413 protein-coding genes, 4 tRNA genes, 5 pseudogenes and 3 riboswitches (2 of these 425 only partly in view) are annotated in these 453,616 nt (G+C 72.1%); of the genes and pseudogenes, 161 read left to right on the forward strand and 261 right to left on the reverse strand.

Annotated elements, in window-relative coordinates:
• From H7827_RS06000 to nsdA, 4 genes are all read right to left on the reverse strand, one after another.
• Positions 1 to 1,168: the start of a [protein-PII] uridylyltransferase gene (locus H7827_RS06000; RefSeq protein WP_432743233.1), read on the reverse strand. 1,394 nt of this gene lie to the left of the window's left edge; only the first 1,168 of its 2,562 coding nucleotides appear in the window; it begins with the start codon at positions 1,166 to 1,168; the stop codon falls past the left edge of the window.
• 56 nt (positions 1,169 to 1,224) lie between these two features.
• Positions 1,225 to 1,563 carry a P-II family nitrogen regulator gene (locus tag H7827_RS06005; protein WP_030738355.1) on the reverse strand — a complete coding sequence of 113 codons (339 nt, stop codon included), beginning with the start codon at positions 1,561 to 1,563 and terminating at the stop codon, positions 1,225 to 1,227.
• Entirely contained in the window at positions 1,560 to 2,849 is a 1,290-nt protein-coding gene (locus tag H7827_RS06010) for an ammonium transporter (protein ID WP_432743235.1), read from the reverse strand. Before H7827_RS06010 ends, H7827_RS06005 begins: the two co-directional genes overlap by 4 nt.
• 323 nt (positions 2,850 to 3,172) lie before the next feature.
• Positions 3,173 to 4,648: a transcriptional repressor NsdA gene (gene nsdA / locus H7827_RS06015; RefSeq protein WP_432747943.1), complete on the reverse strand. Its 1,476-nt coding sequence runs from the start codon at positions 4,646 to 4,648 to the stop codon at positions 3,173 to 3,175.
• A gap of 382 nt (positions 4,649 to 5,030) precedes the next feature.
• Here nsdA and H7827_RS06020 point away from each other — a divergent pair, with 382 nt between their 5' ends.
• A complete protein-coding gene (locus tag H7827_RS06020) occupies positions 5,031 to 5,720 on the forward strand; it encodes a bifunctional DNA primase/polymerase (protein ID WP_432743237.1) in 690 nt (229 codons plus the stop codon).
• A gap of 90 nt (positions 5,721 to 5,810) precedes the next feature.
• On the opposite strand, the gene ftsY is transcribed toward H7827_RS06020, so the two are convergent.
• From ftsY to H7827_RS06045, 5 genes are all read right to left on the reverse strand, one after another.
• The gene (ftsY, locus tag H7827_RS06025; RefSeq protein WP_432743239.1) at positions 5,811 to 7,037 is read right to left on the reverse strand and encodes a signal recognition particle-docking protein FtsY; all 1,227 of its coding nucleotides are present in this window, start codon (positions 7,035 to 7,037) and stop codon (positions 5,811 to 5,813) included.
• A 45-nt stretch (positions 7,038 to 7,082) separates the two neighbouring features.
• Positions 7,083 to 8,507 (reverse strand): sugar porter family MFS transporter, encoded by a 1,425-nt coding sequence (locus H7827_RS06030; protein ID WP_432743241.1) that lies wholly within the window; start codon positions 8,505 to 8,507, stop codon positions 7,083 to 7,085.
• Between the two features lie 117 nt (positions 8,508 to 8,624).
• Complete coding sequence (locus H7827_RS06035) at positions 8,625 to 12,716, reverse strand: AAA family ATPase (protein WP_432743243.1); 4,092 nt, start codon at positions 12,714 to 12,716, stop codon at positions 8,625 to 8,627.
• A gap of 226 nt (positions 12,717 to 12,942) precedes the next feature.
• Positions 12,943 to 13,149 carry a hypothetical protein gene (locus H7827_RS06040; protein ID WP_019435509.1) on the reverse strand — a complete coding sequence of 69 codons (207 nt, stop codon included), beginning with the start codon at positions 13,147 to 13,149 and terminating at the stop codon, positions 12,943 to 12,945.
• Positions 13,150 to 13,485: 336 nt separating this feature from the next.
• Positions 13,486 to 13,797, reverse strand: a complete 312-nt coding sequence (locus tag H7827_RS06045; protein WP_200363848.1) for an acylphosphatase — start codon at positions 13,795 to 13,797, stop codon at positions 13,486 to 13,488.
• Between the two features lie 134 nt (positions 13,798 to 13,931).
• Here H7827_RS06045 and H7827_RS06050 point away from each other — a divergent pair, with 134 nt between their 5' ends.
• A complete protein-coding gene (locus H7827_RS06050) occupies positions 13,932 to 14,861 on the forward strand; it encodes a CAP domain-containing protein (RefSeq protein ID WP_432743246.1) in 930 nt (309 codons plus the stop codon).
• Between the two features lie 38 nt (positions 14,862 to 14,899).
• Here the strand turns inward: H7827_RS06050 and mutM are convergent, their stop codons facing one another.
• The 12 genes from mutM to H7827_RS06110 form a co-directional block, all read right to left on the reverse strand.
• Positions 14,900 to 15,760 carry a bifunctional DNA-formamidopyrimidine glycosylase/DNA-(apurinic or apyrimidinic site) lyase gene (mutM, locus tag H7827_RS06055; protein WP_432743248.1) on the reverse strand — a complete coding sequence of 287 codons (861 nt, stop codon included), beginning with the start codon at positions 15,758 to 15,760 and terminating at the stop codon, positions 14,900 to 14,902.
• On the reverse strand, positions 15,753 to 16,526 hold the full coding sequence (gene rnc / locus H7827_RS06060) for a ribonuclease III (RefSeq protein WP_043178752.1): 774 nt from the start codon (positions 16,524 to 16,526) through the stop codon (positions 15,753 to 15,755). The genes mutM and rnc overlap by 8 nt, the downstream gene beginning before the upstream one ends.
• A gap of 19 nt (positions 16,527 to 16,545) precedes the next feature.
• The gene (gene rpmF / locus H7827_RS06065; RefSeq protein WP_030738386.1) at positions 16,546 to 16,719 is read right to left on the reverse strand and encodes a 50S ribosomal protein L32; all 174 of its coding nucleotides are present in this window, start codon (positions 16,717 to 16,719) and stop codon (positions 16,546 to 16,548) included.
• A 2-nt stretch (positions 16,720 to 16,721) separates the two neighbouring features.
• Positions 16,722 to 17,324, reverse strand: a complete 603-nt coding sequence (locus tag H7827_RS06070; protein ID WP_107047091.1) for a YceD family protein — start codon at positions 17,322 to 17,324, stop codon at positions 16,722 to 16,724.
• Positions 17,325 to 17,488: 164 nt separating this feature from the next.
• On the reverse strand, positions 17,489 to 18,544 hold the full coding sequence (locus tag H7827_RS06075) for an ATP synthase F0 subunit B (protein WP_432743251.1): 1,056 nt from the start codon (positions 18,542 to 18,544) through the stop codon (positions 17,489 to 17,491).
• A 37-nt stretch (positions 18,545 to 18,581) separates the two neighbouring features.
• Positions 18,582 to 19,055: a pantetheine-phosphate adenylyltransferase gene (gene coaD, locus H7827_RS06080; RefSeq protein ID WP_030738395.1), complete on the reverse strand. Its 474-nt coding sequence runs from the start codon at positions 19,053 to 19,055 to the stop codon at positions 18,582 to 18,584.
• Between the two features lie 32 nt (positions 19,056 to 19,087).
• Positions 19,088 to 19,723, reverse strand: coding sequence for a 16S rRNA (guanine(966)-N(2))-methyltransferase RsmD (gene rsmD, locus H7827_RS06085; RefSeq protein ID WP_432743253.1), 636 nt, complete (start codon positions 19,721 to 19,723; stop codon positions 19,088 to 19,090).
• A 158-nt stretch (positions 19,724 to 19,881) separates the two neighbouring features.
• Positions 19,882 to 20,307 (reverse strand): DUF6227 family protein, encoded by a 426-nt coding sequence (locus tag H7827_RS06090; RefSeq protein ID WP_386534704.1) that lies wholly within the window; start codon positions 20,305 to 20,307, stop codon positions 19,882 to 19,884.
• A 110-nt stretch (positions 20,308 to 20,417) separates the two neighbouring features.
• The gene (locus H7827_RS06095; protein WP_432743255.1) at positions 20,418 to 21,467 is read right to left on the reverse strand and encodes a teichoic acid biosynthesis protein C; all 1,050 of its coding nucleotides are present in this window, start codon (positions 21,465 to 21,467) and stop codon (positions 20,418 to 20,420) included.
• A 117-nt stretch (positions 21,468 to 21,584) separates the two neighbouring features.
• Positions 21,585 to 22,112: a hypothetical protein gene (locus tag H7827_RS06100; RefSeq protein ID WP_432743257.1), complete on the reverse strand. Its 528-nt coding sequence runs from the start codon at positions 22,110 to 22,112 to the stop codon at positions 21,585 to 21,587.
• 107 nt (positions 22,113 to 22,219) lie between these two features.
• A complete protein-coding gene (gene recG / locus H7827_RS06105) occupies positions 22,220 to 24,499 on the reverse strand; it encodes an ATP-dependent DNA helicase RecG (RefSeq protein WP_432743259.1) in 2,280 nt (759 codons plus the stop codon).
• Between the two features lie 78 nt (positions 24,500 to 24,577).
• Positions 24,578 to 26,212: a DAK2 domain-containing protein gene (locus H7827_RS06110; RefSeq protein ID WP_432743261.1), complete on the reverse strand. Its 1,635-nt coding sequence runs from the start codon at positions 26,210 to 26,212 to the stop codon at positions 24,578 to 24,580.
• A gap of 221 nt (positions 26,213 to 26,433) precedes the next feature.
• Between H7827_RS06110 and rpmB the strand changes: the two genes are divergently transcribed.
• Positions 26,434 to 26,619, forward strand: a complete 186-nt coding sequence (gene rpmB, locus H7827_RS06115; RefSeq protein ID WP_078576355.1) for a 50S ribosomal protein L28 — start codon at positions 26,434 to 26,436, stop codon at positions 26,617 to 26,619.
• A gap of 120 nt (positions 26,620 to 26,739) precedes the next feature.
• On the opposite strand, the gene thiD is transcribed toward rpmB, so the two are convergent.
• Both thiD and H7827_RS06125 read right to left on the reverse strand, forming a co-directional pair.
• Positions 26,740 to 27,567, reverse strand: coding sequence for a bifunctional hydroxymethylpyrimidine kinase/phosphomethylpyrimidine kinase (gene thiD, locus H7827_RS06120; protein ID WP_386534691.1), 828 nt, complete (start codon positions 27,565 to 27,567; stop codon positions 26,740 to 26,742).
• A 14-nt stretch (positions 27,568 to 27,581) separates the two neighbouring features.
• Positions 27,582 to 28,550: a thiamine-phosphate kinase gene (locus tag H7827_RS06125; protein WP_386534689.1), complete on the reverse strand. Its 969-nt coding sequence runs from the start codon at positions 28,548 to 28,550 to the stop codon at positions 27,582 to 27,584.
• A 132-nt stretch (positions 28,551 to 28,682) separates the two neighbouring features.
• On the opposite strand from H7827_RS06125, the gene H7827_RS06130 reads away from it, so the two are divergent.
• Both H7827_RS06130 and H7827_RS06135 read left to right on the forward strand, forming a co-directional pair.
• Positions 28,683 to 28,916 carry an Lrp/AsnC family transcriptional regulator gene (locus tag H7827_RS06130; protein WP_386534686.1) on the forward strand — a complete coding sequence of 78 codons (234 nt, stop codon included), beginning with the start codon at positions 28,683 to 28,685 and terminating at the stop codon, positions 28,914 to 28,916.
• Between the two features lie 19 nt (positions 28,917 to 28,935).
• A complete protein-coding gene (locus H7827_RS06135; protein ID WP_386534684.1) occupies positions 28,936 to 29,460 on the forward strand; it encodes a DUF3515 domain-containing protein in 525 nt (174 codons plus the stop codon).
• Between the two features lie 93 nt (positions 29,461 to 29,553).
• On the opposite strand, the gene H7827_RS06140 is transcribed toward H7827_RS06135, so the two are convergent.
• Genes H7827_RS06140 through H7827_RS06150 form a run of 3 tightly spaced genes read right to left on the reverse strand, consistent with a single transcriptional unit; the run spans position 29,554 to position 32,560 of the window.
• Entirely contained in the window at positions 29,554 to 30,696 is a 1,143-nt protein-coding gene (locus tag H7827_RS06140; protein ID WP_386534681.1) for a D-alanine--D-alanine ligase family protein, read from the reverse strand.
• Between the two features lie 35 nt (positions 30,697 to 30,731).
• Positions 30,732 to 31,733 (reverse strand): NAD(P)H-dependent glycerol-3-phosphate dehydrogenase, encoded by a 1,002-nt coding sequence (locus H7827_RS06145; protein ID WP_432743266.1) that lies wholly within the window; start codon positions 31,731 to 31,733, stop codon positions 30,732 to 30,734.
• The gene (locus tag H7827_RS06150; protein ID WP_432743268.1) at positions 31,730 to 32,560 is read right to left on the reverse strand and encodes a lysophospholipid acyltransferase family protein; all 831 of its coding nucleotides are present in this window, start codon (positions 32,558 to 32,560) and stop codon (positions 31,730 to 31,732) included. Before H7827_RS06150 ends, H7827_RS06145 begins: the two co-directional genes overlap by 4 nt.
• 188 nt (positions 32,561 to 32,748) lie before the next feature.
• Here H7827_RS06150 and cofC point away from each other — a divergent pair, with 188 nt between their 5' ends.
• Positions 32,749 to 33,408 (forward strand): 2-phospho-L-lactate guanylyltransferase, encoded by a 660-nt coding sequence (gene cofC / locus H7827_RS06155; RefSeq protein ID WP_432743271.1) that lies wholly within the window; start codon positions 32,749 to 32,751, stop codon positions 33,406 to 33,408.
• Here cofC and H7827_RS06160 read toward each other — a convergent pair.
• From H7827_RS06160 to leuC, 5 genes are all read right to left on the reverse strand, one after another.
• A complete protein-coding gene (locus H7827_RS06160) occupies positions 33,380 to 33,583 on the reverse strand; it encodes a hypothetical protein (protein WP_386534670.1) in 204 nt (67 codons plus the stop codon). The genes cofC and H7827_RS06160 overlap by 29 nt on opposite strands.
• A gap of 103 nt (positions 33,584 to 33,686) precedes the next feature.
• Positions 33,687 to 34,253, reverse strand: coding sequence for an HU family DNA-binding protein (locus H7827_RS06165; protein WP_432743273.1), 567 nt, complete (start codon positions 34,251 to 34,253; stop codon positions 33,687 to 33,689).
• A gap of 125 nt (positions 34,254 to 34,378) precedes the next feature.
• The gene (locus tag H7827_RS06170; RefSeq protein ID WP_030738449.1) at positions 34,379 to 34,633 is read right to left on the reverse strand and encodes a hypothetical protein; all 255 of its coding nucleotides are present in this window, start codon (positions 34,631 to 34,633) and stop codon (positions 34,379 to 34,381) included.
• A 162-nt stretch (positions 34,634 to 34,795) separates the two neighbouring features.
• Positions 34,796 to 35,389, reverse strand: a complete 594-nt coding sequence (gene leuD, locus H7827_RS06175; RefSeq protein WP_386534663.1) for a 3-isopropylmalate dehydratase small subunit — start codon at positions 35,387 to 35,389, stop codon at positions 34,796 to 34,798.
• Between the two features lie 3 nt (positions 35,390 to 35,392).
• The gene (gene leuC / locus H7827_RS06180; protein ID WP_432743276.1) at positions 35,393 to 36,817 is read right to left on the reverse strand and encodes a 3-isopropylmalate dehydratase large subunit; all 1,425 of its coding nucleotides are present in this window, start codon (positions 36,815 to 36,817) and stop codon (positions 35,393 to 35,395) included.
• Positions 36,818 to 36,969: 152 nt separating this feature from the next.
• On the opposite strand from leuC, the gene H7827_RS06185 reads away from it, so the two are divergent.
• Entirely contained in the window at positions 36,970 to 37,704 is a 735-nt protein-coding gene (locus H7827_RS06185) for an IclR family transcriptional regulator (RefSeq protein WP_030738456.1), read from the forward strand.
• Between the two features lie 94 nt (positions 37,705 to 37,798).
• Here H7827_RS06185 and H7827_RS06190 read toward each other — a convergent pair whose 3' ends face one another.
• Positions 37,799 to 38,284 carry a DUF4188 domain-containing protein gene (locus tag H7827_RS06190; RefSeq protein WP_200363879.1) on the reverse strand — a complete coding sequence of 162 codons (486 nt, stop codon included), beginning with the start codon at positions 38,282 to 38,284 and terminating at the stop codon, positions 37,799 to 37,801.
• Positions 38,285 to 38,412: 128 nt separating this feature from the next.
• On the opposite strand from H7827_RS06190, the gene H7827_RS06195 reads away from it, so the two are divergent.
• Positions 38,413 to 39,048 (forward strand): MerR family transcriptional regulator, encoded by a 636-nt coding sequence (locus H7827_RS06195; RefSeq protein WP_386534656.1) that lies wholly within the window; start codon positions 38,413 to 38,415, stop codon positions 39,046 to 39,048.
• A 53-nt stretch (positions 39,049 to 39,101) separates the two neighbouring features.
• Here H7827_RS06195 and H7827_RS06200 read toward each other — a convergent pair.
• From H7827_RS06200 to H7827_RS06280, 17 genes are all read right to left on the reverse strand, one after another.
• Positions 39,102 to 39,174, reverse strand: a tRNA-Glu gene (locus tag H7827_RS06200).
• Positions 39,175 to 39,198: 24 nt separating this feature from the next.
• Positions 39,199 to 39,271 (reverse strand) — tRNA-Glu (locus H7827_RS06205).
• Between the two features lie 22 nt (positions 39,272 to 39,293).
• Positions 39,294 to 39,365, reverse strand: a tRNA-Gln gene (locus H7827_RS06210).
• A gap of 68 nt (positions 39,366 to 39,433) precedes the next feature.
• Positions 39,434 to 40,534, reverse strand: coding sequence for a serine hydrolase domain-containing protein (locus H7827_RS06215; protein ID WP_386534653.1), 1,101 nt, complete (start codon positions 40,532 to 40,534; stop codon positions 39,434 to 39,436).
• Positions 40,531 to 41,436 (reverse strand): DUF6895 family protein, encoded by a 906-nt coding sequence (locus H7827_RS06220; RefSeq protein WP_386534651.1) that lies wholly within the window; start codon positions 41,434 to 41,436, stop codon positions 40,531 to 40,533. The genes H7827_RS06215 and H7827_RS06220 overlap by 4 nt, the downstream gene beginning before the upstream one ends.
• Positions 41,433 to 42,173, reverse strand: coding sequence for a hypothetical protein (locus H7827_RS06225; protein WP_046724919.1), 741 nt, complete (start codon positions 42,171 to 42,173; stop codon positions 41,433 to 41,435). Before H7827_RS06225 ends, H7827_RS06220 begins: the two co-directional genes overlap by 4 nt.
• Before the next feature lie 37 nt (positions 42,174 to 42,210).
• Positions 42,211 to 42,396, reverse strand: a complete 186-nt coding sequence (locus tag H7827_RS06230) for a hypothetical protein (protein ID WP_030738474.1) — start codon at positions 42,394 to 42,396, stop codon at positions 42,211 to 42,213.
• 197 nt (positions 42,397 to 42,593) lie between these two features.
• Entirely contained in the window at positions 42,594 to 44,081 is a 1,488-nt protein-coding gene (gene gltX, locus H7827_RS06235) for a glutamate--tRNA ligase (RefSeq protein WP_432743280.1), read from the reverse strand.
• Complete coding sequence (locus H7827_RS06240; protein ID WP_432743282.1) at positions 44,078 to 44,857, reverse strand: fumarylacetoacetate hydrolase family protein; 780 nt, start codon at positions 44,855 to 44,857, stop codon at positions 44,078 to 44,080. Before H7827_RS06240 ends, gltX begins: the two co-directional genes overlap by 4 nt.
• A gap of 119 nt (positions 44,858 to 44,976) precedes the next feature.
• Complete coding sequence (locus H7827_RS06245) at positions 44,977 to 45,570, reverse strand: GTP-binding protein (RefSeq protein WP_046724918.1); 594 nt, start codon at positions 45,568 to 45,570, stop codon at positions 44,977 to 44,979.
• Positions 45,551 to 46,129, reverse strand: a complete 579-nt coding sequence (locus tag H7827_RS06250) for a DUF742 domain-containing protein (RefSeq protein WP_030739466.1) — start codon at positions 46,127 to 46,129, stop codon at positions 45,551 to 45,553. Before H7827_RS06250 ends, H7827_RS06245 begins: the two co-directional genes overlap by 20 nt.
• 106 nt (positions 46,130 to 46,235) lie before the next feature.
• Positions 46,236 to 46,649 (reverse strand): roadblock/LC7 domain-containing protein, encoded by a 414-nt coding sequence (locus H7827_RS06255; protein WP_046725836.1) that lies wholly within the window; start codon positions 46,647 to 46,649, stop codon positions 46,236 to 46,238.
• A gap of 10 nt (positions 46,650 to 46,659) precedes the next feature.
• Entirely contained in the window at positions 46,660 to 49,461 is a 2,802-nt protein-coding gene (locus H7827_RS06260; RefSeq protein ID WP_432743285.1) for a sensor histidine kinase, read from the reverse strand.
• A gap of 367 nt (positions 49,462 to 49,828) precedes the next feature.
• Positions 49,829 to 50,422, reverse strand: coding sequence for a GTP-binding protein (locus H7827_RS06265; protein WP_046724916.1), 594 nt, complete (start codon positions 50,420 to 50,422; stop codon positions 49,829 to 49,831).
• A complete protein-coding gene (locus H7827_RS06270; protein WP_200363892.1) occupies positions 50,403 to 50,810 on the reverse strand; it encodes a DUF742 domain-containing protein in 408 nt (135 codons plus the stop codon). Before H7827_RS06270 ends, H7827_RS06265 begins: the two co-directional genes overlap by 20 nt.
• Before the next feature lie 67 nt (positions 50,811 to 50,877).
• Positions 50,878 to 51,291, reverse strand: a complete 414-nt coding sequence (locus H7827_RS06275) for a roadblock/LC7 domain-containing protein (protein ID WP_046724915.1) — start codon at positions 51,289 to 51,291, stop codon at positions 50,878 to 50,880.
• A 19-nt stretch (positions 51,292 to 51,310) separates the two neighbouring features.
• Positions 51,311 to 55,153 carry a nitrate- and nitrite sensing domain-containing protein gene (locus H7827_RS06280; RefSeq protein WP_432743288.1) on the reverse strand — a complete coding sequence of 1,281 codons (3,843 nt, stop codon included), beginning with the start codon at positions 55,151 to 55,153 and terminating at the stop codon, positions 51,311 to 51,313.
• Between the two features lie 539 nt (positions 55,154 to 55,692).
• Between H7827_RS06280 and H7827_RS06285 the strand changes: the two genes are divergently transcribed.
• On the forward strand, positions 55,693 to 55,872 hold the full coding sequence (locus H7827_RS06285) for a hypothetical protein (RefSeq protein WP_432743290.1): 180 nt from the start codon (positions 55,693 to 55,695) through the stop codon (positions 55,870 to 55,872).
• Positions 55,873 to 56,012: 140 nt separating this feature from the next.
• On the opposite strand, the gene H7827_RS06290 is transcribed toward H7827_RS06285, so the two are convergent.
• The 8 genes from H7827_RS06290 to H7827_RS06325 all read right to left on the reverse strand — a co-directional run bounded on the left by H7827_RS06290 (position 56,013) and on the right by H7827_RS06325 (position 65,559).
• Positions 56,013 to 56,225: an acyl-CoA carboxylase subunit epsilon gene (locus H7827_RS06290; protein ID WP_030738921.1), complete on the reverse strand. Its 213-nt coding sequence runs from the start codon at positions 56,223 to 56,225 to the stop codon at positions 56,013 to 56,015.
• A gap of 29 nt (positions 56,226 to 56,254) precedes the next feature.
• A complete protein-coding gene (locus H7827_RS06295; protein WP_386541408.1) occupies positions 56,255 to 57,838 on the reverse strand; it encodes an acyl-CoA carboxylase subunit beta in 1,584 nt (527 codons plus the stop codon).
• Between the two features lie 184 nt (positions 57,839 to 58,022).
• Entirely contained in the window at positions 58,023 to 59,633 is a 1,611-nt protein-coding gene (gene cimA, locus H7827_RS06300) for a citramalate synthase (protein ID WP_432743292.1), read from the reverse strand.
• A gap of 374 nt (positions 59,634 to 60,007) precedes the next feature.
• A complete protein-coding gene (locus H7827_RS06305; protein WP_386541411.1) occupies positions 60,008 to 61,117 on the reverse strand; it encodes a branched-chain amino acid aminotransferase in 1,110 nt (369 codons plus the stop codon).
• 252 nt (positions 61,118 to 61,369) lie between these two features.
• Positions 61,370 to 62,422, reverse strand: a complete 1,053-nt coding sequence (locus H7827_RS06310; protein WP_200363902.1) for a 3-isopropylmalate dehydrogenase — start codon at positions 62,420 to 62,422, stop codon at positions 61,370 to 61,372.
• Between the two features lie 88 nt (positions 62,423 to 62,510).
• Entirely contained in the window at positions 62,511 to 62,690 is a 180-nt protein-coding gene (locus tag H7827_RS06315; RefSeq protein WP_030738909.1) for a hypothetical protein, read from the reverse strand.
• 273 nt (positions 62,691 to 62,963) lie between these two features.
• Positions 62,964 to 64,595 carry an L-glutamate gamma-semialdehyde dehydrogenase gene (gene pruA / locus H7827_RS06320; RefSeq protein ID WP_386541413.1) on the reverse strand — a complete coding sequence of 544 codons (1,632 nt, stop codon included), beginning with the start codon at positions 64,593 to 64,595 and terminating at the stop codon, positions 62,964 to 62,966.
• A 34-nt stretch (positions 64,596 to 64,629) separates the two neighbouring features.
• Positions 64,630 to 65,559, reverse strand: a complete 930-nt coding sequence (locus H7827_RS06325; RefSeq protein WP_432743296.1) for a proline dehydrogenase family protein — start codon at positions 65,557 to 65,559, stop codon at positions 64,630 to 64,632.
• Positions 65,560 to 65,743: 184 nt separating this feature from the next.
• Between H7827_RS06325 and H7827_RS06330 the strand changes: the two genes are divergently transcribed.
• Entirely contained in the window at positions 65,744 to 66,832 is a 1,089-nt protein-coding gene (locus H7827_RS06330; protein WP_386541417.1) for a PucR family transcriptional regulator, read from the forward strand.
• A gap of 76 nt (positions 66,833 to 66,908) precedes the next feature.
• The gene (locus H7827_RS06335; protein WP_432743298.1) at positions 66,909 to 67,448 is read left to right on the forward strand and encodes an HAD domain-containing protein; all 540 of its coding nucleotides are present in this window, start codon (positions 66,909 to 66,911) and stop codon (positions 67,446 to 67,448) included.
• Here H7827_RS06335 and H7827_RS06340 read toward each other — a convergent pair.
• Positions 67,432 to 68,175, reverse strand: a complete 744-nt coding sequence (locus tag H7827_RS06340) for a hypothetical protein (RefSeq protein ID WP_432743300.1) — start codon at positions 68,173 to 68,175, stop codon at positions 67,432 to 67,434. The genes H7827_RS06335 and H7827_RS06340 overlap by 17 nt on opposite strands.
• Positions 68,176 to 68,424: 249 nt before the next feature.
• On the opposite strand from H7827_RS06340, the gene H7827_RS06345 reads away from it, so the two are divergent.
• Positions 68,425 to 69,444 (forward strand): glycoside hydrolase family 6 protein, encoded by a 1,020-nt coding sequence (locus H7827_RS06345; RefSeq protein WP_432743302.1) that lies wholly within the window; start codon positions 68,425 to 68,427, stop codon positions 69,442 to 69,444.
• 133 nt (positions 69,445 to 69,577) lie between these two features.
• Positions 69,578 to 70,618, forward strand: a complete 1,041-nt coding sequence (locus H7827_RS06350) for an NAD(P)-dependent alcohol dehydrogenase (RefSeq protein WP_386541423.1) — start codon at positions 69,578 to 69,580, stop codon at positions 70,616 to 70,618.
• A 77-nt stretch (positions 70,619 to 70,695) separates the two neighbouring features.
• Here H7827_RS06350 and serA read toward each other — a convergent pair whose 3' ends face one another.
• The 6 genes from serA to H7827_RS06380 all read right to left on the reverse strand — a co-directional run bounded on the left by serA (position 70,696) and on the right by H7827_RS06380 (position 80,598).
• Complete coding sequence (gene serA / locus H7827_RS06355) at positions 70,696 to 72,285, reverse strand: phosphoglycerate dehydrogenase (protein ID WP_030738885.1); 1,590 nt, start codon at positions 72,283 to 72,285, stop codon at positions 70,696 to 70,698.
• Between the two features lie 276 nt (positions 72,286 to 72,561).
• Positions 72,562 to 73,560 (reverse strand): ketol-acid reductoisomerase, encoded by a 999-nt coding sequence (gene ilvC / locus H7827_RS06360; protein WP_030738882.1) that lies wholly within the window; start codon positions 73,558 to 73,560, stop codon positions 72,562 to 72,564.
• Positions 73,561 to 73,667: 107 nt separating this feature from the next.
• Complete coding sequence (ilvN, locus tag H7827_RS06365) at positions 73,668 to 74,192, reverse strand: acetolactate synthase small subunit (protein WP_019434252.1); 525 nt, start codon at positions 74,190 to 74,192, stop codon at positions 73,668 to 73,670.
• Between the two features lie 44 nt (positions 74,193 to 74,236).
• Positions 74,237 to 76,108, reverse strand: coding sequence for an acetolactate synthase large subunit (locus tag H7827_RS06370; protein WP_386539470.1), 1,872 nt, complete (start codon positions 76,106 to 76,108; stop codon positions 74,237 to 74,239).
• Between the two features lie 235 nt (positions 76,109 to 76,343).
• Positions 76,344 to 79,427 (reverse strand): putative bifunctional diguanylate cyclase/phosphodiesterase, encoded by a 3,084-nt coding sequence (locus H7827_RS06375; protein WP_432743305.1) that lies wholly within the window; start codon positions 79,425 to 79,427, stop codon positions 76,344 to 76,346.
• Positions 79,428 to 79,656: 229 nt separating this feature from the next.
• On the reverse strand, positions 79,657 to 80,598 hold the full coding sequence (locus H7827_RS06380; protein WP_432743307.1) for a 2-hydroxyacid dehydrogenase: 942 nt from the start codon (positions 80,596 to 80,598) through the stop codon (positions 79,657 to 79,659).
• A gap of 146 nt (positions 80,599 to 80,744) precedes the next feature.
• Between H7827_RS06380 and H7827_RS06385 the strand changes: the two genes are divergently transcribed.
• Complete coding sequence (locus H7827_RS06385; RefSeq protein WP_432743309.1) at positions 80,745 to 81,761, forward strand: aldo/keto reductase; 1,017 nt, start codon at positions 80,745 to 80,747, stop codon at positions 81,759 to 81,761.
• 54 nt (positions 81,762 to 81,815) lie between these two features.
• On the opposite strand, the gene H7827_RS06390 is transcribed toward H7827_RS06385, so the two are convergent.
• Both H7827_RS06390 and H7827_RS06395 read right to left on the reverse strand, forming a co-directional pair.
• Complete coding sequence (locus H7827_RS06390) at positions 81,816 to 84,830, reverse strand: helix-turn-helix transcriptional regulator (RefSeq protein WP_432743311.1); 3,015 nt, start codon at positions 84,828 to 84,830, stop codon at positions 81,816 to 81,818.
• 77 nt (positions 84,831 to 84,907) lie between these two features.
• Complete coding sequence (locus H7827_RS06395) at positions 84,908 to 85,114, reverse strand: hypothetical protein (RefSeq protein ID WP_432743313.1); 207 nt, start codon at positions 85,112 to 85,114, stop codon at positions 84,908 to 84,910.
• 237 nt (positions 85,115 to 85,351) lie between these two features.
• On the opposite strand from H7827_RS06395, the gene H7827_RS06400 reads away from it, so the two are divergent.
• Positions 85,352 to 85,543, forward strand: a complete 192-nt coding sequence (locus H7827_RS06400; RefSeq protein WP_030738866.1) for a DUF6191 domain-containing protein — start codon at positions 85,352 to 85,354, stop codon at positions 85,541 to 85,543.
• Here H7827_RS06400 and H7827_RS06405 read toward each other — a convergent pair.
• From H7827_RS06405 to H7827_RS06450, 10 genes and pseudogenes are all read right to left on the reverse strand, one after another.
• Complete coding sequence (locus tag H7827_RS06405) at positions 85,509 to 88,556, reverse strand: helix-turn-helix transcriptional regulator (RefSeq protein WP_432747945.1); 3,048 nt, start codon at positions 88,554 to 88,556, stop codon at positions 85,509 to 85,511. The genes H7827_RS06400 and H7827_RS06405 overlap by 35 nt on opposite strands.
• Positions 88,557 to 88,606: 50 nt before the next feature.
• On the reverse strand, positions 88,607 to 88,768 hold the full coding sequence (locus tag H7827_RS06410; RefSeq protein ID WP_386539446.1) for a hypothetical protein: 162 nt from the start codon (positions 88,766 to 88,768) through the stop codon (positions 88,607 to 88,609).
• Positions 88,769 to 89,097: 329 nt separating this feature from the next.
• On the reverse strand, positions 89,098 to 90,609 hold the full coding sequence (gene gatB, locus H7827_RS06415) for an Asp-tRNA(Asn)/Glu-tRNA(Gln) amidotransferase subunit GatB (protein ID WP_432743316.1): 1,512 nt from the start codon (positions 90,607 to 90,609) through the stop codon (positions 89,098 to 89,100).
• Between the two features lie 12 nt (positions 90,610 to 90,621).
• Positions 90,622 to 90,864 (reverse strand): hypothetical protein, encoded by a 243-nt coding sequence (locus tag H7827_RS06420; protein ID WP_030738856.1) that lies wholly within the window; start codon positions 90,862 to 90,864, stop codon positions 90,622 to 90,624.
• On the reverse strand, positions 90,861 to 92,354 hold the full coding sequence (gatA, locus tag H7827_RS06425) for an Asp-tRNA(Asn)/Glu-tRNA(Gln) amidotransferase subunit GatA (RefSeq protein ID WP_030738845.1): 1,494 nt from the start codon (positions 92,352 to 92,354) through the stop codon (positions 90,861 to 90,863). The genes H7827_RS06420 and gatA overlap by 4 nt, the downstream gene beginning before the upstream one ends.
• A complete protein-coding gene (gene gatC, locus H7827_RS06430; RefSeq protein WP_019434265.1) occupies positions 92,351 to 92,650 on the reverse strand; it encodes an Asp-tRNA(Asn)/Glu-tRNA(Gln) amidotransferase subunit GatC in 300 nt (99 codons plus the stop codon). The genes gatA and gatC overlap by 4 nt, the downstream gene beginning before the upstream one ends.
• 165 nt (positions 92,651 to 92,815) lie before the next feature.
• Positions 92,816 to 94,957 (reverse strand): putative bifunctional diguanylate cyclase/phosphodiesterase, encoded by a 2,142-nt coding sequence (locus tag H7827_RS06435; protein WP_432743319.1) that lies wholly within the window; start codon positions 94,955 to 94,957, stop codon positions 92,816 to 92,818.
• A 193-nt stretch (positions 94,958 to 95,150) separates the two neighbouring features.
• Positions 95,151 to 97,395 (reverse strand): annotated as a pseudogene (gene ligA, locus H7827_RS06440) (NAD-dependent DNA ligase LigA).
• A gap of 16 nt (positions 97,396 to 97,411) precedes the next feature.
• Positions 97,412 to 98,464 carry a methionine synthase gene (locus H7827_RS06445; protein ID WP_432743321.1) on the reverse strand — a complete coding sequence of 351 codons (1,053 nt, stop codon included), beginning with the start codon at positions 98,462 to 98,464 and terminating at the stop codon, positions 97,412 to 97,414.
• 43 nt (positions 98,465 to 98,507) lie between these two features.
• Positions 98,508 to 99,197: an SDR family oxidoreductase gene (locus H7827_RS06450; RefSeq protein WP_386539457.1), complete on the reverse strand. Its 690-nt coding sequence runs from the start codon at positions 99,195 to 99,197 to the stop codon at positions 98,508 to 98,510.
• Between the two features lie 127 nt (positions 99,198 to 99,324).
• Between H7827_RS06450 and H7827_RS06455 the strand changes: the two genes are divergently transcribed.
• The 3 genes from H7827_RS06455 to H7827_RS06465 are packed head-to-tail and all read left to right on the forward strand — an operon-like array spanning position 99,325 to position 101,104.
• A complete protein-coding gene (locus H7827_RS06455; RefSeq protein WP_386539471.1) occupies positions 99,325 to 100,128 on the forward strand; it encodes a carbon-nitrogen hydrolase family protein in 804 nt (267 codons plus the stop codon).
• A gap of 35 nt (positions 100,129 to 100,163) precedes the next feature.
• Entirely contained in the window at positions 100,164 to 100,874 is a 711-nt protein-coding gene (locus H7827_RS06460) for a DUF2975 domain-containing protein (RefSeq protein ID WP_432743323.1), read from the forward strand.
• On the forward strand, positions 100,874 to 101,104 hold the full coding sequence (locus tag H7827_RS06465; protein WP_030738822.1) for a helix-turn-helix domain-containing protein: 231 nt from the start codon (positions 100,874 to 100,876) through the stop codon (positions 101,102 to 101,104). The genes H7827_RS06460 and H7827_RS06465 overlap by 1 nt, the downstream gene beginning before the upstream one ends.
• On the opposite strand, the gene mnmA is transcribed toward H7827_RS06465, so the two are convergent.
• Positions 101,085 to 102,263: a tRNA 2-thiouridine(34) synthase MnmA gene (gene mnmA / locus H7827_RS06470; RefSeq protein WP_432743326.1), complete on the reverse strand. Its 1,179-nt coding sequence runs from the start codon at positions 102,261 to 102,263 to the stop codon at positions 101,085 to 101,087. The genes H7827_RS06465 and mnmA overlap by 20 nt on opposite strands.
• An 88-nt stretch (positions 102,264 to 102,351) precedes the next feature.
• Complete coding sequence (locus H7827_RS06475) at positions 102,352 to 103,521, reverse strand: cysteine desulfurase family protein (RefSeq protein WP_432743328.1); 1,170 nt, start codon at positions 103,519 to 103,521, stop codon at positions 102,352 to 102,354.
• Positions 103,522 to 103,610: 89 nt separating this feature from the next.
• On the opposite strand from H7827_RS06475, the gene H7827_RS06480 reads away from it, so the two are divergent.
• The 3 genes from H7827_RS06480 (at position 103,611) to H7827_RS06490 (ending at position 105,169) form a co-directional block, all read left to right on the forward strand.
• Positions 103,611 to 104,267 carry an N-acetylmuramoyl-L-alanine amidase gene (locus tag H7827_RS06480; protein WP_432743330.1) on the forward strand — a complete coding sequence of 219 codons (657 nt, stop codon included), beginning with the start codon at positions 103,611 to 103,613 and terminating at the stop codon, positions 104,265 to 104,267.
• A gap of 62 nt (positions 104,268 to 104,329) precedes the next feature.
• The gene (locus H7827_RS06485; protein ID WP_386539465.1) at positions 104,330 to 104,947 is read left to right on the forward strand and encodes an SRPBCC domain-containing protein; all 618 of its coding nucleotides are present in this window, start codon (positions 104,330 to 104,332) and stop codon (positions 104,945 to 104,947) included.
• Positions 104,948 to 104,989: 42 nt separating this feature from the next.
• Entirely contained in the window at positions 104,990 to 105,169 is a 180-nt protein-coding gene (locus tag H7827_RS06490; protein ID WP_386539466.1) for a hypothetical protein, read from the forward strand.
• A gap of 31 nt (positions 105,170 to 105,200) precedes the next feature.
• Here the strand turns inward: H7827_RS06490 and H7827_RS06495 are convergent, their stop codons facing one another.
• The 3 genes from H7827_RS06495 to H7827_RS06505 form a co-directional block, all read right to left on the reverse strand.
• Entirely contained in the window at positions 105,201 to 106,280 is a 1,080-nt protein-coding gene (locus tag H7827_RS06495; protein ID WP_432743333.1) for a peptidoglycan recognition protein family protein, read from the reverse strand.
• 151 nt (positions 106,281 to 106,431) lie between these two features.
• Positions 106,432 to 106,914, reverse strand: a complete 483-nt coding sequence (locus H7827_RS06500; RefSeq protein ID WP_432743335.1) for a hypothetical protein — start codon at positions 106,912 to 106,914, stop codon at positions 106,432 to 106,434.
• A gap of 295 nt (positions 106,915 to 107,209) precedes the next feature.
• Complete coding sequence (locus H7827_RS06505; protein WP_030738798.1) at positions 107,210 to 107,683, reverse strand: Dps family protein; 474 nt, start codon at positions 107,681 to 107,683, stop codon at positions 107,210 to 107,212.
• 96 nt (positions 107,684 to 107,779) lie between these two features.
• Here H7827_RS06505 and H7827_RS06510 point away from each other — a divergent pair, with 96 nt between their 5' ends.
• Positions 107,780 to 108,343: a GNAT family N-acetyltransferase gene (locus tag H7827_RS06510; RefSeq protein ID WP_432743337.1), complete on the forward strand. Its 564-nt coding sequence runs from the start codon at positions 107,780 to 107,782 to the stop codon at positions 108,341 to 108,343.
• Here H7827_RS06510 and H7827_RS06515 read toward each other — a convergent pair.
• Together H7827_RS06515 and H7827_RS06520 are read right to left on the reverse strand one after the other, a co-directional pair.
• The gene (locus tag H7827_RS06515; RefSeq protein WP_432743339.1) at positions 108,319 to 109,038 is read right to left on the reverse strand and encodes an enhanced serine sensitivity protein SseB C-terminal domain-containing protein; all 720 of its coding nucleotides are present in this window, start codon (positions 109,036 to 109,038) and stop codon (positions 108,319 to 108,321) included. The genes H7827_RS06510 and H7827_RS06515 overlap by 25 nt on opposite strands.
• Positions 109,035 to 109,838 carry an enhanced serine sensitivity protein SseB gene (locus tag H7827_RS06520; RefSeq protein WP_432743342.1) on the reverse strand — a complete coding sequence of 268 codons (804 nt, stop codon included), beginning with the start codon at positions 109,836 to 109,838 and terminating at the stop codon, positions 109,035 to 109,037. Before H7827_RS06520 ends, H7827_RS06515 begins: the two co-directional genes overlap by 4 nt.
• Positions 109,839 to 109,951: 113 nt before the next feature.
• Positions 109,952 to 110,046: riboswitch (glycine riboswitch) on the forward strand.
• Between the two features lies 1 nt (position 110,047).
• A riboswitch (glycine riboswitch) is annotated at positions 110,048 to 110,137 on the forward strand.
• 58 nt (positions 110,138 to 110,195) lie between these two features.
• Here H7827_RS06520 and gcvT point away from each other — a divergent pair.
• The 4 genes from gcvT to H7827_RS06540 all read left to right on the forward strand — a co-directional run bounded on the left by gcvT (position 110,196) and on the right by H7827_RS06540 (position 114,529).
• Positions 110,196 to 111,308 carry a glycine cleavage system aminomethyltransferase GcvT gene (gcvT, locus tag H7827_RS06525; protein ID WP_432743344.1) on the forward strand — a complete coding sequence of 371 codons (1,113 nt, stop codon included), beginning with the start codon at positions 110,196 to 110,198 and terminating at the stop codon, positions 111,306 to 111,308.
• 101 nt (positions 111,309 to 111,409) lie between these two features.
• Positions 111,410 to 111,790, forward strand: a complete 381-nt coding sequence (gene gcvH, locus H7827_RS06530; RefSeq protein WP_030738786.1) for a glycine cleavage system protein GcvH — start codon at positions 111,410 to 111,412, stop codon at positions 111,788 to 111,790.
• 14 nt (positions 111,791 to 111,804) lie between these two features.
• Positions 111,805 to 113,076: a serine hydroxymethyltransferase gene (glyA, locus tag H7827_RS06535; RefSeq protein WP_432743346.1), complete on the forward strand. Its 1,272-nt coding sequence runs from the start codon at positions 111,805 to 111,807 to the stop codon at positions 113,074 to 113,076.
• Between the two features lie 70 nt (positions 113,077 to 113,146).
• The gene (locus H7827_RS06540; RefSeq protein ID WP_432743348.1) at positions 113,147 to 114,529 is read left to right on the forward strand and encodes an L-serine ammonia-lyase; all 1,383 of its coding nucleotides are present in this window, start codon (positions 113,147 to 113,149) and stop codon (positions 114,527 to 114,529) included.
• Positions 114,530 to 115,035: 506 nt separating this feature from the next.
• Here the strand turns inward: H7827_RS06540 and H7827_RS06545 are convergent.
• Positions 115,036 to 115,881: an aldo/keto reductase gene (locus H7827_RS06545; protein ID WP_432743350.1), complete on the reverse strand. Its 846-nt coding sequence runs from the start codon at positions 115,879 to 115,881 to the stop codon at positions 115,036 to 115,038.
• A gap of 160 nt (positions 115,882 to 116,041) precedes the next feature.
• On the opposite strand from H7827_RS06545, the gene H7827_RS06550 reads away from it, so the two are divergent.
• On the forward strand, positions 116,042 to 116,710 hold the full coding sequence (locus tag H7827_RS06550; protein WP_432743352.1) for a TetR/AcrR family transcriptional regulator: 669 nt from the start codon (positions 116,042 to 116,044) through the stop codon (positions 116,708 to 116,710).
• A 53-nt stretch (positions 116,711 to 116,763) separates the two neighbouring features.
• Here the strand turns inward: H7827_RS06550 and H7827_RS06555 are convergent, their stop codons facing one another.
• The 3 genes from H7827_RS06555 to H7827_RS06565 form a co-directional block, all read right to left on the reverse strand.
• A complete protein-coding gene (locus tag H7827_RS06555) occupies positions 116,764 to 117,150 on the reverse strand; it encodes a DUF6256 family protein (RefSeq protein WP_432743354.1) in 387 nt (128 codons plus the stop codon).
• 9 nt (positions 117,151 to 117,159) lie between these two features.
• A complete protein-coding gene (locus H7827_RS06560; RefSeq protein ID WP_386540595.1) occupies positions 117,160 to 117,408 on the reverse strand; it encodes a DUF6186 family protein in 249 nt (82 codons plus the stop codon).
• 81 nt (positions 117,409 to 117,489) lie between these two features.
• A complete protein-coding gene (locus H7827_RS06565; RefSeq protein WP_030733745.1) occupies positions 117,490 to 117,660 on the reverse strand; it encodes a hypothetical protein in 171 nt (56 codons plus the stop codon).
• 140 nt (positions 117,661 to 117,800) lie between these two features.
• Between H7827_RS06565 and H7827_RS06570 the strand changes: the two genes are divergently transcribed.
• Entirely contained in the window at positions 117,801 to 117,989 is a 189-nt protein-coding gene (locus H7827_RS06570; protein ID WP_030733743.1) for a hypothetical protein, read from the forward strand.
• Between the two features lie 370 nt (positions 117,990 to 118,359).
• Positions 118,360 to 119,355, forward strand: coding sequence for a LuxR C-terminal-related transcriptional regulator (locus H7827_RS06575; protein WP_432743357.1), 996 nt, complete (start codon positions 118,360 to 118,362; stop codon positions 119,353 to 119,355).
• Between the two features lie 50 nt (positions 119,356 to 119,405).
• On the opposite strand, the gene H7827_RS06580 is transcribed toward H7827_RS06575, so the two are convergent.
• Together H7827_RS06580 and H7827_RS06585 are read right to left on the reverse strand one after the other, a co-directional pair.
• A complete protein-coding gene (locus H7827_RS06580) occupies positions 119,406 to 119,678 on the reverse strand; it encodes a hypothetical protein (RefSeq protein ID WP_432743359.1) in 273 nt (90 codons plus the stop codon).
• Positions 119,668 to 121,005: an amidohydrolase gene (locus H7827_RS06585; protein WP_432743361.1), complete on the reverse strand. Its 1,338-nt coding sequence runs from the start codon at positions 121,003 to 121,005 to the stop codon at positions 119,668 to 119,670. The genes H7827_RS06580 and H7827_RS06585 overlap by 11 nt, the downstream gene beginning before the upstream one ends.
• 176 nt (positions 121,006 to 121,181) lie before the next feature.
• On the opposite strand from H7827_RS06585, the gene H7827_RS06590 reads away from it, so the two are divergent.
• Positions 121,182 to 121,358, forward strand: coding sequence for a thiazolylpeptide-type bacteriocin (locus H7827_RS06590; RefSeq protein WP_030733737.1), 177 nt, complete (start codon positions 121,182 to 121,184; stop codon positions 121,356 to 121,358).
• Between the two features lie 153 nt (positions 121,359 to 121,511).
• Positions 121,512 to 122,246, forward strand: a complete 735-nt coding sequence (locus H7827_RS06595) for a class I SAM-dependent DNA methyltransferase (RefSeq protein WP_432743363.1) — start codon at positions 121,512 to 121,514, stop codon at positions 122,244 to 122,246.
• 11 nt (positions 122,247 to 122,257) lie between these two features.
• On the opposite strand, the gene H7827_RS06600 is transcribed toward H7827_RS06595, so the two are convergent.
• From H7827_RS06600 to glgX, 12 genes are all read right to left on the reverse strand, one after another.
• Positions 122,258 to 124,126 carry a TOMM precursor leader peptide-binding protein gene (locus tag H7827_RS06600; protein ID WP_432743366.1) on the reverse strand — a complete coding sequence of 623 codons (1,869 nt, stop codon included), beginning with the start codon at positions 124,124 to 124,126 and terminating at the stop codon, positions 122,258 to 122,260.
• 15 nt (positions 124,127 to 124,141) lie between these two features.
• Positions 124,142 to 124,897, reverse strand: coding sequence for an ABC transporter permease (locus H7827_RS06605; protein ID WP_200363979.1), 756 nt, complete (start codon positions 124,895 to 124,897; stop codon positions 124,142 to 124,144).
• 19 nt (positions 124,898 to 124,916) lie between these two features.
• Positions 124,917 to 125,822, reverse strand: coding sequence for an ABC transporter ATP-binding protein (locus H7827_RS06610; RefSeq protein ID WP_432743368.1), 906 nt, complete (start codon positions 125,820 to 125,822; stop codon positions 124,917 to 124,919).
• A 45-nt stretch (positions 125,823 to 125,867) separates the two neighbouring features.
• On the reverse strand, positions 125,868 to 126,986 hold the full coding sequence (locus H7827_RS06615; RefSeq protein ID WP_432743370.1) for a peptidase M50: 1,119 nt from the start codon (positions 126,984 to 126,986) through the stop codon (positions 125,868 to 125,870).
• Entirely contained in the window at positions 126,968 to 128,023 is a 1,056-nt protein-coding gene (locus H7827_RS06620) for a lantibiotic dehydratase C-terminal domain-containing protein (RefSeq protein ID WP_432743372.1), read from the reverse strand. Before H7827_RS06620 ends, H7827_RS06615 begins: the two co-directional genes overlap by 19 nt.
• Positions 128,023 to 130,665 (reverse strand): lantibiotic dehydratase, encoded by a 2,643-nt coding sequence (locus H7827_RS06625; RefSeq protein ID WP_432743375.1) that lies wholly within the window; start codon positions 130,663 to 130,665, stop codon positions 128,023 to 128,025. Before H7827_RS06625 ends, H7827_RS06620 begins: the two co-directional genes overlap by 1 nt.
• 213 nt (positions 130,666 to 130,878) lie before the next feature.
• Positions 130,879 to 132,474: a nitroreductase family protein gene (locus H7827_RS06630; protein WP_432743377.1), complete on the reverse strand. Its 1,596-nt coding sequence runs from the start codon at positions 132,472 to 132,474 to the stop codon at positions 130,879 to 130,881.
• Positions 132,475 to 132,486: 12 nt separating this feature from the next.
• A complete protein-coding gene (locus H7827_RS06635; protein ID WP_432743379.1) occupies positions 132,487 to 134,358 on the reverse strand; it encodes a TOMM precursor leader peptide-binding protein in 1,872 nt (623 codons plus the stop codon).
• A 44-nt stretch (positions 134,359 to 134,402) separates the two neighbouring features.
• Positions 134,403 to 136,508, reverse strand: coding sequence for a TOMM precursor leader peptide-binding protein (locus H7827_RS06640; protein WP_432743381.1), 2,106 nt, complete (start codon positions 136,506 to 136,508; stop codon positions 134,403 to 134,405).
• A gap of 7 nt (positions 136,509 to 136,515) precedes the next feature.
• Entirely contained in the window at positions 136,516 to 138,339 is a 1,824-nt protein-coding gene (locus H7827_RS06645) for a BTAD domain-containing putative transcriptional regulator (RefSeq protein WP_432747946.1), read from the reverse strand.
• A gap of 163 nt (positions 138,340 to 138,502) precedes the next feature.
• Positions 138,503 to 139,096 carry an ADP-ribosyltransferase gene (locus H7827_RS06650; RefSeq protein ID WP_432743383.1) on the reverse strand — a complete coding sequence of 198 codons (594 nt, stop codon included), beginning with the start codon at positions 139,094 to 139,096 and terminating at the stop codon, positions 138,503 to 138,505.
• A gap of 42 nt (positions 139,097 to 139,138) precedes the next feature.
• Positions 139,139 to 141,358: a glycogen debranching protein GlgX gene (gene glgX / locus H7827_RS06655; protein WP_432743385.1), complete on the reverse strand. Its 2,220-nt coding sequence runs from the start codon at positions 141,356 to 141,358 to the stop codon at positions 139,139 to 139,141.
• A gap of 273 nt (positions 141,359 to 141,631) precedes the next feature.
• Here glgX and H7827_RS06660 point away from each other — a divergent pair, with 273 nt between their 5' ends.
• The 3 genes from H7827_RS06660 to H7827_RS06670 all read left to right on the forward strand — a co-directional run bounded on the left by H7827_RS06660 (position 141,632) and on the right by H7827_RS06670 (position 144,381).
• Positions 141,632 to 142,843: a L,D-transpeptidase gene (locus H7827_RS06660; protein WP_432743387.1), complete on the forward strand. Its 1,212-nt coding sequence runs from the start codon at positions 141,632 to 141,634 to the stop codon at positions 142,841 to 142,843.
• An 82-nt stretch (positions 142,844 to 142,925) separates the two neighbouring features.
• A complete protein-coding gene (locus H7827_RS06665) occupies positions 142,926 to 143,702 on the forward strand; it encodes an enoyl-CoA hydratase/isomerase family protein (RefSeq protein ID WP_432743389.1) in 777 nt (258 codons plus the stop codon).
• A gap of 205 nt (positions 143,703 to 143,907) precedes the next feature.
• Positions 143,908 to 144,381 carry an ATP-binding protein gene (locus H7827_RS06670; RefSeq protein ID WP_432743390.1) on the forward strand — a complete coding sequence of 158 codons (474 nt, stop codon included), beginning with the start codon at positions 143,908 to 143,910 and terminating at the stop codon, positions 144,379 to 144,381.
• Here H7827_RS06670 and H7827_RS06675 read toward each other — a convergent pair.
• On the reverse strand, positions 144,368 to 144,688 hold the full coding sequence (locus tag H7827_RS06675) for a hypothetical protein (RefSeq protein WP_030733718.1): 321 nt from the start codon (positions 144,686 to 144,688) through the stop codon (positions 144,368 to 144,370). The genes H7827_RS06670 and H7827_RS06675 overlap by 14 nt on opposite strands.
• A gap of 139 nt (positions 144,689 to 144,827) precedes the next feature.
• On the opposite strand from H7827_RS06675, the gene H7827_RS06680 reads away from it, so the two are divergent.
• Together H7827_RS06680 and H7827_RS06685 are read left to right on the forward strand one after the other, a co-directional pair.
• Positions 144,828 to 146,663, forward strand: coding sequence for an ABC transporter ATP-binding protein (locus H7827_RS06680; protein WP_432743393.1), 1,836 nt, complete (start codon positions 144,828 to 144,830; stop codon positions 146,661 to 146,663).
• On the forward strand, positions 146,660 to 148,525 hold the full coding sequence (locus H7827_RS06685; protein WP_432743395.1) for an ABC transporter ATP-binding protein: 1,866 nt from the start codon (positions 146,660 to 146,662) through the stop codon (positions 148,523 to 148,525). The genes H7827_RS06680 and H7827_RS06685 overlap by 4 nt, the downstream gene beginning before the upstream one ends.
• Positions 148,526 to 148,626: 101 nt before the next feature.
• Here the strand turns inward: H7827_RS06685 and glgP are convergent, their stop codons facing one another.
• The 6 genes from glgP to H7827_RS06715 form a co-directional block, all read right to left on the reverse strand.
• Positions 148,627 to 151,173: an alpha-glucan family phosphorylase gene (gene glgP, locus H7827_RS06690; RefSeq protein ID WP_432743397.1), complete on the reverse strand. Its 2,547-nt coding sequence runs from the start codon at positions 151,171 to 151,173 to the stop codon at positions 148,627 to 148,629.
• A 91-nt stretch (positions 151,174 to 151,264) separates the two neighbouring features.
• The gene (locus tag H7827_RS06695; protein ID WP_432743399.1) at positions 151,265 to 152,365 is read right to left on the reverse strand and encodes an ABC transporter ATP-binding protein; all 1,101 of its coding nucleotides are present in this window, start codon (positions 152,363 to 152,365) and stop codon (positions 151,265 to 151,267) included.
• Positions 152,362 to 153,372, reverse strand: coding sequence for an ABC transporter ATP-binding protein (locus H7827_RS06700; protein WP_030733713.1), 1,011 nt, complete (start codon positions 153,370 to 153,372; stop codon positions 152,362 to 152,364). Before H7827_RS06700 ends, H7827_RS06695 begins: the two co-directional genes overlap by 4 nt.
• A gap of 5 nt (positions 153,373 to 153,377) precedes the next feature.
• Positions 153,378 to 154,328 carry an ABC transporter permease gene (locus tag H7827_RS06705; RefSeq protein WP_262833935.1) on the reverse strand — a complete coding sequence of 317 codons (951 nt, stop codon included), beginning with the start codon at positions 154,326 to 154,328 and terminating at the stop codon, positions 153,378 to 153,380.
• A complete protein-coding gene (locus H7827_RS06710; RefSeq protein ID WP_200364009.1) occupies positions 154,328 to 155,332 on the reverse strand; it encodes an ABC transporter permease in 1,005 nt (334 codons plus the stop codon). Before H7827_RS06710 ends, H7827_RS06705 begins: the two co-directional genes overlap by 1 nt.
• A gap of 102 nt (positions 155,333 to 155,434) precedes the next feature.
• Complete coding sequence (locus H7827_RS06715) at positions 155,435 to 157,108, reverse strand: ABC transporter substrate-binding protein (protein ID WP_030733710.1); 1,674 nt, start codon at positions 157,106 to 157,108, stop codon at positions 155,435 to 155,437.
• A gap of 256 nt (positions 157,109 to 157,364) precedes the next feature.
• Here H7827_RS06715 and H7827_RS06720 point away from each other — a divergent pair, with 256 nt between their 5' ends.
• The 7 genes from H7827_RS06720 to H7827_RS06750 all read left to right on the forward strand — a co-directional run bounded on the left by H7827_RS06720 (position 157,365) and on the right by H7827_RS06750 (position 169,113).
• The gene (locus tag H7827_RS06720; protein ID WP_386534589.1) at positions 157,365 to 159,410 is read left to right on the forward strand and encodes an alpha-1,4-glucan--maltose-1-phosphate maltosyltransferase; all 2,046 of its coding nucleotides are present in this window, start codon (positions 157,365 to 157,367) and stop codon (positions 159,408 to 159,410) included.
• Entirely contained in the window at positions 159,397 to 161,103 is a 1,707-nt protein-coding gene (gene treS / locus H7827_RS06725) for a maltose alpha-D-glucosyltransferase (protein ID WP_386534587.1), read from the forward strand. The genes H7827_RS06720 and treS overlap by 14 nt, the downstream gene beginning before the upstream one ends.
• 211 nt (positions 161,104 to 161,314) lie before the next feature.
• Positions 161,315 to 162,763, forward strand: coding sequence for a maltokinase N-terminal cap-like domain-containing protein (locus tag H7827_RS06730; RefSeq protein WP_432743403.1), 1,449 nt, complete (start codon positions 161,315 to 161,317; stop codon positions 162,761 to 162,763).
• Between the two features lie 108 nt (positions 162,764 to 162,871).
• Positions 162,872 to 165,046 carry a 1,4-alpha-glucan branching enzyme gene (gene glgB / locus H7827_RS06735; RefSeq protein ID WP_432743405.1) on the forward strand — a complete coding sequence of 725 codons (2,175 nt, stop codon included), beginning with the start codon at positions 162,872 to 162,874 and terminating at the stop codon, positions 165,044 to 165,046.
• Positions 165,047 to 165,161: 115 nt separating this feature from the next.
• The gene (locus H7827_RS06740; protein ID WP_432743407.1) at positions 165,162 to 166,706 is read left to right on the forward strand and encodes an SLC13 family permease; all 1,545 of its coding nucleotides are present in this window, start codon (positions 165,162 to 165,164) and stop codon (positions 166,704 to 166,706) included.
• Between the two features lie 125 nt (positions 166,707 to 166,831).
• Positions 166,832 to 168,433 carry a sensor histidine kinase gene (locus H7827_RS06745; protein WP_432743410.1) on the forward strand — a complete coding sequence of 534 codons (1,602 nt, stop codon included), beginning with the start codon at positions 166,832 to 166,834 and terminating at the stop codon, positions 168,431 to 168,433.
• Positions 168,430 to 169,113, forward strand: a complete 684-nt coding sequence (locus H7827_RS06750) for a response regulator (RefSeq protein ID WP_386534572.1) — start codon at positions 168,430 to 168,432, stop codon at positions 169,111 to 169,113. The genes H7827_RS06745 and H7827_RS06750 overlap by 4 nt, the downstream gene beginning before the upstream one ends.
• On the opposite strand, the gene H7827_RS06755 is transcribed toward H7827_RS06750, so the two are convergent.
• Complete coding sequence (locus H7827_RS06755) at positions 169,043 to 169,564, reverse strand: winged helix-turn-helix domain-containing protein (RefSeq protein ID WP_432743412.1); 522 nt, start codon at positions 169,562 to 169,564, stop codon at positions 169,043 to 169,045. The genes H7827_RS06750 and H7827_RS06755 overlap by 71 nt on opposite strands.
• Positions 169,565 to 169,632: 68 nt before the next feature.
• On the opposite strand from H7827_RS06755, the gene def (H7827_RS06760) reads away from it, so the two are divergent.
• The 4 genes from def (H7827_RS06760) to H7827_RS06775 all read left to right on the forward strand — a co-directional run bounded on the left by def (H7827_RS06760) (position 169,633) and on the right by H7827_RS06775 (position 171,190).
• A complete protein-coding gene (gene def, locus H7827_RS06760; RefSeq protein ID WP_386534567.1) occupies positions 169,633 to 170,238 on the forward strand; it encodes a peptide deformylase in 606 nt (201 codons plus the stop codon).
• Positions 170,239 to 170,388: 150 nt separating this feature from the next.
• Positions 170,389 to 170,526 (forward strand): hypothetical protein, encoded by a 138-nt coding sequence (locus H7827_RS06765; RefSeq protein ID WP_158708042.1) that lies wholly within the window; start codon positions 170,389 to 170,391, stop codon positions 170,524 to 170,526.
• Positions 170,523 to 170,768 carry a hypothetical protein gene (locus H7827_RS06770; protein WP_432743415.1) on the forward strand — a complete coding sequence of 82 codons (246 nt, stop codon included), beginning with the start codon at positions 170,523 to 170,525 and terminating at the stop codon, positions 170,766 to 170,768. The genes H7827_RS06765 and H7827_RS06770 overlap by 4 nt, the downstream gene beginning before the upstream one ends.
• A gap of 41 nt (positions 170,769 to 170,809) precedes the next feature.
• Positions 170,810 to 171,190: a VOC family protein gene (locus H7827_RS06775; RefSeq protein WP_030733699.1), complete on the forward strand. Its 381-nt coding sequence runs from the start codon at positions 170,810 to 170,812 to the stop codon at positions 171,188 to 171,190.
• On the opposite strand, the gene H7827_RS06780 is transcribed toward H7827_RS06775, so the two are convergent.
• The 4 genes from H7827_RS06780 to H7827_RS06795 form a co-directional block, all read right to left on the reverse strand.
• On the reverse strand, positions 171,148 to 172,056 hold the full coding sequence (locus H7827_RS06780; protein ID WP_432747947.1) for a Vgb family protein: 909 nt from the start codon (positions 172,054 to 172,056) through the stop codon (positions 171,148 to 171,150). The two genes, H7827_RS06775 and H7827_RS06780, sit on opposite strands and share 43 nt — an antisense overlap.
• Positions 172,057 to 172,058: 2 nt before the next feature.
• Positions 172,059 to 172,952: an alpha/beta fold hydrolase gene (locus H7827_RS06785; RefSeq protein WP_432743417.1), complete on the reverse strand. Its 894-nt coding sequence runs from the start codon at positions 172,950 to 172,952 to the stop codon at positions 172,059 to 172,061.
• Between the two features lie 152 nt (positions 172,953 to 173,104).
• Positions 173,105 to 174,328, reverse strand: coding sequence for an amidohydrolase (locus tag H7827_RS06790; RefSeq protein ID WP_432743419.1), 1,224 nt, complete (start codon positions 174,326 to 174,328; stop codon positions 173,105 to 173,107).
• A gap of 205 nt (positions 174,329 to 174,533) precedes the next feature.
• Complete coding sequence (locus H7827_RS06795) at positions 174,534 to 175,202, reverse strand: alpha/beta fold hydrolase (RefSeq protein WP_432743421.1); 669 nt, start codon at positions 175,200 to 175,202, stop codon at positions 174,534 to 174,536.
• Between the two features lie 56 nt (positions 175,203 to 175,258).
• On the opposite strand from H7827_RS06795, the gene H7827_RS06800 reads away from it, so the two are divergent.
• Positions 175,259 to 175,648 carry a MerR family transcriptional regulator gene (locus H7827_RS06800; RefSeq protein ID WP_432743423.1) on the forward strand — a complete coding sequence of 130 codons (390 nt, stop codon included), beginning with the start codon at positions 175,259 to 175,261 and terminating at the stop codon, positions 175,646 to 175,648.
• On the opposite strand, the gene H7827_RS06805 is transcribed toward H7827_RS06800, so the two are convergent.
• The 3 genes from H7827_RS06805 to H7827_RS06815 are packed head-to-tail and all read right to left on the reverse strand — an operon-like array spanning position 175,637 to position 176,893.
• The gene (locus H7827_RS06805; RefSeq protein ID WP_432743425.1) at positions 175,637 to 175,831 is read right to left on the reverse strand and encodes a DUF397 domain-containing protein; all 195 of its coding nucleotides are present in this window, start codon (positions 175,829 to 175,831) and stop codon (positions 175,637 to 175,639) included. The genes H7827_RS06800 and H7827_RS06805 overlap by 12 nt on opposite strands.
• Positions 175,828 to 176,031, reverse strand: coding sequence for a DUF397 domain-containing protein (locus tag H7827_RS06810; RefSeq protein WP_432743427.1), 204 nt, complete (start codon positions 176,029 to 176,031; stop codon positions 175,828 to 175,830). The genes H7827_RS06805 and H7827_RS06810 overlap by 4 nt, the downstream gene beginning before the upstream one ends.
• 10 nt (positions 176,032 to 176,041) lie before the next feature.
• The gene (locus H7827_RS06815) at positions 176,042 to 176,893 is read right to left on the reverse strand and encodes a helix-turn-helix domain-containing protein (RefSeq protein WP_432743429.1); all 852 of its coding nucleotides are present in this window, start codon (positions 176,891 to 176,893) and stop codon (positions 176,042 to 176,044) included.
• Positions 176,894 to 177,035: 142 nt separating this feature from the next.
• Between H7827_RS06815 and H7827_RS06820 the strand changes: the two genes are divergently transcribed.
• From H7827_RS06820 to H7827_RS06850, 7 genes are all read left to right on the forward strand, one after another.
• Positions 177,036 to 177,380, forward strand: coding sequence for a hypothetical protein (locus H7827_RS06820; RefSeq protein WP_432743431.1), 345 nt, complete (start codon positions 177,036 to 177,038; stop codon positions 177,378 to 177,380).
• Positions 177,381 to 177,413: 33 nt separating this feature from the next.
• Complete coding sequence (locus tag H7827_RS06825) at positions 177,414 to 177,638, forward strand: DUF397 domain-containing protein (protein WP_432743433.1); 225 nt, start codon at positions 177,414 to 177,416, stop codon at positions 177,636 to 177,638.
• Positions 177,639 to 177,730: 92 nt separating this feature from the next.
• Complete coding sequence (locus H7827_RS06830) at positions 177,731 to 178,621, forward strand: JmjC domain-containing protein (protein ID WP_432743435.1); 891 nt, start codon at positions 177,731 to 177,733, stop codon at positions 178,619 to 178,621.
• Positions 178,622 to 178,658: 37 nt separating this feature from the next.
• A complete protein-coding gene (locus tag H7827_RS06835) occupies positions 178,659 to 179,153 on the forward strand; it encodes a hypothetical protein (protein ID WP_432743437.1) in 495 nt (164 codons plus the stop codon).
• A gap of 86 nt (positions 179,154 to 179,239) precedes the next feature.
• Positions 179,240 to 179,467: a hypothetical protein gene (locus tag H7827_RS06840; RefSeq protein ID WP_432743439.1), complete on the forward strand. Its 228-nt coding sequence runs from the start codon at positions 179,240 to 179,242 to the stop codon at positions 179,465 to 179,467.
• Positions 179,445 to 179,954, forward strand: a complete 510-nt coding sequence (locus H7827_RS06845) for a DUF6879 family protein (RefSeq protein WP_432743441.1) — start codon at positions 179,445 to 179,447, stop codon at positions 179,952 to 179,954. Before H7827_RS06840 ends, H7827_RS06845 begins: the two co-directional genes overlap by 23 nt.
• A 4-nt stretch (positions 179,955 to 179,958) precedes the next feature.
• Positions 179,959 to 180,822 carry a helix-turn-helix domain-containing protein gene (locus tag H7827_RS06850; RefSeq protein ID WP_432743443.1) on the forward strand — a complete coding sequence of 288 codons (864 nt, stop codon included), beginning with the start codon at positions 179,959 to 179,961 and terminating at the stop codon, positions 180,820 to 180,822.
• A 59-nt stretch (positions 180,823 to 180,881) separates the two neighbouring features.
• Here the strand turns inward: H7827_RS06850 and H7827_RS06855 are convergent, their stop codons facing one another.
• Both H7827_RS06855 and H7827_RS06860 read right to left on the reverse strand, forming a co-directional pair.
• Entirely contained in the window at positions 180,882 to 182,420 is a 1,539-nt protein-coding gene (locus tag H7827_RS06855) for an alpha/beta hydrolase (protein ID WP_432743445.1), read from the reverse strand.
• Positions 182,421 to 182,518: 98 nt separating this feature from the next.
• A complete protein-coding gene (locus tag H7827_RS06860) occupies positions 182,519 to 183,544 on the reverse strand; it encodes an ATP-dependent 6-phosphofructokinase (RefSeq protein ID WP_030733690.1) in 1,026 nt (341 codons plus the stop codon).
• Positions 183,545 to 183,765: 221 nt separating this feature from the next.
• Between H7827_RS06860 and pta the strand changes: the two genes are divergently transcribed.
• The 4 genes from pta (at position 183,766) to H7827_RS06880 (ending at position 190,006) form a co-directional block, all read left to right on the forward strand.
• Entirely contained in the window at positions 183,766 to 185,937 is a 2,172-nt protein-coding gene (gene pta, locus H7827_RS06865; protein WP_432743447.1) for a phosphate acetyltransferase, read from the forward strand.
• Positions 185,934 to 187,142: an acetate kinase gene (locus tag H7827_RS06870; RefSeq protein WP_432743449.1), complete on the forward strand. Its 1,209-nt coding sequence runs from the start codon at positions 185,934 to 185,936 to the stop codon at positions 187,140 to 187,142. The genes pta and H7827_RS06870 overlap by 4 nt, the downstream gene beginning before the upstream one ends.
• Positions 187,143 to 187,202: 60 nt before the next feature.
• Positions 187,203 to 188,633, forward strand: a complete 1,431-nt coding sequence (pyk, locus tag H7827_RS06875; RefSeq protein ID WP_386534532.1) for a pyruvate kinase — start codon at positions 187,203 to 187,205, stop codon at positions 188,631 to 188,633.
• A 146-nt stretch (positions 188,634 to 188,779) separates the two neighbouring features.
• Positions 188,780 to 190,006 (forward strand): DUF418 domain-containing protein, encoded by a 1,227-nt coding sequence (locus tag H7827_RS06880; protein ID WP_432743451.1) that lies wholly within the window; start codon positions 188,780 to 188,782, stop codon positions 190,004 to 190,006.
• A 75-nt stretch (positions 190,007 to 190,081) separates the two neighbouring features.
• Here the strand turns inward: H7827_RS06880 and H7827_RS06885 are convergent, their stop codons facing one another.
• From H7827_RS06885 to H7827_RS06905, 5 genes are all read right to left on the reverse strand, one after another.
• A complete protein-coding gene (locus H7827_RS06885) occupies positions 190,082 to 191,521 on the reverse strand; it encodes a hypothetical protein (protein WP_432743454.1) in 1,440 nt (479 codons plus the stop codon).
• Positions 191,511 to 192,161 carry a DUF6114 domain-containing protein gene (locus tag H7827_RS06890; protein ID WP_432743456.1) on the reverse strand — a complete coding sequence of 217 codons (651 nt, stop codon included), beginning with the start codon at positions 192,159 to 192,161 and terminating at the stop codon, positions 191,511 to 191,513. The genes H7827_RS06885 and H7827_RS06890 overlap by 11 nt, the downstream gene beginning before the upstream one ends.
• 138 nt (positions 192,162 to 192,299) lie before the next feature.
• Entirely contained in the window at positions 192,300 to 192,917 is a 618-nt protein-coding gene (locus H7827_RS06895; protein ID WP_386534521.1) for a DUF6230 family protein, read from the reverse strand.
• 487 nt (positions 192,918 to 193,404) lie between these two features.
• Positions 193,405 to 194,376 carry a tetratricopeptide repeat protein gene (locus tag H7827_RS06900; RefSeq protein ID WP_432743458.1) on the reverse strand — a complete coding sequence of 324 codons (972 nt, stop codon included), beginning with the start codon at positions 194,374 to 194,376 and terminating at the stop codon, positions 193,405 to 193,407.
• 87 nt (positions 194,377 to 194,463) lie between these two features.
• The gene (locus H7827_RS06905; protein ID WP_432743460.1) at positions 194,464 to 195,453 is read right to left on the reverse strand and encodes a terpene synthase family protein; all 990 of its coding nucleotides are present in this window, start codon (positions 195,451 to 195,453) and stop codon (positions 194,464 to 194,466) included.
• Between the two features lie 223 nt (positions 195,454 to 195,676).
• Between H7827_RS06905 and H7827_RS06910 the strand changes: the two genes are divergently transcribed.
• Entirely contained in the window at positions 195,677 to 196,432 is a 756-nt protein-coding gene (locus H7827_RS06910) for a squalene/phytoene synthase family protein (protein ID WP_386534511.1), read from the forward strand.
• 105 nt (positions 196,433 to 196,537) lie between these two features.
• Positions 196,538 to 197,884, forward strand: coding sequence for a cytochrome P450 (locus tag H7827_RS06915; protein WP_432743463.1), 1,347 nt, complete (start codon positions 196,538 to 196,540; stop codon positions 197,882 to 197,884).
• Between the two features lie 67 nt (positions 197,885 to 197,951).
• Here the strand turns inward: H7827_RS06915 and H7827_RS06920 are convergent, their stop codons facing one another.
• From H7827_RS06920 to H7827_RS06935, 4 genes are all read right to left on the reverse strand, one after another.
• On the reverse strand, positions 197,952 to 199,649 hold the full coding sequence (locus tag H7827_RS06920) for an acyl-CoA mutase large subunit family protein (RefSeq protein ID WP_030733678.1): 1,698 nt from the start codon (positions 199,647 to 199,649) through the stop codon (positions 197,952 to 197,954).
• A 105-nt stretch (positions 199,650 to 199,754) separates the two neighbouring features.
• On the reverse strand, positions 199,755 to 200,111 hold the full coding sequence (locus H7827_RS06925) for a DUF3817 domain-containing protein (RefSeq protein ID WP_432743465.1): 357 nt from the start codon (positions 200,109 to 200,111) through the stop codon (positions 199,755 to 199,757).
• Between the two features lie 76 nt (positions 200,112 to 200,187).
• Positions 200,188 to 200,697 carry a MarR family winged helix-turn-helix transcriptional regulator gene (locus H7827_RS06930; RefSeq protein WP_262833921.1) on the reverse strand — a complete coding sequence of 170 codons (510 nt, stop codon included), beginning with the start codon at positions 200,695 to 200,697 and terminating at the stop codon, positions 200,188 to 200,190.
• A gap of 224 nt (positions 200,698 to 200,921) precedes the next feature.
• Entirely contained in the window at positions 200,922 to 201,266 is a 345-nt protein-coding gene (locus H7827_RS06935) for a DUF3817 domain-containing protein (RefSeq protein ID WP_432743468.1), read from the reverse strand.
• Between the two features lie 77 nt (positions 201,267 to 201,343).
• Between H7827_RS06935 and H7827_RS06940 the strand changes: the two genes are divergently transcribed.
• Positions 201,344 to 201,823, forward strand: a complete 480-nt coding sequence (locus tag H7827_RS06940) for a MarR family winged helix-turn-helix transcriptional regulator (RefSeq protein ID WP_386534498.1) — start codon at positions 201,344 to 201,346, stop codon at positions 201,821 to 201,823.
• A gap of 28 nt (positions 201,824 to 201,851) precedes the next feature.
• Here the strand turns inward: H7827_RS06940 and H7827_RS06945 are convergent, their stop codons facing one another.
• The gene (locus H7827_RS06945) at positions 201,852 to 203,342 is read right to left on the reverse strand and encodes an ATP-binding protein (RefSeq protein ID WP_432743470.1); all 1,491 of its coding nucleotides are present in this window, start codon (positions 203,340 to 203,342) and stop codon (positions 201,852 to 201,854) included.
• Positions 203,335 to 204,012 (reverse strand): response regulator transcription factor, encoded by a 678-nt coding sequence (locus H7827_RS06950; RefSeq protein ID WP_432743472.1) that lies wholly within the window; start codon positions 204,010 to 204,012, stop codon positions 203,335 to 203,337. Before H7827_RS06950 ends, H7827_RS06945 begins: the two co-directional genes overlap by 8 nt.
• 126 nt (positions 204,013 to 204,138) lie before the next feature.
• Here H7827_RS06950 and H7827_RS06955 point away from each other — a divergent pair, with 126 nt between their 5' ends.
• Positions 204,139 to 204,804 carry a PepSY domain-containing protein gene (locus H7827_RS06955; RefSeq protein ID WP_432743474.1) on the forward strand — a complete coding sequence of 222 codons (666 nt, stop codon included), beginning with the start codon at positions 204,139 to 204,141 and terminating at the stop codon, positions 204,802 to 204,804.
• A 63-nt stretch (positions 204,805 to 204,867) separates the two neighbouring features.
• Here the strand turns inward: H7827_RS06955 and H7827_RS06960 are convergent, their stop codons facing one another.
• Positions 204,868 to 205,752 (reverse strand): nitroreductase/quinone reductase family protein, encoded by an 885-nt coding sequence (locus tag H7827_RS06960; RefSeq protein ID WP_432743476.1) that lies wholly within the window; start codon positions 205,750 to 205,752, stop codon positions 204,868 to 204,870.
• Positions 205,753 to 206,170: 418 nt separating this feature from the next.
• Between H7827_RS06960 and H7827_RS06965 the strand changes: the two genes are divergently transcribed.
• The 3 genes from H7827_RS06965 (at position 206,171) to H7827_RS06975 (ending at position 208,161) form a co-directional block, all read left to right on the forward strand.
• Entirely contained in the window at positions 206,171 to 206,827 is a 657-nt protein-coding gene (locus H7827_RS06965; RefSeq protein WP_432743478.1) for a hypothetical protein, read from the forward strand.
• Between the two features lie 216 nt (positions 206,828 to 207,043).
• Complete coding sequence (locus H7827_RS06970; protein ID WP_432743480.1) at positions 207,044 to 207,589, forward strand: hypothetical protein; 546 nt, start codon at positions 207,044 to 207,046, stop codon at positions 207,587 to 207,589.
• A gap of 185 nt (positions 207,590 to 207,774) precedes the next feature.
• Positions 207,775 to 208,161, forward strand: coding sequence for a hypothetical protein (locus H7827_RS06975; protein ID WP_432743482.1), 387 nt, complete (start codon positions 207,775 to 207,777; stop codon positions 208,159 to 208,161).
• Positions 208,162 to 208,304: 143 nt separating this feature from the next.
• Here the strand turns inward: H7827_RS06975 and H7827_RS06980 are convergent, their stop codons facing one another.
• Positions 208,305 to 208,898, reverse strand: a complete 594-nt coding sequence (locus H7827_RS06980; RefSeq protein ID WP_432743484.1) for a helix-turn-helix domain-containing protein — start codon at positions 208,896 to 208,898, stop codon at positions 208,305 to 208,307.
• Positions 208,899 to 209,026: 128 nt separating this feature from the next.
• Here H7827_RS06980 and H7827_RS06985 point away from each other — a divergent pair.
• A pseudogene (locus H7827_RS06985) lies at positions 209,027 to 209,197 on the forward strand (EamA family transporter); the annotation flags it as partial.
• 35 nt (positions 209,198 to 209,232) lie between these two features.
• Positions 209,233 to 209,943, forward strand: coding sequence for a B3/B4 domain-containing protein (locus tag H7827_RS06990; RefSeq protein WP_432743486.1), 711 nt, complete (start codon positions 209,233 to 209,235; stop codon positions 209,941 to 209,943).
• Positions 209,944 to 209,949: 6 nt separating this feature from the next.
• Here H7827_RS06990 and H7827_RS06995 read toward each other — a convergent pair whose 3' ends face one another.
• Entirely contained in the window at positions 209,950 to 210,564 is a 615-nt protein-coding gene (locus tag H7827_RS06995; RefSeq protein WP_030733663.1) for a TetR/AcrR family transcriptional regulator, read from the reverse strand.
• A 77-nt stretch (positions 210,565 to 210,641) separates the two neighbouring features.
• On the opposite strand from H7827_RS06995, the gene H7827_RS07000 reads away from it, so the two are divergent.
• The 5 genes from H7827_RS07000 to H7827_RS07020 all read left to right on the forward strand — a co-directional run bounded on the left by H7827_RS07000 (position 210,642) and on the right by H7827_RS07020 (position 215,615).
• Entirely contained in the window at positions 210,642 to 211,061 is a 420-nt protein-coding gene (locus tag H7827_RS07000; protein WP_262833911.1) for a VOC family protein, read from the forward strand.
• 229 nt (positions 211,062 to 211,290) lie between these two features.
• Positions 211,291 to 212,070 carry a (5-formylfuran-3-yl)methyl phosphate synthase gene (locus H7827_RS07005; protein WP_432743488.1) on the forward strand — a complete coding sequence of 260 codons (780 nt, stop codon included), beginning with the start codon at positions 211,291 to 211,293 and terminating at the stop codon, positions 212,068 to 212,070.
• 8 nt (positions 212,071 to 212,078) lie between these two features.
• Positions 212,079 to 213,488: an aldehyde dehydrogenase family protein gene (locus tag H7827_RS07010; RefSeq protein WP_432743490.1), complete on the forward strand. Its 1,410-nt coding sequence runs from the start codon at positions 212,079 to 212,081 to the stop codon at positions 213,486 to 213,488.
• Entirely contained in the window at positions 213,485 to 214,591 is a 1,107-nt protein-coding gene (locus H7827_RS07015; protein ID WP_432743492.1) for an NAD(P)-dependent alcohol dehydrogenase, read from the forward strand. The genes H7827_RS07010 and H7827_RS07015 overlap by 4 nt, the downstream gene beginning before the upstream one ends.
• Before the next feature lie 118 nt (positions 214,592 to 214,709).
• Positions 214,710 to 215,615, forward strand: a complete 906-nt coding sequence (locus H7827_RS07020; protein WP_432743494.1) for a class I SAM-dependent methyltransferase — start codon at positions 214,710 to 214,712, stop codon at positions 215,613 to 215,615.
• Between the two features lie 229 nt (positions 215,616 to 215,844).
• Here H7827_RS07020 and H7827_RS07025 read toward each other — a convergent pair whose 3' ends face one another.
• Entirely contained in the window at positions 215,845 to 216,249 is a 405-nt protein-coding gene (locus H7827_RS07025) for a hypothetical protein (protein WP_432743496.1), read from the reverse strand.
• The gene (locus tag H7827_RS07030; RefSeq protein ID WP_432743498.1) at positions 216,230 to 216,700 is read right to left on the reverse strand and encodes an ATP-binding protein; all 471 of its coding nucleotides are present in this window, start codon (positions 216,698 to 216,700) and stop codon (positions 216,230 to 216,232) included. Before H7827_RS07030 ends, H7827_RS07025 begins: the two co-directional genes overlap by 20 nt.
• Before the next feature lie 156 nt (positions 216,701 to 216,856).
• On the opposite strand from H7827_RS07030, the gene H7827_RS07035 reads away from it, so the two are divergent.
• From H7827_RS07035 to H7827_RS07045, 3 genes are all read left to right on the forward strand, one after another.
• Positions 216,857 to 217,456, forward strand: a complete 600-nt coding sequence (locus H7827_RS07035; protein WP_432743500.1) for a Scr1 family TA system antitoxin-like transcriptional regulator — start codon at positions 216,857 to 216,859, stop codon at positions 217,454 to 217,456.
• Between the two features lie 213 nt (positions 217,457 to 217,669).
• Positions 217,670 to 218,104 (forward strand): VOC family protein, encoded by a 435-nt coding sequence (locus tag H7827_RS07040; RefSeq protein WP_432743502.1) that lies wholly within the window; start codon positions 217,670 to 217,672, stop codon positions 218,102 to 218,104.
• A gap of 104 nt (positions 218,105 to 218,208) precedes the next feature.
• Positions 218,209 to 219,060 (forward strand): phosphotransferase, encoded by an 852-nt coding sequence (locus H7827_RS07045; RefSeq protein ID WP_432743504.1) that lies wholly within the window; start codon positions 218,209 to 218,211, stop codon positions 219,058 to 219,060.
• 56 nt (positions 219,061 to 219,116) lie between these two features.
• Here the strand turns inward: H7827_RS07045 and H7827_RS07050 are convergent, their stop codons facing one another.
• Positions 219,117 to 220,163 carry a saccharopine dehydrogenase family protein gene (locus tag H7827_RS07050; RefSeq protein ID WP_432743507.1) on the reverse strand — a complete coding sequence of 349 codons (1,047 nt, stop codon included), beginning with the start codon at positions 220,161 to 220,163 and terminating at the stop codon, positions 219,117 to 219,119.
• A 72-nt stretch (positions 220,164 to 220,235) separates the two neighbouring features.
• Here H7827_RS07050 and H7827_RS07055 point away from each other — a divergent pair, with 72 nt between their 5' ends.
• Together H7827_RS07055 and H7827_RS07060 are read left to right on the forward strand one after the other, a co-directional pair.
• Positions 220,236 to 221,198 (forward strand): helix-turn-helix domain-containing protein, encoded by a 963-nt coding sequence (locus tag H7827_RS07055; RefSeq protein WP_432743510.1) that lies wholly within the window; start codon positions 220,236 to 220,238, stop codon positions 221,196 to 221,198.
• A gap of 175 nt (positions 221,199 to 221,373) precedes the next feature.
• Positions 221,374 to 222,303 (forward strand): aminoglycoside phosphotransferase family protein, encoded by a 930-nt coding sequence (locus H7827_RS07060; RefSeq protein ID WP_432743512.1) that lies wholly within the window; start codon positions 221,374 to 221,376, stop codon positions 222,301 to 222,303.
• 6 nt (positions 222,304 to 222,309) lie between these two features.
• On the opposite strand, the gene H7827_RS07065 is transcribed toward H7827_RS07060, so the two are convergent.
• Positions 222,310 to 223,227, reverse strand: a complete 918-nt coding sequence (locus H7827_RS07065; protein WP_432743514.1) for a pentapeptide repeat-containing protein — start codon at positions 223,225 to 223,227, stop codon at positions 222,310 to 222,312.
• Positions 223,228 to 223,255: 28 nt separating this feature from the next.
• On the opposite strand from H7827_RS07065, the gene H7827_RS07070 reads away from it, so the two are divergent.
• Together H7827_RS07070 and H7827_RS07075 are read left to right on the forward strand one after the other, a co-directional pair.
• Entirely contained in the window at positions 223,256 to 226,753 is a 3,498-nt protein-coding gene (locus H7827_RS07070) for an AfsR/SARP family transcriptional regulator (protein ID WP_432743516.1), read from the forward strand.
• A 529-nt stretch (positions 226,754 to 227,282) separates the two neighbouring features.
• Complete coding sequence (locus H7827_RS07075) at positions 227,283 to 228,482, forward strand: GDSL-type esterase/lipase family protein (RefSeq protein ID WP_432743518.1); 1,200 nt, start codon at positions 227,283 to 227,285, stop codon at positions 228,480 to 228,482.
• Positions 228,483 to 228,668: 186 nt separating this feature from the next.
• Here H7827_RS07075 and H7827_RS07080 read toward each other — a convergent pair whose 3' ends face one another.
• From H7827_RS07080 to H7827_RS07090, 3 genes are read right to left on the reverse strand one after another with little or no spacing between them, the layout of a single operon-like run.
• On the reverse strand, positions 228,669 to 229,862 hold the full coding sequence (locus tag H7827_RS07080) for a M24 family metallopeptidase (protein ID WP_432743520.1): 1,194 nt from the start codon (positions 229,860 to 229,862) through the stop codon (positions 228,669 to 228,671).
• Positions 229,859 to 230,836 carry a methylmalonyl Co-A mutase-associated GTPase MeaB gene (gene meaB, locus H7827_RS07085; RefSeq protein WP_432743522.1) on the reverse strand — a complete coding sequence of 326 codons (978 nt, stop codon included), beginning with the start codon at positions 230,834 to 230,836 and terminating at the stop codon, positions 229,859 to 229,861. Before meaB ends, H7827_RS07080 begins: the two co-directional genes overlap by 4 nt.
• Positions 230,833 to 232,041, reverse strand: a complete 1,209-nt coding sequence (locus H7827_RS07090) for an acetyl-CoA C-acetyltransferase (RefSeq protein WP_432743524.1) — start codon at positions 232,039 to 232,041, stop codon at positions 230,833 to 230,835. Before H7827_RS07090 ends, meaB begins: the two co-directional genes overlap by 4 nt.
• A 166-nt stretch (positions 232,042 to 232,207) precedes the next feature.
• On the opposite strand from H7827_RS07090, the gene mce reads away from it, so the two are divergent.
• The 7 genes from mce to H7827_RS07125 all read left to right on the forward strand — a co-directional run bounded on the left by mce (position 232,208) and on the right by H7827_RS07125 (position 241,562).
• On the forward strand, positions 232,208 to 232,660 hold the full coding sequence (gene mce / locus H7827_RS07095; RefSeq protein WP_046724850.1) for a methylmalonyl-CoA epimerase: 453 nt from the start codon (positions 232,208 to 232,210) through the stop codon (positions 232,658 to 232,660).
• 184 nt (positions 232,661 to 232,844) lie between these two features.
• Positions 232,845 to 236,222 carry a hypothetical protein gene (locus H7827_RS07100; protein WP_432743526.1) on the forward strand — a complete coding sequence of 1,126 codons (3,378 nt, stop codon included), beginning with the start codon at positions 232,845 to 232,847 and terminating at the stop codon, positions 236,220 to 236,222.
• A gap of 324 nt (positions 236,223 to 236,546) precedes the next feature.
• Positions 236,547 to 237,488: a cellulose-binding protein gene (locus tag H7827_RS07105; RefSeq protein ID WP_030733631.1), complete on the forward strand. Its 942-nt coding sequence runs from the start codon at positions 236,547 to 236,549 to the stop codon at positions 237,486 to 237,488.
• 94 nt (positions 237,489 to 237,582) lie between these two features.
• Complete coding sequence (locus tag H7827_RS07110) at positions 237,583 to 238,590, forward strand: ABC transporter ATP-binding protein (protein WP_046724848.1); 1,008 nt, start codon at positions 237,583 to 237,585, stop codon at positions 238,588 to 238,590.
• A gap of 3 nt (positions 238,591 to 238,593) precedes the next feature.
• Entirely contained in the window at positions 238,594 to 239,361 is a 768-nt protein-coding gene (locus H7827_RS07115) for an ABC transporter permease (RefSeq protein ID WP_386541973.1), read from the forward strand.
• Positions 239,362 to 239,433: 72 nt separating this feature from the next.
• A complete protein-coding gene (locus tag H7827_RS07120) occupies positions 239,434 to 240,477 on the forward strand; it encodes an ABC transporter ATP-binding protein (RefSeq protein WP_386541972.1) in 1,044 nt (347 codons plus the stop codon).
• Positions 240,474 to 241,562 (forward strand): ABC transporter permease, encoded by a 1,089-nt coding sequence (locus H7827_RS07125; protein WP_432743529.1) that lies wholly within the window; start codon positions 240,474 to 240,476, stop codon positions 241,560 to 241,562. The genes H7827_RS07120 and H7827_RS07125 overlap by 4 nt, the downstream gene beginning before the upstream one ends.
• A 19-nt stretch (positions 241,563 to 241,581) precedes the next feature.
• Here the strand turns inward: H7827_RS07125 and H7827_RS07130 are convergent, their stop codons facing one another.
• The gene (locus H7827_RS07130) at positions 241,582 to 241,911 is read right to left on the reverse strand and encodes an ATP/GTP-binding protein (RefSeq protein WP_386541969.1); all 330 of its coding nucleotides are present in this window, start codon (positions 241,909 to 241,911) and stop codon (positions 241,582 to 241,584) included.
• 162 nt (positions 241,912 to 242,073) lie between these two features.
• Between H7827_RS07130 and H7827_RS07135 the strand changes: the two genes are divergently transcribed.
• On the forward strand, positions 242,074 to 243,189 hold the full coding sequence (locus H7827_RS07135; RefSeq protein ID WP_432743531.1) for an LLM class flavin-dependent oxidoreductase: 1,116 nt from the start codon (positions 242,074 to 242,076) through the stop codon (positions 243,187 to 243,189).
• Here the strand turns inward: H7827_RS07135 and H7827_RS07140 are convergent.
• Complete coding sequence (locus H7827_RS07140; RefSeq protein WP_030733625.1) at positions 243,158 to 243,550, reverse strand: SCO5389 family protein; 393 nt, start codon at positions 243,548 to 243,550, stop codon at positions 243,158 to 243,160. The two genes, H7827_RS07135 and H7827_RS07140, sit on opposite strands and share 32 nt — an antisense overlap.
• A gap of 268 nt (positions 243,551 to 243,818) precedes the next feature.
• Between H7827_RS07140 and nucS the strand changes: the two genes are divergently transcribed.
• The gene (gene nucS, locus H7827_RS07145; RefSeq protein WP_030733623.1) at positions 243,819 to 244,490 is read left to right on the forward strand and encodes an endonuclease NucS; all 672 of its coding nucleotides are present in this window, start codon (positions 243,819 to 243,821) and stop codon (positions 244,488 to 244,490) included.
• Between the two features lie 61 nt (positions 244,491 to 244,551).
• Here the strand turns inward: nucS and H7827_RS07150 are convergent, their stop codons facing one another.
• The 12 genes from H7827_RS07150 to H7827_RS07205 all read right to left on the reverse strand — a co-directional run bounded on the left by H7827_RS07150 (position 244,552) and on the right by H7827_RS07205 (position 262,268).
• Positions 244,552 to 246,981 (reverse strand): ATP-binding protein, encoded by a 2,430-nt coding sequence (locus tag H7827_RS07150; RefSeq protein ID WP_432743534.1) that lies wholly within the window; start codon positions 246,979 to 246,981, stop codon positions 244,552 to 244,554.
• 309 nt (positions 246,982 to 247,290) lie between these two features.
• Complete coding sequence (locus H7827_RS07155) at positions 247,291 to 247,584, reverse strand: STAS domain-containing protein (protein WP_030733620.1); 294 nt, start codon at positions 247,582 to 247,584, stop codon at positions 247,291 to 247,293.
• Positions 247,585 to 247,748: 164 nt separating this feature from the next.
• On the reverse strand, positions 247,749 to 248,597 hold the full coding sequence (locus tag H7827_RS07160; protein ID WP_386540980.1) for a 3-hydroxyacyl-CoA dehydrogenase family protein: 849 nt from the start codon (positions 248,595 to 248,597) through the stop codon (positions 247,749 to 247,751).
• Positions 248,598 to 248,800: 203 nt separating this feature from the next.
• Complete coding sequence (locus tag H7827_RS07165; protein ID WP_432743536.1) at positions 248,801 to 250,786, reverse strand: cellulase family glycosylhydrolase; 1,986 nt, start codon at positions 250,784 to 250,786, stop codon at positions 248,801 to 248,803.
• A gap of 44 nt (positions 250,787 to 250,830) precedes the next feature.
• Positions 250,831 to 253,332, reverse strand: coding sequence for a beta-glucosidase (locus H7827_RS07170; protein WP_432743538.1), 2,502 nt, complete (start codon positions 253,330 to 253,332; stop codon positions 250,831 to 250,833).
• A complete protein-coding gene (locus tag H7827_RS07175; RefSeq protein WP_386540983.1) occupies positions 253,329 to 254,372 on the reverse strand; it encodes an ABC transporter ATP-binding protein in 1,044 nt (347 codons plus the stop codon). The genes H7827_RS07170 and H7827_RS07175 overlap by 4 nt, the downstream gene beginning before the upstream one ends.
• The gene (locus H7827_RS07180) at positions 254,369 to 255,406 is read right to left on the reverse strand and encodes an ABC transporter ATP-binding protein (RefSeq protein ID WP_432743541.1); all 1,038 of its coding nucleotides are present in this window, start codon (positions 255,404 to 255,406) and stop codon (positions 254,369 to 254,371) included. Before H7827_RS07180 ends, H7827_RS07175 begins: the two co-directional genes overlap by 4 nt.
• 12 nt (positions 255,407 to 255,418) lie before the next feature.
• On the reverse strand, positions 255,419 to 256,540 hold the full coding sequence (locus H7827_RS07185) for an ABC transporter permease (protein WP_432743543.1): 1,122 nt from the start codon (positions 256,538 to 256,540) through the stop codon (positions 255,419 to 255,421).
• Positions 256,541 to 256,550: 10 nt separating this feature from the next.
• Positions 256,551 to 257,543: an ABC transporter permease gene (locus tag H7827_RS07190; RefSeq protein ID WP_107047028.1), complete on the reverse strand. Its 993-nt coding sequence runs from the start codon at positions 257,541 to 257,543 to the stop codon at positions 256,551 to 256,553.
• A gap of 37 nt (positions 257,544 to 257,580) precedes the next feature.
• Entirely contained in the window at positions 257,581 to 259,578 is a 1,998-nt protein-coding gene (locus tag H7827_RS07195; protein WP_432743545.1) for an ABC transporter substrate-binding protein, read from the reverse strand.
• A gap of 33 nt (positions 259,579 to 259,611) precedes the next feature.
• Positions 259,612 to 261,210 carry an FAD-dependent oxidoreductase gene (locus H7827_RS07200; protein WP_432743547.1) on the reverse strand — a complete coding sequence of 533 codons (1,599 nt, stop codon included), beginning with the start codon at positions 261,208 to 261,210 and terminating at the stop codon, positions 259,612 to 259,614.
• Positions 261,207 to 262,268, reverse strand: a complete 1,062-nt coding sequence (locus H7827_RS07205; RefSeq protein ID WP_386540989.1) for a LacI family DNA-binding transcriptional regulator — start codon at positions 262,266 to 262,268, stop codon at positions 261,207 to 261,209. The genes H7827_RS07200 and H7827_RS07205 overlap by 4 nt, the downstream gene beginning before the upstream one ends.
• Positions 262,269 to 262,480: 212 nt before the next feature.
• On the opposite strand from H7827_RS07205, the gene H7827_RS07210 reads away from it, so the two are divergent.
• Positions 262,481 to 263,491 carry an acetylxylan esterase gene (locus tag H7827_RS07210; RefSeq protein WP_432743549.1) on the forward strand — a complete coding sequence of 337 codons (1,011 nt, stop codon included), beginning with the start codon at positions 262,481 to 262,483 and terminating at the stop codon, positions 263,489 to 263,491.
• Positions 263,492 to 263,610: 119 nt separating this feature from the next.
• Positions 263,611 to 263,997: a hypothetical protein gene (locus H7827_RS07215; protein ID WP_432743551.1), complete on the forward strand. Its 387-nt coding sequence runs from the start codon at positions 263,611 to 263,613 to the stop codon at positions 263,995 to 263,997.
• Between the two features lie 57 nt (positions 263,998 to 264,054).
• On the opposite strand, the gene H7827_RS07220 is transcribed toward H7827_RS07215, so the two are convergent.
• From H7827_RS07220 to H7827_RS07230, 3 genes are all read right to left on the reverse strand, one after another.
• Positions 264,055 to 264,555, reverse strand: a complete 501-nt coding sequence (locus H7827_RS07220) for a GNAT family N-acetyltransferase (protein ID WP_432743553.1) — start codon at positions 264,553 to 264,555, stop codon at positions 264,055 to 264,057.
• 59 nt (positions 264,556 to 264,614) lie between these two features.
• Positions 264,615 to 265,388 (reverse strand): putative protein N(5)-glutamine methyltransferase, encoded by a 774-nt coding sequence (locus H7827_RS07225; protein WP_432743555.1) that lies wholly within the window; start codon positions 265,386 to 265,388, stop codon positions 264,615 to 264,617.
• Positions 265,389 to 265,519: 131 nt separating this feature from the next.
• A complete protein-coding gene (locus tag H7827_RS07230) occupies positions 265,520 to 266,194 on the reverse strand; it encodes a TetR/AcrR family transcriptional regulator (RefSeq protein WP_432743557.1) in 675 nt (224 codons plus the stop codon).
• A gap of 81 nt (positions 266,195 to 266,275) precedes the next feature.
• On the opposite strand from H7827_RS07230, the gene H7827_RS07235 reads away from it, so the two are divergent.
• The 3 genes from H7827_RS07235 to H7827_RS07245 all read left to right on the forward strand — a co-directional run bounded on the left by H7827_RS07235 (position 266,276) and on the right by H7827_RS07245 (position 268,498).
• Positions 266,276 to 267,064: an ABC transporter ATP-binding protein gene (locus H7827_RS07235; protein WP_432743559.1), complete on the forward strand. Its 789-nt coding sequence runs from the start codon at positions 266,276 to 266,278 to the stop codon at positions 267,062 to 267,064.
• Positions 267,065 to 267,152: 88 nt separating this feature from the next.
• The gene (locus H7827_RS07240; RefSeq protein WP_386533293.1) at positions 267,153 to 267,908 is read left to right on the forward strand and encodes an ABC transporter permease; all 756 of its coding nucleotides are present in this window, start codon (positions 267,153 to 267,155) and stop codon (positions 267,906 to 267,908) included.
• A 17-nt stretch (positions 267,909 to 267,925) separates the two neighbouring features.
• Entirely contained in the window at positions 267,926 to 268,498 is a 573-nt protein-coding gene (locus H7827_RS07245) for a cob(I)yrinic acid a,c-diamide adenosyltransferase (protein WP_386533290.1), read from the forward strand.
• A 20-nt stretch (positions 268,499 to 268,518) separates the two neighbouring features.
• Here H7827_RS07245 and H7827_RS07250 read toward each other — a convergent pair whose 3' ends face one another.
• Positions 268,519 to 269,370 (reverse strand): helix-turn-helix domain-containing protein, encoded by an 852-nt coding sequence (locus H7827_RS07250; protein WP_432743562.1) that lies wholly within the window; start codon positions 269,368 to 269,370, stop codon positions 268,519 to 268,521.
• A 101-nt stretch (positions 269,371 to 269,471) separates the two neighbouring features.
• On the opposite strand from H7827_RS07250, the gene H7827_RS07255 reads away from it, so the two are divergent.
• Entirely contained in the window at positions 269,472 to 270,083 is a 612-nt protein-coding gene (locus H7827_RS07255; protein WP_432743564.1) for an NADPH-dependent FMN reductase, read from the forward strand.
• 14 nt (positions 270,084 to 270,097) lie between these two features.
• On the opposite strand, the gene H7827_RS07260 is transcribed toward H7827_RS07255, so the two are convergent.
• On the reverse strand, positions 270,098 to 270,673 hold the full coding sequence (locus tag H7827_RS07260; RefSeq protein WP_432743565.1) for a hypothetical protein: 576 nt from the start codon (positions 270,671 to 270,673) through the stop codon (positions 270,098 to 270,100).
• 230 nt (positions 270,674 to 270,903) lie between these two features.
• Between H7827_RS07260 and H7827_RS07265 the strand changes: the two genes are divergently transcribed.
• The 5 genes from H7827_RS07265 to H7827_RS07285 all read left to right on the forward strand — a co-directional run bounded on the left by H7827_RS07265 (position 270,904) and on the right by H7827_RS07285 (position 276,541).
• Positions 270,904 to 271,521 carry a sugar O-acetyltransferase gene (locus H7827_RS07265; protein WP_432743567.1) on the forward strand — a complete coding sequence of 206 codons (618 nt, stop codon included), beginning with the start codon at positions 270,904 to 270,906 and terminating at the stop codon, positions 271,519 to 271,521.
• A gap of 171 nt (positions 271,522 to 271,692) precedes the next feature.
• Positions 271,693 to 272,892 (forward strand): sensor histidine kinase, encoded by a 1,200-nt coding sequence (locus tag H7827_RS07270; protein ID WP_432743569.1) that lies wholly within the window; start codon positions 271,693 to 271,695, stop codon positions 272,890 to 272,892.
• The gene (locus H7827_RS07275; protein ID WP_432743571.1) at positions 272,889 to 273,575 is read left to right on the forward strand and encodes a response regulator; all 687 of its coding nucleotides are present in this window, start codon (positions 272,889 to 272,891) and stop codon (positions 273,573 to 273,575) included. Before H7827_RS07270 ends, H7827_RS07275 begins: the two co-directional genes overlap by 4 nt.
• Before the next feature lie 121 nt (positions 273,576 to 273,696).
• Positions 273,697 to 274,977, forward strand: a complete 1,281-nt coding sequence (locus H7827_RS07280; protein ID WP_432743573.1) for a glycoside hydrolase family 18 protein — start codon at positions 273,697 to 273,699, stop codon at positions 274,975 to 274,977.
• Between the two features lie 289 nt (positions 274,978 to 275,266).
• Positions 275,267 to 276,541: a glycoside hydrolase family 18 protein gene (locus H7827_RS07285; RefSeq protein WP_432743575.1), complete on the forward strand. Its 1,275-nt coding sequence runs from the start codon at positions 275,267 to 275,269 to the stop codon at positions 276,539 to 276,541.
• A gap of 72 nt (positions 276,542 to 276,613) precedes the next feature.
• Here the strand turns inward: H7827_RS07285 and H7827_RS07290 are convergent, their stop codons facing one another.
• The 24 genes from H7827_RS07290 to H7827_RS07405 all read right to left on the reverse strand — a co-directional run bounded on the left by H7827_RS07290 (position 276,614) and on the right by H7827_RS07405 (position 300,188).
• On the reverse strand, positions 276,614 to 277,060 hold the full coding sequence (locus H7827_RS07290; protein WP_030733591.1) for a DUF2550 domain-containing protein: 447 nt from the start codon (positions 277,058 to 277,060) through the stop codon (positions 276,614 to 276,616).
• Positions 277,061 to 277,102: 42 nt separating this feature from the next.
• Entirely contained in the window at positions 277,103 to 277,486 is a 384-nt protein-coding gene (locus H7827_RS07295) for a F0F1 ATP synthase subunit epsilon (RefSeq protein ID WP_386533265.1), read from the reverse strand.
• A gap of 96 nt (positions 277,487 to 277,582) precedes the next feature.
• On the reverse strand, positions 277,583 to 279,037 hold the full coding sequence (atpD, locus tag H7827_RS07300) for a F0F1 ATP synthase subunit beta (RefSeq protein WP_432743578.1): 1,455 nt from the start codon (positions 279,035 to 279,037) through the stop codon (positions 277,583 to 277,585).
• Between the two features lie 2 nt (positions 279,038 to 279,039).
• Entirely contained in the window at positions 279,040 to 279,969 is a 930-nt protein-coding gene (locus H7827_RS07305; RefSeq protein ID WP_030733587.1) for a F0F1 ATP synthase subunit gamma, read from the reverse strand.
• Between the two features lie 2 nt (positions 279,970 to 279,971).
• Positions 279,972 to 281,543 (reverse strand): F0F1 ATP synthase subunit alpha, encoded by a 1,572-nt coding sequence (gene atpA / locus H7827_RS07310; protein WP_386533258.1) that lies wholly within the window; start codon positions 281,541 to 281,543, stop codon positions 279,972 to 279,974.
• A gap of 119 nt (positions 281,544 to 281,662) precedes the next feature.
• Positions 281,663 to 282,481, reverse strand: a complete 819-nt coding sequence (locus tag H7827_RS07315; RefSeq protein WP_432743580.1) for a F0F1 ATP synthase subunit delta — start codon at positions 282,479 to 282,481, stop codon at positions 281,663 to 281,665.
• Positions 282,478 to 283,041, reverse strand: a complete 564-nt coding sequence (locus H7827_RS07320) for a F0F1 ATP synthase subunit B (protein ID WP_386533252.1) — start codon at positions 283,039 to 283,041, stop codon at positions 282,478 to 282,480. Before H7827_RS07320 ends, H7827_RS07315 begins: the two co-directional genes overlap by 4 nt.
• A 40-nt stretch (positions 283,042 to 283,081) precedes the next feature.
• Positions 283,082 to 283,318 carry an ATP synthase F0 subunit C gene (gene atpE, locus H7827_RS07325; RefSeq protein ID WP_019435880.1) on the reverse strand — a complete coding sequence of 79 codons (237 nt, stop codon included), beginning with the start codon at positions 283,316 to 283,318 and terminating at the stop codon, positions 283,082 to 283,084.
• A gap of 83 nt (positions 283,319 to 283,401) precedes the next feature.
• The gene (gene atpB / locus H7827_RS07330) at positions 283,402 to 284,208 is read right to left on the reverse strand and encodes a F0F1 ATP synthase subunit A (protein WP_390121390.1); all 807 of its coding nucleotides are present in this window, start codon (positions 284,206 to 284,208) and stop codon (positions 283,402 to 283,404) included.
• A 276-nt stretch (positions 284,209 to 284,484) separates the two neighbouring features.
• The gene (locus H7827_RS07335; protein ID WP_386533248.1) at positions 284,485 to 284,859 is read right to left on the reverse strand and encodes a hypothetical protein; all 375 of its coding nucleotides are present in this window, start codon (positions 284,857 to 284,859) and stop codon (positions 284,485 to 284,487) included.
• 253 nt (positions 284,860 to 285,112) lie between these two features.
• Complete coding sequence (locus H7827_RS07340; protein WP_432743583.1) at positions 285,113 to 286,465, reverse strand: MraY family glycosyltransferase; 1,353 nt, start codon at positions 286,463 to 286,465, stop codon at positions 285,113 to 285,115.
• An 81-nt stretch (positions 286,466 to 286,546) separates the two neighbouring features.
• Positions 286,547 to 287,212 (reverse strand): protein-tyrosine-phosphatase, encoded by a 666-nt coding sequence (locus H7827_RS07345; RefSeq protein WP_386533245.1) that lies wholly within the window; start codon positions 287,210 to 287,212, stop codon positions 286,547 to 286,549.
• Positions 287,209 to 287,856: an L-threonylcarbamoyladenylate synthase gene (locus H7827_RS07350; protein ID WP_030733576.1), complete on the reverse strand. Its 648-nt coding sequence runs from the start codon at positions 287,854 to 287,856 to the stop codon at positions 287,209 to 287,211. The genes H7827_RS07345 and H7827_RS07350 overlap by 4 nt, the downstream gene beginning before the upstream one ends.
• Positions 287,857 to 287,875: 19 nt before the next feature.
• Positions 287,876 to 288,769 (reverse strand): peptide chain release factor N(5)-glutamine methyltransferase, encoded by an 894-nt coding sequence (gene prmC / locus H7827_RS07355; RefSeq protein ID WP_046725812.1) that lies wholly within the window; start codon positions 288,767 to 288,769, stop codon positions 287,876 to 287,878.
• 16 nt (positions 288,770 to 288,785) lie between these two features.
• Positions 288,786 to 289,856 carry a peptide chain release factor 1 gene (gene prfA, locus H7827_RS07360; protein WP_030733574.1) on the reverse strand — a complete coding sequence of 357 codons (1,071 nt, stop codon included), beginning with the start codon at positions 289,854 to 289,856 and terminating at the stop codon, positions 288,786 to 288,788.
• 118 nt (positions 289,857 to 289,974) lie between these two features.
• Positions 289,975 to 290,199: a 50S ribosomal protein L31 gene (gene rpmE / locus H7827_RS07365; RefSeq protein ID WP_030733572.1), complete on the reverse strand. Its 225-nt coding sequence runs from the start codon at positions 290,197 to 290,199 to the stop codon at positions 289,975 to 289,977.
• Between the two features lie 121 nt (positions 290,200 to 290,320).
• Positions 290,321 to 291,442, reverse strand: a complete 1,122-nt coding sequence (locus H7827_RS07370; RefSeq protein WP_432743587.1) for an LCP family protein — start codon at positions 291,440 to 291,442, stop codon at positions 290,321 to 290,323.
• Positions 291,443 to 291,524: 82 nt separating this feature from the next.
• A complete protein-coding gene (gene rho / locus H7827_RS07375) occupies positions 291,525 to 293,546 on the reverse strand; it encodes a transcription termination factor Rho (RefSeq protein ID WP_386533238.1) in 2,022 nt (673 codons plus the stop codon).
• Between the two features lie 408 nt (positions 293,547 to 293,954).
• A complete protein-coding gene (gene thrB / locus H7827_RS07380; protein ID WP_030733568.1) occupies positions 293,955 to 294,890 on the reverse strand; it encodes a homoserine kinase in 936 nt (311 codons plus the stop codon).
• Between the two features lie 205 nt (positions 294,891 to 295,095).
• The gene (gene thrC, locus H7827_RS07385; RefSeq protein WP_030733567.1) at positions 295,096 to 296,169 is read right to left on the reverse strand and encodes a threonine synthase; all 1,074 of its coding nucleotides are present in this window, start codon (positions 296,167 to 296,169) and stop codon (positions 295,096 to 295,098) included.
• A 43-nt stretch (positions 296,170 to 296,212) separates the two neighbouring features.
• A complete protein-coding gene (locus H7827_RS07390) occupies positions 296,213 to 297,505 on the reverse strand; it encodes a homoserine dehydrogenase (RefSeq protein WP_030733566.1) in 1,293 nt (430 codons plus the stop codon).
• A gap of 95 nt (positions 297,506 to 297,600) precedes the next feature.
• Positions 297,601 to 298,995: a diaminopimelate decarboxylase gene (gene lysA / locus H7827_RS07395; RefSeq protein ID WP_432743590.1), complete on the reverse strand. Its 1,395-nt coding sequence runs from the start codon at positions 298,993 to 298,995 to the stop codon at positions 297,601 to 297,603.
• 24 nt (positions 298,996 to 299,019) lie between these two features.
• Complete coding sequence (locus H7827_RS07400) at positions 299,020 to 299,784, reverse strand: DALR anticodon-binding domain-containing protein (protein WP_432743592.1); 765 nt, start codon at positions 299,782 to 299,784, stop codon at positions 299,020 to 299,022.
• Complete coding sequence (locus H7827_RS07405) at positions 299,781 to 300,188, reverse strand: response regulator (RefSeq protein ID WP_432743594.1); 408 nt, start codon at positions 300,186 to 300,188, stop codon at positions 299,781 to 299,783. The genes H7827_RS07400 and H7827_RS07405 overlap by 4 nt, the downstream gene beginning before the upstream one ends.
• Before the next feature lie 126 nt (positions 300,189 to 300,314).
• Between H7827_RS07405 and H7827_RS07410 the strand changes: the two genes are divergently transcribed.
• Positions 300,315 to 300,386 (forward strand) — tRNA-Arg (locus tag H7827_RS07410).
• Between the two features lie 409 nt (positions 300,387 to 300,795).
• On the opposite strand, the gene H7827_RS07415 is transcribed toward H7827_RS07410, so the two are convergent.
• Positions 300,796 to 301,659, reverse strand: coding sequence for an Eco29kI family restriction endonuclease (locus tag H7827_RS07415; protein ID WP_432743596.1), 864 nt, complete (start codon positions 301,657 to 301,659; stop codon positions 300,796 to 300,798).
• The gene (locus H7827_RS07420) at positions 301,610 to 302,389 is read right to left on the reverse strand and encodes a GIY-YIG nuclease family protein (RefSeq protein ID WP_432743598.1); all 780 of its coding nucleotides are present in this window, start codon (positions 302,387 to 302,389) and stop codon (positions 301,610 to 301,612) included. Before H7827_RS07420 ends, H7827_RS07415 begins: the two co-directional genes overlap by 50 nt.
• Before the next feature lie 124 nt (positions 302,390 to 302,513).
• Between H7827_RS07420 and H7827_RS07425 the strand changes: the two genes are divergently transcribed.
• The 3 genes from H7827_RS07425 to H7827_RS07435 all read left to right on the forward strand — a co-directional run bounded on the left by H7827_RS07425 (position 302,514) and on the right by H7827_RS07435 (position 306,320).
• Positions 302,514 to 303,806 (forward strand): DNA cytosine methyltransferase, encoded by a 1,293-nt coding sequence (locus H7827_RS07425; RefSeq protein ID WP_432743600.1) that lies wholly within the window; start codon positions 302,514 to 302,516, stop codon positions 303,804 to 303,806.
• A gap of 143 nt (positions 303,807 to 303,949) precedes the next feature.
• Positions 303,950 to 304,588 carry a very short patch repair endonuclease gene (locus H7827_RS07430; protein WP_432743602.1) on the forward strand — a complete coding sequence of 213 codons (639 nt, stop codon included), beginning with the start codon at positions 303,950 to 303,952 and terminating at the stop codon, positions 304,586 to 304,588.
• A 748-nt stretch (positions 304,589 to 305,336) separates the two neighbouring features.
• On the forward strand, positions 305,337 to 306,320 hold the full coding sequence (locus H7827_RS07435) for a helix-turn-helix transcriptional regulator (RefSeq protein ID WP_432743604.1): 984 nt from the start codon (positions 305,337 to 305,339) through the stop codon (positions 306,318 to 306,320).
• 16 nt (positions 306,321 to 306,336) lie between these two features.
• Here the strand turns inward: H7827_RS07435 and H7827_RS07440 are convergent, their stop codons facing one another.
• The 10 genes from H7827_RS07440 to H7827_RS07485 form a co-directional block, all read right to left on the reverse strand.
• The gene (locus H7827_RS07440) at positions 306,337 to 306,618 is read right to left on the reverse strand and encodes a hypothetical protein (RefSeq protein WP_432743606.1); all 282 of its coding nucleotides are present in this window, start codon (positions 306,616 to 306,618) and stop codon (positions 306,337 to 306,339) included.
• An 87-nt stretch (positions 306,619 to 306,705) separates the two neighbouring features.
• Positions 306,706 to 306,999, reverse strand: coding sequence for a hypothetical protein (locus H7827_RS07445; RefSeq protein WP_262833869.1), 294 nt, complete (start codon positions 306,997 to 306,999; stop codon positions 306,706 to 306,708).
• Between the two features lie 100 nt (positions 307,000 to 307,099).
• Positions 307,100 to 308,965: an ABC transporter ATP-binding protein gene (locus tag H7827_RS07450; RefSeq protein WP_432743609.1), complete on the reverse strand. Its 1,866-nt coding sequence runs from the start codon at positions 308,963 to 308,965 to the stop codon at positions 307,100 to 307,102.
• A complete protein-coding gene (locus H7827_RS07455) occupies positions 308,943 to 309,770 on the reverse strand; it encodes a class I SAM-dependent methyltransferase (protein WP_432743611.1) in 828 nt (275 codons plus the stop codon). The genes H7827_RS07450 and H7827_RS07455 overlap by 23 nt, the downstream gene beginning before the upstream one ends.
• Positions 309,767 to 310,312 (reverse strand): hypothetical protein, encoded by a 546-nt coding sequence (locus tag H7827_RS07460; protein WP_432743613.1) that lies wholly within the window; start codon positions 310,310 to 310,312, stop codon positions 309,767 to 309,769. The genes H7827_RS07455 and H7827_RS07460 overlap by 4 nt, the downstream gene beginning before the upstream one ends.
• Positions 310,309 to 312,216, reverse strand: a complete 1,908-nt coding sequence (locus tag H7827_RS07465) for an alpha/beta fold hydrolase (RefSeq protein ID WP_432743615.1) — start codon at positions 312,214 to 312,216, stop codon at positions 310,309 to 310,311. The genes H7827_RS07460 and H7827_RS07465 overlap by 4 nt, the downstream gene beginning before the upstream one ends.
• A gap of 94 nt (positions 312,217 to 312,310) precedes the next feature.
• Positions 312,311 to 312,526, reverse strand: a complete 216-nt coding sequence (locus H7827_RS07470; protein WP_262833864.1) for a hypothetical protein — start codon at positions 312,524 to 312,526, stop codon at positions 312,311 to 312,313.
• Positions 312,527 to 312,552: 26 nt separating this feature from the next.
• Positions 312,553 to 312,723 (reverse strand): hypothetical protein, encoded by a 171-nt coding sequence (locus H7827_RS07475; RefSeq protein WP_262833863.1) that lies wholly within the window; start codon positions 312,721 to 312,723, stop codon positions 312,553 to 312,555.
• Positions 312,720 to 312,911, reverse strand: coding sequence for a hypothetical protein (locus H7827_RS07480; protein WP_030733550.1), 192 nt, complete (start codon positions 312,909 to 312,911; stop codon positions 312,720 to 312,722). The genes H7827_RS07475 and H7827_RS07480 overlap by 4 nt, the downstream gene beginning before the upstream one ends.
• Positions 312,908 to 313,102 (reverse strand): hypothetical protein, encoded by a 195-nt coding sequence (locus H7827_RS07485; RefSeq protein ID WP_030733549.1) that lies wholly within the window; start codon positions 313,100 to 313,102, stop codon positions 312,908 to 312,910. The genes H7827_RS07480 and H7827_RS07485 overlap by 4 nt, the downstream gene beginning before the upstream one ends.
• A 325-nt stretch (positions 313,103 to 313,427) precedes the next feature.
• Here H7827_RS07485 and H7827_RS07490 point away from each other — a divergent pair, with 325 nt between their 5' ends.
• Positions 313,428 to 313,601 (forward strand): hypothetical protein, encoded by a 174-nt coding sequence (locus H7827_RS07490; protein WP_158708039.1) that lies wholly within the window; start codon positions 313,428 to 313,430, stop codon positions 313,599 to 313,601.
• Between the two features lie 135 nt (positions 313,602 to 313,736).
• Here the strand turns inward: H7827_RS07490 and H7827_RS07495 are convergent, their stop codons facing one another.
• Complete coding sequence (locus tag H7827_RS07495) at positions 313,737 to 314,387, reverse strand: ATP-binding protein (RefSeq protein ID WP_432743618.1); 651 nt, start codon at positions 314,385 to 314,387, stop codon at positions 313,737 to 313,739.
• A 145-nt stretch (positions 314,388 to 314,532) separates the two neighbouring features.
• Between H7827_RS07495 and H7827_RS07500 the strand changes: the two genes are divergently transcribed.
• Positions 314,533 to 315,417, forward strand: coding sequence for a helix-turn-helix domain-containing protein (locus H7827_RS07500; RefSeq protein WP_432743620.1), 885 nt, complete (start codon positions 314,533 to 314,535; stop codon positions 315,415 to 315,417).
• A complete protein-coding gene (locus H7827_RS07505) occupies positions 315,414 to 315,605 on the forward strand; it encodes a DUF397 domain-containing protein (protein ID WP_432743622.1) in 192 nt (63 codons plus the stop codon). Before H7827_RS07500 ends, H7827_RS07505 begins: the two co-directional genes overlap by 4 nt.
• Positions 315,606 to 315,609: 4 nt before the next feature.
• Here the strand turns inward: H7827_RS07505 and H7827_RS07510 are convergent, their stop codons facing one another.
• Positions 315,610 to 316,401: a VOC family protein gene (locus H7827_RS07510; protein ID WP_432743624.1), complete on the reverse strand. Its 792-nt coding sequence runs from the start codon at positions 316,399 to 316,401 to the stop codon at positions 315,610 to 315,612.
• Between the two features lie 111 nt (positions 316,402 to 316,512).
• The gene (locus H7827_RS07515) at positions 316,513 to 317,268 is read right to left on the reverse strand and encodes a polysaccharide deacetylase family protein (RefSeq protein ID WP_432743626.1); all 756 of its coding nucleotides are present in this window, start codon (positions 317,266 to 317,268) and stop codon (positions 316,513 to 316,515) included.
• Positions 317,269 to 317,430: 162 nt separating this feature from the next.
• Here H7827_RS07515 and H7827_RS07520 point away from each other — a divergent pair, with 162 nt between their 5' ends.
• The 5 genes from H7827_RS07520 (at position 317,431) to H7827_RS07540 (ending at position 331,086) form a co-directional block, all read left to right on the forward strand.
• Positions 317,431 to 317,802 carry a DUF6153 family protein gene (locus H7827_RS07520; RefSeq protein ID WP_432743628.1) on the forward strand — a complete coding sequence of 124 codons (372 nt, stop codon included), beginning with the start codon at positions 317,431 to 317,433 and terminating at the stop codon, positions 317,800 to 317,802.
• A gap of 60 nt (positions 317,803 to 317,862) precedes the next feature.
• Complete coding sequence (locus H7827_RS07525) at positions 317,863 to 318,444, forward strand: DUF305 domain-containing protein (RefSeq protein WP_432743630.1); 582 nt, start codon at positions 317,863 to 317,865, stop codon at positions 318,442 to 318,444.
• Between the two features lie 383 nt (positions 318,445 to 318,827).
• Positions 318,828 to 328,193 carry an amino acid adenylation domain-containing protein gene (locus H7827_RS07530; RefSeq protein ID WP_432743632.1) on the forward strand — a complete coding sequence of 3,122 codons (9,366 nt, stop codon included), beginning with the start codon at positions 318,828 to 318,830 and terminating at the stop codon, positions 328,191 to 328,193.
• Positions 328,194 to 328,237: 44 nt separating this feature from the next.
• Complete coding sequence (locus H7827_RS07535) at positions 328,238 to 330,022, forward strand: phytoene desaturase family protein (RefSeq protein ID WP_432743634.1); 1,785 nt, start codon at positions 328,238 to 328,240, stop codon at positions 330,020 to 330,022.
• Entirely contained in the window at positions 330,022 to 331,086 is a 1,065-nt protein-coding gene (locus H7827_RS07540; protein WP_432743636.1) for an MDR family NADP-dependent oxidoreductase, read from the forward strand. Before H7827_RS07535 ends, H7827_RS07540 begins: the two co-directional genes overlap by 1 nt.
• Positions 331,087 to 331,268: 182 nt before the next feature.
• Here H7827_RS07540 and H7827_RS07545 read toward each other — a convergent pair.
• A pseudogene (locus tag H7827_RS07545) lies at positions 331,269 to 331,577 on the reverse strand (DUF302 domain-containing protein); the annotation flags it as partial.
• Positions 331,578 to 331,583: 6 nt separating this feature from the next.
• Positions 331,584 to 332,180, reverse strand: a pseudogene (locus H7827_RS07550) (IS200/IS605 family accessory protein TnpB-related protein); the annotation flags it as partial.
• Positions 332,181 to 332,336: 156 nt separating this feature from the next.
• Here H7827_RS07550 and H7827_RS07555 point away from each other — a divergent pair.
• The 3 genes from H7827_RS07555 (at position 332,337) to H7827_RS07565 (ending at position 335,326) form a co-directional block, all read left to right on the forward strand.
• On the forward strand, positions 332,337 to 333,701 hold the full coding sequence (locus tag H7827_RS07555) for an MBL fold metallo-hydrolase (RefSeq protein WP_432743638.1): 1,365 nt from the start codon (positions 332,337 to 332,339) through the stop codon (positions 333,699 to 333,701).
• A gap of 168 nt (positions 333,702 to 333,869) precedes the next feature.
• Positions 333,870 to 334,613: a sulfite exporter TauE/SafE family protein gene (locus H7827_RS07560; protein ID WP_432743641.1), complete on the forward strand. Its 744-nt coding sequence runs from the start codon at positions 333,870 to 333,872 to the stop codon at positions 334,611 to 334,613.
• Positions 334,614 to 334,750: 137 nt separating this feature from the next.
• Positions 334,751 to 335,326 (forward strand): rhodanese-like domain-containing protein, encoded by a 576-nt coding sequence (locus tag H7827_RS07565; protein WP_432743643.1) that lies wholly within the window; start codon positions 334,751 to 334,753, stop codon positions 335,324 to 335,326.
• Positions 335,327 to 335,443: 117 nt separating this feature from the next.
• On the opposite strand, the gene H7827_RS07570 is transcribed toward H7827_RS07565, so the two are convergent.
• Positions 335,444 to 335,725 carry a metal-sensitive transcriptional regulator gene (locus H7827_RS07570; protein ID WP_018845516.1) on the reverse strand — a complete coding sequence of 94 codons (282 nt, stop codon included), beginning with the start codon at positions 335,723 to 335,725 and terminating at the stop codon, positions 335,444 to 335,446.
• A gap of 203 nt (positions 335,726 to 335,928) precedes the next feature.
• On the opposite strand from H7827_RS07570, the gene H7827_RS07575 reads away from it, so the two are divergent.
• Positions 335,929 to 336,411 carry a GNAT family N-acetyltransferase gene (locus tag H7827_RS07575; RefSeq protein ID WP_432743646.1) on the forward strand — a complete coding sequence of 161 codons (483 nt, stop codon included), beginning with the start codon at positions 335,929 to 335,931 and terminating at the stop codon, positions 336,409 to 336,411.
• Between the two features lie 84 nt (positions 336,412 to 336,495).
• Here H7827_RS07575 and H7827_RS07580 read toward each other — a convergent pair whose 3' ends face one another.
• Positions 336,496 to 337,722: a cytochrome P450 gene (locus H7827_RS07580; protein ID WP_386533166.1), complete on the reverse strand. Its 1,227-nt coding sequence runs from the start codon at positions 337,720 to 337,722 to the stop codon at positions 336,496 to 336,498.
• A gap of 231 nt (positions 337,723 to 337,953) precedes the next feature.
• Positions 337,954 to 339,972: a glycoside hydrolase family 31 protein gene (locus H7827_RS07585; RefSeq protein ID WP_432743649.1), complete on the reverse strand. Its 2,019-nt coding sequence runs from the start codon at positions 339,970 to 339,972 to the stop codon at positions 337,954 to 337,956.
• A 73-nt stretch (positions 339,973 to 340,045) separates the two neighbouring features.
• On the opposite strand from H7827_RS07585, the gene H7827_RS07590 reads away from it, so the two are divergent.
• Positions 340,046 to 342,463 (forward strand): phosphoketolase family protein, encoded by a 2,418-nt coding sequence (locus tag H7827_RS07590; protein WP_432743651.1) that lies wholly within the window; start codon positions 340,046 to 340,048, stop codon positions 342,461 to 342,463.
• Positions 342,464 to 342,475: 12 nt separating this feature from the next.
• Here H7827_RS07590 and H7827_RS07595 read toward each other — a convergent pair whose 3' ends face one another.
• Positions 342,476 to 343,354, reverse strand: a complete 879-nt coding sequence (locus tag H7827_RS07595) for a helix-turn-helix domain-containing protein (RefSeq protein ID WP_432743653.1) — start codon at positions 343,352 to 343,354, stop codon at positions 342,476 to 342,478.
• Positions 343,355 to 343,478: 124 nt separating this feature from the next.
• Positions 343,479 to 344,045: a DUF6328 family protein gene (locus H7827_RS07600; protein ID WP_432743656.1), complete on the reverse strand. Its 567-nt coding sequence runs from the start codon at positions 344,043 to 344,045 to the stop codon at positions 343,479 to 343,481.
• A 69-nt stretch (positions 344,046 to 344,114) separates the two neighbouring features.
• Here H7827_RS07600 and H7827_RS07605 point away from each other — a divergent pair, with 69 nt between their 5' ends.
• The 4 genes from H7827_RS07605 (at position 344,115) to H7827_RS07620 (ending at position 347,601) form a co-directional block, all read left to right on the forward strand.
• A complete protein-coding gene (locus H7827_RS07605) occupies positions 344,115 to 345,107 on the forward strand; it encodes an NAD-dependent epimerase/dehydratase family protein (protein WP_432747948.1) in 993 nt (330 codons plus the stop codon).
• A gap of 133 nt (positions 345,108 to 345,240) precedes the next feature.
• Complete coding sequence (locus H7827_RS07610; RefSeq protein WP_432743658.1) at positions 345,241 to 345,795, forward strand: RNA polymerase sigma factor; 555 nt, start codon at positions 345,241 to 345,243, stop codon at positions 345,793 to 345,795.
• On the forward strand, positions 345,792 to 346,658 hold the full coding sequence (locus H7827_RS07615; protein ID WP_432743660.1) for a hypothetical protein: 867 nt from the start codon (positions 345,792 to 345,794) through the stop codon (positions 346,656 to 346,658). The genes H7827_RS07610 and H7827_RS07615 overlap by 4 nt, the downstream gene beginning before the upstream one ends.
• 73 nt (positions 346,659 to 346,731) lie before the next feature.
• Positions 346,732 to 347,601, forward strand: a complete 870-nt coding sequence (locus tag H7827_RS07620) for a DUF3152 domain-containing protein (protein WP_432743662.1) — start codon at positions 346,732 to 346,734, stop codon at positions 347,599 to 347,601.
• On the opposite strand, the gene H7827_RS07625 is transcribed toward H7827_RS07620, so the two are convergent.
• Genes H7827_RS07625 through H7827_RS07645 form a run of 5 tightly spaced genes read right to left on the reverse strand, consistent with a single transcriptional unit; the run spans position 347,561 to position 353,019 of the window.
• Positions 347,561 to 348,820, reverse strand: a complete 1,260-nt coding sequence (locus tag H7827_RS07625; RefSeq protein WP_432747949.1) for an L-histidine N(alpha)-methyltransferase — start codon at positions 348,818 to 348,820, stop codon at positions 347,561 to 347,563. The genes H7827_RS07620 and H7827_RS07625 overlap by 41 nt on opposite strands.
• Positions 348,820 to 349,692 carry an ergothioneine biosynthesis protein EgtC gene (gene egtC / locus H7827_RS07630; RefSeq protein ID WP_432743664.1) on the reverse strand — a complete coding sequence of 291 codons (873 nt, stop codon included), beginning with the start codon at positions 349,690 to 349,692 and terminating at the stop codon, positions 348,820 to 348,822. The genes H7827_RS07625 and egtC overlap by 1 nt, the downstream gene beginning before the upstream one ends.
• Positions 349,692 to 351,080, reverse strand: coding sequence for an ergothioneine biosynthesis protein EgtB (gene egtB / locus H7827_RS07635; protein WP_432743666.1), 1,389 nt, complete (start codon positions 351,078 to 351,080; stop codon positions 349,692 to 349,694). Before egtB ends, egtC begins: the two co-directional genes overlap by 1 nt.
• The gene (gene egtA, locus H7827_RS07640) at positions 351,077 to 352,438 is read right to left on the reverse strand and encodes an ergothioneine biosynthesis glutamate--cysteine ligase EgtA (protein WP_432743668.1); all 1,362 of its coding nucleotides are present in this window, start codon (positions 352,436 to 352,438) and stop codon (positions 351,077 to 351,079) included. The genes egtB and egtA overlap by 4 nt, the downstream gene beginning before the upstream one ends.
• Positions 352,435 to 353,019: a DoxX family protein gene (locus tag H7827_RS07645; RefSeq protein ID WP_432743670.1), complete on the reverse strand. Its 585-nt coding sequence runs from the start codon at positions 353,017 to 353,019 to the stop codon at positions 352,435 to 352,437. Before H7827_RS07645 ends, egtA begins: the two co-directional genes overlap by 4 nt.
• A gap of 145 nt (positions 353,020 to 353,164) precedes the next feature.
• On the opposite strand from H7827_RS07645, the gene H7827_RS07650 reads away from it, so the two are divergent.
• The gene (locus tag H7827_RS07650) at positions 353,165 to 354,472 is read left to right on the forward strand and encodes an alpha/beta fold hydrolase (protein ID WP_432743672.1); all 1,308 of its coding nucleotides are present in this window, start codon (positions 353,165 to 353,167) and stop codon (positions 354,470 to 354,472) included.
• Between the two features lie 10 nt (positions 354,473 to 354,482).
• Here the strand turns inward: H7827_RS07650 and polX are convergent, their stop codons facing one another.
• Complete coding sequence (gene polX / locus H7827_RS07655; RefSeq protein ID WP_432743674.1) at positions 354,483 to 356,216, reverse strand: DNA polymerase/3'-5' exonuclease PolX; 1,734 nt, start codon at positions 356,214 to 356,216, stop codon at positions 354,483 to 354,485.
• An 83-nt stretch (positions 356,217 to 356,299) separates the two neighbouring features.
• Between polX and H7827_RS07660 the strand changes: the two genes are divergently transcribed.
• Positions 356,300 to 357,478, forward strand: a complete 1,179-nt coding sequence (locus H7827_RS07660; RefSeq protein WP_432743676.1) for a site-2 protease family protein — start codon at positions 356,300 to 356,302, stop codon at positions 357,476 to 357,478.
• A 167-nt stretch (positions 357,479 to 357,645) separates the two neighbouring features.
• Positions 357,646 to 358,368: a TetR/AcrR family transcriptional regulator gene (locus tag H7827_RS07665; RefSeq protein WP_386533123.1), complete on the forward strand. Its 723-nt coding sequence runs from the start codon at positions 357,646 to 357,648 to the stop codon at positions 358,366 to 358,368.
• A 123-nt stretch (positions 358,369 to 358,491) separates the two neighbouring features.
• Here the strand turns inward: H7827_RS07665 and H7827_RS07670 are convergent, their stop codons facing one another.
• Entirely contained in the window at positions 358,492 to 359,775 is a 1,284-nt protein-coding gene (locus H7827_RS07670; protein ID WP_030733498.1) for a YeeE/YedE family protein, read from the reverse strand.
• Between the two features lie 282 nt (positions 359,776 to 360,057).
• On the opposite strand from H7827_RS07670, the gene H7827_RS07675 reads away from it, so the two are divergent.
• The 3 genes from H7827_RS07675 (at position 360,058) to H7827_RS07685 (ending at position 362,096) form a co-directional block, all read left to right on the forward strand.
• The gene (locus H7827_RS07675) at positions 360,058 to 360,591 is read left to right on the forward strand and encodes a CHAP domain-containing protein (protein ID WP_432743678.1); all 534 of its coding nucleotides are present in this window, start codon (positions 360,058 to 360,060) and stop codon (positions 360,589 to 360,591) included.
• Positions 360,592 to 360,622: 31 nt separating this feature from the next.
• The gene (locus H7827_RS07680; RefSeq protein ID WP_390121457.1) at positions 360,623 to 360,895 is read left to right on the forward strand and encodes a hypothetical protein; all 273 of its coding nucleotides are present in this window, start codon (positions 360,623 to 360,625) and stop codon (positions 360,893 to 360,895) included.
• A 76-nt stretch (positions 360,896 to 360,971) separates the two neighbouring features.
• Entirely contained in the window at positions 360,972 to 362,096 is a 1,125-nt protein-coding gene (locus H7827_RS07685; RefSeq protein ID WP_432743681.1) for an NlpC/P60 family protein, read from the forward strand.
• 192 nt (positions 362,097 to 362,288) lie between these two features.
• Here the strand turns inward: H7827_RS07685 and H7827_RS07690 are convergent, their stop codons facing one another.
• Together H7827_RS07690 and H7827_RS07695 are read right to left on the reverse strand one after the other, a co-directional pair.
• Positions 362,289 to 362,753, reverse strand: coding sequence for a roadblock/LC7 domain-containing protein (locus tag H7827_RS07690; protein WP_030733490.1), 465 nt, complete (start codon positions 362,751 to 362,753; stop codon positions 362,289 to 362,291).
• Positions 362,750 to 365,167, reverse strand: a complete 2,418-nt coding sequence (locus tag H7827_RS07695) for a sensor histidine kinase (protein WP_432743683.1) — start codon at positions 365,165 to 365,167, stop codon at positions 362,750 to 362,752. The genes H7827_RS07690 and H7827_RS07695 overlap by 4 nt, the downstream gene beginning before the upstream one ends.
• 324 nt (positions 365,168 to 365,491) lie before the next feature.
• Between H7827_RS07695 and H7827_RS07700 the strand changes: the two genes are divergently transcribed.
• The 5 genes from H7827_RS07700 to H7827_RS07720 all read left to right on the forward strand — a co-directional run bounded on the left by H7827_RS07700 (position 365,492) and on the right by H7827_RS07720 (position 373,324).
• Positions 365,492 to 366,289, forward strand: a complete 798-nt coding sequence (locus H7827_RS07700; protein WP_432743685.1) for a protein phosphatase 2C domain-containing protein — start codon at positions 365,492 to 365,494, stop codon at positions 366,287 to 366,289.
• Positions 366,290 to 366,473: 184 nt separating this feature from the next.
• A complete protein-coding gene (locus H7827_RS07705) occupies positions 366,474 to 367,187 on the forward strand; it encodes a spermidine synthase (protein WP_432743687.1) in 714 nt (237 codons plus the stop codon).
• A 120-nt stretch (positions 367,188 to 367,307) separates the two neighbouring features.
• Complete coding sequence (locus H7827_RS07710) at positions 367,308 to 368,180, forward strand: response regulator transcription factor (protein ID WP_030733483.1); 873 nt, start codon at positions 367,308 to 367,310, stop codon at positions 368,178 to 368,180.
• 4 nt (positions 368,181 to 368,184) lie between these two features.
• Positions 368,185 to 369,270, forward strand: a complete 1,086-nt coding sequence (locus tag H7827_RS07715; protein WP_432743689.1) for a sensor histidine kinase — start codon at positions 368,185 to 368,187, stop codon at positions 369,268 to 369,270.
• 301 nt (positions 369,271 to 369,571) lie between these two features.
• Entirely contained in the window at positions 369,572 to 373,324 is a 3,753-nt protein-coding gene (locus H7827_RS07720) for a multifunctional oxoglutarate decarboxylase/oxoglutarate dehydrogenase thiamine pyrophosphate-binding subunit/dihydrolipoyllysine-residue succinyltransferase subunit (RefSeq protein ID WP_432743691.1), read from the forward strand.
• A 691-nt stretch (positions 373,325 to 374,015) separates the two neighbouring features.
• Here the strand turns inward: H7827_RS07720 and H7827_RS07725 are convergent.
• Positions 374,016 to 374,843 carry a helix-turn-helix transcriptional regulator gene (locus tag H7827_RS07725; protein ID WP_432743693.1) on the reverse strand — a complete coding sequence of 276 codons (828 nt, stop codon included), beginning with the start codon at positions 374,841 to 374,843 and terminating at the stop codon, positions 374,016 to 374,018.
• A gap of 161 nt (positions 374,844 to 375,004) precedes the next feature.
• On the opposite strand from H7827_RS07725, the gene H7827_RS07730 reads away from it, so the two are divergent.
• Positions 375,005 to 375,412: a nuclear transport factor 2 family protein gene (locus H7827_RS07730; protein ID WP_432743695.1), complete on the forward strand. Its 408-nt coding sequence runs from the start codon at positions 375,005 to 375,007 to the stop codon at positions 375,410 to 375,412.
• Complete coding sequence (locus H7827_RS07735) at positions 375,412 to 376,254, forward strand: NAD(P)H-binding protein (RefSeq protein WP_432743697.1); 843 nt, start codon at positions 375,412 to 375,414, stop codon at positions 376,252 to 376,254. Before H7827_RS07730 ends, H7827_RS07735 begins: the two co-directional genes overlap by 1 nt.
• Before the next feature lie 187 nt (positions 376,255 to 376,441).
• Here H7827_RS07735 and fxsT read toward each other — a convergent pair whose 3' ends face one another.
• The 8 genes from fxsT to H7827_RS07775 form a co-directional block, all read right to left on the reverse strand.
• Positions 376,442 to 379,471 (reverse strand): FxSxx-COOH system tetratricopeptide repeat protein, encoded by a 3,030-nt coding sequence (fxsT, locus tag H7827_RS07740; protein WP_432743699.1) that lies wholly within the window; start codon positions 379,469 to 379,471, stop codon positions 376,442 to 376,444.
• A gap of 103 nt (positions 379,472 to 379,574) precedes the next feature.
• Complete coding sequence (locus H7827_RS07745; RefSeq protein WP_432743701.1) at positions 379,575 to 380,936, reverse strand: aKG-HExxH-type peptide beta-hydroxylase; 1,362 nt, start codon at positions 380,934 to 380,936, stop codon at positions 379,575 to 379,577.
• Positions 380,933 to 382,087: an FxsB family cyclophane-forming radical SAM/SPASM peptide maturase gene (locus tag H7827_RS07750; RefSeq protein ID WP_432747950.1), complete on the reverse strand. Its 1,155-nt coding sequence runs from the start codon at positions 382,085 to 382,087 to the stop codon at positions 380,933 to 380,935. Before H7827_RS07750 ends, H7827_RS07745 begins: the two co-directional genes overlap by 4 nt.
• 56 nt (positions 382,088 to 382,143) lie before the next feature.
• Positions 382,144 to 382,353 (reverse strand): FxSxx-COOH cyclophane-containing RiPP peptide, encoded by a 210-nt coding sequence (gene fxsA, locus H7827_RS07755; protein ID WP_364247150.1) that lies wholly within the window; start codon positions 382,351 to 382,353, stop codon positions 382,144 to 382,146.
• A gap of 88 nt (positions 382,354 to 382,441) precedes the next feature.
• Positions 382,442 to 385,786 carry an SAV_2336 N-terminal domain-related protein gene (locus H7827_RS07760; RefSeq protein ID WP_432743703.1) on the reverse strand — a complete coding sequence of 1,115 codons (3,345 nt, stop codon included), beginning with the start codon at positions 385,784 to 385,786 and terminating at the stop codon, positions 382,442 to 382,444.
• Between the two features lie 4 nt (positions 385,787 to 385,790).
• Positions 385,791 to 386,831, reverse strand: a complete 1,041-nt coding sequence (locus tag H7827_RS07765; protein WP_386537810.1) for an AAA family ATPase — start codon at positions 386,829 to 386,831, stop codon at positions 385,791 to 385,793.
• A 245-nt stretch (positions 386,832 to 387,076) separates the two neighbouring features.
• Complete coding sequence (locus tag H7827_RS07770) at positions 387,077 to 389,209, reverse strand: trypsin-like peptidase domain-containing protein (protein ID WP_432743705.1); 2,133 nt, start codon at positions 389,207 to 389,209, stop codon at positions 387,077 to 387,079.
• Complete coding sequence (locus H7827_RS07775; RefSeq protein ID WP_432743707.1) at positions 389,206 to 389,616, reverse strand: CU044_2847 family protein; 411 nt, start codon at positions 389,614 to 389,616, stop codon at positions 389,206 to 389,208. Before H7827_RS07775 ends, H7827_RS07770 begins: the two co-directional genes overlap by 4 nt.
• A 147-nt stretch (positions 389,617 to 389,763) precedes the next feature.
• On the opposite strand from H7827_RS07775, the gene H7827_RS07780 reads away from it, so the two are divergent.
• The 3 genes from H7827_RS07780 to H7827_RS07790 all read left to right on the forward strand — a co-directional run bounded on the left by H7827_RS07780 (position 389,764) and on the right by H7827_RS07790 (position 391,925).
• A complete protein-coding gene (locus tag H7827_RS07780; RefSeq protein ID WP_046724799.1) occupies positions 389,764 to 389,946 on the forward strand; it encodes a DUF6104 family protein in 183 nt (60 codons plus the stop codon).
• A gap of 141 nt (positions 389,947 to 390,087) precedes the next feature.
• Positions 390,088 to 390,966, forward strand: a complete 879-nt coding sequence (locus tag H7827_RS07785; protein ID WP_432743709.1) for a DUF4097 family beta strand repeat-containing protein — start codon at positions 390,088 to 390,090, stop codon at positions 390,964 to 390,966.
• An 11-nt stretch (positions 390,967 to 390,977) separates the two neighbouring features.
• Positions 390,978 to 391,925 carry a PadR family transcriptional regulator gene (locus tag H7827_RS07790; RefSeq protein WP_432743711.1) on the forward strand — a complete coding sequence of 316 codons (948 nt, stop codon included), beginning with the start codon at positions 390,978 to 390,980 and terminating at the stop codon, positions 391,923 to 391,925.
• 207 nt (positions 391,926 to 392,132) lie between these two features.
• On the opposite strand, the gene H7827_RS07795 is transcribed toward H7827_RS07790, so the two are convergent.
• From H7827_RS07795 to H7827_RS07820, 6 genes are all read right to left on the reverse strand, one after another.
• Positions 392,133 to 393,305, reverse strand: a complete 1,173-nt coding sequence (locus H7827_RS07795; RefSeq protein WP_432743713.1) for a methyltransferase domain-containing protein — start codon at positions 393,303 to 393,305, stop codon at positions 392,133 to 392,135.
• A complete protein-coding gene (tgmB, locus tag H7827_RS07800) occupies positions 393,302 to 394,270 on the reverse strand; it encodes an ATP-grasp ribosomal peptide maturase (RefSeq protein WP_432743715.1) in 969 nt (322 codons plus the stop codon). The genes H7827_RS07795 and tgmB overlap by 4 nt, the downstream gene beginning before the upstream one ends.
• 3 nt (positions 394,271 to 394,273) lie before the next feature.
• A complete protein-coding gene (tgmA, locus tag H7827_RS07805; protein WP_432743717.1) occupies positions 394,274 to 394,561 on the reverse strand; it encodes a putative ATP-grasp-modified RiPP in 288 nt (95 codons plus the stop codon).
• Between the two features lie 306 nt (positions 394,562 to 394,867).
• Positions 394,868 to 395,308: a hypothetical protein gene (locus H7827_RS07810; RefSeq protein WP_432743719.1), complete on the reverse strand. Its 441-nt coding sequence runs from the start codon at positions 395,306 to 395,308 to the stop codon at positions 394,868 to 394,870.
• Positions 395,305 to 395,526: a hypothetical protein gene (locus tag H7827_RS07815; protein ID WP_432743721.1), complete on the reverse strand. Its 222-nt coding sequence runs from the start codon at positions 395,524 to 395,526 to the stop codon at positions 395,305 to 395,307. The genes H7827_RS07810 and H7827_RS07815 overlap by 4 nt, the downstream gene beginning before the upstream one ends.
• A gap of 20 nt (positions 395,527 to 395,546) precedes the next feature.
• Positions 395,547 to 395,714, reverse strand: a complete 168-nt coding sequence (locus tag H7827_RS07820; protein ID WP_432743723.1) for a hypothetical protein — start codon at positions 395,712 to 395,714, stop codon at positions 395,547 to 395,549.
• A 158-nt stretch (positions 395,715 to 395,872) separates the two neighbouring features.
• Here H7827_RS07820 and H7827_RS07825 point away from each other — a divergent pair, with 158 nt between their 5' ends.
• Together H7827_RS07825 and H7827_RS07830 are read left to right on the forward strand one after the other, a co-directional pair.
• Positions 395,873 to 396,700, forward strand: a complete 828-nt coding sequence (locus H7827_RS07825) for a helix-turn-helix domain-containing protein (RefSeq protein ID WP_432743725.1) — start codon at positions 395,873 to 395,875, stop codon at positions 396,698 to 396,700.
• Entirely contained in the window at positions 396,693 to 396,914 is a 222-nt protein-coding gene (locus H7827_RS07830) for a DUF397 domain-containing protein (protein ID WP_432743727.1), read from the forward strand. The genes H7827_RS07825 and H7827_RS07830 overlap by 8 nt, the downstream gene beginning before the upstream one ends.
• A 330-nt stretch (positions 396,915 to 397,244) precedes the next feature.
• On the opposite strand, the pseudogene H7827_RS07835 reads toward H7827_RS07830, so the two are convergent.
• Positions 397,245 to 397,415 (reverse strand): annotated as a pseudogene (locus tag H7827_RS07835) (oxidoreductase); the annotation flags it as partial.
• On the opposite strand from H7827_RS07835, the gene H7827_RS07840 reads away from it, so the two are divergent.
• Positions 397,335 to 397,781 (forward strand): hypothetical protein, encoded by a 447-nt coding sequence (locus tag H7827_RS07840; RefSeq protein WP_432743729.1) that lies wholly within the window; start codon positions 397,335 to 397,337, stop codon positions 397,779 to 397,781. The pseudogene H7827_RS07835 and the gene H7827_RS07840 sit on opposite strands and share 81 nt — an antisense overlap.
• A gap of 159 nt (positions 397,782 to 397,940) precedes the next feature.
• On the opposite strand, the gene tkt is transcribed toward H7827_RS07840, so the two are convergent.
• Genes tkt through H7827_RS07875 form a run of 7 tightly spaced genes read right to left on the reverse strand, consistent with a single transcriptional unit; the run spans position 397,941 to position 406,021 of the window.
• A complete protein-coding gene (gene tkt / locus H7827_RS07845; RefSeq protein ID WP_432743731.1) occupies positions 397,941 to 399,989 on the reverse strand; it encodes a transketolase in 2,049 nt (682 codons plus the stop codon).
• On the reverse strand, positions 399,989 to 400,852 hold the full coding sequence (locus tag H7827_RS07850) for a phosphogluconate dehydrogenase C-terminal domain-containing protein (RefSeq protein ID WP_030733449.1): 864 nt from the start codon (positions 400,850 to 400,852) through the stop codon (positions 399,989 to 399,991). The genes tkt and H7827_RS07850 overlap by 1 nt, the downstream gene beginning before the upstream one ends.
• Positions 400,849 to 401,652, reverse strand: coding sequence for a sugar phosphate isomerase/epimerase family protein (locus H7827_RS07855; RefSeq protein ID WP_432743733.1), 804 nt, complete (start codon positions 401,650 to 401,652; stop codon positions 400,849 to 400,851). Before H7827_RS07855 ends, H7827_RS07850 begins: the two co-directional genes overlap by 4 nt.
• The gene (locus H7827_RS07860; protein ID WP_432743735.1) at positions 401,652 to 402,413 is read right to left on the reverse strand and encodes a triose-phosphate isomerase; all 762 of its coding nucleotides are present in this window, start codon (positions 402,411 to 402,413) and stop codon (positions 401,652 to 401,654) included. The genes H7827_RS07855 and H7827_RS07860 overlap by 1 nt, the downstream gene beginning before the upstream one ends.
• Positions 402,413 to 402,892 carry a ribose-5-phosphate isomerase gene (locus tag H7827_RS07865; RefSeq protein WP_030733443.1) on the reverse strand — a complete coding sequence of 160 codons (480 nt, stop codon included), beginning with the start codon at positions 402,890 to 402,892 and terminating at the stop codon, positions 402,413 to 402,415. Before H7827_RS07865 ends, H7827_RS07860 begins: the two co-directional genes overlap by 1 nt.
• A 1-nt stretch (position 402,893) precedes the next feature.
• Complete coding sequence (locus H7827_RS07870; protein ID WP_432743737.1) at positions 402,894 to 404,639, reverse strand: dihydroxyacetone kinase family protein; 1,746 nt, start codon at positions 404,637 to 404,639, stop codon at positions 402,894 to 402,896.
• Positions 404,636 to 406,021 (reverse strand): MFS transporter, encoded by a 1,386-nt coding sequence (locus tag H7827_RS07875; RefSeq protein WP_386537790.1) that lies wholly within the window; start codon positions 406,019 to 406,021, stop codon positions 404,636 to 404,638. The genes H7827_RS07870 and H7827_RS07875 overlap by 4 nt, the downstream gene beginning before the upstream one ends.
• A 234-nt stretch (positions 406,022 to 406,255) precedes the next feature.
• Here H7827_RS07875 and H7827_RS07880 point away from each other — a divergent pair, with 234 nt between their 5' ends.
• Positions 406,256 to 407,014: a FadR/GntR family transcriptional regulator gene (locus H7827_RS07880; protein ID WP_386537789.1), complete on the forward strand. Its 759-nt coding sequence runs from the start codon at positions 406,256 to 406,258 to the stop codon at positions 407,012 to 407,014.
• A gap of 44 nt (positions 407,015 to 407,058) precedes the next feature.
• Here the strand turns inward: H7827_RS07880 and H7827_RS07885 are convergent, their stop codons facing one another.
• A complete protein-coding gene (locus H7827_RS07885) occupies positions 407,059 to 407,997 on the reverse strand; it encodes a zinc-binding dehydrogenase (RefSeq protein WP_432743740.1) in 939 nt (312 codons plus the stop codon).
• A 103-nt stretch (positions 407,998 to 408,100) separates the two neighbouring features.
• Between H7827_RS07885 and H7827_RS07890 the strand changes: the two genes are divergently transcribed.
• Entirely contained in the window at positions 408,101 to 408,640 is a 540-nt protein-coding gene (locus H7827_RS07890; RefSeq protein ID WP_200364316.1) for a hypothetical protein, read from the forward strand.
• Here H7827_RS07890 and H7827_RS07895 read toward each other — a convergent pair.
• Entirely contained in the window at positions 408,624 to 409,037 is a 414-nt protein-coding gene (locus H7827_RS07895; protein ID WP_432743742.1) for a DUF2000 family protein, read from the reverse strand. The two genes, H7827_RS07890 and H7827_RS07895, sit on opposite strands and share 17 nt — an antisense overlap.
• 72 nt (positions 409,038 to 409,109) lie before the next feature.
• Here H7827_RS07895 and H7827_RS07900 point away from each other — a divergent pair, with 72 nt between their 5' ends.
• Both H7827_RS07900 and H7827_RS07905 read left to right on the forward strand, forming a co-directional pair.
• Positions 409,110 to 409,955, forward strand: coding sequence for an AraC family transcriptional regulator (locus H7827_RS07900; RefSeq protein WP_432743744.1), 846 nt, complete (start codon positions 409,110 to 409,112; stop codon positions 409,953 to 409,955).
• A gap of 79 nt (positions 409,956 to 410,034) precedes the next feature.
• A complete protein-coding gene (locus H7827_RS07905; RefSeq protein ID WP_432743746.1) occupies positions 410,035 to 410,826 on the forward strand; it encodes an SDR family NAD(P)-dependent oxidoreductase in 792 nt (263 codons plus the stop codon).
• A 28-nt stretch (positions 410,827 to 410,854) separates the two neighbouring features.
• Here H7827_RS07905 and H7827_RS07910 read toward each other — a convergent pair whose 3' ends face one another.
• From H7827_RS07910 to H7827_RS07920, 3 genes are all read right to left on the reverse strand, one after another.
• Positions 410,855 to 411,607 carry an amino acid ABC transporter ATP-binding protein gene (locus tag H7827_RS07910; protein WP_386537820.1) on the reverse strand — a complete coding sequence of 251 codons (753 nt, stop codon included), beginning with the start codon at positions 411,605 to 411,607 and terminating at the stop codon, positions 410,855 to 410,857.
• Between the two features lie 71 nt (positions 411,608 to 411,678).
• Entirely contained in the window at positions 411,679 to 412,623 is a 945-nt protein-coding gene (locus H7827_RS07915) for an amino acid ABC transporter permease (protein WP_432747951.1), read from the reverse strand.
• A 7-nt stretch (positions 412,624 to 412,630) separates the two neighbouring features.
• Positions 412,631 to 413,656: an ABC transporter substrate-binding protein gene (locus H7827_RS07920; protein WP_432743748.1), complete on the reverse strand. Its 1,026-nt coding sequence runs from the start codon at positions 413,654 to 413,656 to the stop codon at positions 412,631 to 412,633.
• Between the two features lie 414 nt (positions 413,657 to 414,070).
• Here H7827_RS07920 and H7827_RS07925 point away from each other — a divergent pair, with 414 nt between their 5' ends.
• Positions 414,071 to 415,288, forward strand: a complete 1,218-nt coding sequence (locus H7827_RS07925; protein WP_432743750.1) for an NAD(P)-dependent malic enzyme — start codon at positions 414,071 to 414,073, stop codon at positions 415,286 to 415,288.
• A gap of 109 nt (positions 415,289 to 415,397) precedes the next feature.
• Here the strand turns inward: H7827_RS07925 and H7827_RS07930 are convergent, their stop codons facing one another.
• Positions 415,398 to 416,162, reverse strand: a complete 765-nt coding sequence (locus tag H7827_RS07930; protein WP_432743753.1) for a class I SAM-dependent methyltransferase — start codon at positions 416,160 to 416,162, stop codon at positions 415,398 to 415,400.
• A gap of 86 nt (positions 416,163 to 416,248) precedes the next feature.
• Between H7827_RS07930 and H7827_RS07935 the strand changes: the two genes are divergently transcribed.
• The gene (locus H7827_RS07935; RefSeq protein WP_432743755.1) at positions 416,249 to 416,872 is read left to right on the forward strand and encodes a CGNR zinc finger domain-containing protein; all 624 of its coding nucleotides are present in this window, start codon (positions 416,249 to 416,251) and stop codon (positions 416,870 to 416,872) included.
• Here H7827_RS07935 and sodX read toward each other — a convergent pair.
• Entirely contained in the window at positions 416,785 to 417,204 is a 420-nt protein-coding gene (gene sodX / locus H7827_RS07940) for a nickel-type superoxide dismutase maturation protease (protein WP_030733406.1), read from the reverse strand. The genes H7827_RS07935 and sodX overlap by 88 nt on opposite strands.
• 171 nt (positions 417,205 to 417,375) lie before the next feature.
• On the opposite strand from sodX, the gene sodN reads away from it, so the two are divergent.
• Positions 417,376 to 417,771 (forward strand): superoxide dismutase, Ni, encoded by a 396-nt coding sequence (sodN, locus tag H7827_RS07945; RefSeq protein ID WP_030733403.1) that lies wholly within the window; start codon positions 417,376 to 417,378, stop codon positions 417,769 to 417,771.
• 113 nt (positions 417,772 to 417,884) lie between these two features.
• Here the strand turns inward: sodN and H7827_RS07950 are convergent, their stop codons facing one another.
• Together H7827_RS07950 and H7827_RS07955 are read right to left on the reverse strand one after the other, a co-directional pair.
• Entirely contained in the window at positions 417,885 to 418,034 is a 150-nt protein-coding gene (locus H7827_RS07950) for an MFS transporter small subunit (protein WP_200364329.1), read from the reverse strand.
• The gene (locus H7827_RS07955) at positions 417,994 to 419,376 is read right to left on the reverse strand and encodes an OFA family MFS transporter (RefSeq protein ID WP_432743758.1); all 1,383 of its coding nucleotides are present in this window, start codon (positions 419,374 to 419,376) and stop codon (positions 417,994 to 417,996) included. The genes H7827_RS07950 and H7827_RS07955 overlap by 41 nt, the downstream gene beginning before the upstream one ends.
• A gap of 211 nt (positions 419,377 to 419,587) precedes the next feature.
• Between H7827_RS07955 and H7827_RS07960 the strand changes: the two genes are divergently transcribed.
• Positions 419,588 to 422,023 carry a SpoIIE family protein phosphatase gene (locus tag H7827_RS07960; RefSeq protein WP_432743760.1) on the forward strand — a complete coding sequence of 812 codons (2,436 nt, stop codon included), beginning with the start codon at positions 419,588 to 419,590 and terminating at the stop codon, positions 422,021 to 422,023.
• An 18-nt stretch (positions 422,024 to 422,041) separates the two neighbouring features.
• Here the strand turns inward: H7827_RS07960 and H7827_RS07965 are convergent, their stop codons facing one another.
• On the reverse strand, positions 422,042 to 422,464 hold the full coding sequence (locus tag H7827_RS07965; protein WP_432743762.1) for a four-helix bundle copper-binding protein: 423 nt from the start codon (positions 422,462 to 422,464) through the stop codon (positions 422,042 to 422,044).
• Between the two features lie 77 nt (positions 422,465 to 422,541).
• Here H7827_RS07965 and H7827_RS07970 point away from each other — a divergent pair, with 77 nt between their 5' ends.
• A complete protein-coding gene (locus H7827_RS07970) occupies positions 422,542 to 423,006 on the forward strand; it encodes an NUDIX domain-containing protein (protein ID WP_432743764.1) in 465 nt (154 codons plus the stop codon).
• Here the strand turns inward: H7827_RS07970 and H7827_RS07975 are convergent.
• Positions 422,984 to 425,257, reverse strand: coding sequence for a HelD family protein (locus tag H7827_RS07975; protein WP_432743766.1), 2,274 nt, complete (start codon positions 425,255 to 425,257; stop codon positions 422,984 to 422,986). The two genes, H7827_RS07970 and H7827_RS07975, sit on opposite strands and share 23 nt — an antisense overlap.
• A gap of 209 nt (positions 425,258 to 425,466) precedes the next feature.
• Here H7827_RS07975 and H7827_RS07980 point away from each other — a divergent pair, with 209 nt between their 5' ends.
• The 3 genes from H7827_RS07980 (at position 425,467) to H7827_RS07990 (ending at position 427,925) form a co-directional block, all read left to right on the forward strand.
• Complete coding sequence (locus H7827_RS07980; protein WP_432743768.1) at positions 425,467 to 426,435, forward strand: 1-aminocyclopropane-1-carboxylate deaminase/D-cysteine desulfhydrase; 969 nt, start codon at positions 425,467 to 425,469, stop codon at positions 426,433 to 426,435.
• Positions 426,436 to 426,597: 162 nt separating this feature from the next.
• Complete coding sequence (locus H7827_RS07985; RefSeq protein ID WP_030733385.1) at positions 426,598 to 427,011, forward strand: anti-sigma regulatory factor; 414 nt, start codon at positions 426,598 to 426,600, stop codon at positions 427,009 to 427,011.
• Positions 427,012 to 427,049: 38 nt separating this feature from the next.
• Positions 427,050 to 427,925, forward strand: a complete 876-nt coding sequence (locus H7827_RS07990; RefSeq protein ID WP_432743770.1) for an RNA polymerase sigma factor SigF — start codon at positions 427,050 to 427,052, stop codon at positions 427,923 to 427,925.
• An 83-nt stretch (positions 427,926 to 428,008) separates the two neighbouring features.
• On the opposite strand, the gene H7827_RS07995 is transcribed toward H7827_RS07990, so the two are convergent.
• A complete protein-coding gene (locus tag H7827_RS07995) occupies positions 428,009 to 428,425 on the reverse strand; it encodes a hypothetical protein (RefSeq protein ID WP_386541382.1) in 417 nt (138 codons plus the stop codon).
• 74 nt (positions 428,426 to 428,499) lie between these two features.
• Here H7827_RS07995 and H7827_RS08000 point away from each other — a divergent pair, with 74 nt between their 5' ends.
• Positions 428,500 to 429,468: a diacylglycerol/lipid kinase family protein gene (locus tag H7827_RS08000; RefSeq protein WP_386541380.1), complete on the forward strand. Its 969-nt coding sequence runs from the start codon at positions 428,500 to 428,502 to the stop codon at positions 429,466 to 429,468.
• Positions 429,469 to 429,798: 330 nt separating this feature from the next.
• Positions 429,799 to 430,056: a WhiB family transcriptional regulator gene (locus H7827_RS08005; RefSeq protein ID WP_019433310.1), complete on the forward strand. Its 258-nt coding sequence runs from the start codon at positions 429,799 to 429,801 to the stop codon at positions 430,054 to 430,056.
• A gap of 201 nt (positions 430,057 to 430,257) precedes the next feature.
• Here H7827_RS08005 and H7827_RS08010 read toward each other — a convergent pair whose 3' ends face one another.
• Positions 430,258 to 431,751, reverse strand: coding sequence for a sensor histidine kinase (locus H7827_RS08010; protein WP_046724789.1), 1,494 nt, complete (start codon positions 431,749 to 431,751; stop codon positions 430,258 to 430,260).
• A gap of 349 nt (positions 431,752 to 432,100) precedes the next feature.
• The gene (locus H7827_RS08015; protein ID WP_386541378.1) at positions 432,101 to 432,712 is read right to left on the reverse strand and encodes a TetR/AcrR family transcriptional regulator; all 612 of its coding nucleotides are present in this window, start codon (positions 432,710 to 432,712) and stop codon (positions 432,101 to 432,103) included.
• An 82-nt stretch (positions 432,713 to 432,794) separates the two neighbouring features.
• On the opposite strand from H7827_RS08015, the gene H7827_RS08020 reads away from it, so the two are divergent.
• Positions 432,795 to 433,553 carry an SDR family oxidoreductase gene (locus H7827_RS08020; RefSeq protein ID WP_432743774.1) on the forward strand — a complete coding sequence of 253 codons (759 nt, stop codon included), beginning with the start codon at positions 432,795 to 432,797 and terminating at the stop codon, positions 433,551 to 433,553.
• A 19-nt stretch (positions 433,554 to 433,572) separates the two neighbouring features.
• Here the strand turns inward: H7827_RS08020 and H7827_RS08025 are convergent, their stop codons facing one another.
• The 5 genes from H7827_RS08025 to H7827_RS08045 all read right to left on the reverse strand — a co-directional run bounded on the left by H7827_RS08025 (position 433,573) and on the right by H7827_RS08045 (position 439,418).
• Entirely contained in the window at positions 433,573 to 434,598 is a 1,026-nt protein-coding gene (locus tag H7827_RS08025; protein WP_364247239.1) for an SIS domain-containing protein, read from the reverse strand.
• A 23-nt stretch (positions 434,599 to 434,621) separates the two neighbouring features.
• Entirely contained in the window at positions 434,622 to 436,199 is a 1,578-nt protein-coding gene (locus tag H7827_RS08030; RefSeq protein ID WP_432743776.1) for a glycoside hydrolase family 3 protein, read from the reverse strand.
• Between the two features lie 8 nt (positions 436,200 to 436,207).
• Positions 436,208 to 436,987, reverse strand: coding sequence for a carbohydrate ABC transporter permease (locus H7827_RS08035; RefSeq protein ID WP_046725796.1), 780 nt, complete (start codon positions 436,985 to 436,987; stop codon positions 436,208 to 436,210).
• Between the two features lie 131 nt (positions 436,988 to 437,118).
• Entirely contained in the window at positions 437,119 to 438,090 is a 972-nt protein-coding gene (locus H7827_RS08040) for a carbohydrate ABC transporter permease (protein WP_030733361.1), read from the reverse strand.
• A gap of 47 nt (positions 438,091 to 438,137) precedes the next feature.
• Positions 438,138 to 439,418, reverse strand: coding sequence for an extracellular solute-binding protein (locus H7827_RS08045; RefSeq protein WP_432743778.1), 1,281 nt, complete (start codon positions 439,416 to 439,418; stop codon positions 438,138 to 438,140).
• A 266-nt stretch (positions 439,419 to 439,684) separates the two neighbouring features.
• Here H7827_RS08045 and H7827_RS08050 point away from each other — a divergent pair, with 266 nt between their 5' ends.
• The 6 genes from H7827_RS08050 (at position 439,685) to H7827_RS08075 (ending at position 447,543) form a co-directional block, all read left to right on the forward strand.
• Complete coding sequence (locus H7827_RS08050) at positions 439,685 to 440,494, forward strand: GntR family transcriptional regulator (protein WP_030733356.1); 810 nt, start codon at positions 439,685 to 439,687, stop codon at positions 440,492 to 440,494.
• A 103-nt stretch (positions 440,495 to 440,597) separates the two neighbouring features.
• Complete coding sequence (locus H7827_RS08055; protein ID WP_386541370.1) at positions 440,598 to 442,856, forward strand: carbon starvation CstA family protein; 2,259 nt, start codon at positions 440,598 to 440,600, stop codon at positions 442,854 to 442,856.
• Positions 442,853 to 443,098: a YbdD/YjiX family protein gene (locus tag H7827_RS08060; RefSeq protein WP_030733349.1), complete on the forward strand. Its 246-nt coding sequence runs from the start codon at positions 442,853 to 442,855 to the stop codon at positions 443,096 to 443,098. The genes H7827_RS08055 and H7827_RS08060 overlap by 4 nt, the downstream gene beginning before the upstream one ends.
• A 385-nt stretch (positions 443,099 to 443,483) precedes the next feature.
• Positions 443,484 to 443,642, forward strand: a riboswitch (cobalamin riboswitch).
• A 137-nt stretch (positions 443,643 to 443,779) separates the two neighbouring features.
• On the forward strand, positions 443,780 to 446,173 hold the full coding sequence (locus H7827_RS08065; RefSeq protein ID WP_432743781.1) for a ribonucleoside-diphosphate reductase subunit alpha: 2,394 nt from the start codon (positions 443,780 to 443,782) through the stop codon (positions 446,171 to 446,173).
• On the forward strand, positions 446,173 to 447,195 hold the full coding sequence (locus H7827_RS08070; RefSeq protein WP_174864329.1) for a ribonucleotide-diphosphate reductase subunit beta: 1,023 nt from the start codon (positions 446,173 to 446,175) through the stop codon (positions 447,193 to 447,195). Before H7827_RS08065 ends, H7827_RS08070 begins: the two co-directional genes overlap by 1 nt.
• Before the next feature lie 147 nt (positions 447,196 to 447,342).
• The gene (locus tag H7827_RS08075; RefSeq protein WP_200364356.1) at positions 447,343 to 447,543 is read left to right on the forward strand and encodes a DUF397 domain-containing protein; all 201 of its coding nucleotides are present in this window, start codon (positions 447,343 to 447,345) and stop codon (positions 447,541 to 447,543) included.
• On the opposite strand, the gene H7827_RS08080 is transcribed toward H7827_RS08075, so the two are convergent.
• From H7827_RS08080 to H7827_RS08105, 6 genes are all read right to left on the reverse strand, one after another.
• Positions 447,523 to 448,749 carry a S8 family serine peptidase gene (locus H7827_RS08080; protein WP_432743784.1) on the reverse strand — a complete coding sequence of 409 codons (1,227 nt, stop codon included), beginning with the start codon at positions 448,747 to 448,749 and terminating at the stop codon, positions 447,523 to 447,525. The genes H7827_RS08075 and H7827_RS08080 overlap by 21 nt on opposite strands.
• The gene (locus H7827_RS08085) at positions 448,746 to 448,976 is read right to left on the reverse strand and encodes a hypothetical protein (RefSeq protein WP_432743786.1); all 231 of its coding nucleotides are present in this window, start codon (positions 448,974 to 448,976) and stop codon (positions 448,746 to 448,748) included. Before H7827_RS08085 ends, H7827_RS08080 begins: the two co-directional genes overlap by 4 nt.
• 1,737 nt (positions 448,977 to 450,713) lie before the next feature.
• A complete protein-coding gene (gene def / locus H7827_RS08090; RefSeq protein WP_030733328.1) occupies positions 450,714 to 451,337 on the reverse strand; it encodes a peptide deformylase in 624 nt (207 codons plus the stop codon).
• A gap of 32 nt (positions 451,338 to 451,369) precedes the next feature.
• A complete protein-coding gene (locus tag H7827_RS08095) occupies positions 451,370 to 452,350 on the reverse strand; it encodes a tetratricopeptide repeat protein (protein ID WP_030733325.1) in 981 nt (326 codons plus the stop codon).
• A 105-nt stretch (positions 452,351 to 452,455) separates the two neighbouring features.
• The gene (locus H7827_RS08100) at positions 452,456 to 453,160 is read right to left on the reverse strand and encodes an HD-GYP domain-containing protein (RefSeq protein ID WP_432743789.1); all 705 of its coding nucleotides are present in this window, start codon (positions 453,158 to 453,160) and stop codon (positions 452,456 to 452,458) included.
• Positions 453,157 to 453,616 carry the final stretch of an HD-GYP domain-containing protein gene (locus H7827_RS08105; RefSeq protein WP_432743791.1) on the reverse strand. The gene runs 830 nt beyond the window's last position, so only the last 460 of its 1,290 coding nucleotides appear in the window; its start codon lies off the right edge, out of view — the gene reads right to left on this strand; its stop codon occupies positions 453,157 to 453,159. Before H7827_RS08105 ends, H7827_RS08100 begins: the two co-directional genes overlap by 4 nt.

Below are 453,616 nucleotides of genomic sequence, written 5' to 3' on the forward strand. Positions count from 1 at the left end.
GGGCTTCCGCCGGCCACGGAGCGGGGAGCGGGGCGGCGCCGGCGGCGAGCGCGTGGACGGCGGGCATGGCCAGCGGGAGCCCCGCCTGCGCCGCCGCCGCGGCGGCGCGCAGCGGCAGCACCGGGTCGCGGTCGGGACGGGCGGAACGGGCCAGCACGACCTCGCCGTCCACCTCGACCACGCCTTCGGCGAGCGGGGTGCGCTGTTCCGCCGGGTTGACCCGGCGGCCGCCGAGCAGTTGTCGCAGCCGGGGCCGGGCGGCGCGCGAGCGCAGCACCCGGCCGACCTCGCGCCAGGTGACGTCGGAGGCGTAGGAGATGGTGCGGGCCGCCTCGTACACGCGGCGCAGCAGGGCGTCGGCGTCCAGCATGCCGAGGGCCTTGGCGACCTGGTCCTGGTCCTCCAGGGCGAGCCGGTCGGTGGCGCGTCCGGTGGTCAGGTGGAGGGCGTCGCGGATGTCCAGGAGGGTGGAGCGGGCGGCTTCGAGGCCGGCCCGGGGGGCATCGGCGATCCAGGAGGCGGCGACGGCGCGCAGCGCGGTGGCGTCGCGCAGGCCGCCGCGGGCCTCCTTGAGGTCGGGTTCGAGGAGGAAGGGCAGTTCGCCGTGGCGGCGGGCGCGTTCGCGGCCGAGTTCGTGCAGGGCCGGGAGGCGGGCGGGTGCCTGGGCGCGCCACTGTGCGAGCAGGGCGGTGCGCAGTTCGGTGGTGAGGGCGGCGTCGCCGGCGATGTGCCGGGCGTCCAGCAGGCCGAGATGGACCTTGAGGTCGTCCGCGGCGGTCGTGTGAGCCTCGCCGAGGGTGCGGACGGAGTGGTCGAGGGCGATGCCGAGGTCCCACACGGGGTACCAGAGGCGGTCGGCGAGGGCGGCGATCTCGGCGGCGCTGCCGGTGCCGTCGTGCAGGAGGAGCAGGTCGAGGTCGCTGCGGGGGGACAGTTCGCCGCGTCCGTAGCCGCCCACGGCGACGAGGGCGACGCGGGGGCTGTGCGGCCGGGGGCCGAGCAGGCCGGTGAGCCAGGTGTCGGTGAGCTGCGCGAGTTCGGCGCGGCGCGGCGGCCCGGGCCGGGTCTGCTCGGCGAATGGTTCGCCCAGCAGACGCAGCCTGGCCGCCGCGTACCCGCCGCTGGGGCCCGTGTCCGTGCCGGTGGTGGATGTCGACTCCGCCGTCATGCGGTCCCCAGCTCCTGTTCAGATCGTCAGGTGGTGCCTTGTCGCGGTGCCCGGTGTCACAGGGCGTCGGGGCCGCGGTCGCCGGTGCGGACCCGTACGGTCGTCTCCACCGGGACGCTCCAGACCTTTCCGTCACCGATCTTGCCGGTGCGGGCGGCCTTGACCACGACGTCGATCAGCTGCTCGGCGTCGTCGTCCTCGGCGAGGATCTCCAGGCGGATCTTGGGGACGAGGTCGACGGTGTACTCGGCACCCCGGTAGACCTCGGTGTGTCCGCGCTGCCGGCCGTAGCCACTGGCCTCGGTGACGGTCATGCCGTGCACGCCGAAGGCCTGGAGGGCCGACTTGACCTCGTCGAGACGGTGCGGCTTGATCACCGCGGTGATGAGCTTCATGCGTCCACCTTCTTCTCACCGGAGGCCGTCTGGGCGGTCGCCGGAACGCTGCTGGCCACGGACACCGAACCGGTGCCGGTCTGGCTGAAGTCGTACCCGGTCTCCGCGTGGTAGACCTGGTCGAGCCCGGCGGTCTCGTCGTCCTCGGTGGCTCGGAAGCCCATGGTGGAGTCGATGATCTTGGCCAGGATCCAGGTGACGACGAAGGAGTACGCCATGACCGCGGCAGCGGCGATGGCCTGGAGGGCGAACTGGGCGAAGCCGCCGGCACCGTCGATGGCCAGGAAGCCGACCATCAGGGTGCCGATGATGCCGCCGAAGAGGTGGACGCCGACCACGTCGAGGGAGTCGTCGAAGCCCAGCTTGTACTTGAGGCTGACGGCCCAGGCGCACACCGCGCCGGCGACCAGGCCGATGAGCAGGGCGCCCATCGGGTTGACGTTGGCGCCGGAGGGGGTGATGGCGACCAGGCCGGCGATCGCGCCGGACGCGGCGCCGAGCGTGGTGTACGCGCCGTGCCGGATGCGCTCGTAGGCCAGCCAGCCCAGGACGGCGGTGCCGGTGGCGACCATGGTGTTGAGGGCCATCAGGGCGGTGGTGCCGTTGGCGGCCAGCTCCGAGCCGGCGTTGAAGCCGAACCAGCCGAACCACAGCAGGGCGGCGCCGAGCATGACCATGGGCAGGTTGTGCGGACGCATCGGGTCCTTCTTGAACCCGACGCGCTTGCCGATCACCAGGACGGCGGCGAGGGCCGCGACGCCGGCGTTGATGTGGACCGCGGTACCACCGGCGAAGTCGATGACCTCGCGCCCGTCGATCTCCAGGCCGCCGATCCAGCCGTTGTCGCCCCAGACCCAGTGCGCGACGGGGAAGTAGACGATGGAGACCCACAGCGCGATGAAGACGGCCCAGGCGCTGAACTTGACGCGCTCGGCCAGGGCACCGCTGATCAGGGCCGGGGTGAGGACGGCGAACATCAGCTGGAACACGGCGAAGGTGAGGAGGGTCTCGGAGCCCTCGACACCGAGCATTCCCTTGAAGCCGATGAAGTCCAGGTTGCCGATGATGCCGCCGCCCTCGCCGTTGACGCTGTCACCGAAGGCGATGGAGAAGCCGTAGAGCACCCACAGCACGCTGGAGATGCCGGTGGCGATGAAGCACATCATGAGCATGTTCAAGGCGCTCTTGACACGGATCATGCCTCCGTAGAAGAAGGCGAGGCCGGGGGTCATCAGCATGACCATAGCGGCACAGATCACCACAAAAGCGATATCTGCTGCTTCCAACGTGAACGTCTCCTCAGAATGACGACCCGTGCGGGCAGGATCTTGGGCGGGTCAGGATGCGCCACAGGCTCTCGGAGGGCCGTTTCCGGTGATGGCCGCCCATGTTTCGCAGGGGTGACGATGAGTAGCCGCATGTTAAGCAGAGATGAAATGGACCTGACCGTCACCACGCCCGTACTACGGTGTGCCGCACTGTCCTCCCGGAGTGCGGACAGGGAACCGGCCGCGGCGGGCCGACCCGGAGAGGACCTGGCGGGAATGCCGGGTCGGGTGCTCCGGGCCGGCCACCGCGGCCGGGGATGTGGAGAGGGCGACGGGCGCGCTCAGCAGGCCCGTACCACCTCGTTTTCCGGGAGTTCCGTGGTCAGCCGCTCGGTCAGACCGCGCACGGCGGACACCTCGCCGAAGTCCCGCAGGGCATTGGCCGAGGTCTTGCGCAGCCGGGTGTTGACCCGCTCCGAACGCAGCCGCCGGGCCAGCGCGATGGCCTGCTCGGCCCGCTCCGCGGCGGCCTCCGGCTCCCGCTCCAGCAAGTGCACGGAAGCCATGCCGATCAGGTTGAGTGCATACGACCGCTGGTGGCCGCCGTTCTCCTTGCCCTCGCACTCCGCCGCGAACAACTGCACCGCGCGCTCCATCTCCGGGCGGGCCAGCGAGACATAAGTGGGGCTGCGTCCGGCGACATAGGCGAGATCGCGGTAGGAGTGGGCGTTCTCCGACTTCAGTTCGGCCTCGGAGAAGAAGCGGATCCACGGCGGGTCCTGGTCGGCCCGGCCCGCCTCCGCGAACGTCTCCTCCGCGGCGCGCGCCGCCCGATGGCACTTGGGCGGGGCCCCCATGGTGGCGTAGGCGCGCGCCTCGATCGCGTAGAGCATCGCCTGGGTACGGGCGGTGGCTCCCTCACGGCTGCCGTACTGCGCGAGGTGGATGAGCTCCAGGGCGTCCTCGGCCCGGCCCAGATGGATCATCTGCCGGCTCATCTGGGACAGGATGAACGCTCCCAGCGGCCGGTCCCCCGACTCCTTGGCGGCGTGCAGCGCGAGGACGAAGTACTTCTGCGCGGTGGGTTGCAGTCCGATGTCGTAGCTCATCCAGCCGGCCAGCTCGGACAGCTCGGCGGTGATGCGGAACAACCGCCTGCGCACCGGCTCGGGGTGGGGCTCCTGGAGCAGGTCCGTGACCTCGTGCAACTGGCCGACGACCGCCTTGCGGCGCAGTCCGCCGCCGCACTGCGCGTCCCAGGCCCGGAATTCGGCGGTGGTGGCCTCCAGCTGTTCCAGCTCGGGCACCGACAGATTTCCGCGCCGCCCATCGGGGCCGGCGGGCGCGGGCAGCGCGATGATCCGGGCGCCGCCGCCCGGGGCCCCGGGGGCGGGTGCTTCGGCGGAGGTGGGCACCAGCCAGCGCTGCATGGGCTCTATCAGCGCGGGGCCCGCCGACATCGACAGCGAGGTGCCCAGGAAGCCGCGCCGGCCCAGCATCAGGTCACTGCGGGAGAACTCGTTGATCAACGCCACCGTCTGCGGGCCGGCCCAGGGCAGGTCGATGCCGGAGACGGCGGCGGACTGGCGGGCGGAGCGCAGCCCCAGGTCCTCGATGCCGACCACGCAGCCGAACCGCTCGGAGAACAGCTCCGACAGGATCCGCGGTATCGGTTCGCGCGGTTGTTCGCCGTCCAGCCAGCGGCGCACCCGCGAGGTGTCGGTGCTGATGTGGTGGGCGCCCAGCTCCCTGGCCCGGCGGTTGACCTGGCGGGCCAATTCGCCCTTGGACCAGCCGCTGCGCTGGAACCAGGACATGAGCCGTTCGTTGGGAACCTTCTCGGAGGTGCCGCCGTCAGTGCCCACAGTTACGCCCCCATTCCGGCCCGCGTGCCGCGCGGGCCGATGGCCGTCGCCTCGCCGTACCGATCTGACGCGCCGTCTGCTGACATCCCGTCTATGAATCTACCGAAAGTAATCCTATGATCACCGACGCGCTGGAGGTGCAGCGGGTAATCGCCACCATTCGCCACCCCTCCGATTGAACCTATTGCCCAGCGTGCGCGCTTCACTGATACGGGGGATGCACGGCCTCGGGCGGAAGGAAGCACAGCGGGGGCGCGCGCTGCGCAGAACGTGCTCCCCCCGGTCTCAGCCCGACGATCGTAACTATCCGTATACCCGACCCGTTGGAGAGTGCATGGGCTTCACGATCGACGGACTGCGGGAGATCCGGGAGCTGCGGCTGACGGCCAGGTTGCCGCGCCGGCTGGTCCGGAACCCGGTCCGGATGGCGGTCGCCGAGTACACCGGCCTGTGGGGTTGGGACGTAACGCCGGGTGCGCGCGCCGTGCGGCGCGGGCCCGGTCCCGGGCGCCCCGAGTGCTCCTGCGGACGCGCCGACTGCGCCTCCCCGGGCGCCCATCCGCTCAGCGCCGGCCTCACCATCGCGGCGGGCAGCTCACTGCGCCAGGCCATGGCCGACTGGGACCGTACCCCCGGCGCCACCGCCCTGCTGCCCACCGGACGCGACTTCGACGTCATCGAGGTGCCGCGCGGACCCGGCCGTCGTGCCCTGCTGCGTCTGGAACGCATCGGGCTGCCGCTGGGGCCGGTCGCCGAGGCGCCGCACGGTCGCGTGTGGTTCTTCGTCGCGCCCGGCGCCGCCGCCGAGCTCCCCCACCTGCTGTACCGGATGGGCTGGGACGACGCCCTGCCCCAGCTGCGCTGTCTGGGACCCGGGGGGCACATCACGGCGCCGCCGTGTGAGCACGGCGGGCTGGGCCCGGTGCGCTGGCTGCGCCCGCCGAATCTGGAGAGCTCCGCACCACCACCGGCCCGGCTGCTGATCGGCGCGCTGGCGTACGTGTGCCACCGCGCCGCCGGCTGACCCACCACCCGGGGCGGGGCGGGCCCGGCGGGCCGGCCCGTCCCCGGTCGCCGGCTCCGGCCTGGCGCCGGCCCGCGAGATGCAGGTCCTTCAGCCGATCAGCGCGTCGACGAACGCCTCGGGCTCGAACGGCGCCAGATCGTCCGCTCCCTCCCCCAGCCCCACCAGCTTCACCGGCACCCCCAGCTCCCGCTGCACGGCGATCACGATGCCGCCCTTGGCGGTCCCGTCCAGCTTGGTCAGCGCAATCCCGGTGATGTCGACGACCTCGGAGAAAACCCGCGCCTGCACCAGGCCGTTCTGGCCGGTGGTGGCGTCCAGGACCAGCAGCACCTCGTTGACCGGGCCCTGCTTCTCCACCACCCGCTTCACCTTGCCCAGCTCGTCCATGAGGCCGGTCTTGGTGTGCAGCCGGCCCGCGGTGTCCACCAGCACCACGTCGGCGCCCTCCGCGATCCCCTCCTTGACGGCGTCGAACGCCACCGAGGCGGGGTCACCGCCCTCCGGGCCGCGCACCGTGCGGGCGCCCACCCGCTCGCCCCAGGTGCCCAGCTGCTCGGCGGCCGCGGCACGGAAGGTGTCGGCGGCGCCGAGCACCACCGACTTGCCGTCCGCGACCAGCACCCGGGCGAGCTTGCCGGTGGTGGTGGTCTTGCCGGTGCCGTTGACCCCCACGACCAGCACCACGGCGGGGCGCTCCTCGCCCTCCACCGAGACGCCGCCCTCGGTGTGCACCGCGCGGTCCAGGTCGGGACCGATGACCGCGAGCAGTTCCTCGCGCAGCAGCGCGCGCAGTTCCTCGGGGGTGCGGGTGCCCAGCACCCGCACGCGCTCCCGCAGCCGTTCCACCAACTCCTGGGTGGGCGTCACGCCGACGTCCGCGGAGAGCAGGGTGTCCTCGATCTCCTCCCAGGTCTCCTCGTCCAGCCGCTCCCGGGAGAGCAGGCTGAGCAGCCCCTGACCGAGCGCCGATTGCGAACGTGAGAGCCGGGCCCGCAGCCGTACGAGGCGGCCGGCGGTGGGCTCGGGGGTCTCCAGCGGCGGCGCGGGGGGCGGAGGGGCGACGGGCGGCAGCACCACGTCCTCGACCGTGTGCCGGGCCTCCTCGGTCGTCGCGGGCTCCGCCTCGTCGCCCAGTTGCGGCTCGGTGGGCGGCGCGGTGCCTGTGCCTGTGGCGCCACCGGTGCCGGTCCCGGTGTCGGTGCCTTCCTCCTTCGTCCGGGGCAGCGCCTTCTTGCGGCGACTGCCGACGACCAGCCCCGAGATCGCGGCGATGGCGACCAGAGCGATGACTACGACGAGAATCACGGTTTCCATAACGCGACTCAGTATCGCGGATGGCCCCCGCCACCGGCGCGGGACTCAGCCCATCTCCTCCAGAGTCTTCCCCTTCGTCTCCGGGACGCACAGCCACACGAAGGGGATCGAGAGCAGGGCGAAGACCGTGTACATGACGTACGCACCGGACAGGTTCCAGTCCGAGAGCGAGGGGAAACTCTGGCTGACGGCGAAGTTGGCGACCCACTGCGCGGACGCCGCCACGCCGAGCGCGGCGGCCCGTACCCGCCCGGGGAACATCTCGCCCAGCAGCACCCACACCACCACACCCCACGACAGGGCGAAGAAGAGCACGAAGCCGTGCGCCGCGATCAGCGCCGCCGTGCCCTGGACGTGCGGCATGTGGATGGCGTCCCCGCTGCCGGTGCGGAAGGAGAACGCCCACGCCGCCACACCCAGCGACACCGCCATCCCCACCGAGCCGACGAGCGCCAGCGGTTTGCGGCCGACCCGGTCCACGAAGAGCATCGCGATCACGGTGCCGGCGATGTTGATGATGGAAGTGGTGAAGGAGTAGAAGAACGAGGCGTCGGGGTTGACGCCGACCGACTGCCACAGTGAGTTCGAGTAGTAGAAGATCACATTGATGCCCACCAGTTGCTGGAAGAGGGACAGCCCGATGCCGATCCAGACGATCGGCAGCAGCCCGGCCCGGCCACCGAGCAGGTCCCGCCAGCCGGACTTGTGCTCACCGTGGATCCCGGCGGTGATCTCGGCGACCCGGGCCTTCAGATCGGTGCCTTGGGCCTCCACGTCGGCGAGCACACGGGTGGCCTCGGCGTGGCGCCCGCGCAGGATCAGATAGCGCGGCGACTCCGGGATGCGCAGCGACAGCAGCCCGTACGCCAGCGCCGGCAGCACCTCGATGCCCAGCATGATCTGCCACGCCTCCAGCCCCAGCAGCCGGCCGCGCTGATCACCGTTCGCGAGGGTGACCACGCCCCAGTTCACCAGCTGGGAGACCGCGATACCCAGCACGATCGCGCCCTGCTGGAACGAGGCCAGCCGGCCGCGGTACTCCGCCGGGGAGACCTCGGCGATGTAGGCCGGCGCGATCACCGAGGCCATCCCGATCGCGACCCCGCCCACGACCCGCCACAACGCCAGGTCCCAGACCGCGAACGGCAGCATCGAACCGAGACCGCTGATGAAGAACAGCACCGCGGCCAACTGCATCACTTTGATCCGGCCGATCCGGTCCGCCAGCCGACCCGCGATCATCGCGCCGAGTGCCGCGCCAAGCAGCGCGATGGCGACGACCGTGCCCAGCGTTCCGGAGGCGACCCCGAATCTGCCTCTGATGCCCTCCACCGCGCCGTTGATGACGGCGGAGTCGTAGCCGAAGAGAAAGCCGCCCATCGCGGCAGTGGCGGCGATGAAGACGACGAAGGTCAGATGCGGCGGCCGGCCCTGGCGGGCCTGGTGTTCCGCCGAGGCGGTACTGGTCACGGCACGTCTTTCCGGAGCGGGCCGACGGCACCCGCGCCGTCGGCCACGAACGACACTGTCGCCATCAAGTCCCGCACACTCGCGCCGATCCCACCACCCGGGGAGACCCGCCGCAGGTCAGCCCAGGCGCTGGCTGATCACCTTCGAGACGCCGTCGCCCTGCATCGACACGCCGTACAGCGCGTCGGCGACCTCCATGGTCCGTTTCTGGTGAGTGATCACGATCAGCTGAGAGCTGTCCCGCAGCTCCCGCATGATGCGGATCAGCCGCTGGAGGTTCGTGTCGTCCAGCGCCGCCTCCACCTCGTCCATCACGTAGAAGGGGCTGGGGCGCGCCTTGAAGATCGACACCAGTAGCGCCACCGCAGTCAGCGAACGCTCACCGCCGGACAGCAGGGACAGCCGCTTCACCTTCTTGCCCGGCGGCCTGGCCTCCACCTCCACGCCGGTGGACAGCATGTCGGCGGGATCGGTGAGGACGAGCCTGCCGTCGCCGCCGGGGAACAGTCGCGAGAAGACCCCCTCGAACTCCCGGGCCGTGTCGTGGAACGCGTCCGTGAACACCTGCTCGACGCGCTCGTCGACCTCCTTGATCAGCCCCAGCAACTCGGTCCTGGTCTTCTTCAGGTCCTCCAGCTGCTCGCTGAGGAACTGGTGCCGCTCCTCCAGCGCCGCGAACTCCTCCAGCGCCAGCGGATTGACCTTGCCCAGCTGCTTGTACGCGCGCTCGGCAGCCTTGAGGCGCTTCTCCTGCTCCCCGCGCTGGAAGGGGCGCGGCTGGTTGCGCGGATGCGCGGGATCGTCCGGCAGCGTCTCGCCCTCGGCGGGCGGGGAGGGCGGCACCGGCTGATCCGGACCGTACTCCGCGAGCAGCGCCTCGGGTTCGACGCCCAGTTCCTCCAGCGACCGTTCTTCCAGCTGGCGGATCCGCAGCCGCTTCTCCGCGCCGAGGACCTCGCCCCGGTGTACGGAGTCGGTGAGCTTGTCGAGTTCCGCCTTCAGTTCGCGCCCGGCGGCGCGGGCGGTGGACAGAGCGCTCTCCTTGGCCGCGCGAGCCGTCTCGGCGGCGGCACGGTCCTGCTCGGCGCGGGTGAGCGACGCCTCGACGTGGGCGAGCAGCTGGGCGGCGCCGTCGGCCACCGCGGTGGCGACGGCCACCTCGTGGCGCAGCCGGGCGCGCCGCTGCTCGGCGCGGGCCCTGGCCTCGCGTTCGGCGCGGGCGCCGCGGTCCAGGGCGTCCGCCCGGCCGGCCAGCGCCTTGACACGCTCCTCGTGGGTGCGGACCTGGAGCCGGGCCTCCATCTCGGTCTGCCGGGCGTTGGCGCCGTCGGCGGCCAGCCGGTCGCGCGCGGTGGTGTCGGGGTCCTCGTCGTCCTGCGCCGCGTCCTCGCGGACGGCCAGCCGTTCGGCCAGTTCCTCGGCCTGCGCGGTCGCGCTCTCCAGGGCCTCGCGGGCGCGGGCCACGGCGGCGGCGGAGCGCTCGGCCTCGCCCGCGGCGGCGCGGGCGGCGCCGGCCAGCCGGCCCAGGTCCTGGCCGACGCGGGACCGTTCGCGCTCGGCGGTGGTCAGGCGGCGGCGCAGGTCCTCGGCTTCCGCCGCCCGCTCCCGGCGTTCGGCCTCGGCCGCCGTGCGGGCCCGGGTCAGTTCCTCGCAGTGGGTCTCCAGCTCCCGCAGCCGGGCGGCGGTCTCGTCCACCGACGCCTGGACCTCCAGCAGGCTGGGGGCGGTGGCCGAACCTCCCTGGGCGAGACCGCGGCTGAGCACATCGCCCCCGGCGGTGACGGCCGTGAGTTCGCCGGCCCCGGCCAGCAGGTCCGCCGCGTCGTCGAGGCCGGCGACCACGACGGTGTCGCGCAGCAGCCAACGGACGGTGGCGAGGATGTCCTCGGGCCCGTCCACGAGATCGGCTGCGGCGCGGCGGGCGGTGGGATCCGTTCCTTCGACAGCCCGGGCCGGGGGTGTGCCGGGGCCGGGGCCTGCGCCGGAGCGGGCGGTGGGCAGCGCCCCGCCGCGCGGCTGCCCGGGGGCGTGGTCGCGCCGCGCCTGGTCCTCGGCGAGGGCGGCCCGGACGGCCGGCCCCCCGGTCGGCCCGGCACCGGCCGCGACGGCACGCTCGGCGCCGCCCGGCCCCTGTCCGCCCCCGGGGCGCTCCGGTCCTCCGGCGGGCCCGGCGGCGGTGGGTGCGGTGGGCGGGCCGCCCGCGACCCGGCCGGCCGGGGGTTGCTCCCGCTCACCCACGGGGTGCCGTTCACCCGACTCCATGGGGTGCGGGGCCGATGTCCTCGATGCCTCACCGGCAGGGGCTCCGACGGTGGGGTGTCGCGGGGCGGCGCGGGGCGGGCCGGCCGGACCGCCAGGAGCCCGGAGGCCGCCCGCGGTGGGGCCGGGGTGTTGTCCGGCCAGGTCCCCGGGCCGCGCGGCGGCGGAGTCTCCGTGCTCCCCGCCGGCGTCTTCGATGGGCCGTGGGGCCCGCGCCGCGGGCACGGCCTTCGGCGTCGTGACCAGGAGGGCGGCGCGCCCGGCGTTGGTGGTGCGGAGCAGTTTCAGCGCCTCGACCGCCGTGCCGGGTCCGTCCACCGCGATGGCGTCGGCGGCGGCGCCGAGAGCGGCGGCGACCGGCACTTCGTAGCCGGGGGTGACGGTGAGCAGTTCCGCGGCGGGGCCCAGGACTCCGCCAAGGGTGTCCGCCGCCGCCAGCAGCGCGCCGGAGCCGTCCTTGCGGCGCAGTCCGAGGGAGAGCGCTTCGTGGCGGGCGTCGAGGGCGGCGCGTTCGCGTTCGGCGAGGGTCAGGGCGTCCCTCGCCGCGCTCAGGGCGGCGTCCGCCGCGGCGAGGCGTTCCCCTGCGCGCTCGTGCTCGGCGGCCAGTTCACCGTCCCCGGCGTCCCTCCCCGCCACTTCGTCGCCGAGTGTCCGGTGTTCGTTCCGCGCGCTCTCCGCGCGGAGCGTCGCGTCCTCGTGCGCGGCGGTGAGCCGGTCGATCTCCGCCTGGGCGGCGGCGGCCCTGCTGCGCGCGGCGGCGGCCTGCCCGTGCAGCCGGGCCAGCCCCTCGCGGCGGTCGGCGACGGCGCGGGCGGCGTCACGCAGGCGGCGTTCCTCGGCTGCCAGCTCCCTTTCCAGCCCCGCGCGGTGCTCGACGGTGTCCTCCAGGGCACGCCCCGCGGCCTCCAGGGCGGCTTCGAGTTCGGCTTCCTGTTCCCTGATCCGTGCCGCCTCGCGCGCCATGTCCTCCGGGTCGCGGCCACGGCGTTCCTCCGGCTGCCCGCTCCCCGCGCTGGCGATCCGGGCCTGGGCCAGGGACCGGGTGCCGCGTACGCGCTCGGCCAGCTGGGAGAGTTCGTACCAGGTCTGCTGGGCGCCCTGGAGCCGCGGCGTGAGGGCTCTCACTTCCTCCTCCAGCGCGGTCTCGGCCCGCGCCGCCTCCCGCAGCCGCTGCTCCGCCGTCTCCTTGCGCTCCTTCAGGGCGCTCTCGTCCGCGATCTCGGCAGCCAGCGCGCGGCGCTGCGTCGTGAGTTCGTCGGCCAGCAGTCGCAGCCGGGCGTCGCGCAGGTCGGCCTGGATCACGGCCGCGCGACGTGCGACGGCGGCCTGCCGGCCCAGTGGTTTGAGCTGGCGGCGCAGTTCGTCGGTGAGGTCCTGGACCCGGGCGAAGTTGGCCTGCATCGCGTCGAGCTTGCGCAGGGCCTTCTCCTTGCGCTTGCGGTGCTTGAGGACGCCGGCCGCCTCCTCGATGAAGGCGCGGCGTCCGGCGGGGTCGGCGTGCAGTACGGAGTCGAGTTGCCCCTGCCCGACGATGACGTGCATCTCGCGGCCGATGCCGGAGTCGGAGAGCAGGTCCTGGACGTCCAGCAGGCGGCAGGTGTCGCCGTTGATCTGGTACTCGCTGCCGCCGTTGCGGAACATGATGCGGTTGATCGTGACTTCGGCGTAGTCGATGGGCAGCGCGCCGTCGGCGTTGTCGATGGTGAGGGAGACCTCGGCGCGGCCCAGCGGCGGGCGGCCGGTGGTCCCGGCGAAGATGACGTCCTCCATCTTCCCGCCGCGCAGGGATTTGGCGCCCTGTTCGCCCATGACCCAGGTCAGCGCGTCCACCACGTTGGACTTGCCCGACCCGTTGGGACCCACCACACAGGTGATGCCGGGTTCGAAGCGCAGCGTGGTGGCCGAGGCGAAGGACTTGAAGCCGCGCAGGGTCAGGCTCTTGAGGTGCACGCCGTCGGACTTTACTCCCCGGCCTTACCTGATTGGCCGTTTCGACGCGGGGGATGGGGGGCACATCAGTAGTTGAGCCAACGCGGTCCGTAGGCCGGCCGGGAGGCGGCCGGGTACAGAGCAGAACAGCAGAAGTGGTCCGCACATGACGAAGGGACGCCGAAGCGTCCCTCGCATGATCCGCAGGCGGTGAGTGAGCCGTGGTGCCCTGCCCTCATCCTTGAGGTCAGGTCAGAGCGGGCTCCGCCTTGTGCACATCGATGCCGTCGAGCACCGGGTCGCTGTGCCGAGTGGCGGCGGCCAGCGCGTCGTTCTCCGCCTGTACCCGCAGAAGCTGCGTCTCCAGGTCCTGTACGCGCTGCTGAAGCCGTCGCATCTCGGCAAGGACACGGGGGTCCGAGCCACCGATGTGACCGAGAAGCGCCTTTGCCATGATGGATGGTCCTCCACACTGAGTGACCGACCGAAGCCGTGGTAGGTCGTGAGGGATAACGCCCGCGGTGGGTGTTCGACACCCTGTTCTCAAGGCCACATAGCTGAGATGCGCGGGGATTTCAGAGTCTCACCAAAAAGTGGGACGGTCAACACGATCACACCGCGTATCGCCGGGGGTGCCGGGCCCACGAAGACCGGACACCGCCGGGGGGCGGGGCGCTCGCACGGGGCGCCGACGCGTACACCGACCGGTGATCGGTTGGCAGCCTTGCACGTGGGGGCGGGGTTGGCAACCACTTTCCGGCACCGGACCCGCTTCGTGTCGATCACCCGATCAGCGGATGGCGAAGTCGGGGTAACGGTCCCGGGGTGTGTCCCAAATCTCGGTGACGCCGTCCACCCTGCCGGGCGTGTCGCCGGCCCTGGCCCACTCCAGCAGTCGCTCGCAGCGTTCCCGGGGCCCCTCGGCCACGATCTGGACCCGGCCGTCGGCGAGGTTCGAGGCGAATCCGCGCAGCTCACCGATGGCGAGCGCCTGCGCCCGGGTGTACCAGCGAAAGCCCACTCCCTGCACGTGGCCGCGCACCCATGCCGTCATCCGGACGGGCTGGGACGGGTCGTTTTCGTGGGGTGTGGGTTCCTTCATGTGACGCACGCTATCCGGCCATCCGCACACGGGGCAGCCACGCCGCGCTCACGATGCCGTAAAGTCACGCCGCAGTAACGACCACTCGTTCGAGTGATCTTTAAGTTGTCGAGTTGACGAGGACGGTGCCACCGATGGGTCGCCATCGCCGCTCAGCGCACACCCCAACACCCCTTCCCGCCCCGCGCGAGGAAGACGGACACCGGGGCACGCACCGCAGAAAGAGCCCCGCCCGCGCCGGCCTGCTGGGCGCTTCCGCCGCGCTCACCGTGGGGGCCATGGCCGTCGGCTCCGGACTGCTGCCCGGCATGGCGGACCGCTTCACCCTGACGGACTCGGACGATCTCCAGGCCCGCCCCGGCCCCACCGAGGACCGGCTGATCCTCGGCTCCCCCTCCTCCTCCCCCACCCTGGAGCGCGGCGCGGCCGCTGAGGAGCGCGAGGAGGCCGCCAGCCGCGGACAGGGACGCACCGCGACTCCCGAGGACTCGGCCCCGTCGCAGGACGAGGAGAGCGAGCCGCAGAGCGAGGAACCGTCCGCCGAGCCCTCTTCCGAGGCCCCCGCCGAGGAGCCCAGCCCTTCGGCGACGCCGGAGACCGCGGAGCCCGACCCGACCACGCAGGCGCCGCAGCCCACCCAGAGCACTCCCGCACCCGATCCCGAGCCCTCCCCGTCCCAGGACGCCGCCTCCGCCCAGGCCGACGCCGTGCTGCGCCTGGTGAACGAGGAACGCGCCAAGGCCGGCTGCCGGCCCCTGGTCCGCGACGCCGCGCTCGCCACCCTGGCCACCGACTTCAGCCGGGACATGGCCCAGCGCGGCTACTTCTCCCACACCGACCCCGACGGCCGCACCCCCTGGGACCGCGCCCAGGCGGCCGGCATAGCGAACATGGGCGGCGAGAACATAGCCCGCGGCCAGCAGGACGCGCAGGCCGTCATGGACTCGTGGATGAACAGCGAGGGTCACCGCGCCAACATCCTCAACTGCGACTTCACCACCCTGGGAGTCGGCGTCCACCTGGGCGACGGCGGCCCCTGGTGGACGCAGAACTTCGGCTACTGAGCGGGGCCGCGGACCCCGGCCGGCTCCCGCGCCGTGCGTCAGAGGACCGAGGTCGGCCTGCGCTGGCAGCGGGGGCAGAAGTAGCTGGAGCGGTTCATCCACGGGCGGCGCCGGATGGGCGTGCCGCAGCGGCGGCACGGCTCGTCCTCGCGCCCGTACGCGTCCAGCGAGCGGTCGAAGTACCCCGACTCGCCGTTCACATTCACGTACAGGCTGTCGAAGCTGGTGCCGCCCTGCGCGAGCGCCTCGTTCATCACCTCACGGATGTGGGTGACCAGCTCGGCCGTACGCGGCCGGGTCAGCGAGGCCGTGGGCCGCTCGTAGTGCAGCCGGGTGCGCCACAGCGCCTCGTCCGCGTAGATGTTGCCGACCCCGCTGATCAGCGACTGGTCGAGCAGTGCCCGCTTCACGGTGGTGCGCCGGCGGCGCAGCGCCGCGTGGAAGGCGTCCTCGTCGAAGGCGGGGTCCAGCGGATCGCGGGCGATGTGCGCGATCACGTCCGGCAACCCGTCGGCCGTCACCGGATGCAGTGACAGGCCTCCGAAGGTGCGCTGGTCGACGAACCGCAGCTCGCCCTCGCCCGGGTCGGTGAACGTCACCCTGATCCGCAGATGCCGCTCGTCCGGTGCCGTCGCCGGCTGGATCAGCAACTGGCCGCTCATGCCCAGATGGGCCAGTACGGCAAGCTCGCCGTCCGCCAGCGGCAGCCACAGATACTTGCCGCGCCGCCGCACCGCCGCCACCCGGGCGCCGGCCAGCCGCGCGGCGAAGTCCTGCGCGCCGAGCTGGTGACGGCGTACGGCGCGCGGGTGCAGGGTCTCGACCGTGGCGATGACGCGGCCACTGACCCAGCGGTCCAGGCCACGCCGTACGACCTCGACCTCCGGCAGCTCAGGCAACGGACCGCCCCGGTGCCGGGCCGTCCCCGCCGCGGCGTACCGCCGCCGCGCGGATCTCCCGCCAGGCCGTCTCCGCCGCCTGCTGCTCGGCTTCCTTCTTGCTGCGGCCGGTGCCGGTGCCGTAGGTCTCGCCACCCACGCGGGCCGCAGCGGTGAAGGTCTTCTCGTGATCGGGCCCGGCCTCGTTGATCACGTACTCGGGAACGCCGAGGCCCTCGGCCGCGCTCAGCTCCTGAAGGCTGGTCTTCCAGTCGAGACCGGCGCCCAGCTTCGCGGAACGCTCGATCACCGGGTCGAACAGCCGGTGCACCATCTCGTCGGCGGCCTCCAGGCCCCGGTCGAGATAGACGGCGCCGATGACCGCTTCCAGGGTGTCGGCGAGGATCGACGCCTTGTTCCGGCCGCCGGTCCCCTCCTCGCCCCGCCCCAGCCGTACGAACGCGCCCAGATCCAGGCCGCGCGCCACATCGGCGAGCGCCCTGGCATTGACGACGGCCGCGCGCAGCTTGGCCAGCTGCCCCTCGGCCAGTTCGGGATAGGTGCGGTACAGCGTGTCGGTGACGATCACCCCGAGCACCGAGTCCCCGAGGAACTCAAGACGCTCGTTGGTGGGCAGACCACCGTTCTCGTACGCGTACGAACGATGGGTCAGCGCACGCACCAGAAGGGCGGACTCCAGCTGATAGCCGAGCCGCCCTTCCAGAACCGCGTGGGACGAGGCCACTTCCGCCGACGCCTGGGTCTTGGACCGATGGGCGTGAGACATGGAGCCTGTCACCCGCCGATCAGACGTCGATGACCTGACGGCGGTTGTACGTGCCGCAGTTGGGGCACGCGATGTGCTGCAACCTCGGCTCCTGGCAGCGCTCGCAGCTCACCAGGTTCGGGGCAGTGGCCTTCCACTGCGACCGGCGGTGGCGCGTGTTGCTGCGCGACATCTTCCGCTTAGGAACAGCCACGGCTACTTCTCCTGTGGATCGTCCCCGCGGGTGCGGGGTGTCTTCTTGTGGTCCGCGGGCGTGTAGTCCCGCAGTGCCGCCCAACGGATGTCGACGGCAGCGTCGTGATGGTGCTCCGGGTCCTCCGCGAGCCGTGCTCCGCATTCGGGGCACAGACCCGGGCAGTCCTCGCGGCACACCGGTTGCAGTGGCAGCGACAGCACCACCGCGTCCCGCAGTACGGGTTCGAGGTTGACCAGGTCATCCTCGAGGAAGAGCCGCTCCTCGTCCTCGGCGTCGTCGCCCGGCTCCGCGGAGCGGATCCAGTCACCGGCGTCGGGGTAGGAGAACAACTCCTGGAACTCCGCCTCGGCCTCTTGGGCCAGTGGCTCCAGACACCTTACGCACTCCCCCGCCAGCGGTGCACGGGCGGTACCGGTGACCAGTACCCCCTCCATGACCGATTCCAGCCGAAGATCCAGCTCCAGCGGAGCGCCTTCCGGCACTCCGATCACCTCGATGCCCAGGCCCTGGGGGGCCGCGACACTGCGGGTGATCCGCTTCAGCACACCGGGACGCCGCCCCAGCTCGCGGGTGTCGAACACCAGCGGGGCACGGTGGTCCAAGGGGGCGTTCAGGGCTCTCTGCTTTCTACGGGGCAGGACAGGACGTGAGGGGCGCGACCCGGTGAAATGGGCCGGCGGGCAGCCGTGATCACTGATGCGGTACGGCCGAAGAGACAGCATACGTCACGGTCGGCGCCCCTCCCAATCGGCGGTCTGCGGGCAGCTCAGGGGCGTTCCTGCTCGTAACGGCGCAGTTGCTCGGGGTCGATTATCCCGGTGTCGAAGAAGCTCGTCTCGTCCAGCGTTCCCGAGCCCTGGTAGCCGAGCGCGGGCTGCTGGTAGCCGTAGCCGGCCGCGTCCTGCCCCTGGCCCTGCGGCCGGCCCTGGCCCGCGGCGTAGGGGTCCGCCGGGTAGCCGCCGGCCGGGCCGTACGGGTCCTGGCCGTAGCCACCGGCGCCGTAGCCGCTCTCCCGCGCGTAGGCGGCGGTGTCCTGGGCCGCGTACGGCGCGGGCTCCGCCGCGGGCTGCTGCGGATAGCCGGGCTCACCGCCGCCGCCCGGGCCATCGGCGCTGCCGGGCGCGGTCATGCCCAGGTAGCCGTAGGTGTCCTGCTCGGTGTCCCGGGGGCCGTAGTACGCGCCGGCGTCCGGCACCGTACCGGCGCTGTCCTGCTGCGCGACGTGCTCGGCCAGCTCGTCGATGGGACGGTGCCCGGTGAGCTTGCGCCGCCCGCGGCCGACCGCCTCCAGGGTCTTGCGCAGCACCGCCTCGATCGCGGCGAACTGCGCCTCCACATAGGCGTCCGCCTGCTGCGGCAGATCGCCGCCCGGGTCCCGGTCGGGGCCCAGCAGCTTGTCACGGCCGCGCTCCACCGAGCCGATGGTCTTGCCCAGGACGACCTCGAAGTTGGCGAGCTTGCTGTCGACGTAGTCGTCGGCCTCGGCCTTGATCTCGTCGGCCTCCTGGCGGGCCCGGTCCAGCAGCTGGGCGGCCTCGGCCCGGGCCCGCTGCACGATCTCGGTGCTCTCGACGAGGGAGCCGCGCTCGGCGTGCGCGGCCTGCAGGATGCGCTGGGCCTCCTGCTGGGCGTCGGCGACGACGGCCTCCCGGTCGCCCAGCACCTCCTGGGCCTGGGCGAGGGAGCCGGGCAGGGCCTCGCGCACCTCGTCCAGCCGGGCCAGCAGGTCGGCACGATGGATCACACAGGACGCCGACATGGGCATGCTCTTGGCGCCGCGCACCGTGTCGACGATCTCATCCAGTTTCTGCGTAACGTCCACGGGTTGACTGTACGGCCAACGGCGCGCGGCGGTGGGCTCAGGCCAATTTGCGTTCCAGGGCCCGCATCACGGGGTCGGGGACGAGGTGGGAGACGTCGCCGCCCCAGGTGGCGACCTCCTTGACCAGGCTGGAGGAGAGGAAGCTGTAGGTGGGGTTGGTGGGCATGAACAGGGTCTCCACACCGGTGAGACCGTTGTTCATCTGCGCCATCTGGAGTTCGTAGTCGAAGTCGCTGACGGCCCGCAGTCCTTTGACGATGGCGGGAATGTCGTGCTGCTTGCAGTAGTCCACCAGCAGGCCGTGGAAGGCGTCGACGCGCACATTTCCGAACTCCCGGGTGCACTCACGGATGAGCTCGACGCGTTCCTCGGTGGTGAACAGGCCCTTCTTCGACTTGTTGATCATCATGGTGACGTGCACCACGTCGTAGAGCTTGGAGGCACGGCCGATGATGTCGAGATGGCCATGGGTGATGGGGTCGAAGGACCCCGGACAGACGGCGCGGCGCAACGGTGACTCCTCGGGCTGTGGTGGGGTTCCGGTCATGACCGGTCGCTGTCGTGCTCGGTCCCGGGTTGTGGCGCGTACGCCTGCCCGGGCCGCTCCTCGGTCCCCGCGGCGAGCCGGCCGTACCACAGGGTGCCCTCGCCGTAGCGGCGCGAGCGCAGGGCGGTGAAGCCGGCGGGCCAGGAGAAGGGGCCTCCTCTGGTACCGCGCTCCACGGTGGCGAGCGCGTCCTCGGCGAGCCAGCCCTCCGCACGGAGTGTGAGGAGGATCTCGTGGAGTTCGGCGTCGGTCACCGCGTAGGGCGGGTCGAGGAAGACCAGGTCGTAGGGGTCCTCGGGGGCCGGGCCCCGGACGACGGCCTCGGCGCGCCCGGTGCGCAGTTCGGCGCCGGGCAGGGCGAGGTCGCGGATGTTGGCGCGGATGGTGCGGGCCGCGCGGGCGTCGGCCTCGGTGAGCAGCGCGTGGGCCGCGCCCCGGGAGAGCGCCTCCAGGCCGACGGCGCCGGAACCCGCGTACAGGTCCAGTACCCGGGCGCCGTGCAACGGCCCCCACAGGGCGGTCCAGGTGGAGAAGAGTCCTTCCCGGGCCCGGTCGGAGGTGGGCCTGGTGCCGCCGCCCGGCGGTACGGCCAGCCGCCGCCCGCCGGCGGTCCCGGCGATCACGCGGGTCATCACGGTCCTTCGCGGCGCTCGGTCATCAGCTGTCACGCACCACGCTATACGTGGCGGTGCGCCGGCCGTGCGCCGAGGTGGGGCGTGGGGAGGTGGACGTGGTGGACCGGGAGCGCGGGCGGCGGGACGGGGCGGGGACCGGGGCGCGGCGCGTCGGCTCAGCCGGCGGCGGCCAGCGCGTGGGCGTGGCGGCGTGCGGCGCGTCCGGCGGCCACCTCGTCGCGGTAAACCTCGCAGACCAGGCGGCGGTCGGGGGTGAGGTCGTGCTCCAGCTCGTAGAGGCACAGTTCGCTGTCGTCGGCCAGGAGGAAGGCGTGCTCGTACACGGAGCACCAGCGGCGGTGCTCCCCCGGCACGGCGGAGCGGGGCTCGGGCAGCCGCTCGATGCCGTAGCCGCGGGCGCCGAGCAGCAGGCGCAGGATGTCCTCGCCCGGCCGGTCGGCGTTCTCCGCGCGCCCCAGCAGGCGCCGTGCGTGCCGGGAGGAGTCCTGTCCGGGGTAGCCGCGCGGGGCGGGTACCTCGATGTCCAGCACCGTGAAGGTCTCGGCCACCGTCGCGGCGGCCGCTTCGTGCTGGTCGGTCATGGCGGAATCCTCCCGGTACGACGGCTGGTTTCAGTCCCCGCGCGCACACAACGTAATGCCATGACTGCGTGCTGGGGAGGGTTTTGGGGAAACCGGATCGGTCGCCCGCGTCACTGGGGTTTGTCGTAGACGCTGAACCGGCGGGCGCCGGAGGCTCCGGAGGCGAACCCCAGGCACAGCCGGCGCGGGTTGCTCAGCCGGATGGCCACGCCCTCGGGCTCGCGGAAGCTCAGCGAGTACGCGGCCTCGGTGCGCGAGCGCTGGGTGACGGTGCCGGTGCTCAGGTCGAGGCGGGTGAGGTAGGTGTTGCCGCGGCCCGAGGGCGGGTTGCTGCCGCTCTCGGACGTGTAGGAGGTGCCGGTCATCTGGTAGGCGTGCTCGCCGAGCACGGCGAAGCCCTGGAAGACCTCGGAGTCGGAGACACCGGCCTGCGGGACGTCGTGGAGGGCGGTGAACCGGCCGGCCTTGACGTCGGCGAGGTTCATCAGCCGGTAGCGGGCGACGCCGCTCAGCCGGTAGCGGAGCAGCAGCAGCTGGTTCAGGTTGTCGATGGACACCTGGTTGCTGGTGGAGCCGGGCACCGGGCGGATCTTGGCGAGCGAGGAGGCATCGCTGTCGAGGACGGTGCCGTTGGCGAACCGGAAGCGGCTCAGGGCCCGGCCGTACCCGGAGGAGGGGTTGGCGTCGGACTCGGTCCACAGCCAGGGGGTGGCGCCGGCGTGCTCGACGCCGATGGCCACGCCGTGGCCGAAGCCCCGCAGGTACATGTGGCCCAGCTTGGTGCCGGCCAGGGTGAGCTTGGTGATGCACAGGTCGCCGCGGGCGGCGCGGTCGGCTCCGGAGACGGCGGCGGACTCGCCGGACAGCCGCAGACCGCCCTGCATCACCTGGATCGCGTAGAGGTGACCGTTGACGTCGTCGAAGGCGAAGGACTGCATCACGGTGACGTTGTGCAGCGTCTGCTCGCGGATCCACCGCTCGGCGGGTACGGAGAGGTTGAACGTGCCGCCCGCGGCGGTGGCGCTCACCCCGTCGCCCGCGGCGGCGAAAGCCGGACCGCTCAGGGCCAGACCGGTGGCGCCGGTGACGGCCGCTGCCCCCGCCCCGAGGACGAAACCGCGCCGGTTCAGCTGTGCCGCGCCCTGCTTGCCGCGTGCCATAGAGCGACCAACTCCTCGAGGAAAATGCCGTGTTGGCTCGAGACCGAACACCGCCACCGTAGTACGCGGTGGCGGTGTCCGCTCCAGCCGTGCCGGTCGGTCGGTGGGTCGGTGGGATTACGAGGCGGTGCCCGCCGCCGGCTCCTGCGCCGCCCCGAGCATCGCGGGCGAGGCGTAGCGGGACCAGGACAGGCAGCCGTCCGGCGGGCAGTGCTCGGAACGGCGCGGGTCATGGCCCAGCTCGCGCAGCTTGGTGCGTACGGAGTCGGGGGTGCGCCCGAAGCGCGCCGCGATCCGGGCGATGGTCTCCCCGGCGTGGAACCGCTGGGTCAGATCCTCCTCGTGCTGGGGTATCCAGGGGGCGCCGTGCCCGGGGAACAGTTCCCGCAGGATGTCCCGGTCGGGGATCGGCTCGGCCACGTCGGCGGCCAGCGCCAGGGCGCGCAGTCCGCGGTTGAGGGCGATGCGCAGGGTGGGCACATCGGCCAGGGGCATGGTCAGGGAGCCGCCGGCCAGCGGCGTCAGGGGCGCCGCCTCCCGCCAGCCGGTCAGGGTCAGGGTCACGGTGATGTCGTCGTCGCTCGCCAGCTCGACGCGGAAGATCTTGTCGCCGAGCGGCAGTTCGTTGATGTGGCGGAATGCCATCAGACAACCCCCAGTGGTCCGACCGCCCGCAATCCCGGATGGATTGCCGCGGACTGGGTCCATTCTCCCAGCGACCACTGACAATTCCGGGGGCGCCGGATGCGGCCTCAGCCCTTGTCGAGGTACTCCTCGCGGTCGGAGTCCAGCAGCGCGTCGAGGGCGGCGCGCAGTTCGGGGGCGGCCTCCAACGTGGGGTCGGCGGCGACCAGCGCGGTGGCCTCGGCGCGGGCGGCGGCGATGATCTCCTCGTCCTCGATGACCGCCAGCATCCGCAGGCTGGACCGGCCGCCGGACTGCGCCTGCCCCAGAACGTCGCCCTCCCGGCGCTGTTCGAGGTCGATCCGGGAGAGTTCGAAGCCGTCCTGGGTACCGGCCACCGCGTCCAGCCGGGAGCGGGCCGGGCTGCCCTCGGGTGCCTCGCTGACCAGCAGGCACAGTCCGCCGGCGGTGCCGCGCCCGACCCGGCCGCGCAGCTGGTGCAGCTGGGAGACGCCGAACCGGTCGGCATCCATGATCACCATCACGGTGGCGTTGGGCACGTTCACGCCGACCTCGATCACCGTGGTGGCCACCAGCACCTGGGTCTCACCGGCGGAGAACCGGCGCATCACCTCGTCCTTGGCGTCCGGGGCCATCCGGCCGTGCAGGCTCTCCACGGCGAGCCCGGACAGCGGTCCGCCGCGCAGCTGCCCGGCGATGTCCAGGACCGCCAGCGGTGGCCGCCGGTCGCCGTCGGCGCCGCCCGCGGCCGCGTCCTCCCCCGCTCCCGTGTCCTCGTCCGGCTCGGCCGCCTTCCTCGTCTTCTTCGGGCCCGGGGCGTCCTTGGGGTCCTCGTCGCCGATGCGCGGGCACACCACGTACACCTGGTGGCCGGCGGCCACCTCCTCCCGTACCCGTTCCCAGGCCCTGGACAGGAAGTGCGGCTTGTCGCGGGCGGGCACCACGTGGCTGAGGATCGGGGCACGCCCGGCGGGCAGCTGGTCCAGGACCGAGGTCTCCAGGTCCCCGAAGACGGTCATGGCCACGGTGCGCGGGATCGGGGTGGCGGTCATCACCAGCAGATGCGGCGGGCGGTGGCCCTTGCCGCGCAGGGCGTCACGCTGCTCCACGCCGAACCGGTGCTGCTCGTCGACCACCACCAGGCCCAGATCGTGGAACTTCACCACGTCCTCGATCAGCGCGTGGGTGCCGATCACGATGCCCGCCTCGCCGGTGACGGCCTCCAGCAGGGCGCGGCGGCGGGCGGCGGCGCCCATGGATCCGGTGAGCAGGGTGACGCGGGTGCCGTGTTCGGCGCCGCCGATCAGGCCGCCCTCGGCGAGGTCGCCCATCATCTCGGTGATGGACCGGTGGTGCTGCTGGGCCAGGACCTCGGTGGGGGCCAGCAGCGCGGACTGCCCCCCGCTGTCGGCGACCGCGAGCATGGCCCGCAGCGCCACCAGCGTCTTGCCGCTGCCGACCTCGCCCTGGAGCAGCCGGTGCATGGGGTGTTCGGTGGCCAGGTCGGCGAAGATCTCCGCACTGACCGTGCGCTGGCCCTCGGTGAGGGTGAAGGGCAGCCGGGCGTCGAAGGCGGTCAGCAGGCCGTCCCCGGCCGGGCGGCGGGCGGTGGCGGGCAGCTGTCCCTCGCTGTGCCGGCGCCGGGCGAGGGCGACCTGGAGCACGAAGGCCTCGTCCCACTTCAGCCGGGCGGTCGCGGCGGCGATGTCGGCCTTGGTCCGGGGGCGGTGCACCTTCTCGAACGCCTCGGGCAGCTCGATCAGGCCGCGTTCGCGGCGCAGCGCCGCGGGCAGCGGGTCGATGAGCCCCGCCCAGCCGGAGGCGGCCAGCGAGTCGAGCACCAGGGTGACGGCCTTGGCGAGCTTCCAGGACTCCAGTTGCTTGCAGGCGGGATAGAGCGGCAGCAGCCGGCCGGCGAACTCGCGGGCCGCGGCCGTACCCGCCTCCGGTACGTCCCCGCCGTCGGCGGCCAGCAGTTCGTAGGCGGGGTGGGCCAGCTGGAGCTTGCGGTTGAAGACGGAGACCTTGCCGGCGAACATGCCCCGGCGGCCGGGCACCAGCTCGCGCTTGTGGTGGTGGACGCCGCGGCCGAAGAAGACCAGCTGGAGCCGTCCGCTGCCGTCGGTGAGGGTGACCTCCAGGCGCTGTCCCTTGCCCCGGTTGAACGTGTGGCTGCGGGCGTCGGCGATCTCGGCGACGACGGTCACGTGTTCGTCCAGCGGCAGTTCGGCGAGCCGGGTCAGCTCGCCGCGTTCGGCGTAGCGGCGGGGGTAGTGGTGCAGCAGGTCGCCGACGGTCCGCAGATCGAGGTGGTCGGCCATCACCTTGGCGGTGGTGCCGCCGACGACCTTGGCGAGGGGTTCAGACAGCGCGGTCACGCTGCCCATTGCACACCATGGGGCTGACATCGCCGGCGGTGGCCGGGCCCGGGGGGCCTGTTCCGGGCCCGCCACGGCGGCGGGCGGCTACTCGACGCCGATCAGCAGCGGGGCGGCCTGCCGGCCCTGGTAGACGACGGTGTCCACGCCGAGGTGGCCGCGGCGCACCTGGCGTTCCAGCCGGTCGGCGAGTACGGCGGGGGTGTGCTCGCCCAGCACCAGGGTGACCAGCTCGCCGCCGGCCGACAGCATCCGGGCGAGGAGTTCGGCGGCGACCCGTTCGGTGTCCGCGCCGATCACCGCGACGTCGCCGTCGATCAGGCCGAGGACGTCACCGGCCTGGCAGATGCCCCCGGCGGTCCAGTACTCGCGCTCGGCGACGGTGACCTCGCCGAAGCGGGTGGCGCCGGCGGCGGAGGTCATGGCGACCACGTCCTCGTCGAAGCGGCGTTCGGCGGCGTGCACCGCGAGCGCCGCCAGGCCCTGCACCGGGGAGCGGGTGGGGATGACGGCGACCCGGATGCCGCGCTCGCGGGCCTGCTCCGCCGCGGCGGCCGAGACGTGCCACAGGGTGCCGTCGTTGGGCAGCAGCACGATCTCCCGGGAGCCTGCGCGGTCGATCGCCGCGGCCAGTTCGTCGCTGGCGGGGGTCATACCGGGCCGTACGGTCAGGGCGGTGGCGCCGGCCTCGGTGCACAGGGCGGCCAGGCCGTCGCCTGGCATCACGCACACCACGGCGCGCTCGGCGGCGCCGGGCCTGGCGGGGGTCGCGGTGGCCAGCTGGGTGATCCGGATGTGGTGCGGACGGCCGGCCTCGATGCCCGCCTCGACGGCGGGGCCGGGGCGGTCGGTGTGCACGTGGACGTTCCACAGGCCCTCGCCGCCGACGATCACCAGCGAGTCGCCGAGGCCGTCCAGCGCGCGGCGCAGGGCGGGGACGGCGGCGTCCTCGGCGTCCAGCAGGTAGATCACCTCGTAGCCGCCGCCCGCGCACCCGGGGGTCCCGGCGGTGTCCCCCGCCGTGCCGTGCCGGTGTCCGGCGGGGCGGCCCAGGCCGTGGTGCGGCAGGAGGTCGGGGGCGCGGCCGGAGAGCGCGGCGTCCAGGGCGTCCAGCACGGTGACCAGGCCGGAGCCGCCGGCGTCCACGACCTGGGCGCGGGCGAGGACGTCCAGCTGCGCCGTGGTGGCGGCGAGCGCGGCGCGGGCGCCCGCGCAGGCGGCGGCGGTGACCTGCGCGGGGTGCCGGCCGGTGGCGTGCTCCGCGGCGTCCGCGGCGGCGGCGGCGACCGTGAGCATGGTGCCCTCCACGGGGTGGCTGACCGCCTCGTAGGCCAGGGTGGCGGCGCGGCGCAGCGCGCGGCGCAGGGCGTCGGCGTCCCCGCCGGGCGCGGCGGCCAGTTCCTGGGCCATGCCGCGCAGCAGCTGGGCGAGGATGGTGCCGGAGTTGCCGCGGGCGCCGATCAGGGCGCCGCGGGCCATGGTGCGTACGGTCTGCGCGAGGTCGTCCCCGGCTCCGGCGCCGCCACCGGCATCGCCGTCGTGCGCGGCCTGGGTCAGGGCGCGGTCGGCGGACTCCATCGTGAGGTAGAGATTGGTGCCGGTGTCCGCGTCCGGGACGGGGTAGACGTTGATGGCGTCGATCTCCGCGCGGTCCCGGCCCAGGGTGTCCAGCGCGATCCGGCACCAGCGCCGCACCGCGTCGGCGTCCAGCGGTTGCGGCACGGTGGTGACCTCGGCTCTCTCCTCGGCGGTCGGCGGGGTGCAGCTTATGCGGACCAGGGCTGATTTCTCCGTTCGGGAAGCCCCGGGGTATGCTGCTGCGGTTGCTCGGTACGGGTGTTCTCCCGGTTGTCGGGCACATCCCCGAGGGTCCTGGCCCCGGGATCCCACATTCGTTTCCGTCACTCCGCGTAAGCGGGGTTGACCTGTCTTTGGAGTGACCCGTGGCTGCCAACTGCGACGTCTGCGGCAAGGGGCCGGGCTTCGGTAACAGCATCTCCCACTCGCACCGCCGTACCCCCCGCCGTTGGAACCCCAACATCCAGCGGGTGCGTGCCGTGATCAATGGGACGCCGAAGCGCCTGAACGCCTGCACCTCGTGCATCAAGGCGGGCAAGGTCGCGCGCTGACGCCTTCGGCACGCGGTTTGCTCGTTAGCCGTTGAGCCGGTCCACCTCGTGGTGGGCCGGCTTTTTGGCGTTCCCGCAGCCCCGGCGCGGCGCCGGAGGACGGGGCGGGCGGGGGCGGCTTCAGATGCGGTAGCCGTGGTGGACGGGCCCGATGCCGGCGCCGAGCGGGAACCCCGCGGCGATGGCCCCGGTGACGTACTCCTTGGCCGTCCGCGCGGCGTCGGGCAGCGTGGCGCCGCGCGCCAGTTCGCAGGCGAGGGCGCTGGCCAGGGTGCATCCGGTGCCGTGCGTGTGCCGGTTGGAGTGCCGTGGGGCGCGCAGCCAGTGTTCCGCGCTGCCGTCGGTGAGCAGGTCGACGGCGTCGCCGCCGGGCAGATGGCCGCCCTTGATGAGCGCCCAGCGCGGCCCGTACGCCAGGATCGCCTCGGCCGCCGCCCGCAGACCGGACTCGGCGGTGACGCGTACGCCGGTGAGCTGGGCCACCTCGTCCAGGTTCGGGGTGACCACGGTGGCGGCGGGCAGCAGGACCTCGCGCACCGCGTGCACGGCGTCGGCGGCCAGCAGGCGGTCGCCGTGCTTGGAGATGCCCACCGGGTCCACGACCACGGGGACCCCGACGCCCTCCAGCAGCGCGGCGACGGTCCGCACCGTCTCCGCCGTACCGAGCATCCCGGTTTTGACCGCCTGCACCCCGATGTCGTCGGCGACCGAGCGGAACTGGGCGCGTATCGCCTCGGCGGGCAGCGGCCAGGCGCCCTGGACGCCCAGGGAGTTCTGCGCGGTGACGGCGGTGAGCACGCTCATGCCGTGGGTGCCCAGCGCCAGCATGGTCTTCAGATCGGCCTGGATGCCGGCGCCGCCGCCGGAGTCGGAGCCGGCGACGGTCAGCACCCGTGGCGGGGGCGCGGTGGTGGCGGCGGGGTCGGGGGCGTGCGGGGCGCGGGTCATGGCCCCGACCCTATTCAGCCGCCGGAGCCGAAGTGATCCCAGCCCCCGTCCCGTTCCCAGGGGGACCCGTCCACCGTCACCTGGGGCCGTACGCTGCCCCGCGCGGGCAGGACCTGGCCGATCACCCGCCAGCGGGCGGGGAGTTTGGTGTCGGCGGGGAAGGTCGCCACGATCGCGTGGTCCTCGCCGCCGGTGAGCACCCACTGCAGCGGGTCGACGCCCACGGCGTGCCCGATGTCGGACATCTGGGCGGGTACGTCGAGCGACTCGGCGTGGATGTCGATGCGTACGCCGCTGCTGTGCGCGATGTGCCCCAGGTCGGCGATCAGCCCGTCGCTGACGTCGGTCATGGCGGTGGCGCCGAGCGCGGCGGCGGCGGGGCCCGCGTGGTAGGGGGGTTCGGGGCGGCGGTGTGCCTCGACGAAGGCGCGCGGGGAACGGAAGCCGCGGGAGAGCACGGTGAATCCGGCCGCCGACCAGCCGAGCCAGCCGGTGACGGCCAGCAGGTCACCGGGCCTGGCGCCGGAGCGGGTGACGGGTTCACGGTCGCGCAGGTCGCCCAGGGCGGTGATGGACACGGTGATGGTGTCGCCGCGCACCACGTCGCCGCCGGCCACGCCGGCTCCGGCCACCTGGCACTCGTCGTGGATACCGTCCATGAGTTCGGTGGGCCAGGTGACGGGCAGTTCGGCGGGGACCACCAGGCCGAGCAGGATGGCGGTGGGCACGGCGCCCATCGCGGCGATGTCGGCGAGGTTCTGGGCCGCGGCCTTGCGGCCGACGTCGTAGGCGGTGGACCAGTCGCGGCGGAAGTGCCGCCCCTCCAGCAGGATGTCGGTGCTGGCCACCACCCGCCGGTCCGGGGTGGCGATCACCGCGGCGTCGTCGCCGGGGCCGAGACGTACGGCGGGAGTGTCGCCGATCCGGGAGGTCAGCTCCCGGATCAGCCCGAACTCCCCCAGTTCCCCCACACTGCCCTTCACTCGGCTCTCCTCAGCTCTCTTCGGCGCCGCCGCGGTCGCTCCGCGGCGATCGGCACCGGACGACGTCTCCCGGTGCAGGTCATGACGCGCTACGGTAGCGCCCCCGCACCTCGTAGCCGCCGTGGAGGACCTGTGGTACAGGCGTACATCCTGATCCAGACCGAGGTGGGCAAGGCGTCCGCCGTGGCCGACGTCATCTCCCGGGTTCCGGGGGTGATCACGGCCGAGGACGTCACCGGCCCCTATGACGTCATCGTGCGCGCCGAGGCGCCCTCGGTCGATGACCTGGGCCGGCTGGTGGTGGCCCAGGTGCAGCAGGTACGGGGGATCACCCGCACCTTGACCTGCCCGGTGGTGCATCTGTAGGGCACCCTATGCTGGCGGCGTGAGGCTCACCGTACGTACCGCCGGCGCCGTGCCGACCGCCCTGGCCGCGCTGTTGGCGCTGACCGGATGCGGCGGCGAGGGCGAGGGGGGCGGCACCGCCGTGGTGGCGCCGACCCCGGACGCGGCGGCGGCTCCGGTGTGCGAGGCGGTCGCCGCGGCGCTGCCGGAGCGGGTGGAGGGCGAAGACCGTACGGACGACGGCGCGCTCCCCCAGGTCGCCGTGTGGGGGGATCCGGGGATCGTGCTGCGCTGCGGGGTGTCCCTGCCGCTGCTGCTGACTCCGGGCGAGGAAGGTTATGACCCGCTCGCCGACGCGGTGGACGTCAACGGGGTGTCCTGGCTGCTGGAGGACGCCCCGGGCGGCGGGAAGCTGTTCACCACCACCCACCGCACGGTGTTCGTGGAGGTCACGGTGCCCGCCGCGTACGCGCCCGAGGTGAACCCGCTGGTCGATCTCGCCGGGGCGATCGCCGGCAACGTACCGCTGGACGAGCTGTACGCCGAGCAGCCGCCCGGTTCCTGACCCGCGCCGCGGCCCCGCCCCCAAAGGGACCGGGCCGGGGCCGTACCCGCGAGTGCGTGTACGGCCGTCCGGCCCGCACGCAGGGGAGGTTCCCTAGCGCAGCCCCGTGGAGCGGCGCAGCGCCGCCTGGATGAGCCGGTCGATCAGTTCGGGGTACTCCATCCCGGAGGCCTGCCACATCCTGGGGTACATCGAGATCGGCGTGAACCCGGGCAGGGTGTTGATCTCGTTGATGACGAACTCGCCGTCCTCGGTGAGGAAGAAGTCCGCCCTGACCAGGCCCTCGCAGGAGACCGCCTCGTAGGCGAGCACGGACAGCTCCTGCACCCGGGCGGTCTGCTCGGGTGTCAGCGGCGCGGGCACGATGCCCTCGGCCGAGTCCAGGTACTTGGCCTCGAAGTCGTAGAAGTCGTGCTGGGAGACCGGCGGGATCTCGGCGGGCACCGAGGCGCGCGGGCCCTCCTCGAACTCCAGGACGCCGCACTCGATCTCCCGGCCGCTGAGCAGCGACTCCACGATGATCTTCGGGTCGTGGGCCTGCGCCTCGGCGATGGCCTCGTCGAGACCGGCGAGGCCGCTCACCTTGGTGATGCCCATGGAGGAGCCGGCCCGCGCGGGCTTGACGAAGACCGGCCAGCCGTGGTCGGCGGCGAAGTCCACGATCTTCTTGCGGGCGGCGGCCGGGTCGGCGGCCCACTCGCGCGGGCGGACCACGGTGTACGGGCCGACCGGCAGCCCGAAGGAGGTGAAGACGCGCTTCATGTACTCCTTGTCCATGCCGACCGCCGAGGCCAGCACACCGGCGCCGACGTAGGGCACGCCGGACAGCTCCAGCAGCCCCTGGAGGGTGCCGTCCTCGCCGTACGGGCCGTGCAGCACCGGGAAGACGACGTCCACGTCGCCGAGGTCCTTGGGCACCGAGCCCGGTTCGCAGTAGACGACCTCGCGGCCCGCGGGGTCGACCGGCAGCAGCACCGAGCCGCCACCGGGTTCGGCGATGGCGGCCACGGTCGGCAGTTCACGGCCGCTGAGGGCCATCCGCTCGGGGTCGTCGGCGGTCAGCGCCCAGCGGCCGTCGGTGGTGATGCCGATGGGCAGCACGTCGTAGCGGTCACGGTCGATCGCGCGGAGCACGGCGCCCGCGGTCAGGACCGAGATGGTGTGCTCGGAGCTGCGGCCGCCGAAGACGACGGCGACGCGGGGCTTGGGGCTCTGGGGTGTGGAGTCGCTGCTCATAACCCCATGAGGCTACTCGTACACCTGCCCGGCAGTCAGCGAACCTCGGCCTTGGCGCTGCGCGCCATCAGCTCCTTGAGCGCGGCGGCGGGCTGCACCCCTTCGTGGACGATGCCCACCACCGTTTCCGTCAGCGGCATGTCGACATCGTGGCGGCGCGCCAGATCCCGTACGGAGCGGCAGGATTTCACGCCCTCGGCGGTCTGCCGGGTGACGGCGATGGTCTCTTCAAGGGTCATGCCCCGGCCGAGGTTGGTGCCGAAGGTGTTGTTGCGGGACAGCGGCGAGGAGCAGGTGGCGACGAGGTCGCCCATCCCGGCGAGCCCGGCGAAGGTGTGCGCGTCGGCGCCCATCGCCAGGCCGAGCCGGGTGGTCTCGGCCAGACCACGGGTGATGAGGGACGCCTTCGCGTTGTCGCCGAGGCCCATGCCGCCGGCGATGCCAACGGCGAGCGCGATGACGTTCTTGACGGCGCCGCCGAGTTCGCAGCCCACCACGTCGGTGTTGGTGTACGGGCGGAAGTACCGGGTGTGGCAGGCGGCCTGGAGGCGGCGGGCGACGTCCTCGTCGCGGCAGGCGACCACGGAGGCGGCGGGCTGCCGCTCGGCGATCTCGCGGGCGAGGTTCGGGCCCGACAGCACCGCGATGCGCTCCGGGCCCGCGCCGGTCACCTCCGCGACGACCTCGCTCATACGCTTGCTGGTGCCCAGTTCCACGCCCTTCATCAGGGAGACCAGCACGGTGTCCGGGGGCAGCAGCGGGGTCCAGGCGGCGAGGTTCTCCCGCAGTGTCTGGGAGGGCACCGCCAGCACGGTGAACTCGGCGCCGTCCGCCGCCTCGGCGGGGTCGGCGGTGGCCCGCACGCCGTCCGGCAGCCGGACGCCGGGCAGATAGTCCGGGTTGACCCGGGTGGTGTTGATGGTCTCGGCGAGAGCGGGGCGGCGGCCCCACAGCGCCACCCTGGCGCCGGCGTCGGCCAGCACCATGGCGAAGGCGGTTCCCCAGGAACCATTGCCGAAGACGGCGACGCGCGTCACTCGCTGATCTCCTTGATGTCCTTGCTCTGCTTCAGGGAAGCCGGGGCGGCGGGCCCGGTGCTCTCCGGCCGGGCGGCCGTCGGCCCCGCGGTTTCCGGGTGCTCCGGGTGCTCGGTATGGTCCCGGTCGTACACGTAGCGGCGGTCCGGCGGGGTCTGCTGCCGGATTACGGCGAGTTGCCCCGTGACAGCGTCCATGATCCGTTCGGTCGCCGTGCGCAGCACCTCGGTGGAGGGCTCGCGCTCGTACAGGTCGCTCAGGTCCACCGGGGGGCCGGCCACCACGGTGAGGGTCTTGCGCGGGAACAGCCGTACCTTGTGGTTCTTCGCGTACGGCGGCATCGCCTCGTTCGCGCCCCACTGGGCCACCGGGATGACCGGGGCGTGGGTGAGCAAAGCGACCCGCGCGGCGCCGGTCTTGCCCGCCATGGGCCACAGGTCCGGGTCGCGGGTCAGGGTGCCCTCGGGGTAGAAGGCGACGCATTCCCCGCTGTTGACGGCGTCGACGGCGGCGCGGAAGGCGCCGGCCGCGTCCGAGCTCTCCCGGTAGACGGGGATCTGGCCGGTGCCGCGCATCATGAACCCGACGAAGCCCCGTTTGAACAGCCCGACCTTGGCGAGGAAACGGGGCACCCGCCCGGTGCTGTACTGGAAGTGGGCGTAGGAGAGCGGGTCGAGATAGGAGTTGTGATTCACGGCGGTGATGAATCCGCCATGGTCCGGAATGTTTTCCTGGCCCCGCCAGTCCCGCTTGAACAGGATCAGCATCGGGGGCTTTACCAGAAACGCGGCGCATCGGTAATAGAGGCCGATTCTGCGGCGGGACACTCGGACACCATCTCCTCTTGCACTACTCCGGCACGGCCTTGCGGGAGCGCCGGACAAGTGTCGCTCCAGGCGGTTTGGCTGTCCAGCGGGGCACTGTGACCCCGTGGGCATCCTGTGACCTTACGTCCCGGGGCCCGCGACGGGCAGGCAGACTGGTCGGACAGGCGGAAGCCGGGGAGGGAAACGTGATGCCACAGCACGCCGGATGGTCGCTGATCGTGCCGCTGAAGCCGCTGGGACGGGCGAAGAGCAGGCTCGTGGCGGTGAGCGCCGGGGAGCGGCGCTCGGCCCTCGTACTGGCCTTCGCCGAGGACACGGTGGCCGCGGCGCTGGCCTGCGCGGCGGTACGGGATGTGGCGGTTGTCACGGATGATCCGCTGGCGGCGCGGCGGCTGGCGCGCCTGGGGGCGCGCGTCGTTCCGGACGCGCCGCGTGGTGGCCTCAACGCCGCGCTGGCGCACGGGGAGCGGGTGGTGCGCGAGCGGGGCGCGCCCGCCGCGGTGGCGGCGCTCGGCGCGGATCTGCCGGCGCTGCGTCCGGCGGAGCTGGCACGGGTGCTGACGGCGGCGGGCGGGCATCCGCGGGCGTTCGTGGCGGACGCGGCGGGGGTGGGCACCACGGTGCTGACGGCGGGCCCCGGAACGGCGCTGGCGCCGGCGTTCGAGGGCGCGTCCCGGGCGCGGCACCGTGATTCGGGTGCGGTGGAACTCACGCTGGCCGGGGTGGAGAGTGTGCGTCAGGACGTGGACACCGGGGCGGATCTGCGGCGAGCGCTGGCGCTGGGCGTGGGTCCGCGCACGGCGGCCGGGGTCCGCGCGGTCACAGTGTCTGGAGTGTCACCAGGGTGATGGGGGCGGCGGGGGTGCCGTCCTCGGTCTCGATGCGTACCCGCTGGCCGGGGCGGAGCAGCAGCAGCCCTCCGGCGTCGAAGGCGTCGGGGCCGAAGTCCAGTGGGGTGCCGTCGTCCAGCAGCACGCTGCCGCTGCGGGTGCCGGAGTCGTAGGTGTACGCGGTGGCCTGCATGCGGGCATCGTAGTGCGGCGGGCGGGGGCAGGACACAAGCGCGCGGGCCGGGCTCCCCCGAGGGGGAGTCCGGCCCGCGGGACGGAGGCTTGGGCGCCGTGGCTCACCCGCGGCGCGCGGTGGCCTTCTTGGCGGTGGTCTTGCGGGCGGAGGCCCGCTTGGCCGGGGCCTTCTTGGCGGTGGTCTTCTTGGCCGGGGCCTTCTTCGCCGTGGTCTTCTTGGCGGTGGCCTTCTTGGTGGTGGCCTTCCTCGCGGTGGTCTTCTTGGCGGTGGTCTTCTTCGCGGCCGCCTTCTTGGCGGTGGCCTTCTTCGCGGCCGCCTTCTTGGTGGTGGTGCCACCCGAGAGGCTGCCCTTGGGGGCCTTCTTCACGGCGACGTCGTTCTTGGGGAGCTTCTTGGTCCCGGCGACCAGGTCCTTGAAACCCTGGCCGGCCCGGAAGCGGGGGACGGAGGTCTTCTTGACCCGCACCCGCTCCCCGGTCTGCGGGTTGCGCGCGTAGCGGGCGGGGCGGTTGACCTTCTCGAAGGACCCGAAACCGGTGACCGAGACGCGCTCGCCGGCCACCACTGCCCGGATGATGGCATCGAGGACGATGTCCACCGCGTCCGCGGCCTGCTGGCGACCGCCGAGCTTGTCTGCAATCGCTTCTACGAGCTGCGCCTTGTTCACGTCTTCCCCTTCGCAGGCATGGCTGGAACGAATCTGTTCAAGCTTTTTCGCACGTTAGGCAGATATATTCCGCAAATCAAACGTGAAACGGGCTAATCACCCTTGTGTCGCAACGAACTCGACCATCACGCGGTTCCATCGCGGCCGTGACCGGGTGGATCGGGCGGCATCCGCCCCGCGTCGACGTCCGCGATCAGCCGTTCCAGACGGCGGGCGGCGCCCGGCAGGTCCTGTTTGGCAGCCGCCGTGATCACCAGCAGTTTCCGGGTGAGGGCCTGCCGTACGGGCTCGGGCACTTGTGCGGTGCGCACCGCACGGTGCGCCTCTTTCAGCCGAGCGGCGACGAGGTCGTACAGCTCAGGCTGACCGTCGCGTTCCATACGCCGATTGTGCCACTTTGCATCCGCTCTCGCCCGGTTAGCCCCCAAAGGCCGTGTCCTGACGTGTCGTTCGGCGCCGGAACGACCACCGCCCCCATCCGGCTGGCCGGTTGGGGGCGGGAGGTTGCGGGCCGTGGTGAACGGGGCCCGTCGGGGCGGGAGTCAGTGGGTCAGGGTGCGCGGCTTGTACCCGGGCCGGCGCGCCTCGAAGGCGGAGATCGCGTCCTCGTTCTGGAGCGTGATGCTGATGTCGTCGAGCCCTTCGAGCAGCCGCCAGCGGGCGTTCTCGTCCAGCTCGAACCCGGCCTCGACGCCCTCGGCGGTCACGGTGCGGGTGACCAGGTCGACGGTGACGGGCGCGGCCGGGTCGGACTCGGTGAGCTGCCACAGCGCCTCGACGGTCTCCTGCGGGAGCACCACGGTCAGCAGACCGTTCTTCAGGGAGTTGCCCCGGAAGATGTCCGCGAAGCGGGAGGAGATCACCGTCTTGAAGCCGTAGTTCTGCAGCGCCCACACGGCGTGCTCACGGGAGGAGCCGGTGCCGAAGTCGGGGCCGGCCACCAGCACGGTGGCGCCGGAGCGTTCCGGACGGTTGAGGACGAACTCCGGGTCCTTGCGCCACGCCTCGAACAGGCCGTCCTCGAAGCCGTCCCGGGTGACCTTCTTCAGCCAGTGGGCCGGGATGATCTGGTCGGTGTCGACGTTGGAGCGGCGCAGCGGGACGGCCCGGCCGGTGTGGGTGGTGAATGCTTCCATGGCTCAGACCTCCACGGGGACGGGAACGCCGGCCAGATCGGCCGGGGACGCGAGGGTGCCGGTGACCGCGGTGGCGGCGGCGACCTGCGGGGAGACCAGGTGGGTACGGCCGCCCTTGCCCTGCCTGCCCTCGAAGTTGCGGTTGGAGGTGGAGGCGGAGCGCTCGCCGGGGGCCAGCTGGTCCGGGTTCATGCCCAGACACATGGAACAGCCGGCGTGCCGCCATTCGGCGCCGGCCGCGGTGAACACCTTGTCCAGCCCCTCGTGCACGGCCTGCAGCGCCACCCGGACGGATCCGGGGACCACCAGCATCCGTACCCCGTCGGCGACCTTGCGGCCCTTGAGCACGGCGGCGGCGGAGCGCAGGTCCTCGATGCGGCCGTTGGTGCACGAACCCACGAAGACGGTGTCCACGGAGATCTCGCGCAGCGGCATCCCGGCGGACAGGTCCATGTACTCCAGCGCCTTCTGGGCGGCGAACCGCTCGCTGGGGTCGGTGAACTGCTCCGGGTCGGGCACGGCGGCCGACAGCGGAGCGCCCTGTCCGGGGTTGGTCCCCCAGGTGACGAACGGCGCCAGGGCGGTGGCGTCGATGACGACCTCGTGGTCGAAGACGGCGTCCTCGTCGGTGCGCAGTGTCTTCCAGTACGCGACCGCCTCGTCCCACTCGGCGTCCCGGGGGGCGTGGTCACGCCCGCGCAGATAGGCGAAGGTGGTCTCGTCCGGGGCGATCATGCCGGCCCGGGCGCCCGCCTCGATGGACATGTTGCAGATGGTCATGCGGGCCTCCATCGAGAGCTTCTCGATGGCCTCGCCGCGGTATTCGATGACGTAGCCCTGGCCGCCACCGGTGCCGATCCGGGCGATGATCGCCAGGATCAGGTCCTTGGCGGTGACGCCCTCGGGCAGCTCGCCCTCGACGGTGATCGCCATGGTCCGGAACGGCGCCATCGGCAGCGTCTGGGTGGCGAGCACGTGCTCGACCTGGCTGGTGCCGATGCCGAACGCCAGCGCGCCGAACGCCCCGTGGGTGGAGGTGTGGCTGTCACCGCAGACCACGGTGGTGCCCGGCTGGGTGAGCCCCAGCTGCGGGCCGACCACGTGCACCACGCCCTGCTCGTCGTCGCCCAGCGAGTGCAGCCGGACCCCGAAGTCGGCGCAGTTCTTGCGCAGCGTCTCCAGCTGGGTGCGGGAGACCGGGTCGGCGATCGGCTTGTCGATGTCGAGGGTGGGGGTGTTGTGGTCCTCGGTGGCGATGGTGAGGTCGGTGCGGCGGACCGTACGGCCGCTCTTGCGCAGCCCGTCGAACGCCTGCGGGCTCGTCACCTCGTGCAGGAGGTGGAGATCGATGTAGAGCAGATCGGGCTCTCCCTCCGCACGCCGGACGACATGGTCGTCCCAGACTTTCTCCGCCAGTGTCCGTCCCATCGCATTCCCTCCGCTCCACATGGCCGCCGTCCGCTCCCCGCGTACCGGACGGTGGCCGGGTCCACCCCTTTGCGGACCCTGGCCGTCCAGGGTGGCGCCTTCTCGGGAAAAAGGAACTTGCGTTTCACAGTGTGAGACGCGAGTATCGTTGCATGGACAATTCACGTGGCGACTCCAGCGGAGTGGGTGTACTGGACAAGGCGGCCCTGGTGCTCGGCGCACTGGAGTCCGGTCCGGCGACGCTGGCCGGTCTGGTGTCGGCCACGGGACTGGCCAGGCCCACGGCGCACCGCATGGCGGTCGCCCTGGAACATCACCGGCTGCTCGCCCGTGACATGCAGGGCCGCTTCGTCCTGGGCCCGCGCCTGGCGGAGCTGGCGGCGGCGGCCGGCGAGGACCGGCTGCTGGCGGCGGCCGGGCCGGTGCTGACGCATCTGCGGGATCTCACCGGGGAGAGCGCTCAGCTGTACCGCAGGCAGGGCGACATGCGCATCTGCGTCGCGGCGGCGGAGCGGCTGTCCGGGCTGCGGGACACCGTGCCGGTGGGCTCCACCCTCCCGATGAAGGCCGGGTCCGCGGCGCAGATCCTGCTGGCCTGGGAGGAGCCCGAGCGGCTGCACCACGGGCTGCAGGGCGCGCGGTTCACCGCCACGGCGCTGTCCGGAGTGCGCCGCCGGGGCTGGGCCCAGTCGATCGGCGAGCGGGAGCCTGGGGTGGCCTCGGTGTCCGCCCCGGTCCGCGGCCCGTCCAACCGGGTGGTGGCGGCCGTCTCCGTCTCCGGACCCATCGAGCGCCTGACCAGGCACCCGGGCCGGATGCACGCCCAGGCCCTGATCGACGCCGCCGGACGCCTGACCGAGGCGCTCAAGCGCGGCGGGGGCCACTGACCGCCCACGGCTGACGTCGGGGCCCGTACCGACCCGCTCCACACCGCCCTGCCCCGCGCCGGCGATCACCCCGTCTCCGGACCCGGGCGAGCGGTCAGACCCGGCCGAGGCGCTCGGCCGCGCTCTCCCCACGCCGCTCCACGGGTATCACCCCGCCCGCGGCACCCAGACCGAACGGCGGCATGTTCCGGTAGACCGACTCGTGCGCGCCGGCCGGGACCACGTAGGTCTCGTGCCAGAAACCCACCCGGCCCCGGCCCTGCCGTATCCGCCGGTTGAAGGCAGCCCAGGCCGGGCGGTGCTCCCCGTCCGGCGCCGAGGCGTACGCGATCAGCCGCTCGTGGGACGACCAGTACTGCACCACGTAGATCAGCCTGGGCCCGCCCCACAGCAACCGGTACCCGAGCAGTCCGCTGTCCGGATCTCGGGACAGCTCGCGCAGCATCCTGGGCATCGCCCTCAGCAGCGGCCCCCAGTGGCGCACCCGCCAGAAGCTGTTGATCCGCATGCCGATCAGGAACAGCGTGACCTCCCCCGTGGCCGCCGCCGTCATCCGGCCCTCAACGATCTTGCCGCTCATGTCTTCCCCGCTCTCCGACGCACTCTTCCGGGCAGCATTGGATAGTCGCGCTATCCATGATTGGATAGTCGCACTCTCCAACGCATCCTGGCAAGGGGATCCCGGAAAAAAAGAGGAGCTGGGGCCGTATGCGGCTCGCGGAGCTGAGCGAGCGCAGTGGGGTGACCACCGCGACGATCAAGTACTACCTGCGGGAAGGGCTGCTGCCACCGGGCGAACGGGTCACGGCCACCCAGTCCGAGTACGGCGAGGAGCATCTGCGCCGGCTGCGGCTGGTCCGCGCGCTGGTGCAGGTCGGCCGCATCCCGGTGGCCACCGCCCGGGAGGTGCTCGCCGCCGTCGAGGACGAGGAGAGCGATCAGCTCACCCGGATCGGCACCGCCATCGCCGCCCTCCCCCACCCCGCGCCGCCACGGGAGAACGACGAGACCGTCGCCGCCGCCCGTACCCTCGCCGAGGAGCTCCAGCGGCGGCTCGGCTGGCGCGCCGTGCCGGGCAACCCGGCACACCAGGCGCTGGTTTCCGCCCTCACCGCGCTGTCGCGGCTGGGCTACCCCTGCACCGTCGAGCAACTGCTGCCGTACGGCGAGGCCGCCGGCCGGCTCGCCGGGCACGAGGTGGCGCTCATCGGTGAGTTCACCTCGCCCACCACCCAGTTGGAGGCGGCCGTCGCACTCACCGTGCTCTACGAACCCGTGCTGCTGAGCCTGCGCCGCCTCGCCCAGGCCGAGACCGCCTCCCAGCACCTGGGACACCACCCCTGAACAGCGAAAAGCCCTCCTCCTCACCTGAGGTGAGAAGGAGGGCTCTGCTCGCGTACCCCCGACCGGATTCGAACCGGCGCTACCGCCTTGAGAGGGCGGCGTGCTAGGCCGCTACACAACGGGGGCCCACACAAGATCCCGGAGGATCCGTACCCCCGACCGGATTCGAACCGGCGCTACTGCCGTGAGAGGGCAGCGTGCTAGGCCGCTACACAACGGGGGCTTTGATCTGCGGACAGATCGCGCTGGGCTACCAGGACTCGAACCTAGACTAACTGAACCAGAATCAGTCGTGCTGCCAATTACACCATAGCCCACCAAATCGCAACTTCCGGAGGAAGTTTTGCTTGGCGTCCGCCGGTCTGTCCCGGCGACAGGAAGAACATTACCCGATCGGCGACGGTGCTCCAAAACGAGTTGTCCCGCCCGCCAGTTCTCTCAGCAGCAGGTACGCCCGCTGGATGAACGCGCCGTTCAGCGCGGGCGCGCTGTTGGCCACCGCGACCAGCGCCACCCGCCGCTCGGGGCTGAAGCCCACGAACGCCGTGCTGCCCCGGGTGCCCCCCGAGTGGAAGCACAGCACATGCCCGGGGCGCTGCCTGGCGTTCCAGACCAGGGCGATCCGGTCCTCCCCGGGACGCACCACGAGACGGGGCCTGGCCACCTCCGCCAGCGCGGTGGCCAGCGGGCTCCCGCCGGCCGCCCGCCCCGGGTACAGCAGCGCCTCCAGGTAGCGCAGCAGCTCGTCCGCCCCGGCGTGCAGGACCCCGGCCCCGGCCAGCCCGGGAATCCGCCAGGGCGGCCTGGCCCGGCCGTGCCAGTAGCCGGTGGCGTCCTCCGCCGCCGCGCCGTCCCCGCCGGTACGCAGCAGACCCAGCGGGGTGAGCACCCGCGCCGCCAGTGCCCGCTCGTACCCGCCGAACGGCTCCCCCGCCGCGCGGGCCAGCAGCATGCCCAGCAGCCCGACGCCGAAGTTCGAGTAGCGCACCCGGGTGCCGGGGGCGGCGAACGGGCGGGTGTGCGCCAGCGCCGCCAGCAGATCGCCCGGACCGTACTCCGCGTAGGGGTTGGAGAACCAGCGCGGCAGCGCCCGGCGCAGCAGCCCGGGCGGCAGCCGGGGCAGCCCCGAGGTGTGGGTGGCCAGGTGCAGCAACGTGATGGGAGCGCCACCGATCCGCCGGTACGGGGCCGCACCGGGCGGCAGATAGCGGTCGATCGGGTCGTCGTACCGGACGTCGCCGCCGGCCACCAGCTCCGCCAGCAGCAGCGCCGTGTAGGTCTTGGTCACCGAGCCGACGGCGAACCGCGTCTCCGGGCCTGCCGGAAGGCCGGCGGCGCCGTGCGCGGTACTGCCGCCGACCGCCAGCAGCCGCTCCCCCGCCAGGTGCGCCGCCACCGCCACGGCGCTGGCACCCGGCGCGGCGGCGGCCAGCGGCGCGAGCAGCGGCCCGGCCACCGCCCGCGCCTGCCGCCGCACCCCGCTCACGCGAGCGTGCGGGAGACCGCGATGCTCCCGGCGACGGCCGCGACCACGGCGGTGTGCTGGTGATCGGCGAACCGCCGGGCCGGGTCCTCGCTCACCGGATCGCCGTCGCGCGGCACCAGACCGTCCGGGTGCTGGACGGCCGCCAGCGCCGCCCAGTCGGCGGGGTCGCACACCGGGTCCGGCAGACAGGAGCCGACGATCATCAGTTCGGCGACCAGGTCCCACTGGGCGACCTCGCGCCAGATGTCCGTCCACACCGGCAGCCAGGTGGTGAGGTAGCTCGCGATCTCCTCCGGCAGGTCCCCGGGGCGGGCGCCCCAGTCGGTGAGGTGGAAGACCGTGTGGGTCATGGAGTAGGCGGTCATCCAGTCGATGGCCCACGGCTCGGGGGTGGCGCCCAGCCAGGTGGCGCGGGTCAGTGCCGCCCAGTCGAAGCCGTAGTCGAGCCCGGCGATCCGCGCCGCGTTGGCGATGGCCAGCCGGCGGTTGGGCACCACCTCGGCGGCGCGTACCGAGCGCAGCGCCGCGTTGTGCCGCAGCAGGGCGTCCATCCCGTCGTGGCGGTAACCGGCGCGCGCGAAGTGGGCGTACATCTCCAGCGGGTCGGTGAGCAGCGCGTGGCGCAGCTGCCGCTCGTACAGCAGGTCGCCCTCGCGCAGTTGCCGCCAGCCGAAGTCGAGCAGTTCGCGTGCGGCGCGCATGCTCTCGCTGCCGGCGGCGGATTCGCGCAGCACCAGGGAGCCGGCCAGGGCGGCCTCACCCAGCGGCTTGTAGACGCTGTTGGGGTCCCCGAGGTCGGCCGTGGTGCCCTCGGGCAGCGCGCCGTGGTCGCGGTGCGCGAGGAGCCAGCCGAAGGCGCGGGTGGCGACCTGGTGGGCGATCGGGGTGACGGCGGTGGTCATGCGGTCCTCCCCAGCAGCAGCCGGGCCACCGCCAGATCGAGGGCGAGGCGCGGCTCGCCGGCGGCGTGCAGGGCGATGTGCTCGGTGAGCCGGTCGGGTTCCAGCGCGAGGGTCACCCCGTCGCGCTGGGCGGCGGCCAGCCAGCGCAGCAGCCGGGCCGCGGTGGGGTAGTCACGGCGCAGCAGGGCGCGGGTGGTGGCGCGCGCCAGGGGTACGGGGTGGCGGCGCACGGCGGCCGGCACGGGGCCGCCGACGCCGGGCAGGGTGAGCGGGGCCAGCCGGGCGCAACCGGCGGCCCAGCGGGGCCAGTCGGTGGCGTCGGTGAGGATCTCACCGGTGGGCGGCCGCGGGCTCTCCTGGGCCGCCGCGTCGCCGAGGGCGGCGATGAGCCGGTCGGTGGCCCAGTCGCGCCAGGCGATGGCCCAGTTCTCGATCGGGCCCTCGGGGGGCGGCGCGGTGAGCACGGGGGCGGGGAAGACCGCGGTGGCCTGGCTGATGACGGCCAGGTCGCGCGGGTGCGGGCTGCCGCCGGTGAGGGCGTACGGGGCGAGGACGTCGGCCCCCAGGACGCGGACGGCCGCCAGGGCCGCCTTGGGGTCGCTCGCGGTTTCGGTGAACCGTGCGAGCGGGGCTGTGTCCCCGGCGCCCCGCAGGGCGTCGAGGACACAGCTCGCCAGCGCGGCGGTCGCCTCCGTGTACGTGGCACGGGCGGTGCGCTCGGTGGGTCCCGTCGTCACGGGTGCTCCCTCCGGCCGCCGTGCGCCGGCATCCGGCTCACTTGTCGCCCGGCTCCATGGGAGTCTTCGGCGAGAGCAGCAGGAGAAGCAGGAGGAACCCGGCCGCCTCCGGCGAGTACAGCGGGGCGTCGCTCAGCGGCGCCTCCGGTTCGGTCATCAGCGCCTGGGCGGCTGCGGCCTCGGCGGGGTCGGCGACGAGCGGGAGTGTCTTCTGCGCGAGCATGCATTGCCTCCTCATATCGGGTGCGTTGCCATGTCAGCGATACTGACGAGGCAAAACGCTACGGCATCACCCGATATGTCGCATTTTGAAGAGTCGGCTCACCGCGGCGGACGGACACGCCGCCGCACACGCGCGGGCCCCGCCGCGGCTCACACCGCGACGGGGCCCGACCGCCCTTGCCCGTACTCAGCCCGCGCTCAGCCGGCGAGCTTGACCAGCGCCGCCTCGACGCGCGCCAGCGTGCGCTCGCGCCCCAGCACCACCAGCGACTCGAACAGCGGCAGCCCGACCGTCCGGCCGGTGACCGCCACCCGAACCGGCGCCTGCGCCTTGCCCAGCTTCAGCCCGTGCGCCTCACCGGCCGTCTGCACGGCCTCCTTCAGCGACTCGGCCGAGCTCCAGTCGGCCTCCGCCAGCCGGTCCCGAGCCGCGGCGAGCACCTGCTCCGCGCCCGGCTTCATCGCCTTCTGCCAGGACTTCTCGTCCTCCACCGGGGCGTCCAGGAACAGGAAGTCGACATTGGCCGTGATGTCGGAGAGCACCGTCAGCCGGGTCTGCGCCAGCGGCGCCAGCTCCTCGAACGCCGCACGGTCGAACGCCTCGGGCTTCCACGGCGCGTACGGCGCCGCCAGCCACGGCGCGCACGCCTCGACGAACGCGGCCTGCGGCAGCTCGCGCAGGTGCACCGCGTTGATCGCCTCGGCCTTCTTCAGGTCGAAGCGCGCCGGGTTGGCGTTGACGTCTCCGATCTCGAAGGCCTCCACCATCTCCTGGACGCTGAAGATGTCCCGGTCCTCGGCGATCGACCAGCCCAGCAGGGAGAGGTAGTTCAGCAGGCCCTCGGGCAGGAACCCGCGCTCGCGGTACAGGTTGAGCGAGGACTCCGGGTCGCGCTTGGAGAGCTTCTTGTTGCCCTCCCCCATGACGTACGGCAGATGCCCGAACGTGGGGGTGTGCCCGGAGCCGACGCCGATCTCGGCCAGCGCCGCGTACAGCGCGATCTGCCGCGGCGTCGAGGACAGCAGGTCCTCGCCGCGCAGCACGTGGGTGATCTCCATGAGCGCGTCGTCCACCGGGTTGACCAGGGTGTACAGCGGGGCGCCGTTGGCGCGCACAATGCCGTAGTCCGAGACGTGCTCGGGCGCGAAGGTCAGCTCGCCGCGCACCAGGTCGGTGAAGGTGATCCGCTCGTCCGGCATCCGGAAGCGGATGATCGGGGTCCGGCCCTCGGCCTCGTAGGCGGCGACCCGCTCCGCGCTCAGGTCGCGGCAGTGCCCGTCGTACCCGGAGTGCTTCCCGGCGGACCGGGCGGCCTCGCGGCGCTCGTCGAGCTCGGCGGTGGTGCAGTAGCAGGGGTACGCCCGCCCCGCCTCGCACAGCCGGCGCGCGACATCCGCGTACAGGTCCATCCGCTGCGACTGCCGGTACGGGGCGTGCGGGCCGCCCACTTCGGGGCCCTCGTCCCAGTCGAGACCCAGCCAGCGCAGGGAGTCCAGCAGCGCCGTGTAGGACTCCTCGGAGTCACGGGCCGCGTCGGTGTCCTCGATGCGGAAGACCATGGTGCCGCCGTGGTGGCGGGCGAAGGCCCAGTTGAACAGGGCGGTGCGCACCAGGCCCACATGGGGGTTGCCCGTCGGGGAGGGGCAGAAGCGCACACGGACGGAGGGGGTGGTGGGACTAGTCACGCCTTGACGACCTTGTTGGTGAGAGTGCCGATGCCTTCGATGGAGACGGCGACCTCGTCGCCGGCGTGCAGCGGGCCGACGCCGGCCGGGGTGCCGGTGAGGATGACGTCCTGCGGGAGCAGCGTCATCGACTCGGTGATGTGCACGATCAGGTCCTCCACGGTACGGACCATCTCGCTGGTGCGGCCGAGCTGCCGCTGTTCGCCGTTCACGGTGCACATGATGGCGAGGTCGGCCGGGTCCAGATCCGTCTCGATCCAGGGGCCGAGCGGGCAGGAGGTGTCGAAGCCCTTGGCCCGCGCCCACTGCTTCTCGCGGTCCTGGACGTCGCGCGCGGTCACGTCGTTGGCGCAGGTGTAGCCGAGGATGACGTCCTTGGCGCGTTCGCGCGGCACGTCACGGCACATCCGGCCGATGACCACGGCCAGTTCGGCCTCGTGATGGACGTTCCGGGAGATCGAGGGGTACCGGATGGCGTCGCCGTCGCCGATCACCGAGGTGGAGGGCTTGAAGAAGGCGACCGGGACGTCCGGGACCTCGTTGCCCAGCTCACGGGCGTGCTCGGCGTAGTTGCGGCCGATCGCGACGACCTTGCTGGGGAGTACGGGCGGCAGCAGCCGGACCGCCTTGAGCGGAACCCGGTGGCCCGAGCGCTCGAATTCGGCGAAGGGGTGGCCCTTGATGATGTCGAGTACGAGCCCGTCCTCGTCGGTGGGCTCCCCCTCCACCACACCGAACCCGACGGTGCCGTCGATGGAGAATCTGGCGATGCGCACGGCTGCGTTGCCCTTCACTGGCTGCTGGGATCTTTGTCCTCAGACTAGCCAACCGCCACGCGGCGGTGTCTCCCCAGCACGGGGAGACCACCGGGCGTGGCAGTGAGTGAGCGCGGGGTTCAGCGCAGGCGGGCCATGAGGGCGTGTTCGACGAGAGTGATCAACGCCGACTTCGCCTCCGCACGATGCCGCGCGTCCGTCACGATGATCGGAGCGTCCGGACCGATCTGCAACGCCTCCCGCACCTCCTCCGGAGAATACGGCTGATGTCCGTCGAACCCGTTCAACGCGATCACGAACGGCAGACCACTGTTCTCGAAGTAATCCACCGCAGGAAAACAATCCGCCAATCGACGCGTATCCACCAGCACCACCGCACCAATGGCACCACGCACCAAGTCGTCCCACATGAACCAGAAACGATCCTGCCCCGGCGTACCGAAGAGATACAGAATCAGATCCTGATCCAAGGTGATACGACCGAAGTCCATCGCCACCGTCGTGGTCGTCTTGCCACCGGTGTGCGTCAGATCATCAATACCGGCGGACGCGGACGTCATCACGGCCTCGGTACGCAGCGGATTGATCTCCGACACGGCACCGACAAACGTGGTCTTCCCCACACCAAACCCACCCGCGACCACAATCTTCGCAGAAGTAGTGGAACGGGAAGGAGCCGAACGGCCCGCACCGCTAGAGCTTGCGAAGTCCACTGAGCACCCTTTCGAGCAGTGTCACATCAGGCTGACCGCCGGGCTCCCCCTCATGGCCCGGCTGGTGAATCGCGACAAGCCCAGCCTCAGCCAGATCGGCCACCAGAATCCGGGTGACACCGAGAGGAATGGAGAGGAGGGCGGAGACTTCGGCGACGGACTTGACCTCGTAGCACAGCTGGCAGATCCGCTGGTGCTCGGGAAGCTGGCCGCCGAGCTGGGCGGGGTCGGCGCTGGTGGACACCAGCGCCTCGATCGCCAGCTGATAACGCGGCCTGGTCCGGCCGCCCGTCATGGCGTACGGACGCACCAGCGGCTGGGGCTCACTGTCGAAGGAGCGCCGCCTGGGCTGTTCGGGCTGCGGCTGCGGCTGCGGCTGCGGCTGCCGCTGCGGGGGCGCCGCCTCGGCACGCTGGTCCGGCGCCGGGCGATGGTCCGGCGCGGCGCGCCGGTGACCGCCGCTGGGCGCCGAGGGGAAGTTGAACCGTCCGGACTGCCCGCCGCTGTGCGGCTGCGCCGGAAAGTCGTTGCCGTACTGTCCGCCTGGGGGCGTTGTCACGTGTCCTCCTCCGACTGCCTTCGTCGACCCGCGCGAAACGCGCTCACCGCTTCGCCATCACCCCCGCACCTTATGGTGCGCGGGCCCAATCCGCACAAGCAGCCCGCTACTTGAGCAGGCTGCCCTGGAGCTCGGCACGCAGATCCGGCGTCAGTACGGTACCGGCGCGGTCGACGAGAAGGGCCATCTCATACCCCACCAGACCGATATCGGCATCCGGATGCGCCAGCACCGCCAACGACGAACCATCCGAGATCGACATGATGAAGAGGAAACCACGCTCCATCTCCACCACCGTCTGATTCACCGCACCACCCTCGAAGATCCGCGACGCACCAGCCGTCAACGACGTCAACCCCGACGCCACCGCAGCCAACTGATCCGCACGATCCCGGGGAAAACCCTCGGACAACGCCAGCAGAAGACCGTCAGCCGACACCACCACCGTATGCGACACCCCAGGAGTGTTCTCCACAAAGTTGGTGATCAACCAGTTCAGGTTCTGCGCCGCCTGGCTCATCGGGCTCACACTAACGCTCCTGATCGTATGTGTTACCAGGGCCGGGGCCCTGCGGTTCGTTCCGGCCGGTGCGGTCACTGCCGCCCCGGCCCTGTCGTACACCGCGGTGCAGGTTGCTGAGCCTGCCGCGGACATCTTCCGGATCACGGGACACCTGCGGCCCCTCGGCCGCCCCCGGCTCCGCCGGCGAGTGCTCGGTCAGATTCGCCCGGGGCACCCGCTTGGGAAGTCCGGCGGAGGTGGTGCCACCGGGCCGCGCCTCGCGGCGTGGTCCACGGTCCCACTGCGCCTCCCCGGATGCCGGTGTCGGCGCCGGAGCCGCTTCGGCGTGGTCGTGCCGCTGCGATCCCGGCGGTGTGCGACGAGGCAGTCCCGCCCCGGTCGTACCACGGAATTCCGCCGTACCCGGCTCCGGTGCAGTGAAGCCTACGCTCTGCCCGGGGCCCGCGGGACCATCCTGCGGAGATTCTGTGGGCGCCGGATAGCCCGTGAACTGCTCTCCCTGCGCCGAGAGTTGATCGTACGCCGGTTCGACGGGGGGCGTCCGGGGGGTCTCGTACCCACCTTCGTACCCACGATCGTACGGGGCCTGTGTACCGGTTTGCGGGAGTTGGGGCAGGGCCGGTTGTGCCGGTACGGGCGCGACGGCGGGCGTCCCGTACCGCGAGTCGTCAAAGCCCAGCTCGGCGGCGGTCCGCAGACCTGCCTGCCGCTGCGCCTCGGTGATGTGGGCGTCCTGTGCCGGTGTAACGATCCGGGAAACGGTGAATTCCTCACCCGCCACGGCTGGTTCGGCGCCCCCGCCCCGGGTGACCGACTCGGGGAGCATCACCAGGGAAGTGGTGCCCGAGCGTTCCCCCGAAGGGCGTAGCTGGACGCGGATGCCGTGCCGCTCGGCCAGCCGGCCGACGACGAACAGGCCCATGCGCTGGGAGACCGACGCGTCCACGGAGGGCGGATCGGCCAGTCGCTTGTTGATCTCCGCGAAGTCCTCCGGGGTCAGACCGATACCCTTGTCATGGATTTCGATCATGATACGACCGTCGGGCAATCGGGTTGCTGTCACCCGCACCTTGGTCTGCGGCGAGGAGAAGGTGATGGCGTTCTCCAGCAGCTCCGCCAGCAGGTGCACCAGGTCGGTGACGACCGCCCCGTGGATGTCGTTCGCCGGGACACCGGACATGTCGACCCTGGCGTACGACTCGACCTCGGAGGCCGCGGCCCGCAGCACATCCACCAGCGGCACCGGCTCGGTCAGCCGGCGGCCCGGCTCCTCCCCCGCCAGTACCAGCAGGTTCTCGCCGTTGCGCCGCATCCGGGTGGCCAGGTGGTCCAGCTTGAAAAGGTGCTCCAGCTGCTCCGGGTCGGCCTCCCGGGACTCCAGCTCGCCGATCAGGCCCAGCTGGCGCTCGATCAGTCCCTGGTTGCGGGTGGAGAGGTTGGTGAAGATCGCGTTCACGTTGCCGCGCAGCAGGGCCTGCTCGGCGGCCAGCCGCACCGCTTCGCGGTGCACGTGGTCGAACGCCCGCGACACCTCGCCGATCTCGTCGCGGCTGCTGATCGGCAGCGGCTCGACGCGGGTGTCCACGGAGCCGGGCTGGGTGCGCGAGAGCTGTTCGACCAGGGCGGGCAGCCGGTCCTCGGCGACGTTCAGCGCGGCGGAGCGCAGCTGGGTCATGGAACGGCTCATGGAACGGGCCATCAGCATGGCGATGACGAAGGCCAGCAGCAGGGCGGTCACCACGACGCCGGCGCTGATGATCATGTCGCGGCGGGCGGTGGAGGCGATGTCGCGGGCCTCGCCGACGGCCGTGTCCACCAGCTCGCGCTCGATGGTGTGGTAGGCGTCGAACCGGTCGGTGGAGGCGGCGTACCAGTTCTGCGGGGTCAGTTCGGCCGCCTCCAGCTCGGACTCGTCCGCGCCGGAGGCGAGGAGCGCGACCATCCGCTGCAGCTCGGAGTCGGTTCCCGCGCCGCTCTGGGTGAGGACCTCGGTCAGCCGGGCGGCGTCCGCCTCGGTGCCGGCCGCGGAGTACTCGTTGCGGGCGATGTTCTCCAGGTAGGCGTAGCTGCTGAAGGCGGTGAGCTGGCGCTGGGTCTGCGCGGCGCCGGGGCCGGGGTCGACCAGCAGATGGGTGCCGATGGCGCGCTGGAGCGAGCTGGCCGACTTGGCCAGGGAGATGGCGTAGACGGTGCGGCCGTAGGAGGTGATGTTGCCGGTGCCAAGACCCAGTTCGTTGGCGAAGGACATCAGGGGGTGCTGGACGGCGATGTACCCCTCCTCCGTCTCCACGCCGGGCAGGTCCTCGCCGTACGCGGCCGAGCGCAGGGCCGGCAGTGTCGGCTCGGTGGCCTCCACCAGGGCGAGGCGGCGCTGGAGGCTCTCCGTGCGCGGGGCGTCCTGGACCAGGGCCCGGAACTCCGCCGCCGCCTCATCGGTGAGCCGGCGCGCCCGTTCGATGACCGGATCGTCGGGGCGGCCCTCCAGCAGCGGGCGGGCGGTCGCGTCGCGCTCGTCGATGAGGGCGTGGGCGTAGGCACCGGCGGCGCGCACGAGCTCGGCGGTGCGCTCGGCGGCGTCGGCCTCCTGCCAGGTGTCATAGGCGTCGTAGACACGCAGGCCGCCGAAGATCAGGGCGAGCAGCGCGGGGATGAGCAGGATGGCGTTCAGCCGCGTGGCCACCCGCCAGTTGCGGGGCGCGAAGCGGCTGCCGCCGCGGCCGGGCTCCCCGCCCTCGCCCTGCTCGGGCGCCTCTCCCCCGCCGGAGGGTGCGCCGGCGGTGGGCGGCGTGAAGTTGCCGCGCCCTGACATGCCCGGGGCGTCCGGCGGATTCGGAAACGGGGGCGTCGCTCTGCTGCGCCTCACTGGCCTCTCACCTCTCGGCATCGGCACACCGTCCGGATGGCCGCCACGACTGCGGAGTCGCTGTGGATTCCAGCACGTTGTGGGGGCACTTTCCAATCCCCCCGGGCCGGTGGATCCGGACGCCGGGCGGGATGGACATTCAGGTCACGGTGGAGCAAGAAGCGACATAGCCGCACGAAACCCGGGCACGGCCTGGAGCAGCCCGCTCGCTGCCCGTGCAGACCATGCGCGCAAGGTGTGCGGAATCGTGATCGACTTGGGGAGACGACGTGTTCAATGCCACAGTGCGGCACGGGCCTTCGGAGGGCCCGGCTCAGCCCAGGCGGGCCATGAGGGCGTGTTCGACGAGAGTGATCAACGCCGACTTCGCCTCCGCACGATGCCGCGCGTCCGTCACGATGATCGGAGCGTCCGGACCGATCTGCAACGCCTCCCGCACCTCCTCCGGAGAATACGGCTGATGCCCGTCGAACCCGTTCAACGCGATCACGAACGGCAGACCACTGTTCTCGAAGTAATCCACCGCCGGAAAACAATCCGCCAACCGACGCGTATCCACCAGCACCACCGCACCAATGGCACCACGCACCAAGTCGTCCCACATGAACCAGAAACGATCCTGCCCCGGCGTACCGAAGAGATACAGAATCAGATCCTGATCCAAGGTGATACGACCGAAGTCCATCGCCACCGTCGTGGTCGTCTTACCACCGGTATGCGTCAGATCATCAATACCGGCGGACGCGGACGTCATCACGGCCTCGGTACGCAGCGGATTGATCTCCGACACGGCACCGACAAACGTGGTCTTCCCCACACCAAACCCACCCGCGACCACAATCTTCGCAGAAGTAGTGGAACGGGAAGGAGCCGAACGGCCCGCACCGCTAGAGCTTGCGAAGTCCACTGAGCACCCTTTCGAGCAGTGTCACATCAGGCTGACCACCCGATTCGCCCTGGTCGGGCTGGTGAATCGCGATGAGGCCGGCCTCCGCGAGATCGGCCACCAGAATGCGCGCCACACCCAGCGGCATCGAGAGCAGGGCCGAGACCTCGGCCACCGACTTGACCTCCATGCACAGCTGGCAGATCCGCTGGTGCTCGGGCAACAGCCCGGAGAGCTGCATCGGTTCGGCGCTGGTGGACACCAGCGCCTCGATCGCCAGCTGATAACGCGGCCTGGTCCGGCCACCCGTCATGGCGTACGGACGCACCAGCGGCTGATCGCTGTCGTCATGGTGACCGTAGGGCTGATGGCCTGCGCCGTAGGCGCCCTGCGAGGGTGGCGTATTCATGGCTCCTCCGAGCGGGACATGAGGTCGGTCATGCGGGTGGTGGTGCTCATGCGGGGGGAGCTGGGAATCAGTTGAGCAGGTTGCCCTGCAATTCGGCCCGGAGCGCGGGGGTCAGTACGGTACCGGCGCGGTCGACGAGAAGGGCCATCTCATACCCCACCAGACCGATATCGGCATCCGGATGCGCCAGCACCGCCAACGACGAACCATCCGAGATCGACATGATGAAGAGGAAACCACGCTCCATCTCCACCACCGTCTGATTCACCGCACCACCCTCGAAGATCCGCGACGCACCAGCCGTCAACGACGTCAACCCCGACGCCACCGCAGCCAACTGATCCGCACGATCCCGGGGAAAACCCTCGGACAACGCCAGCAGAAGACCGTCAGCCGACACCACCACCGTATGCGACACCCCAGGAGTGTTCTCCACAAAGTTGGTGATCAACCAGTTCAGGTTCTGCGCCGCCTGGCTCATCGGGCTCACACTAACGCTCCTACTGGTATCTGGGGCCGGAGCCCCGATCGGTCCGGCCGGCCGTGGAATTGGCCTGGCGCCCCTGCTGAATTCCCCGGCGGAGATTGGTCAGCCGGCCCCGGACTGCGTCCGGTGCGCGGGAGACCTGCGGGCCGGTCGGGGCGGCCTGCTGCTGCGACTGCTGAGCGGCGCCCGCCACCAGATTGGCGCGCGGCACCCGCCGGGGCAGACCCGAGGTGGTCACCCCGCCGGCGCTCGGCTGACGCAGTTGCCCGGCCTGACGCCCGAGCTCGTCGTTGGGTGAGGGCCGCCAGTTGGGCGAGGCGCCCGGCGTCGCGGCGGCCGGTTCGGTACGGGGGAAGTCGTCGCGCGGCGCGGCGCCGAAGCCACCGCCGCCCGGTGCGGCTTCCGGTTCGGTACGCGGCGTGCTCTGGCCGCGTACCGGCAGCCCCGATCCGGTGGCGGGCGCGGGGCCCGCGGCCGGTTCCGGCGCGGCGGGCGCCGCGGGGGCCGCGGGCGCCGGAGGTGCCACCCGCCGGGTCCCGAACCAGGTGGACTCCATCTCCTCGAAGATCGGAGTGCGTTCCGAGGTCGCGGGGCCACCGGTGGGCAGCGGGTCGGTGAACGCGGCCGGCTGCGCCGGCTGCTGCGGCTCGTACCGCTCGGGCCGGGCGCTGGGCGCCTGCGTGCCGAAGGCGGGGAAGGCGCCGGTGTCGGCGGGGTATCCCGCGGGGCCCTGGTCCTGGCCCAGGGCCGGGAACTCCCCGGTCCCGTCCGGGTAGCCGCCGGATCCGGGACCCACCACGGGGAAGGCGCCGGTGTCGGCGGGGAAGCCCTGGCGGCCCTGGTCGGGTCCTTGCCCCAGTGCGGGGAAGGCGCCGGTGTCAGCGGGGCCGGACGGGTAGCCGCCGGAGCCGGCCTCCTGTCGGCCCTGGCCCTGGCCCTGGCTGTGACCCTGGCCCTGGTTCTGGCCGATCGCCGGGAACTCGCCGGTGCCCGGGTAGTCACCGGGGCCCTGCCGGCCGGCACCGGGCCGGCCCGCACCGAAGTCCTGGCCGCCCACCGCGGGGAACTCGGCCGTATCGGCGGGGTATCCCGCGCCGGGGCGGCCCGAACCGGGGCCCTGGGCGGTGGGCGAGCGGAACTCGCCGGTGTCGCCGAAGGCGTCGAACTGCTGGGAGCCGCCGGAAGGAGCGGCCGGGCGCGGCGCGGGGCCGCTCGCGCCGGTGAAACCGGGGCGGGCGTACTCGCCGGTGTCCGGCTCCTCGTGCCCGCGCGGTCCCTCACCCGGGTCGCCGACCACGGGTATTCGGCCGCTGTCCTCGACCCGGCTGGCCCAGCTCGGCCGGCCCGAGCGGTCGGGCGCGCCGTCGCCGGGAGCGCCGGTCAGCGGGTCACGCCCCGGCTCGGACGCGGCCGGGTTCGCCGGGGCCGCCGGGGAGCCGGAACCGGTGGTGGGGAAGGAGGTGTTGCCGGGCCGGGGCGGCAGCGCGGGGCGTTCCTGGCCGCCGGACACCTGGCCGCGCGAGGCGGAGGGGCCCTTGCCCAGGTTCGCCAGCCCGCGCCCGCGACCACCGGGGGTCTGCGGCCCGCCGGGACGTCCGGGCGAGGTCTCCCGCTGCACGGTGGTGGTGGGAGGTGCCGCGGCGGGCGCACCGGCGGCGCCGCCCGGCATGCCGCTTCCCGGCATGCCCGCGCCGCCCTGCCCCGGACGCGGACCGCGCCCGGCGCCCTGGGCCACCTCGGCCGGCAGCATCACCAGCGCGGTGGTGCCGCCCGAGTCGGAGGGACGCAGCTGGATGCGGATGCCGTGCCGCAGGGACAGGCGGCCGACCACGAACAGGCCCATCCGGCGCGAGACGGAGACATCGACGGTGGGCGGGTTGGCCAGCCGGTCGTTGATCTCGGCCAGGTCCTCGGGGGAGAGTCCGATGCCGGTGTCGTGGATCTCCACGAGCACCCGGCCGTCGGGCAGCGCGTGACCGGTGACCTTGACCTTGGTCTGCGGCGAGGAGAAGGAAGTGGCGTTCTCCAGCAGCTCGGCGAGCAGGTGCACGAGGTCGTTGACGACCCGGCCGGCCACGTCCGTCTTCGGTACGGCGCTCAGCTCGATGCGCTCGTACTGCTCCACCTCGGAGGCCGCGGCGCGCAGCACGTCCACCAGCGGCACCGGCCGCGTCCAGCGGCGGCCCGGCTCCTCACCGGCGAGAACCAGCAGGTTCTCGCCGTTGCGGCGCATGCGGGTGGCGAGGTGGTCGAGTTTGAACAGCGAGGACAGCTGGTCGGGGTCGGCCTCGCGGGACTCCAGTTCGGAGATGAGCGACAGCTGACGCTGGATGAGGCCCTGGCTGCGCCGCGAGAGGTTGGTGAACATCGCGTTGACGTTCCCCCGCAGCAGGGCCTGTTCACCGGCCAGCCGGACGGCTTCGCGGTGCACGTCGTCGAACGCCTCGGCCACCCGGCCGATCTCGTCCCGGGTGTGCACACCGACCGACTGCACGGAGGTGTCGACGTCCTCGGGCTCCGCCTCGGACATCTGGCGCACGACCTCGGGCAGTCGCTTGTGGGCGACCTCCTGGGCCGTGTCCTGGAGGCGGCGCAGCGAGCGGACCATGGAGCGGGCCACCACGAAGGCACCGACCAGGGAGATGCCGAGCACCAGCACCACGATGGCGCCGTTGAGGATGGCCTCCTGCTGGGCCTCGTCGCGCAGGTCGCGGGCCTGCTCCTCCATCTCGGTGATCAGGGTCCGCTCGATCGCGTTCATCGCGTCGATCTTGGTGCGGTCCTGGTCGAACCAGTCACGGTAGGAGCGGTCCTGGCGCTGGATGCCGTCCAGCGACGCGAAGACCATGTCGCGGTAGGTGTCGGCCGAGACGACGTTGACGATGCCGCCCTCGAGGGGGTCGAGCAGGCCGCTGGCGCCGAGGTCGTTGCCGTAGATCTGGGTGAAGCTGTTGAGCGAGGCCGCCTCACTGGCCGCGTGGGTCTTGCCGTACCGCCAGTCACTGGGTGACAGGCCCATCTCGTCGCCGTCGCGTTCGCCGCGGGCGAGGCCCGCGGTGATGACGGCGCGCTGGATGGAGGCGTGTTCCTTGGCCGCCGAGAAGGTGGCCAGGGCGCGGGTGGAGCGGATCATCTCGCTGTTGCTGGTGGCCTGCGCCATGTCCTGCGAGAGCGAGAGCAGCGCCTCGATCAGGTCGTTGTAGCGCATGATCGTCTGCGAGACGTAGTCCGGGTCGGCGTACGCCTCGTCCCGGATCTCCTTGATGCCGGTCAGCTGCCGGCTGATGTCCAGGACGGTGGCCTGGACCCCTCGCATGACGTCGTCGTCGGCCGTGATCGCGTTGGTGGCGTCACTGAACGCGCCCCGCGCGTCGTCCGTCCGCTCCCGGGCGGTCGCGATCTCGTCGCTCTTGGCGCTCATGCCCGCCACCAGCGGGCCGGCCGAGCGGTCGCGCTCCTCCTGGAGGGCGGCGGCCAGCAGGGTCGCCTGCTGGGTCATGTCCGTGAGCAGCTGCATCGTGTCCAGCTGCTCGATGTCGTCCATCGAGGACTGGATACGCAGGCCGCCCAGCACGGTGGCGGCCATCACGGGGAGAGCGATCAGGGAGACCAGTCGGGTGCTGATGCGCCAGTTGCGCAGCGCCAGCCGGGAACCCGCCCGGCTGGGTCTCGCCTCGGCAGCGGCCGTGGGGTCGTTCTGGGCGGTACTCCGGTCGGCCGGGGCCTCCCCGGAACCGGGCGCGTTCCGCGCCGGGTCGCCGCTGGAGGCAGGTCCGCCGGAGGAGCCACGCTGCGTGGCACCACCCTGCTCCGGTTCTCCCGCAGCGCTGCCTTCCCTCTTGAAACGTCCCTGCACTATGCGTCGCAACCTCTGGACCAGGCGTCGCGCCGCGATGCGGCGTGACGGTATCGAGCCAGGGGCATACGACCCCCCGGCGGTCGTCGTCGTCGGTAACCGGCGTGTCCGGTGTTCAGCCAGCACGTGACGCTTGGGGCGCGCCCTGCACATGAGCTCGTGTCACGCGGCGGTCCGTGGAATTCCAGCACAGTGGCCGATCTCCAACAAGGGCCCGGAATGGTCCCGTGACATGTATGACGCTCCGCACGCGCCTCACTACCTGCCGTGGAAGCGGGGAGCAGGCATAGCGGACTTTTCTCCACACCATCGCCATCGAATCGATACACCAGAGGGTGCGCCAACCGAGGTACTACATACGGTTTCATCCGCCATGTCCCCCTTTCATACCGTCAGATTCCCGTCCCCTATGCGGCTTTTGCCCCGCCGCTCGTGAGGAAAATCACATGAGGGTGCTGGCCGATAAGGAACGCTCGCGGGGTATACGGCACCTAGTGTCAGGCTTTACAAGCAGCAGCTCTACCTAAGGCAGATCCTCCGTGAAGAGCACCCTGAGCGTCCGCTCCACCGCCAACCCCCGGCGCACCACCCTCGCACATCTGCGGGACGCGCAGGAACTGGCACCGGCCCCGGTCACGTACACGCTCTCGGAGGAACTGCCGGGGCAGACCGCCAACCCGCGCCGCACCATCCTGATGAAGCTGCCGGACGCGAGCTGACGCCCGGTCACCCCCTACGCCGCACACAGCAGGGCGGGCCGGACACCGTGCATCGGTGTCCGGCCCGCCCTGTGACGTACCCGCGGCAGCACGGGCGGCGTACGGCCGCACGGCCGGCTGCCGCCGCCCGCCCCGCGCGGTCAGCCCTGCCAGCTGTGCGGCGCCCGGAAGCCCGGGGTGCGCTCCAGCCGGCGCCAGCCGGCCGTGCTGCGGCCACCGGCCGCGTGCCCGGCACCGGCCGACGGGCTCTGGGCCGCCCGGGCGATCAGCAGCGCGGTCACCGCCGCCAGTTCCTCGTCGCTGGCGGCGCCCTTCTCCACGCGGACCAGCTTGGTGTCCGTCTCCGTGCTCATCTGCGGTGTCTCCTCGGTCGTCACTGACGTCACTGGGGCGGGTTGCCGTGCTTGCGGGACGGCAGGTCGGCGTGCTTGGTGCGCAGCATCGCCAGGGACTGGATCAGCACCGCGCGGGTCTCGGCGGGGTCGATCACGTCGTGCACCAGACCGCGCTCGGCCGCGTAGTACGGGTGCATCAGCTCGGTCTTGTACTCCTTCACCAGCCGCGCCCGGGTGGCCTCGGGGTCCTCGGCGGCGGCGATCTGGCGGCGGAAGATCACATTGGCCGCGCCCTCCGCGCCCATGACCGCGATCTCGTTGGTCGGCCAGGCGTAGGTGAGGTCGGCACCGATGGTCTGGGAGTCCATCACGATGTAGGCACCGCCGTACGCCTTGCGCAGCACCACGGAGATCCGCGGCACGGTCGCGTTGCAGTAGGCGTACAGCAGCTTGGCGCCGTGCCGGATGATGCCGCCGTGCTCCTGGTCCACGCCGGGCAGGAAGCCGGGGACGTCGAGCAGGGTGACGATCGGGATGTTGAAGGCGTCGCACAGCTGGACGAAGCGGGCGGCCTTCTCGGAGGCGTGGATGTCCAGCACCCCGGCGAGCGACTGCGGCTGGTTGGCCACGATGCCGACCACCTGGCCGCCGAGCCGGCCCAGCGCGCAGATGATGTTGGTGGCCCAGCGCTCGTGGACCTCGAGGAACTCCCCGTCGTCGACGAGTTCCTCGATGACGGCGCGCATGTCGTACGGGCGGTTGCCGTCCGCCGGGACCAGGTCCAGCAGCGCGTCGCCGGAGCGGTCGGCCGGGTCCTCGGTCTCGGCGGTGGGCGGGTTCTCGCGGTTGTTGGAGGGCAGCAGCGACAGCAGGAAGCGCACCTCCTCCAGGCACGACTCCTCGTCGTCGTAGGCGAAGTGCGCCACCCCGGAGGTCTCGGCGTGCACATCGGCGCCGCCAAGACCGTTCTGGGTGATCTCCTCGCCGGTGACGGCCTTGACCACGTCGGGGCCGGTGATGAACATCTGCGAGGTCTCGCGGACCATGAACACGAAGTCGGTCAGGGCCGGGCTGTAGGCGGCGCCGCCCGCGCAGGGGCCGAGCATGACGGAGATCTGCGGGATGACGCCGGACGCCTTGGTGTTGCGCTGGAAGATCCCGCCGTAGCCGGCCAGCGCCGAGACGCCCTCCTGGATGCGGGCGCCCGCACCGTCGTTGAGGGAGACCAGCGGGGCACCGGCCGCGATGGCCATGTCCATGATCTTGTGGATCTTCTGGGCGTGGGCCTCTCCCAGCGCCCCGCCGAAGATCCGGAAATCGTGCGCGTAGACAAAGACGGTACGGCCGTGCACGGTGCCCCAGCCGGTGATCACACCGTCGGTGTAGGGGCGCTTGGTCTCCAGGCCGAAGCCGGTGGCACGGTGCCGGCGCAGCCCTTCGACCTCCTGGAAGGAGCCTTCGTCCAGCAGCAGCTCGATCCGCTCCCGGGCGGTCAGCTTGCCCTTGGCGTGCTGGGCCGCGGTCGCCTTCTCACTGGGACCGCGGCCGATCTCTTCGCGGATGGCGCGCAGCTCCGCAACGCGCCCCCGCGCGTCGGGGGCGGCCACGGTCGTCAGGGACTCATCGGTCATGTATAGACCCTATGAAACGCCAGGAGCGAACGCTCTCGTCAGATCCGTACAGTCTCCGCCGCCATTTCGTGGTCGTCCTGTACAGAACCACCGGGTTACGAGGTAAAGGTGCAGCGAAGTAACACAGTAGACCCGGGGGGAACTAGAGGAATCCTATAATTCCGCTCGCTCCCCCCGGCCCGGCTCAGTCCGTCGGCCGCAGCCCGGCCCGCAGCAGACCGTACGTGTAGGCATCCTCCAGCGCCTGCCACGAGGCGGCGATGACGTTGTCCGCCACCCCCACCGTGGACCACTCGCTCGTGCCGTCCCCGGTGGTGATGAGCACCCGGGTGGTGGAGTGGGTGCCGGAGCGCCCGGCCAGGATACGGACCTTGTAGTCCACCAGCTGGAGCCTGGCCAGCTCGGGGAAGGTACGTTCCAGGCCGCCGCGCAGCGCGCGGTCCAGGGCGTTGACGGGCCCGTTGCCCTCGCCGGTGGCGACCACCCGCTCGCCCTTGGCCCACAGCTTGACGGTGGCCTCGTTGTCGACGGTGCCGTCCGGGCGCTGGTCGGTGATGGCGCGCCAGGACTCCAGCCGGAAGAAGCGGGAGGCGCGGCCGGTGACCTCGTCGCGCAGCAGCAGCTCGAAGGAGGCGTCGGCGGCCTCGTACGTGTAGCCCTTGAGCTCCTGCTCCTTGACCCGGGCGACGATCCGGCCCACCAGCTCGCGGTCGCCCTCCAGGTCGTAGCCCAGTTCGCGGCCCTTGAGCTCGATGGAGGCGCGGCCCGCCATGTCGGAGACGAGCATCCGCATGGAGTTGCCGACCAGCTCCGGGTCGATGTGCTGGTAGAGGTCGGGGTCCACCTTGATCGCGGAGGCGTGCAGGCCCGCCTTGTGGGCGAAGGCGGACAGGCCCACGTACGGCTGGTGGGTGCTGGGGGTGAGGTTGACAACCTCGGCGATGGCGTGCGAGATGCGGGTCATCTCCTGGAGCGCGCCGGGCGGCAGCACCCGCTTGCCGTACTTCAGCTCCAGGGCGGCGACCACCGGGAAGAGGTTGGCGTTGCCGACACGTTCGCCGTAGCCGTTGGCGGTGCACTGGACGTGTGTGGCGCCGGCGTCCACGGCGGCCAGGGTGTTGGCGACGGCGCAGCCGGTGTCGTCCTGGGCGTGGATACCGATGCGGGCGCCGGTGTCGGCGACGACGGTGCGGACGGTGGCCTGCACCTGGGCGGGGAGCATGCCGCCGTTGGTGTCGCACAGGATGACGACGTCGGCGCCGGCCGTGGCGGCGGTGCGCACGACCTCCAGGGCGTAGCCGGGGTTGTCGCCGTAGCCGTCGAAGAAGTGCTCGCAGTCGACGAAGACCCGGCGGCCGGCGGCGCGCAGGTGGCGCACCGTGTCGGCGATCATGGCGAGGTTCTCGTCGGGGGTGGTGCGCAGGGCGAGTTCCACGTGCCGGTCGTGGGACTTGGCGACCAGGGTGATGACGGGGGCGCCGGAGTCCAGCAGGGCGCGTACCTGGGGGTCCTCGGCGGCGGTGGTGCCCGCCTTGCGGGTGGCGCCGAAGGCGACCAGCTGGGCGTGGCGCCAGGGCAGCTCGCGGGCGCGGCGGAAGAACTCGGTGTCGCGGGGGTTGGCGCCGGGCCAGCCGCCCTCGATGAAGCCGACGCCGAAGTCGTCGAGGTGCCGGGCGATGGCCAGCTTGTCGGCGACGGTCAGGTTGATTCCTTCGCGCTGGGCGCCGTCGCGCAGGGTGGTGTCGAAGACGTGGAAGCCGTCATCGGGTGCGGCGGAGGTGTCCGGTGCGGTCATGGTGGCTGGCTCCTGCGGAGGGTGCGGTTGTGGTCGGCTCCACTGCCCTGCTCCCGTCCGGCCGTGGTGGGGCCGGAAAACGAAAAAACCCCTCGCGGATGCGAGAGGTCTGCGCGCGGGTCGAGGCACGGTGGCCGCGTCACCCGGGGTGGGGTGGGGCGGCGATCACTGCGGACCGGCGCGCTCGTCACCCATAATCATGGCGAACGAGAGCACGTGGCCAGTGTGGCACAGGATGTCCGCACCGACGGGTGCGTCTCACGATTCGGACGATAGTCGGGCGGTATGCCCATGCCCGGCCCCGGCCCGTACCGCGCCGGTGCGGTACGGGCCGGGGGCCCGCACCGTACCGGCGCGGCGGGGGTACGGGGGGGTCAGCCGACCCGGTGCATCCAGCCGTGCGGGTCGGGGGCCTGACCCCGCTGGACGGACAGCAGCGCCTCACGCAGCCGCAGGGTGACCGGGCCCGGCTGCCCGTCGCCGACCGTCCAGGCGGCGTCGGAGGACTTCACGGAGCCGACCGGGGTGATCACCGCGGCGGTGCCGCAGGCGAAGGTCTCGGTCAGCGAGCCGTCCGCGCAGTCGCGCTCCCAGTCCTCGGTGGTGATCCTGGTCTCGCCCGTGGTGTAGCCGAGGTCGGCGGCGATGGTCAGCAGCGAGTCACGGACGATGCCGGGCAGCAGGGTGCCGGTCAGCTCCGGGGTGACCACGGTGGCGTCCTCGCCCGAGCCGCGCACGAAGTACAGGTTCATGCCGCCCATCTCCTCGACCCAGCGGCGTTCGACCGCGTCCAGCCACACCACCTGGTCGCAGCCGTGCTCGACGGCCTCCGCCTGGGCGAGGAAGGAGGCCGCGTAGTTCCCGGCGAACTTCGCCGCGCCGGTGCCGCCGGGGGCGGCGCGCACGTACTCCTTGGACAGCCACACCGAGACCGGCTTGACGCCGCGCGGGAAGTAGGCGCCGGCCGGGGAGGCGATGAGCACGAAGAGGTATTCACCGGCCGGCTCGTTGATGCCCAGGCCGGACTCGGTGGCGAACAGGAAGGGCCGCAGGTACAGCGACTCCTCGCCGCCGTGCGCGGGCACCCAGGCGCTGTCGTGGGCCAGCAGCAGGTCGATGGCCTTGATGAAGGTGTCCACCGGCAGTTCGGGCATCGCCATGCGGCGGGCCGAGTCCTGGAAGCGGCGGGCGTTGGCGTCGGGGCGGAAGACCCCGATGGAGCCGTCGGGCTGCCGGTAGGCCTTGAGCCCTTCGAAGATCGCCTGCCCGTAGTGCAGCGTCTTGTTCGCCGGGTCGAGCTGGAAGGGCGCGTACGGGGTGAGCTGCGCGTCGTACCAGCCCCGGCCCTTGCTCCACTTGATGGTGACCATGTGGTCGGTGAAGTAACGGCCGAAGCCGGGAGCGGCGAGCAGGGCCTCGCGCTCCGCGTCCGCCAGCGGCGCGGCGGAGGGCTTGAGGTCGAATTCGATCGGCGGCGTCGTCATGGTGAGCGCGTCCTTCGCTGAGTGATGTGGCGGACCGCCGGCCCGTCCCCCCGATGAACGCGGTACTAGGAAGTCCGAGCATCGGGAGACAGTTCGGCCCCGCGTCCGATTATCGCGCGGGGAGGTTCGGCATGCGCACGGGAGGCGGTCCTGATGGTGATGGTGGCACCCAGCGGCGGGTAAGCCCAGCCGCCGGGCAGAATGTGTGCCCGGCGGCGGTGGGGGTGCGTGTGGCGTGAGCGGTGCCGCGGGCTAGCCGGTTACGGAACCGGCTACGCGTACCGCGAGGGCGTCCCCGATGGTGTCGGTGTCACGCGGTGTGCCGTCGCGCTCCGCCAGGTCGGCGGTCACGGCGGCCTCGATCCGGGCGGCTTGCTCCTCGTGGCCGAGGTGGCGCAGCAGCAGGGCGACGGAGAGCACGGTGGCGGTGGGGTCCGCCTTGCCGGTGCCCGCGATGTCGGGCGCGGAGCCGTGCACCGGCTCGAACATCGAGGGGAAGGCGCCGGTGGGGTTGATGTTCCCGGAGGCGGCGAGCCCGATGCCGCCGGTGATGGCGGCGGCGAGGTCGGTGAGGATGTCGCCGAAGAGGTTGTCGGTGACGATGACGTCGAAGCGCTCGGGCTGCGTGACGAAGAAGATCGTCGCGGCGTCGACGTGCAGGTAGTCGGTGGCGACCTGCGGGTACTCCTGGGCGACGCGGTCCACCGTGTTCTTCCACAGGTGGCCGGCGTGCACCAGGACGTTGTTCTTGTGGACCAGGGTCAGCTTCTTCGCCGGGCGGGCGGCGGCGCGCTCGAAGGCGTCACGGACCACGCGCTCGACGCCGTAGGCCGTGTTGATGGAGACCTCGGTGGCCACCTCGGCGGGCGTGCCGGTGCGCATCGAGCCGCCGTTGCCGACGTACGGGCCCTCGGTGCCCTCGCGCACGACGAGGAAGTCGATGGCCGGGTTCCCGGCCAGCGGGGTCGTGGTGTTCGGCAGCAGGACGGAGGGGCGCAGGTTCACGTAGTGGTCGAACGCGAAGCGCAGCTTCAGCAGCAGGCCGCGCTCCAGCACCCCGGAGGGGACGCCCGGGTCGCCGATGGCGCCGAGCAGGATGGCGTCGTGGCCGCGCAGCCGCTCCAGTTCCGCGTCGGGGAGGGTCTCCCCGGTGGCGTGCCAGCGCTTGGCGCCCAGATCGTAGGTGGTGGTCTCCAGCTTGACGTCGGAGGGGAGGGCTGCCGCGAGGACCTTGAGGCCCTGGGCCACCACCTCGGGGCCGATGCCGTCGCCGGGGATCACTGCGAGATCGATGCTGCGCGCCATGGAGGGGACCTTACGTCGGGTCCGGGGAGCGGACGTACGGCGTCCACGATCCGGACAGCGGCCGGGGGGAACGCGCGCCCCGGTGGGATCAGTGGGCGGCGGCCGGGGCGCCGCCGTTGTCCCGGCGGTCCAGGGCGCGCTGGAGCGCGTCGGCGGCGAACCGCCGGGACGCGTCGTCGCGGACGGCGACGGAGGAGGAGGTGCGCGGGACGCGGGGGGTGCGCCGCGCGGTCTGCTCGGCTGCGGGCACGGTGAGCGTGTCGTCCATGGCGGATCGGCTCCAGGGAGTGGGGGTACGGCGAGGGCTGCCACAGGGGGTGGGGCCGGCGCGGCGGGGGTCACCCGCGCTGCTGCACCTGGCCGCGACCGCCGCACGCTGGATGGAGCGTCACTGTCGGCTTCTACAAAAGTAGCGGCCTTCAGCAGTGATGTCTCGCCAGATACTCGACCGTCCTAGTATGTGAGACGAGAACGGCCCCGGCACGCACTTTCCGTGCGCACCGAGGCCGTTGCCGATCGTTTCCCGACCGCTCCCGACCGGTCAGCCCATGTGGGGGTAGCGGTAGTCGGTCGCCGGAACCTGGGTCTCCTTCAGCGAGCGCGGCGAGGTCCAGCGCAGCAGGTTGAACTTCGAGCCGGCCTTGTCATTGGTGCCCGAGGCCCGGGCCCCGCCGAACGGCTGCTGCCCCACGACCGACCCGGTGGGCCGGTCGTTCAGATAGAAGTTGCCGGCCGCGAACCGCAGTTTCTCGCTCGCCGCGGCGGCCACCGCCCGGTCCCTGGCCAGCACCGCGCCGGTCAGCGCGTACGGGGCCACCGACTCCATCTGCTCCAGCATCGCGTCGAAGGAGTCGTCCTCGTACACGTGCACCGCGACGATCGGGCCGAAGTACTCCGTGGTGAACACCTCGTTCTCCGGGTCGGAGCAGGTGAGCACCGTGGGCCGCACGAAGAAGCCGACCGAGTCGTCACAGGTGCCGCCCGCCACGATCTCGCACGACGGGTCGGCCTTGGCCCGCTCGATCGCCGCCTTGTTCTTGGCGAAGGCCCGCTCGTCGATGACGGCGGCCATGAAGTTCGACAGATCACTCGGGTCACCCATCGTCAGGCCCTCGGTCTCCGCCGCCAGCGCGTCACGCAGCCCGCCCTCCCACAGCGAGCGCGGGATGTACGCCCGGGAGGCCGCCGAACACTTCTGGCCCTGGTACTCGAAGGCGCCCCGGGTGATCGCCGTCTTCAGCGCCGCCGGGTCGGCGGTCGGGTGGGCGACGATGAAGTCCTTGCCGCCGGTCTCCCCCACGATCCGCGGGTACCCCTTGTACCGCTCGATGTGGGTGCCGATCTCCCGCCACAGGTACTGGAAGGTGCCGGTCGAGCCGGTGAAGTGCACCCCGGCCAGGTCCGGGTGCGGCAGCGCCACCTCCGAGACCTCCTTGCCGTCCCCGGTCACCAGGTTGATGACGCCCGGGGGCAGCCCGGCCTCCTCCAGCAGTTCCATCAGCAGCACCGCCGAGTGGGTCTGGGTCGGCGACGGCTTCCACACCACCACATTGCCCATCAGTGCCGGGGCGGTGGGCAGATTGCCCGCGATGGCGGTGAAGTTGAAGGGCGTGATCGCGTAGACGAAGCCCTCCAGCGGGCGGAAGTCCAGACGGTTCCACTGCCCCTTGGGCTGCACCAGCGGCTGCTCGGCCAGGATCTCGCGGGCGAAGTGCACATTGAAGCGCCAGAAGTCGATCAGCTCGCACGGCGCGTCGATCTCCGCCTGCTGCACCGTCTTGGACTGGCCCAGCATGGTGGAGGCCGCGATCGTCTCCCGCCAGGGCCCGGACAGCAGCTCGGCCGCCTTCAGGAAGACGGCGGCCCGCTCGTCGAAGGGCAGCTCCCGCCAGGCGGGGGCCGCCGCCAGCGCGGCGTCGATGGCGTCCTGCGCGTCGGCCCGGGTGGCGTTGCCGTAGGTGCCGAGCCGGGCACGGTGCCGGTGCGGCTGCACCACGTCGAACCGGTCCCCCGCGCCCATCCGCCGGACCCCGTTGATGGTCATCGGCAGCTCGACGGGGTTCTCGGACAGCTCCTTGAGCTTGCGCTCCAGTCGGGCGCGCTCCGCCGAACCGGGCGCGTAGGTGTGCACCGGCTCGTTCACCGGCGGCGGCACCTGGGTCACAGCGTCCATGGCCGTGGGTCTCCTTCGGAAAGAGGCGGGGCACTCAGCCCCGGGTCAGCAGGGAACGGGCGAAGAAGCCGAGGTTGGCGGGCCGCTCGGCGAGCCGGCGCATGAAGTAGCCGTACCAGTCGGTGCCGTACGGGACGTACACCCGCATCAGATGCCCGGCGCGGGCCAGCCGCAGTTGCTCCTCGGTACGGATCCCGTACAGCATCTGGAACTCGTAGCTGTCGGGGGCGCGCTCCAGCCGCCGCGCCAGCTCCTCGGCGATCGCGATCAGCCGCGGGTCATGGGTGGCGATCATCGGATGGCCGCCGCCGGTCAGCAGGATGCGCAGGGCCCGCACATAGGCGAGATCCACCTGCCGCTTGTCCTGGTACGCGACGGAGGCGGGCTCCCGGTAGGCGCCCTTGACCAGCCGCACCCGGCAGCCGGTGGCGGCCAGCGCCCGGCAGTCGTCCTCGGTGCGGTACAGGTAGGACTGCACGGCCACACCGGTCCGCGGGAACCGGCCGCGCAGTGCGCCCAGCACGCTGAGGGTGCCGTCGACCGCCGTGTGGTCCTCCATGTCGAGGGTCACCATGGTCCCGGCCTCGGCGGCGGCCGCCACCACCGGCTCCACCGCGCGGTGCGCGAACTCCTCGCCGCCGCCCGCCAGCCGCAGCCCGAAGGCCGACAGCTTCAGCGACAGCTCGGCCCGCTCCCCCAGGCCCTCCGCGTGCAGGGCCTCCAGCAGCGCCAGATAGGCGTCCCGGGCGCGGACCACCTGCGCCTTGTCGGTGATGTCCTCGCCGAGATGGTCCAGGGTGACCGCGAGCCCGGCGCCCGCCAGCTCCCGTACCGCCGCCAGCGACTGGTCGAGCCGCTCGCCGGCCACGAAACGGTCCACCACCGGGCGGGTGAGCGGGGTGGCGGAGACGGCCCGCCGGATGACATCGCTGCGCGCGGCCGCGAGAAGCACGGGTCCCAGCACGGGCACCTCACCTCCGGATACCAGGAAGAACTCAGTTATCCGCAACCTAGGCAGTGCCCGGCCCACGGGCTATCAACAGATGTCTGCCGCCGGGGGCACCCGCGTCAGACATCTGTATGAGAATGGTGCGCGCAACGGCCGCAGGATGCGACGCGGAGACGGCGGGAGAGGGACGGTAGGCCGGGTGGAACCCGATTACCAGGAGCTGATCGATGAGGTCTCGGCACGTCTGGGCACCCCGGCGACGCTGGAGGGCCGCGACTTCGCGCTGATCGCGTTCGGTGCCCACGACAGCGCGGACGACCGGGTGATGGACCCGGTGCGCACCCGCTCGATCCTGCACCGGCGCTCCTCGGTGGAGGTACGGGCCTGGTTCGAGCGGTTCGGCATCGCCAGAGCGCGCGGCCCGGTGCGCATCCCGCCCGACCCGGCGGCCGGGGTGCGCACGGGGCGGATCTGTCTGCCCGCCCGGCACCACGGGGTGGTGTACGGGTACATCTGGCTGGTCGACGACGGCGCGCTGGAGCTGACCGACGTGCGGCTGGCCGATGCCCAGGCCACGGCGGAACGCATCGGCAGCCTGCTCGCCCGCTCGGCCGGGCTCGGCGGCCGGCTCGGGGCGCTGCTGCACACCCTGCTGACCTCTCCGCAACGGGAGGCCGCGGCCGGGGAACTGACGGAGGCGCTCGGCCCGGCGGGCACCGGGCCGCTCACCATGGTCGCGGCGCTCCCCTGGAACGACGGCACCCCCGCGCTGCCCGGGGCGCTGGCGCTGTGCCCGCTGGAGGGCACCCTGGCGGCGCTGGTCCGTCCGGCCTCGGCGCGGGCGGTGGCCGGGCGGCTGAGCGGGCCCGAGACGGCGGTGGGCATCGGCGCGGACCGCGCGGTGGCGGCGGAGCTGCCCGCCGCCTGGCGGGAGGCGCTGGGCGCGGCGCGGGCGGCGCGGGCCGAACCGGCGCTGGGACCCGTCGCCTCCTGGAACGCGATCGGCCCCTACCGGCTGCTCACCACCCTTCCGCCGGCCGCCCCCGACCCGGCCGTGGCACCGCTGCTGGCCCCGGCCCACCGGGAGCTGGCCCGCACCGCCGAGATCTTCCTGGACCAGGCCGGCTCCCCCGCCCGCACCGCCACCGCCCTGGGCATACACCGGCAGACCCTCTACTACCGCCTCACCCGGGTCGAGGCACTCACCGGGCTGGACCTGGCCGACGGCGAACACCGGCTCCTCCTCCACCTGGCCCTGAAGGCGGCCCGCCTGCGGGACGCCGGGTGACGGCCGCGGGCCGGTCCGCGCGGTCCGCCTCCGGCGGCGGACAGCCCGGCGCGGGAGCCGGTAGTACCGTGCGGCGATGACCGAGCACCCGGGGCTCCCGCTCCTCTTCCTGGACATCGACGGAACGCTCCTGCCCTTCGGCGGGGACCGGCTGCCACCGGCCGGGGAGGGGTGGCAGGACCTGCCTCACCCGGGCAATCCGCAGCTGGCCAAGCTCGACCGGGCGGACGGCCGGCGGCTGCTGGAGCTGCCCTGCGTGCTGGTGTGGGCCACCACATGGATGGAGGAAGCCAACGAGGTGATCGCTCCGCTGCTGGGCCTGCCGGAGCTTCCCGTGTGCGAGCTGCCGGACGCGTCACGGGAGCCCGGGACCGGTCCTCTGCACTGGAAGACCCGGACACTGGTCGGGACGGCGAACGGGCGGCCGTTCGTCTGGCTGGACGACGAGATCACCTGGCGCGACCGGGAGTGGGTGGCGGCGCACCATCCGGGGCCCGCGCTGCTCCACCGTGTCGACGCCGGGGTGGGCCTCACGGCTGCGGACTTCGCCGGCGTCGGAGCCTGGCTGCGCGCGGTGACGGCCGACGGGGGGCCGTCCGTCAGTCGACGCCGGTGATGTCCGCGAGCTCCAGGTTGTCGTCGCCGCCCTGGACCCGCTGGGAGCGGATGAGCCCCAGCTCCTTGCCGTAGTACTTCTCGGTGATCACCTCGGGGTCCAGCCGGCTGGTCTCCCGGATCTTCAGCACCTCGCTGAACCGCCCCAGGCTGATCGCCAGGTCCTCGTTCAGGCTGACCACCTTGGCCTCGTTCTCCGCGACATCGGGGGCGAACTGCTGCTGGTAGATCTCACCCACCATCGGTTCGGCCAGCATGACCACGCCGGGCTGGGCACCGTCCATGCCCGCCCGCCAGCTGCCGTGCGCGGTGCCGGTGTCGCGGCCGAAGTACCAGACGTTGCCGCCCTCGTCCTGGGCGTAGAAGTGCCGCAGCTCGGTGGGCTGTTCCCCCTGGCAGTGCTGCCGCTCGCGGACCACCAGGGTCGAGACGCCGAGGATGTTCTCGCGGTCCTGGGTCACCTCGGTCTCCATCGTCTGGTTCCCGTGGGTGCAGCTGCCGTCGAAGTGGTGGCCGGTGCCGGGGGCCAGCGGGAGGTACGGGTTGTCGATCTCGTCGACGAAGTCCGCCGGGTCGATGGACGGGGACGGGGCGGGGCTCGGGGAGGCGCTGGTCTCCTCGGCGACCCGGTCGGTGTCCCCCGGGGAGGACGAGCAGGCGGTCAGCAGCAGGGGAAGCAGCAGCGTCGCCCGCAGAGCGCGCGCCCCGCGCCGCGTGGTGGTGGTCACGATGCGTCACTCCCCAGATCTCGGCACTCCGGCAGGCCCATGATCGGGCGCGCCCCGGCGCCGCGCGGCCAGCCCCGCCCGGCCGGCCACCCGGACGGCGCAGCGCGTTCGCCGGGAGGGGCTGCGGGCACGGTTTACGGAAGCCGCCCGAGCCGCTAGCTTCGACAGCGGCCTTGGGAGCGCTCCCATCGCCCCGCGTCCCCCACCGTGACCCCCTTCCATCCCCTCGTTGTGAGAGGAACGATTCACGTGCGCACCCCCCACACCCCCCACGCACGCTCCCGCACCCGGCCCCGGCTGCTGTTCGCCGCCGCGGCCGCGGCCCTGGGCGGTCTGCTGTCCTTCGGCCCGCTCGCCCCGGCCCAGGGCACGGCGCCGCAGGAGACACCGCGCGAGGACGCCGCCGGGCTGCCGGCCGGCACCGTCTTCCACAACCACCCCGGCGCCGTCCACGACTGGGTCGCCGCCAACCCGGGCGACGCCCGGCGGCAGCTGATCGAAGAACGCATCGCCGACCAGCCGCAGGGCATCTGGTTCGCCACCTACCAGCCGGACTCCGTGACCCAGGACGTCGCCGCGGTCACCGGCCCCGCCGCGGCGGCCGGCGAGGTGCCGGTCCTGGTGCCGTACGTGCTGCCCGACCGGGACTGCGGCGGCGCCTCCGGCGGCGGCGCGCCCGACTTCCCCAGCTACCTCGGCTGGACGCAGGGCTTCGCGGCCGGCCTCGGCTCGGATCCCGTGGTGGTCATCCTGGAGCCGGACGCGATCGCGCTGACCGACTGCCTGGACGAGAGCCAGGTCGCCCAGCGGTTCTCCGCGCTCGGCGAGGCGGCCGGCATCATCCACGCCGCCAACCCGCAGGCGCGGGTGTACTTCGACGCCGGGCACTCCGGCTGGCACAGCCCCTCGGTGATCGCCCAGCGGCTGCGCGACGCCGGTGCGGTGGCCCAGGGCGACGGCATCTACACCAACACCTCGAACTACCACACCACTGCGGACGAGACGGCGTTCGCCGAGGCGGTCCTGGGGCAACTCGGCGACCCCGCTCTCCAGGCCGTCATCGACACCAGCCGCAACGGCAACGGGCCGCGCGGCAGCGAGTGGTGCGACCCGGTCGGGCGGCTGGTCGGCGAGAGCCCGACCGTGAACACCGGCAGCGCGCGGGTGGACGCCTACCTGTGGATCAAGCGCCCCGGTGAGCTGGACGGCTGCGCCGGGCCGGCCGGGCAGTTCTCCCCCGAGTACGCCTTCGAGCTGGCCGGCGGCTGACGCCCCCCACGGGCCCGCGCCGCCCCGGTGACCCACGGGCGGCGCGGGCCCGTGCGCGTCCGTACGGGTTGCGCCGGTACGCGCCCGGCCCGACCGTGGGAGGACGGGTCCGGCGCAGTCGAGGAGGTCCGGCATGAGAGCCGTGCAGTACCGGGAGATCGGTGCCGCGCCGCAGGTGGTCACCGTTCCCGACCCCGAGCCGGGGCCGGGACAGGTGCTGCTGAAGGTGTCGGCGGCCGGGGTGTGTCACTCGGACATCGCCGTCATGGAGTGGCCGGCGGAGAACTTTCCCTACGCGCTGCCGCAGACGCTCGGCCACGAGGGCGCGGGGGTGGTGGCGGCACTCGGCGAGGGCGTCACCGGGCTCACCGAGGGCGACTCGGTCGCCGTGTACGGGCCACAGGGCTGCGGTCGCTGCGCCAAGTGCGCCCACGGCAAGGAGAACTACTGCACCCGCGCCGCCGAGCTGGGGATCTTCCCGCCGGGGCTCGGCGCGCCCGGCGCCATCGCGGAGTACCTCCTGATCGACGACTCCCGCTTCCTGGTGCCGCTCGGCGATCTGGACCCGGTGACCACCGTGCCACTGACGGACGCCGGCCTGACCCCGTACCACGCCATCAAGCGTTCGCTGCCCAAACTGGTGCCCGGCAGCACGGCGGTGGTGATCGGCACCGGCGGGCTCGGCCATGTGGCCATCCAGCTGCTGCGGGCGCTGAGCCCGGCCCGGGTGGTCGCGCTGGACGTGGCGCGGGAGAAGCTGGAGCTGGCGCGGGAGGTGGGGGCGCACGAGGCGCTGCTGTCGGACGAGCGGGCGGCCGAACAGGTACGGGAGCTGACCGGTGGCCTCGGGGCCCAGGCGGTGTTCGACTTCGTGGGGGCGCAGCCCACCGTGACGGCGGCGGGGGCGATGGCGGCGGTGGAGGCGGATGTGACGATCGTCGGCATCGCGGGCGGTGCCCTGCCGGTGGGGATCGGCTCCACCGCGTTCGAGGTGACGGTCTCCGCGCCGTACTGGGGCAGCCGCGGTGAGCTGATCGAGGTGCTGGAACTGGCGCGGGCGGGCGCCGTCGAGGTGACGGTGGAGACCTACGGTCTCGACGAGGCGCCGCGCGCCTATGAACGTCTGCACCAGGGCAAGATCAAGGGCCGCGCGGTGATTCTCCCCAACGGCTGATCACGCGCGGCGCGGCCGGCGGGCCGGTGTGGCCCGCCGGCCGCGCCGCGGTGTGTGCTTTCGGCCGGTCCGTGCCGTCAGTCGGTGAGGTTGACGCCGCGCGCGGAGGTGGCGCCGATCTCCTGGGCGATCTCCGCGAGCACCTGCGTGGAGACGGTCTCGTCCAGGGTGAGCGCGATGAGGGCCTCGCCGCCCTCCTCGGCGCGTGCCACCTGCATCCCGGCGATGTTGATCGCGGACTCGCCCAGGATGCGGCCGAGGGTGCCGACGACGCCGGGGCGGTCGGTGTAGCGCAGGAAGGCCATGTGGTCGGCGAGGGCCAGGTCCACGGTGTGCTCGCCGATGCCGACGATCTTCTGTTGGTGCTTGGGGCCGGCCAGGGTGCCGGAGACCGCCACGGTCTCGCCGCCGGTGAGGGTGCCGCGCACGGTGATCAGGTTGCGGTGGTCGGGCGATTCGGAGCTGGTGGTGAGCCGCACCTCCACGCCGCGCTCCTGCGCGAACAGCGGGGCGTTGACGTAGGAGACCGTCTCGGCGACGACATCCTCGAAGACGCCCTTGAGCGCGGAGAGCTCCAGGACCTTCACGTCGTGCTGGGTGATCTCGCCGCGCACCTCGACGTCGAGCCGCATGGCGACCTCGCCCGCCAGCGCGGTGAAGATCCGCCCGAGCTTCTCGGCGAGCGGCAGCCCGGGGCGTACGTCCTCGGCGATCACACCGCCCTGCACGTTGACCGCGTCCGGGACCAGCTCGCCGGCCAGCGCCAGGCGGACCGAACGGGCCACCGAGATGCCGGCCTTCTCCTGGGCCTCACCGGTGGAGGCCCCCAGGTGCGGGGTGCACACGACGCTGTCGAACTCGAACAGCGGGGAGTCCGTGCAGGGTTCGCTGGAGTAGACGTCCAGGCCGGCGCCGGCCACCCGGCCCTCCTTGAGGGCGGACAGCAGGGCGCTCTCGTCGACGATGCCGCCACGGGCGGCGTTGACGATCCGCACGGAGGGCTTCACCTTGTGCAGCGCCTCGTCGCCGATCAGGCCCAGCGTCTCGGGGGTCTTGGGCAGGTGGACGGTGATGAAGTCCGAGATCTCCAGGAGTTCGTCGAGCGGGAGGAGCTTGACGCCCATCTGTGCGGCGCGGGCGGGCTGCACGTAGGGGTCGTAGGCGACGATCTTCATGCCGAACGCGGCCATCCGCTGCGCGACCAGGACACCGATGCGGCCCAGGCCCACCACGCCGAGGGTCTTCTCGGACAGTTCGACGCCGGTGTACTTGCTGCGCTTCCACTCGCCGTTCTTCAGGGCGGTGTTGGCCTGCGGGATGTGGCGCGCGGTGGCGACCAGCAGGCCGCAGGCGAGCTCGGCGGCGGTGATGATGTTGGAGGTCGGGGCGTTGACGACCATGACGCCGGCCTTGGTGGCGGCGGCCACGTCCACGTTGTCCAGGCCGACCCCGGCGCGGGCGACCACCCGCAGCTTGCGGGCCGCGGCGATGGCCTCGGCGTCGACCTTGGTGGCGCTGCGGATGAGGATGGCGTCGACATCGGCGATGGCGCTCAGCAGCTGTGCGCGGTCCGCGCCGTCACAGTGCCGGATGTCGAAGTCCGGGCCCAGCGCTTCGACGGTGGCGGGGGAAAGCTCTTCGGCGATGAGTACGGCGGGCTTGCTCACTGGGTCTCACTGTCCTTTGCGGAAGGCCGCGTCCCGACGGCCGAGGCGGTGGAGTAGGCAGCCGCGTGGAGACGCACGACGCTGTGAGCCTGTGACGCGCTTGGTGCTGGGTGCAGTGTATTCGGCGCGGTGCCGCCACGGGACGGGTTGGCCGGGGCGGCCGCTCGATCGAGCGAATCCCCGCGAACGGGGGGTGGTACGGGGCGACACGAGGAGGAACGGGGCGGGCCGCGGCGGGGTCGGGGTGGGACCTCCGCCGCGGCCGTGCCGATCCGCTCAGTCCTGGTCGTCGACCCAGCTCATCAGCTTGCGCAGGTCACGGCCCGTGGTCTCCAGCAGGTGGTCCTCGTCCGCCTTCTTGTACTCGTTGTACTTGGGCAGACCGGCGTTGTACTCCGCCATCCAGTTGTTGGCGAAGGTGCCGTCCTTGATGTCGGCCAGCACGCGGCGCATCTCGGCCTTGGTGTCCTCGGTGATGATCCGCGGGCCGGTGACGTAGTCGCCCCACTCGGCGGTCTCCGAGATGGACCAGCGCATCTTGCCCAGGCCGCCCTCGTACATGAGGTCCACGATGAGCTTCAGCTCGTGCAGGCACTCGAAGTACGCGATCTCCGGCTGGTAACCGGCCTCGACCAGCGTCTCGAAGCCGGCCTTCACCAGCGCGGAGGCACCGCCGCACAGCACGGCCTGCTCACCGAACAGGTCGGTCTCGGTCTCCTCGGTGAAGGTGGTCTTGATGACGCCGGCGCGGGTGCCGCCGATGGCCTTGGCGTAGGAGAGCGCGAGCGCGAAGGCGTTGCCGGTGGCATCGTTCTCGACGGCGGCGATGCAGGGCACGCCGCGGCCTTCCTCGTACTGGCGGCGCACCAGGTGGCCGGGGCCCTTGGGGGCGACCATGCACACGTCGACGCCGGCCGGGGGCTTGATGAAGCCGAAGCGGATGTTGAAGCCGTGGCCGAAGAACAGCGCGTCGCCGTCCTTCAGGTGCTCGCGCACGGACTCCTCGTAGACCTTGGCCTGGATCGGGTCCGGGACCAGGATCATGATGACGTCGGCCTCGGCGGCGGCCTCGGCGGGGGTGGTCACGCGCAGGCCCTGCTCCTCGGCCTTGGCACGGGACTTCGAGCCCTCGTGGAGACCGACGCGCACGTCGACGCCCGAGTCCCGCAGGGACAGCGCGTGGGCGTGGCCCTGGCTGCCGTAGCCGAGAACCGCGACCTTGCGGCCCTGGATGATGGACAGGTCGGCGTCGTCGTCGTAGAACAGCTCGGCCACTTCGGTTTTCTCCTTGTTGTTCCTGCTGCGGCGGTCGCGGCGTGCGTCCACCGTAGGTGGTGCGGTGATGGGATGGGTGCGGATCTCGCTGTACGGACCGGTTCCCGCTAGGCGGATCGCTCCAGGGCGCGCAGGGACCGGTCGGTGATGGACCGGGCTCCGCGTCCTATGGCGATGGTGCCGGACTGCACCAGTTCCTTGATGCCGAAGGGCTCCAGCATGCGCAGCATGGCTTCGAGTTTGTCACTGCTGCCGGTGGCCTCGATGGTGACGGCCTCGGGTGCGACGTCGACGGTCTTGGCGCGGAAGAGCTGCACGATTTCCACGATCTGGGACCTGGTGTCGTTGTCGGCCCTGACCTTCACCAGAACGAGTTCCCTGGTGACCGCCGACGCGGAGTCGAGTTCGACGATCTTCAGGACGTTGACCAGCTTGTTGAGCTGTTTGGTGACCTGTTCCAGGGGGAGGGCCTCGACGTTGACCACGATGGTGATCCGGGACACCTCGGGGTGTTCGGTGGTGCCCACGGCGAGGGAGTCGATGTTGAATCCGCGGCGGGAGAACAGGGCGGTGATGCGGGAGAGCACCCCCGGCTTGTTCTCGACCAGGACGGAGAGCGTGTGCTTGGACATGAGTGGCTTCGTTCCTCTACCTGTACGGCGGTGGCTCTCGTCGGTCAGTCGTCCCCGTCGCCGAAGTCCGGGCGCACCCCGCGGGCGGCCATGACCTCGTCGTTGGAGGTTCCGGCGGCGACCATCGGCCAGACCATGGCGTCCTCGTGGACGATGAAGTCCACGACGACGGGGCGGTCGTTGATGGAGTTGGCCTTCTCGATGACCGCGTCCAGCTGCTCGGGGGTCTCGCAGCGCAGTCCGACGCAGCCCATGGCTTCGGCGAGTTTGACGAAGTCGGGGATCCGGGTGCCCTGGCTGGTGGCCGTGGGGTCGGCGCCCGGGCCGTCGCGCAGCACGGTGTTGGAGTACCGCTGGTTGTAGAAGAGGGTCTGCCACTGGCGGACCATGCCCAGCGCGCCGTTGTTGATGACGGCGACCTTGATGGGGGCGCCGTTGAGGGCGGCGGTGGTCAGTTCCTGATTGGTCATCTGGAAGCAGCCGTCGCCGTCGATGGCCCACACGGTGGACTCGGGGCGGCCGGCCTTGGCGCCGAGCGCGGCGGGGACGGCGTAGCCCATGGTGCCCGCGCCGCCGGAGTTGAGCCAGGTGCCGGGGCGTTCGAAGGCGAGGAAGTGGGCGGCCCACATCTGGTGCTGGCCCACGCCCGAGGTGTAGATGGTGTCCTCGGGGGCCAGCGCGCCGATGCGTTCGATGACCTGCTGCGGGGAGAGCGAGCCGTCCTGCGGGAGGTCGTAGCCCAGCGGGTACGTCTCGCGCCAGCGGTTGAGCAGCTGCCACCATTCGCGGTAGCGGGTGGCGGCTGCCTCGCCCTGGTGGCCGGCCTCGGTCTCGGCCTGCAGGGCGGCGGCGAGGTCGGTCAGCACGTCCTTGGCGTCACCCACGATCGGCACGTCGGCGATGCGGATCTTGCCGATCTCGGCGGGGTCGATGTCCGCGTGGATGACCTTGGCGTGCGGGGCGAAGGAGTCGCTGCGCCCGGTGACGCGGTCGTCGAAGCGGGCGCCGAGGGTGATCAGCAGGTCGGACTTCTGGAGCGCGGTGACCGCGGCGACCGAGCCGTGCATGCCGGGCATGCCCAGGTGCTGGGGGTGGCTGTCGGGGAAGGCGCCCAGGGCCATGAGGGTGGTGGTGACGGGGGCGCCGGTCTGCTCGGCGAGGGCCAGCAGCTCGGGGGCGGCGCCGGCCTTGAGGACTCCACCGCCGACGTACAGCACGGGGCGCTTGGCCTCGGAGATCAGCCGGGCGGCCTCGCGGATCTGCTTGGCGTGCGGGCGTGAGGCGGGGCGGTAGCCGGGCAGGTCGATGGCGGGCGGCCAGCTGAAGGTGGTGCGGGCCTGGAGGGCGTCCTTGGCGATGTCGACCAGGACGGGTCCGGGGCGGCCGGTGGCGGCGATGTGGAACGCCTCGGCGATGGTGCGCGGGATCTCCGCGGGGTCGGTGACCAGGAAGTTGTGCTTGGTGACGGGCGTGGTGATGCCGCAGATGTCGGCTTCCTGGAAGGCGTCGGTGCCGATGACGGAGCTGGCGACCTGGCCGGTGATGGCGACCAGCGGCACCGAGTCCATGTAGGCGTCGGCGATGGGGGTGACCAGGTTGGTGGCGCCGGGGCCCGAGGTGGCCATGCACACGCCGACCTTGCCGGTGGCCTGGGCGTAGCCGGTGGCTGCGTGGCCCGCGCCCTGCTCGTGGCGGACCAGGATGTGGCGCACGGAGGTCGAGTCCATCATGGGGTCGTAGGCGGGGAGGATCGCGCCGCCGGGGATGCCGAATACGGTGTCCGCGCCGACCGCTTCGAGAGAGCGGATGAGCGCCTGGGCGCCCGTGACGTGCTCGACGGTGGCGGCGGGCTGCTGGCTGCCGCCACGGGGGGCCCGTGGCTGCGGCTTGGGGGCCCCGGTGGCCTGTTCGGTCATCGACATTCTCTTCTCGGAGATGAGGGTGATGCGCTGGTGCGGGTGCGGGTCTCGGTATCGGTGCAACAAAAAACCCCCCGTGCCGGATGGCATGCGAGGGGAGCGCGTCGCTGGTCCGCGGGGGGTGTCCCGGGGTCAGCCGACGCGCCGTCCAAGTACGAGAATTCGGGTCTGCATGGTGATGACCCTCCCCCTATGGGCGGCCCTGTGTCAAGTGGGCGGAATCCACGTCTCACTATGTGGGCGCCACCGGGGACGGGGCGGGCCCAGCGGCGGTCGGGTCGGCGCGGCCGTGCAGCCGGGGCGCCGGAAAGGTGGCCGGAACGGCGGCCAGACCGGCGGCCGGCTCCGTGGCCGCGCCGGACGGCCGGGGCGGCCGGCCGCTCTCCAGCAGCCGGTGCAGGCGGATCGGATCCAGGGGCTCGCCGAAGGCCGGGCCCTGGGCGTGGCTGCATCCCAGGGCACACAGCGTGGCGGCGAGGTCGGGGTGGTCGACGCCGTCGGCCAGGGTGTGGACGCCCAGGTCCGCGGCCATCCGCAGCAGCCCGGCGGTGATGGTGCGCAGGGAGGGGGAGTCCACAAGCCCTTCGGTGAGCTCGCGGTCCAGGCGGACGAGGTCGACGGGGAGCCGGTGCAGCACGGCGGGCGGGGTGGCGGGCCCGCCGAAGCCGTCCAGGGCGATGCCCACGCCGAGCCGGCTGAGGTCGGACAGGCGGCGGCGCAGTTCGGGCGCGGCGAGCGCGGAGCCGGACTCGGGAAGCTCCAGGACGAGGGCCTCGGCGGGCAGGTCGTGCTGGGCCAGGAGTGCCTCGATGCCGCCGGCGCCCAGGGACCGGTCCGCGAGCCGGCCGGCGGGCACCCGGACGCTGACCGGCAGGGTCAGTCCCGCCGCGTGCCGCCGTCCGGCCTCGGCAACGGCCTGCTCCAGCAGCCAGCGGGTGACGTCCGTGGCCCGGTCGGCGCCGCCGTGGTGGTCGGTGAGACGCGCGAACGGGGGCCCGTACTCGCGGCGGGGGCGCAGGTGCTCCAGCGGGGTGGACAGCGGAGCGTGGGCGGAGCGCCGGCGGGCCTGGGCGCTGAGGGCGGCGATCCGGCCGTCGGCCAGGGTGACGACCGGCTGGTGGAGCAGGGTCAGCTCACCGGTGTGCAGGGCGGTGCGCAGCCGTGCGGCGAGCTGGGTGCGGCGTACCGCCTCGGTGCGCAGGTGGGGCGCGTAGAACTCGACGCGGGCCTTGCCCGCCTGTTTGGCGCGGTACATGGCCAGGTCGGCGTCGCGCATCAGGGTGGCGGGGGTGCTGCCCGGCTCGGCGAAGGCGACGCCGATGCTGGCGGCCACCCGCACCTCGCCCTCGCGCAGGTGGTAGGGGCGGGACAGTGCGGCGCGCACCCGTTCGGCGATCTCCGTCATGCGCTGTTCGCGGGGGGCGGGGGCGGCGCCCGGGTCCCCGGTGATGAGCGCGGCGAACTCGTCCCCGCCCAGCCGCGCGGTCACATCGCCCTGTCGCACGGACTCCCGCAGCCGCCGGGCGGCCCGGACCAGCAGTTCGTCGCCCGCCTGGTGGCCGATCGAGTCGTTGACGGCCTTGAAGCCGTCGAGGTCGATGAAGAGCACCGCGATCTCGCCGGCCGCCACCGGGCCCTGGCCCAGCGCCGCCTGAAGGCGCTCGGTGAACAGGGCGCGGTTGGGCAGATCGGTGAGCGCGTCGTGGGAGGCGCTGTGCCGCAGCTGTTCCTGGAGGCGTACCCGGTCGGTGACGTCGCGGCTGTTGAAGATGAGGCCGTTGAGATGGCGGTTGACGGTGGACTCGATGTGCATCCAGCGTTCGTCGGGGCCGCCGTGCCGGATGCGGCACTCGATGCGGGTGGCCGGCTCGGCATCGGGGGCGGCGGCCAGGAAGCGGCACAGCTCGTAGAGCACGCGGTCGGCGTCCTCGGGGTGGATGAGGCTGTGGAACGGCTTGCCGATCAGCCGGTCGGGGTCCCGTCCGTAGACTCCGGCGGCGGCCGGGCTGACGTACCGGAGCTTGCCGTCCGAGGCGGAGATCATGATCACGTCGCTGGAGCCCTGGACGAGGGAACGGAAATGACTCTCCTGCCGGGCCAGTTCGCGCGTGAGCTTCGTGTTCTCCATGAGGGTGATGCCCTGCCGGGCCAGCAGCGCCACCACCACGGTGGCGGCGGTGACCACCACCACCGGGTCCGGCCGGCCGCCGCCGGTGTTGTAGGTGAGCAGGATGCTCAGGAAGCAGACGGCGGCGGCGAGATAGGGCATCAGTGAGGTGAAGGAGCCGAGCCGGTCGGGCGGCCCCTCGCCGTCCTCGTCCTGCGGGAGGGTGGCACCCGTACGCGCGGCGACGGAGGCCGCGGGGGCGAGGGGCGGGCCCGCGGCGAGCGGAGCGGACGGGGTGAGGGGGGTGAGCGGGGGCGTGGAGGCGGTGGTGGCTCCGGCGTCCGGGGTGCCGTCGGCGGCGGCCGTGCTCCGGGGCGCCTGCGCGCCGGGCCGCTCGTCCTCCCCGGGCCGCGCCGACACCCAGGGGGCCAGCGCCAGCAGCAGGGACCCGGCGAACCAGCCGGCGTCCAGCAACTGTCCCGAGCTGTAGTGCTCACGCAGCATCGGGGAGCTGAACAGGGCGTCGCACAGCACCGTGACGGCGAGCCCGCCGACCGCCATGTTGACCGCGGAGCGGTGTTCGGGGCCGCGCCGGAAGTGCAGCACCAGCAGCATGGACACCAGGGCGATGTCCAGGAGTGGGTAGCCCAGGGCGAGCGCCGCCCTGGCCACCGACTCGCCCTGCCGTTCGGCGGTGTGGACCAGCGCCACGCTCCAGGTGAGCGTCAGCAGCGAGCCGGCGACCAGCCAGGCGTCCAGGCCGAAACAGAACCAGCCGGTGCGGTTCAGCGGACGTTTGGCGAGCATCAGCAGGCCGACGATGGCCAGCGGCGCGAACAGCAGGTAGCACAGATCGGCGGCCGAGGTGCGCGGGACGGGGACCCGCAGCACCACCTCGTACCAGCCCCAGATCGCGCTGCCCAGGCCCGTCATGGCGGAGGAGAGCCCCAGCAGCACCCAGGCAGGGCGCAGGGATCCGGCGCGGGTGCGCGCATACCACAGGCAGGATCCGCTGGCGAGCCAGGCGGCGGCGCTGAGCCCGAAGTCGCCCATGAAGGCGGCGGCCTGGGGCGTTCCCCAGCCGAACGCGGCGCCCACCACGTAGGCCCCGCACAGGGCGGCCAGCGCCAGCTGCGGCAGTGGCCCGCCGAGCAGGGCGGGCCGCGGTGGCGGGGCGGCCGGGGGTGCGGTGCTGTCCCCGGTACTCATCGGCTCGCCCGCCACGTGGCACCGCGGCCGTGCTGAAGTCGGCATTTCGTCCATGGACCGTGCATCCGCCTGTCGCCCCCTGCTCCGCTGAACTCTCCCCGGCAGGGACGATACACCAGCACCGTCACTCAGCGCCATAGGCATTCAACCCAGAGTGATAATGAGGGGGACCCTCTGCACGATGCGTAGCGAACTCATCTCACTGTGTGATTGATGTGACTCATGTGATCTATTCGGCTTCGGCCACCACGTACTCGGGGGTCTCCCCCGCCGCGAACCGTTCCAGCTGGGCCCGGACCAGACGTTCGGCACGCGGCCTGAACGCCGTGGAGGGGCCACCGACATGCGGGGTGATGAGCACCCCCGGCGCCTGCCACAGCGGATGCCCGGCGGGCAGCGGCTCGGGGTCGGTGACATCGAGCGCGGCCAGCAGCCGGCCCGACTCCAGCTCCGCCAGCAGCGCCCCGGTGTCCACCACCGCGCCGCGTGAGACATTCACCAGCAGGGCGCCGTCCGGCAGCGCGGCCAGGAACTTCGCCCCGACCAGACCACGGGTCGCCTCGGTCAGCGGCGTCGCCACGATCACCACCTCCGCCCCCGGCAGCAGCGCCGGCAGATCGGTGGAGGCGTGCACCGGGCCGCGCGGGGAGGTACGGGCCCGGCCGGCGACCCGTACCACCTCGGCCGGTTCGAACGGCAGCAGCCGCTCCTCGATGGCCGCGCCGATCCCGCCGTACCCGACGATGAGCACCCGCCGGTCGGCCAGGGAGGTCCACAGCCGGGTGTCCCAGCGCTCGGCACCCTGGTCGCGCACCGCCTTCGGGACGCCGCGCAGCGCGGACAGGGTGAGGGTGAGGGCGAGTTCGGCGGTGGAGGTGTTGTGCAGCGGCCCGGCGTTGCACAGCAGGGCCCCGGTGGGCAGCGTCGGTACGGCGGGCAGCATGTGGTCCACGCCCGCCGTCAGGGTCTGCACCACGCGCAGCCGGGGCATGTGCGGCAGCGGGCGCACCGCGACCTCGGGGCCCTTCATGTAGGGCACCGTGTAGAACACGCAGTCGGCGGGGTCGGCGGGGAACTCCTCCTCGCCGTTCCAGTGGACGTAGGTGAGCGAGGCGGGCAGGGGGGCCAGTTCGGCGGGTGGCAGGGGCAGCCAGACATCTCCTGTGGTCATGACCGCCAGGCTACGCGCGGCCGTTGGACGGCCCTTCCGGCGAAGCTGTCGGCCGCGCCGGTTACGTTGGAGGACGCGGACGGCGGGACGGCGGGGACCGGGCACGACGGGGCACAGCGGGGGCACAGTGGGGAAGGAACGGTTCGGTGCGGTACAGGACGATCGGCACGGGGGCGGTCCGGGTAGGGGCCATCGGTCTGGGCTGCATGCCGATGAGCTGGGCGTATTCGGCTTCCCAGCGGGACAGACAGGGCTCGCTGCGGACGGTGCGGGCCGCGCTGGACGCGGGGTGCACGCTGGTGGACACGGCGGACATGTACGGCCCGTACACCAATGAACTGCTGCTGGGCCGGGTGCTGAAGGAGCGCAGGGACGAGGTGTACCTGGCCGCCAAGTGCGGGCTGCTCGCCGGCGAGCGGCACATCGTGGCCAACGGCCGCCCCTCCTACATCAGGCGCGCCTGCGACGCGTCGCTGCGCCGGCTGCGGACCGATGTGATCGATCTGTACCAGCTGCACCGGATCGATCCCGATGTGCCGGTGGAGGAGACCTGGGGGGCGATGGCCGAGCTGGTGGCGGCCGGAAAGGTGCGGGCGCTGGGGCTGTGCGCGCTGGAGCCACGCGGCCGGCACGGGCGCGGCGTACGGGGCGGCGCGGTGGCACCTGACCGGTACGACCGCACGCTGCGGGTGCTCAGCCGGATCCAGCAGGTGTTCCCGGTGAACTCCGTCCAGGCGGAGCTGTCGGTGTGGTCGCCCGAGGCGCTGCGCGGGCTGCTGCCGTGGTGCGAGGCGCGGGGGATCGGGCTGCTGGCGGCGATGCCGCTGGGGAACGGTTTCCTCAGCGGCACGCTGACGCCCGGCGTCGGCTTCGAACCGGAGGACCTGCGGGCCCGGCACCCGCGCTTCACGGCGGAGATGATGGCGGCCAACCAGCCGCTGGTGGCGGGGCTGCGCCGGGTGGCCGCCCGGCACGCGGGGGCGACGGTCGCCCAGGTGGCGCTGGCGTGGCTGCTGGCGCAGGGGCGGCACGTGATACCGATACCCGGCACCAAGCAGGAGCACTGGGCGCGGGAGAACGCGGCGGCCGACGAGGTCCGGCTGACGCCGCAGGACCTGAAGGAGATCGCGGCGCTGCCCGCGGCCCAGGGCTCCTGGGAATGATGTCCCGGCCCCGGGGCCGCGGGGAGCCGGGCGGCTCCCTCCACGGTCCGCGGGTCAGCGGTGCGGGGTGACCCGTTCCTCCCTCAGCAGGCCCAGCCGGTGCGCCAGCGCCGCCGCCTCCCCGCGGCCCGACACCTCCAGCTTGGCCAGGATGTGGGAGACATGGACGCTGGCCGTCTTCGGGGAGATGAAAAGTTCCTGCGCTATCTGCCGGTTGCTGCGGCCGGCCGCCACCAGGGCCAGGACGTCGCGTTCGCGGCGGGTCAACCCCCGGTCGTCCCGCCCCGCCGTCCCGGGGCCGGCGGCGGGAGCAAGCGGCAGCCGGGCGCGCTGGGCCAGTAGTTCGACTCCGCGCGTCAGCGGTACCGCGCCCAGGGCACGGGCCGCCTCGTACGCCTGGATCAGCAGCGCGCCCGCGCCCTCGCGGTCGCCGTCCGCCAGCAGTGTCTCCGCGCCGTGCGCGCGGGCCTGTGCGAGCAGGTAGGGACGCTCCAGCCCTTCCAGCGCGGCGATCACCGCGGCCCAGTCGGCCGCCCGCACCGTACCCTCGGCCCGCCGCAGCTCCGCCTCGACCAGCTCCGCGTGGGCCTGCCACACCGGATAGTGGCGGCGGAGCCCGGCCGCGTACGTACGGATCAGGCCGATCGCCTCCGCCCGCCCGGGGGCGGCGGCCGGCACCCCGGCCGCGTCCGCCTCGGCCACCGCCGCCGCGTGCACCAACGGCCAGGTGTAACTGCCGGCGCCCGGCGCGAGCCCGGCCGCCACGGCCCCGGCGAACAGTTCCCGCGCGTCCAGGATCCGGCCCCGGGCCGCCGCGAGCAGCAGCTTGCAGCGGGCCGCCGGGTGGGCGTGCTGCACCGACCGGTCGTACGCGTTGTACTGCTCGGTCATCACCGCGATCTCGGCCTCCGCGACCTCGTACTCGCCGCGTGCCAGCGCCACCTGGGCGACGAACTCGGCCGACAGCGCCCGGTTCACCGGGGACGCCGCGTCGGCGGCGGCGGTGCGCCCCGCCGTCGCCGCGTCGTCCCAGCGGCCCAGGGAGTACAGCGCGTCACCGCGGTTGCGGTGCAGCCACACCGCGGTCTGCCGCAGCCGCCACCGGTCGGTGAGCTTCAGCGCCTCCTCGCCCACCTCCAGGGACTCCCGGGAACGGCCCACGGTCTCCAGGACCGACTGCAGGTTGACGTGGCTGCGGGTGAAGACGTTGACGTGGTGTCCGGCCTGCACCCGCTCGGCCGCCGCCCGCATCACGGCGATGCCCTCCTCGCCCGCGCCGGTCTCGGTCATCAGCCCGCCCAGGCTTACCAGGGCGTGCAGCTCGGCCTCCTCGTTGCCCATGGCACGGGCCAGGTCCACGGCCTGCCGCGCCGTCTCCAGCGCGTCGGGCCCCGCGTCGAACAGCACCCCCCAGGTGGCGGCCTCGGTCAGCACATGGGCGTGGGTGGGGGACGGGTCGAACCCGGCCAGCAGCGCCTGGGCCCGCTTGAGCTCCTCCCAGCCGGTACCCCGGGCCAGATGGCGCAGCAGCCGTGACGACTGGCTCCAGAACCACGCCGCGCGCAGCGGATGCTCCGGCTCCACGATGATGCGCAGCGCCCGCCTGGCCACCGACAGGCCCCGCTCCGGCTCCCCCGCGAGCCGGGCGGTCAGCGTGATCTCGGCCAGCAGGTCCAGGTGGGCCAGGGTCTCGTCCACACAGTCGCACAGCGGGTACGACTCCACGTCCCGCGCCGGGCGCTGCGCGGTCCTGATCTCCGCCGGCACGCTGTCCCACAGTTCCAGGGCGCGATCCAGCATCCTCAGCTGCTCGGCGTACGCGTGCCGGCCGCGGGCCGCGTCCGCCGCGCGCAGCGTCGCGGGCAGCGCCTTGGCGGGGTCGTTGGCCTGGTACCAGAACCCCGCCAGCCGGGCGGGGCGTTCGTCGGCGCACACCAGCGCCGGGTCCGCCTCCAGCGCCTCCGCGTAGCGGCGGGAGAGCCGTGACCGCTCCCCCGGCAGCAGGTCGTCGATGACCGCCTCCCGTACCAGGGCGTGCCGGAAGCGGTAGCTGTCGTCCTCGTCCACCCGCAGCAGGTTGGCGCCGACGGCGGTGCGCAGCGCCTCGATCAGCTCGTCCTCGTCGCCGGGGACCACCGCGCGCAGCAGGGCGTGTTCCACCCGGGAGCCGCCCCTGGCGGCGATCCGGATCACCCGCTGGACGGTCTCGGGCAGCGCCTCGACCCGGACCAGCAGCAGATCGCGCACCGAGTCGCTGATCATGCCGGGCGGCTCGTTCCCCTTGAGGCAGCCCGCGAGCTCCTCGACGAAGAAGGCGTTGCCGTCCGAGCGGGCGTAGACCTGCTCGACCACCCGGGCCCGGGGTTCGCTGCCGTGGATGCCGGCCAGCTGGCGGCGGACCTCGTCGACGGTGAACCGCTCCAGTTCGATCCGCCGCACCGTGCGCAGCCGGTCCAGCTCGGCGAGGAAGGGGCGCAGCGGGTGGCGGCGGTGGATGTCGTCGGAGCGGTAGGTCATCAGCAGCAGGACCCGGCCGCGCGGCAGGGAGCGGAAGAGGTAGCTGAGCAGTTCGCGGGTGGAGCGGTCCGACCAGTGCAGGTCCTCGATGGCCAGGACCAGGGTGCGGGTCCTGGCGAGGGTTTCCAGCAGGCGCGCGGTCAGTTCGAAGAGCCGTCCGCGGCCCTCCTCGGTGCCGGCCGGGGCGGGGGGTGCGGTGGGCTCGCCCAGTTCGGGCAGGAGCCGGGCCAGTTCGTCGCCGAATCCGGCTGCGGCCTGGGTGAGTTCGTCACCGAACCGGCGGTGCAGGCCGCGCAGCAGTGTGGAGACGGGGGCGAACGGGAGGCCGTCGGCACCCGCCTCCACGCAGGCGCCGACGACGGTGAGGGCTCCGGTGTCCCGGGCGGCCCGGGAGAGTGCCTCTTCCAGCAGCCGGGTCTTGCCCACCCCCGCCTCGCCCCCGATGAGGACCGCCTGCGGGGTGCCGTCGTCCGCCTCACGGAGTGCGCGGTCCAGGGCGGCGCTCTCCTTGTCACGTCCGACGAACACCGGGCTGACGGATCTGATCTGCATGTTTCGCAGGATCGCACATCCGTCCGACAAGCTCCCGGGAGTTTCGGGGGCGGAGGAGGGGGCGGGAGCGGCGGCTGTCACGCGCGGACCCGCAGCCAGCGGCGGGGGGCGAACGCCCGTACGCTCCGTTTCTCCCCCTCGTCCGCCTCCGTGGCGGCCGGCCTCGCGGCGTCGGCCGCCCGCCGTGCCCGGCCGGCCTCGCGCAGCAGGCGCTCGTGGCGCGCCTCGCGCCGCAGGCTCTCGATGCGCTCCCGGACGATGTCGATGTTGAGCTCGCCGTACATGGGGTCCCCGCCTTCGCCGTGGTGGCTGATCTCTGGATGCCTCCACACTCCTCGGGCAGGTGGGGCGGGCACATCGGGCAGCCTGCGCATCCGCGCGTACGGCGGGGTCCTTAGGCGGGCCGCGGTGGGGGGCGCCGGCGGGCGGCGGCGGGTAAGGCCCCCGCGGCGGAACTCCCGGACCCTTCTCATCGTCCTTTCCGATAAGACGAGGATCGGTTCTCGACCTGGGAGGCGAGGATGCCCAACCCGTTCAGCTTGATGGAAGCGCTGTTCCGGCCCAGTGGGTACCACACCGAGGAAGAGGCCTGGCGGCTGGAGTTCGACCGGGTCGACGAGGGCAGCAACGCGCCCGGTGGCGCCGGCCCGATCGATCTGGAGTCGGGCCGGGTCACCGTCAGCGTCCCGGGGTCACGGGCGCCAGCAGCCTGAGCCGGTGCGCCAGGGCCGCGGCCTCACCGCGGCTGGTGACCGACAGTTTCGCCAGGATGTTGGAGACATGCACACTCGCCGTCTTGGGCGAGATGAACAGCCGCTCGGCGATCTGCCGGTTGCTGCGCCCCTCGGCGACCAGCGCCAGCACGTCCCGCTCCCGGGGAGTGAGCCCGAACGGGTCCTCGGGTGCGGACGTCGCCGCCGGCCGCTCCGGTGCGGGCACGGGACGGGGCTCCAGCGCGACCCGGGTGCGCGCCGCCAGCTGATCGACGCGGGCCACCACGGGCGCCGCGCCCAGCTCGGCCGCCACCGTGCGCGCCTGCCGCAGCAGCCGGGCCGCCCGTTCCCGCTCCTCCCCCGCCGCCTGCGTGTCCCGGGTGAGCAGCGCCTCCGCCCAGCCCACCCGGGCATCGGCCAGGTGGTGGGGCAGCCCCAGCGGTTCGAGGCCGGCCACCGCCTCGGCCCAGCGCCCCGCCGTATCCCTGCTCTCGGCACGCAGCAGTTCCACATCGACCACCCGGCCGATGCCGGCCCACAGCGGCGAGCGCCGGGATACGGGTGCCATGGCCTCGCGGATCAGGCGGACCGCCTCCGGGCGGCCCTCGTCCGCCTCCGGCAGCCCCCGGGTGTCCGACTCCGCGCGGGCCGCCGCGTGGAACAGCCCCCACAGGTGGCTGGCGTTGAACGGCGGCGCACCGCCCGCCACGGACACCCGGAACAGCTGCCTGGCCAGCCGGATGTCACCCGCCCGCACCGCCAGCTCCAGCTCCACCCGGTTCAGCCCGATCAGGAAGTCACGGCGCAGCTCCGGGGTGCGGAAGCCCGCGTGCACCGCGGCCAGTTCGGCGCGGGCGGCCGGCACATCGCCGCGCAGCAACGCCAGCTGGGCCGCCATCACCCGTGCGGCGGCCCGCGGCGTGTCGGTTCGGGTCCGCTCCCCGACCGTCCTGAGCGAGGCGGCGGCCTCCGCCCAGCGGCCCCGGTGCAGCATCACCATCGCCCGGTTGCAGGACAGCCAGCTGGTGGTGTCGGCGAGGCCGAAGCGGTCGGCCAGCAGCAGCCCGCGCTCCGTCATCTCCAGCGCCAGGTCCAGCCGGCCGGCCTCGGCCACGGTGACGCCGAAGTTGACCAGGCAGCGGCCCAGCAGACTCACCTCGCCACGGGCCAGCACCCGCTCCAGCACTGCCGTCATCTCGGCGATGCCCTCCTCCGCGTCGCCGGCCTCGGTGTGCAGACAGGCCAGGGTGAAGCGCGCGTACAGCTCGATGGACTCGGCGTCCACCAGCCGGGCCAGCGACACCGCCCGCTCGGCCGACTCGAACATCTGCGGGCCCACCGGCTCCCCCGACGACTGCCGGGCGGCGTCCAGCGCCATCACCTGGGCGTGCACCACCGACGGCGGCAGTCCGCGCACCAGCTCCCGGGCCCTGAGCAGTTCGGCGCGGCCGTCGCCGCGCTCGGGGCCGTTGTCCATCCGCGAACGCTGCAGCCAGAACCACGCGGCGCGCAGCGGATCGCGGTGCTCGTCCAGGGCGCGCAGCGCACGGCGGCTGATGGACTTGGCCCGGTCGAACCCCTCGGACAGCAGGCTCGCCATGGTGGCCTCGGCCAGCAGATCGACGAAGTCCAGGGCGCCGTCCCCGGAGGGGCCCGGATAGGCCCAGACGTAGTCCACCGGGCGCAGACCTGCCCGTACCCGCTGCGGCACCCCGTCCCACAGCTCCAGGGCCCGTTCCAGCAGCCGCAGCTGCTCGGCGTAGGCGTAGCGGCGGCGGGCGTGGACCGCGGCCTCCAGCACGGCGGGCAGCGCCTTCTCCCGCTGACCGGCGTGGTACCAGTACCCCGCGAGCCGGGCGGCGCGCTGATCCTCCGGTACGGCGTCACCGGCCGCCTCCAGACCGCGCGCGTAGCGGAGATTGAGCTGGGCGCGCTCACCGGGCAGCAGATCGTCCAGCACCGCCTCGCGCATGAGCGCGTGCCGGAAGGCGTAGCCGTCGCCGCCCTCGGTGGGGACCAGCAGGTGGGCGCCGACCGCCGTGCGCAGCGCGGCCAGCAGGTCGGCCTCGGAGCAGCCGGCGACCTCGGCGAGCAGGGCGTGCTCCACGAAGGAACCGCCCGCGGCCACCACCCGCAGCACCTCCTGGCTCTGCTCGGGCAGGGCCTCCATCCGCACCAGCAGCAGGTCGCGCAGCGTGGGGCTGAGCGCCGCACTGGCCGCGCCGCCGTCGGCGGTCAGCTCCTCCACGAAGAACGGGTTGCCCTCGGACCGTTCGAACACCGACCTGGCCAGCGCGGCGTCCGGCGCGGCCCCGGTGATGGCGGTCATCTGGGCTGCCACCTCGTGCTCGGTGAACCGCGCCAGGTCCAGCCGCCGAACGGTGCGCAGCCGGTCCAGTTCGGCGAGGAAGGGGCGCAGCGGGTGGCGGCGGTGGATCTCGTCGGCGCGGTAGGTGACCAGCACCACCAGGTGGGAGCCCTGGAGGGAGCGGAAGAGGTACCCGAGCAGTTCCCGGGTGGAGCGGTCCGACCAGTGCAGATCCTCCACCGCGAGGATCAGGGGACGTCCGGCCGGGGCCAGCCGCTCCAGCAGCCGGACCGTCAGCTCGAACAGCCGGGCCCGGTCCGGCTCGCCGTCGCCCGTGGCGGGTGCCTCGCCCAGTTCGGGCAGCAGCCGGGCCAGCTCGGTCTCCCGGCCGCCGGCCGCCGCGGTCAGTTCGTCGCCCAGCCGGCGGTGCAGGGATCGCAGCAGCGACGCCAGGGGGGCGAAGGGCAGTCCGTCGGCGCCCAGTTCGACGCAGCCGCCGACGGCGGTGACGGCGCCGCCGTCCCGGGCGGCGGCCAGGAACTCCTCCAGCAGCCGGGTCTTGCCCACCCCCGCCTCACCGCCGATGACGAGGACCTGCGGCTCCCCGGCCCCGGCCCGCCCCAGCGCGGCAGTCAGGGCGGCGCGTTCGGTCTCCCGGCCGATGAACACAGGGCTGATCCGAGGGCTCTCCACCTGCCCGAGCATCGCACGGGCGACACCGGCCACGACACCCGATATCCCGTCGGGGCCGGCGTTCACGCCGCGGTCGACCATCCTCCGCGCGCCGCCCGCTCCGCGGCGGGCGCGGCCGGCTTCCGGCGACCGGTGGGGGCGGCCCGCCGGGCGCGGCGGCGTTCGGCGGCGGCCCGTTCCAGTTCGGCGGCGCGCTGCTTGTGCAGTTCGTACTCCATGGTCATGGCGTCCCTCCCGGGTGTGCGTCGCGCCGGCCGGTGCCGGGCGATGCCTTCACTGTGCGCCGACAGCCCCTGACGGCACATCGGGAGAACGCCGCGTGACGCGCCCCGGGAGTGCCTTATCCCGGTGCCCGGGGGTCCTTAGGCGACATCCGGACGGCGCGCGGCGGCGCCCCCGCACCGCGGCAGCCGGACCCGGCGCCGACGGTGCGGGCCGCCGGTGACCCGCCCGGGAGGCGGGCGACCCGCACCGGAACACGACGGTGGGGGCGGCCCCGTCCTCCTCGGACGGGGCCGCCCCCACCTGGTACCTATCGCGCGGAGCGGGTGGCTCAGCCCTGGACGCCCAGGCGTTCCAGGATCAGCTCCCTGGCCCGCCCCGCGTCCGCCTGGCCACGGGTGGCCTTCATGACCGCGCCGACCAGCGCGCCCGCCGCCGCGACCTTGCCGCCGCGTACCTTGTCGGCCACACCCGGGTTGGCGGCGATCGCCTCGTCCACGGCCGCGCCCAGCGCGCCCTCGTCCTTGACGATCTTCAGCCCGCGCGCCTCGACGACCTCGTCCGGCGAGCCCTCGCCCGCCAGCACGCCCTCGATGACCTGCCGGGCCAGCTTGTCGTTCAGCGAGCCCTCGGCCACCAGCGCCGCGACCCGCGCGATCTGGGCCGGTGTCACCGGCAGCGCGGCCAGCTCGGCGCCCGCCTCGTTCGCCCGCCGCGCCAGCTCACCCATCCACCACTTGCGCGCGGCGGCCTGATCGGCGCCCGCCTCGATGGTGGCGGTGATCAGGTCGATCGCACCGGCGTTGAGCACGGACTGCATCTCGTGCTCCGAGATGCCCCACTCCTCGCGCAGCCGGTTGCGCCGGGCGCGCGGCAGTTCGGGAAGCTCGCCGCGCAGCTCCTCCACCCACTCCTTGGGCGGGGCCACCGGCACCAGGTCGGGCTCGGGGAAGTAGCGGTAGTCCTCCGCCTCCTCCTTGATCCGCCCCGAGGTGGTGGAACCGTTCTCCTCGTGGAAGTGCCGGGTCTCCTGGACGATGGCGCCGCCACCGTCCAGCACCGCCGCGTGCCGCTGGATCTCGAAGCGCACGGCGCGCTCGACGCTGCGCAGCGAGTTGACGTTCTTCGTCTCGCTGCGGGTGCCGAACTTCTCCCGCCCGTGCGGGCGCAGCGACACGTTCACGTCGCAGCGCATCTGGCCCATCTCCATGCGGGCCTCGGAGACGCCGAGCGCCTTGATCAGCTCGCGCAGCTCGGCGACGTACGCCTTGGCCACCTCCGGCGCCCGCTCCCCCGCGCCCGTGATCGGCTTGGTGACGATCTCGATCAGCGGGATGCCGGCCCGGTTGTAGTCCAGCAGGGAGTGCGAGGCGCCGTGGATACGGCCGGCCGCGCCACCGATGTGGGTGGACTTGCCGGTGTCCTCCTCCATGTGGGCGCGCTCGATCTCCACCCGGAAGATCGTGCCGTCGTCCAGCTGTACGTCGAGGTAGCCGTTGAAGGCGATCGGCTCGTCGTACTGCGAGGTCTGGAAGTTCTTCGGCATGTCCGGATAGAAGTAGTTCTTCCGGGCGAACCGGCACCATTCGGCGATCTCGCAGTTCAGCGCGAGACCGATCCGGATGGCGGATTCCACGCCCACGGCGTTGACCACCGGCAGGGCGCCGGGCAGCCCCAGGCAGGTGGGGCAGGTCTGGGAGTTCGGCTCCGCGCCCAGGGTGGTGGCGCAGCCGCAGAACATCTTGGTCGCGGTGCCGAGTTCGACATGGACCTCAAGGCCCATGACGGGGTCGTAGGACGCGAGGGCGTCCTCGTACGACACCAGGTCGTCAGTCACGGTCACGGGTCGTACCTCTCACACACGGTCAGTGGGCTCGGGGAGGGCGAGCTCCGCCTCCCGGTTGATGCGGCGCACTTCCCGGCTCAGCAGGGCGAGGCCGGTGACGATCGCGGCGGCCGAGATGACGGCGTCGGCCAGCTCCAGCGCGTCGCGCTCCTCACGGGCGGTGCGCAGCTGCTTGACCACGCCGATCGCCCCGAACAGGGTGGTGCCGATCGACAGGTACGTACTGGCCTTGGACTTGGTCTTCTTGCTCATAGCGCGGGTGCCTCCTCCAGCAACGGGTGTCCCCAGCGTGCCTGGAAGCCGGCCTCGACCGCCGCTCCCACGCGGTACAGCCGTTCATCGGCCATCGCGGGGGCGATGATCTGCAGGCCCACGGGCAGGCCGTCCTCGTCCGCCAGGCCGCAGGGCAGCGACATGGCGGCGTTGCCGGCCAGGTTGGTGGGGATGGTGCACAGGTCGGCCAGGTACATGGCCATCGGGTCGTCCACGCGCTCGCCGATGGCGAAGGCGGTGGTCGGGGTGGTCGGCGAGATCAGCACGTCGACATCGCCGAACGCCCGCTCGAAGTCGCGGGTGATGAGGGTGCGGACCTTCTGGGCGCTGCCGTAGTACGCGTCGTAGTAGCCGGACGACAGGGCGTACGTACCGAGCATGATGCGCCGCTTGACCTCGTCGCCGAAGCCCTGGCCCCGGGTGAGGGTGGTGACCTCCTCGGCGGAGCGCCCGCCGGTGTCGCCGACCCGCAGCCCGTAGCGCATGGCGTCGAAGCGGGCCAGGTTGGAGGAGCACTCGGAGGGCGCGATCAGGTAGTACGCGGCGAGCGCCTTGTCGAAGGACGGGCAGGACACCTCGACGACCTCGGCACCCAGCTCGCGCAGCAGCTCCACGGCCTCGTCGAAGCGGGCCATGACGCCGGGCTGGTACCCCTCACCGCGGAACTCCTTGACCACGCCGACCCGCAGCCCGGCCACCGAGCCGTTGCGGGCCGCCTCGACGACGGCGGGCACCGGCGCGTTGATGGAGGTGGAGTCCAGCGGGTCGTGCCCGGCGATCGCCTCGTGCAGCAGCGCCGTGTCGAGCACGGTGCGGGCGCACGGGCCGCCCTGGTCCAGGGAGGAGGAGAAGGCGATCATGCCGTAGCGGGAGACCCCGCCGTAGGTGGGCTTGACGCCGACCGTGCCGGTGACGGCGGCGGGCTGCCGGATGGAGCCGCCGGTGTCGGTGCCGATCGCCAGCGGCGCCTGGTAGGAGGCGATCGCGGCGGCCGAGCCGCCGCCGGAGCCACCGGGGATGCGGGTGAGATCCCACGGGTTGCCGGTGGGGCCGTACGCGCTGGTCTCGGTGGAGGAGCCCATGGCGAACTCGTCCATGTTGGTCTTGCCCAGGATCACCACCCCGGCGGCCTTCAGCCGGCGGGTGACGGTGGCGTCGTAGGGCGGGATCCAGCCCTCGAGGATCTTGGAGCCACAGGTGGTGGGGACGCCCTCGGTGGTGAAGATGTCCTTGAGCGCGAGCGGGACACCGGCCAGCGGGCCGAGCTTCTCCCCGGCGGCGCGGCGCTCGTCGACGGCGCGGGCCTGGGCGAGGGCGCCCTCGCGGTCCACGTGCAGGAAGGCGTGCACCTTCTCGTCGACGGCGTCGATCCGCGCCAGGTGCGCCTCGGCGACCTCGGTGGCGGTGACGGAGCCGTCGGCGATCTGTGCGGCGATCTCGGCGGCGGTGCGGTGGATCACGTCGGTCATGCCTCCTCCCCGAGGATCTGCGGCACCTTGAAGCGCTGCTGGGCGGCGGCGGGCGCGCCGGAGAGCGCCTGCTGCGGGGTGAGCGAGGGCCGTACCTCGTCCGGGCGCATGACGTTGGTCAGCGGCAGCGGGTGGGAGGTCGGGGGCACATCCTGGTCGGCGACATCGGAGACGCGGGCGACCGCGCCGATGATGTCGTCGAGCTGACCGGCGAAGTGGTCGAGCTCTTCGTCCGTCAGCTCCAGACGTGCCAGCCGGGCGAGGTGGGCGACCTCCTCGCGCGTGATGCCTGGCATGCGGCGATCCTCATTGTTGGTCGAGGGCTGGTTTCGGCCCCAATCCTATGGGTCCGGCGGGGGCGCCCGCGCGCGCGTTACCGGCGGGGCCCGGGACGGGCCGCCGGGCGGGGTGCGCGGCGGGTACGGGAGAGGGCGCCGCGCACCGTGCGGGCGGGGTGCGGGTCAGCGCACCGGCTGGTGGTCGTGCGGGAGTTCTCCGGCGCCGGTGGCCCGCGCCGCCTCGGCGGGCGGCGGGTCGCTGTCGCGCCCGCGCAGCCAGGCGGTGGCCTCGGCGGGCGGCAGGGCGGCGGACACCAGCCAGCCCTGGACGGCGTCGCAGCCCATGTCGCGCAGCCGTTCCCAGGTCTCGTCGTCCTCCACGCCCTCGGCGACAACCACCAGGCCCAGGGAGTGGGCGAGTTCGATGGTGCAGCGGACGATCTCGGCGTTCTGCGGGTCGGCGGCCAGGCCGGCGACGAAGGAACGGTCGATCTTGAGCTCGCTGACCGGCAGGGTGCGCAGGTAGGACAGGGAGGAGTAGCCGGTGCCGAAGTCGTCGAGGGAGATCTTCACGCCGTGCGCGGTGAGCCCGGCGAGGGTGTCGGCGGCATGCTGCGGATCCTCCAGCATGACGTGCTCGGTGATCTCCAGCTGGAGCGAGCCGGCCGGGACCCGGTGCCGGGCGAGGCGGGCGGCCACCGCCTCGGTGAAACCGTCGGTGTACACGTCGCGGGGTGAGACGTTCACGGCCACCGGGACGGTCAGCCCGGCGGCCCGCCAGTGCGCCACCTGACGCAGCGCGGTCTCCAGGACGTACTCGGTGAGCTGCGGCATCAGCCCGGAGGTCTCGGCGATGGCGATGAACTCGTCCGGGGGGACCCGGCCGCGTTCGGGGTGCACCCAGCGGATGAGGGCCTCCAGGCCGGCGACGGCGCCGTCGAAGCCGACCTTGGGCTGGTAGTGCAGTTCGACCTGGCCGCGTTCCAGGGCGTGCCGCAGGTCGCCGAGGAGTCCGAGCCGGTCGGGGGTGTGCTCGTCGCGGCTGGCCTCGTACACCTGGACGCCGCACCGGTCCCGTTTGGCGGCGTACATGGCGACGTCGGCTCGGCGCAGCAGGTCCTCGGCCTCGCGGGCGTGGTCGGGGGCGACGGCGACGCCGGCGCTGGCCTCCATCAGCAGGGTGAGGCCGTCGAGTTCGAGCGGGGCGCTGAGGGAACGGATGAGTTCGCGGGCGGTGTGCCGGGCGGCGTCGGCGGACTCGACGCCGGGCAGCAGCACGGCGAACTCGTCGCCGCCGAGCCGGGCGGCGGCGGCCTCCGGGGGCAGGCCGGCGCGTATCCGGTCGGCGATCTGGAGCAGCAGCCGGTCGCCGGTGAGATGACCCAGGGTGTCGTTGACGTCGCGGAAGCTGTCGAGGTCGATCAGGACCAGGGCGCAGCGGGCCGGGACGGCGGCCGGCTCGGGGGTGGGGGCCGCTTCGGGGGCGGCCTCCTCCAGGGCGGCACGGGTGCGGTCCAGCAGCCACTGGCGGTTCGGCAGTCCGGTGAGCGGGTCCAGGAGCTGCTCCTCGGCGCGGGCGTTGGCCAGCCACAGGGTGCGGTCCAACGCGATCAGCGGGACCGCGAACAGGGGGATGAGCAGCGGCACTTCGGCGGCGACCACGACGATGAGCGGGGCGAAGCACAGCAGGGCGAGCGCTATCGTGCCCTGCCGCAGCAGCGCGGCGGCGGTGACCGCGGAACCGGCGGCGGGCAGCGCGGCGGAGGGGGTGTCGCACAGCCAGTGCAGGGTGCGTGAGACCACCAGGTAGGCCACGGCGCCCAGCAGCAGCTGGAGGAGGATGGCCGGGGTCCAGTCGTCGGGGTGCCACGGGTGCGCGACGCTGGGGCGCACGCCGAAGACGGCCAGCGTCAGTCCGGCGGCGCCGACCCCCAGGATGTCGATGGACCCGTGGACCAGGGCCTGTCGGCGCCGGTCGCGGCGGGCGGCGCCGACGAGGGTGACCACGGCGAGGCTGATGAGCAGGGCCGGGACCCAGCCGTACTGGAGCAGCATGGACAGCGCCAGGGCGGCGCCCGAGCCGGAGCTGCCCCACCAGCGGTCGCCGCGTACGGCCACGAGGTGGGTGACCACGACGCCGGTGAGCAGCGCGAAACCTAATCCGGCGCGGGCGCCGGGGAAGAGGGCGTGTCCCTCGGCGACCACCCGGGAGACGCCGATGAGCAGGGCGATGGCGGCGGTGATGAGGACGGCGGGCCGGGTGTACCGGGCCAGCCACGCGCAGTTGCGCCGCTGGGTCGGTCGTCCCGTGGGGGCTGACTGCATGCGGGTCCCTCTCACGGCTTCCTTGCCCGCGCCAGGGCAGGCACACCCCCCACACTAGGCCGCGGTTCGCCCCATCGTGCGCGGGGTGGCGGAAAGTCGGGCGTTTTCTTCACACCTTGCGGGCGGAAGCCACGTTCCCTGCTATATCCCGTCGCCCCGCGTCACCCACACGTCATCTTCTGTTGCTCCCGCGTCATTTCTTCTCTTTCGTCGTCTCCTGCCCGTTCTTCCCAGCGTTTTCACCCGCTTCCTCCGCTTCCTCCCCCGCACCCAGGGCCACTTCACGAGCCGCGTCGGCGCCCTGGTCCAGCAGCACCGCGAAGCCGGCCTCGTCCAGCACCGGCACCTTCAGCTGGACGGCCTTGTCGTACTTCGATCCGGGGCTGTCCCCCACCACCACAAAACCGGTCTTCTTGGAGACGGATCCGGTCACCTTGGCGCCCCGGCTCTGGAGCGCTTCCTTCGCTCCGTCACGGGTGTGGGAGCCGAGCGTGCCGGTGACCACCACCGTGACGCCCTCCAGCGGGCGCGGGCCGGCGTCCTGTCCGGCCCCCTCGTCCTCCATCCGCACCCCGGCGGCCCGCCACCGTTCGACGATCTCGCGGTGCCAGTCGACCGCGAACCAGTCCGTGAGCGAGGCCGCGATGGTCGGGCCCACCCCCTCGGTGGCCGCGAGTTCCTCCTCGCCGGCCGCCATGATCCGGTCCAGCGAACCGAATTCACGCGCCAGCGCCTGCGCCGCCACCGGCCCCACGTGCCGGATGGACAGCCCGGTCAGGATCCTGGCCAGCGGCTGCCGCTTGGCGGCCTCGATCGCCTCCAGCATCGCCAGGGTGTTCTTCTTGGGCTCGCCCTGCTGATTGGCGAAGAAGGTGACGACCTTCGGCTCGCCGGTCTCCGGGTCACGCTTGGGCAGCCCGGTGTCCTGGTCCAGCACGTAGGAGGTGATCGGCAGCAGTTCCTCGACCCGCAGGTCGAACAGGCCGCCCTCGTCGGCCAGCGGCGGGGTGGCCGGCTGGATCGGCTGGGTGAGGGCGGTCGCCGCCACGTACCCGAAGTGGTCGATGTCCAGGCACTTGCGGCCGGCCAGGTAGTACAGCCGCTCCCGCAACTGGGCGGGGCACGAGCGCGCGTTGGGGCAGCGCAGATCGATGTCCCCCCTCCTTCATGGGCCGCAGCGCCGTACCGCACTCGGGACACTCGGCGGGCATCACGAACTCGCGCTCGCTGCCGTCCCGCAGGTCGGCCACCGGCCCCAGGATCTCGGGGATGACATCGCCCGCCTTGCGCAGCGCGACGGTGTCCCCGATCAGCACCCCCTTGGCCTTGACCACCTGCTGGTTGTGCAGGGTGGCGAACTCCACCTCGGAACCGGCCACGGTGACCGGCTCCACCACGGCGTACGGAGTGATCCGGCCGGTGCGCCCCACACCGACGCGGATGTCGACCAGCTTGGTGTTGACCTCCTCCGGCGGGTACTTCCAGGCGATGGCCCAGCGCGGCGCCCGCGAGGTGGAACCCAGCCGCCCCTGGAGCGGGATCTCGTCCAGCTTCACCACCACGCCGTCGATCTCGTGCTCGACAGCGTGCCGGTGCTCCCCGTAGTGGGCGATGAACTCGCGCACCCCGCTCAGCGAGGTGACGACCTTGGCGGCCCTGGCGGTGGGCATCCCCCACTCGTGCAGCAGCTCGTACGCGTGGGAGAGGCGGTCGATGTCGAATCCCTCGCGCGCCCCGATGCCGTGCACCACCATCTGCAGGGGGCGGGAGGCGGTGACCTTCGGGTCCTTCTGGCGCAGCGAACCGGCCGCCGCGTTGCGGGGGTTGGCGAACGGTTTCTCCCCCGCGCCCACCAGGCGGGCGTTCAGCTCCTCGAAGCGCTCCATGGGGAAGAACACCTCGCCGCGGATCTCCACCAGCGCCGGGATCCGCTCCCCGTTCAGCCGGGTGGGGATCTCCTGGATGGTGCGGACGTTGGGGGTGATGTCCTCCCCGGTCCGGCCGTCGCCACGGGTGGCGGCACGGGTGAGACGGCCGTGCTCGTAGGTGAGGTTGACGGCGAGACCGTCCACCTTCAGCTCGCACAGGAAGTGGTACGGGATGCCGTCCAGTTCGTCGGCGACCCGGTCCGCCCAGGCGTCGAGTTCGGCGTCGTCGAAGGCGTTGTCGAGCGAGAGCATGCGTTCGGCGTGCTCGACGGAGGTGAACTCCGTCTCGTACACCCCGGCCACCTTCTGGGTGGGCGAGTCGGGGGTGCGCAGCTCGGGGTGTGCCTCCTCCAGCACCTGGAGTTCGCGCAGCAGCGCGTCGAACTCGGCGTCGCTGATCACCGGCGTCTTCACGTAGTAGCGGAAGCGGTGCTCCTCGACCTGCTCAGCGAGCCGGGCGTGCCGCTCCCGCGCCTCGGCGGGCACTGCTGACTGCTGTTCGACCGACACCGTCTTGTCTCCGTCCTCACTCAGGGTTGTCCGCGAGGGATCTCGCCGCCCGGACGCAATGCGCCAGCGCCGCCCGGGCGTACGCCGGGGAGGCGCCCGCGAGACCACACGTCGGAGTGATCACCACGGACTCGCTGAGCAGGCCGGGCGAGAGCCCCAGCCTGCGCCACAGCGACCTGACTCCACTGACCGTACCGGCCGGGTCCGACAATTCCGCGGCCCGCTCGCCGGTGCCGGGCAGCACGCCGAGGAAGAGGGCCGTCCCGCCTTCCGCCGCCTCCCCGATCGCCTCGTCCTCACGCTCGGTGAGCAGCGAGAAGTCGAGGGAGACGCCGTCGGCGCCGGCCCGGCGCAGCAGCGGGAGGGGGACGCCGGGGGCGCAGGAGTGCACGACGACGGGGGCGCCCGCGTCGTGGCCCACCGCGATCAGTTCGCGCAGCGCGCCCTCGGCGACGGCGCGGTCCACGGCGCGGTGGGTGCGGTAGCCGCTGGCGGTGGGGACGGCGCCGTGCAGCACGGCGGTGAGGGAGGGTTCGTCGAGCTGGAGCACGGGGCGGGCGCCGGGGACGCGGCGGCGGACCTCGGCGAGGTGGCCGCGCAGTCCCTCGGCGAGCGAGGCGGTGAGGTCGCGGCAGGCGCCGGCATCGCCGAGCATGGCCTCGCCGGTGCGGCGTTCGAGGGCGGCGGCCAGGGTCCAGGGGCCGACGGCGGAGATCTTCAGCGCGCCCCGGTAGCCCTGGGTGAACTCCTCCAGGGTGTCGAGGTCTTCGCGCAGCCAGGCGCGGGCGCGGCGCGTGTCGCGTCCGGGGCGGTCACTGATCCGCCAGCCACTGGGCTCCAGATGGACGTACAGCTCGGCCAGCAGCCCGGCGGTGCGGCCGGTCATGTCGGCCCCGGGGCCGCGGGCGGGGAGTTCGGGCAGGTACGGCAGGGATTCCAGGGAGCCGGTGACGGTGCGCACCGACTCCCTGATGTCCTCGCCCGGCATGGAGCCGATCCCGGTGGCCGCGGCGGGGCCCCAGGGGTGTCGCGGTGCGTTCGCCGCGTCGTCGTTCGCCGTGTCGTTCACCCCGGCAGCCTACGAGTTCCGCCGGGGTGCGCAGGCCGCCCGGTCAGCCGGTGGGGCGTACGGACAGGTCGGTGATCTCGGTGCCGCGCGGCAGGTCGAGGGCGGTGAGGAGGGTGGTGGCGACGGATTCGGGGGTCATCCAGCGCTCCGGGTCGTACTCCTTGCCCTCCTGCTGGTGCACCTTGGCCTGCATGGGAGTGGCGGTGCGGCCCGGGTAGACGGTGGTGACGCGGACGCCGTGGCCCGCCTCCTCGGCGCGCAGCGCGTCGGCGAGGGCCTTGAGGCCGTGCTTGCTGGCGGCGTAGGCGCCCCACTGGGCGTTGGCGCGCAATCCGGCGCCGGAGTTGACGAAGAGTACGTGGCCCTGGGCGGCGCGCAGCTGGGGCAGCAGCAGGCGGGTGATTTCGGCGGGGGCGACGAGGTTGGCGGCGAGGGTGGCCTGCCAGACCTTGGGGGTGAGGTCGCCGATGCCGCCGAGGTCGACGACTCCGGCGATGTGCAGGAGGGAGTCGACGCGGTCGGGGAGCGTCTGGTGGCCCAGGGCCCAGGAGAGCCGGGCGGGTTCGGCGAGGTCACCGACGAGGGTGCGGGCGCCGGGGAAGCGGTCGCGCAGCTGGGCGGCCCGGGCGGCGTCGCGCGCCCACAGCCACAGCTCGTCGCCGCGTTCGGCCAGTCGTTCGGCGACGGCCGTGCCGATTCCGGAACCCGCGCCTGTGATCACATGCGTTGCCATACGAGCATGGTCTCGTACGGACAGGAACGGCTCGGCAGTGGGAGGCGGCGGCATGACGGACGGTGCGGGAGCGAACGTGGACGCGGGCGAGCAGGCGGGCGAGCACGCGGACGGGTCCGGGGCGACGGTGCGGATCGCGGTGGGGCAGGTGCTCTCGGGGACGTCCCCGCGGGAGAATCTGGCGCTGCTGGCACAGACGGCGGAACGCGCGGCGGAGCGTGGCGCGCGGGTGCTGGTGTTCCCGGAGGCCGCGATGGCGCGCTTCGGCGTCCCGCTGGGCCCTGTGGCGCAGCCGCTGGACGGGCCGTGGGCGGCGGGGGTGCGGGAGATCGCGGCGCGGCACGGACTGCTCGTGGTGGCGGGGATGTTCACCCCGGACCCGGACGGGCGGGTGCGCAACACGCTGCTGATCACGGGGCGGGGGGTGGACACCTGGTACGACAAGGTGCATCTGTTCGACGCGTTCGGCTTCACGGAGTCGCGGACGGTGGCGCCCGGGGACCGGGTGGTCACGGCGGACGCGGACGGGGTCAGGTTCGGCTTCGCGACCTGTTACGACGTGCGCTTCCCCGAGTTGTTCGTGCGGCTGGCCGGGCTGGGGGCGCGGGTGATCCTGGTGCCGGCCTCGTGGGGTGCGGGCGAGGGCAAGCGGGAGCAGTGGGAACTGCTGGTGCGGGCCAGGGCGCTGGATTCCACCTGCTGGGTGGTGGCGGTGGGCCAGGCGGATCCGGCGGCGGTGGGTGAGGATCCGGGGACCTCGGCGCCGACCGGCATCGGGCACAGCATGGTGGTCTCGCCGCTGGGTGAGGTACGGGCGCGGCTGGGGGCGGAGCCGGGGCTGCTGGTGGCGGACGTGGAGGTGGGGCAGGTCGCCGCGGCGAGGTCATCCGTTCCGGTGATTGCCAACCGGCGACCGGAGGCTTATCGTTAATCGATAGCATCGATAAACGATAAGGGGGGTGCGTCGTGAAGGCTGTCGTGAAGGCGCTGATGAGATCGGGCGGGAGACGGCCGGCCGCCGCCGAGGGGGGCGGGCCGGACGCGGCCGTCACGGCCGGCAGGCCGCAGAAGGACCCACTGGAGCCCATCGAGGCTGCGGTCACGGCCGTGTGCACGCTGGGCGTGCTGGTCCTGACGCTGTGGGCGGTGCTGGCCGTGTTCGTCGACGGGGTCGGCTTCTACCTCCCCGACCGGGTGTGTGTGACCGACCCGGCGACCAGCGGCAGCGGCACGCCGATAGACGGCATGTTCGGCGCCCGTCCCGATGTCGAGGTGGTGGCACAGCCGACGTTCTGCTTCGACGGCAGCACGGGGCAGCGGGCGCTGTTCATCGCCGTGACACAGCTGGCGCTGCTGTGGCACGTGGGGGCGCTGGTGATGGCCTGGCTGCTGATCCGGCGGGCCCGCAAGCACGGCCCGTTCACCCGGCGCACCGTGCGCGGGCTGACCCTGCTCGGCTGGTATCTGGCAGGCGGAGCGGTGGGGTTGCACCTGATCCAGGGGCTGGCCTACGGCACACTGATCTCCTACGCGACGGACTACTGGGGCTACGCGCGGCTGCTCGATCCGACACAGGTCCGCTGGTGGCCGATCTTCATCGGCCTCGGGCTGCTCACCTTCGCGCGGCTGATACAGCTGGCCACGGATATGCGGGAGGACCTGGAGGGGGTGGTGTGATGGCGGCGGGCGACGCCGAACCGCACGGGATCGAGGTGCACCTGGACCGGCTGCTGGCCGAGCGGCGCATGACCCTGACCGAGCTGGCCGACCAGGTGGGCGTGACCAACGTCAATCTGTCCGTGCTGAAGAACGGGCGGGCCAAGGCCATCAGGTTCTCCACCCTGACCCGCCTGTGCGAGGTGCTGGAGTGTCAGCCGGGGGACCTGCTCAGCCACCGGCCGAAGTGACCGGGGCGACGGGGGCGACCTGGGCCACCGCGCGCTCGGTGGCGGCGATGGTGGCCGAGCCGACCACGCGCGCACCGTCGTACAGCACGATCGCCTGGCCGGGGGCGACCCCGCGCACCGGCTCCGCGAAGCTGACGCGCAGCTCGTCGCCGTCCGGCTCGGCGGTCACCGGGGTCTCCCCGCCGTGGGCCCGCAGCTGGGCGGTGTAGCTGCCGGGGCCGGTCGGAGCGGCACCGCACCAGCGGGGGCGGATGGCGGTCAGCGCCATGATGTCCAGTGCCTCGGCCGGGCCCACCGTGACGGTGTTCTCCACCGGGGAGATGTCCAGGACGTAGCGGGGCTTGCCGTCGGCGGCCGGGTGGCCGATGCGCAGCCCCTTGCGCTGGCCGATGGTGAACCCGTGCGCCCCCTGGTGGGTGCCCACCCGGCGGCCGTCCTCGTCGAGGATGTCGCCCTCGGCGGAGCCCAGATGACCGGCCAGGAAGCCCTGGGTGTCGCCGTCCGCGATGAAGCAGATGTCGTGGCTGTCGGGCTTCTTGGCCACCGCCAGGCCACGGCGCTCGGCCTCGGCCCGGATCTCGTCCTTGGTGGTGCGGGTGTCGCCCAGCGGGAACAGGGCATGGGCCAACTGCCGCTCGTCCAGGACCCCGAGCACATAGCTCTGGTCCTTGGCGAGATCGGTGGCCCGGTGCAGCTCACGACCACCGTCGGGGGTGGTCACCACGGTGGCGTAGTGGCCGGTGCACACCGCGTCGAAGCCCAGCGCCAGCGCCTTGTCCAGCAGCGCGGCGAACTTGATCTTCTCGTTGCAGCGCAGACACGGATTGGGGGTGCGGCCCGCCCGGTACTCGGCGATGAAGTCCTCGACCACGTCCTGGCGGAACCGCTCGGCCAGGTCCCACACATAGAAGGGGATACCGATGACGTCGGCGGCCCGGCGGGCGTCGCGGGAGTCCTCGATGGTGCAGCAGCCCCGGGCGCCGGTGCGGAAGGACTGCGGATTGGCGGACAGCGCCAGATGGACGCCGGTCACCTCGTGCCCGGCCTCCACGGCACGGGCGGCGGCCACGGCGGAATCGACCCCGCCGGACATCGCGGCGAGAACACGAAGACGCGGCCCCGTGCGGGGGCCGGAGGGAGCACCGGGGAACTCATTCATAGCACCACCACCCTACGGGGTGCCCCGCCCCGTCGGCGGGCCCGATCCACCGCTGCCCCGGAGGGCCAGGTCAGGGGCCGGTGCGGCGTCAGCTCAGGCCGGCCGTACGGGCCCGGGAGACGGCGGGGCCGATCGCCTTCGCCACCGCCACGATGTCCGCCCGCGTCGTGGTGTGGCCCAGGGAGAACCGCAGGGTGCCACGGGCCAGTTCGGGGTCGGCGCCGATCGCCAGCAGCACATGGCTGGGCTGCGCCACCCCGGCCGTGCAGGCGGAGCCGGTGGAGCATTCGATGCCCAGCGCGTCCAGCAACAGCAGCAGCGAATCGCCCTCGCACCCGGGGAAGGCGAAGTGGGCGTTGCCCGGCAGCCGCCCGGCCGGGTCCGGGTCACCGCCGAGCACGGCGTCCGGCACCTCCGCCCGTACCGCCGCGATCAGCTCGTCCCGCAGGCCGCCGATCTCGCGGGCGAAGCCGGCCCGGCGGGCGGTGGCCACCGAGGCCGCCGTCGCGAAGCCCGCCACCGCCGGGACGTCCAGCGTGCCCGAGCGCACCTCGCGCTCCTGGCCGCCGCCGTGCAGCACCGGCACCGGCGTCCACTGCCGGCCCAGCAGCAGCGCGCCGATGCCGTACGGGCCGCCGATCTTGTGGGCGGACACGGACAGCGCGGCCAGCCCCGAGGCGGCGAAGTCCACCTCCAGCTGGCCCACCGCCTGCACCGCGTCCGCGTGCATCGGGATGCCGTACTCGGCGGCGACCGCGGCGAGTTCGGCCACCGGGAAGACGGTGCCGATCTCGTTGTTGGCCCACATCACCGTGATCAGCGCCACATCCTGCGAATCCCTGGCGATGGCCTCGCGCAGCGCGCCGGGGTGCACCCGGCCCACCGCGTCCACCGGCAGCCACTCCACCCGGGCGCCCTCGTGGTCGGCCAGCCACTGGACCACGTCCAGCACCGCGTGGTGCTCCACCGGGCTGGCCAGCACCCGTACCCGGCGCGGGTCCGCGTCCCGGCGGGCCCAGTACAGTCCCTTGACCGCGAGGTTGTCGGCCTCGGTGCCCCCGGAGGTGAAGACCACCTCGCTGGGCCGGGCGCCGAGCGCCGCGGCCAGTTCCTCGCGGCCCTCCTCCACCGCGCGCCGTGCCCGCCGTCCGGCGGCGTGCAGGGCGGAGGCGTTCCCGGTGACAGCCAGCTGTGCGGTCATCGCGGCGATGGCCTCGGGGAGCATCGGCGTGGTGGCGGCATGGTCGAAGTAGGGCATGGTGGGGCCGATTCTACGAGCCGCCCCCACGGGGCGGCCGATGGAACCGGATGCCGGACAGTGGCGTTCTTTCCCCTCGGAGGATGAACATGGGTGAGCACGCGGGGCCGGATCAGCGACGGCGGGGGCTCGGGCGGCGCGCCCTGGTCCTGGGCGGTGGTGCCGCCGTCGTCGGGGTGGGCGCGCTGGCCGGCCGCGACACACTCGAACGCTGGTGGTGGCGGCTGCCGGGGATGGAGGAGCCCCGTACCCCGGGTGAGGTGGACCACGTGGGCGCCGAGTGGGTGCCTGCCGCCCGGGCGAACTACCGGCGGGCGAGCCGGCCGCGCGACTACGGCATCGACCGGGTCGTCATCCATATGCCGGAGGCCACCTACGACATCACGCTCCAGGTCTTCCAGGACCCCGGGCACGGGGCGTCCACGCACTACGTGGTGCGTTCGGAGGACGGCCACGTGGCGCAGCTGGCCAGGGAGCTGGACGTCGCCTTCCACGCGGGGCACCGCGGGTTCAACGAGCGCAGCATCGGCATCGAGCACGAGGGCTGGGCCGAGGATCCGGCGTATCTGACGGACGCCATGTACGAGTCATCGGCCCGGCTGGTGGCGGGGATCTGCCGGCGTTACGGCATTCCGGTGGACCGCGAGCACATCGTGGGACACAACGAGGTGCCCGACGTCATACGGGTGTGCCCGGGGCCGCACTGGGACTGGGACCGCTATCTGGAGCTGGTTCGGCAGGCGTGAGCGCGCGCGGCGGGTGAGGATCGTTCCAGCAAGGTCCTGCCGTGACAGGGGAGAGCCCCACCATGACCGAGAAGACCGAGTTCACCAGCTGGATCGACGACACCTACCGGGAGGTGGGGCGGCGCCCCGTGCCCGAGGGCGAGGCCCGCACCCTCTTGATCCGCCGCCACTTCCCGGCCTGGGTGGTGGACGTCTGGGACGCGGTGACCGACCCGGAGCGGCTGTCCCAGTGGTTCCTGCCGGTCACCGGTGAGCTGGAACTGGGCGGCGGTTTCCGTATCGAGGGCAACGCCAGTGGGGAGATCCTGCGCTGCGAGGCCCCCAATCTGCTCGCGGTGACCTGGAACTTCGGCACCGGCCCCAGCAGCGAGCTGATGCTGCGGCTGGCCGATGTGTCGCGGGGTGAGACGGCCCTGGAACTGGAGCAGGCGCCGATCCCCGATCGCATCGACATGGACGGCCGGCGGCTCGATCCGGTGCTCAACGACTATGAGACTGGTCTCTTCGGGCTGGGCACCGGATGGGAACTCGCGCTGATCTCGCTGGCCCGATTTCTCGGCGGCGACCCCATCACCGACCCGGCCACCTGGGAAGAAGCACCGGAAGTGCAGAATTTCGCGGTCCGCAGCGGTGAGCTGTGGGCGCAGCTCGCCGCGGAGGAAGCGCGCGAGCGGCCGTAAACCCGGTCGGCGCTGTCAGTGTCGCCCTCTACTCTGGAGGGCATGATCGTGACCTGCGATGACGCCCCCACCACCACCGGTGCCGATGACGCGGCGGCGGCGAATGAGGCCATCCGCCGCTATGTCCGCGCGCACGGCAACCGGCCGTGGGGTGAGCGGGAGGCCGCCGAGCTGGCGCGGCTGCGCCGCATGTGGCTGGCCGCGATACGCGCGGCGGCCTGAGCCCGCCCCGGTGGGTCGCGCGCGGCGCCGGTCAGGCCGGCCAGTACAGCGATTCTGCGCGCGCCCACTCCACGGTGACCGGTTCGGAGCCGTGGTGCTGGACCTCCACCCGCAGTCTGCCCTTGTCGGCGGCGGGCACGTGACCGGTCCAGGTGTAGACGAAGTGGCCCTTGCCCTGGTCGTTCACCGGTGAGTCGGTGGGCATCGCCGAGGCCCGTACGTACTTTCCGTTCTCCTGCCGGTAGCGGGCCACCCGCACCTTGAACTCCTGGCCGGTGGCCAGCCCGGTGACCTTCACGGCGACCGAGGCGGTGTAGTAGCAGGGGCCGAGCAGCACGGAGGGCTCGGGATCCTTGTCCACCCACTTCTTGCCGTCGTAGTAGCGGTTGAAGTTGAGGGTGGTCCAGGTGTCGGGCCGCACGGTCCGGGTGTAGGAGTTCGTCTCGTATAACGACCGCTTGGGCATATCGTCCTCCTCGGGGCTGCTGGGGCTCCATCCGGCCGACTGCTTGAGCCGGGCGGCGACCCGCTTGCGGATGTCGCTCATGGACACGCCCGGCCCGCGGGGGTCTATCTTGCCGGGCTGCCATTCGAGGTGGCCGATCACCGAGGTGTCGCCGGACTTGCCCCAGCCGTGTGCGCGGAGCAGCGCGGCGGCGGCCCGCACGATGGCCTCCACCTGCTCGGCGGGCCACGGGTCCTTGCCGTCACCGAGGTTGACGCACTCGAATCCGTAGAAGTGGGGGTTGCCGTCGGTGTCCGCCGTTTTGTCGGCCGGCAGCTTCTTCTCGGCGATGACGGCGTTGAGCACGGCGCCGTCCCCCTTGCCCGCGTGGTTGGCGCGCCCGTGCCCGACCATGTGGACGGTGCCCGCCTTGTCGATCACCCCGTGGCACAGCGGCCCCGGCAGATCGGAGCGGCCGGCGTAGCACAGCTCCACCGAGGCACTGGTGCCGGAGGTGACGGTGTGATGGACCATCACACCGTGCACCGGACCCCATGCCCCGGCGCTGTTGCGGTTGTGGGTGCGCCAGGACTTGTACTCGACGACCTTGACGCCCTCGGCCTTCAGCGCGGACAACACCTTGTCAGCGCTCAGTGGAGTGGCCATGAAGGACCCCCGTTCGCTTACGACGACGCAGTAGCCTCCCCATCAGTGGTACGTCGCATGCCCCCGGGGCGCAAGAGTCCCCCACGGCGGTCTCGCACCTTTCAACACTCCTGGGGCTCCCGCGCGTTCGCCGCCGCGCGCGGGGCCTGCGCTACCGGCGTGGCCGGTAGGCGTGGCCGGCCTCCCGCAGCGCGGTGTGCGCGTCCCGGGTGCGGGCACGTCCGGCGGCCAGCCGGGCCTCCACCTCAGGAGCGAACCGGCGCCGCCGTACCGGCCCGAGGGTGATGTCCGACAGCGTGATGGCGTCCCACGCCGCGGTGGAGGCCGCTTCGAGCAGCGTACGGTCACCGGTCGTCAGGGCCAGTTCGTCCATGGCCTCGGTGACCTCCGAGCGGGCCCGGTAGCGTGCCACGCGGTGCTCGCGCGTCTCGCGTTGCCCGTCGCGGATGTCCTGGACGAACAGCCAGTGCAGTTCGCGGTAGCGCACGACGGCCTTCAGCAGCCGGCTCACCTGGGCGCGTACCTCCCGGTCGTGCTCGCGCCGGCGGGCCCGCCGCTCGATCCACTGCTGGGTGAAACCGGTCAGCCCCACGCCCGCCAGCGTTCCCGCCACGGCGACGACGCTCGCCCACATACCCCCGCCCCCTCGTGGCGGCCCGGCGGCCGCCCCGCGCGTCACCGTAGCCGGTACCCGTCGCGTCGCCCACCGGGGCCGGCGTGGGCCCCGGTGAGGGGGGCGGACGCGTGCGGGCGGCCCGCACAGGCGAGGCCCCCGACCCGTCACGGGTCGGGGGCCTCGCGCTTCCGGATTCCTTCCGGCCGGGACAGGGGGCATGCCTGCTGGACGCTCGGATGCCCGCACGGATACCCGTCGGTCGGACGGTGCGTCCGGGACGGTGCGGGCCGGCGCGGTGCCCGGGCGTCCGGCGTCAGCTGCCGTTCTCGGCCTGGAACATCCAGTGGTGCTTCTCCAGCTCCTTGACCAGGGCGATCAGGTTGTCCTCGGTGACCCGGTCGACCTCGCCCACCGCCACCATGCGGTCGCGCATGCGGACGATGCAGGAGCCCAGCGCCTGCGTCAGGATGTCGACCGCCTCGGTGTCCGGCAGCCAGCCCTCGGGCACGGTGGCGATCCCGCTGCTGCCCGCGACGGTGGCGGCGCGGCCGTCGGGGCTGATGCCCAGGGCGGAAGCGCGTTCGGCCACGATGTCCGAGTGGGCGCGGGCGGTCTCCACGACGTCGTCCAGCTGGAGGTGCACGGTGCGGAAGCGAGGTCCGATCACGTTCCAGTGGACCTGTTTGGCCACCAGGGACAGATCGATGATGTCCGCCAGCGCGCCCTGCAGGGCGTCTGCGACGACCTTGAGCGCGGGCTCGGGCAGTGTGCTCTTCACGGCATACATGAATCGTCCACTTTCATCCGAATGTGCGGCTTTCCTCTCACGGTACCCCTGCTACCCGGACCCGGCAGCGCAAACCTCGATGGCAGCATGAACGTCATGACTGCCGCCGGAATCCGCTTCGCGACCGCCGAGGATCTGCCCGCGGTGTGCGCCGTGGTCAACCACTACATCGAGACCACCGCCGCCAACTTCCGCACCGAGCCGCAGCAGCCGCACGAGTGGCTGGAGCAGTGGGAGCGGGGACACCGCACCCACCCCTGGCTGGTGGCCGAGGTGGACGGCGAGGTCGCCGGAATCAGCTACGCGTTCCCCTGGAAGGCGCGCGCCGCCTACGCCTGGACCGTGGAGTGCGCCGTCTACCTGGCGCCCGGGCAGCACGGGCGGGGCCTGGGCCGGGCGCTGTACGAGCGGCTGTTCGCGCTCCTCGGCGAGCAGGGGTTCCACTCGGTGATCGCCGGGGTCGCCCTGCCCAACCCGGCCAGCGAGGGGCTGCACCGGTCGCTGGGGTTCCGGCAGGTGGGGACGTTCCGGGAGAACGGCTACAAGATGGGGGCCTGGCGCGATGTGAGCTACTGGCAGCGGCCCCTGACGGCGCACTCCGGCGCGCCGGTCCCGACCGCGCCGGTGCCCGCCGCTCAGGAGGCGGCGGGCGCCGAGTAGAAGGGGCGGGCCCTGGCGCGCAGCCACAGGGCGACCGGATCGTACGCGTCCGCCATGGCCACCGTGGCCACCGCGAGCCCGTCCGGGACGGCCTCGACGGCCCGTGCCATCATCCGCCGCACCGACTCCGCCGCCGCCTCCCCCGGATCGTCCACCTCCAGGCCGATCACCAGATAGGCGCTGCCCACGGCGGGCCGCACCCAGCCGCGCCGCAGGCTGCGCAGCACGGGGGTACGGCGTGCCTCGTCGGCGAGCCGCCGGTAGAAGGGCTCCGCGGGCGCGGTCGGCTCGGTGATCACCAGCGGGCCGGCCGGCAGCCGGTCCAGGCCGCCGGCGATCCTGCGCAGATCGGCCCAGGGGATGCCGAGGCCGCCGCCTGGGATGTGCGGGTTGAGCCACAGCCCCCAGTGGTCGGGGTACAGGGCGGCGGCGATGTCCCGGCCGCCGATCACCTCGTGGTCCCGGGGCCAACCGCTGGCGGCCAGCTCGGCGGGCGAGGTGACGGCCGGCGCGTAGCCGTGGCCGGCGACCTCGACGCTGCCGTACTGGGCGTCCGGGTCGCCGGGCCGGCCGTGCCACAGCAGCATCCACACCTCGCCGTGCGCGAGCGCGCCCAGCAGCGTCTCGTAGATGTCCGGGCGGTCGGCCGTCACCCGGGGAAGCAGTTCCTCGATCGCCCCCTGGGCTTCGGTCATGCGTCCCGCCGGTAGAACGGCTGCACGCTGTGGCGCAGCCAGTCCACGACGGGGTCGGTCACCGCGTCCAGCAGCACCAGCTGGACCGGCCAGGGCACCGCGCCGCGCGCCAGGGCGCGGCCCAGCGCGTCGTGGCTGCCGATCCGGTACTCCTCGGACAGTTCGTCCAGCTCCAGGCCGATGAACAGGGCCGGGGCGCCGCCCTCCGCGCTGGCCAGGCCACGCCGCGCGGTCCGCACGTACGGCAGCGCGGACAGCTCGCCGGCCGCCGCCGCCAGGAAGTCGACGGGCTCCTGCTGCCAGTCCGGCTCGAACAGGCGCATCCGGGCGCCGGAGGGCGCCCCGGGCACGCGCTCGCCCGGGGTGTCCCGGCACAGCTGCGCCACCCCTTCCGGCGGGACCGGGACGCCGACGGTGCCGCCCGGGTTGACGGCGAGGCCGGCCTGCGGCGGCAGTCCGCGGGCGAACTCCTTGACGGGGGCGACGGTGAAGGACATGTGGGTGCCGACCACGAGCCGGAACTGTTCCGCGGAGCTGAAGACCGGGACGTACACCCCGCCGTCCAGCTCGATCGTCGGCAGGTCCAGGCTGCGGCTGTCCGGGCCGCCGCCCTCCGGCAGCGGCACCCACACCGGGCTGCGGCCCAGCACCTGGAGCAGCCGGGGCGCGGCATCCGGCACACCGACCGCGGCGGCCAGCGCGTGCTCCAGCTCATTGCCGGGCCAGCCGCCCCCGCCGGCCGCCCCCGTGTCGACGCCGCCGTCCTGCCCGGGCGCGGAGCCCTGCCAACGCTCGTTCATCTCGTCCCACCACCATCTGATCCGGATCTGTAGGGCACCCTAATGGCTCAGTGAGGGCCGTCATGCGATGATGAGCCGCACAACAACCGCAGGACAATCGAACAATGGCCGTTCGACCACGCGCGGGAGAGTTCCCGGTCCAGCACCGGGGCGCCGAAGGAGCAAGTCCTCCCTTGAATCTCTCAGGCCCCGATACCGCGCGCGGAAGGCGAATCTGAAAAGCGGGCCCCCGAACGGGCCCCACCCACGGTGCAAGCCGCAAGGCGAACCTCTCAGGTGCCGATGACAGATGGGGAGGGCGAGCCGTATCCGCGCGACCGCGCACCGCCCGCCGCCCGTACCCTCTGGAGCCACCTCATGACGTCCCGTATCACCGCGCTCGACGCCCTCCACCGCGAGCTGGGCGCCACCATGACCGACTTCGCCGGGTGGCAGATGCCGCTGCGGTACGGCAGTGAGCGTGCCGAGCACCAGGCGGTGCGCACCGCCGCGGGCCTGTTCGACCTCTCCCACATGGGCGAGATCGCGGTCACCGGACCGCAGGCCGGGCGGCTGCTGGACCACGCGCTCGTCGGAAAGCTGTCGGCGCTGGCGGTGGGCCGCGCCCGGTACACGATGATCTGCGACGCCGAGGGCGGCATCCTGGACGACCTGATCGTCTACCGGCTGGCGGACGAGCACTACATGGTGGTCGCCAACGCCGCCAACGCGCAGACCGTGCTGGACGCGCTGACCACCCGCGGCGAGGGCTTCGAGGCCCAGGTGCGGGACGACCGGGACGCGTACGCGCTGATCGCCGTGCAGGGCCCGGCCTCGCCCGCGATCCTGGGCTCGCTCACCGACGCCGACCTGGCCGGCCTGAAGTACTACGCGGGCCTGCCGGGCACGGTCGCGGGCCGGCCCGCGCTGATCGCCCGCACCGGGTACACCGGCGAGGACGGCTTCGAGCTGTTCGTCGCGCCGCGGGACGCCGAGCCGCTGTGGCGGGCCCTGACGGAGGCGGGCGCCCCGTACGGTCTGGTGCCCTGCGGCCTGTCCTGCCGCGACACGCTGCGCCTGGAGGCGGGGATGCCGCTGTACGGGCACGAGCTGACCGCCGCGACCACCCCCTTCGACGCGGGGCTCGGCCGGGTGGTGAAGTTCGACAAGGACGGCGATTTCGTGGGCCGGGCGCCGCTGGAGGCGGCGGCCGAGCGGGCGCAGAGCGACCCGCCGCGCCGCCTGGTGGGCCTGGTCGGCGCGGGCCGCCGGGTGCCGCGGGCCGGCTACCAGGTGGTGGACGCGGCGGGCACGGTGATCGGCGAGGTCACCTCAGGCGCCCCCTCCCCCACCCTGGGCTCGCCGATCGCCATGGCGTACGTGGACGCCGCGCACGCCGCGCCCGGCACGGAGGGGGTCGCGGTGGACATCCGCGGCGCCCGGGAGCCGTTCGCGGTCGTGGCGCTGCCCTTCTACCGGCGCGAGAAGTAACGGCCCGGGGCGCCGCCCCGGCACCGCGCCCTCACCCGTACGCCGCGCCCCCTCATCCCCGCTTTCCTCCCGCATTGTCACCATCGAGGAGAATCGATCCCATGAGCAACCCTGTCGAGCTGCGCTACAGCAAGGAACACGAGTGGCTGTCGGCCGTCCAGGACGGTGTCGCCACGGTCGGCATCACCGCCTACGCCGCCGACGCGCTGGGCGATGTCGTCTTCGTCCAGCTCCCGGAGGTCGGTGACACGGTCACCGCCGGTGAGAGCTGCGGCGAACTGGAGTCCACCAAGTCGGTCAGCGACCTCTACTCCCCGGTCACCGGTGAGGTCACCGAGATCAACGGCGCGGTGAGCGACGATCCGGCGCTGGTGAACTCCGCCCCCTTCGAGGGTGGCTGGCTGTTCAAGGTCCGCATCGACGGCGAGCTGCCCGGCGACCTGCTGGACGCCGACGGCTACGCCGCCTTCACCCAGGGCTGAGGGGAGCCGCTGTCATGTCGTCCGTACTGAACCAGTCCCTGCACGAGCTGGACCCCGAGGTCGCCGCCGCCGTCGACGCGGAGCTGCGCCGCCAGCAGTCCACCCTGGAGATGATCGCCTCGGAGAACTTCGCCCCGGTGGCGGCGCTCGAGGCGCAGGGCTCCGTGCTCACCAACAAGTACGCCGAGGGTCTCCCGGGGCGCCGCTACTACGGCGGCTGTGAGCACGTCGATGTCATCGAGAACCTGGCCCGCGACCGCGTCAAGGCGCTGTTCGGGGCGGAGGCGGCCAATGTGCAGCCGCACTCGGGTGCCTCGGCGAACGCCGCCGCGATGGCCGCGCTGATCAAGCCGGGCGACACCATCATGGGCCTGGACCTGGCGCACGGTGGGCATCTCACCCACGGGATGAAGATCAACTTCTCCGGCCGGCTGTACAACGTCGTGCCCTACCACGTCGCCCCGGACACCGGCCTGGTCGACATGGACGAGGTCGCGGCGCTCGCCGCCGAACACCGGCCGCAGCTGATCATCGCCGGCTGGTCCGCGTACCCCCGGCAGCTGGACTTCGCCGCCTTCCGCCGCATCGCCGACGAGGTCGGCGCGCTGCTGATGGTGGACATGGCGCACTTCGCCGGCCTGGTGGCCGCCGGGCTGCACCCCAGCCCCGTCCCGCACGCGGACGTGGTGACCACCACCACGCACAAGACCCTGGGCGGCCCGCGCGGCGGTGTGATCCTCTCCCGCAAGGAGCACGCCAAGAAGATCAACTCGGCGGTCTTCCCCGGGCAGCAGGGCGGCCCGCTGGAGCACGTGATCGCCGCCAAGGCGGTGGCGTTCAAGATCGCCGCGGGTGAGGAGTTCGCCGAGCGGCAGCGCCGTACCGTGGAAGGCGCCCGGCTGCTGGCCGAGCGGCTGGTCGGGGCGGACGTGGCCGGCGCGGGCATCTCCGTACTGACCGGCGGCACCGACGTCCACCTCGTGCTGGTCGACCTGCGCGACGCCGCGCTGGACGGACAGCAGGCCGAGGACCGGCTGCACTCCATCGGCATCACCGTCAACCGCAACGCGATCCCCAACGACCCGCGTCCCCCGATGGTGACCTCCGGGCTGCGCATCGGCACCCCGGCGCTGGCCACCCGCGGCTTCGGCGCCGAGGACTTCCGCGAGGTCGCCGACATCATCGCGCAGGCGCTGCTCCCCGGGTACGACGAGGGCACCGCCGCGAAGCTGGCGGCCCGGGTCTCCGCGCTCGCCGACCGTCATCCGCTCTACCCCGGCCGCTAGGCCCGTGGTGGGACGCCGCCCGCGCGGGTGCGCGTCCCACCATCCCGTCCCCCTGTAAGGAGTGGACCCCATGGCTCTGTCCGCCTTCGATCTGTTCTCCATCGGCATCGGCCCCTCCAGTTCGCACACGGTCGGCCCGATGCGGGCGGCGCGGATGTTCGCGCACCGGCTGAAGAAGGAGGGCGCGCTGGCGCCCACGCACGCCGTACGCGCCGAGCTGTTCGGTTCGCTGGGCGCCACGGGGCACGGACACGGCACGCCGAAGGCGGTGCTGCTGGGCCTTGAGGGGTACGCGCCCGACACGGTCGACGTGGCGGGGGCCGACGCGCGGGTCGCGGACATCCGCGCCGAGCGCCGGCTGCGGCTGCTGGGGTCCGACATAGGGGACAGCCACGCCATCGACTTCGACCCGGACACCGACCTGGTGCTGCACCGGCGCACGTCGCTCCCGTACCACGCCAACGGCATGCGGCTGACGGCGCTGGACGCGGCCGGCTCCGTGGTCCTGGAGAAGACGTACTACTCGGTGGGCGGCGGCTTCGTCGTGGACGAGGACGCGGTGGGCGCGGACCGGATCCGGCTGGACGACACGGTGCTGCGGCACCCGTTCCGCACCGGCGACGAACTGCTGCGGCTGACGCGGGAGACCGGCCTGTCGGTCTCGGCGCTGATGCTGGAGAACGAGAAGGCGTGGCGCGGTGAGGCGGAGATCCGCTCCGAACTGCTGCGCATCTGGGGCGTGATGGACGCGTGCGTGGCGCGCGGCCTGACCCAGGAGGGCATCCTGCCGGGCGGTCTGAAGGTCCGGCGGCGCGCGGCGGGCGTGGCGCGCAAGCTGCGCGGGGAGGGCGCGCGGGCGGAGTCGGCCCTGGAGTGGGTGACGCTGTACGCGATGGCCGTCAACGAGGAGAACGCGGCGGGCGGCCGGGTGGTGACCGCCCCCACCAATGGCGCGGCGGGGATCATCCCGGCGGTGCTGCGCTACTACCTGGACTTCGTGCCGGGCGCGGACGAGGACGGGGTGGTGCGCTTCCTGCTGGCGGCGAGCGCGATCGGGATGCTGTTCAAGGAGAACGCCTCGATCTCGGGCGCCGAGGTCGGCTGCCAGGGCGAGGTCGGCTCGGCCTGCTCGATGGCGGCCGGCGGGCTGGCGGAGGTGCTGGGCGGCACGCCGGAGCAGGTGGAGAACGCGGCGGAGATCGGCATCGAGCACAACCTGGGCCTGACCTGCGACCCGGTGGGCGGCCTGGTGCAGATCCCGTGCATCGAGCGCAACGGCATGGCGGCGGTCAAGGCGATCACGGCGGCCCGGATGGCCCTGCGCGGGGACGGGCGGCACCACGTCTCGCTGGACAAGGCGATCAAGACGATGAAGGAGACGGGGGCCGACATGAGCGTCAAGTACAAGGAGACCGCGCGCGGCGGCCTCGCGGTGAACATCATCGAGTGCTGAGCGCGGGGCCCGCGGGGTGTCCACGCGGTACGCGTCCGGTGCGCGTGTCGCCAGCGTGTCGCGAGCGGAGGTCACCACCCGGTGCCGGCACGGTGACCCGCCCGGGCCGCGCGCTCAGTTCGCTCCCGGCGCGGTGAGCACCGGGGAGAACGTGGTGGGCACGACGGTGAGCCGGTACCGAGAGGCGTACCCCGGCACCCGTGCCGCGTCCCGCCTGGGCGCCATGACACCGCATGCCGAGGCGGGCGTCCCGGAGCCAGGGCCCGAGACCTGCTGCGCGGGACCACCCTGTCCATGTCCGCCATCGCCGCCCAGGCCGGCATCCCCCGGCCTCCAGGCTTTCAACAAGGCGTGCCGCCTGAATCCGGGAGCTTCCCCCGGGTTCTGCGTGCGACGCGCCAGGCCCCGGACCAGCGGGTTCCCTGAGGGACCGAAGGTCGCACCGGTGGCCGCGGGGCCGGATCACGGGCGCCCCCGACGTGGCGCGCCCGTGGCGCTCGGCGCGGTCAGGCGAGCGCGTTCAGACGCCGCATGTCGCTGTCCGTGAGGGAGAGCCTGCCGGCCCCCAGGTTCTCGGCGAGATGCGCCGTGGAGGTGGTGCCGGGGATGGGCAGTACCACCGGGGAGCGGTGCAGCAGCCAGGCCAGCGCGACCTGGGCCGGGGTGGCACCGAGTTCCGCCGCGATGTCCGCGACCGGACTGCCGGGCCGGGCGAGTTCACCCGTGGCGATCGGGAACCACGGAATGAAGGCGATCCCCTGGTCGGTGGCGTAGTCGAGGACGGCCTGCGACTGCCGGTTCACCAGGTTGTAGAGGTTCTGGACACTGGCGATCTCCGTGACCGCCTGTGCCTCCTTCAGCTGGTCCACCGAGACCTCCGAGAGCCCGATGTGGCGGACCTTGCCCTCTTCCCTCAGCTCGGCGAAGGCCCCGACCTGCTCGGCGAGCGGAACCTCGGGGTCCACTCGGTGCAGCTGGATCAGATCGATCCGGTCGGTCTTGAGCTGCCTCAGGGACAGTTCCACCTGCTGCTTGAGATAGGCCGGGCGGCCCACCGGAACGAAGACGTTGGGGCCGGGCCGTACCGTGCCCGCCTTGGTCGCGACGACCAGGCCGGCCGGATAGGGGTGGAGGGCGTCCGCGATGATCCGCTCGGTGACGAGCGGGCCGTAGGAATCAGCCGTGTCGATGAAGTTGACTCCCTGCGCCACGGCTTCCCGAAGGATCCGCAGGGCGCCCGGCCGGTCGGCGGGCTGACCCCACACACCGGGGCCGCTGAGCCACATGCTGCCGTAGCCGAGTCGGTTGACGGTCAGATCGCCGCCGAGATCGAAGGTGAGGGGAGCGGTCACGAGCTTTCTCCTCGCTTGGGGAGCACGGGGTGGCGTGGCCAGGTGGATCGGGCGCCGCACCCCCCGGAACTCAAAATGAACCTGCGTTCAGTTTCTATCATGAACTTCGGTTCACTATGATGCAAACGTCCACTTCACAGCCCCGTCCACAGGAGAGCCGATGGCGCAGCCACGAGCCCCGCGCGCGGACGCCGTCCGCAATCGCCGGAGAATCCTCGACGCCGCCCGGGAGGAGATCACCTCGCGCGGGCCGGGCGTCGGGATGGACGAGATCGCCGCGGCGGCGGGAGTGGCGGTGGGCACCCTGTACCGCCACTTCCCGACGAAGACGGACCTGGTGAGAGCCGTCGTCGATGAGTACAGCGCCTATGTGGCCACCGCCGCGGAAAGCGCGCTGGAACGCGTCACGGCGGGCGGCCGGGCGCTCGACGAGATCACGGCGTTCCTGGGGCGCGTCGTGGAGGCCACCGCCACCAACCATGCCGTGAAGGCCGCCGCCCATGCCCTCGGCGCCACTCCGCTCGACGCGAAGGCGGAGGAGAGATCCGCCGCGGCGCTGGCCGCGCTCATCCGATCGGGGCAGGCCGACGGTGACATACAACCCGATGTCACCGTGCCCGACATCTACCTGCTCTTCTCCACCGCCCCCACCGACCAGCCAGCCGCCGCGCGGGCGCGCTGGCTCACGCTGATCACAGCCGGCCTGCTCACCCCCACCGCCGGAGGAGGCGCCTCACGCCGGCCGGCAGCCCGTGGCGGTGCCGCCCGGTCGGCGCCCACCGGCGGCCCACGCCCCGGAGGCGAGGGAAGGGGCTGCGCCCCCGGCTGAGCCGGGCGCGGCCGGGTGTTGCGGGACGTCCGAGCCGCCCCGTCATCCTTCGCTCAGGTTCCCGCCCCGGGCGGCGGGCGGCGGCCGGGGCGCGCGGGGCGGCGGGTCCGGCGGGTGGCGGCCCAGGAGGCGGCGAGGAAGAGCGGGAGCGTGAGGCCCATCAGGGCGAGGGTGCCGGTGACCGCGTGCCGCACGAAGGATGGGTTGTGGCGGGCCAGGCCGCCGTAGTAGCCGGTGATCACCACCATGAGCAGCAGCCAGCCGCCCACGTACGTACCGATGACCTGGCGCAGGAATTCCCGCCGGCCGTGGCGTTCCGGGCGGCGGCGGTGGGGCCGGGCCCGGGGATCGGCGCGGATGATCCGCACGCCCGTCGCGAGGTAGATCATCAGCAGCACGTAGCCGGCACAGACGGTGCCGATCGCGATCCAGTCCGCCATGGCGTCCGGTTACAGCTCCGGGCCGCGGAGCAGGAAGTGCCAGCCCTGGACGAACGCGTGCCAGCCGAACCAGAGCCAGGCCGCGAACAGTACCCAGCGGCCGGCCTGGTGGCGCATCACCGCTTTCAGCGTCTGGCTGAGGGTGGGGAAGGAGTCGGTGGGATTGATCAGGCCGATGGCCTCCCACGCGAACAGGCAGGCGAAGAGGACGGCCCACACCAGATAGCCGATCTGGGCGTGATGCGGCGCTTGGTACATGCGGTCATCGTTCCGCACCGCCCGATCCGGGGGCGGGACGCGCGGCCGAAGCCGCGCCCCGCACCCTCGGTCAGCGTCCGGTCACCATCGGTACCACCGCGCCCGGCGGCCGTGCGCCGTCAGGGGACGGACGATGAAGCCCGCCAGCCACACGATCAGCACCAGGACCGCGATCCACCACAGGACCTTCGCGGCGAAGCCGATCCCGAACAGGACAAGCGCGAGCAGCAACACCAGCAGCATCGGAACCATGAATCATTCCTCCTCGTGATCCGCTCCGGAATCATTCGGGTACCCCGGCCTCCCGGGTGGTTTAAACACGGGTGGTCCAGGTGAGGCGGGAGGGAGTACCCGTTGTCGAGCTGTACGAGCAGCACAGGAGGTGCGGCACCGTGAGCGAGAAGTCGGATGCGAACATGCAGAAGGCCAAGGCCAAGGCCGAGCAGGTGAGCGGCCGGGCGAAGGAGACGCTGGGCCGGGCCCGGGAGAAGGTCGCCGACCAGCGGGCCAAGCGCGCCGGGAGCGACGAGCGGTCGATGCGTGAACGGCTCAAGGACGCGAAGGACGCGTTCAAACGCTGACCGGGTCCCCTCCGCCACCCGGAGCGGAGTACGTCGTGGGTCCTGGCACGAGCCCGCCCCCGACGGCGATCAGGACCGGCGGTGACCGCCCGGCCCGGCCGGTGATGTGAGGATCAGCGCGGTCCGGCCGTCCGGTGAGCGTTCAGCGGCGCCCCCTCCCAGGGGGCGCCGCTTTCGTGTGTTCCGGGGGGTGGCGGGGGCGTGAGAGCGGCCCGGGGCCGGTTCCGGCAGCTACCGGCCATTCGCCGAGCGTTCATCACATGCCCCCAACGGGCAGGAGTTTTCTTGGTCTTGAGCGACCACCGTCACAGTTTGCGCCTTTACTCTGAGACCAGGTCTCCTCATGTCCCCCACACCAGGAGGTTCAGTTGTGCATGCCCACGAGATGGCGGTCTTCGGAATCTCCGCGGCGGATGAGACCGTGTACCGGCATTTCCTCCGCAATCCGGACACCACCCCGGGCCATCTGCACCGGCTGCTCGACCTCGGCGAGGAGACCGTGCGCGCCACACTCGACAAGCTCGCGGGGCTCGGCCTGCTGAGACCCGGGACGGCCCCGGGCCGTATCATCCCCGCCGCCCCCGAGACGGCCGTCGCCCGGCTCGCCGAACTGCGGCTGCGCGAGCTGTACCAGGAGGTGCAGCGGCTCACCCAGAATCAGCATATTCTCGCCACACTACGCGCGGAGACCCCCGTGCGGCACAACGCGCCGCGCGGCATCGAGCAGTTGGACGGCTGGCCGCAGATCCGCGACCGCATCGACGACCTGGCGTTCTTCACCCGCCAAGAGGTCCTGTACGCCGAGCCGATGGGCGAGGTCCCCGCCGAACGTGTCGCCTACTGCGAGCCACTGGCCCTGCGCGCGCTGCGCCGCGGCGTGCGCATCCGCGCCGTCGTCCCCGCCGCCGCGCTGGACCATCAGCCGACCGCCGCCATGCTCAGCAAGCTCGTCTCGCACGGCGCGCGGATGCGGATCGCGGACACCGTCACCGAGCACGTGCTGGTCTTCGACGGCCACTCCGCCCTCATGCCGCTGGACCCGTGGGACTCCATCCGGGGCGCGCTGCTCACCCGGGGCACCACGCTGGTCGCCAACCTGGTCGGGCTGTTCGAGAAGACCTGGGAGGGCGCCGAGGACATCGGGGTCCGCCTGGAGCGGCCGGGCGAGGAGGTCGCGCCGCTGTCGGACGGCGAACTGCGCGTCCTGCAGCTGATGTGCACGGTCGGCAAGGACGAGGCCGGCGCCCGGGGGCTGGGGGTGTCGGTGCGTACCTACCGCCGCTACATCGCCGATGTGATGCGCCGGCTCGGCGCCACCAGCCGCGCGCAGGCCGCCCTGCTCGCCCGCGAGCGCGGCTGGATCTAGCGCGCCGCCCGGACCCGCCCGGCGCCCGCACCCGGCCGTACCCCGCCCGGCTACTCCTGGGCCCAGCCGCGCAGCGCCGTGTCCGCCAGCGCCCGCCGCACCGCCTCGCGCGCCGCCGACGCGTCCACGTCGAACCGCAGCCGTACCCGGTCCGGCTCCACCCGCACCGCGTGACACGACAGTTGCGCGGGCAGCAGCCACAGCAGCCGCAGTGCGGTGGTCTCACCGCCGGGTGCCCGCTCGTCGCGGCGCACCGCGATGACGTCCACGGGGTGCACGGGGTGTTCGCGCCCGTGCCGGCGCTGCTCATGCTCACGGAACATGCTGTTCGATGCCTCCGACCGTCTCCCGGGAGTACCGCAGAGCACTCCGGAACGCCCCGGTCATCGCCCCGATGCCGGTCGGCAGGGCGGTACGGACGTCCGGGGCGAACCGCGGCGAGTGGTTGGGCGGCGGTGCGACGGGCTGATCCGTCCCACCGGCCGGGGCGAGGGCGGCGCGCCACTGCGCGGCGCCGACCGTACCCAGCATCCAGTACGCGCTCCGGATGTCCCGTCCCCCGTGCAGCCCGGCGCCCGCACCAGTGGGGCCGAACCACGGAAAGTCCTCGGTCGCGGTGCCCGGCGGCAGGCCGGACACCCTGGACTTTCCGAACAACTCCCCGTGTGCGGCGCGCAGCGCCGCGGTCAGCCCCGCGTCGGGGGCCAGCACCGGTGACCGTGAGGTCTCGGTGAGATCAGGTGGCCGCGGCGCCCCCGACGCCTCGCTCTCGGCCCGCAGCACGCGCCGTACGGCGGCGGTCATCCGCTCCAGTACGGGTTCGCCGAACGCCCGCAGGCTGATGCCGAGTTCGGCGCGGTCCGGCACCACGTTGGCGCGGTCCCCGGCGCGCAGCCGGCCGACCGTCAGGACCGCCTGCTCCGCCGGGGCGATCTCGCGCGCCACGATGCCCTGCAGGCGCAGTACGGCGGCCGCCGCCGTCACCACCGGGTCCACCGTCAGCTGCGGGGCCCCCGCGTGGCCGCCGAGTCCGTGCAGCACGGCGTCCAGGGTGACGCTGCCCGCCAGCACGGGCGCGCCCGGCGCCGCGTGGGCGAGGTGTCCGGCGGGGAAGGGCGCGGCGTGCTGGGCGAGTACGGCGTCGGGCGGGCCGCCGATGCGGTCGTACAGGCCGTCGGCGAGCATGTCCCGGGCGCCGGTGAGGGTTTCCTCGGCCGGCTGTCCGACGATCACGGCGGTGCCGCCGTGCCAGTCGGTACGGGCCAGGGCGCGGGCGGCGCCGGCGAGCGCCGCCAGGTGCAGGTCGTGGCCGCAGGCGTGCATGACGCCCGGCACGGTGCTGGCGTACTTGAGCCCGGTCTCCTCGGTGACCGGCAGGGCGTCGAGTTCGGCGCGCAGCATGACGACGGGGCCCGCGCCGCGCCGGAGCACGCCGGCCACGCCGTGGCCGCCGATGCCCTGGGTGACCGCGTAGCCGTCCTCGGCCAGCCAGTTGGCGAACAGCGCGGCGGTGCGGTGCTCGGCGCCGGAGAGTTCGGGGTGGCTGTGCAGGGCGAGATACAGCTCCAGCGCGGGGCGGAGCACGTCGGGCGCCACGGTGGGCGGTACGGCCACGGCGGCTCCCTCCTCACTCAGCGGGGCATCGATCATCGCGCTGCGGCGCCACAGCGGCCGGTCAGGCCACCGACAGAGGGTGTCAGCGTACTGACAGCGGTTGGCGGGCCCATCTGCCAGCGGGTGCGGCTGGAATGAGCAGGTGCCCAAGCGTACCGCCGTGACCGGCGGTGCCACGGGGTCGAATCCCGCTTTCCCCGAAGGAGATTCCCATGTCGAAGAAGCCCGAGCTGGCCACCCTCGCCGACGAGATCCTGGAGCTGGAGTCGGAGACGTTCGAGATCTCGGACTACTCGGACGAGTCCGAGGTCGTGCTCGCCGGTTCGACCTCCTGCTCCTCGACCTCCACCTGCTCCAGCACCACGAGCACCACCTCCTGCTCCGCCTGATCCAGGGCACCGAGCGGTCCGGCGGTCCCCTGCGGGGGGCCGCCTTTCGCGTGTGCGGCCGACGCCGCCGGGGCCGTGTTCGCGCTCGCGGTCGCCGTCGCGGTGGTGGTAAATCCTTTGCCCGGCGGCCGGCTCGCCGGTCAGACTGCCGCGATGGCCGACCGACAGTTCGAGGACGAGAGCCTCGCCGCCCTGTACGACCTGTTCTGCCCGTGGGATCCGCGCGGCGACTTCTCCTACTACTTCCCGCTGGTGATGGCGGCACGCAGTGTGCTGGACGTGGGCTGCGGCACCGGGATGCTGCTGCACCGGGCCCGCGAGGCGGGGCACACCGGGCGGCTGACGGGGATCGACCCGGCCCACGGGATGCTGGAAGTGGCGCGCGCCCGCACCGACATCGAGTGGATCCACGGCGATCTGTCCACGGCCGCGCCCGAAGGCGCGTTCGATCTGGTGGTGATGTCGGGCCATGCCTTCCAGGTCTTCGTCACGGATGACGAACTGCGCGCGAATCTCGCGGCGATCCGCTCGCTGCTGAGCGAGGACGGCCGGTTCGCGTTCGACACCCGGAACCCGGCGGACCGCGCCTGGGAGCGCTGGACGCCCGAGCACGGCCGCGAAGTGACCGGGCCCGGCGGGGAGCTGATCCGCTCCGAGCACCGGGTGACGGCGGTCGGCGGCGGCACGGTCAGCTTCACCACCAGCTACACGACCGACGGCGGCCCGCCCGAACTCAGTCACTCCACCCTGCGCTTCCTGGACCGCCCGGAGCTGGCCGCCTTCCTCGCCGGGGCCGGCCTGGAGATCGTCGTCCAGCACGGCGACTGGGACGGCTCCCCGGTGACGGACGGAAGCGTCGAGATCATCACGGTCGCCCGCCGCGCCTGACCCCTCTGTCCCTAAGGGAAGGGGTGCGGGGCCGGGTTGAGGTCCGTCGTGCCCGCCAGTCGGTGGAGTCTGGGCATCAGCGGGGCGCGCTGGCGCCGGTGGCCGAAGTCCAGCGGGAGCAGTCCCGGGACGAGGGTGGCGACGGTGTGCAGGCCGATCGCCGCCTGTTCCGGGGTGGTCTGGTCGACGGCGATCACGTCGTGCCCGGCGGTGGCCAGCGCGTCGCGCAGCGCGTGCAGATCGTCGAGCAGGTCACCGGTGCGCGGCCGGACCGCCTCCCAGTCGGCGAAGGCGTCCGCCAGGGGGACGGCCGCCGCGGGGGCGAGGAAGTGCTGGGCGTGCCCGGCCATCTCCGGCAGGCCGTACAGCTGGGCGTGGTCCTTCAGATGCTCGACCCTCGTGTGGTCCCGTGCCATCGCCCGCAGTTCCGTGAGCCGCTCCCCCACCTGGTAGGGCAGGTGCGGGATATAGGTGAGGACCTCGGAGAGCGCGCTGTCCACCGCCGACTCCGCGTCCAGTGCCGCCGCCGCGCCGAAGGAGAGGTATCCGGGGCCGCCGTCGCGCCGTACCGCGAGACCCGTGATGACCGGTACCGGCAGGTCGGCGCGGGTGTCGAAGGCCCGCACCTCGTAGCCCAGCAGCTCCGCCCGGTCCAGGGCGGTGCGGATCGCCGGGTCGCGGCAGCTGTCCAGGTCGATGCGGGCCGGGCGGGTCCGCCCGTACCAGGCGACCAGGAACGCGTCGCGTTCGATCAGTTCCAGCAGCCCGAACAGGATCGCCTCGGTCAGGGTGCCGCCGGTGGCGCAGCCGTTGGAGCACTCGAAGACGAAGTTGTCGGCCCGCTCCCCCGCGCCGTAGTGCGCCAGCCTGGCCGGCACCAGGACCGGGTGGTCCTTGCCCAGCGAGTGCCCCCACAGCCAGGGCATCTCACGGTCCGGGTCGAACGGAGAGAGCAGCGGGTCCTCGCGGTAGGTGGACGCGGCGTACAGGCCGCAGTCCGCCGGGTGCAGGACCTGGCGCTCCCCGTGGGCGCGCAGCAGGTCGTGGTACGAGCCGCGCACCGGCTGGAGGCCGCGCCGCGCGTGGGTGCCGGCGTACCGTTCCAGGCCCTCCAGGAAGGCGAGCCGGCGGCTGGTCTCGTAGCGCGAGGCCTGACCGCTCCAGGTGACGTCGTTGAGACCGGCGTACCCGCGCACGAAGTGGCTGCCGGAGACGGGGGCGGTGGTGGTGGAGACGGGGTTGAGTTCGGTGCGCGAGCCGAGCGCGCCGCACACCGGGTTGGCGAGGGCGTTCTCGGGCAGCGGGAACGAGGCCAGCGGACGGGTGCGGTGCCCGGCCGTCCGGGGTGAGGGGGTCAGCCGCATCCGGGCGCGCTCTGCCGAGGCGGGGGCCGGCCGGACGCAGTGCGGGCACAGCGGTTCCGGCAGCAGCGGGAAGGTGGCCAGCGCGAGGGTGTTCAGGTCGACGCGGGTGACGCGGGCGGGTTCGCCGGGCGGCAGTGCGCGGGGCGCGAGCGCCGCGCGGGCGGCCCGCACCGCGTCCAGCGCGTACTCGGTGAGCACCGGCCAGGCGGTGGCCCCGTCGGGGTCGAAGCCCAGCTCCAGCGCCTCCCGTTCGGAGCGGGAGCGCAGCCGCTGCCAGCGGATGGCCAGGCAGTGGCCGCAGCCGCCGCCCGTACCGGGGTGCCCCCACGGCCCGAGCAGGACGGCGCGGGAGCTGAGGTGCACGGTGGCGGCGGGGCGCTGGGCGGCGTACGGGTCGGGCCCGGCGGTCTGGAGGGCGTCGCCGGCGCCCAGCGGGACCACGGGGGTGCCCAGGGCGGTGGCCAGCTGGGCGCGGGCCGCTTCCAGCGGGGTGGCGGTGGCGGTGGGGAGACGCATGCGGGTGGCCCCTTCTCAGGTGCGGTCGCTCCAGCGGAAGGTCTTCAGGGCGAGCGCGCCGAACACCACGGCGAACACGGCGAGTCCCGCGGCGCCCACCGCGATGTCGGTGCCGCCGCCGGAGCCGGTGAGCGCGGCGGAGACGCCGTCGTTGAGGTACTTCAGCGGGAAGATCCACGACAGGGTCTGCATCCAGGACGGCATCGCGTCCAGCGGGAAGAACGAGCCGGACAGGAACGCCATCGGCACCATCAGGCAGTTGGCGACCGCCGCCACCGCCTCGGGGGTGCGGGCGAAGCTGCCGACGATCACGCCCAGCGCCAGGAACGCCGTGATGCCCAGCACCAGGACCGGCACGGCCAGCGGCCAGCCGGCGTCCAGTTCCAGGCCGAAGGCGGGCAGCAGGGCGACGGCGACGAACAGCACCGCCTGGATGAGGCCGATGCCGATGGACAGGACGTAGCGCGAGCCGAGCACCGTGGTCAGCGGGGTCGGGGTCATCCGGATGACGCGCAGCAGATCGTCGCGCCGCCACTGCATCAGTACGAAGCCGACGCCGAACACGGCGGCGTTGGCCACGCCCCAGGACAGCACGCCGGGCGCGATGTAGGAGATGTAGGGGCGCCCGCTCTCCTCCACCGTCTGGCCGCTGAAGATCAGCCCGAAGACCACCAGGAAGAGGAGCGGGAAGGCGAAGGTGAAGAAGAGGGTGGTCTTGTCCCGGGTGTAGGCCCGGTAGCCGGCCTCGCTCAGGGCCGCGTAGGCGCTCATGGTGTCGTACTCCGTCGCTTCAGGGCTGGTTGGTCAGCTGGAGGTAGACGTCCTCCAGGGTGGCGGTACGGGTCTGCACGCCGTGCAGGCCGCCGGCGGCCTTCTCCACGGCGGCGAGCAGCGGGCCGGCGTCGGCGGTCTCCAGGACCACGGCGTCGCCGTCGAGCGTGGCCGAGATGACGCCGGGCAGGGCGCCGGCCGCCTCCAGGGTGAGCCGCTCGGCGGGGACCACCAGGCGGGTGGCGGCGGAGCCCGAGGCGATCAGCCGGTTGGGGGTGTCGAGCGCGGTGATCCGTCCGTCCACCACGATGGCCACCCGGTCGCACAGCGCCTCGGCCTCGTCCAGGTGGTGGGTGGTGTAGACGATGGTGCGGCCGGCGCCCTTGAGATCGCGCAGCACCTGCCACAGTTCGCGGCGGGCCTGCGGGTCGAGGGCGGCGGTGGGCTCGTCCAGGAAGATCAGCTCGGGGTCGTGGACCAGCGCGGAGGCGATGGCCAGGCGCTGCCGCTGGCCGCCGGAGAGGTCCTCGACGCGGATGCCGGCCTGTGCGGTGAGTCCGACGCGGGCCAGGGTACGGTCCACCGCCGCGCGGTCGGCGCGGTAGAGGGCGGCCACGGTGCGCAGGTGCTCGTGGGCGGTGAGCCGGACGAAGAACGCCGAGCTCTGGGTCTGGAGCCCGATGCGGGGCAGCAGGGCGATGTCGCGGGGCCAGGGCCGGTGGCCCAGTACGGTGACGGTGCCCGCGTCGGCCTGCCGCAGGCCCTCCATGATCTCGATGAGGGTGGTCTTGCCGGCGCCGTTGGGCCCGAGCAGGCCGAAGAACTCGCCCTGGGCGATGCTGAAGGAGATGCCGTCCACGGCGTGTGTGGCGCCGTAACTCTTGTGGATGTCCGTCAGTTCGACGGCCGGGTCGGGGGTGGGCACGGGGGGATCTCCTTCTGGCGGTTCGGCGTTCGGCGGTTCGGTGGTTCAGCGGGTGATGACGGCGTGGGCGAGGAGGGCGAGGACGGCGAGCGCGGCGGCGACGGAGGCGAGGGCGGTGGCGGCGTAGGCCGCGTACACCCGGCGTGCGCGCGGCGGATGGCCGGCCAGCGCCGTACGGTCGCGGCGCAGGACGGCGGTGAGGTAGGTGCGGCTGGAGCCGGCGAGGCCGGTGGCGCCGACCGCTTGGCAGACGATGGTGTAGCCGTCCAGTGGGGGGAGCGGGATGAGCATGGTGAAGGCGTGCAGGGAGCCGAGGAACAGCAGCCCGGCCAGGGCGTCGGCGGTGGCGCCGTCCGGGGCGAGCAGCCACCACACGAAGAAGGGCAGCAGGAACAGGGCGTTCATCACGGCCCCGGCCGCCGCGACATGGATACGGCGCCAACGCGTCGCCAGATAGCGGTAGTTGTCAACCGTGCAATACATGATCACCATCGGTAGCCGCCAGCGCAACCCGATCTCGCCGACCGTTCCGCCGTAGTGGCGGGCCGTGACGCCGTGGGCGAGTTCGTGGCCGGCGGTGCTCAGCCACAGCAGGGCGAAGACGGCGGCCAGCAGCACCGGATGGCGCAGGACGGTGACGGCGCCGTCCAGCAGGGCCCCGGCGTGCAGGGCGAGGGTGATCTCCATGGCGGCGATCAGGACCAGCAGCGGCACGATCCAGCGGGCGGTGAGCAGCGGGCGTACGGCGCGGTGCAGCCGGGTGGCGGTGGCGTCGGCGTCGGCGACCAGCGGCAGGGAGCCGCGCAGCAGCCGGTTGGCGGGGCGCTCCTCGACGGGCGGGCCGGGGCTCTGGGGGGCGCCCGCCAGCAGGCCCTTGGTGCCGAGCAGGGCGAGCAGTTGCCGCCAGTGGGCGTCGCCGAGCCGCCGGCCGTACTCCCGCGCGTACGCCGCGCCCAGTTCCTCCAGGGTGCGGTGGCCGTCCATCCGGGCCAGCAGGAAGTGTTCGCGGACGCCGATCTCGAAGGACCGGTCGCTGCCCGGGTGGTGCACCAGGTGGACCGTGCGGGGCCCGTGGAGCAGTGGGTCGCTCAGCAGCACGCCCGCGCGCAGCGCCGGCCGGTAATCGGCGGTGGCGGCGCCCCCGCTCATGAGGTCATCACCCATCCGCGCAGCGCGCGGCCCAGGACGTGGGAGAGGTACGCCTCGTCCTGGATGGTGACATGCAGCCGGTTGTTGGTCATGTGCATGTACGGGGAGAGCAGCCGGACCAGGGCCTCGTCCGGGTCGGTGACGCGCTCCTCGCGGTCCCCCTCCCAGGACCGGAACACCAGGTCCCCGGAGAGCGCCAGCGCGTGCGCCCGCTCGCGCAGCTCCACGCAGTGCGTCGCCCAGCCCGCCAGGAACCCGGGCAGCCGCTCCGGCTCCCCGGCGGCGAGCGCGGCGCGGATGCGGGAGTACCAGCGCGCCAGCTCCGGCCCGACCTCGTCGGCCTTCCGCTCGTACTCGGTGGAGCCGATGAACCCGGTGCCCGGGAACGCTCGGTGCCAGAAGGTGTAGTAGTTGTCGAGGTACGCGGCCAGCTCCGGCTCGCCGGGGATGAACGCCGCCGACATCACCGTCATCAGCTGCGCCGAGGTGCCCAGCAGCACGGTGCGCAGATGCAGGTTCTTGGTGCGGAACGCGTCGATGACCAGGTCGCTGGAGTGCCGGAAGTGCCACTCGGCCAGCTCGATCCCCGCCGGGCCGCCGTACTTGCCGTACTCCGGCTCGTAGGGCATCGGCGCGTGGCTGTTGTTGGGGCGCAGGTTCATCTGGCCCTCGGGGTTCAGATAGGCGCCGCGCTCGTCCTCGGGGAACTCGATCTCGAAGAGCTGGTTGTAGAAGTCCTTGAGGAAGCCGGCGTCCACCTCGTACAGGGCGGGGCGCTCGGCGAGGAAGGCGTCCACGGCGGCGGCGGTACGGCGGCGCACCTCGGGCTCGGCGGCGGCGTCGGCCGGCTTCAGGCGCAGCCGCACATGCGGGCCCTCCAGCCAGTAGTTGATGAAGAACCAGTTGGCCAGCAGCCCGTCCGCCTCCAGTGCGGCGACCAGCGGGCGCACGCAGTGCAGCAGCAGGGGGCGCGGGTTGGCGGCGTAGTGGATGTGGGTGGCCTGCCAGGCGCCGCCGGCGGTGGTGGTCATGGGTGTCGTCGGTGTCGTCATCAGAAGGTCTCCACGGACAGCTCGGCGACATGCGTGCCGCGTTCGGTACGGGTGAGGGCCGCGTCCTCGCCGGGCAGCGCCTCGCGGAAGACGGCGCGGGCCGCGGGCGACTTCAGCAGGGCCTCGAAGGCGGCCAGCGACAGCGGGCTGTCGGCGTCCAGGTACTGGGGCTTGGCGCCGGTGGCGCCGCGCGCCCCGCTGTCCGCGACGGTGACGAAGGTCTGCGCGGGCAGCCCGTGCCGGCGCCGCCAGCGGTGCCAGCCGAGGAACCACTCCTGCTCGCAGGTGCCGGGCCCGCGCAGCGGCAGGACGGAGGCGGGCGCGCTCCAGCGGCGGCGGGAGAGCACCAGCTCGCCGTGGCGTACCCGGGGGCGGCGGGTGACGCCCTCGTGCGGCTCGGACTCCGGGACCCCGCCCCACACATCGACCGGGGCCATGGAGCTGGGGGACAGCAGCAGCAGGGTGCGCGGCACCTCGGGGAGGGCGAGCGGGACGAGGTAGCCCAGGTAGACCGGGATGACCTCGGTGCCGCCCAGCCGGGTGGAGCGCAGCGCCAGCCGGTCGGTGGCGGGGTCGTGCTCCAGATAGAGGTCCTCCAGGTGGAGCCGGTGTTCCTCGGGGGCGGAGCTGGTCTCGCCGGGGCAGACGATCTCGTGGTCGGTGAGCCGGGCGTGCAGATTGAGGTTGGAGGTCACCGGCCCGCCGGTGACCTCGGCGAAGACGGCGCCGGGCGGCTGGAGGGCGCGGTTGCGCTCGCGCAGCGCCGTGGTGGTCCCGGTGCCCAGCGCGTGGGTGAAGCGGCTGAAGGGGAAGGACAGACCGCCGTAGGAGCGGTTGAGGACGGCGAGGGAGCCGGCGAGCTGGACGTGGTGGCTGTAGTACTGGCGGCCGCGGGCCGCGGGGCCGAGGGCGTCGGCCACCGCGTCGAGGAGCGCGCCGTCCAGGACGAGGTCCTCGTCGGGGCCGGTGTCCTGATGGCGGTCCCAGCGTGTGCGGACGCCGTCGATGAAGGCGCGGCGTGCGGCGTCCAGGGCGCCCAGGGCGGGCAGGCCGAGCCAGTTGGGCTCGGGGACGTAGCGTCCCTGCCCGTCGAAGGGGGTGCGGCGGGCCGCGAACGACAGGTACTGGTCGAAGAAGTCCTCGTGGAAGTCGTGGACGAGCTTCAGCAGATCGTCGCAGCGTCCGCCGCGGCCGTAGCGGGCCAGGAAGAACCCCTGGAAGGTGATGCGCTGCGGCAGCGTCAGGTCGAAGGCGGGCAGGACGCGTTCGACGGCACGCAGTCCGGTGCCGACGGGCTGCTCCCAGGCGGCGCGCGGGGTGCGCACGGCGGGCGCGAGGGCGTCCTCGTACAGCAGGGTGCGCGGTACGCGGGCGGTGGTGGCGCCCAGGCCGGTCTGCACGGCGGCCAGCTGGGCGCGCAGCTCGGCGAGCAGGGTACGGCGCTCGGCGGGGTCCGCGTCCGGGTAGCGGTCCAGGGCGGCGGCCGGTGCGTCGAGGGCGGCGGCGACATCGTCCGCCCAGGGGCGGTCCAGGGTGCGCAGGGAGTCCTGGAAGGCGCGCAGCGGATCGGTGTCGTGGGCCTGGGTGCGCAGGGCCGGGATCTGCACCATGCCGACGTCGAGCAGGGCGCCGAGGTAACGGTCCACCTCGGCGGCGTCGGCGCCGCTGACCTCGGCGAGCCAGGCGGCGAGTTCGCCGTGGCGCAGTTCCGGGCGGCGCTCGAACAGGCCGAGCATCCGCTCCAGGGCGCCGCTGCGGCGCAGGAAGAACAGCCGGTCCTTGACGGTGTCGAAGGTGACGGCGGTGTCGTCGTCCCCGGCGGTCACCCAGCGGCGGACGTAGCGGACGCGGTCCTCCTCGCGGCCCCAGCCGGAGGCGAGGGCCACCGGGAGGTCGGCGCGGCGGACCGGGTCGGCGGTGATGGCCTCGGCGATGCGGCCCAGGGCCAGCACGTTGAGGCGCGGGTGACTGTGCCAGGGCCCGGCGGCGTGCAGCGTGCGGTCGGTGGCCGTGGGGTCGTCGTCGGTGAACTCGCCCGGGGCCACGCCGGTGAAGGTGGCGAACGGGCTGGTCTTGCAGGCGGTGCGGTAGAGGTAGGCGAGCAGCGACCGTTCGATCTTCCGGGACCGCTTGTCGTCCCCGGGGGCGCGCAGATAGCCGTCGAGCTGGGCGTCGAGCGCGGGCGAGGCCAGCAGCAGGCCGGAGCGCAGCCGCTCCTCGGCGGCCAGTTCGCGCAGCGCGGCGCGTGCGGCGGCGGTCTCGGCGGCCAGCAGAGCGGCGCCCCGCTCCGTACGGTCGGCGAGCGCGGCCCGGTCGCCGAGCCAGGACTCCAGGGCCCGGCCGGCCGCCGGGTCGAGGCCGCCGACCAGCGCGAGATCGGCGGCGGGGTCACGCGGCAGCCGGTTGTTGAACACCTCGCGCCGCAGCCGCAGCAGGGTACGCCGGGCGCCGCCGTCCTGCGTTCCGGTCCGCGCGACCAGGCCGTGCAGCAGATCACCGATCCGCTCGCCCTGGGCGGTGAGCCGCTCGGTGCGCTCCAGCACCTCGTCCGCCCACGCGCGCGACGCGGGAGCGCGCAGCCCCCGCACGCTCGCGACGGGCAACCCGCCGATCCGCACCATGAAATGCCGTCCGAGCGTCATCGCCGGCACCTCCCGGTGTGGCGCGGGAGACCGGGTACGGCGGCGCCGGCCGGCGCGCACCGGGCCGGGCGCGGGGGTGGCGGCGTCCGTCGCGGGAGCGCGGGTGGGCCGGACCCGGCCCGGCGGTGGCTCCTGGGGGAACCGTCCGCCGTCGCCGGGGCCGGGGGCGGGGGGTGGGGAGTGCTCCGCACGGGGGTGGTCTCCTTCGGTCCGTCAGGCGATCTCGTAGCGGAAGTCGGCGGGTGCGGGGCGCTCGTGGCCGAGGAGCATGATCAGCAGCGGGGCCTCGTCGGTGCCCAGCAGGTCGAGTTCCTCGCGGTAGGAGATGTTGTCGAAGCCGAGCGCCACCCCGCAGCCGATGCCCAGCGCCGCCGCGGCCGTGTAGGTGGCCTGGGCGATGGCCCCCACCGTGGCGTTCACGACGCGGTAGCCGCGGTCGCCGACGGCGTCCAGGACCGCGTGGGTGCGCAGGGTGGGCACCAGGACCACGCCCGCCTGTTCCAGGTTGTAGTTGGACAGGAAGTAGTTCTTCTGGAGGAACGGTCCCGGCGGCCCGGCACTCACCAGGCGCAGCGCGCCGTGCTCCGGGTCGTAGGCGTACGCCCCCGGCTCCACCCCGTCGACGTGGTTGACGAAGGCGTACAGCGTGGCCAGCCCGGGCCCGCCGCCCGCCGCGGCCGAGTCGCCGCCGAGCGAGGCGCCCGCGTGCGCGGCGGCCAGCGCCGCCGTCAGCTGGGCGGCGCTCAGCGGGCGCTGGGCGGCGAACCGGCCGAAGCTGCTGCGCCGGGCCCGCAGCGCGCCCCGTACGGTCATGGTCAGTGGCGCGGCCGCTGGCAGGTCGCACACCGCGCCTCCGGGCGCCGGCGGACGCGCGGCGGCGGGGGCGAGCGCGCCGGGCGCCGGGTGGTCCGTGGCCCCCGCCGCCGTCGCGCGCTGCATCTTGCGCAGCGCGTCGAAGCCGAGGACGGTGCGGGAGCGTTCGGCGTCCCGGTGGCGCACCGACACGGAGCCCGGTGCGGGAGCGGGCGGCTCGGGGCGGGTTCCGCCGCCCGCCCACGACAGCGGCACCACCGCGAAGACGCCCTCCGCCTCCGCCTCGACGCCCAGCAGCCGTTGCAGCCGCGCCTCGTCGAACCACAGCGCCGGCTCGATCTCCAGGCCCCGCGCCCGCGCCCACATCCGCCAGGTGCCGAGCAGGGCGCCCAGGTCCATGCTCACCGCGTGGAAGGAGAAGCTGTTGTACTTGAAGGCGTTCTGCCAGTACTTGATGCCCAGCAGCAGGTAGCTGTCGGCCGCCGGGGCGTCCGGCCCGAGCGCGGCCCGGATCTCCCCCGTCACATCGCCGGTCAGCAGCCGCCGCATCCCGTGGTGCCGGGCCGAGTAGTAGTGCAGTCCCGGCAGTACGGGGCCCCCGGCGCCCGGGGCCCAGTAGACGGCGACCGGGTAGAGCCCGCCGCCGGAGGCGGTGCCCCGCGACCAGTTGGCCATCGGGTAGCTGGGCAGCGCGCTCAGGTCGGTGTTGGCCTGGACCCCGAGCCGCCGCCCGGTCAGCCCGTAGGAGTCCCGCAGCAGCCCGGACAGCGCCGGCAGCGTGAAGCCCGCGCCTCCCCGGTCGCTCCCGGTCAGGCCCCGCGCGAGCGTCGCGTCGTCCGGGAAGCCGTCGTCCTGGGGCAGCGGCAGGATCTCGGTGCCGGGGTAGTGCTTGGTCTTGCGCGGCCCGTCGCTCCAGTCGGGTACGAAGTCGGCCGGCTCCATCGGCACCCGGCCGCGCGACATGATCGCGTCCGCGTAGTCATGGGCGTACCCCATGGTCTGCTCCGATCAGGGGAAGGGGTGGGGGGCGGGGTTGAACTCGGCGGGCGTCAGGTCGGTGGCGCGCAGCCCGGCCTCGCGCAGCGCGGTGCGCATCCGCGGCATCCCGAGCGCCCGCTGCCGCGACCAGCCGAAGTCGATGGGCAGCAGGCCGGGGACGAGCACCGAGACCGTGGTCAGGCCCAGGTCGCGCTGCTCGGGCATGGTCTGGTCCACGACGACGACATCGAATCCGGCACCGGTGACGGCCGCGGTGCAGGCGGCCAGGTCCTCGCGCAGGTCCTCGGAGACGGCGGGCACCGTGCCGTCCCCGAACCGCTCCCCCAGCGGGTGCAGCGGCCCGCGCGGGCCGTCCAGCAGGAAGCCCGCGTGCTCGCCCATCTCCGGGACGCCGTACACCAGGGGGTGGTCGTGCAGCGCCCGCACCAGGCCGAAGTCGGCGGCCATGGCGCGCAGCCGGTCCTCGTCGCGCACGGTGCGGCCGGGGAGGTTGACGGCGTCGGTGGCGATCTCGCACAGCGCGGAGTCGAGCGCCGATTCGGGGTCGAGCCCGGCGCCGGCGCCGAAGCACATCCGGCCCATGCCGCCGTCCGGGCGGACGGCGACGCCGGTGACGACGGGGATGGGGAAGCTGACGCGGGTGTCGAAGAACCGCGCCTGGTAGCCGTACATCGCCAGCCGGTCCACCATGTGGCGGGTGGCGGGGCGGGTGCTGCTGTACGGGTCGAGTTCGGGGAGCGCGGCGCGGCCGTACCAGGACAGCAGGAACGCGTCGCGCTCGATGACCTCCATCAGCCCGAAGTAGATGGCCTCCTCCAGGGAGCCGCCGGAGGCGCAGCCGTTGGAGGACTCCTGGACGAAACGGTTCTCCAGGCCCGGCGCGTGGTAGTACGTCAGCACCTCCGGCACCAGCAGCGGCCGGTGGTCGCGCAGCGAGTGACCCCACACCCACGGGATGACCCGGTCGGCGGTGAACGGCGGGACGTGCGGGTTGTCCCGGTGGAAGGCGTCCGAGTACAGGCCGCAGACGCGCGGGTCCAGGGCGGGGACGCCGCGCTCGCGCAGCCCGTCCAGGCTGTCGCGGACGGCGGCGGTGCGGCCCCTGGCGCGCATCCCGGCGTACCGCTCCAGGCCCTCCAGGATGCCGATGCGCACGCTGGTGCCGAAGCTGTCGGCGTGCCCGCCCCAGAACGTCTCGCGCAGGTACTCCCCCGACCGCATGGAGAAGCAGCCGATGGTGGCGGAGGTCGAGGTGGAGGACACGTCGTACACGACGGTGGAGCCGAGCGCGCCGCACACCGGGTTGGCGTAGGCGTCGGTGGGCAGTTCGTAGGCGTCGATGGGGCGCACCCGGAAGGTGCCCGGCCGGTGCTTGGGCGCGGGGCGCAGGGTGAGCGTGGCGGCCCGCGCGGTGTCGGGCTCGGTACGGCCGCAGGCCGGGCACTCGGGGTCGGGCAGCAGGGGGTAGCGGCGTACGCCCAGGGTCTGCAGGTCGACGAGGTGCACCACCGCGTGCGGGCCGCCGTCGCGCTCCCGGGCGCCGATCAGCGCGGTGAGGGTGTCGGCGGCGAACGGCGTCGCGTACGGGTAGGCCCCGGCGGCGCGGGTGGGGTGCGCCGGGTCCAGTTCCAGGGCGTCCCGCAGCGCCACCGACCTGACCGCCTGCCAGCGGCGTTCCAGGCAGCGGGCGCAGGGGCGCGGCCGGTCGCCGCCGGGCGCGGGAGTGGGGCCGACGATCGCGTACCGGCCGTAGAGCCGTACGGGGGTGCCGTCGGCGGCGACCGGGGAGGTGTCGGCCAGGGCGTTGTGCAGGCCCAGCGGTGCCACGTCGGCCTGCGGGCGGACCCGCCGGATCAGGGCGGCCAGTTCAGCGGTGGGCATCGGCCGCCTCCCGGATGCGGGCGGGCACGGCGCGTGCCGGGACGTCAGCGCTGGGCATCGGCGGTGGCCTCCGTCAGCAGGACGCGGGCGGTGTACAGGCCGCCGGAGCGCAGATCGGCGGGGGTGGTGTCGGTGTACAGCACGTCGCGGCCCGCCGCGCGCAGCCGGTCCAGGACGGCTTCGGGGGTGGTGTCGGGGGCCTGCGGGGCGGCGGCCTCCGTGGTGGTGAGGGTGCCGGGGGCCAGGTCGGGCAGCAGCGGGTCGCCGAGGTCGGCGCCGGGAAGCTGGGCCTGGCCGAGCAGGTCGCGCAGCGCGGTGACGGCGGCGGCGCGGCGGCCGGTGTCGGCCCCGGCGGCCCAGCGGCCGTCGGCGGCGCGGGCCAGGACCACATGGGCGCCGGAACGTTCCGCCTCGCCCAGGTCCAGGAGTTCCACCTCCAGGCCGAGCCGCCCGGCGGCGGTGTGCAGGAACGTCAGCTCCGGGTCGGTGTCCTCCCGCGCGAGCGGGCGGACCCGGGTGTTCCCGTGCACCGCCCGGACCAGCGCGTCCTGCGCCAGCGCGGACAGCAGCGCGTGCCCGGCCGCCTCGGCCGGCGTCTCCCCGGCGCCGGTGCCACCGCTGCCGGTGAGCCGGTGCCGGTCGCGGTTGTGCGGGCCGTACGGGCGCAGCGCGGCGGCGGGTACGGCCGCCCGCTCCTTGGTCAGCAGCGAGGTGACCGCGCTCCACGCCGCGACCTCACGGTCCGCACCGGCGAGCAGCGTCGGCAGCGTGCCGGGACCGCCGGGCAGCAGCGGCGCCGGGACGACCCGTTCCACGTACACGGCCGCCGCCGTGCGCAGCGCGCGCAGCCGGGCGCCCGCGAGGTGGTGCACGTCGAAGGCGGCGATGGTGCGGGGCCCGCCCGCCGGGCCCAGCGGCAGTTCCACCCGGGCCACCTTCAGCGGCAGCTGGGTCAGCGACTCGTCGTCGTAGCGGGCGAAGACCCCGGCGTGCGGGCGGACCAGCGCGGTGGCCAGGGCGTTGAGCCGGTCCACCAGTTCCTCGGCGTCCCGGGCGGATTCCACCGTCGCGGTGCGGGCCACGGTCAGGGCGTCGGGCAGGTCCTGCGGCGGTCCGTCCGCGGCGGGGGCGGTGGGCCCGCACAGCTGGCAGCGCGGGTGGGGGCGCAGCGGTTCGGCGACCACGTCCAGCGATTCCAGGTCCTGGACGAGGATCTGACCGTCCGTCTCGGCGGGCAGCGCGCCGGTCGCCGCGCGGAACACCTCGTAGCCGAGCAGGTTCCCGGTCATCGCCGCGACGGGGCCGGTCAGCGCTCCGTCACCGGGTGTGCCCGGCTCGGCCACCGCGCCGGCGGCGATCTCGCTCCACCGCTCGGCGGCGGCTCCCGCGTCAAGCGAGGCGCCCAGCCGCAGCAGCGCGCAGGAGACGCAGCCGCTGCCGCCGGCCGTCGCGCGCGGCCCGGTGATGACGCGCTTGCCGAAGGTCCACACCGGGATGACCCGTTGTCCCTCGGGCAGGCCCGCGGCGAGCAGCGCGTGGGTGCGGATCAGCGCGTCGTCGCCGGTCACCAGCACCACGTCGGCGCCGGCCGGGTCGGTGCCCTCCCGCACCTCGACCGGGAGGCCGGCGGCCTCCTGCCGGACCCGCCCGCCCACCCGCTCCGCGGTGACGGCGGCGGCGCCGTTCCTGATCAGGCTCAGCTGCGCCCACTGCGCGCTCTCGCCGGTGCCCAGCACCAGGACCCGGGTGGCGCGGAAGGCCGCGAAGCGGCGCCGCGCGTCGTCCGCGTAGTGGTCGACGTAGGCGATCTGCGCGGCGAACCGTTCCGCGATGTCCTCGGGCAGCACGTCCGCGTCGTCGGCGGCCGGTTCCTTCGCGTCGCGGGCGAAGTCACGTTCGTACAGCGAACCGACGAGCGAGGCGACCATCGCGCGCTGCTGCTCGCCCATGCCGGCGCAGATGTCGCGCAGCGGCGTCCCGCCGTCCAGGTGCGGCACGATCAGCGTGGCGAACCGGTACGCGGTGCGCCCGGCGAGATGGAAGCCGCCGTCGGCGTTGTGGAACAGCACCCCGCCCGGGGTCTGGGTGTACAGCACGTCGCGCCGGATGCGCGGGCGGGTGCCGGCGATGGTGTCGAACGCTGCGGCCATGCCTGTCTCACACCTTCTGGGGGTCTCGGTCGGGGTATCGGGTTCTGGCGTAGCCCCGCAGCAGTGGGTGCATGCGGTACGGGCCCGGTGGCCCGTCCTCCAGCAGGCCGGCGTCGGCCAGCCGCTCCAGGGCGGTCTCGGTCTCGGACGGGGTCAGGGGGGAGGTCCCGGCGGCGCCCACGGCGGTGGCCGCGTCGGCGGGGTGGAACCGGTCGCGGCCCAGCCGCCCCAGCGCGGCGAACACCGCGGGCAGCGGCGGTGCCAGCCGCTCCAGCGCGCCGTCCAGCACCCGGGGTACGGACAGCCGCGGGTCGTCGGGCAGGGCGAGGCGGGTGAGCGGGTCGCCGGTGAGCCAGCCCACCGCGTCGGCGATCCGCAGGGCGGGGCGGGTGAGCAGCCGGGCGGCGGCGATCCGCAGGGCGAGCGGGTGGCGCCCGCACAGCAGGGCGAGTTCGGCGGCGGCGCCGGGCTCGGCGGCGACCCGCTCGGTGCCGAGCGCGGCGCGCAGCAGGGCGTGCGCCTCGGCGGCGGTGAAGAGGTCCAGCCGGGTGACGCGCCCGCCGTGGGTGGCGACGAGGGCGGCGAGGCCGCGCCGGCTGGTGATGAGGGTGGCGGCGCCGCGCCGGGCCGACAGCAGCGGGCGGACGTGTCCGGGGTCCTCGACATCGTCGAGAACCAGGAGGGTACGGGGGTCGGCGTCGATCTGCTCCGGCACGTCACCGGCGCCGGGGGCGGCGCTCTCACCGCGGTCCGCCATGTCGATGACCCGGCAGCCGCCGGGGAAGTGATCGCGCACCAGGTCGGCGACGTGGCGGGCGAGCGCGGTCTTGCCGATGCCGGGGGCGCCGCACAGGAGTTCGGTGCCGGGCTGGGTGGTCAGCCGTGCCACCAAGGCGGCGACCTCGGTGGCCCGGCCGGTGAAGGAGGGCACCGGCGTCCAGGCGGGCGGCGCGGCGGCGCAGGCGGAGGGGGACGGGTCCGGGGGCGGGCTCGGGGCGAGGAGCACGGCCGGTGCGGCCGGTGCGGGCAGCGCCGCCGGGAGCGGGGCGGGCGGCAGCGCCGGGGTGTGTTCGCTCTCCGGTGCGGGCCCCAGGCTCTCCCCGCGCAGGATGGCCAGTTCCAGCTTCTGGAGGGCGGGCGAGGGGTCCACGCCCAGCTCGTCACGGAGGTACTCCTTGAACCCCCGGTACTCGCTCAGCGCCTCCGACTGCCGCCCGGTGCGGTACAGCGCCTCGATCAACTGCTCGCGGAACCGCCCGTGGCTGGGGTGGGCGCGGGTGGCGCTCCACAGTTCGACCAGCGCGGCACCGCAGTTCCCGAGCGCCAGCTCCAGGTCGCAGACCCGCTCCACGGTGCGCAGCCGTTCCTCCACCAGGCGCGGCACCTCGTCGCGGTGCATGGTCTCCGAGCGCACGTTCGCCAGCAGGGAGCCCTGCCACAGCGTCAGCGCGTGCCGCAGTGTGGTGAGTTCGGCGGCCGGGTCGTCGGCGAGCGCGGTGCCGTGGCGGACCCGGGCGCGGAACTCGATGAGATCCAGGGTGCGTTCGTCGGCGGTGATCCGGTAGCCGCCGGGGGCCGCCTCGATGGGGGTGTCCAGCACGTGCTGGCGTTCGAAGAGCCGGCGCAGCCGCAGCACGCAGGTCTGGAGGGCGGCCTTGGCGGTGGCGGGCTGTTCGTCGCCCCAGATCATCTGCTGGAGGTAGCCGGCCGAGACGATGCTGTTGGACCGCAGCAGCAGCGCGGCCAGCAGGTTCGTCGGCTTGGAGGGCCCCAGGACGACGGTGTCGGTGCCGTCGGTCATGCTCAGCGGGCCGAGGAGCTGGAACCGCACGGCCACCGCGTCCCCCTCCCCGTCCGTTCGCCCCGCCCGCCCGTCGGGGCGTCGTGTTCGGTGCTCCGAACGGTACGGACGGGGCGGTGGGCCCGGGGAGGGGCGGCGGCGTCAGCATCTTGCAGGTGTGCCGCTCAGGTTGCTGTCAGAAGTGGCACAGCGGTCAGTTCCGCCAGGGGTCGTAGTACGGGTTGTCGACGCACTGCGCCATGATCTCGGCGTGGGTGGTCCGGTCGATCGGACAGGCGCCGGCGATGAAGGCGCGGTCGATGCCGCCGGGGAAGGCGACCTCCACCTGGCCGGCGTACTTGTGGTCGTCGCCGATGGTCATGTTGACGTCGATGCCGCCCGGCGCGTCGATGTAGTAGTTGTAGAGCGTCCTGCGGAAGTCCTTGTACAGGTCGTGGTCGTAGGTCGCGCTGACGAACGGCGAGTGCTGGTTCTCCAGCACGTACGCCTCCAGGTCGTACTGCCCGTCGACCGTGTCCCAGGGCAGGAAGCCCTCCTCGAAGATGACCTCGGGGGCGCGGCCCTCGGCGCGGTACAGCTGGCGGCAGTTGTCGCGGTAGACGGGGTCGGGGGTGATCCGGTCCAGGTCGACGTCCGTGACGGCGGCGGCGTACAGCCTGTCCTCGACGACCGGGCAGACCACGGCGGTGGCGGTGGTCGTGCCGGTGACGGCGCCGGCCGAGGTGAACAGCAGGGCGAGGGGGAGCGCAACAGCCGCGGCGCGGCGGGTGATTCGCTTGAGCAACATGCCGCACACCCTGCTGCCCGGTGACCGCCGCGCCGCGCAACATCACCCGATCGGGGGCGTGTCGGCGCCGGGGGGCAGGGCGCGCAGCAGCAGGACCGAGTGGGCCGGCAGCAGCAGTTCGCCCCCGCCGTCGTGGTGGCTGCCGGGCGGGGCGCTCTGTTCCTCCCGCGAGGTGTCGACGAGCAGTTCGTACCCGGTGGCCCAGGGCGGCCCCGGCAGCGGGAAGCGGGCGGGCTCGGCCCCGGCGTGCAGCAGCACCAGGAAGCTGTCGTCGGTCACCGGGCGGCCCCGCTCGTCGCGTTGCGGGATGTCGCGTCCGGACAGGAACATGCCCAGGGTCTTGCTGGGCCGGTGCCAGTCCTCCTCGGTCATCTCCTCCCCGCTCGCGGTGAACCAGCCCAGGTCGCGCATGCCGCCCGGCCCGTGCCGCCGCCCGGAGAAGAAGGCCCGGCGGCGCAGCACCGGATGGGTGCGGCGCAGCGCGATCAGCCGCCGGGTGAGGTCGAGCAGCGGGCGCCAGGCGGGGTCGCGGGAGGCGCTCCAGTCGATCCAGCCCAGTTCGTTGTCCTGGCAGTAGGCGTTGTTGTTGCCGCGCTGGGTGCGGCCCATCTCGTCGCCCGCCACCAGCATCGGCACGCCCGTGGACAGCAGCACGGTGCTGAGCAGATTGCGCAGCTGGCGGCGGCGCAGCGCGGTGATCTCCTTGTCCTCGGTCTCGCCCTCCGCCCCGCAGTTCCAGGACCGGTTGTCGTCGGTTCCGTCGCGGTTGTCCTCGCCGTTGGCCTCGTTGTGCTTGCGGTCGTAGGAGACGAGGTCGCGCAGGGTGAAGCCGTCGTGGGCGGTGACGAAGTTGACGGAGGCGTACGGGTGCCGGCCGCCCCAGGCGTACAGGTCGCTGGATCCCGCCAGCCGGGAGCCGAGGTCGCGCACGTCGGGCAGCGCGCCGCGCCAGTAGTCGCGCACGGTGTCGCGGTAGCGGTCGTTCCACTCGGTCCACAGCGGGGGGAAGGCGCCGACCTGGTAGCCGCCGCTGCCGATGTCCCAGGGTTCGGCGATGAGTTTGACGCGGCGCAGCACGGGGTCCTGGGCGATGACGGCGAGGAACGGGGAGAGCATGTCCACGTCGTGCATGGAGCGGGCGAGGGCGGCGGCGAGGTCGAAGCGGAACCCGTCGACGCCCATCTCCTGCACCCAGTAGCGCAGGGAGTCGGTGATCAGCCGCAGGACCTGGGGCTGGACGACGTGCAGGGTGTTGCCGCAGCCGGTGTAGTCGGCGTAGTGGCGGGGGTTGTCGGCGAGCCGGTAGTAGCCGGGGTTGGCGATGCCGCGCAGGGAGAGGGTGGGGCCGCGTTCGTCGGCCTCGGCGGTGTGGTTGTAGACGACGTCGAGGATGACCTCGATGCCGGCGGCGTGCAGGGCGGCGACCATGTCGCGGAATTCGCCGACCTGCTGGCCGCGGGTGCCGGTGGCGGCGTATCCGGCGTGCGGGGCGAAGTAGCCGATGGAGTTGTAGCCCCAGTGGTCGCGCAGGCCGCGGCGCAGCAGGTGGTCCTCGTGGGCGAACTGGTGGACGGGCAGCAGTTCGACGGCGGTGATGCCGAGCGAGGTGAGGTGTTCGAGGGCCGCGGGGTGGGCGAGCCCGGCGTAGGTGCCGCGCAGGTGCGGGGGGACGCCGGGGTGGCGCATGGTGAAGCCGCGCACGTGGAGCTCGTAGATGACGGAGTCGGCCCAGGGGGTCTTGGGGCGGCGGTCCTCGGCCCAGGGGTCGGTCCACGGTGTCTCGCGGTCGTCGGTGACCACGCCCTTGGGGACGTACGGGGCGGAGTCGCGGTCATCGCGCACGGTGTCGGCGGCGTCCTGGCGGGGCCAGTCGCGGACGTGGCCGTAGACCTCGGGGGGCAGTGCGGCGAATTCGCCGTCGATGGCGCGGGCGTACGGGTCCAGGAGCAGCTTGGCGGGGTTCCAGCGGGCGCCGGCGGCCGGGTCCCAGGGGCCGTGCACGCGGTAGCCGTACCGGGTGCCTGGCGCTACCCCGGGGAGGAAGCCGTGCCAGATCTCGTGGGTTACCTCTTCCAGGGGATGGCGGGTCTCGCGGTCGGTGTCGTCGAAGAGGCAGACCTCGACGCCCTCGGCGCCGCCCGCCCACAGGGCGAAGTTGGTGCCCTGGGTGCCGCCGGGCCCGGTGTGGAAGCGGGCGCCGAGGGGCTGGGGTCGTCCGGGCCAGATCTCGGTGCGCCGTCCGTCCTGGGGTGTCAGGGACACGTCCGGCCTCCTGAAGTCGCGTGGTATTGCTGTGTGCTGACGGTGTCCGGTGCCACGGGGAGCCCTCGCACACAGACCCCCCTTTGCCCGGATTAGGGCATTTTGCCATGGCGCTCGGCAGGACTGTTGACATCGGGGCGCCGAACTGCGACGGAACGGTGACAATCCACGGCGGTTCCCCTCTGCACAGTGTGATTACCTGGCTGGAGAGGGGATTTCCATCGGGCTGGGCGTCCCCGGGGTGTGTGGGTTTGAGTGAGGGAGAACGCAAGCATGGTGCGTAGGCGGCCGGGCGGCAGATTCGCTTCCAGCGGGGTCGCGGCGCTACTCGGAGTGGTGCTGCTGGCGGTGTCGGCGTGCAGCGGAAGCAGCGCGGCCGACGACAAGACCGGTGAGGACGGCAAGGGCGGTGACCCCGGGAACGCGATATCCCTGACCATCACCCCCGAGGACGGCGCCGCGGACGTGGCGACCACCGGTGAGATCGCGGTGGCCGTCGACCACGGCACGCTCACCGCGGTCAGCGTCACCGACGCCGAGGGCACCGAGGTCCAGGGCGAGCTGATGGACGACAACTCCGGCTGGCAGGCGCAGGACCACCTCGCCAACGACACGGCGTACACGGTGACCGCCACCGCCGAGGACAAGGACGGCGCCAGCGCGACCGAGACCTCCACCTTCACCACCGTGGCGGCCGGCACCACCTTCTCCACCTCCTGGACGGTCGTCGAGGGTTCCGAGTACGGCGTCGGCATGATCCTGTCGGTCACCTTCGACTCGCCGATCGAGAACACCTCCGCGGTCGCCGACGCCATCCGCATCACCACCGAGCCGGCCGTCGAGGTCGAGCCGCACTGGTTCGGCAGCCACCGGGTGGACTTCCGTCCCCAGGAGTACTGGGAGCCGGGCACCGAGGTCGGCGTGGAGTTCCGGCTGCGCGGCGTCGAGGGCTCGCAGGGCGTGTACGGCACCGCCAGCCAGGACGTGAACTTCACCATCGGCCGCAGCCAGATCACCACCGTCGACGACGCCAAGCTGACCATGGACGTCGTGCGCGACGGCGAGAAGGTGAAGACCTTCGACGTCACCACCGGGGCGCCCGGCATGACGACCTGGAACGGCAAGATGGTCATCTCCGAGAAGTACAAGGAGACCCGGATGGACGGCGCCACCGTCGGCTTCGACGGTGACTACGACATCCCGGACGTGCCGCACGCCATGCGGCTGAGCCAGTCCGGCACCTTCATCCACGGCAACTACTGGGGCGGCGACATCTTCGGCAACGGCCGCGCCAGCCACGGCTGCATCGGCCTGCGCGACACCCAGGGCGCCGGTGACCCCTCCACCGACGGCGCGTGGTTCTACGACAACTCGCTGGTCGGCGACGTGGTCGAGGTCATCAACTCCAACGACGACATCCTCGCCCCGGACAACGGCCTCAGCGGCTGGAACATGGACTGGAGCGAGTGGGGCGCGGGCCAGTAACCCGCACTGCTCCCCCGCGTGGGCCCCGGCCGGTCAGGCCGGGGCCCACGCGCGTTGTGTCCCAGCCCTTACTGTGGCGGGCATGACAGTGGACACCGCACACCTCGAAGTCACGGACGGCGTCGGCACGGTACGGCTGAACAGGCCGCCGCTGAACGCCCTGGACAGCGCCCTGCAGGACCGGCTGCGGGAGCTGGCCGGCGAGATCACCGGGCGCGAGGACATCCGCGCGGTGGTGATCTGGGGTGGCGAGAAGGCCTTCGCGGCGGGCGCCGACATCAAGGAGATGCGCGCCATGGACCACGCCGCGATGGTGGACCGCGCCCGCGGCCTCCAGGAGGCGTTCACCGCGGTGGCCCGCATCCCCAAGCCGGTGGTGGCGGCCGTCACCGGGTACGCGCTGGGCGGCGGCTGCGAACTGGCCCTGTGCGCCGATGTCCGGTTCGCCGCCGAGGACGCCAGGCTCGGACAGCCGGAGATTCTGCTCGGGCTGATCCCCGGCGCCGGCGGCACCCAGCGGCTGTCCCGGCTGATCGGCCCCTCCCGCGCCAAGGACCTGATCTTCACCGGCCGCCAGGTGAAGGCTGCCGAGGCGCTCGCCCTGGGCCTGGTGGACCGGGTGCTGCCCGCCGACGAGGTGTACCGGGAGGCCCACGCCTGGGCGGCCCGGCTCGCGAAGGGCCCCGCGATCGCCCTGCGCGCCGCAAAGGAAGCCGTGGACGGCGGCCTCGACAGCGGGATCGACGCCGGCCTCGCCCTGGAACGCACCTGGTTCGCAAGTCTGTTCGCCACCGCGGACCGTACCGAGGGCTTCCGCAGCTTCATCGAGGAAGGTCCTGGCAAGGCCAGCTTCGGCTGATCCGGCCCGGGCCGGGCAACCGTGCCCTCGCGCCGCCGGAACACCGGGTCCGGCGGCAAACCCCGACCGCCCCGGTCATCACACCTGGTGGGGCCTCATCTGCTGTTGGCATATGTGCGAAGTCACCGCTGGATCAGTCACCCCACCAGGGACACTTACCCCGGAACCCCCCACGCGCCCGGCATATGCGCGTCATGATGGGCCCATGGCAGCGACGGCGGACACCCCGATGCGGGACGTCATGGGCATGAGCGGACCGAGCGGAGCGGCGGCGGACATGACCTCCGACCCGTCGGCCGGCGAGGTACGGCTGCCCGCCCGCCCCGAATCGGCGGCACTCGTGCGCCGGCTGACCCGCGACCTGCTGCGGGACCGCTGGCTGTTGTCGCGGCAGCTCACCGAGGACGCCGTGCAGCTGGCCGCCGAGCTGGCCGCCAACGCCGTCCAGCACGCCGGGGCGCACAGCTTCGGGCTGCTGGTACGGCGCCGGCGCGGCTGGATCCGGGTGGAGATCCGCGACCCCTCGCGGGCGCTGCCCTGCCTGCTGCCCCCCGGCCGCGAGCTGGACCTCAACGGCCGCGGGCTGTTCCTGGTCGACGCCCTGGCCGACCGCTGGGGCGTGGACCTGTTGCCACGCGGCAAGTCGACCTGGTTCGAGCTGCGCCTCAGCGGCCGTTAGGCACGGCACCCGCCCGCCGTCTGGTGCCCGCCCGGCGGCGGCGGTCGTTGCACAGCAGGCACTTCCCCCAGCCCGCCGGCAGCGGATCCTCCCGGTCCCCGTACAGCGGATCCACCGCCCCGCGCGGATGCTCACGGCAGCCCGTCTCCCCCGGCCCGTCGCTCAGCGACTGCGCCGCCACCAGCGCCCGGCGCAGCGCGTCGACCAGCACCTCGGCCTGCTCCCCCGCCGGGCTCTCCTGGTCGAAGGCGACGTCGTACGCGGTACGCAGCGCGGCCTGGAGCTCACGCACTTCGGTTCGACTCATGCCCGCCACCGTAACGGCCCCCACCGACAGGCGCCGCCCCCGCCCGGCGCGGGACGATGACCGCGACGGCCTCCGTCCCCGGTCGTAGGACCAAAAACCCGCTGGGAAGTGTCAGTGGCTAAACGTAGGCTCGGTGATGATGTCTGCCACAGCCCCCGCCCCAGCCGCCCCTGCCGCCAAGCGCTCCGTCGTCCGTTCCCTGCTGCGGCTGTGGCCCTATGTGCGGCCGGTGCGGGTGCGGGTCTTCGGCGCGGCGGCCGTCGCCATCGCGGCGGCCACCCTGGGGCTGACCATGCCGCTGATCCTCAAGTGGATCGTGGACGGCCCGGTCGCCGACGGGGACACCACCGGGGTGTGGCTGGGCGGCACCGTCCTGCTGGTGGTGGGCCTGATCGAGGCGCTGCTGTTCGGGCTGCGGCGGTGGCTGGTGGCCCGCCCGCTCACCCGGGTGGAGGCCGCGCTGCGCGCCGACCTCTACCAGCACGTCCAGCGGCTGCCGGTGTCCTTCCACGACCGGTGGGCGACCGGGCAGCTGCTCTCCCGGGGCACCGGAGACCTCCAGCTGCTGCGCATGTGGCTCGCCTTCGGGCTCACCTTCCTGATCGTCAACACCGCCACCATCGTCATCGGCTGCGTGATCCTGCTCTCCCAGCAGTGGACGCTCGGCCTCGTCCTGATGGCCCCCGTGCCGGTGCTGATCATCCTGTGCATGGTCTTCGAGACCAAGTACTCGGTGGTGGCCCGCCGCGCCCAGGACCAGATGGGCGACCTCACCACCCTGGTGGAGGAGTCGATCCTCGGTATCCGGGTCATCAAGGGCTTCGGTAGGCACCGCAGCCAGGCGCAGGCGTTCCAGGCGCTCTCCCAGCGGCTGGTGGACACCGAGATCCGCAAGGCCAAGCTGCTGGCCTGGATCTGGACGTTCATCATGACGCTGCCCGAGCTGTTCATGGGCGCCATCCTGATCATCGGGGTGCTCCAGGTCGCCGACGGCGGGCTGACCGCCGGCACCCTGGTGGCGTTCATGGCCACCGCGATGGCGCTGCGCTGGCCGGTGGAGTCGATCGGCTTCCTGCTGGCCATGACCAATGACACGGCGGCCGCCACGGACCGGTTCTTCGAGGTGATGGACGTCGAGGTGCCGCCGGAGCGGGCCCGCGAGCCGCAGGGGGACGGGGGCGCGGGGACGGACGAGGGCATCCGCTTCGAGCGGGTCGTCTTCCGCTTCCCCGACGCCCCGCCCGACGCCCCGGCCGTGCTGGACGGCATCGACCTGCACATCCGCCCCGGCGAGACCATGGCGCTGGTCGGCGGCACAGGCAGCGGCAAGACCGCGCTGACCGCGCTGGTTCCCCGGCTGCACGAGGTCACCTCGGGACGGATCACCCTGGACGGCACGGACGTGGCCACCCTGCCGCTGCGCGAGGTGCGCGAGCGGGTCGCGGTCGCCTTCGAGGAGCCGACTCTGTTCTCCGCCTCCGTCCGGGAGAACATCCTGATGGGCTCGCCCGACGAGGGCGGCGGCACACCCGACGCCGCGCTGGAGCGGGCGCTGGGCATCAGCCAGGCCGGCGGCTTCGTCGGCGCGCTCCCGCACGGTGCCGACACCGAGGTCGGTGAGCAGGGCCTGAGCCTGTCCGGCGGCCAGCGGCAGCGGCTCGCACTGGCCCGCGCGGTGGTCGGTCGGCCCCGCTTCCTGGTGCTGGACGACCCGCTGTCCGCCCTCGACGTGCACACCGAGGCCAAGGTGGAGGCGGCGCTGCGCGAGGTGCTGGCCACCACCACCGCGCTGGTCGTCGCCCACCGCCCCTCCACCGTGCAGCTGGCCGACCGGGTCGCGCTGCTGTCCGGCGGCCGGATCACCGCCGTGGGCACCCATACCGAACTGCTGCGCGACAACGCCGAATACCGGCTGCTGATGACCGGCACGGCCCACAGCGGACCGTCCGAGCCCGAAGAGGTCACCGTCCGATGAGCACCACCACCGCCACCACCACCGAGGAGAGCGCAGGCGGTCTGCGGCGGACACCGCCGCCGGCCGCCCCCGACCCCATCGCCCAGGACCGGCTCCCCGCGCCCCGCAGCGCGCCGCGCGAGCTGCTGTTCTCGCTGCTGCGTCCGCACAAGGTGCGGGTGGCGCTGGCCGCGATCGTGCTGCTCGCCCAGCAGGCGGCAGTGCAGGGCACGCCGCTGCTGGTCGCCTACGCCATCGACCGGGGCGTTCCGGCCGTCCGCGACAACGACAACTACGGCCCGCTGATCGCGGTGGCCCTCGCGTACCTGCTGTGCGCGGTGGGCGGCGGTGCCCTCCAGCACATCTTCATCCGGATGGCGGCCCGGATCAGCCAGCGCGTCCTGCTGGATCTGCGCGGCCGGATCTACCGGCACGCGCAGGCGCTCAGCCTGGACTTCCACGACCGCTACACCTCGGGCCGCCTCATCTCCCGCGCCACCACCGATGTGCAGTCGCTGCGCGAACTCCTGGACGAAGGACTCCAGGAAATGCTGATGGTGCTGGTGTCCGTGGTGTACATCGGCGCGCTGCTGTTCTATCTGGACCTGGGTCTGGGCGGGGCGGCGCTGCTGTCGTTCATCCCGCTGCTGTTCCTGGTGCAGAACTACCGGCGGCGTTCGGCCGAGCGGTTCAGCCGCCGCTCCACCGCGATCGCCAAGGTGATCGTGAAGTTCTCCGAGACCCTGAACGGCATCCGGCCGGTGAAGGCGTTCCGCCGCGAGTCCGTGAACGACGCCGGTTTCGCGGTGCTGAACCGGCAGCACGAGCGGGTGAACGGGGACACCATCCTGGAGATGGCGCGCTTCGTCCTGCTGTCGCGGATGATCGCGGCCACCGGGGTGGCGGCGATCGTGATGTGGGGCGCGTACCGGGTGGCGTCGGGCGACATGGAGCTGGGCGCGCTGGCGGCCGGAGCGCTGTACATCCGGCGGCTGTACGACCCGATCGACCGGTTCGCGATGATCCTGAACAACTACCAGTCGGCGACGGCCTCGCTGGAGAAGATCGCCGGACTGCTGCACCAGCGCCCGGACGTGCCGGAGCCCGAGGCGCCGCGTACGCCCGCGGAGCGCCCGGCCGGACAGCCGGGGCGCGAGGTCGTCTTCGAAAGCGTCCGGTTCGCGTACCGCACGGGCGGCGAGGTGCTGCCCACCTTCGAGCTGACCCTGCCCGCCGGGCAGACCACGGCGCTGGTGGGGACCACCGGGGCCGGCAAGTCGACGCTGGCCAAGCTGCTGGCGCGGTTCTACGACCCGACCGAGGGCCGGGTGCTGCTGGACGGTACGGACCTGCGCGATCTGACCCTCGCCGAGCTGCGGCGCGGGGTGGTGATGGTGACGCAGGAGGCGTTCCTGTTCTCCGGCACCGTCGCGGAGAACATCGCCATCGGCAAGCCGGATGCCGACCGCGAGGAGATCGAGCGGGCCGCGAAGGCGATCGGCGCGCACGACTTCATCACGGCCCTGCCGGACGGCTACGACACGGATGTCCGCAAGCGGGGCGGCCGGATCTCGGCCGGGCAGCGGCAGCTGGTGGCCTTCGCGCGGGTGCTGCTGGCCGACCCGTCGGTGGTGATCCTGGACGAGGCGACCTCCTCGCTGGACATCCCGGGCGAAAAGGCGGTGCAGGACGCCATGGAGACGGTGCTGCGCGGCCGTACGGCGGTGGTGATCGCGCACCGGCTGTCGACGGTGGAGATCGCGGACCGGGTCCTGGTGATGGAGGGTGGCCGCATCGTGGAGGACGGCAAGCCGGCCGATCTGATCGCGGGCACCGGCCGTTTCGCGGACCTGCACCGGGCCTGGCGGGACAGCCTGGCCTGAGCGGCGGGCCCAGACCGTGAGGACGACGGGACCGGGGCGCGAGCGACACCGCTCGCGCCCCGGTCCTTCGCACGGTCCCGTGACCCCGGGCCCGGGAAGGGCTACCGCAGCAGGATGCCCGTCTCCTCCGTGGCCAGCTCGCCGGCCGGGAGGGCGACAAGGCCCAGTTCGGCGGCGCCGGCCAGCAGGGGGTGGCTGGGCAGCACCCGCACCGTGTAGCCGAAGGGCCCCGGGTGGCGCAGCGGCAGGTCGGCCGTGTAGGTCCAGTGGCCCTCCAGGTCGGGGCCGCCGTCCGGCTTCAGGGTGACGGGCTCGGCGTTCAGCAGCTGATCGCTCTCGTCCACCGTGCCGGTGATCGCCTGGACCTCCACCTCGGCCGGCTCCAGCTCGCCGAGCAGGATGCCGGCCCGCAGCGGCAGCCCGCCGCCCAGGACCGGCGGTTCCTCCCCGGTCTCCACGTGCCCCACGGCCACGTTGGGCCACTCCCGCTGCACGCGTGCGGCGTAGGCCGCCAGGTCCGCGGCGGCCGCCGCGTCCATCGCGCGGTGGGCGCGGGCGGCCGGCGCGTACAGCCCGGTCACGTACTCGCGCACCATCCGCTCCGCCAGCACCTTGGGCCCCAGCCGCCCCAGGGTGGCCCGGACCATCTCCAGCCAGCGGCCCCGCCCGCGCGCGTAGAAGCACGGGGCGACCTGCTCCTCCAGCAGCCGGTACAGGGCCGCCGCCTCCACGGCGTCCCGCCGCTCGGGATCACCGCCGCTCAGGCCGTCCGCCGTGGGGATCTCCCAGCCGAAGTCCGGGTCGCACCACTCGTCCCACCAGCCGTCGCGCACCGACAGGTTGAGGCCGCCGTTGAGCGCGGACTTCATGCCCGAGGTGCCGCATGCCTCCAGCGGGCGCAGCGGGTTGTTCAGCCAGACGTCGCAGCCCGCGTACAGGCCGCGTGCCATGGCCATGCCGTAGTCGGGGAGGTAGACGATCCGGTGGCGCACCTCGGGGTCGTCCGAGAAGCGCACCAGTTCCTGGATGAGCCGCTTGCCGCCCTCGTCCGCCGGGTGCGCCTTGCCGGCGACCACCACCTGGATGGGGCGTTCGGGGTCCAGCAGCAGCGCCTTGAAGCGCGCGGGGTCGCGCAGCATGAGCGTGAGCCGCTTGTACGAGGGGACGCGCCGTGCGAAGCCGAGCGTCAGCACGTCCGGGTCCAGCACGTCCTCGATCCAGCCCAGCTCCGACTCGCCCGCCCCGCGCTGCCGCCAGGAGTCGCGCAGCCTGGCCCGTACCTCGTGCACGAGTGTCTCGCGCAGTCCGCGCCGCACCTCCCACAGTTCGGCGTCGGTCAGCCGGGCGGGGTCCTCGATGCGGGTGAGCGCGTCGGCGGTCCAGGTGGGGGCGTGCACGCCGTTGGTGACCGTGGTGATCGGCACCTCGTCGGGGTCGAAGCCCGGCCACAGAGCGGCGAACATGTCCCTGGCCACCGCGCCGTGCAGGGTGGAGACGCCGTTGGCGCGCTGCGCCGTACGCAGTCCGAGCACGGCCATGTTGAACTGCGCCTGGTGCCCGGGTTCCGGGGCGTGAGGCTCGCGGCCCAGCGCCAGCAGCGCGCCGCTGTCCAGCGTGTCCAGTTCGCCGCCGGGCCCCAGGTGCCGGGCCACCAGTTCCTCGGGGAAGCGGTCGATGCCGGCCGGCACGGGGGTGTGGGTGGTGAAGACGGTGCCGGCCCGCACCATGCGGGCGGCGGCGTCGAAGCCGATGCCGAGCGCGTCCAGTTCACGGATGCGCTCGGGGCCCAGGAACCCGGCGTGGCCCTCGTTCATGTGGAAGACCTCGGGCTCGGGGTGCCCGGTGATCCGGCAGTAGGCGCGCAGCGCCCGCACGCCGCCGATGCCCAGCAGCATCTCCTGGAGCAGCCGGTGTTCGCTGCCGCCGCCGTACAGCCGGTCGGTGACGTCGCGTTCGGCGGGGGCGTTGCCGTCCACGGCGGAGTCCAGGAGCAGCAGCGGGACCCGGCCGACCTCGGCCTGCCACACCCGGGCGGCGAGGGTGCGTCCGCCGGGCAGCGCGAGGGTGACGCGCACGGGGGTGCCCTCGGCGCCGGTCAGTTCGGTGAGCGGGAGTTCGCGCGGGTCCAGCACCGGGTAGCGCTCGCACTGCCAGCCGTCGGCGTCCAGGGTCTGCCGGAAGTAGCCGTGCCGGTAGAGCAGGCCGACGCCGATGACGGGTGCGCCGAGGTCGCTGGCGGCCTTGAGGTGGTCGCCGGCCAGGATGCCGAGGCCGCCCGAGTACTGGGGCAGGGCGGCGGTGATGCCGAACTCGGGTGAGAAATAGGCGATGGAGCGGGGCAGTTCGCCCTCGGCCCGCTGGTACCAGCGGGGTTCGGTGAGGTAGTCGCGCAGGTCGCCGGCGGCGACCTCCAGGCGGCGTACGAAGCCCCGGTCGGCGGCGAGCGCGGCGAGCCGGTCGGCGGTGACGGTGGCCAGCAGCCGCACCGGGTCGGCGCCGGACCGCCGCCAGCCGTCCGGGTCCACGGATCTCAGCAGCTCACGGGTGTCGGGGTGCCAGGACCAGCGCAGATTGAACGCCAGTTCCCGCAGTGGTCGCAGCGGCTCGGGGAGGACGGCTGTCACGGAGAAACGACGGATGGCCTTCACAGCATCCGACGGTATCCGGGCACCGGGGGTGGTAGCGGTGGTTTCCGGCGCATGACGCAGGAAACCGTCACCAAACCACCCCCGGGGACCATCAGGACGGTACGGTCGCGGCCGGTTCGCCCTCCTCGCCGTCACCGGCGGGCGGTCCCGCCTCGACATCGACGAGGACCGGCGGAGCCAGCTCCGAGGTCGGACGCAGCGAGCCGTCCGCGATCTGCGCCGCGTAGTGGCAGGCCACCCGGTGGCCGTCGCCGGTGTCGGTCAGCTCGGGCCGCTCGGTGTCGCAGCGGGTCGGCTGCCGCCAGGGGCAGCGGGTGTGGAAGCGGCAGCCGGTGGGCGGGTTGGCCGGGGAGGGCAGATCGCCGCGGAGCAGGATGCGTTCGCGGCGGTCCTCCACCTCCGGGTCGGGCACCGGTACCGCCGACATCAGCGCGCGGGTGTACGGGTGGCGCGGCTCGGCGTACAGCGCGTCGGAGGGCGCCTCCTCGACCAGCGCGCCCAGGTACATCACGCCGATGACGTCGGAGATGTGCCGCACCACGGCCAGGTCGTGGGCGATGACCAGATAGGTCAGGCCCAGCGATTCCTGGAGTTCTTCCAGCAGGTTGATGACCTGTGCCTGGATGGAGACGTCCAGCGCCGAGACCGGCTCGTCGCAGATGATCACATCGGGTTCCAGGACCAGGGCCCTGGCGATGCCGATGCGCTGCCGCTGCCCGCCGGAGAACTCGTGCGGGTAGCGGGAGAGCGCGGAGTGCGGCAGCCCGACCTTGGTCAGAATCTCCTTGATCCGCTCGCGCCGCTCGTTCCGGTCGGCGCCGATGCCGTGCGCCGCCATGCCCTCGGCGAGGATCGACTCGATGTTCTGCCGGGGGTTGAGCGAGCCCAGCGGGTCCTGGAAGACCATCTGGAGCCGGCGCCTGGCGCGCCGCATCTCCTCCTCGGGCAGCTGGGCCAGGTCCGTGCCGTCGAAGACGACGGAGCCCGAGGTGATGTCGTTCAGCCGCAGCACCGCCCGGCCCAGGGTGGTCTTGCCGCAGCCCGACTCCCCCACCAGACCGTAGGTCTGACCGGCGGTCACGGACAGCGAGACGCCGTCCACCGCGTACACATGGCCCACGGTGCGGTCGAAGAGGATGCCGCGTTTGACGGGGAAGTGGACCTTCACGTCGTCGAGTTCGAGCAGGCTCACCGGTCCGCTCCTTCCTTGCCTGTCGCCGCCACGGGGTGGACGCAGCGCACCTGGTGGCCCGCGGAGTGCGGTTCGGTCAGCTGAGGGGTGCCGTTCAGGCACTGCTCGGAGTAGAAGTCGCAGCGCGGGGCGAAGGCGCAGCCGTCGCTCCAGGCGATGGTGTCGCTGATGGAGCCGCGGATCGGGTTCAGCGGTTCGCCGCGCGGCGCGTCCAGGCGCGGTATGGAGCCCAGCAGCCCGTGCGCGTACGGGTGGGTCGGCGCGGCGAACAGCGGGCGGCGTTCGGCGGCCTCCACCACCTTGCCCGCGTACAGCACGTTGACCCGGTCGCACAGGCCGGCGACCACGCCCATGTCGTGGGTGATCATCAGCAGCGCGGTGCCCTGCTGGTCGACGAGTTCCTTGAGGAGTTCGAGGATCTGCGCCTGGATGGTGACGTCGAGGGCGGTGGTCGGCTCGTCCGCGATGAGCAGCTGCGGCGCGCAGGCGACGGCCATGGCGATCAGCGCGCGCTGCCGCATCCCGCCGGACAGCTGGTGCGGGTACTCCTTGAGCCGCCGGGTCGGGTCGGGGATGCCGACCCGCTCCAGCAGGGCGGCGGCCTCCTTGCGGGCGGCCTCGCCGCGCAGACCGCGGTGCCGGGTGAGGATCTCGGTGACCTGGAGCCCGATCGGGATGACCGGGTTGAGGGAGGACAGCGGGTCCTGGAAGATCATCGCCAGCTTGCTGCCACGCAGGTCGCGCAGCTGCTCACGCCGCAGCCCCAGCAGGTCGGTGCCCTCGAAGGCGGCACGGCCGCCGACGGTGACGCCCTTCTTGGGCAGCAGCCCCATCAGGGCGAGCGAGGTGACGCTCTTCCCGCAGCCCGACTCTCCGACCAGGCCGGTGACCTGGCCGCGCGCCACGTCGAAGGAGACCCCGGAGACCGCGCGGACATCGGTGCGGCCCCGGCCGGTGAAGGTGACCGTGAGGTCTTCCACGCTCAGCAGTGGTGGTTCCGGTGGCATGCTCATCAGCTCCGCAGTTTCGGGTCGAGGGCTTCGCGCATCGCCTCGCCCAGCAGGGTGAAGCCCAGTGCGGTGATGATGATGCCGAGCGCCGGGTAGAGCGCCATCATCGGCGCGTGGTCGAAGTACGGCTGGGCCTGCACGAGCATGACGCCCCATTCGGGCTGGGCGGCGTCCGGGTTGCCCAGGCCGAGGTAGGACAGGGCGGCGGCCTCGATGATGGCGGTGGCCAGCGCGAGGGTGGACTGCACGATGACCGGGCCCAGGGAGTTGGGCAGCACGTGCGCGGTGACGATGCGCCGGCGGCGTACGCCCAGGGAGCGGGCGGCCAGCACGTAGTCGGAGTTGGACTGCGCGAGCATGGAGCCGCGCAGCAGCCGGGCGAAGATCGGGATCTGCGCCACCCCGACCGCGATCATCACCGTGGTCAGCGACTGGCCCAGGATGGCCGCGATGCTGACGGCCAGCAGCAGCGAGGGCAGCGCCAGCACCATGTCGATGAAGCGCATGACGGCGGTGTCGATGCGCCGGCCGATCTTGCCGCCGAAGGCGAGCGCGGCGCCGGACAGGCCGCCGATCAGCGCGCCGGCGGTGAAGCCGAGCAGGGTGGCGACGATGCCGACGAGCAGGGTCTGGCGGGCGCCGACCAGCATCCGGGAGAACTGGTCGCGGCCCAGGTGGTCCAGGCCCAGCCAGTTCTCGGAACGGGAGCCGACGAAGGTGTTCTGGTTGGGGAACACCTCGCCGCGCCACTGCAGGATCGGGTTGTGCGGGGCGATCCAGGGGCCGATGATCGCCAGCACGATGAAGACGGCGATGATGACGCCGCCGATCAGCGCCATCTTGGAGGAACGCAGCCGGCGCAGCGCCTCGGTCCACAGGCTGGCGCCGGCGGTGGACTCGCGCTGGGCGGTCAGCTCGGCGAGCCGGTCGATTTTTGTGGTCTTGGTACTCATCAGTGCACCCGCACCCTCGGGTCGATCAGGCTGTACGCCAGGTCCACCAGCAGATTGATGACGACATAGAGCAGTGCGATGAACATGATGAAGCCCATGAGCACGGGATAGTCACGGCCGTCGATGGCGGTGCGCAGGAAGTTTCCGATGCCGTTGAAGGCGAAGACGGATTCGGTGAGCACGGCGCCGGACAGCAGTTGTCCGGTGAGCAGGCCGATGGTGGTGACGACCGGCAGCAGGGCGTTGCGCAGCACGTGCCGGGCGCGGACGACCTGCCGCTTGAGGCCCTTGGACTCGGCGGTGCGCACGTAGTCCTCGCTGAGCACCTCCAGGACGGAGGCGCGGGTCATCCGCACGATGATCGCCAGCGGGATGGAGGCCAGGGCCAGCGAGGGCAGGATCAGGTGGGTGATCGCGTCCCATGAGGCGTCGAACTCGCCGGTGAGTATCCCGTCCAGGACCCGGAATCCGGTGACCTCGGTGGCGTTGATGTCGTTGGATTGCCGCCCCACGCTGGGCAGCCAGCCGAGGTTGACGGCGAAGACGGCCTTCAGGAGGAAGGCGAGGAAGAAGACGGGGATGCAGATGCCCAGCAGGGAACCGGAGACCGCGCCGACGTCCAGCCAGGTGCCGCGCCGGGCGGCGGCCAGGTAGCCCAGCGGGATGCCGACGATGACGGCGATGAGCAGGGCGGTCAGGCCGAGTTCGACGGTGGCCGGGAAGCGGGTGGTGAACTCCTCCCACACCGGGCGGCCGGTCTGGACGGAGGTTCCGAGGTCGAGGGAGACGAGACGGCGCAGGAACCGGCCGTACTGCACGAGCACGGGCTGGTCCAGGCCGAGGGCGGCCTCGATCTGCCGGCGGTCGGCCTCGGTGGCGCGCTCGCCCAGCAGGGCGGCGGTGGGGCCGCCGGGCAGGCGGTTGAGCCACAGGAAGAGCAGCACCGACAGGCCCGCCAGCGTGGGTATCAGCTGGAGGAGCCGGCGCACGATGAGACGCAACACCTTGAGGTCAACGCCCCTTTCTTGCTTGTCGGACCACACCGCCGCCCGGCCACGGGTGATGACGCGTGGCCGGGCGGCGGGAGGAACCGGCTGTCGGGTCCCCTACTTGAAGGACGCTTCGGAGAATTTCTCCTGCGTCAGCGGGGAGACGGTGGGCGGGTTGACATCGGCCGAGAAGGCGATCGACGGCGGGGAGGAGGAGATCGGCACGCCGGGCAGGAAGTCCATCACGAACTCGTTGGCCTCCTCGTACAGGGCGGTGCGGGCGTCGACGTCCGGCTCGGTGGAGGCGCGCTCCAGCAGGTCGAAGAGGTCCTGGTTCTCGAAGCCCCACTCCTTCTGGTACCCGGCGAACCAGGTGCCCAGGAAGTTGTAGCCGTCGTTGAAGTCGCCGGTCCAGCCGAGCAGGTACAGGTTGCAGCCGCCGTCACGGGTGACCTCGGTGTAGTCCGGGTTCCACTTGAGGGCCTTGGGCTGAACGGTGATCCCCACGGCCTCCAGGTCGGCGCGCAGCAGCTCGTACAGGTCGGCCGGGGACGGCATGTACGGGCGGGTGACCTCGGTCGGGTAGCAGAAGGTGAAGGTCAGGTCCTCCTCGCCGGAGTCGGCGAGCAACTGCTGGGCCAGCTCGGGGTCGTAGTCGTAGGTGGTGACGTTCTGCGAGTAGCCCTCGACCGTGTCGGGCATGAACTGGGTCGCCACCACGCCGCCCTCGGGCAGCTGGCTGTCGACGAGGTTCTGCCGGTCCAGGGCGTGCGCGACGGCGGTGCGCACCTCGGGGTTCTCCAGCGCCGGGTGGCTGTCCTGGGTGAACGCCAGGTAGAAGATGTTGAAGACGTCGCGGGTCGGGACCTGGAACCCGGCGTCGGAGAGGGTCTTCACATCGGCGGGCGCGACCAGGTCGTAGCCGTGGATGTCACCGCTCTGCAGCGCCTGGCGGCGGGCGGATTCCTCGGGGATGGTCTGGAAGACGAGCTTCTCGACCCCCGCCTTGTCGCCCCAGTAGTCGTCGAAGCGCTCGAGGGTGACCTCGCCGTTGCCCTTGTTCCAGCCGGTGGCCCGGAAGGGGCCGGAGCCCACGACGGTGCCGGCCTCCTGGCTGTAGCCGGGGAAGGTGATGGCGTCGCCCTCACCGCTGGCCTCGTCGGCGGCGTACGCCTCCAGGGCCGGGCCGGAGTGGATGCCGAACGCGGCGAGCGAGAAACCGCCGGGGTAGTTGGCGGAGGGCTCGGCGACCTCGATGACGGCCGTCAGGTCATCGGGGGCGGTGCAGCCGACGTAGTTCGGGTCCGGCGTCTCCTCGTTCTCGTTGTTCGCGAACCCACCGAAGATCGTCTGCCAGTAATAGGACAGTGTGGTGTTCTGGTAGGTGCCGGTCCAGTTGTACCAGCGGTCGAAGTTCGCGCAGACGACCTCACCCGTCAGGTCGGAACCGTCGTGGAACGTCACTCCGTCACGGAGGTTGAACGTCCACTCGGTGCCGGCGTCGTTGCTCTCCCACGTGTCGGCGAGGCCGCCCTCCATCTCGGAGGTGCCCGACTTGTGGTCGATCAGTGTTTCGAAGACCTGCCGGGTGATCCGGAAGCTCTCTCCATCACTGGCCAGCGAGGGGTCAAGGGAGGCGGGGTCGCCCGCGGCGCCGAAGACGAAGGTCTCGGTGGATCCGGACCCCTTGGAGTCTCCGTTGTCGCGGTCGCTGGAGCAGCCGGTCGCGATCACGCTGATCGCGAAGATGGCCGCGAGCATCCGCACGGCCTTGGGTCTTGCTATGGACATCGTCCACCTCGAAGGGTCGGTGGTGGTATGGCGTTTCGGTGGAGCGCACATTACTGCGCTAGTGCATAGCTGTGAACAGTGGAATGAACGGCGATACAGAGCTGAGACTTCACGCCCACTCACCCCCACACGGGTGAACGCGCCCCGAGGGCCGTAGGACGCAAACCCCCCAGCAAGTCACGAAACATATAGAAAGGACAAAGACACGAAGAGAACAGTAAATACCCACCTCCGACGCCTATGAGGTGATCCGCACATGATCGGTCGAATTCCCGTACTCGACGTCCAGCCGCGCATCGAATGCGGCAGACGGCCCGTCAAGGCCGTTCCGGGCGAGACGTTCCAGGTCAGCGCCACCGTCTTCCGGGAGGGAGCGGGCGCCGTGGGAGCGAATGTGGTGCTGCGCGACCCGGCGGGCCGCGGCGGCCCGTGGATCCCGATGCGCGAACTGGCGCCCGGCACCGACCGCTGGGGCGCGGACATCACCCCGGACGCCGAAGGCCGCTGGACGTACACGGTGGAGGCGTGGGCCGACCCGGTGGCCACCTGGCGGCACGCCGCGAAGATCAAGATCCCGGCCGGCATCGACACCGAACTGACGTTGCTCGAGGGATCGGCGCTGCTGCGCGAGGCGGCGGCCGGGGTGCCCAAGAGCGAGGGCCGGGAGATCATCGCGGTGGCCGCGGACGCGCTGGCCGACACCACCCTGTCCGGCGCCGCCCGGCTCGCCGCGGCGCTGGCCCCCGAGGTCACCACGGTGCTCGGCCGGCATCCCCTGCGTGAACTGATCAGCTCGGCACGCCCGATGCCGCTCATGGTGGAGCGCGAGCGGGCGCTGTTCGGATCGTGGTACGAGATGTTCCCGCGCTCGGAGGGCGCGGTGGTACGCCGGCACGCGCCCCCGGTCTCGGGCACCCTGCGCGGCGCGGCCCGCCGGCTGAAGGACATCGCGGCGATGGGCTTCGACGTGGTGTACCTGCCCCCGGTGCACCCGATCGGGACGGCGTTCCGCAAGGGTGCGAACGGGGCGCTGACGGCGGGCCCGGACGACGTCGGCTGCCCGTGGGCGATCGGTTCGGGGGACGGCGGGCACGACGCGATCCACCCGGACCTGGGAACGCTGGAGGATTTCGACCACTTCGTGGCGACGGCGCGGTCGCTCGACATGGAAGTGGCCCTGGATTTCGCACTCCAGTGCAGCCCTGATCACCCGTGGGTGAAACAGCATCCGGAGTGGTTCCACAAGCGCGCCGACGGCTCGATCGCCTTCGCCGAGAACCCGCCCAAGAAGTACCAGGACATCTACCCGATCTCCTTCGAACAGGATTTCCGCGGCCTGGTCACCGAGACGCTGCGCGTGCTGCGGTTCTGGATGGCGCACGGGGTACGCGTCTTCCGGGTGGACAATCCGCACACCAAACCGGTGGTGTTCTGGGAGAAGGTCATCGCGGAGATCAACCGCACCGACCCGGACGTCATCTTCCTGGCCGAGGCGTTCACCCGGCCCGCCATGATGCGCACGCTGGCGCAGATCGGCTTCCAGCAGTCGTACACCTACTTCACCTGGCGCACCACCAAGGCCGAGCTCACCGAGTACCTCACCGAGCTGAGCGGCGAGTCGGCCCCGTACATGCGGCCCAATTTCTTCGTGAACACGCCCGACATCCTGCACGCCTATCTGCAGACCGGCGGGCGCGCGGCCTTCGAGATCCGCGCCGTGCTCGCCGCCACGCTCTCCCCTTCGTGGGGGATGTACGCCGGCTACGAACTGTGCGAGGGCACGGCCGCCGGTCCCGGCTCCGAGGAGTACGCGGACTCCGAGAAGTATCAGCTGCGGCCACGGGACTGGGCCGCGGCCCGTAAATCGGGCAACAACATCATCCCTTTGATCGGGGCGCTCAACCGCTTGCGCCGGGCGCATCCGGCGTTGCGCCAGTTGCGCGATCTTCACTTCCACCGCACGAACAACGAGCACATCCTGGCCTACTCCAAGCGCACCCGGACACCGCACGCCGACACCGTGCTCATCGTGGTCAACCTCGATCCGCACCACACCCACGAAGCGACGGTCTCGTTGGACATGTCGGAACTCAAGGGGTGTGGTCTCACTTTCGCTCAGGAGAGTGGAGCCGAGCCCTTCCCGGTGTGCGACCAGCTCACCGGTGAGACCTATTACTGGGGCAGGGAAAATTATGTGCGGCTCGGTCCGGAGCGTGCGGACGCGCACACCCCGTCGGCGCACATCTTCGCCCTGCGACCGTCCTCACAGACCGGAGGGTCACCCACACATGAGCGTCAATGAGCCGGTCCTCGACACCTTCGAGGACACGCCAGCCCGCGACCGGGACCCTCAGTGGTTCAAGCGCGCGGTGTTCTACGAGGTCCTCGTCCGCTCCTTCCAGGACAGCAACGGGGACGGGGTCGGAGATCTCAAGGGCCTGACGTCGAAGCTCGACTATCTGCAATGGCTCGGGGTCGACTGCCTGTGGCTGCCGCCGTTCTTCGAATCACCCCTGCGGGACGGGGGCTACGACGTCTCCGACTACGGGGCGGTGCTTCCCGAGTTCGGCGATCTGGCGGACTTCGTGGAGTTCGTGGACGCCGCCCACAGCCGCGGCATGCGCGTCATCATCGACATGGTCATGAATCACACCAGCGATCAGCACCGCTGGTTCCAGGAGTCGCGCCGCGATCCGCAGGGCCCGTACGGCGACTACTACATGTGGGCCGACGACGACAAGGGCTATCCGGACGCCCGGATCATCTTCGTCGACACCGAGGCGTCCAACTGGACCTTCGACCCGGTGCGCAAGCAGTACTACTTCCACCGCTTCTTCTCGCACCAGCCGGATCTCAACTACGAGAACCCGGCGGTGCGCAAGGAGATGATCGCCGCCCTGCGATTCTGGCTCGACCTGGGCATCGACGGCTTCCGGCTCGACGCGGTGCCGTACCTGTACGCCGAGGAGGGCACCAACTGCGAGAACCTCCCGGCCTCGCACAACTTCCTCAAAGAGGTGCGGGCCGAGATCGACCGCGACTATCCGGACACGGTGCTGCTGGCCGAGGCCAATCAGTGGCCGGAGGACGTCGTCGACTACTTCGGCGACTACGCCAAGGGCGGCGACGAATGCCACATGGCGTTCCACTTCCCGGTGATGCCGCGCATCTTCATGGCGGTGCGCCGCGAATCGCGCTATCCGGTCTCGGAAATCCTCGCCAAGACCCCGCAGATCCCCTCCGGCTGCCAGTGGGGGATCTTTCTGCGCAACCACGACGAGCTGACCCTGGAAATGGTCACCGACGAGGAGCGCGACTACATGTACGCGGAGTACGCCAAGGACCCGCGGATGCGCGCCAACATCGGGATCCGGCGCCGGCTGGCCACCCTGCTGGACAACGACCGCAATCAGATCGAGCTGTTCACGGCGCTGCTGCTGTCCCTGCCCGGCTCACCGATCCTCTATTACGGGGACGAGATCGGGATGGGGGACAACATCTGGCTGGGCGACCGGGACGCGGTGCGCACCCCCATGCAGTGGACGCCGGACCGCAACGCCGGCTTCTCGACCTGTGACCCGGGGCGGCTCTTCCTGCCGACCATCATGGACCCGGTGCACGGGTACCAGGTCACCAATGTCGAGGCGGCGATGAGTTCACCGTCCTCGCTGCTGCACTGGACGCGGCGCATGGTGGAGATCCGCAAGCAGAATCCGGCGTTCGGCCTGGGGACGTACGCCGAACTGCCCTCGTCCAACCCCTCGGTGCTGGCCTTCCTGCGCGAGCACGGGGACGACCTGGTGCTGTGCGTGCACAACTTCTCCCGCTTCTCGCAGCCCACCGAGCTGGATCTGCGGATGTGGGAGGGGCGGTATCCGGTGGAACTCATCGGCGGGGTGCGGTTCCCCGCGATCGGCTCGCTGCCGTATCTGCTGACCCTGGCCGGGCACGGCTTCTACTGGTTCCGGCTGCGGCAGGGGACGGAGCCCATCTGAGCCGGCCGCGCGGGCGGGGGCGGCGTGCCTCCGCCCGGCGGTTCCGACCCGGCGCCGGCCCCGGTGCCGGCCCAATTCTGGCCCGGTTCTGGCACCCGCACGACTGTTCCTTTCACATCCTTTCGCGACACGTCCCGCTCCATCCCGACAACAAAGGCGTCAATACGGGACACTTCAGCACATAATCAAGTGTGCCCGGGGAAAGGACGCCATGTCGGAAAGCTCCTCGACCCGTGCTGCGGCCTCCTCATTTCCGTGGGGCCCTCCCCGGAACGACTCCGGGCAGGGCGAAGCGCTGCTGCGTTCGCTGACCGGGCCGCTGGCCCGCTGGCTGCCACGGCAGCGCTGGTTCGCCGGCAAGGGCCGGCCGCTGGCCGGGCTCAGTCTCCTGTCCGTCACCGAGCTGCTGCCGTGCAACGCGCCGGGGTACGCGCCGGGGCTGCTGCATCTGCTGGTGCGCACCCGGCAGTCGGGTCCGGTGGCCGCGGCGGGCGACTGCTACCAACTGCTGCTGGGGGTGCGCGCGGCGCTGCCCCCGGACCTGATGCCCGCCCTGGTGGGCCGCCCCTCCGAGGGCCCGTTGCAGGACCGGGCGGTGTACGAGGCGCTGTACGACCCCCTGCTGGCCGAGGTGCTGCTGGAGCGGCTGCGGACGCCGGGCCGGCTCGGCGCGCTGCGCTTCGACCGGGCGCCCGGCGCCGATCTGCCCTCGGGTCCCGGCGCGCGGGCGCTGACGGGTGAGCAGACGAACTCCTCCGTGGTGTACGGCGAGAGCCACATCCTCAAGCTGTTCCGCCGGGTCGCTCCCGGGTTGCACCCCGATCTGGAGCTGCCGCGCGCGCTGGCGGCGGCCGGCTGCGCCCGGGTGCCGGCGCCCTCGGCGTGGTTCGAGGCGTCCTGGCCGGGCGGGGAGAGCGAACCGCTGACGCTGGGAGTGCTCCAGCCGTATCTGGCCGGGTCCAGCGACGGCTGGCAGCTCGCGCTGCGCTCGCTCAGCGGCCGGGCCGACTTCAGCGCGGCGGCGCACGCGCTGGGGCGGACGATGGCGGAGGTGCACACCGCGCTGGCGCAGACGCTGCCGACCTCGATGCTGGACCGGGGTCAGCTGGAGCAGGCCGCGACCGCCATGAGCGAACGGCTGGCGGAGGCGGCCGTCGCCGTGCCGGCCCTGCGCCCGTACCGCACGGGTCTGGGGCGGGCCTACGAGGCGCTGGCCGGGTACGCCAGGGGCGGCGGCGCCTGCGTGGCGCAGCGGCTGCACGGCGATCTGCATCTGGGGCAGGTGCTGCGCTCGGGTGAGACGCCGCACTGGTCCGTCATCGATTTCGAGGGCGAGCCGGCCAGGCCGCTCGCGGACCGGCGCCGTCCCGGGCCGCCGGTGCGGGACATCGCGGGCATGCTGCGGTCCTTCGACTACGCCGCCTGCCAGCAGCAGGACGGCGGCTCCTGGGCGGCGGACTGGTCGCGGGCCAGCCGGAAGGCGTTCTGCCGGGGGTACGCGGCGGCCAGCGGCGCCGATCCGCTGAGCACGCCGGAACTGCTGCGTGCCTATGAGACGGACAAGGCCGTCTACGAGGTGCTGTACGAGGCCAGGCACCGTCCGCACTGGCTGCATGTGCCGATGACCGCGATCCGTCGGCTGGCCGCCGCCACCCCCTGACCGGCCGCCCGCCGCGCCTCCCCTTCTCCGTTCCGCGCCGCGCCGCCCCTCCCCCACGCCATTCCGCCCCGCCCTGCCCCGATCCTTTCTGCCTGAGGAGCACCCGCCGTGGAACGAGACCGCCTGCTGACGGGCGCGCACCATGATCCGCACGCCGTGCTGGGGGCGCACACGGCGCCCGATGGGGTGGTGATCCGCGTACTGCGGCCGGCGGCCCGCGCGGTGACGGTGGTGGCGGCCGGCGTGCGGACCGCGCTGAAGGACACCGGCGACGGCCTGTTCGAGGTGGTGCTGCCGCTGCCCGAGCCGCCCCGCTACCGGCTGCTGATCGCCCCGGCCGCCGGGGGGCCGCCCCGGGAGACGGAGGATCCGTACCGCTTTCTGCCCGCGCTCGGCGATCTTGATCTGCACCTGATCGCCGAGGGCCGCCACGAGCGGCTGTGGGAGGCGCTGGGCGCCCGGGTGATGACGCATCAGGGGGTGCGCGGGACCCGGTTCACGGTGTGGGCACCGCACGCCCGCGGGGTGCGGGTGGCCGGGGACTTCAACGACTGGGACGGCACCGGACATCCGCTGCGCTCGCTGGGCGCGAGCGGCGTGTGGGAGTTGTTCGTGCCCGGCGTGCGCGCCGGAGCGCGCTACAAGTTCGACATCTGCCGCCCGGACGGCAGCCATACCCTGCGCGCCGACCCGATGGCACGGCGCACCGAGTGCCCGCCCGCCAACGCCTCGGTGGTGCACGAGAGCCGCTACCGGTGGAGCGACGAGCGGTGGATGGCGCGGCGCGCCGGGCACGCCGCGCCCAGCGCGCCGATCTCCGTCTACGAACTCCACCTCGGTTCCTGGCGGCCGGGGCTGAACGCGCGGGAACTGGCGGAGCAGCTGCCCGCGTACGTACGGGACCTGGGCTTCACACACGTGGAACTCATGCCGCCCGCCGAGCACCCCTACGGACCCTCCTGGGGCTATCAGGTGACGGGCTTCTACGCGCCCACCGCCCGGCTCGGCTCGCCCGACGACTTCAAACACCTGGTGGACGCGCTGCACCGGGCGGGCATCGGGGTGCTGATGGACTGGGTGCCGGCGCACTTCCCCAAGGACGACTGGGCGCTGGCATGCTTCGACGGCGCGCCGTGCTACGAGCATCCGGACCCGGCGCGGGCCGAGCATCCGGACTGGGGGACGCTGGAGTTCGACTACGGGCGGCGCGAGGTACGCAACTTCCTGGTGGCCAACGCCCTGTACTGGTGCGAGGAGTACCACCTGGACGGGCTGCGGGTCGACGCGGTGGCCTCCATGCTCTACCTGGACTATTCGCGCGCGGAGGGCGAATGGACCCCCAATGAGCACGGCGGCCGGGAGAACCCGGACGCGGTGGCCTTCCTCCAGGAGATGAACGCCGCCGTGTACCGCCGGTGCCCCGGGGTGGTGACCATCGCGGAGGAGTCCACCGCCTGGGACGGGGTGACCCGGGCCACCGACCGGATCGGCGAGTCCGGGTTCGGCGGCCTGGGCTTCGGCTTCAAGTGGAACATGGGCTGGATGCACGACTCGCTGGTCTACCTGTCCAGGGATCCGGTGCATCGCGCGTACCACCACCACGAGATCACCTTCTCGATGGTGTACGCCTACGCCGAGAACTACGTACTGCCGATCTCCCACGACGAGGTGGTGCACGGCAAGCGCGCGCTGGTCAACAAGATGCCGGGCGACTGGTGGCAGCGGCGGGCCAACCACCGCGCGTACCTGGGCTTCATGTGGGCCCACCCCGGCAAACAGCTGCTGTTCATGGGGCAGGAGTTCGCGCAGGGCGCGGAGTGGTCGGAGGCGGAGGGCCCGCAGTGGTGGACGCTCGATCCCGGCTACGCGGCGGCCGGGGACCACGGCGGGGTGCGGGATCTGGTGCGCGAGCTGAACACGGTGTACCGGGCGACGCCCGCGCTGTGGGAGCGGGACACCGAACCGTCCGGGTTCGCGTGGATCGAGGCAGGCGCGGCGGTGGACAACGTGGTGGCGCACCTGCGGTTCGCGGCCGACGGCAGCCCGCTGATCTCGGTGAGCAACTTCTCCGCCGTGGTGCGCGAGGGCTACCGGCTGGGGGTGCCGGGGCACGTCCCGGCCTGGTCGGAGGTGCTCAACACGGACGAGCGCCGGTACGGGGGCGGCGGGGTGGTCAACAGCGAGCCGGTGAAGGCGGAGGCCCTGCCGTGGAACGGACGGGAGAGCAGTATCGCGCTCACCCTGCCGCCGCTGGCCACCCTCTGGCTGCGGCCGGTGCCCTGATCCCCCTGCGTCACTACAGGAACACGCGTGCGTCAACTCCCCCGCGACGGGGCAGTCTGACGCGCAAGCGATCACAGCGGAGTGATCGGCTGTGGTTGCGGGAGGACAGATACGCATGACGGCTTCCAGTGAGATCCGGACACCGGTGGGGGACAAGGCCCCCGACCAGGGCGTCCCCCGCGGGGTGTGGATCGGGCGCTTCCTCGGGCCGGTGCTGGCCCTGCTGACCTACGGGTTGCTGGCGGGCGACGAGACACTGCCCACCCCGGCCCGCACCACCGCAGCCGTCGTGGTCCTGGTGGCGGTGTGGTGGATGACCGAGGCGCTGCCGCTGCCGGCCACCTCGCTGATCCCGATCGTGGCGTTCCCGCTCCTGGGGGTGCTGGAAATCGGCGAGGCCACCGCGCCGTTCGCCCATCCCACGGTCTTCCTCTACATGGGCGGCTTCATCATCGCGCTGGCGATGCAGAAGTGGAATCTGCACAAGCGCATCGCGCTGCTGACCATGCGGGCCATCGGTACCCAGCCGTCGCGGCTCATCCTGGGCGTGATGGTGGCCACCGCGTTCATCAGCATGTGGGTCAACAACACGGCGACCGCGATGATGATGCTGCCCATCGGCACGAGCGTGCTGGCCATGGTGATGGCGCAGGACGGCGGGGGCGATGAGCAGACCGCGAAGGACCGGGCCAACTTCGCCACCGCGCTGATGCTGGCGATCGCCTACTCCGCTTCCATCGGCGGGCTCGCCACCCTGGTGGGCAGCCTGCCGAACCTGATCATGAAGGGGTTCGTCGAGCAGTCCTACGGTGTCACCATCGGTTTCATGGACTGGATGAAGCTCGCCCTTCCGGTGACGGTGCTCTTCCTGATCTTCACCTGGATCTATCTGACCCGGATCGCGTTCAAGGTGAAACTGTCCAATGTGGCCGGCGGCAGGGACGCGGTGCGCGAGGAACTGGCCGGTCTGGGCCCGATGTCGCGCGGCGAGTGGTCGGTGCTGGTGGTCTTCGCCTGCACCGTGACGCTGTGGCTCTTCCGCGACCAGCTGAGCGACTGGAGCGCGCTGACCGACGTGCTGCCGTTCATGGCGCACCTGACGGACGAGGGCATCGCGATCACCGCCGCCGTGATCCTCTTCCTGATCCCGGTGGACACCAGCGCCGGCGAGCACGCCATCGACTGGCGACGGGTGCAGGAGGGGATCCCGTGGGGGGTGCTGCTGCTCTTCGGCGGCGGACTCTCGCTCGCGCTGGCGGTCCAGGAGACCGGGCTGAGCGCGTACATCGGTGATCAGATGAACGGGCTGAAGGCGCTGCCGACCGTTCTGCTGATCGGCGCGGTGTGCGCCATCGTCCTGACGATCACCGAATTCACGAGCAACACCGCCACCGCGTCCACCTTCCTGCCGGTGATCGGCGGCGTGGCGGTGTCGATCGGCCTCGATCCCCTGCTTCTGCTCGTTCCCGTGGCGATGGCCTGCACCTGCGCCTTCATGCTGCCGGTCAGCACCCCACCCAACGCCATCGTCTTCGGCTCGGGCTACGTCACCATTCCGCAGATGGTGCGGGCGGGGATCTGGCTGAACGTCTTCGGCGTGGTGATGATCACCGCGATGGTCCTGCTGGTGGGGCCCTGGGCTCTGGGCATCCAGTTGTAGCCGCGGCGGTGCCGCGGCCGGGCGCGACGGCCGGCCGCGGCACGGTACGGGGCGGGCCCGGACCGGATGAACGGATCCCTGCCTACACTCGTTCCGAGGTTCGATATTTCGGCAGGTGCCCCAGCATGCGCGATTCCCGTGCCAGACGCTCACGGATGAGTCTGGCGCGACAGCTCTTCGCACTACAGATCGTGCTGCTCCTGCTGCTGGTGGTCACCAGCGCCGCCCTCGTCTTCCTCCAGGTGCGCAACGACAACCGCAAGGACACCGAGCACCAGGTCATGACGCTGGCCTCCGGCCTCGCCGAGCTGCCAGAGGTCCGGCGGGCGGTGACCGGGGACGATCCGTCCGCCGTACTCCAGCCGCTGGCCGAGTCGGTACGGCGCTCGACCGACACCGACTTCATCGTGTTCATGGCGCCCGACCGCACCCGGTACTCCCACACCTACCCGGAGCTGATCGGCGAGCGCTTCATCGGCTCCATCGACCGCGCCCTGGCGGGCGAGCCCTTCACGGAGAGCTACGAGGGGATGCTGGGGCCGTCCATCCGGGCCGTGGTCCCCATCACGGACGACCGGGGCGAGGTCAGCGCGCTGCTGTCCATCGGGGTCCTGCAGAAGAAGATCGGCGCCGAGCTGAGCCGGCGCCTCACTCCCGTGATCCCCATCTCGGCGGGCGCCCTGATGCTGGCCGGGGCCGGGTCCTGGCTGATCAGCCGGCGGCTCGACCGCCAGACGCTGGGCCTGGGCGCCGAGGAGATCACCAGGCTGTACGAGCATCACGACGCGGTCCTGCGCACCGTGCGCGAGGGCCTGCTGATCGTCTCCCCGCGCGGGAAGCTGATCCTGGTCAACGACCACGCCCGGCAGTTGCTGGGCCTGCCGGCCGACGCCGAGGGGCGGCCGGTGCAGGAGCTGGCCCTGTCCTCCCCCGTCGGGCCGCTGCTCACCTCTGGCTCCCCGGTGAGCGACCGGCTGTGCGTGTACGGCGACCGGGTGCTGGTGCTCAACCAGGAGCGGATCGAGAAGAACGGCCGCCGGCTGGGCACCGTGACCACGCTGCGCGACCACACCGAACTGGAGGTGCTGGCCGGTGAGCTGGACTCGGCGCGCGGCTTCGCCGAGGCGCTGCGCTCCCAGGCGCACGAGTCGGCGAACCGGCTGCACACCGTGGTCACCATGATTGAGCTGGGCCAGCCGGAGCGGGCGGTGGAGTTCGCCACCGTGGAGCTGGCCTCGGCGCAGGCGCTCGCCGACCGGCTCACCGACGAGGTCCAGGAGCCGGCGCTGGCCGCGCTGCTGCTGGGCAAGGCCGCGCAGGCGGCGGAGAAGGGCGTCGAGCTGGAGATCACCGACGACACGGCCGTCACCGAGGCCGGGATCGCGCCGCGCGATCTGGTGACGCTGGTCGGCAATCTCGTGGACAACGCCATCGAGGCGGCGCTGGCCGCCCCGCCGCCCCGCCGGGTCACCGTGACCGCGCGCACCGAGGAGGACTCCCTGCTGGTGCGGGTCTGCGATTCGGGCGCCGGGCTCGACGGGGAGGCGCTGGAATCCATGTTCACCCGCGGCTGGACCACCAAGACGGCCAGCGGGGCGCGCGGCCAGGGCCTGGGCCTGGCGCTGGTGCGCCAGGTCATCGACCGGTACGGCGGGGACGTCGAGGTCAGCGGTCACGCCGGGGCGGTCTTCACCGTACGTCTGTATCGAGGAACCACATCATCATGATCAGCACCCTCGTCGTCGAGGACGACCCCCGTATCGCGGACGCGCACGCCCAGTTCGTGGGGCGGGTGCCGGGATTCGCGGTGGCCGCCACGGTCCACCGGGGTTCGGAGGCACTGGACTTCGCGGAGCGGCATCCGGTGGATCTGGTGCTGCTGGACTTCTATCTGCCGGACATGACGGGCCTGGACGTGTGCCGGGGACTGCGGGCCCACGGGCAGCTGGCGGACATCATCGCGGTGACCTCGGCCCGGGACGTGCAGATCGTGCGCTCGGCGCTGGCGTACGGGGTGGTGCAGTACCTGCTGAAGCCGTTCACGTTCGCCGCCTTCCGCGACAAGCTGGAGCGGTACGCGGAGTACCGGCGGCAGTTGGTGGGGCACGGGCGCACCACGGCGCAGCAGGATCTGGACCGGGCGTTCGGCGCGCTGCGCGGCTCGGTGGGCGGGCCGCTGCCCAAGGGGATGAGCAATCAGACGCTGTCCTCGGTGGTGGACGCGCTGCGCGAGCACGCGCCACGCGGGCTGACCGCGTCCGAGACGGCGGACCGGCTGGGCATGGCGCGGGTGACGACGCGGCGCTATCTGGAGCATCTGGCGGACCAGGGCCTGGTCACCCGGCATCCCCGGTACGGGACGCAGGGCCGCCCCGAGCACGTGTACCACTGGAGTGATCCGGCGTAGCGTCCCAGCGCAGGGCGGCGGTGACGGGGACGGCGGCGGCCGGGCGGCCGCGCGGGTCCCGGTAGGGGTCGAGCAGTTCACGTATCCGGGCGGTGAGCTCCCGGCTCTCCTCGGGCGTCACGTGGAGCACGGCGCTGAACGACGCCTCGTCTGCCGGGCCGTCGCCGGACTCCGCGTCCCCCGCCACCTGGGGGAACCCGTCCCACGTCTCCCAGCGCAGCCGCCAGGGCCTGGCCCGCCCACCCGGGTGCGGCGCCTCCTCGATGAGCCGGTAGCGGGCGAGTTGCCGCAGGTGGAACGAGCACAGGCCGGAGCTGTACCCGAGCCGCCGCGCCGCCTCGGTGGAGGTGACGGTGCCGGCTTCGGCGAGCAGGTCGAGCAGGGCGATCCGTACGGGGTGGTCGGGGAGCGGGGAGGCGGGGCGGTCCCGGCCGCTGTCACTGGTGCGCACTTTGCAAAGTCTGCTACTTTGCAAAGTTCTGGGTCAAGTCATCGCGCGACGAAGGGGAATGACCTGCCATGACGGGGACGACGGTGCGCAGGATCACCGTGCTGGGCGAGGAGATCCTGCGCCGCGAGTGCCGGGAGGCCGGCCCTGAGTTCGGCACGCCGGAGCTGAGCCGGCTCATCGAGGACATGTTCGCCACCCTGGCGGTGGCGGAGGGCGCGGGCCTGGCGGCCAATCAGGTCGGCGTGGATCTGCGCCTGTTCATCTGGGACATGGAGGACGAGTGGGGAACCCGCCACCGCGGCCACCTCCTCAACCCCGTGCTGGCCCCGCTGCCGGCCGCGCGGCGGCGGCTCGCCGAGGAGCCGGAGGGGTGTCTGTCGGTACCCGGCCCCTACATGACCGTGGCCAGGCCGGATCTGGCCGTGGTGCACGGCAGGGACCGCGACGGCGAGCCCCTGACGGTGGAGGGGCACGGCTACTTCGCCCGCTGCCTCCAGCACGAGAGCGACCATCTGAGCGGGCGGCTGTACGTGGACCGGCTCTCCCAGCGGGAGCGCAAGCGGGCGCTGCGCGCGATGGAGGAGCAGCGGGAGAGCGTATTCGCGCGCCGGGCGGCCCGGGAGGAGGCATGGCGGGCGGAAGGGCGCACGCGGGAGGGGCGGACGCACACATAACAGCGCCCCCACACGCCCCCTCTTCACAACCTGTTCGCCGCCAAATCGCTGCCGTGCTCCGTACGGTCGCGGTACGGTTGCTCTGCGCCACCACAAGTGTCGCCCTCGCGAGGCCGCTTCCCCCGCTCACCGGAGAAGGGCACCCCCGGCATGACCCCCGCACCAACCCCTCCCCCCGCCGTTCCCCCCGCCACCACCCGTACCTCGGACAAGCTGCGCGCCCAGGTCAGAAGGGCGAACGCGCTCAGCGCCGCCAACCGCCTCAGCAAGGAGGGCGGTGCCAAGTGACCCGCGCCGTGCTTCAGTTCCAGGCGTGGAGCGTCGCCCCGGACGAGGAACCGGACGCCGAGCCCATCACCTTCGGTGCGCAGTGCGCGGTGTGCCTGCGCACGTCCTCCCACTCGACCCTCCAGCAGGACGTGGCGGACTGGGTACGTGACCACGCCGCCCGCAACCCCTCCCACCACAGCTACCGGGAGCTGATCCAGCGTCCGCTGCGCGCCTGGATGCCGCACACCGTCAACCCCTGACGCCCTGGACGGGGTGCGGGAGGCGCTGTCAGGCTGATCCGATGCTGCTGCGACTGACCGCCACCGTCCTTGAGGCCCCCGACGCCAATGAACTGGCGGCCTTCTACCGCCGGCTGCTCGGCTGGGCCACGCTTCAGGAGGAGACGGGCTGGGTCCGGCTGGCACCCCCGGGCGGCGGCGCGGGCATCTCCTTCAGCACCGACCCGGACTTCGTCCGCCCGGTGTGGCCGGCGGCGCGGGGCGACCAGCGCATGACGCAGCATCTGGACATCGAGGTCGATGACCTGGCCGCCGCGGGGGCACATGCCCGCTCCTGCGGCGCGGTTCCGGCCGAGTACCAGCCGCAGGAGGACGTCCGGGTCTACTTCGACCCGGCCGGTCACCCGTTCTGTCTGTGGGTGGAGCGCAGCCGCGCCAGCTGACCGGTTTCCAGGGCCACCCACAGCGCGCCGTCCGCGGTGCCGGCCAGCCCGTGCGGCTCGGACGCCGGGTCCGGCAGCGGATGGTGGCGGAACTCCCCGCCGGGCGTGATGTGCCCGATCCGCCCGGCCCCCCACTCCGTGAACCAGCAGCCGTCGCCCGCCGGGTCGGCGGTGATCGCGTGCGGCTTGGCGCCGGGATCGGGCAGCGGGAACTCGGTGATCTCCCCGCCGGTGGTGATCCGCCCGATCCGGCCGGCGGCGATCTCGGCGAACCACAGGGCCCCGTCGGGCCCGGCCGTGATGCCCACGGGGCCGGCGGCCCCGGTGGGCAGGGGGTGGAGGGTGACCGCGCCGTCGAGCGTGATCCGGGCGATGGCGCCCGCCTGGTTGAGCGTGCACCACAGCGCGCCGTCCGGGCCTGCGGCGATGGCGGAGGGGGCGGCGCCCGTGGTGCCCAGCGGGAATTCGGTGATCCGCCCCTCGGGGGTGATCCGGCCGACCAGGTCCGCGTTGATCGCCGCGTACCACAGCGCTCCGTCCGGTCCCGCGGTGATGCCGTACGGGCCGCACGCCGGTGTGGGCAGGGTGTACGAGGTGGCACGGCCGCCGGTGGTGATCCGGCCGACGCGGTGGTCGCGCCCCCGGCTGAACCAGAGCGCCCCGTCGGGCCCCGGGGCGATGATCATCGGCCCGGACTCGGCGGAGTCCAGCGGGTGGCGGTCGAGGGCGCCGGTGGCCGGGTCGAAGCGGGCGATCTCCCCGCTGCCGGTGAGCGTCACCCACAGCGCGCCGTCGGGGCCCTCGGTGATGCCGTACGGGGCGGTGCCCGCGAGACCGGGCGCGAACAGGTCGATGGCGGTGTGCATGGTCACAGGGCCTTGATGATCGCGGCGAGGGTCGCCGGGTGGGCGGTGGGGATGTTGTGGTGCGAGTCGAGTTCGATGAGGGTGCGGTCGGGCCGGGCGGCGGTGAGCGCCACGATCTCCTCTTTGCGGTGGGCGTAGAAGCCACGGGTGGCCAGCACCACGGTGAGCGGGCAGCGCACCCGGTCGTAGACGTCGACGGTGGGGTAGACGGTGTCCGCCGGGTCCGGGGTGTTGAGGGTGACCATCTCCTCGACGGTGGGGCGGCGCAGCCAGCGCGTGCCGTGCGGATCGTCCGGGCTGAACGAGCGGGCCGTCAGCTCCCGTACGAGGCCGGCCCTGGCTCCCGCGTTCAGCCAGTCGGTCGGGGCGTCGCGCACGGCCTGCTCGATGTGGGCGTCGCGCTCGGCCGTACCGGCCCGCCAGCCGTAGTGGAACATGGTGCGCAACTCCTGCTGCGCGGACGGCCGGCGCCAGCCGGCGTGGCGGCGGGCCGCGGTGGGGCGGTCGTCCAGGACCAGGCCGTCCACCGTGCACACGGCGGCCGGCTCGACCAGTCCGGCGGCGGTCACGGCGGTGACGGCGTACCCGCCCAGGGAGTGCCCGACCAGCACGGGGCGGCGCCAGCCCAGCGACGCGACGGCGTCGGCCAGGTCGCGCCAGTACTGGTCGGCGCGGGTGGAGTCGAGGGTGGTGCGGCCGTGCCCGCGCAGATCGACGGCGACCAGCCGGCCGCAGTACGGCAGCAGATGGGCGGCGACATCGGTCCAGGCGGCGGCGTTGTGGCCGCTGCCGTGCACCAGCAGCACCTCGGGGCCCTCCCCGGCCCCGCCGAAGTCGATCCCGGCCAGCGTGTCTTCGCCACCGCCGAGCGGCAGCGCAATCTCCTGTGGCTCCACGGTCACACCCTTCCCCGTCCGCACACCGGTGACAACCGTAATCCTCACCCGGGGTCCGGAGGAACGGGGCGTGGCGCCCGGCGGCGGGCGGTGGCCGGCCCCGTGCGGGCGGGGCCGGCCACCGGCCGACGTCAGGCGTCAGGCGTCAGGCGTCAGGCGGTCGTGGCCTCGCGGTAGTACGGGTCGGCGACGGTACCCGCGCCCCTGGCCTCGTCGTACGTGTAGACCTCGCGGCCCTCGATGAAGACCCGCCGGGCGCGGCTGAGCACATCGAGCGGGTCGCCGTCCCAGATCACCACGTCGCCGTCCAGGCCGGGGGTCAGCGAACCGACCCGGTCGTCCAGACCCAGGATCTCGGCGGGGTGGGTGGTGATGGTGCGCAGCGCGGTCTCGCGCGCCAGGCCCTCCTTGACGCACAGGGTCACCTGGTGCACCAGGAAGTTGATCGGCACCACGGGATGGTCGGTGGTGATGGCGACCTTCACCCCGGCGCGCTCCATGATGCCGGGGCCGGCCAGCGTCCGGTGGCGCAGCTCGACCTTGCTGCGGGTGGTGAACAGCGGCCCGGTGATCACCGGGACGTCGCGGCGGGCGAGTTCATCCGCGATGAGGTGGCCCTCGGTGGCGTGGTTGACCACGACCTTGTACCCGAACTCGTCGGCCAGCCGCAGCGCGGTGGCGATGTCGTCGGCGCGGTGCGCGTGCTGGCACCACGGCAGTTCGCCGTCCAGCACCCGGGCGAGGATCTCCAGCGTGTTGTCGCGCTCGAAGGGGGTGCCCTCGGCCTGCGCGTGCGCCCGCTTGGCGGCGTAGTCCTGCGCCTTGGTGAGCGCGTCCCGGATCACGGCCGCCACGCCCTGCCGGGTGGAGGGCAGTTGCTTCTTCTCGCCGTAGACCCGCTTGGGGTTCTCGCCCAGGGCGCTCTTGACGCTGACCGGCTCGCGGATCAGCATCTCCTCCACCGTGCGGCCCCAGGACTTCACGGCGACGGTCTGACCGCCTATCGGGTTGCCGGAGCCCGGCTTGATGACGGCGCTGGTGACACCGCCCGCGAGGGCGTCGGCGAAGCCGGTGTCCGCCGGGTTGATGGCGTCCAGGGCGCGCATCCGGGCGCCGACGGGGTCGGTCATCTCGTTGGTGTCCTGGCCCGCCCAGCCCTCGGCCTCCTCGTGGACGCCGATGTGGCCGTGCGCCTCGACGAAGCCGGGCAGCACCCAGGAGCCGGCCGCGTCCACCGTGAGGACGCCCTCGGGGACGGTCACCTCGGCGTCGGGGCCCACGGCGGCGATCTTGCCGTCGATGATGAGAACGGTGCCGCCGTCGATGGGCTCGGCGGCGACGGGGACGACGTATCCGGATCTGATCGCGATATCCATGGATCGTGAACCTATCTCATGCCGGACGGGCCGCCGGGTCCACGGAGTGGCAGGTCAGCGCGGTACGGACCGCTGCCCACGGTCAACCTTCCCTGTACGTAAGGGGGTTGGGATCGAGCAGCGCGGCCGGGCGAGGTCCCGCAGCCCGCCGGTCTCCACTCCCGTATCCCGTGTCCCGGACGCCGGAAAGGTGTGGGCCGTGCCGTCATATCCCTTCCTCCCGCGCCGCCAGGAAGGTGAGCACCGGCTTCAGCCAGCCCCCTGGGTCCTCCACCATGGCGACGTGATCGGTGGGCAGCTCCGCGTATGAGGCGCCGGGGATGCCGTCGGCCAGCACGCGGGAGTTGGCGGGGGGCACCAGACTGTCCCGGGTGGTGGCGATGACCAGGGTGGGGACGGTGACCCGGGGCAGGTCGGCGGTGGTGTCCAGGGTAGGGATGAGATCGATGTGCGGGTGCAGCCGGGCGGGTTCGGACGCGCGCCAACCGGGCAGCAGCCCGAGCAGGTGGTCGTCGGCGCGGGCGAGACCGGCGGTCAGCACCAGGGCGGTGACCCGCTCGGGGTGGCGTACGGCGGCGCGTACCGCGACGGCGGTGCCGAGCGAGAAGCCCAGCACGGCGAACCGCTCCACGCCACGGCTCACGGCCGACGTCACGACGGCGTCCGTGAGCGCGTCCAGGTCCAGGGGTGCCGGGGCGGGCGCGGTGGCGCCCGAGCCGGGGTAGTCGGGGGCGACGACGGTGTGGGCGTCGGCCAGCGCCGGCAGTACCGGGGCGAAGTTGTCCGCGATGGAGCCGGTGGCGCCGTGCGCCAGCAGCAGGGCGGGGCCATGGCCGGTGACCGTGGTCGACAGGGCAGGGAAGGAATCACTCATGCCGCTACGTTGACCTGTGACATCAGTGTCAATGTCAAGAAAGGGCCGGACCCGCCATGCTGATCGGGGAACTGTCACGCCGCACGGGGGTGCCCGCCCGGCTGCTGCGCTACTACGAACAGCGCGGGCTGCTCACCTCCCGCAGGGACACCAACAACTACCGGCAGTACGCGGAGGACACCCCGCGTACGGTCGTCCGCATCCGCGAGATGCTGGACGCCGGACTGCCGACGGAGGCCATCCGGGAACTGCTGCCCTGCACGGACGGCGCGGACAGCGGCGCCGACCCGTGCCCCGAGGTGCTGCGCACCCTGGCCCTGGAGCTGGAGCGCCTGGAAACCACCCTGGCCACCCTGCACGACCGCCACACGGCCCTGACCGCGTTCCGTACCGCTTCGCTGGACCGCGCCACGGCGGACGGAGCCGGCCGGACCTCAACCGGTTAGCCGCCCCGGGTCAGCCTTGATCGCCCTCAGCAGCCCACGCAGCGCGGTCGGCCGGACGGTGAGCATCGTGCCGGGGTCGGTACTCTCGCGCAGCCGCAACAGGCCGTCCGTTGCAGCGGCGACGTTGAGGCAATTGGCGCCCTGTGCACTGTAGGACGACTTCTGCCACGCGAAGGCGCTCATCGCCGAGCCCCCCGCAGCGGAAGGCGGTCCTTCTTGATCGCTGTCAGCAACCCATGGAAACGGCCCGACCCGGCGGCAAGTATCTCCTCGGGTTCGGTACTTTCCCGCAACCACAGCAAGCCGCCCGGCGCGGCGGCGATGTTGACGCAGTTGGCCCCTTCCGTGCTGTAGGACGACTTCTGCCACTCGAAGGCGCTCATGGCTTTCCCCTCAGGTTTCCTTGGCGACGCGGCGGATGAAATCCCTGCTCTTCCGCGGCGTGAGCGCACAGCTCTCCATCCGATCAAGGATGGACCGGTAGCGACTCACCTGAGCCGCCGCGTCCAGGAAGGTACATCCGTGGTCCGAATCCAGGATGACCGTATCCAGCTCGGGAACCGGTCCGCTCACATAGCTGATCGGCTGTCCGGAGGCCGGATAGTCGCCCAATCCGAAGGGGACAACAAGAATCTTCACGTTCTCAAGTTCGCTCGCCTCGATGAGGAACCGCAACTGCTCCCGTGTGACGTCAAGGCCACCGAAGCCCATCCTCAGAGCCGCCTCATGGACGATCGCCGTAAACGGCACCTTCGGGGACCGGTGCAGAACCGCCTGACGCTTGACACGAAATGATGCCCGGTGCTCGACCTCGTGGGGAAGCAGCCTTGGCACGCTCTGCGAGAAGGCGCCTCGCGCATGCCCCACGGTCTGGACCAGCCCTGGCATGGTGACGACTACGGCAACACGCATGGCCGTGGCGTGATGTTCCAGCTCCGCCACGTCCACCAGGACGGCGGGCAACAACTCGCGGTACTCCTCCCACCAGCCGTGAGAACGGCCGCCCGTCAATCCGGCCAGCGCCGCGACCAACTCCGGATCGTCGCACGCGTAGATACGCGCCATAGTGCGCACCCGTTCCGCGCTGACCCGGTAACGCCCGCCCTCGATCATGCTGATGCGCGCTTGGGGGACGCCGATCTCAGCGGCGGCAGCGGTGGAGGACAGCCCCGAGCGTTCCCGCAGTTTGCGGAGTTCAGCGCCCAGGCGCTTCTGTCGCAGGGTCGGGGACTGCGCTGCGGCCATCGCTCTCCTCGTTCCGTCCACCGAGACGCTCGCGTGTCACCCACACCAGCGAACTCTTTGACTACCTCTTGCTGAAGGGTAGTTATACCCTCCACAGTGATGAGCAGCTACTTTCCTGCATCTCCCCATCAGGAGGCTCATCGTGACCACCGTATCGCCGCTGGGACCACTCGACTTGCCCCGTCCTGAGTGGTTCGAGCCGTCGCTCAAAGCCCTCGTTCAGGAGTCCGCGCCCAGGGTCTACGCCTTGGTGGAGGAATTCGCCACCGAGTCCGGGGTTCTGAACGCCGAGGTCGCCGCCTGGGGACTGGCGTTCGGCGAGGGGCCGACACGCGTGCTGCGCGAGGGGCACAACGGAGTCACCCTCGCGCGCTCGCCGGAATCGGCCGCGCGACTGTACTCCCTCATGCTGAGCAACCCCGTACGTGTCATCTGGGCGGACGGCGACGCCCGGGTGAATCCGTGCACACCCGCGCAAGTCGATTGAGGCCCGGCTCCGCCCGTCCCTACCGTGCCGGTCATGCCAGAGAATCTGTATGACCAGGTCATCGCCGGCCCGTTCCACGCGCTGTGCGGGGGCGGCGAGGACAGCGACGGAACGATGGAGGACTGCCTCACCCTCGCCGAACTGGCGGGCGGCGGGTACGCGGTCCGCGACACCAAGCTCGGGGACAACAGTCCGGAGCTGCGGTTCACCAAGGCCGAACTGATCGCGGCGGCCCACCGGCTCGCCGCACTCGACTGAACGCCGTCACGGCTGCGGGTGGGGATGCCCCCGCACCAATCGGGGACATCCCCACCCGGAGAGTACCGACCTTCCGAACCCGGAGTTCTCCCATGGCCCTGGCGGCTCTTGTCGACGACGCCGAAAAGTATCTCGGCGCATGGCCCAGCACCCCGCACCTCTGCCACCGCTCCCCCGATGCCTTCCACTCCCTGCTGACCCGGGAGGAGGTGGACGATCTCATCGACCACGACTGTCTCGCGCTGCGGAACGTCGTCCTGCTCAAGGAGAACCGGCCGGTGGAAACACACCGGTACGCGGACGGCGACGCCCCGCGTCGGGGAGCCCTGCGTCGCCACCTGGACGAGGGCGGCACGCTGTCACTGCGGCGGCTGGAACGGCTCAAGCCATCGCTTGCCGTGCTGCACCGGGAGCTGGTGGAAGAGACCGGGTACGCGGTCCACGTCAACGCCTACTGCACCCCTGCGGGGGCGCAGGGGCTGAAGTACCACTACGACCCGTATCTGACCCTGATCGTCCAGCTGTCCGGCAGCAAGGCGTGGCCGATCCACCGTCCGTTCGTGGCCAATCCGGTGCGCGGGCACCTGAGTTTCCACCAGGTGGGGTTCACCGCGCAGCAGCGGCACTACCTGGAACATGCCGCGCCCGAGGAGACGTACACCCTGCGGCCCGGTGATGTGCTGTGGCTGCCCCGGGGCTACGTCCACTCGCCGTACACCGTCGGAGAGGAGCCCTCGCTCCATCTGACCATCGCCTTCAAGGAACGCACCTGGCACTGGGTGGCGGGGCAGCTCACGGAGGCGGTGCTGGAGCGGGCGCTGCACGACCCCGCCATGCGGGGCGCCGTCGCGCCGAGGGAGATCACCACGGACCCGGTCCGGGCGGTGAAGGAGATGCGCGCCTACCTGGTCGGAGCCCTACTGACGCTCGACCAGGACGCCATGGCGGGCCTCATACGCGAGGCGGCGCTGCGTCCCGAGTGATCCCCCACCATGACCAGAAGGCTGAGCGACTACCCCGATGAACCGCGTTGACATCGATTGGTGTTCCGTCCTGCACGGCGAGCCGCCGGCCGACCGGCCGGGCCTGCACTGGCACGGATTCTTCTGGACCGGCAACGGCAACGATCTCTACTCCTACAAACGCCAGCCGGAACGGACCGCCGGAACGCCGGATTTCCCCGCCTCGGCGCTGCCGCCGGAGACCACCGCCCACTATCTGCTCAAGTCGCGGCTTCTCAAGGGCACCTGGACGACGGCCGGGGCGGCGGCCGACTGGATGCGGCAGCAGTGGGACACGCACACCCCCGCCGTCACCCACGAGGACCCGGACAACCGGCGACGGTACAGCGAGATCACCCTCTCCCACGGGGAGGACGACATCTGGCGCTGGTGGCATCCGGCCCCGCCCGGGCCGGGCATGGTGCACGTCGCCGTCGTCTGCTGCCCCCACAAGTCGACGGCGGGCCGGGCCCTCCCGTGTCCGCAGCCGCCGGGCGCCGACTCGAACATGTAGAAGTCCGTGCAAGCCAGTGGCGCGGCACCAATCACTGAATGCAAGATCACCCCTACCGATCGTCACTCGGCGAAAGAGGAGACACCATGACATTGCACAAGTTGGGGAAGGACCCGGAGAGCGAGTTCAACGACTCTCCGACGATCTACCTGGACGACAAGAGCGGAAACTACATTCTCCAGGGCTGGCGGGTCACCGACCCCGAGCGTCTGGCTCAGCTCGACATCCCCAAGCACGAAACGGTCATTGAGTTCCCTCGCCGCATGATGCAGTTCTTCCCGGAGGTGAGCGATGACCACCGAGCCGGACTTTGATGAGCTGCTGAACAACGCCCAGCACACTGCGTATCACCTGGAGATGCGCGACGGGTACATGCTGGACGGCAGTTACGCTGCCTGGAAGGCCAACGGCCAACTGGACCCGCGGAACCAGTGGCCTTGGTGGTACAACCTGGTGTCGTCTGCTGTGTCCCGTGGTGTGGCGGTGCACCGGGCACGCATCATCTCGGAGCCGATCTCCTCCTACATCCGATTCGAGCACGAGGTCACAGGACCGCTCAACGTCAAGGCCGGGGAGAAGGTGCGCTGGCTTCCCCGAAGGCTGGCGACCGACATCGCGCTGCCTGGGAACGACTTCTGGCTGTTCGACAACGCAACACTGCTCATCAACCACTTCGCCGGCAACGGTGACATGACGGGCAAAGAGATCGTCACGGATTCCTCCGTGACCGAACTGTGCGCCTCAGCTTTCGACAAGGTGTGGGAGCGGGCGACGCCGCACGAGGAGTATCAGCCAGACTGACCTGGTGACCTCGCCATCCAACGGCCGGCAGGCCCGCGCGGAACTGGGGAAGCGGTTGCGGGAGATCCGGCAGAACGCCGGGATCACCGCGCGCGAGCTCGCCGCGCGGGCCGGTTGGCATGAGTCCAAGTGCAGTCGCATCGAGAATGGTCGGACCCTGCCCTCCGAAAGCGACCTGCGGATGTGGGCCCGGCAGTGCGGGGCGGCTGAGGAAGCCGCAGATCTGATCGCCACGGCGCGCACCATCGAGGGCGCCTACCTTCAGTGGCCGCGAGTGGAGCGCCGAGGGCTGCGCCGGATGCAAGCCTCGGTCCAACCCTTGTGGGAGCGCACAAGGCATTTCCGTTCCTACTCCTCGTGGCTCATCCCCGGACTGCTCCAGACCCCGAGCTATACCGGGGCCGTGCTGGGTGCCGTCCGCGACCGGAAGGGACTGGCCGACGAGGTGCAGGACGCTGTGCGGCTCCGCATGGCGAGACAGCGCATCCTGCACCTGGCACCACGTCGCTTCGCCTTCGTCATCGAGGAGAGCGTCCTGCGGCACCGGGTCGTTGACCCTCAAGCCATGGCCGAGCAACTCGGGCACCTGATGTGGATCGCGAAGCGGCCCAACCTCAGCCTGGGAGTGATCCCACTCGGCGCGGATCGCAGTGCCGAGTGGCCTGTCGAGAGTTTCTGGTTGTTCGATGACGACCAGGTCAACGTCGAGCTGGTCGCCGCCTATCTCACTGTCACGCAGCCGAACGAGATCAAGGAATATGCCCGTACCTTCGCTGCCCTCGCCGATCTCGCCGTTCACGGGGACGCCGCCCGCCGGCTCATCGAGGAGGCCATCGCGGCGTTGTCAGCGCCTCGTCAGGTGCCCTGACCGGGCGGGCGCCGGCTGGGCCGGGCGGCGTCACCCTCCGGTGACGCCGTCCGGGGCCGTCAGGCCGGGCAGCTCAGGTCGCCCTCCGGCAGGGCGCCGGTGCGCAGGTAGGTGTTGACCAGGTCGTCCACGCAGGCGCTGCCGTACTCCCCGTACACCGCGTGGTGCGCGGCGCCCTCCAGGGTGAGCAGCCGGGAGGCGGGCCACTCCTCGCGCATCTCCACGGTGCCCTCGTAGGGCGTCCGCGGGTCGCCGGTGGCGGCGACCAGCAGGGCGGGGATGTCGTTGTCCAGCACGGTGGGGGCTTCCAGCGGCTCGTCCCAGAACTCGCAGGGGGTGATGTTGTTGGCGAGCGGGCCGGCGAAGGGGTGGACGGCGCGGGCGCGTTCGATGTCCTGCCAGTAGGCGTCGACGCCGCGCGGGGCGGCCACATCGCCGCAGATGATCGCCATCTGCGCGCTGCCGTAGGCGGAGCCGGCGCCGGTGGTGAGGTACGTCAGCTCCTCGGTGAAGTCCGGGTCGGGGGTGACCTGTTCGCCGGCCGCCGCCCGGGCAAGCAGCCCGACGGAGGTGGCCAGCCGGTCCCGCGACGCGTCAACGCCCGAGCCGATGCCGCTGAAGAGCAGCAGCGGCACGGTGTGCGCGTCGACCGTGTGCTCGCCGACCCGCAGCGGTGCCCGTTCGGCCGCCGCCCGTATCGTGTCCACGATGTCCCGTACCTCTTGGCCGGTGGCGCCCAGGCCGTAGCGGTCCTGGCGCTGCGCGGCCCAGTCGGCCCATTCGGCGAGCGCCGCCTCGTTGGCGGCCTCGGTCCCCCGGAGCAGGGTCGGTGTGTAGCGGCCGGGGTGGATGACCCCGTCCAGCACGACCCGGTCGGTGCGGCCGGGGAAGAGCTGGGTGTAGACCTCGCCGAGGTAGCTGCCGTAGGAGTAGCCGAGGTAGGAGATCCGCCGTTCGCCCAGCGCGTGCCGGATCACGTCCATGTCGCGGGCGGTGTTGCGGGTGGTGAGGTACGGAAGTACCTCACCCTCGGTGGCCCGGCAGCGCTCCGCCAGCTCCCACTGGGCGGCGGCGTGCCGCAGATAGCTTCCCCGGTCAGGGCCGGGGCCGAAGATTCCGGAGCCCACCGGCCAGCCGCAGTCCACGGGGGTGCTGCGGCCCACCCCTCGCGGGTCGAAGCCGATGAGGTCGTACCGTCCGGCCAGGTCCTCCCCCAGGGACCCGGCGACCTGCACCGGCATGTCGAGCCCGGTGCCGGCCGGTCCGCCGGGGTTCATCAGCAGGGCGCCGATCCGCTCGCCGGTGCCGGTGGCCGGCAGCCGGGAGATCGCCACCGTGAGGGTGGGCCCGTACGGATCGGAGTGGTCCAGCGGGACGGTCACCTCGGCGCACTGGGCACCGGCTGCGGCGAGAGCCCGGCCGGCCGCGTCGCCGTCGCTCTCGGCGGCGCAGGGCTGCCAGCGCAGGTGTTGGGAGTGGTAGGCGTCCAGGTCCCGCTCCGTGGCCGCTGCCCCGGTGGGCGCGGTGATCAGCACGGCGGCGGCGCAGGCGGCGGCACCGGCGGCCACGGCCCTCTTCCCTCGCGTTGTGGTTCGCATGGCAGGGACGCTAGGCGCGGGCGGCACCCCCGCTGAATGGGGCGGCCCCGCCACCCTGTCGGGGGGTTAACCCCCCGACAGGGCAACCGGGTTGGCGATCAGAAGACGGCTTCGGTCTCGTCCATCCGGAACTGCGGCACCCGCTTGAGGTCGGCGGTCGCGCTGGCGAGGGGCGCCATCACGATCTCGGTGCCGCGCAGCGCCGTCATCTTGCCGAACTCGCCGCTGTGGGCGGCTTCCACGGCGTGCCAGCCGAAGCGGGTGGCCAGCACCCGGTCGTACGCGGTCGGCGTCCCGCCGCGCTGGATGTGGCCGAGGATCACCGGCCGGGCCTCCTTGCCGAGGCGCTGCTCCAGCTCGATGGCGAGCCGGTTGCCGATGCCGGCGAACCGCTCGTGGCCGTACGGGTCGATCTCGCCCTTCTCGTACGGCATGGAGCCCTCGGCCGGGCGGGCGCCCTCGGCGACGCAGATCACGGCGAACTTCTTGCCGCGCGCGAACCGTTCCTCGACCATTTTGCACAGATCATCGACTTGGAAGGGCCGCTCTGGGATACAGATACCGTGTGCTCCACCCGCCATGCCGGACTCCAGGGCGATCCAGCCCGCGTGCCGGCCCATGACCTCGACCACCATCACCCGCTGGTGCGATTCGGCGGTGGTCTTCAGGCGGTCTATGGCCTCGGTGGCGACGCCGACCGCGGTGTCGAAACCGAAGGTGCGGTCGGTGGCGGAGATGTCGTTGTCGATCGTCTTGGGGACGCCGACGACGGGGATGCCGGCCTCGGCCAGCATCCGGGCGGCTGTCAGGGTGCCCTCGCCGCCGATCGGGATGAGCGCGTCCAGGCCGAGCTTGTGGCGGAACGCCTCGGCGTTGTCGCACGCCTCGGCCAGCCGGGCACGCTCCAGACGGCTGGAGCCCAGGATGGTGCCGCCGCGGGCGAGGATCCCGGAGACGGCGTTGATGTCCAGCTCGCGGTAGCGGCCTTCCAGCAGGCCCTTGAAGCCGTCCTCGAAACCGATCACCTGGTCACCGCGGTCGACAACGGCCCGGTGGACGACCGAGCGGATCACGGCGTTGAGGCCAGGGCAGTCACCGCCCGCGGTGAGAACTCCGATACGCATGGGGATGCTCTCCTCTTCGGGGATCGGGAGGGTGGCGCGGGGCCGCTTCGTCGAGGCCGCCCGAATTGTTTCACGCCCACGGGCCCCAGCTCACTCCCCTGCTCACATCGTGAACGGATCGGCCACCGTGACCCACCGCGCGGGTTACTCAGCGTCATAGGTATTGTCAAGACCATAGATATAAACGATTGGGTGACGATGAGATCGGCAGTGATGGCGCCATGACCCGCAGCGTGTACGTGACCGGTATCGGCCGCGGCGACGGCCGGCAGGTGATCGAGCTGGGGGTCATGGAGCTGCTGACCCGCCAGGTGGACCGGGTCGGCGTCTTCCGTCCCCTCGCCCACCCGGGCCCCGATCCCGTCTTCGAACTGCTGCGCGGCCGCTACCGGCTCTCCCAGTCCCGCGAGGACGCCCGCGGCATGGAGTACGCGGAGGCCGCCGCCCTCCAGGCCGAGCAGGGCATGGACGAGCTGGTCACCGCCCTCGTCGAGCGCTATCACAACGTCGCCCGCGACTACGAGGCCGTGCTCGTCCTGGGCACCGACTACGCCGACACCCAGCTGCCCGCCGAGCTGACCCTTAACGCCCGGCTGGCGAACGAGTTCGGCTCCGTCGTCCTGCCCGTGGTGGCCGGCCTGGACCAGAGCGCGGAATCCGTGGTCGCCGAGGTCCGCAACGCGCACCACGCCTTCACCTCCCTGGGCTGCGAGGTGATCGCCACCATCGCCAACCGGGTCCGCGACTCGCACGCCGCGGCCGCCGCCCGCGAGCTGGGCACCCACCTCCCCGAGCCGGTGTACGTCCTGCCCGAGGAGCCGGCGCTCTCCGCGCCCACCGTGACCCAGATCGCCGAGGCGCTGGACGCCGAGGTGCTGCTCGGCGACCGCACCGGTCTCGCCCGTGACGTGCGCGACTTCGTGATCGGCGGCGCGATGCTGCCGACCTTCCTCACCGCGCTGCGCGAGGCCTCCCTCGTCGTCACTCCCGGTGACCGCGCCGACCTGGTGGTGGGCGCCCTGGCCGCGCACTCCGCCGGGGCCCCGCCCATCGCCGGGGTGCTGCTCACCCTCGGCGAACGGCCCGGCGCGGAGACCATGGCGCTGGCCACCCGGCTCGCCCCCGGCACCCCCGTCCTGTCCGTGCCCGGCGGCACCTTCCACACCGCCGCCGCGCTGTCGGGCCTGGAGGGGAAGCTGACCGCCGCGACCCCGCGCAAGGCGGAGATCGCGCTCGGCCTGTTCGAGACGCACGTGGACACCGCGCAGCTCACCGAGCGGCTGTCGGTGGTGCGCAGCGAGCGCGTGACCCCGATGATGTTCGAGCACGAGCTGATCGAGCGCTCCCGGACCGGGCGGCGCCACGTCGTCCTCCCGGAGGGCACCGAGGAGCGGGTGCTGCGCGCCGCCGAGGTGCTGCTGCGCCGCAACGTGTGTGATCTGACGCTGCTGGGCGAGGAGGGCGCGGTCCGCAAGCGGGCGGCCGATCTCGGCATCGATCTGCGGCTGCACGGCGCGGCCGAGCCCGTCGACATCGACCCCGGCGCGACCGCCACCGCCTGCGTGGCCCGGGTGGTGGACCCGCAGACCTCCCCGCTGCGGGAACGTTTCGCCGAGCTGTACGCCAAGCTCCGCGCCCACAAGGGCGTCACCTACGAGCTGGCCTGGGACGTGGTGTGCGACGTGTCCTACTTCGGCACGCTGATGGTCCAGGAGGGTCTGGCCGACGGCATGGTCTCCGGCGCCGTGCACTCGACCGCCGCCACCATCCGCCCCGCCTTCGAGGTGATCAAGACCAAGCCGGACGCGGCGATCGTCTCCTCGGTGTTCTTCATGTGCCTGGCCGACAAGGTGCTGGTGTACGGCGACTGCGCCGTCAACCCGGACCCGAACGCCGAGCAGCTCGCCGACATCGCCATCCAGTCGGCCACCACCGCCGCCCAGTTCGGCGTGGAGCCGCGGATCGCCATGCTGTCCTACTCCACCGGTACCTCCGGGTCCGGCGCGGACGTGGACAAGGTGCGGGCGGCCACCGAGCTGGTGCGCGAGCGACGCCCGGATCTGCTGGTGGAGGGCCCGATCCAGTACGACGCGGCCGTGGAGCCCTCGGTGGCCGCCACCAAGCTGCCGGGCTCGGAGGTCGCCGGCCAGGCCACCGTGCTGGTCTTCCCCGACCTCAACACCGGCAACAACACGTACAAGGCCGTGCAGCGCTCGGCGGGCGCCGTCGCGGTCGGCCCGGTCCTCCAGGGCCTGCGCAAGCCGGTGAACGACCTGTCCCGCGGCGCCCTGGTGCAGGACATCGTCAACACCGTGGCCATCACCGCCATCCAGGCCCAGCGCCAGAACCCGCACCACCCCCAGCAGCGGCACCAGCAGAAAGTGAATTCGTGAGCGAGTACCCCTCCCGCGTCCTCGTGCTGAACTCCGGTTCTTCCTCGGTGAAGTACCAGCTGTTCGACATGACCGATCACTCCCGGCTCGCCGCCGGCCTGGTGGAGCGCATCGGGGAGACGGGCGCCCGGCTGACGCACACCCGGGCCGACGGTGAGCGGCGCGAGGTCACCGACGCCCCGCTCCCCGACCACGCCGCGGCCCTCAAGGCGGCGGCGCGGGAGCTGGCGGCGGACGGCTACGGCCTGGACGACCCCGGGCTGGCCGCCATCGGGCACCGCGTGGTGCACGGCGGGAAGCGCTTCACCGAGCCGACCGTCATCGACGACGCCGTGATCGCCGAGATCGAGCGGCTCGTCCCGGTCGCCCCGCTGCACAACCCGGCCAACCTGACCGGTATCCGCACCGCACTGGAGCTGAACCCGCGGGTGCCGCAGGTGGCGGTGTTCGACACGGCGTTCCACACCACCATGCCGGAGCATGCCGCCCGCTACGCCCTGGACATCGCGACCGCCGACGCGCACCGGGTGCGGCGGTACGGCTTCCACGGCACTTCGCACGCGTACGTCTCACGGCGCACGGCCGAGCTGCTGGGCAAGGACGTGGCGGACGTCAACGTCATCGTGCTGCACCTGGGGAACGGGGCCTCGGCCTCGGCGGTGGCCGGCGGGCGCTGCGTGGACACCTCCATGGGGCTCACCCCGCTGGAGGGTCTGGTGATGGGCACCCGCTCGGGCGACATCGACCCGGCGGTGATCTTCCATCTGTCGCGGGTGGCGGGGATGTCGGTGGACGAGATCGACGACCTGCTGAACAAGCGTTCGGGCCTGGTGGGGCTGTGCGGCGACAACGATCTGCGGGAGATCACCCGCCGGATGGCGGAGGGCGACGACGCGGCCCGGCTGGCGTTCGAGATCTACACCTACCGGCTGAAGAAGTACATCGGCGCGTACTACGCGGTGCTGGGGCGGGTGGACGCCATCGCCTTCACCGCCGGGGTCGGGGAGAACGCGGCGAATGTGCGGGCCGCCGCCGTGGAGGGCCTGGTCGGCTTCGGGGTGGTCGTCGACGAGAAGCTGAACACGACACCTGGCGGCGAGCCGCGGTTCATCTCTCCGCAGTACGCTTCCGTGGCGGTCGCCGTGGTCCCCACGGACGAGGAACTGGAGATCGCGACGCAGGCGTTCGCGCTGGTCAGCCCCTGACTCGACGGGCAGCGGGGCCGCCATTATTCCGGTACGGAACAAAACGATAGGATCGTCGGCATGCGCCGTTCCAAAATCGTCTGCACCCTGGGCCCCGCTGTCGACTCCTATGAGCAGCTCAAGGCGCTCATCGACGCCGGTATGAATGTGGCCCGTTTCAACTTCAGCCACGGGAGCCACCAGGAGCACGAGGAGCGGTACCACCGCGTACGCAAGGCGAGCGAGGACACGGGCGTCGCCGTCGGTGTCCTCGCCGACCTCCAGGGCCCCAAGATCCGCCTGGAGACCTTCGCGGACGGCCCCGTCGAGCTGGAGCGCGGGGACGAGTTCACGATCACCACCGAGGACGTCCCCGGTGACAAGACCATCTGCGGCACCACCTACAAGGGACTGCCCGGGGATGTCGCCAAGGGCGAGACCATCCTCATCAACGACGGCAACGTCTCGCTCCAGGTGCTGGAGGTGGACGGCCCGCGGGTGCGGACCATCGTGATCGAGGGCGGGGTGATCTCCGACCACAAGGGGATCAACCTCCCGGGCATCGCGGTGAACGTCCCTGCGCTGTCCGAGAAGGACATCGAGGACCTGGAGTTCGCGCTGCGGCTCGGCGTCGACATGGTGGCGCTGTCCTTCGTGCGCGACGCCGACGACGTGCGGGATGTCCACGAGGTCATGGACCGGGTGGGCCGCCGGGTTCCGGTCATCGCCAAGGTGGAGAAGCCGCAGGCGGTGGAGAACATGGAGGCGGTCGTCCTCGCCTTCGACGCCGTGATGGTGGCCCGCGGCGACCTCGCCGTGGAGTACCCGCTGGAGAAGGTGCCGCTGGTGCAGAAGCGGCTCATCGAGATGTGCCGCCGCAACGCCAAGCCGGTGATCGTCGCGACCCAGATGATGGAGTCGATGATCACCAACTCGCGGCCGACCCGCGCGGAGGCCTCCGACGTCGCCAACGCGATCCTGGACGGCGCGGACGCGGTGATGCTCTCGGCCGAGTCCTCGGTGGGCCGGTACCCGGTCGAGACCGTCAAGACGATGTCGAAGATCGCGATCGCGGCCGAGGAGCAGCTGCTCGCCCGTGGCCTGCAGCCGCTGGTGCCCGGCAAGAAGCCCCGTACCCAGGGTGGTTCGGTGGCCCGCGCGGCCTGCGAGATGGCGGACTTCCTGGACGGCAAGTCGCTGGTGGCCTTCACCAAGTCCGGCGACACCGCGCGCCGGCTCTCCCGCTACCGGGCGGCGCAGCCGATCCTGGCCTTCACCACCGAGCCCTCGACCCGCAACCAGCTGACGCTGACGTGGGGCGTGGAGACCTATGTGGTGCCGTGGGTGAGCCACACGGACGAGATGGTGGACCTGGTGGACGCGGAGCTGCTGAAGCTGAACCGCTATCACCGCGGCGACACCATGATCATCACCGCTGGTTCTCCTCCCGGGGTGGCCGGCAGCACCAACATGGTGCGGGTGCACCACCTGGGTGGTCAGCAGGGCGTCTGAGTCCGGCTTCCACCGGAGACTTCCCGGCCCCGTGGCGTCGCGCCACGGGGCCGGTTCGCGTTCCGGGGCGGGTGAGGGCTGTGCGGTGGGGGCCGCCGGGCAGCGGAGGGCTTAGCGATCAACCGGTCAGGAAATCTGACCCTACGATGACGACCGCCGTTTCCCCACCGCACGCGAAGACCGCGGATCCGCCCTCCGCCCCCTCCGGTGCCCGCCTCGTCGGGGTGGACCTCGCCCGCGGCCTCGCGGTGTTCGGCATGTACGCCGCCCACGTCGGCCCGGACCCGGCCGACGGCGGGGTGGGCGGCGTCCTCCTGGAGCTCACCCACGGCCGCTCCTCGGCGCTCTTCGCCCTGCTGGCCGGGTTCTCCCTCGTCCTCATCATGGGCCGCACCGCCCCCAGAACCGGCCGGGACGGGCGGCAGGCCGCCGTCCGCGTCCTCGTCCGGGCCGCGCTCCTGCTGGTCGCAGGCACCGCCCTCACCATGACCGGCACCCCGGTGGCGGTCATCCTCGCCTGCTACGGCCTGTACTTCGTCCTGGCGCTGCCGCTGTACCGGCTCGGCGTCCGCGCCCTGGCCGGCATCGCGGCGGCCGGGGCGCTGCTCATGCCGCAGGTGCTCTTCCCGCTCCAGGAATCGGCCCGGGAGAGCGCGTGGGCGGAGCACGTCACCGCGCTCGACCCGCTCGCCGCGATCAGCGGCACCGACGGCCTTCTCGGCCTGCTGGTCACCGGCGTCTATCCGGCGCCGACCTGGCTGCCGTTCGTCGTCGCGGGCATGGCCGTGGCCCGCCTGGACCTCGGCTCCGCGCGGATACGCGGGCGGCTGGCGGCGCTGGGCGCGGGCCTGGCGGTGCTCGGGTACGGCTGCTCCTGGCTCGCGCTGCGCCTGCCCGGTGTCATGGAGCGGCTGATCGAGCACGCCGGGCCCACGGACCGGGACCTCGCCTCCCTGTGGTGGTCGGATGTCGGCGGCTATCCGTCCGGCGGGACCAGCGCCTGGCAGCTGGTGGCCTCGCCGCACAGCGACACCACCTTGTCCGTCATGGGCAACACCGGGGTGGCGCTGCTCGTGCTCGTGCTCGTGCTCGCGCTCTGCCTGTCGCTGACCGGCGGGCGGGCGACGTGGCCGCGCCGGGTGGCCGCGCCGGTGTGCGCCGTGGGCTCGATGTCGCTGACCGCCTATGTGCTGCACAGCGGGGGGATCGGGCTGCTGGGCATCGAGGAACTGCCGGGTTCGCCGCCGGGGGTGCTCGCCGGGTTCGTCGTGCTGATGACGGCCCTGGCGGTGGCGTGGACGCGCTTCTTCCGCCGCGGGCCGCTGGAGCAGCTGCTGCACAGCGCCACCGGAGTGGCCCGCCGGGTGCGCTGAGCCGGGTACACGGCGTGTGCGGTGTGTGCGGCGGTCCGCCGCGTGTCCTGGTGTCCCGGTACGCGGCGGGACCGCTCAGCCGCCGGTCATGTACTGGCGCATGCCGGTCATCGTCAGCGTGCCGCCGAACTGCGCGGCCTGCGTGATGCTGACGCCGGTGAAGTGCGCGTACGGGATGTCGAGCGGCGGCTGGTGCTCCGCGTCGTAGTCCACCGGGATCACCCCGAACAGCAGGCCCTTCAGATGCTCGGTGTACATGGTGACCGTGCCCCCGCGGAAGGTGGAGGTGCTGCCGGGCGCGGTGGCCACGTGGTGCCGCAGCCCGTCCGCACCGTCCACGATCTGGTGCAGATCGCCGATGTCCACCTCGCGGGCGGTGAACTTGAGGGCCTGCTTGACGGAGCCGTTGGCGGTGGTGACATTGACCACGCCGTGGTACTCCAGGCCGCGCAGCGTCAGCGAGCTGGCCTCCAGGTACCAGGGGTTGTCGGCGATGACGACGGGGGTGCGCTCGTCGGTGCCGGGCACCCGCAGCTCCACCGGGCAGGGCAGTCCCGGCTTCTCCTCCTCGGCCGCCGGGTCGTGCACCACCTCGCGCTCGGGCTCGGCGGGGGGCGGCTCCTCCTCGGGGTCCGGCGGCGCGCCGCCCGCGGGCTCCTCGGCCGGCTCCCGCGCCGCGTCGTCCTGCGGGTCCTCCTCCGGCTCGTCCGGCTCGTCCGGCGGCTCCGGGCTCAGCTCCACCGTCCCCGCCTCCTCCTTGGGGTCGCGGGCGCGGTTCTGCGGGCGGTCGCTGTCCTGGGAGGCGTCGGACTCCTCGGTCTCCGGGGGCTCTTGTTCCCCGCCCCCGGGCTCCGGCTCCTCCTCCGGCTCCTGGGGCGGCTGCTTTCCCGCGCCGGGGGTGAAGAAGTCCACGATGTCCCGGCCGAGCTGGTCCAGGGCCGGGCCCAGGCCCAGGGGGTCGAGCGGGTTGTACTCGGGGCGCTGTGGTTCCTGGGGGTCCGGCTCCGGTTCGGGCTCGGGGTCGGGGTCCGGCTCCGGACCGGGATCCGGCTCGGGGTCAGGATCCGCGGCGGACCCGGGGTCGGCGGCGGCTCCCTGATCCGTTCCGGGGTCGGTGACCGCCCCCTGCCGCTCGGCGATCTCCCCGTCCCCGTCCTCCTCCACCGCGTCCGCGTCCTCGTCCGCGTCCCCGTCCTCGTTCTCGTTCTCTCCGGCGGCGGTGGTGTCGGGTGCGGCCGGCGGCTCCTGCGGTTCCGGCGCGGGCGGGTCCTGGACCTCGGTGACCTGCCGCTCGGGAAGTTCCACGCAGGCCGTGCCGGAGAACGGGTTCTCCGGCTGCGGGTCCGCCTTGGCCAGCGAAGAGGTCAGGCCCATGCCCAGCAGGGCGGCGGAGGGCATCGCGGCGAGGGAGATCGGCATGCGGAACCGCTGCCGCAGACGCTTGCGGGGAGCCGCGTGACGCGCGTTGCCCGCGTCGTCCGGCGCGGATATGTCCTCACTGGGCTCACTCGGCACGGCTTTCCCCCTTCTCCGGGTCCGTCCCCCGCTCCGTGGCCCGTCCGGCGAAACCGGCGAGCGCGCTGCCCGTCCCGGGGACCGCCTCCGGCGTGGTCGCCGCGGGTGCGGCCGGCACCGGCGCGGGGTCCGGTGCGGCGTTCCGTGTCCGGGGCGGGACGGTGGCGGCCGGCGGGCCGGCCGGGCGCGTGCCCGGGACAGCGGTGCCCGGGGCGGCCCCGGGTTCGTGCGCCTCCGCCGGTTCTCCCGGCGCCCAGGCGATGCTCATCCCGCCGCCGATCAGCCCCAGCAGATAACCGAGCAGGAAGCCGCCGACGTTGGAGACCACCAGCGAGACCAGCACCAGCATGATGGAGGCCACGCCGGCGAATATCCGGGAGTGCGGCTGGAACCACATGGTCTGGCCCAGCACGATCAGCAGCACCCCGATGACCAGCGAACCGGCCCCGGCCGTGGTGGCCATGCGGATGGTCAGATCCGCGATGGTGACCGTCGCGTACGGGAAGTAGACGATCGGCAGCCCCGCGAGCGTGGTGAACAGCCCGGCCCAGAACGGGCGGCGCCAGCGCCAGTGCCGGAAGGCCACTCTGGCCCTGGCCAGGCGCGACGTCTGAATCTCTCCCTGGGTGGTGGTGCTCATGTGCGCGGTGCTCCCCTGGCGTGACACCGGTCTGCGGCCGTCCGCTGGGCCGGACCCGGTGGGGTTGTCTAGGTGCTTCGGCGGGCCAGCCCGGGGCAGGAGCGGTACGGCCTCCTGCCCCCGGCGGACCTCACACCGTCAGAAGCACTCGGCGTCCTTGCCGCGGTGCAGGCTCAGGCTGAGCCCTGGCAGCTTGAAGGTACCTGCTGAGGTGGCCCACGCCGTCTGCTCGACGTTCGTCAGCACGGCACGGTCGGCCTGCTGCGCGAACGAACCCGGCACGTACGCGTCACCGTCGGCAGGACCGGGGCCCTTGCTGGTGTGGTCGACGCTCACCCCGATGTCGATGTTGGTGAACGTGGCGTTGGCGTCCAGGTTGCTGATGTCGATGAAGAGGTTCTGCGCCTCCACCGGCCTGGAACCGTTGCCCGCCGTGAGTTTCACCGTGATGTTGCCCAAGGGGGTGGGCACCACGACGGATTGGCACAGGCCGGTGATCGTCGCCTTGTCGAACGACGAGACCGCGACCGGGATGCGCTCTCCGTTGTGCTTGACGTCCAGCGCTCCGTACTGCGTGAACCCGGTGCCGTCCAGTACCTCCGTGGTGACCTTGAACTGCTGTCCGGAAACCGCGAATGACGCCGCGAGCGCCCCTTGGGCGAACGCGATGCCTATCGCGGCGGTGGCGGCCACGCTCGGCACCATGACCAGACCGAATCGCTTCCATCTGGTGCCGCCGCGAGGCTGTGACTCCATGAATTTCCTCCTTCTCGGACGAACTGCTCCGGCTCCGGCGCCCGATGGTCCGGGGGTGCCCCCTCTCGGGGAGGACCGCCTGGAGGCCAGGAGGGAGAAGCAATGCCGCCGGACTGCACCCCGGCGACAGCCACTGACCGCCCTTTCACGGTCTCCCCGGGAACCAGGACCCGCCGTCGTGACGGCGGGTACCCCCCTGATTCCCGGTCCGGCGCATGGCTCCACCGGTCTGGCCGATCGTGGTGCATCTCACGGAAAGGCACAAGGGGCTGGTTACCAGCCGGTAAATGCCTTATCGCACAGGGTTGTTGATGATCCTCCCCGTTGCACGGAGAGTGAGTCCCCCAACTGCGCCCGCAAGGCCCCGAACTGGACATCAACCCCTTCAAACCGTGATGCACGCCACAGAATGTAGCGGCGGCCGCGAATGCCAAGTTTTGGCAAAACACGACCGCCGCTACCGCTAAGCAGATGACCAGACTATGACTCAGAAGAGCACGCGCGCCAGCGCCCCCCGCGCCGCCGTGACCCGAGGATCGTCCGGGCCGACCACCTCGAAGAGTTCGAGAAGACGGACCCGCGCCGCGTCCCGGTCCTCCCCCGCCGTACGCCGCACGGCCTCCACCAGCCGCCCGAAGGCGTCCTCGACATGGCCGCCCACCAGATCCAGATCGGCGGCGGCGAGCTGCGCCGCGACATCGTCCGGCCGGCCGGCCGCCTCCTGCCGCACCCGCTGCGCGTCGGCACCCTGCACCCGGTCCAGCAACCGGGCCTGGCCCAGGCCCAGTCGGGCCTCCTCATTGGCCGGCTCGTCGGCCAGCACATTCTCGTAGGCGCGGATCGCGCCGCCCATGTCCCCGGCGTCCAGGGCGGCGTGCGCCGCCGCGAGCGTCGGGTTGGACGGCGGCTCCGGGGCGGTGGGACGCGGCTCGCCGCTCTCGCCCGGCGTGACCGGCGCGCCCACGATCCCGAACCGCTCCTCGGCGGCCTGGATCAGCTGATCGAGCACCTGCCGGATCTGCTGCTCGGGTGCCGCCCCCTGGAACAGCGGCAGGGCCTGCCCGGCGATCACCGCGAACACGGCGGGGATGCCCTGCACCCCGAACTGCTGGAACAGCATCTGGTTGCTGTCGACATCGATCTTGGCCAGGACGATCCGGCCCGCGTACTCCTCGGTGAGCCGCTCCAGGACCGGGCTGAGCTGCTTGCAGGGCTCGCACCACTCGGCCCAGAAGTCGATGACGACCGGCACCTCGGCGCTGCGCTGCAACACCTCCTGCTCGAAGGTCGCCTCGTCGACATCGATCACCAGCTGGACGCCGGCCGCCGCGCCGCCCTGCCCCTCCGGCTGGGCCGCCCGCTGGGCCCTGGCCTGCTCGGCCTTCTGCTTCGCCTCGGCGGCGGCCTTCACCGCGGAGAGATCGACGGCTCCGCTCATGGACATATTGCGTGGCTGCATGGAACCAGTCTCCCCCCTCCGCGCCCCATGGTGGTACGCGGGCGGGGACGGACGGACACGGAAGGCCGCCCGGCGGGCCCCGGCGGGTCAGCCGGAGGCGCCGGGGCGGGCCGGCGCCTCCGGCCGACCGCGGTCTTGGGACTGCGCCACCGTGTAGCGGTCGGTGCCGGTCGCGTGCCAGTGCAGCCACCCGGCCACCACGGAGGTGAGGGCCGTGGCGCAGCGATTGACGGCGGCGGTTCCGGGCGGCAGCCGGCGCAGGGCCCGCAGCAGATCGGCGGACCGCTCCTCGATGAGGGCGCGTACGGCCCGCCGGGCGGCGTCCCGCCCCAGGCCGCGTTCGTGCTCCAGCACCAGCACCAGATTGGTGACCATGCCACAGGCGACCTCCTTCTCCAGGGAGTACAGGTCGTTGGTCCAGGTGTTGACGTCGATGGCGGCGGCCAGCACCTCCTGGTAGGCGGGTGAGTCGTAGACGTCCGGCGGCAGTTCGGCGTGGTGGCACAGCTCCAGGATGTCGAGGGTGGGGACGAATCCGCTGGTGTCGCGGCGCAGTACCCGGTACTCCTCCAGGGTGGGCGGGACCCCGGCGTTCCTCAGTTCGATCTCGCGGCGTACGGCGGCCAGCGCGTCGCTCATGTGTCCGGCGAACCGGTGCTGCCAGTGGGGGGAGGCGAGGGCCCGCAGCCGGGTGACCAGGTCGGCCAGGGCGAGGATCAGCGGCGGGGAGGCGGGGGGCGGATCGCCGCCGGCCAGCACGGAGCGTACGGCGCCGGTGGTCGCCGACCAGGCGCGGTCGGTGCCGCCCGAGCCCTCCTCGTACTGATCGTCGAGGAAGAAGGTCCAGGTCATCCAGCAGGCGGCCAGTTCGGCGCGGGGCGCGGCGGCGTCCGGCAGCATCACGGCGGCGAGGGCGGCCGGGCCGCCGCGGGCCAGGGCGCGGGCCTGCTCCTCGCCCCGGATCAGCGCGAACCGCTCGGCCCACTGCCGGGCGGCCTCCGCCATCCGCCGTGCGTGGGGGTGGCGGCGGGCCGTGAAGGGCAGCGGGGCCGGTGGGACGAGGTGGGCGGATGCCACGGCGGGCCGCTCCTGTCTGGTGGCGGACGGGACCCTTACGCCTTTCCGCCCGGACTCCCTTGCGCAAACCACTCCGGAGAGTGAAGCGGCGGCTTCCCCCGAACGGTGGCGGGTCCCCGGAGTTCCGACGCCACCCCCGTGCGCACTCATCACCAGTCGGGCGGTTGCCGCAAGCTGGCGCAGAAGGCGCTAAAGTGCCCATGACTGCGTAGGGAATAGGGCGATGACCGCTGCTTTGCTGGAAGCGCATCGGGCCATCCGGAAGTACAGCACGACCTGGTACGTGCCGGTGACCACGATGCCGGCGGGACTGAACGAAGCACTTTCATCGGCTTATCTGCTCATGCGGGCCATTGACGAGATCGAGGACCATCCCGAACTCCTCCCCAAGGAGAAGGACGTTCTCCTGTGCGGCATCAGCTCCGTCCTCCAAGAGCGCTGCCGCCCCGAAGACTTCAAGGCCGTGCTCGCCGACACCTCGGTGCCGCTGCCCGAAGTCTCCCTGCGCATCGGTGAGTGGGCGGCACTCGCACCGCCCCAGATCGCGCCCCGCATCCGGGAGACCTTCGCGACGATGGCCGAACGGATGGGCGGCTGGGCGCTGCACGGCTGGCACATCCACACCGAACGGGACCTGGACCGCTACACCTACGCGGTGGCCGGCACCCTCGTCCTTCTGCTGAGCGACCTGTGGAGCTGGTACGACGGCACCCGCTCGGACCGCACCCTGGGCGTCGGCTACGGCCGGGCACTCCAGGCCGTCAACATCTACCAGGACAAGGGCGAAGACCTGGGCCGGGGCGTGGACTTCTGGCCGGACGGCTGGGACGCGGCCCGGCTGCGCGGGTACGCCATGCGGGAGTTGCACCGGGCCGATCGCTATCTGGCCCAACTGCCCGCGCACGGGCCAGCGTACCGTTTCTGCTCACGGCCGCTGGCGGCGGCCTGGCGGACGATCCGGGCCGGGCCGGGGCCCTGACGTGCGACAGGGGCGCGACCCCGGCCATACGCGCCCTCCGCAATGCTCCTGTGCGCGGGGGGAGAAGGGGTGTGGACACCGATCCGGTGGAGCAGGGGTGCATCCGTGACAGTTGTAGCCTCTCTCCCCCTCGCCCCGGGCGCCCTGCCGCTGCTCGGGCACGCCGTGCCGCTGGTACGCCGTCCGCTGGACTTCGTCTCCTCGCTGCCCGAGCACGGCGGCCTGGTCCGGATCCGGATGGGTACCCGCTCGGTGGTCATGGTGTGCGACCCCCAGCTCACCCGGCAGGTCCTGCTGAACGACAGCATCTTCGACAAGGGGGGCCCGCTGTTCGAGCGGGGCCGTGAGGTGGCGGGCAACAGCCTGCTGAGCTGCCCGCACGACATGCACCGCCGCCAGCGCCGGCTGTGCCAGCCGGCCTTCCACACGGACCGGTTCCCCGGCTACAACGTGGCGTTCGCCGATCTCGCCGAGAACCTGGCCAAGTCCTGGCAGGACCGGCAGATCGTGGACGTCACCGAGGCGCTGACCCGGCTGACGGCCGAGGTCGCGGTGGAGACGATGTTCGCCCGCTCGCTGCCGGCGTCCATCGCCTCCCAGATCCTGGACGACTTCATCATCCTGAGCGAGGGCATCTTCCGGCGGGCCGTCACCCCGTCCACGCTCAACCGGCTGCCGGTGCCCGCCAACCGACGCTACCGGCGGGCGCTGGCCCGGCTGAAGAGCACGGTCTTCGAGATCATCGCCGCCCGCCGCTCGGCCACCACCGACCACGGCGATCTGCTGTCCTCCCTCGCCAACGCCGTGGACCCCGACAGCAAGGGCGGGCGCTACTCGCTGTCGGACGAGGAACTCGTCGACCAGGTGATCATCTTCCTGTACGCGGGCTCCGACACCACCGCCGCCGCCGTCGCCTGGGCGCTGCATCTGCTCGCCCAGCGCACCGACCTGGACATCCTGCTGTACGAGGAGGCCCGCAAGGCGCTGCGCGACACCCCGCTGGTGCTGGTGGACCCCAACAGCCTGGAGATGGCCAACCGGGTGCTCGCGGAGAGCCTGCGGATGTACCCGCCGGCCTGGCTGACCACCCGCACCGTGGCCAGCGACACCGAGCTGGGCGGGGTGGTGCTGCCGGCCGGGACGATCGTCGGGTACAGCCCGTACCTGGTGCACCGGCTGCCCGACCTCTACAAGGAGCCGGACACCTTCGACCCGGACCGCTGGCTGTCGCCGCCCGCCGACCGCAGCGCGTACATCCCGTTCGGGGCGGGCGCCCGCAAGTGCATCGGGGACCGCTTCGGGATGGCGCAGGCCGCGCTCATCCTCACCGCGATCATCTCGCGCTGGCGGCTGATCCCGGCCGGCGGGCGCCCGGTGCGGGCCGCCGCCAAGGTGACGCTCATGCCGAAGGGCCTGCACATGCGGGTCCTGGCCCGCGAACGCCCGTACTGAGCCGCGGCACCGTGCGGAGCGGCGGGCTCCGCACGGCGGGCGGCCCCGCCGGCCGGGACCGGCCGCCTCAGAAGCCGGGCGGCTCGGTGTAGATGCCCCACTCGTCCTTGAGCACGCCGCAGATCTCCCCCAGCGTGGCCTCGGCGCGCACGGCGTTCAGCATGGGCTCGATCATGTTGTCCTCGGTGCGCGCCACCCGCACCAGCTCCGCCAGGGCCGCGCGGACCGCGGCGTCGTCCCGGGCGGCGCGGCGGGCGCCCAGCACCCGTACCTGCTCGTGCTCCACCTCGTGGCTGACCCGCAGGATCTCCAGCTCGCCGGTGACCGATCCGGTGTGGCAGTTGACGCCGACGATCCGTTTGTCGTTCTTCTCCAGGGCGCGCTGGTACTGGAACGCCGCCTCCGCGATGTGCCCGGTGAACCAGCCGTCCTCGATGCCGCGCAGCAGCCCCGAGGTCATCGGCCCGATGGGGTGCTCGGCGCGCCCGGCGCCCAGCTCCCTGATCTGCTCGAAGATCTTCTCGGCGTCCGCCTCGATCCGGTCGGTGAGCTGCTCCACGTACCAGGAGCCGCCCAGCGGGTCGGCGACGTTGGTGATGCCGGTCTCCTCCATGAGGACCTGCTGGGTGCGCAGCGCGATCTCGGCGGCGCGCTCGCTGGGCAGCGCGAGGGTCTCGTCCAGGGCGTTGGTGTGCAGCGAGTTGGTGCCGCCCAGGACGGCGGAGAGCGCCTCGACGGCGGTGCGCACGACGTTGTTGTACGGCTGCTGGGCGGTGAGGGAGACCCCGGCGGTCTGGGTGTGGAAGCGCAGCCACAGCGCCTTCTCGCTGGTGGCGCCGTACACCTCGCGCATCCAGCGGGCCCAGATGCGGCGGGCGGCGCGGAACTTGGCGATCTCCTCGAAGAAGTCGAGGTGGGCGTCGAAGAAGAAGGAGAGCCCGGAGGAGAAGGTGTTGATGTCCAGGCCGCGGCTGAGGCCCAGTTCGACGTAGCCGAAGCCGTCGGCCAGGGTGTACGCCAGCTCCTGCGCCGCCGTGGCCCCGGCCTCGCGGATGTGGTAGCCGGAGACGGACAGCGGCTTGTAGGCGGGGATGGTGCGGGTGCAGTGCTCCATCAGGTCGCCGATCAGCCGCAGGTGCGGCTCGGGCTGGAACAGCCACTCCTTCTGGGCGATGTACTCCTTGAAGATGTCGGTCTGGAGGGTGCCGTTGAGGACGGCCGGGTCCACGCCCTGGCGCTCGGCGGCCACGATGTACATGCAGAAGATCGGGACGGCCGGACCGGAGATGGTCATGGAGGTGGTGACCTCACCGAGCGGGATGTCCCGGAAGAGGATCTCCATGTCGGCGGCGGAGTCGATGGCCACCCCGCAGTGGCCGACCTCGCCGAGCGAGCGCGGGTCGTCGGAGTCGCGGCCCATGAGGGTGGGCATGTCGAAGGCCACCGAGAGCCCGCCGCCGCCGGCGGCCAGGATCATGCGGTAGCGCTCGTTGGTCTGCTCGGCGTTGCCGAAGCCGGCGAACTGCCGGATGGTCCAGGTGCGGCCCCGGTACCCGGTGGGGTGCAGGCCCCGGGTGTACGGGTACTCGCCGGGCCAGCCGATCCGCTCGAACCCCTCGTAGACGTCACCCGGACGGGGGCCGTAGACGGGGTCCACGGGGTCGCCGGAGAGGGTGGTGAAGTCGGCGTCCCGCTTGCGCGCGGCGTCGTACCGGTCCTGCCAGCGACGGCGGCCGGCGGCGATGGCATCGGCGTGGGTACCCATGACGCCAATTTACTAGGACGTCCAAGTATATGTCGAGCGAAGTGCGCCGGTGCGCGGGGCTCGGGCACCGGCGCGGACTGCCGCGCCTCCCCTGGGGGCGGGAGGTCAGACCTTGCTGAGCGAGGTGGGCGCGTCCTGCGCGTCCTCGTCCTCGTCCACCGCGATCAGCGGCCTGACCTCGGCGACCACCTTCGGCTCCACGAAGAACGCGGCGAACGGAATGCTCCCGGACACCAGGATCCACAGCAGCTTCCCGAACGGCCAGCGGGCCTTCTGCCCCAGGTCGAAGGCGAACACCAGATAGATCATGTACAGCAGGCCGTGAGCCTGGGAGACCACGAAGGTGATGTCCTCGCCCTTGCCGAATCCGTACTTGAAGACCATGCAGGTGCTCAGCACCAGCAGCATCACAGCGGTGACATAAGCCATGACCCGGTAGCGGGTCAGCACGCTCTGCTTCATGCGGCGCAGCCTATCGGGTCATACCGGGCGCCCCGCACCCGCCCTCCGCACCCGTGCCGGCCCCAACCCCGTGCGGCTACTCGGCGGCGAAGTCCCCGGAGGCGACGCGCAGCGGGCGCAGCATCGCGAAGATCTCCCCGCACTCCTCGGCGTCGTACGCGCCCAGGCCGAAGTCCATCGCCATGAGCTCCTCGGTCGCCGCGTCGCACACCTCACGCCCCTTGTCGGTGATCGAGGCGAGGGTGCCGCGTCCGTCGTTGGGGTTGGGGCGCTTGGTGACCAGACCCGAGCGCACCAGCCGGTCGACGGTGTTGGTGACCGAGGTCGGGTGGACCATCAGCCGCTCACCGATCTTGGACATGGGCAGTTCCCCGGCCTTGCTGAAGGTCAGCAGGACGAGGGCCTCGTAACGGGCGAAGGTGAGGCCGTACGGCTTGACGACGGCGTCGACCTCGGCGAGCAGGATCTGCTGGGCGCGCATGATCGAGGTGATCGCGGTCATGGCGGGTGCGGCGCCCCATCGGCGCTTCCACAGTTCGTCGGCGCGGGCGATGGGATCGAACGGAAGGCTGAGCGGCTTCGGCACAGCAAGACCCTACCCGCTGGTCACATCCGGCACCGGGGCGTCTCAGTCCTCGGCCGTCCGGCCGGCCCGGAGAGGGGGAGATGCCGGATGAGGGGGAGCGACCGCTGCCGGGTGCGGTCAACCGGTCGCTCCACAAGGCGATGCGCGGCTATCTCGCCCGGCGCTGACACGCGCCGTACCGGGGGCGCCGGGCGGGGTCCTTCGAACGGGCGAAATCGGGCCCGTCAGGCGTTGACGACGCCCTCGCGGCGGGCGCGCAGCGCGATCAGCGCGTTCTCCTCGGTCCGGCGCAGGCTGCGCTCGGCGAAGAACCCGCCCAGCGGGATCACCGACATCAGGAAGTACCAGGCGGCGGTCTTCATCGGCCACTTCGCCCGGTTCCAGGCATCCGCCCAGAACAGGAGATATGCCACGAAAAGGAAGCCGTGCACCGCGCCCATGACGGGTACGGCGTTGAAGTCGGTCGTGCGCTTCAGTACGGAGCACACGAGAAGCACCAGGAAGGAGATCGCCTCTGGGGCGGACACCAGCCGGAGCCGTCGCAGGGCGGAGACGGTCTTGAGGTCCATGACGGAATTCTCGCAGCCGCCCTGACGATCATTCCGGGCGGGGGCGAGGTCGGGCGACGCGGCTATTCTTCGAGCTTATGGACTCCGACACCGGCACCCGCTGGCTGACCGAGGGGGAACAGCGCGTGTGGCGCGCCCACCTGGACGTCAGCAAGCTGCTCATGTACCAGCTGGAACGCGACCTCCAGCCGTTCGGCCTCACCATGAACGACTACGAGATCCTCGTGAACCTGTCCGAGTCCGAGGAACGCCGGATGCGGATGAGCGATCTCGCGGCGGCCACGCTCCAGTCCAAGAGCCGGCTCTCGCACCAGATCACCCGGATGGAAAAAGCCCAGCTGGTGCGCAGGGAACACTGCGACTCGGACAAACGCGGCCTGTTCGCGGTGCTGACCGACCAGGGCTGGAACACCATGCGCACGGTCGCCCCGCACCACGTGGAATCGGTGCGCCGGCACTTCGTCGATCTGCTGCCGCAGGGGTCACTGGACGAGCTGTACGAGGCGCTCGCCCCCGTCGCGCGGCACCTGCACGCGCAGCGCGGCGGCCGGGCCTGACGGCGGCGCGCGGCCGGGCCCGCGCGCCTCAGCCCGCCGCCGGCGGGGCGGCCGGGTCGGCCGGCGCGGACGGCGGCGGCACCGGCAGCGTCAGCCGGAACAGGGCGCCGCCCTCGGGGGCGTCCGACACGGTCAGCGTGCCGTGGTGCCGCACCGCCACGTCGCGGGCGATGGCCAGGCCCAGCCCGGCGCCCCCCGCGTCCCGGCTGCGCGCGTCATCGAGCCGGACGAACCGTTCGAAGATCCGCTCCCGCTGCCCGGCCGGCACCCCCGCGCCGTCGTCGGCGACCTCCAGGACGGCCGCGGCCCCGCCCTCGGGACGCAGCGACACCCGTACCGTTCCCACCGCGTGCCGCACCGCGTTGTCGATGAGGTTGCCGACCACCCGGCTCAGCTGCCCCCGCGACCCCTCCACCGTGACCTCGGCCAGCTCCGTACGCGCGGTCACGCCCGCCGCCGCCAGCAGCGCCGCGCGCTGCGCCAGCTCCTCCCGGGCCAGGTCAGCGAGATCCACCCGCCGTCCCGCCGCCGGCTGCTCCCCCGCGTCCAGCCGGGCCAGCAGCAGCAGATCGGCGGCCAGGTCCTGGAGCCGTACGGTGTCCTGCACCGCGCCGCCCAGATCCAGCAGATCGGGGTGTGCCTGGCCGACCTCCAGCTGGGTGCGCAAGGAGGCGATCGGGCTGCGCAGTTCGTGCGAGGCGTCCGCGACGAACCGCCGCTGCCGTTCCACCGACGCCTCCAGCGCGGCGAGCGTCTCATTGGTGGTGACGGCCAGCCGCCCCACCTCGTCCCGGGCGGACGGCTCGGGCACCCGGCGCGAGAGGTCGGTGGAGTGGGTGATGGCAGCCATCTCCCGGCGGATGCCCTCCACCGGGCGCAGCGCGCGCCGTGTCATCAGCCAGGTGATGGCGGCGACCACCGCCAGCAGCACGGGGACGCCGACGAACATGGAGGTACGGACACTGTCCAGCGCCGCCTGTTCCACCTCGGCGGGGGCGCCCGCGTAGACGGTGGTCTCGGTGCCGTCGGGGGTGGTGACGTCCACGACGGCGAAACGGTACGGGCCCGCCGCGCCGTCCACGGTGGCGTTGCCGTCGGCGTAGTCGATGTCCTCGTCCACCTCGCCGGGGCCCAGCCGGTTCCCGTCGTCATCGTCATCGTCGTCATCATCGTCGTCGTCGTCGAAGCCGGGGGGCCTGGCCGGGGGCTCCTCCCGCACGGTGACCTGATCGCTGCCCGTACCGCTGATGGCCTGGAGGCCCTCGCTGGCCGCCAGCAGCCGGTCCTCGTCGGCGTCCAGCACCTGTACGGGGCGGCTGCGGTCCAGGTCGAGGTCGTCGAACGCGGTGCCGGTGGCGAGCTGGCCGGCCACGTCGCGGGCGGTGACCTCGGCCTGGAGGTCGACCTGCTCGACCAGGTTCCCGCGCAGCGCCACCAGCATCAGCAGCCCGGCGGCGATCAGCGCGACGGCGACCACGGCGGTGGCGCCGGTGGCGGCCTTCGCCCGGACGCTAGCCACGGTGGTCCGCCGGGGCTAGCCGGTACCCGGCGCCGCGCACGGTGTGGATCAGGCCGGGCCCCAGCTTGCGGCGCAGCGCGCTGATGTAGACCTCCACGATGTTGGGGTCGCCGTCGTAGGCGAAGTCCCAGCCGTGTTCCAGGATCTGCGCCTTGGAGACCACCTCGCCGGCCCGCGAGGCGAGATGCTCCAGTACGGCGAACTCCTTCGCGGTCAGCGTCACCTCCACCCCGGCCCTGGCCACCTGCCGCTTCACCCGGTCCACGACCAGCTCTCCCACCCGCAGGGCCGGCGTGGCACCGCCGGTGGAGCCGCGCCGGCGCAGCAGGGCGCGGACCCGGGCCACCAGGACGACGTAGGAGAACGGCTTGGTGAGGTAGTCGTCGGCCCCGGTGTCCAGGCCCTCCGCCTCGTCGTACTCGCCGTCCTTGGCGGTCAGCATGAGGATCGGCGTCTCGTCGCCGGCGGCGCGCAGGGCGGCGCAGACCCGGTAGCCGTTCATGCCGGGCAGCATGATGTCGAGAATGATCAGGTCGTACTCGCCCTCGGTGGCGCGGTGCAGCCCGTCGGTGCCGGTGTGCACGACATCGACGGCGAAGCCCTCGGCCTTGAGTCCCTGGGCGAGGGAGCGGGCGAGCCGCGTCTCGTCCTCCACAATCAGCAGGCGCATGGGGTCAGCTTCGCAAATCGTTCCTGAAGAAGGCTTCAGGTGGCTTCAGCTCCGCTTCAGCAAGTGTGCGCGAGAGTACGGAACGTCAACGCGACACCGCGAAGTCACTGGATCGGGGAGAACCTCATGAAGCGCAACACCATCATCGCCGTGGCCGCCGCCGGGGCCGTCATCGCGGGCGGCACGATCGGCGGGGTCGCCCTGGCCTCCGGCTCCTCGGAGAAGGATCAGGGTACGCAGGCCGCCGCCCTCGCCCCGGCGGGGCAGAGCGAGTCGCAGGTCGCGGTGCGGGACGACGACGGCGACGACCGCGACGACCGCGACGACCGCGACGAGGACCGTACGGAGGCGGACGCCCCCGCCGCGCCGTCCACCGCCTACACCCAGGTGACCGCGCTGGCGCTGACCGAGGTGCCCGGCTTCGTCACCGACCTGGACCGCGACCGGCGCGACGACGGCACGGTGGTGTGGGAGGTGGACATCTTCGGCGACGACGGCCGCTGGTACGACGTGGACATCGACGAGGACGCGACCCAGGTGCTGCGGGCCAAGCTGGACGACGACGATGACGACGACGACCAGCAGGTGATCCCGGACGCGGGCATCGACATCGTCGAGGCCATCCTCATCGCCGAGGAGCACACCGGCGCCCACTTCAACGAGGTGGACCTGGACGACGACGGCCGGCACTGGGAGGTCGAGCTGCGCGGCGACGGCTTCGAGCACGAGGTGAAGGTCTCCGTCGCGACGGGCGAGGTCACGCAGTACGAGAAGGACCAGGACGACGACTGACCCCGGGAACCGGGAACCGGAGCGGCGGGGTGCGGTGCACCGTACCCCGCCGCTCCTTGCGCGCTATCCGGCGGCGACCGGCGGGAACGGCACCGCGGCGAGCGCGGGCAGCAACGTGGCCTCCTCGTGGTCGAGGTGGGCGGTCAGCTCGTCCGTCATCCGCTCCAGCGCCCCCCGGAACCCGGCGGGGTCGGCGTCGCCGATCCCGTTCAGCAGGTCCAGCAGTTCCGACTGGATCCGGGCGACGGTCACATGCTCGGCCCGCAGCAGGTCCAGGGTCTCGCGCAGTTCTGGATGGCTGCGCTCCAGCGCCGGGAAGGCGCCGTGTTCCTCGCTCATGTGGTGGAACTCCAGCGATGCGCAGAAGGCCAGACAGTGCTGCCGGATCTGCATCCCCAGACCGGGTACGGGACGTGTCCCCCGCTCGGCGAAGTACGCGTCGGCCTCGGCGCGCACCGCCCGCAGCTGAGCCCGCAGCCAGGTGTGGACCTCCAGCAGCTTGTCGGCGAGATGCACGACCTCGGCCGGCCCCTCCCCCGCCTCCGGACCGCTCCGCTGGAGCACGACGACCGGGAGCGTGCGGGAGGTCTGCCGCTGGTAGTCGGCGTAGCCGGGGGCCACCCGGACCACCTCGGCGAAGAGCCGGTCGCGCCGGTCGCCCTCGGCGGGTACCGCGATGGCGTAGTAGTCGTCCGCGCCGACCTCCACCCGGACCATGGGGTGGGCGAGGAGGTTGTGGTACCAGGCGGGGTGCCGGTCGGCCCCGGCGGCGGAGCCGACGACCAGCAGATCGTCGCCGTGCCGTACGTAGCCGAGCGGAGTGGTGTGCTCCTGCCCGGACTTGGCGCCGGTGGTGGTCAGCAGCAGCAGATCGCCGCCCTCGAAGGGCCCGCCGACCTTGCCACCGTTGGCGCGGAACTCGTCGATGACGGATTGGTTGAAGGACATGGGTGTGGTGTCTCCCGGGGATACGCATGCGTCCGTGAACCGCCCACGGCAGGGCGGGCGGCACGGTGAGATGAAGAAAGAGGGCGCGTCGGAGCGCGCGACGGTGATGCGAAGAGAACTGCGCGTGGGAGCGAGGCTGAATCAGCCGCTCAGGACGCTCAGATGACCCGGGGCGCGGAGTGAGTACTCATGGCGGAAGCCCTTCGACTACGGTGCTCGCCCGGCTGCCGGCCTGCCCACTGCTCTCTGGCCGGCGCCACGTGGCACGCCGACCATGCAACATGGCCCCTCGCGCCGCTGTCAAGACGGATCTCCCCCGCTCAGAGGCCCGGTGCCGAACGGGGGGGAATCGATCGCCGTCACGAGGGAACCGCCGGCGCACGACTGCGGGAGAAGCTGCTCGCCTACGCTGGAGCCTGTGCAGAAGTCCTGGGCTGTGTCGCGCGACTCCGATGCACTGGTGGCGGCGTTCCCCTCCCGGCTCGCCACAGACGTGCGCGGCGCGCTCTCCGTCATGCCGGTCTCCGAGTTCTCACCGCTTGAGCCCTTCCCTGTTGATGTGCGGGGCGAGAAGGTCGTCATTCCTTCCCGGATCTTCTCCGACGAGCCACACGCCGGGGCGGTGGGGCACCTCTCCGGGACGGAACAGTTGATCCTGCGTTGCCTCTACTCCCGGCACGGTGACGGCAGAATTCGTCAGCGGCATCTCGAACGGATCCTGGAGTCGGACGAACCCTGGGTGGCGCCGTTCGTCGTGCGGCTGGCCGGTGAGTACGTCGTCGAGATCCTGGAGGCGATCCATCGGGGGCTCCCCGGCCTCGATGTCCCAGGGTCCTCCCAGCGTCGGCTGTACGGGGAGTTCATCTCCCGCAATCCGTCGTTCTTCGCCCGGACGGAACGGCGCGTGGTGAGCTACTGGTCCTGCTACTACCGCTGGAAGTACCCGGTGTTCGGCACGTATCCGGGGAGCGCTCTGGTCGCAGCGTTCCGGAGCGCGGCAGCGGAACAGGGCGGCGTGCTGGAGCCGCGGCACACTCCGCGCCCACTGTCTGCCCGCGACCCGCTCGGCCGATAGAGGTTCGGGGCCTGCCACCTGCCGGTTACTCACGTGCGCGGTGAAACGGTTCCGGCGCTCCATCACTTACCGCTCGCCGTGGATGTCGGGCTTCTTCCCGCGCCGGGAGGCATCGGGAAGGATGAACCCACGGTGCGGGGCTCAGTCAGTTCACACGCGTATCGCTCCAGGCCGGCGCTCACCACTAATCGCCACTCAGAAGGAAACGATGCCCCGGTGAAATCACGTCACCACGTGGCAGTGCTGGCTGCGACCATCCTGGTCGCGGCCGGCGGCTGCTCGACTTCCTCAGGTCACAACGGACCACTGTCAGCCGGAGATGAATCCTCTTCTACCTGTGGGCCGGGGGTCGGAGAATCCGTCTTCACCTTCGGGCACGACTGGCTGACCAATGATTCCGACGATCCGGTAACGATAACCGGCGTGGAACTCATCGACCCCGAGAACCTGGAATTAATGGAGGCGATACTGCTGCCCGAACCCGACCCGCCTACGAGAATGTCGATTGGACTGGTTGACGGTTATCCCCCGACCGATTACACGGATCACTCCGACGGCGGCGCCTACTGGGAAATGCGGCAGGTTGTGGGGGAGGCGACGGTCGAGGGCCGCGAGACGGTCAATCTCCTGATGGGGCTGAAGGCCGACGGCGCGGCCTCCATGGAGGGCGCCGTCGTCTCGTACGAGTACAAGGGCGATTCCTATCGCGTGGAAACGACAAACCGGTTCCGCGCAAGGAAGCAGTGCGGTGGCGATGACTGACGCACCGACCGGGTCCAGGCTCTGCCGGAGACGTACCTGAAGCGGTCCTTCGCGAACGGTGCCGGGGCGGGGGACACCCGGATGGTCAAGGCGGTGGGGCAGGGCGGCTGTTCCCCGGTCCGGCTGGTGTGTTCGGTTCAAGTCCGGACTCAAGACGTGGTGTTGGCGATTCGAGGGGAAGCAACATGACGGTGGTGGCGCGTTTGGTCACGCACGTGGATGTGGATGAGGGTGCGACGACCGATCGGGTGATCTCGGTGTCGGCGCGGCTTGAGGCTGCGCTGGAGGACGGCCGCAGCCTGGTGTTGCTGGACGATCGCGGCTGGGGTATTTCCGGCGCTCCGGGAGTGCGAGAGAGGATCTCGGCCGGGGAGATCGTGAGTACGGCCCGGGTGGTGGTCGGACCGGACGAGCCGTTCGACGGCAGAACGCAGGAGCAGATGGCGGACGACCACTGGGGCTGGCTGGCGGAAATCCTCAGGCGCCGGGGTGTGGACGTGTCGGCACACGAGTTGGAGCGGCTGCCCCATGATGTCGTGCTGAGCGAACGCCTCCGTCCATGGATTGCTTGAGGGGCGTGGCGTTGGTCGCCCGAGGAGCGTTCCCGTCGCGCGCCCGGTGGGGCGCGCGGCTGCCGGGCCGCCGCGTCGTGCGAGGGCGGTCGTCCCGGTAGAGCCTCATCTCTCACCGGCGGGTGAACCGGGAGCGCCGGGTGTCACCTCGTGGGAGTGGGGGCGCCGGGGCCGGGTGGGAGGTGGACCGTCATGATCAGGTGGCAGGTTGTGGTGCCCGCGCCCCGGTAGGTGTGCGGGGCGTCGGCGTCGAAGGTGGCGGTCTGCCCGGCCGCCACGGCGTGTTCGGTGCCGTCGACGATCAACGTCATCCGGCCCGAGGTGACGCTGACGGTCTCCACCACCCCGCCCCGGTGCGGGTGGCTCGGGTACTCATCGCCCGGTTCCAGGCGCCAGCGCCAGACCTCGACCGGCGCCGGCCCCGAGGTCGTCAGCATGAGCCTCGCCTCGCCGCCCGCCTTCCCCGTCCACAGCGGCGCGACGGCGTCGGCGGCCACGACGCGGACCCGGCCTTCGGCCGGTCCCTCCAGCAGGGCGGAGACCGAGACGCCCAGGGTGTCGGCGAGCCGGACGAGGGTGGCGAAGTTCGGGTTGCCCTGGGCTTTTTCCAGGCCCACCAGGGCGCCTTTGCTCACCTGGGCGCGGCGTCCGAGTTCGTCCAGGGAGAGTCCGGCGCGGGTGCGGGCCGTCCTGACGTTGCGCGCGAGGGTGCGCAGGGCCGCCTCGGTCTCGGTCATCGCTCACCCGTTCTCGCCGCGCCCGCCGCTGGTCCATTGGAATGTACCATTCGGTCGTTTGGCTGCACGGTCGTTCCGTTGTACGGTGCAGTCGTTTCACTGAAGGGAGTAGGTGTGCCGTGCTCGCCCTGCGGCTGTGGCCGGTGCTCGGCGCATCGTTCAGCGCCGGCGCCCCGGGCTGGGGTGTCGCCTCCGGACCCACCCCGGCCACCGCGTTCACCCTGCCCTACCGCACCCCGGCCATCGGCCCGATGAACGTCCTGCCCCCCGTCACCGCGCCGGCCACGCCCGCGCGCCCGCACCCGTCATCCCCCGACCGAACGGAGCTCCGCCCATGACCGCCTTCCACCTCTCCCCCGCCGTCGCGGCGGCCTTCCCCGGCACGCTCATCGCCGTGGTCACCGCCACCGGGCTGCGCGGCCGGGAGCCCTGGCCCGGCACCACGACCGCAGTCGCCGAACTGGAACGGCAACTCGCCGACGGCACCTGGCACCCGGCGGATGACACCGACCCCCGCGTCGAGGCGTGGCACACCGCCTACCGCGCCTTCGGCACCAACCCGCGCCGGGTCCGCCCCAGCGTGGACGCGCTCGGCCGCCGTCTGGCCAAGAAGGGCGCGCTGCCGCGCATCAACCCGGCCGTCGACTCCTACAACGCCGTCTCCGTGCGGCACGGCCTGCCCGCCGGGGCCTTCGACCTGCGCCACGTCAGCGGCGACATCGTCATCCGGTACGCGGAGGGCACCGAGGTCTTCACCCCGCTCGGCGAACCGGACACCACCGAGACCCCCAAGGCGGGCGAGGTCATCTACGCGGATGCGGCCGGGGTCCTGACCCGCCACTGGAACCATCGCGACGCCCACCGCACCCGTGTCACCGAGGACTCCACGCACGTCGCGTTCCTCCTGGAAACGCTGCACGCCGACCGTGACGGCGCCCTCGTCGAGCAGGCGGCGGCGGAACTGCGCGTACTGCTCGCCCCGCACGCCGACGCCACCGCGACCCACTGGATCAGCCCGGCGGCCCCCCTGGCCACCACGGCCTGACCGCCGCTACTCCCCCACCGGGCCCCGTGGGGCCCGCAGCCCCTGGAGCAGCCGGTCGAGCGCGGCCTGGGCGGCAGGAAGGTCGGCGGGGCCGGCGGTGGGCGAGGAGAGCCACAGGGCCGCCTCGTTCATCGCACCGGACAGCAGGTGGACGAGCGGGGTGACGGGCTGGGCCGGGATGACCCCCGCCTCGATCAGGGTGGTGAGCGCCTCGCCCAGGTGCCGGGCGGAGGCCGCCGCGTCCATCGCCCGCCACGCGCTCCAGCCGAGGACGGCGGGCCCGTCCACGAGCATGATCCGCCGCACGTCCGGGGCGGTGGACGCGGTGAGGAACTCCCGGCAGCCGGCGGTGAGCTGGTCCCAGGGGTCCCCGTACGCGTCGGCGGCCGTCGCCACCCGCTCCCCGATCTCCCGCTGCACCTCTTCCAGGACGACCCGGAAGAGGTCTTCCTTGCCGGAGAAGTGGTGGTAGAGCGCGCCCTTGGTCACCCCGGCGGTCCGCACGATCTCGGCGAGCCCGACACCGGCGTAGCCGAGGGTGGCGAACAGGGCCCGGCTCTCCCGGACCAGCGTCGCCCTGGTCTGTTCCCGCTGCTGGGCCCGGATCCCTTGCTGCGCCATCACACTCCCCATTTGACGTACCGACGGTATGCGAAATACCTTGTTCGCATACCGATGGTACGCGAAAGGGCCGCACCATGAACCTGACCAGCTTCTATCCCGTGATCGGCACCGCACGGCTCGCCGACTCCCGCGACTTCTACACCCGGCTGCTCGGCTTCGAGATCACCTTCGAGGCCGACTGGTACCTCAGCCTGCGCCGTCCCGGGGCTCCCGGGTCCCCCGGGTACGAACTGGCGCTCCTGGACCACACCCACCCGACGCTGCCCGAGGGCTACCGCGCGCCGGTCCGGGGGCTACTGCTCAACTTCGAGGTCACGGACGTCGACGCGGAATGGGAACGGCTCGTCACCCGCGAGGGGCTCACGCCCGCGCTGCCGCTGCGCGACGAGGACTTCGGACAGCGGCACTTCATCGTGCCGGACCCCAACGGAGTCCTGATCGACGTGATCACACCCATCGCCCCCACGGCGGAGTTCGCGGCGCAGTACACCTGATCCGGCGGGTGGCGACAGGTCCGGTCCGCACCTCGACGGTGTCATGGGCCGGGCCTTTCGCGCCCGGCGCACGCCGCGCACGACGCGTCGTCATGTGCGCCCCGGAGGAACTCCGCACGCTCTACCGGCGCCCGGGAGCGGCCTCAATGATGAGCACACCCGTAGATCAATCAGGTGATCCGCACCCCCGGCCACGGGCCGGACGGACGTGCGGCGGAAGGAGCCCACGGTGTTGCTTCTCATCTCCCCGGACGGCGTCGAGGAAGCCCTCGACTGCGCGAAGGCGGCGGAGCACCTCGACATCGTCGACGTCAAGAAGCCCGACGAGGGCTCGCTCGGGGCCAACTTCCCGTGGGTCATCAGGGAGATCCGCGACGCGGTCCCCGCGCACAAGCCGGTGTCCGCCACGGTGGGCGACGTTCCCTACAAGCCCGGCACGGTGGCCCAGGCCGCCCTCGGCGCGGTGGTCTCCGGCGCCACGTACATCAAGGTCGGCCTCTACGGCTGTACGACGCCCGAGCAGGGCATCGACGTCATGCGCGCGGTCGTCCGGGCGGTGAAGGACCACAACCCGGACGCGCTCGTGGTCGCCTCGGGCTACGCCGACGCCCACCGGATCGGCTGCGTCAACCCGCTCGCGGTACCCGACATCGCCGCCCGCTCCGGCGCCGACGCGGCCATGCTGGACACCGCCATCAAGGACGGGACGCGGCTGTTCGACCACGTGCCGCAGGACGCGTGCGCCGAGTTCGTGCGCCTCGCGCATGCCACTGGGCGGCTCGCCGCCCTCGCGGGCAGCGTCAAGGCGGCCGACCTCGGCCCGCTGACCCGCATCGGCACGGACATCGTGGGCGTACGCGGCGCGGTCTGCGAGGGCGGCGACCGCAACGCCGGACGGATCCAGCCGCACCTGGTGGCCGCCTTCCGGGCGGAGATGGACCGGCACGCCCGGGAGCACGCCGCCACCGCCCCGGCCACCGCCCCGGCCGCCGCCCCCGTCGTGGGCTGACCAGCGGCATGACGATCTCCGAGGCCGCCCGCTCCACCGGGAGCCGGGCGGCACCCTTCGCCGTGCTCGACCCGGCCACCGGGGAGACCTTCGACGAGGCCCCCGACCAGCCGCCGGACGAACTGGACTCCGTGGTCGGCCGGGCCCAACGGGCCTGGTACGACTGGCGCGCCGACCCCGCCGCCCGCACCACCGCGCTGCGGGCGGCGGCCGACGCCGTCCACACCGCCCGCGAGGACCTCGCCCCGCTGCTCACCCGGGAACAGGGCAAACCCCTGGCCGAGTCGTACGCGGAGGTCGACCGTACGGTGGCCCGCCTCCGGCACTTCGCGGACCTCGCCCCCCGAACCCGGCTCATCAGCGACAACCGGCCCCTGCCCAGCGAGATCCGCTGGCGCTCCCTGGGGCCCGTGGCCGCGATCGTGCCGTGGAACTTCCCGCTCCAGCTCGCGGCGGCGAAGTTCGCGCCCGCGCTCGCGGCGGGCAACACCGTGGTCCTCAAACCGTCCCCGTTCACCCCGCTCTCCACCCGGCTGCTCGGCTCCCTGCTCTCCGCCGTGCTCCCCGAGGATGTGCTGACCGTCGTCACCGGCCGCGAACCGCTCGGCGCCCGCCTCGTCGCCCACCCGGGCATCCGGCACGTCACCTTCACCGGCTCGGTGCCCACCGGGCGGGCCGTCGCGAAAGCGGCGGCGGCCTCCCTCGCCCGGGTCACCCTCGAACTGGGCGGGAACGACGCGGCCGTTCTGCTGGACGACGTGGAGGTGGAGCGGATCGCCGACCGGCTGTTCTGGGCCGCGTTCCGCAACTGCGGGCAGGTCTGCATGGCGGTCAAACGCGTGTACGTTCCGGCCCGGCTGCACGCCGAGGTCGTCGAAGCCCTCGCCCAGCGCGCCGGAACCGTCGCCGTCGGCCCGGGACTCGACCCGGGCACCCGGCTGGGGCCGGTCAACAACGCCCCCCAACTGGCACGGGTGGAGCAGGTGGTGCGGCGCGCCCTGGCGGACGGCGCCCGAGCGGCGTCCGGCGGCCACCGGCTGGAACGGCCGGGCTACTTCTACGCCCCCACGATCCTCACCGATGTCCCGCCCGACAGCCCCGTGGTGACGGAGGAGCAGTTCGGTCCGGTCCTGCCGGTGCTGCCGTACCGGACCCTGGACGAGGCGATCGACGCGGCCAACAGCACCGGCTTCGGCCTGGGCGGCTCCGTGTGGGGCACCGACCCCGAGCGGGCCGGGGCGGTCGCCGAACGGCTCGAATGCGGCACGGCCTGGATCAACCACCACGCCGAACTCTCCCTCGCCCAGCCCTTCGCCGGCATCAAGAACAGCGGCGTCGGCGTCGCGGGCGGTGCGTGGGGCCTGTACGGAAACCTGCGGCCGTTCGTCGTCCACCGCGCACCGGAGGAAGGCCGGTGAGGTTCCGGGCAGCCGTACTGCGCGCGTACGAGGGCCCGTTCACGGTCGAGGAGGTGGCGCTGGGTGCGGAGCCCGCCGCCGGGGAGATCCTGGTGGAGATCGCGGGCGCCGGGATGTGCCGCACCGACCTCGCGGTCCGGCGATCGGCCGGGCGCAGCCCCCTGCCCGCCGTACTGGGCCACGAAGGCGCGGGCGTCGTGGTGCGGACGGGCGGGGAGCAGGACAACGGGATCGGCGTCGGCGATCACGTCGTGCTCAGCTTCGACTCCTGCGGCCACTGCCCCAACTGCCGGGGCGCGGCCCCCGCCTACTGCGAGTCCTTCGCCTCCCTCAACCTCTTCGGCGGGCGGAAGGAGGAGGTGCCCCGGCTCACCGACGCGGCCGGGGGAGCCCTGGCCCCCCGGTGGTTCGGCCAGTCCTCGTTCGCCGAGTACGCGCTCGTCCCGGCCCGCAACGCCGTCCGGGTCGATCCCGCGCTCCCACTCGAACTGCTCGGACCGCTCGGCTGCGGCTTCCTCACCGGCGCAGGAGCCGTACTGAACACCTTCCGCGCCGGCCCCGGCGACACCCTCACGGTCATCGGCGCCGGAGCGGTGGGCCTGGCCGCGGTGATGGCGGCCACCGCCGCGGGCGTACGGAGCGTGGCCGTCGACCGGCACCCCGGGCGGCTGGCCCTGGCCGAACGGTTCGGCGCGACCCCGCTGCCCGCCACCACGTCCGGGCTGCCCGAACGGATCCGGCGGCTGACCGACGGCGGCACCCGGTACGCGCTGGACACCACGGCCTCGCCCCCGCTGATCAACGAGGCGCTGCGGGCGCTGCGCCCCACCGGCGTCCTCGGCCTGGTGGCACGGCTGCACACCCCGCTCGCGCTCGAACCGGGGACGCTGGACCGGGGCCGTTCCATCCGCCACATCTGCGAGGGGGACGCCGTCCCCGGACTGCTGATCCCCCTGCTGACCGGGCTGTGGCGGGCCGGGCGTTTCCCCTTCGACGCGTTGATCCGCACGTACCCGCTGGCCGCTGTCAACGAGGCCGAACGGGACTGCGAGGCGGGCCGCGTCGTCAAACCCGTCCTGCTCCCGGAGAGAACACACCACTGAGCGGTGGGCCGGCGGCAACGCCGGCCCACCGCCGCCGGCCACCGGCACCTCGCCACTTACTTCACTGACTCCCGGATACCGCACGCCCCCTTTTCCCGCTCCCGTTCTTGGAGGAACGATGTCCGACACGGCGACACAGCACACCGATGTGGAAGGCGTGGACGGAGGTGTCGGGCTCACCGCGCTCCTGGTCGCCGCCGCACGGGCGATCGAGACCCACCGCCACGACAGCCTCGCTCAGGACAGCTACGCGGAACACTTCGTGCGCGCCGCCCCGGCGTGCGCCCAGTGGCCGGTACGCATCGAGGAGGCCACGGACGGGGACGCGAACCCGCTGTGGGGACGGTTCGCCCGCTACTTCGGCCTGCGGACCAGAGTCCTGGATGACTTCCTCCTCACGTCCGTCGGCCCGGGGGCCACTCAAGTGGTGCTGCTGGGAGCCGGTTTGGATACCCGCGCCTACCGGCTGACGTGGCCCTCCGACTGCGTCGTCTTCGAGATCGACCGGGCGGGCGTCCTGGCGTTCAAGCACCAGGTGCTCGCGGACCTGCTGGCCACCCCCAAGGTGAAGCGCGTCCCCGTACCGGTCGACCTGCGCGAGGACTGGGTCACCGCGCTGACCGGCGCCGGCTTCGACCCGACCGCACCGAGCGTGTGGCTCGCCGAAGGGCTCCTCTTCTACCTGCCGAGCGCCGCCGAGACGTACCTGATCGACACGGTCGACCAGCTCACCACCGGGGGCAGCGCGCTGGCCTTCGAGGCCAAGGTGGAGAAGCACCTGATGCAGTACCGCGACAGCGCCACCTACACGGCGACGCGGGAACAGATCGGCATCGACCTGCTCCAGCTCTTCAACAAGGACCCGCGTCCCGACTCCACCGGCGACCTGCGGGCCAAGGGCTGGTCGGCCCGGATACACACGCCTTTCGAGTTCACCCAGCAGCACGGACGCGGCCCCCTCCCCGAGTCGAACGACGCGCTGGAGGGGAACCGCTGGGTGTTCGCGCACAAGCCCCGGCCGTGACGAGGGCGGTACGCGCCCACTGAACCCGAGCCGGTCTGCGGCGTCCGGGTTCCTCGCGATCGGGGAACCCGGTGCGCCGGTGGCCGGGCGCTCCCCCGGCCACCAGGTCCGGCCGCCCGCCACCCCGGGCCGGTGGGCGTCCCAGCGTTCGAAGCAGAACGCGTTGCCCGGGGCCCGTGAGAACGTGCCGATCCCGCCCCGATGCGGCCAACTCCGGTGCGGGGTACCGCTAGACGCGCGCGACGCCCGACACCCGTTCGTGCAGCGAGGTCACGCAGTCCTGGCAGCCGAAGAGGTGCGCGGACCGCCCCGCCGCCCGCGCCGAACCGATCCAGTGCACGGCCACCCCCGTGTGCCCGCACAGCGTGCACTCCCCCGTCCGGTACCAGCCGTCGCCCTGCACCGTGGTGATCTCCACCCCGATGGTGACGGCCTGCCGTTCGGTGCGCCACGGCCGGGTCAGGATCTCCGTGAACTGCCGGTGCCCCGGGTTGCGGGCCGCGTGGTCGAGCTGCCAGTCCTGTACGCGCCCGAACTCCACGCTCGCCTCGGACTTCTTGCGGCACAGATCGCACCGCATCCGGTGCGACATCGGCGCCGCGTCGGCCCGGCGGTCACGCCGGCTGAACCACATGCCCACGCCCCTCCTCCTCCCTCAGGTCGAACTCGGCCCACACGGTCTTGCCGACCATCAGCGGGGTCACACCCCACCGGGCGGCCAACGCGGCGATCAGCAACAGGCCCCGTCCGCACGTCGGTTCCCCCACGACGGGCCGCTGCACGGGCAGCCGCTCCCCCAGCGCGTCGGTGACCTCCACCCGCAACACAGCGGGCAGCAGCATGAGATGGACCCGGAACATCCGCCCGGGAACGCGGGCGTGCAGCAGCGCGTTGCTGGCCATCTCGCAGACCACGAGCGCGGCATCCCCGGCCAGCCGGGGGCACCCCCACTCCCCCACGAGCCGCGCGGCCCGCCGCCGGGCCAGCCGGACACTGCCGGGGACGGGGGTGTAGTCGAGGCGGTCCTGACGGAGCACCAGGGAGGGATCGAGAGGCGGGGGTGAGGCGGCGGCAGCGGCAGTCATGGACGGCCACCTTCCACGAGAGTGAGCGGTCAATGACCGACAGTAGGCCTCAGAACTTCAAGGGAGCAATCTATTCCTGGAAGATATTCCTGAAAGAGTGAATACGGTCGACCGAGAGCCACCGAACGAGGTATGACTGTCACTGTGAGTTCACGGATGACGAAGTCCAACCAGACCTCAACTGTCTTGGGCCGCAAGCTTGGTGCCGAACTGCTGCGGTTGCGCGTCGCAGCCGGCTTCAAGCAGCAGGAAGCCACGGACGTGCTGAGTGCTACCCCCACGAAGCTCGTCAAGATAGAGCGTGGCTGGGTTCCGGTTCGCGACCCGGACATCAAGGCGTTGTACGAGTTCTACGGCTGCACTGACCGCGACGCGCTTGAGGCTCTGCTGCGGCTCGCACGCTTGGACCGGGAACGCCGCAAGGCGAAGGGCTGGTGGCAGCAGTACCCGCGTGCGGGCGGTATGGCCGAGTACATCTCCATGGAGGATGTTGCAACGCGGGTCCGAACCTGGGAGCTGTCGCTGGTTCCCGGCCTGCTACAAACCGCCGAATATTCACGGGCACTTGCGGTGGGCGAAGGTAGCTGGGACAACCCCGATGAGATCGAACCTCTTGTCGAAGTACGACAGATGCGCCAACAGCGCCTTCACGGCGCACAGCCGCTGAATCTCTACGCCATCGTGTGGGAGGGTGCGCTGAGGCGAGTTCGGATCCTTCGCGATGAAGCGAAGTGCCATGCATCCCTCCCTTGTTGAGATCACATCCCGCCCCTTGACCTTGGACCGCCGCGCTACAGCAGGTCAACCGAACATCACGCAGCGCAGCAAACCCGTGTGCAATTCCGTGTAAGCACCCCCGGAGGTCACCCGCGAAGTGGGGCTCCGTCCTGACATGTGGGCCTTGAGGGGGATTGCCGGCCCAGGAACAAATCTGTGGAGGCGAGGAAGGCCCGCCTCTACGATGGCCCGATGTCGTCGATCAAGCAGATCCAGATCACCTTCGACTGCGCGGAGCCCGTGCGTGTCGCCCGTTTCTGGTGCGAGGTGCTCGGATACGTTCCGCCCGCGCCTCCGGAGGGGTACGACACGTGGGAGGATTTCGATCTCACGCTGCCGCCCGAGGAGCGCGGCGCGTGGTTCGCCGCCTCCGATCCCACGGGGGTGGGGCCGCGCCTGTTCTTCCAGCGCGTTCCGGAGAGCAAGGTCGTCAAGAACCGCGTGCACGTCGATGTGCGGGCCGGTACGGGGCTCGTCGGTGAGGAGCGCGTCGCCACGCTGGAGGCCGAAGGCGCGCGTCTGGTCGCGCTCGGCGCCACCCGCGTGCACCTGCTGGCCGCCGATGACGAGAACGAGTCGTGCCTGGTGATGCAGGATGTCGAGGGCAACGAGTTCTGCCTCGACTGAGCGGTCGGGCGTACGAGACGGCGCCCCGCGCCCAGTCCCGTACATCGCGGTCGGACGCGGGACGCGGCAGCTCATCAGTCTCACGGAAGAGGGGTCAGGCGACGATGCAGGCGTCGGAGACCACCCGCGCGGTGGCCGCGGCCACATCGATCGCCGCCTCGCTCGGCCTGGCGGCCGACGACGCGCTCGTGCTGCACGACTCGAACAAGCTCACCCTGCGCCTGTTGCCGTGTGACGTGCTGGCCCGGGTGGCGCCGGTGACGCAGCAGGTCGCCCGGTTCGAGATCGATCTCGCCCAGCGGCTCGCCGCAGCAGACTGCCCCGTGGCCACCTTGGACCCCCGCGTGGAACCGCGCGCCTACGAGCGCGACGGCTTCGTGGTCACCTTCTGGACCTACTACGAACCCGTCAGCAGCCAGGAGCCTTCCCCGGCCGACTACGCCGACGCGCTCCAGCGGCTGCACACCGGCATGCGCCCGCTCGACGTACCGGCGCCGCACTTCACCGAGCGGGTCGCGTACGCCCTCGGGCTCCTGGCGGACCGCGAGCGCACTCCCGCGCTCGGCGACCCGGACCGGGAGTTGCTCGTCGGCACGCTGGGCAGCCTGCCACGCGTGATCGGTGAGCGCGGCGGCGCCGAGCAACTGCTGCACGGCGAACCGCACCCGGGCAATCTGCTCAGCACCGGGCGGGGGTTGCTGTTCATCGACCTGGAGACGTGCTGCCGCGGGCCCGTCGAGTTCGACCTCGTCCACGCCCCCGAAGAGGTCGCCGAGCACTATCCGGGCGCCGACCAGGAGTTGCTGCGCGCGTGCCGGATCCTCGTGCTGGCGATCATCACCACCTGGCGCTGGGACCGGGACGACCAACTCCCCGACGGACGGCGGCTGGGCAGGGAGTGGCTCGGTCAGGTGCGGGCCGCCGTGGACCGTGGCGGCTTCGACATCCCGCGCTGAACCGCCGTCCGGGAGGCCTCCCGGATCCGCCCGGCAGGGTGTGCCATGACCGGGCCCTACGGGGCCACCTCCACGGAGAGCTGATCCGACAGGGCCCGCAGGAAGTCCGGGGCGTCGAAGACCGCCCCCGCCGAGGCGACCCCGGTCGCCCGGGTCTGCCCGGTGAGGATCCGGTGAACCGCCTCCACCGCGAGCGGGGCGGTGATGGCGTAGATGTCCCGGCCGCTCGCCGAGGCGCGGCGTTCCTCGGAGCCGCGCCGGACGCGGACGTCGACCAGGAAGGTCTGGGCGGAGCGACCGCGTTCGTCCGTGGGTTCGGGTGCGGGTGTCCCGGAGGACGCCAGGTCGTTGGCGGCCTCGGTCGCCATGTAGACGTGCACGTCGGGGATGGGCAGGTGGCTGGGGATGGTGACGGCGTCGGCCATGGTGAAGTCCCCGAGCACGCTCCGCTCCCCCATGGGCTCGGGGAAGGACCAGGTCAGGGTGGGTGAGGCCGCGTCGTGGTACGCGAGTGCGCCGTCGCGGTAGCGGACGCGGCGGCCGGCGCGGCGGTCGTGGGAGACCTGGCCCGCCGCGCGGGTCCCTGCCGTGGGGTGCCAACCGCTGAGCGCGTACGCGACGTGCACCTCGTCGGCGCTCTTCCAGTCGCCCATCGCGGCGGTGGCGAGGAGATCGCCGAGGCCGCCGTAGAAGGCCATGGCCGGGACGATCACCGTTCCGGCGCTGCGGGCGCGGTCGGCGAAGTGGGTGAACGTGTCGTGGTTGGCCTCGATCTCGGCCGCCACGTCCACGTACGGGATTCCGGCGCGCAGGGCCGCCTCGATCAGCGGGGCGGCCGTGGTGGCGAAGGGTCCGGCGCAGTTGATGACGGCGTCCGCGCCGGACAGCGCGCGGTCGAGGGCGGCCGGGTCGCCGACGGATGCCGGGCGGATTTCCGGGCCGGAGTCCGCCGCCGATGACGCCGCCGCCGCCAGCTTCGCGGCGTCGCGGCCGGAGAGCACCGGGGTGAACCCGCGCTCCAGCAGTTCCGCCACCACGAAGCGGCCGGTGTGACCGTACGCGCCGAACACGGTCACCCGCGGGTGTGTCGTCTGTGCGCTCATGGCGAACAGCCTGGCGGCCGGCAGGCGCCCGGCGTGAGTGTCCGGAACGACACGACCCATACACTTCCAGACATGAGCACTGTCGCGCTGGCCGTCACCGACGGGATGCTGCACTTCGAACTGTCCCTGGCGTACGAGGTGTTCAACGATCCCGCGTACGAGGTCACCGTCTGCGGGCCACGGGCGGTGCGCCTGGACCGGTTCCTGCTGGAGCCGGACCACGGCTTCGACCACCTCCCGGCGGCCGGTCTGGTGATCGTGCCCGGCTGGGCCGATGTGGAGGTGGAGCCGCCCGCCGAACTGGTCGACGCGGTACGCGCGGCGCATCGGGCGGGCGCGCGGGTGGCGTCCCTGTGCACGGGGGCGTTCGTCCTGGCCGCGGCCGGGCTGCTGGACGGCAAGCGCGCCACGACGCACTGGGCGCACACCGAGGAGCTGGCCGCGCGTCATCCCGGGATCGAGGTCGACCCGGACGTGCTCTACGTGGACAACGGCGGCGTGCTCACCTCGGCGGGCAAGGCCGCCGCGCTGGACCTGTGTCTGCATCTGGTGCGGCTCGACCACGGTGCGGCGGTGGCCAACACCATCGCCCGGCGCCTGGTCGTCCCGCCGCACCGGGCGGGCGGCCAGGCCCAGTTCGTCCCTACCCCGGTCCCGGCCCGGGACGACCATCCGCTGGCCGACGTGCTGCCCTGGGCGATGGAACGGCTGGACCAGCCGCTCACGGTGGAGGACCTGGCCCGCCGCGCGAACCTCAGCTCGCGCCAGCTGGGCCGCCACTTCAGGACGGTGACCGGCACCACCCCGCTGCAATGGCTGCTCAACCAGCGGATCCGGCGCGCCCAGGAACTGCTGGAGGCGACCGGCGACAGCGTGGACGCGATCGCGTCGGCCACCGGAATGGGCACCGCCACGACGCTGCGCCGGCACTTCCGCCGTGCGCTGGGCGTCCCCCCGGACAGCTACCGGCGCACCTTCCGGGGCGGCCGGGTTCCGCCGCCCCGGGACGAGAGGGTTCGGCCGGGCGAACAGTAGAGGCCGGTGTCGCGCGGGCCGGCGGCGGCGTTCGTGCACCGGGCACGCCCGCTGACGGGTGCTCACCCGCCGGTACAGTGGGCGCCATGCTGTGACGCCGCTCCCGCTGCCGGGGGCCTCCGCCGACTCCTTCGCCACGAGTCACCGAACCGAACTCGCGAAGGAGCAACACCACATGAACCCATCGTTCCGCCTGCACGTCCCCGAAGCCTTCCGGTCGGCGCACCATCGGCATGCCGCCTGGGTGGACGGACTGCCGGGGGTGATCGAGCGTCTTCTGGAGCGCTGGTCGCTGCGCCCCGACGGCGAACCGGGCCACGGCATGGCCGGGATCGTGCTGCCCGTGCGGCGGCGCGCCGACGGGCTGCCCGCCGTGCTGAAGGTCCAGCGGAAGACCGAGGACGGCGCCGGTGTCGTCCCCGGGCTGCGCACCTGGGACGGGCACGGCATCGTCCGGCTGCTGGCACACGACACCGACACGGACGCGCTGCTGCTGGAACGGCTGGACGCCGCCCGGCCGTTGTCCACACTCGCCGCCGAGGACGACACCGCCGCCACAGCGGTGGTGGGCGCCCTGCTGGCCCGGCTCACCGCCGTGCCGGCACCGGACGGGATGCGGCGGCTGGGCGACATCGCGGCGGCGATGGTGGCGCAGACACCCGACGCCGTACGGTCCCTCGCCGATCCGGACGAGCGGCGCCTGGTCCGGATCTGCGCGGACGCCGTCGCCGAGCTGACGGGCGAGGCCGGGGACCGGCTGCTGCACTGGGACCTGCACTACGCGAACGTGCTCGCGGGAGCACGCGAACCCTGGCTGGCCATCGACCCCGAACCACTGGCCGGTGACCCGGGGTTCGATCTGTGGCCCGCCCTGGATTCGGCCTGGGAGACCGCGGTGGTGCCCGGCGGGAACCTACGGCGGACGGTGCTGCGCCGCTTCGACCAGCTGACCGAGGCGCTGGACCTGGACCGGCGGCGGGCGGCCGGCTGGACGCTGGGCCGGGTGCTGCAGAACGCCCTGTGGGACATCGAGGACGGCGAGGCCGCGCTGGCACCGGCTCAGGTGGCGCTCGCCGAGGCCCTGCTGGCGGACCGGATGCGGTAGCGGGCGTCAGCCGGCCGGCCAGTGGGCGGGGCGGGTGAGGGTGTCGGGGACGCGGGTGGCCGCGTCCCCCTGCGCGGCGTTGAGCTGTGCCTGGGTGAGGAAGAACGCCCCGGTCAGATCGGCGCCGTGCAGGCGGGCATCGCGCAGGTCGGCGCCGATCAGGTCGGCCCGGGTGAGGTCGGCCGAGCGCAGATCGGCGGCGATGAGGAGCGTCCCGCGCAGGTTCGCGCCGCGCAGGTCGGCGCCCTTGAGCTGCGCGCCGATGAGGTCGGCGCCCCGGTGGTCGCGAGCGCGGGTGCCGGAGCGCCCCCGCCCCCGGCCCCGGTTCCGCTCGCGGCCCCGCTCCCCGCCCCGGCCGCCGGCCTCGGCCCGTACCAGTTCGCTGGTGCGCAGCAGCAGTGCGTTGACCTCGGCGCGGTGGGCGGCGAGGTCGAGGGTGCGCAGTTCCTCCGGGGTGCCGGCCGCGAGCCGGTCGGTGGCGGCCACGGCGCGGCGCAGGTCGGCGTACAGCGGTTCGGCGGGCGGCAGGGTGAGGGCCTCGGCGAGGTACCACAGCAGTTCGTGCAGGTGCCGCACGACGGGGAAGGCGGCGAACATGGCGCGGGCGGTGTCCGCGTCACCGCGCCAGTCGCGGCCGGCGAAGGTGCGCTGCGAGACGCGCTGCCCGGCGCCGAAGCAGTCGTAGACGGTGCAGCCGGTGAACCCGGCCGGACGCAGGTCGTCGTGGATGCCGCAGCGGAAGTCCTGGCGCAGGTTCGCGCAGGGGCGCCCGGCCGGCTTGTCGGTGGCGAAGTCGGCGGAGGCGGCGAAGGGCAGGGCGACGCAGCACAGGGCGAAGCAGTCGGCGCAATCCGCTGTGAGCAGCGGAAGAGGGGTGGTTGCGGGCACCGGGGCAGTGTGCCAGCGCCGATAAGGAGGGGCCATCCGTTTTCTTCCCGACCACAATGGGGGGATGCAGCACCACTATCGGGTCCTGGGCACCGTACGGGTCTTCCGGGCGGACGGGACGGAGATCGCCGTGGGCGGGGGCCGGCGGCTGCGCGCGCTGCTCGCCGCGCTGGCCGTCGCGGGCGGGCGGCCGGTGGCGTCGGAGGCGCTCGTGGCGCGGGTGTGGTGGGAGGACGCGCCGCCGGCCGAACCGGTGGCGGCGGTGCAGGCGCTGGTGGGGCGGCTGCGGCGGGTGCTGGGGGCGGCGGCGGTGGAGTCGGTGCCCGGCGGGTACCGGCTGGCGGCGGGGGCGGGCGACATCGATCTGTTCCGGTTCGCGGAGCTGGCCGAGGGCGGGGCGGCGGCGCTGGGCGCCGGGGACGCGCGGCGGGCGTCCGTCCTGCTGGAGGAGGCACTGGCGCTGTGGGACGAACCGGTGCTGGCCGAGCTGCCGGGCCGCCAGGACGAGCCGCTGGTGGCGGAGGCGCTGCGGCGGTACGGGCGGGCCCGGCGGGACCGGCTCGCCGCCGAGGTGGCGCTGGGCCGCCCGGGGCGGGCCGTGGGCGAACTCGCCGAACTGACCGCGGCGGCGCCGCTGGACGAGCCGCTGCACGCGCTGCGCATCCGGGCGCTGCTGGGGGACGGCCGCCCGGCGGAGGCGCTGGGCGCGTACGAGGAGGCGCGCGCCGCGCTGGCGGAACGGCTCGGCACCGATCCGGGCCCGGAGCTGCGCGCCCTGTACGCGGGGCTGCTGGGTGCTCCCGGGGACGGGGCGGCGGCGGAACCACGGAACGGGGTCCGCCCGGCGGCGGTTGGGGTGAACGGGGCGGGTGGCCCGGGGAACCGTCAGGTCGGGGGCGGCGCGTCCGGCGGGCGCACGCCGCTCCCGACCGCCGCCGACGACGCGGAACGCCGCACCCAGGGGGGCGCGGCGGGCGAGGCCGTACCGCGCGGGGGCTCGGCCACCGGGGAGCGGGAGACCGCCGGAGGCCAGGACCGGGGCGCGCCCGTCGGTGCCCGGGGGTGGGTCAGTTCCTTCGTCGGGCGGGAGAGGGAGCTGCGCACGGTGCGGGAGGCGCTGGCGGGCGCACGGCTGGTGACCCTGCTGGGGCCCGGCGGAGTGGGCAAGACCCGGCTGGCGCTGGAGGCCGTCGCCGCGCCCGCGGCACGGGTGCGCGTGGTCGAGCTGGCCGGGGTGCGGGACGGGGCGGATGTCGCCGAGGCCGTGCTCCAGGAGGTGGCGGCCGGGGCCGCTGACGTGCAGGGGGCCGCCACGCTCGGCGGCGGGGGCGGTGCGACACGTGATCCGCTGGAGCTGCTGGTGGAGTCCTGCGCCCGCCGCCGGATGCTGCTCGTTCTCGACAATTGCGAACACGTACGCGCCGCCGCGACCGCCCTCGCCGAGGCGCTGCTGACCCGCTGCCCCGGCGTCACCGTGCTGGCCACCAGCCGCGAGCCGCTCGGGCTGCCCGGCGAGAGGGTGCTGCCGGTCGGCCCGCTGCCGCCGGCCGACGCCCTGCGGCTGTTCGGCGAACGCGGGGCGGCTGCCCGCCCCGGGTTCGGGGTCCAGGAGGACCCCGTGGCGTGCGCCGAGATCTGCCGCCGGCTGGACGGTCTGCCGCTGGCCCTGGAACTGGCGGCGGCGCGGCTGCGCGCGTTCACCCCGCGGGAGCTGGCCGACCGGCTCGACCGCCGGTTCGTCCTGCTCGGCGACGGCGGAAGCGACCACGACGGGGCCGGCGGCCACGGCGGCGGCCACGACGGCGGCGGAAGCGATGACGGCAGCGGCGGCCACCGTCGCCGCCGTACGCTGCGCGCCGTCGTCGACTGGTCGTGGGACCTGCTGACCGAGGCGGAACGCACCGTGCTGCGCCGGCTGTCGGTGTTCTCCGGCGGGTGCGCGTTCGGCGAGGCGGAGGCGGTCTGCGGACCGGACACGCTCGGCGCGCTCCCCGCCCTGGTCGACAAATCGCTGCTGACCGCCGTCCCCGAGCCCTCCGGCGGCCAGACGCGCTACCGGCTGCTGGAGACCGTCGCGCAGTACGCCGCCGAGCGGCTGACGGCGGCGGGCGAGCGGGACGCGGTCGCGCAGCGGCACCTGCACACGTACCGCGAGCTGGCCCGCGCCGCCGAGCCCGGGCTGCACGGCCCGCGCCAGGCGCACTGGATGGCGCGGCTCACCCGCGAGCACGACAACATCCGCACCGCCGTGCGCCACGCCCTCGACACCGGCCAGGAGCAGGAGGCGCTGTGCCTGGTGCTGGCCATGAGCTGGTTCTGGCGGCTCCACTTCCACATGGGGGACTTCCGCTCGGCGGCGCGCGGCGCGGCGGAGCTGGGCCCGAACCCCTTCGCCGCGCCGGTGCGCCACGCCGCGCCGCTGAGCGGCCGGGTCACCGACCTGCCGCCGCCGTGGGACGCGGAGCGGCGGTGGGAGGCGCGCCGCCAGGTGCGGTTGCTGCTGCTGGCGGCCGGCGAGGGGGAGTACGCGGAGCCGGAGCGGCTGGCGGCGGTGATCGCCGCCTACCGGCCGGGGCTGCCCCAGCTGTGCGGCCAGCCCGGCCAGATGTGGTACTTCGCGAAGCTGATGGCGGGCGAGTACCCGGATGTCGAGGCGACCATGGCGGCGATGCTGGAGGACTGCCGCCGGCTGGGCAGCACCTGGGACCTGGGCTGCGCGCTGCTGATGCGGGCCACGTTGCTGACCTCGGTGGAGGTGGCGCAGGAGGCGCTGGAGCAGCTGGAGCGCACCGGGGATCCGCTGGCCATCGCCCAGGCGCTGTGGGTACGCGGCGACGCCTGGCTGCTGCGCGGCCGGCGGGAGCGGGCGGTGGCGGACTTCGGGGCGGCGCTGGAGTGGGCGGAGCGCAGCGGCACACCCGCGCAGGTGCCGCTGTTGCGGGCGGAGTGGGCGGCGGCCCGGCTGGCGGTGGACCCGGCGGACGCGGCGGCGGAGCGGGAACTGCGGCGCGCGGTGGCCGACTCGCGGGAGTTCTCGCTGAGCGCGCCGGGGCTGCCGGCGCTGCTGCTGGCGGAGTTCCTGGGCGGTACGGGGCGCCTGGAGGAGGCGCGTGAGCCGCTGCGCGCACTGGCGGAGGACTTCTCCGAGCACACGCCGCCGCTGATCCGCGCGCTGTGGGCGGGTCTGCACGGCTGGCTGGACTGTCAGCGGGAGGCGTACGGGACGGCGCTGGAATGGCTGCGGGAGGCCGTGGACGTCCTGTCGGGATCGGGCAGGATGATGGCGCCTCAGATGGTGGCGCACGAACTGCTGCTGGCGGCCTGGGCCCGGGCGGGCCTGGGCGGGCACCCGGAGGCGGCGCTGCTGCTGGGCGCGTACGACCGCTACCGGCCGGTCCCCGGCATGGGCTTCCGTCCGATGCCCACGGACCCCGCGCTCTCCCCCCGGGTCCGGGCGCTGGTGCGGACGGGCCTGCCGGAGGCGGTGTACGAGGAGCGGTACGCGGCCGGCGCGGCGCTCACGCTGCCGGAGGCGATCGCGGTGGTCACCGGGCGCGGGTGAGGATGTCGCAGCCGCTGGCTCGACGGCTGGGCCGTTCGGGCAGCCGGGTGGCGGCTTCGCCCCAGCCGCGCCTGGTGAGGAAGAGCGCATCCCGCGGCCCCGTGCGGCCGCGCGTCGCGGAGGTCCGCGCCGACCGGATCGGCGGGCGGGCGTCAGCGCGGTACAGCACCTGCCGCCGCGATCGGTCGCGATCCGGTCGGCGTCTTGAGGGATCGGGTCATCCGGCCGCCGGTGCGGACTCGACCGGGGGCAGTGGGGGTGTAATCGGCGTCCCGGAGGCCGGCGAAGTCGGCTCGGGCCGCCGCGCCTGCCCCTCGGCACAGCCACCGAACCTTAGCGATTCCGCTGTTTACCTATAACCTATAGGCAGATGTCTACTGGCTACAGGAATACTGCGCGTGTGCACCCGGTCCGCGTGCTGGGCAGCGGCTTCCACGGCAGTCCCCCGGCGGCGGCCGGTGCCGTCGACCGCGTTGCGGCGCCGCTCCGCCCCTGACCGGCCACCCCCGGAATCGCAAGGCTTGAGGCAATGAGCATCGAACAGAACCTGATCACCACCCCCGTCACCGCCGACCTCCTGCACGGCCACCTCGACGTGGAAGAGACCGCCCACGGCCTGCTGCCACACCGGCTGCCTGCCCGGGCCCGCCGCCAGATCCCCGACGACCTGCTGTCCGTGGCCGAGGCCCAGCCCTCCGGCGTCCGGCTGGCCTTCCGTACCGGCGCCACCACCGTCTGCCTGGACACCCTGCCCACCAAACGCGTCTACAGCGGCTTCCCGCCCCCGCCGGACGGCGTCTACGACCTCCTCGTCGACGGCCGCCTCACCGCCCAGGCCACCGTGGACGGCGGGAACCTGCGCACCATCACCGACATGCGGACCCAGACCGCGGAATTCACCCCGGGCCCCGCCGGCACCGCCCGCTTCACCGACCTCCCCACCGGCGAGAAGGACATCGAGATCTGGCTCCCGCACGCCGAGATCACCGAGGTCATCGCCCTGCGCACCGACGCCCCCGTCGAGCCCGCCCGCGACAGGGGACGCCGGAAGTGGCTGCACCACGGCAGTTCCATCAGCCACGGATCCAACGCCGTCTCCCCCAGCACCACCTGGCCCGCCCTGGCCGCCTCCGCGGGCGAGGTGGAGCTGATCAACCTCGGATTCGGCGGCAGCGCCCAGGTCGACCCGTTCACCGCGCGCGCGATGCGCGACACCCCCGCGGATCTGATCAGCCTCAAGCTCGGCATCAACGTCGTCAACGGCGACACCATGCGCCTGCGCGCCTTCGCCCCCGCCGTCCACGGCTTCCTGGACACCATCCGCGAGGGCCACCCGGCGACCCCCGTGCTCCTGGTCTCCCCCATCCTGTGCCCCACCCACGAGAACACCCCCGGCCCCCTCATGCCGGACCTCTCCGGTGGAACCCTGATGTTCAAGGCCACCGGGGATCCGGCCGAGACCGCCGCCGGACGGCTGACGCTCACGATCATCCGCGACGTCCTGGCCGACATCGTCGATCAGCGGTCCGCCGAGGACCCCCACCTCCACTACCTCGACGGACTCGGCCTCTACGGCGAGAGGGACCACGACGCCTTCCCACTGCCCGACGGGATCCACCCAGGCCCCGAAGGGCACCGCCGCATCGGCGAGAACTTCGCCGGGCTCGTCTTCACGGACAACGGACCGTTCGCCCGCACCGACCAGCCGCCGGGCCCGGCCCCGCGGTAGCGCCGCGCGGGCGGGCGAGGAATGACCGCGGGCGCTGCACGGCGTTGCGGGTCGGCGGCGTCTCCTGACCATCGTCTGCCCCCCGGACACTCCATCGGGCAACACGTCCCCGCCCTCTGCGGTGGTGATGAACCCATGGCCCTGGTGGAGGGCGGCGGCGGACTCGTCTCCCGGAACGGACGCGGCTCACTCCGGATGCGGTGTCCGGGTGAGGACCTCGCAGCCGTCCTCGGTGACCAGGGCCGTGTCCGAGAAGGCGTACGTGCCCAGCGGCGTGTCCAGCAGCCAGGACTGGATGTGGAAGGTCATGCCCACGCTCAGCTCCATGGTGTTGCCGGGGCGCAGGGTGCGGGTGCCGCCCATCCAGCCGGGCGGGAAGCCGATGCCGACCAGGTAGCCGCAGTGGTGGCGCTCGTACGGGATGCCGGTGGCCCTCTCGATGACCGCGCGCCAGGTGTGGAAGACGCTCTCAGCGGTGGCGCCGGGGCGCAGCGCCGCGCACAGCGCGTCCATCGCGGCGCGCGAGGTCTCGGCGGCCCGGCCCCCTTCCGGGGCGCCGGGTCCTGGGGCGGGGCGCAGCCGGGCGAGGGGGGCGTGGTAGCGGCCCCTGGCGGCGGAGAGTTCGAGGAAGACGCCGTCGCCGGGTCCCAGTCGCCGCCGTGACCAGGTGAGGTGTTCGCGGTCGAGGCGGCCGGTGTCGCGCACCAGCGGGGCGAAGGCGGGGAGGTCGCCGCCCGCGGTCAGCATGGCCGCGTAGACGGCGGCGGCGATCTCGTGTTCGCCCGCTCCGGCGCGGGCGGCGTCGAGACCGGCGGCCATGGCGGTGTCGGAGAGCCGGGCGGCTTCGCGGATGCGGGCGATCTCGCGGGGGGTGTGGACGGCGCGCTGGCCGCCGAGCAGGTCCTGGCAGTCGGTCCACAGGATGCCCGCCGCCTTCCGCAGCCGGTCCCAGGCGGTGGGCGGCAGGCTGAGGGAGTCGGCCTGGTAGCCGACGACGGGGGCGTCCGGCAGGAGCGGGGTGAGCGCCTCCAGCAGGGCGTCGGCCGGGTCGGTGGCGTCGTCGTAGCCGTGGTGCGCCACGCCGTGGGTCTGGGCGAGGGCGGTGGGGGTCTCCATGGCGCGTTCGATCAGCACGGGCCTGCCGTACAGCGGCACCAGCAGCGCGGTGAGCGCGAAGTGGCCCTGGTGGTCCAGGCCGCACAGATAGTGGATGTCCTCGGGCGCCGTGACGAGCAGGGCGTCGAACCCGCGCCGTTCCATGGCGGCGCGCGTGGTGAACAGCCGCTGCGTGTACTCCTCGGCGGGGAAGGCCGGCTCGGCGAGGGTGGCCGGTCCGCTCGCAGGACCGGCCGCCCCGTGGGCGGCGGGGTCCGCCGTCACCGGCCGGTCACCTCCGCCAGCAGGGCGTCGGCCGCCGCGTACGGGTCGAGGTCGCCGGCGACGATGCGGGCGGAGAGGGCGGCCAGGCGCCGGTCTCCGCTCAGGTCGGCGATGCGGGCGCGCAGGGCGGTCAGCGCGACGGTCTCGATCTCCCTGGCGGCGCGGCGGGTGCGGCGGGCGGTGAGTTCGCCGTGCTCCTCCATCCAGGCGCGGTGTTTCTCCAGCGCCGCCACCACGTCGTCCACGCCCTCGCCGCGCGCCGCGACGGTCTTGGTGACGGTGGGGCGCCAGTCGCCGGGGCCGCGCGGGGCACCCAGGCCCAGCATGTGGTTGAGCTCGCGCACGGCGGCGTCGGCGCCGTCCCGGTCGGCCTTGTTGACGACGAACATGTCGCCGATCTCCAGGATCCCGGCCTTGGCGGCCTGGATGCCGTCGCCCATTCCGGGCGCGAGCAGCACCACGGTGGTGTCGGCCTGGGAGGCGATCTCCACCTCCGACTGCCCGACGCCCACGGTCTCCACCAGGATCACCTCGCAGCCTGCCGCGTCCAGCACCCGGACCGCCTGCGGGGCCGCCTCGGCGAGGCCGCCGAGGCGGCCCCGGGTGGCCATGGAGCGGATGTAGACGCCGGGGTCGGAGGCGTGGTCGTTCATCCGTACCCGGTCGCCCAGCAGCGCGCCGCCGGAGAACGGGGAGGACGGGTCGACGGCCAGCACCCCGACCCGTTTCCCGGCCCGGCGGTAGGCGGTGGTGAGCGCGGAGGTGCAGGTGGACTTGCCGACGCCGGGCGAGCCGGTGAGCCCGATGACGTACGCGCCGCCGCTGTACGGGGCGAGGGCCGCCATCACCTCGCGCAGCTGGGGGGCGCCGCCCTCCACCACGGAGATCAGCCGGGCCACCGCGCGCGGGTCGCCACGCCGGGCGCGGGCCACGAGATCGGGTACGTCCACGGTGCGTGCCCCCGCGCCGCTCATCGGCGCGGCACCCGCAGGATCAGCGCGTCGCCCTGGCCACCGCCGCCGCACAGGGCGGCGGCACCGGTGCCACCCCCGCGGCGGGCGAGTTCGAGGGCGAGATGGAGGACGATCCGCGCCCCGGATGCCCCGATCGGGTGACCCAGGGCAATCGCTCCGCCATTCACATTCACCCTTTCGTGGCCAATCCCGAGATCCTTCATTGACTGGGCCGCCACGGCCGCGAACGCCTCGTTGATCTCCACCAGATCCAGGTCGCCGGCCTCCAGCGACTCCTTGCGCAGCGCGTGCAGGATCGCGTTGGAGGGCTGCGAGTGCAGCGAGTTGTCGGGACCGGCCACATTGCCGTGCGCGCCGATCTCCGCGATCCACTCCAGGCCCAGTTCCTCGGCCTTCGCCTTCGACATGACCACCACGGCCGCCGCGCCGTCGGAGATCTGCGAGGCGGAACCCGCGGTGATCGTCCCGTCCGGGCGGAACGCGGGGCGCAGCCGCCCCAGCGACTCCTGGGTGGTCTCCGGACGGATGCCCTCGTCCTCCTCCACGATCACCGGCTCGCCCTTGCGCTGCGGAACCGGCACCGGAGTGATCTCCTGCGCGAAGAGGCCGTTCTTGCGGGCCTCGGCCGCCCGCTGGTGGGAGGCCGCCGCGAGGGCGTCCTGCTCGGCGCGGCCGATGCCCAGCCGGATGTTGTGCCGCTCGGTGGACTCGCCCATGGCGATGCCCTCGAAGGCGTCCGTCAGCCCGTCGTGCGCCATCGCGTCCAGCATCTCGATCGCGCCGTACTTGTAGCCCGAGCGCGACTTCGGCAGCAGATGGGGGGCGTTCGTCATGGACTCCTGACCACCCGCCACGATCACGTCGAACTCGCCGGCCCGGATCAGCTGGTCGGCCAGCGAGATGGCGTCGAGCCCCGACAGGCACACCTTGTTGACGGTCAGCGCGGGGACGTTCATCGGGATGCCGGCGTGCACGGCGGCCTGCCGCGCGGGGATCTGACCGGCCCCCGCCTGGAGGACCTGGCCCATGATCACATACTGCGCCTGGTCTCCGGAGATCCCCGCCCGCTCCAGCGCCGCCCGGATCGCGAAGCCGCCCAGTTCGGCCCCGCTGAAGTCCTTGAGCGAGCCGAGCAGGCGCCCCATGGGGGTACGGGCTCCCGCGACGATCACGGAGGTGACGGGGGATGCGTTGGCAGACATCATGCGGCTCCTTTGCCCTGGAACATGTCCTCGCGAACCTGCCGTCGTGAACGCGCGTTCACATCACGGTGTAGTCACTGTACGCAGCGCCCCCTCCACCGGTCACCGTCACGGAAATGTGACGGTGGGCACGTTGCGTGGTCACCGCGCGTGGCGGTGCACTGGACCCATGCTGACGCGTATCGATCACATCGGAATCGCCTGCGCCGACCTGGACGCCACCGCCGCGTTCTACCGCGCCACGTACGGCTTCGAGGTCTTCCACACGGAGGTCAACGAGGAACAGGGGGTACGCGAGGCCATGCTGCGGATCAACGGCACCGACGACGGCGGGGCCTCCTGGATCCAGCTCCTCCAGCCCCTGGACCCGGAGAGTCCGGTCGGTAAATGGCTGGCGAAGAACGGTGAAGGAGTGCATCACATCGCCTTCGGCACCGCCGACGTCGACGCGGACGCCGAAACCGCCAGGCAGGCAGGGGTACGGGTGCTCTACGACACCCCCCGCACCGGCTCCATGGGCTCCCGGATCACCTTCCTGCACCCGAAGGACTGTCACGGAGTGCTCACAGAACTGGTCACCGCCGCCCCTCCCAAGGGTGTTGAAGGCCCCTCGGGCCACTGACGCAGGCTGCCCCGGCCGGTAGAGTGGCCGAGCCGGGGCATGGGGATCACACCTGACGCCCTTTCCCGGCGAACAACTCCGACCGGCGGCGACCCGTACTGGCGCTCCACTCCACGCTCCGCACGGACAGCGGCCGGACCCGGATCACCCTTAACCACGACCAGGGGACGGATGGGACCGCGCGGTGCGGGGCTACGACAGCGTGCAGGCTGACGACCACCTCTCTCGTTTCGAAGCCGAGATGGAACGGCTGAAGAAGGAACGGGAGAAGGCGGTCGACCATGCCGACGACCTCGGCTATCAGGTCGAGGTGCTGCGCGCCAAACTGCACGAGGTGCGCCGCGTGCTCGCCGTGCGACCCGCCTACGCCGACCCGGCCGGCCACGCCGAGCAGGTGCTGCGCAACGCCCAGCACCAGGCCGACGCCATGCGGGTGGAGGCCGAACGCGAACTGCGCGAGGCCAGGAGCCGCTCGCAGCGGGTGCAGCAGGAGCAGTCCGAGGCGCGCGCCCGGCTGGAGGGCGAACTGCACGCCGAGGCGGTCGCCCGCCGCCAGCGCCTGGACGAGGAGCTGGCCCAGCGCCGTTCCACCGTCGAATCCCACGTCAACGAGAACGTCGCCTGGGCCGAGCAGTTGCGCGCCCGTTCCGAGGCGCAGGCCCGCCGGCTCATGGAGGAGACCAGGGCCGAGCACGAGCGCACCATCGCGCAGGCCCGCTCCGAGGCGCACCGGCTGACCGAGGAGTCCCGGCAGCGCGCCGTCATGGAGGAGCGCACCGCCCGCGCCGAGGCCGAGGACCTGCTGCGCCGGGCCCGCGCGGACGCCGAGCGGCTGCTGGCCCAGGCCACCACCCAGGCGCAGGAGGCCACCGAGCACGCCGAGCGGCTGCGCACCGCCACCGCCCAGGAGGCGGAGACCGGGCGGCGCGAGACCACCGCGCTGGTCCGCAAGGCCGAGGAGCGTCTGGAGCAGGCCAAGTCGGTGCTGCGCACCGCCAAGGAGGACGCCGAGCAGCTGCTCGCCGAGGCCACCGAGGAGGCCGAGAAGCGGCGGGCGGCCGGCGAGAGCGAGTACGAGCAGCGCTCCGCGACGGCCAAGGCCGAGGTCGCCCGGATGGTCTCCGAGGCGACCCGGGACGCCGAGCGGCGCCGCACCGAGGCCGAGCAGGTGCTGGCCGACGCGCGGGCCAAGGCCGAGCAGCTGACGTCCGAGGCCGCGGAGGAGGCCCGTTCCAAGGCCGCCGAGGAGTACGCGGCGCAGCTCGCCGAGGCCGCCCGCACCGCCGAGGAGGTCCTGAACAAGGCCGCCAAGGAGGCGCAGGAGACCACCAAGGCCGCCACCGAGGAGGCCGAGCGGCTGCGCGAGAGCGCCGAGGCGGAGGCCGACCGGCTGCGCGCCGAGGCCCACGACGTGGCCGAGCAGCTCAAGGGCGCCGCGCAGGACGACACCAAGGAGTACCGCGCCAAGACGGTCGAGCTGCAGGAGGAGGCGCGGCGGCTGCGCGGCGAGGCCGAGCAGTTGCGTGCCGAGGCCGTCGAGGAGGGCGAGGCCATCCGCGCCGAGGCCCGCCGCGACGCCGCCTCCCGGATCGAGGAGGCCGCCGCCTCCGCCGAGGAGCTGCTGGCCCAGGCCAAGTCGGACGCCGAGGAGACCAGATCCGGCGCCACCGCCGAGAGCGAGCGGGTGCGCACCGAGGCCATCGAACGCGCCACCGCGCTGCGCAACCAGGCCGAGCAGGCGCTCACCAGGGCGCGCGCCGAGATCGAGACGCTGACGACCGAGGCCGTCGAGGCGGCCGACCGCACCACCAAGGACGCCGAGGACGCCGCCCGCAAGCTGCGCGAGGAGACCAAGGAGGCCGTCCGCGCCGAGCGGGAGGCCGCCCAGGCCGAACTCGACCGGCTGCGCGAGGAGGCCGAGAGCCGGGTCGCCGCCGCCGAGGAGGCGCTGGCCGAGGCCAGGGCGGAGGCCGAGCGGCTGCGCGCCGAGGCGGGGTCCGAGGCGGAGCGGCTGCGCGCCGAGGCCGCCGAGCGGATCCGGCAGCTGACCGAGCAGGCCGAGGCCGTCGCCCAGCAGTTGCGGGACGAGGCCGCGGCCGACGCCGCCCGGGCACGCGCCGAGGGCGAGGACTACGCGGTACGGCTGCGCGGTGAGGCCACCGCCGAGAGCGAGCGGCTTCGGCAGGAGGCCGAGATCGCCGCCGACCGGGTACGGGAGCGGGCCGCCGCCGCGGCCGAGCGCACCGCGACCGAGGCCGCGCAGGCGCTGGCCGCCGCCCAGGAGGAGGCCGCCCGGCTGCGCGCCGAGGGCGAGCGGCAGCTGGCGGAGGCGCGCGACGCCGCGCACCGGGAGCGGGCGCAGGCCCGCGAGCAGAGCGAGGAGCTGCTGGCCGCCTCCCGCGCCAAGGTCGACGACGCCGAGCGGCGTGCCGAGACCCTGGTGGCCGCGGCCGAGCACAAGGCCCAGCGGGAACGCGACTCGGTCGCCGGGCTGCGCGAGGCCGCCGAGGCGGAGATCGCCACCCACCGCGCGGAGGCCGAACGCGAGGTGGCCCGCGTGCTGCGCGAGTCCGCCGAGGAGAAGGAAGCCGCCTCGGCGCTGGCCGAACACACCGTCAAGGAGGCCATCGCGGAGGCGGACCGGGTCCGTACCGAGGCGGAGGCCGCCGCCGAGCGGACCCGCGCGGACGCCGACGCGCTCGCCGACAGCGCCCGCCGGGAGGCCTCCCGCAAGCGCAACGAGGCCGCCGCCCAGGCCGACGAACTGATCTCCAAGGCACAGGAGGAGGCGCAGCGGATCAGCGCCACGGCCGAGGAGCAGTCGGACACCATGGTCGGTGTCGCCCGCAAGGAGGCCGACCGGCTCATCGCGGGCGCCCGGGAGAGCGGCAGCGAGCTGGTGGAGACCGCCCGCGCCGACGCCAACACGCTGCTTGAGGAGGCCCGCCGGGACGCCGCCGCGATCCGCGAGCGCACCGAGGAGCTGCGCACCCGGGTCGAGGCGGAGGTCGAGGCGCTGCACGACCGGGCCCGCCGGGAGTCGGCCGAGCAGACCCGGGCCGCGGGCGAGCGCGTCGACAAGCTCATGCGCGCCGCCGACGAGCAGCGGGCCGAGGCCCGCCGGGCGGCGGAGAAGCTGCTGGAGGAGGCCAACTCCGAGGCGGGCAAGGTCCGTATCTCCGCGGTGAAGAAGGCCGAGGGGCTGCTGAAGGACGCCGAGCGCAAGCGCTCCGAGGTGCTGCGCGAGGCGCAGAAGGTACGCACCGACGCCGACCGGGACGCCAAGCGTGCCGTCGAGGAGAGCAAGCGCGAGCTGGAGAAGCTCAGCCGCCGGCGCGAGGACATCAACGCCGAGATCTCCCGGGTCCAGGATGTGCTGGCGGCGCTCGATTCCTTCGGGGAGCCCAAGAGCGCCGCGAAACCGGGCGGGAAAACCTCCGGCGGCGGTGGCAAAAGCGGTAAGGGGTCCGGTGGTTCGGGCGGGCACGGCCCGCTCGGCACGGTGACGGCCGGCGCCGGTTCCGCGCCCCGGCCCGGCGGCGGAAAACCCTCCCGGGGCTGAACCGCCATGAATCCCTCACCACTCGATCGAGCGTTTGGGGCGAACATTCTCCACACCAAAGCCCGGATCCACTCGAAGACACGCCGCTTCGCCCCCTAGGATTGCTGAACGCCCAGGCCTATCCCCTGGGCCTGGCCGGGTGGTCTTCTCGGATCAGCCGGCGGCGTCGGGTGCGGTGCATCGCGAGGCGCCGGATCTCCCTCGTACGGCATGTACTCGGGAATCCGGTCACCCAGCGAGGTGCCGCGGCCGGCGTCGCGGGCCCGAGAAGACCACGCGGCCAGGCCCGAATCTGACGCACCCGTCTGAATCGACAGGAACCCCATGAGCGACACTTCCTCCCCCTTCGGCTTCGAGCTCGTGCGGCGCGGCTACGACCGCGGGCAGGTGGACGACCGGATCACCAAGCTCGTATCGGACCGCGACAGCGCGCTGGCCCGTATCACCTCTCTGGAAAAGCGGATCGAGGAGCTGCACCTCGAAACGCAGAACGCCCAGGCCCAGATCACGGATTCCGAGCCGTCGTACGCCGGTCTCGGCGCCCGTGTCGAGAAGATCCTGCGCCTTGCCGAGGAAGAGGCGAAGGATCTGCGCGAGGAGGCCCGCCGGGCCGCCGAGCAGCACCGCGAGCTGGCCGAGGGCGCCGCGCAGCAGGTGCGCAACGACGCCGAGGCCTACGCGCAGGAGCGCAAGGCCAAGGCCGAGGACGACGGCGCCCGCATCATCGAGAAGGCCGAGGACGACGCGGCCGCCACCCGCGCCGAGGCCGACAAGAACGCCGCGGCCAAGCGGGAGGAGGCGGACGCCCTCTTCGAGGACACCCGCGCCAAGGCCGCGCAGGCCGCGACCGACTTCGAGACCAACCTGGCCAAGCGCCGCGAGCAGTCCGAGCGCGACCTGGCCTCCCGCCAGGCCAAGGCCGAGAAGCGGCTCGCGGAGATCGAGCACCGCGCCGAGCAGCTGCGTCTGGAGGCCGAGAAGCTGCGCACCGACGCGGACCGCCGGGCCCGCCAGACGGTGGAGACCGCCTCTCGCCAGGCGGACGACATCGTGGCGGACGCGAACGCGAAGGCCGAGCGGATCCGTACCGAGTCCGAGCGTGAGCTGGCGGCGCTGACCAACCGTCGCGACAGCATCAACGCCCAGCTGACCAACGTCCGCGAGATGCTGGCCACCCTGACCGGTGCCCAGATCGCGGCGGTCTCGCTGGACGACGACGAGGACGAGGGCCTGAGCAAGGGCGTTCCCGCCCAGCAGTCCCGCTGACCCCTCGCGCACCGCGCACGGCAGCATCACCTGAACGGCGCAGCCGGCGCCGCCCCACCGGGCGGCGGCGGCTGCGCCGTTCTAGCGTCGATCCATGATCGAGCTGGCGGGGCTGACCAAGCGGTACGGCGGGAAGACGGCCGTGGACGATCTGACGTTCTCGGTACGGCCGGGCATCGTCACCGGGTTCCTGGGCCCGAACGGTGCGGGCAAGTCCACGACGATGCGGATGATGCTGGGCCTGGACCACCCCACCAGTGGGGAGGTCCTCATCGACGGCGAGCGGTATGACCGGCTGCGTGATCCGCTGCTGGCGATCGGGGCGCTGCTGGAGGCGAAGGCCGTGCACCCGGGCCGTACCGCGTACAACCATCTGCTGTGCCTGGCGCAGAGCAACGGCATCGCGCGCGAGCGCATCGATGTGGTGCTGGATCTGGTGGGTCTGGGCGCGGTGGCCCGCAAGCGGCCCAAGGGGTTCTCGCTGGGCATGGGGCAGCGGCTGGGGATCGCCAGCGCGCTGCTGGGTGATCCGCGGATCCTGATGTTCGACGAGCCGGTGAACGGGCTCGACCCGGAGGGCATCCACTGGATCCGCAATCTGATGAAACGACTGGCCGCCGACGGCCGTACGGTCTTCGTCTCCAGCCATCTGATGAGCGAGATGGCGCTGACGGCGGAGCATCTGGTGGTGATCGGTCAGGGCAGGCTGCTCGCCGACACCTCGATGGCGGACTTCATCCGGGAGAACTCCCGCAGCTTCGTCCGGGTGCGCGGTCCCGAACCCGAGCGGCTGCGGGCGGTCCTGGAGCGCACCGGCGGCGGGGTCACGGTGACGGAGACGGCGGAGGGCGCCCTGGAGGTGGAGGGCACCGAGGCGGCCCGGATCGGTGAGCTGGTGGCCGGCCAGGGCCTGGTGCTGCACGAGCTGAGCCCGCAGCAGGCCTCACTGGAGGAGGCGTTCATGCGGCTCACGCACGGCTCGGTGGAGTACGAGGCGCACAACGGCGGCGAGGGGCCCGGTGCGCCGGACCCGCCCGGGGCGCCGCCGGCCGCCGGTGGCTGGGGCGCGCAGTGGGACTCCCGGCGCGGAAAGGGCGAGTGAACCATGGCACAGACGGCCCGGGTACTGCGCTCGGAATGGACCAAGATCCGCTCGGTGGGGTCCACGGTGTGGACGCTGACCGCCGCCGTGGTGGTCACGGTGGCGCTGGGCATGCTGCTCAGCCTGGTGGTGCGCAACACCTTCACGGATCTGTCGGCGCGGGACCAGCTGACCTTCGACCCCACCCTGACCAGCTTCGCCGGGATGATCCTGGGTCAGCTGGCGATGATCGCGTTCGGCATCCTGGTGGTCTCCAACGAGTACAGCACCGGCATGATCCGGGCCTCCCTGGCGGCGGTGCCGCAGCGCGGTGTGTTCATGGCCGCGAAGCTGGCGGTGGCCACCGTGCTGGCCCTGGTGGTGGGCATGATCACCAGCTTCGCCGCGTTCTTCACCGGCCAGGCGGTGCTGGGCCAGTACCGTACGACGCTGGGCGCGCACGACGTCCTGCGGGCGGTGATCGGCGGCGGGCTCTACATGGGCCTCATCGCGCTGTTCGCGATGGGGGTCACCTGGATTCTGCGCAGTCCGATGCTGTCGTTCGGGATTCTCATCCCGTTCTTCTTCATGATCTCCAGCATTCTCTCCAGTGTGAACGCCACGAAAAAGGTCGGTGACTATCTCCCGGATGTCGCGGGGCAGCGGATCATGACCGTGGTGGACACGGGCGACCGGCCTTACGGACCGTGGGGCGGAATGCTCATCATGCTGCTGTGGGTGGTCGCCGCGCTGCTCGCCGGATACGGGGTGCTCAAGAAGCGGGACGCCTGAGCCCGGCGGGAACCGAAAGGGCCCCTGCCGAGGTCTTAGTGCGGAACAACCGACCGAGCAGGGGCACCCAGCATGATCGAGGCCGTCGGCCTGACGAAGAGCTATGGCTCGAAGACAGCCGTGTACAACCTTAATTTCCAGGTCCAACCGGGGAAGGTCACCGGATTCCTGGGCCCGAACGGCGCCGGCAAATCGACCACCATGCGGATGATGCTGGGCCTTGACCGGCCCACCAGCGGCACGGTGACGATCGCCGGCCACCCCTACCAGCGGCTGCCGAACGCGCCGCGCCAGGTCGGTGCCCTGCTGGACGCCAACGCCAAGCACGGCGGCCGCAGTGCCCGCTCCCATCTGCTGTGTCTGGCGCAGCTGTCCGGGATACCGGCGAGCCGGGTGGACGAGGTGCTGGGCATCGTCGGCCTCCAGCAGGTGGCGGGCAAGCGCTCCAAGGGCTTCTCGCTGGGGATGGGCCAGCGGCTGGGCATCGCGGGCGCGCTGCTGGGCGATCCGCAGGTGCTGCTCTTCGACGAGCCGGTGAACGGTCTGGACCCGGAGGGCATTCTGTGGGTCCGCAACCTGATGAAGCGGCTGGCGTCCGAGGGCCGCACCGTCTTCGTCTCCAGCCATCTGATGAGCGAGATGGCGCAGACCGCCGACCATCTGATCGTGATCGGGCGCGGCCAGCTGATGGCCGACCAGCCGGTGGCGGACTTCATCGCGCACAACTCCACCGGCTTCGCCCGGGTGCGCACCCCCGACGGCGAACCGGAGGCGCGGGAGAAGCTGACGCGGGCGCTGTCCCAGGCCGGCGGCCAGGTGCTGCCCGAGCAGGACGGCGCGCTGAAGGTCATCGGCGTGGAGCTGCCCAGGATCAGCGATCTGGCGCACGCGGCGGATGTCCGGCTGTGGGAGCTGTCGCCGCACTCGGCCTCGCTGGAGGAGGCGTACATGCGGATGACGCAGGGCGCGGTGGACTACCGCTCGACAGACGACCCGCGAGCGACGGCCGCCGCGGCGGCGGCGATGGCGCAGCAGCAGCCGCCGCAGTTCGCCCCCGGCCCGCACGTTCACCAGCAGCCCGCTCAGCCCGCGTACACCCCCGAGGACGCCCGATGACCACCCCTCCCCCGCCGCAGCACACCCCCCATCAGGCTCCGCCGCAGCAGCCGCCGCAGCCCTACGCGCCGCCGCAGGGGCAGCCGTACCAGCAGCAGCCTTCGCAGCCGTACCAGCAGGGCCCGGTTCCCCCGCAGGCGGCTGCGCACCAGCAGCCTCCGGCGCCGCCGCAGGGACAGCCGCACCAGCAGCAGCACCACCAGCCCCCGCAGCAGCACGCGTACCAGCAGCAGCCGGCCGGGTACGCCTCGGCGATCCCGGTGCGCGGCGCGCACCTGGGCCACGCCCTGCTGTCGGAGTGGACCAAGATCCGCACCGTGCGCTCCACGATGTGGACGCTGGCCGTCATGTTCGTGCTCACGGTCGGCATCGGAACGCTGTTCGCGCTCGCCCTCAGCGGTGAGGAGTACGTGGGGCTGCCGCTGCTGTCCGGCACGTTCTTCGGGCTGATGCTGGGCCAGATCTGCGTGATGACCCTCGGCGTACTGGTGATCAGCTCCGAGTACGGCACCGGCATGATGCGCACCACCTTGACCGCGAGCCCGCAGCGGGGCCGGGTGCTGCTGGCCAAGGTGCTGGTGTTCTTCGCCGTCTCCTTCACCATGACGCTGCTGGCCACCGGGCTGAGCGGGCTGATCCAGTCCTCGCTGCTGGGCGACCAGACGACGGCCGACCGCTACATCGAGTCCTACATGGAGTCCTCGATCGAGAACGGCACCGTGGTGGCCACCGGCGAGCACTGGATGGACGCCACCGTGGGCGCGGCGCTGTTCGTCTCGCTGCTCGGTGTGCTCGGCCTGGCCATCGGCGCCCTGCTGCGGCACTCGGCGGGTGCCATCACCACGATGATGGCGCTGGTCCTGGTACCGCTGATCGCCGCCATGTTCATGTTCGGCGAGAGCCTCGCCTCGCTGCAGGAGTTCCTGCTGGAGTACTCGGCGCTCAACGGTCTGGCGACCCTGTTCGGCATGCCGATGGGCAACGCGGACGCGATGTCCGGCTGGGGCCTGCTGGGCGTGCTGGCCGCCGTCACGGTGGCGGCGCTGATCGCCGCCTACGCCAAGCTCACCACGACCGACGCCTGAGCACGGCCGCCGCGCCGGCTCAGTGCCGCGGCGCGTTGCGGGACCGCTGGGCGCGCACGCCCCGGCGGTCCCGCGCCTCCCAGCACGAGCGGTGCCAGTGCCGCCGGTCGTCCACCGCCCCGGCCCGCGGCCAGCTCACCACGTGCGGCACCCCGGGCGGGATCTCCTGATCGCAGCCGGGGCAGCGGTAGTGCTTGACCGCGGCGCCCCCGCTGATCCGGCGCACCACCCACTCCTCGCCCCGCCAGTCCTCGGTGCTCTCCAGGCCGTACCGGTTCCCGCCCTCCTCCTCGCCCGAACGGCGAGCGGGCTGCTGCTGACCGCGTGAGCGGTTGCGACGCGGGGACACGTTCAACACCTCGGAGTGGATCGGCACCGTCCTGGGGACAAAGTCTACGCATCCCCCCGGCCGGGAGATCATCGGAAAAACCTCCCGCTGGACCGTGCCTTTGGCACGTGTCAGGCGTTAATGCCCACAGGGACGGAGCTCCACCGGACGAAGGGCAGGACCATGCGGATTGGCACCTTTGTACTCGCCGGCCAGTACCCCGGGCAGTCGGAGAGCGAGGCCCTGCAGCGCGCCGTGCGCTCCGCCGAGGTCGCCGAGGAAGCCGGGCTCGACGCGGTCTGGCTCGCCGAACACCACTTCGTGCCGTACGGGCTGTGCCCCTCGGCGGTGACCCTGGCCGCGCTGCTGCTGGGCCGCACCCGGCGGATCGGGGTCGGCACCGCCATCTCCGTCCTGCCCACCGCCCATCCGGTGGCCCTCGGCGAACAGGGCGCGCTGCTGCACCTGCTCACCGGCGGACGCTTCACCCTGGGGGTGGGGCGCGGCGGGCCATGGGTCGATCTGGAGGTCTTCGGTGCCGGGGCCGACGCGTACGAACGGGGCTTCCCCGAATCACTGGACCTGCTGCTGCGCTGGCTGGGCGGGCGCGAGGTCGGCGCGGACGGCGACCGGTACCGCTTCCGCGAGGTCCCGGTGGTCCCCTCGGTGTGCGGCGCCGGCCCACCCGTGGTGGTGGCCTGTACCTCGCCCGGCACCGTACGGCTGGCCGCCGAGCGCGGACTGCCGATGCTGCTGGGCATGCACATCGGGGACGAGGAGAAGGCGCAGATGGTGGGCGCCTGGCGCACCGCGGCGCGGGAGGCGGGGGTGGACGGCGAGGTCATCGCCACCGCCGGCCATGTGTCGGCGGGGGTGGCGCAGGTCGCCGACAGCCACACCGAGGCCGTGCAGACGCTGCGCCGGACCCTGCCCGGCTGGCTGCGGCAGGGGCTCGCCGCGCACCGCACGCTGGACGGCGCGCCGCGCCGGATGCGGGACCCGCTCGCCTACACCGAGCTGCTGTGCGAACTGCACCCGGTGGGCACACCCCAGTTGTGCGCGGACCGGCTGGCGGCCACGGCGGAGCGTACCGGCATCAGCCGTTTCGCCCTGGTGGTGGAGGGCTCGGGCCAGACGGGGGCGACGGAGCTCAATGTGCGGCGGCTGGCCGCGGATGTGGTGCCGCTCCTCCCGACACCCCCGGGAGGAGCGGCAGCACCCGGCGGTCCGGCCAGTGCCTCAGCCGGGCCGTCCGTGGCGCCGGTGTTCAGCAATCACGCAGCTCCGGCGACTGGTTGAGCAACTGCCCGCGTACCGAGGTGAACTTCTCCAGCCGGTCGTCGGCGGAGGCGTCGAGCGGGAACACCGCCACCCGGTGGCAGTTCTGGAAGGCCAGGCGGACGCCGAAGTGCCGCTCCAGGGCGCCGCGAATGGCATCGGAGGCGAGGGCGCGCAGCAGTTGGCCACGGGCCTGCTCGTCCGGCGGCGGTGTGGTGTTGTCCGCGAACTCACCGCCGTCCACCTTGAGCTGGGCCACCAGGGAGCTGATCATCTGCCAGGCGAAGGGAAGGGAGGTTCGGACGCAGTCGACGAAGTCGGCCTCGTCGACCTCGCCTCGCTCGGCCTGTTCGAGCAGCGCCGGTGAGACGTCGAGCGACATGGATCTCTCCTTTCGCAGCCCCGGGAGGGGCCGGGCGAACGGGACACAGGGGCCCCGCCACCACCGCCACCGCGTCTGAACCGAGGTGTACCCGGACGGCGACGCCCCCTGAGGACCACCGTATGCCTCCTGACCCGCACACGTCAGTGGAATGAGCGCATAACCGGCCACTCACCGGATCCCAAGAATCCCTCCCATACCGTCAGCCATCGCCTGCCCCGAGGACCACGTCGCGCGCTGCCCCCGCGGCCCGGTAGCGTGATCGACCATGCGTCTCGTCATTGCCCGCTGTTCCGTCGACTACGCCGGCCGGCTCACCGCTCACCTTCCGTCCGCGCCCCGGCTGATCCTCGTCAAAGCGGATCAGTCCGTGTCGATCCATGCCGACGACCGGGCCTACAAACCCCTGAACTGGATGTCGCCGCCGTGCGTGCTCAAGGAGAGCGACAGCAACGGTCACACCGTGTGGACGGTGGAGAACAAGGCAGGCGAAAAACTCATCATCACCATGGAGGAGGTCTTGCACGACTCCTCCCATGAACTCGGGGTGGACCCCGGCCTCATCAAGGACGGGGTGGAGGCGCACCTCCAGGAGTTGCTGGCGGACCGCATGGAGACGCTCGGCGAGGGCTGGAGCCTGATCCGGCGGGAGTACCCGACGGCGATCGGCCCGGTGGACATCCTGGGCCGGGACGCGGACGGTACGACGGTGGCCGTGGAGATCAAGCGGCGCGGGGAGATCGACGGGGTCGAGCAGCTGACCCGCTATCTGGAGCTGCTGAACCGGGATCCGCACCTGGCGCCGGTGAAGGGCGTGTTCGCGGCGCAGGAGATCAAGCCGCAGGCGCGGGTGCTGGCCACCGACCGCGACATCCGGTGCGTGACCCTGGACTACGACGGGCTGCGCGGCATCGAGGACGACAAGCTGCGGCTGTTCTGACGGGCGGGAACGGGGACGGGGCGGGGCGGATCACCGGATCTGCCCCGCCCCGTTCGCCGTCTCAGGCCGTGCTGGTCGCGCTCGGCGAGGGGTCGGGATCCTCGGTGGGCGGGGGCGAGGAGGCGGTGGTGTTACCCGCCGAGCTGTCGCCCGCGGCACCGTCGGTGGGGTCACCGTCGTCGCCGCCCGCCGGGTCTCCGGAGTCGCCGCCGCCAGCCGCGTCCTCCCCGCCGCCGTCCGTCTCGCCGGTGCCGCTGTCCGCGCCGCCGTCCTGACCGGCGTCGGCGCCGCCGTCACCGGGGCCGGAGCCGTTGCCGTTGGAGGCGCCCCCGTTGCCGCCGGGGCCGCTGCCGCCCGGACCGTTGCCCGCGCTGCCGCCCGTGGCCGGGTCCTCGCTGGTGGGCGGGGGCGGCTCCGGGCTGCCGGTGGCGCTGCCGTTGTCCGGGGTGCCGGTGGTGGAAGGGTCCACCGGCTCGCCGGTCTCCGGGTCGGTGGGGGTCTCCTGCGGCGGTTCCCCGGTCTCCGGGTCCGCGTCGGCGGTGGGGGTGCCGGGGTCGGTGGAGGGCTCCTCGCTCTCCTCGGCCGGCTCCCGGTCCCGGTCGGTGACCACCGGGCGGGTGGTCCGCTCGTCCTCGGGCCCGCCGGGATCCTCGTCCGAGGACATGCCGAGCGCGACCACGGTGCCCAGCACACCGATGAGCAGGACACCGGCGCCCGCCGCGGCCATGGTGCGGCGTCCGCTCCGGCCGCCGTCCCGGGCGGGGCGCGGCTCGGCCGGCTGTTCGCCGTGCGGCATGAGCGGGGGCAGGACGGCCGTCAGTTCGCCGGTGGCGGCCAGGTCGGCGTGGCGCGGGATGGCCTGGGTGCCGGCCTCGTCCGCGGCCTCCTCGCGGACCGGCGCGGCCGGCAGGCCCAGCGGCGGGGTGGCGGCGCCCAGCGCGGTGGGGGCGGGTCCCGCGGTCAGCGCGGGCGGCCCCGACAGGTCGCGGACCAGGGCCAGGGCGCGTCGGCCGGCGGTCACGCCGCCGGCGTCGGCCAGGACGCCGCGCAGCGCTATCGACGCCTCCAGTTCGGCACGGGCCCGGTCCAGGCGGCCCTCGCAGATGGCGTGGATGCCCAGCTCGTGGTGGAAGTACGCCTGCTGGTCGACCTCCCCGGCCGCGCGGGCGGCCTCCTGGCCCGAGCGCAGTACGCGTTCCCACACCGACCAGCGGCCGGCGGCGGCCAGGGTCGGGGCGGCGCTGTGCGCGAGGTTGGCGGCGGCGGCGGAGTGGCCGCCGCGGTGGGTGGCCTGGATGACGGCGAGCAGGACGTCGCCCTCGGCGGCGGCGCGGGCGGATCCGACGGAGGGGTCCACCAGCCACCACGTGTAGTGCTGGGCGGTGGCCAGGCCACGGGAGCCGGCGCCTTCCTCGAAGCCGATGGCGGCCAGCGCGGGCGCCACTCCCTCGGCGAGGCGCAGCCGGCCGCCGGCGGCGGTGAGCAGCCCGGTCTCGGCGAGCCGCTCGTGGCCGATGACGGCGCCGCCGGTGAGGGCGGGCAGTTGCTCGGGGCCCGGCAGTTCACCGGCGAGAGCGACCGCGAAGCGCAGGGTGTCCCGGTCGGGGTCCGGCAGCGCGGCGGCCAGGGAGGCGATGAGCATCTCCTCCTCCGGCAGCGGTCCGGTGGGGGCGCCGGAGGCGGCGGTGAGGTCGCGGGCGCGCAGCAGGGCGGCGGCCTGGACGAAGCGGCGCGGGCGGCCCTCGGAGGCGATCCACAGGTCGGCGGCCCAGTCGGTCTCCGCGTCGGTGAGCGGGCGGGCGGCGGCGAACTCCAGGAGTTCCAGGGCGGCGGTGCGGCTGAGTCCGGAGAGGAAGACCTCTTCGATCCGGGAGGTGCTGGTGGGGGCCGTGGTGCCGGGGTGGGCGGAGAGCAGGAACGCGCACTCGGGGGTGGCGTCGAGCAGTTCGTCCAGGGCGGTGCCGCCGAACTCGATGTCGTCGACGATGACGACGGCGCCGATCTCGCGCAGTCCGGCGTGCAGTTCGGTGGGCCCTGGCCGGTAGCCGGGGGTGTGCCGGACGGCGGCGTACAGCTCGTGCTGGAGGTCGGAGGGGGTGCGGCGGTGGCCGCTGAGCCGGATGACGCCGTCGGGGGCGAGTTCGGCGCAGTCCCGGGCGAGGGCGTTCAGCAGCGCGGTGCGGCCGGTTCCGGTGGGCCCGGTGAGGCGGACCGAACGGCCGCGGGCCAGCAGCCGGTAGAGGCGGCGGCGTTCCTCCTCGCGTTCCAGCAGGGGCGGGGCCAGCGGGTCGCGGGTGGTGTCCTGGCCGGTGCCTCTGGGTGCCTTGCGCGGGGATATGGGGCGCCGGCCGGGCGGGCAGGAGGCGATCTCGCTGCCGTCCACCGGGTTGATGGTCAGCAGGAAGTCGCCCGCGACCAACTCGGTGGTGCGTCCGGTGCCTCCGGGCTCCCGGGGCTGGTCACCGTGCGGGGCCGGCTGGCTGGACTCCATCAATGTGTCCTCTGGGTGCGGCTGGGGGCGGGATGGGGTGCGGCGTGGACGCCGGGCAGCGTCCACGCTACTGGCCCGGCTCCACCGGCATGGTAGGCGGCCCCGCGCACCGGCCTCATCCGTCCCACCGGACCCGGGCGTCCCGGACGTCTCGGGCGTCGCATGGCGTGCGCGGCGTCGTGGCGGGGCCGCCGGGGCGGCCTCCTCCCGGTGTCGCGGGGCTGTGCGACCCGTGAACCGTGACCGTGACCGGTGGGGTGATCGGTGACCCGTGACCGGTGCTCGGTGCCCCGTGATCCGGGAGGAGGCTCAGGACGCGATGGTCAGGATGCGGTGCAGCCGGGTGGCCACCAGGACCCGCTGCATTTGCGGGGGCACATCGCGCAGCACCAGCCTGCGGCCGCAGCGGCCGGCCCTGCGGTGCACCCCCATGATGACTCCGAGACCGGTCGCGTCCCAGGAGTGCAGGGCCTTCAGGTCGAGCACGAGATCCCCCTGCCCGGAGTCGACGGCGTCGTGCAACGCCGTGCGGGCGTCCGCGGCGCTGCGGACGTCCAGGCGGCCTTCGACGACCAGCTCAGCGTGGTCGCCTTTGATGTGCATATAACACTCCCCGGAATTGCTTTCGTGTTGACTTCAACTGTCTCTCCACCTGACGGCTTCTATCCCCCGTCCGGTTGCCCTGGGTAAGGGATCTGCGGCGAATTCACCCATGGGGGTGAGTGTGTGCCTACCGCGGCCCGCGGCCCCCGCCCGCCCGAACCGGGTCAGTAGCTGTGGAAACCGCGCCCGGTCTTGCGGCCCAGGTCACCGGCGTCCACCATGCGGCGCATCGACTCCGGCGGGGCGAACTTCTCGTCGCGGGACTCGGTGTAGATGTTCTCGCTGGCGTGGGTGAGGACGTCGACACCCGTCAGATCGGCGGTGGCCAGCGGGCCCATGGCGTGGCCGAAGCCCAGCTTGCAGGCGAGGTCGATGTCCTCGGCGGTGGCCACGCCCGACTCGTGCAGCTTGGCGGCCTCCACGATGAGCGCGGAGATGAGGCGGGTGGTGACGAAGCCCGCCACGTCACGGTTGACGACGATGCAGGTCTTGCCGGCGGACTCCGCGAACTCCCGGGCGGTGGCCAGGGTCTCGTCGCTGGTGTGCCGGCCGCGCACCAGTTCGCACAGCGCCATCATCGGCACCGGGGAGAAGAAGTGGGTGCCCACGACGCGTTCGGGGCGGGAGGTGGCGGCGGCCAGCTTGGTGATGGGAATGGCCGAGGTGTTGGAGGCCAGCACGGTGGTGTCCTTCACCAGGCCGTCCAGGGTGGCGAAGATGTCGCGCTTGATGTCGGCCTGCTCGAAGACGGCCTCGACGACGAGATCGGCGTCGGCCGCGGCGTCGAGTTCGGTGCCGGTGCTGATGCGGCCGAGCGTGGCCCCGGCGTCCTCGGCGCTGATCCTCCCCTTGGCCGCGAACTTCTCCAGCGACGCCTCGATGCCGCCGCGTCCCCTGGCCAGTGCCTGCTCGGTGGTGTCCACCAGCGTCACGGTCCAGCCGCCCTGGGCGGCGACCTGTGCGATGCCCGAGCCCATGAGTCCGGCTCCGACGACGGCGAGGTTCCTGGCCACGTGTGATCTCCTTTGATCCTCAACGGCGACCCCCGGAGGGTCGCGTTCCCGGGGACCCTAGACCTTAGTGTCCGTCAGGTACCCCGTGGGGATGAAGAGACGCGCATCACGCCGGGGCCCCCGGTGCGGCGGATGCCGTACCGGAGGCCCGTGGTGCGGGTGGTTCGGATGGTGTCGAAGATGTGGGTGGGGTCGGTGTGTCGTCAGTTCCGCCGGGTCAAAGAAGCTTCGGCGAGGCAGAAGGTGTACGGCTGGGCCTGGCCGCCGAGCTGGAAACGCAGCCGGGCGGCGTCCAGTGAGTCGGTGGGGCTGAAGACGTAGGTGTAACGCTGCCCCTCGCCGGTGAGCCGGGGATAGGCGTCCAGCTGGGTCGGATGCGGGAAGTCGGTGCTCTCGACGGCGGCGCGTACGGTGTGCGCCGCCGGTGCCGAGGTACTGGCGGTGAAGCTCAGCGCGTACTGGCCGCCGCTGGTGAGCGGGATGTTGTCCTGGCCGATCAGGGCGTCCCAGGTCTGGGTGGTGCCGCCGGCCACCGCCGTGCACAGCTCACCGCCCGCCGGGGTGCCGGGGGTGGCCCCGCCGATGCTGTACCAGGGGTCGAGACCGGCCGCGAAGTCTCCGTTGACCAGCAGTTCCTCACCGGTGCCGGGGTCGGTGCCGTCGGCCGGCTCGAAGAGCACCGCGTCGGCGATGGTGTAGCCGGGGCTGTCGGCCGACAGGGTCAGCTTCTGTCCGGCGCCCGCGGTGAAGTCGTACGTGCCCAGCAGCCCCCAGTCGCAGCCGCCCGTGCGCTGATCGACCGTCAGCGCGGCGGTGCCACCGGCGTGGGTGATGCTCACCGGGGCGGCCGCGGTGCGGTTGCTGTTCGGGGACCACCACAGGTAGACGTTGTAACGGCCGGAGGCGGGCAGGTCGGGGGTGAAGGTCGCGGTCTTGGCGGAGGCGGTGCCGGAACCGTCGTGCTTGTAGTCGATGCCGTGGAAGCCGTGCGCGGTGTCGGCCGTGGTCCAGTCGCCGCTGTCGCTGTAGCCGGGCGAGGTGTTGTCCACCACGATGCCCGTCCGGGACGGCGGCACGCCCAGGTCGTCGCCGGCGCCCGGCGGGTTGTCGGTGCCCGGCTGGTTGTGGTCCTTCAGCTGGCCCAGCCAGTCCTTGACGAACTGGCCCTGGTGGTCACCGCCCAGCAGATTCCAGTTCTTGTCGAACATCTGGGGCTTCCAGTAGTTGTCGAAGACCCAGGCGGTCCAGCTGATCCAGGGACGCTCGTCCAGATAGTTCCGCAGTCCGTTCCCCCAGCACTTGGTGGTGCCCTGGGTGACGGCCGGGTCGGTGAACTCACCCGCCGGGTTCCAGCCGAACTCGGTGAGGATCACCGGGATGGACCGGGACGCGTTGCCGAACTTCTGGTCGAGGTTGGCGACGCTGGAGGGCCCCTGGTTGGGGTAGAGGTGGTAGACGTACGCCGTGTTGGCGTCGTCGATCGGGTCGGCGGCGGCCTCGTTCACCATGGTGGACCAGTTGGGGCTGCCCATCAGGATGAGGTTGTCCGGGGCCACCTGCCGGATGGAGTCCACCACCGGCGTGATGTAGCTCTTCCAGGTCGCCCAGTTGGTGGGCGCCAGCGGCTCGTTGTACACCTCGAAGATCACATTGGGGACGCCGGCGTACCTGGGCGCGACATAGTCCCAGAACTCCTTGACGATGGACTGCGGCACGCCGCCGTTGCCGTCGCCGTAGTTCTGCACCCGGTGGAAGTCGACGATGACATAGATGCCGAGGTCGATGGCCTGCTGGACATACGGGTCGACATGCCGGGCGAAGTTCTCCGCCAGCGGCAGCGAGTCGTTCGGCGCCCATTCGGTCACCGGCAGCCGCAGCACCTTGGAGTGCCAGCCTCCTCCGGCGGCGTCCACCGACATGTCGATGAGTTCGGAGATGGGCTTGGGGTTGCAGTCTGCGCACTCGGCGTTGTGGCGCGGGGCCAGCACCGAGACCCCGCGCAGGGTGACGGGACGGCCGTCCTCGTCCCGTATCTGGTTGCCGTCGACCGACAGCCACTGGATGGCGTCGGCGGCGGGCCGCGGGGTGGGATCCTCGGCGCGCGCGGCGGACGCCGGGCCGGCGAGGAGAGTGAGCGGGATGGCGAGGGCGGTCAGGGTTCTCAGAAGCTTCTTCGCTGTTCCGAGCACGCGGCTCTCCTTGTGGAGTGGGGGGTGTGTGCCGGGTGGTGCGGTCACGCCTCCTCTGCTGTGATGGTCAGATCGACGGCCAGCGGCAACTGCCGGCTGTCGAAGCCGAGGTGGGCGCGGAAGGCGCCGGGTTCGGTGTGCCAGCCGCCTCCCCCGGACTCCGTCCGGGAGGTGCCCCCACCAGCCCAGTGCTGGAAGGCGCGGGCCGGCAGCCGCAGGGTGACGGTGGTCTCCTCACCGGCGCCCGCGCGTACCGCTGCGAAGCCCGCCAGCCAGCGCACCGGGCGGTCCACGGCAGACTCCGGACGGGAGAGATAGACCTGGACGACCTGCTTGCCGGCCCGGGCGCCGGTGTTGCGTACGGTCGCGGTCAGCTGCGTACCTTCCGCGTGCGCGCCGGTCAGCTCCCAGTCGGTGTAGCCGAGACCGAAGCCGAAGGGGTACGCGGGTTCGGTGCCGGCCCTGAGCCAGGCGCGGTAGCCGAGGTGAATGCCCTCGGTGTACGGGAGCGCGCCGTCGCGCGGGGTGGTGTCGAGGACGGGGACGTCCCTCTCGCTCTTCGGCCAGGTGGTGGGGAGCCGGCCGCCGGGCTCGCGCAGGCCCAGCAGCACGTCGGCCAGCGCGTGGCCGAACTCCTGGCCGCCGAACCAGGTGAGCAGGATCGCGGCCACCTCGTCGCGCCAGGGCAGCAGTACGGGGGCGCCGGAGTTGACGACGACCACGGTGCGGGGGTTGACGGCGGCGACCGCGCGTACCAGTTCGTCCTGGCGGCCCTGGAGGGCGAGCGTGGTGCGATCGAAACCCTCGCTCTCCACCTCGGCGCTGGTGCCGACCACCACGAGAGCCACCTCGGCGGCGCGGGCGGCGGCCACGGCGTCCGCGATGAGCCGGTCACCGTCGGCCGTCACCAGGTCGAAGCCGGCCACCAGGGTGACGCCGGACTCGGGGCCCTCGCGCTCCGGGATGGTCAGCTCGACGGTGAGGTCGAGCGCGGTGCCCTCGGTGAGCTCGGCGGCCGTGGAGACGGTGGGCGGGGCCACCAGGCCGCCGCCGAACTCCTCGCCCTCGTGGATCAGCTCGGTGGCCACCGCCTCGGTGCCGTCGAGCAGCAGCCGCAGCCGCCCGGCGGTGGCGACACCGATCCGGGCCGGACCGCTGGAGGTGGGGGTGTAGCGGGTCCGCAGTTCGATACGGGTGGCGTCCGCGAGCCGGGCGGTGCCCAGACGTACCAGGTTGGCGTCCCGGCGGCGTTCGTCGATGACAACCGTGCCGTCCGCGCGGCGGGCGACCAGCCGTACCCCGCGCTCCCCGCTCACCGGGTCGGTGAGGTCGGTGCCGGCGAACGGGGCGATGCCGCGCTGCGCCTCGGCGCCGATGTGCCAGCTGATGTCGGCCCCCGGCAGGGCGGCGCGCAGCCCGTCCAGCGGGGAGATCACATGGTCGGGCTCGACGGAGGCGCTGCCGCCGCCCTGGGTGCGGGCCAGATACGCGTTGTGGCCGATGACGGCGACGGAGCTCAGGGAGCCCGGCGCCCAGGGGAGTTCGGCGCCCGCGTTGCGGACCAGCACGATGCCTTCGGCGGCGGCCTCCCGGGCCAGCGCCGGGCCGTCCTCGGCTGCGGGCGGGGCGGTGACGGCTGGGGTGAAGCCGTCCAGGGCGCCGACCCTGGCGGCCATCCGCAGGATGCGCAGCACCTTCTCGTCGATGTCGGCCTGCGGCACCCGCCCCTCGCGTACGGCGGCCACCAGCTTCTCGCCCCACGGTCCGTCGGGGCCCGGCATCACCAGGTCCTGGCGGGCGCGTGCGGCCGGTTCCGTGGTGCGGGCGGCCCACCAGTCGGAGCAGACCACGCCGTCGAAGCCCCATTCGCCGCACAGCGGTTCGGCGAGCAGCGGATTCTCGGTCATGGTGGCGCCGTTGACGGAGTTGTAGGCGGACATCACCAGCCAGGGCCGCTCGTGGACCACGGTGTCCTCGAAGGCGGCGAGATACACCTCGCGCAGGGTGCGCTCGTCGATAAGGGCGTCGTAGGTGAAGCGGTCGGTCTCGGAGTCGTTGGCGACGTAGTGCTTGGGGGTGGCGCCGACGCCGCCGGCCTGCACGGCGCGGACATAGGCGGCGCACAGCCGGGAGGTGAGCAGCGGGTCCTCGGAGTAGGCCTCGAAGTGCCGGCCGCCCAGCGGGCTGCGGTGCAGGTTGATGGTGGGGCCGAGGACCACGTCGGCGCCCATCCGGCGGGCCTCCACGGCGAGGACGGCGCCGTAGCGGGCGGCGAGGTCCGGGTCCCAGGAGGCGGACAGGGCGGTGGCGGAGGGCAGGTTGAGGGCGGAGAAACGGCCGTCCCAGCTCTCGCCGCGGATGCCGCTGGGGCCGTCGGAGACGACGATACGGCGCAGTCCGATGGCGGGTTCCGCGTGCAGGCTCCAGCTGTCGGCGCCGGTCAGCAGCCGGACCTTCTGCTCCAGCGTGAGCCGGTCGGCGAGGGCGCGCAGCGCGGCGGTGTCGGTCGCGTCGGTGGTGGCGGGGGTGGTGGTGCGGGGCGTCATGGTGTCGGGGCTCCTGTCGGTTCGACGCCGGTCAGTTCGAGTGCGGTGGTGCGGTGGCAGGCCGCCAGCCGGCTGTCCCCGGTCCCGGCCAGGGCCGGTGGCGCTCCGGCGATGTCGCAGACGCCGGGGACGGCGTAGCGGCAGCGGGTGTGGAAGGAGCAGCCCTTCGGCGGGTGGGCGGGGTCGGGGAGGTCGTCGGTGAGCCGGATGCGGCGCCCGGTGTCGCGCAGCCGGGGGTCGGGGCGGGGCACGGCGGACAGCAGTGCCTCGGTGTACGGGTGGTGCGGCCGGGAATACAGCTCGCCGGTGTCGGCCACCTCGGCGATCTTGCCCAGGTACATCACGGCCACGCGGTCACAGACGCTTTCGACGACGGACAGGTCGTGCGAGATGAAGAGGTAGGTGAGACCCAGCTCCTCCTGGAGGTCGCGCAGCAGATTGAGGATCTGGGCGCGGACGGAGACATCGAGGGCGGAGACGGGTTCGTCGGCGATGACCAGGCGGGGGCGCACGATGAGGGCGCGGGCGATGTTGACGCGCTGCCGTTCGCCGCCGGAGAAGGCGTGCGGGTAGCGGTGCAGATAGCGCGGGGACAGGCCGACGCGGCGCAGCATCGCCGCGACGCGGTCCTCCAGTTCGCTGCCGGTGGCGATGCCGTACGAGCGCAGCGGGTCGCCGATGATCTGGAGCAGCGTCATGCGGGGGTTGAGGGAGGAGAAGGGGTCCTGGAAGACGACGCGGACCTCGCGCCGGTAATCGCGCAGGGCGGCGCCGGAGAGAGTGGCGACGTCGACGGCGGTGCCGTCCGCGCGGCGGTAGGCGACGCGGCCGGCCGTCGGAGCGAGGATGCGGGCGAGGGAGCGGCCCAGCGTCGTCTTGCCGCAGCCGGATTCGCCGACCAGACCCAGCGTCTCGCCTTCACGGACGGCCAGGTCGATGCCGTCGACGGCCCGGATGTGGCCCGTGGTACGCCCCAGCAGCCCGCGCTTGACGGGGAAGTGGACCCGTACCCCTTGGATGTCGAGCAGCGGCGCGCTCATGCGGGTGCTCCTTCGGTGCGCGGGGCGTGCAGAACGCAACGGACCCGGCGGTCGGGCGCGGTACGGACCTCGGGTGGTTCGGCGGTGTCGCACAGCCCGGGGCGGGCGCGGTCGCAGCGGAGGTGGAAGGGGCAGCCCGCGGGGCGTTCGGAGGGGTGCGGGACGTTGCCGGGGATGGTGGTGAGCCGCTGTCCGGTGCCGGCGCCCATGCGGGGGACGGAGCCGAGCAGGGCGCGGGTGTACGGGTGCTGCGGGTCGTGGAAGATCGCGTCGACGGGCCCCTGTTCGGCGACCCGGCCCAGGTACATGACGACGACCTCGTCGGCGATCTCGGCGACGACGCCCAGGTCGTGGGTGATGAAGAGGACGGACATGCCGGTATCGGCCTGGAGTTCGCGCAGCAGGTCGATGATGCGGGCCTGGGTGGTGACGTCCAGCGCGGTGGTGGGTTCGTCGGCGATCAGCAGGGCGGGGTCGCAGGCCAGGGCGATGGCGATCATGGCGCGCTGGCACATGCCGCCGGAGAGCTGGAAGGAGTAGGCGTCCATGCGCTCCTCGGGGCGCGGGATGCCGACCTTGCGCAGCAGGTGCACGGCGCGGTCGCGGGCGGCGGCGCGGCCCAGCGGCAGATGGAGCCGGATGGCTTCGGTGAGCTGGTCGCCGATGGAGTACATGGGGGAGAGCGCGGCCATCGGCTCCTGGAAGACCATGGCGATCTCGCCGCCCCGCACGGCGCGCAGTTCGGGTCCCGTGGGGTGGAGGGCGGCGAGGTCGACCGGGTGTTCGCGGCTGCTCGGGTGCCAGTGGATGGTGCCGGCCTCGATGCGCCCCGGTTCGTCGACGAGGCCCAGGACGGAGCGGGCGGTCATGCTCTTGCCGCAGCCGGATTCGCCGACCACGCAGACGATCTTGCCGCGCGGGACGGTGAAGCTGACGCCGTCGACGGCGCGTACGGTGCCCTCCCGGGTGTGGAAGTGGGTCTTCAGCCCGGCGATGTCCAGCAGGGGGGTCTGTTGTGGCGGTGGAGTCGTCATGGTCCTGCTCCGCTATTTCTTGTACGGGTCGGCGGCGTCCCGCAGTCCGTCGCCGGCGAAGTTCAGCGCGAGGACGGCGAGGATGACGGCGAGACCGGGGATCATCAGCCAGGGGGCGGTGGACAGCACGCGGATGTTCTGGGCGTCCTGGAGGAGGACGCCCCAGCTGACGACGGGTGACTGGAGGCCCAGGCCCAGGAAGCTGAGGGAGGTCTCGGCGAGGATCATCCCGGGGATGGACAGCGACAGGGACGCGATGAGGTGGCTGGAGAAGGAGGGCAGCATGTGCCGGAAGATCACCCGGGGTTGCCGGCAGCCGTCCAGCCGGGCCGAGGTGACGAAGTCCTCGCCGCGCAGCGAGAGGAACCTGCCGCGTACCACCCGGGCCAGATCCGTCCAGCCGATGATCGCGAGGATGACGGTGATGGCGAAGTAACGCTGGACGGGCCCCCAGTCGTACGGGAGGGCGGCGGCCAGGCCGAGCCACAGCGGCAGGGTGGGGACCGACATGAAGAACTCGACGAGGCGCTGGATGACGGTGTCGGTCCTGCCGCCGAAGTAGCCGGAGACGCCGCCGAGCGCCACCCCGAGGGCGAAGGCGAGGGCGACCCCGACCAGGCCGATGGTCATCGAGACGCGGGTGCCGTGGATGAGCAGGGACAGCAGGTCGTGCCCGGTGCGGTCGGCGCCCAGCAGATAGACGGGGGCACCGGGTTCGGTGGGGCCGATGAGGTGGCGGTCGAAGGGGATGAGGCCGAGGATCTTGTACTCCTCGCCCCGGACCAGGAAGCCGACGGAGATCCGCTGTCCCGGGTCCTCGGTGTAGGTCTGCTCGTAGGTGTCGTTGTCGATGGTGGCGGTGTAGCCGTTGACGTAGAGGCCGTCGCCGTCGAGATGGAGCGTCTGGGGCGGGGCGTAGGTGTAGTCGCCGTTGAAGTGTTCGGTGCCGTAGGGGGCGAGGAACTCGGCGAACAGGGCGACGAAGTAGAAGAGAAGGGTGATGACGGCGCCGGCCATGGCGAGCTTGTGGCGGCGGAACTTCCACCAGATGAGCTGCCACTGGGAGGCGGTGAACCGCTTGTCGGCGGTGTCGGCGGAGTTCTGGGCGGCGGGTGTGGACAGATCGGCTGACATGGCGGGCCCCCTACCGCTGTCCGAGCCGGACCCGGGGGTCGAGCCAGGCGAGCAGGATGTCGGAGAGCAGCGTGCCGATCACGGTCAGCACACTGACGATGAGGATGATCGAAGAGGCCAGGTACATGTCCTGGCTGCGGAGCGCGCCCAGCAGCAGCGGGCCCGTGGTGGGCAGGGAGAGCACCTGGGAGACGATGACCTCGCCGGAGACCAGGCCCGGCAGTACCCAGCCCACGGTGGAGACGAAGGGGTTGAGGGCGACCCGCAGCGGATACTTGCGGACCAGCCGGCGTTCGCTCATGCCGCGGGCGCGGGCGGCCACCACGTACGGCTTGCGCAGTTCGTCGAGGAGATTGGCGCGCAGGATGCGGATGAGCCCGGCGGTGCCGGCCGTACCGAGGACCACGATGGGCACCCACAGATGGCCGAGCAGATCGAGGAATTTGCCCAGGTTCCAGGCGGCGTCCTCGAATTCGGGTGAGAAGAGGCCGCCGACGCTCATGCCGAAGACGCTGTAGCCCAGATACATGAGCACCAGGGCGATCATGAAGTTGGGGATGGCGAGTCCGAGGAATCCGATGGTGGTGGCGAGGTAGTCGCCGGCCGAGTACTGCCGGACCGCCGAGTAGAGCCCGATGGGGAAGGCGATGATCCAGCCGGCGAGGAGGGTGGTGACGGCCAGCAGGATCGTCATCGGCAGCCGGTCCATCACCAGGGAGGAGACGGTCTTGCTGTATTCGAAGGACTGGCCGAAGTCACCGTGGAAGAGGATGTTGCCGATCCACTTCAGATATTGCTGGTACATCGGGTCGCCCAGGCCGTAGCGTTCGCGCAGGGCCGCCATCTGGGCCTGGTCCATGCGTTCGCCCTGGTTCTCCATCCGGGCGACCAGGGTGGTCAGAAAGTCGCCCGGCGGCAGTTGGATGATGGCGAAGGCCACCACCGATATCCCGAAGAGCGTCGGGATCATGTAGAGGCACCGTCGTGCCACATAGCTCAGCACCGCAGACCGTCCCGTCAGTCTTTCCGGATGTCAGGTGTCAGGAGTCGGAATCGAGGTAGTACTGCTCGGGGTTGGTGACACCCGGATAGGGGAACTTGCCGGCGAAATAGGTCTGCTGGACCATGTTGCGGAAGTGCTCGCCGACGATGCCGTAGCCGGGCAGCGCGGTGGACACGCCGATCGTCCAGAACTGTTCCTTGGCGATGTCCAGGATTTCCCGCATCAGGGCGTTGCGGCGCTCGCGGTCCGGCTCGGCGGCGATCTGCTCGTGGTAGATCCGGTACTGCTCCTTGGCCGGCTCCGGGGGTTCCTGGCCGTCGGCCCCTTCCGTCGCCAGCCAGGTGAACCAATCCGGGCAGAATGCCGAATTGTCGCCCCATTCCGGCATGAAGAAACCGGGGGTGTTGACCGTGTCCAGGCCGCCGTCGCCGTCCCAGACCAGCGCCTGGTGCTCATTGGCCTGGATGAGCTGGGTACGCAGCGTCTCGTCCTCGTTCTGGACCCGCATGTCGACCCCGACCGTGCGCCAGCCCGGGCGGATCAGTTCCAGCGCGTCCGCCAGCTCCGGCTTGCCGGCCCCGGTGCCCACCAGCACCCGGAAGGAGATCGGCCTGCCGTCCGGGCCGAGCCTGATGCCCTCGCCATTGCGCCGGGTCCAGCCGGTGCGGTCCAGATACTCATTGGCGAGATCGAGATCGAATGCGGTGTACTGCTTGGCCATTTCCTCGTCGAACAGCTCTGATTCCCGCAGCGGCGCCACCTGCCAGGGCTCGCCCTGACGGGCGTGCACGGTGGTGATCAGTTCCTGCCGGTTGATGGCGTGGGAGAGCCCGATCCGGAAGTCCCGGTTCTGGAAGACCTCCCGCTTCGCCTCGTCCTGGCAGGTGAGATTGAGCATGATGGTGAGGGTGTTGAGCTTGTCGGGCACCAGATCGAAGAACCGGTACCCGCCCGATTCCCGTTCGGCCGCCAGCACCGGCTTGTTGCGGGTGGTGTTGACATGCCGGTCCAGCATGTCGATCTCACCCTGGAGCACATTGAGCAGCAGCACCTCGGAGTCCTGCACCATGGCGAAGTCGATGCCGTTGAGATACGGCAGCTGATTGCCCGCCGTATCCACCTTCCAGTAGTACGGATTGCGCCGGAACCGCATCTTGGTGCCGTCGCCGACCGCGTTCCCCGGTATCCAGGCGTGCAGCCGGGGCAGTGCCGGATTGGTCCACAGCGCGCCCGCGTACATGGCGTCCTGGAGCAGTTCCATGGCGCCCGAGTAGTCCAGGTCCCTGGCGGCCCGCTCGGCGTCCTCGGCGTAATCGGGGTGGAACCGGCTCAGATAGTGCTTGGGCAGCCGGGTGAGCATGTCGCTGGGCCCGCTCGCCAACTGTTCGAGGAACAGCGCCCGGGGCGCGGCGAAGGTGAACTCCAGGGTGAGATCGTCGATCCGCTCCAGGCGGGCCGGTTCACCGTCCACCGACAGATGGCCCGGGGTGTCGGGGATGACGGCCTTGTTCATGGCGATGTCGTGGAAGGCGAACAGCACGTCGTCCACCGTGAACGGCTCGCCGTCGGACCACTTCATGCCCTCCCGCAGCACGAAGGTGAACCGGGTGGCGTCCTCGTTGACGGTCACCGACTCGGCGACATTGGGCACTGTCGCCTTCCAGTCCAGGTCCCAGCGCACCAGGTTCTCGTACCCCAGGGTGAACTGGAGCCGGAAGGTGTCACCGGCGCCGATCAGCGCGTTCCGCCAGGTGCCGCCGTACCGGCCCACCTCGTCCACCGGGGTCACCACCAGCGGCTTCGCGGGGATGCGCTCGGCCAGCGGCGGCAGCTTGCCCTCGTCCACCAGCCGCTTCAGCTCGGGCGCCTCCCCCTCGGCGTCGGTCGCGCCGCCGCCGTCACCGCCGCCGCCCTCCGGGCTCAGGGTGCAGGCGCTGAGCGCACCCAGCGCGCCGGCGCCCAGGGTGACGGCGCCGCCGGCGGCGAGGAATCTTCTCCGGTCGAACTGCCAGGATTTACGCGTCATTGCGTTCATGTGTGTTTCTCCCAGGTGGGACGGTGGGGTTGCTCAGTAGCCGTGGACCTCGGGCCAGGCGAGTTCCACACCGTGGCCGGTCAACAGGCGGCGGTAGTCCTCAAGATGGGTGGCGTCCTCGCGGACCTGGTGCGGGGTCGCGCGCGCGCCCAGGCAGTAGACGGCCAGCAGTCCGGCGGCCTCGCCGATGTTCCACTCGACGGGGTGCAGCCGGTAGCAGCCATTGGTGATGTGGGTGGTGCCGATGTTCTTCGCGGCCGGCAGCAGATTGGTGATCCGCTGCGGCAGCAGCGCCCCCAGCGGGATCTGGAAGGGACAGGAGCCGATGTCGATGTAGTTGTCGCCGCCGGTGGAGGGGTGCAGGTCGATGCGGTACGAGCCGATGCCGACCGAGTCCGGGTGCGGGACGGCGCCGCGCTCGCCGCGGACCGCGAGCGACACCTCCTGCTCGGTGATGGTGTGCACGGCCTGGATACGGCGCGACTCGCGGTGGTACGGGCCCATGGTCAGCCCGTCCGCCGTCCCCACCGCATCGGGGCGGGTGCGCAGCCCGGGCAGCCCCGTACCGCCGTCGGCGCGCGGCAGTTCGGTCTGCATCCAGTACAGGAAGCTGCGGCTCATGGCGCGGGCGCCGGCCAGATGGCGGGCGTCCTCCTCGGGGCCGCCGCCGAACAGCGGGCCCTCGACGTAATCGATCATCGGCCAGTTGACGATGATGACGTCGGATTCCAGGGCCCCCGGGGTGAAGTTCTCCCGGGCCAGGATGCGGCGGAACGCCCACAGGTCGAGGTCACCGGCGAGGGGCGGTGGCCCGGCGGCCGGGTCGGGGTTGGGTTCCAGCAGCCGCCGGGTGGGTTCCAGGGTCTGTGGCTTGGGGGCGAGCAGGCCGAAGAACGGTCCCGGCCAGTACGGCGGCTGGTAGTCGCGCCAGAATCCGTAGTCGTCCGGCTTGTCGATGGTGTGGTCCTCGCCGGCCCGGTGCTCCAGGGCCAGGCACCAGGAGGCGGCCTGGATGTTGTGCGGCTGGGCGGTCGCGGGGGCGCTCGGTTCGCCGGTGACCTCGCGCGACTCGAAGCCGGTGACATGCTCGGTGCCGGTCAGCGGCAGCAGGTCACCGGTCTCGGTGGCGTCCAGGATGTACGGGGCGGTGACGGTGAACGGCTCCCCCTCCCGTACCGGATCGAGCGTCACACTCGTGACCGTGTCGCCGTCGGTGGTGGCCGCCACCGGCCGGTACCCGGTGCGCAGATCGAGGCGGCCGGCGGCCTGGTGCGGGGCGAGCAGCGCGCGCAGCACGTCGTGTGCCACCCGCGGCTCGGCGCACAGCGCGCTGACCCGGCCGTTGCCGGGGTTCAGGGCGCGGTCGGCGCGGGCCTCGGCGGTGAGCGGATACCAGCGCCGGTAGTAGTCGCGGATGCCCTCGCGCATCGCCCGGTAGGAGGCGGTGGAGCCGAACTGCTCGATCCACGGGTGCTCGTCGGGCGGGGTGCCCTGCACGGTGAGCTGGCCGCCGACCCAGTCGTACTCCTCGGTGAGCACCACCCGCAGCCCGCTGCGGGCGGCGGCGAGGGCGGCGGCGACCCCGCCGAGGCCGCCGCCGATGACGGCGATGTCGGCACTGATCCGGGTCATGACACTCCCTGGCGGGTGGGCGGCGCGGCGATGGTGGAGGGCACGGGCGGTGCGCAGGCGAGCAGGATCTGCCGGGGGCGCGGCGTGTCGGGCTCGTGCAGCGTCTCGACCAGCAGCCGGACGGCGGCGCGGCCGATCGCGTTGCGCGGAATGCCCAGCGAGCTCCAGGAGGTGCCCGGGTACGGGCCGCCGCTGGTGTCGCGGAGGGTGACGACGGAGAGGTCGGCGGGGATGCGCAGGGCGCGGTGCGCGGCGAACGCGGCGATCCGGTCGGTGAGGGACTCCTCCTCGGCGACGAAGGCGGTGATACCGGAGCCGATGGCGAGGTCGAACCACTCCTGTTCCAGGTCGTGCGGGTTCATCAGGACGGGCAGCGGCGGGATGCCCGCGGCGGCGCAGGCGGCACGGTAGCCCGCCTCCCGGTCGGCGAGCGGTTCGGTGCGGTCGGTGAGCCCGAGGTAGCCGATACGGGTGTGGCCGGCGCCGATGAGGTCCTGGACGGCGTCCCGGGTCCCGGCGGTGTAGTCCGCGCTCACCCACGCGATGTCGGCGCCGGAGACGGCGCGACGCCCGATGTGGACGAAGGGGTAGCCGTCGCGGCTGAGCCGGGCCACATCGGAGTGGTCGTGGGTGATACCGAGCAGCACGCTGCCGTCGGCGACGTTCAGGCGGTTGGTGCCGTCGCGGTAGAGGCGGCGTTCGCCGTTGTCGTCCTCGGTGGAGGTGAACAGGACCAGGTCGTAGCCCTCGGCGACGGCCTGCTCCTCCACTCCGATGAGGAACCCGTGGTAGAAGTCGCGGCTGCTGATCGGGAAGACCGCCTCGAAGGTGTGCACCCCCAGCAGCCGGTTTCCCTTGCCCTTCAGGGAGCGGGCGGCGGGATTCGCCGCATAGCCCAATTCGCGGATGGTGTCCTTGACGAGCCGTTCGGTTTCGGCCGGGATACGGCTGCTGGCTGCCCGGCCGTTGACCACGGCCGACACGGTCGCCTGCGACACCCCTGCGCGGCGCGCCACATCCGACTGCGTCGGCGCCTGCCGGTGGCGTTTGACTGGCACTGCGTCCCCTTGCTGTTTCGTATCAGCAACTGATGAGCAGCAACAATGAGTTGTCTGCTGATTCGTTGCAGCGACCGTAGGGACCGCCGTGATGAGCGTCAAGAGAGCGGACTGAGAAAGTTTCGAGCCGGGGACGGGAGGGATGCTTGAGCCACTCGGAAGCTCATCGCCGCCGGCCGGAAGGGCCCGCCCCGCACATCCGTGAGGAACTCATGACCCCGCAGCAGGAATTGACGAAGGCAAACACTCAGCGCGTGGACCTGCGCCATGACTTCCCCTTCGATCCGACGTACGGCTACGACCTGGACGCCCTGCTGGCGGTGGGCGCCCCGCCGGCCCCGGAGGACTTCACCGGATTCTGGCGGGCGCGGCACGCGGCGGCGATGGAGGTGCAGGTGGCCCCGCGCCTGGGCCCGGTGGAGCACGAGGCGGGGGGCATACGGGTGCACCGCCTCGACTACGTCTCGGTGGGCGGCCGGCGGATCGGCGGCTGGCTGACCGTCCCGGCCGACGGGCGGGTCACCCGGGGCTGTGTGGTCACCCACGGATATGGCGGTCGCGAATTCCCCGAACCGCTGCTGCCGCCGCCCGGCGCGGCGGCCATCTGGCCGGTGCTGCGGGGCCTGGGCACCGCCAGCCGCTTCCCCGACATCCCGGAGCGGGGCGGCGAGCACGTCCTGCACGGCATCGAGACGCGCGAGAGCTATGTGCACGGCGACTGCGCGGCGGACATCTGGTGCGCGGCGACGGCGCTGCTGGAGCTGATCCCGCGGGCCGCGGCCGGTCTTTCGTACCACGGGGCGAGCTTCGGCGGCGGGATCGGCCCGCTCGCGCTGCCCTGGGACGACCGCTTCCGGGCGGCGACCCTGGTCGTACCGAGCTTCGGCAACCATCCGCTGCGGCTGACCCTGCCGTGCGCGGGCAGCGGGGAGGCGGTGCGGGAGCGGCACGTCCGTGATCCCCGGGTGGCGCGGGTGCTGTCGTACTTCGACGCGGCGACGGCCGCCGGTCTCCTGGACATCCCGGTGCACGTGGGCGCGGCGATGTTCGACCCGGTGGTCCCGCCGCCGGGCCAGTTCGCGATCCACAACGCGCTGCCGGGCACGCGGGAACTGTTCGTGCTGACCGCGGGACACTTCGGCCATCCGGCGGCGGAGGTGGAGGCGAGCGCGCTGATCGCGGCGCAGCACCGGTTCCTGGACACCCACCGCCAAGAGGGCTAGCACAGGCATCCCGCTCTTCCCCCGTGCGGGCGACACACACCCACAAGGGGACGGCCGGGCCGCGTGCGTCGGGTACCTCTGGGCTGTCTCATCCCCACCACGGAGAATCGGAGAACCCCATGACGCACGCCAGCCTCCGCGCCGGTGTTCTGGGCGCGGTCGCCGCCGCCGCCCTCACCCTCGGCGCCGTTCCGGCCCTGGCCCTCGCGCCTGTGGCCGAGGACGCCCCGCGCACCCTGCCGATCGCCGACCCGGGCATCGTGCAGCCGGCGGAGGGCACGATCGAGGAGGCTGCCGCCGAAGCGCCGCACACCCTGCCGATCGCCGACCCCGGCATCGTCCGGCCCGGGCGCGGAGCGGTCCACGGGGCCGGCGCCACCGAGGTGCCGCGTACCCTGCCGATCGCCGACCCGGGCATCGTGCAGCCGGCGCGGGGGACGACCGCCGCGCCGCACGGCACCGGTGTGACGGGGGCACCGCACGTGGCGGTCCACTCCCTCGACTGAGCCGTGCCGTGGCCGCCCCCGGTAACCCCCGGGGGCGGCCACGACGCGTTGTGTGCCTCAGACCGTGAAGCTGATCCAGGTGTCCGGGGGCGACTGCGGCCGGCCCGGTACCGGGCGGTGCTCCTCGGTCCAGTCCCGGCCGGCGAGTTCACCGGCCACCCGGCGCCAGAACCTCGCGGCGGTGTGGTTGTCGTCCTGGAAGGGGATCTCCCAGCGCCCCGGGTGATGGGCCACCACCTCCCGGACGACGGTCATCCCCACCCCGGAGCGGCGGGCGCCGCGTACCACGAAGAAGGCGTTGAGCACCCGGACCGGGGTCTCCAGCGCCCGGACGAGGGCGAAGCCGGCCGGCCGGTCCCCCCGCAGCGCCAGGTAGGCGGCCCAGCCGGGGTCGCGGAACGCGGCCGTCAGCCGGTCGCTGCGGAAGGTGCCGTCGGGGTCGGGAAGCTGACCGCGCACCTCGGAGAGGTCGTGGCGGAACATCGGCCACAGTCGTTCCAGCACGGGGAAGTCGTCGGCGTCCGCGCGGCGCACGCGCACATCAGGTGTGTCTGTCATGAAAGAAAGCCTCCCGGCCGGAGAACAACCGGCCGGGAGGCTTGCACGCTGCCGTCATGCTACCGGGTGCCGATGACCACGGTGGCGTTCCCGTCCTCGTCGGCCGCCGTCCGGGCCGTCAGCCCGTGCCGGGTGAACACCATCGCCGCCCGCGCCGCCTGACGCTCCGTCGTCTCCACCAGCAGCCGCCCGCCGGGGGCCAGCCACTCCCCCGCCCCGGCGGCCACCCGGCGCAGCACGTCCAGACCGTCCGCGCCGCCGTCCAGCGCCACCAGCGGCTCGTGGTCGCGGGCCTCGGCCGGCAGCAGGCCGACCTCCCGGCTGGGCACATAGGGCACGTTCGCGGCCAGCACGGCCACCGTGCCGCGCAGCCGGGGCGGCAGCGGCGCGTACAGATCGCCCTCGTACACGCGCCCCGCGGCGGCCGCCACATTGCGCCGGGCGCACCGTACGGCGGCCGGGTCGATGTCGGCGGCGTGCAGTTCGACGCCCGGTACGGCGGCGGCGATCGCGGCCCCCACCGCCCCGGAGCCGCAGCACAGATCGACCACCACGTCCCCGGCCGCCGGCGCGCCGCCGGTCACGGCCTGCCGTACCAGGAACTCGGTGCGCCGCCGGGGGACGAACACCCCCGGCTCCACCACGATCCGCAGGCCGCTGAACGCGGCCCACCCCACCACCTGTTCCAGCGGCAGCCCGGCCAGGCGCCGGTCCACCATGGCGGACAGTTCGGCGGCGCCGCGCGCGGCGCCCACGATCAGCCGCGCCTCATCCTCGGCGAACACACAGCCGGCGGCGCGCAGCCGCTCGACGATCTTCCCGTCCTGCGTCATCAACGGACGACCTCTCGGAACACCCCGGGGGCGCCCACGGCGACACCCCACCTGCCACTGCGGTCACGGGGGTCTCACCTCCTTCGTCCGTCGTACCGGCTCTCAGTATGCGCCGGGCGGCATCCGTTCGCTCAGCTCGTGCCGCCGGGGCCGCCGGGCGGCGTGTCCGGGGCGGCCGGGCGGCGCGCGTAGTCGAGCAGCCGCTGGGACAGCAGCGACTGGGCGGCCTCCAGCTTCTCCAGCGCCAGGTCGGCGATCTCGTCCAGCGGGCGTCCCTCGATCATGCGGTGCCCGACGGTGCGGAAGATCATCGTCCGGACGGCCAGCAGTTGGCCGGCGATCAGATCGGGCAGATGGTCGTGCTCGTCGGCACCCGCCGCCTCCCGCAGTGTCTCGGTCAGGCGTTCCCCGGTCCGCTGGTGGATCTCCATCATCCGGCGCCGCAGCGACTCGGTGCCGAACATCACCTGGATGAAACGGCCCATGCCCTCGGCCATGCCGATCCGCGCGCTGCGGCTGATGATGTCCTGCCGGATCGCGCCGAGCACCACCTCGGCCGCCGACTGTCCCGGGGCGCGCTCGCGCACCAGCAGGGAGGGGTGGTCGATGACCTCCTCCTGCCGGTCCAGGAACAGATCCTCCTTGGCCGGGAAGTAGTTGTAGACGGTGTTGACGGAGACGTCCGCCGCCTCCGCGACCTCCGCCACCGTCACCTCGTCGAAGCCCCGTTCCAGGAACATTCCGGTGGCCACGTCGGAGATGTGCTGCCTGGTCTGCTGCTTCTTGCGTTCCCTGAGCCCGGCCATGACGCCATCCTAAAGGTTCCTTGACCAACTTAAAACTTGGGGCGATTGCATTTTTTAAGCGGCCCTGCTTTTGTATCCGGCATGGCACCGATCCTCACCACGCACGACCTGGCCCTCACGTACACCACCAAACGGGGCACGGTGGACGCCGTGCGCGGCATCGACATGAGCGTCGAACCCGGCGAGATACTCGGGTTCCTGGGCCCCAACGGAGCGGGCAAGTCCACCACCCTGCGGATGCTCACCACGCTGCTCGCCCCCACCCGGGGCACCGCCACGGTCGCCGGGCACGACCTCGCCACCGAGCAGGCCGCCGTCCGCCGCGCGATCGGCTACGTCGCCCAGTCCGGCGGCACCGACCCCCACGAGACGGTCCGCGACGAACTCACCCTCCAGGCGCGGCTCTACCGGCTCACCAGGGCCGAGGCTCACGCCCGGGTCGCCGAACTGGCCGAGGACCTCGGCCTCACCGACCTGCTGGACCGCAAGTGCGCCGCCCTCTCCGGCGGCCAGCGGCGGCGCCTGGACATCGCCATGGCGCTCACCCACCGCCCGCGCGTCCTCTTCCTGGACGAGCCCACCACCGGGCTCGACCCCGGCAGCCGCGCCGACCTGTGGAACCTGATCCGCCGCATCCGCTCCGAGGAGAGCACCACGATCTTCCTCACCACGCACTACCTGGACGAGGCGGACGCCCTCGCCGACCGGCTGATCGTGGTGGACGACGGGCGCATCGCCGCCGAGGGCGCCCCGGCGGAGCTGAAGACCCGGTACGGCGGTTCCCCCGACGCCACCCTCCAGGACACCTTCATCGCCATCACCGGACGCGGCCCCCAGCCGGAGCGGGACCCGGCCCCCGTCGCCGTCTGACCGGGCCGACACCACCCCGCACCGCACCGCGCCCCGACCGCGCACAAGCCCACGCCCACGCCCACGCCAGACAGGAACCGAACCCACCATGTCCACCGTGCTCCAGGACACCGGACTGATCTTCCACCGCTACCTGCGGCAGACCCTGCGCTCCCGGATCAGCGTCGTCTTCGGGCTGATGCAGCCCCTGCTCTTCCTCGCCTTCTTCGGCCCCCTGCTCCAGGACATGCCACTGGGCGGCGAGGGCGACTCCTGGCAGACCCTGGTCCCCGGCCTGCTCATCCAGCTCGGACTGTTCTCCGCCGCGTTCGCCGGCTTCGGCATCATCATGGAGAAGCAGTTCGGCGTCGTGGAACGCATGCGGGTCACCCCCGTCAGCCGGCTCGCCCTGCTGCTGGGCCGCATCCTGCGCGACGCCCTGCAACTGCTCGTCCAGTCCTGCCTGGTCGTGGCGGCCGGGCTGCTGCTCGGACTGCGCGCCCCGGTGCTCGGCGTCCTCGCCGGCTTCCTCATCGTCGGCCTGCTGGGCATCTCGCTGGCCTCGCTGTCCTACGCGCTGGCCATGCGGGTGACGACCATGCAGGAGTTCGCCCCCGTCATCAACTCCGTCAACCTGCCGATGATGCTGCTCTCCGGCATCCTGCTGCCGATGGCCCTCGCCCCCACCTGGCTGAACGTCATCTCGCACTTCGTGCCGTTCCGCTACCTGGTCGAGGCCGTCCGTGCCGCCTTCGTCGGCAACTACGGCGACGGCACCCTCCTGCTGGGCACCGGAGTGGCCCTGGCCCTGGCCGCCGTCACCCTCACCCTCGGCACCCGCCTCTTCACCAGGGCCGGCGCCTGAGCGCTAGTCTCGGCCGCATGGTCAATCTCACCCGGATCTACACCCGTACCGGAGACAAAGGCACCACGGCGCTCGGCGACATGAGCCGCACCGCCAAGACGGATCTGCGGATCGCCGCCTACGCCGACGCCAACGAGGCCAACGCGGTGATCGGTACGGCGCTGGCCCTGGGCGCGCTGCCCGAGGAGGTCGGCGCCGTGCTGATCCGGGTCCAGAACGATCTCTTCGACGTCGGCGCCGACCTGTGCACCCCGGTCGTCGAGAACCCGGAGCACCCGCCGCTGCGCGTGCGGCAGAGCTACATCGACCGGCTGGAGGAGGACTGCGACCGCTTCCTCGCCGAGCTGGAGAAGCTGCGCAGCTTCATCCTCCCCGGCGGCACCCCCGGCGCGGCGCTGCTGCACCAGGCCACCACGGTCGTACGCCGCGCCGAGCGCTCCACCTGGGCGGCGCTGGCCGAGCACGGCGACACGATGAACGAACTGACCGCCACCTACCTCAACCGGCTCTCCGACCTGCTGTTCATCCTCGCCAGGACGGCCAACAAGGAGCAGGGCGACGTGCTGTGGGTGCCGGGCGAGAACCGCTGAACCGCCACGGCTGCCGGCCGCTACACGGCCCGCAGCCGCTCCCCCGCCGAGGTCAGGGCGGCGAGCCCCGCCGCCGTGGCCTCGTCGGCCGGCAGATACACCAGCAGCCGCTGATCGTCGTCCACCGGCAGCTCCAGCGTCTCGTACGCGAGCCGCAGTTCGCCGCTCAGCCCCGGATGGACCATCCGCAGCACCCCGGAGGCGCGCGGCGGACCGGACACCGACGCCTCGCGTTCGGTGAACCCGGCACCGGCCGTTACCGTCAGTTCGTCGGCCAGCCGCGCCAGATGCGGATCGGCACGGAACGGGCCGTCCTTGAGCGCCGCCACCTGATCGTCCGCCACCCGCCCCCAGTCCGGGAACGCGGTGCGCGCCCGCTCGTCGGCGAAGACGTAGCGCACCATGCTGGCCGGTGAGCCCTCCAGCATCCCCACCGGCCCGACCAGCCGCTCGAACCCCCGCGTCCAGGCGAGCAGCTCACCCAGCCGGTTCACCAGCACGGTCGCCGCCGGCTCCAGCTGATCGAGCAGCGCGCGCACCGGGGACCGTACGGTGCGGGCCGGCGTGGTCGATTCGGCGCCGCAGGAGAACCCGGGCTCGGCCGCCTTGGTCAGCCGGTACAGATGGATGCGCTCGGCCATGCCCAGACCCAGCACCTCGGCCAGCGCGGAGAGCACGGAGGCGGACGGCCGCCGGTCACGGCCCTGTTCGAGCCGGGTGACGTATTCGACGCTGACCCCCGCCAGCATCGCCAGCTCGGAGCGGCGCAGCCCCGGGGTACGCCGCCGGGGCCCGGTGGGCAGGCCGGCCTCCGCCGGGGTGACCGCCTCACGGCGGCCACGCAGGAAACGGCCCAGCTCGTTCTCGCTCACCCCGCGAACGTAACAGCACGCGGCGGGGCGGATCGTGGCCCTGTCGCTACCAGTCTCCGCCCGGTCTCCCCGGCGGCGCGGCGGGCGGGCACGGTCGGGGCATGACCTCACAGCACACCACCCCGCTGCGTCTCGCCGTGATCACCGCCAGCGTCCGGGAGGGCCGGTTCGCTCCGGTGGTGACCGACTGGATCACCGCGCGGGCCGCGGACCACGGCCGCTTCACGGTGGACACCGTCGACCTGGCGGACCACCCCCTGCCACTGGCCCTGCCCGCCGTCCCCCCGGTACTCGACCCGGATATGGAACGCCCGGCCACCATGGCCGGGCTCACCGCGCGGCTGCGGGAGGCGGACGCGTTCATCGTGGTGACCCCGGACTACAACCGCAGCTTCCCCGCCTCGGTCAAGGCCGCGATCGACTGGCACTACACCGAGTGGCAGCGCAAGGCGATCGGCTTCGTCGGCTACAGCGGAGGGAGCGGCGGCCTGCTGGCCATCGAGCAGCTGCGGCAGGTCTTCAACGAACTGCACGCCCACACCGTCCGTGACTACATCGCCTTCCCGCGCTACTACACGCTGTTCGAGGCGGACGGCACCCTGAAGGAGCCGAAGGAGCCCGCGGAGGCGGCCCGGACGATGCTGGAGCAGCTCCACTGGTGGGCCTCGGTCCTCCACGACGCCCGCCGCGACCGCCCGTTCCCGGGCGCCTGACGGGGCGCGGGTGCTCAGCCCACCGGTGTCTCCCGCCGCTCCGCGGCCGGGGCGGGCGCCGGGGGGTTCTTGCGCCAGATCGTGTAGCTGAGCGCGATGATCCCGTGGATTCCCAGGATCCGCACGGCCGCCCACTGGGCGCCGCGCAGGGGTTCCGCCGCCGCCGGCCGGTCGATCAGCCAGAGCATCAGCTGCGCCACCACCAGCGAGAGGCCCATCCCCACCAGCGTCATCCGCCACAGCCGCCACTCGTGGCGGGCCCGCGCCCAGCCGTACCGCGGCGGCTTGGCCGGGCGCGGCGCGCCGCCCCAGCGGTGCGCGGCCCAGCCGTCCGCCCAGTGGATCAGATAGTGCCCGTAGCCCACCGTGAAGCCCAGGTACAGCACGGCCAGCGCGTGCGACATCGCGGGCTCCGCGCCACCGCGCAGATCCAGGACCGTGGCCGTCAGCAGCAGCACGTCGATCAGCGGCACGCACAGCAGCAGCGCCCCGCCCGCGCGGGGCCGGCGCAGTCCGTACCGCACCGCGAGGCCGGCCGCCAGGACCACCCAGAAGGCGATCTCGGCAGCGATGATCAGGTACACGATCACAACAGGGGCTCCTTCCGTACCCCTCAAGCCTGCCGCCCGCCGCCCCGTCCCCGCGTCGTCATCCGTGAGGAGATCGGCCTCGCCCGGCTACACACTTCGATGTAGCGGGCCGCAGCTGCTCAGCCGCCATATCTGCGCAGGTCACGGGGCAGTCGACCATGTCGCACCCCCTCTTGACGGAAGCAGACCGCGCCAATATGTTAAGTGCGTTGACAAATAGGGAGGCGGGCATGACCCAGCGCGAAGGCGGACTCGCCGACGAGAGGATGGCGGCCCTGCTCGCGACCGATGAGGACTTACAGCGCCTGGTCGCCGGCGACTGGATTCGCTACCGCACGTCCCCGGCGCTCCAGGAGCTCTCGTGGGCAGCGCACTCGACATGCGCGAGGATCAACCGGATCTTCTACGACGACCCCGCCGAAGCGCGTCGGCTGTTCCGCGAGCTCGTCCCGGGCGCAGGCGAAGGCATCGACTTCCGGCCGCCCATCAGCATCGACTACGGGACGCGCCTCGTCATCGGTGACCGGACGTTCCTCAACGCCGACTTCCTCGTCATCGGTGGCGGGCAGGTCACGATCGGCGCGGACTGCCTCATCGGACCGCGCTGCGGCATTTACACCCCCAACCACGCCCAGGACATCACGCGCCGACTCGAGGGGTGGGAGCTCCCGGAACCGGTCGTGATCGGCGACAACGTATGGCTCGGGGGATCGGTCACCCTCACCCCCGGCGTGACAGTCGGCGACAACAGCATCGTGGGTGCCGGTTCGGTCGTCACGAAGGACATTCCCGCCGGTGTCGTCGCCGTGGGCAATCCCTGTCGCCCCCTCCGGTCCATCGACGGCTAGGGCGACCACGAGTGTGCCGACGGTGGACCGGAATCCGTCCTCCACAGCCACGGCGACCCGGGCACCACCGAGGCCGCGAGCCCGGCCCGAACCCCGCGCGGAGCCGCGGTGTGCCGGATTGCGGCGCCGACCACACCTGATGCGGGACACCGGACGTGCTGTGATGGTTCCATGTCCCTGCCGCTGGTCCGTCCGCACCGCTACGACATCGGTATCGCCCTCGCCGGCCTTGCCGGTGGGCTGACCGGGGTCCGGTACGACGTCTTCTCGGTGGTCAGCGTCGGCCCGTACTCGCCGGTGGCGCTGATCGGGCTGCTCGTCATGTGCGGCGCTGAGCTGCTGCGCCGCGGCGCCCCCGGGTGGTGTCTGGGCATCGGCACCGCCGCCGTGCTGTGGGACTCGCTGACCGGCGGGCTGCTGGCGGTGCTGCTGATGTTCACGGACGTGGTGTACGCCGCCGTGCTGTACGGCGGCCCGCGGCTGAGCCGGACGGTGCTGCGCGGCAGCGTCGCCCTCACCGTCGCCGTCACGGTGGGCGCCCTGGCCTGGCTGCGCGACCCGCAGGCGCTGGCGCTGGGGGTGCTGGCCGCCGCGGTCACCGCCACCCCCGCCTGGACCGCCGCCATCGTCCGCGGCCACCGCGAGAGCGCGGCCCACGCCCGGCTGCGGGCCGAACAGACCGCGCTGCTGGCCGAGATGGACCGGGTGCAGGCCATCACCGACGAACGCGCCCGGATGGCCCGTGAACTGCACGACGTGGTCGCCAACCACCTCTCGGCCATCGCCATCCACTCCACCGCCGCCCTCACCCTGGACGATCCGGACGCCGGACGCGACGCGCTGACGATCATCCGGGAGAACAGCACCCAGGGCCTGGCCGAGATGCGCCGGCTGATCGGCATCCTGCGGGCGGACGATCCGGACGCGGCACCCGAGGCGCTGCCCGGACTCGACTCGCTGGACGCGCTGATCGCCCGCGCCGCCCGCAGCGCCGCCGGCCGGCTGCGCATCACGGCGGAGGACCGGCGGGCGCACCTCCCCCGGCCACCCGCGCCGGTGGACCTGGCCGCGTACCGTATCGTCCAGGAGTCGCTCACCAACGCGCTCAAGCACGCCACGCCCGGCGAGGTCCGGGTCCGGCTCGACCAGGACGACGCACAGTCCCTGACGGTGTGTGTCACCAGCCCGAACGCCGCCGCAGGCCACGACACCTCCCGCCCCCGGGCGCCGGGTTCGGGTGCCGGGCTGACCGGGATGCGGGAACGGGTGGCCCTGCTGGGCGGCACGTTCAGCGCGGGCCCGCACGGCGAGGGTGACCGCTGGCAGGTGCTGGCCCGTCTTCCGCTCACCGAAGGGACCACCACCGCGTGACCATCCGGGTCGTCATCGCCGAGGACCAGGCGGCCGTCCGCCTGGGCCTCGTGCTCATCCTGCGTTCCGCCCCCGACATCGAGGTGGTCGGTGAGGCGCCGGACGGTGTGGAGGCCGTCCGCCTGGCCCGCGAACTGCGTCCCGACGTGGTGCTGATGGACATCCAGATGCCGCGCCTGGACGGGGTGTCGGCGACCCGGGAGATCACCGCCGAGGGCACCTCGGACGTGCTGGTGCTCACCACCTTCGACCTCGACGCGTACGTCTTCGGCGCGCTGCGGGCCGGCGCGGCGGGTTTTCTGCTCAAGGACAGCGACGCGGCCACGCTGATCGAGGCGGTGCGCACCGTGCGGGCGGGCGAGGGCATGATCGCCCCGGCCGTGACCCGGCGCCTGATCAGCGAGTTCGCCCGTTCCTCGCGGGCCCCGGCGGTGTCCTCGGTGGACCCGGCGGCGCTCGCCTCGCTCACCCCCCGCGAGCGCGAGGTGCTCGCCCAGCTCGGCGCCGGACGCTCCAACGCCGAGATCGCCGGCGAGCTGGCGATGGCGGAGGCCACCGTGAAGACCCATGTCAGCCGGCTGCTGGGCAAGCTCGGACTGCGCAGCCGGGTGCAGGCCGCCGTACTGGCCCAGGAGGCGGCCCTCCGCCCCGGCCCCAACCCGCCGACCTCAACGCAGACTTAGCAGACTTAGGGGCAGCGCAGCCTCGGCTTTGTCAGGTACGGGTCCCCCTTGACCACTGGTCCAGACCTTCCTACGCTCCCTGCTCAGTTCCCCCCACTTCTCCCCCTTCAAGGAGCGACCTGTGAGCAAGGGGTTACACCGCACCCTGAGCAGCACCAAGCGCAAGGTCGTCGCCATCACGGCGGCCCTGACCCTCCCGCTGGGCGGCATGCTGGCCTTCGCCTCCACCTCCCAGGCCGGCGAGGATCCCACCACCCCCACCGCCACCGCCACGGACGACACCGGCACCACCGCGACCGGCGACATCAACGTCGGCTACTTCACCGAGTGGGACGGCTACCGCGGCTACCACGTCAAGAACATCGTGGACTCCGGCTCGGCCGACAAGATCACCCACCTCAACTACGCCTTCGGCTACGTGCGGTACGGCGAATGCAGGACAGGTGACGAATACGCCGCCCACGAACGCTTCTACAGCGCCGCCGAGTCCGTCTCGGGCGAGGAGGACACCGGCGCCCTGCGCGGCAACATCAACCAGCTGCGCCAGCTCAAGGAGATCAACCCCGACCTGAAGGTGCTGTGGTCCTTCGGCGGCTTTACTTGGTCCAACAACATCGGCGAGGCCACGCAGAACCCGCAGCGGTTCGCCCAGTCCTGCTACAACCTGGTCAACGACCCGTTCTGGGACGGTGTCTTCGACGGCATCGACCTCGGCTGGGAGTTCCCCAACGCCTGCCGTGACAACTGCGACGAGTCAGACCCTGACGCCTTCGCCGACATGATGCGCGCCTTCCGCGACGTCTTCGGCGACCAGCTGGTCACGGCCGCCATCACCGCCGACGGCTCCGACGGCGGCAAGATCGATGCCACCGACTACGCGGCCGGCGCCGAGTACGCCGACTACCTCACCGTGAAGACGTACGACTACTTCGGCGACTGGTCCCCCACCGGTCCCACCGCGCCGCACTCCCCGCTGGAGAGCTACGACGGCATTCCGGTGGACGGCTTCAATGGCGCCGCCGCCATCAGCAAGCTGAAGGCCCAGGGCGTGCCCTCCGAGAAGCTGCTGCTCGGCATCGCCTCCCACGGCCGGGGCTGGACCGGCGTGAGCGACGCCGCACCCGGCGGCGCCGCCTCCGGGCCCGCACCCAGTGCGCGCGAGGCCGGCATCGAGGACTACAAGGTCCTCGCCGCCAACTGCCCCGCCACCGGTACGATCGCCGGCACCGCGTACGCGCACTGCGGCAGCCAGTGGTGGAGCTACGACACCCCGCAGACGGTCACCGCCAAGATGGCCTGGGCCAAGGACCAGGGCCTGGGCGGGGCCTCCTTCTGGGAGCTCTCCGGTGACAGCGCGGACGGCGCCCTCGTGAACGCCATCCACACCACTCTGAACAACTGACCCACCGAGCACCCAGCATGAACCCGCGCCGGGAGGACGGTGATCCGTCCTCCCGGCCTCAACCACACCACGTTCACCGGCTGGCCGGACGGCGCCGCCTCCAGCCGGACGAGGAAGCCGGTCAGCGCGTCCTCGCTCACCCGGACACCCCGACCGGCCCTCCTCAACGCAGACTTAAGAGCACCGCAAGCCAGACTTTCCTTGGTACGGACCCCATTGACCACTGGTCCAGACCTCTCTACGCTCCCTGCTCAGTTCCCCCCACCTCTCCGCGACCAAGGAGCGACCCGTGAGCAAGGGGCTACACCGCACCCTGAGCAGCACCAAGCGCAAGGTCGTCGCCATCACGGCGGCACTCACCCTCCCCCTGGGAGGCATGCTGGCCTTCGCCTCTACCTCCCAGGCGGAGGAGGAGAAGACCCCCACCCCCGTCGCCGCCACCACCGCGGCCGGTGACGTCAAGCTCGGCTACTTCGCCGAGTGGGGCGTCTACAACCGCAACTACCACGTCAAGAACATCGTGGACTCCGGCTCGGCCGACAAGATCACCCACATCAACTACGCCTTCGGCAACGTGCAGAACGGCGAATGTACGATCGGCGACTCCTACGCCGCCTACGACCGCGCCTACAGCGCCGCCGAGTCCGTCTCCGGCGAGGCGGACACCTGGGAGACCGGCGCGCTGCGCGGCAACTTCAACCAGCTGCGCCAGCTCAAGGAGATCAACCCGGATCTCAAGGTCCTGTGGTCCTTCGGCGGCTGGACCTGGTCCAAGGGCTTCGGCGAGGCCATGCAGAACCCCGAGCGGTTCGCCCAGTCCTGCTACAACCTGGTCAACGACCCCCGCTGGGAAGGTGTCTTCGACGGCATCGACCTGGACTGGGAGTACCCCAACGCCTGCGGTGACAGCTGCGACACCAGCGGCCCGACCGCCTTCGGCGACATGATGCGGACCTTCCGCGGAGTCTTCGGCGACCAGCTGGTCACCGCCGCCATCACCGCGGACGCCTCCGACGGCGGCAAGATCGACGCCGCCGACTACGCCACCGGCGCCGAGTACGCCGACTACCTGGCCGTCATGACCTACGACTTCTTCGGCGCCTGGGAGGCGAGCGGACCCACCGCCCCGCACTCCCCGCTGGAGAGCTACGACGGCATCCCGCAGGACGGCTTCAACAGCGCGGCCGCCATCACCAAGCTCAAGGCGGAGGGCGTGCCCAGCGAGAAACTGCTGCTGGGCATCGGCTTCTACGGCCGCGGCTGGACCGGCGTGAGCCAGGCCGCGCCCGGCGGCACCGCCACCGGCGCCGCACCCGGCACCTACGAGGCCGGCATCGAGGACTACAAGGTGCTCGCCGCCAACTGCCCCGCCACCGGTACGATCGCCGGCACCGCGTACGCGCACTGCGGCAGCCAGTGGTGGAGCTACGACACCCCGCAGACCGTCATCGACAAGATGGGCTGGGCCAAGGACCAGGGCCTGGGCGGCGCGTTCTTCTGGGAGTTCTCCGGTGACTCCGCGGACGGCGCGCTGGTCGACGCCATCCACACCGGCCTGAACTGACCCACCGGCACGACGGGCGCACAAAGCGGCCGGGGGAACGGATCTCCGTTCCCCCGGCCGCTCATTCCGTTTCTAGGCCACGTTCACCCGCTGGCCGGGCGGTGCCGCCTCCAGCCAGGCGAGGAAGCCGGTCAGCGCGTCCTCGCTCATCGCCAGCTCGACATCGTCCCCGTCGTGCCGGCAGGAGAGCACCACGGCGCCGGACAGCAGCGCCAGCTCTTCCTCGCCCTGCGGCTCGCGCCGCTCCCGCACCTGGATGCGGTCGCGCTGCAGAGCACGACGGGGCCGCACCGCGTACGAGAAGACCCGGAACCACTCGACCCGGTCTCCGTTGTAGCGTGCGACCCCATAAATCCAGCCCTTGCCCAGGGACTGGCCCGGTTTCGGCGCCCGGAAGCGCGCCGAACAGTCGAAGGTGCCGCCCAGCCGCTGAATCAGCCGCCTGCGCACCCCGAAACCGAGCAGTCCCAGCACAACCAGCGCCAGCACGGCGCCGACCACAACCAACGCGAGGACCATCTCAACCGACCTCCTCGCCCCGTTGTGTGTCCGTCGTGCGGATCAGCGCCCCGCCGCGACGGCGCGCAACCGGACATCCGCGCGCCGTTCGGCGGCGGCGTCCGCGTCCGCCTTGGCCTGCTCCAGGGAACGCTCCGCACGCTCGACGTCGATCTCGTCCGCAAGCTCGGCGATCTCCGCGAGCAGCGACAGCTTACCGTCGGTGTACGACAGGAATCCGCCGTGCACCGCCGCGACGACCGTGCCGGTCCCGCTCTCACCCGTGGTACGGATGGTCACCGGGCCCGTTTGCAGCACACTGAGCACCGGCTGATGCCCGGGCATGATCCCGATGTCACCCGAAGTGGTGCGCGCGACGACCAGGCTGGCCTCGCCCGACCAGACCTTGCGGTCCGCGGCGACCAACTCGACGTGCAGCTCAGCCACGATGGCTCCTCATCCCCTGGATATGTGAAGAATAGATGGCCGGTGCACCGGAGGCGGGGGCACCCCCCGCCTCCGTGCGCACCACGGGCGTACCAATCAGGAGACGCCCAGCTCCTTGGCCTTCGCCTTCAGGTCGTCCAGCCCACCGCACATGAAGAACGCCTGCTCGGGGAAGTGGTCGTAGTCACCGTCGGCGATGCCGTTGAACGCGGCGATCGACTCGTCCAGCGAGACGTCCGACCCGTCCATGCCGGTGAACTGCTTCGCCGCGTGGGTGTTCTGCGACAGGAAGCGCTCGATCCGCCGCGCGCGGCTGACGGTGAGCTTGTCCTCCTCGCCCAGCTCGTCCATACCGAGAATGGCGATGATGTCCTGGAGGTCCTTGTACTTCTGGAGGATCCCCTTGACCCGCATGGCGGTGTCGTAGTGGTCCTGCGAGATGTAGCGCGGGTCCAGAATCCGGGACGTCGAGTCCAGCGGGTCCACCGCCGGGTAGATGCCCTTCTCGGAAATGGGCCGGGACAGCACCGTGGTGGCGTCCAGGTGGGCGAAGGTGGTGGCCGGCGCTGGGTCCGTCAGGTCGTCCGCGGGCACGTAGATCGCCTGCATCGAGGTGATGGAGTGACCACGGGTCGAGGTGATGCGCTCCTGGAGCACACCCATCTCGTCCGCCAGGTTCGGCTGGTAACCCACGGCCGACGGCATCCGGCCCAGCAGGGTGGACACCTCGGAACCGGCCTGGGTGAAGCGGAAGATGTTGTCGATGAAGAACAGCACGTCCTGCTTCTGCACATCGCGGAAGTACTCCGCCATGGTCAGACCGGCCAGCGCGACCCGCAGCCGGGTCCCCGGCGGCTCGTCCATCTGACCGAAGACCAGCGCGGTCTGCGGCAGCACGCCCGAGTCGGCCATTTCCTCGATGAGGTCGTTGCCCTCACGGGTACGCTCACCGACACCGGCGAACACGGAAACGCCCTCGTGCAGCTTCGCCACACGCATGATCATTTCCTGGATCAGCACGGTCTTGCCGACACCGGCACCACCGAACAGACCGATCTTGCCGCCCTTGACGTACGGGGTCAGCAGGTCGACGACCTTCAGGCCCGTCTCGAACATCTCGGTCTTCGACTCGAGCTGGTCGAACGCCGGCGCCTTGCGGTGGATCTCCCACCGGTCGGTGACCTCGGCCTCGGCCTCGGGCTCGTTCAGGATGTGGCCCAGGGTGTTGAACACCCGGCCCTTGGTGACCTCACCGACGGGCACGGTGATGCCCTTGCCGGTGTTGGTCACCGGGGACTGGCGGACCAGACCGTCGGCCGGGCCGAGCGCGATGGTGCGCACCATGCCCTCACCGAGGTGCTGGGCGACCTCGAGGGTGAGGGTGTTGGTGGTGCCCTTGATCGCGGGGTCGTCGACCTCGACGGTCAGCGCGTTGTAGATGTCGGGAATCGCGTCGACGGGGAACTCCACGTCGACGACCGGGCCGATGACCCGTGCGACCCGTCCCGTGGCGGTGCCCTGCTGGGGGGCCGCCTCAGCAGCAGTAGTCATGATTATCGGTCACTTCCCGCGGTCGCGTCGGCCAAGGCGCTCGCGCCACCGACGATCTCGGTGATTTCCTGGGTGATTTCGGCCTGACGGGCCGCGTTGGCAAGCCGCGACAGCGACTTGATGAGCTCCTCCGCGTTGTCGGTCGCTGACTTCATCGCCCGCCGGGTCGCCGCGTGCTTGGACGCGGCGGCCTGGAGGAGGGCGTTGTAGATACGGCTCTCGACGTACCGCGGGAGAAGGGCGTCAAGCACCTTCTCGGCCGTGGGCTCGAAGTCGTACAGGGCGTGCGCCTGCGCGCCCTTGGCGAAGACCGCCGCGGACTCCTCCGCGGACTTCTCGAAGGTCAGCGGAAGCATCCGCCGCTCCACGGGGGTCTGCGTCATCATCGACACGAACTCGGTGAAGACGATGTGCAGCTCGTCGACCCCACCCTTGTCGGTGTCCCGCTCGATGGCCTCGATGAGCGGCTCCGCGATCATCTTGGCGTCGGCGTACGTCGGGCTGTCGGTGAAGCCGGTCCAGGAGTCGGTGATGGCCCGCTCCCGGAATCCGTAGTACGCCACACCCTTGCGGCCGACGATGTACGTGTCGACCTCCTTGCCCTCACTCACCAGTTCGCTGGTCAGATGCTCCCCGGCCTTGATGGCGTTCGAGGAGTATCCGCCTGCCAGACCGCGGTCGCTGGTGATCAGCAGGACCGCGGCCCGTCGCGGGCGCTCCACCTCGGTCGTCAGCGGGTGCTTGACGTCCGAGCTGTGCGCCACGGCGGTGACCGCGTTGGTCAGCTCGTCGGCGTACGGCGCGGACGCCGCCACCTTGCGCTGCGCCTTGACGATGCGCGAGGCGGCGATCATCTCCATCGCCCGGGTGATCTTCTTGGTGGCGGTGACGGACTTGATCCGGCGCTTGAGGACACGAATCTGAGCGCCCATGATCAGCCCTCGCCCAGCAGCTTGCCGCCCGAGGTCTCGAACTGCTGCTTGAAGGTGGACACGGCGCCGGCGATGGCCTGGAGCGTGTCCTTGCTCATCTTGCCGCCCTCACGGATGGAGGTCAGCAGGTCCTTCTTCTCGCGGCCGAGCCAGTCCAGCAGCTCACGCTCGAAACGGCGGATGTCCTCCACCGGGATGTCGTCCATCAGACCGTTGGTGCCGGACCAGATGGAGACGACCTGGTGCTCGGTCGGGTACGGGTTGTACTGCTCCTGCTTGATCAGCTCGACCATGCGCTTGCCGCGCTCCAGGGAGGCCTTGGAGGCCGCGTCCAGGTCGGAACCGAAGGCGGCGAACGCCTCCAGCTCGCGGTACTGCGCGAGGTCCACCCGGAGCGAACCGGTGACCTGGCGGATCGCCTTGTGCTGCGCGGAGCCACCGACACGGGAGACGGAGATACCCACGTTCAGCGCCGGCCGCTGGCCCGCGTTGAACAGGTCGGACTCCAGGAAGCACTGGCCGTCGGTGATGGAGATGACGTTGGTCGGGATGAACGCCGACACGTCGTTCGCCTTGGTCTCCACGATCGGCAGGCCGGTCATGGAGCCGGAGCCCATCTCGTCGGACAGCTTGGCGCAGCGCTCCAGCAGCCGGGAGTGCAGGTAGAAGACGTCACCGGGGTACGCCTCGCGCCCCGGCGGGCGGCGCAGCAGCAGCGAGACGGCGCGGTAGGCGTCGGCCTGCTTCGACAGGTCGTCGAAGATGATCAGGACGTGCTTGCCCTCGTACATCCAGTGCTGGCCGATGGCCGAGCCGGTGTAGGGGGCGATGTACTTGAAGCCGGCCGGGTCGGACGCGGGAGCGGCGACGATCGTCGTGTACTCCAGCGCGCCGGCCTCCTCCAGGGCGCCGCGCACGGACGCGATGGTGGAGCCCTTCTGGCCGATGGCGACGTAGATGCAGCGGACCTGCTTCTTCGGGTCGCCCGAGCGCCAGTTGTCGCGCTGGTTGATGATCGTGTCGACCGCGAGGGCGGTCTTGCCGGTCTGCCGGTCGCCGATGATCAGCTGACGCTGGCCGCGGCCGATCGGAGTCATGGTGTCGACGGCCTTGTAGCCGGTCTCCATGGGCTCGTGCACCGACTTGCGCTGCATGACGTCGGGCGCCCGCAGTTCCAGGGCACGGCGGCCCGAGGTCTCGATCTCGCCGAGGCCGTCGATGGCGTTGCCCAGCGGGTCGACGACCCGGCCCAGGTAGCCCTCGCCGACGGCGACGGAGAGCACCTCACCGGTGCGGCGCACCGGCTGACCCTCCTCGATGCCACTGAACTCGCCGAGGACGACGGCGCCGATCTCCCGCTCCTCAAGGTTGAGGGCGAGGCCGAGGGTGCCGTCCTCGAACTCCAGCAGTTCGTTCGCCATGGCCGAGGGGAGGCCCTCGACCTTCGCGATGCCGTCACCGGCAACGCTGACCGTCCCGACCTCTTCCCGCGAGGCCGCGTCCGGGGTGTACGACTGGACGAAATCCTCCAGTGCGCTCCGGATCTCATCCGGCCGGATCGTGAGCTCCGCCATCTGGGTTCCCTGCTCTCCTTGTTGGGCCCGTAAGTTCGTGCGCTACGGCCCAACTCGGGCCGCTCGTCATGCTTCTTGAGTTGGTGGTGTGCCACGGGCGCGGGGCGCCCGCGGCGGAGTCAGCCGCCCAGCCGCCGGGTGACCTCGTCCAGACGGTCGGCGACGGTGCCCTGGATGGCCTCGTCCCCGATCCGGATCGAGATCCCGCCGAGGACCGCCGGGTCGACATCGAGGTTCAGCTGGACCTCGCGTCCGTACAGCTTCGCCAGGGCCCGGCCGAGCCGGTCCCGCTGGGCGTCGCTCAGCGGCACCGCCGAGGTGACGACCGCGACCGAACGGTTGCGGCGGGCGGCGGCGAGCGTGTACAGCGCCTCCAGCCCCTGGTCCAGGCTACGTCCCCGCGGATGTTCCACGAGGCGGATGATCAGCCGCTCGGTGACCTGGTCGGTCCGGCCGCCCAGCAGCCGGCGCACCAGCTCCTTCTTGGCCGTCAGGGACCGCTCGTCCTTCGTGCTGATCGCGGCGCGCAGCTCCGGGGAGCCGGACAGGATCCGGCTGAACCGGAAGAGCTCGTCCTCGACCGTGTCCAGGGTGCCCGCCCGGTCGGCCGCGATGAGGTCGGCGGAGTCCGCCAGCTCCTCGACCGCGTCCACCAGGTCCCGGGAGGCGGACCAGCGGGACCGCACCAGGCCGGACACCAGGTCGACGGTGGGGCCGCCGACCTGTCCGCTCAGCAGGCGGGTCACCAGGTCGGCCTTGCCCTCGCCCGGCTGGGCCGGGTCGGTGAGGACACGGCGCAGGGAGACCTCGCGGTTCAGCAGTACGGTGACGGCGGCCAGGTCTTCGGCCAGGGCGGCGGGATCGGTGGCCGTACTGTCGGTCAGTACGTTCAGCCGCTCCCGGCCGCCCTCCAGGGCCTCCCGGCTGGCGCCGATCACCGCGCGGCTCCGGCGGCGTCACCGGAGGGAGCCTCGGCGGCCTTGCCCTCCAGCTCCTCCAGGAAGCGGTCGATGGTACGGCTCTGCCGGGCGTTGTCCTCCAGCGCCTCGCCGACCAGCCGGCCGGCCAGCTCGGTCGCGAGCCGTCCGACATCTTGGCGCAGCAGCTCGGAGGCCTGCTTGCGGTCCGCCGCGATCTGGGCGTGACCCGCGGCGATGATCTCCTCGCGCTGGCGCTGGCCCTCCTCGCGCATCTCGGCGATGAGCGCGGCGCCCTGCTCCTTGGCCTCCTGGCGCAGCCGGGCGGCGTCGTGACGCGCCTCGGCCAGCTGCTCCTTGTAGCTCTCCAGCGTCTGGCGGGCCTCGGCCTGGGTGGCCTCGGCCTTCTCCATACCGCCTTCAATCGCCTCGCGACGCTCGTCCAGCACCTTGTTGATGGAGGGGAGGAGCTTCTTGTAGAAGGCGAAGAAGATGATGCCGAAGCAGAACAGTCCGATGAAGACCTCGGGCCACACCGGCAGCAAGGGGCTCTGGGGCCCCTCGGCAGCCATGTCGATCATGATTGTGGACCTCTCGTCGGTAAGGGCTTCGATGGGACGCTCAGCTGAGGGCGAACGCCAGCACGAAGCCCATCAGCGCCAGCGCCTCGATGACGGCGAAGCCCAGCAGCATGTTCTGCCGGATGAGGCCGGCGGCCTCGGGCTGGCGGGCGATCGCCTGGACACCGTTACCGAAGACGATACCGACGCCGACACCGGGGCCGATCGCCGCGATACCGAAGCCGATGGTGTTGATGTTGCCGTTGACGGCGGCGAGGGTGTCGAAAGCTGCGGACATGTCCGTTGGTTCCTTCTCTGTGGTGGGCCGGCGGAGGTGTGTCCACCGGTGTCATGCGGTCGGTCGTGAGGGTCTGTGTGCTCTCAGTGCGCTTCTTCGAGCGCCTGGGAGAGGTAGGTGGCGGTCAGCACGACGAACACGTAGGCCTGCAGGGCCTGGATGAACATCTCGAAGACCGTGAGGACCAGCGCCAGGGCGAACGACGTGATCGAGTAGAACGTGCCGACGACGGTGCCCAGCGTGTACCAGGTGCCGATGATGAACAGCAGCAGCAGCAGGTGGCCCGCGAACATGTTCGCGAAGAGCCGGACCGCCATCGTGAAGGGCCGCAGAAAGACGTTGGAGATGAACTCAATGGGCGTGAGGATCACGTAGATCCCCTTGGGCAGCCCACTGGGCACACACAGATTGCGCAGGCCGCCGACGAAACCGTTCGTCTTGAAGGTCACCGTCATGTAGGTGACCCACACCACGACGGCGAGACCGGCGGGGAACGCGATGGCCGAGGTCACCGGGAACTGCGCGAGCGGCACGACCGCCCACAGGTTCATGACCCAGACGAAGAAGAACAGCGAGACGAGCAGCGGGACGTACGGTTCGCCCTTCTTGCCCATGATCTCGCGGGCGACGCCCTTGCGGACGAAGTCGTACCCCGCCTCCGCCACCATCTGCAGCTTGCCGGGCACGACCTTCGGCCGGGCGAACGCCGCCCAGAAGAAGGAGAGGATCGCCACGGTGCCGAGCAGCGCGAGCAGCATGGCCTTGTTGAATTCGATCGGCCCGACGCTGAAGAGCGGATCGAAGATGAACGACCACACGGACGGAGCGGGGAAGCCGCATTCCTGGAAAAGGTGACAGTCGGTCTCGAAGGCGAGCACCTGGTCATTCATCACCGTGAGCTCCTTCGGCGTGACGCATGGATACGGCAACCTCGGTGTGTCGGCGTGACCGCAGGCCACAGGACGGCACTGGACTGGTGGGGACGGGAGAGAGACCGGTCCGGCGGGGTCCGCGCGGTCCGGCGGGATTCAGGGCGAAGTGCTCGGCTGTCCCGCACAGCCGGTACACCGCGATCCACTCAGCTCTCGGCGAGGGACGATAGCAGTCCACGATGACAGCCCGTATGCCGCCCCCGGTTTGACCGGACTGCCGTACGGCACCGGAGATCACATCGGACCGCCGGATGACGACGAGGAGGATTCCGGTACCACATAAAGGATCTTGAGATTCATGTGCGCGCGCACCTGCCCGGCCAGCCACACGGCCGTTCCGACCAGCACTCCCGCCGCGAAGGCCCGCCCGTGCAGGAAGGCCGCGTCCCGGAGCAGTATGAGCACCACGAACAGCACGCCCATCTGCGAGGTGTATATCACCATGGCGGCGCCGAAGAACAACTCGGGCCAGCGGTGGTTGACATAGCCCAGGGCCAGCAGCCCCAGAGCGAAGAAGGCGGCGGCGATGAAGACCCCCAGGGCGACGCTGTACGCGCCCTCCGCCCCTGAGAGAAAGGCTCCTGTCGCGGTGGCCAGTACTCCGGCCACGGCAGTGGGAACCGCGGCGCCTCGGAGTATCCGGGCGTCGTTGGACTGCATGGAAATGTTCTCCGGCGGGGGCTTCAGGGACTGTCGTCATTGACGAGTGAGCGAACGACCCGTCCCGGACACGGAGTGTTCGGGCCGAGTACTCGTGAACGCTATCACAAACTTTTTGATGAGGTCTTTACTCATTTCGTGTGTAGGGCCTCACACAAGTGGGTGAATCGGGCGCCCGTCACTTGACTGCGTCTGTGTGGGGTCAAAACCTGGTATCGATCTTGCGGCGCAGCGCGAAACGCTGCCGCTCGCCCACCGCGGTGGCCCCGTTCAGACCGTGCTCACGGGTCGCGGTGGCCACTGCGGAGCCCTCGCCGGCCGGTTCCGTGCCCGGCGCCTCAGGGCCCCCCACCGCGGCACCGGCGTCGCCCTCGCCGCCCCGGGGGGCCGGTGAGAGAGCACCCGCCGGCTCCGGACGCCGCCACCGCGCGGGCGGCTTGAGCGGGAACCGGGGCAGCAGCAGCACGATCAGCCCGAGCGCGCTCAGCCCCACCACACCCGGCACGATCCACGCGCCGACCCCCTGCACCGAGAACCCCACCACGCCGAAGGCGATCAGGCCCGACCAGAAGTACATGACCAGCACCGCGCGGCGGTGCGAGTGGCCGATCTCCAGCAGCCGGTGGTGCAGATGCCCCCGGTCGGCGGCGAACGGCGAATGCCCGTTCCAGGTGCGGCGCACGATCGCCAGCACCAGGTCCGCGAACGGCACCGCGATGATCGTCAACGGCAGCAGCAGCGGGATGTAGACCGGCACCATCTCGTGGACCGCGCCGCGCACCGAGCCGGTGAACAGCTTCATCGCGTCCGGGTCCACCTGGCCGGTGATGGAGACCGCGCCGGCCGCCAGGATCAGCCCCAGCAGCATCGACCCGGAGTCGCCCATGAAGATCCGCGCCGGATGGAGATTGTGCGGCAGGAACCCCAGGCACATGCCCATCAGCACCGCCGCGAACAGCGTGGCGGGCGCCGCCGCCTCGATCGCGTAGCCGTACCAGACCCGGTAGGCGTACAGGAAGAACGCCGCCGCCGCGATGCACACCATGCCCGCCGCGAGACCGTCCAGGCCGTCCACGAAGTTCACCGCGTTGATGGTCACCACCACCAGCGCCACGGTCAGCAGCGTGCCCTGCAACGGGGTCAGCGCCACCACCCCGACGCCCGGCACCGGCAGCCACAGGATCGTCAGCCCCTGCAGGACCATCACGCCGGCCGCGACCATCTGCACGCCCAGCTTGACCAGGGCGTCCACGCCCCACTTGTCGTCCAGCACCCCCAGCAGCCAGATCAGCGCCGCCGCGGACAGCAGCGCCCGCGGCTCGTCCGACAGCCGGAACACCTCGGAGGTGTTGGAGAGCTGGGAGGCCACCAGCAGCCCCGCGCACAGCCCGCCGAACATCGCGATGCCGCCGAGCCGCGGCGTCGGCTCCCGGTGCACGTCACGGGCGCGCACCTCGGGCATCGCCCCCGCCGCGATGGCGAACTTCCGTACCGGTCCGGTCAGCAGATACGTGACCGCAGCCGCGACACAGAGCGTCAGGAGATATTCACGCACAGGCTGCCCCAGAAGTCTCGCCGGTCCTCAGCGCCATACCTTCTCATGCCCGCTGACCTCCTCAGGCGCTCAGGGCACCCCCTACGGAGCCGGGACCCCGGTCAGCGCGGTGACCACCGGATCCAGCGCGGCCCGGATCTCCTCGCCGATGCTACGGAAGTACGGGATCGGGGCGCCATAAGGATCCTGCACCTCGTCCGCCTCCGCCGTCGGCGCCAGCAGCCAGCCGCGCAGCGCCGCCGCCGCGCTGGACAGCGCGCGCGCACGGTGCACCAGCGCCTCCGGCGAACCCCCGGCGGGCAGCGTGCTGACGTCGATCGCCCGCACCAGCCGGGTGAACTCCTTCAGCGTGAAGGTCCGCAGGCCCGCCGAGTGCCCCATGGCGATCACCTGCTGCCGGTGATCACGGGTGGCGGTCAGCACCAGATCGGCGTGGATGACGTGTTCGTCCAGCAGCTCGCGGCCGAAGAACCCCGCGGCGTCCGCCCCGTACTCGGACAGGACCTGCGCGGCGTGCTCCTCCATCGGGGCACCCTCGTGCCCCCACGTGCCCGCGCTCTCCACCACCAGGGCGTCGCCGAACCCGCCCAGGCGCTGGTCGAGCGCCTGCCGGGTGAGGCGTTCGGTGATCGGTGAGCGGCACACATTCCCCGTACTGACATGCAGTATCCGGAAGACCGGGCGGACCACGCCGGCCGGCTCGGTCGGCTCCGGCTGCCGTATGCCACTGTCCGCAAGCGCGGTCAATGGGAGATCTCCAGGTCGGGCACGACTTTGCGCAGTTCCTCCTCGCTCACCGCACCGGCGCGCAGCAGCCGGGGAACCGGCCGGGTGACATCGATGATCGACGAGGGCACGATGTCGGGCGTCGGGCCGCCGTCCAGATAGACCGCGACCGAGTCGCCCAGCATCTCCTGGGCGGCGTCGCAGTTCTGGGGCGCGGGGTGGCCGGTGAGATTGGCGGAGGAGACCGCCATCGGGCCGAAGTCCTTGAGCAGTTCGAGGGCGACCGGGTGCAGCGGCATCCGCACCGCCACGGTCCCGCGGGTCTCCCCCAGGTCCCAGGTGAGGGACGGCTGGTGGCGGGCCACGATGGTCAGCGCGCCCGGCCAGAAGGCGTCCACCAGCTCCCACGCCTGCTCGGAGAAGTCCGTGACCAGGCCGTGCAGCGTGTTCGGGGAGCCGACCAGCACCGGGGAGGGCACCCCGCGGCCACGGCCCTTGGCCTCCAGCAGATCGCCCACCGCGGTGGTGCTGAACGCGTCCGCGCCGATGCCGTACACCGTGTCCGTCGGCAGGACGACGAGATCGCCGCGCCGTACGGCGGACGCCGCCTCGCGCAGCCCGTGCTTGCGGTCGACCACGTCCGTGCAGTCGTATCGCCGTGCCATCAGTGAACGTCCTCCTCGGTCATCGATTGACCCTGCGGGCGGTGGCGAACCGCGGCCTGTTGTTGAGATCGGGATGGTCGGCGGCGTCCGCCCAGCCGCGGTCCTCGGTGAAGATCCACGGCACCTGACCGCCCTGGCTGTCGGCGTGCTCGATGACCACGATGCCGCCCGGCCGCAGCAGCCGGTGCGCGGTGCGCTCCAGGCCCCTGATGGTGTCCAGGCCGTCCTCGCCGGAGAACAGCGCCAGCTGCGGGTCGTGGTCGCGCGCCTCGGGCGCCACGTGCTCCCACTCGGTGAGCGGGATGTAGGGAGGGTTGGAGATCACCAGATCGACCTGCCCGCCGAGCTGCGGCAGGGCGCTCAGGGCGTCCCCCTGGTGCAGGACGACCCGGGACCCCTCGGCGTTGCGCCGCGCGTACTGCAGGGCCCGTTCGTCCAGCTCCACACCGTGCACCCGGGAGCGCGGCACCTCCTGCGCCAGCGCCAGCGCGATCGCGCCGGAACCGGTGCACAGATCGACGATCAGCGGCTCGGCGACATCCATGGCCCGTACCGCGTCTATCGCCCAGCCCACCACCGACTCGGTCTCCGGACGCGGCACGAACACCCCGGGCCCCACCTGGAGTTCCAGGTACCGGAAGAACGCCCGCCCGGTGATGTGCTGGAGCGGCTCGCGCGCCTCGCGGCGGGCGATCGCCTCCCAGTAGCGGGCGTCGAACTCGGCGTCCGCGACCAGGTGCAGCCGGGGACGCTCGGTACCGTGCACGTACGCCGCCAGTTCCTCGGCGTCGAAGCGTGGTGAGGGCACCCCGGCGTCCGCCAGCCGCTGGGTGGCGCGGGCCACCTCGGCGAGCAGCAGGGAACGGGGGTACGAGGAAGGCCCGGTGGCGGATGACCCGGATGATGACGTCACGTTCCCCACCCTACGATCACTGCGCCGCCGCGAGCTTGGCGGCGGAGTCGGCATCGACGCAGGCCTGGATGACGGCGTCGAGCTCGCCGTCCAGGACCTGGTCGAGGTTGTACGCCTTGAAGCCCACGCGGTGGTCGGAGATGCGGTTCTCGGGGAAGTTGTAGGTGCGTACCCGCTCGGAACGGTCCACGGTGCGCACCTGGCTGCGCCGGGCGTCCGAGGCCTCCTTGTCGGCCTCCTCCTGGGCGGCGGCCAGCAGCCTGGCGCGCAGGATGCGCAGCGCCTGGTCCTTGTTCTGCAGCTGGCTCTTCTCGTTCTGGCAGGAGACGACGATGCCGGTGGGCAGGTGCGTGATGCGCACCGCGGAGTCCGTGGTGTTGACGGACTGCCCGCCGGGCCCCGAGGAGCGGTAGACGTCGATCCGCAGCTCGTTGGGGTTGATCTCCACCTCGACGTCCTCGGCCTCGGGCAGCACCAGCACCCCGGCCGCCGAGGTGTGGATGCGGCCCTGGGACTCGGTGGCGGGCACCCGCTGCACGCGGTGCACCCCGCCCTCGTACTTCAGGCGGGCCCACACGCCGGTGCCGGGCTCGGCGTTGCCCTTGGTCTTGACGGCGACCGAGACGTCCTTGTAGCCGCCGAGGTCGGACTCGTTGGCGTCGATCAGCTCGGTCTTCCAGCCCAGGCGCTCGGCGTAGCGCAGATACATGCGCAGCAGATCGCCGGCGAACAGGGCCGACTCGTCGCCACCCTCACCCGCCTTGATCTCCAGGATGACGTCCTTGTCGTCGCTGGGGTCGCGGGGCACCAGCAGCAGCCGCAGCCGTTCGGTGACGGCCTCGCGGGCGGCGGTCAGCTCCTTGACCTCGGCGGCGAACTCGGGATCCTCCTGGGCGAGTTCCCGGGCGGTCTCGATGTCCTCGCCGTACTGCTTCCAGGAGTGGTACGCGGCGATGATCGGCGTCAGCTCGGCGTACCGCTTGCTCAGCTTGCGCGCGGTGGCCTGGTCGGCGTGCACCGCGGGGTCGGCGAGCCGCCGTTCGAGGTCGGCGTGCTCGCCGATCAGTTCCTCGACCGCCTCGAACATCGTGTACTCCTGGGAGAAGGATGGGACCGGGGGACAGCGGGTGGAGCGGGGACATGAAAGGCGCCGGTCCGGCCGCCTCCGCGAGGGGGTGTGACCGGGCCCGGCGCCAGGGGTGGGGCTACTTCTTCGCTGCCCCGGCGTTCTTGCCGAAGCGCGCCTCGAAGCGGGCCACACGGCCACCGGTGTCGAGGATCTTCTGCTTGCCGGTGTAGAACGGGTGGCACTCGGAGCAGACGTCGGCACGGATGTTGCCCTCGGTCATGGTGCTGCGGGTGGTGAAAGACGCCCCACAGGTACAGCTGACCTGGGTCTCGACGTACTCCGGGTGAATGTCGCGCTTCATGGTCTCTCCTTGCGTTCTGGAGGGCGCCGGGTCGGCACGCCCGATGCGTGCCGTGAACCGGAGCCAGCGGTTCAGTCTGCCAGCACTGTCCGCTCCGTCCAAAACGAGGGTGCCCAGACCGTTATTCCCCGCCCTCCGGCGCCCCCGGGGTGACCTCCGCGCCGGGCTGCTCCCGCTCCGCCGCGGAGCCCTCGCGGGCCGCCTCCGGCACCGGCTCGTCCCGCCTGAGCGCCTCCCACAGCCGCTCGCTCTGCGGCGACAGGGGCACCACCCGGTTGGGATCGTGCTCGTCGTGGGCGACCGGCAGCGTGATCATGTCCAGCTGGTCGGGCCCGATGTTCTTGAGGGTACGGGCCAGGCCGGTCAGCTCGGAGACGGAGGCCAGGGCGGAGTCGGTGGTGAGGGAGGAGGTGGCGGCGTCGGCCAGGTCGTACAGCTTCTTCGGGTTGCCGAACAGGCCGATGCTGCCCACCTGTTCGGCCAGGGCGCGGACAAAGGTGTGCTGGAGCCGGATGCGTCCCAGGTCGCTGCCGTCGCCGATGGCGTGCCGGGTGCGGACCAGGGCCAGGGCCTGCGCCCCGTCCAGGGTGTGGGTGCCGGCGGCGAGGTCGAGACGGCTGTCGGGGTCGCGCAGATCCTCGCGGGTGGTGATTTCGACGCCACCCAGGGTGTCGATGATCTTCTCGAAGCCCTTGAAGTCGATCTCGATGTAGTGGTCCATCCTGATGCCGGTCAGCGACTCGGTGGTCTTGACGGCGCAGGCGGGCCCGCCGATCTCGTACGCCTCGTTGTACATGGTGCGCGGGGCCTCGGGGGCGGCGGTGCCGTCGGCCCGGTCGCAGGCGGGGCGGGTGACCAGGGTGTCGCGGGGGATGGACACCAGGGTGGCGGCGTCGTGCTCCTCGTTGATGTGCACGATCATCGCGGTGTCGGCGCGGGCACCGTCCTCGGAGCCGTAGACGCCGTTCCCGCCCGCCCGGGAGTCCGAGCCCAGGACGAGGATGTCCAGGGAGCCGTGCGGGGCGTCCTCGGGCCGGTCCCCGCCCAGTGCGGAGTCGATGTCGAGGCCGGCGATGTTGCCGTCGAACTTCACGTACAGGGCGACCCCCGCCGCGGCGGTCACGGTGAGCGCCGCGGCGGTGGTGAGGGCGGCGACGCGCAGCCTGCGGCGCCCGCGGCGCGTACGTGCGGTCAGGGCCGACGCGCCGGGCGGCAGAGCGTCATCCGCGGAGTCATCCGCCATTGCCCCAGTTTCACCCGATACGGCGAGGGCCGCATCACCACAATGGGTGATGCGGCCCTTACACGGGGGATCCGGATCCGGGTCAGTCCTGACCGTTGGGGGTCGGGGTCGTCTTCTGGATCTGGAGCAGGAACTCGGCGTTGGACTTGGTCTGCTTCATCTTGTCCAGCAGCAGTTCCACGCCGGACTGGGAGTCCAGGGCGTGCAGCACCCGGCGCAGCTTCCACACGATGGCCAGCTCGTCGCTGCCCATCAGCAGGTCCTCCTTGCGGGTGCCGGACGCGTCCACGTCCACCGCCGGGAAGATCCGCTTGTCGGAGAGCCTGCGGTCGAGCTTGAGCTCCATGTTGCCGGTGCCCTTGAACTCCTCGAAGATCACCTCGTCCATCCGCGAGCCGGTCTCGACCAGCGCGGTGGCCAGGATGGTCAGCGAGCCGCCGTCCTCGATGTTGCGGGCCGCGCCGAAGAACTTCTTCGGCGGGTACAGCGCCGCGGAGTCGACACCACCGGACAGGATGCGGCCGGAGGCGGGCGCCGCCTGGTTGTAGGCACGGCCCAGACGGGTGATGTTGTCGAGCAGCACCACCACGTCGTGCCCCAGCTCCACCAGCCGCTTGGCGCGCTCGATGGCGAGCTCGGCGAGGGTGGTGTGGTCCTCGGCGGGGCGGTCGAAGGTCGAGGAGATGACCTCGCCCTTCACGGCCCGCTGCATGTCGGTGACCTCTTCGGGGCGCTCGTCGACGAGCACGACCATCAGATGGCACTCGGGGTTGTTCCGGGTGATGGCGTTGGCCACCGCCTGCATGATCGTGGTCTTGCCGGTGCGCGGCGGGGCCACGATCAGACCGCGCTGCCCCTTGCCGATGGGCGAGATCAGATCGATGATCCGGGTGATCAGCTGGTTGGGCTCGGTCTCCAGGCGCAGCCTGTCCTGCGGGTAGAGCGGGGTCAGCTTGTTGAACTCGGCGCGGGCGCGGCCGTGTTCGGCGGCCATGCCGTTGACGGAGTCCAGCCGCACCAGCGCGTTGAACTTCTCGCGCCGCTCGCCGTCCCGGGGCTGGCGGACCGCGCCGGTGACGTGGTCGCCCTTGCGCATGCCGTTCTTGCGGACCTGGGCGAGGGAGACGTACACGTCGTTGGGCCCGGGCAGGTAGCCGGAGGTGCGCACGAAGGCGTAGTTGTCGAGGATGTCGAGGATGCCCGCGACGGGGATCAGCACATCGTCGTCGGCGACCTGCGGCTCGTTGAAACCACCGGTCTCCTCGCGCCCGCCGCGCCGGCCGCGCCGGTCGCGGTAGCGGCCGCGGCGTCCGCGCCGCCCGTCGCCGAACTCGTCGTCGCCGCCACCGCGGTTGTCGCGGTCGCGGTCACGCCCGCCGTCGCCGCGCCCGCCGTCGCCACGGCCACCGCCGTCACGGTCACGGTCACGATCCCGGTCGCGGTCCCGGTTGCCCCGGCCGCCGCCCTGACCCTGGCTCTGGCCCTGCTGGTTCTGGTTCTGACCCTGCTGGCCCTGGCCGCCGCTGTTCTTGCCGCGGCGCTCGCGCTCCCGCTTGGCGGGGCGCTCACCGCCGGAGCTGTCGTCCTTGCCCGCGGTGTCGGCGTCCTTGGCGGGGGCGGTACGTCCGCTCTTGCCGCCGCCGTTGCCGCTGTCCGCGGTGGCGGCGGTGCCCTCGGCCTGGCCGGGGATGTCGATCTGCTGCTGCCGCTGTGCCTCGGCGGCCTCACCCGTACGCGCCCGCGAGGTGGTGCGGCGCTTGGGCTTGTCCGTGCCGTTCGTGTCGTCCGTGTCGGACGCGGCGGCCTGCTTGGCCTCCGCCGCGGGGGCGGAGGCGGGGGCGCCGCCGCCCGAGGGGGCGGCCTGCTTCTCCTTGATGACCTCGATCAGCTGGCTCTTGCGCATCCGCGCGGTGCCCCTGATCCCGAGGCCCGAGGCAACCTGCTGCAACTCGGCCAGCACCATGCCGTCGAGGCCGGTGCCGGAACGCCGGCGCCGGGGCGCGGCGGAGGCGGCGGGAGCGTCCGTGGCGGAGGCTGTGGCATCACCGGCGGTCTTGCCGGCGCTGTCGGCACTCACACCCATCAGATCGGTGGTGTCGCTCACGAAGGGTCCTTCCCTGGAGCGGGCGTCGGCCTGTCTGGCTCGGCGACCGGTTGTGCTGTCCGGCTGCGGTCCCCTTGGCGCGGGCCGGCCGGGCGGTGGTTCCGCCGATGCGACATGGCGGAAGGAATCAATGCAACGTGCGATGCGGGGGAATCACGGAGAAGAACGGGGAATCGCCGCGAAACGACGCCGCACCCATTCCGGAGCGGACTCGACATGCCCGGCAGGCTGCTCAGGCAGATGAGTGAAGGCTCCCGGAAGAATCGGATGGTCCCGTGGACGGGACCCCGGAATACCGTGCCCCTGGAGAAATCCATCGGGACGGTACGTGCAGACTTGAGATTAACACTACCGGATACTGCCTTCATTCCCCCACTCCCACTACGGAAATCCCCTGCCCGGCGTCCCTCACCGCTCGGGCCCGGCGGATCCGGCGAGCGGCAGCACACTGGCCCCCGACAGATCCAGGGCCAGCCGGTTCGCCGTCCAGCCCGCACCGGCCAGCCGCGCCGTCTTGTCCGCCGCCTCGTCCCCCACCAGGGCGAGTACGGTCGGCCCGGCGCCCGAGATCACCGCGGGTACGCCGTCGGCGCGCAACCGCTGCACCAACTCCATGCTCTCGCTCATGGCCGGCGCGCGGTACTCCTGGTGCAGCCGGTCCTCGGTGGCGGGCAGCAGCAGCTCGGGGCGCCGGGTCAGCGCCTCGACCAGCAGCGCGGCGCGCCCCGCGTTGAGCGCGGCGTCCGCGTGCGGCACCGTGCGCGGCAGCAGACCGCGCGCGGTGGCCGTCAGCAGCGGCTTCGACGGAACGAACACCACCGGCACCAGGTCCTTCGCCGGCTCCATGCGGATCGCCCGCACCGCGCCGGTGTCGCCCCAGGCCAGGGTGAAACCGCCCAGCAGGCAGGCGGCGACGTTGTCCGGGTGGCCCTCGATCTCGGTGGCCAGTTCCAGCAGCGCGGCGTCGTCCAGCCGGCTCTCACCGCCGGAGGTCACCGCCCGCGCCGCCATCAGACCGGCGCAGATCGCGGCCGAGGACGAGCCGAGGCCCCGGCCGTGCGGGATGCGGTTGGCGCACACCACCTCCAGGCCGCGCGGCTGGCCACCGAGCGCCTCGAACGCGGTGCGCAGCGAGCGGACCAGCAGATGCCGCTCGTCGCGGGGCAGTGTGTCGGCGCCCTCCCCGGCGATGTCGATGTGCAGCCCGGATTCCGCCACCCGGACGACCACGTCGTCGTACAGCCCCAGGGCCAGCCCGAGGGCGTCGAATCCGGGGCCGAGATTGGCGCTGGTCGCCGGGACCCTGACCCGGACGGCGGCGGCGCGGAAGGCGGGATGGGCCATCGCTCGATGACTCTCCTTGGTGAGATGTGCGGCATGCCCCGGAGGCCGACCTGTCTCGCGATCGCGCTGCACGGGGTTGAATACCAGCCTATCGAAGGAAGGTTCAGACGCGATACAGGGAGGAGGGGTGTCGCCCCCCGGGATGTACGGTGCGTGACGGCAACGGGCCGAAGCCGGGCGGAAGCCGGCCCCGGCCCGCGCGGCATCAGGCCAGGCCGAGCCGTTCGGCGGCGGCGTCGGCGTCCACCGGCACCGTGACCGGCTGCGGCGCGCCGGCCACCGCCCAGTCCGGGTCCTTCAGGCCGTTGCCGGTGACGGTGCACACGATGCGCTGCCCCGGGTCGACCTTGCCCTGGTCGGCGGCCTTGAGCAGTCCGGCGACCGAGGCGGCCGAGGCCGGCTCGACGAAGACGCCCTCACCGGCGGCCAACAGCCGGTAGGCCGAGAGGATCTGACGGTCGGTCACCTCGTCGATGAGGCCGCCGGACTCGTCCCTGGCCCGCTCGGCGAACGCCCAGGAGGCCGGGTTGCCGATGCGGATCGCGGTGGCGATGGTGGTCGGGTTCCGTACCGGCGCGCCGCGCACGATCGGCGCCGAGCCGGAGGCCTGGAAGCCCCACATCCGCGGGGTGCGGGAGGCCGGCCCGTCCGCCGCGTACTCCTGATAGCCCTTCCAGTACGCGGTGATGTTGCCCGCGTTGCCGACCGGCAGGACGTGGATGTCGGGGGCGTCGCCCAGCATGTCGACGATCTCGAAGGCAGCGGTCTTCTGCCCCTCGATACGCACCGGGTTCACCGAATTGACCAGCGCCACCGGGTACTTCTCGGACAGTCCGCGGGCCAGTTCCAGGCAGTCGTCGAAGTTGCCCTCGACCTGGAGGATCTTCGCCCCGTGGACGAGGGCCTGGCCCATCTTGCCCAGCGCGATCTTGCCCTGCGGGACCAGCACCGCGCTCACCATGCCCGCCCGGACCGCGTAGGCGGCCGCGGAGGCGGAGGTGTTGCCCGTGGAGGCACAGATGACGGCCTGCGCGCCGTCCTCCTTGGCCTTGGAGATGGCCATGGTCATCCCGCGGTCCTTGAACGAACCGGTCGGGTTGGCGCCCTCGACCTTCAGATGCACCTCGCAGCCCGTGCGCTCGGACAGCACCTGCGCGGGTACGAGCGGCGTGCCGCCCTCGCGCAGCGTCACCACGGGCGTCGCCGCGGTGACCGGCAGCCGGTCGCGGTACTCCTCGATGACCCCACGCCACTGACGGCTGGTGCTGGTCGCGTCCAAGATGCTCACGGTCGTGTCCTGTTCACTTGCGGAAAAGAGGCGGCTACTCGCCCTCGACGCGCATGATGCTGGCCACATCATGCACGGTGTCCAGCTCGCGCAGGGCCGCGACGGTGGCGGTCAGCGCGGCGTCCGGGGCCCGGTGGGTGACGACGACCAGCGAGGCCTCGCCGTCCTTGCCGGACTGCCGGACGGTGTCGATGGAGACGCCGTGGTCGGCGAAGACCAGGGCGCACTGGGCCAGTACACCCGGTTTGTCGGCCACGTCCAGGCTGATGTGGTAGCGGGTGACGACGTCGCCCATCGGGCTCACCGGCAGCTGGGTGTACGCGGACTCGCCCGGCCCGCGCCCGCCGCCCAGCTTGTTGCGGCACACCGCGACCAGGTCGCCGAGCACGGCGGACGCGGTGGGGGCGCCGCCGGCGCCGGGGCCGTAGAACATCAGCTGCCCGGCCGAGTCGGCCTCGACGAAGACGGCGTTGTAGGCGCCCTTGACGGAGGCCAGCGGGTGACTGAGCGGGATCATCGCCGGATGCACCCGGGCGGTGACCGAACGGCCGTCCCCGGCGCGCTCGCAGATGGCCAGCAGCTTGACGGTGCAGCCCATCCGACGGGCCGAGGCGATGTCGGCGGCGGTGACCTCGGTGATGCCCTGCCGGTGCACGTCGTCCAGCCGCACCCGGGTGTGGAAGGCGATCCCGGCGAGGATCGCGGCCTTGGCGGCGGCGTCGAAGCCCTCCACGTCGGCGGTGGGGTCGGCCTCGGCGTACCCGAGGGCGGTGGCCTCGTCCAGGGCCTCGCCGTAGCCGGCGCCCGAGGACTCCATCCGGTCCAGGATGAAGTTGGTCGTGCCGTTGACGATGCCGAGCACGCGGTTGACGGTGTCCCCGGCCAGCGACTCGCGCAGCGGGCGCAGCAGCGGGATGGCCCCGGCGACGGCGGCCTCGTAGTAGAGGTCGGCGCCGTGCTCGGCGGCTATGGCGTGCAGGGCCGGGCCGTCCTGGGCGAGCAGCGCCTTGTTGGCGGTGACGACCCCGGCGCCGTTCTTGAACGCGGCCTCGATGAGACCGCGGGCGGGCTCGATGCCGCCGATCATCTCGACGACCACGTCGACGTCGTCCCGGGTGACCAGGCCCTCGGCATCCGTGGTGACCAGCGCCGGATCGATGCCGGCCCGCACCCGGTCGGGGCGGCGCACGGCCACCCCGGCGAGTTCGAGCGGGGCGCCGATACGGGCGGCGAGATCCTCGGCGTGCGTCGTCATCAGGCGAGCCACCTGGGAGCCGACCACGCCGCAGCCCAGCAGTGCCACCTTCAGCGGACGCGTACGCACCATTCGACCTCGCCTTTCCATGTGTCTTACGGCCCTCAGTCTTATGCAGGCGGGGGCCGTCCCCCGCCTGCGTTCAGTATGCGGACTCGGCGGTGGACTCAGCCAACGTCGAGCCGCAGCAGATCTTCCTCGGTCTCCCGCCGGACGATCACCCGGTCCTCACCGTCGGTGACGGCGACGACGGGCGGGCGGGTCACGTGGTTGTAGTTGCTCGCCATCGAGCGGCAGTACGCGCCGGTGGCGGCGACGGCGATCAGATCGCCCGGCGCCAGGTCGGCGGGGAGGTACGCGTCGCGCACCACGATGTCGCCGCTCTCGCAGTGCTTGCCGACGACGCGGCTCAGCATGGGCAGCACGTCCGAGGCCCGGGAGACCAGCGCCACCGAGTACTCGGCGTCGTACAGCGCGGTGCGGATGTTGTCGGACATCCCGCCGTCGACGCTGACGTACGTCCGCAGCCCCTCCAGCGGCTTGACGGTGCCGACCTCGTAGAGGGTGAACGCGGAGGGCCCGATGATCGCGCGCCCCGGCTCGACCGAGAGCCGGGGGGTGTCCAGGCCGGCCGCCGCGCACTCGCGCTCGACGATGTCGCGCAGCGTCCTCGCGATGTCGAACGGCTCCAGCGGGTCGTCGGTGGAGGTGTACGCGATGCCGAGCCCGCCGCCGAGGTCGATCTCGGGCAGGTTCACCCCGAACTCGTCACGGACGGTGGCCAGCAGCTGCACGACGCGGCGCGCGGAGACCTCGAACCCGGCGAGGTCGAAGATCTGCGAGCCGATGTGCGAGTGCACGCCCAGCAGTTCCAGGCTCTGGGGCTCGGCCAGGACGCGGCGCACGCCGTCCAGGGCGGCGCCGCCGGCCAGCGCGAGGCCGAACTTCTGGTCCTCGTGGGCGGTGGCGATGAACTCGTGGGTGTGCGCCTCGACCCCGACGGTCACCCGCACGAGCACCGGCTGCCGTACGCCGTGCTCGCCGGCGATCCGCGCGACGCGGTCGATCTCGTCGTAGGAGTCGACGACGATGCGCCCCACGCGGGCCTCGACGGCCCGGCGGATCTCGTGCTCGGACTTGTTGTTGCCGTGGAAGGCGATGGACGCCGCGGGCATACCGGCCGCCAGGGCGGTGGCCAGTTCGCCGCCCGAGCAGACGTCGAGATTGAGCCCCTCCTCGCGCAGCCAGCGCACGACGGCACGCGAGAGGAACGCCTTGCCGGCGTAGAACACGTCGGCGCCGTCGCCGAACGCCTGCCGCCAGGCACGGCAACGCGCCCGGAAATCGCCCTCGTCCAGGATGTAGGCGGGCGTTCCGTGGGTGCGGGCGAGCCGGTCGACGCCGATGCCGGCGACGGTGACCACGCCGTCCTCGCCGCGCCGCACGGAGTGGGCCCAGACCTTGGGATCCAGGGCGTTGAGATCGGTGGGCGGGGCGCTGTAGTGGCCCTCCGGCAGCACATCGGCGTGACGGGGCCCGGCGGGGTGGGCGGAACGGCTCATGGAAGACCTCTGGTGGTGCGAGAGCTACAGATGACGGGGGGCACTGACACCCAGCCGGGACAGACCGCCGGCGAGCACCGTCGCGGTGGCCTGGGCGAGGGCCAGCCGCGCGCGGTGGGCGGTCCCGGGTTTCTCGTCCCCGACGGGCAGGGTGGCCCGCACCGACTCCGCCTCCAGCCAGGCGCCGGCTATGGCGACCAGCCGCTGCGGGCTGTTCCCGGCGGCGGCCCACTCCCCGAGGGCGTCGAGCAGGGTGCGCTCGGCGGGGTGCGCGGCGGGGGCGGGCTCGGCGCTCAGGCCGAACCGCGCGGAGTGCCCCAGCAGGTGCCGGCACCTGGCGTGCGCGTACCGGACCCGGAACAGCGGGTTCTCCACCCGCTGCACGAGCAGCGCGGCCCGGTCGCCGCCGGTGGCCTCGCTCCAGCGCGCGATGTCGCGCCGGGTGTCCTCGGGTACGGAATCGGGCACCGGGCCGGCGGCCAGCGCGCGCAGCAGGGCGGTGTCGCCGTCCCCGTGCAGTTGGAGGGTGAGAAACCCGTCGCGTACCGACGCGCCGGTGATCCCGTCCTGCGCCAGCAGGGCGTCCCGCAGCAGCGCGGCGACCTCGGCGGCGGGCCGCCCGGCAGGGCGGGCGAGCTGGTGGGCAACGGCGGTGGACCATCCCGGCTCCCCATGCGGGGCGCGCCGGACCACCACCCGCGCGGGGACGGCGGCACCGGGCAGCCGACCGCTCTCGACGGCCTGGCGCACACAGCGCAGCACGACGCGGGACAGCTGGTCGGGGGTCACCTGGTCAGAGTACGAGAGGAGGCGGGCGCCTGGCGCCCCCGCCCCTGGTCGCACAGCCGCCGTACCTCGCGGACCAGCACGGTCGGCTCGAAGGGCTTGCCCAGCACGGCGTCCACCTCGGCGGGCGGGTCCTGATCCGTGCTGGCGCTGACGAGCACCAGCGGGATGTGCCCGGTGCGCGGGTCGGTCCGCAGCCGGGAGGCGGTGCGCAGCCCGTCCAGACGGGGCATGGCCACATCGAGGGTGATGACGTGCGGCCGGAAACGGTGCACGGTCTCCAGGCACTCGGCGCCGTCGGACGCGGTCATGACCTCGAAACCGTCGAGTTCGAGGTTGACCCTGATGAGCTGCCGGATGACCTGGCTGTCGTCGACGACGAGGACCCGGCCGGTAGCGCCTGGCACCCCGCCAGGGTAAGCGCGTACCCCGCTCCCCGTCCGGCCCTTTCGCAAACTCCCACCCCGTGGAACCCGGTACGGAGGTCTGCCGGGGAGCTGGTAATGTTCTCGATGTCGCCAAGGCGACGCCAAGCCCCCGTAGCTCAGCGGATAGAGCATCGGCCTCCGGAGCCGTGTGCGCAGGTTCGAGTCCTGCCGGGGGCACCTGGGATCAGGTTCCTGAAGACCCCGTCATCAGCGCTTTCGCTGGGACGGGGTTTTCGCGCATGTGCAGGCGCATGTGGCTGAGCGCCTGACGGCAGCCAGATGACTGAGGTCGAATGGCAGCACCAGTTCGCCCCGGAGAACGCCCTTCTGATCGTTTACTCCACCGAGCTGGATCGTATGTTGAGCCCACGACCGCGACCGGTGGCGTCCTCCACGACACCACAGCGCGAATCTCCGAGGACGGGACTTCAAACAGTCATCTCATACATCTACCGAAGCGGACTCGCAGGCAGCCACCTGCGCGACGGACGGTGTAGCGGGCTCGCTTGTCGCCTTCCAACTCACCCGCTGTCCTTGCACCGAGCTTTCCGCCACCGACCACCGCGCCATCGGCGGAAGCCTCAGTTCAGTCGGGCTCATCCCCTTCCGTCTGCTCCGCCTCGATGGCGAGGACCGCTTCTTTGGACAGCCTTCCGGTGAGCAGATCACGGATCCGGGCACGGGATACATCCGCTGCTGTCTTACTCGGCGTCGGCATGTTGTCTGGATGGGACCACCAGCGGCCCGGATGCAGTTCGTCCCAGGCGGGACGGTAACTATCCTTACGCCGATTGGCTCCGGGGTCATGGTTTCCGAAGCCGTCGACGATGCTGTTCCACACTGGCCGGTAGTGCCGGATGATCACCCGTTCCGCGATGCTCACGAACGCCTCGATCGCGACCAGGTACCGAACCCGGAAGTCCGAGATCTCCAAGTCGTGAACCTGGTGGAGCGACTGCTTGTGCTCGTAGATCCGATCCCACAACGTGGTGGCATCGGGCTTCTCCTCAGCCGCGCCCTTGCGCACACCAGTGGGCCGGGCCTGCCCTACATATACGGGAACGAGGCAGTCCGGCGAACTTACCTCCGCGTACAGGGGATTCGACCCGCAGTAGTACAGAGCGTAGATGCCACTCCCGTGTATGGGACTGACCTCATCCAACGGCTCGGGAGCCCGGCTGAGGAGTTCGGCTTCCACGCTGCGTCCCAGGTTTTCCAGATCTAGCGGATTATACGGGGTGAAACGACGCCCTTCCGCCAATTTTCGCCATGTCTTTGATTTTCGAGGCTTCTTAGGAGGCTTCTGCGGAGAGGGGAGATTTTCGCTGAACGGACTGGGAGAAGCTGACAACTTGTACTCGGACCTCCGACTCGTACGATTTACTAGATTTGCGCTCTCACTAATGCCAGACGTCCACAACACCGGAGTTGCGGTAGTAGCGCCGGCCACTCGGATAGTCCTCAGCCTTCGGGTACATGATCAAGTACCCGGGAAGGGCGGTGATTTGCCACCTATCGGGAAGCTTCGCGGCGATGACCCTCAGGGCCTCATCTGCCGTAACGCCCGCACCCGGGAGTCCCACAGTTATGTCGTCGAACTCCCTTGACGCCTGATAGCGGAATACGTACGGAAGGTGGTTCTTGATCTCCTGGAGCAAGCGGGAGAGAGGCACCAGCTCGTCCGCATGGGTGCGTTGGCTGAGCAATTCTGTCAGCTTGTACTCCAGGTCGATCGGGTGTTCGTGATCGAAGTGACCCTCATCCACCTCAGTCGTATCACGCCGCTTACCTGGGTCGTTATTGCCAAATCCGTTGTAATTCCATGGAGCTTTCCCCTGCCCCCTGTGTTCATTGATCAGCAGACGCTCTGGAGCGACCGCGCCGAAATCCTCATCCACGTAGAGACAGGTGAACGTCATCTGATCGAGAGAGATGTTCGTGCGGCCGGAGATCTTCCGAAAGTGTTTCTCGATACGTTGCGGAAGGCTGCGATCAGCTTTGCCTACGTAGACAAGGTCTTCGTCCTTGTAAAGCTGATAAACGCCGGGCAGCGGCCGGAGCGACCGGATGTTCTCCATGGATAGAGGCGCCGGCGTCAGCTTCTTCAAGGCGGCCGCGAGCTGGTCTCCGAGCGCTTTGGTGATGCTCAACTTGAACTCGGCGTGGTTCACCAGCGACACGACCAGGGCCTCCTGCGCTTGCGACGAGTGATTGTCGTCACTCTATCTGGTGAACTCGGGCCTCGCGGTGTCGGATTTGCGCGAAGGGCTCACGTGAACGCTAGCTCCGCGGTATGGTTTTCCCATGTCTGAGCTGCGAGAGAAGCATCCCGAGGTGGGTACCTGTGTCGAGCTGTTCGCCGGTGGTGGTGGCCTCGCCATGGGCGTCCACAACGCTGGCTTCCGACCGCTGCTCGTGAACGAGTACGCCAAGCGGGCCATCGAGACGCTCCAGAGCAATGAGATGCCGGGGGGCGGGAAGTGGCCACTGAAGCCTGGCGACGTCCGCCTGCTGCGGAACGACTTCAAAGAACTGGAAGACCAGGTCGATGTCCTTGCCGGTGGCCCACCCTGCCAGCCGTTCAGCCTGGGCGGCGTCGCCAAGGGGACTGAGGACGAACGGAACATGTTCCCTCAGATGTTCCGCGCCATCCAAGAGATGCGGCCAAAGGCCGTCATCTGCGAGAACGTCCGGGGCCTACTCAGAAAGTCCTTCAACCCCTACTTTCAGTACATCCTCAACGAGATGCGACTCCCGTTTGTCGAGCGCGAGGAGGGCGCGACATGGGAGGAGCACAACGAGGTTCTGGAGAAGCTCCTCGCCAACGACTCGGTGCCCGTCTCCGAGCGCTACATCGTGAAGCATCACCCCGTGAACGCGGCTGACTTCGGCGTCCCACAAATCCGACAGCGAGTCGTGATCGTAGCCTTCCGCGCCGACCTTGGACTGGACGAGGCCAAATGGGATAAATACGCACCAAAAGCAACACACTCGGATGAGGCACTGATCCATTCCATGCGTGAGGGCGGAGAGTATTGGGTCCGTCACCGGAAGGTCTCGGAGGTAGCGAAGGCCCGCGCCATCGCGAATCTGCCGAAGCTCAACTACAACAACCCGAAGACCCAGGAGAAGCTCGCCCTCCAGCCATGGCGGACGCTTCGGGACGCGATCCACGGTGTTGACGAGTTTGAAGGGCGTCCCCTGCCGCCAGTCAGCGAGGCGGCGGTCAACAGCAAGGAACAGGTGGGAATGATCTCTGACCACTTTGGGTGGCCAGGCGCCCGGGTCTACACGGGGCACACTCCCAACCTCCTGGACCGGCCGGCCAAGACTGTCAAAGCCGGCGTGCACGGTGTCCCTGGCGGTGAGTCCGTGATGATGATGGACGACCCGACGTTCGATGGAAGCGGCTACCGGTACATGACGGTCCGCGAGACCGCGCGCGTCATGACCTTCCCCGATGAGTGGACATTCGCTGGCCCGCGTGGCGAGAAGATGAGGCAGCTCGGGAACGCTGTGCCGGTGAAGCTGGGCAAGGTGTTCGCGGACGCGGTCGCCGCCGCTCTGAACTCGGTCGGCGCCCTGGAGAAGGCGTGAGACACGAGGAGGCGATCGGTACGCAGCGGGGCTGGAATGATCGACTGCCGCCCGCGAAGGCGTACAAGGCACGCCCAGGTCTGCCGCGTGACAAACGCAGCGCCGAGCAAGACAGAGCCGCAGGGGGCCGGCACCGCCGAGCCGTGCCGCTCGACGACGGCTCCTGCGCACGCGGGTCAATCCAGCTCAGACTGTTCCGGAGCACTCGCCGCATCCGCGCGTACCTCCGCTGGTCGGACAATGGGGAAACGAGGGAGAAGTATGTCTGTGAGGTCTACGAACCGACGCGCAGAGCGAACCTCACTCTCGCGTGGGCGAAGGCACGGGAAACCGGCAAGGTAATTGACGAGCCCCTCCCCCCGGGCTCGACAGCGTCGTCGGTCTCCGTTCGCGCCATCATGACCGCGAACAAGGGAAAGAACACCAAACCGGAGCTCGTACTGCGCGCCGCCCTGCATCGCAGAGGGCTGCGCTACCGGGTCGGCATCCGCCCGCTCCCTGAGCTTCGACGCACAGCGGACATCGTATTCCCCAAAGCCAAGGTAGCGGTCTTCGTCGACGGTTGCTTCTGGCACGGCTGTCCGGATCACTACCGACCTGCCAAGAAGAGCGGTGAGGAGTGGGGGCAGAAGATCAAGGACAATCGAGACCGGGACGCCTCCACCACGCTCGCTCTCAAGGGTCAAGGGTGGGCGGTTCTTCGATTCTGGGAACACGAGGATCTGGATCAGGCAGCAGAGAGAGTCAGGGAGAAGGTCGAGGAGCGAAGGTCCGGAACCTGAAGCCCCTCATGGAGCCGAAGCTGCGCCATCGCACTGTCGACGGCTGCTTCTTCCACGACCGTCCCGGTCATCAGCACACCTGGACGAAGACCATGCCTGTACTAGGTCGAAGGGTTGCGGCGAACCGCCCGTGAAGCCGGAACCGATCGATGTCTTGCCATCGCAGAGTGGGAAGCCGTGCGCACGTGGGAGCCCTCCGGAGCGTCACCGAGGACATCGAGGCATAGTGCCGCCACGTTGTGTCTCTTGCCGCAGTAACGGGGCCACCGCGACTGTCAAGTCAGCACACCCGGTTCGTCAGTGGTTGTCACTCTGGTGGCCACGATCAACCTTTGAGTGGGCACGTGGATCTCCTCCTCATGCCCCAACTCCATGTAAAGAAGTTCCCCTGGATCAGCTTCTGGAAGGTCGTCTCCCGCGCTTCCATGTGTCCTCCCGCCCCGGTGCCGGGCGTGTGGCGTCCTCCCGGCGCTCTGCTGTGCGCACAACCTGACGAGTGGGCGTGACCGGGGGGTTCGATTCGCGTGATCTTGCCCACGATCGGATGGCCGGCCCCGGTGCCGGGGCCGGAGGTTCCGAGGGGGCACGGGCGGGGGGAGGTGGGCGTCCACGGGCCCGCCTCGCTGTTTTGCCTCCGCTTGGCTCTTCGCAAGGCGACCGTCGCACCATAGGCTTCGCCCTGTCGCTCGCGACTCGAACGCAACTTGCGCCGAAGGTTCACGGGGAGGGCGTATTGCACGCATACGCGATGTCGGTGCTCGGGCTGTCGGCGGCCGAGGAAGAGATCTACCGGCACTTCCTGCGCAACCCCCGCACCTCACCGCGTGAGATCCACGTCGTACTGCGCACCGGCCGGAGCCAGGCGCAGGAGGCGGTGGACCGGCTGCGGGAACTGCGGCTGCTGCTGGGCGATGACGAGCACACCTGGGCCGCCGAGCCGGACAGCGCGGTGCCCCGGCTCGCCGAGGACCGCCTGGAGCGGCTCCACCAGGAGATGCGGCATCTGACCCAGACCAGGACCATCGTCGACTCGCTGCACCGTGAACGGCCGGTGCCCGCGGCGCCGGACGCGGCGGCGGGCGGCATCGAACGGCTGGAGGATCTGCGGCTGGTGCGCAGCCGCATCGACGACCTGTCGTTCTTCGCGCACTCCGAGGTGCTGTCGGCCGAGCCGTACACCGCGCTGTCCAAGGAGAACATCGAGCACGCGCGGCCGTTGGACCTGCGCTGCCTGCGGCGCGGGGTGCGGATCAGGAACCTGGTGCGGGCCGAGGCGCTGCGGGACGCCCCCACCCTGAGCTATCTGCGGGAACTCACCGCCCACGGGGCGCAGATCCGCATCGCGGAGGATTTCTCGGAGCTGATCCTGGTCTACGACCGGCACACCGCGCTGGTTCCGATCGACCCGGCCAACACCTCGCGCGGCGCGCTGTGTGCCCGCGAGAGCGCCCTGGTCGGCAACATCATCACGCTCTTCGAGCGGCTGTGGGACGCGGCGCGGGACTTCGGCGCGCTGGTGGACTCCCCCGACCGGCAGAACCCCGAACTCTCCGAGGCGCAGCGGCAGGTGCTGCAGCGGATGTGCACCGTCAGCAAGGACGAGACGGGGGCCCGGGAGGTGGGGGTGTCGCTGCGCACCTACCGGCGGCACATCGCGGACCTGATGCAGTTGCTGGCGGCGGAGAACCGCGCGCACGCGGCGCTGCTGGCGCGCGACCGCGGCTGGATCTGAACCGGCCGCGGCCCCTTCAGCCGCTGTCCGGCAGCCACCCGTGCAGCGCGGGGTCGGCCAGGGCGGCGCGGAGCGCGGCGTGCACGGCCGGCGCGCCCGCCGGGGTCCGCACCCACAGCATGATGCGGGCCGCCGTCACCCGGTGCCGGTACGTCCAGTGGCCGGGCAGCAGGCTCAGCAGCCGGACGAGGGCGATCTCGCCGTCGTGGGCGTGCGCGGCGGTCAGTGTCAGTGCGATCTCCCCATCCAGCCCCTCCCCTTGACCCTCCCCGTCCCCGTGCCCCGCCCCGTCCGTCATCGGCCCCCCGTGCCGGGCAGCGCGGCCCGGGCGGGGGCGGACGGGCCCGCCCCGCCGCCCCCCATCGCCCCGTTCACGCGCGGGGTCTCACTGCCAGCCGTTGGCGCAGGGCTGCTGCCAGTCCTCGCGGTTGCACTTCTCCGGATCGGGCTCCGGCGGCCGGGGGGTGCCGGGCTCGGGGACGAGCCGGTCGGCGGGGTCGGTGAACGCCGTGCCGGCGACCTGCGCCCAGCCGCCGGAGGCGCCGCCGCCCCCGCTGCTCCCACCGCCGCCCTCGTACGCCGTCGCCGTGGCGGCCGTCCCGCCGGCCGCCAGCAGTGCGGCCACGGCGAGTGCCGTGACGCGTGCGGCCGTACGCCGCCGGTGCGGTGTGGCGTTCATCTACCGACCTCCGTAACTGTGCTGTCGGTGCGCCGCGTTCGTGCGCACCCCGTGAATCTGTCATGCGCCGGTCGGCGCCGGGAAGGCGCGCGATGGCAACTCACTGCACCCGTCCCGCAGGATCCTGTCGTCCGGCGGCCGGCGCCGTGTCCGCGACCAACTGGGTGGTGGCCAGCCGCCGGTACAGCGCGTCGCGGGCCATCAGCTCCGGGTGGGTGCCGCGATCGCGTACCCGTCCGCCCTCCAGGACCACGATGTGGCCGGCGTCCACCACGGTGGAGATGCGGTGGGCGATGGCGATCACCGCGCACCGCTCGGCGACCCGGGCCAGCACCTCGCGCAGCGCCGCCTCGGTGTCCGAGTCGAGGTGCGAGGTGGCCTCGTCGAGCAGCATCACGGCGGGCCGCTGGAGCAGCGCGCGGGCGATGCACACCCGCTGCCGCTGCCCGCCGGAGAGCCCGGTGCCGCCGTCGCCCAGGACGGTGTCCAGGCCCTCGGGCAGGTCGGCGACCACCTGGTCCAGGCCCGCCATCCGCACGGCGTCCCGCAGTTCGGCCTCGGTGGCGTCGGGGGCGGCGTAGGTGATGTTCTCGCGCAGGGTGCCGCGCATCGCGGCGCTGTCCTGCTGCACGTAGCCGACCCGGCCGCGGACGGCGGACAGCGGGAGGGTGGCGATGTCGCGGCCGTCCACCAGGACGGCGCCGCCGCGCGGCCGGTAGAAGCGTTCGATCAGCTGGAAGGCGGTGGTCTTGCCGGCGCCCGACGGGCCGACCAGGGCGGTCAGTCCGCGCGGCGGGACGGCGAAGGAGACGCCGTCCAGCACGTTCCGGCCGTCCTCGCCGTACCCGAAGCGCACGGCGCGGAATTCCACGGCGGGGGGTGCCGTACCGGTGAGCGCATCGGGGACCGCGGCCGGTTCCGGGGCCGTGGCAGGGCCGTCCTCCTGCGGCAGGTGGACGAGTTCGTCGACACGGGCCATCGCGGCCCGGCCCTGCTGGTAGGCGCCGATGCTCATGAACACCAGCACCAGCGGCGACACCAGATAGAAGAGGTACATCACGAACGCCGTGAAGTCGGCCAGGCCCAGCGAGCCGGTCGCCGCGCGCGCCATGCCGGCGCCGACCACGGCGGCCAGCGAGGCCTGAAGCCCGACGTTCATGGTGGGGGTGAGCACCGAGGCGTACGCGGTCACCCGGATCCCCGAGTCGCGCGCCCGCTCCGTCAGCAGGCCGATGCGGTGCTGTTCGCGGTCCTCGGCACGCGCCGCCTTCACCGTCGTCAGGGCGCCGAGCACCCGGTGCAGGTCGGCGCCGAAGTCCCCGGTGTCCTCCCGGTTGCGCACGGCGGCCACCCGCAGCCTGCGGGCCAGCCACAGGGAGACGGCGCTGGCCACGCCGATGCAGCCCAGGGCGATGAGCAGCAGCCAGATGTCGATCCACGCCATCATCACCACGCAGCCGATGACCACCAGGCCGTTGACGATGATCTGGGCCAGGCTCTGCGACAGCGCGATCTTCACCAGGGAGGTGTCGGACACCAGCCGGGTGTGGACGTCGCCCTGCCGTCTGGCCTGGTACGCCGCCAGGTCGGCGCGCAGCACCCGGCCGGTGAGGAAGGTACGCGAGTCGCGCACGATGTTCTCGCCCGCGCGGCCGATCAGATAGCCCTGGGTGGCGGAGAGCGCGGCGTCCGCCAGCAGCAGGGCGCCGAGCAGCACGATGAGGAAGGCCACCGCCTCGCCGGCTCCGGCCGCCTCGATGAGGTCGGAGACGATGACCGGCTGGGCGAGGGTGGAGGCGACGCCCACCACGCCCAGCAGCACCCCGGAGCCGAGCAGCAGTCGGTGGCGGCGGGCGATGCCCCAGATGGTGCCGGGTCCCGGCCCGGCGGGGCGCTCGGCGGCGGGCTCCGTCACGGGCTCCGTCGCGGGCCCGGTCGTGGGCTCAGCCGTGCTGACGGTCGTCATGGTCCGCACCACCCGTTCCCCGGTCGTCGTGCACATAGCGGCTGATGCACAGCGGGCTGTCCTCGCGGAAGCGGCCGCCCAGCCAGTCCGCCTGCCGCCCGGCGGGCACCAGTCCGGCGGCGGCGGCGTACCCGTCGGTCTCCTCCGGCGTCGTCAGCCGGCTGATCTCGCTGCCCACCCGGGTGCCGCTCGGCTCGTGCCACAGGTGCTGGGCCTGCCACAGGGAACTGCCGGGGACGAGGGTGGAGTACGTCTGGAGTCCCGTGTCGGGCTCCGGGTAGGGCGTGAACCAGGAGGTGGAACGGCGGCCCTCGTGCAGGGCGTGCACGTACGCCGGGTTGTGGGTCTCCACCACCAGCGTGCCGCCGGGCGCCAGCCGCTCCGCCGCGCGGGCGATCGCCGCCCGCTGCTGCTCGGGCGTCAGCAGGATCGAGAGGGTGGCGCACACGCAGTAGACCAGCCCGTACCGGCGTTCGTCGGTGTACGTCCTGATGTCGCCGTGCACCCCGGTGACGGGCACGCCGCGCTCGCTGACGGCGGCGCGCAGCAGGGCCAGCATCTCGGGCGAGGAGTCCACCCCGGTGACGGGCCCGGCCAGGGCCGCCAGGGGGATGGCGATCCGTCCGGTGCCCACCCCGAACTCCAGGGCGCCGCCGCCGGGGTGCCAGCCCGCCAGGACCTGGGCGCTGAGGGCGGCGTACGGGTCCTTGGGGAAGATCCGGTCGTAGAAGTGGGCGAAGGCCCGCCCGTACGCGGAGCTGTTGTCGGTGCCGCCGCCGGGTCCGTGCTCGGCCGTGGTCGTCATCGTGCCGCCTCCCGGCTGTCCCGCAGGGGGTTGTAGGGGGAGACGAAGACGATGTCCGGCTCCTCCGTCTCGTCGTACCCGGCCCCCCGGACCATCGTGAACTGGAAGCCCTTGACGGCGTCCGCCTGGGCCGAGCGTTCGATCCGGTCCCGGAAGAAGGCGCTCAGCAGCCGGTAGGCGGGCTGCCGGGTGACCACGTCGAATCCCTTGTCGAGCGCCATCATGATCTCGCTGCCGACGTCGAAGACCGCCTTCTCCGGACGCCGCCCGGGGAACCAGAGGATCTGCCGCGGGTGGCGGCCCTGGATGACCTCCACCGGCTGCCAGGAGGAGGTCTCCCCCGCCTCGTCGAGCGTGCGGTAGAAGAACTCGAAGTCGTGCTGGGCGGGGTTGGGGGCGAAGAACCGCCAGTTGGGGAACGCGGAGCTGAACCGGTCCTTGCGCATCACCCGGTGGAAGGACATGTGCGGGTGCTGGCTGGCCAGGGTGCCCAGCAGCATGAGGCCGACGGCGACCCGGACCGCGCCGTCCGCCGCTCTCATGACAGCTCCCGGGCGGCGTCGGCGCGGACGGCGGCCGGAGCCGTGACCGGAGCCGGGCCGGTCTCGCGCAGGAAGTCGAGCAGGTGGTCCCCGGTCCGCAGCGCGAACTCCGCCTTCGTCAGCAGGGTGTCGTGGTCGGATCCCTCGATCACCAGCTCGCGGACGATACGCCCGGCGCCCCGGTGCGCGTCGGCCAGCTCGCGGTGCATGAGCAGTTGTGCCGGGTCGCGGTCCACGGTCTGCTGCGCGGAGACCACCAGGGCGTGCGCGGCCAGCGGCGGCAGCCCTCCTGCGTGGCCGCGGAAGTCCTCCTCGGTCGCCCGCCATTCGCGCATCCCCGCCGTCCACATCCGGGCGTCGGCGTAACTGTGCATGGCCTTGGCCCGGAACGGGCGCGGCAGGTGGTCCACCCACTCCGGGCGGGTCATCAGCACGCCGAGACCGGCCCGCAGGCTGACGGTGAACGTCCGGATGGCGCTGGTGAGCCGCTCGGCGGACTCGCTCTGCTGCTCGGAGCGGGACAGCTCCCCCGGGTGCGAACTGTCCAGGTAGACCAGGGCGTGCAGCCGTCCGCCCAGCGTGGGGGCGGCGCGGCGGGCGAGTTCGCCGCCCAGCGAGTGCCCGGCGAGGACCACGGGGCGGCCTTCGGGCACCGTCTGGTCGATCAGGTCGAGCAGGTCCTCGACGGACTCCTGGAGGGTGTACGGGCGGGCGCCCGCGTACCGGCTGGGCCCGTAGCCCGCCCTGCTGTACGTGAGCAGCTGCGGTCCGCCGCGGGTACGCAGCGCCTGGGTGAGCCAGCCGAAGTGCTCGGGCAGCGCGGTCAGTCCGTGCACGAAGACCACCACGGGGCCGCTGCCCTCGGGGGTGATGGTGGTGTCGTAGGCGAGGGTGTTGCCGTGCCGGGTGCGGACCGTACGGGTGCCGTACCAGCCGTCGGTGACGCGCATGCGCCGGGTGGCGGCGAGCGCGCCCGCGACGGCGACACCGCCGGCGGCCACCGCGGCGACGGCGCGCAGCACGCGGTCGTCGCGGCCGGCGATGGCGGGGTGGTCCTTGGGGGCGCTGGTGTAGGCGACCATCGGGTGCATGGCGGCGAAGGCGGTGACGAACCGGCCGAGCCCCATGACGAAGCCGTTGGCGACGTGGAAGGAGACGGTGGCGGCCAGCACGGGCCGGGCCAGCACGCCGCCCTTGAGGTAGATCACCGGGAACAGGCACTCCAGGGCGAGCACCCCGTGGGCCAGGGCCCGGCCGGTGCGCGGGTAGCGCTGGGTGAGCCGCCACAGGTGTTTCTCGCCGTACGTCCTGGTGCGCAGGACGCCGCCGAGCGCCGTGCCGCTGCGCCAGTCGGCGCCGAGCAGCTTGACCCAGCCGGAGACCAGGTAGGACATGTTGGACTGGAGCGCCACGTACCACAGCAGCGCGTCCTGGGTCCGTTCGGAAGTGGAGAGCCGGGCGAGCCCGGTGGCCGTCTGGACCATGCCGGACGCCTGGTCCGAGCCGTCGGAACCGAGCCGGTGCAGCGGGTACATCGCGGCGCCGGACAGGCCGAGGAAGAGGTTGGCGGCGCCGCGCCAGCGCCCGTCGCCGGGCAGCATCAGCGCGGCACTGGCGGCGGCGCGGGCGGCGTACAGAGCGGTGGTCGTCCGCTCGTGGGCCAGGACGTCGAGCATGGCGCGGGTGGGGCGCGAACAGTCCGCGTACAGCTCGCGGTTGATCGACCAGTCGCTCAGCCCGCCGCGCCGGTGGTGACGGCGGTCGCTGAGGAATTCCAGGGAGGCGACCAGGGTGGTGGCCGCGGACAGTCGTTCCGACAGGCCCATCGCCCGCCGGCGGCCGACGGTGACGGGCCCCAGCAGTGAGGCGAACAGTTTCTTCGGCTTGGTGGAGGGGAGTCTCATCAGCTCATCAGGGCCTTCCGGGGGTGGAGGGGCCCGGCCGGGCGGGGCCACGGGGCACCGGCCCGGCCGGGGGCACGACCTGGCGTCGGAACGGTCAGGTGATGATCGGTTCGATGGAGGTGCCGGCGGTGCGTCCCGCCTCGAAGGCGGCGACGATGGCGCTGCCCGCCGCCACCCCCGCTCCGAACGCGACGATGGTCACCGGGGTGGCCAGCACGGGCCGGGCGGGCGAGACCCTGCCGGTCCGGTCGAGCACCGGGATGGTGGCCAGCACGGGTGAGTCATCCAGATAGGCGGCGATGCGCGACATGGGGATGCGATGTCCTTCCTGACCGGTCACAGCGAGGGGAGCGAGGGTTCGGTGTCGCCCACCACGGACACGGCGATGTAGGCCGAGGTGTGCAGGCAGAGCACGACGGCGCGCGGCGCGCTCGCCCGGCCCCCGTCCTCCTCGTTCAGCTCGCCGATCTCCGCCAGGACGGCGGGGATCCGGTCGGTGGCCGTCACTGGATCACCGGCTCGGTGGTGCCGCACACCATCCGGCCGACCTCGAACGCGGCGTACGCGATCACGATCATGGCCGCCGGGGTGGGCGTGGCCAGTACGGCCGTCGCGCTGCCGGGCGCCTGACCGGGGGAGTTCTCGGTCAGGGGGCTGAGGTCCCGCAGTGCCGGGACGCGGTCGGCGGCGGTCACTGGATCACCGGCTCGGTCTCGCTGCCGATCATGCGGCCCACGACGTACGCGCCGACGACGATGCCCATGCCGGCCGCGAAGGCGGACGGCGTGGCCAGTACGGGCGACGCCGCCCGTCCGACCTCCCCCGGGGAGTTCTCGTGCAGCGGGCCGAGATGGGCCCACTGTCTCGCAAGGCTGGGTCCCGCCATGGGGATCCTCCTCCGTCTTGTCGGCGGCGGCCTGTCCGCCGCCGACAAGACGATCCCGTGCCGGGTGAGCGTGTGGGCGGCTCGGCGATGGCACGAGGCTGCAGCCGAACGGCAGCATCGTGCACGGCGGTCGCGCACGTTCCGGCGCTCCCGCGGATGCGGTGGGCGGCCCGCTCCGGGGGCGGATCACCCGGGTGGCCGCGTCGGGCCCGTCCATCCGTACGGCGGCGCCGGCCCGGCCCGTCCCCGCTCGGCGGCCTGCCCGCCGGGCCGCCGACCGGTGCACCGACCTGCGAGAACCCCGCGCCCGGGATGCAATGGGGGCATGGGTGACTTCAACGGCTCATGGGCCGCGCGGCTGATGGAGTGGTCGAACGGGACCATCGACGAGCAGCGCGCGCGGACCCTGGTGACGGAGATCTACGAGGCGGCGGCGGAGCGCGCCGTGCGCCTGCACGAGGAAGAGGTCGCGCAGCGGGAGGCCGAGCGCGAGGAGTGAGACGCGCGAAGCGGCCCGCCGGGGGCCCACCCCTCGGCCGGGTGGCCGGTGCGATCCTCTGCCCGGACACGGAGGCCGGCCGAAAGATCCGTGGCCTGACGGCCTGATCGAGCCGCGAGCGGCGGGCGGTGCGGGCTAACCCATGGCTGCGTCCCGCCCGTCTTCACCGGCGCGGACGGTCAGTTGCTCGCCGGCGTGCAGGCGCAGGGGCGGGGTGCCGTCGTCGAAGGCGAGGACGATGGCCGGGCCCTGCGCGGCGTAACGGGTGGACCGTACGGTGCGGACGGTGTGCCAGCCGTCCGCCGTCCTGACGCACTGGCCGGGCTGTACGCGGACGGCCGTCATGTCCGTGGCGGGCGGTCGCGGGGGCTCGCCCGGGACGAGGATGACGGCCCACACCGTCTTGCCGATCCCGCCGTCGCGCGGAGCGCACCCCCAGTAGTCCGCCAGTGCTTCGACCAGCAGCAGCCCCCGACCGTTCGGTTCGTCCTGGTCGGGAACCCTGAGCAGCGGCTTGCCCGCGCCCGCGTCGCTCACCTCCAGGAGCAAGCGCCGGTCCGCGTGCGGGCGTACGAGCCGCATCTCCACGAGGCGGTCGCCGGGGACACGCACCCTGATGGCGTTGGTGACCAGTTCGGAGATCACCAGTTCCGCCCGGTCCGTGACGTCCGGATCGATGGTCCAGTCGGTCAGGACGGATCGCACCAGGCGGCGAGCGCGCGGGACGCTGCTGCGGCGCCGGAAGAGACGGACGGTGACGTCGGACGAGTCGCGGTGTTCTGCCATGACAGCCCCTCGGGGGTCGCTGAATGTCGGCACGGCAGCAGAATGCGCATAATCTGCAACGTTGCCAAAGGGCATCACGCCATCTTTCGCTCTTTCGAGTTAACACTTTCCTCGTTCAAGCGACAGCTCTGATAGATCTGTTGACATGGATGCCAAGGGGTCTGCCCCGAACCCGTCAACTGTCCTTGGCCGTCAGCTCGGTGAGGATCTGCGCCGATTGCGCGACGCGGCAGGTCTGACCACGGCGCAGGCCGCACAGGCACTGGATTGCACCAAGGGCAAGATCAGCCGTATCGAGAACGGCCGAGTGGCTGTACGGCTTCCGGATCTGTCCGCCATGCTTCTCGCCTACGACGTGACGGACACGGGCACGCGGAGGCGGCTGGAATCCCTGGCCCGCACCGCCAATCGGCGGCGCCGGGACGGCTGGTGGCATCAGTACGGCTCACTCCTCACCGATTCCTATCTCGACTACATCGAGATGGAGGACATGAGCGCCGGGATGAAAGCCTTCCAGGCCCAGCTCGTTCCGGGGCTGCTACAGACCGCGGAGTACGGACGGGCGATCGCTGTCACGTCGCGCTCCTGGCGGTCGCCGGACGAGCTGGAACAACTCGTCCGGGTGCGGCTCGCCCGCCAGGAACGGCTCACAGCGGAGAACCCCTTGCAGTTCTGGGCTGTTCTGGCCGAGGGAGTTCTCCGTCAGCAGGTGGGCGGGCCGGCGGTCATGCGCCGACAGCTGGAGCACGTGGCCGCCATGACGGAACAGCCCAACGTCACCGTTCAGGTGCTGCCGTTCTCGCGCGGTGCGCATTCCGGTATGTTCGGCCCGTACTTGTTGCTGAGCTTTCCGCAGGTGTCAGCCCTGGATCTCGTGCTCACGGAGACCCCGACCGGCAATTTCTGGCGGGAAAGCGAGTCCGAGGTCGCCCGCTACCGCGAGCTCTTCGACGACGCTCGCACCACAGCGCTGCCGCCGACGGAATCAGTGCAGCTGATCAGGCGCATCGCCAAGGAGCACAGATCATGAACCCGTCGACGGACCTGAGCCACCTCGTGTGGCGCTTCAGCAGTTACAGCGGAGGAGAGGGCGAGTGCGTCGAGGTCGCCGATGACATACCCGGGGTCATACCCGTGCGGGACAGCAAGCAGCCCGCCGGGCCCGTGCTGGTGTTCCGGCACGGGGCCTGGCGGGCCTTCGTCGGCACGTTGAGGTAACGGCTCAGGTCTCCGGAGTCAGCAGGACGAAGTCCGCGCCGTTGGGGTCGGCGCAGACCGACAGGCGGCCGACGCCTTCCGCCGTTTCGGGGCCCATCTGCACCGTGCCCGCGTTCCGGGTGACCGTGGCCGTGGCCGCGTCGCAGTCCGTCGTGGTGAAGACGGGGTGCCAGTACGCCGCGCCGTTCGTCAGCGTCAGGGCGTCGGGGGGAAGTTGCATCAGCCCGCCCTGCATGCGGCTCTCGTCCGCCGTGGCCGGGGTGATCAGGGAGTACGTGCCGCTGTCACCCGGCAGGGGCATCTCGGAGTACTGCCAGCCGAACACCGCCGTGTAGAAGGTCTTCGCCGCCGCGCCGTCCGGGGTGTACAGCTCGGTCCAGGACAGGGAGCCGGGGACGTCCACCGCCTCCACGCCCCGGTCGTCGCGGGGTTCGAAGACCGCGAACTGGCCGCCCTGGGGATCGGTGAACTGGGCCATGCGGTGTTCGTCGTCCATGCCGGTGGGGACGACCCGGACGGTGCCGCCCGCGTTCGTCACGGCGTCGGCGGTGGCGTCCGCGTCGGTGGTGGCGAAGTAGAGCATCCACGCCGAGCGGGCGCCCTCCTCCGTGAGGCGGCCCAGGCCGGCCACCGTGCGGCCCTCGCTCTGCAGGACCCCGTACCCCGAGCCCTCCGGACCCATGGGCTGGAAGGTCCAGCCCAGGACCGCGCCGTAGAAGGCGGCGGTCGTCTCCGGGTCCGGGGCGCCGAGGTCGAGCCAGCAGGGGGAGCCGGGGACGAAGTCGGTGGTCAGCACGGAAGTCCTCCCTTGTCACGTCAGCCTCATCAGCCAGCGTGACACCGGCCGCCCCCGGCCGCCACCGCTCGGGGCGGCTCACAGCCGGCCGGGGCGCGGCCACCGGGTCGGTCAGCGGTAGACCTTGCCCGGTTCGGGTACGCCGGGCGCCATCAGCTGGGAGACGGTGACGAAGGTGTATCCGTCGGCCTTCAGTGCCTCGATGATGCCGGGGACGGCGGGGACGGTGCCCTCGTAGATGTCGTGCAGCAGGATGATGCCGTCGCGGTCGACCTGGTCCAGGACGCGCTCGGTGATCAGGTCCGAGTCGTTGGTCGAGTAGTCCTTGGCCGTGACGGACCACAGGACCTGCGCCAGGCCCAGTTCCTCGCAGACCTCGGCGACCGTGTCGTCGGTGCGGCCCTGCGGCGGGCGCATGAGCGTCGGGGTCTGCCCGGTGAGTTCCTCGATGGCCTCGTTGGTGCGCAGCAGCTGGTCGCGCACCTCGTCCCGGTCCACCTCGGTGAGTCGGGGGTGGGTCCAGGTGTGGTTGGCCAGCTCGTGCCCTTCCTGGGCCGAGCGCACCACGAGTTCGGGATAGGTGTCGATGTGCTTCTTGCCGAGCAGGAAGAGCGTCGCGGGGACCTCTTCCTCGGCCAGGATGTCCAGCAGTTCGGCCGTGTACGGGCCCGGGCCGGCGTCGAAGGTGAGGGCGACGCACTTGGCCTCGCGGCAGTCCACCGAGCCGAACGCGCCGCCGGACTTCTCGTCGGCCTTGTCGCGCACGCTCTCGGGCGATATCCGCTCCGCCGAGCAGCCGGTCAGGGCGAGCGTCACGGTCAGGGTCAGGGCCGCCGCGACGGCGGTCGCGGGCTTGTTGAGTCGCATGGAGCGGGAATCCCCCCAGGTGGAACGGTCGTCTTCTCCCCCACGCCCGGGCCGGCCGGACGGTCGAACAACTATACGTTCCGTGTATAGCGGCCCCTCGGGTGGGACCCCTTACGGTTCCGCCGGACCCCCACCGGTACCCACCGGGGGTACCCCCGTAGGATGGCGGGCGTGAACCGGGTCCGTGGCGCGCTGCTGATCCTGGCGGTACTCGCCGGGGTGTTCGCCATGCACGCGCTCGCGCCGGGGGTCGTCATCTCCCCCGCGCATCACACGGAGGCCGCCGCGCCCGCGCACGACGCCGGTGGCGCGGCGCATCTCGACCACGCGGACCCGGACTGTGTGGCGGGTGGGGTCGGCGGGGCGCCGGCCCCGGTCGGCGCCGGGGCGGGGGTGACCAGTGGGGTCACGGTGCCGCCGGTCGTCGCCGCGCGGGAGTTCGCCGGGCCCGGCCCGCCCTGGGGGCAGCCCCGGCCGGAGGCTGGGGGCGGCGCGCCGCCTTCGCTGAGTTCTCTGCAGTCGCTGCGTATATAGGCGCGTCGTGCACCGACGCGTCCGACACCTCAGCACTGCACAGAAAGCTGTTTCTCCACCATGACCTCGTACCGTTTCGCGGCGCGGGCGCTCAGCGCCGCCGCCGTCACCTCCGCATTGCTGTTCACCGCCGGCTGCGGGAGCGATTCCGATGGGCCGGGCGGACATTCCCAGCACGGCGGCGCACCGGTCTCCGACGCTTTCAACGCGGCGGATCTCGCCTTCGTCCAGGGCATGATCCCGCACCACGAGCAGGCCATCGAGATGTCCGGACTCGCCGCCGAGCGCGCCGGATCGGATGCTGTGCGGGATCTCGCCGCCGTCATCGAGCAGGCCCAGGGGCCGGAGATCGACACGCTCCGGTCGTGGCTCTCCGACTGGGACGCCGAGCCGGCGGACCACGGCGGGCACGACATGAGCGGCATGATGTCCGAAGAGGACATGGGAGAGCTGGAGAGCTCCTCCGGCGCGGAATTCGACGCCGCATTCCTGCGGCTGATGATCGTGCACCACGAGGGCGCGGTCGAGATGGCGCGGGAGCTGGAGCGGCAGGGGTCCTTCGCGCCCGCCTTGGAGATGGCGCAGGACATCATCTCCTCCCAGTCCGCTGAAATCGATCAGATGACCGAACTTCTGAACTGATATTCGCACCCGAGGGGTGGGCGATCCGAAATCCGGAACGCCCACCCCTTTTGTATGACCGGTAGCGCGCAAAGGCGCTCCGCGCGCCCCCCGCGTAACCCTATTGGCCTATTCGATCTTCATAAGGCAGGCTTCAACCGCGCAGCCGCAACACACAATCCCCATAAACACCTACGGGGTTGTCATCGGCCTGCGCCTGTCCACGAGGGGGGTTCTCGTTCCGCGTTCCGCCATGCCGTTCGTCAGCGGCATTCGCATATCTGTTCTTCAGACTTCTCTGTCCTTACCGCGGCGCTGTCCCCCAACGGGCTGACCAGGATTCCCGCTCGAATCGCCTGATCCGCCCCACGCGCCATCACCCAAGGATTCTCACGATGGATTCCATGCACCACCCTGCCCCCGTCCCCGAACCCGACGTCCCCACGCCCGTCCCGTCCCAGGACGACGCGTTCGCCATCGTCGGCATCGGCTGCCGCCTGCCCGGCGGCGCCAGCGACTACCGGACCTTCTGGCGCAACCTCCTCGACGGCAAGGACTGCATCACCGACACCCCCGCCGACCGCTACGACACCCGCACCCTGGGCAGCGGCGACAAGGCCAAGCCCGGCCGGCTGGTCGGCGGACGCGGTGGATACATCGACGGCTTCGACGAGTTCGACCCCGCCTTCTTCGGCATCAGCCCGCGCGAGGCCGAGCACATGGACCCCCAGCAGCGGAAGCTCCTGGAGGTCGCCTGGGAAGCGCTGGAGGACGGCGGCCTCAAGCCCGCCGAGCTGGCCGGCACCGATGTCGGGGTGTACGTCGGGGCGTTCACCCTCGACTACAAGATCCTGCAGTTCGCCGACCTCGGCTTCGAGACCCTGGCCGCGCACACCGCCACCGGCACCATGATGACGATGGTGTCCAACCGGATCTCGTACTGCTTCGACTTCCGCGGCCCCTCGGTCTCCGTCGACACCGCGTGCAGCGGCTCCCTGGTCGCCGTCCACCTCGCCTGCCAGAGCCTGCGCCGCGGCGAGACTTCCGTCGCCCTGGCCGGCGGCACCCTGCTGCACATGGCGCCGCAGTACACCATCGCCGAGACCAAGGGCGGGTTCCTCTCCCCCGACGGCCGCTCGCGCGCCCTGGACGCCACCGCCAACGGCTATGTGCGCGCCGAGGGCGTCGGCATGGTCGCCATCAAGCGCCTCGCGGACGCGCAGCGCGACGGCGACCCCATCCACGCCGTCATCATCGGCAGCGGCGTCAACCAGGACGGCCGCACCAACGGCATCACCGTGCCCAACCCCGACGCCCAGGTCGCCCTGATCGAGCGGGTCTGCGCCGGCGCCGGCGTCACCCCCGGCAGCCTGCAGTACGTCGAGGCGCACGGCACCTCCACCCCCGTCGGCGACCCGCTGGAGGCCAATGCCCTCGGCCGCGCGCTGTCCATCGGCCGCGAGCCGGGGGCCAGGACGTACGTCGGCTCGGTGAAGACCAACATCGGGCACACCGAGTCGGCCGCCGGCATCGCCGGGCTGATCAAGACGGTGCTCAGCCTCAAGCACAAGATCATCCCGCCGCACATCAACCTGGAGAAGCTCAACCCGCAGATCGACGAGGCGTCCCTGCCGTACGAGATCCCCCGCGAACCCACCCCCTGGCCCGAGCACAGCGGGCCGGCCCGGGCCGGCGTCAACTCCTTCGGCTTCGGCGGGACCAACGCCCACGTCCTGCTCCAGGAGGCGCCGCCGACCGTCGCGGAGCCCGCGCCACCGGCCACCGACGGGTACTCCGTGCTGCCGCTCAGCGCCCGCGACCCCGAAGCCCTTCCCGCCATCGCCGCCGGCCTGCGCGAACGTCTCGCCGAGGGCCTGCCGGTGGGCGACGCCGCCTACACCCTCGCCCACCGGCGGCAGCATCTGGAGCAGCGGCTGTCCGTCGTGTACGACTCCCCCGAGGCCCTCGACGAGGTGCTCGGCGCCGTCGCCCGCGGCGAGAGCCATCCGCGTGCCGTCGCCGGCACCCAGCGCGAGGGCCTGGACCGGAGACTGGTGTGGGTGTTCACCGGCATGGGCCCGCAGTGGTGGGCCATGGGCCGCCAGCTGTACGCGAGCGAGCCCGTCTACCGCGAGGTCATCGACCGCTGCGACCAGGAGATCGCCGCGCTCACCGGCTGGTCCCTCACCCAGGAGCTGAACGCCGACGAGGCCGACTCCCGGATGAGCGAGACCTGGCTCGCCCAGCCCGCCAACTTCGCCGTGCAGATCGCCCTGGCCGCCCTGTGGCGCAGCAAGGGCATCCAGCCGGACGCCGTGACCGGGCACAGCACCGGTGAGGTCGCCGCGTTCTACGAGGCCGGGGTGTACACCCTCCCCGAGGCCGTGAAGATCGTGGTGCACCGCAGCCGGCTCCAGCAGAAGCTCATCGGCACCGGCTCCATGCTCGCCGTCAGCCTCACCGAGGCGGAGGCCGCCCGCCGGGTGCGTCCGCACGGCGACCGGGTCTCCATCGCCGCCGTCAACAGCCCCACCTCCATCACCCTGGCCGGGGACACCGAGGCGCTGGAGGTGATCGCCGCCGAGCTGGGCGCGGAGGACATCTTCGCCCGCTTCCTGGAGGTCGGCGTCCCGTACCACAGCCCCCGCATGGAGCTGATCAAGGACGAGCTGCTGACCTCGCTCGCCGATCTCAAGCCGCAGCAGGCGAAGTTGCCGCTGTACCTCACCGCGCTGCCGGGCACCGTCGCGCAGGGCACGGAGCTGGACGCCGACTACTGGTGGCGCAATGTGCGCGAGGCCGTGCACTTCCGGGCCGCCGTGGACCGGCTGCTGGACGACGGCTACGGCGTCTTCCTGGAGATCGGCCCGCACCCCGTGCTCGCGCACTCCCTGCGCGAGTGCTGCGAGGCCCGCGACGCGCACAGCGTCACCCTGGCCTCCATCCGCCGCAAGGCCGATGAGCGCGAACGCCTCACCCTGTCGCTCGCCGCGCTGCACAGCCTCGGCTTCGCCGTGGACTGGCACGCCCTGCACCCCGCCGGGCGCCCGGCCGAGCTGCCGCGCTACCCGTTCCGGCGCGACCGCTACTGGGTCGAGCCGGCCCCGGTCGCGCAGATCCGGCTCGGCCACCGCGACCACCCGCTGCTGGGCCGCCGCACCGCGAGCGCCGAGCCGGTGTGGGAGGTGAAGCTGGACGCGGAGGCCGCCCCGTACCTGGAGGACCACCGCATCCAGGGCACCGTGCTGTTCCCGGCCGCCGGCTACCTGGAGATGGCCGCGCAGGCCATGCGGTCGCTGACCGGTGGTGAGCACAGCACCGCCGCGCTGGCCGGCGTCGAGCTGCGCAAGGCGCTGTTCCTGCCGGACGGCGAGCCGCAGACGGTGCAGCTGTCCTTCTCCTCCGACGCCGCCGCGTTCTCCATCGCCACCGTGGGCGCGCCCGGCGCCGAGCCGACCGTGCACGCCACCGGTACGGTACGGGCCGCCCAGCGCCGTCGGCTGACCGCGCCGCTGGACACCGTCGCCGTCCGGGCCCGCGCCGCCCGCCATCTGAGCGGCCCCGACTGCTACGCCGAACTGGCCGCCCTCGGCTACCACTACGGCCCCGCCTTCCAGGGCATCGAGGAGGTGTGGATCGGCGAGGGCGAAGCCCTGGCGCGGATCCGGCCGCCGCAGGGGCTCGTCCCGGACGCGGCGGCGCACCACATGCATCCGGTGCTGCTCGACTCCTGCTTCCAGTCGCTGCTGACCCCGCAGTTGCTCACCGCGCCCGCCGGGCCCGGGGGCACCGGCATCCGGCTTCCGCTGTCCATCGCCGAGGTCCGGCTGGACCCGGTCGGCGACCGCGAACTGTGGGTGCACGCCACCGTCACCGGCGAGGACGAGGACGAACTCACCGGCGACATCGCCGTGTACGACGGCGCCGACGGTACGCCGCTGGGCCGCATCGCCGGATTCCGCGCCGCCGATGTGGAGAAGGCCGCCACCACCGTGGGGCTGTCCACCATCGACAGCTGGCTCACCGAACTGAGCTGGGTGCCGCGCCCCCTGCCCGAGGCGTCGTCCGCCCTGCCGGCGGCCGGGCGGCACGTGCTGTTCGCCGACGCGGGCGGGGTCGCGCGGCGGCTGGCCGCGCTGATCGGCGAGGCCGGCGGCGAGGCACTTCTGGTGCGGCCCGGGGCCGCGTACGGTCTGGACCACACGGCGAGGACCGCCACCGTCGTCCCCGGATCCGCCGATGACCTGCGGCGGTTGCTCGCCGATCTCGGCCGGGTGGACGGCGTCGTCCACCTGTGGAACCTGGACCGGCCTGCGCTGGCCGACGCGCCGCGCGGGCGGTTCGCGGACATCGCCTCCACCGGCGCGTACGCCCTGATCGCCCTCACCCAGGCGCTGCTCGCCGACCCGGAACGGCACGGCGGGACCCCCGTGCACATCGTCACCAGAGCCGCCCAGTGCGTGCTCCCCGGTGAGCCGGTGGAGCCGCTGGGCGCGCCCGCCTGGGGCATCGGCCGGGTGCTGTGGCAGCAGGAACTGGCCGGGCGCGGCGGCAAGCTGATCGACCTGGCGGCCGACGGCGACATCGAGGAGGACGCGTCCGCGCTGCTGCGCGAACTGGCCGACCCCTCCGGGGCCGCCGAGCGCGAGGACGAGATCGCGCTGCGCGCCGGGGAGCGGCACACCAGCCGGCTGGTGGCCGCCGAAGGGCTGAGCAGGCCGCTGCCCCTGCGGCTGCGCCCGGACGGCAGCTACCTGGTGACCGGCGCGTTCGGCGCGCTCGGCAGGCTGCTGTGCCGCACGCTGGTCAGGCGCGGGGCGCGGCGGCTGATCCTGGTGGGCCGCACCCGGCTGCCGGAGCGCGAGCGCTGGGCCGACCAGGACCCGCACTCGCCCGCCGGGCGGCACGTGGCCTTCCTCAAGGAGCTGGAGGCGCTGGGCGCGCAGCCGATTCTCGCGCCGCTGGACATCACCGACGAGGACGCGCTGGCCGGCTGGCTGGCCGGGTACCGGCGCGCCCAGGGCCCGCCGATCCGCGGGGTGTTCCATCTGGCCGGGCAGGTGCGCGACACCCTGGTGCCGGAGATGGACCGGGAGGTGTTCGACGCCGTCCACGACCCGAAGGTGGTGGGCGCGGCGCTGCTGCACCGGCAGCTGAGCGGCGAACCGCTGGAGCACTTCGTGCTGTTCGCCTCGGTCGCGGCCTGGCTGACGACGGCCGGGCAGACCAACTACGCGGCGGGGAACGCCTTCCTGGACGCGCTGGCGCACCACCGCCGCGCGCAGGGGCTGCCGGCGCTGGCGCTGGACTGGGGCCCGTGGGCCACCGGCATGATCGAGGAACTGGGCCTGATCGACCACTACCGCAACAGCCGGGGCATGTCCTCGCTGGCGCCCGAGGCGGGCATGGCGGTGCTGGAGCGGGTCATCGGGCAGGACCGGGCGCAGCTGCTGGTGGCCACGGTCGTGGACTGGCCGGTGTTCATGTCCTGGTACGCCTCGCCGCCGCGGCTGGTCACGGAGCTGGCGGCCACCGCCCAGGGCCCTGGGTCCGAGGGCGACGGCAGTTTCCTGGACGCGTTCCGGGAGGCGACCGCGGACAAGCGGCGGCTGCTGCTGACCGAGCGGTTCACGACGCTGGTGGCGGGTGTGCTGCGGGTGCGGGCCGAGCAGGTGGATCCGGCGGTCAGCCTGAATCTGCTGGGGCTCGACTCGCTGCTGGCAATGGAGCTGCGGGCCCGGGTGGTGGCCGAGGTGGGCATCGCGCTGCCGGTGGTGGCGCTGCTGTCCAGCGCGCCGGCCGGGGACCTGATCACCCAGCTGCACGAGGGCCTGGAGGAGTTGCTGGCCGAGGAGGGCAGCGGCGCCGCCGTGACGGCGGTGGAGCGGTTCGAGGACGAGGCCGAGTTCCCGCTGACGCAGAACCAGAAGGCCCTGTGGTTCCTCAAGCAGCTGAACCCGGACGGTTACGCGTACAACATCGGCGGCGCCGTCGAGGTGCGGGTGGAGCTGGACCCGGACCTGATGTTCGAGGCGTTCCGCCGGCTGCTGGCCCGGCATCCCGTGCTGCGGGCGAACTTCCTGCTGGTGGAGGGGCAGGCGGTGCAGCGGATCTCCCCGGAGATCAAGGAGGACATCGCGCTCTTCGACGTCGAGGACCGCGCGTGGGACGACATCTACCGGATGATCATCGAGGAGTACCGCAAGCCGTACGACCTGGCGACCGATCCGCTGATCCGGTTCCGCCTCTTCCGGCGCGGCCCGGACCGCTGGGTCATCACCAAGGCCGTCCACCACATCATCTCGGACGCCATCTCCACCTTCACCTTCATCGAGGAACTGCTGTCCCTGTACGAGGGGCTGCGGCAGGGCCACGACGTCGAACTGCCGCCGGTGTCCGCCCGCTACCTGGACTTCCTCAACTGGCAGAACGCGTTCCTGGCCGGCCGCGAGGCGCAGAAGATGCTCGCGTACTGGCGGGGGCAGCTGCCGGAGGAGGTGCCGGTGCTGGCGCTGCCCACCGACAAGCCGCGCCCGGCGGTGCTCACCCACAACGGGGCGTCCGAGTTCTTCGCGCTGGACGCGGAGTTGAGCGCCCGGGTGCACGCGCTGGCGCGGGAGCACAACGTCACCGTCTTCATGGTGCTGCTGAGCGCGTACTACCTGCTGCTGCACCGCTATTCGGGGCAGGACGACATCATCGTCGGCTCCCCCGTCACCGGCCGCACCCAGGAGGAGTTCGGCTCCGTCTACGGGTACTTCGTGAACCCGCTGCCGCTGCACGCCTCGCTGGCCGGTGACCCCACGGTGGCCGAGCTGCTGGACCAGGTGCGCACCACGGTGCTGGGCGGTCTGGACCACCAGGAGTACCCGTTCACGCTGCTGGTGGAGCAGCTGGGGCTGGCCCACGACCCGAGCCGGTCGGCGGTCTTCCAGGCGATGTTCATCCTGCTGCACCACAAGGTGGCGACCGAGAAGTACGGCTACAAGCTGGAGTACATCGAGCTGCCCGAGGAGGAGGGCCAGTTCGACCTGACGCTCTCCGCGTACGAGGAGGAGGCGGACGGGCGGTTCCACTGCGTCTTCAAGTACAACACCGACCTCTTCGAGGCGGAGACGATCCGGCGGCTCGCCGGGCACTACACGCGGCTGCTGGAGTCGCTGACCGCCGCGCCGGCCGACGCCGCCACCGGTGGACTGCGGATGCTGTCGGGCGGCGAGCGGGAGCGGATCCTCACCGGGTGGAGCGGGGCCGGAGTGCGCGGGGAGGCGGAACCGGTGCCGGTGCACCGGCTGATCGCCGAGGCGGCGCACCGTACCCCGCAGGCCGTCGCGGTGGCCGCGCCCGCCGAGAGCGGGGAGACCCGGCGGCTGACGTACGGCGAACTGGAGGAGCGCGCGGGCGAACTGGCCGGGCGGCTGCGGGCGCGCGGCGTGCGCGAGGGCACCGTCGTCGCGCTGTGCCTGGAGAAGTCGCCCGAGCTGATCACCGCCGTGCTGGCGGTCCTCAAGGCGGGCGGCGCCTATCTGCCGCTTGACCCGGACTATCCGGCCGACCGGCTCGCGTACATGGTGCGCGACGCCGGGGCCGCGCTGGTGATCGGCGGGACGGGCGGCGCGGCCGAGGGGCTGCCGGGCACCGTGGTCGGCCTGGAGGAACTGCTCGCGGGCGAGGCCGACGAAGTGGGTCCGGACGCCGAGCCGGGGCCCGACTCCCCCGCCTACGTCATCTACACCTCGGGCTCCACCGGGCGTCCCAAGGCGGTCGCGGTCAGCCACCGCAACCTGGCCTCGGTGTACGCCGGATGGCGCGACGCCTACCGCCTGGAGGAGGGCGACATCCGGGTCCATCTCCAGATGGCCAGCCCCTCCTTCGACGTCTTCACCGGCGACCTGACCCGCGCCCTGTGCTCGGGCGGCACGCTGGTGCTGGTCGGCCGGGAGCTGCTGTTCAACACCGCCCGGCTGTACGAGACGATGCGCGCCGAACGGGTGGACTGCGGCGAGTTCGTGCCCGCCGTGGTGCGCACCCTGGTGCGGCACTGCGAGGACACCGGGGCCCGGCTGGACTTCCTGCGGCTGCTGATCGTGGGCTCGGACTCCTGGAAGGCCGAGGAGTACGAGCGGCTGCGCGCGCTGGGCGCGCGGCGGCTGGTGAACTCGTACGGGCTCACCGAGGCCACCATCGACAGCGCCTGGTTCGAGGGTCCCGCGGACGACCTGGAGGGCGGCCGGATGGTGCCCATCGGGCGGCCGTTCCCCGGCAGCGCGCTGTACATCCTGGACTCGCGCGGCGAGCCGGTGCCGCCCGGTGTCCCCGGTGAGCTGTGGATCGGCGGCGCCGGTGTGGCGCTCGGCTACCTCGGCGACGAGGAGCTGACCGGGGAGCGGTTCCGTACCCGCACCCTGTCCGGCGACGCTGCGGTACGGCTGTACCGCACCGGTGACCTCGCGCGCTGGGACGCGGCCGGCACCGTCCATCTGCTGGGCCGGGCCGACTCGCAGATCAAGGTGCGCGGGCACCGCATCGAGATCGGGGAGATCGAGTCGCAGCTGGCGGCCTGCCCCGAGCTGGCCCAGGCGCAGGTCACCGTACGGCCGGACGCGGGCGGCGAGAACGTGCTGTGCGCGTACGGGGTGGCGGCCCCGGGTGCCGTGCTGGACTGGCGCGAGGTGCGCCGGCGCCTGGCGGACTATCTGCCGACGTTCATGATCCCCACCCACTTCACCGAGCTGCCCGCCCTGCCGCTCACCCCGAACGGCAAGGTGGACGTGGCGGCGCTGCCCGCCCCGCGCGCCGGCGACGGCGCGGACGGGCCGGTGTACGAGGCCCCGGTCACGCTGTACGAGACCCGGATGGCCGAGCACTGGCAGCGGCTGCTGGGCATCGAGGCCCCCGGGCCGGGTCTGGGCCACGACTTCTTCGAGACCGGTGGCAGCTCCATCCGGCTGATCGAGCTGATCTACCACCTGCAGGCCGAGTTCGGGATCTCCATCCCGGTCAGCCGGCTGTTCCAGGTGACGACGCTGCACGGCATGGCCAAGACCGTCGAGCGGATCGTCACCGGGGAGATCGAGGGGTCGCTGCCGTATCTGCGGTTCAACGAGAACGCCGCGGCGGGCACGGTCTTCTGCTTCCCGCCTGCCGGTGGCCACGGCCTGGTCTACCGGGAGTTCGCGGCGCGGCTGCCGGAGTTCGAGTTCCTCGCCTTCAACTACCTGATGGGCGAGGACAAGGTGAGCGGGTACGCCGACCTGGTGGCCGGGCACCGGCCGGAGGGCGAGATCGACCTGCTCGGCTACTCGCTGGGCGGCAACCTCGCCTTCGAGGTCGCCAAGGAGCTGGAGCGGCGCGGCCGCACCGTGCGCCACGTCGTCATCATCGACTCGCTGAGGGTGACGGAGTCCTACGAGCTGGGCCCGGAGCACCTGGCCGTCTTCGAGCGCGAGCTGGCCGGGCATCTGCGCAAGCACACCGGCTCGGCGCTGGTCGCGGAGAAGACGCGGGAACAGGCCAAGGACTACCTGGAGTTCACCGGCCGCACCGCCAACCCCGGCTCCATCGGGGCCCGGATCGCGGTGATCAGTGACGAGGAGAACGCGGCCGCGTACGACAGCGGCGCCGAGGGCAGCTGGCACGGCGCCTCCCGTACCGGAACCGAAGTGCTGCGCGGGGTGGGCCGGCACGCCGACATGCTCGATCCGGGGACGGTCGAGCACAACGCGCGCCTGGCGCGCGGCATTCTCACCGGCGGTGATGGCGAGGTATGACGCCTTTCGTTCAGCCGGCGGTCGACACCAAGGAGCACAGCGCCATGTCATCCCCCACCACCTCCGGCACCCCGGGCAGGCAGTCGATGATCATCATCGGCGGCGGCCTGGGGGGCCTGTCCACCGGCTGCTACGCGCAGATGAACGGCTACGCCACGCGGGTCTTCGAGATGCACGAGATCCCGGGCGGTTCCTGCACCGCCTGGGAGCGCGGGGACTTCACCTTCGACTGGTGCGTCAGCTGGCTGCTCGGCAGCGGTCCCGGCAACGAGATGTACCAGATCTGGATGGAACTGGGGGCGTTGCAGGGCAAGGAGATGCGCCAGTTCGACGTGTTCAACATCGTGCGGGTGCGCGGCGGCCAGCCGGTGTACTTCTACTCCGACCCGGACCGGCTCCAGGCGCACCTGCTGGAGATCTCCCCGGCCGACGCCCGCCGCATCAAGAACTTCTGCGACGGGGTGCGCACCTTCCAGAAGGCGCTGGCCGTCTATCCGTTCCTCAAGCCGGTGGGGCTGATGGGGCGGTGGGAGCGGTGGAAGATGCTGGCCTCGTTCCTGCCGTACTTCAACGCCATCCGCAAGTCCATCACCGAGCTGATGACGGACTACGCCGAGAAGTTCCAGCACCCGGTGCTGCGCGAAGCGTTCAACTACGTGCTGTACGAGAAGCACGCCGACTTCCCCGTCCTGCCCTTCTGGTTCCAGCTGGCCTCGCACGCCAACGGCTCAGCGGGGGTGCCCGAGGGCGGCTCCCTGGAGCTGGCCCGCTCCGTGGAGCGGCGGTACACGGGGCTCGGCGGGGAGATCACCTACAACGCCAAGGTGGAGAAGATCCTCGTCGAGCACGACAAGGCGGTGGGGGTGCGGCTCACCGACGGCCGCGAGTTCCGCGCCGACATCGTGGTGTCGGCGGCCGATCTGCACACCACCGCCATGGGGATGCTCGGCGGCCGGTATCTCAACGACACCTGGCGCAAGCTGCTCACCGAGACCATCGACGAGGTGGGCACGATCTCCCCCGGCTATGTCTCGCTGTTCCTGGGGCTGCGCCGACCGTTCCCCGAGGGCGAGCCGTGCACCACGTACGTGCTGGAGGACAGCATGGCGGCGAAGCTCACCGGCATGCGGCATCCCAGCATGAACGTGCAGTTCCGCAGCTGCCACTACCCGGAGCTGTCGCCGCGCGAGACCACGGTCATCTTCGCCACGTACTTCTCGGAGGCCGAGCCGTGGCGGGCGCTGCGCGACGACGTGCCGGAGCAGGCGGGCCGGGTGCGGCGCGGTCAGGTGCTGCACACCCTGCCGGTCAAGCACGGCAAGGCGTACACGCAGGCCAAGCGGCAGGCGCGGATCACCATCGAGAACTTCCTGGACGAGCGGTTCCCCGGTCTCAAGGACGCGGTCGCCGTGCGGGACGTGTCCACGCCGCTGACGCAGGTGCGCTACACGGGCACCTACAACGGCGGGTTCCCCGGCTGGCAGCCGTTCGTGGACGGCGGGGAGACCGTGGAGGTGGAGATCAACAAGAACGGCCCGGTGCTGCCGGGGCTCTCCAACTTCTATCTGGCCGGGGTGTGGGTCACCGTCGGCGGGCTGATCCGGGCGGTGGCCTCGGGCCGGCAGGTCACGCAGGTGATCTGCCGGGACGACGGGCGGGAGTTCACGGCCAGCGTGGACGAGAGCGCGCCGCCGCCCACCCAGGTCTCCATCGCGGTGGGCAAGCACCCCGGCGTGCCGGATCTGACCGCCGGGTTCCCCGCCCAGACCACCGGCGGCGGCTCCGCCACCGGTACCGACAACACCGTCACATCGTCGAGGAGCGTGTAGTGCAGGTACACACATGGGTGATCGCCGAGCACATCCCGGGGGTCCCGGACACCGACCGGATCTACCGGAAGGTGACGCGGGAGTTCGATCCCGCTTCGCTGGCGGACGATCAGATGCTGCTGCGCACCCGGTACGTGTCGGTGGACCCGTATCTGGTGGGCCTCTCGCTCCAGACGCCGATCGGGGACACCGTGCGCGGTGACTCGATCATGGAGGTGGAGATGGCGGGGCCGCGCGCCCGCTTCCAGGTCGGGGACCTGGTGCAGGGGTACGGCGGCTGGTGCAGCCATCTGGTGTCCACCGGGGGGCCCAGCGGGTGGGACGACGAGGGCGCCGAGTTCGCCGTCCAGCTGCCGCCGTTCCGCAAGCTGGACCCGCGCCGGTACGACGAGGCGCTGCCGCTGTCCACGGCGCTGGGTGTGATGGGCACTCCGGGGATCACCGCGTTCGGCACGCTGAAGACGTTCCTGACGGTGGGCTCCGAGGACACCGTGGTGATCAGTGGCGCCTCCGGGACGGTGGGCACCCTGGTGGGTCAGCTCGCCAAGCGGGCCGGGGCCCGGGTGGTGGGCACCACGTCCTCGCCGGGGAAGGCCGCGTATCTGACGCAGCTGGGCTTCGACGCCGTGGTGCACTACCGGCAGGGCGACGACACGGACACGGTGCGCGAGGCCCTGGCGGCGGCGGCGCCCAACGGGATCGACAAGTACTTCGACAACCTGGGCGGCACCGTGACGGACGCGGTGTTCACGATGCTCAACGTGCACTCCCAGGTGGCGGTGTGCTGGCAGTGGGCCACCACGGTCAACGGGGACTGGACCGGGCCGCGGCTGCTGCCGTACATCATGTTCCCGCGCACCACGATCCGAGGGATCTTCGCCGACGAGTGGTACACGGAGGAGATGGTCGAGGCGCTGCACGAGGAGGTGGGCGGGCTGATCCGCAAGGGTGAGCTGGTCTACCACCAGACCATCCACCAGGGCTTCGACGCGCTGCCGGGCGCGTACCGCTCGCTGTACACCGGCCAGGAGGGCAACCGGGGCAAGGTCCTGGTCGCGCTGTAACGGCCGGCGCCCGTACGGCGGCCCAGCGCCATGGCCCCTTCCGCGTTCGGTGAGCGCGGGAGGGGCCATCGGCATGGATACGGGCCCGGGAAACGACCGGGGTGTTCTTCCCGGTTGTCCCTTCGCCCGGACGCCGATGGCGTCGCGTGCCGGGGTCGGCCGGATGCCGAACCGGGGGGAGGTCAGGTGGCGGCCAGGGCGCTGAGCGCGGCGTCGAGCCGGGCGGTGGCCTCGTCGGCTACGGGTTTGAGGGAATCCAGGCCGGTGAGGGTGACCATGGTTTCCGGGTCGAGTGCCTGGACGAGCACGTGGTCGCCGTCGCGGCGGACGACGACGTTGCAGGGCAGGAGCAGGCCGATGGAGCGGTCGGCCTCCAGGGCCCGGTGGGCGAGCGGCGGGTGGCAGGCGCCCAGGATGAGGTACTCCTCCATGTCGTGGCCGAGCTTGGCCTTCAGCGTGGCCCGGACATCGATCTCGGTGAGGATGCCGAACCGTTCCTAAAGAGTGAGCATGAGTTGCACGTGCTCAGCCGAACGACCCGAACGGTCTTGGGCGTTCTGGTCCACCGCGTTCCTGCCGCGTCCAGCGCCAGCGGATCGTGTCCGTGGTCCGGGTACGCGGGGGTGGTGTCCCTCGCTCCCTGGGTCGCCGGGTCGGGCCTGGGCGGTCCGATGCCTCACACCATCGCTCTGGTGGTGTGGGGGCGGTGCCGTCCGTCGTCTGATCCGGTGGCCGAGAGAACGTCGTCCGATCGCCACCGCTGCGGCGTAGTGCCGCGTCGCGGGGCGTCGCTTGGTGGTGAGGGGCTTGCGCCAGTGCTCGGCCCCCCACATCGAGGTGTAGGCGGGATCGACAGCGATCACGCCGATACCGGCTTCCGCGCACATCGACAGCAGACGTGCACGGACTCTGCCGGTGGGGATGCCGGAGATGAGCTGCCGGAACTTCTTCTTACGGCCGTGCTTCTCGCGGGTCTTGGAGTCGGTGAAGTCGAGGTCTTCGATCGCGACGGCCCGCACGCCGCACTCCTGCGTCCATCGCAGGAGGCGGGTGAGGGCGTGCCGGAGCTGGGCGTCGCGGTGGCTGGCCGAACCGTGCTACTGCGCCGGGTACCCGGCGCGGTGGACGCAATGCCGCACGCGGGGATCCGGGGACGCCCAGCACCACAGGAATACCCCCTGGGGTACCCCTGTTAGGGTGGGTATCGAATACCCCCCGGGGTACACCATTCCTGTGGAGGAGCGGCAGTCGTGTTCTTCGTCGACACCCTTGAGTTCGAGGGTCTGGGCAACCGCAGCTACCTGGCCGGCGGGGCCGCAACCGCGGTGGTCATCGATCCGCCGCGCGACATCGACCAGGTGATCGCCGCCGCCGCCAGGCGCGGGGTGGCCATCGCGTACGTGGCGGAGACCCACATCCACAACGACTACGTCAGCGGTGGCCTGGAGCTGGCCCGCGTCACCGGCGCCTCCTATCTGGTGCCGGCCGCGGCGCACGTGTCCTTCGCCCGCACCCCGGTCGGCGACGGGGACACCGTGGACGTGGACGCGGATCTGGTCCTGCGGGCGATCGCCACGCCCGGACACACCCCGCACCACACCTCCTACGTCCTGGAGCAGGACGGGCGCGGCGTGGCGGCGTTCACCGGCGGATCGCTGCTGATCGGCACGGTGGGCCGCCCCGACCTGGTGGAGCCCCGGCTGACCGAGCAGTTGGCCCGGGCCCAGCACGCCTCCGCCCACCGCCTGGCCGACGAGCTGGACGACGAGGTGCCGGTGCTGCCCACCCACGGGTTCGGCAGCTTCTGCTCCTCCGCCCAGGCCGAGGGGGACGCGACCACGATCGGCAGGGAACGCACCAGCAACGACGCGCTCACCCTGGACGTGGACACCTTCGTCCAGCGGATGCTCGCCGGGCTGGAGGACGTGCCCGCCTACTACGCGCACATGGGCCCGGCCAACGCCGCCGGCCCCACCCTCCTCGACCTCACCCCGCCCGAGCGTGCGGACGCGGGCGAGATCTCCTCCCGGCTGGCCGCGGGCGAGTGGGTGGTGGACCTGCGCAGCCGCATGGCCTTCGCCGAGGGGCACGTGGCCGGCTCGTTCAACTTCGAGGGCGAGGGCAAGCTCGCCACCTACCTGGCCTGGCTGATCCCGTGGGGCAAGCCCGTCACCCTGCTCGCCGACACCCCGCGCCAGATCGGCGCCGCGCAGCGGGAGCTGGCGCGGGTGGGCATCGACCGCCCGGCCGCCGCCGCCACCGGCGACCCGGCCGGCTGGATCCGGGAGGGCGAGCAACTCGCCTCCTTCCCGCGTGCCCGCTTCGCCGACCTCGCCCGGGTGCGCGAGCGCGGCGACGAGGTGGCCGTCCTGGACGTGCGCCGGGACTCGGAGCGCGTGGGCGGCTACATCAAAGGCTCGGTCCACATCCCGATCCACGAGCTGCACGGCCGTATCGGCGAGGTGCCGGACGGGACGGTGTGGGTGCACTGCGCGGGCGGGATGCGCGCGGCGATCGCCGCCTCCCTGCTCGATGCCGCCGGCCGCGACGTGGTCGCCGTCGACGACGGTTTCGACGCCGCGACGGATGCCGGGCTGCCCCTGGCCTCCGCCTGAGTTCGGCCGTCCCCCCTCGCAAGGAAGGAAGCGTGTGATGTTCTGCTCCCGCCGAAACGGGCCCCGTGTCACGGTCGACGAGGCACGCAGCGGTACCAGCGGCATGAACGCGGGGGCCGCCGCCGGACACCCCGTCGTCGACCAACGCGGGAACAGCGGGCACAGAGCGTGACGGTCCTCCTTCTCGCCCTCACCGCCGGGGCCGTCATCGGTCTGGCCCTCGGCGCACTCGGCGGCGGCGGCAGCGTCCTTGCCGTACCGGCGCTGATCTACCTGCTCGGTTTCACTCCGGCTGCCGCCACCACCGCCAGCCTGATCATTGTCACCGCCACCTCCGCCACCGCCCTGTACGCCCACACCCGCGACGGGAACGTGGCATGGAAGACAGGGGCACTGTTCGCCGCCGCGGGCATCGTCCCCGCCTTTCTCGCGGGCGCAGTCGCAGGTCGCCCGCCCGCAGCGGTACTGACGGCGGCGTTCGCGGTCATCGCCGCGCTGGCGGCCCTGCGCATGCTGCGCCCGTCCGCGTCCGAGCCGCCGGACCGGATCCGTCCCGGCAAGGCGGCCGGCGCCGGTGCCGGACTCGGCGCCGTGACAGGCCTGCTGGGGGTCGGCGGGGGATTCCTCGCCGTGCCCGCCCTGGTGAGCGTCCTGGGGCTGGCCATGCGCCGGGCGGTGGGCACCAGCCTGCTCGTCATCTCCGTGAACTCGCTCGCCGCGCTCGCCGCCCGCAGCGGCACCACCGGCGAACTCCACTGGGAGGTCATCGGCCCCTTCACCGGAGCCGCGATCCTCGGCGCCTGGGACGGCAAACGCCTCGCGACGAAGATCTCCGGCACCACCCTGCGGAAGATTTTCGCCGGCCTCCTGCTGGCGGTCTCGGCCTTCATGCTCGTCGACGTGATCGTCTGAACACGAGGGCCGCCACCGGCTCGGACCGGGGAGCAGGAGAAGCTTCTCCGGCCGGCCGCGCGTCTCGGGGGCCGCCTCCGGTCCGGCTCCCGTCAGATCAAGCTCAGCACACCCACCACGCAAGGATCACCTCTGCCATGACCACACCCACGGCCCTCGCCACCGACGAGGCGCGCACCCGCCTGCACGAACTGACCATCATCGACGTGCGCACCCCGGGCGAATACGCCGGCGGCCATCTGCCCGGCGCGCTCAACATCCCCCTCGACCGGATACGGCGCGCGCTGCCCGACATCCGTCACGCCTCCGACCGCGGCGACATCCTGGTCGTCTGCGCCTCCGGCGCCCGCTCCCAGAACGCCTGCACGATCCTCGCGGAGAACGGTGTCACCGCCGCCACCCTGTCGGGAGGCACCGGCGCCTGGGCGGCGGACGGCCACGAGCTCCACCGCCCCCAGGGCGCCTCCCGTGCCACCTGGGGAATGGAGCGGCAGGTGAGGCTCACCGCGGGAGTGATCGTGCTGCTCGGCCTGCTGCTCGGGCTCGTCGTGCACCCGGCCTTCCAGTTCCTCTCCGCCGGTATCGCGGGCGGTCTGGTCTTCTCCGCCCTGACCAACACCTGCGGCATGGCCGCCATGCTCGCCAAGCTCCCCCACAACCGCCCCCGCGCCGCCGACCTCGACAACACGCTGGCCGCCCTGCGCGACCGCTGAACCACACCACAAGGGGAGGGACCCGGAACAGGGTCCCTCCCCTTGTGCGGGCCAGGCCAGGCCAGGTGGCGAACCGCTCCGGACGGGGCGGGTGATCCGCCCTCGCGGCACCCCGACTCAGGCCAGAGAAAGGAACAGCTTCTCCAGCCGAGCCCGCATCTGCTCCCGGTCACCGGAGGCAGCCATGTCCGCATCGGTCAGGCAGTGCTGCAACCCCGTGGCGATGATCGCGAAACCGGCCTTGTCCAAAGCCCTGGACGCCGCGGCGAGCTGGGTGACGACGTCCTCGCAGTCCCGCCCCTCCTCGATCATCTTGATCACCCCGGCGATCTGGCCCTGCGCCCGGCGCAGCCGGTTGACCACTGTCTTCAGTTCCTCGGCCGCCATCGCCAGTTCCACAACCCACACTCCTCAGAGATACCCCCTTGGGTATCCTATCGAAGGGGTAACCCCCACCGGACGAAGAAAAATCCCCGCCGCTCCCCCACCACCGCCCGGCCAGCACCCGGGGACGAGCCGGGGAACCCTCTCCGGTCGGCTGAACCGAGCCCTGGCGGCGCGTGCTTCCTACCCGAGTGTCGGCCGTGCGGCACACTCCCCCCATGGTGCGTCTGCACATCATCACGTCGGATGACTGGCCGCTGTGGCAGGAGGTCCGCGTCGCCGCGCTGACCGACGCGCCGTATGCCTTCAAGGCCCGGCTTGCCGACTGGGACAGGGGCGGCCGGGAACAGTGGCGTGCCCGTCTGGACCTGCCCGGCTCCTACAACGTCGTCGCGCTGCGCGGAGACCTGCCCGTGGGCATGGTCAGAGGCATCCGCGGTGACTGCGGGACGAGCGAACTCAGGTCGCTGTGGGTCAGCCCTGCGGCCCGGGGTGATGGCGTCGGAGACCGGCTGATCGAAGCGGTGACGCACTGGGCACGGCGATCGGGCGCCACAACACTGAAGCTCGCGGTGATCCCGGGAAACGCGTCCGCCATCGCCCTCTACCGACGCAACGGGTTCATCGCCACCCAGGAGCTGGGGGAGTTGTTGCCCGACGGTATGACCAGGGAGCAGGTGTTGGCCCGGAGGCTTCCCTGATCCGCGTTACGTCCAGACACCCGCGCAGGCCGCTTCTCAGGGCTCCGCCCCGCCGACCGCACGGCCGGCGGGGCGGCCTTTTCGTTACCAGGCGACGGGCAGCTCGTGGAGGCCGTTCATGAAGTGACCCCGCTTCCACTTGAGTGCGTTCTCGGGGACGCCGAAGCGCAAGTCGGGGAAGCGCTCGGTGAGGGCTTCGAGGACCACCTGCAGCTCGACCCGGGCCAGATGGGCACCGATGCAGAAGTGCGGGCCCTGGCCGAAGCCCAGGTGCGGGAGCCCGTTGCGTTCGAGGTCGAGGCGGCCGGCGTCCGGGTAGACGTCGGGGTCGCGGTTGGCGGCGGCGATCACCGGGATGACGGCCTCGCCGCGGCGGACGGTCACCCCGCTCATCTCCAGGTCCTCGGTGGCGTAGCGGGGGAAGGAGAAGCCGCTGAGGATCGGCACGTGGCGCATGAGTTCCTCGACGGCGGCCGGGATCTGCTCCGGCTTGTCCACCAGGGGCTGGAGCCGTTCGGGGCGGGCCAGCAACATGGCCGTGAAGTTGGCGATCTGGTGGGCGGTGCTGACGAAGCCGGCGCTGAGCAGGTCGGAGGCGAGCGCGTGCATCTCGATCTCGGTGATCCGGCCCTCCTCGTCGCAGGCCCGCACCAGCATGCCGAACATGTCGTCGGTGGGGCGGGCGCGGCGCTCCTCGACCATGGCGCCCATGTAGGCGGTGAACTCCTGGTAGCGCCGGATGAGGTCGTCGGGCGTGGTGTCGTTCGACAGGATCGTCTCGGCCCAGCCCCAGAACAGATGGTGGTCGGGCTCGGGCACGCCCATCATCTCGCAGACCACGGCGGTGGGCATCGGCACGGCGAGGTGGGCGACGAGATCGGCGGGTGACCCGGCGGCCTCCATGCGGTCCAGGCACTGGTCGGTCAGCTCCCGCACCCGCTCGCGCAGCTTCTCCACCCGGCGCGGGGTGAAGTCGCGGCCCAGGACGGAGCGCAGCCGGGAGTGCTGTGGGGGGTCGAGGGAGAACAGGCCGTTGCCGACGCGGGCCCCGGCCCGGGTGCGTGGCTGGTCCTGGCCGAGGGAGGCGACGATGGAGAACCGGGAGTCGGACAGCACGGTCTTCACATCGGCGTACCGGATGGCGAGATAGGCGTCGTCGCCGTAGGGGAGCCGGACCTTGGTGAGCCGCTGCTGGTACAGCTCGTGGTAGACGGGGGGAAACTCAAGACCCGTCGAGGCGAAGGGGAAGGTGAGGAGTTCCTGCTGCTCCGGGTGCTCCGACGGTGCCTGCTGTTCCTGCTGTCCGGGCATGGGGGCGGTGTTGCCTTTCGTGACTGGGACATGGTGAGGGCGTGTGCCGGCCGGCACGGTGGCGGAGGGGGAGGGGCACCGGTGCCCGTGGGACGACGGGCCGGCTGGGGCGCCGGGCGGCACACGCCCTGTCCAGCATGCGGTTCCGGGTACCGCCGACGGGCACCCGGACCACCAAGATCACTCCATTGAGCGAGCGTGCGCGTACATTGCGTTACGCGCGCCGGTGCTTCACAGTCCTATTTCCCGCCCGGCGCGCACATAGCCGGGGAACTCCTGCGGCCCGCACCGCACTTCCCGCCAGCCCGGCCCCGTCACAGAGCCCTCGCCCAGCAGTTGCCGCCACTCCCCCGGCGGCACGTACAGATCGCGGCGCCCGCCCCGCTCCAGCACCGGGGCCACCAGCACGTCAGGACCGAGCAGGTACTGCAACTGCGCGTCGCGGGCGCACCGGTCCTCGGGGAAGGCGAGCGGCATCGGCCGCATGAGGGGCATCCCGCCCTCCGTGGTGGCCTCGGCGGCGCAGCCGGCGATGTACGGGGCGAGCCGGTGCCGCAGCCGGCACGCCGCGATGGCGGCCGACCGTACCGGCTCGGGGTAGGCGGTCGGCTCCCTGCGCCCCATCCCGTGGAACCGCATGATCGGGGTGAACGCCGCCCACTGCGCCCACCGCCCGTACAACTCGGGCTCCACGTCCGTGGGTACGGCGTCCGGCGTCATCCGCCGCCGCACCACGGACCCCGCTTCGAAGGACTCGGGCGTGTAGTAGCCGCCCGCGTCATGGGTGACCACCGAGCAGCCGCTGAGCGCCATGGACTCCACGGCGCGCACCGTGGACGCCAGTCCGCTCCAGCTGGAGGGCATGTCACCCGCCCAGTGCGCCGGGTTGCGCTGCGAGCCCGCCGTGCCCGAGCGGGCGATCGCCGTGAAGTCCCCGGCGCGGGCGCGCAGTCCCGCCTCGCGCACCACCTCCTGGTAGATCAGCCCGTAGGAGTTGCGGCGCTGCGAGCCGCGGCTGCCGTCGGCGAAGACCGCGTCGGCGGGGATCTCCTCGCCGAAGTCGGCGAGCACGGCGCTCGCGTGTTCCTCGCGCAGCGCGTCGGCCAGCCGCTCGCACCACCATTCGCGGGCCTCGGGGTGGGTGAAGTCGACGACGAGGGAGTCCGGGTTGTCGGCGGTGGGCGCCGGGGCGCCGTACACGTCCCGGACGAGGTAGCCGCGCCGGGTCAGTTCGTCGCCCAGCGGAGTGCCGCGTTTGACGTACGGGTTGATCCACAGGCTGGTGCGCACCCCGCGCTGGGCCAGCTGCCGGGACCAGTCCCGCGGAAAGCGGCGCCGGTCGGGCCCGTACGTCCAGGCGGCGGCATCCAGGACGTTGCCGGCCAGCCACTCGTCGACGTGCATCACGTCCACCGGGCAGCCGGCGGCCTGGAGTTCGTCGACGGTGCGGACCATCTCGTCCGCGGTGAAGTAGGAGGAGCGGCTCATCCACACCCCGAACGCCCAGTCGGGCAGCGGGTGCGGACGGCCGGTGAGGGTGAGGTAGCGGTCCAGGATGGTGGGGGCGTCGCCGCTGATGAGGAAGAGGTCGAGGTCATCGCCCTCGATCTCGATCCGGGCGGCCTCGGCGTGGGTGGCGCCGATGTCGGCGTCGACGGGCCCGCCGGTGTGCGCGAACAGACCCCAGCCGGCGTCCGACCACAGCAGCGGCACATTGAGGTAGGCGGTGTCGCGCCCGGCGGCGCGGTTCTCCTCGGTGTTGCGCAGTGTGCGGCGCCGGCCGCGCAGGTCGATGCCCTGGTAGCTCTCGCCGCCGCCGTAGACGCAGTGGCCCGGGTTGAGGTGGATGGTCTCCACCCAGGAGGCCGTGCGGTGGTGCCGGCTCGCGGGCCGGTACCCCGAGCGGAACGGCGCGATACCGGCCTCGGGCTCACTGAAGCGGTGGTAGGTGCCGAAGTGGAAGCCCTGCCCCGGCCCGCGTTCCCACAGCGCCCGCACCCCGGGCCCGGTGATCTCCACCCCCTCGGGGGTGGTGTGCAGCCGCGCCGGGCGGCGGGGGGCGTCCAGCAGCACCGGCGAGTCGTGATGGTGGACGGCGGCGGGCCGGTCGGCGAGCCGCAGCCGCAACACCCCGTCCAGCGGAACGGTGCACTCGACGCGGACGGTGGCCCCGGAGGCGAGCGTCACCCGCAGGAACGGGCCGTCCGCCTCCGGACCTGCGGCCGCATACGGGTCGGTGTGCCTAGACATCCGCCGCGGGTACCCGGCACCCCAGGGGCGAAACGGGCGTTTGGGGGCGCCCCGGTCCGGCTACCCGGCGCGCATGACACTCACGGTGGAACGGCGCGCCGCCGTCCTGGGCGCGGACGAGCTGGCGGCCCTGGACGCGCGCTGGCGGGCGGCGAACTATCTGACCGCCGGGCAGCTGTACCTGCTGGACAACCCGCTGCTGGCCGAGCCGCTGCGGCCCGAGCACATCAAGCCGCGGCTGCTGGGGCACTGGGGCACCGCACCCGGCCTCAACCTGCTGCACGCGCATCTGAACCGGGTGATCGACGCCCGCGCCCTGGACGCCATGTGCGTGTGGGGCCCCGGGCACGGCGGCCCGGCGGTGGTGGCGGGCACCTGGCTGGACGGCACCTGGAGCGAGGTCTACCCGGATGTGCCCCGGGACGGGGAGGGGATGGCGCGGCTGTTCCGCCAGTTCTCCTTCCCCGGCGGGATCCCCAGCCATGTGGCGCCCGATGTCCCCGGCTCGATCAACGAGGGCGGCGAGCTGGGCTACAGCCTGGCGCACGCGTACGGGGCGGCGCTGGACAATCCGGGGCTGCTGGTGGCGTGCGTCATCGGGGACGGCGAGGCGGAGACCGGGCCGCTGGCCGGCTCCTGGCACGCGAACAAGTTCCTGGACCCGGTGCACGACGGGGCGGTGCTGCCGGTACTGCACCTCAACGGCTGGAAGATCGCCAATCCCACGGTCCTGGCCCGGCTGCCCGAGGAGGAACTGACACAGCTGCTGCGCGGGTACGGCCACGATCCGCTGTTCGTCTCCGGCGACCGGCCCGAACTCGTCCACCGGGAGCTGGCCGGGGCGCTGGACGAGGCGGTGGAACGGATCGGCCGGCTCCAGCGCGCGGCACGCGGCGGCGCGGCGGGCGGGGTACGCGAGCGCCCCCGGTGGCCGATGATCGTGCTGCGCACCCCGAAGGGCTGGACCGGACCCGACCGGGTGGACGGGTTGCCGGTGGCCGGGACCTGGCGCTCCCACCAGGTCCCGGTGGACCAGGTGCGCGAGAACCCGCGCCATCTGCGGCAGCTGGAGACCTGGCTGCGCTCGTACCGCCCCGAGGAGCTCTTCGACGAGCGGGGCCGGCCCCGGGACGCCGTACTGGCCCAGGTGCCGCAGGGCACGCGGCGGCTGGGCAGCACGCCGCACGCCAACGGCGGGCTGCTGCTGCGGGAGCTGCCGGTGCCGCCGCTGGAGGCCGCCGCGGTGAAGGTGGCGCGGCCCGGCAGCACGCTGCACGAGCCGACCCGGGTACTGGGCACGCTGCTGACCGAGCTGATGCGGGCCACCGCGGCGCGCCGCGACTTCCGGCTGATGGGCCCGGACGAGACGGCGTCCAACCGTCTTGACGCGGTGTACGAGGCCACCGGCAAGGAGTGGGAGAGCGCGGTGCTGGAGGTGGACCGGCATCTGGAGCACGGCGGCCGGGTGATGGAGGTGCTGTCGGAGCATCTGTGCCAGGGCTGGCTGGAGGGCTATCTGCTCACCGGGCGGCACGGCCTGTTCTCCTGCTATGAGGCGTTCGTGCACATCGTCGACTCGATGGCCAATCAGCACATCAAGTGGCTGCGCTCCGCGCGGCGGCTGCCGTGGCGGGCCCCGATCGCCTCCCTGAACTATCTGCTGACCTCCCATGTGTGGCGGCAGGACCACAACGGTTTCTCGCACCAGGACCCGGGCTTCGTCGACCATGTGCTGAACAAGAGCCCCGAGGTGGTGCGGGTCTATCTGCCGCCGGACGCCAACACGCTGCTGGTGTGCGCCGATCACGTGCTGCGCAGCAGGGACTACGTGAACGTGGTGGTGGCCGGGAAGCAGCCGTGCTTCGACTGGCTGGATCTGGAGGGCGCGCGGGCACACTGCGCGCGCGGTGCCGGGATCTGGGAGTGGGCCGGCACGGAGTCGGCGGGCACCGGGCGGGAGCCGGACGTGGTGCTGGCCTGCGCCGGGGACGTCCCCACGCAGGAGACGCTGGCGGCGGCGTGGCTGCTGCGCCGGGAGCTGCCGGGGCTCTCGGTGCGGGTGGTGAACGTGGTGGACATGGCGCGGCTACTGCCCGCCGAGGAGCATCCGCACGGGATGGCGGACGGTGAGTACGACGCGCTGTTCACCCGCGACCGGCCGGTGATCTTCGCCTACCACGGCTATCCGTGGCTGATCCACCGGCTGACGTACCGGCGGGCCGGGCACGACCAGCTGCATGTGCGCGGCTACCGCGAGCAGGGCACGACCACGACGCCGTTCGACATGGTGGTGCGCAACGATCTGGACCGCTACCGGCTGGTGATGGATGTGATCGACCGGGTGCCGGGGCTCGCGGTCCGGGCGGCGGGCGTACGGCAGCGGATGGCGGATGTGCGATTCCGGCACGAGCGGTGGATCCGGGAGCACGGCGACGATCTGCCGGAGGTGGCCGGCTGGCGGTGGGACGACGGCGAGGGCGGCGGATCGTGACCGGCGGGCCGGTCACAGGACGTTGCCCGCCTCCTTGATCAGCCGGAGCGACTGCTGCTGGTCGAGGGCGCTGGAGAGCAGGTCGCTGAAGGCGTCCCCGTACTTCTCCACGTCGTCGGGGCGGCGGGTGATGCCGGAGCCGGCCAGGTTCTCCAGGTAGACGATGGGCCGCATGCCCGGCTGGCGGAAGCGGATCACCACGAACGGGCCGCTCATCCCGGCGTGCGCGCCCGCGCTGAACGGGACGACGAGCACCCGGATGTGCGGCTGCCCGGCGGCCAGCGAGGCGATGTGGTCGAGCTGGGCGCGCATCACCTCGCGACCGCCGACCGTACGCCGCAGCACCGCCTCGTTGAGGATGGCGGTGAGCTTGGGGGCGCCCTCGCGGCACAGCACCTCGCTGCGGGTCATGCGCACGGCGGTGAGGCGCTCGACCTGGTCGGCGGAGAGGTCGGCCGGGCCCAGCCGGTGGACGGCGCGGCTGTACTCCTCCGTCTGCAACAGCCCCGGCACGTACTCGGACTGGTAGCTGTGCAGCTGGGCGGCGCTGGCCTCCAGGGCCAGGTACGCCTGGAAGCCCGGTGAGATCACCGAGCGGTACTCGGGCGACTGCCACCAGTCCTTCTTGGTCTTGGTGACCACGGCGTAGCTCTCCAGGCGGGCGGCGGTCTCGGCGTCCGCCTGGTACAGGCGGCACAGCAGCATGACGTCGGAGGGCTTGACGACGCCGTCGCTGCCGGTCTCCAGACGGGTCATCTTGGAGACGGCCCAGTGGAAGCGGCGGGCGACCTCGCCGGCGGTGAGGCGGGACTCCTCGCGCAGCCGGCGCAGTTCGGTGCTCAGGTGCAGCCGGCACAACGCGGGTGACGCGGATTCGATGGTGCGGACCATACGGCCTCCTCGGTATGTGCCGGGCGTGCCTCGCGGTCGCGGTACGGAATCCGCGCCGGAGTGCTTCCGGGAGTATGCCGAGGCGCCGCGCGATTCTTCCAACGGATCGCGAGGGAACAGCAGTTCAGGTGTGATGCCGGGGCGGCCGGCCAGGACGCCGGGCGCGGAATTCCGTGCCGTGCATTCGGCGGCGGTGGCTGGGGCGCGGCGGCAGCCGGCGGGCGAGCACGGCGGGCAGCAGCAGCCACAGCCCGGCGCACGCGGCGAGGGCACCGGCCGCGGTGATCACCCCGGCCGTACGGGAGACCACCACGTCCACCACCAGCAGGAGCGCACCGGTCAGGGCGAGGGCGAGCGTCACCAGGCCAAGGGCGGCCAGGCGGGAGGAGACCTCGACGATGCGCCGCTTGGCGCCGCGCCGGAACAGCGCCCGGTGCAGCGCGGCGGGGGCGGTGAACAGGATGCTCGCGGCCATCGCCAGCAGCAGCGTGATCAGGTACGTGCCCCGCTGGAAGGCGTCGAGCACCGGGAAGCGCGCGGTGAAGGCGAGGGTGAGCAGGAAGGCGAAGAGGATCTGCACGCCTGTCTGGGTGACCCGCAGCTCCTGGAGCAGTTCGGCGAAGTTGCGGTCGTCGCGCTCGCGCGGGGTTTCCCTCCTGCTGTGCGCCGGTGCTCCCTCCATGACAGCCATTCTTCCGTCCGCCGGCCGGGCCCGCAGGCGCAGCGCGCGGCGGTCTGCGGCAGGATGCCTCGCATGCGTATGCGGATTCTGGTGCTGGGCGGGACATGGTTCCTGGGGCGCGCGGTCGTCGCGGAGGGCCTGCGGCGGGGGTGGGAGGTCACCACCTTCAACCGGGGCCTGTCCGGGGCCGACGTCCCCGGCGTGCGGCCGGTGCGCGGGGACCGCGGGCGGGTCGCCGATCTGCGGCGGCTGGCGAGTGAGGGGCCCTGGGACGCGGTCATCGACAGCTCGGCCGCCGACCTCGACCCGGCGGCGGTCGTGGCGGGCGCCGAGGCGCTGGAGCCGGTGGCCGGACGGTATGTGTTCGTCTCCTCCGTCAACGCCTACCGGGGCTGGCCGGCCGAGCCGCTCACCGAGTCCAGCGAGCTGTTCGCGCCCGCCGGGACGGGGTACGGGCCGCGCAAGGCCGCCGCCGAGCGGGCGGTGGGCGACCGGTTCGGCACCGGGCGCACCGCGTTGCTGCGGCCCGGCGTGATCCTGGGCCCCGGCGAGTACGTGGGCCGGCTGCCGTGGTGGCTGCACCGGGCGCACCGGGGCGGGCCGATGCTGGCGCCCGGCAGCCCCGGGCGGACCATCCAGCCGGTGGACGTACGGGATGTCGCCGCCTTCGCCCTGCGACTCGCGGGCGCGGCGGGCCCGGTCGGCGGGGCGTACAACGTGGTGGCGCCGATCGGGCGGGAGACGATGGGCGGGCTGCTGCACGACTGTGTGACGGTCACCGGGCGGCGGGCCGAACCGCGCTGGGTGGCGAGCGAGGTGCTGCTGGCGCACGGGGTGCGGCCGTGGACCGAACTGCCGCTGTGGCGGGCGATCGACGGCGGCTGGGAGGTGGCCTCGGACGCGGCGCAGGCGGCCGGGCTGATGTGCAGGCCGCTGGCGGAGACGGTGATGGACACCTGGGCCTGGCTGAACGGCGGCGGTCTCCCGGTGGACCATCCGCGCCGGGCCCAGCACGGGATCGACCCGGCGAAGGAGGCGGCGATCCTGGCCTCGCCGGGCGGGGCCGGCTGACGGAGCGCCCCGCCCGCCCGGGCCCGGAGCCCGCGCGCCGTGCCGCGCCCCGGCGTGTTTCTCCCCGCACCGGGCCCGCCGATGCAACCTTTTTGGCGGGCGCTCCGTGGTGGGGGGTGAAAGGGGGGCCTGAATGCGCCGCCACGAAGAACAGCACTTCCGGGACTTCGCAGCACAGGAGGCCGCCGCACTGCGCCGCACCGCCTACCTGCTGTGCGGGGACTGGCATCTGGCGGAGGATCTGATGCAGAGCGTACTGATCAAGGTGTACCGGCACTGGTCACGGCTGGAGCGGCGCGACGCGTTGCAGCCCTTCGTCCGGCGGGTGCTGCTGCGCACCTGGCTGGACGAGAAGCGCAAGCCGTGGCGCCGGGCCGAGCAGAGCTTCGCCACCCTGCCCGAGGTCATCGACCCGGCACCGGGCCCCGATCAGGCCGCCGACCGGTTGCACACCCGGGCCGTGGTGCGGCACGCGCTGCTCCAGCTGCCGCCGGGGCAGCGGGCCGCCCTGGTGCTGCGGTTCTTCGACGATCTGTCGGTCTCCGACACGGCCGCCGCGATGCGCTGTTCCGAGGGCAACGTCAAGAGCCAGACGGCACGCGGCCTCTCCACGCTGCGCCGGCATCTGGGCCTGAACCGCAACCCGCAGCCGGCCGGCGGCGTGTGGCAGCACGGGTGGGCGTCATGACGGAACGGGGCCAGGAGGAGGTCCGCCACATCCTGGCGAACGCCACGGCGGACGAACCGCCGCTGCGGCTGGACATGGACGAGCTGGTCGGACGGGCCCGCCGGGAGCGCAGACGGCGGCGCACCCTGGTGGGCACGGTGGCGGCCACCGCCGTGATCGCCGTCTCCGGCACGCTGCTGCCCACCCTGCTGTCGCCGTCCCCGCCGCTGCCCCCGCCGGGGCCCGCCGCCCCCGACGCCCCGACGACGGCCCCCCCGGCCGTCCCCGACGCCGTGGAGCCGGATCCGGTGGACCCGGATTCGGCGCCGGCGTCCGGGCTGTGGCCCGCACCGGCGCCGGTGGACTACGACCGGGACGCGTTCGCCGCGGTGACGGCGTACGCCACGCACCGGCTGGCGTCGGTACCGGACGCCAACGGGGGCGGGGGCGCGGACGGGGAGGGCTTCACCCTCGGCGCGCTCACCGACCGCAGCGTGTACCCGGGGCCGGGACAGCAGGTCTTCTCCTGGCACTTCACCGCGGCGCTGCGCACCGCGCGGGGGGAGTTCACCCTCGCCATCCGCCTGGACAGCCACTCCACCGCTTTCACGGAGCCGCTGTCGTGCGCTCCCGGGACGGCCAAGGACGGACCGTGCCGGATCGGGGAGCCGCAGGCGCACTCCCTCCCCGACCCGGCGGTGGGCGGGGACGGGGGCGGGGCCAAGCCCTCGTCCCGGATCGAGATCGCGGGGGTGGTGTCGACCCTGGAGTTCCGGCTCAGCGACTTCCAGAGCGTCACCGTCACCGTCACCGGCGACGAGCGGACCCCGGTGCCGCTCACCGAGGGCCAAATGGATGACATCGCCCGCCGTCTCATCGCATAGCGCTACCAACGGGCAGTCGACAAAGAAGAGTATCGGTGACGGCTCGTCGACCGAGGGACGGTGAACGCCCCCCATGAAATCCCCTCAGCGCAGACTGCGGATCGGCTGGTTCCTGGGTGCCTCGGCGGCCTCGGCGGTGATATTCCTCGCCCTCGCCGGACCGTCCGCGGGACTGCTGCCCGAGGAGACGCACGGTGCGAAGAACGGCACCGGGGACCGTACCGTCGAGGCGTCCGCGCCCCGGCCCGGCCCCCAGGGCGGCGCCACCCCCGCCCCCGGGGGGCAGGAGCGCACCGGGCGGGAGGACGCCCGGGAGCAGGGTGCCGACGGGGCCGGGTACGAGGACCTGCTGGAGACGGTCATCGAGATCGACCCGGAGCTGACCGGTTCCGGCCGGCTGGACCCGGTGCCCGGCAGCGATCCGGCGGCCGAGCCGGAGGCGACCCGGGTCTACCGCTACCGGGTCGATGTGGAGCGGGGTCTGCCGGTGGACCCGGAGTTCTTCGCCGAGGTCGTGCACCGCACCCTCAACGACCCGCGCAGCTGGGGCAACGACGGGCAGCGCGGCTTCGCCCGGATCTCCGCCGGCTCCCCGGACTTCGTCATCACCCTGGCCAGCCCGGGGACGACCGCCGAGTGGTGCGCCAAGGTCGGCCTGGACACCTGGGAGGACAACGTCTCCTGCGACGTGGCCTACACCGAGCGCGTGATGATCAACGCGTGGCGGTTCGCCCAGGGCTCCAAGACCTTCGGCGAGGACATCGCCGGCTACCGCCACATGGTCATCAACCACGAGGTCGGTCACCGTCTCGGCCACGGCCACCACATCTGCACGAAGGAAGGCGCGCTCGCCCCGGTGATGATGCAGCAGACGAAGACCCTGACCACCCCCGGCACCGGGGTCAGCTGCCGTCCGAACCCGTGGCCGAACCCGGGGAAGTGACCAGCAGCATCGCGAACCGGTCCTGCGGATCGGTCCACCAGTGGTCCACCGCGAGGCCCGCCGCCAGCAGCTCCTCGGTGAGGGTGGCCCGGCGGAACTTGGTGGAGATCTCCGTACGCGTCTCCTCGCCCCGGCCGAAGTCCACCGTCATGCCCAGCGCCGGGATCCTGACCGTCTGGGAGAAGCGGGACCACAGCCGCATCTCCATCCGCTCCTCCTCCTCGTTCCACACCGCGCGGTGGTCGAAGTCGTTGAGGTCGAAGTCCGCCCCCAGCTCCCGGTTGAGGACCCGCAGCACGTTCTTGTTGAACTCCATGGTGACGCCCTGCTCGTCGTTGTAGGCGCGGCGCATCGTGGCCGGTTCCTTCACCAGGTCCACGCCGAGCAGCAGGGCGTCGTCCGGGCGCATCAGAGCACGCAGTTCGGCGTAGAAGGCGGCGCGGCGGGCCGGGTCGAAGTTGCCCAGGGTGCTGCCGAGGAAGGCGATCAGCCGGGGGCCCGGCAGCTCGGGAAGCACCAGACCGGTGTCGAAGTCGGCGACGGTGGCGTGCACCCGCAGCTCCGGGTAGTCCCGGCACAGTGCGTCGCCCGCCTCCTGCAGGGCGCTCTCGCTCACATCGATGGGGGCGTACAGCTCCAGCGTCCCGGCGGGCACCGCCGGGGAGTCGGTCGCCGGCGGGGCGGGCGCCCCGTTCCCGGCGCCGTCGTCGGCGCCCGGCACGTCCGCGGTCATGGTGTCGGTGCCCGGGGCGGCCGGCTCCGCGCCCCGCCCCTCCACCGCGCGCCCCTCCCCGGCCAGGCCCTTGCGGCGTTTCCTCCCGCCCCGCCCCATGGCCCGCGGCAGCCCCAGGGCCACGTCCATGGCCGTGCCCAGGTGCGGCCCCGCCGGGCCCGCCGCGGCCACCCCGCTCAGCGCGTCCACCAGCATCCGGGTCTTGCGCGAGGAACCCGAACCCAGCTCCACCAGGACACGGGCCGCGGTGAGTTCGGCGATCTCGGCGGCGCGGGCCCGCAGGATCTGCCGCTCCGCCCGGGTCAGGTAGTACTCGGGCAGCCGGGTGATGCGGTCGAAGAGTTTGCTGCCCCGTTCGTCGTAGAACCACTTGGGCGGCAGCGTCTTGGGCGTGCCGGACAGGCCACCGCGTACGTCCTCGGCCAGCGAGGTGGCCCGGTGGTCGGCGGGCAGCAGGTTCTCCAGGGTGAAGCGCGGGGTCTCCATCACGGGTTCGTCCCTTCCACGGTGAGCAACGGTTCGGGTGCCGGGGTGTGGGCGCCGGAGCGGGCACGGCCCCGGCCGGGGCCGGCGGCGGGCCCGGGCGGCAGCGGGGCGCTGCGCACCCCGGCACGGGTCGCCAGCACCAGCGAGCCCTCCGGGATCTCCCGCCAGTCCCCCGCTCCCCCGCTGGTCAGCCCGGGGGTGGGTTCGGAGGCGACCAGCACCCGGCCCGGGGTCTGCGCGTACCACAGCGAATCGCCGTGCCGGGTGGCGATGACGGTGTCCCCGTCGGTGAGCAGCAGGTTCAGCCGGGCGGCGGGACGTACGGCGGCGACAGCCGTCACCAGCTGGGCCACCGCGTCCACCGGCGGCCGGCCGGCGTTCAGGGCGCGCGCCAGCAGGGTCCACAGCAGGGCGGAGTCGCAGCGCCCGGCCCCGGCGAGCAGATCGGCGGAGGTGATCGCACCGGCGGCCGGGCCCAGATCCTGGGGCAGCCGCTCCCAGGCGTCGACGGCCCCGTTGTGGGAGAACAGCCAGCGGCCCGAGCGGTACGGGGCGGTCACCGCCTCGTCGGGGCTGCTGCCGGGGGTGGCCGAGCGCACGGCGGCCAGCACGGCGGTGCTGGAGATGGCGGCGGTCAGTTCGGGCAGGTTGCGGTCGTTCCAGATCGGCAGGGCCCGCCGGTAACGGGCCGGCTCGCCGCCGTCGTGCGGATCGCCCGGGTACCAGCCGATGCCGAACCCGTCGGCGTTGACCGTGCCGTGCAGCTGCTTGCGCGGCGCCCAGGACTGCTCGTACAGGCTGCCCGGCGGGGCGGTGAGCAGCTCGGCCAGGGAGATCGGGGCGATGCCCAGGTAGGCGAGGTGGCGGCACATCAGGGTCTCCCCTCGTCGGCGGGCGCGGCGTCCCGGCAGGTGCGGAAGCCGGCGAAGATCTGCCGGCGGACCGGGTGGTCCCAGTTGCGGAAGGTGCTGCGGCAGGCCACCGGGTCGGTGGCGAAGGAACCGCCGCGCAGCACCTTGTAGGCGCTCGCCGCGCCGGGCGCGGGGAAGAACACCTCGCTGTACTCGCGGTACGGGAAGGCCGCGAACCCCGGGTACGGCGTGAAGTCGGAGGCCGTCCACTCCCACACGTCGCCCAGCAGCTGGCGCGCCCCGCTGGGTGCCGCGCCCGCCGGGTACGACCCGGCCGGGGCGGGCTGGAGATGGCGCTGCCCGAGCCCGGCCTGATCCGGCTCGGGGCCGTCGTCGCCCCACGGGTAGCGGGTGCCGCGCCCGGTGGCCGGATCGTGCCGGGCGGCCTTCTCCCACTCGGCCTCGGTGGGCAGCCGGCGGCCGGCCCAGCGGGCGTACGCGTCGGCCTCGTACCAGCACACGTGCAGCACCGGCTGCTCGGGCGGTACCGGCTCCACGCGGCCGAAGCGGCGCCGGTACCAGGACCCCGACGCGCCGTCCCGCCGCCAGAACCGGGGCGCCTCCAGCCCTTCGCGCCGCCGGTGCTCCCAGCCGTCGGGGTGCCACCAGCGGGCGTCGTGGTAGCCGCCCTCCTCGATGAACCGCTGGTAGGCGGCGTTGGTGACGGGCACGGTGTCGAGCCAGAAGGGCGGCAGTTCGACGGTGTGGGCGGGGCGCTCGTTGTCCAGCGCCCAGGGGTCGGTGCTGGTGCCCATGGTGAACGGCCCGCCGGGCACCAGGACCTCGGCCGGCAGGGTCGCGGCGTCGGAGGGGGCCGGCGGGGGCGGCGGCGCGTCCAGGACGGGCGGGCCCGAGCGCAGCTGATGGGTGGCGAGCATGGTCTCGTCGTGCTGCTGCTCGTGCTGGGCGACCATTCCGAAGACGAAGCCGCGGCGCAGCAGCGGGTCCTGCTCCTGGTCCGCGTCGCGCCCGGAGGTGGCGTCCAGCACCTCCAGGGCCTGTTCGCGGACCTCGCCCAGGTAGCGGCGGGCCCGGTCGGGGCGCAGCAGCGGCAGGGCGGGCCGGTCGGCGCGCGGATGCCGGAACGCGTCGTACAGGTCATCGAGGTCCGGGCGCAGCGCCGGGCGGCCACCGGCCCGGCGCACCAGCCAGATCTCCTCCTGGTTGCCGATGTGCGCCAGGTCCCAGCCCAGCGGCGACATCAGCGGCGAGTGCTGGGCCATGAGCTCGTCGTCGTCCAGGCAGTCGGTGAGTGCGAGGGTGCGGCGCCGGGCGGCTTCCAGGACGGCCTGCGGGGCGAGGATGTCGGCGTCGTGCGCGCGGTCGCGGGGCAGTGTGTACTCGCTCATGGCCGGAACCGCCCCTCGATGGGCGGATCGGCCGGGCGGTCGGCCTGGTGGGTGGCGTGGTGCCGGTGGACGCGGCGGTCGGGTCCGGCGGCCGTCCGGTCGGGGTCGGGATGGTCGTCGGCGGGGCACCGGCCGCGCCGCGTGTAGCGGTCGGCGAAGTCGGCGAGCACGCGGCGCAGGCCGGCGGCGTGCGGATCGCGGGCCAGGGCCCGGTCGGCGGCGGCGAAGCAGGCGCGGGCGGCGCGGCCGAGTTCCGGGTCGGCGGGGCCGCGCTGGGCGGCGCGCAGCCATACGGCGGCCGGCGGGTGCGGACGGCCGCCGGTCAGCGGCTCGGTGGCGGCGTACGCGGCCTCGGCGGCGACGGGGTCGTCCATGAGCACGGCGGCCAGGACGAGCGGGACCACCCAGCGGTCGCCGCTCTGCGCGTCCACCATGCGCAGTTCCAGCCAGCCGCGCGGGCGGACCGGCGGGAACAGGGTGCTGAGGTGGTAGTCGAGGTCGTCCGCGCGCGGCCGGTGCTCGCCGAGCGCGCCGCGCAGCCAGGAGCGGAACGTCACGCCGCCCGGCGCGTCCCAGCCGGCGGGCGGGGTGCGGCGTACGCACATCAGCTGCGCGTCCAGCGCGTAGCGGGTCCACACGGCGCGGGGGTCGGCGTCGGTGGGGTGGTTGTCCGGCGGGCGGGTCCTGGTGGGGTCCATCCGGGCCCACACCGCCTGCCGGGTCGACACCCAGCCGGTGCGGCGGCCGCGCCACAGCGGGGAGTTGGCGAACGCGGCGAGCAGCACCGGGCCCAGCCGGTGGGCCAGCCGCCAGCGGTAGCGGTAGCCGGCCGGGCCGGTGGACTCGTCCCCGGCGTCGAGGTTGATCTGGACGGAGGCGGTGGCCCGCATCATCAGCCGGCCCCACGGGCCGACCCGGTCGAAGTAGGACTCCATGGCGCCGTAGCGGGGGTCGTGCAGCACCCGGGGCGGGTCGCGGAAGGGCTCCAGGCCCAGGCCGCCGGTGGTCAGGCCCTCGCCGGCCAGGGCGGAGCGCAGCGCGGTCAGATCGGTGGCGGTGGCGCGCACCGCCTCGATGAGGGAGGCGGCGGGCGGGGTGGACAGTTCGACCTGGCCGCCGGGCTCGCGGGTGAGCCGGCTGCCGCCGGGCAGCGCGGTGGACCCGGGCTGCTCCAGCGCGGCGAGCGCGGCGTCGACGCGGCGGGCGGGGACGACGCGGCGCGGCTCGATGCGGTCGTGGACGAGCCACTCCAGTTCGACGCCGACGCGTCCGGGCGGGCCGGTGGTGAAGCAGGCGCCGCCGATGCGGGCCTCGGCGTCGGCCTCCCGCAGGGGGACGGCGGCGGGTGCGGTGGTCATGACGTCTGCCCTTCGTCCTGGTGCGGGTGCTGATGCGGGTGCCGGTCCTGGCCTTGGTCCTGGCGCAGATCCCTCCGCTGGAGAACGGCGGCACGCCGGCGCAGCACCGCGCAGGTGGCGGCCGTCGTCCCGAGAAAGGCGAGGGCGGCCAGCCGGGGCCGGTTCAGGCGGTGGCCGGTGAGATGGTCGGCGGAGTACCGGCCGGGCCCGGAGACCCCGAGCGCGGCGGCGGCCCAGCCGAGGAACGCGGGGAACTCGTAGCCGCCCGCCAGTGCGAAGAACCCGGCCGGCGCGTGCACGGCCGCGGCCCCCGCCATCGCCCCGGCGGCCACCGCTCCGGCGACGGGCGTGGCCAGGCCGGCCGCGAGCAGCGTGCCGCTGACCACCTGGCCGCCCCCGGCCACCAGCGCGCTGGGGCGGCCGGGGCGGAACCCCATCCGTTCCATGCCGACGGAACTGGCGGCGAGACCGGGCCCGCCGAACCAGCCGAACACGATCTGCGCCCCGTGTGCGAAGAGCACCCCGCCGGTTCCGGCCCGGAGGACCAGCAGCCCGGCGTCCTGCCGCCGCGAACGCCCCATTCCCACTCCTTGTCTGACAAACCCCTCGCTCAGTCTCGGCGCCGCGACCGCTCAGCGCCGCCGTAGCTGACCCATCCGGGCGGGGTGTGCGGAACGGGGGCCGAAGTGGTGCCATGGAAGGGGGGAGCGCGAGGAGGTGTGAGCCATGACGTTCGTGAACCGGCTCGACGCGGGACGGCGGCTGGCCGCCGCCGTGGCCCATCTGCGGGGCGAGGACATGGTCGTCATCGGACTGTCCCGGGGTGGAGTGCCGGTCGCCGCCGAGGTCGCCAAGGCCCTGTGGGCGCCACTGGACGTGGGGGTGGTGCGCAAGCTGGGGGTGCCGTTCCAGCCGGAGGTCGCCATGGGGGCCATCGGGGAGGACGGTGCCCGGGTCATCAACGACCAGGTGATCCGCGGCGCGCACATCACCGACCGTGAGCTGGCGGACGTGGAACGTACGGAGCGCGTCGAGCTGGAACGGCGGGCCGGCACCTACCGGGGCGGAGCGCGGCGGCTGTCACTGCGCGGCCGGACGGCCCTGGTCGTGGACGACGGCATGGCCACCGGGGCCACCGCCCGCGCGGCGTGCCGCTCGGCGCGGGAGCGCGGGGCGGCGCGGGTGGTGCTCGCGGTGCCGGTGGCGCCGCCGGACTGGACGAGCCGGGTGGGGCGCGACGCGGACGAGATGATCTGCCCGGAGACCCCGGTGGACTTCGCGGCGGTCGGGCAGTTCTACGAGGACTTCGCGCCGACGACGGACCGGGAGGTCATCGCGTGCCTGCGGCACGCCCGTCCGGAGCCGGGGGGCATCCCGGTGGAGGACCTGGCGGGCGGACAGCGCACGTTGAAGGGTGAACTGCTGGTCCCGGTGGGCGCCACCGGGGTGGTGATGTTCGTGCACGGCAGCGGCAGCAGCCGGCTCAGCCCGCGCAACCGCATGGTCGCCGAGGCCATGCGGCAGGCAGGCTTCGGGACCCTGCTGTTCGACCTGCTGACGGGCGAGGAGGAGTCCGACCGCGCGAACGTCTTCGACACCCGGCTGCTGGCCCGCCGGTTGCGCGAGGCGACCGATTGGCTGCGGGAACGCCATCCGGAGCTGCCGATCGGCTACTTCGGCGCCAGCACCGGCGCGGCGGCGGCGCTGTGGGCGGCGGCGGAACGGGACGACGACGCGATCGCGGCCGTGGTCTCGCGCGGCGGGCGCCCGGACCTGGCGGGGCCGCGCCTGTCGGCCGTCAGGGCACCGACACTGCTGATCGTCGGCGGGCGGGACGAGACAGTGATCGAACTGAACCGCCGGGCGCAGGAACGGTTGCGCTGCGAGACCCGCCTGACGGTCGTCCCCGGGGCGACCCACCTCTTCGAGGAACCCGGCGCCCTGTCGGAGGTCGCGGAACTCGCCCGTGACTGGTTCCTGGCCCACCTCCCAGCGGCGGCGGGCGGCAGCGGCACGGCGGAAGAGGCCGCCTAGCCGTCCTGACCTAGCCGCGCCGTTTGCGGGCCAGAAAAGCCTTCAGACGCTGCCACGTCCAGGTGTTGATCACGTCGTCCGGGGTCAGCCAGCCGCGCTGGGCGGTGCCCACGCCGTAGCGGGTGTGCGACAGGTGGGTGGTGGAGTGGGCGTCGCTGTCGATGGCGAAGACCGCTCCGTAGTGCTTGGCCCGCAGGATGTGCTCGTCGTTCAGGTCCAGGCGGTGCGGGTGGGAGTTGATCTCCAGCGCCGTCCCGGTGCGGGCGCAGGCCTCGAAGACCGCGTCCAGGTCGGCGTCGATGGGCGGCCGGCGGCCGATCTGGCGGGTCGTCGGGTGGCCGATGATGTTGATGTACGGGTTCTCGCACGCCCGGATCAGCCGCCGCGTCTGCGCCGCGCGGTCCAGCGTGAAGTGCGAGTGGATCGAGGCCACGCACAGGTCGAAGTCCGCCAGGAACTCCCCCGGCCAGTCCACTTCGCCGTCCGGGTCGATGTTGAGTTCCGTGCCGTGCAGCAGCCGCAGCTTCCGGTGGCGGGCGGCCAGCGCGCGCAGCTCTTCGCGCTGCCGCAGGATCTTCTCGTCCGTCATCCGCTGCATGTACAGCTTGGGTGCGTGGTCCGTCACCGCGTAGTACGTGTAGCCGCGCCCCGCCGCCGCGTCGACCATGTCCGCCAGGGAGGACAGCCCGTCCGTCAGGTCGGTGTGGGTGTGCAGATCACCGCGCAGGTCCGCCTCGGTGACCAGGTCCGGCAGTTCGCCGCGCAGCCCCGCCGCGACCTCGCCCCGATCCTCGCGCAGGGTGGGCGGAATCCAGGGGAGGCCGAGCGCCGCGTAGATCTCCTCCTCGGTCCCGGCGGCCTTTCTGCGCCCCGACTTCGCGTGGAACAGGCCGTACTCCGAGAGCTTCAGCCCTTTGCGAACGGCGATTTCCCGGGTCCTGATGTTGTGGGCCTGCGAACCGGTGAAGTATTGCAGCCCGGCGCCCCAGGAATCGGGGGGCAGTACACGCAGATCGAGTTGCAGGCCCTTCACCGTACGGACCGATGTCTTCTTCTCGCCGTGCGCGATCACCTCGGCCGTGTGCGGCAGGGCGATGAACGCGTCCATGACCGCGGCGGGTTCCTCCGAGGCGACCAGGATGTCGATGTCGCCGATGGTTTCCCGCATCCGCCGCAGCGAGCCCGCGTACACGCACCGCCGCGGGTCACAGCCGGTCGCCTCGCGCAGCGCGGTCACCGTCTCCTCGGCTATGTCCGTCGCCGCGCTCAGCAGGATGCGGTCCCCGGCCTGCTGCATGAGTTCCACGCCGTGCAGGATGTTGTCCTGCGTCTTGCGGCCGAAGCCCTTCAGGTCCCGCAACCGGTCCTGCCGGATGGCCCCCACCAGTGCGTCGATCGAGGAGATGCCCAGTTCCTCGTAGAGCAGCATGGCCTTCTTCGGGCCCAGGGTGGGGATGGTGATGAGTTCGCGGACTCCGCCGGGGATGGTGGCGCGGCGTTCGTCCACCGTTTTCATGTGGCCGGTGCGCAGATATTCCTCGACCTTGTCGGCGATGGACTTACCGACACCGGGAATCTCCCGCAGCCCTTTTCCGTCCAGGCGCGAGATGTCCGTGTGGTAGCCGCCGATGGCGCGCGCCGCCTTTTCGTAGGCGCGTGCCTTGAACGCGTCTCCGCCGGTGATGGCGAGCAGGTCGGCGTACTCGTCGAGCAGCGCCTCGACCTCCTCATTGGGCCGGGCCACATTTCCGAGTCTAGGCAGGCGCGTGGGTTTTCGCAGTGCGGGTACCCGGCCGCTTCCTGACCGGGTACGGAAGGAGGCAGGCCGTGCGGGCGACCTTCCCGCTGGGGCGGATTCTCGGGATCAGGGTCGGAGTGCACTGGAGTGTGGTGCTGATCTTCGCCCTGATCGCGTTCGGGCTCGCGGCCGGGCGGCTGCCGCAGACCCACCCCGGGCACGCGTGGCCCCTGTACACGCTGATCGGCCTCGTCACCGCCGTGGTCTTCTTCGCCTCGCTGCTCGCGCACGAGCTTGCGCACGCGGTGGTGGCCCGGCGCAACGGGGTCGCGGTCGACGACATCGTGCTGTGGCTGCTGGGCGGGGCCACCCGGATCCGTACGGAGGCGCCGAATCCCGGCGCCGATCTGCGGATCGCCGGGGTCGGGCCGCTGGTGAGCCTGATCCTGGGCGGGGTGTTCGCGCTGCTGGCGTGGCTGCTGTACGCCGTGTCCGGGTCGGGTCCGGTGGTGGAGGGCGTGGTCTGGCTGGCGGCGATCAACATCCTGCTCGCGGTCTTCAACGCCATCCCGGCCGCCCCGCTGGACGGCGGGCGGCTGCTGCGGGCGTTCTTGTGGCGGCGCGGCGGGGACCGGCTGCGGGCGACGGAGGGCGCGGCACGGGCCGGGCAGGTCTTCGGCTGGCTGCTGGTGGCGTTCGGCCTGGGCTCCTTCCTGTTCACGACCTACTTCGGCGGGCTGTGGCTGGCGCTGATCGGCTGGTTCCTGGTGATGGCCGCCTCGGCGGAGGGCCGTCAGGCGCGGCTGCGGGAGGTGCTGGCGGGCGTGCCGGTGCGGCAGACGATGTCACGCGAACCGGTGACCGTACCGGCCGGGATGCGGGTGTCGGAGTTCCTGTCGGATGTGCTGATGCGCTCGCGCCACTCGGCCTTCCCGGTGGTGGAGGTGGTGCCGGAGGGCGGGCCCGGCCGGCCGGTGGGTCTGGTGACCCTGGAGCAGGCGGGTCAGGTGCCGGCGCGGGACCGGGAGTCCACGACGATGGCGGAGATCATGCAGTCGATGGAGGACACCCAGGTGGTGGGGCCCGCTGAGCCGATCTCCGAGGTGCTGCCCCGGATGGAGAACGGTGCCGCGCGGCGGATCGTGGTGGTCGACGACGGCGTGGTGGTGGGGATGCTGTCGCCGTCGGACGTGAGCCGCATGGTGCGGATACTCACGTCGCAGCAGCAGTCGGCGCCCGGCGGGTGGGGGCAGGGGCCGGGCGGCTGACCCGCCGGGACGAGAAACCCGCCGGTCAGAGATGGGAGCGCTTCCATTCCTGGCGCCCCCTCAGGTCGCCGCCGGGCGCGGGCATGTCACGAGAGAGGGTCCCCCGGCTGCGCCGGGGATCGGAACCGGGGCCCCTGACACCCTTTCAGCGGACTACTCTTCAGGTTATGAACAGCCGCCCCGCCCTCACCGGACCGGCCTATCGCAGACTCAGCGTCGAGGAGCGTCATGCACAGCTGATCGCCAGCGCCCAGCGGCTGTTCGCCCGCAACCTGCCCGAGGACGTCTCGCTGGACGACGTGGCCCGGGAGGCCGGCGTCTCCCGGCCGCTGGTCTACCGCTACTTCCCCGGCGGCAAGCAGCAGTTGTACGAGGCGGCCCTGCGCAACGCCGCCGAGCAGTTGGAGGAGTCCTTCGCCGTACCGCAGGAGGGGCCGCTCAGCCGGCGGCTCGGGCAGGGCCTGGACCGCTATCTGGCCTTCGTCGACCAGCACGACGAGGGCTTCGTCGCGCTGCTCAAGGGCGGCAGCGTGGTGCGCACCTCCCGCACCTCCGCGATCGTGGACCGGGTACGGCTGGCCGCCGCCCGGCAGTTACTCCTGCACATGCAGGTGGCCGAGCCGGGGCCGCGGCTGCTGATGGTGGTGCGCACCTGGATCACCACGGTGGAAGCGGCCTCGCTGATCTGGCTGGACGAGGACAAGGAGCCCGAGCTCGATGAGCTGCGGGACTGGCTGATGGACCAGTTCGTGGCCCAGTTGCTGGTGACCGCCGGCCGGGACGAGCAGACCGCGGGCGTGCTGCGCGGGGCCGCCGCGCTGGAGCCGCCGGGCGGCCAGCTGGAAGGGCTCATCGAGCGGACGTTCAGCGTCATGTCGCCCAGCGGCTGAGACCGGGAGACCGGTCGAGGGGGGCGGCGCGGCGAGGGGCCGGACGCCACCCCCACGGGTCGGGTGCGAGGTCGGGACGGGGAGCGGATCCGGAGCCGGAACGGCCCCGGGGGCGGTCCCGGTTCAGCAGACGCTGTCCTTGGGCCGGGGGTTGGCCAGCCCGAACACCGGCCGCAGCTTCAGCCCGGCCCAGGTGCCCAGCAGGGCGACCGCGCCCCAGATCCAGCCGTGCAGACTGCCGGAGGCGATGCCCGCCAGGTAGGCACCGATGTTGCAGCCGCCGGCCAGCCGGGCGCCGATGCCCATCAGGATGCCGCCGAGCACCGCTGCCAGCGCCGTCCGGGCGGGTATCCCCCGGTGCAGGGCCCAGGTGCCGCCGAGCGCCGCCGCCACACCGGCGCCGAGCATGATGCCGATGTCGGTGAGGCTGTTCTTGTCGGCGAGCACCGGATTGCCGTACGTGCCCTGCTGCTGCCAGAAGCTCCAGTTCTCCGGGCTCCCGCCGAGCGCACCGACGATCTTGGAGCCCCACAGCGCGAAGGCGCTGGTGATGCCCCAGGCGCCGCCCGAGACCAGCAGCACTCCGGCACCCAGCACCGCCAGCACCAGGGCGCCGGCCGCCAGCGGCCACGAGCCGCGCACCGTACGGGCCAGGCCCCTGGAGGTGGGCACCACGCCCACCGGCGGCGGGTTGCGGCGGGCCTGGACGAACCGGGTGAGGGCCACGATCGCGCCGAGCGCGGCGAGCGTGATGGCCCACGATCCGAGCCAGCCGACGTGGTCGGAGAGCAGCACCGCGTCGTAGGCGGGCAGGTCGCGCCACAGGTCGAACTGCCAGGCGGCGAGGGTGGAGCCGACGATGAAGCCGCCCAGGGTGAGCACGATGGAGGACTGTCCCGAGCCGACCGCGAACAGCGTGCCGGAGGCGCAGGCGCCGCCCAGTTGCATGCCGATGGCGAAGACGAACGAGCCGATCAGCAGCCCGAGCCCGATCTTCCCGGCGGACGGCGCGGGCACCGAGCCGAACAGCCCGGTGCCGGTGCCGATGATGACCGCGAACAGGGTGGCGGTGGTGCCCAGCAGCAGCGCGTGGGCCCGCAGCCCCGCGCCGTTGCCGACCGCCACCAGCTGGCGCCAGGCGGAGGTGAAGCCGAACCGGGAGTGGAAGAGGGCGAAGCCCAGGCCCAGACCGAGCAGCAGCAGGACGCCCTGCTGGGCGCCGTGCTCGGACCACACGTAGGCGGTGAGGGCGGCGCCGATGACGCCGAAGGCGGCCAGCGGGCCGCGGCGCACCGACGGGGCCTCGGGGGCGGGCGGCGTGGGCAGGGAGGTGGGGGCGGGGGTGAGCCAGGTGGTGGCGGGGAGGGTCCGCGGTCCGGGTTCGGCCTCGGGCGGGGCGGTGGTCACAGTGATCTCCGGGTCGTACGGGGCGCCCGCGCCGCCGTGCGACGGCGGCGGTGCGAGGGGGAGGCGGGGCGCGAAAGGAGCGGCGGGGAGTGCGCGGGAGCCGGGAAAGGCGTCAGCGGCTACACAGACGGTCGTCAACGCACCAGGCCGAGTTCGCGAACAGCGCGAGGCGCAGTTTGCGGGCGGGTGCGGACATACGGACGAGGGTAGGCTTCGGCGCCCGCTCAGGGGAAGGGGTGGTGACGGTCATCACCTCGCACGGAAAGGAGCTGGTCACCCTCTATGCGCAAGCCCCGTACGGTCCGCCGCCGGATGGTGGCGACCCTCCTCGCGGTCACGGCGTTCACCTCCGCCGGTGTCACCGCCCTCCCCGCCACCACCGCGATGGCGGCATCCGCCACCGCATCGGCCGCCACCCTGGCAGATTCCTTCGGCTATCCGTGGCGGGGCGACAACCCCCGCAGTACGGACGGGCACGGCTACTACCGGGCGTCCTGCGTCTCGTTCACGGCCTGGGCGATACGGTCGGACGGCCTGGCGCGCCGGGCCTCGCCCGACTTCCTGGGCGACGCGGGCGACTGGACGGCGCCGCGCACCACGGCCACGCCCCGGGTGGGGGATGTCGCGCAGTGGGCGGCGCACCACGCCGGGGCCGGCCCGGCGGGGCATGTCGCCTATGTGACGGCGGTGCACGCGAACGGCACGGTCGAGGTGCACGAGTACAACTGGCGCAGCTCGTTCAACAACCAGCAGCCGAACCGGCTGAACATCCGCACCATCCCGGCCTCCGAGCCCACCCGCTATCTGCGGTTCTGAGCCGGGACGGCCGGCTGGGAGACTGGCCGGTGTGAAGAGCGAGGAGACCGCGTTCGTCGGTGGGCCCCTGGACGGCCGTACGCTGCCCGTGCTGCTGGGGCCCACCGGCAAACCGCCGAAGACGTACGAGGTGCCGGTGCCGGACGCGGACGGCGGGCCGACCGTGGTGCACGTCTACCGGCTGGAGGCCGCCGGGTACACCAAGCGGCTGCGGGTGCCGCGCGGCTGGATGTACGTGTACGACCCCGAGGGCCGTCCGTCCGGCGGCCCGCGCTGGCCGTGGCGGCGCCGCTCCGCCTCCTGACGTACCGTAGCCACCCGCTCACTCATCCGGACCTGTCCGGCGGGCCGCGCCCGCGTCGGCGGCCGATGATCGGGCCATGACGCTCAGGTCCCGGCCGCTGTTCTCCCTGGTGCTCGCCGTCCTCACCCTGGCCGCCCCGGTCGCCCGCGCCGAACCGGTGGACGCCGGTCCGCCGAGTGTGAGCGCGCTGCTGGCGGAGCTGCGCACGCTGTACGAGCGGGCCGGCGCGGCCACCGAGGCGTACAACGCGACGGAGGAGCGGCTGCGCGACCAGAGCGAACGGGTCGCGGAGCTGTCCCACGAACTGGCGGACACCCGTACGGAGCTGGCCGCCACGCATGAGGCGATCGGAGCGCTCGCCCGCGAGCAGTACCGGGGCGGTGGCCTGGTGCTCCCCGCCCACCTGCGGCTGCTGCTGGGCGCCGACCCGGAGCGTGAGCTGGCGGGCGCGGCCACCGTGGCCCGGGCGGCGGATCAGGCGGCGGCGACGCTGGAGCGGCTGGAGAACGGCGAGCGGCACGAGGGCGCGCTGGCCGGCGAGGCGCGGGCGGCGCTGGACGCCCAGCAGGCGCTCGCCCAGGAGCGGGAGCGGCAGCGGGACGAGGTGACGGAGCGTCTCGACGAGGTGGAGGCGCTGCTGGTGGGGCTCTCGGGTGACGAGCTGTCCGAACTGGCGGCGCTGGAGCGCGCCGAGACGCAGCGCGCCCAGGAGCGGCTGCTGGCCGGTGGCACGCTGGGCGAGGATCTGGGGCGGGCGCCGTCCGCCCAGGGGGCGAAGGCGCTGGAGTACGCGATCGGGCAGCTCGGCAAGCCGTACGAGTGGGGCGCGCAGGGCCCGGATTCCTTCGACTGCTCGGGGCTGACCATGCAGGCGTGGACGCTGGGGGCGGGGTTGGGCATTCCGCGCACCTCGCAGCAGCAGTGGGAGGAGCTGGAGCGGGTGGAGCTGGACGCGCTGCGGCCCGGTGATCTGGTGGTGTACTTCGAGGACGCCACCCATGTGGGGCTGTACGCGGGGGACGGCATGGTGATCCACGCGCCGCGGCCGGGGGCCGAGGTGAAGGTGTCGCCGCTGGCGGCCAATCCGCCGCTGGGCGCGGTGCGTCCGGATCCGGGGGCGCAGCCGTTGTCGTCGTGGACGCCGCCGCACCTGCCCGCGTGGGCGAGCGAGGGTGCGGACAGCGGCTACGACCACGCGTGAGGCGCTTCGGGTGACCGTTGCTCGGGCCCGACCGGGCGGGGAGACCGGCCGGGGTGCCGGCCGCCCCGGGCCCGCCGGGGCCCGGGGTGATGGCGGTCCACCGGGCCGCGCGGGCCCAAAGCCGGGTACGGCCCGCCCCTCGTGGGGCGCGGGCCGCCCGTGCGGCCGGCCCTGCCGGGGCCCTTCGCCGGTTTACCTGGCCGTGGTGCCCGGGGCCGTGCCCGCGCGGAGTTCGGCGCGCAGCTGGGGGGTGAGCAGGTGGCCGGCGCGGCCCACGAAACGGGCCATGTGGTAGGTCACCATGCTGATGTCGGCGTCCGGTGCCGCGTAGACGCCGAGCAGCGAGCCGTCGCTGATGGACATCACCACCAGGCTGCCGCCCGCCATCGCGACCAGGGTCTGCCGTACCTCACCACCCTCCATGAGGGAGGCGGCGCCACGGGTGAGGCTGCCGAGTCCGGAGACCACGGTGGCGAGATCGGCGGTGGCGCCGTACGGGCCGGCGTAGCCGCTGCGTGCCGCCGCGTCGGGCTGGCTGGACAGCAGCGGCAGGCCGTCGGCCGAGACCACGGCCACCGAGCGCATGCCCGGCACCTCTTCGACCAGCCGCGTCAGCAGCCAGCGCAGATCGCTCATCGGGGTTGTCGGGGTTGTCATGCGGGACCGTCCTCCTCCGCGGCGGCATCCCGGTGCCCGGCGCGGGCGCCGCGCTGGAAGCCGCCGAGCCGCCGCCGTAGTTCCTCGGCGTCCGTGCCCCGGCTGGGCGTGAGATCCGGCGTTTCGGACGCCGGCAAGGAGCCTACGGGGGTGACACCTCGGGTGCGCACCGGCAGGCCGTTCTCTGTCTTCTCCGGGGTCCAGGAAGCAGCTCCCGGGGCGGCCGAGTCCGGCGCCCTGGTGTGCTCCTGGTGGCTGGGGTGAGTGGGGGGAGCGGGCGCGACCGCCGGGGCGTCGCGCTGGGCGGGAACCGGGGCGACGGGACCGGCCGGCGCGGCCGGGGCCGTCGACGGATCGGCGGGGGCGACCGTGGGGATCGCCTGGGTGCCGGCCACCGCGGGGGTGGCACCGGTGCCGTCGACCGGCGCGTAGCCGGTGGGGGTGGACTCCACCAGCGCGGCCGGGACGATGACCTCGGCGACCGTGCCGCCGCCGGGGCGGGCGTGCAGCCAGCAGCCGAGCCCGTGCCGGGCGGCGAGCCGCGCGACCGTGTACAGGCCCATGCCGATGCCGGGGCCGAGGTCGGCGCCGGCCGGCGGGGTGGTGGAGTCACCGAGGCGGGCGTTGAGTTCGGCGATGCGCTGCTCGGACAGGCCGGGGCCCTCGTCCTCGACGTGCAGGGTGAGCACCTGGCCGGCGCCGGGGCACCAGCCGGTGAGCCGGACCCGGGCCCCGGAGGGCGAGAAGGCGGTGGCGTTGTCGAGCAGTTCGGCCAGCAGGTGGCTGAGGTCGCGGGCGGCGACGCCCAGGATACGGACGGCCGGGGGCGGGGTGGTCTCGACCACCTCGTACCGCTCTATCTCGCTGACCGCCGCCCGCAGGACGTCGATCAGCGGCATCGGCTCGGTCGGCATGACGGCGGGCTCGGCGCCGGCCAGCAGCAGCAGGTTCTCGCCGTGCCGCCTGACCCGGGCGGCCAGGTGGTCCAGGGAGAACAGGACGGCCAGCTGGTCGGGGTCCGTCTCGTGCTCCTCCAGGCCCTCCAGGACCGAGAGCTGTTCGCTGACGAGGATGAGGATGCGTTCGGCGTGGTCGGCGAACATGCCGTGCACGGCGCCGTGCAGCTGGTGCAGCTGGGCGCCGAGCTCCTGCTGTTCGGCGAGGAGCCGGTCGCGTTCGGCGCGCAGTCCGCCGCTGTCGCGCGACGCCTCCAGGGCCCGCTGGTGCAGGTCGAGGGCGCGGGAGTGCAGCGCGTTGACGGCGGCCACGACCTCGGCGAACTCGTCGTTGCGCCCGGTGTACTTGACCGGTTCCTGGGTGGTGGGGTCGGCGGCGACCCGGCTGCTCCCCAGGCGTACGGCGGCCAGCGGGCGGGTGAGCGAGCGCGCGGTCTGCACGGAGACGGCGAGGACCAGGGTGAAGGCGACCAGCACCACACCGGACTTGATCTGCAGGGCCATCAGCTCGCTGTCGCGGGCCTTGGCGAGCCGGGCGGTGTGTTCGGCGCTGAGGTCGGCGAGCACGGTGCGCTGGGCGTCGGTGCGGGCGGCGAGGGTGTCGTGGATCTCGACGCGGTCCAGGGCGCGGTCGGTGGCGGTGAAGCCGCTGCCGGCGGCCAGGACGGCGAGGTACTCCTCGGCGGCGGCGATCTCGTCGCCGGCGACGGTCTCGGCGTAGGCGTCACGGGCGCTGGGCCCGGCCAGCGCGGTGAAGTCGGCGAGGGCGGCCTCCTCGCGGGCCCGGGCGGTGTGGATGAGGCGGGCCAGTTCGGCCTGTTCGCCCTCCTCGACCAGGGCGGCGAGCAGCAGACCGCGGGTGGCGGCGGAGGAGTCGACGGCCCGGATCAGGTCGGAGAGCGCGTCGGCGGTGGGGTCGGCGGCGTCGGGCGGGGTGGCGCGGGCCGTGTCCCGGGTGAGGTCCTCCAGGGCGGCGATCATCACGGTGTAGCCGGCGTTGATGTCCAGCGGGGTGGCGTCTCCGGCCTCCGCCGCCTCGCGCAGCACGGTGAGGTCGGTGAGCGCGTCGCGGGCGCCGGTGGGGAGTGCGGCGCGCAGCTCGGTGATCTTGCGGTCGGCGCGGGCCCGGTTCTCCGGGGTGAGGGCCGCGTCCAGGGGCTGCCGGCTGCCGCTGACGGCGGCGGCGGCGACCGCCGCGGTGAGGGTGTCGCGCTCGTCGGCCAGGGTGTGGGCGAGGGCGAGGGCGCGTTCGGCGACGTCGGTCTCCTCGGCCAGCCGCTGGGCGTCCTTGTAGTCGGTGCCGGCCGAGATGACGGTGGGGGCACCGGCTCCGAGCACGGCGATTCCGCTGAGGAAGACCCCTATGAGCAGCCTGCTGCGGACACGGCTGCCGCGCCGTCGGCGGTTGCCGCGGGGGGATGCCGGATCGGCGGGATCGCGCAGTGTCGTGTTCCGCACCTGTGCTCGCATTCTCATCCTGGCGTCCGGCGAGCGGCCGGCTGGGTGGTCCAGCGTGTCGGGGGGTACGCCGGCCCGCGTGGGGTCAGCACGACCTTGCCAGCGCTGACGGGGCGGTAAGGCGGCGTCCCTGAACCGGCCACCCGAAGGAGTGAACAACACCCGGGGTTGGTGGACAAGCTGAGGATAAGGCCCCATCAGGGCAACGCACGATTCGACTGGAATTCCGCCGGGGGTCCTGACACGATCTGTTGGAGCCAGGGTACTTAATGGTTCATCGCACCAGATGGGCCGACAAATCCCGGACCACGGACGGCTATTGCCATGTACATTCAGTCAGCATCCGAACCGGGTGATTCCGGCCGCCCCAATGAGGACTTCTGCGGAACGGCCCAGCCCGCCTCCGGGCACGGGGGAACGCTGGTACTGCTGGACGGGGTGACCCCTCCCCCGGGTGACGACGGCTGCGCGCACGGGGTGCCGTGGTTTGTCGCGCGGCTCGGCGGGGCATTGGCCGAGCTGTCCGGTTCACTGGCGGATGTCCCGCTTTCCGAGTGTCTGGCCCGGGCCATCACCCGTACCGCCGCCCTTCACCGCCGCACGTGTGAACTATCTCACCCACGCACCCCGCAGGCCACGGTGGTCTGTGCGCGCTGGTCGGCGCGCACCGTGGAATATCTGGTGCTGTGCGACTCCCCGCTGCTGATCAGGGGTCAGGACGGCGTGGTGCGGCCGGTGCTGGACGACCGGCTCGACCAGGTGCTGCGCGCCGCGCGCGAGGCGCCCGCCGGACGGCGGGCGGCCCGGATCGAGGGGCTGCGCAACGCGCCGGGCGGTTTCTTCACGGCCGCGGCCGACCCGGAGGTGGCGGCTCTGGCGGTGACCGGGGAGCTGCCCCGCTCGGAGGTGCGCGCGCTGGCGGCGCTCACCGACGGCGCGAGCCGCTGGACGGAGATCTTCCACCTGGGCGACTGGACCGCCCTGTTCGACACGCTGGAAAGGCACGGACCACGGGCACTGATCGGTCAGGTCCGAGCGGCCGAGCGGGCCGATCCCGCCGGAACCACCCACCCGCGGGGCAAGGCCCACGACGACGCCTCGGCGATCCTCGCCCTGCCCTGAGGATCCGGCCTCTCCCCCGGCTCCCCCGGCATCTCCCTTGCCCACGCCCCTTCCTCGCCGCACCGCCCGCACCGTCCGCACCGTCCGCACCGTCCGCACCGTCCGCACCGTCCGCGCTCGAGGACGCCCGCACCCCTCCAACGGGCCGCCCCGCCGCGCGGACCGCTGCGCAAGGATGGGGCTCATGACTGATCACCGCCACGACAGCCACGACGACCGGCCCCAGGTGCTGGACCGCCGGGTGGGCCCGTACGGCGAGGTGGTGCTGCGGCGGCACGGCGAGCTGTTCCAGATCATCGCCAACGGCACCTTCTTGATGGACACCTCGGACGGCCGCTCCGAACGCCTGCTGATCCGCGCCGCGCTCGCCGCCCTGGACACCACCCGCACCCCCGCACCCGCCCTGCTGATCGGCGGACTCGGCGTCGGCTTCTCCCTCGACGAAGCCGCCCGCTCACCCCGCTGGGGCTCGATCACCGTCGTCGAACGCGAGGCCGCCGTCATCGACTGGCACCGCGAGGGACCGCTGCGCCCGCTCACCGCGACCGCGCTCGCCGACCCCCGTACCGAACTGGTCCGCACCGACCTGCTGGACCACCTGCGCGCGACCCCCGGCCGCTACGACGCGCTGTGCCTGGACATCGACAACGGCCCGGACTGGACGGTCACCGAGGACAACGCGGGCCTCTACTCCGCCGCCGGACTCGCCGCCTGCCGCGCCGCCCTCACCCCCGGCGGCGTGCTGGTCATCTGGTCCGCCCAGCCCTCGCCCGCTTTTGAGCGGCACCTGTGTGATGCCGGATTCACGGCGGTAAGGACCGAAGAGGTGGCGGTTGCCCGAGGCGTCCCCGACGTGCTCTTTCTCGCCAGCCATCATTACGCCAGCCCATCCGCGTAGCCGCATGTCAGGTCCGGGCTCTACGCTGCACGTACTACCCAGCGTTTCACCTGAAGACAGCGACACCCATATGAGCGCCGGCACCAGCCGGCCGGCAACGGACCTTTCCGGGGGCGGAAGATGACCCAGACACACACCCGTACGGCCGACCGGACGACGACCGGTGAGCCGGCACACGAGGGCGGCACCCCCGAGCAGGACGAGCAGACCCACGAGCGCGCCGCCGGCCACACCGCCGCCACCGCCAGCACCCCCGGCGCCCAGCGCCGGGTCCTGGTGGTCGAGGACGATCCGACGATCGTGGAGGCGATCGCCGCCCGGCTGCGCGCCGAGGGCTTCCTGGTGCAGACGGCCGCCGATGGCCCCGCCGCCGTCGAGACCGCCGCCTCCTGGCATCCCGACCTGCTGGTCCTGGACGTCATGCTGCCCGGCTTCGACGGCCTGGAGGTCTGCCGCCGCGTGCAGTCCCAGCGCCCGGTGCCGGTGCTGATGCTCACCGCGCGCGACGACGAGACCGACATGCTGGTCGGCCTGGGCGTCGGCGCCGACGACTACATGACCAAGCCGTTCTCCATGCGCGAACTGGTCGCCCGCACCCATGTCCTGCTGCGCCGCGTGGAGCGGGCCACGGTCGCCGCCACCACCCCGCGCCCCGGCAGCGTGCGGCTGGGCGATCTGGAGATCGACCGCACGCAGCGCCGGGTCCGCGCGGCGGGCAAGGACGTGCACCTCACGCCCACCGAGTTCGACCTGCTCATGTGTCTGGCCCGCTCCCCCCGGGCGGTACTCACCCGCGAACAGCTGCTCGCCGAGGTCTGGGACTGGGCGGACGCCTCCGGCACCCGTACGGTGGACAGCCATGTCAAGGCACTCCGCAGAAAGATCGGAGCCGAGCGCATCCGTACCGTCCACGGTGTCGGGTACGCCCTGGAGACTCCCCCCGGATTCGCCGCGGAACCCACGGTCGCCCGGCAGGCGCCCGTCGAGGGCTGAGCCGGTGCCCGACCCGGCCTCCGCGCCCGGGATACCACTGACCCGCCGGGCCTGGTCGCTGCTGCGACCACTGGACCCGTACCGCTCGGTCAAGGCCGCCCTGGGCTGGCTGGTGATCGTCTCGGTCGGCATCACCACCGTGCTCATCCTGATGGCCTACCGCTCGGACATCGAGCTCCAGGTCATCGCGATCATCGCGATCATCGCCTCGCTGCTGGTCACCCAGTTCGTGGCGCACTCGCTGGCCGCGCCGTTGCTGGAGATGACGGCCGCCTCGCGGGCGATGGCGCGCGGCGACTACGGGCGGCGGGTGCACGTGGCGCGCCGCGACGAGCTGGGTGACCTCGCGGACGCCTTCAACCGGATGGCCGCCGACCTCCAGGCCGTGGACCGGCACCGCAAGGAGCTGGTCGCCAACGTCTCGCACGAGCTGCGCACCCCGATCGCGGGGCTGCGCGCCGTGCTGGAGAACGTGGTGGACGGCGTCTCGGAGGCCGATCCGCAGACCATGGCCACCGCGCTGCGGCAGACCGAGCGGCTCGGCCGGCTGGTGGAGCAGTTGCTGGACCTGTCCCGGCTGGAGAACGGGGTGGTGCCGCTGGCGGCGCGCTCCTTCCAGGTGGAGCCGTATCTGAACGCGGTGATGGACGGCGCGCACATGGCGATGGGCCGCGGCCACTCCCGCACGGATGTGCGGCTGCGGCTGGAGGTGGCGGCCGGGCTGCGGGCGCACGCCGACCCCGAGCGGCTGGATCAGGTGGTCACCAACCTGGTGGACAACGCGATCAAGCACAGCCCGCGCGACGGCACCGTCACCGTGCTGGCCGGGCCGGGGCAGCAGCCGGGCGGCCTGGTGCTGGAGGTGCTGGACGAGGGTCCCGGCATCCCGCCCGCGCAGCGCGATCTGGTCTTCGAACGGTTCGGCCGCGGCACCAACGGCGTCACTCAGCGTGACGGCGGTACGGGCCTGGGGCTGGCCATCGCGCGCTGGGCGGTGGATCTGCACGGCGGCACGATCGGTGTGGCCGAGTCCATACGCGGCTGCCGCATCCGGCTCACTCTCCCGGGTAATAGCCAGGTAAAGGGTTGACGTAGGCTCGCCCTGGGCGGAGCGGCCCGGACACCCATCGACCGCAGGTCGGGTGGGGTGGGGCGGCTCCGGTCGGAAAACGTCGGAGAACGGAGTCGCGCCGCGGCGGCAGCCGTCACTTTGTCGTTCCCGGATCGTGCCGAACTTGGTTCGATTCCCGCACAATCGAGTGCCGAAACCCGACCGGGAATGTGACGTACGCGACTGCTGGCCCCACAGGACTGCGGAGGAGGCCCTTTCAGGCGTAGCCTTGATTCCCGCTGTCCATTACCTTGCGAAGCGGAAGAGGGCGGTTGCCGCCGTGTCGCCACAGTCCACGGACACCTCGGGTGTCGAGACCGAACAAGCCGGATCTCAGAAGAGCCCTGCCGCCGGCTTCGGTGCCAACGAATGGCTCGTCGACGAGATCTATCAGCAGTACCTCCAGGACCCGAACTCAGTAGACCGGGCTTGGTGGGACTTCTTCGCCGACTACAAGCCGGGCCAGGCCAAGCAGACCGGGGACGGCTCGCCCGCCCCCGCCAAGGCCCCGCCGACGACCGCGGGTCAGGCCCCCGCGGCGCCCGCGGCTCCGGCCGCACCGGCACCGGCCGCTGCTCCGGCCCCGGCGGCACCCGCCGCCAAGCCGGCCGCCGCGGCTCCGGCGAAGGCACCGGCCAAGGCCCCGGCCAAGGAGGTGTCCGAGGGCCCCGAGCTGATCACACTGCGCGGTCCGGCCGCCGCGGTCGCGAAGAACATGAACGCCTCCCGCGACCTGCCGACCGCCACGTCGGTCCGTGCCGTCCCGGTGAAGCTGCTGTTCGACAACCGCATCGTCATCAACAACCACCTGAAGCGCGCGCGCGGCGGGAAGGTGTCCTTCACGCACCTCATCGGCTACGCCATGGTGCAGGCGCTGAAGGCGATGCCGTCCATGAACTACTCCTACGCGGAGAAGGACGGCAAGCCGACCCTCGTCAAGCCGGAGCACGTCAGCCTGGGCCTGGCCATCGACCTGGTCAAGCCCAACGGTGACCGGCAGCTGGTGGTGGCCGGCATCAAGAAGGCGGAGACGCTCACCTTCTTCGAGTTCTGGCAGGCGTACGAGGACATCGTGCGCCGCGCCCGCTCCGGGAAGCTGACGATGGAGGACTTCTCCGGCGTCACCGCCTCCCTGACCAACCCCGGCGGCATCGGCACCGTTCACTCGGTGCCGCGCCTGATGCCCGGCCAGGGCGTCATCCTGGGCGTCGGCGCGATGGAGTACCCGGCGGAGTTCCAGGGTTCCTCCCAGGCCACGCTCAACCGCCTGGGCATCTCCAAGGTGATGACCCTCACCAGCACCTACGACCACCGGGTCATCCAGGGCGCCGCCTCCGGTGAGTTCCTGCGCCAGATCTCGCAGTTGCTGCTCGGTCAGCACAACTTCTACGACGACATCTTCGAGGCGCTGCGGATCCCCTACGAACCGGTCCGCTGGCACCAGGACATCGACGTCAACCACGACGACGAAGTCACCAAGGCCGCCCGGGTGTTCGACCTGATCCACTCCTACCGGGTGCGCGGCCACCTCATGGCCGACACCGACCCGCTGGAGTACAAGCAGCGCAAGCACCCCGACCTGGACATCACCGAGCACGGCCTCACCCTGTGGGACCTGGAACGTGAGTTCGCGGTCGGCGGCTTCAACGGCAAGTCGATGATGACGCTGCGCGACATCCTCGGCGTGCTGCGCGACTCGTACTGCCGCACCACCGGCATCGAGTACATGCACATCCAGGATCCCAAGGAACGCAAGTGGATCCAGGACCGCGTCGAGCGCGGGCACACCCCGCCCGAGCGCGAGGAGCAGCTGCGCATCCTGCGCCGGCTGAACGCCTCCGAGGCGTTCGAGACGTTCCTGCAGACCAAGTACGTGGGCCAGAAGCGGTTCTCGCTGGAGGGCGGCGAGACCGTCATCCCGCTGCTCGACTCCGTGCTGGACGAGGCCGCCGCCGCGTCCCTGGACGAGGCCGTCATCGGCATGGCCCACCGCGGCCGGCTGAACGTGCTGGCCAACGTCGTCGGCAAGTCCTACGCGCAGATCTTCCGCGAGTTCGAGGGCAACCTCGACCCGAAGTCGATGCACGGCTCCGGCGACGTGAAGTACCACCTGGGCACCGAGGGCACCTTCACCGGCCTGTCCGGCGAGCAGATCACCGTGTCGCTGGCGGCCAACCCCTCCCACCTGGAGGCGGTCGACCCGATCGTCGAGGGTGTCGCGCGCGCCAAGCAGGACATCATCGGCAAGGGCGGCAAGGACTTCACCGTCCTGCCGATCCTCATCCACGGTGACGCGGCGTTCGCGGGCCAGGGTGTGGTCGCCGAGACGCTGAACATGTCGCAGCTGCGCGGCTACCGCACCGGCGGCACCGTGCACATCGTCATCAACAACCAGGTCGGGTACACGGCGACGGCCGCCGCCGCCCGTTCCTCGATGTACTGCACCGACGTGGCGCGGATGATCGAGGCCCCGATCTTCCACGTCAACGGTGATGACCCCGAGGCCGTGTGCCGCGTGGCGCGGCTGGCCTTCGAGTACCGGCAGGCGTTCAACAAGGACGTCGTCATCGACCTCGTCTGCTACCGGCGCCGCGGGCACAACGAGACGGACAACCCGTCCTTCACCCAGCCCCTGATGTACGACCTGATCGACAAGAAGCGTTCGGTGCGCAAGCTGTACACCGAATCGCTGATCGGCCGGGGCGACATCACCCTGGAGGAGGCCGAGCAGGCGCTCCAGGACTTCCAGGGCCAGCTGGAGAAGGTCTTCAAGGAGGTCCGCGAGGCCACCGGTTCGCCGGCCCCCGCCGAGGTCCCCGCCCCGCAGGCGGAGTTCCCGGTGGCGGTGGAGACGGCCGTCAGCTCCGAGGTCGTCAAGCGGATCGCCGAGTCGCAGGTCAACATCCCCGACCGGATCACCGTGCACCCGCGTCTGCTGCCGCAGATGCAGCGCCGCGCGGCGATGGTCGAGGAGGGGACGATCGACTGGGCGATGGGCGAACTGCTCGCGGTCGGCTCGCTGCTGATGGAGGGCACGACCGTCCGCCTGGCCGGCCAGGACTCGCGGCGCGGCACCTTCGGCCAGCGGCACGCGGTGCTGATCGACCGGAACACCGGCGAGGACTACACCCCGCTGCTGTACCTGAGCGAGGACCAGGCCCGGTTCAACGTCTACGACTCGCTGCTGAGCGAGTACGCGGCGATGGGCTTCGAGTACGGCTACTCGCTGGCCCGCCCGGACTCCCTGGTGATGTGGGAGGCGCAGTTCGGTGACTTCGTCAACGGCGCCTCGACCGTCGTGGACGAGTTCATCTCCTCGGCGGAGCAGAAGTGGGGCCAGACCTCCGGGGTCACCCTGCTGCTGCCGCACGGGTACGAGGGCCAGGGCCCGGACCACTCCTCGGCCCGCATCGAGCGGTTCCTCCAGCTGTGCGCGCAGAACAACATGACGGTCGCGGCGCCGACGCTGCCGTCGAACTACTTCCATCTGCTGCGCTGGCAGGTGCACAACCCGCACCACAAGCCGCTGGTCGTCTTCACCCCGAAGTCGATGCTGCGGCTGAAGGCGGCGGCCTCCAAGGCGGAGGAGTTCACCACCGGTGGCTTCCGGCCGCTGATCGGTGACGCGACGGTGGACCCGGACCAGGTGCGCAAGGTGGTGTTCTGCTCCGGCAAGGTCTACTACGACCTGGAGGCGGAGCGCACCAAGCGCGGGGTCACGGACACGGCGATCATCCGTCTGGAGCGGCTCTACCCGCTGCCGACGGACGAGATCCGCACCGAGATCGCCCGGTTCCGCAACGCGGCCACCTACGTGTGGGCGCAGGAGGAGCCGGCCAACCAGGGTGCGTGGCCGTTCATCGCGCTGAACCTGGTGGACCACCTCCAGCTCATCATCGGCTCGGACTCCGTGGCGGGCGCCGACCGGCTGCGGCGGGTGTCGCGTCCGGCGTCGTCCTCGCCCGCGGTGGGTTCGGCCAAGCGGCACCAGGTCGAGCAGCAGACCCTGCTGAACGAGGTGTTCGAGCTGTAGCAGCGGCTCGCCCGGCCCGGTGCCGGGCACGCGGACAGCGAGGCGGCGCCCGCCCCCTTCACGGGGGCGGGCGCCGCTTCGCTGTGTTGGGGTGACGGTAAGAACGCTGTCACCAGCCGCAAACGGCGGTGATCTTGCAAGGGTGCCGCTCGTGTGGGTGAGTCCGAGGCCGTACGGCTGCGGCGGCTGAAGCTCTGCGGGAACGATCGGCGATCGTGGCCCGTACTCCGCCGGCCCTGGATGAACTCGTCGAGCACTGGACACTCTTGAAGGACGAGCAGGCGCTCGTGACCGGCAAGCATGGTGCGACGCGCCTGGCTTCGCCGTGCTGCTGAAGTTCGATACGCAATACGGCCGGTTCACCGGGGCCGCGCCGAGTTGGCGGGTGAGGCGGTGGAGTTCATCGCTCGGCAGGTACAGGTACCCGCCTCGGAGCCGGGTTTCTACGCCTGGACGAGCCGCAGGGGTCGAGTGCCCCCCGGGCGCGGACCGGGCACACCACGGCTTCCGTGAGTGCGGTTTCGCGGACGCGGAGAAGCTGACGGCGTATCTGGCCGAGCACGTTGCGCACAAGGAACGCAGGCCCGAGCAGGTCCGGGTGCAACTGCCGGCACCGACCGCCCCGGTCTCCTCCCGGCTTCCCGTGGAGAGCAGGTACAGCACGTCGATCGGGCCGCGCCGGTGGCGGCGGTCAAAGGCTCTTCAGCGCAGCGGCACTGGGGCTGCCGGCTTCTGCCGTGTACATCACCAGGGAAAAACCTGAGCCGGGCAGGCTGAGGGTGTGCCGGTCGATTTCCAGCTCGCCCAGTGTGGGGTGACGCAGGTTTTTTCGCACGCTGGGCATGGGGCGCACAGCGTGGTTGCGCCAGCTGCTGGCAAAATCTGGATCACGGGTTGCGAACTCGTTGATCAGCTCTGCGAGCACGCTATCCGTGGGGTACCGGACGCTGGCCGCGCGCAATTGAGCGGCTATCTGCTGAGAGAAATCGGACTCCGAACCGGGCGCGCCGGTGCAGAGGGTGTCACGGAATCTCGTCGAGATGCGCGTGAGGTTGCGCTGGTCAGGTGTGAGACGGGAGAAGTCTGTCATCAGGGCCGCGGCTGCCGCGTTCCAGGCGACGATGTCTTGCCGGTCGTTGACGATGTAGGCAGGGATGCCGTCAAGTCTGCCGAGTAGCTGTTGGGCATCCTCGGGGACGTGCTCCGGTGCGCCGTCGTTCTCTGTCGGCAGCACTTGTCCGGCCAGGCGGGCCAGATGGTCACGCTCTGCTTCAGTGAGCTGGAGAGCCGTCGCCAGCGCAGACAGCACCTGCGGTGAGGGCCGGGGTGCCCGTGCCTGTTCCAGCCGTTCGTAGTAGCTCACCGACACCTGTGCCAGGGCGGCTACCTCTTCGCGGCGCAGCCCGGGTGTGCGACGGGCGCGCCGGCTTGGTGGACGCGTCGCTTCGGCCGGCACATCTTCTGGCTGCAGATCCTCGCGGCGGCGGCGGAGAAAGTCTGCGAGTTCCTGACTGCTCACTCTTCCATGCTTTCACAGGAGGGACGGCCGAGCCTCGCACTGTTGGTCCGGGGCTTAGCTGTCCGTTCCGCGCCCACAAACTTCTGTGCAGGGTGGTCCGGTCGGTTTGTTGACTACGAGGAGAAGTGGTGTCCAGCACGCCTGAGGAGATATTTCGCCGCATGCTCGACCTGATGCTGGCCAAGGACATGAGTGCCGTGGCGGATCTGTGGGCGCCTGACGGGATTGCGGAATTCCCTTTCGCAGCCGGCAGCTCCCCTCGCGTTCTTCGCGGACGCGAGGAGGTCCGCGCCTACCTCGCTCACTATCCGGAGTTGATGGACATGGAGGAGGTGGCCACGCTCACCGTGCGGCCCACGGATCGAACGGACACCGTCGTGGTGGAGTGGACGGCCACCGGCCGCACCGTGGCCACCCGCCGGCCCTACCGCCTGGACTACATCGTGGTTCTCACGGTCCGCGACGGGCTGATCGCGCTGTTTCGGGATTACTGGAGCCCGCTGTCGGCGGCCGCCGCTGCCGGGGATCTCGCCGGGCTGATCGACTCGCTTGAATGGAGGGACGCCTGATGTCCGGAGTGCTCGTGACCGGAGGGACCGGCACAACCGGCAAGACGCTGGTGCAAGTGCTCCGTAGCGCTGGTGTGCAGGCTCGGGCAGCCAGCCGGAACCCGGCCGCAGCCGATCCTGATGCGATCCGCTTCGACTGGAACGACCCGAGCACCTATGGACCTGCGCTCGACGGGATGGACCGGGTCTTCCTGCTTCCGCCGGTGGAGAGTGTGGACCCGCTGCCGCTGGTCGAGCCCTTCCTGCGCCAAGCGCAGCGGGCCGGTATCCGGCGCCTCGTGATGCTCGGCTCCGCCATTGTGCTGCCGAACGCGCCCAGCGCTGTGGAGATGGCCGCTCAGGTTCGGGCTCAGCCCGGAGGTGTCGTACTCCGCGCGTCCGGCTTCATGCAGAACTTTCTGCGCCCGCACCCACTGGCCGAGAACATCCATCGACTCGGTGAGATCCGCACCGCAGCCGGTGACGGCGAGCTGGGGTGGGTCGACGCGCGGGACGTCGCGGCCAGTGCTGCCGCGCTGTTGGCTGATCTGGGGGTGGATGCTCAAAGCGACTCCCTGATCACCGGACCGCACGGGATGAGCTATCCGCAGGCCGCGCAGATCATCACCGCGCAGACCGGCCGACAGGTTCGGGTGGAGCATGCTACGGAGGAGGAACAGGCTGCCGCCTACCGCGCCTCCGGAATGCCGACGGAGTTCGCTGCCGCTCTCGCCGCCGTCGAGCGCGGAATCATGGAGGGACGCGAAGACCAGGTCAGCACTGCGGTGCTCGATCTCACCGGCCGTCCGCCGCGGGCCTTTGCCACATTCGTCTCCGCTCACGCTGAGGAGTGGACGCGGTAAGGCCCGAACAGCAGTGACGGCCGGTCGAGCAGGAACCACGCGAAGAGTGCGGTTGGGCGCCACATGATGTGACGCCCCAGCCGAACGGCCCCGCAGCACGTCGCCGGACATGACCCTCGCTGTTTGCGGCCGGTGACAGCGTTCTTACCGGCATCCCGTGTTCGGGCGCGGTGCGCGGTGTGCGCTCTCAGGGCAGCAACGGCTCGAAGTCCCAGTAGACGCGGGAGCGGGAGCGGGCGGCGACCGTGTGGGTGTGGTGGGTGCCCAGGGAGGAGATCAGGCCGCTGAGCGCGGCCTCCTCTACCTGGTCGGCCTCCTGCCGGCGGCGCAGTCCGCGCAGGTCGGAGGCGAGCGCCAGCTGGCTGGTCAGCGACAGCGGGTGCTCACGGCCCAGGACGGCGGCCGAGCGGCGTACGTTCTCCCGGCTGAGCTCGGCGGCCCGTTCCAGGTCGTCCTCCAGGTTGCGCCCCACGGCGGTGTTGAGGGCGATGCCCAGGGTCCACGGGTGGTCGGGGCCGAGTGCGGCGGTCATCTCCTCCAGACAGCGCTCGATCAGCCACTGGGACTCGCGCCGCTCTCCCGCCACCCGCAGCACCAGCGCGTGGTTGGCGGTGGCGCCGATGGTGTACGGGTGCCGGCTGCCCTGGAGCCGCTGGTAGCTGTGCATGGCGAACTCGCCGATCTCGCGGGCGTGGTCGAGATCGCCGGTCTCACGCTGGACGAAGGCGTAGTCGGTGGCGACCTTCAGGTGCAGCGGGGCATCGCCGCCGAGCACCGCCTCGGTGCGCTCCAGCAGCCGGGCGAGCAGGGCGCGGGAGCCGGCCCGGTCGCCGGTGCGGTGCAGGCACAGCGCCAGGTTCAGTTCCGTGGTGAGGGTGCGCGGGTTGTCGGGGCCCAGCACCAGGCGGTGGGATTCGACGTTGCGTTCCTGGAGGGAGAGCGCCTCGTCGTAGCGGCCCAGCAGCCGCAGGTCCAGGGCGCAGCTCAGCTCGGAGGACAGCGTCCAGGGGTTGCGGGAGCGCAGCACCTCGCGGCGCATCTCCAGTGTCTTGCGGTCGAGTTCGAGGGCCTCCCCGTAGCGGCCGAGCAGCCGCAGAGTGACCGCGATGTTGTTGTGGGTGTTGAGGGTTCGCACATCGCTGTCGCCGACCAGTTCCTGGTACAGCTCCAGGGCCCGGCGGTCCTGGTCGAGCGCCTCCTCGTAGCGCCCGAGGCCGCGCAGGTCGGCGGCGAGACCGCCGTGCGCCCGGACCACGCCCAGGTCCTTGGGGCCGCGGGCGGCGGAGAGCCTGTCGATGATCTGCCGGTTCATACGCTCGGTGAGGGTGTACTCGCCGACGGCGCGCAGCAGGGTGGTGTGCTGGGAGGCCAGCTCCCACAGCAGCGGGTCCTCCTCGCCGTAGACCTCGCGCCAGGCGGCGTCGGTGGCCTCGGCCAGCTGGATGCCGGCCCGGTACTCGCCGGAGCGGTAGAGGTAGGTGAGGGAGTGGAAGACCAGCCTGCGGGTCTCGGCGTGGGTGCTGCGCAGCGCGCCGGACGCCTCCAGGTGGGGGACGAGTTCGGCGTAACGCGACCACAGCCGGGTGTCGTCGGGGCGGCGCGGGTCGGCGGCGGTCAGGGCGCGGCGCACCACGCGGGAGAACGTCTCGGCGTCGGCGTCGGACATCCCGGCGCGCACCGCCTGGTGGACCATGCGGTGCAGATGGATGGTCTCGGTGTCGGGGACCAGCGCGTCCTGGCCGTGCCGGCTGCCGCCGTCCGCTTCGGTGCCGGGGTCGTCGGGGCGGATGACGGAGTACTGGACGAGTTTGCTGAGGGCGGCGTTCCACAGCAGCGGGTTGTCGATGAGGTGGGCGAGGCGTTCGGGCAGGTCGCGGGCGGGGACGTCGCGCAGCAGCCGCAGCGGTACCGGCCCCGGCGCGAACCAGGCGCACAGCCGCAGCAGATCCACCGCGGCGGGCTCGGTCTCGCGCAGCCGGTTCAGCACTATCGAGAACGCGGTGAGGTACGTCATGGGGAAGGCCGCCGAGACGCGCAGCCCCATCTCGATGTCCGCGCCGGAGCGCAGGAGCTGGATGTAGTCGGTGACCGCCATGGGTGAGTCGGACAGGGCGCCCGCCGTCTGGTCGAGGGCGAGTGGCAGGTCCTCCAGGGCCTCGGCGAGTTCGTCGGCCTCGGTGGTGGTGATCCGGCGGGCGCGGCGGCGGATGAAGGCGATGGATTCCTCGCGGTCGTAGACCGGGACCTCCCACACGGCGGTGTTGTGGTCGCCCCATTCGCGGTTCTGGGAGGTGATGAGCACGTGTCCGGTGCCGGTGGGCACCAGGTCGGCGATGGCGCCGGGATCGTCCGCGCCGTCCAGGATCAGCAGCCAGCGGGAGTACGGGTCGCCGCGGCGCAGCGCGTCGCGGACAGCGCGCAGCCGTTCGCCGTACTCGATGCCGGTGGTCAGGCCGAGCGCCGGGGCGAGTTCGGCGAGCCGCTGGCGCAGGGTGCCGCGGGTGTCGGCGGGCACCCACCACACCACGTCGTACGCGGAGCCGAAGCGGTGCACGTACTCGGCGGCGGCCTGCGTCTTGCCGACGCCGGACATGCCGAGCAGGGTGACGACGGCGGAGCCGGGGTCGGCCTCGGAGAGCCGCTGGTAGACGGCCTGGAGGGTGGTCTCGCGGCCGGTGAAGCGGATGTTGCGGCGCGGGACGCCGCCCCACACCCGGGGCTGGTCATACGGGAAGCGGGCGCCGGAACGCAGGCCCACGGTGGTGGAGGAGTCCGCCTCCTGGGCGCCGAGGCCGAGCAGGTGGGTCAGCCGGCGGTGGGCCTCGCGGGCGCCGACGCCCCACAGTTCGGCGGCCCCGCCGAAGGCCGCGACGGCGGGCGGCAGCGCGGCGGAGGTGACGGAAACGGCCGAGAAACGGCGGTGATTGGGGGCGACGACCGCGCGCAGTGCCTGGTTCCACTCCTCGGTGGAGCGCGGCCCCATCTGGAAGTACCAATCGCTGAGGACGACCAGCACCCGGCCCTCGGTCAGCAGCAGGTCGCTGAGGGCCTCCACCAACGGGACCTCGGTGGCCGGGTCCCAGCGCTGGAGCGCCACGTCGCAGCCCTGCTGCTCCAGGCGGTCGGCGATCCAGGCGGCCCAGGGCCGGTTGAACCCCGCGAAGCTGATGGTGATCTTCTGCCGCTCGGCGGGTGTGGTCCTGCGCAGTCCGGCCATCCGACAGCTCCCCTTCGTTGTGGAAACGGACCCCCGCGCCGTGCCCGCGTCCCCTGGCGGCCCGTCAGATGTTGGTGGTGTTCAGGCTAACCGCTGGCGTAGGTCATTGCGGGTGATGGCGGTGCCACAGTGAGCGCGCCGTGTCCACGTAGGCGGCGGCCCGCACCCGGTGTTCGCGCGGGGGTGGGTGATCGGCGAGCCGGGAGTGACGGGCGGTCATGGCCTTGACGAAGGCCCGGCCCGGGTCGGTGAGGGGGCGTGCGCCGCGCAGGGCGGGGAGTACGGCGCCGACCTGGGCCGCGCAGCGGGCGTGGGCGGCCCAGGCGTCATCGCGGGCGAGGGGGTTCTCGCGGGTGAGGGCGAGCCGCTGCCACAGGGCGGCGAGGGCGAGGTGGGCGTACGCGCCGTGCAGCAGGCCGTCGAAAGGGCGCGGGTCGGGGCGCCAGGGGGCCCAGTGGCGGGGGGTGTCATCGGCGGTGTGCAGGGCGACGAGTTCGGTGAGGGCCGCGAGTTTGGCGTGCTGCAGTTCGTGGACGAGCCCGGCGGCGAACAGTTCGGGGCTGGGGGGCGGGCTGGCGAGGACGGCGCCGAACGCCCCGTCGCGGGTGTGGCTGGTGTGACGGCCGGTGGCGGTGGGCCCCGGCAGGGGCACGACGCAGTCCAGCAGGGCGAGATCGGCGGCGCGGGCGGCGCCGCCCAGGCGCAGCAGCGGCAGGGCGCGCCGCCACATGGCGCGCCAGTGGGCGCGCTGGTGGGGCGGCCCGGCGGGGGTGGCGGCGCCGGGGGTGGCGCGGCAGGGGTCGAGATCGTCCAGGAGGACGGGGCGGGGGCCGCCGGACAGGGTGGGCAGCGGTGACCAGCGCGGGTCGCGGGAGTGCCAGTGGCCGGCCGCGTCGCGGCGCAGTTCGGCGGGGCGGGCGCCCAGGGGTCGGATGGTCAGGGTGTCGCGTCGGCCGTGGAGTTCGGCCCAGCGGGCGGGCCCGGTGTGCCGCAGCAGGCCCAGGGTGGGCAGGGCGATGCCGTCGTGGTGCGGGGTGACGCGGGTACGGAAGGTGAGCCCGGCGCGGGCGGCGGCGGCCGCGGCGACCGGCCCGAGGTGGTCGATGTCGCGGTGGTCGGGGGTGCCGCGGTCCAGCTGTCGTACGCAGCTCTCGGCCCAGGGCCCGGTGAACGGGTAGAACATCACCCGGCGGGCATGCCGGGGGGCCGTGCGGTCGGCGGCCTCCAGAAGCGCGCCGTGTTCGCGGGCGGCGGCGCGCCGGCCGGGCGGCAGGGCCTCGCTGTCCAGGGCGTCGAGCAGCACCCGGAAGAGCAGGAGCCGCCGGGTGTGCGCGCCGTCGGACAGGGCGCCGAGCGCCTCGGCGCCGGCCTCGGTGCTGCCGAGTTCGGCGATCGCCGCGTCGGACAGGGCCGTTCCCGGGGCGGGCCCGGTGGAGGCCCGGCCGGAGGTGGGGGTGCCGCTCAAGCGGACACCGCCGCAGCGGTGGCCACCCGGTGGGCGATGTGGTGCAGGAGCCGCTGGAGGTCGGCGCAGTAGACGGAGGGGTGGTGGAAGCCCTCGCCGGCGCGGTAGCGATGCGCGTAGTTCCCGCCGCCGCAGACGGTGGCCAGGGGGCAGGCACGGCAGGTGGCGGACAGGGCGGCGAGGCCGGCCTGGCGGGCGGCGACGCCGGGGTGGTCCAGGGCGGCGTCCAGCGGGTGGCGGTGGATGTCCAGGCCGGTGGCGGCGGCGCCCTCGTAGGCGGTCTTGAGGGCGTCCATCTGCTCGATGGCGCCGTCGGTCTCGATCACCACGGCGGTCACGGGACGCAGTCCCAGGGATTCGGTGGCGGCGGGGGCGCCCAGCAGCAGGGCGATGGCTTCCTGGAAGAGCCGGATGCGGGTGCGGCGGCGGCCGGCGTCCCACCACAGGTCGAAGACGGTGGCGAGCCAGTCGCCGTACCGGCCCGGTGGCGGCGGGTTGCTCCAGTTGGCGTGCGGCAGAAGGAAGTTCAGGGCGGGCGGGTCCAGGTCCAGGAGCGAGCGGTAGACCTGTTCGGGGTCGGTGGCCGGGTCCACGACGCACAGCACGCCGCCGTAGGTGTGCCGGTACGGCCCGGCGAGCAGCGCGGCGGCGCGGCGGATCGCGGGCCAGGCGGGGCGCCCGGCGTGGTCGGCGCGCTGGGCGTTGTGCTCGGCGAGCCCGCCGTCCAGGCTCAGCCCGACGCCGATCCGCGCGGCGGCCAGTTCCCGCAGCCGGGCGGCGGTCAGCAGGGTGCCGTTGGTCTGTACGGCGGCGTGCACCGCGCAGCCGGCGGGCACCAGCTCGCGTATCCGGGCGACGAACCCGGCGAGGGTGGCGGTCCCGGCCAGCAGGGGCTCGCCACCGTGCAGCACGACGGAGACGGCGGGCAGCCGGTGCGCGGCGGCGTGTTCGGCGATGCGCCGCGCGGCCCGCTCCAGCAGTCCGGGGCTCGCGGTCACCGGCTGCCGGCGCCATCCCCGGTCTGCGGCGAAGTACATGTAGCAGTAGGGGCAGGCCAGGTTGCACCGGCTGTGCACCTTCACCACGAACTGGTCGAAGGGCACCGCCGCCACCCCACGGTCCCGCAGTTGTGCGACGGAGAATTCCGTCAGCGGCCAGGGCGCGAACGCGTCCGGTTCCGGGCCCACCGGGGCCGGAATCCGCTGGTTCACGCGGCGCCCCCGGATTCATCGCCGGGTGCGAACTCGTCGAAGGCCCACAGGGCCACGGCAGGCCGTCCGCTGACCCGTGCCCGCAGGTCGGCCAGCACCTCGCTCAGCACCGGATGCTGGAGAGTGCGCAGGTCAGCGAGGCCCAGGGTGAGCAGGTCGGGCAGTTCGGGCAGCTCGGCGACACCGGCTGATTTGTCGGAGCACATTGTCGTCCCACCACTTCTCACGCGGTCATCCGCCCGGTCGGCCCACACGGTCCCCCCTCGCCGACCGGCCCATCCGGGATTCCCGCCGCTACCCCCAGGGAAACGTCAGCTCCGCCAGCGCCTGGGCGCTCCGCTCGCTGTCCTCCCCCTTCGGCAACCGTCGCCACTGGGCCAGCGCGGCCCGGAACGCGTCCTGCGCGGCGCGCGGCCGGCCCGCCGCGCGGTAGACCGTGCCGCGCTGATGCTGTGCGGTGGCGGCCAGCCGGATCGGGACGGCCGCCCGCTCCGAGGTGCTGTCGTCCGCCACGCGCAGCGCCTCGGTGGCCGCTCTGCGGTACGCCTCGGCCGCCTGTTCGGGGCGCTCGGGGCTGCCGCTGTGCCCGAAGATGTGCTGGTGCGCGCCGCCCAGTTCGTACCAGCCCCACGCGCGGGTCAGGGCGTCGTCCGCGCCATGCGCCGCGAGGGAGAACAGGTGCTCGGCCTCGCGCAGATCCACCAGGTCCACGGTGGCGCGGTAACGGACCATCAGCGCCCGGCCCAGCATCAGCAGCCGCCCGGGCAGCCGCGGATCACCGGCCGGGGTCTCCATCCGGCAGTCCCGCAGCACCCGGATGGCCTGCCCGGTGAACGGGCCGCCCTCCGGGAGCTGGGCCCGCTCCAGCAGCACCTGTCCCCATTCGGCGATCAGATCGCTGTAGTCGGGCCGGTCGCGCGGCACCGCCCGGGACGCCTCGGCGAACCGCAGCGCCGCCTCCTCCAGATGGCCGGCGCCGCTGTCGTTCGCCGAGAGGTCCCGGGCGTGGAAGCGGCGCACGCTCAGCCGCCCGGCGCGCATGAGTGCCTCGGCACGCTGCCGCCGGTCGTCCGTGAGCTGCTGGGCCAGGGTGATGTGCCGGCCGGCCTCCTGCCAGCGGGTGGCAGTCAGCAGCAGCGCGTCGACGAGTCGCAGCGTGGTGCGGACCCGGGCGGGCACGGGGGCGGATTCGGCGCGCTGGGCCGCCCCGGCACGCTCCAGCGAGCGGGCGGCCTGTTCGGCGTACACGGCTGCGCCCTCGGTGTTCTTCTCGCGATCCGCCACCTCGGCCAGCCGCAGCAGCACCCGGCCGTGCGCCAGCGACAGTCCGCTGGGTTCGGCGCGGCCGGCCGGCCAGGCGTCCGCGATGGCCTCCAGCATGCCCACGCACTCCTGGAGCAGCGACGGGTCGTGGCCAAGACGCCACTGCTCCTCCAGCACCCGCACCCGTTCCAGGGCGATGCCCAGTGCCTCGTCGGGCGGCAGGCCGGGGGTGGCGCACACGGCGGCGAACTCCCGGTCCGCGCCGCGCCACAGCTCCAGCGCGGCTCCTTCGTCCCCGGCCTCCTTGCGTTCGGCGGCGGAGGCGTGCAGGACGCGGGCCAAGATGGTGCGGGCGGGCAGCGAGTCGAGGTGGGAGGCCGCGGTGCGGGCGGCGCGGCGGGCGCGTTCCAGCAGTCCGGCCTCGCCCTGCTGGCGCCACAGGCGCAGCAGTTGGGCGGCCAGTTCGCCGTACAGCTCGGGGTCGGTGGAGCGGCCGGAGAGCCACTGCTCGTCGGTGGCCCGCTCCAACTGCCACACGGCGTCCAGCAGGTGCTGGAGGGCACCGTCATCCTCGAAGCGGCGGGTCAGCTCGCGGGAGCGGCGCAGCGCGTCGGTCACCGCCTTGGGTGGATCGGGGCGCGGTTCGCCGTGCGGGGTGCCCGGCAGGAAGCGGCTCAGCACCTTGGCGGCGACCTCGGCGAACGGCTGTGGTGAGCGGCCCTGGCCGGCCTCTCCCGGCTCCCCCTCGCTCTCCGGGTCGCCGTCGGCCACCAGTACCGGGGTGAGCCGGCCGCCGGAGAGCTGGGCGAGGGCGAGGGCGGGGAAGTTGGGGCCGCCCTTGCCGAACCGGGCCTCGACGTAGGCGGAGCAGTGCTTGAGCACCAGCATCGCCTCGTCCTGGCCGAGTGCCTGGAGCAGTTCCTCCTGGACCCCGTCGGCGAACTCGTACCACAGGCCGTCCGCCCCGGCGCCGGTTCCGGCGCGCCGCAGCAGGCCGCTCAGCAGCACCTCGGAGAGTTCGGCGGGGCCGGTGCCGGGCAGCATGGTGCGCTGTATGAGCTGCATGACCGGCAGGAAGAGCGGGGCGGCGGCGAGGTGGACGGCGAGCCGGGTGGCGCCGGGCGAGGCGGTGGCCCGGAAGCGGGCGATGAGTTCGCCGGCGGGCCGGGAGCGTACGCCGGGGTGCGCGGGAGGTGCGGCGGGCTGGTCGGGGCGTACCCAGCCGACGGCCGCCGGGACGGCGGCCGAGCCGCCGCCGGACAGCAGCCGGGCCCAGGCGCCGAGCGCGGCGGCCGTGGGCGGCAGCACCGGCACCGGGACGGCGCCGGACGGGGGTCGCCGCCCCGGGTCGTCGGGGGTGAAGCCGAGCCGGGCTCCGGCCGCCGGACCCTCGGCACGGGTGAGGACGCCGTGGCTGGCGGGCAGCCGGGTGCGCGCCCACAGCCGGGCGGGCAGCGGCTGCACGACGGCGGCCGGGGCGTGCCGGGTGATGCGGTGCAGCAGCCGGTGGGCGGCGCCGTCGCGCCACAGCGGGCCGACGCAGTCGCTGACCACGACGGTCAGCCGCCGCCCGGTGGGGTCCAGGAGGCGGCGTTCGGGGTGCAGCACGGTGTCCGGGCCCGCCGGGTCGGTGTCGAAGTGGCCGCTGATGCCGACGGAGCCGTCCGGCAGGGCGTGCAGGTAGTGGACCTGTATGTCGCGGAAGGCGCCGACCCTGCCGAAGACATCGGTGAGCTCGCCCAGCAGCCGCTGCCACACCCGCATGGCGGAGGTGGCGTCCATGAGCAGTTGCAGCTCCATGTCGCGGCGGCCCGTGGCGTGGAAGGCGGGCAGCAGCAGGCCGCCGGCCCGGGCGGTGTCCTCGGCGGTGCGGCGCTCGTCGAGCGTGAGGTGGGCCGGGCCCGGGGCGGGCCGGGCGGCGGGGCGGCAGCGCTGGAGGGGGCGCAGGGCGCGTTCGAGTTCGAGGAGGGAGGGCAGGGCTCTGGCCTCGGGCACGCCGACGCGCAGGGCATCGCCGGGCCCCGGCCGCTGGGTGGTGGCCTGGATGTGGTCGGGGTAGAGCGGCACCGGCTCATCATCCCGGTACGCCCGGCGCTCGGCGCGATTTCCGGCCTCGGGCGGAGGGTCGCCACTCCCCGGATCGTGGCGGCCGCCGGCCGTGGTCCCGCGGTCCCACAGGGCGGCGGCCTCCCGCGGGGCGCCGTCCGTGGCCTCCTCGGGGCCCCGGTCGGCCGGTGCCGGTCCCGACTGCAGATGGGTGGCCAGCCACAGGGCCTCGGCCAGTTCCCGGGAACCGGGTTCGAGGCCGGCCCGGCGCAGTGCGCCGATCAGCTCGGCCAGCTCGTCGCGCCGGCGGCCGCCTCGCTTGTTCCCCATGACGTCACCTCGGCCGGTCGAGGCGCTGGATGAGCAGGTCGGCGAGCCGGTCGCGGGTGGGCTGCTCGGCGTGGTGGGTGAGGTAGATGGCGTTCAGCAGCTGATCGGTGGCCAGTTGTTCGGTGCGCGAGCGCTCCAGGAAGCGGGTGATGACGTCGTCGCCGAGGTGCGCGAGCCGGTCGCCGAGCTGGGCGCGGACGACGGAGGCGAGCCGCTCGTGGTCGGGCTTGCTCAGCTCCAGGTGGATGCAGCGGCGCAGCAGGGCGGCGGGGAAGTCGCGTTCGCCGTTGCTGGTGAGCACGATGAAGGGGAAGGCGTTGCAGCGCACCCGTCCGTCGCGCACGGTGACCTTCACATCGTCGTCGTTGAGGACCTCGACCTCCGGCTCGCGGTCGGCGACCCGCTGCAGTTCGGGGATGTCGTAGGAGCCCTCCTCCAGGACGTTGAGCAGGTCGTTGGGCAGGTCGATGTCGCTCTTGTCGAGCTCGTCGATGAGCAGCACGCGGGGGGTGGCGGTGGGCAGCAGGGCGGTGCCCAGGGGGCCGAGCCGCAGGTAGCTGCCGATCCCGCCGACGCGGGGCGCGGGCACCCCGGCGGCGCGGCTGCCGGCGGCGATCTGGGTGTCCTGCAGCCGGGCGATGGCGTCGTAGTGGTAGAGGCCGTCGCCCAGGGTGGTGCGGGAGACAATGGGCCAGCGCAGCACCCGGCCCAGGCCCAGTTCGTACGCGACGGCGTGCGCGAGGGTGCTCTTGCCGGTCCCGGGGCTGCCGGTGACCAGCAGCGGGCGGCGCAGGTAGAGCGCGGCGTTGATGATCTCCAGTTCCTCGGCGCTGGGCCGGTGCATCTCGGCGAGATGCCGGTAGGCGCCCAGGCGGCGGGTGGAGACGCTGTCGGTGTCGGGCCCCGGGGCGACCAGCGGCTGGCCGTCGAAGTCACGCCACGGCGGCGGCTTGGGCAGCGCCCGGATGCGGTCGTGCGGCTCACCGGCACCCCGGTAGATCAGCCATTCGCGTTCGGGGTCGGGGGTGCGGTCGGTGGCGGCCACGGCACTCTCCTCGTCACGGTCACTCGGTCGGCTGGGGTCGTCTCGTTCGGATCCTCGTGGACCAGGCCGCGTCGTTGGATGCGGTGCATCGCAAGGCGCCGGAGTGCCCTCAGGGTGGTGGCCTTCGGGCAGTTCGGCAACGCAGCGAGGTGCCGTAGCCGGCGGCGCGGCCCCGCGAAGATCCGAACGAGACGGCCCGTGTGGTGTGCTGTGGGGGCGGCGTCCCCGGAGGGGCCTGGGGCCGCTCACGGGATCTCCAGGGGTTCGTCGTACCCGGCGTGGCCGGGGTCGGAGTACACGAGGGCGAGCCCCCGCGACCATTCGGCCTCGGGTGCCTCGGCTGCGGCCTGCGCGCGCAGCCGCCACAGTGCGGTGGGCAGCGCGGCGGCCCGGCGGACGCCGGTGACCGTGCTGGTGACGCCGCCGTGGAAGTCCGTGCAGGTCAGCTCGCGGGCGGAGATCTCGCGGCGCCACAGCACCACGTCGTAGCCGGCGGCCAGGACCTGGTGCAGGTCCCGCGGGTCGCCGTCGGGTGCGCCGGTGCGGCACAGCACGGGGACGGTTTCCGGAGGCCGGCCGGCGAGTGCGGCGGAGGTGGGCAGCGGAGCGGGGCGGTGGTCGGCGCAGTCCAGGACGTGCGGGCGCATGGGGCCGCTGTGCACGGCGGCCCAGCGGGTTTCCCGGGTCAGGCCGTGCTCGTGGCCGGTGTCGGGGTCGGGTGCCGGGGAGGGCCGGTCGGCGCAGCGGACGACGACCGGGCGCTGCTCACCGAGCTGCGGGCCGTCGTACGGCAGCCGCCACTCGTCCACCGGGAAGTCCAGCAGCGGGTAGGGCAGGGAGACCTGGAGCGGTACGGGGCGGCCGGGTTCGTCGCCGCGGCGGAACGCCTCGGTGAGCACCGAGCGCAGCCGCGCGGAGGGTTCGCCGGGGCCCAGGACACGGTCCTCGCCGTCGATGGGGGTGCGTTCGCCGGTGGGCCCGGTGACGCACACCCGCCAGTCGTAGCGGTTGCGTTCCCAGCCCTGCTGGACGATCTCCAGCAGGACGTACGGGCGCGGGGCGTCGTCGGCGGGGTCGGGCAGCACCGTGGCGGCGGTGGTGTGGGGGCCGATTTCGGCGGGCCAGGGGTCGTGCTGCCAGGCGCGGCGGGTGCTGAGGCGTTCGGTCCACTCCTCGCGCAGCCGGCGGCGGGACCAGCGGTCGAGTTCGGCGCCGGCGGCGGTGGAGCTGATCCACTCCCACAGCCGGCGCTCGCTGCCCCGGGGCGCGGGGTAGGGGCGGTCGGCGGTGGCGGCGTACACGGCGAAGCGCAGCACGGCGTCGAGTTCGCGCAGTCCGGGGCGGGGGTCGTAGAGCATGCCCAGGCCGTCGCGCCAGCCCCGGGGGGCGGGGAGTATGTCGTCGTAGCGGCGGCCGGCGATGTCGCCGATGATCTCGCCGAGCCGGGCGGTGGACAGCGGGGGCGGCAGTTCGGCGAGCAGGCCCAGCAGTTCGGCGCGGCGGCCGGCGGTGAGCGCGCGGTGGGCGGTGGCGCGCAGCGGGCCCTGGAGGTCGGTCCAGGTGTCGCGGGTGGTCTCGTCGTCGCGGTGCCGCTGGGCGTGGTAGCGGTCGTGCGCGTGCATGACGTGCTGGTAGGTGTCCTCGGTCTCGGCCGCGAGGGTGCCCGGGGGCTGGGTGATGTGGCGTAACTGGAGGATGGAGGTGGCCAGTCCGCCGTCGCGGCCGGCCGAGCGGGACGCCTTGACGACGCCGATGACCTCGCCGCGGTTGAGGTCGACGACGGGGCCGCCGGAGACGCCGTGCGGGATCTCGTCCTGGTTGCCGAGCTTGAGCCAGCCGTCGGCGCCGTACTGGCCGGTGACGGTGCAGCGGCCGTCGACCGGGCCGACCGGGCTCGCGGAGCCGGCCAGTTGGCCCCAGCCGAAGAAGTAGACGTCCTGGAGGGTGAAGCGGGCGGTGCGCTCGCTGAGCCAGACGCAGGGGTGGGGCGGCGGGTTGAGCACGCGGACGAGGGCGAGGTCGGGGCCGGGCCAGATGTCGCCGGCCGGGCTGTGTTCGGGCTGGGCCCACTCGACGATCCCGCGCACGGTGTGCGTGGCGGTGGCTCCGCCGTCGCCCATCTCCTCGAAGCTCAGGCCCACTTCGCGTTTGCCTCCCTCGCCGCTTCCCCCGCGAAGTGCGACATGGGCGCAGGTGAGCACCCATCCCGGGGCGACGAAGAAGCCGCTGCCCCAGGGTGTCGCGCCGGACACGCCCTCGGCATACCCCTCGGGCGCGGCATGGATGCGTACGGTGGCGGAGCTGAGCAGCCGGAACAGGGTCTCGATGCGGGGTACGTCCTCGCCCTGTGCGCCCCCCGTGCTGTCGTAGGGGCTCATGGGGCCTCGCCCTGGCACCGGGCGGGCGGTACGGGGGCGGGCTCGGGGCCGGCGGGCGGGGTGCCGTGCCAGGACAGGGTGACGGTGAGGGAGCCTTTGGTCTCGCCGTCGGCGAGCAGCCCGACGATCTTTCCGGCGCGGGCGGTGAGTTCGACGCCGAAGGTGACGGAGACCTCGTCGGGGCGCACGCCGCGCAGTCCTTCGGCGAGGGAGGCGGCGACGCCGCCGATGAGGCCGCGCAGGCTGTCGAGCTGGGCGACGGCGCGGTCGGCGATGCCGGTGTCGACGTACCCGGTGTCGGTGTAACCGCCGGGCGCGGTGGGGCGGTGCAGTTCCTCGATGCCGGAGACACGGGCCAGGACGGGGGTGCCGTCCGGCAGGCTGATCTCGGTGATGCCGTTGCTCATCGAGGCCCCCGTGGTCGCTCGCGACTGCTGGTGCCTTGCAGGTTAGCGGCCCCCACCGACAGGCGCGAGTGGCTTGGGAAAGCCCGCCTATCCTGGTGGTTTCGTTCGGTTTTTCTTGTCTTCTTTCTTTCTCTCACTGGAGTGGGCGTGTACTTCACCGACCGGGGCATCGAGGAGCTGGCGCGGCGGCGCGGCGAGGAGGAGGTCAGCTTCGAGTGGCTGGCCGAGCAGTTGCGGACGTTCACCGATCTGAACCCGGACTTCGAGGTGCCGGTGGAGCGGCTGGCGACGTGGCTGGCCCGGCTGGACGACGAGGACGAGGACGAGTGAGCCGGCGGGCGCGGGGGCGGACGGGTCGCTGAACCGGGTGGTGACTCGCGACAGGTCTTGACTTCCCCTCAACGCGATATATCGTGTCTGGAGTAGCGACACGATATATCGTCGTGCGCCGTGATGCATGGAGGAGAGCCCATGGCCGCCACATCCCGGTGGGAGGTCTCCGGTGCGCAGACCCTCACCTTGGAGGAGCACCCCGTCCGCGAGCTGCGCGTCCGCCTCGTCGGCGGCACCGTCAACGTGGTGGGGACGAGCGACCCCACCGCCGAGGTGGAGATCACCGATGTCCGGGGCGAGCCGCTGATCGTCGAACAGGAGGGCGGGCTGCTGACCGTCGGCTACGAGGACCTGCCCTGGCAGAGCTTCCTCAAGGGCTGGCCGAAGCGGCCCCGGAAGCTGATGAAGCGCGAGGCCGTGGTGTCGATCAGGGTCCCGGCCGACTGCCGGCTCTCCGCCGGCACCGTGAGCGCGGCGGCCGTCGTCAGCGGCCTCACCACCGACGCCGAGGTACGCGGCGTCACCGGGCAGACCACCCTGGTCGGCCTGGCCGGCGCCGTGACCGCCGACACCGTGTCGGGGCACGTGGAGGCCCAGTCGCTCGGCGGCCCCCTCGCCTTCACCTCGGTCTCGGGCGGACTGACGGTGGTGGAGGGCCGCGGCGCCTCGCTGCGCGCCGACACCGTCAGCGGCGAACTGACCCTGGACCTCGCCCCGCCCGGCGACCTCGCCGACATCACCATCACCTCGGTCTCGGGCGACGTGGCCCTGCGGCTGCCCGACCACATCAACGCCGCGGTCGCCGGGAACACCGTGAGCGGGGCCGTCTCCAGCGCCTTCCCCGAGCTGTCCTCCCACGGCCTCTGGGGCCCCAAACAGCTCACCGGCGTCCTCGGCTCCGGCGGCGGTCGGCTGACGTGCAGCACCGTCTCCGGCGCCATCACCGTGCTGCGCCGTCCCCCCGGCGTCCACGAACAGGGCCCCTCCCCCGCCCCCGCTTCGGCTTTCCCCGCGTAAAGGACCCCCTCATGCCCCCCGTCTTCGGTCACGGCCGCCTGCGGCTGTACCTGCTCAAGCTGCTCGACGAATCACCCCGGCACGGCTACGAGGTCATCCGGCTCCTGGAGGAACGGTTCCAGGGCCGGTACGCCCCCTCCGCCGGCACCGTGTACCCGCGCCTGGCGAAGCTGGCGGCCGAGGGCCTGGTCACCCACACCGAGGAGGGCGGACGCAAGGTCTACTCCCTGACGGAGGAGGGCCGCCGGGAACTGGCGGACCGGGCCGACGAACTGGCCGCGCTGGAGCGCGAGATCAACGCGTCGCTGACCGCGCTGGCCGACGGCATCCGGGAGGATGTCAGCGGCTCGGCGCACGACCTGCGGCAGGAGATGCGGCAGGCCACGGCCCGGGCGCGGGGGGCCGGTGCGGGCGCCGGCGCCGGCGCGGGCAGCGCGGCGGGCTGGCGGGACGAGGCCCGCCGGGCCCGCCGGGAGGCCAAGCAGGCGCGCGAGGAGGTCCGCACCGAGTTCGAACAGGCCGCCCAACGCCTCCAGGAACAGGTTCGCTCGCACGCGGCGGCCGGCGACTGGCAGGGCGCGGTCCGGGTGGGCCTCGACGGCCTGAGCCACGGGCTGAACGGCTGGGGCCACGGCTTCTCCACGGGGCGCACCCCCTGGATGGGCGGCCACGAAGCGCCCGCCGGGCCCACCGAGCACGCCGACAGCGCCGAGAATGCGCAAAGCACACAGAGCCGGGAGAGCGGCGCGGAGCGCACCGAACCGGCACACGTCGCGGACCCGGCCCGCGAACTGGAACGCCTGCTGGACAAGTTCCGCGACGACATCCGCGACGCGGCCCGCGACCACGGCGTCACCCAGACCCAACTGGCCACCGCCCGCACCCGCCTGGCGGCCACAACCACCGACGTGCTGTCCCTGCTGCGCCACTCGGACGCGGGCCGCGACGAGGCACGTTAGCTCCGGGATACCTCCGATGGCCTGTGCCCGGGACCCCCGAACCCGTTGCCGTCCTGAGTTCTCGAAACGGGCCGCTCTTGCGGCTGATCGGTTTCCCAGGACGCACGGCGGCCAGCTTGTGCGCGTCCGCCGGCGACCGGAGTCCCCGGCGGGCACAGCGCCGGCCTCACCTCCGGTGAACGCGCCGGGTCAGGAGTCCATCGAATGTCAGCCGGGCAGGGTCCAGGTCATCCCGGAGCCGCCTTCACCCCGCCACAGCGTGTGCAGCCCCCCACTGCTCACCTCCAGTTTGTAGGCTCCCGGATTCGGTCGCCCCGCACGAATCCACCCCTCAAGGAGGCGGATGCGGTCGACGGCCATGGTGCTCAGTGGACCGCCATGCCGAACGACCAGTGCGTTCTTCCGCACAGTGACGCGCGCCCAGGACTGGGAGCCGGGGTGAACGAGGAGGCACTGCTGGAGGCCGGTTTCCGCCGTGAGCATCAACGACAGCACGTCCGGCTGGTGGAGATGGACCTCCATGGCGTCGCACAGCGCCATCTCGCGCAGGAAGGTGTGAGGATCTTCCCCGGATTCCGGGAGGGGCAGGACCGTCCTGTCCCCCTCCGACCCCATGGCAAGGTCGATGTGTACGGCCGCTCTGGGCGCCCGCTCATGAGGAGAGGATCTGGCAGTCATGAACATGTAGGGATCGTTCAGGAACCCACCGGCAGCGCCTCCATCGTGCCGACTCCTCAAGCAGGCGATACCGCTGCCGATATTGACCACGATGAGAGACACGGTCCCCAACTGCCGAAGCCACGGGGTGGGAATCCTCTTTACGGCACACGTAGCGAGAACACCTCCGTAGCCACCCTCCCGGGGGCTTCCCCGCCGGCCGTCTCCTGTCCGGACGTCAGGCTTGTGGCCGAGGCGGTTCAGGCGCCGCCGGGCGCTGTGGGTCAGAACAGGATCGATGTCGATCGTCGTCACCCGCTCTCCACCCAGGGCGTGACAGAGCAGTGCCGTGTTGTAGCCGGTTCCCGTACCCACTTCGAGCACATGGGCATCGTCTTCGACCGCGAATGCCTCAAGCATGTGAGCCATCAGGCTGGGCATGGTCGAAGAACTGGTGGCCGTGCCACCGGGGTCGATCTGCGTGATGAGGGAGTCGTCCGCGTAGAGCGCGTCCAGGTAGTCCGCGTCACCGCTATGACACGTGCGACGGACCCTGCCGTCGTCGAGAACGAAGCTGGGAGCGAAGTCCTCACGCGGGGTTTCCTTGAACGCGGCGATCCAACGCGGCGAGCGCAGGACGCCGGACGTCACCAATTCACCGGTCAGACGACCCCGGGCACGCTCGGAGTGCGCCGGATCGATTCCACGAGCGGACTCACTCATACGGACTCACCTTCCAGAAGATCCACCAGAGACCGGGTGATGGGCTGAGCCAGCTCGGGTATGAATCCGAACTGGCCGTTCGGATTCAGATCGACGAAGTGCCACTCGCCCTGGGGCCCAACGAGGAAGTCCATCGCCGCGTAGCGGAGATCGAAGGCAGACATCAGGCTTCGCACTCCGCGCGCGACAGCTTCCGGTACTGAGCACACCGTGAAGGTGAGCGCATGGTAGTCACGCCTGAAGTCAATCCGGGCCTCGTCGGAATGGGCGTGGATCGCGCCCGCGAACAGGCGGTTCCCCACCACCGTCAGCCGGACCTCGAACTGCTTGGCTATCCACTCCTGGAACAGATGGGCGGTGCAGGAGATCTCATCGGTGAGTTCGTCCGCCGTCAAAGGTGGGCTCGTCCAGACCGTGGCTGTGGCACCCCGAACTCCGATGGGCGACTGAGGGGCGATGGGTTTGTAGACAGCCAGACGCTCCGGCAGGGATGAGATGAAGTCCCGGGCCTCTTCGGGATCATTGGTGATGAGGGTGGAGGGGATACGGAGCCCGGATCGGACGGCGGCGGCAAGCGCCCTTGGTTTCGAGTCGGCGATGATGTTCTGTCGCGGGTGATTGATCCAAGGGCACCTCAGGGATTCGACCAGCCCGGTGAAGCCGGCCCGGGCTTCCGCACGAGCCCACACTGCGTCTTCCTCGGCAAGAGCCGGGTTGACCTCGGCCGGACCGGGGCGCCGATAGTAGACGGCGGTGACATCGTCGAACCTCAGGTCCCGGTACTGACCACGCCAGCCACCGGCCCAGTCAGCCTGCCCCGCTCCGATCCGCGCCGCGAGCTTCATCCGCCGAGGGAATTCCGCAGGATCGACCCGGTGCACGGGGACTCCCCGACGGTTGAGTTCGTGCACCACGAGGTCGGCAGGGCCGTCGAGCAGTTGCCGGGTCAGCACCAGCACCGTCATGCGCTATTCCTCCTCAGGAGCGTCGGTGTCGTCGACCGAGTCGGTGTCCTGCATCCACTGCATGTCGTGACGGGTCTGATCGGCGGTGGCGGCGGATGTTCCGGTTGCGGCCATCACCATCGGCATGCCGTCGTCCCTGAGGGAGAGCTGACGCCGGGGGCAGTACGTGGTGGGCGGAATCGCCACCGTGTTGCCTTCCGTGATCGCCCTCGCGGTACGGAGGCCGAACGGACGCCTGCGTCCCTCATTCTCGTTCTCATCAAGGTGAGTCCGTGTGACCGAGGTGTGCACAGCGTTCTCCTTTCCACTTGGTCTCTGCTTGCCGTAGGCCCAGCCCGGAGGGGGGCCTCCGACCAGTCCGGGGAGCGTGACTCGCTCCGGGCGCGGTCGTGTGACGGAGCGCCCCGGGGGGCTTCCCGCGCTTCACCGCGGGTAGTTTTGCGGGGCGTTGCATACCCTTCGAGGTTCCCTTGGGTGAACGGCGGCCGTTCTCCTGACGGAGCCGGATCTGAAGGGAGAGCGGGTGCAGTTGCGTGATACCCGCGAATCCACACGGAGCCCCGGCGCGGGGCCGTGTCTGTGCAGGCGTCAGAACCCTCAGTTGGACGTGGGATCGCGGCCGGTGATGAGGCGGTGCCACAGGCGGCCGAGGACCGTGCGGGGGCGGCGGTGCCGAGCACGGTGTATGGGGGTGCCCCCGGCCGAAGGCTGGGGGAGCAGAGGGACCGGCCGGGGAGGGTCCTTCGGGCTGAGGTAGAGGGGAACACGGATGCCGGTCGCGTCCAGCGGGGCGTCGATCATGGCCTCGCTGTAGTCGATGATCGTGTGGTGCAGCCGGTCCACGCAGCGCTCGCACGCGTAGAGGGACGCGTGATGCCCGGTGGTGGACGCGGGGCCGAGCCACAGCACCCAGGTGTGCCGGTTGGCACACCACAGCCAGCAGCGGCCGAGCACCCAGTCAGAGCTATCGCCCAAGCGCGGCGGAACGGGTCGGTCGTCGGCGTGGGTCAGATCCGGCAGCCGGGGCACGGGGGTCACCGGTCCGTCCTCCGCCGTCGGCAGGCGCGGACCGGCGGCGGGCCGATGCGGGAGGCCGAGAGTTCCGACCGGGGATGCAGCGTCAGTCGCTCCCCGCTGCGGAAGCGGACCATCTTGCCCGCACCGCCCGGAAGTTCGCACAGATCGGCGACGATCAACGTCCGGCCGCCGACGCTGATCGCGTCCCCCACCCGCACGGTGTCGGCCGTGATCGGCACCGACCACACCCACCCGCCGCTCACCGACCGGCCCCCGGTCGCCGATAGCCGATGGCCACCAACCACGCCCGCGCGGCAGCGATCACCGTCACGGCCTCCTCGTCGGTCGGCACGTCGGTCGCTTCCTGAGGCAGAACGTCGGGCGGCTCGGGCGGCTCGTGCGGCTGGTCGGGGATCACGGTGGTCATAAGTCACCTGCCACTGTCGGGGCTTGCTGGCTCCGAAGAGCACTTGCTGTGACCAGACCAACACAGAAGCGCTACGCTGGGGATGGCTTGAGCACGGATCCGCAAGTTCCTGTCCCGTCAAATGGCGCGTGTTGCTTGCATCAGCGGAGGTCACGAGCTTGAACGAGGAAGCTTCAGAGGAATACTTGACTCCCGGTCAGCGATTCGGCCGGGAAGTCAAAGAAGTACGGCTGGGCCGCAAGCTGACGCAGAAGAACCTGGGCCTGGGAACGGGCTACTCCGAGGGCTACGTCAGCAAGGTCGAGGCGGGGAAGCAGCAGCCCAGCGCCGACTTCATTGCCGGGTGCGACAAGGTCTTCGCCACGGGTGGGCTGTTCACCCGGCTCTACGCGAGCCTCCAGGAAAGCGGCACCCCGACGTGGTTCGAGCCATATCTGGCTTTGGAACGCCGTGCTTCTTGGATACTCGACTACTCGGCTGCGTGCCTCATGGGACTGCTGCAAACCGACGCATACGCCCGAGCGATCTTCCGCGCGGGGCATCCGCGTGAGGAACCGGGAGTCATCGAAGGCAAGGTTGACGGACGCATGCGTCGCCGGGATGCCCTCGAATCACCCGACCTGAGCCTCTGGGTCGTGCTGCATGAAGCGTGTTTGCGCACAGCGGTCGGTGGCCAGGCCGTGATGCGAAGTCAGCTTGACCACCTGCTGGATCTGGCATCGGGGCCCCGCGTCGATCTCCAAGTTTTGCCGTTCACGGCGGGGGCCGCAGCGGCCCACACCCTCTCATTCACCCTGCTGGGATTCGCCAGCTCCGAGCCCGTACTTTGGACGGATGACGCGACCGGTGGCAAGCTCCATCAGAAGGCGTCAACGGTCGCGTTTCACCAGGCCACGTACGATCGCCTGCGAGCCCACGCGCTCTCACCCGACGCGTCACTCGCGATGATTCGGACGGTACGAATGGAGGAGTACGGCAGTGACTGACCTCAGCGCCGCAGAGTGGGTCACGTCGTCCTACAGCGGTTCAAACGGCGGCCAGTGCGTGGCCGTTACCCGTCTGGGTGACCGCATGGCCCCCGGTGGCACCGGGCGGCAGGGAGTGCGGGACACCAAGGACCGGGCGCGTGGCACGCTCGTCTTCGCCGCAGGGCCTTGGCAGCAGTTCGTCACCGCCGTGCGGGACGGCGAAATCACCTAGCGCGATACTTCCCCTGTCTGCCAGTGCGTGGAAGCGGCCCGGGCCGCTGCACGAACGGATCGCCGCAGATCTCAGGGACGAGATCATGTCCGGCGATCGACGATCCGCCCGCCCGATTTCGGGAAGCCGAGCCCGCTCGGGTTTGCTCAGCGGGGCAGGCGGACGGCTCGGGAGATAACGCTGTCGAAGGCGCGGTCGGGCAGGATGCGGCGCAGGGAGATGAGGGGCTTGGCGCCGAAGCCGGTGGCGTAGCGGGTTTGGGGCGGCGTGCTGTGACGCTCCGTAGGACCCGTAGCCGGCGATGTTGATGAGGGCATCGATCCGGCTGGTGTCGGTGACGATGCGGTCGACACCCGTGCGCAGGGAGTCCTCGTCGGTGACGTCCACGGTCAGGGGGCGGATGTCGCGCGCGGCCAGCGATTGCAGACGGTCGGTACGCCGGGCGGCCCCGTAGACGGTGAAGCCCAGCTCCCGCAGCTTGAGTGCGGTGGCTTCACCGATGCCGGAGGAGGCACCGGTGACGAGGGCGGTGCCCGCGCCGCAGACGAGCTGACGGCCTTCCTCGGCCGCGTGATCGAGTTGTCCGTCACCGACCGTGCCGTGAAGGCAGCGGCCCAGTCCCTGGGCGCCGAACCGGGTGACCGCGCCGACGAGGACCGCGCCGGCCGCGCCGTCACCGCCCTGATCTCAGCGGGACGGCAGGACGGTGACATCCACCCCGACATCACCGTCAAGGACATCTACCTGATCTTCTCCACCGCCCCCATCGACCAGCCCGAACCCGCCCGAGCCCGATGGCTCACGCTCATCATCCCGGGTCTGACCACACGGGCCCGGCAGGAGGAAAACCGACCCCCAACGCGCTAGAGGCGCGGCGCGCCCGACAGCTGTCAAACACGCCCCAGCATGGTTGTGCCGCCGCCCCGACCGCCGAAAAGGGGCCACTCCCGGTACCAGGAGTGGCCCCTCGGGGCTGGACCGGGCGCCCGCGCAGCGAGGGACGCGGTGCGCGGGCGCCCGGGGTTCTCAGTGGGTGTCGGCCAGGGACTCCTGTGCCGCCCCGGCCACGGCCTCCGGCGTGAAGCCGTACGCGCGGAACAGGATCGCGCCGTCCGCCGAGGCGCCGAAGTGCTCCAGGGACACGATCCGTCCCGCGTCACCCGTGTACCGGTGCCAGGTCAGGCCGATGCCCGCCTCGACCGCGACCCTCGCCCGTACCGCCGGGGGCAACACCGCGTTCCGGTAGGCGCGGTCCTGCTCCTCGAACCACTCCACGCACGGCATCGACACCACGCGGGTGGCGGTGCCCTGGGCCTCCAGCAGGTCGCGGGCGGCGACCGCCAGCTGGACCTCGGAGCCGGTGGCGATCAGCACCACCTGCGGCGTGCCGCCGCTCGCCTCGGTGTGGACGTAACCGCCGCGCGCCGCGTCCTCGTTCGGCGCGTACACCGGCAGGCCCTGGCGGCTCAGCGCCAGCCCGTGCGGGGTGCCCCGGCGCAGGGCCTCGCGCCAGGCGATCGCCGTCTCGTGGGCGTCGGCCGGGCGGACCACGTTCAGGCCGGGGATGGCCCGCAGCGAGGCGAGGTGTTCCACCGGCTGGTGGGTGGGGCCGTCCTCGCCGAGGCCGATGGAGTCGTGCGTCCACACGTAAGTGATCGGCAGTCCCATGAGCGCGGACATCCGTACCGCGTTGCGCATGTAGTCGGAGAACACCAGGAAGGTGCCGCCGTACGCGCGGGTGTTGCCGTGCAGCGCGATCCCGTTCAGTGCGGCCGCCATGGCGTGCTCGCGAATGCCGAAGTGGATGGTGCGGCCGTACGGGTCGGCCTCCGGCAGCGGGTTGCCCGCCGGGAGGAAGGACGAACCGGCGTCGATCGTCGTGTTGTTGGAGCCGGCGAGGTCGGCGGAGCCGCCCCACAGTTCGGGGATCACCGGTCCCAGCGCCTTCAGTACGGCACCGGAGGCCGCGCGGGTGGCGATCTTGCCGCCCACCTCGAAGGCCGGGAGTGCGGATTCCCAGTCCTGCGGAAGGTCGCCCGCCGTGACGCGGTCGAACTGCGCCGCCCGCTCCGGCTGCGCCGTGCGCCAGGCGGCGAGGTCCTTCTCCCAGGCCAGCCGCTGCTCGCGGCCCCGATCGACGGCGCCGCGCGCGTGCGCGATCACCTCGTCCGCGACCTCGAAGGACCGCTCGGGGTCGAAGCCCAGCACCCGCTTGGTGGCCGCGACCTCCGCGGCGCCCAGCGCGGAGCCGTGCGCGGCCTCGGTGTTCTGGGCGTTCGGCGCGGGCCAGGCGATGATGGTGCGCAGCGCGATGAGTGAGGGCCGGTCGGTGACGGCCTGCGCGGCGCGGATGGCCTCGTACAGCGCCGCCGGGTCCAGGTCACCGTTCTCCTGCGGCTCGACGCGCTGCACGTGCCAGCCGTACGCCGCGTAGCGCAGTTCGGTGTCCTCGGAGACGGCGGTGACGGTGTCGCCCTCGATCGAGATGTGGTTGTCGTCCCACAGCATGATCAGGTTGCCGAGCTTCTGGTGCCCGGCGAGCGAGGACGCCTCCGCCGCGATGCCCTCCTGGAGGCAGCCGTCGCCCGCGATCGCGTAGATGTAGTGGTCGAACGGGGAAGCACCGAAAGGCGTCTCCGGGTCGAACAGGCCGCGCTCGTAGCGGGCGGCCATGGCCATGCCCACCGCGTTCGCGACGCCCTGCCCCAGCGGCCCGGTCGTGGTCTCCACCCCGGCCGTGTGCCCGTACTCCGGGTGACCGGGGGTCAGGGAGCCATGCCGCCGGAACGCCTTCAGGTCCTCCAGCTCCAGGCCGAATCCGGCCAGGTACAGCTGGATGTACAGCGTCAGCGAGGCGTGGCCGGCCGACAGCACGAACCGGTCGCGGCCACTCCACGCGGGGTCGGCCGGGTCGTGCCGCATCACCTTCTGGAAGAGGGTGTACGCGGCCGGCGCCAGCGTCATCGCCGTACCGGGGTGGCCGTGACCCGCGTGCTGCACGGCGTCGGCGGCCAGGATCCGGGCGGTGTCCACCGCCCGGCGGTCCAGGTCGGACCAGGTGAACTCGGCAGTCATCAGCGCTTGATGTCCTTGATCTTCAGCATCCGCGTGATGACCTTGTCCAGCTCCTCGTCCTCGAAGACCTTCTTCCAGTCGTCACGGACGATCGACTCGCGGCCGTAGTCCATGGCGATCAGGCAGGCGTCCGAGAACGGGTTGGAGCCCTTGAGGGTGTTGGCCAGCGCGACCTGGGTGTGGCCCAGCAGCATGGCGCGGGCGGCCTTCTCCGGCACGCCGACGGTGTGCACGGTCTCGTGCAGCGCCTCGGTGAGCAGCGCGCCCACCATGCAGGCGATGGTCTCCACCAGGGTCGGCTCCAGGACGGCGAGCTGCTTGACCGTCACCCAGTGCACGTCCACGACCGGCGCGTACATGACGCGGATGACGGCCTCGGCCAGCTCCTGCTTGGCGGCGTCGCCGCCCTCGTACGCGGCCACCACCTCCTGCGGGGCGGCGATCCCGCCGAAGGTGTCCTGCCACTCCTCCTTGGTGGTGCGCTCCAGGAAGACGGAGGGGTGGCAGGGGTGCGCACAGGCGTAGTGGATGTCCTCGCGCTCGTGCAGCAGCCCGGCGTAGGCGGCGGCCGGGTCCAGGGTGAGGACGATGGTGCCGGGCTTCATCAGCGGGACGAGTTCGGCGGAGACGGTGCCCAGGACGACGTCCGGCACGGCCAGGATGACGACGTCGGCCTGCGCGGCGGCGTCGGCGGACTCGGTCAGTTCACGGCCCAGGCCGGTGATGAGTTCCTGGCCCTTGGGGGACGCCTCGCTGAACAGCACCCGGAAGTCGCTGCGCACGAGGTTGTTGGAGACGCGCTGGCCCATCTTGCCGGCGGCCCCGATGACGGCGACGGTACGGGTGGGGGTCTCGGTGGTCATGACGCGCTCCTCAAAAGGGTGGTGATGCTGTGCCGGGTCCACCGCTCCTCGATGCGGGCGGTGGCGTCGAAGCCCTCGTCCTGCCAGGGGAGCCAGTGTTCGACGATCTGGTTGATGCCGCGCTGGTGCGGCCGCACGGCGGCGATCATGCCGTCGTAGTCCAGGAGTCCTTCGCCCAGCGGGCAGCCGGCGTAGGTGAAGCCGACCCAGCCGTCGCGGCGGGTGAAGGAGAAGTCCTTGACGTGGATGTTGACGACGTACGGGGCGGTGGCCGCCACGACGTCGACGGGCCGCTCCAGGCGGGCCACGCTGTTGCCCGGGTCCAGGACGACGCCCAGCTGGGGGCGGTCCACGCCGCGTACGACGGTGAGCAGGTCGTCGGTGGAGACCTGCTCGTACGTCTCCAGGCCCAGCGTCACCCCGGCCGCCGCGTACCGCTCGACGGCGGGGCGCAGCAGGGCGATCGCCTCGTCGGTGGTCGGCCGGTGGTCGGCGGTGTTGAGCATGGAGCGCACCAGGGTGACGCCGAGGGCCTCGGCGATCTCCAGGTAGCGCGCCAGGTGTTCGGTGCGGACGCCGCGGGTGCCGAGTTCCAGGGTCAGGCCCAGGTCCTCGGCGGTGGCCCGCAGGTCGGCGAGGGCCGCCGCGTCGTACTCCTCGATGAGCGGGTAGTCGCAGATCTGGAAGGCCTGGCCGCCCAGGGCGTGGGTGTCGGCCAGCATCTCGGGGAGGGTCAGCGGGCGCGGGGCGCGCTGCGAGATGCGCCAGAAGTACGCGTAGGTGCTGATGCCGTACGCCATCACGCCACCTCGGCCAGTTCGTCGAGGATGCGCTCGATGGCGGTGACGTCGTGGGCGAAGCGGCCCAGGAACAGGCCGCCGGCGGCGGGTGCGATCCGGGTGAGCAGGCCGGGGCCCGCGCTGCCGCCGTAGATGACGGTGGAGCCGGCGTGCTGCGGCTGGGCGTCCAGCCACTGGCGCAGCGCGCCGCACACGGTGGTGATGTGGGTGGCGGAGGCCGGTTCGGGTGCGCCGATGGCCCACTGCGGCTCGTAGGCGACGGTGACGGGTCCGGTCAGGCCGTGCAGCAGCCGCTCGGTCTCGGCGACGGTGCGGCGGGCGGCCTCGGCGGGGTCGGCCTCGTCGCGTTCGCCGACGCACAGCACGGGGGTGAGGCCGTTGCGCAGTGCGGCGGCGGTCTTGGCGGCCACGACGGTGTCGCCCTCGCCGTACAGGCGGCGGCGTTCGGCGTGGCCGACCTCGGCGTAGCGGCAGCCGATCTCGGCGAGGGAGGGGCCGCCGACCTCGCCGGTGTACGGGCCGCTGTCCTCGGTGGCGATGTCCTGGGCGCCGACGGCGACGCCGCTGCCGGCGAGGATGCCGGCGACGGGGACGATCGCCGGGAAGGCGGGCAGCACGAACATCCGGGCGGCGCCGCTCGTGGTGACCGGGTGACGGGTGGCGAGTGCGGCGACCTGTTCCGCCCAGCGCAGTGTCTGCCGGTGGCCGAAGTACATCTTCAGGCTCACCCCCAGCAGCACGGGCGCGTCAGGGGTGGTCATCAGGCGGCCTCGCTGTCCTGCTGGTCCTCGTAGTCGCACATCAGCTGGACCTTGCCGGCCGACGCCGAGGCGGTGTCGAAGCGGTAGGTGAGCCATTCGCGGGCCAGGCGGCGGGCGAGTTCGAGGCCGATGACACGCTGGCCGAAGGTGAGGACCTGGGCGTTGTTGGAGAGGATGGCGCGCTCGACGGAGAAGGAGTCGTGCGCGGTGACGGCGCGGATGCCCTTGACCTTGTTGGCGGCGATGGCCACGCCCAGGCCGGTGCCGCACACCAGCAGCGCGCGGTCGGCGTCGCCGCGCGCGACGATCTCGGCGGCGGCTATCGCGATGGTGGGGTAGGCGGTGTGCCCGTCGGCGTCCACGCCCACGTCGGTGACCGAGGCGACCAGGCCGGACGCCTCCAGGTCCTTCTTGAGGGCTTCCTTGTACTGGTAGCCGGCGTCGTCGCAGCCGACGACGATGCGGAGCTTGTCGGTCATCTCAGTTTTCCCCGGTGGTGTCGGTGAGGACGCCGTGCACGGCGCGGACGATGAGGGCGAGCGAGTGGGCGCCGGCGTCGGGGGTGCCGAGGGACTTCTCGGCGTGCGGGCGGGCGCGGCCCATCTGCGGCAGCAGATCGGCGGTGGCGGCGGCGGCCGTGGTGGCGGCGGTCGCGGCGCGGTCCCAGGCGGCGGCGGTGCGGGCACCGGCGGCGGTCTCGACGGCGAGCGTGTCGGCGAACGGGACGAGGACATCGACCATCGTCTTGTCGCCGACCCGGGCGCCGCCGATCCGCCGTACCTCGTCGCAGGCGCGGGTGACGCCGGCGGAGACGGTGGCGGCGGTGGGCCGTTCGCTGTCGCCGAGGGCGTCGCCGACCGCGTGCAGGATGGTGCCCCACAGGGCGCCGGAGGTGCCGCCGGCCCGGTCGGCCCAGGCGTCGGCGGCGCGGTGCAGGACGGTGCCGGCGCCCGCGCCGCGCTCGTGCGCGGTGCGGGCTGCGGTGTCGGCGGCGGTGGCGCCGCGCAGCATGCCGATGCCGTGGTCGCCGTCGCCGGCGACGGCGTCGATGCGGCCGAGTTCGTCGGCGTGCTCCTCGACGGTGGCGGCGATGACCCGCAGCGCGGCGGCGGCGGTTCCGGCGGTCTGCCGGGAGGCCGGGGTGGAGTCGGGGATGACGTCCTCGGCCTCGGCCCCCTCGGCGGGTTCCGCCGTCGCGGCGGGCGCCGTGGGTGCGGCCACGGCTCCCTTGCGGTAGGCGGGAGTGTCGGCGGGCGCGGTCCACAGCGTTTCGAGCCGCTCGTCGAGCCAGGTCAGGGTCAGCGAGACGCCGGCCATGTCGAAGCTGGTGACGAGTTCACCGGCCTCGGGCTCGACGGCGGTGACGCCGGCTTCTTCCAGGAGCTGGGCGACGCGGTGGTAGACGACGAACAGCTCTTCGTACTTCACCGAGCCGAGCCCGTTGAGGATGACGGCGGCGCGGCGCCCGCGCGGGGCGTCGACGCCGTCGGGGAGTTCGTTCAGCAGGCTGGCGACGAGCAGCTCGGCGGCCCGGTCCGCGCTGGGCAGGGCCTCCTCGCCGATGCCGGGTTCGCCGTGGATGCCCAGGCCGACCGCCATCCGCCCCTCGGGGACGGTGAACAGCGGCCGGCCGGCGCCCGGCAGGGTGCAGCCGGAGAAGGCGATGCCGAAGGAGCGGGTGCGGGCGTTGGCGTGCGCGGCGACGGCGATCACCTCCTCCAGCGGCAGCCCGGCCTCGGCGGCGGCGGAGGCCGCCTTGAAGACGGGCAGGTCGCCGGCGATGCCGCGCCGCTTGGCGTGCTCGGCGGCCGGGGCGCTGGAGATGTCGTCGGTGACGGCGAAGGTCTCGGCCCGTACGCCCTCGGCGGTGAGCCGGTCGGCGGCCTGCCCGAAGTGCAGGACGTCCCCGGCGTAGTTGCCGAACATCAGCAGCACACCGGCGCCGCCGTCCGCCGCCTTCGCGACGGTGCGGATCTGCTGCGCGGAGGGCGAGGCGAAGACGTTGCCGACCGCCGCGCCGTGGGCCAGGCCCGCGCCGACCAGGCCGGAGAAGGCCGGGTAGTGACCCGAGCCGCCGCCGATGACGACCGCGACCTGCCCTGCCGGGGTGCCCCCGGCGCGGACCACCCCGCCCGTCACCGGGCGTACCCAGCGGCGGTGTGCCGCGACGAAGCCGGCGAGGGCCTCGTCCGCGAAGGCGGCGGGGTCGTTGAACAGTCGGGTCATCGGGCGGCCTCCACCGGCTCGCGGTCGCCGCCGCCGTCCCCGTCGCCCGCCACCTGGTCGGTGGTGCGGCCGTCGCGGGCGGCGAGGGAGATGATCAGTACGGCGGACAGCAGCATGAAGAAGCCGACGACGTACAGGGACGCGTAGTAGCTGCCGGTCCAGTCCCGGATCCAGCCGGTGAAGTAGCTGGCGCCGAAGCCGGCGATGTTGCCCATCGTGTTGATCAGGGCGATGCCGGCCGCGGCGGCGGCACCGGTGAGGAACCGGGAGGGCACGGACCAGAACACCGGCAGGGCGGCGAAGATCGCGCACGCGGTGATGGTGATCACGGCGACGGTCGCGGCGGGCGAGCCCATGTACAGGGCCAGCGGGATGGAGAGACCGCCGACGATCGCGGGTCCGGCGATGTGCCAGGTGCGGGTGCCGTGCTTGGTGGCGTGCCGGGTCCAGAAGAACAGCACGATGGCGGCAGGCAGGTACGGGATGGCGGTGATCCAGGCCTTGTCCATCACGGAGAAGGTGGTGTCGTACTGCTCCTGGAAGCCGCTGATGATCGTCGGCAGGAAGAAGGCGAGCGCGTACAGGCCGTAGATGAAGCCGAAGTAGACCAGGCCGAGCACCCACACGCGGGCGTTGGTGAAGGCGGCCTTGAGGGCGTCCTTGCCGTGGTTCGCCTTGGCGCCGGTCTTGCCCTCGCTCTCCTCCTCCAGCTTGGTGGTCAGCCACTCCTGCTCGGCGGGGGTGAGCCACTTGGCGTCGGCGGGCCGGTCGCTCAGGTAGAACCAGGCGACGATGCCGAGCACGATGGCGGGGATCGACACGAACAGGAACATCACGCGCCAGCCCTCGAGGCCGAACAGCCCGTGGTGGCCGATGAGCCAGCCGGCGAGCGGGGCGCCGAGCACGGTGGTCAGCGGCTGGGCCAGGTAGAACAGCCCGAGGATCTTGGTGCGGTGGCGGCCGGGCACCCACTGGCTGAGGAAGAGGATCGCGCCGGGGAAGAACCCGGCCTCGGCGACACCCAGCAGGAAGCGCAGCACGTAGAGCTGGCCGGTGCTGTCCACCCAGGTGAACAGCAGCGAGACAACGCCCCAGGTGACCATGATCCGGGCCAGCCAGCGGCGGGCTCCGAACCGGTGCAGGGCCATGTTGCTCGGCACTTCCAGCACGATGTAGCCGAGGAAGAAGATCCCGGACGCGAAGCCGAACTGGGCGGCGGTGAGGGCCAGGTCGTCGCCCATGCCGTTGGGCTCGGCGAAGGATATGGCCGTCCGGTCCAGATAGTTCACGAAGAACATCAGTGCCACGAAGGGCACCAGACGGATCGAGATCTTCTTGATCGCAGATCTCTCCACTGGCGTGGTGTGGGCGTCAGCACCCATGGTGACTCCTCGGCTCGCCGGACAACTCCGTCCGGGTGGGTCCTTCCGGCAGTGCCATGAGCGGCGGCTCTCTGCCGGACTGCGGACACGCTAAGCCTCAACTGGTAAATTGGTCACCAATTCATGTGAGTGATGAATATCACATAACGGGCTGTATCCCCACACTTGACGTTCCGCTGAACATTTCGGATGGATCGCGGCCGTCGCTGCGCACGCCGTCCATCTGGTGTACTGGTGTGCGTGACCACCCAGTCAGATCAGCAGCCCGCCGCCAGCCCCGACTTGGCCCAGCTCCTGCGCCCCGTGGTGCGGGAGTCCTCCGTCAGCGAGGTCGCCAAGCGGCTGCTCGACCATCTGACCTCCGGCGACATCCGGCCCGGCACCAGGCTGCCCGCGGAACGCCAGCTCGCCGAGGCGCTGGGCGTCGCCCGCTCCAGCGTGCGCGGCGCGCTGTCCGCGCTGGACGTGCTCGGCATCATCGAGATACGGCCCGGCTCCGGCTCGTACGTGCGCGAGGGCACCTCGGAATTCCTGCCGCGCGCCATCAACTGGGGCCTCATGCTGGGCCAGCGGCGCACCCGCGACCTGGTCGAGGTCCGCACCCACATGGAGGCCGTCTCGGCCCGGCTGGCCGCGCAGCGCACCTCGGACGCGGATGTCGTCCTGCTGGAGGAGCACCTTCAGCACATGCGGGACGCGGGCGGCGACGCCAAGGCGTTCATCGAGGCGGACATCGCGTTCCACCTGGAGACCGCGCGGATCGCCGGGAACACCGTCCTCAGCGACATCCTGCACAGCATCCGGGCGCTGCTCCAGGTGTGGATGGAGCGGGTCAGCGACATCGAGGGCACCGTCAGCGGCACCCTGTGCGAGCACGACGCCATCCTCAAGGCCATCCGCGACCGTGACCCCGAGGGCGCCGACCGCGCCATGGCCGAACACATGCGGATGGCCAACGAGCGGCTCAGCGCGGCGATGGAGCACGCGAGCTGACGGCGGGGCCCGCCCGGCCCCACCCCGCCGCGCCGCGCACCGCCTCAGACCGTGAACACGATCTTCCCGTAGAGATCACCGGCGGCCATCCGCGCGAACCCCTCGCGGGCCCGGTCCAGCGGCAGCACCGTGTCGATGACGGGCCGCACCCCCTTGGCGGCGCAGAAGCCGAGCAGCCCCGCCAACTCCTCCCGCGTGCCCATCGTGGAGCCGGCCACCGTCAGCTCCAGGAAGAAGATCCGCTGCAACTCGGCGGCCGGCGGGTTCGAACCGCTGGTGGTCCCGGAGATCACCACGGTCCCCCCGGGCCGCAGGGACTTCAGCGAGTGCGACCAGGTGGCGGCACCCACCGTCTCCAGCACCGCGTCCATCCGGTGCGGCAGCCGGACGCCGGGCTCGAAAACCGCCTCGGCGCCCAACTCCAGCGCCCGCCGCCGCTTGTGCTCCTCCCGGCCGGTCACGAACATCCGCAGCCCGGCCGCCGCGCCCAGCACGATCGCCGCCGTCGCCACTCCCCCGCCCGCGCCCTGCACCAGCACGCTGTCCCCCGGCCGGACCCCGGCCTTGGTGAACAGCATCCGGTACGCCGTCAGCCAGGCCGTGGGCAGCGCCGCGGCCTCCTCGAAGGACAGCGCGGGCGGCTTGGGCAGCACATTGCCGGCCGGCACCGCGACCCGCTCGGCGAGGGTGCCCTGGTACTTCTCGGACAGCAGGGTGCGGCGCGCGCCGCCGATCACCGGGTACACCACCACCTCGTTGCCGTCCTCGTCGACCCCGGCGCCGTCGCACCCCAGGATCATCGGCAGCAAGGCGGCGTCCAGCCCCACCCCGCGCAGCGACCACAGATCGTGGTGGTTGAGCGCCGCCGCCCGCAACCGCACCACCGTCCAGCCCGGCGGCACCTCCGGCTCGGGCCGCTCCCCCAGTTCCAGGGCGGACAGCGGGTCTTCGGCGTCCAGGCGTGCTGCGTAGGCGGCAAACATGAGGTCAACGCTATCCCTTGGCCGTTCCGCAGGGAGGTACTTCGGTGGGACGATGAGAGGTCGCCTCCGACCAGGAGGCCCACAGCAGTTCGGGGAGGCACAGATGGGCATGGTCTTTCTGCGGCGGCTCAGCCGGTGGCAGGCGGAGTCCCAGCGCGAGCAGATCGCCGACATCCACAACGCGTCCTACCGCGACGCGTTCGGCGAGGTGCCGCTGGAACGGCAGGACTTCATCCGGCGGCTGACCGACCACGACGTCCAGCAGGAGGACTTCGACCTGCTCCTGGCCAGCGATCCGGCGCTGGTGGGCGCCGCGTACGGCTACCGGGTGGAGCGCGACTCGGCCTGGTGGCGGGAGTTCGAGGACGTCCCCGTCGAGATCGACGAACTGGCCGGCTCCCGGCAGGTCTTCGTGGTCGCCGAGCTGATGGTGGTCCCCTCGCGCCGCCGGGAGCGGGTGGCCTCGCGCATGCTGAGCGACCTGCTGGCCCGCGCCACCCCCCAGGTGGCGCTGGCCCTGCTGGAGCCGGGGGACACGGTGGCGCGCACCGCGTACCAGTCCTGGAACTGGACCAAGACCGGTCAGCTGACGCCGCACGACGCGCCCCCCAAGGAGGTCTGGTCCACTACCCGTGCAGCGTGAGGCCCTTGAGCACCTTGTCGACCGGGGTGCGCGGCCCGTAGAGCCCCAGCCCGACGAGGTTCAGCTTCTCGGCCTCGACGGAGCGCACCGCCGCCCGGTTGTCGGCGTCGTTCCCGGTGGCGAACATGTCCTCCGTGTACACGGCGACGGCCAGGCCCCGGGAGAGCGCCCGCGCGTGGGTACGGGCCAGGGCGGCGCCGTCCGCCGCGAAGACGAGCACCGGCTCGCGCAGCAGCCGCAGGTACTGGTTGCCCGAGGCGTCCGCGTAGGGCTCGGAGCCCATGACGTCGTCGGTGGCGTGGGCGATGCCGGAGGAGAGGAAGGCGGTCACATTCAGCTTCTGCCAGTCCGCGAGATCCTCGCGGACCACCACGGCTGCCTTGGTGTCGAAACGCATGCCGGTGATCCTGCGCCGTCCACCGGCCGGACGTCTTGAACGCTGGTGCGCGCCGGGCGGCACACTCGCAGGATGAGCACGACCCCGACCGGCGCGCCGGAGCAGGACTGGGCCCGCTACTGGCGGGACCCCGAGCGCCCGCTGGAGGCGATGCGGGCCCACTTCACCCGCCACGTCTTCCACCGGCACAGCCACGACGCGTACTCCTTCGCGGTCACCGAGTCCGGCGCGCAGCGCTTCCGCTGCCGGGGCGAGGAGCACACCAGCAGCGCGGGCATGGTGATGGCGTTCAACCCGGACGATCCGCACGACGGGCGGACCGCGGCGGAGCTGGGCTTCACGTACCGGATCATGCATCTGCACCCGTCGGTGGTGCGCGAGGTCCTCGCGGACGCCGGGGGCGGTACGGAGCGCGGACTGCCGCTGTTCGACCGGCCGGTGCGGCACGCCCCGGCGCTGTACCGGGCGCTGCTGGGGCTGCACCACGCGCTCGTCGCCGGGGCGGGAACCCTGGTGCGCGAGGAACGGCTCAGCTCGGTGGTGACGGCCCTGGTGCGCGAGGCCGCGACCGCCCGCCCGAGGATCGCCACCGCCCGGGCCGGCACGGGCGCGGCGCGCCGGGCCAGGACGCTGCTGGACGACAGCTGGCAGCGGGACATCGGCGCGGACGAACTGGCGCGGGCCGCCGGATGCAGCCGCTACGCGCTGTACCGGGCCTTCCGCACGGCGTACGGGATGCCGCCCAGCGACTACCAGCGCCTGCTGCGGCTGCGCGCGGCCCGCCGCCTGCTGGCCACCGGCACCCCGCCCGCCGAGGCGGCGGCCACCTGCGGCTTCGCCGACCAGCCGCACCTGACGCGGTGGTTCACCCGCGTCTACGGCATCACCCCGGCGACGTACCGCGCGGCGGCGGGCTGAGGATCACCACGGCCCGGCTTCCCCACCTACGCCTGAAACCCGTTGCGGGAACGCGGCGCGCTGGGGCAGCGTGCTGGGCATGATCGATACCGGGCTCCGTGACAGCGTCGTTCTCGTGACCGGGGCGCACCGCAACATCGGGCGGGAGATCGCCCTCGCCTTCGCCGAGCAGGGGGCCGCGGTCGCCGTGCACTACTACGCGGGGAACTCCTCCGGCCTGCCGGAGGGGGTGGAGGCCGGGCACTACGTGGGGGACGCCCGGGCCGCCGAGGAGACCGTGGCGCGGCTGCGCGGGGCCGGGGCGCCGGACGCGTGCGCCGTGGCCGGTGACCTGGCGGCGCCCGACGCGCCCCGCGCCCTGCTGGACGCGGTCGAGGCGCGGCTGGGGCCGGCCGGGGTGCTGGTGAACAACGCCGCGCACACCGAGGTCCCGGACGGGGTGCTGGATCTCACCGCGGAGAGCCTGCACCGCAACTACACCGTGAACACGTTCGCCCCGGCGCTGCTCACCGCCGAACTCGCGCGCCGCTCCCCCGCCGGGGCGGCCGTCGTCAACATCTCCACCGACGCCGCCCGCGCCTTCTCCGGCCAGCTGGGGTACGGCACGTCCAAGGCCGCGCTGGAGGCGTTCACCCGCGCCGCGGCCATCGATCTGGGGCCGCGGGGGGTACGGGTCAACGCGGTGGCGCCCGGGCCGGTGCAGACCGGGTGGATGTCGCCGGAGCTGATCGACCGCGTGCTGCCGGACATCCCGCTGCGCCGGGTGGGCACGCCGCGCGACATCGCGGACGCGGTGGTGTTCCTGGCGTCCCGGCAGGCCACCTGGATCACCGGGCAGGTGATCCAGGTGGCCGGCGGGCACGTGCTCTAGAACGCTCCGGGCCGCTGGACGGCGGGGTCTACAGGACCTTCGACAGGAAGGCCTTGGTCCGCTCGTGGCGGGGGTTGGTGAGGACCTCGCGCGGGTTGCCGGACTCCACGACCACGCCCTCGTCCATGAACACCAGAGAGTCGCTGACCTCGCGGGCGAAGCCCATCTCGTGGGTGACCACGATCATGGTCATGCCGTCCTCGGCGAGGCCGCGCATCACATCGAGGACCTCCCCGACGAGTTCGGGGTCGAGCGCCGAGGTCGGCTCGTCGAACAGCATGAGCTTGGGTTCCATCGCCAGCGCCCGGGCGATCGCCACCCGCTGCTGCTGTCCGCCGGACAGCTGCGCCGGGTAGTGGTCGGCGCGGTCGCCGAGCCCGACCCGCTCCAGCAGTTCCTGGGCCTGCTCCCTGGCCCGCGACCGGGGGACGCCCTTGACCTGGACCGGCGCCTCCATGACGTTCTCGGCGGCGGTCATGTGCGGGAAGAGGTTGAACCGCTGGAAGACCATGCCGATGTCCCGGCGCTGGGCGGCCACCTCGCGCTCGCGCAGCTCGTACAGCTTGTTGCCGCGCTGCCGGTAGCCGACCAGCTCGCCGTCCACGTACAGCCGCCCGGCGTTGATCTTCTCCAGGTGGTTGATGCAGCGCAGGAACGTCGACTTGCCCGAGCCCGAGGGCCCGACCACGCAGAACACCTCGCCGCGCCGCACCTGGAGGTCGATGCCCTTGAGGACCTCGACCGGGCCGAAGGACTTGTGGACGCGCTCGGCCTTCACCATGGGAAGGTCCGTGACCGCCGCTTCGGCCGTCGCCACCGCGGTGGCACCGTCCGTGCCGGTCGCCTCGTCGCTCATACGGTCTCGCCCCCCACCTTGCTCTTGGTACGGAAGGAGGTGAGCTGCTGACCGATGCGCCGCAGCGGGGTCGGCGGCTGCTCGCGGTCGCTGCCCTTGGCGTAGTACCGCTCCAGGTAGTACTGGCCGATGCTGAAGACCGTGGTCAGCAGCAGGTACCAGACGCTCACCACCATCATCATCTCCATCACCGCGAGGTTGCGGGAGGAGATGGTGTTGCCGGCCCGGAAGAGTTCCTCGAAGTAGATCACCGACGCCAGGGACGACGTCTTGAGCATGTTGATGAACTCGTTGCCGGACGGCGGGATGATCACGCGCATCGCCTGCGGGAGCACGATGCGGCGCATCGTCCTGGCGCCGTTCATGCCCAGCGCCTGCGCCGCCTCGGTCTGGCCGCCGTCCACCGACTTGATGCCGGCGCGGGCGATCTCCGCCATGTAGGCGGCCTCGTTCAGGCCGAGCCCCAGCAGGGCGGCCAGGAACGGGGTCATGACGTCGTTCATCTCGTTCTTGTAGAAGCCGAGATTGAGCGTGTCGAAGATGTAGGAGAGGTTGTACCAGAGCATCAGCTGCACCAGTACGGGCGTGCCGCGGAAGAACCAGATGTAGGCGTACGCGACCGAGGACAGCACCGGGTTGTCCGACAGCCGCATGACCGCCAGCAGCATGCCCAGGACCAGGCCGAGCACCATGGCGCACACCGTGATCCACAGGGTGTTGAGCGCGCCCTCCATGATGCGGTCGTAGGTCAGGTAGTCGCCGACCACACCCCAGTTGATCTTGGCGTTGGCGAAGGCCCACACGATGAGGCCGAGCACCGTGAGCACCAGGACGGCGCTGATCCAGCGGCCCCAGTGACGTACCGGGACCGCCGTGATCGCTTCCGGCGGGACCTCACCGGCGGGCGGGCCGCCGGGGTCCTTGTCGAGATCGAGGGACACGGATCCGTCACTCACCCGCGTTGACGGTGGCCTCGTCGATGGCGCCGGTCTCGGCGTTCCACTTGGCCAGCACCTCACCGTAGGTGCCGTTGTCGATGATCTCCTGGACGGCGGCCTGGAGTGCGTCGCGCAGCTCGGTGTTGTCCTTCTTGACGGCGATGCCGTACGGGGCGGCGTCGATCTGCTCGCCGACGACCTCGAAGAGGTCACCGCCGCCCGCGTTCAGCTCGTTGTACAGCGCCACCGGGAAGTCGGTGATGACGGCCTGGGCACGGCCGCTCTGGAGGGCGGTGATGGAGTCGGAGTCCGTCTCGTTGATCATCGGGCTGATCGCCTCGTCGCACGTCTCCTGCTGGGCGTCCAGGAGGTACTCGTTGGCGGTGCCGCGCTGGGCGGCCACGGTCAGCCCGCACAGGTCCTCCACGCCCGCGACGCCCTCGGGGTTGCCCTTGGCGACGAGGATGGCGGAGCCGGCCTGGAAGTAGTTGACGAAGTCGGCGCCGCCCTCGGCGTCCTCGCTGATGCCGTTCTGGCGGTCCTTGGTGTCCGTCATGGCCGACATCACGATGTCGTGGCGGCCGTTGTTCAGGCCCAGGACCAGGCCGTCGAAGGTGCCGTCGCTGAAGGTGAGGTTCACGCCGAGGACCTCGCCCAGGGCGGCGGCGATGTCCGGGTCGATGCCGGCGATCTCGTCGTTCTCGTCGAAGAACTCGATGGGCGCGTAGTCGATGTTGGAACCGACCTTGATCTCGCCCGCCTCCTGGATCGCCTCGGGCAGCAGGTCGAACAGCGGGGCCTCCGCGTTGGCGCCCCCGCCTCCGCCCGCGCCGGAGGAGCCGGAGCCGTCCGACCCCTTGTCCCCGTCGGTCTGGTCGCCGCAGGCGCTGAGCAGCAGCACCGAGGCGGCGGCGAAAGCTCCCAGGACCGTACAGCGGGAGCGGCGGGTGAGGCTGGTCATGGCGTGGTCCTCCTGGGGGTGGGGAGTATCCGAGGCCGGGCACACGTCTTCGAGTGTCACGACTGTGTTGGTCATTTGTGCATGGGACGAGTAGGCATCCTGCCATCCGCAGGTCGAGTTGCGTCCACCGCTGCGTCCCGATCGGATAACGGACATCCGGTACCGGTCACCGGGAGTGACGAACTGCCCCGTCCTCGTGGGCCCGTGACCTGCGTGTAACACGGGTGAGAGATCCGTCACCCAGGATGGTCGCCCGGTCCGTGGCCAACGATCGGGCGTGCGCACGGACCGGCCATCAGGTAGAACGATCCGTTACACCCCTCACCCGGGGACCTGGGCGCGTGTGCGGCGCGTCCGGCGTCCGCGCCACTCCCCTACGGCGGCCACTCGCCGGCCGGGACGCGGACGTGGTGCCCGCCCGCCTCCCGACCGGAAGGCGGCCAATCCTCGTGAACTCGCAGCAGTGCAGCAAAAAAGGGGTCAACTCTCGTGACATCGGAGATCATCAATCCTCGCGCCGCGACCGCCGTGCCCGGCGTGGACAGCGACGGCCACCTCCCCGACCCGGTCTTCGCCCTGCACCGGGGCGGCAAGATGGCCGTCACCTCGACCGTGCCGGTGCGCGACGCCGCCGATCTGTCCCTCGCCTACACCCCGGGCGTCGCCACGGTGTGCGCGGCGATCGCCGAACAGCCCGAGCTGGCGCACGACTACACCTGGACCTCGCAGGTGGTGGCCGTGGTCACGGACGGCAGCGCGGTGCTGGGCCTCGGGGACATCGGGCCGGCCGCCTCGATGCCGGTGATGGAGGGGAAGGCCATCCTCTTCAAGGAGTTCGGCGGGGTGGACGCGGTGCCGCTCGCGCTGGAGTGCCGCGAGGTGGACGAGATCGTGGAGACGGTGGCGCGGCTGGCCCCGTCGTTCGGCGGCATCAACCTGGAGGACATCGCGGCGCCGCGCTGCTTCGAGATCGAGCGCAGGCTCCAGGAGCGGGTGGACATCCCGGTCTTCCACGACGACCAGCACGGTACGGCGGTGGTGACGCTGGCAGCGCTGCGCAACGCGGCGCGGCTGAGCGGGCGCGGCCTGGCCGAGCTGCGGGTGGTGATCTCGGGGGCGGGCGCGGCCGGGGCGGCGATCGCGAAGATCCTGCTGGGTGCGGGCATCGGTGATGTGGCGCTGTGCGACCGCAAGGGCGTGCTGTCGGTGGACCGGCCGGATCTGACCGGGGTGAAGGCGGAGCTGGCGGCGGCGACCAACAAGGCGGGGCTGAGCGGCTCGCTGGCCGACGCGCTGGCCGGCGCGGACGTGTTCGTCGGGGTGAGCGGGGGGACGGTGCCGGAGGAGGCGGTGGCGACGATGGCGCCGGGTGCGTTCATCTTCGCGATGGCCAACCCGACGCCGGAGATTCACCCGGAGGTGGCGGGGCGGTACGCGGCGGTGGTGGCCACCGGGCGCAGCGACTTCCCGAACCAGATCAACAACGTGCTGGCCTTTCCCGGGATCTTCGCGGGTGCCCTGCAGGTGCGGGCGGCGCGTATCACGGAGGGCATGAAGCTGGCGGCGGCGGAGGCCCTGGCGGCGGTGGTGGCGGACGAGCTGTCGGCGGACCGGGTGATCCCCTCCCCCTTCGACCCCCGGGTGGCCCCGGCGGTCGCGGCGGCGGTGGCGGAGGCGGCCCGCGCCGAGGGCGTGGCCCGCAGGTAGCACCGGCCCGGGGCGTGGGGGGAGGCGCTGTCGCGCACCCCGCACGTCCCGGCCCCGACGACGGGAGCCGGGCGGGGACACCGGTGCCCGGCGCACCGCCCGGCGAGGGCTACCGCAGTGCCAGGACCGCCGCGTCGGTCAGGGAGGCCCAGGCCGTCGTGGCCTCGGCGAAGCCGACCTCCCGCAGGGTCCTGATGTGCCAGTCGATGGGGTGGGCGCCCGCGTCGTCGTGGTCGCCCTCGGCCTCGGCCGGGTTGCCGAAGATCGCGAACCGTTGCGCGACCACGTCCCTCAGCTGCGGATCGGCGGCCAGGTCGGTCCACCACTGCGGCCAGTCCACGGCGCCGGCCGCCTTCGCCCGCTCCTGCCGGGCGCGGGTGAACGCGTGCTCGGCGGCGTTGATCCGGGGGGCGTCGGGGTTGGGCATGTGGTCGGCGTTGACGAACACCCCGCCGGTCCGCAGTACATCGGCGAGCCGCGCGTACAGCGCGCGCAGCTCGTCGGTGCCCAGCCAGTGCAGGGCGGTGGAGGTGAGCACGGCGTCGTACGTCTCGTACGGGAGCTTCTCGGTCCACCGCTCGTCGCGCAGGTCGGCGGTGATGAAGGTGACCCGGTCATCGCCCTGGAAGGAACCGCGAGCGATGGTCAGCAGGGCCGGGTCGAGGTCCACGCCGGTGCTGGTGGCGCCGGGGAAGCGGCGCAGCAGCCGGGCGCTGATGCTGCCGGTGCCGCAGGCCAGGTCCAGGACCCGCGGTTCGGTGCCGGTCAGGGCCTCGACCCCGTCCAGCATGGTCCGGAACCGCTCCTCGCGGTCCGGGAGGTACCACTCCTGCTGCCGGTCCCAACTCTCCTGCCACTGCTGCCAGGACACCATGCGACACTCCCCTGGTAACGGGTAACACCATCTGTGACCCTTACAAGTACAGTGTCACTCTAAAGGGGCGCAGGTAAGGAACACAAGTGGAACTGACCTATTACTCAGACTTCGCGGTGCGGCTGGTCAACAGCGAGGAACCGTTGCGCAACAAGGACTCCCTCACCTCGGTGGAGGCCGTCCGCGCGCTGTTCGGCCCCATGCAGACCCTCGCCCGCCGGGCCGGCGACGCGGACGTCACCCGCCTCAAAGGGGTACGTACCCGGCTGCGCGCCGTCTTCACCGCCGCCGCCGAGGGCGACGAGGGACGGGCGGTGGATCTGCTGAACGCCCTGCTGCTGGAGTACCCGGCCAGCCCGCAGATCTCCGGCCACGAACACCGGGGCGACGACACCGGCCGCCCGCTGTGGCACCTCCACCTGGCCGAGCACCCCTCCAACGCGACCGCAGGCTACGCCGCGATCGCCTGCATGGGGCTGACCTTCCAGCTCACGGATCTGGGGGTGGACCGGCTCGGCGTCTGCGAGGCGGAACCCTGTCGCAACGCCTATATCGACACGTCAACAAACCGCTCCAAACGCTACTGTTCGGACCGCTGTGCGACGCGCGCGAACGTCGCCGCCTACCGGGCCCGCAAGCGGCGCGAACGCGAACTGAGCGGCCGCACCGCCGACGGCAGCCAGCCGAGCAGCGCCAGCGGCGAACGCTGAAGCCCACGCGGGGACCGCAGCCGCAGCAGCGCCCGCGCCACCACCAGCTCGTCCGGCACGGCCCCGAACTCCCGGCTGTCATTGGTGACCGCCGGGTTGTCGCCGACCACCCACCAGCCCGTGCCGCGCCGTTCCACGGCGCGCTTGACGATCAGCAGATCATGCTGGAACGGATGCCGCAGCACCACAACGTCACCCGGCCGCACCCGGGACCCGTACCGCAGCAGCAGCTGATCGCCGGCCCGCAGGGTGGGCAGCATCGAGGGGTTGTACACCTCGGCCAGGCCGATCCGCCCCGTACCGCCCGTACGGCCCTGTGCCCGCTCCGTCATCCCGCCGCTGCCTCTTCCTGTGCTCGACCGGCCGCCGCGCTGGGCCGGTTGGCCCGCTCGCATCGGACTTTGGATGTAAGCCGGACCGGGTGAACGGGGTCAACCGAGAAATGCCGCCCCTCACGGAGTAATGTCGCACGGGAGAAGACGATCACGAGGAAGGACGGCCCCATGCTCTCCCGCCTTTTCGCCCCCAAGGTGAAGGTCAGTGCCCACTGCGATCTGCCGTGCGGTGTCTACGACCCCGCCCAGGCGCGCATCGAGGCAGAATCCGTCAAGGCCGTACAGGAGAAGTACCAGGCCAACGAGGACCCGCACTTCCGCGCCCGCGCCACCGTCATCAAGGAGGAGCGGGCCGAGCTGGCCAAGCACCACATCTCGGTGCTGTGGAGCGACTACTTCAAGCCGCCGCACTTCGAGAAGTACCCGGAGCTGCACCAGCTGGTCAACGAGACCCTGAAGGCCCTCAGCGCCGCCAAGGGCTCCACCGACCCGGCCACCGGTCAGAAGGCCCTGGACTACATCGCCCAGATCGACACCATCTTCTGGGAGACCAAGAAGGCCTGACTCCGCGTCAGCCCTTTCACCGGTCCGCACCCGGCTCGCGGGACGCCAGCACGGCGTTCCCGCGGCCCGGGTGCGGCGCTGTTTGCGGCGGAACCCGCCCGCCGGTGCGGGCCTCAGCCCGTGAACAACTGCGCCGCCTTGCGCACCAGCTCGTACAGCCCGTACCCCAGCGGGATCACCACCCACAGCCAGGAGAAGGCGATCAGCGGCCGCCGGTCGGGCTCACGCGGACTCGGGCTGCTGGGAGCGGGTGTCGGCTCCATGCGCGGCCTCCTTCGGTGCGGTGGGGGCGGGCAGATGGTGGCGGGGATGCACCGGGCGGACCAGCTCGTTGGCGATGAAGCCGACCACCAGCAGCCCGGTCATGATGGACAGCGACAACACGTACAGCTCGGGGCCGTCCTTGCCCGCCGCCGCCTCCCGGTCGGCGAGCCAGTTGACGATGAGCGGGCCGAGCACTCCGGCCGTGGACCAGGCGGTGAGCAGCCGGCCGTGGATCGCACCCACCTGGTAGGTGCCGAAGAGGTCCTTCAGATAGGCGGGGATGGTGGCGAAGCCGCCGCCGTAGAAGGACAGCAGCACCAGCGCGCAGACCACGAAGACCGGCTTGGACGCCCCGCCGAACAGGACGATCAGCAGATACATCAGCGCGCCGACGCCCAGGTAGAGCCGGTAGACGTTCTTGCGGCCGATCAGGTCCGAGGTGGAGGACCAGCCGATCCGGCCGGCCATGTTCGCCGCCGAGAGCAGCGCCACGAAGCCCGCGGCGGCGGAGGCGGACACCGGGGCGCTCGACCCGGCGAAGAAGTCCCTGATCATGGGGGCGGCCTTCTCCAGGATGCCGATCCCGGCGGTCACGTTCATGCACAGCACCACCCACAGGCACCAGAACTGCGGGGTGCGCAGCGCGCCGCGGGCGGACACCCGGATCTCCGGGCCCGGGGCCGCGCCGGGTGCCGGGTCCTTGGCCGCAGCCGTGGCCGCTGGTGAACCGGCCGCGGCGGGGCGCGGCACCCGTATCAGCAGCACGCCCAGACTCATGAACACGGCGTACGTCAGCCCGTGCACCAGGAAGGCCGCCGCGATCCCGGTGTGGTCCTCGCCGAAGGACTCCAGCATCCGGGCCGACCAGGGCGAGGCGATCAGCGCACCGCCGCCGAACCCCATGATGGCGATGCCGGTCGCCAGCCCCGGCCGGTCGGGGAACCACTTGATGAGGGTGGAGACCGGGGAGATGTAGCCGATGCCCAGACCGATGCCGCCCACCACGCCGTACCCGAACACGATGAGCCAGAACTGCTGCGTGGCGGCGCCGAGCGCGGAGAGCAGGAAGCCGGAGGAGAAACACACCAGGGCGACGGTCATCGCCCAGCGCGGCCCGCGCCGTTCCACCATGGTCCCGCCGAAGGCGGCGGACAGACCCAGCATCACGATGGCGAGTTGGAAGGGCAGCGCGCTCTGGGTGCCGCTGAGGTCCAGGGCGGACTCCAGGGGCGGCTTGAAGACACTCCAGGCGTAGGCCTGGCCGATCGAGAGGTGGACCGACAAGGCGGCGGGCGGCACGAGCCAGCGGCTCCAGCCGGGTGGGGCGACGGGGGCGCTCATGATCCGCAACGGTAGGAACGTGTGAGCCCCTTGGGAAGGGATCGGACGGAAAAGCACGGCCCGGGCAGCACAGACGTGCGAAACGGGCATGACCGGGCGGCGTTCCCACCCCCACGGTCGGGGCCCGCCCGGCACCGGGACGCCCGGCCCGCGCACCCCGACCGGCCCTCTGCGGTTGTCGGCCCCCTCACCGGTGCCCCAGGCTGGGGACGTGAGCACTGGCGACCCGGCGCGGCCCTCCCGGGGCGGGGACGACCCCTGGGGCCTGGTCCCGGACGAGGCGGCCACCGCCCGCGCCCTCCTGGACGACTCCGGCCGGATCACGCACTGGAACGACGGCGCCCGGCGGCTGCTGGGTCACACCGCGGCCGAGACGCTGGGCCGCCCGGCTGCCGAACTGCTCGCCGACCCCGTCGCCACCACCGCCCCGCCCGACGACCAGGGGCCGCTGCGCTGGAAGGGCACCGTGGACCTGCGGCACCGTGACGGCCGGCGGCTGACCGTACGGCTGCTGGCCCACCGGCTCCAGCAGCACGAAGGTCACCCGGACGGGTGGCTGCTCGTCAGCCCGCTGGCCGGTACCGAGCGCACCGAGCAGGACGACCAGCTGCCCCGCTCGGCGTTCCTCTACGCGCCCAACGCCCTCGCCCTGTACGACACCGATCTGCGGCTGCGGCGCGCCAACCGCGCGATGGAGGAGGTCATCGGGCTCACCGAGGACGAGGCCCGCGGCCTGCGGCTGTCGGAGATAGGCGGCAAGCCGCAGAGCATCGAACTGGAGGAGCAGCTGCGCCAGGCGATGGAAAGCGGCCGGCCCAGGGACGTCCGCACCCGGCTGCGCACCGGCGGCGAGTCGCGCGAGCACGCCTGGCTGGGACGGATCGCCCCGGTGTGGGACGCGGAGGGCGAGCTGGTGGCCGTGGCGCTGGCCGCCGTGGACATCACCGGGGAGGACCGGGCGCGGCTCCGGCTCCAGCTGGTCAACGACGCCTCCCGGACCATCGGCTCCACCCTGGAGGTCGGCCGCACCGCCCAGGAACTGCTCGACGTGTGCGTGCCCCGGCTGGCCGACTTCGGCAGCGTGGACCTGCTGGCCGCCCCGCACCCGCACGGGGAGGCACCGCCCACCCTGGAGGACGGGATGCTGACGCTGCGCCGCATCGCGCACCGCTCGGCCACCCCGGGCGCCCCCGAGGCGCTGGTGGAGGTCGGGCAGCTGTGGGATCACGCCGTCTCCGCCTCCCCGGTGCGGGCGGTGCTCTCCGGTGAGGTGGTGGTGCTGCACAGGGACGACCCGGACTTCCTGGCCTGGGTGGAGCAGGACCCGGAGCGGGCCCGGCGGGCCAGGGAGCTGGGGGTGCACTCGGGCCTGTCGGTGCCGCTGTCGGCGCGCGGGGTGACGCTGGGGGTCGCGCAGTTCGTGCGCTACCGGCGCCCGGATCCGTTCGCGCCGGACGATGTGCTGGTGGCGCGGGAGATCGTGGCGCGGGCCGCGGTGTGCCTGGACAACGCGCAGCGGTTCACCCGGGAGCGGGAGACCGCGCTGGCGCTCCAGCGCAGCCTGCTGCCGCAGACGCTGCCGCAGCGCAGCGCCGTGCAGGTCGCCTCGCGCTATCTGGCGGCGGCCGGGCAGACCGGGGTGGGCGGCGACTGGTTCGACGTGATCCCGCTGTCCGGGGCGCGGGTGGGGCTGATCGTGGGCGACGTGGTGGGGCACGGGGTGCAGGCGTCGGCGACCATGGGGCGGCTGCGTACCGCGGTGCGTACGCTCGCCGACGTCGACCTGCCGCCGGACGAGCTGCTCACCCACCTGGACGACCTGGTGCTCCGGCTCTCCGAGGAGACCGGGGGCGAGGAGACGGCCGGGGACATCGGCGCCACCTGTCTGTACGCGGTCTACGACCCGGTCACCGGGGGCTGCACGGTGGCCAGGGCCGGACATCCGCCCCCCGTCCTGATCGCCCCGGGAACGGGCGGGGTCACGACCATGGAGCTGCCCGCCGGGCCGCCGCTGGGCCTGGGCGGGCTGCCGTTCGAGTCGGCGGAGTTCTCGCTGCCCGAGGGTTCGGTGCTGGCGCTGTTCACCGACGGCCTGGTGGAGCGCCGCGACCAGGACATGGACGAGGGCTACCGCGTGCTGCACGAGGCCGTGGCCGCCCCGGCCGTCTCGCTCGACGCCCGGTGCGAGGCGGTCATCGAGGCGCTGCTGCCCGGCGGGGCGCCGGGCGACGACGTGGCCCTGCTGATGGCGCGCACCCGAATCCTGGACGCGGCGCACGTGGTGACGTGGGAGATCCCCGACGACCCGGCGAGCTGCGGGGTCGCCCGCAGGGACATCGCCGGGCAGTTGACGCGGTGGGACCTCCAGGAGGCGGTGTTCACCACCGAGCTGGTGGTCACCGAGCTGATCGCCAACGCCATCCGGCACGCGTCCGGACCCATCCGGCTGCGACTGATCCTGGACCGCACGCTCATCATCGAGGTCTCCGACACCAGCAGCACCGCCCCCCATCTGCGGCGGGCCGCCGGGTTCGACGAGGGCGGGCGCGGGCTCATGCTGGTGGCCCAGCTGACCCAGCGCTGGGGCACCCGGCACTCCCCCAGCGGCAAGACCATCTGGGCGGAACTCCAGCTGCCGGACGGCTGACCCCGCGCCCCGGTGCGCTCAGCCCAGCACGGCCAGCAGCTCCTGGCAGGCCTCTTCGCAGCGCCGGCAGGCGTCCGCGCAGATCCGGCAGTGTTCGTGCATCGGCGCGTGCTTGGCGCACTCGTCGCCGCACGCCTTGCAGGCCGCCGCGCACGCGGTCAGCTGGGCGCGGGTGACGTTGGCGTCGTAGCCGGTGTGCCGGGACAGGACGCGGCCGGTCGTCCCGCAGATGTCCGCGCAGTCCAGGTCGGTGCGCACGCACTTGCCGAGGTCGGCCACCCGTACCTCGGACAGGCAGGCGTCCGCGCAGGCCGTACAGCTCTGGGCGCAGGCCACGCACTCCTCGATGCAGTGGGCGAGCGCCTCCTGGTCGACGTGCCCCAGGTCGGCGGGGTAGCTGCGCAGCATGCCCCGGACCATGGTCTCGTGTGCGGTGGTCATCGTCGTTCACCTCCATGCGATAGCTCGGACGCGAGTAGCCGGTGGGCGGGCGGGGAAACGGGATTAGGCTGCCGATCATGGTGAATTCAGGGGCGGCGCCGCCGTTGTCGGCGGCCGTGGTGGTGCACGACCGGGAGCGGGGCCGGGTGGTGCTGCTGCGGCGCGGCGCGGGGGCGAGGTTCGGGGCGGGACTGTGGGACCTGCCGGTGGGCAAGTGCGAGCCGGGCGAGCCGGTGACGCGGGGGGCGGTACGCGAGCTGTACGAGGAGACGGGGCTGCGGGTGGCGGCGGAGGACCTGCGGCTGGCGCACGTGGTGCACGCCGCGCCGGGGGTCGGCTCCGCCGCCGGGTTCCTCACGGTGGTGTTCGTGACCGAGCGCTGGAGCGGCGAGCCGGTCAACCGGGAGCCGGGCAAGCACGAGGCGGTGACCTGGGTCGCCACGGACGCGCTGCCGACCGGTGAGATGGTGCTGTCCACCGACCGGATGCTGACGCGGGCGCTGGCCGGGCCGGCGGAGGTCACTCTGCACGGCTGGGACTGAGCAGCCCCAGCCGCTGGGTGGCGCGGGTCAGCGCGACGTAGCGGTCGGCCAAGGCCATGGAGTGCGGGTCCACGACGATGACGATGTCGTACTCCAGGCCCTTGGCGGTGCGCGGGTCCACCACGCTCACCCGGGGCGGTGCGCCCACCGCCGCGGTGAGGGCCGGCAGCCACGCGGGCGGGGCGATGACGGCGGCGGTGCCGGCGGGGTGGGCGGCCCGCTCGCCGGCCACGGCACGGGCCGCCTCGGTGGCGAGAGCGGCGGCGGGCACGGTGCGGTGCCACGGCGGCACCCCGGTGGACCGTACGGCGCGGGGGGCGCGCAGCTCCGGGTCGATGGTGTGCAGCACCTCGGCGGCCGGGGCGGCGATCTCGGCGGGCAGCCGGTAGTTGACGGTCAGCTCGGTGGTGCGCCAGCGTCCGCCGAGGTGCGGGTCGAGGGTGTGCGCCCAGGAGCGTGCGCCGCCGGGGGCGCTGGTCTGGGCGATGTCGCCGACCAGGGTCATGGAGCGGGCGGGGCAGCGGCGCAGCAGCAGCCGCCAGGTCATGGCGGACAGCTCCTGGGCCTCGTCGACGACGATGTGGCCGAAGGCCCAGGTGCGGTCGGCGGCGGCGCGTTCGGCGGGGGTGCGGTGGTCCTCCTCGGCGTACCGGCCGGCGAGGGTCTCCGCGTCGAGGACGTCGAAGGCGTGCAGGGACTCGGGGTCGCTGCCGTCGTCGTGTTCGGTCTCGCGGGAGCCGTAGGCCACGTCCAGGGCCTCCTGGGCGAGCCGCAGCCGTTCGGTGTGCTCGGCCGCCGCCGCCTCGCGCTCGGCACGGTCGTCGGTGCCCAGGAGTTCGGCGGCCTCGTCCAGGAGTGCCACGTCGGAGGGCGACCAGCCGCTGCCGGGGGCGCGCAGCAGCAGCTCGCGTTCCCCGGCGGTGAGCTGTGGCGCGGCGGCGGCGAGCCGATCGGGGGAGGCGAACAGGTCGGTCAGGAGCCGCTGCGGGGTGAGCGGGGGCCACAGCCGGCGCAGCGCGGCGCGTACCCGCGGGTTGTCGCGCAGTTCGGCGCGGATGTCCTCGAGTTCGTCCTCGGAGATCAGCGGGGCGTCCTCCCGTGGCGCGTCCCCGTACGGGTCGTCCGCCGCCTCGGCGTGCGCCGCCGGGGCCGCCGTCTGCGGGAGGTCCGTCCCGGGCAGATCCGGCGCCAGGACGCCGGCGCCGAGCCGGTCGGCGATGCCGTGGGCGAGCGCGTCGATGACCAGGGCGCGGTGCAGCGGCGCGGCCTCGTTGTGCGGCAGCCCCTCCTCCCGGACGCGCCGCCGCAGCCGTTCGGCGGTGGCCCGGTCCAGGCGCAGGATCTCGCCCTCGTGGCCGATCTCCAGCACGTCCTCGGGGAGCCACTGCCGCTCGTGGACGGCGGCGGCGATCACCCCGGCCATGGCGGCGGTGCCCTTGATCGCGGCCGTACGCGGGTCCTCGGGGCGGTCGGCGGTGATCCCCGGGTACAGCTCGGCGGGGGTGGCGAGCAGCATCCCGCTCTCCCCCAGCGAGGGCAGCACCTCCCCGATGTAGCGCAGGAACGCGGTGCCCGGGCCGACGACGAGGACCACCTCGCGGGCCAGCCGTTCGCGGTGGGTGTACAGCAGGTAGGCCGCGCGGTGCAGGGCCACGGCGGTCTTGCCGGTGCCCGGGCCGCCCTGGACGACGAGCACGCCGGCCCGCGGGGAGCGGATGACGGCGTCCTGTTCCGCCTGGATGGTGGCGACGATGTCGTTCATCCGGCCGGTCCTGGGCGCGTTCAGGGCCTCCAGCAGCGCCGGGCCGCCGCTCTCCCCGGCGACGGCGCCCGCCCCGAGTTCCTCGTCCCGGACGGCGGTGACGGTGCGGCCGCTGGTCAGCAGGTGCCGGCGGATCCGTACCCCTTCGGGGCGGGCCCCGGTGGCGGCGTAGAACGGGCGGGCGGCGGGCGCGCGCCAGTCGATCAGCGGCGGGTCGCTCTCGTGGTCCTCGGCGAGGATGCCGATGCGGCCGATGGCCAGGCGGCGGTCGTCCGTCATGGTGAGCCGGCCGAAACACAGGCCGTTCCCGACGGAATGCAGCTGCCCGAGACGGCGGGCGAGTTCGGCGGCGGCGGTGTCCCGTTCGGACAGTCCCTGGTGGCCGAGGCCGGCGGCGTGCAGCACCTGGTCGAGGCGGTCCTGGGTGTGCTCCCGCAGCTGGTCGAGCCGGGTGTACAGCGCGGCGAGGTATTCCTGTTCACCCTTCACGGCGATTGACAAGCGATTCCCCTATTCGCTAGAATTCCTTTATCAGCGCGCTTTTTCATTCCCTTTCGCGCGCACAGAACCAAGCAATATAGCGTTTATTTCCCCGCATTCCAAGGCGGGGTTTTTCTCTGCGCCCGAACCCGCCCGCGCCGCCCGGTGCGTACCCTGTGGATCATGACCGAGAACGGCGGCCGGCGGCGCGCGGCCCCATGACGACCGACCCCCCGGCGACCGCCGCCGATCCGCTCGCCACCCCACCGCCCTCCCCGCTCCAGGAGGTGCACGACGAGCGCTTCGCCCGGCACGGAGTGCGCCTGCTCCTCAAGCGGGACGATCTGCTGCATCCCGAGCTGATCGGCAACAAGTGGCGCAAGCTCATGCCCAATGTGCGTGCCGCGCGCGCCGAGGGGCACCACACGCTGCTGACGTTCGGCGGCGCGTACTCCAGCCATCTGCGCGCCACCGCCGCCGCCGGGCGGATCACCGGCCTCGCCACCGTCGGCGTGGTGCGCGGCGAGGAACTGGCCGGCCGGCCGCTCAACCCCTCCCTGGCCCGCTGCGCCGCCGACGGCATGCGGCTGCACTTCGTCAGCCGCTCCGCGTACCGGCTGCGCGAGGACCCTGACCTGCGGGCGGCGCTGCGCGCGCGGTTCGGCCCCTGCTACGTCGTCCCCGAGGGCGGCAGCAACGCGCTCGCGGTGCGCGGCTGCGCCGAACTCGGCCGCGAACTGCGCGAGGCGCCGGATCCGCCCGATGTGGCCGCGGTGGCCTGCGGCACCGGCGGCACGCTGGCCGGCCTCGCCGCCGGACTCGGCCCGGGGCGCCGGGCGCTGGGCATCCCCGTCCTGCGGGGCGGCTATCTGGGTGAGCGGGTACGCGCCCTCCAGGAGGAGGCGTTCGGCGCACCGCGCGGCGCGTGGACGCTCGACGAGCGCTTCCACCACGGTGGTTACGCCCGGGTACCGCCCGTACTGCGGGACTTCGCCGCCGACTTCGCCGCCCGGCACGGGCTGCCCGCCCTCGAATCGATCTACGTGGCCAAACTGCTGTTCGCGCTGACCGCGCTGGCCGGCGAGGGGGCGTTCGCGTCCGGCACCGCACTGGCCGCCGTCATCACCGGAGCCCCCGGACCGGAAACCGTAACGAATCCCATCCGGCCCGCCACAGAACGCACTTGATGCATTACGATGAGTAATACCGCTGAGGTGGCCGCGAAGATCCAGGCGACAGCACGCCAGTGATCGCGGTAGCGTCACTGGGCGTACGTTTCGTGTTGGCGCGCGGCACCCTCGGTGGTGCCGGGCAGCGCTCAATCAGTGACAGCCACTGTGGAGGTGAGGGTGTCCCAGTTCCCAGGTGAGCCAGGAGCGCAGGACTTCGTCGAGGTCCGGCTGCCCGCGGCGGGTGCCTATCTTTCGGTACTGCGCACGGCCACGGCCGGTCTCGCGGCCCGCTTGGACTTCACCCTCGACGAGATCGAGGATCTGCGCATCGCGGTGGATGAGGCCTGCGCGATCCTGCTCCAGCAAGCCATCCCGGGCAGCGTGCTGGAGTGCGTCTTCACGCTGGTCGGGGATGCCTTGCGGGTCACGGTCTCGGCGCCCACCACCGAGGGCCACGCCCCCGAGCGGGACACCTTCGCCTGGACCGTCCTGAGCGCGCTGGCCGGTGAGGTCGAATCGACCGTCAAGGACGACAAGACCGTGAGCATCAGCCTGCACAAGACGCGCGGCGCCGCCCCCGGAGCGCCGTGACCGGCGAACCGGGGCCGCCACCTGACGAGGGGGCCGACATGAACGACGTGGAAGCCGTGGAAGCCGTGGCGCGGGATCGATCCGCCGCGATTCCCGGCCAGCCCGAGCCATCGCCCGTACCCCCGGCCGCGACCGCCCCCCGGCGGGCGCTGCCCGACCCACAGGACCGCAGCGCGGCCCGCCAGCTGTTCATCGAGCTGCGCGAGCTGCCCGACGGCTCGCCGCAGCGCGCCGAGCTGCGCAACGCCTTGGTCAGAATGCATCTGCCGCTCGTGGAGCATCTGGCACGGCGGTTCCGCAACCGCGGTGAGCCGCTCGACGATCTGACCCAGGTCGCCACCATCGGGCTGATCAAGTCCGTGGACCGGTTCGACCCGGAGCGCGGTGTGGAGTTCTCCACCTACGCCACGCCCACCGTGGTCGGCGAGATCAAGCGGCACTTCCGGGACAAGGGCTGGGCGGTACGGGTGCCGCGCCGCCTCCAGGAGCTGCGGCTGTCGCTGTCCACGGCGACCGCGGAGCTGTCCCAGCAGCACGGGCGGGCGCCGACGGTGCACGAGCTGGCCCAGCGGCTGAACATCTCCGAGGAGGAGGTGCTGGAGGGCCTGGAGTCGGCGAACGCGTACAGCACGCTCTCCCTCGACGTGCCCGACACGGACGACGAGTCGCCGGCCGTGGCGGACACCCTGGGCGCGGAGGACGACGCACTGGAGGGTGTGGAGTACCGCGAGTCCCTCAAGCCGCTGCTGGAGGAGCTGCCGCCGCGGGAGAAGAAGATCCTGCTGCTGCGCTTCTTCGGCAACATGACCCAGTCGCAGATCGCGCAGGAGGTCGGGATCTCGCAGATGCATGTCTCCCGGCTGCTGGCGCGGACGCTGGCGCAGCTGCGGGACAAGCTGCTCGTGGAGGAGTGAGCCGCGGCGCACACCGCGGCGGACGGTACGGGGCGGCCCGCCCCGTACCCCTCCGTACGTCTTCCTTCTCGGCCCGGTGCCGCTCAGGCGCGGCCCGCGCCGATGCGCAGGGCCTGGGCCGAGGACTGGTTCATCAGGCAGATCAGCACCGCGAGCGCCGTACCGCCCAGCCCCAGCGCGGCCGCCGGCCAGGCCCCGCCGCTGGTGGCCAGCGTGCCGGCCACCGGCAGCATCAGCAGCTGGGTGATCACGGCCGGGCCCCGGCTCCAGGACCGCAGCCGCCACAGTCCGTGTCCGGCGGCCAGCGGAACCACGGCCAGCGCGAGCACGGTGAGGGCGATGGTGAGGGCCTGCAGCGGGTTCTCCGGGTCCCCGGTGACCGCCAGCAGGAGCATGTAGCCGCCCAGGGCGGCGGCGACCAGCCCCTGGATACCGGTGAGTGCGGCGGCCGTGGTCACCGCACGGGGCCGCTGGGCCTGCTGGGTGCTGTTCTCGCTCACGCGGCCAGCGTATAGCCCCCGCGACGGGCCACCCGTGGCGCCCGGAACCTCCCGCGCTGGGTACGCTGCACTTCATGCGCGCGCTTCTCGTGGTCAATCCGGTCGCCACCACCACCAGTGTGCGGACCCGTGAAGTGCTCACGCACGCACTCGCCAGCGATCTGAAGCTGGAGGTCGCCGCCACCGAACACCGGGGCCACGCCAGGGAGCTGGCCCGGCGGGCGGCGGAGGAGGAGAGCGCGGACATCGTGATCGCGCTGGGCGGCGACGGTACCGCCAACGAGGTGGTGAACGGGCTGCTGCACCACGGCCCCGAGCTGGACCGGCTGCCGCGCCTCGCGGTACTGCCGGGCGGTTCCACGAATGTCTTCGCGCGGGCGCTGGGGCTGCCCAACGACGCGGTGGAGGCCACCGGGGCGCTGCTGGACGCGCTGCACAACGGGTCCGAGCGCACGATCGGTCTCGGTCTGGCGTCCGGGACGCCGGATTCGCGGGACGCGGAGGTGCCCAGGCGCTGGTTCACGTTCTGTGCGGGCCTGGGCTTCGACGCCGGCGTGGTGGGCCGGGTGGAGCGGGAACGGGAGCGCGGCAAGCGCTCCACGCACGCCCTGTACGTACGGCAGGCGCTGCGGACGTTCGTCCGGCATCCGCACGGGGAGCGGGGGCCGATCACCTTGCTGCGGCCGGGCCAGGACCCGGTGCGGGAGCTGGTGTTGGGCATAGTGTGCAACACCGCGCCCTGGACGTATCTGGGCAACAGGCCGGTGTACGCGGCGCCGCGGGCGTCGTTCGACACCGCACTCGATGTGATGGCGATCTCCAAGATGTCTTCGACGGGTATGACCCGCTATGTCACCCAGCTGCTGCGCTCCTCGCCCGAGCGCGGGCCGCAGGGCAAGCACGTGGTCTCCCTCCACGACGAGACGGAGTTCACCTTGCAATCGCAGGTGCCACTGCCGTTTCAGCTTGATGGTGACCATCTCGGGGTGCGCACGAGTGTGACCTTCACAGGCGTTCGCCGTGCACTGCGTGTGATTGTGTGAGCGGAACAGCTAAAAGTCCTTACAGTCGAACGTTTAGCCCAGACTCCACCCAGGAGAAGTAGGGCTGTGAGCAACACGACACCAAGGATTCAAAAAAAACTTTCCGGAAGGGGTTGTATCCGCCGCTGAGGTTTGCGAACCTCTACATGGCGATCGGGACGGCCGAGACCTCGGCCCCCTTGAGAGCCCGAATCCTTCTTCCCCACCCAGTGGGATCCCTTCAAAGACATCTACCGCGGCGCAAGCAACGGCTCGTCTTTGTCGGGGGGTTCGTGAAAGCGTTCACATTCACAAGCAATGTAACTGCAACGTGCAGGAGATGGAGCAGACATGGACTGGCGTCACAACGCCGTTTGCCGCGAGGAAGACCCCGAGCTGTTCTTCCCCATCGGCAACACCGGTCCCGCGCTGCTGCAGATCGAGGAAGCCAAGGCCGTCTGCCGCCGCTGCCCCGTCATGGAGCAGTGCCTGCAGTGGGCGCTGGAGTCCGGCCAGGACTCCGGCGTCTGGGGTGGGATGAGCGAGGACGAGCGCCGCGCCATGAAGCGCCGCGCCGCTCGCAACCGGGCACGGAAGGCCACCGCCTGATCCAGGCCGGCCCAGACCACGCCCGGCGGAAGCCACCCCGCCACTGCTGCCCCGAGCCGCAGCACAGCGCACCGACCGAAGGTGCCCACGCGAATACGCGATGAACGCGACCGAGCCCCGGACCACTTCAGGTCCGGGGCTCGGGGCGTTCCCGGTGGGGGCGCGCCGGCACGCGGATGCGCCGGCGCACGGCCGGGCGGTTCAGCGTTTGTGCGACTCCACGGGGAGGTCGAGGACGGCGCGGGTGCCGCCGCCCTCGGCCGGGATCATGTCGAAGCGGCCGCCCAACTCCCCCTCCGCCAGGGTGCGGACGATCTGCAGCCCGAGGCTTCCGTCGGTGTGCGGATCGAACCCCTCCGGCAGACCGCGGCCGTTGTCGGTCACCGTGACCAGCAGCCGGGCCGAGCCGCGGCGTACCTCCGTACGGGTGGCGCCGACCTCGATCCGGCCCGTCTCGCCGGGGCCGAAGGCATGCTCCAGGGCGTTCTGGAGGATCTCGGTGAGGACCATGGACAGCGGGGTGGCGGTCTCGGCGTCCAGGATGCCGAACCGGCCCTTGCGGCGTCCGGTGACCCGGCCGTCCGGGGACAGCTCGGCGACCATCGTGATCACCCGGTCGGCGATCTCGTCGAACTCCACCCGCTCGTCCAGGTTCTGCGAGAGGGTCTCGTGCACGATGGCGATGGAGCCGACCCGGCGCACCGCCTCGTCCAGGGCCGCCCGGGCGTTCTCGTCGCCGGTGGCGCCGATGCGGCGGGCCTGCAGGCGCAGCAGGGCGGCGACCGTCTGGAGGTTGTTCTTCACCCGGTGGTGGATCTCCCGGATGGTGGCGTCCTTGGTGATGAGTTCGCGTTCGCGGCGGCGCAGTTCGGTCACATCGCGCAGCAGTATGAGCGAACCGATGTGCTCGCCCTTGGGCTTGAGCGGGATGGCGCGCAACTGGACCACGCACTCGTTGCCCTCGATCTCGGTCTCCCGGGGGGCGTAGCCGCTGGCCAGCTTGACCAGGGACTCGTCCACCGGGCCCCGGGTGGGCGCGAGTTCGGCGGTGGTGGGCCCGAGCGGCAGGCCGACGAGGTCGGCGGCCAGGCCCAGGCGGTGGTAGGCGGAGAGCGCGTTGGGGCTGGCGTACTGGACGATGCCGTCCGCGTCCAGCCGCATGAAACCGTCGCCGACCCGGGGGGCGCGGTCCATGCCCACCTGCTGGCCGGGGTAGGGGAAGGTGCCGCCGGCGATCATCTGGGCGAGGTCGGAGGCGCTCTGCAGGTAGGTGAGTTCGAGGCGGCTGGGGGTGCGGACGGTGAGGAGGTTGGTGTTGCGGGCGATGACCCCCAGGACCCGGCCGTCGTGCCGCACCGGGATGGACTCGACCCGGACCGGGACCTCCTCGCGCCATTCGGGGTCGCCCTCGCGGACGATGCGGCCCTCGTCGTGCGCGAGGTCCAGCAGCGGGCGGCGGCCGCGCGGGACGAGGTGGCCGACCATGTCGTCCTGGTAGGAGGTGGGGCCGGTGTTGGGGCGCATCTGGGCGACGGAGACGTAGCGGGTGCCGTCCCGGGTGGGCAGCCACAGGACCAGGTCCGCGAAGGAGAGGTCCGAGAGCAGCTGCCATTCGGAGACCAGCAGATGCAGCCACTCGAGGTCGCGTTCCCCGAGATCGGTGTGCTGGTGGACGAGGTCGTTCATGGAGGGCACACGGGGAGCTTACCGGCGGGTGTCCGGATGGCGGGCGGCGCGCACCGCGTCGTGTGCGCCGCCGCGATCAAGAAACGTCGGTATACGGGCAGATGACGGCGACGAGGAGAGGAAATGCGTTCAGAGCATGGACACCCGCGACACGTGCGGTCAGAATGGAGCGGACCGCAACCTTTTTTGCCTCTGCCTTCCCCGCACAGGAGGGCAGACGCGAGGCCCCGGTGCTCTCTGCCCTGACGGCGCCCGGGTCCGCGATCGCTCCGGGCTGCGGTGCCGGGAGGGTTGAGGGTCCCTCTCAGGCGCCGCGGCCCTGGGTGCGAGACGCCTCGCCCGCCGGCCCCACGCGCCGTTACGGTTTCGGGTCGCCGGCAGCCGGCCAGGCCCGCAGGGCCGCTTCCGCCACTGCCTCCAGCTCTTCTCTGCTCGCCCCTTCGCGTGCCTGCTGGCTCATGCCGATGACCACCGACTGCACGAACCGGGCCAGCCCGTCGGTGTCGGTGTCCGCGGGCAGCTCCCCGGCGGCGACGCCCTCCCGGAGCCGGCGGCCCAGGACGGTACGGGTCCACGCGCGGCGCAGCCGCAGCTCGTGGGCGGCGTCGCGGGAGGCGTCGGCCTGGGCGGTGTCCGAGAGGATCAGGCAGCCGGCGGGGCGTCCGGGCTCGGTGTACTCGGCGGCGGCCTCCCGCAGGACGCGGGCGATGGCGGCGTACGCGGTGGCCTCCTCGTCGAGCGCCTGCGGGACGAAGCCGTACCGGTCGGTGTAGAGCCGCAGGACCTCCTCGAACAGCGTCTTCTTGTCGCCGAACGCCGCGTACAGGCTGGGGGCACCGATGCCCATCGTTCGGGTGAGGTCGGCGATGGACGTGGCGTCGTAACCGTGCTCCCAGAAGGAGAGGAGCGCGCGTTCCAGTGCGGTGGCCCGGTCGAAGGAGCGGGGCCGACCACGCGTTCGGGTGACCATGGCCCTCATTCTATAGCGGGCGCTTCAAAAGTCGTGCTACGTTCCTTTCTGTAGCGACTGCTAGAGAAAGGTGGGGCGGCAGATGCGCGCGCTCTCGGGGAAGACGGCACTGGTCACGGGCGGCAGCCGCGGTATCGGGCGGGCGGTGGCGGAGCGGCTCGCACGGGACGGCGCCCGCGTCGCGGTGCACTACGGACGGGATGAGGCGGCGGCCCGGGAGACGGTCGCGGCGATCGAGGCGGCGGGCGGCAGCGCGTTCACCCTCGGCGTCGAGCTGGGGGTGGCGGGCGACGCGGAGGCGCTGTGGGCGGCCTTCGACGCCCGGGCGGACGGGGTGGACATCCTGGTCAACAACGCCGGGATCAGCGGATCGGGCGGGGGGATCGAGGGCACCGGGGCCGAGGAGTACGACCGGCTGTTCGCGGTCAACACCCGGGCGCCGTTCTTCATCGCGCAGCTCGCGCTGTCCCGGTTGCGGGACGGCGGGCGGATCATCACGCTGTCCACCACTCTCACGGCGGGGGCGGCGGGGATGCCGGGGCTTGTTGCCTATTCCATGACCAAGGGCGCCCTCGACCAGTTGACCCCGGTGCTGGCCCAAGAGCTGGGCCCGCGCGGGATCACGGTCAACTCCATCGCGCCGGGTGCCGTGGACACCGATATGAATGCCGGCTGGCTGCGCTCCGACGAGGGAGCCCGGCGGGCCACGGCCCAACGGTCGGCGCTGGGCCGGGTCGGGCAGGCCGACGACATAGCGGATATCGCCGGCTTCCTCGCCTCGGACGACAGCCGCTGGGTGACCGGGCAGTGGATAGACGCCTCCGGGGGCGCTCTGGTGTGACCCCCGGAGGCGGGGCGGGTCAGCTCGTCTCGGTGACCTTCGCCAGGGCGCGCGGGGCATCCGGGTCCTGGCCACGGGCGAGGGTGATCTCGTGGGCGAGCATCTGGAGCGGGATGATCTCCAGGATGGGCTGGAGGTTCTCCGGCACCCCCTCGGTGGCCAGGGCGAAGCCGGCCGAGGCGGCGTCCACCTGGGGCTTGGGGCCGACCACCATCAGATCGGCGCCCCGGTCCCGCAGCCGGTCGAGCACCGGTTGCAGCGCCTGGCCGCCCTTGCCGTCGGTGACGATGGCGATCACCGGGGAAATGTTGTCGACCATGGCGAGCGGGCCGTGCAGCAGATCCGCCCCCGAGTAGGACAGGGCCGGGATGTAGCTGGTCTCCATCAGTTTCAGCGCGGCTTCCTTGGCCGTGGGATAGCCGTAGCCGCGCGAGGTGAGCACCATGCGCTCGGCGAAGCGGTAGCGGGCGGCGAGCGTGGTGATCTCGGCGCGGCGCTGGAGGATCCGCTCGGCCAGTTCGGGCAGCGCGGCGGCGGCAGCCGTCCCGTCGGTGTCGCGCAGCCCCTGCACCAGGAGATACAGCGCCAGCAGTTCGGCGGTGTAGGTCTTGGTGGCCGGCAGAGCCTGTTCGGGGCCGGCCAGCACATCGATGTGGAACTCGGAGGCGGCGGCCAGCGGGGAGGAGGGGTTGTTGGTCACCGCGAGGGTGATCGCCCCGGCCTCGCGGGCGGCACGGGTGGAGGCGAGCAGGTCGGGTGAGCCGCCGGACTGGCTCACCGTGATGACCAGGACATCGGTCAGATCGGGGGTGGCCGCGTAGGCGGTCGTGGTGGACATGGAGGTGAGACCGCAGGGCTTGCCCAGCTCGATCTCCAGGAGGTACTTGGCATAGAGCGCGGCGTGGTCGGAGGTGCCCCGGGCGGTCAACAGGACGAAGCGGGGGCGGCGGGCGGCGATCGCGCGGGCCGTCTCCCGGATGGCGGGGGCGCCCTCGGTCAGCAGGCGGCGCAGCACGTCGGGCTGCTGGGCCATTTCGCCGGCCATGATCCGGCCCGGCTGGTCACTGGTCACTGGTCGCGGTCCTCCCCCGCCGGTGCCCCGGCGATGACCTCGGCGGCGGCCCGGCCACAGACGCGGGCGGCGCCGTGGGTGGCGATGTACAGGGCCCCGGCGGGCGGGGACTCGGGCACGCCCATCTCCACCACGGTGGTGTCGGGCCGGGCGGCGAGCAGTGCGGTCAGGGTGTCGGCCATCCACGGGTGCCGGTGGGCGTCGCGGACCACGGCGACCACTGGGTGCTCCCCCGCCTCCTCCAGGATGCCGGCGGCCAGGGCTGCGGGCCCGGCGGCCTGGGCCTGGTCGGCGGTGTGGTCGGCGGAGCGGGTGCCGGGCAGCAGCCGTTCCAGTTCGGTGGCCACGCCCCAGGGGGTGTGGTGGCCCACGGCGATGTTGGCGACGGGATGGAAGGAGGCCACGTAGGGGGCCAGAGTCGGCGGGGTGGGTGCGGGGCTGCCCTCGGGGCGGGTCAGCCGCAGGGCGCGGCGGGCCGCGGCCAGGCCGATGTCGCGGGCCGGGCCGGAGTGTCCGGCGGGCTCGGCGGCGGCCTCGGCACGGGCCCGGGCGGTCCAGCGGCCCAGGGCGCGGACGCGTTCGGCGGCGTCGTGGAGCCGTTCCTCGGACAGTTCCCCGTCCCGTACCGCCTGGATGATGGCGTCGCGCAGCCGCAGCACCTCGGCCTCGTCGGAGGGGGTGCCGCCCACGCAGATGGCGTCGGCCCCGGCGGCGACGGCGAGGGCGCAGCCGCGGGCCAGGCCGTGCACGGCTTCGATGGCCTTCATCTCGATGGCGTCGGAGTAGATGACGCCGTCGAAGCCGAGGCCGCCCTCCGTCTCGGGGGCGCGCAGCAGTCCGGCGAGCACGCTGGGGCTGAGGGTGCCCGGGCGGTCCGGGTCCAGGGCGGGCAGCAGGATGTGGGCGCTCATCACGCAGCGGGTACCGGCGGCGATGGCGGCCTTGAAGGGCACCAGTTCGCGGGAGTGGAGGGTGTCGAGGTCGATGTCGATCCGCGGCATGGCCAGGTGGGAGTCGACGCTGGTGTTGCCGTGCCCGGGGAAGTGCTTGACGCAGGCGGCGACGCCGGTGCTCTGGAGCCCTTCGACGAAGGCGACGGTGTGCCGGGCGACCAGGGCCGGGTCCTGGCCGAAGGAGCGGACCCCGATCACCGGGTTGCCGGGGTCGGTGTTGATGTCGGCCGACGGTGCCCAGTTGACGGAGATGCCGCACTCGGTGAGCCGGTGGCCGATGGCGGTGGCCACCGCGCGGGTGAGGTCGAGGTCATCGGCGGCGCCCAGGGCGAGGTTGCCGGGGAAGGAGGAGCCGCCGATCAGCTCCAGGCGGGTGACGTCGCCGGCCTCCTCGTCCGTGGCGACCAGCACCTCGGGGTTGGCGGCGCGCAGCTGTCCGGTGAGGGCGGCCAGCTGTTCCGTGCTCTGCACGTTGCGGCCGAAGATCCCGACCCCGGTCATGCCGTTCTCCAGCTGCCGCAGCAGCCAGTCCGGCGCCCGGGTGGTCCCGGCGAAGGTGGGCTGGAGAACGGCCAGGGCGTCCCGGGTGAGGGTGTCGGTGGCGTGGTGGGCGGTGGTCATCGCGGGTGCTATCCCTTCACGGCACCCGCGGACAGACCGCCGGTGACCCTTCGCTGGAGGATGACAAAGACAATCAGCACGGGGACGGTGAACAGGGAGGATGCGGCCATGGTGGCGCCCCAGTCGTTGCCGAAGTTGGTCTGGAACTGGGTGAGCCACAGCGGCAGGGTGGCCATGTCGGGGGCCTTGTTGAGCACCAGGACCATGGCGTACTCGTTCCACGCCATGATGAATCCGAAGAGCGAGGTGGCCATCAGTCCGGGGGCCAGCAGCGGGAAGATGATCCGCAGGAACGCCTGGGTGCGGCTGCAGCCGTCGATCAGGGCCGCTTCCTCCAGCTCCTTGGGCACGGCGGCGATGAAGCCGCGCAGCGTCCAGATGGTGAAGGGCAGCGCCATCACGAAGTAGATGACGGTCAGGGTGACCAGGCTGTTGAGCGCCTGGGCGTCCCGGGCGTTCAGGTACATCACGATGATCAGGATTTCCCAGGGGGCCATCTGGGCCATCATCACCACGAGGACCATGCCGCGCCGGCCGCGGAAGTTCAGCCGGGCGATCGCGTAGCTGGCGGCCAGCGCCACGAGCAGGGCCAGGAACACGGCGGCGAGCGTCACCACCAGGCTGTTGCGCACATAGGTCCAGAACAGGTCCACGCCGGTGGCGGTGGTGTAGTGCTCGAAGGTCGGGGTGAAGAAGAAGACCGGGTCCTTCACGAGCACCTGGGAGTTGCTCTTGAAGGAGGTGGAGAACATCCAGTACACCGGGAAGAGGAACACCACGGTGAGCATGAGGGCCACCGCGTTGAGCCCGGCCCGGCTCAGCCGCTTGGCGCGGCGGGCGCGGGCGGAGGCGTTGGCCCGTACCGCGGGGCGCCCGGCTGCCGGGGCCTGCGCGACTCCGTCGTTGGTGGCAGTGGCGCTCATGACTGCGGCTCCTTCTCCTGCTTGAGGATCAGGCGGAAGTAGAAGGACAGGGCGACCAGCAGGATGATCAGCGTGAGCACGGAGATGGCCGCCGCCGTGCCGTACTGGTTCTGGCCCATGCCCTCGATGTAGGCCATGACCGGCAGGGTCTCGGACTCCCGGCTGGGGCCGCCGGCGTTCAGCGCGTAGATCTGGGTGAACGCCTTGAAGACCCAGATGATCTCCAGGAAGGTGGTGATGAGGAAGAACGGCCGCATGATCGGGGCCGTGATGGACCAGAAGATCCGGGGGCCCGAGGCGCCGTCCATGCGGGCCGCCTCGTAGATCTCACCGCTGATGGTGGTGAGTCCGGCGTACAGGTTGAGCGCCACGAAGGGCACCGAGGCCCACACGATCAGCAGCGTGACGATGGCCAGCGTGGAGAAGCCGCTGCCGAACCAGTTGTGCTGCTCGTAGCCGGAGAAGCCCAGACTGCGCATCGCCCAGTTGGCCACCCCGAACTGAGTGTCGAACAGCCAGCGGAAGACGGTGGTGCTGGCGATCACCGGCATCGCCCAGGCCGCCACCAGGGCGATGGACAGCACCAGCCGCATGGGCTTGCCGAGCCGGTACAGCAGCATCCCGATGAGCGTGCCGATGGCCATGATCAGCACCACGTTGGCCGCCATGAAGACGAAGGTGCGCACCAGGGAGGCCCAGAAGCGCTCGTCCTCCAGGACCCGGCGGTAGTTCTCCAGGCCCGACCACTCGGTGGTGTGGGAGATCAGCTGGCGGCGGCCGAACTCCTGGAAGGAGATGAGGAGGTTGCGCACCAGGGCGTAACCGAGGATGCCCGCGATCGCCAGCACGGCGGGCGTGATGAGCAGATACGGCAGCCAGCCGCCGGGCGGCGCGAACCGCCGGCCGGTCCGGCCGGCGGTCTTCACCGCCGAGCCGGGACCGGGTTCCTCGGTGTCCACGGTCAACATGGTGTGTCTTTCCTCATCCTTCGCTGGGAGGGCCGCCGCCGGGCTGACTACTCGCGGTTGATGCGGGTGGTGATCTCCGCGTCGGCCGCCTCGGCGGCGGAGGCGTAGTCGTCACCGTTGAGCGACTTGGTCATCAATTCCTTGATCGGATTGGGGACGGTTTCCACGTTGGCCCATCCGGTGGTCAGCGGCGGAAGAAAACCGACATCGGCGGAGGCGACCATGGCCTCGGCGAAGGAACCGGCCTCCGGGCTGGCGGTCACATCGGTGCGGTTGGGCACCACGCCGCCGTTCTGGGCGTCGACGAACTTCTGGGCCCACTCCTGGGAGGTGGCCAGGGTCAGCCACTCCTCGGCCGCCTCCGGGTTGCCGGCGCGCTGGTTGAGCGCCAGGTTGGAGCCGCCCAGGAAGACGTGGCCGAGCTGGTCGGCGGTCTTGCCGGGGACCGGGAAGTAGCCGAAGTCGGCCTCTCCCTTCGAGCCGTCCTCGCCCTCGATGGCGGTGATGGCGCCGTTCGCCTCCCAGCCCAGACCGATCCACGAGGCCACGTTGCCGCCCGGCACGACGTCGATGGACTGCTGGGGCGAGGCCTCGTCGTTGTCCTTGGGCGAGTTCGAGAAGGACTGGAGCTCGGCGTAGAAGTCCATGCCGGCCTGGCCCTCGGGGGTGTTCAGCGAGCCCTTCCAGGCGTCGCCGTCCTCGACGGCGAAGCTCCCGCCCTCGTCCGCGATGAAGCCGCCGAGCACGTAGTAGCTCTGGCCGGGCAGGTAGATCGGCTCGGCGTCGGTGTTGTCCCGGATCGTCTCCAGGGCGGTGACCCACTCGTCCCGGGTGGTGGGGACCTCGGCGCCGGCCTCCTCCCAGATCTTCTTGTCGTAGATGACCACCCGGTTGGCGCCGTACCAGGGCACGGCGTACAGGGTGTCGTCGACCTCGGCGGCGGCCAGCATGTTCTGGTTCCACGGCTGGTCGGCGAAGGCGTCCAGCTCGGCCAGGCCGCCGGTGTTGGCGTAGCCGACCGTCTGGGTGTTGCCGATCTCCATCACGTCCACCGTGCCGTCCTCGGAGAGGGCGGTGGTGAGGCGTTCCTGGATGCCGTCCCACTGCTGGATCTGAACGTTGACCTTGACGCCGTGCTCGGCCTCGAACGCCTGATTGAGCTCGGTCACCCACGACTCGGGCGCGGATCCGTCCATCAGCCAAACGGTCAGGGAGTCGGACGAGCCGCCCCCGCCGCTCGAACCGCTGCCGTCGTCGCCGGTGCCGCAGGCGGCCAGTGCGGCGGTCATCGCCGTCACCGATACGGCGGCCATCAGCGTGCGCTTCACGTGACCCTCCTCGGGGCATCCGCCCCTTGACACCCGTGCCGGGAGCGGTGGTTAGTAGTGAAGGAACAAGAGGTGTAGACCAGTTGCACGGAGCCTGGACTAGACCAAGGAGAGGTGTCAAGGGTCCACAAGCGGGCCTCGTCCGTCCGTTATCGGACCGACACCTGTCCGCCGACACCGCGTCTGTTCGGGCCGTGCCACGATGTCAGCTGCGAAAAACGGAGGAGCCGGTGACAGCACCGCACCACTACGGGGAAGGACGGGCCATGGCGGGCGAAGGAAGCACGGCACCGGCCGCCGGAACCGAGGGCACCGACCGGAACCGTACCGCGCGGGTCCCCAAGTACTACCGGCTCAAGCGGCATCTGCTGCGGATGACCGAGACCCTGCCACCTGGCACCCCGGTGCCGCCGGAGCGATCCCTCGCGATCGAGTTCGACACCTCCCGCACCACCGTGCGCCAGGCCCTGCAGGAACTGGTCGTCGAGGGACGGCTGGAGCGCATCCAGGGCAAGGGCACCTTCGTGGCCAAGCCCAAGGTCTCCCAGGCTCTGCAACTCACCTCCTACACCGAGGACATGCGCGCCCAGGGCCTGGAACCCACCTCCCAGCTGCTCGACATCGGCTACGTCACCGCCGACGAACGGCTGTCCCGGCTGCTCGGCCTGCCCGAGGGCGGCCGGGTGCTGCGCATCGAGCGGCTGCGGCTGGCCAGCGGCGAGCCGATGGCACTGGAGACCACCCACCTGTCCCAGGAGCGGTTCCCCGCGCTGCGCCGCTCCCTGGTGCGCTTCACCTCGCTGTACACGGCGCTGGCCGAGGTGTACGGGGTGCACCTGGCGCGCGCCGAGGAGACCATCGAGACCTCGCTGGCCAATCCACGCGAGGCGGGGCTGCTGGGCACCGATGTGGGGCTGCCGATGCTGATGCTGTCGCGGCACTCCTTCGCCACGGACGGGGAGCCGGTGGAGTGGGTGCGCTCGGTCTACCGGGGCGACCGCTACAAGTTCGTCGCCAATCTGGAGCGGCCCGCACCGCCCTCCCCCGCCCCTCCGGCGGCATCGTCCGCGTCATGAGTTCATGATCACGACGCGATGAGTCGGTGAAGACGCTCCTCAATCCGCCACCGCCCCATGGTCATCCGGCCGCCGCTGCCCTAGATTCGCCCTCTGTCGGGCGATGACGACCGGCACGGCGGCGCAGGGAGGCACGACGGTGGTGCGACAACTACGGCAGGCACGACCCCGTACGGTCGTCATCTGGACCCTGGTGTCCCTGGTGGCCGCCTGCGGCTGGGCCATGCTGGCGCTCTCGCGCGGCGAGGAGGTGTCGGCGGCCTGGATGGTGGCGGCGGCGCTCGGCTCGTACGCCATCGGCTACCGGTTCTACTCGCGTTTCATCGCGCACCGGGCGCTGGGGGTCGACAAGCGGCGGGCCACTCCGGCGGAGCGGCACAACGACGGGCTCGACTACCACCCCACCGACCGCCGGGTGCTGCTGGGCCATCACTTCGCGGGCATCTCGGGCGCCGGCCCGCTGGTGGGTCCGGTGCTGGCCGCCCAGATGGGCTACCTGCCGGGCACCATCTGGATCGTGGTCGGGGTGATCTTCGCCGGCGCGGTGCAGGACATGGTGGTGCTGTTCGCCTCCACCCGGCGCGACGGCAAGTCGCTGGGCCAGATCGCGCGCGAGGAGATCGGCCCGGTGGGCGGCGTCGCGGCGGTGATCGCGATCTTCACGATCATGATCATTCTGCTGGCGGTACTGGCCCTGGTGGTGCTGAACGCCCTCGCCGAGTCCGCCTGGGGCACCTTCTCGGTCGGGATGACCATTCCGATCGCGCTGTTCATGGGTTTCTACCTGCGCTATCTGCGGCCCGGAAAGGTCGCCGAGGTCACCGTCATCGGCGTCTCGCTGCTGATGTTCGTCATCGTGGCCGGCCGCTGGGTGGCGAATTCCTCGCTGGGCGAGACCTTCACCCTGGAGCCGGGCACCCTGGTGATCTGGCTGGCGGTGTACGGATTCGCCGCCTCCGTCGTCCCGGTGTGGCTGCTGCTGGTCCCACGGGACTATCTGTCGACCTTTATGAAGATCGGCACGATCGGGCTGCTGGCGGCGGCGATCATCATCACGCTGCCCGGCCTGAAGATGGACGCGATCACGGACTTCGCCTCCAACGGTGAGGGCCCGGTGTTCGCGGGCTCGCTGTTCCCCTTCGTCTTCATCACCATCGCCTGCGGTGCCCTCTCCGGATTCCACGCGCTGATCTCCTCGGGAACCACTCCGAAGATGATTCAGAAGGAGACCCAGGTACGCACCATCGGCTACGGCGCGATGCTGATGGAATCCTCCGTCGCGGTCATGGCGATCACCGCGGCCTGTGTGCTGGATCCGGGCATCTATTTCGCGATGAACGCCCCGCCCGCGGTCATCGGGGACACCGTCCAGTCGGCGTCCGAGATCATCACGTCGTGGGGATTCACCGTCACCCCGGACCAATTGACGGCGGCGGCCGCATCGGTGGAGGAGGGCTCACTGCTCTCCAGGACCGGAGGGGCGCCGACCCTGGCGCTCGGCCTCGCCGCGATTCTGGCCGACATCCTCGGCGGCGAAGCGATGATGTCCTTCTGGTATCACTTCGCGATCATGTTCGAGGCGCTCTTCATCCTCACCGCGATCGACGCCGGAACCCGGGTGGGCCGCTTCATTCTTCAGGACGCCATCGGTGGCATGCACCCGCGCCTGGCGAAATTCCGTTCCACCCACTGGTGGCCCGGGATCTGGATCACCGGCGCGCTGGTGGTCGGCCTGTGGGGCGGGCTGCTGTGGATCGGCGTGCACGATCCGCTCGGCGGCATCAACACCCTCTTCCCGGTCTTCGGCATCGCCAACCAGCTGCTGGCGGCCATCGCCCTGGCCATCTGCACGGTGCTGCTGGTCAAGGGCGGCCGCTCCCGCTACGCGTGGGTGACCGGGGTGCCGCTGGTGTGGATCTCGATCGTGACGCTGACCGCGAGCTGGCAGAAGGTGTTCTCCGCCGACCCGGCGGTGGGCTTCCTCGCCCGCCGCTCGCAGTACCAGGACGGAATCGACGCCGGACAACTGCTGCCGGGCGCCAAGGACATGTCCGACATGCAGACCATCGTGAACAACGCCACCATCACCGCCGCCATCACCGGGCTGCTGGCGGTCCTCGTCCTGGTGGTCTTCGCCGACGCCGCACGGATGATCGCCAAGGCGCTGCGCGACCCGGGCTCGGTCTCCCTCCAGGAGGCCCCGTTCGTGGAGTCCCGGCTGATCGCCCCCGCCGGGCTGATCGCCACCAAGGAGGAGAAGGCCGAACTGGTGGCCGCCGGGCTCGGGCCCGAGGGCGGCATCCCGGCCGCCAGGGACGGCGAGGCGGGCGGCGAGCGCACCCCCGAAGGGGCCAGGGAATGACCGCGACGGACGGTACGACCGGCGCGGTACGGACCACCACGGTGGCCCGTACCGCGCGCCGGGTCGGCGGCTGGCTGCGCTGGTACGTGCGGGAGGTCACCGGCGAGAGCGCCTACGACCGTTACACGGCCCGCGCCCGGGCCCAGGACCCGACGGTACGGGTGCTGAGCCGGCGCGAGTTCGAACGGATGCGGATGGACGCCAGGGCCTCCGAGCCGGGCGCCGGCGCCGGCTGCTGCTGACGCGTCCCACCCCGCCCGGTGGCATCGGACGCCGACGGCACACCGCTCGGCTCCCTCACCCTCGTCCCGGACGCCGGGCCCTACGTCGACATCGCCGTCGCCCCCGAGGAGGCCGAGTTCCGGCTGCTGGCCGTACGGAGCGAGGCGCGCGGCCGGGGGGGTCGGCGAGGCGCTGGTGCGGGAGTGTCCGAGCCGGGCGCGCCCGGCCGGGAAACGGCGTGTCGTCATCTCCGGTTCGTCGCAGATGCACACAGCGCACAGACTCTACGGGCGGCTCGGCTTCGTTCGGGCCCCGGAGCGCGACCGGGACCCGTTCCCGGGAGTCACACTTCACGTGTTCGCACGTGAGCTGTGACCGTAAGTATGACGACGAACACTACATATGGTGGTGCTCGCTTCCCTCGGCACTAGATGTATGCTCGTGCTCGCTGTCGTCGCAGGGGAATCCGGTGTGATTCCGGAACTGTCCCGCAACGGTATGTGATGGGCTGATTTCAGATGGTCCGTCATGAGTCCGAACACCTGCCGTCAGTATCGAGAACGTCCGGGCCTCGTGGGCTGGGCCGGTGGACGCTGCGCGGTATACGTCATGTGAGCCTTTGCCTTGCTACACGTATGCCCGCATGCGCCCGTCGTGCGTAGCCCCTGAAGGTGTCCCTGCGATATGAGGGAGAGCATCGCGTGACCATCGCACCCGTCGCCCCAGCGGAGCCGGCCTCAGCCGAACTGCTGCGCACCGTGAGCGACCTCACCGCCGATCTGCCCGCCACCGACCCCGCGCGGGTCACGGCGGCCGTGATCCGCGGCCGGCAGGCCGACTCCGACGCGGCCGAACTCCGCTCGCTCGCCATCGAGGCCGCCGCCGGCCTCATCGGCGAGGAGCCCGAGTACTCGCGGCTCGCCGCCCGATTGCTCACCCTCGCCGTGCGCGAGGAAGCCGCCGGGCAGGGCGCGGTCACCTTCTCCGACTCGATCGCCGCCGGGCAGCGCGAGGGCCTGATCGCCGACACCACCGCCGAGTTCGTCGAACTCCACGCGGAACGGCTGAACGCCCTGGTGGAGCAGGCGATCGCGGACGGCGCGGATGACCGGTTCGGCTACTTCGGACTGCGCACCGTCGAGTCCCGCTACCTGCTGCGCCACCCGCACACCCGCAAGGTGATCGAGACCCCTCAGCACTTCCTGCTCCGGGTGGCCTGCGGCCTCGCCGAGGACCGCTCCGAGCGCGCCCTGGAGGAGGTGGCACGGCTGTACGGGCTGACCAGCTCGCTCGCCTATCTGCCGTCCTCCCCCACCCTGTTCAACTCCGGCACCCGGCACCCGCAGATGTCCTCCTGCTACCTGCTGGACTCGCCGCTGGACGAGCTGGACTCCATCTACGAGCGCTACCACCAGGTCGCGCGGCTCTCCAAGCACGCCGGCGGCATCGGCCTGTCCTACTCCCGCATCCGGGCCAGGGGCTCGCTGATCCGCGGCACCAACGGCAAGTCGAACGGCATCGTGCCGTTCCTGCGCACCCTGGACTCCTCGGTCGCCGCCGTCAACCAGGGCGGCCGGCGCAAGGGCGCGGCCTGCGTGTACCTGGAGAGCTGGCACGCCGACCTGGAGGAGTTCCTGGAGCTGCGGGACAACACCGGTGAAGAGGCGCGCCGCACCCACAACCTGAACCTGGCGCACTGGATCCCGGACGAGTTCATGCGCCGGGTGGAGGCCGACGCCGAGTGGTCGCTGTTCTCGCCGTCCGAGGTGCCCGAGCTGGTGGACCTGTGGGGCGACGCGTTCGACGCCGCCTACCGCAAGGCGGAGGCCGAGGGCCGCGCCGCCAAGCGGGTGCCCGCCCGGCAGCTGTACGCGCGGATGATGCGGACCCTTGCGCAGACCGGCAACGGCTGGATGACGTTCAAGGACGCCGCGAACCGTACCGCCAACCAGACGGCCGAGGCCGGCTCGATCGTGCACTCCTCGAACCTGTGCACCGAGATCATCGAGGTCACGGACGACGGCGAGACCGCCGTGTGCAACCTCGGCTCCATCAACCTGGCCGCGCACCTGGGCGCCGACGGTGACATGGACTGGGAGCGGATCGACGCCACCGTGCGCACGGCCGTGACCTTCCTGGACCGCGTGGTGGACATCAACTTCTACCCGACGAAGGAGGCCGCCGCCTCCAACAGCCGCTGGCGGCCGGTCGGGCTGGGCCTGATGGGTCTCCAGGACGTCTTCTTCCGGCTGCGGCTGCCCTTCGACTCCCCCGAGGCGAAGGCGCTGTCCACCCGGATCTCCGAGCGGATCATGCTGGCCGCGTACGAGACCTCCGCAGATCTGGCGGAGCGGCACGGCCCGTTCGAGAACTGGGAGAAGACCCGGACCGCGCGCGGCGTCCTGCACCCCGACCACTACGCCGACGCCCAGGTGACCTGGCCGGAGCGGTGGGAGGCGCTGCGTACCCGCATCGCCGGCACCGGCATGCGCAACTCGCTGCTGCTGGCGATCGCGCCGACCGCCACCATCGCCTCGATCGCCGGCGTGTACGAGTGCATCGAGCCGCAGGTGTCCAACCTGTTCAAGCGCGAGACGCTCAGCGGCGAGTTCCTCCAGGTCAACACCTACCTGGTCGAGGAGCTGAAGCGGCTGGGCCTGTGGAACGAGGCGACCCGGGCCGCGCTGCGCGAGGCGAACGGCTCCATCGACGGGATCGCGTCGCTGCCGGCCGAGGTACGCGACCTGTACCGCACGGCGTGGGAGCTGCCGCAGCGGGCGCTGATCGACATGGCTGCCGCCCGTACCCCCTTCATCGACCAGGCGCAGTCCCTGAACCTGTTCATGGCCTCGCCGACCATCGGCAAGCTCAGCTCGATGTACGCGTACGCGTGGAAGAGCGGCCTGAAGACCACGTACTACCTGCGGTCCCGCCCCGCCACCCGGATCGCGGCGTCGGCGCGCGGCGGCTCCGCCGCGGCCACCGCGCCCGCCCCCACCATCCCCGTGCAGCAGCAGCAGCCGGCCGCCGTCACCGAAGCCGACGCCGTCGCCTGCTCCCTGGAGAACCCCGAGTCCTGCGAGGCATGCCAGTAATGACCACCGAGGCACAGAAGACGAAGAACCTGCTCGACCCGGGCTTCGAACTGACCCTGCGGCCGATGCGCTACCCGGACTTCTACGAGCGGTACCGGGACGCCATCAAGAACACCTGGACCGTGGAAGAGGTCGACCTCCACTCGGACGTCGCGGACCTGGCGAAGCTGTCGCCGGGCGAGCAGCACATGATCGGCCGGCTGGTGGCGTTCTTCGCCACGGGCGACTCGATCGTGGCCAACAACCTGGTCCTCACGCTCTACAAGCACATCAACTCCCCCGAGGCGCGGCTGTACCTGTCGCGGCAGCTGTTCGAGGAGGCGGTGCATGTCCAGTTCTATCTGACGCTGCTGGACACGTACCTGCCCGACCCGGACGACCGGGCCGAAGCCTTCGCCGCGGTCGAGAACATCCCGTCCATCCGGGAGAAGGCGCAGTTCTGCTTCCGCTGGATGGACTCGGTGGAGAACATCGACCGGCTGGAGAACCAGGCCGACCGCCGGCGCTTCCTGCTGAACCTGATCTGCTTCGCGGCCTGCATCGAAGGGCTGTTCTTCTACGGGGCGTTCGCCTACGTGTACTGGTTCCGCTCGCGCGGTCTGCTGCACGGCCTGGCGACGGGCACCAACTGGGTGTTCCGCGACGAGACCATGCACATGAACTTCGCGTTCGAGGTCGTCGACACGGTGCGCCGGGAGGAGCCCGAGCTCTTCGACGACGAGCTGGAGCGCCAGGTCACCGACATGCTGAAGGAAGCCGTCGAGGCGGAACTCCAGTTCGCGCGGGACCTGTGCGGCGACGGCCTGCCGGGCATGAACACCGAGTCGATGCGCCAGTACCTGGAGTGCGTCGCCGACCAGCGGCTGCTGCGGCTCGGGATCAAGCCGGTGTTCGGCTCGGAGAACCCGTTCGCGTTCATGGAGCTCCAGGACGTCCAGGAACTGACCAACTTCTTCGAGCGCCGGGCCTCCGCCTACCAGGTGGCGGTCGAGGGGAACGTGTCGTTCGACGACGACTTCTGATCCGGATACGAAAGCGCCGGACCGGCACTTTCGTATACAAGAGGCCGTCTGGCGTTAATTGATCGCCGCACCACAAGACGGTTTGTGCTCGCTCCGGCTGCTCCTCTCGGATGAGGACTCATCTCATCATCCGAGAGGAGCAGACCCATGATGAGCGCGCGATGGCACATCAGCAGCTACAGCAGCACGGGCAACAACTGCCTGGAACACGCCCCCCTGCCGACCGGCCTCCAAGCCGTACGCGACACGAAGGCGCGCACCTGCGCCACGTTGCTGCTGCCCGCGGCGTCCTGGCAGTCCTTCGTCACGGCCACCAGGACCGACTCCTTACGCCCCCGCGGACGCTGACCGCCGCCGGATCACCGCCCACCCGGTCACGGCGACGACCAGGACGGCGGCGGTGCCGCCGAGGATCCACGGCAGCGGGCCGCTGTTCTCACCGGTGGCGGCTTCCGCCTCCGGTCCTGGGGCAGGCTCGGTGCCGGCGTCGGCGTCGGTTTCGGGTTCCGTCCCCGCCTCCGGTTCGGGAGCAGGAGTGGCGGCCGGGTCGAGGGCGGCCTCCCAGTCGCGGAAGATGGGCGGGCTGTCGGGGTCTCCCGGGTCGCCTTCCCCGTCGATGACGACGCGGTCGGGCCGGACGATGCCGTACCCGGTGTAGTCATCCCGCCGCTGGTCATCGGACCGCTCGGCGGTGTTGAGCATCACGCGCAGGACCTGGTTCTTGGTCCAGTCGGGGTGCTGCGACCAAATCAACGCGGCGGAGGCGGAGGCGAGAGCCGTGGCGGAACTGGTACCACCCTCCTCACGGATACAAGCCGGGCTGGCAGGACCACCGCAATGGCCAGGGACGTTGCCGCCCGGGGCTGCGATGGCGACCTGAGAGCCGTGAGTCGAGTATCCCTCTCGCGCGCCATCACTGTTCACGGCTCCAACTCCCACGATTCCGTCGAGAGCCGCCGGGAACTTGGCCGTGTTGTAAGTGTCACCGTCGTTTCCGGTGCCAGCAAAGATCAAGACCCCTTGACGTGTTGCCTCAGCAATGGAATCACCCATGCTGGTGGCCGCAGTTCCGTTGTCCGTGGCTGCCAGCGATATGTTGATGATCTGGGCGCCCTCGGCCACCGCGAAGTCGATGGCCTCGGCCCAACGATCTCCTCCATCAAAATCAAGTTGATTGGTACTGGCGCGAATGGGGAGGATTTTTGCCCCCGGGGCCAACCCCTGTACTCCGTTCCCCCCTGATCCAGCGATCAAGGAAGCCATGTCGGTCCCGTGCCCGTCCCCATCCGCGTGGGATCCCCTGGCATCTCTCATGACATCGGTGCCGTCGAGGACTTGGCCTTGGAGTTCAGGGAGCGTGGCATCTACTCCGGTGTCGATGACGGCGACGGTGATGCCTTCGCCGGTGGTGTGTTCCCACATTTCTTCGACGCGGAGGGTGTCGAAGTACCAGGGGTGTTGGGGGGTGTCGGCTGCCCGTGCGGTAGTGGGTGCGGTGGCCAGGGCTGCTGTGAGGGCAAGGGTGGTGGCGAGGGCCCGGCGGGTGGGGGTCATGGCTGCTGCCTGTCGTCCTTGCTCTCGTTCTTCTTTTTCTTCTTCTTGCCGTTCTTGCGACCCTGGCCGGGCAGCCCGATCACACCCGTGGGTTTGGGCAGCGACCGCCCGCGCTCCCCACGACCGGTGGCCGGCCGTCCATCGACCGTCGCCTTCCCATACGTGCCACGCGGCGCGTTGGGCTGGTCGCCCTTGGTCGGGGTGAGGCGGGAGTTGGCGGCGTTCATACCGGGCTGGATCACCCCACCGGGCGGGATACGTGATGCCACGGTGGGTTTCGCGTTCGGTACCGGTTTGCCTCCGAGGAGGCCGTAGTTGTTCGCCCTACCCCAGGGGTTGCCCCCACCGGGGCCGCCACCGCCCGTGGGCGGGCGGCCCACGGGAGGCTGCTGCCCACCGGGCATCCCGGGCCCGGCAGGCCGGCCGACAGGCGGCTGTGAACCCGGACCGGACGGCGGACCAGCGGGCCGCACCGGAGGCGTTTCACCCGGACGCAGACCCGGGCCACGCACCGGCGGCACCTGACCCCCACCCCCACGGCCAGGCCCCTGACCAGGCCGGGCCGATGACGGCCACCCAGGCACCGGCCCCACTACCGGCTGCTGCACAGGCCCACCACCCACAGGACGCTCCACCACCGGAGCAGGAGGCGCCGAAGGAGCCACCGGAGGAACCCCACCATTCGGCACCACCCCCACCGAATCCAACGACGTCCCCACACCACCACCCTCAACACCCAGGACCGGCGCTGTAGGCGTTGTAGGAACTCTCAGGGACGCCTGTGACACACGACCCGGCTCAGGGAAAGGCGTCTCCGGACGTGACGCCGCACCGGCCACCGGCGGCATGGACCGGTGCGTTTCGCCACCATGTGGCTGCCCGGTAAGGGCTGGCTGATCAGGGCCGACGATGCCTTCCCTATCCAGGGGGACGAATCGAGGCTCCGGCAGAATCCTGATCGTCGTCGCCGCGACCTGGTACACCTGCCCCACCCGGGAGATGACACCGATCGCTTCCTGGCGCAGTTGCTCATTCTCGCTCGTCGAAGCGGGACCCAGGTAGGCACCGAATGCCTGCTGCGAGGCGGAGTCCGGAAGCGCTGTGTCCGCAGGAACCGGCGGCATGCTGCTGACCGCTTCCTTCAGCGCGTGGCCGGCTCCCTTCATCGCCTGGCCGATGACCTTGGTGTAGCTCTTGAAGTGGTCGGAATCCTGCTCGAAGCGGGTCACCCACTCCCGCAGCGCCGTCGCGGACTCGCCTTCCCACTCCAGGTTCCGCATGTGGTGGGCGACCGCCGCGCCCACCTGGGACACTGCCCGGGCTGCGTTCTGGAGCGTGTCCCCGCGCTGAATCAACGCGTCCGGGTTCGCCCCGGCCAGCAGCGCAGCGAGTTGTTCGTGCGACGCGTTCTCCAGGTCCTCGAATTGCATCGTCGGCCTTCCCCGTTCCCCTCCCGGCCAAGTGCATACCAGAACAGGATACTTACCGCCTGCTGCCCCTGATCAACAGGTTGCTACCGTGTGTATCCGGACATCAACAAGCGGGGGGGGTCATGTCCATACCAGAAAACTCCGCGTCGACCCGGCTGAACAGCACTGTGGTGCCGGACGGTGAGACCATGCAGGACTGGGATCAGCCACAGGCAGACCTGGTGGTCAGTCCCGAGGAGTTGCGGGCCATGGGCGAGGACGCTCACGCGCTGTCCCGCATTCTCACGGCGGGCCCCCAGGCCTCCGGCACCACCTACTCCGCCGCCGCGGCGCTCAGCAACGACGGATTCGCCGCCGGCTCCGCGCTGCACTCTTCGACACCCCCATCGACGACGACGAAGAGCGTAAAGACGCCATCGAAGCCTTCGCCCGCAGCTACGTCGAAGGCGTCAAGGAGTACCAGCGCTGCGACTACGCCTGAGGGGCGGACCGGGGGTCGGTCCGCCCCTCAGGGGGTGCGCTTGGTGGGGAAGGTCAGGCGTTGGGGACCGTCTCGTAGCGGGGGGTCCCCTCCTCCATCATCTTCAGGGCCTTCTTCCGCTCCCGCTTGGAGAGGCGGTCGATGTACAAGCGGCCGTAAAGGTGGTCCGTCTCGTGCTGGAGGCAGCGCGCGAAGTAGCCGGTGCCCTGGACGCGGATCGGCTCGCCCGCCGCGTTCTGGCCGGTGACCACCGCGTAGTCGGGGCGGGCCAGCTCCGCGTAGGCGGTCGGGACGGACAGACAGCCCTCGTTGTTGTCGTCCAGCACCCGCGACTCGGCCGGCAGCTCCTCCAGGACGGGGTTGCACACCACCCCGACGTGCCGCACGCCCTCGTCGTCGTGGCAGTCGTACACGAACACCTTCAGATCGACACCGATCTGGTTCGCCGCGAGACCGACACCCTCCGCAGCCCGCTGGCTGGCGAACATGTCGTCGATCAGCGCCGCGAGACCGTCGTCGAACTCGGTGACGTTCCGGCACTCGGAGTGCAGTACGGGGTTCCCGACGACCGTGATGGGGCGGGCGGTGCCGCGCGCCCGGTACGCCTGCTCCCGCTCCTCGCAGTCCTGCGTGTCATCGATGAACTCATCCACACGCTGATCGATCTCTTGCGTCATGTCTTACAGCTTACGGTCCGATCCGGACAGCCTCAGCAGACCTCTTCCAGGTCCCGCCATTCCCGGGTGTCCGGGCTGTCCGCGACCCAGCCGTCCAGCAGGCCGCGCACCAGCGGCTCGGGCGCGGCCAGGCCGCACTCGCGCTCCGGGGTCCACAGACCGTCCGGAGCCACGTGCCCCAGCGGCCCGGGGCTGCCCGGCACGCTGTGGTCGTGCGGGTCGTGCCGCACCGCTCCGTCACCGTCCTCGGTGGGCATCCGGGACTCGGAGCAGGCCCGGCACAGCAGCCGAACCGAGGAGGACCAGTCCTCCGCCGCGTACCCGGCGTCCGCCGCCAGCCGCTCCAGGGCGTCCCGGTCCCGCGCCGAGGCGGCCTCGATCAGCACCACCCAGGTGGGAATCGCCGAGGGCGCCCACAGCTCTATCTCGTCGAAAACCGGGAACACCGCGTCACCGGTGCTGCGCTCCCCGTGCGGGACGCCGTCGTGCAGCACGACCTCGCCCCAGCGCCGCCCGGAGGACGGCAGCGGGATGTTCTGCACCTCGATCCGCGCCGGGTCCAGCCGCCGGCCCCACACCACCTCGGCCTCGCCCTCGGGGGACAGCCGTACGGCCGCCCCGCCCAGGTCCATGCCCAGCGGTTCGTCGGCGACGGTGCCCGCGCCGGGGACGGCGAGCCCGTACGCCTGCCACGCCCGGCGGGCCAGTGGCCAGTCCTGGAGGGCGGTGGCGGCGATGCCGACGTTCCACCAGTCCGGGGCCCCGGTGTCCCGCTCCAGCAGCGCGACGGCCCGCAGCCCGGCGGAGCGCGCCTGCTCCCAGTCGTGCCGGAACTTGTGCAGCAGCGCCAGGTTGAACCAGGACTCGGACAGCCATGGCTCCAGGTCGGCGGCGCGGGTGAGGAGCGCGCCGGCGTCCTCGTAACGGCCGTCGTCGATGAGGGTGAAAGCCCGGTTGGTGGCCAGCCGCCAGTCGGTGGACGGCCGCTGCCGGACCCTGCCGAAGATCCTCACGATGTCCTGCCCGATTCCCGCTTCGTGGTGTGCACGTCGTCGTTCTCCTGTCCGCCCTAGGCCGCATCCAACCATGCACGGGCCAAGGCCTGCTCACAGCATGGGTCAGCCGACCGTCCCGCGCGAGACGATCTGTTGCAGGGCCCGGACGACCTCGGGGTCGTACTCCGTGCCCGTATCGCGTTCCAGCGCGCTCAGGGCCTGCCCCGGGCCGGGGCGGTCCGGGGGGCTCAGATCGGCGTACGCGTTGGCCGTGCGCACGATGCGGGCCGCCATCGGCTGGTCCCGGTACGGCTCGGCCTGCAGCTCCAGGGTGTGCGCGATGCTCTCCCCCGCCCCGGCCTCGCGGGCCACCCCCGCCCCCAGCGCGGCGATGGCGCGGCGCCGGGCGGCCGGCAGGGCGGTGGTGGCTCCGTCGGGCAGCGGTTCGAAGAGGGAGAGCTGTCCGATGTCATGGAGCAGGGCGGCGTACTCCAGTGCGGTGAGTTCGCGGCCGGGCAGCCGCAGCGCGCGGCCGGTGGCGCGGGCGAGCGCGGCGACCCGCTGCGCGTGGCCGGGCGGGGTGTAGCCGGCGACCTCGGTGGCGAGGGCCAGCGCGGTGACCGTCTGGCGGTAGGTGGCGCGGACCACCGCGTAGCGGTGGAAGACGAGGGTGGTCAGCAGCAGCGGCACGCAGGAGATCGGGAGCGCCCACCAGTGCAGGTACGCGGCGCCCAGGGCCAGTGCGATGACGCCGCCCGCCACGGCCGCGGCCAGGGCGGTGGCGGCGGGCGGGTCGGCGCGCAGCAGCCGTAACGCGGTCCCGTTCATGCGCGCGCGCCCGGCTGCTCGTCGGGTACCTGCCGGTCGGCGCAGGAGCGGGTGGCGGGGATGTCCCGGCCCGTCGCCTCGGGCGCCGGGGGCTCGGTGTACGGCCAGCCGTACCGTTCCAGGGCGGTGTCCAGGGCCGCCACCATCCGCGGGTCGAACTGGGTGCCGGCGCAGCGGCGCAGTTCGGCGAGGGCCTCGGGCACCGGGCGGGCGCGCCGGTAGCTGCGGGTGGAGGTCATGGCGTCGAAGGCGTCGGCGACCGCCACGATCCGGGCGGCCTCGGGGATCCGCGGGCCCGCGAGCCCGGCCGGGTAGCCGCTGCCGTCGTAGCTCTCGTGGTGGTGGAGGGCGGCGTCCACGGCCTCGCCCAGGACGCGGATGCCGCGCACGATCCGGTAGCCGTGCTCGGGGTGCCGGCGGATCTGGTGCCATTCCTCGTCGCTGAGCGGGCCCTCC

Source organism: Streptomyces sp. JH002 (assembly GCF_050916115.1).
In the GTDB taxonomy this organism is placed as follows: domain Bacteria; phylum Actinomycetota; class Actinomycetes; order Streptomycetales; family Streptomycetaceae; genus Streptomyces; species Streptomyces xiamenensis.

Bases quoted from the DNA above. Each gene is read 5' to 3' on its own strand.
- H7827_RS06230 (WP_030738474.1), bottom strand. From the start codon at position 42,396: ATGCTCGCGCAGAAGACACTCCCGCTCGTCGCCGACCCCGCCGAGGCC.
- H7827_RS07440 (WP_432743606.1), bottom strand. From the start codon at position 306,618: ATGACGGACGGGGCGGGGCACGGGGACGGGGAGGGTCAAGGGGAGGGG.
- cimA (WP_432743292.1), bottom strand. From the start codon at position 59,633: ATGACCGCACCGGACACCTCCGCCGCACCCGATGACGGCTTCCACGTC.
- H7827_RS07675 (WP_432743678.1), top strand. From the start codon at position 360,058: ATGCGCAAGCCCCGTACGGTCCGCCGCCGGATGGTGGCGACCCTCCTC.
- pruA (WP_386541413.1), bottom strand. From the start codon at position 64,595: ATGGACGCTGTGACCCAGGTGCCGCCGCCGGTGAACGAGCCGGTGCAC.
- H7827_RS07215 (WP_432743551.1), top strand. From the start codon at position 263,611: ATGACGCACGCCAGCCTCCGCGCCGGTGTTCTGGGCGCGGTCGCCGCC.
- mce (WP_046724850.1), top strand. From the start codon at position 232,208: ATGCTGACGCGTATCGATCACATCGGAATCGCCTGCGCCGACCTGGAC.
- H7827_RS08030 (WP_432743776.1), bottom strand. From the start codon at position 436,199: ATGACCACCGCCCACCACGCCACCGACACCCTCACCCGGGACGCCCTG.
- H7827_RS06560 (WP_386540595.1), bottom strand. From the start codon at position 117,408: ATGTACCAAGCGCCGCATCACGCCCAGATCGGCTATCTGGTGTGGGCC.
- H7827_RS07505 (WP_432743622.1), top strand. From the start codon at position 315,414: ATGAACCCGTCGACGGACCTGAGCCACCTCGTGTGGCGCTTCAGCAGT.
- H7827_RS06810 (WP_432743427.1), bottom strand. From the start codon at position 176,031: ATGAGCGCCTTCGAGTGGCAGAAGTCGTCCTACAGCACGGAAGGGGCC.
- H7827_RS07040 (WP_432743502.1), top strand. From the start codon at position 217,670: ATGTCGTCGATCAAGCAGATCCAGATCACCTTCGACTGCGCGGAGCCC.
- H7827_RS07820 (WP_432743723.1), bottom strand. From the start codon at position 395,714: ATGACCACCGTGATCCCCGACCAGCCGCACGAGCCGCCCGAGCCGCCC.
- H7827_RS07460 (WP_432743613.1), bottom strand. From the start codon at position 310,312: ATGAGAGCGGCGGACGGCGCGGTCCGGGTCGCCGTCGGCCTCATGCTG.
- H7827_RS07950 (WP_200364329.1), bottom strand. From the start codon at position 418,034: ATGGAGCCGACACCCGCTCCCAGCAGCCCGAGTCCGCGTGAGCCCGAC.
- H7827_RS06940 (WP_386534498.1), top strand. From the start codon at position 201,344: ATGGACTCCGACACCGGCACCCGCTGGCTGACCGAGGGGGAACAGCGC.
- meaB (WP_432743522.1), bottom strand. From the start codon at position 230,836: ATGAGCGGCGCGGGGGCACGCACCGTGGACGTACCCGATCTCGTGGCC.
- H7827_RS07525 (WP_432743630.1), top strand. From the start codon at position 317,863: ATGACCTCGTACCGTTTCGCGGCGCGGGCGCTCAGCGCCGCCGCCGTC.
- H7827_RS06840 (WP_432743439.1), top strand. From the start codon at position 179,240: ATGACATTGCACAAGTTGGGGAAGGACCCGGAGAGCGAGTTCAACGAC.
- def (WP_386534567.1), top strand. From the start codon at position 169,633: ATGACGGGGACGACGGTGCGCAGGATCACCGTGCTGGGCGAGGAGATC.
- H7827_RS06605 (WP_200363979.1), bottom strand. From the start codon at position 124,897: ATGAGCGCCTACGCGGCCCTGAGCGAGGCCGGCTACCGGGCCTACACC.
- H7827_RS06510 (WP_432743337.1), top strand. From the start codon at position 107,780: ATGACTGCCGCCGGAATCCGCTTCGCGACCGCCGAGGATCTGCCCGCG.
- H7827_RS06190 (WP_200363879.1), bottom strand. From the start codon at position 38,284: ATGAGCGGCAAGATCGTTGAGGGCCGGATGACGGCGGCGGCCACGGGG.
- H7827_RS06140 (WP_386534681.1), bottom strand. From the start codon at position 30,696: ATGAGCAGCGACTCCACACCCCAGAGCCCCAAGCCCCGCGTCGCCGTC.
- H7827_RS06700 (WP_030733713.1), bottom strand. From the start codon at position 153,372: ATGCCACCGGAACCACCACTGCTGAGCGTGGAAGACCTCACGGTCACC.
- H7827_RS07970 (WP_432743764.1), top strand. From the start codon at position 422,542: ATGGTGAATTCAGGGGCGGCGCCGCCGTTGTCGGCGGCCGTGGTGGTG.
- H7827_RS06990 (WP_432743486.1), top strand. From the start codon at position 209,233: ATGACCGCCTTCCACCTCTCCCCCGCCGTCGCGGCGGCCTTCCCCGGC.
- H7827_RS06045 (WP_200363848.1), bottom strand. From the start codon at position 13,797: ATGAAGGAACCCACACCCCACGAAAACGACCCGTCCCAGCCCGTCCGG.
- H7827_RS07200 (WP_432743547.1), bottom strand. From the start codon at position 261,210: ATGACCCGGATCAGTGCCGACATCGCCGTCATCGGCGGCGGCCTCGGC.
- H7827_RS07125 (WP_432743529.1), top strand. From the start codon at position 240,474: ATGACCACCCCTCCCCCGCCGCAGCACACCCCCCATCAGGCTCCGCCG.
- H7827_RS07580 (WP_386533166.1), bottom strand. From the start codon at position 337,722: ATGCCCGGACAGCAGGAACAGCAGGCACCGTCGGAGCACCCGGAGCAG.
- H7827_RS07520 (WP_432743628.1), top strand. From the start codon at position 317,431: ATGGCGGGCGTGAACCGGGTCCGTGGCGCGCTGCTGATCCTGGCGGTA.
- H7827_RS08015 (WP_386541378.1), bottom strand. From the start codon at position 432,712: ATGGTCACCCGAACGCGTGGTCGGCCCCGCTCCTTCGACCGGGCCACC.
- rpmE (WP_030733572.1), bottom strand. From the start codon at position 290,199: ATGAAGCGCGACATTCACCCGGAGTACGTCGAGACCCAGGTCAGCTGT.
- H7827_RS08080 (WP_432743784.1), bottom strand. From the start codon at position 448,749: ATGACCCCCACCCGCCGGGCCCTCGCCACCACCCTTGCCCTCACAGCA.
- H7827_RS06880 (WP_432743451.1), top strand. From the start codon at position 188,780: ATGACGACCGCCGTTTCCCCACCGCACGCGAAGACCGCGGATCCGCCC.
- H7827_RS08060 (WP_030733349.1), top strand. From the start codon at position 442,853: ATGACCGCGACGGACGGTACGACCGGCGCGGTACGGACCACCACGGTG.
- H7827_RS07705 (WP_432743687.1), top strand. From the start codon at position 366,474: ATGACTGATCACCGCCACGACAGCCACGACGACCGGCCCCAGGTGCTG.
- H7827_RS06675 (WP_030733718.1), bottom strand. From the start codon at position 144,688: ATGAGTCGAACCGAAGTGCGTGAGCTCCAGGCCGCGCTGCGTACCGCG.
- H7827_RS06160 (WP_386534670.1), bottom strand. From the start codon at position 33,583: ATGCAGGCCACCGCGTACACCTACGACTCCGGCACCCGCAGCGGCAGC.
- lysA (WP_432743590.1), bottom strand. From the start codon at position 298,995: ATGAGCCGTTCCGCCCACCCCGCCGGGCCCCGTCACGCCGATGTGCTG.
- H7827_RS06485 (WP_386539465.1), top strand. From the start codon at position 104,330: ATGACCGAGAAGACCGAGTTCACCAGCTGGATCGACGACACCTACCGG.
- H7827_RS06685 (WP_432743395.1), top strand. From the start codon at position 146,660: ATGAGCACCACCACCGCCACCACCACCGAGGAGAGCGCAGGCGGTCTG.
- H7827_RS06600 (WP_432743366.1), bottom strand. From the start codon at position 124,126: ATGCGTCTCCCCACCGCCACCGCCACCCCGCTGGAAGCGGCCCGCGCC.
- H7827_RS06615 (WP_432743370.1), bottom strand. From the start codon at position 126,986: ATGGGTGATGACCTCATGAGCGGGGGCGCCGCCACCGCCGATTACCGG.
- def (WP_030733328.1), bottom strand. From the start codon at position 451,337: ATGACGCAAGAGATCGATCAGCGTGTGGATGAGTTCATCGATGACACG.
- H7827_RS07650 (WP_432743672.1), top strand. From the start codon at position 353,165: ATGACGTTCGTGAACCGGCTCGACGCGGGACGGCGGCTGGCCGCCGCC.
- H7827_RS07920 (WP_432743748.1), bottom strand. From the start codon at position 413,656: ATGACCAACACAGTCGTGACACTCGAAGACGTGTGCCCGGCCTCGGAT.
- H7827_RS07535 (WP_432743634.1), top strand. From the start codon at position 328,238: ATGTCATCCCCCACCACCTCCGGCACCCCGGGCAGGCAGTCGATGATC.
- H7827_RS07620 (WP_432743662.1), top strand. From the start codon at position 346,732: ATGAAATCCCCTCAGCGCAGACTGCGGATCGGCTGGTTCCTGGGTGCC.
- cofC (WP_432743271.1), top strand. From the start codon at position 32,749: ATGCCACAGCACGCCGGATGGTCGCTGATCGTGCCGCTGAAGCCGCTG.
- H7827_RS07980 (WP_432743768.1), top strand. From the start codon at position 425,467: ATGACGACCGACCCCCCGGCGACCGCCGCCGATCCGCTCGCCACCCCA.
- H7827_RS06920 (WP_030733678.1), bottom strand. From the start codon at position 199,649: ATGGGTACCCACGCCGATGCCATCGCCGCCGGCCGCCGTCGCTGGCAG.
- leuC (WP_432743276.1), bottom strand. From the start codon at position 36,817: ATGGGACGGACACTGGCGGAGAAAGTCTGGGACGACCATGTCGTCCGG.
- H7827_RS06585 (WP_432743361.1), bottom strand. From the start codon at position 121,005: ATGATCGATGCCCCGCTGAGTGAGGAGGGAGCCGCCGTGGCCGTACCG.
- H7827_RS06390 (WP_432743311.1), bottom strand. From the start codon at position 84,830: ATGCAGATCAGATCCGTCAGCCCGGTGTTCGTCGGACGTGACAAGGAG.
- H7827_RS08050 (WP_030733356.1), top strand. From the start codon at position 439,685: ATGGCGGGCGAAGGAAGCACGGCACCGGCCGCCGGAACCGAGGGCACC.
- H7827_RS06315 (WP_030738909.1), bottom strand. From the start codon at position 62,690: ATGGACGACACGCTCACCGTGCCCGCAGCCGAGCAGACCGCGCGGCGC.
- H7827_RS07515 (WP_432743626.1), bottom strand. From the start codon at position 317,268: ATGCGACTCAACAAGCCCGCGACCGCCGTCGCGGCGGCCCTGACCCTG.
- leuD (WP_386534663.1), bottom strand. From the start codon at position 35,389: ATGGAAGCATTCACCACCCACACCGGCCGGGCCGTCCCGCTGCGCCGC.
- H7827_RS06505 (WP_030738798.1), bottom strand. From the start codon at position 107,683: ATGTATGCCGTGAAGAGCACACTGCCCGAGCCCGCGCTCAAGGTCGTC.
- H7827_RS07155 (WP_030733620.1), bottom strand. From the start codon at position 247,584: ATGCACATCAAAGGCGACCACGCTGAGCTGGTCGTCGAAGGCCGCCTG.
- H7827_RS08070 (WP_174864329.1), top strand. From the start codon at position 446,173: ATGACCACCGAGGCACAGAAGACGAAGAACCTGCTCGACCCGGGCTTC.
- egtC (WP_432743664.1), bottom strand. From the start codon at position 349,692: ATGTGCCGCCACCTCGCCTACCTGGGCATCGCCCCGATCTCCCTGGCC.
- H7827_RS07785 (WP_432743709.1), top strand. From the start codon at position 390,088: ATGGCCGCCACATCCCGGTGGGAGGTCTCCGGTGCGCAGACCCTCACC.
- H7827_RS06815 (WP_432743429.1), bottom strand. From the start codon at position 176,893: ATGGCCGCAGCGCAGTCCCCGACCCTGCGACAGAAGCGCCTGGGCGCT.
- H7827_RS06745 (WP_432743410.1), top strand. From the start codon at position 166,832: ATGCGCGATTCCCGTGCCAGACGCTCACGGATGAGTCTGGCGCGACAG.
- H7827_RS07445 (WP_262833869.1), bottom strand. From the start codon at position 306,999: ATGAACGCCACACCGCACCGGCGGCGTACGGCCGCACGCGTCACGGCA.
- H7827_RS07455 (WP_432743611.1), bottom strand. From the start codon at position 309,770: ATGACGACCACGGCCGAGCACGGACCCGGCGGCGGCACCGACAACAGC.
- H7827_RS06730 (WP_432743403.1), top strand. From the start codon at position 161,315: ATGTCGGAAAGCTCCTCGACCCGTGCTGCGGCCTCCTCATTTCCGTGG.
- H7827_RS06805 (WP_432743425.1), bottom strand. From the start codon at position 175,831: ATGAGCGCCTTCGCGTGGCAGAAGTCGTCCTACAGTGCACAGGGCGCC.
- pta (WP_432743447.1), top strand. From the start codon at position 183,766: ATGACCCGCAGCGTGTACGTGACCGGTATCGGCCGCGGCGACGGCCGG.
- H7827_RS06955 (WP_432743474.1), top strand. From the start codon at position 204,139: ATGAAGCGCAACACCATCATCGCCGTGGCCGCCGCCGGGGCCGTCATC.
- H7827_RS06855 (WP_432743445.1), bottom strand. From the start codon at position 182,420: ATGCGAACCACAACGCGAGGGAAGAGGGCCGTGGCCGCCGGTGCCGCC.
- H7827_RS06890 (WP_432743456.1), bottom strand. From the start codon at position 192,161: ATGAGCACCACCACCCAGGGAGAGATTCAGACGTCGCGCCTGGCCAGG.
- H7827_RS07615 (WP_432743660.1), top strand. From the start codon at position 345,792: ATGACGGAACGGGGCCAGGAGGAGGTCCGCCACATCCTGGCGAACGCC.
- H7827_RS06095 (WP_432743255.1), bottom strand. From the start codon at position 21,467: ATGGCACGCGGCAAGCAGGGCGCGGCACAGCTGAACCGGCGCGGTTTC.
- H7827_RS08020 (WP_432743774.1), top strand. From the start codon at position 432,795: ATGCGCGCGCTCTCGGGGAAGACGGCACTGGTCACGGGCGGCAGCCGC.
- H7827_RS06400 (WP_030738866.1), top strand. From the start codon at position 85,352: ATGCCCAACCCGTTCAGCTTGATGGAAGCGCTGTTCCGGCCCAGTGGG.
- H7827_RS07495 (WP_432743618.1), bottom strand. From the start codon at position 314,387: ATGGCAGAACACCGCGACTCGTCCGACGTCACCGTCCGTCTCTTCCGG.
- H7827_RS07115 (WP_386541973.1), top strand. From the start codon at position 238,594: ATGGCACAGACGGCCCGGGTACTGCGCTCGGAATGGACCAAGATCCGC.
- H7827_RS07140 (WP_030733625.1), bottom strand. From the start codon at position 243,550: ATGTCGCTCGACGTCTCACCGGCGCTGCTCGAACAGGCCGAGCGAGGC.
- H7827_RS07105 (WP_030733631.1), top strand. From the start codon at position 236,547: ATGAGCGACACTTCCTCCCCCTTCGGCTTCGAGCTCGTGCGGCGCGGC.
- H7827_RS06090 (WP_386534704.1), bottom strand. From the start codon at position 20,307: ATGACCGACCAGCACGAAGCGGCCGCCGCGACGGTGGCCGAGACCTTC.
- H7827_RS07795 (WP_432743713.1), bottom strand. From the start codon at position 393,305: ATGAGTGAGTCCGCTCGTGGAATCGATCCGGCGCACTCCGAGCGTGCC.
- tkt (WP_432743731.1), bottom strand. From the start codon at position 399,989: ATGACTGCCGAGTTCACCTGGTCCGACCTGGACCGCCGGGCGGTGGAC.
- H7827_RS07865 (WP_030733443.1), bottom strand. From the start codon at position 402,892: ATGACCGACAAGCTCCGCATCGTCGTCGGCTGCGACGACGCCGGCTAC.
- H7827_RS07175 (WP_386540983.1), bottom strand. From the start codon at position 254,372: ATGAGCGCGCCGCTGCTCGACATCCAAGGGGTACGGGTCCACTTCCCC.
- H7827_RS07270 (WP_432743569.1), top strand. From the start codon at position 271,693: ATGTCCCTGCCGCTGGTCCGTCCGCACCGCTACGACATCGGTATCGCC.
- H7827_RS06620 (WP_432743372.1), bottom strand. From the start codon at position 128,023: ATGACGACACCGACGACACCCATGACCACCACCGCCGGCGGCGCCTGG.
- H7827_RS06715 (WP_030733710.1), bottom strand. From the start codon at position 157,108: ATGTCCATAGCAAGACCCAAGGCCGTGCGGATGCTCGCGGCCATCTTC.
- H7827_RS07060 (WP_432743512.1), top strand. From the start codon at position 221,374: ATGAACCCATCGTTCCGCCTGCACGTCCCCGAAGCCTTCCGGTCGGCG.
- H7827_RS06475 (WP_432743328.1), bottom strand. From the start codon at position 103,521: ATGCCCTACTTCGACCATGCCGCCACCACGCCGATGCTCCCCGAGGCC.
- H7827_RS06495 (WP_432743333.1), bottom strand. From the start codon at position 106,280: ATGGCCACTCCACTGAGCGCTGACAAGGTGTTGTCCGCGCTGAAGGCC.
- H7827_RS06780 (WP_432747947.1), bottom strand. From the start codon at position 172,056: ATGCACACCGCCATCGACCTGTTCGCGCCCGGTCTCGCGGGCACCGCC.
- H7827_RS06775 (WP_030733699.1), top strand. From the start codon at position 170,810: ATGCTGCTGCGACTGACCGCCACCGTCCTTGAGGCCCCCGACGCCAAT.
- fxsT (WP_432743699.1), bottom strand. From the start codon at position 379,471: ATGGCCGGACTGCGCAGGACCACACCCGCCGAGCGGCAGAAGATCACC.
- H7827_RS07390 (WP_030733566.1), bottom strand. From the start codon at position 297,505: ATGGTGCGTACGCGTCCGCTGAAGGTGGCACTGCTGGGCTGCGGCGTG.
- sodN (WP_030733403.1), top strand. From the start codon at position 417,376: ATGCTCTCCCGCCTTTTCGCCCCCAAGGTGAAGGTCAGTGCCCACTGC.
- H7827_RS07030 (WP_432743498.1), bottom strand. From the start codon at position 216,700: ATGACTGCCGCTGCCGCCGCCTCACCCCCGCCTCTCGATCCCTCCCTG.
- H7827_RS08040 (WP_030733361.1), bottom strand. From the start codon at position 438,090: ATGTTGACCGTGGACACCGAGGAACCCGGTCCCGGCTCGGCGGTGAAG.
- nucS (WP_030733623.1), top strand. From the start codon at position 243,819: ATGCGTCTCGTCATTGCCCGCTGTTCCGTCGACTACGCCGGCCGGCTC.
- H7827_RS06740 (WP_432743407.1), top strand. From the start codon at position 165,162: ATGACGGCTTCCAGTGAGATCCGGACACCGGTGGGGGACAAGGCCCCC.
- H7827_RS07770 (WP_432743705.1), bottom strand. From the start codon at position 389,209: ATGAGCCCCTACGACAGCACGGGGGGCGCACAGGGCGAGGACGTACCC.
- H7827_RS07485 (WP_030733549.1), bottom strand. From the start codon at position 313,102: ATGGCGGGACCCAGCCTTGCGAGACAGTGGGCCCATCTCGGCCCGCTG.
- H7827_RS06370 (WP_386539470.1), bottom strand. From the start codon at position 76,108: ATGACCGAACAGGCCACCGGGGCCCCCAAGCCGCAGCCACGGGCCCCC.
- gcvT (WP_432743344.1), top strand. From the start codon at position 110,196: ATGACGTCCCGTATCACCGCGCTCGACGCCCTCCACCGCGAGCTGGGC.
- fxsA (WP_364247150.1), bottom strand. From the start codon at position 382,353: ATGTGCTCCGACAAATCAGCCGGTGTCGCCGAGCTGCCCGAACTGCCC.
- H7827_RS07185 (WP_432743543.1), bottom strand. From the start codon at position 256,540: ATGTCAGCCGATCTGTCCACACCCGCCGCCCAGAACTCCGCCGACACC.
- H7827_RS07855 (WP_432743733.1), bottom strand. From the start codon at position 401,652: ATGGCGTACGGCATCAGCACCTACGCGTACTTCTGGCGCATCTCGCAG.
- H7827_RS08055 (WP_386541370.1), top strand. From the start codon at position 440,598: ATGACGACCGGCACGGCGGCGCAGGGAGGCACGACGGTGGTGCGACAA.
- H7827_RS07625 (WP_432747949.1), bottom strand. From the start codon at position 348,820: ATGGAGACCCCGCGCTTCACCCTGGAGAACCTGCTGCCCGCCGACCAC.
- thiD (WP_386534691.1), bottom strand. From the start codon at position 27,567: ATGACCCGCGCCCCGCACGCCCCCGACCCCGCCGCCACCACCGCGCCC.
- H7827_RS07610 (WP_432743658.1), top strand. From the start codon at position 345,241: ATGCGCCGCCACGAAGAACAGCACTTCCGGGACTTCGCAGCACAGGAG.
- H7827_RS06800 (WP_432743423.1), top strand. From the start codon at position 175,259: ATGCTGATCGGGGAACTGTCACGCCGCACGGGGGTGCCCGCCCGGCTG.
- H7827_RS07435 (WP_432743604.1), top strand. From the start codon at position 305,337: ATGTCGGTGCTCGGGCTGTCGGCGGCCGAGGAAGAGATCTACCGGCAC.
- gatC (WP_019434265.1), bottom strand. From the start codon at position 92,650: ATGCCAGGCATCACGCGCGAGGAGGTCGCCCACCTCGCCCGGCTGGCA.
- H7827_RS06490 (WP_386539466.1), top strand. From the start codon at position 104,990: ATGATCGTGACCTGCGATGACGCCCCCACCACCACCGGTGCCGATGAC.
- H7827_RS07690 (WP_030733490.1), bottom strand. From the start codon at position 362,753: ATGACAACCCCGACAACCCCGATGAGCGATCTGCGCTGGCTGCTGACG.
- H7827_RS07735 (WP_432743697.1), top strand. From the start codon at position 375,412: ATGTCCGGAGTGCTCGTGACCGGAGGGACCGGCACAACCGGCAAGACG.
- H7827_RS06925 (WP_432743465.1), bottom strand. From the start codon at position 200,111: ATGAAGCAGAGCGTGCTGACCCGCTACCGGGTCATGGCTTATGTCACC.
- H7827_RS07075 (WP_432743518.1), top strand. From the start codon at position 227,283: ATGAGCATCGAACAGAACCTGATCACCACCCCCGTCACCGCCGACCTC.
- H7827_RS06275 (WP_046724915.1), bottom strand. From the start codon at position 51,291: ATGAGCCAGGCGGCGCAGAACCTGAACTGGTTGATCACCAACTTTGTG.
- H7827_RS07120 (WP_386541972.1), top strand. From the start codon at position 239,434: ATGATCGAGGCCGTCGGCCTGACGAAGAGCTATGGCTCGAAGACAGCC.
- H7827_RS06705 (WP_262833935.1), bottom strand. From the start codon at position 154,328: ATGAGTACCAAGACCACAAAAATCGACCGGCTCGCCGAGCTGACCGCC.
- H7827_RS06895 (WP_386534521.1), bottom strand. From the start codon at position 192,917: ATGGAGTCACAGCCTCGCGGCGGCACCAGATGGAAGCGATTCGGTCTG.
- H7827_RS06650 (WP_432743383.1), bottom strand. From the start codon at position 139,096: ATGTTGCTCAAGCGAATCACCCGCCGCGCCGCGGCTGTTGCGCTCCCC.
- H7827_RS07565 (WP_432743643.1), top strand. From the start codon at position 334,751: ATGACCACACCCACGGCCCTCGCCACCGACGAGGCGCGCACCCGCCTG.
- H7827_RS06100 (WP_432743257.1), bottom strand. From the start codon at position 22,112: ATGGCATTCCGCCACATCAACGAACTGCCGCTCGGCGACAAGATCTTC.
- H7827_RS06220 (WP_386534651.1), bottom strand. From the start codon at position 41,436: ATGACCACCGCCGTCACCCCGATCGCCCACCAGGTCGCCACCCGCGCC.
- H7827_RS07425 (WP_432743600.1), top strand. From the start codon at position 302,514: ATGTCTGAGCTGCGAGAGAAGCATCCCGAGGTGGGTACCTGTGTCGAG.
- H7827_RS06435 (WP_432743319.1), bottom strand. From the start codon at position 94,957: ATGCAGTCAGCCCCCACGGGACGACCGACCCAGCGGCGCAACTGCGCG.
- egtA (WP_432743668.1), bottom strand. From the start codon at position 352,438: ATGACCACCGCACCCGCCGCCGTCCCCCTGCGGGAGGCCGACGCCGAG.
- H7827_RS07045 (WP_432743504.1), top strand. From the start codon at position 218,209: ATGCAGGCGTCGGAGACCACCCGCGCGGTGGCCGCGGCCACATCGATC.
- atpE (WP_019435880.1), bottom strand. From the start codon at position 283,318: ATGTCCGCAGCTTTCGACACCCTCGCCGCCGTCAACGGCAACATCAAC.
- H7827_RS07320 (WP_386533252.1), bottom strand. From the start codon at position 283,041: ATGATCGACATGGCTGCCGAGGGGCCCCAGAGCCCCTTGCTGCCGGTG.
- H7827_RS07850 (WP_030733449.1), bottom strand. From the start codon at position 400,852: ATGACCACCGAGACCCCCACCCGTACCGTCGCCGTCATCGGGGCCGCC.
- H7827_RS06465 (WP_030738822.1), top strand. From the start codon at position 100,874: ATGGCGGCGGGCGACGCCGAACCGCACGGGATCGAGGTGCACCTGGAC.
- H7827_RS07195 (WP_432743545.1), bottom strand. From the start codon at position 259,578: ATGAACGCAATGACGCGTAAATCCTGGCAGTTCGACCGGAGAAGATTC.
- H7827_RS06540 (WP_432743348.1), top strand. From the start codon at position 113,147: ATGGCTCTGTCCGCCTTCGATCTGTTCTCCATCGGCATCGGCCCCTCC.
- H7827_RS07225 (WP_432743555.1), bottom strand. From the start codon at position 265,388: ATGACGCAGGACGGGAAGATCGTCGAGCGGCTGCGCGCCGCCGGCTGT.
- H7827_RS07350 (WP_030733576.1), bottom strand. From the start codon at position 287,856: ATGGCACGGCGATACGACTGCACGGACGTGGTCGACCGCAAGCACGGG.
- glyA (WP_432743346.1), top strand. From the start codon at position 111,805: ATGTCGTCCGTACTGAACCAGTCCCTGCACGAGCTGGACCCCGAGGTC.
- H7827_RS07065 (WP_432743514.1), bottom strand. From the start codon at position 223,227: ATGGCCCCTCCTTATCGGCGCTGGCACACTGCCCCGGTGCCCGCAACC.
- H7827_RS07775 (WP_432743707.1), bottom strand. From the start codon at position 389,616: ATGAGCAACGGCATCACCGAGATCAGCCTGCCGGACGGCACCCCCGTC.
- H7827_RS06260 (WP_432743285.1), bottom strand. From the start codon at position 49,461: ATGTCAGGGCGCGGCAACTTCACGCCGCCCACCGCCGGCGCACCCTCC.
- H7827_RS07595 (WP_432743653.1), bottom strand. From the start codon at position 343,354: ATGGTCCGCACCATCGAATCCGCGTCACCCGCGTTGTGCCGGCTGCAC.
- H7827_RS07585 (WP_432743649.1), bottom strand. From the start codon at position 339,972: ATGTCTAGGCACACCGACCCGTATGCGGCCGCAGGTCCGGAGGCGGAC.
- H7827_RS06750 (WP_386534572.1), top strand. From the start codon at position 168,430: ATGATCAGCACCCTCGTCGTCGAGGACGACCCCCGTATCGCGGACGCG.
- H7827_RS07210 (WP_432743549.1), top strand. From the start codon at position 262,481: ATGACCCCGCAGCAGGAATTGACGAAGGCAAACACTCAGCGCGTGGAC.
- H7827_RS06555 (WP_432743354.1), bottom strand. From the start codon at position 117,150: ATGGCGGACTGGATCGCGATCGGCACCGTCTGTGCCGGCTACGTGCTG.
- H7827_RS06580 (WP_432743359.1), bottom strand. From the start codon at position 119,678: ATGTTCCGTGAGCATGAGCAGCGCCGGCACGGGCGCGAACACCCCGTG.
- H7827_RS06185 (WP_030738456.1), top strand. From the start codon at position 36,970: ATGGACAATTCACGTGGCGACTCCAGCGGAGTGGGTGTACTGGACAAG.
- H7827_RS07500 (WP_432743620.1), top strand. From the start codon at position 314,533: ATGGATGCCAAGGGGTCTGCCCCGAACCCGTCAACTGTCCTTGGCCGT.
- H7827_RS07930 (WP_432743753.1), bottom strand. From the start codon at position 416,162: ATGGTGTCCTGGCAGCAGTGGCAGGAGAGTTGGGACCGGCAGCAGGAG.
- H7827_RS06635 (WP_432743379.1), bottom strand. From the start codon at position 134,358: ATGCCCACCGCTGAACTGGCCGCCCTGATCCGGCGGGTCCGCCCGCAG.
- H7827_RS06720 (WP_386534589.1), top strand. From the start codon at position 157,365: ATGATCGGTCGAATTCCCGTACTCGACGTCCAGCCGCGCATCGAATGC.
- H7827_RS06845 (WP_432743441.1), top strand. From the start codon at position 179,445: ATGACCACCGAGCCGGACTTTGATGAGCTGCTGAACAACGCCCAGCAC.
- H7827_RS06825 (WP_432743433.1), top strand. From the start codon at position 177,414: ATGCCAGAGAATCTGTATGACCAGGTCATCGCCGGCCCGTTCCACGCG.
- H7827_RS07055 (WP_432743510.1), top strand. From the start codon at position 220,236: ATGAGCACTGTCGCGCTGGCCGTCACCGACGGGATGCTGCACTTCGAA.
- H7827_RS06520 (WP_432743342.1), bottom strand. From the start codon at position 109,838: ATGAACGAGCGTTGGCAGGGCTCCGCGCCCGGGCAGGACGGCGGCGTC.
- H7827_RS07575 (WP_432743646.1), top strand. From the start codon at position 335,929: ATGGTGCGTCTGCACATCATCACGTCGGATGACTGGCCGCTGTGGCAG.
- H7827_RS06995 (WP_030733663.1), bottom strand. From the start codon at position 210,564: ATGGCGCAGCAAGGGATCCGGGCCCAGCAGCGGGAACAGACCAGGGCG.
- H7827_RS08085 (WP_432743786.1), bottom strand. From the start codon at position 448,976: ATGAACGCCGCCAACTCCCGCCTCACCCCGACCAAGGGCGACCAGCCC.
- H7827_RS07530 (WP_432743632.1), top strand. From the start codon at position 318,828: ATGCACCACCCTGCCCCCGTCCCCGAACCCGACGTCCCCACGCCCGTC.
- H7827_RS06935 (WP_432743468.1), bottom strand. From the start codon at position 201,266: ATGGACCTCAAGACCGTCTCCGCCCTGCGACGGCTCCGGCTGGTGTCC.
- H7827_RS07090 (WP_432743524.1), bottom strand. From the start codon at position 232,041: ATGATGTCTGCCAACGCATCCCCCGTCACCTCCGTGATCGTCGCGGGA.
- H7827_RS07305 (WP_030733587.1), bottom strand. From the start codon at position 279,969: ATGGGCGCTCAGATTCGTGTCCTCAAGCGCCGGATCAAGTCCGTCACC.
- ftsY (WP_432743239.1), bottom strand. From the start codon at position 7,037: ATGGAAACCGTGATTCTCGTCGTAGTCATCGCTCTGGTCGCCATCGCC.
- sodX (WP_030733406.1), bottom strand. From the start codon at position 417,204: ATGACGGAGCGGGCACAGGGCCGTACGGGCGGTACGGGGCGGATCGGC.
- H7827_RS07470 (WP_262833864.1), bottom strand. From the start codon at position 312,526: ATGTCGCGCATCGCCGCCTATCTGGATGACTCACCCGTGCTGGCCACC.
- H7827_RS07035 (WP_432743500.1), top strand. From the start codon at position 216,857: ATGACGAAGTCCAACCAGACCTCAACTGTCTTGGGCCGCAAGCTTGGT.
- H7827_RS07645 (WP_432743670.1), bottom strand. From the start codon at position 353,019: ATGGGGCGTTCGCGGCGGCAGGACGCCGGGCTGCTGGTCCTCCGGGCC.
- H7827_RS07465 (WP_432743615.1), bottom strand. From the start codon at position 312,216: ATGAGACTCCCCTCCACCAAGCCGAAGAAACTGTTCGCCTCACTGCTG.
- H7827_RS07910 (WP_386537820.1), bottom strand. From the start codon at position 411,607: ATGGTGAAGGCCGAGCGCGTCCACAAGTCCTTCGGCCCGGTCGAGGTC.
- H7827_RS06020 (WP_432743237.1), top strand. From the start codon at position 5,031: ATGGGCTTCACGATCGACGGACTGCGGGAGATCCGGGAGCTGCGGCTG.
- H7827_RS07450 (WP_432743609.1), bottom strand. From the start codon at position 308,965: ATGACGACCGTCAGCACGGCTGAGCCCACGACCGGGCCCGCGACGGAG.
- H7827_RS06640 (WP_432743381.1), bottom strand. From the start codon at position 136,508: ATGGCCGCAGCGTTCGACACCATCGCCGGCACCCGCCCGCGCATCCGG.
- gcvH (WP_030738786.1), top strand. From the start codon at position 111,410: ATGAGCAACCCTGTCGAGCTGCGCTACAGCAAGGAACACGAGTGGCTG.
- H7827_RS07990 (WP_432743770.1), top strand. From the start codon at position 427,050: ATGAACGACGTGGAAGCCGTGGAAGCCGTGGCGCGGGATCGATCCGCC.
- H7827_RS07245 (WP_386533290.1), top strand. From the start codon at position 267,926: ATGGTCAATCTCACCCGGATCTACACCCGTACCGGAGACAAAGGCACC.
- H7827_RS06305 (WP_386541411.1), bottom strand. From the start codon at position 61,117: ATGACGACGCCGCCGATCGAATTCGACCTCAAGCCCTCCGCCGCGCCG.
- H7827_RS07590 (WP_432743651.1), top strand. From the start codon at position 340,046: ATGACACTCACGGTGGAACGGCGCGCCGCCGTCCTGGGCGCGGACGAG.
- H7827_RS07730 (WP_432743695.1), top strand. From the start codon at position 375,005: ATGCTCGACCTGATGCTGGCCAAGGACATGAGTGCCGTGGCGGATCTG.
- H7827_RS08025 (WP_364247239.1), bottom strand. From the start codon at position 434,598: ATGGCCGGCGAAATGGCCCAGCAGCCCGACGTGCTGCGCCGCCTGCTG.
- H7827_RS06960 (WP_432743476.1), bottom strand. From the start codon at position 205,752: ATGTCCTTCAACCAATCCGTCATCGACGAGTTCCGCGCCAACGGTGGC.
- H7827_RS07760 (WP_432743703.1), bottom strand. From the start codon at position 385,786: ATGGGGAACAAGCGAGGCGGCCGCCGGCGCGACGAGCTGGCCGAGCTG.
- H7827_RS07860 (WP_432743735.1), bottom strand. From the start codon at position 402,413: ATGACCACCCCTGACGCGCCCGTGCTGCTGGGGGTGAGCCTGAAGATG.
- H7827_RS06375 (WP_432743305.1), bottom strand. From the start codon at position 79,427: ATGAGTACCGGGGACAGCACCGCACCCCCGGCCGCCCCGCCACCGCGG.
- H7827_RS07180 (WP_432743541.1), bottom strand. From the start codon at position 255,406: ATGACGACTCCACCGCCACAACAGACCCCCCTGCTGGACATCGCCGGG.
- thrB (WP_030733568.1), bottom strand. From the start codon at position 294,890: ATGGCCCATCCCGCCTTCCGCGCCGCCGCCGTCCGGGTCAGGGTCCCG.
- H7827_RS06195 (WP_386534656.1), top strand. From the start codon at position 38,413: ATGCGGCTCGCGGAGCTGAGCGAGCGCAGTGGGGTGACCACCGCGACG.
- H7827_RS07070 (WP_432743516.1), top strand. From the start codon at position 223,256: ATGCAGCACCACTATCGGGTCCTGGGCACCGTACGGGTCTTCCGGGCG.
- H7827_RS07220 (WP_432743553.1), bottom strand. From the start codon at position 264,555: ATGACAGACACACCTGATGTGCGCGTGCGCCGCGCGGACGCCGACGAC.
- H7827_RS06835 (WP_432743437.1), top strand. From the start codon at position 178,659: ATGAACCGCGTTGACATCGATTGGTGTTCCGTCCTGCACGGCGAGCCG.
- H7827_RS07020 (WP_432743494.1), top strand. From the start codon at position 214,710: ATGTCCGACACGGCGACACAGCACACCGATGTGGAAGGCGTGGACGGA.
- H7827_RS06050 (WP_432743246.1), top strand. From the start codon at position 13,932: ATGGGTCGCCATCGCCGCTCAGCGCACACCCCAACACCCCTTCCCGCC.
- H7827_RS07370 (WP_432743587.1), bottom strand. From the start codon at position 291,442: ATGGCGGATGACTCCGCGGATGACGCTCTGCCGCCCGGCGCGTCGGCC.
- H7827_RS06255 (WP_046725836.1), bottom strand. From the start codon at position 46,649: ATGAGCCAGGCGGCGCAGAACCTGAACTGGTTGATCACCAACTTTGTG.
- ilvN (WP_019434252.1), bottom strand. From the start codon at position 74,192: ATGTCCAAGCACACGCTCTCCGTCCTGGTCGAGAACAAGCCGGGGGTG.
- H7827_RS07700 (WP_432743685.1), top strand. From the start codon at position 365,492: ATGTACATTCAGTCAGCATCCGAACCGGGTGATTCCGGCCGCCCCAAT.
- H7827_RS07050 (WP_432743507.1), bottom strand. From the start codon at position 220,163: ATGAGCGCACAGACGACACACCCGCGGGTGACCGTGTTCGGCGCGTAC.
- H7827_RS08100 (WP_432743789.1), bottom strand. From the start codon at position 453,160: ATGAACGGGACCGCGTTACGGCTGCTGCGCGCCGACCCGCCCGCCGCC.
- H7827_RS06630 (WP_432743377.1), bottom strand. From the start codon at position 132,474: ATGGGGTACGCCCATGACTACGCGGACGCGATCATGTCGCGCGGCCGG.
- H7827_RS06830 (WP_432743435.1), top strand. From the start codon at position 177,731: ATGGCCCTGGCGGCTCTTGTCGACGACGCCGAAAAGTATCTCGGCGCA.
- H7827_RS07010 (WP_432743490.1), top strand. From the start codon at position 212,079: ATGACGATCTCCGAGGCCGCCCGCTCCACCGGGAGCCGGGCGGCACCC.
- H7827_RS07605 (WP_432747948.1), top strand. From the start codon at position 344,115: ATGCGGATTCTGGTGCTGGGCGGGACATGGTTCCTGGGGCGCGCGGTC.
- H7827_RS06350 (WP_386541423.1), top strand. From the start codon at position 69,578: ATGAGAGCCGTGCAGTACCGGGAGATCGGTGCCGCGCCGCAGGTGGTC.
- atpB (WP_390121390.1), bottom strand. From the start codon at position 284,208: ATGAATGACCAGGTGCTCGCCTTCGAGACCGACTGTCACCTTTTCCAG.
- H7827_RS07170 (WP_432743538.1), bottom strand. From the start codon at position 253,332: ATGACGCCCCGCACCACCACCCCCGCCACCACCGACGCGACCGACACC.
- H7827_RS06795 (WP_432743421.1), bottom strand. From the start codon at position 175,202: ATGAGTGATTCCTTCCCTGCCCTGTCGACCACGGTCACCGGCCATGGC.
- H7827_RS06860 (WP_030733690.1), bottom strand. From the start codon at position 183,544: ATGCGTATCGGAGTTCTCACCGCGGGCGGTGACTGCCCTGGCCTCAAC.
- H7827_RS06980 (WP_432743484.1), bottom strand. From the start codon at position 208,898: ATGACCGAGACCGAGGCGGCCCTGCGCACCCTCGCGCGCAACGTCAGG.
- H7827_RS07025 (WP_432743496.1), bottom strand. From the start codon at position 216,249: ATGTGGTTCAGCCGGCGTGACCGCCGGGCCGACGCGGCGCCGATGTCG.
- H7827_RS08035 (WP_046725796.1), bottom strand. From the start codon at position 436,987: ATGCTCACCGTGGTGTTCCTCTTCCCGGTGTACTGGATGTTCTCCACC.
- pyk (WP_386534532.1), top strand. From the start codon at position 187,203: ATGCGCCGTTCCAAAATCGTCTGCACCCTGGGCCCCGCTGTCGACTCC.
- mnmA (WP_432743326.1), bottom strand. From the start codon at position 102,263: ATGAATGAGTTCCCCGGTGCTCCCTCCGGCCCCCGCACGGGGCCGCGT.
- atpA (WP_386533258.1), bottom strand. From the start codon at position 281,543: ATGGCGGAGCTCACGATCCGGCCGGATGAGATCCGGAGCGCACTGGAG.
- H7827_RS07000 (WP_262833911.1), top strand. From the start codon at position 210,642: ATGAACCTGACCAGCTTCTATCCCGTGATCGGCACCGCACGGCTCGCC.
- prfA (WP_030733574.1), bottom strand. From the start codon at position 289,856: ATGTTCGAGGCGGTCGAGGAACTGATCGGCGAGCACGCCGACCTCGAA.
- H7827_RS06290 (WP_030738921.1), bottom strand. From the start codon at position 56,225: ATGAGCACGGAGACGGACACCAAGCTGGTCCGCGTGGAGAAGGGCGCC.
- H7827_RS06565 (WP_030733745.1), bottom strand. From the start codon at position 117,660: ATGGTTCCGATGCTGCTGGTGTTGCTGCTCGCGCTTGTCCTGTTCGGG.
- gatA (WP_030738845.1), bottom strand. From the start codon at position 92,354: ATGACCGACGTGATCCACCGCACCGCCGCCGAGATCGCCGCACAGATC.
- H7827_RS06665 (WP_432743389.1), top strand. From the start codon at position 142,926: ATGACAGTGGACACCGCACACCTCGAAGTCACGGACGGCGTCGGCACG.
- H7827_RS06670 (WP_432743390.1), top strand. From the start codon at position 143,908: ATGGCAGCGACGGCGGACACCCCGATGCGGGACGTCATGGGCATGAGC.
- H7827_RS07240 (WP_386533293.1), top strand. From the start codon at position 267,153: ATGTCCACCGTGCTCCAGGACACCGGACTGATCTTCCACCGCTACCTG.
- H7827_RS07900 (WP_432743744.1), top strand. From the start codon at position 409,110: ATGAGCACGACCCCGACCGGCGCGCCGGAGCAGGACTGGGCCCGCTAC.
- H7827_RS06625 (WP_432743375.1), bottom strand. From the start codon at position 130,665: ATGACGCTCGGACGGCATTTCATGGTGCGGATCGGCGGGTTGCCCGTC.
- H7827_RS07135 (WP_432743531.1), top strand. From the start codon at position 242,074: ATGCGGATTGGCACCTTTGTACTCGCCGGCCAGTACCCCGGGCAGTCG.
- egtB (WP_432743666.1), bottom strand. From the start codon at position 351,080: ATGAGCGAGTACACACTGCCCCGCGACCGCGCGCACGACGCCGACATC.
- H7827_RS07255 (WP_432743564.1), top strand. From the start codon at position 269,472: ATGACCTCACAGCACACCACCCCGCTGCGTCTCGCCGTGATCACCGCC.
- H7827_RS07870 (WP_432743737.1), bottom strand. From the start codon at position 404,639: ATGACCCGACTGTTCAACGACCCCGCCGCCTTCGCGGACGAGGCCCTC.
- H7827_RS07895 (WP_432743742.1), bottom strand. From the start codon at position 409,037: ATGCGTTTCGACACCAAGGCAGCCGTGGTGGTCCGCGAGGATCTCGCG.
- H7827_RS06270 (WP_200363892.1), bottom strand. From the start codon at position 50,810: ATGAATACGCCACCCTCGCAGGGCGCCTACGGCGCAGGCCATCAGCCC.
- tgmB (WP_432743715.1), bottom strand. From the start codon at position 394,270: ATGACGGTGCTGGTGCTGACCCGGCAACTGCTCGACGGCCCTGCCGAC.
- H7827_RS08005 (WP_019433310.1), top strand. From the start codon at position 429,799: ATGGACTGGCGTCACAACGCCGTTTGCCGCGAGGAAGACCCCGAGCTG.
- H7827_RS07290 (WP_030733591.1), bottom strand. From the start codon at position 277,060: ATGGTCCTCGCGTTGGTTGTGGTCGGCGCCGTGCTGGCGCTGGTTGTG.
- atpD (WP_432743578.1), bottom strand. From the start codon at position 279,037: ATGACTACTGCTGCTGAGGCGGCCCCCCAGCAGGGCACCGCCACGGGA.
- H7827_RS06450 (WP_386539457.1), bottom strand. From the start codon at position 99,197: ATGGCAACGCATGTGATCACAGGCGCGGGTTCCGGAATCGGCACGGCC.
- H7827_RS07110 (WP_046724848.1), top strand. From the start codon at position 237,583: ATGATCGAGCTGGCGGGGCTGACCAAGCGGTACGGCGGGAAGACGGCC.
- H7827_RS07710 (WP_030733483.1), top strand. From the start codon at position 367,308: ATGACCCAGACACACACCCGTACGGCCGACCGGACGACGACCGGTGAG.
- H7827_RS07600 (WP_432743656.1), bottom strand. From the start codon at position 344,045: ATGGCTGTCATGGAGGGAGCACCGGCGCACAGCAGGAGGGAAACCCCG.
- nsdA (WP_432747943.1), bottom strand. From the start codon at position 4,648: ATGTCCTGGTTCCAGCGCAGCGGCTGGTCCAAGGGCGAATTGGCCCGC.
- H7827_RS07955 (WP_432743758.1), bottom strand. From the start codon at position 419,376: ATGAGCGCCCCCGTCGCCCCACCCGGCTGGAGCCGCTGGCTCGTGCCG.
- H7827_RS07685 (WP_432743681.1), top strand. From the start codon at position 360,972: ATGACGCTCAGGTCCCGGCCGCTGTTCTCCCTGGTGCTCGCCGTCCTC.
- H7827_RS06765 (WP_158708042.1), top strand. From the start codon at position 170,389: ATGACCCCCGCACCAACCCCTCCCCCCGCCGTTCCCCCCGCCACCACC.
- H7827_RS06500 (WP_432743335.1), bottom strand. From the start codon at position 106,914: ATGTGGGCGAGCGTCGTCGCCGTGGCGGGAACGCTGGCGGGCGTGGGG.
- H7827_RS06595 (WP_432743363.1), top strand. From the start codon at position 121,512: ATGGCCGACCGACAGTTCGAGGACGAGAGCCTCGCCGCCCTGTACGAC.
- H7827_RS06410 (WP_386539446.1), bottom strand. From the start codon at position 88,768: ATGACCATGGAGTACGAACTGCACAAGCAGCGCGCCGCCGAACTGGAA.
- H7827_RS07235 (WP_432743559.1), top strand. From the start codon at position 266,276: ATGGCACCGATCCTCACCACGCACGACCTGGCCCTCACGTACACCACC.
- H7827_RS06550 (WP_432743352.1), top strand. From the start codon at position 116,042: ATGGCGCAGCCACGAGCCCCGCGCGCGGACGCCGTCCGCAATCGCCGG.
- H7827_RS07790 (WP_432743711.1), top strand. From the start codon at position 390,978: ATGCCCCCCGTCTTCGGTCACGGCCGCCTGCGGCTGTACCTGCTCAAG.
- H7827_RS07490 (WP_158708039.1), top strand. From the start codon at position 313,428: ATGGGTGACTTCAACGGCTCATGGGCCGCGCGGCTGATGGAGTGGTCG.
- H7827_RS06005 (WP_030738355.1), bottom strand. From the start codon at position 1,563: ATGAAGCTCATCACCGCGGTGATCAAGCCGCACCGTCTCGACGAGGTC.
- H7827_RS08000 (WP_386541380.1), top strand. From the start codon at position 428,500: ATGCGCGCGCTTCTCGTGGTCAATCCGGTCGCCACCACCACCAGTGTG.
- H7827_RS06380 (WP_432743307.1), bottom strand. From the start codon at position 80,598: ATGACCACAGGAGATGTCTGGCTGCCCCTGCCACCCGCCGAACTGGCC.
- H7827_RS07890 (WP_200364316.1), top strand. From the start codon at position 408,101: ATGGGCATGGTCTTTCTGCGGCGGCTCAGCCGGTGGCAGGCGGAGTCC.
- H7827_RS07665 (WP_386533123.1), top strand. From the start codon at position 357,646: ATGAACAGCCGCCCCGCCCTCACCGGACCGGCCTATCGCAGACTCAGC.
- H7827_RS07885 (WP_432743740.1), bottom strand. From the start codon at position 407,997: ATGTTTGCCGCCTACGCAGCACGCCTGGACGCCGAAGACCCGCTGTCC.
- H7827_RS08075 (WP_200364356.1), top strand. From the start codon at position 447,343: ATGATGAGCGCGCGATGGCACATCAGCAGCTACAGCAGCACGGGCAAC.
- H7827_RS06420 (WP_030738856.1), bottom strand. From the start codon at position 90,864: ATGAGCAAGAAGACCAAGTCCAAGGCCAGTACGTACCTGTCGATCGGC.
- H7827_RS06310 (WP_200363902.1), bottom strand. From the start codon at position 62,422: ATGGCGCGCAGCATCGATCTCGCAGTGATCCCCGGCGACGGCATCGGC.
- rnc (WP_043178752.1), bottom strand. From the start codon at position 16,526: ATGTCTCACGCCCATCGGTCCAAGACCCAGGCGTCGGCGGAAGTGGCC.
- H7827_RS06950 (WP_432743472.1), bottom strand. From the start codon at position 204,012: ATGCGCCTGCTGATTGTGGAGGACGAGACGCGGCTCGCCCGCTCCCTC.
- H7827_RS06480 (WP_432743330.1), top strand. From the start codon at position 103,611: ATGGGTGAGCACGCGGGGCCGGATCAGCGACGGCGGGGGCTCGGGCGG.
- H7827_RS07875 (WP_386537790.1), bottom strand. From the start codon at position 406,021: ATGGGTGCTGACGCCCACACCACGCCAGTGGAGAGATCTGCGATCAAG.
- recG (WP_432743259.1), bottom strand. From the start codon at position 24,499: ATGGGCAGCGTGACCGCGCTGTCTGAACCCCTCGCCAAGGTCGTCGGC.
- H7827_RS06335 (WP_432743298.1), top strand. From the start codon at position 66,909: ATGACCGAGCACCCGGGGCTCCCGCTCCTCTTCCTGGACATCGACGGA.
- H7827_RS06660 (WP_432743387.1), top strand. From the start codon at position 141,632: ATGGTGCGTAGGCGGCCGGGCGGCAGATTCGCTTCCAGCGGGGTCGCG.
- H7827_RS06975 (WP_432743482.1), top strand. From the start codon at position 207,775: ATGACGGTGGTGGCGCGTTTGGTCACGCACGTGGATGTGGATGAGGGT.
- H7827_RS06405 (WP_432747945.1), bottom strand. From the start codon at position 88,556: ATGCTCGGGCAGGTGGAGAGCCCTCGGATCAGCCCTGTGTTCATCGGC.
- rsmD (WP_432743253.1), bottom strand. From the start codon at position 19,723: ATGACCCGCGTGATCGCCGGGACCGCCGGCGGGCGGCGGCTGGCCGTA.
- H7827_RS06790 (WP_432743419.1), bottom strand. From the start codon at position 174,328: ATGGATATCGCGATCAGATCCGGATACGTCGTCCCCGTCGCCGCCGAG.
- treS (WP_386534587.1), top strand. From the start codon at position 159,397: ATGAGCGTCAATGAGCCGGTCCTCGACACCTTCGAGGACACGCCAGCC.
- H7827_RS06680 (WP_432743393.1), top strand. From the start codon at position 144,828: ATGTCTGCCACAGCCCCCGCCCCAGCCGCCCCTGCCGCCAAGCGCTCC.
- H7827_RS07230 (WP_432743557.1), bottom strand. From the start codon at position 266,194: ATGGCCGGGCTCAGGGAACGCAAGAAGCAGCAGACCAGGCAGCACATC.
- H7827_RS07150 (WP_432743534.1), bottom strand. From the start codon at position 246,981: ATGGAGTCCAGCCAGCCGGCCCCGCACGGTGACCAGCCCCGGGAGCCC.
- H7827_RS06910 (WP_386534511.1), top strand. From the start codon at position 195,677: ATGACCGCTGCTTTGCTGGAAGCGCATCGGGCCATCCGGAAGTACAGC.
- H7827_RS07965 (WP_432743762.1), bottom strand. From the start codon at position 422,464: ATGACCACCGCACACGAGACCATGGTCCGGGGCATGCTGCGCAGCTAC.
- H7827_RS07265 (WP_432743567.1), top strand. From the start codon at position 270,904: ATGACCCAGCGCGAAGGCGGACTCGCCGACGAGAGGATGGCGGCCCTG.
- H7827_RS06395 (WP_432743313.1), bottom strand. From the start codon at position 85,114: ATGTACGGCGAGCTCAACATCGACATCGTCCGGGAGCGCATCGAGAGC.
- H7827_RS06515 (WP_432743339.1), bottom strand. From the start codon at position 109,038: ATGACCGAAGCCCAGGGGGCGATCGAGGAACTGCTTCCCCGGGTGACG.
- H7827_RS06900 (WP_432743458.1), bottom strand. From the start codon at position 194,376: ATGCAGCCACGCAATATGTCCATGAGCGGAGCCGTCGATCTCTCCGCG.
- H7827_RS06295 (WP_386541408.1), bottom strand. From the start codon at position 57,838: ATGACCGATGAGTCCCTGACGACCGTGGCCGCCCCCGACGCGCGGGGG.
- H7827_RS06040 (WP_019435509.1), bottom strand. From the start codon at position 13,149: ATGGCAAAGGCGCTTCTCGGTCACATCGGTGGCTCGGACCCCCGTGTC.
- H7827_RS07905 (WP_432743746.1), top strand. From the start codon at position 410,035: ATGATCGATACCGGGCTCCGTGACAGCGTCGTTCTCGTGACCGGGGCG.
- H7827_RS06170 (WP_030738449.1), bottom strand. From the start codon at position 34,633: ATGGAACGCGACGGTCAGCCTGAGCTGTACGACCTCGTCGCCGCTCGG.
- H7827_RS06590 (WP_030733737.1), top strand. From the start codon at position 121,182: ATGTCGAAGAAGCCCGAGCTGGCCACCCTCGCCGACGAGATCCTGGAG.